Origin of the sequence: Pseudomonas sp. LjRoot277, from assembly GCF_964253845.1 — a bacterium.
In the GTDB taxonomy this organism is placed as follows: domain Bacteria; phylum Pseudomonadota; class Gammaproteobacteria; order Pseudomonadales; family Pseudomonadaceae; genus Aquipseudomonas.
In genome coordinates this window covers 3054935-3516307 of sequence record NZ_CAXURI020000001.1, presented here as the reverse complement: position 1 = coordinate 3516307, position 461373 = coordinate 3054935, and the positions used below count along the sequence as shown (strand labels likewise).

395 protein-coding genes, 1 tRNA gene and 23 pseudogenes (2 of these 419 only partly in view) are annotated in these 461373 nt (G+C 57.8%); 213 read left to right on the top strand and 206 right to left on the bottom strand.

The window, feature by feature from the left end:
• Nucleotides 1–34, bottom strand: a pseudogene (locus ACSQ87_RS16550) (DNA-binding protein); its annotated part reaches 338 nt to the left of the window's first position; the annotation flags it as partial.
• 78 nt (nt 35–112) lie between these two features.
• Here ACSQ87_RS16550 and ACSQ87_RS16545 point away from each other — a divergent pair.
• Nucleotides 113–1257, top strand: a pseudogene (locus ACSQ87_RS16545) (tyrosine-type recombinase/integrase).
• Nucleotides 1258–1309: 52 nt separating this feature from the next.
• Here ACSQ87_RS16545 and ACSQ87_RS16540 read toward each other — a convergent pair.
• The 4 genes from ACSQ87_RS16540 to ACSQ87_RS16525 all read right to left on the bottom strand — a co-directional run bounded on the left by ACSQ87_RS16540 (nt 1310) and on the right by ACSQ87_RS16525 (nt 6190).
• Nucleotides 1310–2290, bottom strand: coding sequence for a hypothetical protein (locus ACSQ87_RS16540; RefSeq protein WP_436273808.1), 981 nt, complete (start codon nt 2288–2290; stop codon nt 1310–1312).
• A gap of 359 nt (nt 2291–2649) precedes the next feature.
• On the bottom strand, nt 2650–3606 hold the full coding sequence (locus ACSQ87_RS16535; RefSeq protein WP_436273807.1) for an ATP-binding protein: 957 nt from the start codon (nt 3604–3606) through the stop codon (nt 2650–2652).
• The gene (locus ACSQ87_RS16530) at nt 3607–5538 is read right to left on the bottom strand and encodes a hypothetical protein (RefSeq protein ID WP_201120041.1); all 1932 of its coding nucleotides are present in this window, start codon (nt 5536–5538) and stop codon (nt 3607–3609) included.
• A complete protein-coding gene (locus tag ACSQ87_RS16525) occupies nt 5531–6190 on the bottom strand; it encodes a hypothetical protein (protein ID WP_436273806.1) in 660 nt (219 codons plus the stop codon). The genes ACSQ87_RS16530 and ACSQ87_RS16525 overlap by 8 nt, the downstream gene beginning before the upstream one ends.
• 435 nt (nt 6191–6625) lie before the next feature.
• Between ACSQ87_RS16525 and ACSQ87_RS16520 the strand changes: the two genes are divergently transcribed.
• The 3 genes from ACSQ87_RS16520 (at nt 6626) to ACSQ87_RS16510 (ending at nt 8106) form a co-directional block, all read left to right on the top strand.
• Nucleotides 6626–6853 carry an AbrB/MazE/SpoVT family DNA-binding domain-containing protein gene (locus ACSQ87_RS16520; RefSeq protein WP_223430966.1) on the top strand — a complete coding sequence of 76 codons (228 nt, stop codon included), beginning with the start codon at nt 6626–6628 and terminating at the stop codon, nt 6851–6853.
• 269 nt (nt 6854–7122) lie between these two features.
• A complete protein-coding gene (locus tag ACSQ87_RS16515; protein WP_436273805.1) occupies nt 7123–7560 on the top strand; it encodes a hypothetical protein in 438 nt (145 codons plus the stop codon).
• Nucleotides 7561–7623: 63 nt separating this feature from the next.
• Nucleotides 7624–8106, top strand: a complete 483-nt coding sequence (locus ACSQ87_RS16510; RefSeq protein WP_436273804.1) for a hypothetical protein — start codon at nt 7624–7626, stop codon at nt 8104–8106.
• A 142-nt stretch (nt 8107–8248) separates the two neighbouring features.
• Here the strand turns inward: ACSQ87_RS16510 and ACSQ87_RS16505 are convergent.
• The 3 genes and pseudogenes from ACSQ87_RS16505 to ACSQ87_RS16495 all read right to left on the bottom strand — a co-directional run.
• Nucleotides 8249–8403, bottom strand: a pseudogene (locus tag ACSQ87_RS16505) (LysE family translocator); the annotation flags it as partial.
• A 6-nt stretch (nt 8404–8409) separates the two neighbouring features.
• Entirely contained in the window at nt 8410–8625 is a 216-nt protein-coding gene (locus ACSQ87_RS16500) for a hypothetical protein (RefSeq protein WP_103393408.1), read from the bottom strand.
• 166 nt (nt 8626–8791) lie between these two features.
• Nucleotides 8792–9565 carry a ParA family protein gene (locus ACSQ87_RS16495; protein WP_150658081.1) on the bottom strand — a complete coding sequence of 258 codons (774 nt, stop codon included), beginning with the start codon at nt 9563–9565 and terminating at the stop codon, nt 8792–8794.
• Between the two features lie 258 nt (nt 9566–9823).
• Between ACSQ87_RS16495 and ACSQ87_RS16490 the strand changes: the two genes are divergently transcribed.
• Entirely contained in the window at nt 9824–10003 is a 180-nt protein-coding gene (locus tag ACSQ87_RS16490; protein ID WP_436275096.1) for a hypothetical protein, read from the top strand.
• A gap of 89 nt (nt 10004–10092) precedes the next feature.
• Here ACSQ87_RS16490 and ACSQ87_RS16485 read toward each other — a convergent pair whose 3' ends face one another.
• Complete coding sequence (locus ACSQ87_RS16485) at nt 10093–11415, bottom strand: PLP-dependent aminotransferase family protein (RefSeq protein ID WP_223430970.1); 1323 nt, start codon at nt 11413–11415, stop codon at nt 10093–10095.
• Nucleotides 11416–11543: 128 nt separating this feature from the next.
• Between ACSQ87_RS16485 and ACSQ87_RS16480 the strand changes: the two genes are divergently transcribed.
• From ACSQ87_RS16480 to ACSQ87_RS16470, 3 genes and pseudogenes are all read left to right on the top strand, one after another.
• Nucleotides 11544–11954, top strand: coding sequence for a VOC family protein (locus ACSQ87_RS16480; protein WP_223430971.1), 411 nt, complete (start codon nt 11544–11546; stop codon nt 11952–11954).
• Complete coding sequence (locus tag ACSQ87_RS16475; RefSeq protein WP_223430973.1) at nt 11948–12577, top strand: LysE family translocator; 630 nt, start codon at nt 11948–11950, stop codon at nt 12575–12577. The genes ACSQ87_RS16480 and ACSQ87_RS16475 overlap by 7 nt, the downstream gene beginning before the upstream one ends.
• Nucleotides 12578–12606: 29 nt before the next feature.
• A pseudogene (locus ACSQ87_RS16470) lies at nt 12607–13083 on the top strand (IS3 family transposase); the annotation flags it as partial.
• 13 nt (nt 13084–13096) lie between these two features.
• Here the strand turns inward: ACSQ87_RS16470 and ACSQ87_RS16465 are convergent.
• Entirely contained in the window at nt 13097–13741 is a 645-nt protein-coding gene (locus ACSQ87_RS16465; protein ID WP_223430974.1) for a dTMP kinase, read from the bottom strand.
• 366 nt (nt 13742–14107) lie between these two features.
• On the opposite strand from ACSQ87_RS16465, the gene ACSQ87_RS16460 reads away from it, so the two are divergent.
• Nucleotides 14108–14377: a DUF1652 domain-containing protein gene (locus tag ACSQ87_RS16460; protein ID WP_223430975.1), complete on the top strand. Its 270-nt coding sequence runs from the start codon at nt 14108–14110 to the stop codon at nt 14375–14377.
• 271 nt (nt 14378–14648) lie between these two features.
• Nucleotides 14649–19475 (top strand): M10 family metallopeptidase C-terminal domain-containing protein, encoded by a 4827-nt coding sequence (locus ACSQ87_RS16455; RefSeq protein WP_223430977.1) that lies wholly within the window; start codon nt 14649–14651, stop codon nt 19473–19475.
• A gap of 204 nt (nt 19476–19679) precedes the next feature.
• Here ACSQ87_RS16455 and ACSQ87_RS16450 read toward each other — a convergent pair whose 3' ends face one another.
• The 4 genes from ACSQ87_RS16450 to nspC all read right to left on the bottom strand — a co-directional run bounded on the left by ACSQ87_RS16450 (nt 19680) and on the right by nspC (nt 25436).
• Nucleotides 19680–21044 (bottom strand): HlyD family type I secretion periplasmic adaptor subunit, encoded by a 1365-nt coding sequence (locus ACSQ87_RS16450; RefSeq protein ID WP_223430978.1) that lies wholly within the window; start codon nt 21042–21044, stop codon nt 19680–19682.
• Complete coding sequence (locus ACSQ87_RS16445) at nt 21037–22758, bottom strand: type I secretion system permease/ATPase (protein ID WP_223430980.1); 1722 nt, start codon at nt 22756–22758, stop codon at nt 21037–21039. Before ACSQ87_RS16445 ends, ACSQ87_RS16450 begins: the two co-directional genes overlap by 8 nt.
• A 317-nt stretch (nt 22759–23075) precedes the next feature.
• A complete protein-coding gene (locus ACSQ87_RS16440) occupies nt 23076–24311 on the bottom strand; it encodes a saccharopine dehydrogenase family protein (protein ID WP_223430982.1) in 1236 nt (411 codons plus the stop codon).
• Nucleotides 24312–24338: 27 nt separating this feature from the next.
• Nucleotides 24339–25436, bottom strand: coding sequence for a carboxynorspermidine decarboxylase (gene nspC / locus ACSQ87_RS16435; RefSeq protein ID WP_223430983.1), 1098 nt, complete (start codon nt 25434–25436; stop codon nt 24339–24341).
• 239 nt (nt 25437–25675) lie between these two features.
• Between nspC and ACSQ87_RS16430 the strand changes: the two genes are divergently transcribed.
• On the top strand, nt 25676–26494 hold the full coding sequence (locus ACSQ87_RS16430; protein WP_223430984.1) for a DeoR/GlpR family DNA-binding transcription regulator: 819 nt from the start codon (nt 25676–25678) through the stop codon (nt 26492–26494).
• A 4-nt stretch (nt 26495–26498) separates the two neighbouring features.
• Here ACSQ87_RS16430 and otnI read toward each other — a convergent pair whose 3' ends face one another.
• The 6 genes from otnI to ACSQ87_RS16400 form a co-directional block, all read right to left on the bottom strand.
• Entirely contained in the window at nt 26499–27281 is a 783-nt protein-coding gene (gene otnI, locus ACSQ87_RS16425) for a 2-oxo-tetronate isomerase (RefSeq protein ID WP_223430985.1), read from the bottom strand.
• Nucleotides 27282–27307: 26 nt separating this feature from the next.
• Complete coding sequence (locus tag ACSQ87_RS16420; RefSeq protein WP_223430986.1) at nt 27308–28768, bottom strand: GntT/GntP/DsdX family permease; 1461 nt, start codon at nt 28766–28768, stop codon at nt 27308–27310.
• Nucleotides 28769–28941: 173 nt separating this feature from the next.
• Nucleotides 28942–29580, bottom strand: coding sequence for a 3-oxo-tetronate 4-phosphate decarboxylase (gene otnC / locus ACSQ87_RS16415; protein WP_056742280.1), 639 nt, complete (start codon nt 29578–29580; stop codon nt 28942–28944).
• Nucleotides 29577–30869 (bottom strand): 3-oxo-tetronate kinase, encoded by a 1293-nt coding sequence (otnK, locus tag ACSQ87_RS16410; protein WP_223430987.1) that lies wholly within the window; start codon nt 30867–30869, stop codon nt 29577–29579. Before otnK ends, otnC begins: the two co-directional genes overlap by 4 nt.
• Nucleotides 30870–30879: 10 nt before the next feature.
• Nucleotides 30880–31785 (bottom strand): L-threonate dehydrogenase, encoded by a 906-nt coding sequence (gene ltnD, locus ACSQ87_RS16405; RefSeq protein WP_223430988.1) that lies wholly within the window; start codon nt 31783–31785, stop codon nt 30880–30882.
• Nucleotides 31778–31945 carry a hypothetical protein gene (locus ACSQ87_RS16400; RefSeq protein ID WP_223430989.1) on the bottom strand — a complete coding sequence of 56 codons (168 nt, stop codon included), beginning with the start codon at nt 31943–31945 and terminating at the stop codon, nt 31778–31780. The genes ltnD and ACSQ87_RS16400 overlap by 8 nt, the downstream gene beginning before the upstream one ends.
• A gap of 471 nt (nt 31946–32416) precedes the next feature.
• Here ACSQ87_RS16400 and ACSQ87_RS16395 point away from each other — a divergent pair, with 471 nt between their 5' ends.
• A complete protein-coding gene (locus ACSQ87_RS16395) occupies nt 32417–33064 on the top strand; it encodes an MliC family protein (RefSeq protein ID WP_223430991.1) in 648 nt (215 codons plus the stop codon).
• Between the two features lie 68 nt (nt 33065–33132).
• Here the strand turns inward: ACSQ87_RS16395 and ACSQ87_RS16390 are convergent, their stop codons facing one another.
• The 5 genes from ACSQ87_RS16390 to ACSQ87_RS16370 form a co-directional block, all read right to left on the bottom strand.
• Entirely contained in the window at nt 33133–34317 is a 1185-nt protein-coding gene (locus ACSQ87_RS16390) for a patatin-like phospholipase family protein (RefSeq protein ID WP_223430993.1), read from the bottom strand.
• Nucleotides 34318–34417: 100 nt separating this feature from the next.
• The gene (locus ACSQ87_RS16385) at nt 34418–34882 is read right to left on the bottom strand and encodes a MaoC family dehydratase (RefSeq protein WP_223430994.1); all 465 of its coding nucleotides are present in this window, start codon (nt 34880–34882) and stop codon (nt 34418–34420) included.
• Nucleotides 34883–34941: 59 nt separating this feature from the next.
• Nucleotides 34942–36042, bottom strand: coding sequence for an AI-2E family transporter (locus tag ACSQ87_RS16380; protein WP_150658108.1), 1101 nt, complete (start codon nt 36040–36042; stop codon nt 34942–34944).
• Nucleotides 36043–36120: 78 nt separating this feature from the next.
• Nucleotides 36121–36756, bottom strand: a complete 636-nt coding sequence (locus ACSQ87_RS16375) for a response regulator transcription factor (protein WP_046049845.1) — start codon at nt 36754–36756, stop codon at nt 36121–36123.
• A 4-nt stretch (nt 36757–36760) separates the two neighbouring features.
• Nucleotides 36761–39037 (bottom strand): PAS domain-containing sensor histidine kinase, encoded by a 2277-nt coding sequence (locus ACSQ87_RS16370; protein ID WP_223430995.1) that lies wholly within the window; start codon nt 39035–39037, stop codon nt 36761–36763.
• Between the two features lie 231 nt (nt 39038–39268).
• Here ACSQ87_RS16370 and ACSQ87_RS16365 point away from each other — a divergent pair, with 231 nt between their 5' ends.
• From ACSQ87_RS16365 to ACSQ87_RS16320, 10 genes are all read left to right on the top strand, one after another.
• Nucleotides 39269–40891: an acyl-CoA synthetase gene (locus tag ACSQ87_RS16365; RefSeq protein WP_008146420.1), complete on the top strand. Its 1623-nt coding sequence runs from the start codon at nt 39269–39271 to the stop codon at nt 40889–40891.
• A 132-nt stretch (nt 40892–41023) separates the two neighbouring features.
• Nucleotides 41024–41350 carry a DUF485 domain-containing protein gene (locus ACSQ87_RS16360; RefSeq protein ID WP_008146418.1) on the top strand — a complete coding sequence of 109 codons (327 nt, stop codon included), beginning with the start codon at nt 41024–41026 and terminating at the stop codon, nt 41348–41350.
• Nucleotides 41350–43020, top strand: coding sequence for a cation acetate symporter (locus ACSQ87_RS16355; RefSeq protein ID WP_223430996.1), 1671 nt, complete (start codon nt 41350–41352; stop codon nt 43018–43020). Before ACSQ87_RS16360 ends, ACSQ87_RS16355 begins: the two co-directional genes overlap by 1 nt.
• Nucleotides 43021–43084: 64 nt before the next feature.
• On the top strand, nt 43085–44857 hold the full coding sequence (locus ACSQ87_RS16350; protein ID WP_223430997.1) for an acyl-CoA dehydrogenase C-terminal domain-containing protein: 1773 nt from the start codon (nt 43085–43087) through the stop codon (nt 44855–44857).
• Between the two features lie 128 nt (nt 44858–44985).
• Nucleotides 44986–46254, top strand: a complete 1269-nt coding sequence (locus tag ACSQ87_RS16345; RefSeq protein ID WP_223430998.1) for an OprD family porin — start codon at nt 44986–44988, stop codon at nt 46252–46254.
• A gap of 204 nt (nt 46255–46458) precedes the next feature.
• Nucleotides 46459–47001: a polyhydroxyalkanoate synthesis repressor PhaR gene (phaR, locus tag ACSQ87_RS16340; RefSeq protein ID WP_317851612.1), complete on the top strand. Its 543-nt coding sequence runs from the start codon at nt 46459–46461 to the stop codon at nt 46999–47001.
• Between the two features lie 378 nt (nt 47002–47379).
• Entirely contained in the window at nt 47380–48240 is an 861-nt protein-coding gene (locus ACSQ87_RS16335; protein WP_223431000.1) for a c-type cytochrome, read from the top strand.
• 15 nt (nt 48241–48255) lie between these two features.
• Nucleotides 48256–49626: a cbb3-type cytochrome c oxidase subunit I gene (locus ACSQ87_RS16330; RefSeq protein WP_223431001.1), complete on the top strand. Its 1371-nt coding sequence runs from the start codon at nt 48256–48258 to the stop codon at nt 49624–49626.
• On the top strand, nt 49626–50441 hold the full coding sequence (locus tag ACSQ87_RS16325) for a CbbQ/NirQ/NorQ/GpvN family protein (RefSeq protein WP_223431002.1): 816 nt from the start codon (nt 49626–49628) through the stop codon (nt 50439–50441). The genes ACSQ87_RS16330 and ACSQ87_RS16325 overlap by 1 nt, the downstream gene beginning before the upstream one ends.
• Nucleotides 50442–52463: a nitric oxide reductase activation protein NorD gene (locus ACSQ87_RS16320; protein ID WP_223431003.1), complete on the top strand. Its 2022-nt coding sequence runs from the start codon at nt 50442–50444 to the stop codon at nt 52461–52463.
• A gap of 92 nt (nt 52464–52555) precedes the next feature.
• Here the strand turns inward: ACSQ87_RS16320 and phaP are convergent, their stop codons facing one another.
• Nucleotides 52556–53125, bottom strand: coding sequence for a TIGR01841 family phasin (gene phaP / locus ACSQ87_RS16315; protein ID WP_134421887.1), 570 nt, complete (start codon nt 53123–53125; stop codon nt 52556–52558).
• A 255-nt stretch (nt 53126–53380) separates the two neighbouring features.
• Here phaP and ACSQ87_RS16310 point away from each other — a divergent pair, with 255 nt between their 5' ends.
• Nucleotides 53381–55846, top strand: a complete 2466-nt coding sequence (locus tag ACSQ87_RS16310; RefSeq protein WP_436273803.1) for a DUF3141 domain-containing protein — start codon at nt 53381–53383, stop codon at nt 55844–55846.
• 49 nt (nt 55847–55895) lie between these two features.
• Here ACSQ87_RS16310 and ACSQ87_RS16305 read toward each other — a convergent pair whose 3' ends face one another.
• On the bottom strand, nt 55896–56807 hold the full coding sequence (locus ACSQ87_RS16305) for an AraC family transcriptional regulator (protein ID WP_263288577.1): 912 nt from the start codon (nt 56805–56807) through the stop codon (nt 55896–55898).
• A 351-nt stretch (nt 56808–57158) separates the two neighbouring features.
• Here ACSQ87_RS16305 and phbB point away from each other — a divergent pair, with 351 nt between their 5' ends.
• The 3 genes from phbB to phaC all read left to right on the top strand — a co-directional run bounded on the left by phbB (nt 57159) and on the right by phaC (nt 60940).
• Nucleotides 57159–57905 carry an acetoacetyl-CoA reductase gene (gene phbB / locus ACSQ87_RS16300; protein WP_046049835.1) on the top strand — a complete coding sequence of 249 codons (747 nt, stop codon included), beginning with the start codon at nt 57159–57161 and terminating at the stop codon, nt 57903–57905.
• Nucleotides 57906–57962: 57 nt separating this feature from the next.
• Nucleotides 57963–59141 (top strand): acetyl-CoA C-acetyltransferase, encoded by a 1179-nt coding sequence (locus ACSQ87_RS16295; protein WP_223431006.1) that lies wholly within the window; start codon nt 57963–57965, stop codon nt 59139–59141.
• A gap of 95 nt (nt 59142–59236) precedes the next feature.
• Nucleotides 59237–60940, top strand: coding sequence for a class I poly(R)-hydroxyalkanoic acid synthase (gene phaC, locus ACSQ87_RS16290; protein WP_223431007.1), 1704 nt, complete (start codon nt 59237–59239; stop codon nt 60938–60940).
• 280 nt (nt 60941–61220) lie between these two features.
• Here the strand turns inward: phaC and ACSQ87_RS16285 are convergent.
• The 7 genes from ACSQ87_RS16285 to fdnG all read right to left on the bottom strand — a co-directional run bounded on the left by ACSQ87_RS16285 (nt 61221) and on the right by fdnG (nt 70332).
• Nucleotides 61221–61316, bottom strand: a tRNA-Sec gene (locus tag ACSQ87_RS16285).
• 6 nt (nt 61317–61322) lie between these two features.
• Nucleotides 61323–63230 (bottom strand): selenocysteine-specific translation elongation factor, encoded by a 1908-nt coding sequence (selB, locus tag ACSQ87_RS16280; RefSeq protein ID WP_223431009.1) that lies wholly within the window; start codon nt 63228–63230, stop codon nt 61323–61325.
• Nucleotides 63227–64651 (bottom strand): L-seryl-tRNA(Sec) selenium transferase, encoded by a 1425-nt coding sequence (gene selA, locus ACSQ87_RS16275; protein ID WP_223431010.1) that lies wholly within the window; start codon nt 64649–64651, stop codon nt 63227–63229. Before selA ends, selB begins: the two co-directional genes overlap by 4 nt.
• Before the next feature lie 89 nt (nt 64652–64740).
• Nucleotides 64741–65667 carry a formate dehydrogenase accessory protein FdhE gene (gene fdhE, locus ACSQ87_RS16270; RefSeq protein WP_223431011.1) on the bottom strand — a complete coding sequence of 309 codons (927 nt, stop codon included), beginning with the start codon at nt 65665–65667 and terminating at the stop codon, nt 64741–64743.
• A gap of 4 nt (nt 65668–65671) precedes the next feature.
• The gene (locus ACSQ87_RS16265; protein ID WP_223431012.1) at nt 65672–66325 is read right to left on the bottom strand and encodes a formate dehydrogenase subunit gamma; all 654 of its coding nucleotides are present in this window, start codon (nt 66323–66325) and stop codon (nt 65672–65674) included.
• Nucleotides 66322–67266 carry a formate dehydrogenase subunit beta gene (gene fdxH / locus ACSQ87_RS16260; RefSeq protein WP_223431013.1) on the bottom strand — a complete coding sequence of 315 codons (945 nt, stop codon included), beginning with the start codon at nt 67264–67266 and terminating at the stop codon, nt 66322–66324. Before fdxH ends, ACSQ87_RS16265 begins: the two co-directional genes overlap by 4 nt.
• Nucleotides 67267–70332, bottom strand: coding sequence for a formate dehydrogenase-N subunit alpha (fdnG, locus tag ACSQ87_RS16255; protein WP_223431014.1), 3066 nt, complete (start codon nt 70330–70332; stop codon nt 67267–67269). It lies immediately after the preceding gene.
• Between the two features lie 233 nt (nt 70333–70565).
• Here fdnG and ACSQ87_RS16250 point away from each other — a divergent pair, with 233 nt between their 5' ends.
• Both ACSQ87_RS16250 and ACSQ87_RS16245 read left to right on the top strand, forming a co-directional pair.
• On the top strand, nt 70566–71720 hold the full coding sequence (locus ACSQ87_RS16250; protein WP_223431015.1) for a MalY/PatB family protein: 1155 nt from the start codon (nt 70566–70568) through the stop codon (nt 71718–71720).
• A 143-nt stretch (nt 71721–71863) separates the two neighbouring features.
• A complete protein-coding gene (locus ACSQ87_RS16245) occupies nt 71864–72721 on the top strand; it encodes an SDR family oxidoreductase (protein WP_223431017.1) in 858 nt (285 codons plus the stop codon).
• 152 nt (nt 72722–72873) lie between these two features.
• Here the strand turns inward: ACSQ87_RS16245 and ACSQ87_RS16240 are convergent, their stop codons facing one another.
• Genes ACSQ87_RS16240 through ACSQ87_RS16230 form a run of 3 tightly spaced genes read right to left on the bottom strand, consistent with a single transcriptional unit; the run spans nt 72874 to nt 74102 of the window.
• Complete coding sequence (locus tag ACSQ87_RS16240; protein WP_223431018.1) at nt 72874–73323, bottom strand: DUF421 domain-containing protein; 450 nt, start codon at nt 73321–73323, stop codon at nt 72874–72876.
• 7 nt (nt 73324–73330) lie between these two features.
• Nucleotides 73331–73849 (bottom strand): hypothetical protein, encoded by a 519-nt coding sequence (locus ACSQ87_RS16235; protein ID WP_223431019.1) that lies wholly within the window; start codon nt 73847–73849, stop codon nt 73331–73333.
• Nucleotides 73839–74102, bottom strand: a complete 264-nt coding sequence (locus ACSQ87_RS16230; RefSeq protein WP_223431021.1) for a hypothetical protein — start codon at nt 74100–74102, stop codon at nt 73839–73841. The genes ACSQ87_RS16235 and ACSQ87_RS16230 overlap by 11 nt, the downstream gene beginning before the upstream one ends.
• Before the next feature lie 170 nt (nt 74103–74272).
• Here ACSQ87_RS16230 and ACSQ87_RS16225 point away from each other — a divergent pair, with 170 nt between their 5' ends.
• The 4 genes from ACSQ87_RS16225 to ACSQ87_RS16210 all read left to right on the top strand — a co-directional run bounded on the left by ACSQ87_RS16225 (nt 74273) and on the right by ACSQ87_RS16210 (nt 77488).
• Nucleotides 74273–74884 carry a Yip1 family protein gene (locus ACSQ87_RS16225; RefSeq protein ID WP_223431023.1) on the top strand — a complete coding sequence of 204 codons (612 nt, stop codon included), beginning with the start codon at nt 74273–74275 and terminating at the stop codon, nt 74882–74884.
• A gap of 46 nt (nt 74885–74930) precedes the next feature.
• Nucleotides 74931–76274: a cation:proton antiporter gene (locus tag ACSQ87_RS16220; protein ID WP_223431024.1), complete on the top strand. Its 1344-nt coding sequence runs from the start codon at nt 74931–74933 to the stop codon at nt 76272–76274.
• Between the two features lie 186 nt (nt 76275–76460).
• Nucleotides 76461–76757, top strand: a complete 297-nt coding sequence (locus ACSQ87_RS16215) for a hypothetical protein (RefSeq protein ID WP_223431026.1) — start codon at nt 76461–76463, stop codon at nt 76755–76757.
• Nucleotides 76758–77011: 254 nt separating this feature from the next.
• A complete protein-coding gene (locus tag ACSQ87_RS16210) occupies nt 77012–77488 on the top strand; it encodes a hemerythrin domain-containing protein (RefSeq protein ID WP_223431027.1) in 477 nt (158 codons plus the stop codon).
• A gap of 748 nt (nt 77489–78236) precedes the next feature.
• Here the strand turns inward: ACSQ87_RS16210 and ACSQ87_RS16205 are convergent.
• The 3 genes from ACSQ87_RS16205 to ACSQ87_RS16195 all read right to left on the bottom strand — a co-directional run bounded on the left by ACSQ87_RS16205 (nt 78237) and on the right by ACSQ87_RS16195 (nt 84223).
• Nucleotides 78237–80159 carry a hybrid sensor histidine kinase/response regulator gene (locus tag ACSQ87_RS16205; RefSeq protein WP_223431029.1) on the bottom strand — a complete coding sequence of 641 codons (1923 nt, stop codon included), beginning with the start codon at nt 80157–80159 and terminating at the stop codon, nt 78237–78239.
• Between the two features lie 99 nt (nt 80160–80258).
• Nucleotides 80259–82559, bottom strand: coding sequence for an ATP-dependent DNA helicase (locus ACSQ87_RS16200; RefSeq protein ID WP_223431031.1), 2301 nt, complete (start codon nt 82557–82559; stop codon nt 80259–80261).
• Nucleotides 82556–84223 carry a VRR-NUC domain-containing protein gene (locus tag ACSQ87_RS16195; protein ID WP_436273802.1) on the bottom strand — a complete coding sequence of 556 codons (1668 nt, stop codon included), beginning with the start codon at nt 84221–84223 and terminating at the stop codon, nt 82556–82558. Before ACSQ87_RS16195 ends, ACSQ87_RS16200 begins: the two co-directional genes overlap by 4 nt.
• Nucleotides 84224–84429: 206 nt before the next feature.
• Between ACSQ87_RS16195 and ACSQ87_RS16190 the strand changes: the two genes are divergently transcribed.
• Nucleotides 84430–84654, top strand: a complete 225-nt coding sequence (locus ACSQ87_RS16190) for a YgdI/YgdR family lipoprotein (RefSeq protein WP_059407112.1) — start codon at nt 84430–84432, stop codon at nt 84652–84654.
• A 108-nt stretch (nt 84655–84762) separates the two neighbouring features.
• Here ACSQ87_RS16190 and ACSQ87_RS16185 read toward each other — a convergent pair whose 3' ends face one another.
• The 12 genes from ACSQ87_RS16185 to ACSQ87_RS16130 form a co-directional block, all read right to left on the bottom strand.
• Nucleotides 84763–86616 carry a polyurethane esterase gene (locus ACSQ87_RS16185; protein ID WP_223431035.1) on the bottom strand — a complete coding sequence of 618 codons (1854 nt, stop codon included), beginning with the start codon at nt 86614–86616 and terminating at the stop codon, nt 84763–84765.
• 97 nt (nt 86617–86713) lie between these two features.
• The gene (locus tag ACSQ87_RS16180) at nt 86714–88402 is read right to left on the bottom strand and encodes a polyurethane esterase (RefSeq protein ID WP_223431037.1); all 1689 of its coding nucleotides are present in this window, start codon (nt 88400–88402) and stop codon (nt 86714–86716) included.
• Between the two features lie 96 nt (nt 88403–88498).
• Nucleotides 88499–89863 carry a TolC family outer membrane protein gene (locus ACSQ87_RS16175; protein ID WP_223431039.1) on the bottom strand — a complete coding sequence of 455 codons (1365 nt, stop codon included), beginning with the start codon at nt 89861–89863 and terminating at the stop codon, nt 88499–88501.
• Nucleotides 89864–89865: 2 nt separating this feature from the next.
• Complete coding sequence (locus ACSQ87_RS16170; protein WP_150656009.1) at nt 89866–91200, bottom strand: HlyD family type I secretion periplasmic adaptor subunit; 1335 nt, start codon at nt 91198–91200, stop codon at nt 89866–89868.
• Nucleotides 91197–92972: a type I secretion system permease/ATPase gene (locus ACSQ87_RS16165; RefSeq protein WP_223431041.1), complete on the bottom strand. Its 1776-nt coding sequence runs from the start codon at nt 92970–92972 to the stop codon at nt 91197–91199. Before ACSQ87_RS16165 ends, ACSQ87_RS16170 begins: the two co-directional genes overlap by 4 nt.
• A 208-nt stretch (nt 92973–93180) precedes the next feature.
• Nucleotides 93181–93603, bottom strand: coding sequence for an AprI/Inh family metalloprotease inhibitor (locus tag ACSQ87_RS16160; protein ID WP_223431042.1), 423 nt, complete (start codon nt 93601–93603; stop codon nt 93181–93183).
• Between the two features lie 67 nt (nt 93604–93670).
• On the bottom strand, nt 93671–95128 hold the full coding sequence (locus ACSQ87_RS16155; RefSeq protein WP_223431043.1) for a serralysin family metalloprotease: 1458 nt from the start codon (nt 95126–95128) through the stop codon (nt 93671–93673).
• A 478-nt stretch (nt 95129–95606) separates the two neighbouring features.
• Entirely contained in the window at nt 95607–96065 is a 459-nt protein-coding gene (locus ACSQ87_RS16150) for an REP-associated tyrosine transposase (RefSeq protein WP_223431044.1), read from the bottom strand.
• 92 nt (nt 96066–96157) lie between these two features.
• Nucleotides 96158–97243 (bottom strand): polyamine ABC transporter substrate-binding protein, encoded by a 1086-nt coding sequence (locus ACSQ87_RS16145; protein ID WP_223431045.1) that lies wholly within the window; start codon nt 97241–97243, stop codon nt 96158–96160.
• A 47-nt stretch (nt 97244–97290) separates the two neighbouring features.
• Entirely contained in the window at nt 97291–97632 is a 342-nt protein-coding gene (locus ACSQ87_RS16140; protein WP_223431046.1) for a cupin domain-containing protein, read from the bottom strand.
• Nucleotides 97633–97675: 43 nt separating this feature from the next.
• On the bottom strand, nt 97676–99079 hold the full coding sequence (locus ACSQ87_RS16135; protein WP_223431047.1) for an NAD(P)/FAD-dependent oxidoreductase: 1404 nt from the start codon (nt 99077–99079) through the stop codon (nt 97676–97678).
• A gap of 50 nt (nt 99080–99129) precedes the next feature.
• Entirely contained in the window at nt 99130–99945 is an 816-nt protein-coding gene (locus ACSQ87_RS16130; protein WP_140682769.1) for a helix-turn-helix transcriptional regulator, read from the bottom strand.
• Nucleotides 99946–100208: 263 nt separating this feature from the next.
• Here ACSQ87_RS16130 and ACSQ87_RS16125 point away from each other — a divergent pair, with 263 nt between their 5' ends.
• Complete coding sequence (locus tag ACSQ87_RS16125; protein ID WP_008156356.1) at nt 100209–100481, top strand: DUF1652 domain-containing protein; 273 nt, start codon at nt 100209–100211, stop codon at nt 100479–100481.
• 64 nt (nt 100482–100545) lie between these two features.
• Here the strand turns inward: ACSQ87_RS16125 and ACSQ87_RS16120 are convergent, their stop codons facing one another.
• Nucleotides 100546–103020, bottom strand: coding sequence for a UvrD-helicase domain-containing protein (locus tag ACSQ87_RS16120; RefSeq protein ID WP_436273801.1), 2475 nt, complete (start codon nt 103018–103020; stop codon nt 100546–100548).
• A 268-nt stretch (nt 103021–103288) separates the two neighbouring features.
• Here ACSQ87_RS16120 and ACSQ87_RS16115 point away from each other — a divergent pair, with 268 nt between their 5' ends.
• The gene (locus ACSQ87_RS16115) at nt 103289–103984 is read left to right on the top strand and encodes a pirin family protein (RefSeq protein ID WP_223431049.1); all 696 of its coding nucleotides are present in this window, start codon (nt 103289–103291) and stop codon (nt 103982–103984) included.
• A gap of 62 nt (nt 103985–104046) precedes the next feature.
• On the opposite strand, the gene pgm is transcribed toward ACSQ87_RS16115, so the two are convergent.
• From pgm to ACSQ87_RS16095, 4 genes are all read right to left on the bottom strand, one after another.
• Nucleotides 104047–105693 (bottom strand): phosphoglucomutase (alpha-D-glucose-1,6-bisphosphate-dependent), encoded by a 1647-nt coding sequence (gene pgm / locus ACSQ87_RS16110; protein WP_223431050.1) that lies wholly within the window; start codon nt 105691–105693, stop codon nt 104047–104049.
• 102 nt (nt 105694–105795) lie between these two features.
• Complete coding sequence (locus ACSQ87_RS16105) at nt 105796–107196, bottom strand: PLP-dependent aminotransferase family protein (protein WP_223431051.1); 1401 nt, start codon at nt 107194–107196, stop codon at nt 105796–105798.
• A 67-nt stretch (nt 107197–107263) separates the two neighbouring features.
• Nucleotides 107264–108754: a hypothetical protein gene (locus tag ACSQ87_RS16100; RefSeq protein WP_223431052.1), complete on the bottom strand. Its 1491-nt coding sequence runs from the start codon at nt 108752–108754 to the stop codon at nt 107264–107266.
• A 576-nt stretch (nt 108755–109330) separates the two neighbouring features.
• Complete coding sequence (locus ACSQ87_RS16095; RefSeq protein WP_223431053.1) at nt 109331–110353, bottom strand: zinc-dependent alcohol dehydrogenase family protein; 1023 nt, start codon at nt 110351–110353, stop codon at nt 109331–109333.
• 268 nt (nt 110354–110621) lie between these two features.
• Between ACSQ87_RS16095 and ACSQ87_RS16090 the strand changes: the two genes are divergently transcribed.
• From ACSQ87_RS16090 to ACSQ87_RS16075, 4 genes are all read left to right on the top strand, one after another.
• The gene (locus tag ACSQ87_RS16090; protein WP_223431054.1) at nt 110622–111539 is read left to right on the top strand and encodes a LysR family transcriptional regulator; all 918 of its coding nucleotides are present in this window, start codon (nt 110622–110624) and stop codon (nt 111537–111539) included.
• A gap of 327 nt (nt 111540–111866) precedes the next feature.
• The gene (gene mexE, locus ACSQ87_RS16085; RefSeq protein ID WP_223431055.1) at nt 111867–113120 is read left to right on the top strand and encodes a multidrug efflux RND transporter periplasmic adaptor subunit MexE; all 1254 of its coding nucleotides are present in this window, start codon (nt 111867–111869) and stop codon (nt 113118–113120) included.
• A gap of 12 nt (nt 113121–113132) precedes the next feature.
• The gene (locus ACSQ87_RS16080; protein WP_223431056.1) at nt 113133–116315 is read left to right on the top strand and encodes an efflux RND transporter permease subunit; all 3183 of its coding nucleotides are present in this window, start codon (nt 113133–113135) and stop codon (nt 116313–116315) included.
• Nucleotides 116312–117733: an efflux transporter outer membrane subunit gene (locus tag ACSQ87_RS16075; protein WP_223431057.1), complete on the top strand. Its 1422-nt coding sequence runs from the start codon at nt 116312–116314 to the stop codon at nt 117731–117733. Before ACSQ87_RS16080 ends, ACSQ87_RS16075 begins: the two co-directional genes overlap by 4 nt.
• A gap of 157 nt (nt 117734–117890) precedes the next feature.
• Here ACSQ87_RS16075 and ACSQ87_RS16070 read toward each other — a convergent pair whose 3' ends face one another.
• From ACSQ87_RS16070 to ACSQ87_RS16060, 3 genes are read right to left on the bottom strand one after another with little or no spacing between them, the layout of a single operon-like run.
• Complete coding sequence (locus ACSQ87_RS16070; RefSeq protein WP_223431058.1) at nt 117891–118856, bottom strand: HlyD family efflux transporter periplasmic adaptor subunit; 966 nt, start codon at nt 118854–118856, stop codon at nt 117891–117893.
• A 4-nt stretch (nt 118857–118860) separates the two neighbouring features.
• On the bottom strand, nt 118861–119061 hold the full coding sequence (locus tag ACSQ87_RS16065) for a DUF1656 domain-containing protein (protein WP_223431059.1): 201 nt from the start codon (nt 119059–119061) through the stop codon (nt 118861–118863).
• Entirely contained in the window at nt 119051–121198 is a 2148-nt protein-coding gene (locus ACSQ87_RS16060) for an FUSC family protein (RefSeq protein ID WP_223431060.1), read from the bottom strand. The genes ACSQ87_RS16065 and ACSQ87_RS16060 overlap by 11 nt, the downstream gene beginning before the upstream one ends.
• Nucleotides 121199–121402: 204 nt before the next feature.
• Here ACSQ87_RS16060 and ACSQ87_RS16055 point away from each other — a divergent pair, with 204 nt between their 5' ends.
• The 3 genes from ACSQ87_RS16055 to ACSQ87_RS16045 all read left to right on the top strand — a co-directional run bounded on the left by ACSQ87_RS16055 (nt 121403) and on the right by ACSQ87_RS16045 (nt 125744).
• Complete coding sequence (locus ACSQ87_RS16055; RefSeq protein WP_436273800.1) at nt 121403–122458, top strand: tetratricopeptide repeat protein; 1056 nt, start codon at nt 121403–121405, stop codon at nt 122456–122458.
• 116 nt (nt 122459–122574) lie between these two features.
• Entirely contained in the window at nt 122575–124077 is a 1503-nt protein-coding gene (locus tag ACSQ87_RS16050; RefSeq protein WP_223431062.1) for an ATPase domain-containing protein, read from the top strand.
• A 14-nt stretch (nt 124078–124091) separates the two neighbouring features.
• On the top strand, nt 124092–125744 hold the full coding sequence (locus ACSQ87_RS16045; protein WP_263288581.1) for an ATP-binding protein: 1653 nt from the start codon (nt 124092–124094) through the stop codon (nt 125742–125744).
• Nucleotides 125745–125748: 4 nt separating this feature from the next.
• Here ACSQ87_RS16045 and ACSQ87_RS16040 read toward each other — a convergent pair whose 3' ends face one another.
• The 5 genes from ACSQ87_RS16040 to ACSQ87_RS16020 all read right to left on the bottom strand — a co-directional run bounded on the left by ACSQ87_RS16040 (nt 125749) and on the right by ACSQ87_RS16020 (nt 132293).
• The gene (locus tag ACSQ87_RS16040) at nt 125749–126126 is read right to left on the bottom strand and encodes a response regulator (RefSeq protein ID WP_008146959.1); all 378 of its coding nucleotides are present in this window, start codon (nt 126124–126126) and stop codon (nt 125749–125751) included.
• Between the two features lie 77 nt (nt 126127–126203).
• Entirely contained in the window at nt 126204–127385 is a 1182-nt protein-coding gene (locus tag ACSQ87_RS16035) for a hybrid sensor histidine kinase/response regulator (RefSeq protein ID WP_223431064.1), read from the bottom strand.
• Nucleotides 127379–127972, bottom strand: coding sequence for a chemotaxis protein CheB (locus tag ACSQ87_RS16030; protein WP_223431065.1), 594 nt, complete (start codon nt 127970–127972; stop codon nt 127379–127381). The genes ACSQ87_RS16035 and ACSQ87_RS16030 overlap by 7 nt, the downstream gene beginning before the upstream one ends.
• Nucleotides 127969–128802, bottom strand: a complete 834-nt coding sequence (locus ACSQ87_RS16025; protein WP_223431066.1) for a CheR family methyltransferase — start codon at nt 128800–128802, stop codon at nt 127969–127971. Before ACSQ87_RS16025 ends, ACSQ87_RS16030 begins: the two co-directional genes overlap by 4 nt.
• Nucleotides 128802–132293 carry a response regulator gene (locus ACSQ87_RS16020; RefSeq protein WP_223431067.1) on the bottom strand — a complete coding sequence of 1164 codons (3492 nt, stop codon included), beginning with the start codon at nt 132291–132293 and terminating at the stop codon, nt 128802–128804. Before ACSQ87_RS16020 ends, ACSQ87_RS16025 begins: the two co-directional genes overlap by 1 nt.
• A gap of 261 nt (nt 132294–132554) precedes the next feature.
• Between ACSQ87_RS16020 and ACSQ87_RS16015 the strand changes: the two genes are divergently transcribed.
• The 23 genes from ACSQ87_RS16015 (at nt 132555) to ACSQ87_RS15905 (ending at nt 162895) form a co-directional block, all read left to right on the top strand.
• A complete protein-coding gene (locus tag ACSQ87_RS16015; protein ID WP_223431068.1) occupies nt 132555–132914 on the top strand; it encodes a response regulator in 360 nt (119 codons plus the stop codon).
• A gap of 168 nt (nt 132915–133082) precedes the next feature.
• On the top strand, nt 133083–134588 hold the full coding sequence (locus tag ACSQ87_RS16010; RefSeq protein ID WP_436273799.1) for a PhoPQ-activated protein PqaA family protein: 1506 nt from the start codon (nt 133083–133085) through the stop codon (nt 134586–134588).
• Between the two features lie 274 nt (nt 134589–134862).
• The gene (locus tag ACSQ87_RS16005) at nt 134863–138627 is read left to right on the top strand and encodes a hypothetical protein (RefSeq protein WP_223431070.1); all 3765 of its coding nucleotides are present in this window, start codon (nt 134863–134865) and stop codon (nt 138625–138627) included.
• Nucleotides 138628–138741: 114 nt separating this feature from the next.
• On the top strand, nt 138742–140037 hold the full coding sequence (locus ACSQ87_RS16000) for a glycosyltransferase (RefSeq protein WP_223431071.1): 1296 nt from the start codon (nt 138742–138744) through the stop codon (nt 140035–140037).
• Between the two features lie 149 nt (nt 140038–140186).
• Nucleotides 140187–141050 carry a phospholipase gene (locus ACSQ87_RS15995; RefSeq protein WP_223431072.1) on the top strand — a complete coding sequence of 288 codons (864 nt, stop codon included), beginning with the start codon at nt 140187–140189 and terminating at the stop codon, nt 141048–141050.
• Nucleotides 141051–141196: 146 nt separating this feature from the next.
• Complete coding sequence (locus ACSQ87_RS15990; RefSeq protein WP_223431073.1) at nt 141197–142078, top strand: phospholipase; 882 nt, start codon at nt 141197–141199, stop codon at nt 142076–142078.
• Nucleotides 142079–142157: 79 nt separating this feature from the next.
• On the top strand, nt 142158–143063 hold the full coding sequence (locus tag ACSQ87_RS15985) for an AraC family transcriptional regulator (protein ID WP_223431074.1): 906 nt from the start codon (nt 142158–142160) through the stop codon (nt 143061–143063).
• A 320-nt stretch (nt 143064–143383) separates the two neighbouring features.
• Complete coding sequence (locus ACSQ87_RS15980) at nt 143384–144694, top strand: ABC transporter substrate-binding protein (protein WP_436273798.1); 1311 nt, start codon at nt 143384–143386, stop codon at nt 144692–144694.
• A 94-nt stretch (nt 144695–144788) separates the two neighbouring features.
• Nucleotides 144789–145715, top strand: coding sequence for a carbohydrate ABC transporter permease (locus ACSQ87_RS15975; protein WP_046055095.1), 927 nt, complete (start codon nt 144789–144791; stop codon nt 145713–145715).
• 10 nt (nt 145716–145725) lie between these two features.
• On the top strand, nt 145726–146556 hold the full coding sequence (locus ACSQ87_RS15970; protein WP_046047128.1) for a carbohydrate ABC transporter permease: 831 nt from the start codon (nt 145726–145728) through the stop codon (nt 146554–146556).
• Nucleotides 146557–146589: 33 nt separating this feature from the next.
• Nucleotides 146590–147693: an ABC transporter ATP-binding protein gene (locus ACSQ87_RS15965; protein ID WP_095129878.1), complete on the top strand. Its 1104-nt coding sequence runs from the start codon at nt 146590–146592 to the stop codon at nt 147691–147693.
• 16 nt (nt 147694–147709) lie between these two features.
• On the top strand, nt 147710–149182 hold the full coding sequence (locus tag ACSQ87_RS15960; protein ID WP_223431076.1) for a mannitol dehydrogenase family protein: 1473 nt from the start codon (nt 147710–147712) through the stop codon (nt 149180–149182).
• Between the two features lie 227 nt (nt 149183–149409).
• On the top strand, nt 149410–150906 hold the full coding sequence (xylB, locus tag ACSQ87_RS15955; RefSeq protein WP_223431077.1) for a xylulokinase: 1497 nt from the start codon (nt 149410–149412) through the stop codon (nt 150904–150906).
• A 13-nt stretch (nt 150907–150919) separates the two neighbouring features.
• On the top strand, nt 150920–151864 hold the full coding sequence (locus tag ACSQ87_RS15950; RefSeq protein WP_223431078.1) for a carbohydrate kinase family protein: 945 nt from the start codon (nt 150920–150922) through the stop codon (nt 151862–151864).
• A gap of 288 nt (nt 151865–152152) precedes the next feature.
• Nucleotides 152153–154201 carry a type VI secretion system tip protein VgrG gene (locus tag ACSQ87_RS15945; protein WP_436273797.1) on the top strand — a complete coding sequence of 683 codons (2049 nt, stop codon included), beginning with the start codon at nt 152153–152155 and terminating at the stop codon, nt 154199–154201.
• The gene (locus tag ACSQ87_RS15940) at nt 154192–155058 is read left to right on the top strand and encodes a DUF4123 domain-containing protein (protein ID WP_223432754.1); all 867 of its coding nucleotides are present in this window, start codon (nt 154192–154194) and stop codon (nt 155056–155058) included. The genes ACSQ87_RS15945 and ACSQ87_RS15940 overlap by 10 nt, the downstream gene beginning before the upstream one ends.
• A gap of 29 nt (nt 155059–155087) precedes the next feature.
• A complete protein-coding gene (locus ACSQ87_RS15935; protein ID WP_436273796.1) occupies nt 155088–158633 on the top strand; it encodes a LysM peptidoglycan-binding domain-containing protein in 3546 nt (1181 codons plus the stop codon).
• Between the two features lie 19 nt (nt 158634–158652).
• Nucleotides 158653–159630 carry a tetratricopeptide repeat protein gene (locus ACSQ87_RS15930; RefSeq protein ID WP_317851630.1) on the top strand — a complete coding sequence of 326 codons (978 nt, stop codon included), beginning with the start codon at nt 158653–158655 and terminating at the stop codon, nt 159628–159630.
• A gap of 2 nt (nt 159631–159632) precedes the next feature.
• On the top strand, nt 159633–160112 hold the full coding sequence (locus ACSQ87_RS15925; RefSeq protein ID WP_223432756.1) for a hypothetical protein: 480 nt from the start codon (nt 159633–159635) through the stop codon (nt 160110–160112).
• Complete coding sequence (locus ACSQ87_RS15920; RefSeq protein ID WP_223432757.1) at nt 160094–160489, top strand: tetratricopeptide repeat protein; 396 nt, start codon at nt 160094–160096, stop codon at nt 160487–160489. Before ACSQ87_RS15925 ends, ACSQ87_RS15920 begins: the two co-directional genes overlap by 19 nt.
• A complete protein-coding gene (locus ACSQ87_RS15915; RefSeq protein ID WP_223432758.1) occupies nt 160482–160940 on the top strand; it encodes a sel1 repeat family protein in 459 nt (152 codons plus the stop codon). The genes ACSQ87_RS15920 and ACSQ87_RS15915 overlap by 8 nt, the downstream gene beginning before the upstream one ends.
• 5 nt (nt 160941–160945) lie before the next feature.
• On the top strand, nt 160946–161914 hold the full coding sequence (locus ACSQ87_RS15910; RefSeq protein ID WP_223432759.1) for a tetratricopeptide repeat protein: 969 nt from the start codon (nt 160946–160948) through the stop codon (nt 161912–161914).
• A gap of 102 nt (nt 161915–162016) precedes the next feature.
• A complete protein-coding gene (locus ACSQ87_RS15905; RefSeq protein ID WP_436273795.1) occupies nt 162017–162895 on the top strand; it encodes a tetratricopeptide repeat protein in 879 nt (292 codons plus the stop codon).
• A gap of 186 nt (nt 162896–163081) precedes the next feature.
• Here ACSQ87_RS15905 and ACSQ87_RS15900 read toward each other — a convergent pair whose 3' ends face one another.
• Nucleotides 163082–163378 (bottom strand): hypothetical protein, encoded by a 297-nt coding sequence (locus ACSQ87_RS15900; RefSeq protein ID WP_223432761.1) that lies wholly within the window; start codon nt 163376–163378, stop codon nt 163082–163084.
• 505 nt (nt 163379–163883) lie between these two features.
• On the opposite strand from ACSQ87_RS15900, the gene ACSQ87_RS15895 reads away from it, so the two are divergent.
• Both ACSQ87_RS15895 and ACSQ87_RS15890 read left to right on the top strand, forming a co-directional pair.
• On the top strand, nt 163884–164153 hold the full coding sequence (locus ACSQ87_RS15895) for a DUF2790 domain-containing protein (protein ID WP_046047138.1): 270 nt from the start codon (nt 163884–163886) through the stop codon (nt 164151–164153).
• A gap of 91 nt (nt 164154–164244) precedes the next feature.
• Nucleotides 164245–164640, top strand: a complete 396-nt coding sequence (locus ACSQ87_RS15890) for a hypothetical protein (protein ID WP_150655948.1) — start codon at nt 164245–164247, stop codon at nt 164638–164640.
• Here ACSQ87_RS15890 and ACSQ87_RS15885 read toward each other — a convergent pair.
• Nucleotides 164637–164906 (bottom strand): DUF1652 domain-containing protein, encoded by a 270-nt coding sequence (locus ACSQ87_RS15885; RefSeq protein ID WP_223432762.1) that lies wholly within the window; start codon nt 164904–164906, stop codon nt 164637–164639. The genes ACSQ87_RS15890 and ACSQ87_RS15885 overlap by 4 nt on opposite strands.
• Before the next feature lie 306 nt (nt 164907–165212).
• On the opposite strand from ACSQ87_RS15885, the gene eco reads away from it, so the two are divergent.
• A complete protein-coding gene (gene eco, locus ACSQ87_RS15880; protein ID WP_436273794.1) occupies nt 165213–165695 on the top strand; it encodes a serine protease inhibitor ecotin in 483 nt (160 codons plus the stop codon).
• Between the two features lie 29 nt (nt 165696–165724).
• The gene (locus ACSQ87_RS15875) at nt 165725–166030 is read left to right on the top strand and encodes an NIPSNAP family protein (RefSeq protein WP_149631950.1); all 306 of its coding nucleotides are present in this window, start codon (nt 165725–165727) and stop codon (nt 166028–166030) included.
• 24 nt (nt 166031–166054) lie between these two features.
• Here the strand turns inward: ACSQ87_RS15875 and ilvA are convergent.
• Nucleotides 166055–167050, bottom strand: a pseudogene (ilvA, locus tag ACSQ87_RS15870) (threonine ammonia-lyase, biosynthetic); the annotation flags it as partial.
• A gap of 248 nt (nt 167051–167298) precedes the next feature.
• Here ilvA and ACSQ87_RS15865 point away from each other — a divergent pair.
• A complete protein-coding gene (locus ACSQ87_RS15865; RefSeq protein ID WP_223432765.1) occupies nt 167299–167631 on the top strand; it encodes a DUF2834 domain-containing protein in 333 nt (110 codons plus the stop codon).
• Nucleotides 167632–167795: 164 nt separating this feature from the next.
• Here ACSQ87_RS15865 and ACSQ87_RS15860 read toward each other — a convergent pair whose 3' ends face one another.
• Nucleotides 167796–168947, bottom strand: a complete 1152-nt coding sequence (locus ACSQ87_RS15860) for a PQQ-dependent sugar dehydrogenase (RefSeq protein WP_223432766.1) — start codon at nt 168945–168947, stop codon at nt 167796–167798.
• A 51-nt stretch (nt 168948–168998) separates the two neighbouring features.
• Nucleotides 168999–169355, bottom strand: coding sequence for a hypothetical protein (locus ACSQ87_RS15855; RefSeq protein ID WP_223432767.1), 357 nt, complete (start codon nt 169353–169355; stop codon nt 168999–169001).
• A gap of 203 nt (nt 169356–169558) precedes the next feature.
• Here ACSQ87_RS15855 and ACSQ87_RS15850 point away from each other — a divergent pair, with 203 nt between their 5' ends.
• Nucleotides 169559–170419 carry a Ku protein gene (locus ACSQ87_RS15850; RefSeq protein WP_223432768.1) on the top strand — a complete coding sequence of 287 codons (861 nt, stop codon included), beginning with the start codon at nt 169559–169561 and terminating at the stop codon, nt 170417–170419.
• 119 nt (nt 170420–170538) lie between these two features.
• Here the strand turns inward: ACSQ87_RS15850 and lpxO are convergent, their stop codons facing one another.
• On the bottom strand, nt 170539–171438 hold the full coding sequence (lpxO, locus tag ACSQ87_RS15845) for a lipid A hydroxylase LpxO (protein ID WP_223432769.1): 900 nt from the start codon (nt 171436–171438) through the stop codon (nt 170539–170541).
• Nucleotides 171439–171934: 496 nt separating this feature from the next.
• On the opposite strand from lpxO, the gene ACSQ87_RS15840 reads away from it, so the two are divergent.
• Both ACSQ87_RS15840 and ACSQ87_RS15835 read left to right on the top strand, forming a co-directional pair.
• Nucleotides 171935–173524 (top strand): ABC-F family ATPase, encoded by a 1590-nt coding sequence (locus ACSQ87_RS15840; RefSeq protein ID WP_008149954.1) that lies wholly within the window; start codon nt 171935–171937, stop codon nt 173522–173524.
• A 247-nt stretch (nt 173525–173771) separates the two neighbouring features.
• On the top strand, nt 173772–174959 hold the full coding sequence (locus ACSQ87_RS15835) for an MFS transporter (RefSeq protein ID WP_223432770.1): 1188 nt from the start codon (nt 173772–173774) through the stop codon (nt 174957–174959).
• Between the two features lie 22 nt (nt 174960–174981).
• On the opposite strand, the gene ACSQ87_RS15830 is transcribed toward ACSQ87_RS15835, so the two are convergent.
• Entirely contained in the window at nt 174982–176019 is a 1038-nt protein-coding gene (locus ACSQ87_RS15830; protein WP_150655937.1) for an alpha/beta hydrolase family protein, read from the bottom strand.
• A 179-nt stretch (nt 176020–176198) separates the two neighbouring features.
• Nucleotides 176199–176810, bottom strand: coding sequence for an FMN-dependent NADH-azoreductase (locus ACSQ87_RS15825; protein WP_223432771.1), 612 nt, complete (start codon nt 176808–176810; stop codon nt 176199–176201).
• 129 nt (nt 176811–176939) lie between these two features.
• On the opposite strand from ACSQ87_RS15825, the gene ACSQ87_RS15820 reads away from it, so the two are divergent.
• Complete coding sequence (locus tag ACSQ87_RS15820; protein WP_223432772.1) at nt 176940–177848, top strand: LysR substrate-binding domain-containing protein; 909 nt, start codon at nt 176940–176942, stop codon at nt 177846–177848.
• Complete coding sequence (locus tag ACSQ87_RS15815) at nt 177845–178204, top strand: MmcQ/YjbR family DNA-binding protein (protein WP_008149946.1); 360 nt, start codon at nt 177845–177847, stop codon at nt 178202–178204. The genes ACSQ87_RS15820 and ACSQ87_RS15815 overlap by 4 nt, the downstream gene beginning before the upstream one ends.
• Here ACSQ87_RS15815 and ACSQ87_RS15810 read toward each other — a convergent pair.
• Together ACSQ87_RS15810 and ACSQ87_RS15805 are read right to left on the bottom strand one after the other, a co-directional pair.
• Nucleotides 178201–178629, bottom strand: coding sequence for a DUF1294 domain-containing protein (locus ACSQ87_RS15810; RefSeq protein ID WP_223432773.1), 429 nt, complete (start codon nt 178627–178629; stop codon nt 178201–178203). The two genes, ACSQ87_RS15815 and ACSQ87_RS15810, sit on opposite strands and share 4 nt — an antisense overlap.
• Nucleotides 178626–179456, bottom strand: a complete 831-nt coding sequence (locus ACSQ87_RS15805; RefSeq protein ID WP_223432774.1) for an undecaprenyl-diphosphate phosphatase — start codon at nt 179454–179456, stop codon at nt 178626–178628. Before ACSQ87_RS15805 ends, ACSQ87_RS15810 begins: the two co-directional genes overlap by 4 nt.
• A 295-nt stretch (nt 179457–179751) precedes the next feature.
• Here ACSQ87_RS15805 and ACSQ87_RS15800 point away from each other — a divergent pair, with 295 nt between their 5' ends.
• From ACSQ87_RS15800 to ACSQ87_RS15760, 9 genes are all read left to right on the top strand, one after another.
• Nucleotides 179752–181386 carry a methyl-accepting chemotaxis protein gene (locus ACSQ87_RS15800; RefSeq protein ID WP_223432775.1) on the top strand — a complete coding sequence of 545 codons (1635 nt, stop codon included), beginning with the start codon at nt 179752–179754 and terminating at the stop codon, nt 181384–181386.
• A 236-nt stretch (nt 181387–181622) separates the two neighbouring features.
• Nucleotides 181623–182186, top strand: coding sequence for a nicotinamide riboside transporter PnuC (gene pnuC, locus ACSQ87_RS15795; RefSeq protein WP_223432776.1), 564 nt, complete (start codon nt 181623–181625; stop codon nt 182184–182186).
• Entirely contained in the window at nt 182183–182707 is a 525-nt protein-coding gene (locus tag ACSQ87_RS15790; RefSeq protein WP_223432777.1) for an AAA family ATPase, read from the top strand. The genes pnuC and ACSQ87_RS15790 overlap by 4 nt, the downstream gene beginning before the upstream one ends.
• 332 nt (nt 182708–183039) lie before the next feature.
• Nucleotides 183040–183477 (top strand): hypothetical protein, encoded by a 438-nt coding sequence (locus ACSQ87_RS15785; RefSeq protein WP_223432778.1) that lies wholly within the window; start codon nt 183040–183042, stop codon nt 183475–183477.
• A 1-nt stretch (nt 183478) separates the two neighbouring features.
• A complete protein-coding gene (locus ACSQ87_RS15780; protein WP_223432779.1) occupies nt 183479–184051 on the top strand; it encodes an adhesin in 573 nt (190 codons plus the stop codon).
• Nucleotides 184052–184102: 51 nt separating this feature from the next.
• The gene (locus ACSQ87_RS15775; RefSeq protein WP_223432780.1) at nt 184103–185428 is read left to right on the top strand and encodes a heme utilization protein; all 1326 of its coding nucleotides are present in this window, start codon (nt 184103–184105) and stop codon (nt 185426–185428) included.
• Nucleotides 185429–185490: 62 nt separating this feature from the next.
• Nucleotides 185491–186171, top strand: coding sequence for a C39 family peptidase (locus ACSQ87_RS15770; RefSeq protein WP_223432781.1), 681 nt, complete (start codon nt 185491–185493; stop codon nt 186169–186171).
• A gap of 34 nt (nt 186172–186205) precedes the next feature.
• Nucleotides 186206–186946 (top strand): hypothetical protein, encoded by a 741-nt coding sequence (locus tag ACSQ87_RS15765; RefSeq protein WP_223432782.1) that lies wholly within the window; start codon nt 186206–186208, stop codon nt 186944–186946.
• A 46-nt stretch (nt 186947–186992) separates the two neighbouring features.
• Nucleotides 186993–188273: a hypothetical protein gene (locus ACSQ87_RS15760; protein ID WP_223432783.1), complete on the top strand. Its 1281-nt coding sequence runs from the start codon at nt 186993–186995 to the stop codon at nt 188271–188273.
• A 67-nt stretch (nt 188274–188340) separates the two neighbouring features.
• Here the strand turns inward: ACSQ87_RS15760 and ACSQ87_RS15755 are convergent, their stop codons facing one another.
• Nucleotides 188341–189666: a sigma-54 dependent transcriptional regulator gene (locus tag ACSQ87_RS15755; protein ID WP_223432784.1), complete on the bottom strand. Its 1326-nt coding sequence runs from the start codon at nt 189664–189666 to the stop codon at nt 188341–188343.
• A gap of 342 nt (nt 189667–190008) precedes the next feature.
• On the opposite strand from ACSQ87_RS15755, the gene ACSQ87_RS15750 reads away from it, so the two are divergent.
• The 3 genes from ACSQ87_RS15750 to nhaB all read left to right on the top strand — a co-directional run bounded on the left by ACSQ87_RS15750 (nt 190009) and on the right by nhaB (nt 193386).
• The gene (locus ACSQ87_RS15750; protein WP_223432785.1) at nt 190009–190278 is read left to right on the top strand and encodes a hypothetical protein; all 270 of its coding nucleotides are present in this window, start codon (nt 190009–190011) and stop codon (nt 190276–190278) included.
• Nucleotides 190279–190515: 237 nt separating this feature from the next.
• Nucleotides 190516–191805 carry a hypothetical protein gene (locus ACSQ87_RS15745; protein ID WP_223432786.1) on the top strand — a complete coding sequence of 430 codons (1290 nt, stop codon included), beginning with the start codon at nt 190516–190518 and terminating at the stop codon, nt 191803–191805.
• Nucleotides 191806–191883: 78 nt separating this feature from the next.
• Nucleotides 191884–193386 carry a sodium/proton antiporter NhaB gene (gene nhaB, locus ACSQ87_RS15740; protein ID WP_223432787.1) on the top strand — a complete coding sequence of 501 codons (1503 nt, stop codon included), beginning with the start codon at nt 191884–191886 and terminating at the stop codon, nt 193384–193386.
• 38 nt (nt 193387–193424) lie between these two features.
• On the opposite strand, the gene ACSQ87_RS15735 is transcribed toward nhaB, so the two are convergent.
• Genes ACSQ87_RS15735 through gnd form a run of 3 tightly spaced genes read right to left on the bottom strand, consistent with a single transcriptional unit; the run spans nt 193425 to nt 196743 of the window.
• Complete coding sequence (locus ACSQ87_RS15735) at nt 193425–194246, bottom strand: HAD family hydrolase (RefSeq protein WP_223432788.1); 822 nt, start codon at nt 194244–194246, stop codon at nt 193425–193427.
• Nucleotides 194243–195766, bottom strand: a complete 1524-nt coding sequence (zwf, locus tag ACSQ87_RS15730; protein WP_223432789.1) for a glucose-6-phosphate dehydrogenase — start codon at nt 195764–195766, stop codon at nt 194243–194245. The genes ACSQ87_RS15735 and zwf overlap by 4 nt, the downstream gene beginning before the upstream one ends.
• Complete coding sequence (gene gnd, locus ACSQ87_RS15725; RefSeq protein ID WP_223432790.1) at nt 195763–196743, bottom strand: phosphogluconate dehydrogenase (NAD(+)-dependent, decarboxylating); 981 nt, start codon at nt 196741–196743, stop codon at nt 195763–195765. The genes zwf and gnd overlap by 4 nt, the downstream gene beginning before the upstream one ends.
• A gap of 272 nt (nt 196744–197015) precedes the next feature.
• Between gnd and ACSQ87_RS15720 the strand changes: the two genes are divergently transcribed.
• From ACSQ87_RS15720 to ACSQ87_RS15705, 4 genes are all read left to right on the top strand, one after another.
• Complete coding sequence (locus ACSQ87_RS15720) at nt 197016–197198, top strand: DUF6026 family protein (RefSeq protein WP_033055075.1); 183 nt, start codon at nt 197016–197018, stop codon at nt 197196–197198.
• Nucleotides 197199–197399: 201 nt separating this feature from the next.
• Nucleotides 197400–199133, top strand: a complete 1734-nt coding sequence (locus ACSQ87_RS15715; RefSeq protein WP_223432791.1) for a phosphoethanolamine transferase CptA — start codon at nt 197400–197402, stop codon at nt 199131–199133.
• A 168-nt stretch (nt 199134–199301) separates the two neighbouring features.
• On the top strand, nt 199302–201539 hold the full coding sequence (locus ACSQ87_RS15710; RefSeq protein WP_436273793.1) for a TonB-dependent siderophore receptor: 2238 nt from the start codon (nt 199302–199304) through the stop codon (nt 201537–201539).
• 94 nt (nt 201540–201633) lie between these two features.
• Nucleotides 201634–201840, top strand: a complete 207-nt coding sequence (locus tag ACSQ87_RS15705) for a hypothetical protein (RefSeq protein WP_223432793.1) — start codon at nt 201634–201636, stop codon at nt 201838–201840.
• 48 nt (nt 201841–201888) lie between these two features.
• Here the strand turns inward: ACSQ87_RS15705 and ACSQ87_RS15700 are convergent, their stop codons facing one another.
• From ACSQ87_RS15700 to ACSQ87_RS15680, 5 genes are all read right to left on the bottom strand, one after another.
• Nucleotides 201889–202380, bottom strand: a complete 492-nt coding sequence (locus tag ACSQ87_RS15700; RefSeq protein WP_223432794.1) for a GNAT family N-acetyltransferase — start codon at nt 202378–202380, stop codon at nt 201889–201891.
• Between the two features lie 113 nt (nt 202381–202493).
• Complete coding sequence (locus tag ACSQ87_RS15695) at nt 202494–203075, bottom strand: DinB family protein (RefSeq protein ID WP_223432795.1); 582 nt, start codon at nt 203073–203075, stop codon at nt 202494–202496.
• Between the two features lie 16 nt (nt 203076–203091).
• Nucleotides 203092–204210, bottom strand: coding sequence for a cell division protein ZapE (gene zapE / locus ACSQ87_RS15690; RefSeq protein WP_223432796.1), 1119 nt, complete (start codon nt 204208–204210; stop codon nt 203092–203094).
• 26 nt (nt 204211–204236) lie between these two features.
• Complete coding sequence (locus tag ACSQ87_RS15685; protein ID WP_008069241.1) at nt 204237–204578, bottom strand: nuclear transport factor 2 family protein; 342 nt, start codon at nt 204576–204578, stop codon at nt 204237–204239.
• Between the two features lie 52 nt (nt 204579–204630).
• Entirely contained in the window at nt 204631–205347 is a 717-nt protein-coding gene (locus tag ACSQ87_RS15680; protein WP_223432797.1) for a helix-turn-helix transcriptional regulator, read from the bottom strand.
• Nucleotides 205348–205551: 204 nt separating this feature from the next.
• Between ACSQ87_RS15680 and ACSQ87_RS15675 the strand changes: the two genes are divergently transcribed.
• Nucleotides 205552–206604: an aldo/keto reductase gene (locus ACSQ87_RS15675; RefSeq protein ID WP_223432798.1), complete on the top strand. Its 1053-nt coding sequence runs from the start codon at nt 205552–205554 to the stop codon at nt 206602–206604.
• Between the two features lie 115 nt (nt 206605–206719).
• On the opposite strand, the gene speB is transcribed toward ACSQ87_RS15675, so the two are convergent.
• Both speB and ACSQ87_RS15665 read right to left on the bottom strand, forming a co-directional pair.
• The gene (speB, locus tag ACSQ87_RS15670; protein ID WP_223432799.1) at nt 206720–207679 is read right to left on the bottom strand and encodes an agmatinase; all 960 of its coding nucleotides are present in this window, start codon (nt 207677–207679) and stop codon (nt 206720–206722) included.
• 13 nt (nt 207680–207692) lie between these two features.
• Entirely contained in the window at nt 207693–208784 is a 1092-nt protein-coding gene (locus ACSQ87_RS15665; RefSeq protein ID WP_223432800.1) for a polyamine ABC transporter substrate-binding protein, read from the bottom strand.
• 102 nt (nt 208785–208886) lie between these two features.
• Here ACSQ87_RS15665 and ACSQ87_RS15660 point away from each other — a divergent pair, with 102 nt between their 5' ends.
• Nucleotides 208887–209780 (top strand): LysR family transcriptional regulator, encoded by an 894-nt coding sequence (locus ACSQ87_RS15660; protein WP_223432801.1) that lies wholly within the window; start codon nt 208887–208889, stop codon nt 209778–209780.
• Between the two features lie 77 nt (nt 209781–209857).
• Here ACSQ87_RS15660 and ACSQ87_RS15655 read toward each other — a convergent pair whose 3' ends face one another.
• Both ACSQ87_RS15655 and ACSQ87_RS15650 read right to left on the bottom strand, forming a co-directional pair.
• Nucleotides 209858–210643, bottom strand: a complete 786-nt coding sequence (locus ACSQ87_RS15655) for an IS3 family transposase (protein ID WP_317851638.1) — start codon at nt 210641–210643, stop codon at nt 209858–209860.
• A 44-nt stretch (nt 210644–210687) separates the two neighbouring features.
• A complete protein-coding gene (locus ACSQ87_RS15650; RefSeq protein WP_150701667.1) occupies nt 210688–210984 on the bottom strand; it encodes a transposase in 297 nt (98 codons plus the stop codon).
• A gap of 190 nt (nt 210985–211174) precedes the next feature.
• Here ACSQ87_RS15650 and ACSQ87_RS15645 point away from each other — a divergent pair, with 190 nt between their 5' ends.
• Nucleotides 211175–212623, top strand: a complete 1449-nt coding sequence (locus ACSQ87_RS15645; RefSeq protein ID WP_223433393.1) for a nucleobase:cation symporter-2 family protein — start codon at nt 211175–211177, stop codon at nt 212621–212623.
• Nucleotides 212624–212676: 53 nt separating this feature from the next.
• A complete protein-coding gene (locus ACSQ87_RS15640) occupies nt 212677–213333 on the top strand; it encodes a TetR/AcrR family transcriptional regulator (protein ID WP_223433394.1) in 657 nt (218 codons plus the stop codon).
• A gap of 79 nt (nt 213334–213412) precedes the next feature.
• Here the strand turns inward: ACSQ87_RS15640 and ACSQ87_RS15635 are convergent, their stop codons facing one another.
• From ACSQ87_RS15635 to ACSQ87_RS15620, 4 genes are all read right to left on the bottom strand, one after another.
• Nucleotides 213413–216961 carry a molybdopterin cofactor-binding domain-containing protein gene (locus ACSQ87_RS15635; RefSeq protein ID WP_223433395.1) on the bottom strand — a complete coding sequence of 1183 codons (3549 nt, stop codon included), beginning with the start codon at nt 216959–216961 and terminating at the stop codon, nt 213413–213415.
• 16 nt (nt 216962–216977) lie between these two features.
• The gene (locus tag ACSQ87_RS15630) at nt 216978–217454 is read right to left on the bottom strand and encodes a (2Fe-2S)-binding protein (RefSeq protein ID WP_056739967.1); all 477 of its coding nucleotides are present in this window, start codon (nt 217452–217454) and stop codon (nt 216978–216980) included.
• A 161-nt stretch (nt 217455–217615) separates the two neighbouring features.
• Nucleotides 217616–218098 (bottom strand): MarR family winged helix-turn-helix transcriptional regulator, encoded by a 483-nt coding sequence (locus tag ACSQ87_RS15625; RefSeq protein ID WP_436275095.1) that lies wholly within the window; start codon nt 218096–218098, stop codon nt 217616–217618.
• A gap of 190 nt (nt 218099–218288) precedes the next feature.
• Entirely contained in the window at nt 218289–219347 is a 1059-nt protein-coding gene (locus tag ACSQ87_RS15620) for a 2,5-dihydroxypyridine 5,6-dioxygenase (protein ID WP_223433397.1), read from the bottom strand.
• Between the two features lie 312 nt (nt 219348–219659).
• Between ACSQ87_RS15620 and ACSQ87_RS15615 the strand changes: the two genes are divergently transcribed.
• The 7 genes from ACSQ87_RS15615 to ACSQ87_RS15585 all read left to right on the top strand — a co-directional run bounded on the left by ACSQ87_RS15615 (nt 219660) and on the right by ACSQ87_RS15585 (nt 226468).
• On the top strand, nt 219660–220808 hold the full coding sequence (locus ACSQ87_RS15615; RefSeq protein ID WP_223433398.1) for an FAD-dependent monooxygenase: 1149 nt from the start codon (nt 219660–219662) through the stop codon (nt 220806–220808).
• A complete protein-coding gene (locus ACSQ87_RS15610; protein WP_223433399.1) occupies nt 220805–221623 on the top strand; it encodes an alpha/beta fold hydrolase in 819 nt (272 codons plus the stop codon). The genes ACSQ87_RS15615 and ACSQ87_RS15610 overlap by 4 nt, the downstream gene beginning before the upstream one ends.
• A 19-nt stretch (nt 221624–221642) precedes the next feature.
• A complete protein-coding gene (locus ACSQ87_RS15605; RefSeq protein ID WP_223433400.1) occupies nt 221643–222395 on the top strand; it encodes a maleate cis-trans isomerase family protein in 753 nt (250 codons plus the stop codon).
• A gap of 12 nt (nt 222396–222407) precedes the next feature.
• Nucleotides 222408–223040, top strand: coding sequence for an N-carbamoylsarcosine amidohydrolase (locus ACSQ87_RS15600; RefSeq protein WP_223433401.1), 633 nt, complete (start codon nt 222408–222410; stop codon nt 223038–223040).
• 161 nt (nt 223041–223201) lie between these two features.
• Nucleotides 223202–224512 carry an MFS transporter gene (locus ACSQ87_RS15595; protein ID WP_134102126.1) on the top strand — a complete coding sequence of 437 codons (1311 nt, stop codon included), beginning with the start codon at nt 223202–223204 and terminating at the stop codon, nt 224510–224512.
• A 156-nt stretch (nt 224513–224668) separates the two neighbouring features.
• The gene (locus ACSQ87_RS15590; protein ID WP_223433402.1) at nt 224669–225748 is read left to right on the top strand and encodes a nucleoside hydrolase; all 1080 of its coding nucleotides are present in this window, start codon (nt 224669–224671) and stop codon (nt 225746–225748) included.
• A 174-nt stretch (nt 225749–225922) separates the two neighbouring features.
• Entirely contained in the window at nt 225923–226468 is a 546-nt protein-coding gene (locus ACSQ87_RS15585; RefSeq protein WP_436273792.1) for a GNAT family N-acetyltransferase, read from the top strand.
• Here ACSQ87_RS15585 and ACSQ87_RS15580 read toward each other — a convergent pair.
• Nucleotides 226461–227381 (bottom strand): carbon-nitrogen hydrolase family protein, encoded by a 921-nt coding sequence (locus tag ACSQ87_RS15580; protein ID WP_223433404.1) that lies wholly within the window; start codon nt 227379–227381, stop codon nt 226461–226463. The genes ACSQ87_RS15585 and ACSQ87_RS15580 overlap by 8 nt on opposite strands.
• Before the next feature lie 85 nt (nt 227382–227466).
• Here ACSQ87_RS15580 and ACSQ87_RS15575 point away from each other — a divergent pair, with 85 nt between their 5' ends.
• Nucleotides 227467–228384 (top strand): LysR family transcriptional regulator, encoded by a 918-nt coding sequence (locus tag ACSQ87_RS15575; RefSeq protein ID WP_223433405.1) that lies wholly within the window; start codon nt 227467–227469, stop codon nt 228382–228384.
• 4 nt (nt 228385–228388) lie between these two features.
• Here ACSQ87_RS15575 and ACSQ87_RS15570 read toward each other — a convergent pair whose 3' ends face one another.
• A complete protein-coding gene (locus ACSQ87_RS15570; protein WP_008155229.1) occupies nt 228389–228640 on the bottom strand; it encodes a hypothetical protein in 252 nt (83 codons plus the stop codon).
• Nucleotides 228641–228805: 165 nt separating this feature from the next.
• On the opposite strand from ACSQ87_RS15570, the gene ACSQ87_RS15565 reads away from it, so the two are divergent.
• A complete protein-coding gene (locus tag ACSQ87_RS15565; protein WP_123364977.1) occupies nt 228806–229123 on the top strand; it encodes a DUF883 family protein in 318 nt (105 codons plus the stop codon).
• Between the two features lie 79 nt (nt 229124–229202).
• On the opposite strand, the gene ACSQ87_RS15560 is transcribed toward ACSQ87_RS15565, so the two are convergent.
• The gene (locus tag ACSQ87_RS15560) at nt 229203–230243 is read right to left on the bottom strand and encodes an Ldh family oxidoreductase (protein WP_223433406.1); all 1041 of its coding nucleotides are present in this window, start codon (nt 230241–230243) and stop codon (nt 229203–229205) included.
• A 231-nt stretch (nt 230244–230474) separates the two neighbouring features.
• Here ACSQ87_RS15560 and ACSQ87_RS15555 point away from each other — a divergent pair, with 231 nt between their 5' ends.
• Both ACSQ87_RS15555 and ACSQ87_RS15550 read left to right on the top strand, forming a co-directional pair.
• Entirely contained in the window at nt 230475–235298 is a 4824-nt protein-coding gene (locus tag ACSQ87_RS15555; RefSeq protein ID WP_223433407.1) for a dermonecrotic toxin domain-containing protein, read from the top strand.
• Between the two features lie 98 nt (nt 235299–235396).
• Nucleotides 235397–236401 (top strand): FecR family protein, encoded by a 1005-nt coding sequence (locus ACSQ87_RS15550; protein ID WP_223433408.1) that lies wholly within the window; start codon nt 235397–235399, stop codon nt 236399–236401.
• Between the two features lie 55 nt (nt 236402–236456).
• On the opposite strand, the gene pvdQ is transcribed toward ACSQ87_RS15550, so the two are convergent.
• Nucleotides 236457–238802, bottom strand: a complete 2346-nt coding sequence (gene pvdQ, locus ACSQ87_RS15545; RefSeq protein ID WP_223433409.1) for a bifunctional acylase PvdQ — start codon at nt 238800–238802, stop codon at nt 236457–236459.
• A 244-nt stretch (nt 238803–239046) separates the two neighbouring features.
• On the opposite strand from pvdQ, the gene ACSQ87_RS15540 reads away from it, so the two are divergent.
• Nucleotides 239047–239418, top strand: coding sequence for a fe2+ zn2+ uptake regulation protein (locus ACSQ87_RS15540; RefSeq protein ID WP_223433410.1), 372 nt, complete (start codon nt 239047–239049; stop codon nt 239416–239418).
• 19 nt (nt 239419–239437) lie between these two features.
• Here the strand turns inward: ACSQ87_RS15540 and ACSQ87_RS15535 are convergent, their stop codons facing one another.
• Nucleotides 239438–239626, bottom strand: a complete 189-nt coding sequence (locus ACSQ87_RS15535; protein WP_008024801.1) for a hypothetical protein — start codon at nt 239624–239626, stop codon at nt 239438–239440.
• Between the two features lie 157 nt (nt 239627–239783).
• On the opposite strand from ACSQ87_RS15535, the gene ACSQ87_RS15530 reads away from it, so the two are divergent.
• The 6 genes and pseudogenes from ACSQ87_RS15530 to ACSQ87_RS15505 form a co-directional block, all read left to right on the top strand.
• Nucleotides 239784–239921 carry a hypothetical protein gene (locus tag ACSQ87_RS15530; protein WP_008155215.1) on the top strand — a complete coding sequence of 46 codons (138 nt, stop codon included), beginning with the start codon at nt 239784–239786 and terminating at the stop codon, nt 239919–239921.
• 250 nt (nt 239922–240171) lie between these two features.
• Nucleotides 240172–241413 (top strand): MFS transporter, encoded by a 1242-nt coding sequence (locus ACSQ87_RS15525; protein WP_223433411.1) that lies wholly within the window; start codon nt 240172–240174, stop codon nt 241411–241413.
• Between the two features lie 21 nt (nt 241414–241434).
• Nucleotides 241435–242565 (top strand): acyl-protein synthase, encoded by a 1131-nt coding sequence (locus tag ACSQ87_RS15520; RefSeq protein ID WP_223433412.1) that lies wholly within the window; start codon nt 241435–241437, stop codon nt 242563–242565.
• A 1-nt stretch (nt 242566) separates the two neighbouring features.
• On the top strand, nt 242567–244969 hold the full coding sequence (locus tag ACSQ87_RS15515; protein WP_436273791.1) for an acyl-CoA reductase: 2403 nt from the start codon (nt 242567–242569) through the stop codon (nt 244967–244969).
• A 63-nt stretch (nt 244970–245032) separates the two neighbouring features.
• On the top strand, nt 245033–246322 hold the full coding sequence (locus ACSQ87_RS15510; protein WP_223429894.1) for a phenylacetate--CoA ligase family protein: 1290 nt from the start codon (nt 245033–245035) through the stop codon (nt 246320–246322).
• Nucleotides 246322–247272 (top strand): annotated as a pseudogene (locus ACSQ87_RS15505) (GNAT family N-acetyltransferase); the annotation flags it as partial. The gene ACSQ87_RS15510 and the pseudogene ACSQ87_RS15505, both read left to right, overlap by 1 nt.
• Here the strand turns inward: ACSQ87_RS15505 and ACSQ87_RS15500 are convergent.
• Nucleotides 247264–248190, bottom strand: a complete 927-nt coding sequence (locus tag ACSQ87_RS15500; protein ID WP_223429896.1) for a LysR family transcriptional regulator — start codon at nt 248188–248190, stop codon at nt 247264–247266. The pseudogene ACSQ87_RS15505 and the gene ACSQ87_RS15500 overlap by 9 nt on opposite strands.
• Nucleotides 248191–248308: 118 nt before the next feature.
• Between ACSQ87_RS15500 and ACSQ87_RS15495 the strand changes: the two genes are divergently transcribed.
• Nucleotides 248309–249304 (top strand): aldo/keto reductase, encoded by a 996-nt coding sequence (locus ACSQ87_RS15495; RefSeq protein ID WP_223429897.1) that lies wholly within the window; start codon nt 248309–248311, stop codon nt 249302–249304.
• A gap of 46 nt (nt 249305–249350) precedes the next feature.
• Here the strand turns inward: ACSQ87_RS15495 and ACSQ87_RS15490 are convergent, their stop codons facing one another.
• The gene (locus ACSQ87_RS15490; protein ID WP_223429898.1) at nt 249351–249881 is read right to left on the bottom strand and encodes a hypothetical protein; all 531 of its coding nucleotides are present in this window, start codon (nt 249879–249881) and stop codon (nt 249351–249353) included.
• 414 nt (nt 249882–250295) lie between these two features.
• Between ACSQ87_RS15490 and ACSQ87_RS15485 the strand changes: the two are divergent.
• The 10 genes and pseudogenes from ACSQ87_RS15485 to pncA all read left to right on the top strand — a co-directional run.
• A pseudogene (locus tag ACSQ87_RS15485) lies at nt 250296–251426 on the top strand (HAMP domain-containing protein); the annotation flags it as partial.
• Nucleotides 251427–251765: 339 nt separating this feature from the next.
• Nucleotides 251766–252287: pseudogene (locus ACSQ87_RS15480) on the top strand (methyl-accepting chemotaxis protein); the annotation flags it as partial.
• A 203-nt stretch (nt 252288–252490) separates the two neighbouring features.
• Nucleotides 252491–252937: a DUF411 domain-containing protein gene (locus ACSQ87_RS15475; RefSeq protein ID WP_008155198.1), complete on the top strand. Its 447-nt coding sequence runs from the start codon at nt 252491–252493 to the stop codon at nt 252935–252937.
• Nucleotides 252937–253371 (top strand): YqaA family protein, encoded by a 435-nt coding sequence (locus tag ACSQ87_RS15470; RefSeq protein ID WP_223429900.1) that lies wholly within the window; start codon nt 252937–252939, stop codon nt 253369–253371. The genes ACSQ87_RS15475 and ACSQ87_RS15470 overlap by 1 nt, the downstream gene beginning before the upstream one ends.
• 85 nt (nt 253372–253456) lie before the next feature.
• Nucleotides 253457–254482 carry an alpha/beta fold hydrolase gene (locus tag ACSQ87_RS15465; RefSeq protein WP_223429901.1) on the top strand — a complete coding sequence of 342 codons (1026 nt, stop codon included), beginning with the start codon at nt 253457–253459 and terminating at the stop codon, nt 254480–254482.
• A 13-nt stretch (nt 254483–254495) separates the two neighbouring features.
• Nucleotides 254496–255449 (top strand): D-2-hydroxyacid dehydrogenase family protein, encoded by a 954-nt coding sequence (locus ACSQ87_RS15460; protein ID WP_223429902.1) that lies wholly within the window; start codon nt 254496–254498, stop codon nt 255447–255449.
• A 114-nt stretch (nt 255450–255563) separates the two neighbouring features.
• A complete protein-coding gene (locus ACSQ87_RS15455; protein ID WP_223429903.1) occupies nt 255564–256097 on the top strand; it encodes a tetratricopeptide repeat protein in 534 nt (177 codons plus the stop codon).
• A gap of 54 nt (nt 256098–256151) precedes the next feature.
• Complete coding sequence (locus ACSQ87_RS15450; protein ID WP_223430090.1) at nt 256152–256649, top strand: RNA polymerase sigma factor; 498 nt, start codon at nt 256152–256154, stop codon at nt 256647–256649.
• On the top strand, nt 256646–257422 hold the full coding sequence (locus ACSQ87_RS15445; protein WP_223429904.1) for an anti-sigma factor family protein: 777 nt from the start codon (nt 256646–256648) through the stop codon (nt 257420–257422). Before ACSQ87_RS15450 ends, ACSQ87_RS15445 begins: the two co-directional genes overlap by 4 nt.
• Before the next feature lie 52 nt (nt 257423–257474).
• Complete coding sequence (gene pncA / locus ACSQ87_RS15440) at nt 257475–258104, top strand: bifunctional nicotinamidase/pyrazinamidase (RefSeq protein WP_223429905.1); 630 nt, start codon at nt 257475–257477, stop codon at nt 258102–258104.
• Between the two features lie 161 nt (nt 258105–258265).
• On the opposite strand, the gene ACSQ87_RS15435 is transcribed toward pncA, so the two are convergent.
• Both ACSQ87_RS15435 and ACSQ87_RS15430 read right to left on the bottom strand, forming a co-directional pair.
• On the bottom strand, nt 258266–259567 hold the full coding sequence (locus ACSQ87_RS15435; RefSeq protein WP_223429906.1) for an ATP-binding protein: 1302 nt from the start codon (nt 259565–259567) through the stop codon (nt 258266–258268).
• Nucleotides 259568–259571: 4 nt separating this feature from the next.
• The gene (locus ACSQ87_RS15430; RefSeq protein WP_008155184.1) at nt 259572–260273 is read right to left on the bottom strand and encodes a response regulator transcription factor; all 702 of its coding nucleotides are present in this window, start codon (nt 260271–260273) and stop codon (nt 259572–259574) included.
• A 275-nt stretch (nt 260274–260548) separates the two neighbouring features.
• On the opposite strand from ACSQ87_RS15430, the gene ACSQ87_RS15425 reads away from it, so the two are divergent.
• From ACSQ87_RS15425 to ACSQ87_RS15405, 5 genes are all read left to right on the top strand, one after another.
• Nucleotides 260549–261706, top strand: a complete 1158-nt coding sequence (locus tag ACSQ87_RS15425; protein ID WP_223429907.1) for an efflux RND transporter periplasmic adaptor subunit — start codon at nt 260549–260551, stop codon at nt 261704–261706.
• Nucleotides 261707–261721: 15 nt separating this feature from the next.
• The gene (locus ACSQ87_RS15420) at nt 261722–264838 is read left to right on the top strand and encodes an efflux RND transporter permease subunit (RefSeq protein WP_223429908.1); all 3117 of its coding nucleotides are present in this window, start codon (nt 261722–261724) and stop codon (nt 264836–264838) included.
• A 175-nt stretch (nt 264839–265013) separates the two neighbouring features.
• Nucleotides 265014–265655, top strand: a complete 642-nt coding sequence (locus tag ACSQ87_RS15415; protein ID WP_046047206.1) for a DUF1345 domain-containing protein — start codon at nt 265014–265016, stop codon at nt 265653–265655.
• Between the two features lie 76 nt (nt 265656–265731).
• Entirely contained in the window at nt 265732–266571 is an 840-nt protein-coding gene (locus ACSQ87_RS15410; protein ID WP_223429909.1) for an AraC family transcriptional regulator, read from the top strand.
• Between the two features lie 51 nt (nt 266572–266622).
• Nucleotides 266623–267231: a LysE family translocator gene (locus ACSQ87_RS15405; protein ID WP_223429910.1), complete on the top strand. Its 609-nt coding sequence runs from the start codon at nt 266623–266625 to the stop codon at nt 267229–267231.
• A gap of 86 nt (nt 267232–267317) precedes the next feature.
• Here the strand turns inward: ACSQ87_RS15405 and ACSQ87_RS15400 are convergent, their stop codons facing one another.
• From ACSQ87_RS15400 to ACSQ87_RS15390, 3 genes are all read right to left on the bottom strand, one after another.
• Nucleotides 267318–269864, bottom strand: a complete 2547-nt coding sequence (locus ACSQ87_RS15400; protein ID WP_223429911.1) for an autotransporter outer membrane beta-barrel domain-containing protein — start codon at nt 269862–269864, stop codon at nt 267318–267320.
• 235 nt (nt 269865–270099) lie between these two features.
• Nucleotides 270100–272058 (bottom strand): hypothetical protein, encoded by a 1959-nt coding sequence (locus tag ACSQ87_RS15395; protein WP_436273790.1) that lies wholly within the window; start codon nt 272056–272058, stop codon nt 270100–270102.
• A gap of 186 nt (nt 272059–272244) precedes the next feature.
• Nucleotides 272245–273066: a hypothetical protein gene (locus tag ACSQ87_RS15390; RefSeq protein ID WP_436273789.1), complete on the bottom strand. Its 822-nt coding sequence runs from the start codon at nt 273064–273066 to the stop codon at nt 272245–272247.
• A 260-nt stretch (nt 273067–273326) separates the two neighbouring features.
• On the opposite strand from ACSQ87_RS15390, the gene ACSQ87_RS15385 reads away from it, so the two are divergent.
• The 5 genes from ACSQ87_RS15385 (at nt 273327) to ACSQ87_RS15365 (ending at nt 278568) form a co-directional block, all read left to right on the top strand.
• Nucleotides 273327–274349, top strand: coding sequence for a LacI family DNA-binding transcriptional regulator (locus ACSQ87_RS15385; protein ID WP_317851606.1), 1023 nt, complete (start codon nt 273327–273329; stop codon nt 274347–274349).
• A 56-nt stretch (nt 274350–274405) separates the two neighbouring features.
• Complete coding sequence (locus ACSQ87_RS15380; RefSeq protein WP_223429914.1) at nt 274406–275188, top strand: sugar phosphate isomerase/epimerase family protein; 783 nt, start codon at nt 274406–274408, stop codon at nt 275186–275188.
• The gene (locus ACSQ87_RS15375; RefSeq protein WP_223429915.1) at nt 275181–276167 is read left to right on the top strand and encodes a sugar kinase; all 987 of its coding nucleotides are present in this window, start codon (nt 275181–275183) and stop codon (nt 276165–276167) included. Before ACSQ87_RS15380 ends, ACSQ87_RS15375 begins: the two co-directional genes overlap by 8 nt.
• Nucleotides 276168–276270: 103 nt before the next feature.
• A complete protein-coding gene (locus tag ACSQ87_RS15370) occupies nt 276271–277569 on the top strand; it encodes an MFS transporter (protein ID WP_150655872.1) in 1299 nt (432 codons plus the stop codon).
• A gap of 21 nt (nt 277570–277590) precedes the next feature.
• Nucleotides 277591–278568: an NAD(P)-dependent oxidoreductase gene (locus ACSQ87_RS15365; protein WP_223429916.1), complete on the top strand. Its 978-nt coding sequence runs from the start codon at nt 277591–277593 to the stop codon at nt 278566–278568.
• A 116-nt stretch (nt 278569–278684) separates the two neighbouring features.
• Here ACSQ87_RS15365 and ACSQ87_RS15360 read toward each other — a convergent pair whose 3' ends face one another.
• The 4 genes from ACSQ87_RS15360 to ACSQ87_RS15345 all read right to left on the bottom strand — a co-directional run bounded on the left by ACSQ87_RS15360 (nt 278685) and on the right by ACSQ87_RS15345 (nt 284465).
• Complete coding sequence (locus tag ACSQ87_RS15360; RefSeq protein WP_223429917.1) at nt 278685–279872, bottom strand: pyridoxal phosphate-dependent aminotransferase; 1188 nt, start codon at nt 279870–279872, stop codon at nt 278685–278687.
• A 41-nt stretch (nt 279873–279913) separates the two neighbouring features.
• A complete protein-coding gene (locus ACSQ87_RS15355) occupies nt 279914–281539 on the bottom strand; it encodes a methyl-accepting chemotaxis protein (RefSeq protein ID WP_223429918.1) in 1626 nt (541 codons plus the stop codon).
• Between the two features lie 383 nt (nt 281540–281922).
• A complete protein-coding gene (locus ACSQ87_RS15350) occupies nt 281923–283065 on the bottom strand; it encodes a glycerate kinase (protein WP_223429919.1) in 1143 nt (380 codons plus the stop codon).
• A gap of 269 nt (nt 283066–283334) precedes the next feature.
• The gene (locus tag ACSQ87_RS15345; protein ID WP_436273788.1) at nt 283335–284465 is read right to left on the bottom strand and encodes a sugar diacid recognition domain-containing protein; all 1131 of its coding nucleotides are present in this window, start codon (nt 284463–284465) and stop codon (nt 283335–283337) included.
• 169 nt (nt 284466–284634) lie between these two features.
• On the opposite strand from ACSQ87_RS15345, the pseudogene ACSQ87_RS15340 reads away from it, so the two are divergent.
• Nucleotides 284635–285945 (top strand): annotated as a pseudogene (locus ACSQ87_RS15340) (MFS transporter).
• Between the two features lie 207 nt (nt 285946–286152).
• Here ACSQ87_RS15340 and ACSQ87_RS15335 read toward each other — a convergent pair.
• Nucleotides 286153–286515 (bottom strand): DUF6124 family protein, encoded by a 363-nt coding sequence (locus tag ACSQ87_RS15335; RefSeq protein WP_223429921.1) that lies wholly within the window; start codon nt 286513–286515, stop codon nt 286153–286155.
• A gap of 547 nt (nt 286516–287062) precedes the next feature.
• Complete coding sequence (locus ACSQ87_RS15330) at nt 287063–289300, bottom strand: beta-propeller fold lactonase family protein (protein WP_436273787.1); 2238 nt, start codon at nt 289298–289300, stop codon at nt 287063–287065.
• A 294-nt stretch (nt 289301–289594) separates the two neighbouring features.
• Here ACSQ87_RS15330 and ACSQ87_RS15325 point away from each other — a divergent pair, with 294 nt between their 5' ends.
• A complete protein-coding gene (locus tag ACSQ87_RS15325) occupies nt 289595–290602 on the top strand; it encodes an aldo/keto reductase (protein ID WP_223429923.1) in 1008 nt (335 codons plus the stop codon).
• Between the two features lie 153 nt (nt 290603–290755).
• On the top strand, nt 290756–291643 hold the full coding sequence (gene rarD, locus ACSQ87_RS15320) for an EamA family transporter RarD (RefSeq protein WP_223429924.1): 888 nt from the start codon (nt 290756–290758) through the stop codon (nt 291641–291643).
• A 63-nt stretch (nt 291644–291706) separates the two neighbouring features.
• On the opposite strand, the gene hppD is transcribed toward rarD, so the two are convergent.
• Nucleotides 291707–292783, bottom strand: a complete 1077-nt coding sequence (gene hppD, locus ACSQ87_RS15315) for a 4-hydroxyphenylpyruvate dioxygenase (protein WP_129444496.1) — start codon at nt 292781–292783, stop codon at nt 291707–291709.
• A 252-nt stretch (nt 292784–293035) separates the two neighbouring features.
• Nucleotides 293036–293980 (bottom strand): DMT family transporter, encoded by a 945-nt coding sequence (locus ACSQ87_RS15310; protein WP_223429925.1) that lies wholly within the window; start codon nt 293978–293980, stop codon nt 293036–293038.
• Nucleotides 293981–294059: 79 nt separating this feature from the next.
• Between ACSQ87_RS15310 and ACSQ87_RS15305 the strand changes: the two genes are divergently transcribed.
• Together ACSQ87_RS15305 and ACSQ87_RS15300 are read left to right on the top strand one after the other, a co-directional pair.
• The gene (locus tag ACSQ87_RS15305) at nt 294060–294932 is read left to right on the top strand and encodes a LysR family transcriptional regulator (protein WP_223429926.1); all 873 of its coding nucleotides are present in this window, start codon (nt 294060–294062) and stop codon (nt 294930–294932) included.
• Nucleotides 294933–295291: 359 nt separating this feature from the next.
• Nucleotides 295292–295654: a histone-like nucleoid-structuring protein, MvaT/MvaU family gene (locus tag ACSQ87_RS15300; RefSeq protein WP_008155126.1), complete on the top strand. Its 363-nt coding sequence runs from the start codon at nt 295292–295294 to the stop codon at nt 295652–295654.
• Between the two features lie 176 nt (nt 295655–295830).
• Here ACSQ87_RS15300 and ACSQ87_RS15295 read toward each other — a convergent pair whose 3' ends face one another.
• Nucleotides 295831–296355: a DUF4946 domain-containing protein gene (locus tag ACSQ87_RS15295; protein ID WP_223429927.1), complete on the bottom strand. Its 525-nt coding sequence runs from the start codon at nt 296353–296355 to the stop codon at nt 295831–295833.
• A gap of 144 nt (nt 296356–296499) precedes the next feature.
• On the opposite strand from ACSQ87_RS15295, the gene gloA reads away from it, so the two are divergent.
• The gene (gloA, locus tag ACSQ87_RS15290) at nt 296500–297021 is read left to right on the top strand and encodes a lactoylglutathione lyase (protein ID WP_033055156.1); all 522 of its coding nucleotides are present in this window, start codon (nt 296500–296502) and stop codon (nt 297019–297021) included.
• 64 nt (nt 297022–297085) lie between these two features.
• Here the strand turns inward: gloA and ahpF are convergent, their stop codons facing one another.
• The 3 genes from ahpF to ACSQ87_RS15275 all read right to left on the bottom strand — a co-directional run bounded on the left by ahpF (nt 297086) and on the right by ACSQ87_RS15275 (nt 300441).
• Nucleotides 297086–298648, bottom strand: coding sequence for an alkyl hydroperoxide reductase subunit F (gene ahpF / locus ACSQ87_RS15285; RefSeq protein WP_223429928.1), 1563 nt, complete (start codon nt 298646–298648; stop codon nt 297086–297088).
• A gap of 139 nt (nt 298649–298787) precedes the next feature.
• Entirely contained in the window at nt 298788–299351 is a 564-nt protein-coding gene (ahpC, locus tag ACSQ87_RS15280) for an alkyl hydroperoxide reductase subunit C (protein ID WP_007975937.1), read from the bottom strand.
• A gap of 145 nt (nt 299352–299496) precedes the next feature.
• Complete coding sequence (locus ACSQ87_RS15275) at nt 299497–300441, bottom strand: site-specific integrase (RefSeq protein WP_223429929.1); 945 nt, start codon at nt 300439–300441, stop codon at nt 299497–299499.
• Nucleotides 300442–300619: 178 nt separating this feature from the next.
• On the opposite strand from ACSQ87_RS15275, the gene ACSQ87_RS15270 reads away from it, so the two are divergent.
• On the top strand, nt 300620–301639 hold the full coding sequence (locus tag ACSQ87_RS15270) for a DNA-binding protein (RefSeq protein ID WP_223429930.1): 1020 nt from the start codon (nt 300620–300622) through the stop codon (nt 301637–301639).
• On the opposite strand, the gene gorA is transcribed toward ACSQ87_RS15270, so the two are convergent.
• Complete coding sequence (gene gorA, locus ACSQ87_RS15265) at nt 301636–302994, bottom strand: glutathione-disulfide reductase (protein WP_223429931.1); 1359 nt, start codon at nt 302992–302994, stop codon at nt 301636–301638. The two genes, ACSQ87_RS15270 and gorA, sit on opposite strands and share 4 nt — an antisense overlap.
• Nucleotides 302995–303124: 130 nt before the next feature.
• Nucleotides 303125–303964, bottom strand: coding sequence for a UTP--glucose-1-phosphate uridylyltransferase GalU (gene galU, locus ACSQ87_RS15260; protein ID WP_008155104.1), 840 nt, complete (start codon nt 303962–303964; stop codon nt 303125–303127).
• 258 nt (nt 303965–304222) lie between these two features.
• Between galU and ACSQ87_RS15255 the strand changes: the two genes are divergently transcribed.
• Both ACSQ87_RS15255 and ACSQ87_RS15250 read left to right on the top strand, forming a co-directional pair.
• Entirely contained in the window at nt 304223–304414 is a 192-nt protein-coding gene (locus ACSQ87_RS15255; protein ID WP_223429932.1) for a hypothetical protein, read from the top strand.
• Between the two features lie 138 nt (nt 304415–304552).
• A complete protein-coding gene (locus tag ACSQ87_RS15250) occupies nt 304553–304834 on the top strand; it encodes a hypothetical protein (protein WP_223429933.1) in 282 nt (93 codons plus the stop codon).
• A gap of 11 nt (nt 304835–304845) precedes the next feature.
• On the opposite strand, the gene ACSQ87_RS15245 is transcribed toward ACSQ87_RS15250, so the two are convergent.
• Both ACSQ87_RS15245 and ACSQ87_RS15240 read right to left on the bottom strand, forming a co-directional pair.
• Complete coding sequence (locus ACSQ87_RS15245) at nt 304846–305076, bottom strand: hypothetical protein (RefSeq protein ID WP_008155098.1); 231 nt, start codon at nt 305074–305076, stop codon at nt 304846–304848.
• A gap of 72 nt (nt 305077–305148) precedes the next feature.
• Complete coding sequence (locus tag ACSQ87_RS15240; RefSeq protein ID WP_223429934.1) at nt 305149–305505, bottom strand: hypothetical protein; 357 nt, start codon at nt 305503–305505, stop codon at nt 305149–305151.
• A gap of 212 nt (nt 305506–305717) precedes the next feature.
• Between ACSQ87_RS15240 and ACSQ87_RS15235 the strand changes: the two genes are divergently transcribed.
• The 6 genes from ACSQ87_RS15235 (at nt 305718) to ada (ending at nt 309391) form a co-directional block, all read left to right on the top strand.
• The gene (locus ACSQ87_RS15235; protein ID WP_024164534.1) at nt 305718–306020 is read left to right on the top strand and encodes a DUF1883 domain-containing protein; all 303 of its coding nucleotides are present in this window, start codon (nt 305718–305720) and stop codon (nt 306018–306020) included.
• A gap of 29 nt (nt 306021–306049) precedes the next feature.
• Entirely contained in the window at nt 306050–306226 is a 177-nt protein-coding gene (locus ACSQ87_RS15230; protein ID WP_156400794.1) for a hypothetical protein, read from the top strand.
• A 126-nt stretch (nt 306227–306352) separates the two neighbouring features.
• Nucleotides 306353–306859, top strand: a complete 507-nt coding sequence (locus ACSQ87_RS15225) for a methylated-DNA--[protein]-cysteine S-methyltransferase (RefSeq protein ID WP_223429935.1) — start codon at nt 306353–306355, stop codon at nt 306857–306859.
• A complete protein-coding gene (locus ACSQ87_RS15220) occupies nt 306856–307560 on the top strand; it encodes a 2OG-Fe(II) oxygenase (RefSeq protein WP_223429936.1) in 705 nt (234 codons plus the stop codon). The genes ACSQ87_RS15225 and ACSQ87_RS15220 overlap by 4 nt, the downstream gene beginning before the upstream one ends.
• The gene (alkB, locus tag ACSQ87_RS15215) at nt 307550–308230 is read left to right on the top strand and encodes a DNA oxidative demethylase AlkB (protein WP_223429937.1); all 681 of its coding nucleotides are present in this window, start codon (nt 307550–307552) and stop codon (nt 308228–308230) included. Before ACSQ87_RS15220 ends, alkB begins: the two co-directional genes overlap by 11 nt.
• An 87-nt stretch (nt 308231–308317) precedes the next feature.
• Nucleotides 308318–309391, top strand: a complete 1074-nt coding sequence (ada, locus tag ACSQ87_RS15210; protein ID WP_223430092.1) for a bifunctional DNA-binding transcriptional regulator/O6-methylguanine-DNA methyltransferase Ada — start codon at nt 308318–308320, stop codon at nt 309389–309391.
• On the opposite strand, the gene ACSQ87_RS15205 is transcribed toward ada, so the two are convergent.
• Together ACSQ87_RS15205 and acuI are read right to left on the bottom strand one after the other, a co-directional pair.
• Nucleotides 309355–309843, bottom strand: a complete 489-nt coding sequence (locus tag ACSQ87_RS15205) for a GyrI-like domain-containing protein (protein WP_223429938.1) — start codon at nt 309841–309843, stop codon at nt 309355–309357. The genes ada and ACSQ87_RS15205 overlap by 37 nt on opposite strands.
• Before the next feature lie 52 nt (nt 309844–309895).
• On the bottom strand, nt 309896–310879 hold the full coding sequence (gene acuI, locus ACSQ87_RS15200; RefSeq protein WP_223429939.1) for an acrylyl-CoA reductase (NADPH): 984 nt from the start codon (nt 310877–310879) through the stop codon (nt 309896–309898).
• A gap of 189 nt (nt 310880–311068) precedes the next feature.
• On the opposite strand from acuI, the gene ACSQ87_RS15195 reads away from it, so the two are divergent.
• The 10 genes and pseudogenes from ACSQ87_RS15195 (at nt 311069) to ACSQ87_RS15150 (ending at nt 317874) form a co-directional block, all read left to right on the top strand.
• Nucleotides 311069–312133: an NAD(P)H-dependent flavin oxidoreductase gene (locus tag ACSQ87_RS15195; protein ID WP_223429940.1), complete on the top strand. Its 1065-nt coding sequence runs from the start codon at nt 311069–311071 to the stop codon at nt 312131–312133.
• A gap of 251 nt (nt 312134–312384) precedes the next feature.
• A complete protein-coding gene (modA, locus tag ACSQ87_RS15190) occupies nt 312385–313152 on the top strand; it encodes a molybdate ABC transporter substrate-binding protein (protein WP_436273786.1) in 768 nt (255 codons plus the stop codon).
• Entirely contained in the window at nt 313153–313833 is a 681-nt protein-coding gene (modB, locus tag ACSQ87_RS15185) for a molybdate ABC transporter permease subunit (RefSeq protein WP_223429942.1), read from the top strand.
• Between the two features lie 3 nt (nt 313834–313836).
• Nucleotides 313837–314916 carry a molybdenum ABC transporter ATP-binding protein gene (gene modC, locus ACSQ87_RS15180; protein WP_223429943.1) on the top strand — a complete coding sequence of 360 codons (1080 nt, stop codon included), beginning with the start codon at nt 313837–313839 and terminating at the stop codon, nt 314914–314916.
• 75 nt (nt 314917–314991) lie between these two features.
• Entirely contained in the window at nt 314992–316032 is a 1041-nt protein-coding gene (locus ACSQ87_RS15175; RefSeq protein WP_223429944.1) for a DNA topoisomerase IB, read from the top strand.
• Nucleotides 316033–316104: 72 nt separating this feature from the next.
• Complete coding sequence (locus tag ACSQ87_RS15170; RefSeq protein WP_046047413.1) at nt 316105–316326, top strand: hypothetical protein; 222 nt, start codon at nt 316105–316107, stop codon at nt 316324–316326.
• Nucleotides 316327–316453: 127 nt separating this feature from the next.
• Nucleotides 316454–316684, top strand: a complete 231-nt coding sequence (locus ACSQ87_RS15165; protein WP_010460746.1) for a hypothetical protein — start codon at nt 316454–316456, stop codon at nt 316682–316684.
• Between the two features lie 311 nt (nt 316685–316995).
• Nucleotides 316996–317280, top strand: coding sequence for a hypothetical protein (locus tag ACSQ87_RS15160; RefSeq protein WP_223429945.1), 285 nt, complete (start codon nt 316996–316998; stop codon nt 317278–317280).
• A gap of 108 nt (nt 317281–317388) precedes the next feature.
• Nucleotides 317389–317505, top strand: a pseudogene (locus ACSQ87_RS15155) (NmrA family transcriptional regulator); the annotation flags it as partial.
• 159 nt (nt 317506–317664) lie between these two features.
• Nucleotides 317665–317874 carry a hypothetical protein gene (locus tag ACSQ87_RS15150; protein ID WP_150655842.1) on the top strand — a complete coding sequence of 70 codons (210 nt, stop codon included), beginning with the start codon at nt 317665–317667 and terminating at the stop codon, nt 317872–317874.
• A gap of 558 nt (nt 317875–318432) precedes the next feature.
• Here the strand turns inward: ACSQ87_RS15150 and ACSQ87_RS15145 are convergent.
• From ACSQ87_RS15145 to ACSQ87_RS15125, 5 genes and pseudogenes are all read right to left on the bottom strand, one after another.
• Nucleotides 318433–318778: pseudogene (locus ACSQ87_RS15145) on the bottom strand (SDR family NAD(P)-dependent oxidoreductase); the annotation flags it as partial.
• A 104-nt stretch (nt 318779–318882) separates the two neighbouring features.
• Nucleotides 318883–319197: pseudogene (locus ACSQ87_RS15140) on the bottom strand (ABC transporter permease subunit); the annotation flags it as partial.
• A 142-nt stretch (nt 319198–319339) separates the two neighbouring features.
• Nucleotides 319340–319825 carry an ester cyclase gene (locus tag ACSQ87_RS15135; RefSeq protein ID WP_223502634.1) on the bottom strand — a complete coding sequence of 162 codons (486 nt, stop codon included), beginning with the start codon at nt 319823–319825 and terminating at the stop codon, nt 319340–319342.
• 66 nt (nt 319826–319891) lie between these two features.
• On the bottom strand, nt 319892–321370 hold the full coding sequence (locus tag ACSQ87_RS15130; RefSeq protein WP_150727167.1) for an APC family permease: 1479 nt from the start codon (nt 321368–321370) through the stop codon (nt 319892–319894).
• An 87-nt stretch (nt 321371–321457) separates the two neighbouring features.
• The gene (locus tag ACSQ87_RS15125) at nt 321458–322951 is read right to left on the bottom strand and encodes an aldehyde dehydrogenase (protein ID WP_150727166.1); all 1494 of its coding nucleotides are present in this window, start codon (nt 322949–322951) and stop codon (nt 321458–321460) included.
• A gap of 279 nt (nt 322952–323230) precedes the next feature.
• On the opposite strand from ACSQ87_RS15125, the gene ACSQ87_RS15120 reads away from it, so the two are divergent.
• Both ACSQ87_RS15120 and ACSQ87_RS15115 read left to right on the top strand, forming a co-directional pair.
• The gene (locus ACSQ87_RS15120) at nt 323231–323962 is read left to right on the top strand and encodes a FadR/GntR family transcriptional regulator (protein WP_150727308.1); all 732 of its coding nucleotides are present in this window, start codon (nt 323231–323233) and stop codon (nt 323960–323962) included.
• Nucleotides 323963–324070: 108 nt separating this feature from the next.
• Complete coding sequence (locus tag ACSQ87_RS15115; protein WP_223531555.1) at nt 324071–324814, top strand: PDC sensor domain-containing protein; 744 nt, start codon at nt 324071–324073, stop codon at nt 324812–324814.
• 726 nt (nt 324815–325540) lie between these two features.
• On the opposite strand, the gene ACSQ87_RS15110 is transcribed toward ACSQ87_RS15115, so the two are convergent.
• The 4 genes from ACSQ87_RS15110 to glaH form a co-directional block, all read right to left on the bottom strand.
• On the bottom strand, nt 325541–326962 hold the full coding sequence (locus ACSQ87_RS15110; RefSeq protein ID WP_436273785.1) for an aspartate aminotransferase family protein: 1422 nt from the start codon (nt 326960–326962) through the stop codon (nt 325541–325543).
• A gap of 101 nt (nt 326963–327063) precedes the next feature.
• Entirely contained in the window at nt 327064–328512 is a 1449-nt protein-coding gene (gabD, locus tag ACSQ87_RS15105; protein WP_429555907.1) for an NADP-dependent succinate-semialdehyde dehydrogenase, read from the bottom strand.
• 13 nt (nt 328513–328525) lie between these two features.
• Nucleotides 328526–329800, bottom strand: a complete 1275-nt coding sequence (gene lhgO / locus ACSQ87_RS15100; protein WP_436273784.1) for an L-2-hydroxyglutarate oxidase — start codon at nt 329798–329800, stop codon at nt 328526–328528.
• A gap of 89 nt (nt 329801–329889) precedes the next feature.
• The gene (glaH, locus tag ACSQ87_RS15095) at nt 329890–330867 is read right to left on the bottom strand and encodes a glutarate dioxygenase GlaH (protein ID WP_223531559.1); all 978 of its coding nucleotides are present in this window, start codon (nt 330865–330867) and stop codon (nt 329890–329892) included.
• Between the two features lie 195 nt (nt 330868–331062).
• Between glaH and csiR the strand changes: the two genes are divergently transcribed.
• From csiR to ACSQ87_RS15080, 3 genes and pseudogenes are all read left to right on the top strand, one after another.
• Nucleotides 331063–331761, top strand: a complete 699-nt coding sequence (csiR, locus tag ACSQ87_RS15090; protein ID WP_223531560.1) for a DNA-binding transcriptional regulator CsiR — start codon at nt 331063–331065, stop codon at nt 331759–331761.
• A 192-nt stretch (nt 331762–331953) separates the two neighbouring features.
• Nucleotides 331954–332088, top strand: a pseudogene (locus ACSQ87_RS15085) (LysR family transcriptional regulator); the annotation flags it as partial.
• Nucleotides 332089–332121: 33 nt separating this feature from the next.
• A complete protein-coding gene (locus tag ACSQ87_RS15080) occupies nt 332122–332400 on the top strand; it encodes a hypothetical protein (protein WP_436273783.1) in 279 nt (92 codons plus the stop codon).
• Between the two features lie 186 nt (nt 332401–332586).
• Here the strand turns inward: ACSQ87_RS15080 and ACSQ87_RS15075 are convergent, their stop codons facing one another.
• Complete coding sequence (locus ACSQ87_RS15075; protein ID WP_429541917.1) at nt 332587–333429, bottom strand: IclR family transcriptional regulator; 843 nt, start codon at nt 333427–333429, stop codon at nt 332587–332589.
• Nucleotides 333430–333756: 327 nt separating this feature from the next.
• Here ACSQ87_RS15075 and ACSQ87_RS15070 point away from each other — a divergent pair, with 327 nt between their 5' ends.
• Nucleotides 333757–335508 carry an FAD-dependent oxidoreductase gene (locus ACSQ87_RS15070; RefSeq protein ID WP_436273782.1) on the top strand — a complete coding sequence of 584 codons (1752 nt, stop codon included), beginning with the start codon at nt 333757–333759 and terminating at the stop codon, nt 335506–335508.
• A 466-nt stretch (nt 335509–335974) separates the two neighbouring features.
• A complete protein-coding gene (locus ACSQ87_RS15065; protein ID WP_436273781.1) occupies nt 335975–337255 on the top strand; it encodes an OprD family porin in 1281 nt (426 codons plus the stop codon).
• A 124-nt stretch (nt 337256–337379) separates the two neighbouring features.
• Here the strand turns inward: ACSQ87_RS15065 and ACSQ87_RS15060 are convergent, their stop codons facing one another.
• Complete coding sequence (locus ACSQ87_RS15060) at nt 337380–338228, bottom strand: sugar phosphate isomerase/epimerase family protein (protein ID WP_429555913.1); 849 nt, start codon at nt 338226–338228, stop codon at nt 337380–337382.
• Nucleotides 338229–338620: 392 nt separating this feature from the next.
• Here ACSQ87_RS15060 and ACSQ87_RS15055 point away from each other — a divergent pair, with 392 nt between their 5' ends.
• Both ACSQ87_RS15055 and ACSQ87_RS15050 read left to right on the top strand, forming a co-directional pair.
• Complete coding sequence (locus ACSQ87_RS15055) at nt 338621–339958, top strand: MFS transporter (protein WP_436273780.1); 1338 nt, start codon at nt 338621–338623, stop codon at nt 339956–339958.
• A gap of 193 nt (nt 339959–340151) precedes the next feature.
• The gene (locus ACSQ87_RS15050) at nt 340152–340892 is read left to right on the top strand and encodes an SDR family NAD(P)-dependent oxidoreductase (protein WP_223531567.1); all 741 of its coding nucleotides are present in this window, start codon (nt 340152–340154) and stop codon (nt 340890–340892) included.
• Between the two features lie 67 nt (nt 340893–340959).
• Here the strand turns inward: ACSQ87_RS15050 and ACSQ87_RS15045 are convergent, their stop codons facing one another.
• The 19 genes and pseudogenes from ACSQ87_RS15045 to ACSQ87_RS14955 all read right to left on the bottom strand — a co-directional run.
• Entirely contained in the window at nt 340960–341163 is a 204-nt protein-coding gene (locus ACSQ87_RS15045) for an AsnC family protein (protein WP_436273779.1), read from the bottom strand.
• 12 nt (nt 341164–341175) lie between these two features.
• Nucleotides 341176–341419, bottom strand: a pseudogene (locus tag ACSQ87_RS15040) (histidine/lysine/arginine/ornithine ABC transporter ATP-binding protein); the annotation flags it as partial.
• Between the two features lie 425 nt (nt 341420–341844).
• The gene (locus tag ACSQ87_RS15035) at nt 341845–342801 is read right to left on the bottom strand and encodes a cyclase family protein (protein ID WP_223502628.1); all 957 of its coding nucleotides are present in this window, start codon (nt 342799–342801) and stop codon (nt 341845–341847) included.
• A 173-nt stretch (nt 342802–342974) separates the two neighbouring features.
• Complete coding sequence (locus tag ACSQ87_RS15030) at nt 342975–344219, bottom strand: OprD family porin (RefSeq protein WP_436275094.1); 1245 nt, start codon at nt 344217–344219, stop codon at nt 342975–342977.
• A 182-nt stretch (nt 344220–344401) separates the two neighbouring features.
• The gene (locus ACSQ87_RS15025) at nt 344402–345556 is read right to left on the bottom strand and encodes an iron-containing alcohol dehydrogenase (protein WP_436273778.1); all 1155 of its coding nucleotides are present in this window, start codon (nt 345554–345556) and stop codon (nt 344402–344404) included.
• A 17-nt stretch (nt 345557–345573) separates the two neighbouring features.
• On the bottom strand, nt 345574–346728 hold the full coding sequence (locus tag ACSQ87_RS15020) for an iron-containing alcohol dehydrogenase (protein ID WP_436273777.1): 1155 nt from the start codon (nt 346726–346728) through the stop codon (nt 345574–345576).
• A gap of 9 nt (nt 346729–346737) precedes the next feature.
• Nucleotides 346738–347385, bottom strand: a complete 648-nt coding sequence (locus ACSQ87_RS15015; protein WP_436273776.1) for an ATP-binding cassette domain-containing protein — start codon at nt 347383–347385, stop codon at nt 346738–346740.
• The gene (locus tag ACSQ87_RS15010) at nt 347382–348164 is read right to left on the bottom strand and encodes an ABC transporter ATP-binding protein (protein WP_429541908.1); all 783 of its coding nucleotides are present in this window, start codon (nt 348162–348164) and stop codon (nt 347382–347384) included. Before ACSQ87_RS15010 ends, ACSQ87_RS15015 begins: the two co-directional genes overlap by 4 nt.
• Nucleotides 348161–349105: a branched-chain amino acid ABC transporter permease gene (locus tag ACSQ87_RS15005; RefSeq protein ID WP_056723368.1), complete on the bottom strand. Its 945-nt coding sequence runs from the start codon at nt 349103–349105 to the stop codon at nt 348161–348163. Before ACSQ87_RS15005 ends, ACSQ87_RS15010 begins: the two co-directional genes overlap by 4 nt.
• Complete coding sequence (locus ACSQ87_RS15000) at nt 349105–350001, bottom strand: branched-chain amino acid ABC transporter permease (protein WP_436273775.1); 897 nt, start codon at nt 349999–350001, stop codon at nt 349105–349107. The genes ACSQ87_RS15005 and ACSQ87_RS15000 overlap by 1 nt, the downstream gene beginning before the upstream one ends.
• A gap of 75 nt (nt 350002–350076) precedes the next feature.
• Nucleotides 350077–351396, bottom strand: a complete 1320-nt coding sequence (locus tag ACSQ87_RS14995) for an ABC transporter substrate-binding protein (protein WP_436273774.1) — start codon at nt 351394–351396, stop codon at nt 350077–350079.
• Between the two features lie 30 nt (nt 351397–351426).
• A complete protein-coding gene (locus tag ACSQ87_RS14990) occupies nt 351427–352758 on the bottom strand; it encodes an ABC transporter substrate-binding protein (RefSeq protein ID WP_436273773.1) in 1332 nt (443 codons plus the stop codon).
• Nucleotides 352759–353044: 286 nt separating this feature from the next.
• Nucleotides 353045–354394, bottom strand: coding sequence for a sigma-54-dependent transcriptional regulator (locus ACSQ87_RS14985; RefSeq protein ID WP_407800220.1), 1350 nt, complete (start codon nt 354392–354394; stop codon nt 353045–353047).
• Nucleotides 354395–354401: 7 nt separating this feature from the next.
• Nucleotides 354402–356117, bottom strand: a complete 1716-nt coding sequence (locus tag ACSQ87_RS14980) for a sensor histidine kinase (RefSeq protein ID WP_436273772.1) — start codon at nt 356115–356117, stop codon at nt 354402–354404.
• 361 nt (nt 356118–356478) lie between these two features.
• The gene (locus tag ACSQ87_RS14975) at nt 356479–357921 is read right to left on the bottom strand and encodes a hypothetical protein (protein WP_436273771.1); all 1443 of its coding nucleotides are present in this window, start codon (nt 357919–357921) and stop codon (nt 356479–356481) included.
• A 76-nt stretch (nt 357922–357997) separates the two neighbouring features.
• The gene (locus ACSQ87_RS14970) at nt 357998–359146 is read right to left on the bottom strand and encodes an iron-containing alcohol dehydrogenase (RefSeq protein ID WP_436273770.1); all 1149 of its coding nucleotides are present in this window, start codon (nt 359144–359146) and stop codon (nt 357998–358000) included.
• A gap of 182 nt (nt 359147–359328) precedes the next feature.
• Entirely contained in the window at nt 359329–360702 is a 1374-nt protein-coding gene (locus tag ACSQ87_RS14965; RefSeq protein ID WP_436273769.1) for a sigma-54 interaction domain-containing protein, read from the bottom strand.
• 65 nt (nt 360703–360767) lie between these two features.
• Nucleotides 360768–361010, bottom strand: a pseudogene (locus ACSQ87_RS14960) (IS5/IS1182 family transposase); the annotation flags it as partial.
• Nucleotides 361011–361074: 64 nt separating this feature from the next.
• Nucleotides 361075–361169 (bottom strand): annotated as a pseudogene (locus tag ACSQ87_RS14955) (LysR family transcriptional regulator); the annotation flags it as partial.
• Here ACSQ87_RS14955 and ACSQ87_RS14950 point away from each other — a divergent pair.
• Nucleotides 361146–361229: pseudogene (locus ACSQ87_RS14950) on the top strand (hydrolase); the annotation flags it as partial. The pseudogenes ACSQ87_RS14955 and ACSQ87_RS14950 sit on opposite strands and share 24 nt — an antisense overlap.
• Nucleotides 361230–361637: 408 nt before the next feature.
• A pseudogene (locus tag ACSQ87_RS14945) lies at nt 361638–362018 on the top strand (aminotransferase class V-fold PLP-dependent enzyme); the annotation flags it as partial.
• Between the two features lie 23 nt (nt 362019–362041).
• On the opposite strand, the gene ACSQ87_RS14940 reads toward ACSQ87_RS14945, so the two are convergent.
• From ACSQ87_RS14940 to ACSQ87_RS14895, 10 genes and pseudogenes are all read right to left on the bottom strand, one after another.
• Nucleotides 362042–363415: an aspartate aminotransferase family protein gene (locus ACSQ87_RS14940; RefSeq protein WP_436273768.1), complete on the bottom strand. Its 1374-nt coding sequence runs from the start codon at nt 363413–363415 to the stop codon at nt 362042–362044.
• 263 nt (nt 363416–363678) lie between these two features.
• Complete coding sequence (locus ACSQ87_RS14935) at nt 363679–364860, bottom strand: hypothetical protein (protein ID WP_436273767.1); 1182 nt, start codon at nt 364858–364860, stop codon at nt 363679–363681.
• 249 nt (nt 364861–365109) lie between these two features.
• Nucleotides 365110–366348 (bottom strand): serine hydrolase domain-containing protein, encoded by a 1239-nt coding sequence (locus ACSQ87_RS14930; RefSeq protein WP_436273766.1) that lies wholly within the window; start codon nt 366346–366348, stop codon nt 365110–365112.
• Between the two features lie 6 nt (nt 366349–366354).
• The gene (locus tag ACSQ87_RS14925) at nt 366355–367311 is read right to left on the bottom strand and encodes an ABC transporter ATP-binding protein (protein ID WP_436273765.1); all 957 of its coding nucleotides are present in this window, start codon (nt 367309–367311) and stop codon (nt 366355–366357) included.
• Between the two features lie 24 nt (nt 367312–367335).
• Nucleotides 367336–368367: an ABC transporter ATP-binding protein gene (locus tag ACSQ87_RS14920; RefSeq protein ID WP_436273764.1), complete on the bottom strand. Its 1032-nt coding sequence runs from the start codon at nt 368365–368367 to the stop codon at nt 367336–367338.
• Complete coding sequence (locus ACSQ87_RS14915) at nt 368367–369251, bottom strand: ABC transporter permease (RefSeq protein ID WP_024777130.1); 885 nt, start codon at nt 369249–369251, stop codon at nt 368367–368369. Before ACSQ87_RS14915 ends, ACSQ87_RS14920 begins: the two co-directional genes overlap by 1 nt.
• Entirely contained in the window at nt 369248–370264 is a 1017-nt protein-coding gene (locus tag ACSQ87_RS14910; RefSeq protein ID WP_024777129.1) for an ABC transporter permease, read from the bottom strand. The genes ACSQ87_RS14915 and ACSQ87_RS14910 overlap by 4 nt, the downstream gene beginning before the upstream one ends.
• Nucleotides 370265–370442: 178 nt before the next feature.
• Nucleotides 370443–371987, bottom strand: coding sequence for an ABC transporter substrate-binding protein (locus ACSQ87_RS14905; protein WP_436273763.1), 1545 nt, complete (start codon nt 371985–371987; stop codon nt 370443–370445).
• A 222-nt stretch (nt 371988–372209) separates the two neighbouring features.
• Entirely contained in the window at nt 372210–373037 is an 828-nt protein-coding gene (locus tag ACSQ87_RS14900; RefSeq protein ID WP_123722549.1) for a helix-turn-helix domain-containing protein, read from the bottom strand.
• 269 nt (nt 373038–373306) lie between these two features.
• Nucleotides 373307–373573 (bottom strand): annotated as a pseudogene (locus tag ACSQ87_RS14895) (P1 family peptidase); the annotation flags it as partial.
• 253 nt (nt 373574–373826) lie between these two features.
• On the opposite strand from ACSQ87_RS14895, the pseudogene ACSQ87_RS14890 reads away from it, so the two are divergent.
• A pseudogene (locus ACSQ87_RS14890) lies at nt 373827–374052 on the top strand (transposase); the annotation flags it as partial.
• Nucleotides 374053–374267: 215 nt separating this feature from the next.
• The gene (locus tag ACSQ87_RS14885) at nt 374268–375002 is read left to right on the top strand and encodes an EthD domain-containing protein (RefSeq protein ID WP_436273762.1); all 735 of its coding nucleotides are present in this window, start codon (nt 374268–374270) and stop codon (nt 375000–375002) included.
• 123 nt (nt 375003–375125) lie between these two features.
• Here ACSQ87_RS14885 and ACSQ87_RS14880 read toward each other — a convergent pair whose 3' ends face one another.
• The 20 genes from ACSQ87_RS14880 to ACSQ87_RS14785 all read right to left on the bottom strand — a co-directional run bounded on the left by ACSQ87_RS14880 (nt 375126) and on the right by ACSQ87_RS14785 (nt 398160).
• Nucleotides 375126–376259 carry an FAD-dependent oxidoreductase gene (locus ACSQ87_RS14880; protein WP_123722547.1) on the bottom strand — a complete coding sequence of 378 codons (1134 nt, stop codon included), beginning with the start codon at nt 376257–376259 and terminating at the stop codon, nt 375126–375128.
• 312 nt (nt 376260–376571) lie between these two features.
• Nucleotides 376572–378041, bottom strand: coding sequence for an NAD-dependent succinate-semialdehyde dehydrogenase (locus ACSQ87_RS14875; RefSeq protein WP_436273761.1), 1470 nt, complete (start codon nt 378039–378041; stop codon nt 376572–376574).
• Between the two features lie 16 nt (nt 378042–378057).
• Nucleotides 378058–379074 carry a dihydrodipicolinate synthase family protein gene (locus ACSQ87_RS14870; RefSeq protein WP_024777119.1) on the bottom strand — a complete coding sequence of 339 codons (1017 nt, stop codon included), beginning with the start codon at nt 379072–379074 and terminating at the stop codon, nt 378058–378060.
• 27 nt (nt 379075–379101) lie between these two features.
• Nucleotides 379102–380112, bottom strand: a complete 1011-nt coding sequence (locus tag ACSQ87_RS14865) for an ornithine cyclodeaminase family protein (RefSeq protein WP_436273760.1) — start codon at nt 380110–380112, stop codon at nt 379102–379104.
• A gap of 99 nt (nt 380113–380211) precedes the next feature.
• Nucleotides 380212–381162: a LysR family transcriptional regulator gene (locus tag ACSQ87_RS14860; RefSeq protein ID WP_261984298.1), complete on the bottom strand. Its 951-nt coding sequence runs from the start codon at nt 381160–381162 to the stop codon at nt 380212–380214.
• Nucleotides 381159–381890: a FadR/GntR family transcriptional regulator gene (locus tag ACSQ87_RS14855; RefSeq protein WP_123722544.1), complete on the bottom strand. Its 732-nt coding sequence runs from the start codon at nt 381888–381890 to the stop codon at nt 381159–381161. The genes ACSQ87_RS14860 and ACSQ87_RS14855 overlap by 4 nt, the downstream gene beginning before the upstream one ends.
• Nucleotides 381887–382672: a cyclase family protein gene (locus ACSQ87_RS14850; RefSeq protein ID WP_123722543.1), complete on the bottom strand. Its 786-nt coding sequence runs from the start codon at nt 382670–382672 to the stop codon at nt 381887–381889. The genes ACSQ87_RS14855 and ACSQ87_RS14850 overlap by 4 nt, the downstream gene beginning before the upstream one ends.
• Nucleotides 382659–383666 (bottom strand): NAD-dependent epimerase/dehydratase family protein, encoded by a 1008-nt coding sequence (locus ACSQ87_RS14845; RefSeq protein ID WP_123722542.1) that lies wholly within the window; start codon nt 383664–383666, stop codon nt 382659–382661. Before ACSQ87_RS14845 ends, ACSQ87_RS14850 begins: the two co-directional genes overlap by 14 nt.
• On the bottom strand, nt 383657–384649 hold the full coding sequence (locus ACSQ87_RS14840) for a fumarylacetoacetate hydrolase family protein (RefSeq protein ID WP_436273759.1): 993 nt from the start codon (nt 384647–384649) through the stop codon (nt 383657–383659). Before ACSQ87_RS14840 ends, ACSQ87_RS14845 begins: the two co-directional genes overlap by 10 nt.
• Nucleotides 384646–385218, bottom strand: coding sequence for a cupin domain-containing protein (locus ACSQ87_RS14835; RefSeq protein ID WP_436273758.1), 573 nt, complete (start codon nt 385216–385218; stop codon nt 384646–384648). The genes ACSQ87_RS14840 and ACSQ87_RS14835 overlap by 4 nt, the downstream gene beginning before the upstream one ends.
• 63 nt (nt 385219–385281) lie before the next feature.
• Nucleotides 385282–386235 carry a PDR/VanB family oxidoreductase gene (locus tag ACSQ87_RS14830; RefSeq protein WP_436273757.1) on the bottom strand — a complete coding sequence of 318 codons (954 nt, stop codon included), beginning with the start codon at nt 386233–386235 and terminating at the stop codon, nt 385282–385284.
• Nucleotides 386235–387272, bottom strand: a complete 1038-nt coding sequence (locus ACSQ87_RS14825) for a Rieske 2Fe-2S domain-containing protein (protein ID WP_436273756.1) — start codon at nt 387270–387272, stop codon at nt 386235–386237. The genes ACSQ87_RS14830 and ACSQ87_RS14825 overlap by 1 nt, the downstream gene beginning before the upstream one ends.
• A gap of 45 nt (nt 387273–387317) precedes the next feature.
• A complete protein-coding gene (locus ACSQ87_RS14820; protein WP_436273755.1) occupies nt 387318–388517 on the bottom strand; it encodes an MFS transporter in 1200 nt (399 codons plus the stop codon).
• A gap of 126 nt (nt 388518–388643) precedes the next feature.
• Entirely contained in the window at nt 388644–391175 is a 2532-nt protein-coding gene (locus ACSQ87_RS14815; protein WP_436273754.1) for an efflux RND transporter permease subunit, read from the bottom strand.
• 4 nt (nt 391176–391179) lie between these two features.
• Nucleotides 391180–392283: a YCF48-related protein gene (locus ACSQ87_RS14810; RefSeq protein WP_436273753.1), complete on the bottom strand. Its 1104-nt coding sequence runs from the start codon at nt 392281–392283 to the stop codon at nt 391180–391182.
• 72 nt (nt 392284–392355) lie between these two features.
• The gene (locus tag ACSQ87_RS14805) at nt 392356–393720 is read right to left on the bottom strand and encodes a DUF1329 domain-containing protein (protein ID WP_436273752.1); all 1365 of its coding nucleotides are present in this window, start codon (nt 393718–393720) and stop codon (nt 392356–392358) included.
• Between the two features lie 12 nt (nt 393721–393732).
• Nucleotides 393733–395412, bottom strand: a complete 1680-nt coding sequence (locus ACSQ87_RS14800) for a DUF1302 domain-containing protein (RefSeq protein ID WP_436273751.1) — start codon at nt 395410–395412, stop codon at nt 393733–393735.
• 128 nt (nt 395413–395540) lie between these two features.
• Nucleotides 395541–396665, bottom strand: coding sequence for an FAD-dependent oxidoreductase (locus tag ACSQ87_RS14795; RefSeq protein ID WP_436273750.1), 1125 nt, complete (start codon nt 396663–396665; stop codon nt 395541–395543).
• Between the two features lie 178 nt (nt 396666–396843).
• Nucleotides 396844–397206 carry a Rieske (2Fe-2S) protein gene (locus ACSQ87_RS14790; RefSeq protein ID WP_436273749.1) on the bottom strand — a complete coding sequence of 121 codons (363 nt, stop codon included), beginning with the start codon at nt 397204–397206 and terminating at the stop codon, nt 396844–396846.
• Between the two features lie 15 nt (nt 397207–397221).
• Nucleotides 397222–398160 carry a VOC family protein gene (locus tag ACSQ87_RS14785; protein WP_436273748.1) on the bottom strand — a complete coding sequence of 313 codons (939 nt, stop codon included), beginning with the start codon at nt 398158–398160 and terminating at the stop codon, nt 397222–397224.
• 326 nt (nt 398161–398486) lie between these two features.
• Between ACSQ87_RS14785 and ACSQ87_RS14780 the strand changes: the two genes are divergently transcribed.
• On the top strand, nt 398487–399488 hold the full coding sequence (locus ACSQ87_RS14780) for a LysR family transcriptional regulator (protein ID WP_024777101.1): 1002 nt from the start codon (nt 398487–398489) through the stop codon (nt 399486–399488).
• Here ACSQ87_RS14780 and ACSQ87_RS14775 read toward each other — a convergent pair.
• Together ACSQ87_RS14775 and ACSQ87_RS14770 are read right to left on the bottom strand one after the other, a co-directional pair.
• Nucleotides 399423–400223 carry a methyl-accepting chemotaxis protein gene (locus ACSQ87_RS14775; RefSeq protein WP_436275093.1) on the bottom strand — a complete coding sequence of 267 codons (801 nt, stop codon included), beginning with the start codon at nt 400221–400223 and terminating at the stop codon, nt 399423–399425. The two genes, ACSQ87_RS14780 and ACSQ87_RS14775, sit on opposite strands and share 66 nt — an antisense overlap.
• A gap of 57 nt (nt 400224–400280) precedes the next feature.
• Nucleotides 400281–400442: pseudogene (locus ACSQ87_RS14770) on the bottom strand (HAMP domain-containing protein); the annotation flags it as partial.
• A 1342-nt stretch (nt 400443–401784) separates the two neighbouring features.
• Between ACSQ87_RS14770 and ACSQ87_RS14765 the strand changes: the two are divergent.
• From ACSQ87_RS14765 to alr, 14 genes and pseudogenes are all read left to right on the top strand, one after another.
• On the top strand, nt 401785–402942 hold the full coding sequence (locus ACSQ87_RS14765) for an alpha/beta hydrolase family protein (protein ID WP_436273747.1): 1158 nt from the start codon (nt 401785–401787) through the stop codon (nt 402940–402942).
• Between the two features lie 271 nt (nt 402943–403213).
• Complete coding sequence (locus ACSQ87_RS14760) at nt 403214–403822, top strand: hypothetical protein (RefSeq protein WP_436273746.1); 609 nt, start codon at nt 403214–403216, stop codon at nt 403820–403822.
• Between the two features lie 574 nt (nt 403823–404396).
• A complete protein-coding gene (locus ACSQ87_RS14755) occupies nt 404397–405389 on the top strand; it encodes a SphA family protein (RefSeq protein WP_436273745.1) in 993 nt (330 codons plus the stop codon).
• A gap of 55 nt (nt 405390–405444) precedes the next feature.
• Entirely contained in the window at nt 405445–406626 is a 1182-nt protein-coding gene (locus ACSQ87_RS14750; RefSeq protein ID WP_436273744.1) for an MFS transporter, read from the top strand.
• A 35-nt stretch (nt 406627–406661) separates the two neighbouring features.
• Nucleotides 406662–408110, top strand: a complete 1449-nt coding sequence (locus tag ACSQ87_RS14745) for a carotenoid oxygenase family protein (protein WP_436273743.1) — start codon at nt 406662–406664, stop codon at nt 408108–408110.
• A gap of 348 nt (nt 408111–408458) precedes the next feature.
• Nucleotides 408459–409310 (top strand): fumarylacetoacetate hydrolase family protein, encoded by an 852-nt coding sequence (locus ACSQ87_RS14740; protein WP_436273742.1) that lies wholly within the window; start codon nt 408459–408461, stop codon nt 409308–409310.
• A gap of 2 nt (nt 409311–409312) precedes the next feature.
• Nucleotides 409313–410134 carry an IclR family transcriptional regulator gene (locus ACSQ87_RS14735; RefSeq protein ID WP_095152989.1) on the top strand — a complete coding sequence of 274 codons (822 nt, stop codon included), beginning with the start codon at nt 409313–409315 and terminating at the stop codon, nt 410132–410134.
• Nucleotides 410135–410155: 21 nt separating this feature from the next.
• Nucleotides 410156–411802, top strand: a complete 1647-nt coding sequence (locus ACSQ87_RS14730) for a bifunctional 3-(3-hydroxy-phenyl)propionate/3-hydroxycinnamic acid hydroxylase (RefSeq protein ID WP_436273741.1) — start codon at nt 410156–410158, stop codon at nt 411800–411802.
• A gap of 22 nt (nt 411803–411824) precedes the next feature.
• Complete coding sequence (locus ACSQ87_RS14725) at nt 411825–412673, top strand: VOC family protein (RefSeq protein WP_436273740.1); 849 nt, start codon at nt 411825–411827, stop codon at nt 412671–412673.
• Between the two features lie 74 nt (nt 412674–412747).
• A complete protein-coding gene (locus tag ACSQ87_RS14720) occupies nt 412748–414226 on the top strand; it encodes an aldehyde dehydrogenase family protein (protein ID WP_436273739.1) in 1479 nt (492 codons plus the stop codon).
• A gap of 88 nt (nt 414227–414314) precedes the next feature.
• On the top strand, nt 414315–415349 hold the full coding sequence (locus ACSQ87_RS14715; RefSeq protein WP_436273738.1) for a helix-turn-helix domain-containing protein: 1035 nt from the start codon (nt 414315–414317) through the stop codon (nt 415347–415349).
• 509 nt (nt 415350–415858) lie between these two features.
• Nucleotides 415859–416320 (top strand): annotated as a pseudogene (locus ACSQ87_RS14710) (amino acid ABC transporter ATP-binding protein); the annotation flags it as partial.
• A 178-nt stretch (nt 416321–416498) separates the two neighbouring features.
• Nucleotides 416499–416963: a transposase domain-containing protein gene (locus tag ACSQ87_RS14705; protein ID WP_436273737.1), complete on the top strand. Its 465-nt coding sequence runs from the start codon at nt 416499–416501 to the stop codon at nt 416961–416963.
• Nucleotides 416964–417123: 160 nt separating this feature from the next.
• On the top strand, nt 417124–418353 hold the full coding sequence (gene alr / locus ACSQ87_RS14700; protein ID WP_436273736.1) for an alanine racemase: 1230 nt from the start codon (nt 417124–417126) through the stop codon (nt 418351–418353).
• Between the two features lie 168 nt (nt 418354–418521).
• Here alr and ACSQ87_RS14695 read toward each other — a convergent pair whose 3' ends face one another.
• Nucleotides 418522–418944 (bottom strand): DoxX family protein, encoded by a 423-nt coding sequence (locus ACSQ87_RS14695; RefSeq protein WP_436273735.1) that lies wholly within the window; start codon nt 418942–418944, stop codon nt 418522–418524.
• 110 nt (nt 418945–419054) lie between these two features.
• Here ACSQ87_RS14695 and ACSQ87_RS14690 point away from each other — a divergent pair, with 110 nt between their 5' ends.
• Nucleotides 419055–419948, top strand: a complete 894-nt coding sequence (locus ACSQ87_RS14690; RefSeq protein ID WP_436273734.1) for a LysR family transcriptional regulator — start codon at nt 419055–419057, stop codon at nt 419946–419948.
• A gap of 224 nt (nt 419949–420172) precedes the next feature.
• Here the strand turns inward: ACSQ87_RS14690 and ACSQ87_RS14685 are convergent, their stop codons facing one another.
• The 16 genes and pseudogenes from ACSQ87_RS14685 to thrC all read right to left on the bottom strand — a co-directional run bounded on the left by ACSQ87_RS14685 (nt 420173) and on the right by thrC (nt 435983).
• Nucleotides 420173–421351 carry a M20 aminoacylase family protein gene (locus tag ACSQ87_RS14685; RefSeq protein WP_436273733.1) on the bottom strand — a complete coding sequence of 393 codons (1179 nt, stop codon included), beginning with the start codon at nt 421349–421351 and terminating at the stop codon, nt 420173–420175.
• Between the two features lie 113 nt (nt 421352–421464).
• A complete protein-coding gene (locus ACSQ87_RS14680; RefSeq protein ID WP_238545206.1) occupies nt 421465–421590 on the bottom strand; it encodes a hypothetical protein in 126 nt (41 codons plus the stop codon).
• Between the two features lie 431 nt (nt 421591–422021).
• Nucleotides 422022–422807 carry a methyl-accepting chemotaxis protein gene (locus ACSQ87_RS14675; RefSeq protein ID WP_436275092.1) on the bottom strand — a complete coding sequence of 262 codons (786 nt, stop codon included), beginning with the start codon at nt 422805–422807 and terminating at the stop codon, nt 422022–422024.
• A 72-nt stretch (nt 422808–422879) separates the two neighbouring features.
• A pseudogene (locus ACSQ87_RS14670) lies at nt 422880–423911 on the bottom strand (cache domain-containing protein); the annotation flags it as partial.
• Nucleotides 423912–424025: 114 nt separating this feature from the next.
• Entirely contained in the window at nt 424026–424538 is a 513-nt protein-coding gene (locus ACSQ87_RS14665) for an Lrp/AsnC family transcriptional regulator (protein ID WP_436273732.1), read from the bottom strand.
• Entirely contained in the window at nt 424535–425296 is a 762-nt protein-coding gene (locus ACSQ87_RS14660; protein WP_024777150.1) for an ABC transporter ATP-binding protein, read from the bottom strand. Before ACSQ87_RS14660 ends, ACSQ87_RS14665 begins: the two co-directional genes overlap by 4 nt.
• 103 nt (nt 425297–425399) lie before the next feature.
• Nucleotides 425400–426110, bottom strand: coding sequence for an ABC transporter permease (locus ACSQ87_RS14655; protein ID WP_095152997.1), 711 nt, complete (start codon nt 426108–426110; stop codon nt 425400–425402).
• Nucleotides 426107–426835, bottom strand: a complete 729-nt coding sequence (locus ACSQ87_RS14650) for an ABC transporter permease (RefSeq protein ID WP_064676932.1) — start codon at nt 426833–426835, stop codon at nt 426107–426109. The genes ACSQ87_RS14655 and ACSQ87_RS14650 overlap by 4 nt, the downstream gene beginning before the upstream one ends.
• A 57-nt stretch (nt 426836–426892) precedes the next feature.
• Complete coding sequence (locus ACSQ87_RS14645) at nt 426893–427675, bottom strand: transporter substrate-binding domain-containing protein (protein WP_436273731.1); 783 nt, start codon at nt 427673–427675, stop codon at nt 426893–426895.
• Nucleotides 427676–428120: 445 nt separating this feature from the next.
• Nucleotides 428121–428438 carry a DMT family transporter gene (locus tag ACSQ87_RS14640; RefSeq protein WP_095152999.1) on the bottom strand — a complete coding sequence of 106 codons (318 nt, stop codon included), beginning with the start codon at nt 428436–428438 and terminating at the stop codon, nt 428121–428123.
• 211 nt (nt 428439–428649) lie between these two features.
• Nucleotides 428650–429852: a trans-sulfuration enzyme family protein gene (locus ACSQ87_RS14635; protein WP_436273730.1), complete on the bottom strand. Its 1203-nt coding sequence runs from the start codon at nt 429850–429852 to the stop codon at nt 428650–428652.
• 35 nt (nt 429853–429887) lie between these two features.
• A complete protein-coding gene (locus tag ACSQ87_RS14630) occupies nt 429888–431426 on the bottom strand; it encodes an amino acid permease (protein ID WP_436273729.1) in 1539 nt (512 codons plus the stop codon).
• 99 nt (nt 431427–431525) lie between these two features.
• Nucleotides 431526–432944 (bottom strand): aldehyde dehydrogenase family protein, encoded by a 1419-nt coding sequence (locus ACSQ87_RS14625; protein WP_436273728.1) that lies wholly within the window; start codon nt 432942–432944, stop codon nt 431526–431528.
• Nucleotides 432945–432946: 2 nt separating this feature from the next.
• The gene (locus ACSQ87_RS14620; RefSeq protein WP_436273727.1) at nt 432947–433996 is read right to left on the bottom strand and encodes a homoserine dehydrogenase; all 1050 of its coding nucleotides are present in this window, start codon (nt 433994–433996) and stop codon (nt 432947–432949) included.
• A gap of 131 nt (nt 433997–434127) precedes the next feature.
• Nucleotides 434128–434565: an Lrp/AsnC family transcriptional regulator gene (locus ACSQ87_RS14615; RefSeq protein ID WP_064676927.1), complete on the bottom strand. Its 438-nt coding sequence runs from the start codon at nt 434563–434565 to the stop codon at nt 434128–434130.
• 14 nt (nt 434566–434579) lie between these two features.
• Nucleotides 434580–435983: a threonine synthase gene (gene thrC / locus ACSQ87_RS14610; protein ID WP_436273726.1), complete on the bottom strand. Its 1404-nt coding sequence runs from the start codon at nt 435981–435983 to the stop codon at nt 434580–434582.
• A gap of 381 nt (nt 435984–436364) precedes the next feature.
• Here thrC and ACSQ87_RS14605 point away from each other — a divergent pair, with 381 nt between their 5' ends.
• Nucleotides 436365–436847, top strand: a complete 483-nt coding sequence (locus ACSQ87_RS14605; protein ID WP_436273725.1) for a DinB family protein — start codon at nt 436365–436367, stop codon at nt 436845–436847.
• 356 nt (nt 436848–437203) lie between these two features.
• Here the strand turns inward: ACSQ87_RS14605 and ACSQ87_RS14600 are convergent, their stop codons facing one another.
• The 3 genes from ACSQ87_RS14600 to ACSQ87_RS14590 form a co-directional block, all read right to left on the bottom strand.
• Nucleotides 437204–437842 carry an FMN-binding negative transcriptional regulator gene (locus tag ACSQ87_RS14600; RefSeq protein ID WP_436273724.1) on the bottom strand — a complete coding sequence of 213 codons (639 nt, stop codon included), beginning with the start codon at nt 437840–437842 and terminating at the stop codon, nt 437204–437206.
• Nucleotides 437843–437993: 151 nt separating this feature from the next.
• Nucleotides 437994–438887: a dihydrodipicolinate synthase family protein gene (locus ACSQ87_RS14595; RefSeq protein WP_436273723.1), complete on the bottom strand. Its 894-nt coding sequence runs from the start codon at nt 438885–438887 to the stop codon at nt 437994–437996.
• A gap of 243 nt (nt 438888–439130) precedes the next feature.
• Nucleotides 439131–439826 carry a B3/B4 domain-containing protein gene (locus ACSQ87_RS14590; protein WP_436273722.1) on the bottom strand — a complete coding sequence of 232 codons (696 nt, stop codon included), beginning with the start codon at nt 439824–439826 and terminating at the stop codon, nt 439131–439133.
• Between the two features lie 45 nt (nt 439827–439871).
• Between ACSQ87_RS14590 and ACSQ87_RS14585 the strand changes: the two genes are divergently transcribed.
• Nucleotides 439872–440489 carry a helix-turn-helix domain-containing protein gene (locus tag ACSQ87_RS14585; protein ID WP_436273721.1) on the top strand — a complete coding sequence of 206 codons (618 nt, stop codon included), beginning with the start codon at nt 439872–439874 and terminating at the stop codon, nt 440487–440489.
• A 136-nt stretch (nt 440490–440625) separates the two neighbouring features.
• A complete protein-coding gene (locus tag ACSQ87_RS14580) occupies nt 440626–441261 on the top strand; it encodes a LysE family translocator (RefSeq protein WP_436273720.1) in 636 nt (211 codons plus the stop codon).
• Nucleotides 441262–441465: 204 nt separating this feature from the next.
• On the opposite strand, the gene ACSQ87_RS14575 is transcribed toward ACSQ87_RS14580, so the two are convergent.
• Nucleotides 441466–441726, bottom strand: a complete 261-nt coding sequence (locus ACSQ87_RS14575) for a hypothetical protein (protein ID WP_436273719.1) — start codon at nt 441724–441726, stop codon at nt 441466–441468.
• 286 nt (nt 441727–442012) lie between these two features.
• Between ACSQ87_RS14575 and ACSQ87_RS14570 the strand changes: the two genes are divergently transcribed.
• The 22 genes from ACSQ87_RS14570 to ACSQ87_RS14465 all read left to right on the top strand — a co-directional run bounded on the left by ACSQ87_RS14570 (nt 442013) and on the right by ACSQ87_RS14465 (nt 460992).
• Nucleotides 442013–442762, top strand: coding sequence for a hypothetical protein (locus tag ACSQ87_RS14570; protein ID WP_429541878.1), 750 nt, complete (start codon nt 442013–442015; stop codon nt 442760–442762).
• 114 nt (nt 442763–442876) lie between these two features.
• Nucleotides 442877–443107: an AlpA family phage regulatory protein gene (locus ACSQ87_RS14565; protein WP_413790944.1), complete on the top strand. Its 231-nt coding sequence runs from the start codon at nt 442877–442879 to the stop codon at nt 443105–443107.
• Nucleotides 443108–443111: 4 nt separating this feature from the next.
• Entirely contained in the window at nt 443112–443954 is an 843-nt protein-coding gene (locus ACSQ87_RS14560) for a ParA family protein (protein WP_436273718.1), read from the top strand.
• A gap of 81 nt (nt 443955–444035) precedes the next feature.
• Nucleotides 444036–444245: a hypothetical protein gene (locus ACSQ87_RS14555; RefSeq protein WP_413790942.1), complete on the top strand. Its 210-nt coding sequence runs from the start codon at nt 444036–444038 to the stop codon at nt 444243–444245.
• Nucleotides 444246–444259: 14 nt separating this feature from the next.
• Entirely contained in the window at nt 444260–445846 is a 1587-nt protein-coding gene (locus tag ACSQ87_RS14550) for a ParB family protein (RefSeq protein WP_169859582.1), read from the top strand.
• Nucleotides 445843–446391, top strand: coding sequence for a DUF2857 domain-containing protein (locus tag ACSQ87_RS14545; protein WP_034113345.1), 549 nt, complete (start codon nt 445843–445845; stop codon nt 446389–446391). The genes ACSQ87_RS14550 and ACSQ87_RS14545 overlap by 4 nt, the downstream gene beginning before the upstream one ends.
• A complete protein-coding gene (locus tag ACSQ87_RS14540) occupies nt 446388–447578 on the top strand; it encodes an STY4528 family pathogenicity island replication protein (protein ID WP_034113347.1) in 1191 nt (396 codons plus the stop codon). The genes ACSQ87_RS14545 and ACSQ87_RS14540 overlap by 4 nt, the downstream gene beginning before the upstream one ends.
• A 241-nt stretch (nt 447579–447819) precedes the next feature.
• Nucleotides 447820–448575, top strand: coding sequence for a PFL_4669 family integrating conjugative element protein (locus tag ACSQ87_RS14535; RefSeq protein ID WP_436273717.1), 756 nt, complete (start codon nt 447820–447822; stop codon nt 448573–448575).
• Nucleotides 448572–449090, top strand: coding sequence for a DUF3158 family protein (locus ACSQ87_RS14530; RefSeq protein ID WP_436273716.1), 519 nt, complete (start codon nt 448572–448574; stop codon nt 449088–449090). Before ACSQ87_RS14535 ends, ACSQ87_RS14530 begins: the two co-directional genes overlap by 4 nt.
• Entirely contained in the window at nt 449087–449557 is a 471-nt protein-coding gene (locus tag ACSQ87_RS14525) for a single-stranded DNA-binding protein (RefSeq protein ID WP_436273715.1), read from the top strand. The genes ACSQ87_RS14530 and ACSQ87_RS14525 overlap by 4 nt, the downstream gene beginning before the upstream one ends.
• 225 nt (nt 449558–449782) lie before the next feature.
• Nucleotides 449783–451750 (top strand): DNA topoisomerase III, encoded by a 1968-nt coding sequence (locus ACSQ87_RS14520; protein WP_436273714.1) that lies wholly within the window; start codon nt 449783–449785, stop codon nt 451748–451750.
• Between the two features lie 912 nt (nt 451751–452662).
• The gene (locus ACSQ87_RS14515; protein WP_436273713.1) at nt 452663–453244 is read left to right on the top strand and encodes an STY4534 family ICE replication protein; all 582 of its coding nucleotides are present in this window, start codon (nt 452663–452665) and stop codon (nt 453242–453244) included.
• Nucleotides 453245–453315: 71 nt separating this feature from the next.
• Complete coding sequence (locus ACSQ87_RS14510; RefSeq protein ID WP_436273712.1) at nt 453316–453573, top strand: hypothetical protein; 258 nt, start codon at nt 453316–453318, stop codon at nt 453571–453573.
• A 100-nt stretch (nt 453574–453673) separates the two neighbouring features.
• Nucleotides 453674–454168, top strand: coding sequence for a RadC family protein (gene radC, locus ACSQ87_RS14505; RefSeq protein WP_436273711.1), 495 nt, complete (start codon nt 453674–453676; stop codon nt 454166–454168).
• A 52-nt stretch (nt 454169–454220) separates the two neighbouring features.
• Complete coding sequence (locus tag ACSQ87_RS14500; protein ID WP_436273710.1) at nt 454221–454967, top strand: ABC transporter substrate-binding protein; 747 nt, start codon at nt 454221–454223, stop codon at nt 454965–454967.
• A 106-nt stretch (nt 454968–455073) separates the two neighbouring features.
• Nucleotides 455074–455616, top strand: a complete 543-nt coding sequence (locus tag ACSQ87_RS14495) for a PilL N-terminal domain-containing protein (RefSeq protein ID WP_436273709.1) — start codon at nt 455074–455076, stop codon at nt 455614–455616.
• Nucleotides 455613–456284, top strand: a complete 672-nt coding sequence (locus ACSQ87_RS14490) for a chemotaxis protein (RefSeq protein WP_436273708.1) — start codon at nt 455613–455615, stop codon at nt 456282–456284. The genes ACSQ87_RS14495 and ACSQ87_RS14490 overlap by 4 nt, the downstream gene beginning before the upstream one ends.
• A gap of 9 nt (nt 456285–456293) precedes the next feature.
• Entirely contained in the window at nt 456294–457013 is a 720-nt protein-coding gene (locus tag ACSQ87_RS14485) for a TIGR03759 family integrating conjugative element protein (protein WP_436273707.1), read from the top strand.
• Nucleotides 456995–457543 (top strand): lytic transglycosylase, encoded by a 549-nt coding sequence (locus tag ACSQ87_RS14480; protein ID WP_436273706.1) that lies wholly within the window; start codon nt 456995–456997, stop codon nt 457541–457543. The genes ACSQ87_RS14485 and ACSQ87_RS14480 overlap by 19 nt, the downstream gene beginning before the upstream one ends.
• Nucleotides 457540–458055, top strand: coding sequence for an integrating conjugative element protein (locus tag ACSQ87_RS14475; protein WP_436273705.1), 516 nt, complete (start codon nt 457540–457542; stop codon nt 458053–458055). Before ACSQ87_RS14480 ends, ACSQ87_RS14475 begins: the two co-directional genes overlap by 4 nt.
• Before the next feature lie 9 nt (nt 458056–458064).
• On the top strand, nt 458065–460170 hold the full coding sequence (gene traD / locus ACSQ87_RS14470; protein ID WP_436273704.1) for a type IV conjugative transfer system coupling protein TraD: 2106 nt from the start codon (nt 458065–458067) through the stop codon (nt 460168–460170).
• Between the two features lie 90 nt (nt 460171–460260).
• On the top strand, nt 460261–460992 hold the full coding sequence (locus ACSQ87_RS14465; RefSeq protein ID WP_436273703.1) for a TIGR03747 family integrating conjugative element membrane protein: 732 nt from the start codon (nt 460261–460263) through the stop codon (nt 460990–460992).
• A 30-nt stretch (nt 460993–461022) separates the two neighbouring features.
• Here the strand turns inward: ACSQ87_RS14465 and ACSQ87_RS14460 are convergent, their stop codons facing one another.
• Nucleotides 461023–461373: the final stretch of a hypothetical protein gene (locus tag ACSQ87_RS14460; RefSeq protein WP_436273702.1), read on the bottom strand. Its footprint extends 741 nt past the window's final position; only the last 351 of its 1092 coding nucleotides appear in the window; its start codon lies beyond the right edge, outside the window; it ends in the stop codon at nt 461023–461025.

Genomic DNA, 461373 nt, shown 5'->3' with positions numbered 1-461373 from the left:
CAAATACGTCGTTTTCCGGCACCCCTACTGCCATGGTTCATCTCCGGCTATATTAGGTCTGATAATTTAATGTTATCCGACTCTATTATTTTTTAATTGGAATTAAAAAACGTTGAACGTAATAGAATTTACGAATGAGCACATCTTGGTTGACGAAACCCCGCTGGACTCGCATTTCCTCGCGCTCAAGGCCCAGAAGGCCGCGGCGGCGTTCATCGCTGTGGGAACGTCTGCCAATACGGTACGCCGTTACCGCAGCGCCCTAACCTACTGGTCAGCCTGGCTGCAACTGCGTCATGACCATGTGCTGAAGGATGCCCCGCTGCCGCCGGCGGTCGCGATTCGGTTTGTCCTCGATCACCTGTCGCTGCCGCAAGAGCAAGTTGGGTGTGCCACCTGTTACCGCCCGGCATAGACGTCGCCTTGGTGGCGGAGCGAATCAAAGCCAAGCCTGGAGCACTGGCCTTCTATACCGTCAGTCACCGCCTGGCCGTTGCTGGGGAAATTGCACCGGATCAATAAGTGGGATAGCCCGATCGAGGCGTCGGCGCTGAAAACTCTACTGCGCGAAGCGCGCAAAGCGCAGTCTCTTTAGGGAGTGACGGTGCGCAAAAGAAGCGCGATTATGCTCGAACCGTTGCAGGAGCTGCTCGCCACCTCGGACGACGCGTGCGCGGCGTGCGTGACCGCGCGCTGCTCCTGCTGGCCTAGAGTGGCGGCGGTCGCTACCGTTCGGAAGTGGTGGGTTTGCAGGTCGGGCGGTGTGCGTCAACTCGATGCCGACACCTGGCTGTACGCCCTCTACGTAACCAAGCCTGACACCGGCGGTGTGCGGTGTGCGGCGTGAGACGCCGCTGCGTGGACCTGCAGCACAAGCGCTTTTCGCCTGGCTGGCTGTCTCTCCCGCCGACAGTGGCCCGCTGTTCGCCAAATGTATAAAGACAACAAAGTTGGAAGCACGCCCTATCGGCAGATAAAGTAGCGCGCATCGCGCAAGCGTCGGCCGAAGCTGGCAGGCTTGGAGGGAGATTGGGCTGCGCACAATTTAAGGTCGGGATTTGTCACCGAGGCTGGACGCCAAGGAGCGCCGCTAGGTGAAATCATGACCATGACCGAACACCGCAGTGTTAGTAGCTAATGGGTTACTTCCAGACCGGAAATCTATTGAATAGCCGTGCAACTGAATTGTTATCCAATTCTGGGCCGCGTGTTAGGCTTGGATCAATCAAAGCGGCGGATATAATAAAAGCCTGCTAAGGCAGGAACACCGCCCTGTACTCCGACGAGAATCATACAGCCTTACGACCTCCTAGAAAGTTAAAACATTATGAACGGAAACTTCATTGTCATCGTAGATTATGCATAGTCCGCTCGTCTTGGAGCTCCGAGTCACTTTAAATAACTGCTGATAATCCAAATCCTGGGTGCAAGAGTTGCGAAAGCGATAGCTACTTCGCCTTATAAAAAAACTCTGATGCTTTCCCGCTCTATACCAAGGAAACTCTGCATTCAACACTATAGTGAAGCTAATACCCTTTTCAATCCAATATTGAATCTCTCCTAGAAAGCTTAAATAGCACGCGGTAATAATTTTAGATATAGCAGCACTGCTATAGGGGCATGGCGCCCGCTGGATAAAGCAGTCGAATCCAGACTTTTTACCTGAAACACTGGTGATTGTAGGCCACCTGATGCAAGCCAACCTCAACCGCATTAGGACGTACGCCAAAGCACATGAGCAAAAGCCACAGACAACTCCAGTCGTTGCACCATACTCCGTCAACGAGTTGATACGTGCCAAACAATCCTGATGACCACGAAGATATTTTTCCTCTAGCGCCTCGCAGCAAGTATAAAGCGTTTCCCGGATCGGTTGATAATCATCAAGCTCAAGATAGTCATATTGCTCATTATTCGGAGAGTCAGGAGTTACCCAATGCACTGGTTGATGACTAAATATCTGACCGACCAATCGGTCCGGACTTGAAATACCCAATAGCCGCTCGATAGGCACCACCAAAGCCTCTCTAGCCATATCATTACTATAGTAATCTGCACAATGATACGAGCCACTGAAAACACCCCGCATTAACGCTCGAAACCATTTTGCTTCGAGGTTGCCAATTTCCAGCGTTCTAGCCATAAATGCGCTATCCACATTGAAATTAGAGCGATGGCCTAAATCAGGCCAGCTAAGGTTGCAAACACTACAAATTTTTTGTGTTGCACCACGTATTTTCCGTTCGTAAAAATAGGAATCAATGGGAGTATTACCGTTGAAACGATCCAAGCATTCAGGGCACATTTCGACAAGTTCAACGTCATGGATCGAACAATAACGATAAAATTTAATACACGAAAATACCGAGTGAAACCCTACTTCCATACATAGTGGACAAAATCGTATGCTCGCTTTTGGATTTAAAATTTGCTGAGATGGAGCAAACTGAGTAGGGATGTGTGAGTCGCTCTCCTCTGATGCTGACGAAACCAACCAGTTCGGAACTACGAATGGCATTCGATGCTGACTATACGTGGTTCCACTATCTTTGAGGAGATCCTCGCCCCTTAAGTAGCTGTATCTCATGACTTTGTAAAAAATAGAAATGTAGGATTCGTAGGGGTATATCTTTTTTGGAATATATATATTCATCGCTTAACACCCATCGAAGCAGTTCGACAAAAAGTCTCTAACCCGCTAACATTTACAGCCTCCCGAATATCATCATTTTTTATCGGAAGACTAGCGTCGTCACGCCCATCAACCATACTTCTCATTAAAAAAAAATATTGTACGACTCTAGTCACATGTTCCATTGGTAGGTTGCCAACGTAACGGCCTGACGCTTTGTTATTCATTTCCGCCCAAAATTGAGGAGCAATCGAACTGATTCTCCAGCCGCGCGCGAAAGCCTCTGGAAAAAAGCTTTGAGTGTACGTAATTCCGCTGGCCAACGGATAAACCATATCATTGTCGTAGAGCTTCAGAATTTGAAATAGATTTTTTTCGCTGCTCACCCCAGACATATCTCGCACATCACTCATGAATCGCGCGATGATTTGTAACTGTTCGACATTTTTAAGATCATTTACCAGATCAACGATCTCCGGCATGGCAAAGGATATCACGGTCATTTTTATTTCTATGCTATCGAGAACGTTCATCAAATCAGCCAGCTGATAGAAATCTGCGCTTGCAAAACGTTGCAACTCATCGATAATTAGTAAAAAATGAGTCTTACCACTCTCTTCCATCTTGTTTTTTATACGATCAACCAATAAGTTAAACCTCACAATACTACTGTCTCGCGACTTGATTGGTATCCTTTCCTGCTCAATCAATTGATGTATTATGGTAGACCTATGCTTCGCGTTTTCGCGAGCAACAGCGATGAGCCTAATTACCAACACATCCTTGAATTTGGCTCCCACCTCTTCACTAAGCGCCTTCGAACACCGTGTTTTACCAATGCGTGCAGGCCCCTGATAGATTACCCCCGTTTTTTGCATCGCAATTTCAAAAAAAACTTGCTTTATGACCTCCTTCAATACAGGTGTATTCAGCCGAAAATAGGTTTTTAATGCGGGATGACTGAGATTAGGCATTTATTCGTCCTCAAAATTGAAGATAGGAAGAGAGCGCCATTTCGGAGTTTCAATAATATCCTCGTTCTGATTACTGCATTCAGCATTACGAGCAATGCTCTGTTCCACGTGACCAGCAGTCCCACTGAGCTCCGGGCATTCAGCTAACAATCTTTGCAACTCTAAATTTTTCCGTGCAGTTGACGATTTCAATAAATGGTTTTGATATACAACAACAGGGCGCTGACCGCGACAAATCTCGAATACTTTTTTACTCACTGCTCTATTAATGAGCTTTCTTGTTTGAACGCTATGTTTATATTCTCGCCAAGCGAGCTCTACAGTTAACACATCGAGAGGTAGACCGCTGAGCAAGTACGCAGTGACGGTTCTATAATCATCCGGATCGATTCTAACAATTATTTCCTGCCCTATTAAGCTCGGCATTTCCGCCAAAATTGGGCTGGTATATAACGCTTTATCCAGCTTGATGCGTGGACGTATACCGTTTTTAATGCTGCCCCTGACAAATACCTTGCGACACAAAGAATTGACGTCCTTTGAGTTTATTAGGACTGCATTTACAATGGGTTTAAATAAATTCTCGCAATCCTTGTAGGCTTTTATTGCCTCAAGAGGACTATTTCCTTTGTTGGCGCCACCGCAAGGAGTGGCATTATAATTAGCAATATAAACATCTAATACTTCCAACGCTTCATCCACATTAATATCATAATAAATCGCCGCCTTCTCGGGCACGTCTGATCGCCCATCGTGAGGGTGTCGGCCTGTTGTTGAAGAAAGCGGGTGAAGCACATGACTGGCCAGGGTATTAAACAATCCCTCGATGTTTGTTCTACGCCCGGGATTACCTAGCGGCCCGTAGTCAATTGCAATGCCCAATTTATCTAAGCACAGGCTTTGAACATCCTTGGCAAAGTGCTGCATCGCGTTATCGAAATATATTGCCGCAATGCTGTGATATCTAAGTTCGGGGAAAACATAGTATGGCATGCCCGCACCTTCAACGTACGTCAGATCAGCGATGCTAAATTTTACTCTTGGCTTCCAGTTTCCAAGATATGCATCACAAATCACTTGGAATATATCCAGCGCGCTGACTTGACTTGAAAAAACATACCGGGCGGCGCAAATCGCTTTACTTCTCCTGCATCGTGCGCATATCAACCAGAATCTGTCGACAATATCATCTGTTGTAAGCCGACGATCCCCTTTAATATTAAGCACAAATTTTCCATCCAGAAAATGGGAGTCAATTTCTAATACATCCAAAACATCACATTGACCAAACAATGACTCAATCCCATTGCAAACAGCAGTATGAATGAGACTCAAGCGACCTCCAACCGCTAGCGCCCCAGCTTGGAAGTTTTGCTCCAGTACTTTATCTATCAGACCTGATATAGTTTTATTTGCGCCTCTGAGCTGGCAAAAAGGCCAGTCATTTTCTCCTACGCCTTCATGCCTGCATATTTCATAAAAATTTTGGAATAGAAGTGTCTTTTGATATTTCATTCCCTTCCCAACAGGTGCATCCTGCCGAAGTACTTTTTTGACAAAACGAGGCAGAATATTTGGAAAATTTTTTAATAGATTAGACATTGCTCCTGCCATCCCGCCTTTCTGCTCAGTTTTTTTTGGCTGGATAGGTTTTTTTCGATCATATTGTTTTACTCTAAAGCCAGGGATGCACGCCGCATCCCCAAAACAAACACCATTTTCGTCCTTTGCTTTGAATCGCTTGATTAAGCGACTCACCTCAGATGCAATGATCTCTGTCTGCACAAAAATTTCGCTCAATGACTCCCCATCTAAACGCATTCTCACTGCTAAGCGACGGCGCAGAAACACTGCCCTTTTATCTTCAGGCACCTGCGCAGCATCGACTGACGCATAGATAGGATTAATTGGCTCCCTCCCTCTTTCATTCATTATTAAGGCTCCATTCTGAGTCTAATAAAAATGGGGTTTCCTCGAAAGCTATCAAAATCTTGCCAGAATTGTACAAGCGATATATTTGTAACATCACAGTGGTTTTGCTGTATTCATTTAAAGCAGCGAGACAATGCAATAACGTCCCCTTTCTGAACCTCGAAAAATACAAATTCGCAGAATCTATTAGATTTGGTGGAATGTATTGTCCTCGACTGGCAGTCAAAAAAGCTGAAAGTTTCAGCAACGGAAATATCTTTTGCCTTTGGCAATTAAGATCCTCATCCGTAATATGTCTAAATCTAATATGCTTCTCGCGCCATAAGAAATTATCCAGAAAGCCTGCATCCCGTTTGCTTTGCTCGCCCTTACTTACCGAGATTTTGTGATACTCAACACCTTTATTAGACTCTACTCGCAGGCGATATTTCGCGAATATTTTTTCGCCATTTATCTCTATTTCTACCTCATAATCACCGAATTCAAATGACTTTATATTTGAGCAGAACTCTAAGTTCAACACCCAATGTGCGACCTCTCGGTCACTGAGCAACGAAAGTACGCACTGTGCTTTATTGCTGAATATGAGCCAGTGATTGCCAAAGGCTCTTTTTCTGGATGTGAAGTTATAAGTTACACTTTTCGCGGACATAACTATCCCCATGATAAGCATGAGGATATGCCGACCTTTGATTCAATTCCTTTTGTCAGGGGCATTCCGGTTAGATTCTTTCATAACCTTAGCAGAGCGGAGCCACCTTGCAAGTTTTAGGTTCATTCCCCATTTCGAATAATTACTTCTACTCCGAAACGGGGACTAAAATCTGTTTAAGGTTAAGCGGTAGTAATTCTGCACTAGAAATTCGAGCAGGAGCTTTACAAAGTGCACTAAGCCGTTATTCTGTATCAGATTTTCAATTCTTCATGAAATTGTAAGTTTTACTTCGGGGTGCTAGCACGTGGGTCTGCTGAGTCAATTCATGCTCAATTCCAAGCATCCCTGCCAATACCTCAATCAGGTAGGTTTCTATGCCTCCACCCAATATCCGATGCGGAAGGATACGGCGTTCCTGGCGCACCCGGACCTATGAAAATCATGATCGAAGAATGGGATGGGGACGGTGCAATTCGAATCCCAGACGAAGCGATGCAGGAGCTGGAGCTTGATGTTGGCGACTCGCTGTATTTGATAGAGGAATTTGTCGGCAACACGCGTTGCCTAGTCCTATCAAAAACACCTCAGATTGCGGATCGAATAGACAAGCTGACTGAGGCCTGGGATAGCGGACAGCGTGGCAACGCCGAGGTGAAATAAGGCATCCGTAATACGCTTCTTGAATCAATCATGACGGGCCAACTGTGGAGTGACTCGCCCAGGGCATGTGAAGACTTGGGGTCGAGCCGGGCTCAAGCCCGAAAGAGCGATAACAAAAATAGCTTTAGCTTCCTTGCCCATCAAATCTTTGATGAGTCTCACGCAAGCACTCCCCTCTCCAGTCTACCGATAGGATCGAGTACAGCGCTCGTTTCCAGCCTTGTCCTCACCATATTCAGTAGAGTCGATGCGATGCGCAGATTCGCAATATGACTCTCCGTGAGGCGCTGCACTGCACCGGTTCTACTAATCTATACCAGTGGCTCACCTACTTTGCGGCGCAGCTGAGGTTGATGATGAGAGGCCTGATTAGCGGACTTGATATTTTCCAGCAAGAAATTCTCCGTGGCGACCATATGCACGCCATCACTTGCATGACCGAGCTGCTAACGGAGTACCGCCAAAGTTTGCCCGACACGCTCTGGCAGGACGACATAGTCGATCAATGTCGTGAACATCCGATTTTTCAACTACTCCAGGAAGACCCCTACACCTTACGAGCTTTCAAAAAACCCAGAGGCTACCCAGGGGACGCTGTAATGCTGGATTACGCCTACTTTCAGAATCCTCCTCCCGACTCCAGCGCGATCGGAAAATTAATGTTCGAGGTTGTCACCTCAAGCCCAAACGCGCTGAGCGTACGCTAGCGTCGTGAGCACATTGCAGGCTTGATTGAGCGGCTGGCGTCCCATCGGGAAGCGCTTTCCATCATGAGCGTCGCTTGTGGCCACTGCCGAGAACTGGAGCTTCTCAAACCAGAGACCCGACAGCGGATCCAGCGCTTCGTCGCATTTGATAATGACGCAGAGACGCTGGCGGCTGCCACTCTAGCTTGCTCGAAAATCATCAAGTGGCAGTGCAATGTCAAGAAGCTGCCTGAAAGTGATGATTACGATGGATTCGACTTCATCTACAGCATTGGCATCTATGACTACCTAAATCGCGCCCAGGCAATGGCGCTTACAGCTTGGCTGATGGGTAAACTGAATCCAGGAGGGAAACTCCTGATCGCAAACTTTACACCGGACAACTGGGGGCGGGGCTACATGGAAGCTTTCATGGACTGGAAGCTCGTGCTCAGGACGCGCGAACAGATGAGGGCGTTCATACCTGCGGACTCATCACCACATTCCTGCTTGTATTTCGACCCCTATCGCAATGTGATCTACCTACTACTCACCCGGAGCTGTTGACGCCGAGGCCAAGTTGACCCGCGTGCCGACGGTCTCGCTAGCATGTGCGTACTCGCACCTGAAACCGCTGCATGCCTAAGCAAACTGCATGTGGCATCTGACGCCTATCATTCAGGATCATCTACGGGTAGCCGCCCTCCTCTTATGCAGCCTGTCGACGCAGGGTCAGGATGGCTGCTCCGAAGCAGATGAACATCGCCCCAACTACCCGGCTGACCATCGGGATAGCTCGGAATAGGTCAACACGCCCTTGGCCCAAGAGACCAGTGCGGCATACCGACTAAGAAACGTCTCCGAGCCCAATCATGCGAGCTTTATCGCTCCGCCCTGGATATCGTCACGCGCCATTCGTAAGTCATTAGCGTCCTGGTTGAGCCGGTGAATCATGTTGAGCAACCGTTGGCGTAGCACTTCGTCTTGGAGCTGCTCAGCAGCACGCATCACATCAAGCGCCGCTGCCTCATTGTTGGTGGCAACGGCGTCGAGCAGTTTGCGCATGCTTCTTGATGGTCGATTCATCTCCAACTCCTTGGATTTCAGTGACACGAATCATATGGCCAGAATGTTTCGTCAATATTTCAGCTGCACGAACTGGCTTGAATTACCGACTCCGGCTCATTTGATGCTAGCCGGAGGGAGAACCTGAGGGGGCAATTACGCTAGTAGCAACCCGTCATTGATGAAGCTAAGCGGCTCGCTCCAGAGCATCCAGCAAACCAAAAAACTCCCGAGAAAGCTTATGCCGAGGGGCCAAATGGATGATGGGTACTGAAGCTTCGTGAGATTCGCGCATCTTGACGGAGCTGCTTAGGTACACCGGTAGCACAGGTAAACCTTCGGCCAATAACTCATCAACGAGATTTTGATGAAGCCTAGTGTGCCCCGTGAACTGGTTGACCACTACCCCCTCTACTTTCAGTGTTTCATTGTGATCAAGACGTAGCTCCTCTACCTGCGCGATGACGCGATACAGCGCCTGGCGAGAAAAGCTGTCGCAATTGAATGGGATTAGCAAACTGTCCGCAGCCACCAGCGCGCTGAATGTGTAGAAGTTGAGAAACGGGGGTGTATCGATATAGATGCGCTCATAGTCCTCGGACAGTTCAACCAGGAGCTTGCGCAGCTTATTGATCTTGTATTTGGACTCGAGTTTTGACTGGAGGTCTGACAGTTCAGGACTGGCAGTCACCAAGTGAAGGTTGTCGTAAGAGGTCTCGGTTATGACCACGCGATTCCTTCGACCTTCGAAGCCGCCGGATAGTGTTTGTTTGAAAAAATCGGCGATGCCCGAAGGGATGCTCTCGTTGATCAGGCCCGTGAGATAGTGTGTCGAATTTGCCTGAGGATCGAGATCAACCAAAAGCGTTCGGTAGCCTTCGGCAGCACTCGCTGCGGCAAGATTGCAGGCAATGCTGGATTTTCCAACGCCCCCTTTCTGATTGAATACAACACGACGCATGGGGCTTGCTCATCCATGAAAAAGGCCGAAGGCCGACTGAAAGAAGGTGTAAGAAGTCATGTCAATTCTATGACCGTAACATTACAGTTTTACGACGGCGATAGCGGAAGCTGAATACTAGAGCGATTGACTGCCAGCACAGAACGGCAGCAAATCACACCGATATCAGCCCCTTAACCGGGCTGGGAAATGTCATGACTCGAACAACGACTTTGAACACAACCTCCCCCTCTCACCGCCCGCAATGTCTACCAGGTACTGAAGGACGTCGCGCTGGGCACACGCATCACGACAAGAACCAGTAGCCAGTCTTTGAGCGAAATCTACAACGGCCTGTGGTATTTGTTGCGAACTTATCGATGCCTGGTGAGGCAAAGGGCAGCTGTTATCGCATATACGGAGGAGGACTGCTGTAGAGGCATATCAAGTAAGGGGTAGCCAATCACAGCGATGTAAACGAGAGCTTAGCGCACGCCAGTAGCAATAATCCTACGTGGCGAAAGAACATGATGGTATGAAAACTCAAACTAATAGCCGCAGGCAACTCTCACTTTTTTCAGGGCGAGTTCAAGCGTTTCAACAGGCACCGATCCCAGCGCCACGCGCAGCGCATTAGGCGCATGGGATGCAGCAGAAAACGGCTCTGCTGTCGTGACCAAAATGTTGTCGCGCCGCAATGCAGCAGCAATGCTCTCGGCCCGCATGTCTTCGGGTAATGGTAGCCACAGGAAGTAGGCGTTTGGATGCGCGACCAGGTTGATGCCGCCGAAAATGCGGCGGGCAAGTCGTTGTCTATTCGCGGCGTCTTTGCGCTTCAACTCTTCCAGGTCATCCACCACGCCTTCTTCGATCCAGCGACACCCCAGTTCGACGGTGATCGATGGCGAACTCCATGTGGAGGCTCGCACCGCTTGCTCGAGCGCAGGGATGAGCGATACAGGCGCTGCGATGAATCCGATTCGCAAGCCCGAGGCGACGCTTTTGGAAAGGCCGGAAACGTAGATCGTGCGATTCGGTGCGAGCATGAACAACGGCTTCGGCGCCGGCTCGGCTAGAAACGCATAGGCGCCGTCCTCGATCAGCGCAAAATCGTGTTCCTCGGCCAGCGCAACCAAACGCTTACGGTCGGCAGCCGGCATGATCGATCCCAGCGGATTGTGTAGGGTTGGCATCGCATAAAACGCGCGTACCGGACGCCGCTTGCAACTTGCCGCGAGCGCGTCGAGATTGGTCTTGCCATCAGCCAACGGTATAGGCAGAAGCTCAATGCGATGGGCGACGGCCAGCGCTTTGATGCCCGGGTAGGTGAGCGCGTCGACAGCGAGCACGTCGCCCGGCTTGAGTATCGCCATCATCGCGAGCGCCAGCCCTTGCTGCGCGCCATTGACGATCAACACCTGCGATCCGGGGACTCGAATCCCTCGATTGCGAAGATGTATCGCAGCGATTTCTCGTTCATGCGCACGCCCGCCATGGGGGGCGTTGCGCAACAAGGCGTCCAGATCGCCCGACGATGCGAGGCTGCGCAGTGCCTGCCTCAGCAACTCTGCTTGCCCGGGAACCGCTGGATTATTGAAGGTCAGGTCAATTATTCCCGCTTCGGATGCCGTTTGCAGACCGAGGTCGCGTGGAAGAGATGTGTCGCGCACGAAGGTGCCACGCCCCATTTCACCCACCACCAGGCCCATCGATTCCAACGTGCGGTAAACGCGAGCTGCTGTCGCAAGCGCAATGCCATGTTCGCTCATCAATGTGCGTACCGTCGGGAGTTGGGTTCCAGGGCGCAAACGTCCGCTGCGAATGTTTTCCGCTACCTGGTCAGCAATGGTTTTGTACCGTGGCATCGTCATTGAATGTACCTAGAACAATTCTTTGTGTGTATCAAGTGGCGAGCGTAGGCTCCACTACCTCACAAAACAAGGAGGCGAGCTCGGCGCGCAGGACGCAACCGTTCCAGTGGCGTCGAATCGATTGAGACATGTTCAGTCACGTTACTGTGGGATGCACCGACCTCGAAAGAGCATCGGCTTTTTATGACGCCGTGCTTGCGCCACTCGGGCTGATCCGCCGTGTGGTGACCCCGGATGGAGGCCCCGCCTCGGCTTGCTGGGTGCATCCAACCCACACACTGCCCAGGTTCTATGTCTACTTGCCGCGTGATGGCCTTGCGGCCACGCCGGGCAATGGCAGCATGCTCGCGTTTCATGCCGAAACGCCCGACAGCGTACGCACGGCCTACACCGGGGGGATTCTGCTGGGGGGTACTGATGAAGGCACTCCGGGTGAGCGGCCCTGGTATGGCGAGGGCTACTACGGCGCCTACCTTCGAGACCCTGATGGCAACAAGCTTCACATCGTCTATCGCGGCGATCTGGAGCACACATGGTAGAGCCATCGACGCTACTGCTGTTTGCGGGGGCGGTGTTGCTGTTGCTGATGTCTCCCGGCCCCAACATGGCCTTCGTGATTGCGCACGGCGCGAGCTACGGCTGGCGTGGCGGCGTCGTTGCTGCATTGGGAATTGGCGCAGCTGACCTCGTGTTGACCGCGCTCACCGCAGCCGGTCTCACGGCCGCAATAGCGCAGTGGCCACCGTCGTTCGACCTGATCCGCTGGGCCGGTGCGTTCTATCTGCTCTGGATGGCCTGGAAGGCCATACGGGTTCGTGCCGGACTTCCACTCCACTCCACCATCCAGGCCTCGCTGATGTCGGTGTTCATTCGTGCGATGCTGAACTCTTTGCTCAACCCGAAAGCGCTGCTGTTCTTCATGGTGTTTTTGCCGCAGTTCGTTGTTCGGGGCAGTTCTCCGGTCGCACAGCAAATCCTGATGCTGGGGCTGGTGTTGACACTGATCGCGACCTTTTTCCACGTCGCGCTAGGCCTGGTGGGGGGAATCATCCGGGGTTACGCGTCCCACAAAGGCGAGTCCGCGAAGTGGCAGTCGCGGGGCCTGGCATTCGTATTGGTGTTGCTTGCGGTTCGCCTGGCGTTCACCTCGCGGCCGGCATGAATTCTGAGTCGGACAGGGATGAGCCCATGCAAAGTCGCAGTGCTGCGGGCAGCCGCAGCATCTTGTCGATGATGCGTGAAGACGGTGAGCAACTGGGCTGGTTCAAAGTACGTAGCTTAATGCGCGAACTTGAGCTTGTGAGCAAACAACCTGGTTCTCACGCCTATAAACGAGCGACGGTTGAACGACTGGATATCCCGAATACGTTGAATAGGGAGTTCGATGTCCCCGCGCCCAATCAGGTCTGGTGCGGCGACATTACTTACATCTGGGCCCAGGGCAAATGGCACTACCTGGCTGTTGTGCTGGATCTTTGTGCGCGTCGGATAGTGGGCTGGGCATTGTCGGAAAAGCCGGACGCCGAGCTGGTTATCAAGGCGCTGGACATGGCCTACCAGCAATGTGGAAGGCCTCAGGGGTTGCTGTTTCACTCGGATCAAGGGTCGCAGTATGCGAGCCGTTTATTCCGCCAGCGGCTCTGGCGTTATCGAATGCGCCAGAGCATGCCTGCATTCACCACTACAAGCCGGCGCAGAGAACTTCGCCTACAGGGCAGCGAAGGACTTTATAGATCTCAGAAATCACCTGCATCGTTGCGTCTTCGATCGTTCCTTCATTACGGCATAAAACCCAGCCGTGATCTGCAATCGCTCGCTCGAACGCCTTGGTACAAGCGACATGTTCTTCCAGCTTATGGATGACAGTGCTGCTCAGCCCACGCCGTCGTGCCGCTGCCCTCGCCCATGAAATTTCAGGGGCGGTGACAACCCCGACATGCAGATCTGGCACTCGCACGTTTCGATCAATGTTCAACTGCAGAATCTCTGCAAACGGGACTATCCGGCGAAACGCGGCATCAGACGGGTACCAGCGATCGATCAAGATGATGCTGCCTGGTGGCTGTTTAGCCAGCACGTGCCGGGAAATCCAGGTACGGCTATCAGCAAAGCGCTCACAAACCTCCAACTCCAAATCCCGGGTGGGATTTCTGACGAGTTTGTTTACGAGGGTCATTGTTTCCCCCCTATAGGGATCGCTTTTTTTCTCGCACAGTCGGATCACCTTTTTGTTGTCTGCCCTCAGTGCTTTCGTAACGGCCTCCAACAGTGTGGTTTTGCCGGCTCCCTTGGGCCCATCTAGAGAAACAAACAGCGGACGATTCATTTTTCACATAACGATTGATATACGGTTTTTTTTGCCCTGTTCGTTCGCTGAAACCGCTTGGCGCGACGATGCGAAGCGAGTGGAGGGTCCTTACGAACAGACATTGATGAACACTCTAACCTCTCGCGCATTGCTGCCTAAAACTTTCTCAGAAAAAGCCCCGTCTGAACGACCGCGACGAATGCGCTGCCTTTCAGAGCCACCAGAGAAAAACGGTCTAATCCCTCGGGGGGTTCAGGAATACACTGAATAAGAGGCTCTTGGCCAAATGTGTTTAGGGAGCCTACCAAGCATCTACTTTCCAGGAGCTTTCCCACCCACGTCTGACAAAAGTCATTTGGCTGACTCCCGTCAAGGTATGTCGCCATGTTATCTACTCTGGAACTACGCCACCTCGTAGAGCAAAGCTTCCTCCCGACTCGCTGCGACTGTACGGTCGATCCACCTGCGGCGCTGACCGTTCGTTTTTATCACGACACCTCCAATCAAGAAATCCTCACTGTCACCGGGATCCCGATTGCCCCGCTCAACAACGGTTTTGCCATCGAGACCCTTATCGCAGATCTGCGAAGCGACCTTGAACGTGTCAGCGCTGCCGTTCCTTGCTACTTGGCGAATCCTTCTGCCAAAAGGTAGCTGCGAAAACGAAGGTAATAAAAAGCACGGCCGCTAATACCTATATTCCGCCGCTCACGCCTTCCACTGCGGCATCGCTCGCTAACTGAGCGAGCGTCAACAGAGCGTTACTTTTACGAAACACCTCACAACCGCTAATCAGTTAGTTCGGTTTTTTGACGCTTCCCCGATATGCGGTCACAACTTTTGCGCTCCGTTGGGTCATAACACGGTAGCTGTCGATGGAATATTGGCATCTACCGAGGTTTTCGCCTGATACGGAGATAAGCTCATGATTTTCAATGTACAAAATTTTGGCGCCAAAGGAGATGGCATTACAGACGACACGGCGGCGATACAAAGTGCGATTAATGCAGCGGCCGCCGCAGGTGGTGGGCAGGTGTATATGCCGACCGGAACTTATATCGTTTCGGGAGGTGAGGAACCCTCCGACGGTTGCCTGATGCTCAAGAGCAACGTCTACCTGTACGGCGACGGTATGGGCGAAACCACCGTCAAGGTGGCTGACGGCTCCGACACCAAGATCACGGGTATCATCCGCTCAGCCTATGGCGAGGAAACCCACGACTTTGGCGTCAGCAACCTCACCATCGACGGCAACCGTAACAACACCACGGGCAAGATCGACGGTTGGTTCAACGGCTACATTCCCGGCGAAGCAGGCTACGACTCCAACGTCACCCTCGACAGCGTCGAGATAAAAGATTGCTCCGGGTACGGTTTCGACCCCCACGAGCAGACCGTCAACATGGTCATCAAGAACAGCGTGTCCCACGGCAATGGCCTGGACGGCTTCGTTGCTGACTTCCTCAGCGACAGCACCTTCGAAAACAACGTCGCCTACGACAATGACCGACACGGTTTCAACGTCGTCACCAGCACCCACGATTTCACCATGACCAATAACGTCGCCTACGACAACGGCGGCAATGGCATCGTGGTGCAGCGCGGCAGCGAGGACATCCCCTCCCCCAGCAACATCACCATCACCGGTGGCGAGGTGTACGGCAACGGCGCCGAAGGGGTGCTGATCAAACTGTCCAGCGAGGTGACCGTCAGTGGCGTCGAGATTCACGACAACGCCAGCGCCGGGATCCGCATCTACGGCAGCAACCACGTCGAGATCATCGACAACACGCTCAACAACAATTCCCTGGGCAACCCCGTACCGGAAATCATCATCCAGTCCTACGACGACACCGCGGGCGTGTCCGGCAAGTACTTCAACGGCAGCGACAACACGATCCAGGGCAACATCATCAGCGGCAGCAACCTGTCGACCTACGGCGTTGCAGAGCGCAATGAAGACGGCACCGATCGCAACGCCATCATCGGCAACACCATCAGTCACACCAGCAACGGTGCCACGCTGGTCTATGGTGACGGCAGCTACGTCAGCGCCACGGTGCCGATGACCACCGTGCAAGGCACGGCTGGCAACGACACCCTGCTGGGCAGCGCCGCCAGCGAAATTTTCTTCGGCGGTGCCGGCAATGACACCATCAATGGCGGGGCCGGTGGCGACATTCTGGTGGGGGGTGCAGGCATCGACAAACTCACCGGCGGTACCGGCGCCGATACGTTCCGTTTTGTCATTCAGTCCGACAGTTACCGCAACGCAACCGCAAGCTTCGATGACACCATCACCGACTTCGACGTCACCCAGGACAAGATCGACCTCGCCGGCCTCGGCTTCACGGGCCTGGGCAATGGCCGTGGCGGCACCTTGCAGGTCAGCTACAGCGCCAGCAACGACCGCACCTACATCAAGGATTACGATGCCGACGCCAGCGGCAATCGCTTTGAGTTGATTCTCTCTGGCAACCTCGCCAGCACCCTGACCGCCAGCAATTTCATCTTCAATCGGGTGGTCACTGGTACCAGCGGCAGCGACTCGCTGCTGGGTAGCGATTCGGCCGACACCCTGCTCGGCCTCGCGGGTAACGACAGCCTCAATGGCGGCGCGGGCGACGACAGGCTCGACGGTGGCGCCGGTATGGACACCCTCACCGGTGGCGCCGGGGCGGACACCTTCGTGTTCTCCAACCGTCTGGACAGTTATCGCAACTACAACACCGGCGGCGCCAACCTTGGCGACCTGATCACCGATTTCGATATCACCGCCGACAAGATCGACCTCTCGGCCATGGGCTTCACCGGCCTGGGTGATGGCAAGAACAACACCGTGTACCTGGTGCTCAACAGTGCCGGCACCAAGACGTACATCAAGTCCCTGACCGCCGACGCCAATGGCAACCGCTTCGAAGTGGCACTGGACGGCAACTACCTTGGTAAGTTGACCAGCGCCAATTTCGTTTTTGCCACTTCGCCAACGGTCAACCATGCGCCGGTGGTGGCGACGGCGTTGCTGGATCAGAACGCGACCGAGAACACCCCGTTCAGCTACACGGTGCCGGCCACCAGTTTTACCGATCCGGATAACGATAGCCTCAGCTACACCGCGACCCTGGCCGATGGCAGCGCCCTACCCGCTTGGCTGAGTTTCAACGCCACCAGCCTGACCTTCACCGGCACGCCGACCAGCACCGCGTCCGGCAATTACAACGTACTGGTCAAGGCCACCGATCCTTCAGGTGCGTCGGTCAGCGACAGCTACGCCCTGGTAGTGGCCGATGCGCCCACCAACACCATCACCGGCACCAACAATGCCGAAACCCTCAACGGCACGGCGGGCGCAGACCTGATCCTCGGCCTCGGTGGCAACGACACAATCAAGGCCGGCACCGGCGCGGACACCGTCGACGGCGGTGCCGGACGCGACTCGCTGTATGGCGGCGACGGTGCCGACACCTTCCGCTACACCAACGTACTCGACAGCTACCGCGACTATGACACCGGCGGTGTCACGGCCACCGACACGATTTATGACTTCACCGCGGGCGTCGACAAAATCGATGTTTCGGGCCTAGGCTTTATCGGCCTCGGCGATGGCAGCAATGGAACGCTGTACATCACCCTCAACGCGGCCGGCGACAAGACCTACATCAAATCCGCCGAGGCCGACGCCGATGGCAATCGCTTCGAAATCGCCCTCAACGGCAACTACCTCAACACCCTGACCGCCAGCGACTTCGTCTTCGGCGAGCGCGCCCAGCAGAACATCCTCTACGTGCCCACCCTCGGCCAATCCAATGCGCGCCTGCTGCGCATGACGGAGGACGACAATCAGTCCGGCACCTCGACGCTGGTCAACGATCTGGACCGCTACACCACCTATGATGTGCGCAGCCAGTTCACCGACGCCGATGGCAACGGCATCGATATCGCGGTGGGCGGCAGCACGGTCACCGGCCTGTCGACTCTCAGCGCCGAGGAACTCAAGTTGTGCTGGTGGCTGACCGACACCAACCAACCCGGGGCTGCGCTGTTGCGCGCCGTGACGCTGCTGCGGGACCAGCTTACCGAACTGCAATCCATCAATAACGTCACCATGGGCATCATTTGGGGCCAGGGCGAGGAAGCCGCCCAGGAGATCGCCCGCGCCACGGACAAACCAGCGGCAGCAGCGGCCTACAAGGCCGCGACCTTGAAGGTGTTTGATTACCTGCATGCCCAGCTCGGCAACTTCAGCGTATACATGATGGAAACCGGTCACTACGAGCAAGACGCGGCGCGTACCCGTGGTTATTCGGAAGACAAGATTGCCTCCATCGTCGAGGGGGTTGGCTATGTCCGCGCCGCCCAGGAAGCCATCGCCGCCGAGCGCGCCGACGTCAAGCTGGCGGTGGACTACACCGACCTGCCCTTGCGCCACGAAGTCGATCCGCTGGCGTATCCCGACGACGTCTGGCACCTGCACGAGGAGTCGGCGGAGATCGTCGGCCAGCGCCTGGCCGACTACATTGCCAATGACCTTGGCTTCCAGGGCAACCCCAACGACAACAACAGCGTGCAGGACATTTTCGACAACGCTCAGAACATGATTTCCGGTACTAGCCAGGCGGATACCCTGGTGGGCAGTTCGGGCAACGACAAACTGGATGGTGGCCTGGGTGCCGACACCATGACCGGTGGTGATGGCAACGACATCTACGTGGTCGATAACACGTCCGACCGCGTCGTGGAAACCAACACCTCGACCTCGCAGATCGATACGGTGCTGGCCTCGGTCAGCTGGACCCTGGGCGCCAATCTCGAGAACCTGGTGCTCACCGGCGTGTCGGCCATCAACGGCACCGGCAATGAGCGGCACAACTTCATCACCGGCAATGCCGCCAATAACGTACTCGATGGTGCCGCAGGGGACGACAGCATGAGCGGCGGCGATGGCAACGACACCTACTATGTCGACAACGCCGACGACGCAGTGATCGAAACCAACAGCAACGCGGCGCTTGGAGGGATCGACAGCGTGCACAGCAGACTGGCGGCCTATACCCTCGGCACCAACGTCGAGCGTCTTTACATTGATAGTACTGGCGCCGCCAATGGCACGGGCAACGCGTTGGACAACACGCTGTTCGCCGGAGCCGGCAACAATGTGCTGGACGGGCGCGATGGCATTGACACGGTGTCCTTTGAGCGCGCCCTGTCCGGCGTTACCGTAAACCTCTCGACGTCAGCGCAACAAAACACCGTGGGGTCTGGGCTCGATACCCTGAAATTCTTAGAAAACGTGACGGGAAGCGCCTACGCCGACAGTCTGTCGGGCAACAGCGCCGCGAACGTTCTGAACGGTGGTGCGGGCAACGATTCGCTGGTGGGAGGTTCGGGCGATGACCGGCTGATCGGCGGTGCAGGCACCGACAACCTCACCGGTGGCACCGGCGCGGATACCTACGCGTTTGGTGTGCTGTCGGACATGGGCGTCGGGGCTTTGCGCGATGTGATCAGCGGCTTCAAGACCACCGAGGGTGATCATCTGGATCTTACCGGCCTGGACGCCAACCCGCTGACCGCCACTGTCGACGCCTTCACGTTCATCGGCAGCAACGCCTTCGACCCCACCAACGCCACCGGCCAACTGCGCTTTGCCGATGGTGTTCTCTACGGCAGTGTCAACGCCGACGCCACCCCCGAGTTCGAGTTCGAATTGGTGGGCGTCCAGGAGCTGCACGCCAGCGACTTTACAGCCTGACCTCTTGTGGGAGCGAGCAGGCTCGCTCCCACAAGGGAATTGCAGTGCCCGAAAAATTGAAGACCACCGCAGACCCAATGTGGCCCGTTGCGCTGCGTAGCGGCGCCAAAGAAGCTAATTGAAGTCAGCCTGACATACCGCGACTGCAGATGTCAGGGCTGCTTCGCAGCCCAACGGGGGATAAATCCCCTCGCCACAACATGCTCATTCCTCTTTGAAGGCAGCAAGCAAGCGTTCGCGCAAAGGTTTCATCAAGTAATTCATCAAGGTGCGCTCCCCCGTCACCACCGTGACATCGGCGAGCATGCCGGGGCGCACCAGCAGGCCGGCGGCCTGCAGAGAGGCGACGGTGTCGGCGGGAATTTCGACCTTGGCGGAAAAGTACGGCTGGTGCGTCTGTTCATTGATCAACTGGTCCGCCGACACCGTAGTCACCGTGCCGGTGATCGTCGGCGTATCCACCCGTTGCAGCGCGGTGAAATGCACATGCACCGGCAGACCCGGGCGCAACTTATTGGCCATCAGCGGCTCGAAACGCGCGGTGATCGCCATCGGCGCATCCAGCGGCACCACCTGCATCAGGGTTTGGCCGGCCTGCGCAACGCCCCCGACCGTATGAATGTTCACGTCCATGACCTGCCCGGACACCGGCGCACGGATCGCACCGTTGTCGACTTCAAACTGCAAGGCACGAATCTGATCGGCAAAACCTGCCGCCTCGGCAGAGACCTCGCTGAGCTGGGTTTCGGCATCGCGGCGAAATTCCTGCTGCGCCTGCAAGGCCTTTAGCCGGCTTTCATTGATCGCCTGGCGGGTCCTGCCGACATCGCCCACTCCGGAGGAAATCTGCCCGGCCAACTGGGCCGCGTTGCGCTCGGCCTCGAAGAGTTTATTGCGCGGAATGTAACCTTCACGGGCCAAACCACGCAGGCCTTCCAGCTCTTGCTGCTGGAAGCGCATCTGCGTGTCGTAGTTGCGCTTGACGCCTTCGTAGCCGAGCAATTGCTGCTGCAATGCCGCGACTTCGTGTTCGATGATTTGCAAGCGGCTGCCCAGCTCTGCGCGGCGAGTCAGAAACAACTGGCTCTGCAAGGCCATGGCCGCCTTGACCCGCGGCTCGTGCGCATGTTCCAGCAGTTCAGCGGGCCATTGAATCTCGGCAGAACCCAGGCGCTCGGCAATCAACCGGGCCTCGACGCTGCGATCGTTGAGCAACTTGCCCAGGGTCACGTCCAGTTGTGACTGCGCCTGCACCGTATTGAGCTGCACCAGCAACTGCCCCTGGGTGACGCGGTCGCCATCGCTGACCAGCAGCTTTTCCACCACCCCACCGACCAACGACTGCACAGCCTTGCGTTCGCCCGCCACCACCACGGTGCCGCTGCCCACGACACCTTGGTCGAGCGGCGCCAGGCAGGCCCAGAGCAGGAAGCCGCCCAGCGTCAGGACCAGAAAACCCACACCATAGCGCGCCGCACCGCCGGCGTCGGTACTGGCGCTGGGCAGCGCCGTGGTGTTGCGCACGCTCAGACCTTGCTCGATTTGTGCCTCAGGGGTCAGATCAAGCATCTTCGCCAGCCCCCCTGACCGCGGCCGTCCTAGGCACCGGCATCAATGCCTTGAGCACCCGATCCCGTGGGCCGAATGCTTGTTGAGTGCCGTCCTTGAGTACCAGAATGTGATCGACCACCGCCAGCACATTAGGCCGGTGGGTAATCAGCACTACGGTGCTGCCAGCAGCCTTGAGCGCACTGATGGCCTGCACCAGTGCCAGTTCTCCGGCTTCATCGAGGTTGGAGTTGGGTTCATCGAGCACGATCAGTGACGGGTGCCCATAGAGTGCTCGAGCCAGGCCGAGGCGTTGCTTTTGTCCACCGGACAAGCCAAGCCCGCCGGGGCCCAGCGGCGTGTCGTAACCCTTGGGGAACCTCAGGATTATCTCGTGAATGCCGGCGTGACGCCCGGCGGCGATGATCTTGTCGGCGTCCTGCTCGCCGAAGCGGGCAATGTTGTCGGCCACACTGCCGTCGAACAGCTCGATGTCCTGCGGCAGGTATCCAAGGTGCGGGCCCAGAGCGTCGTGGGACCATTGACTGATCTCGGCGTCGTCCAGGCGCACCGAACCGCCCATGGCCGGCCATACGCCGACCATCGCCCTGGCCAGTGTTGATTTACCACTGGCGCTGGGGCCGACGACGGCGAGTACATCACCTTTGGCCAGGCTGAAATTGATGCCCCGCAGGATCGGTTGCGAGGCGCCGGGCGGGCCGACATACAATTGCTCCAGGCGCACTGCCCCGGTGGGCGGTGGCAAAGGCATGCGCAGGCGCTCGCGCGGATGCTGGGCAAGCAGTTGACTCAGGCGCTGGTAGCTCTGGCGGCCGGAGTTGAATTGCTTCCACGAGCCAATGGCGATTTCCACGGGTGCCAGGGCACGCCCCAGCAGCAGCGACATCGCAATCATCATGCCCGCCGACAATTGGCCTTCAAGCACCAGCAACGCCCCCAGGCCCAGGGCTAGAGACTGTCCGGAAATGCGCACGAAACGGGTCATCGAAGTGATGCGCGCGCCGCGGTCGCTGGCATGGGCCTGGGCGGCAATGATGCGTTGCTGCAGCAGACTCCAACGCTGGCGCAACGGCCCGAGCATGCCCAGGGCCTGGATGACTTCGGCATTTTGTAACGTGCTGTTTACATAGATCGACGACTGCACGCCCAGGCGATTGGCTTCGCCCAAACGTGTGCGAGTCGCCAACTCGCCCCACAGCGCCAGGCTGATCAGCACCAGCGCCAGAACCAGCGTCAGCACGCCGAACCAGGGATGAAAGATGAACGCCACCAGCAGGAAGATTGGCAACCACGGCGCATCGAGCAAGGCGATCAGGCCCTGGCCGGTGATCAACTGCCGCAGCGTCGCCAGATCGGTGAGCACCTGCGCCGGGTTAGCGTTGTGCTCGCGCAGGCTGCGGGTGAAGGCAGCGTCGAAAATCCGCTCGCCCAAGGCATCGTCCAGCCCCGCGCTCATGCGAATCATCACCTCGCCACGTGCCCACTCGATCAGGGCGCTGAACATGAACAATCCCAGGGCGATCAAGGTGAGCATGAACAAGGTGGTTTCGTTGCGGCTGGTGAGGACCCGGTCGTACACCTGCATCATGTAGAGCGACGGCACCAGCACCAGCAGGTTGATCACCCCACTGAACAGCGCCAGCGACCAGAACACTCGGCGATAGCTTAATAAAGCGGCATCAATGTCATGACGCGGATCGAGAAGCAAACCCATAGAGTGTCGCCCGCAAAAGGAAAAGTCGGTCCAGGACGCAATCCATCGCGAGTTTTTTTGCCCCAAGGCATTGGAGAAAACACTAAACGTAGCCGGATGCGCCGCTATCAGAGACGATCCTCGTCGCTTCAGGCGCCAGTTACTGACCACGCAACCACGGGTTAGTGCCGGTTCGACGGGCCGGGTTTCCATGTGGGTGACGGGCGGGAATGTTGCATTCCCCACAACGCACAAACCAAAACGCCGCTCAATGAGCGGCGTTTTTGCGTATGGAGCGGGAAACGAGGTTCACCTGTATGTGGCGAGCCTCAAGCGTTTCAGCTCCACGGACGATCTCCATTCTCGTCCTTGATGCGGGTCGGCAGGCCCATCACATCCAGGGCCTTGAGGAACGGCTCAGCCGGAAGCTCCTCGACGTTGGCCATGCGCTGCACGTCCCACTCGCCGCGGGCGACCAGCAGGGCTGCTGCCACGGGCGGCACGCCTGCGGTATAGGAAATGCCCTGGCTGTCAGTTTCCGCGTAAGCGTCTTCATGATCAGCCACGTTGTAGATGAACACCTCGCGCGGCTGGCCATCCTTGGTGCCCTTGACCAGGTCGCCGATGCAGGTCTTGCCGGTGTAGCCAGGCGCCAGCGAGCTCGGGTCAGGCAGCACGGCCTTGACCACTTTCAGCGGCACGACTTCCAGGCCTTCGGCGGTCTTGACCGGTTGCTCGGAGAGCAGGCCGAGGTTCCTGAGCACGGTGAACACATTGATGTAGTGCTCGCCGAAGCTCATCCAGAAACGCACGTTGGGCACGTCGAGGTTCTTCGACAGCGAGTGCACTTCATCGTGGCCGGTCAGGTACAGGTTCTGCGCGCCTACGACCGGCAGGTAGTCGGTGCGTTTGACTTCGAACATCGTGTTGCTGGTCCACTGGCTGTTCTGCCAGCTCCACACTTGTCCGGTGAATTCGCGGAAGTTGATTTCCGGGTCGAAATTGGTGGCGAAATACTTGCCATGGGAACCGGCATTGACGTCGAGAATGTCGATCGAATCAATGCGGTCGAAATACTGTTGTTGCGCCAGTGCTGCATAGGCGTTGACCACACCCGGGTCGAAGCCCACGCCGAGAATGGCGGTAATGTTCTTCTCTTTGCACTCTTCGAGGTGGTTCCACTCGTAGTTGCCATACCAGGGCGGCGTCTCGCAGATTTTGCCCGGTTCTTCGTGAATGGCGGTGTCCAGATAGGCCACGCCGGTATCGATGCAGGCGCGCAGCACCGACATGTTGAGGAAGGCGGAACCGACGTTGATGACGATCTGCGATCCGGTTTCGCGGATCAGCGCCTTGGTCGCTTCGACATCCATAGCGTTCAGCGCGAAGGCCTGGATATCGGCGGGCACTTTGAGGCTGCCCTTGGCCTTGACGCTGTCGATGATGGCCTGGCACTTGGAGATGTTGCGCGACGCGATAGCAATACGACCGAGTTCATCGTTGTGCTGCGCGCACTTGTGGGCCACCACCTTGGCGACACCTCCTGCACCAATGATAAGCACGTTCTTCTTCAATTTTTCTCTCTCTCCTTCTCAGCCAGCTTACGAAAGGCTGGACATGTAGTCGTTGTAACCAAATTCACGAACCACCTCGACAGTACCGTCGAGTTGTTTCACTACGATGGACGGCATTTTCAGGCCGTTGAACCAGTTCTTCTTGACCATGGTGTAACCCGCTGCGTCGATGAACGACAGCCGATCCCCGATCGCCAGCGGACGATCAAATTGATACTCACCGAAAATGTCTCCGGCCAGGCAGGATTTGCCGCACACCATGTACGTGTGCTCGCCATCGCTAGGCGCCAGCTTGGCATTCAGGCGATAGATCAGCAGGTCGAGCATATGCGCTTCGATGGAGCTGTCCACAACCGCCAGGTGCTTGCCGTTGTAGAGGGTGTCGAGAACGGTGACTTCCAGCGACGCGCTCTGCGTGATGGCCGCTTCGCCCGGTTCCAGGTAAACCTGCACGCCGTATTTTTGCGAAAAGGCCTTGAGACGCGCGCAGAACTCGTCGATCGCGTAGCCTTCACCCGTGAAATGGATACCGCCACCGAGGCTGACCCACTCGACCTTGTGCAGCAAGTCGCCGAAGCGTTCTTCGATGGTGCACAGCATCTGGTCGAACAGGCCGAAATCACCGTTCTCGCAGTTGTTGTGGAACATGAAGCCAGAGATCTGCTCGATGACCTGCTCGATCTTCACCGGGTCCCACTCGCCCAGACGGCTGAACGGCCGCGCAGGGTCGGCCAGCAGATAATCCGAGCTGCTCACCTGTGGATTGACCCGCAGGCCACGCACCTTGCCTGCTGAAGCTTCAGTGTAGCGTTGCAACTGACCGATGGAGTTGAAGATGATCTTGTCGCAGTTGTCGAGCATCTCCTCGATCTCGTCGTCGGCCCAGGCCACGCTGTAGGCATGGGTCTCGCCAGCGAACTTCTGTCGACCGAGCTTGAGCTCGTAGAGCGACGACGACGTGGTGCCGTCCATGTATTGCTGCATCAGGTCGAACACCGACCAGGTGGCGAAGCACTTGAGTGCCAGGAGCGCCTTGGCCCCGGACTGTTCGCGCACATAGGCGATCTTCTGCATGTTCGCCAGCAGCTTTTGTTTATCGATGAGGTAGTACGGCGTTTTGATCATTTCGAGGCGCCTCCGGCAAGGCCAGCCAAAAAAGGATGCGCATTGTGCCTTCACTCGCTACTTATCGAAAGAGCAGGAAGCCCTCTCCACGCGAAACGTGACTCAATTTTAGTCCCAGGCACCCATCAAGTCAGAGTGACAGTCATTGTCGCCCGGCCCCGTCCCATCGCCGCGCTACTGATCCCGCCACAGATTCGCTACTATGTTTGACCGTCAGCTTTCCTTAATCTGGAGCCCGAATGCCTAATCAAAAGGACATCGCCGCCGAAAGCGGCGCACCGATGATTCCTGAACAGCGTCGTGAATTGATGCTGCGACAGTTGCGCAAGCATCAGGTGCTGAGCGTGCATCAGTTGATGGAAATGTTCGACTGTTCGCACATGACCATACGTCGCGATATCGCGCTGTTGGAGCAGGAAGGTCGGGCCTATTCGGTAACGGGTGGGGTGCGGATCGCCAGCCAGCTCCATAGTGAGCCCAGCCATCAGTTCAAGGCGGTGGTCGAGTTGCCACAGAAGCAGTCCATGGCCAAGCTCGCCGCCCGGCTACTGCATGCCGATATGACGATCTACCTGGATGCGGGAACCAGCACGCTGGAAATCGTCCCCTACATCAAGGCGCTGTCCGGCATGACTGTGGTGACTAACGACTTCGGCATTGTCCAGGCGCTGATCGAAGCCCCCCATGTCACGGTGATTCATACCGGCGGGCAGCTGGATCACTCCAATCAATCGTGCGTGGGCGGCCTGGCGGTGGCCACCTTGCGCCAGGTCGTCACGGACATCGCGTTCATATCGACCAGCTCTTGGGATTTGCGTCGCGGCCTCACCACGCCTTCGGCGCTGAAGGTGGAGGTGAAACAAGCTGCGATGCAATCGGCCTCGCAAGTGGTGCTGGTGGCCAGCAGCTCGAAATACGGCACATTCAGCATGTACAAGATTGCCGGGTTAGAGCAGTTCGACATTATCCTCAGCGACGATGCATTGGCCCCGGCCGCGGCCGATGGCATTCGCAAACAGGGAGTCGAACTGTTGTTGCCTTCTGATAGCAACGCGTAGGGCGTTAGCGCGCCTTCCAGTCACGCAGCCACTGCAAGCCGGCCGATGTGTTACCACGCGGCCGGTATTCGCACCCTACCCAGCCGTCATAACCCAACTGGTCGATCAGCTCGAACAGATACGGGTAATTGACTTCTCCCAGGTCCGGCTCATGTCGATCCGGCACGCCGGCGATCTGGATGTGGCCAATGCCGTCGAAGTCCCGACGCAGTTTGGTGGCCAGGTCGCCCTCGACGATTTGGCAGTGATAGCAGTCGAACTGAACCTTCAGGTTACTGGCGCCTACTTCCTTGCAGATAGCCTGGGCCTGGTCCTGCCGATTGAGGAAAAAGCCCGGCATGTCTCGTGTATTGATTGGCTCCAGCAGCACCGTGATGCCAGCCTTGGCAGCCTGCGCGGTAGCGTAAGCCAGATTCTCCAGGTACACGCCGTGATGCCGTGGGCGATCGCTTTCCGACGGCAGCAGGCCGGCCATCACATGGATGCGTGAATTACCCAGCACCGAGGCGTATTCCAGCGCGCGATCAAAACCGCTACGAAATTCACTCTCACGGCCCGGCAACGACACCGTGCCCCGCTCGCCCGCCGCCCAATCACCGGGCGGCGCGTTGAACAGTGCCTGCACCAGGCCGTTGTCGCTCAAGCGTTGCTTGAGTTCTTCAGCGCTGTAGTCGTAGGGAAACAGATACTCCACCGCTTCGAAACCATCGGCGGCCGCGGCGGCGAAGCGATCCAGAAACGCATGTTCCGGGTAGAGCATGCTGAGGTTGGCAGCAAAACGAGGCATGGTAGCTCCTACAGGTCGACAGTTCGTTAGACAAATGGCCAGATCAGCAGGGTAATACAGAAACCCAAAGTGCCGAGCAAGGTGGTCAACACCGTCCAGGTGCGCAAGCCGTCGGCCACGCTCAGTCCGGACAGCTTGGTGAAGATCCAGTAACCGGCATCGTTGATATGGGACATGGCCAACCCGCCACCGCCCATGGCCAGGCACAGCAGCGCCATGTGGTTCGCAGTGAGATCGAGGGTCGCAATCAGCGGGCTGATGATGCCGGCGGTGGTCACCAGCGCCACCGTGGTCGAGCCCTGCACCGCGCGCAACAGCATGGTCAGCAGAAAGCCCAGCGCCAGCACCGGCAGACCGGTGGTGCGCAGCATATCGGAGACTACGGCGCCGATTCCGGTATCCACCAGCACCTTGCCAAACACCCCGCCGGCACCGGCAATCAGGATCACCATGGCCACACCGGGCAAGGCCGAACCGATCACGTCGGACACCTGAGTACGGCTCCAGCCCCGACGCGAACCCAGCAACCAGGCACACAGCAAGGTGTCGATCAGCAGCGCCACCAGCGGCGCGCCGAGCACGGTCATGATGCCGCGCAGGGTCGATTCGGCAGGCAGCAACGAGGTGGACAGCGTTCCCAGCAGGATCAGAATAATCGGCAACACAATCAGGCTGACGATCAAACCAAACCCTGGAGGGGGTGCCGGCGGCAACTTGGAAACGATGCTGCTGGTGGACTCTTCCAGACCCATGTGCGACACGGCCACAGCCGCGCGCTCAGCACTCTTGTCATTACCGTTGGACCAGGCGGCCAAATCTTCGTTGGTGACATGCGGGCCATAGACCTCGGCACGAATATCGTCGGTCATCGGGAACACCCGACGGGTCATGCGCCCGGCCACGCGGTAGCCGACATAACAAAGGAACGCAGTCAGCGGCAGGCCGAACATCAGCACGCGACCCAGGTCCGCGCCCAACTGACTGGCAGCGGCCACTGCGCCCGGGTGTGGCGGCAGAAAGGCGTGTACGGTCAACAAGGCCGCGCACATCGGCAGCGCGAACACCAACAGTGGCTTACGCGCACTGCGCGCAATGCCATAGGCCAGCGGCATCAGGATGATCACGCCGACCTCGAAGAACACCGGCACCCCGACCATGAACCCGGCAATCGTCAGCGCCAGCGGTGTACGCCGGTTGCCGAATCGAGTGATCAGGGTCTTGGCCAGCGCCTCGGCACCGCCGGAGAGCTCGATGATCCGCCCGATCATCGCGCCCAAGGCAATGATGATCGCGATATGGCCCAGGGTCTTGCCCATGCCGCCTTCGATGGTCGCCACCAGATCGGCCGGTTTCACCCCGGCCACCAGCGCCACCAGAATGCTCACCAGCATCAAGGCCACGAAGGGTTGGAACTTGTACTTGAGCACCAGGAACAACAACAGCGCGATGCCCACCGCTGCGGTAATCATCAGGACTAAAGGGCTCATTTCAGAACCCCTCCACGCCGGGTAAACGAAACGGTTCTGCCACTGAATCTGAAGTGAGTCATGCTTGGATTTCCTGTTGTTATTGTTTTTTAGGCAAGCCGGGTCCATCGAGAGTCGCTGCGCGCCTCATGTACAGGGCCTGCTGTATCGATTTGTCGTGTTAAGCCAGCGCTTTACCAGGTCGCGCCGAAGGTCTCTCGCAACTCGTCCAGAGCCGACTGGTCGAGAGGTTCCGGTTTGGGATCGCTCATCAGCCAGAGCCGCGCGGTTTCCTCGAGCTCCTCCAGGGCGTAACTGGCCCTGGAGACCGAACTTTCCCAGACCACCGGGCCAAGCCGTTCGAGCATCACGCCGCGAACACTATTGGCCAGTTGCGCGACTTGCTCGGCAACCTTCGGCGAACCGGGTCGCTGGTAGCCAATCAACGGGATATGCCCGACTTTCATCACCTGATATGGCGTCAGCGGCGGCAGGATGTCGTCCGCCTGCCAGACACCGGCCAGCGTCAACGCCACCAGATGAGTGGAATGGGTATGCACCACGCCGCCGACACTCGGGTTGCGGTCGTAGACCTGGCGGTGCAGCGCCAGGGTCTTTGAAGGCTTGTCACCGGACACCCATTCGCCGGCCAGATTGACCTTGGCGATGGTCGCCGGATCGAGGCGCCCGAGGCAGACATCGGTCGGTGTGATCAACCAGCCGTCGTCCAGGCGTGCGCTGATATTGCCGGCGCTGCCGACGGTGTAACCGCGCTGGTAAAGGCTACGGCCAACCTCGCAGATTTCCTCACGCAGGGCGCTTTCGTTACTCATTGCGCACCTTCCGCAAGTTGGTTCAAGGCTTTGCTGAAGAAGTCGCGGCCACCGAAGTTGCCCGATTTGAGTGCCAACGCCAAAGGTTCGTCAGTACTGCTGACGGTCGCCGGCACACCCGGATCGATCTGCGCGCCGATCTGCAGCAGCTGTACGCCCAGCGCCTGAACCACAGCACCCGAGGTTTCTCCTCCGGCGATCACGAAGCGACGCACGCCGCTCTGGCGCAGACCTTGGGCAATTTCGCCAAAAGCGTTTTCCACCAGACTGCCAGCCTGCTCGACACCCAGTTGCTGTTGCACCGACTTGACCTCATCCGGTGAGCTGGTGGCGTAGATCAAAACGGTTTGATCGTTATCACGGGCGAAGGTCAAGGCTTGCGCCACCACCGGTTCACCCGCAGCCAAGGCCAACGGATCAATGCGCAAGGCCGGCCGCCCGGCTTCGAGCCAGGCCGCCACTTGTCCATTGGTGGCGATCGAAGCACTGCCGGCCAACACCACTTCCCCGCCGAATACCGCCGGGAGCTTCGAGGCATCGAGGTCGCGCAGCTTGCCGGCGCGACGGAAATTTTCCGGCAAACCCAGGGCCAACCCCGAACCACCCGTCAACAACGGCAGATCGGCACAGGCGGTACCGAGGGTGTACAGATCGCTGTCCGACAAGGCATCAGCGATTGCCATGCCGACACCTTGAGCCCTCAGCTCTGCGATTCGCGCACGCACCTGCTCAGTGCCGCGGGCAATGGTGTCGTAGCGCAACAGGCCGACATTCAGACCGGTCTGCGATTGCAGGACCCTAACCAGGTTGGCATCGGTCATCGGCGTCAGCGGGTGATGCTGCATGCCCGACTCGCTGAGCAGTTGATCCTGCACAAACAAGTGGCCGCGAAAGATCGTCCGGCCATTTTCCGGGAACGCCGGACAGGCCAGGGTGAAGTCACTGTCCAGCGCGGCCAGTAGCGCCTCGCTGACCTGGCCGATATTACCGGCCGCGGTGGAGTCGAACGTCGAGCAGTATTTGAAGAAGATCTGCTCGCAGCCTTGTTCGCGCAGCCAGGCCAGCGCGGCGAGGGACTGTTCGACCGCGTCGGCGACAGGAATGGTGCGCGACTTCAGCGCAATGACGATCGCATCGGCGTCAAGCCCGGCGGCAATGTCTGCGCTCGGAATACCGATGCTTTGCACGGTACGCATTCCGCCGCGCACCAGCATGTTGGCAAGGTCCGTGGCACCGGTAAAATCGTCGGCGATGCAGCCCAGCAGCGGGCGTGCGGTGGAGGTAGTCATGGGGTGTTCCTCAAACGGGCTCGGGCTTGGCTGTCGGCAATTCGATGCCCGGGAAAATCTTGATCACCGCCGAATCGTCCTCACGGCCGAAGCCGGCACTGGATGCCTGCATGAACATCTGGTGAGCGGTGGCCGACAGCGGTAGCGGGAATTTGCTGGCCCGGGCGGTATCCAGTACCAGGCCCAGGTCCTTGACGAAAATATCCACCGCGGACAACGGTGTGTAGTCAGCCTTGAGAATGTGCGGTACGCGGTTTTCGAACATCCAGGAATTACCGGCGCTATGGGTGATCACCTCATACAACGCATCGGCATCGACCCCTTCACGCAGGCCCAGCGCCATGGCTTCGGCAGAGGCGGCAATATGCACCCCGGCGAGCAGCTGATTGATGATTTTGACCTTCGACCCCAGGCCATGGACATCACCCAGGCGATAAACCTTGCCGGCCATGCCCGCCAGGATCGACTCAGCCTTGCTATAGGCGTCGGCTGGACCCGAGGTCATCATGGTCATCTCGCCAGCGGCCGCCTTGGCGGCGCCACCGGAAATCGGTGCATCCAGATACAGCAGGCCCAACGCGGCCAGGCGCTGGCCCAGATCCACCGCGTAAGTCGGGGCTACGGTGGCGCAGCCGATCACCAGACTGCCCGGCCGCAGTGCGGCCACGGCACCACCCTCACCAAACAATACGGTTTCGGTCTGCTCGGCGTTGACCACCACGGTCACTATCACGTCGCACTCAGCGGCCATGTGCGATGGAGAAGAGCAAGCCACACCGCCCTCCCCGGCAAACTGTTCAGTCACCGCAGCCCGCACATCACAGGCATGCACATTGAAACCGCTGCGCAACAACGAGCGAGCAATGCCCAGGCCCATCGCGCCCAGACCGACAACACCGACATTCTTGTTATTCATGGGGTACTCCAGTGGAAAGCAGCGACTGCTTGCGCGCCTGCAAGGCGCAGACATTGGCCGCGTTGTAGAGAGGGCTGCGGTAGACAGGATCAGCGCCGAGCGGATAAACCCGCTGAGGGGCGCTGTCATTCAGCACATGAGTCGGGATCTCATCGAACATCAAGGCAATCCTGTTTTTGTCGAGTTATCAGGTTGTCATACCGGCTGATGGAGATCATCTACCAATGATCAGATTATGTGAAGTATTTTTTCAATCTAACATTTTTTAACATCACCTGCGGATCCTCGGTAATTCCATACTTGATCTGTAGCAGCTGTCGAGCTTGCGAGGCTGCGTCCGATTGCGCAGCAGTCGCAAACCCTGAGCACGCGGTTTTCCTGATACACCGCATTGCCTGATTTCACGACTGCTGCGCAGCCGGACGCAGCCTCGCAAGCTCGACAGCTGCTACAGAGCCGAACGCAGGCTTCGTCAGCGGCTACAAGGCATGCGTTTCTGCGCCCGGCGGTGTGGCAAGTTTTGAACACTGACTTACACTGCGATACACCCAATGCGAACGAATGAATGTCCAACAGATCGATAGGTTCCATGGCAATCCGGGGATCACGTCATGATCTGGGTGAAGCCAAGATGAAAACGGTCACGACCCTTTTCACCTGTCTGCTCGCTGCCAGCGTTTGCGCGGCGACGAGCACCTGCGCGAATGCTGCGTCGTTCAAGACCAGCTTCGACTGCGCCACGGCAAGGGCATCCGTCGAAAAGCTTATCTGTCGCGATTCGCAACTGGCACAGATGGATATCGAACTGACGCGTCTTTATCGCCTGGCGCTCACAGATGAACGTTCAGTACCGCGGCCAGACAAAGTCTTGATCGACCAGCAGTTCTGGATCGACTCCCGTAATCAGTGTGCCTCGGACCGTGAGCCCAAGGCGTGCACGATCCGAAGTTATGCCGAGCGCGCGCACCAGCTACGCCAAGGCTCGGCCATTGTGAGAACCAAGGATCCAGACAGGCTCACCGAAGGCCCCCTGGCTTTTCGTTGCACAGGGTTTAACGCGCTGATTTCCGCCACTTTCTTCAACACGCAGCCAAGTGTCGTGTACCTGAAATGGGCGAACACCTCGATCACCCTGAACCAGGTACCGAGTGATTCGGGAACCCAATACACCGGCAAGGATTCCCAAGGGAACTACCGCTTCTGGCAAGAAGGCAACGGGGTCATTTTCCAGAAGCCAGGTTCAGGGGCGATGAGTTGTACGGCCGAGCCGGTCAGCTGATTATCAAGCGTCGCTATACCAATATTTCAGCCGCGACACTTTTGCGTTACGGCTTAACTGACTGGCTCTCACGTACTCGGCGATTTATGCCACGGATAGCCTTCCGCGCTGAGTTGAAAGGCGTAATCGAACAAGCGCTTCATGTACTCGCCATCGAATTTATGAGCGCGAGAAGTATCAAAATCGGAGCCGATGTACGCCAGATTGAAGTCCGCCCCATCCTGCTGTGCAATTCGGTAAATGCGATCCAGATCGCTGATCCCCTGAGTCTGGATCAATGCGCTGATGGCGCGACCGCCGATGCTCAAGGTGCGGCGCTTCGTCCCGGACCACTGCAACTCCAGTTTGCCGTTGCGAATGACATAGAAATGCCGTTCATCACGCAAGCGCGCCCCGGTCACGCGGTTCAGCGCCATCACAGTGCCGGGTGGGTAAAGGAACACCTGAGTCAGGACGCCTCCGTCCACGTGCATTTCCTGAAACTGTTGGCCGTCAACCTCCACGTCGATCATGACGGGTGAGACGGCGCCGGGAATACTCATCGACGCGACCATGATGTTGCGAAACAGGTCGAGCGCGCCCGGTGCCTGGCTGGAGGCAATAGCGCCCATGTTCCAGGTGACCGGGCGTCCTGAATCAAGGTCGGTGGTGCCGATCATCAGCAGTCGTCCTTTGGCGTATTCCGACGCGATCGCCGCAAGAACCTCAGCAGTGATGTGCTGTGCAATCAGCCGCGACAGAGGCTTGCTGTGCGCGATACCGTCGCTGGCAAGACGGGTCAGCACATTACGCGCATGGAAAATGTCTTTTGGACCGACTGCATTGCAGATACCCAGAATGACACCGTCGTACTGGGGCCCCAGGTAGGCGAACGGGGCGACCAGGGCGCCAGCGCTAATGCCGGTGACGACTTTGAACACGGGACGAGACCCATGCAGGGTCCATCCCGCAATGATGCCCCCCGCGAATGTGCCTGCATCGCCGCCCCCCGAAACGGCCAACATGCTTGCCAGCGGCAGGGTGTCATTGGGCATCCCTGCGCTGGCGAGCGCCGCGGCTTCTCGAACGTTGGCCTGACTCACATCCCGAATGAACGGCGTCAGATCCTGGTCCAGCCAGTAGCGAGCATCCGGAATGCCAGGGATGAGCGCTTTTTCGGTTAACGTTGGCGGCACCGCATCTCGGCGTTGCAGGCACGCTTGACGCAACATGTTCAGCGTTGAGGCGCTAGGTCTGAGCAGGAATGTTTTCACCACGCCGCCTCCGGCCCCTGCAATCGACAAAGAACGCGCTCAATGTAACGGCAAGACGCCTTGCCGATCACGCACGCTCCACACACCCATGACTGGTTTCTCAATCAGGCGCCGGTCTTCTGAAGACCAGCAGTTTGCCGGTGGCTCGCTGCACGACCTTGTCGTTTTGATTGAGTGTTTCCATGAACAGGGTCACCACACCCCGGTCTGGTTTGGTGCTGGATGGATCGATGGCCTGCACGGTGCATTGCAGACGCAACAGATCGTCCGGGTAGGTCGGCGTCGGCCAGCTCAACTCAATGCTCAGGCCGATGATCCCGCCTGCCAATGGCACGCTTTCCACCAGCAGCTTCATGGTCAGGGCGGCGGTGTTCCAGCCACTGGCTGCCAGACCTCGGAACAGGCTCAGCTCGGCGGCTTCAGGATCGAGGTGAAACGGTTGCGGGTCGAATTCCTGAGCAAAGGCCAGCATCGACGCTCGATGGACACGCAGGCTGTCGCTTTCGAACTGCTGACCCATGCTCAGGTCATCGAGGTAGAGTTTTTCCCAGGAATGGACGGACATGATTCAACCCTTCCACGTTGTGGCCTGAACACCTTTCATGCTAGCGCAAGCCCGGGCAGTCATAGCGTCGGCGGGACGTCCGGTCTGTTCTGCGGTTGATCTTCCACCCATTGCCAGAACAACTGATAGCCGACCGCAAGCACCACCGGGCCAATGAACAGACCGAGGATGCCGCTGGTGACCATGCCACCCAAGGCACCGATCAGCACCACCGGCATCGGCACATCGACACCGCGCCCCAGCAGCAAGGGCTTGAGTACGTTATCCACCAGGCCGGCAACGAACACATAGATGGCGAAGATGATGGTCCACGTGCTGGCCCCCTCGGTGGTGAACACAAAGGCAATCACGGGCAGCGTAATCAGTGTCGCCGGCAATTGCATGATGCCGAGCAGCAGCACCGCCAAGGCAAGCAGCCCGGCACCGGGGACGCCCATGAGCACGAATCCGATGCCCACCAGCAGCATCTGGATGAAGGCGATGCCGACCACCCCCAGCGCAACCGCACGGATCGTTGCGGTACACAGCTCGGCGATTTTCGGCCCCTTGCCCGGATCGCTGATGCGGGTCGCGATCTGTACCGCGCTGCGGCTGCCGGCCTCGCCGTAGGCCATGAAAATGCCGGCGATGATCAATGCAAAGATAAAGGTGAGGAAGCCCATGCCGACGCCGGCCAGTTTGCCCAGGAAACTCACGCTGAAATGTTTTATCTGCGGCAGGTACTTCGCTGCCAGGTCGGGAAGATCGGTTGAGGCCTGCAGCCATAAAGCAGAGACCGGCTTGCCCACTAAGGGCCAGTCAGCGACTGAGTCAGCGGGTGGCGGAATATGGAAATTGCCGTCCTTGACGGTGGTCATGGCATGCGCGACCGAATCGGCAATCGAGGTGACCAACAGATAGATCGGCACCATGAGCACAACGATGGCGATCAGCACAATCAGCGTCGCAATGTGGCCGTCTTTCTGACCCAGCGACCCCTTGAGCCGCTCTTGCAATGGATAAAGGGTGATCGCCAGGATCAGCGACCACAGCATGAGGTCGCGGAACGGGCTGAAGATCTCAAAGCAGAACATCACCATTACGGCAATCAGCCCGGCACGGATCAAAACATCGAGCAGACTGCGCGTGAACGCCTTTTCAGAACTGGATGTGGGCACCATTGCTGCCTCCTTGCAGATCGCTGCAAAGGTAAGAGATCGGTTAGCCCAGCATAGACGTTCATTAGAAAACGCGAGCAATCACCGCAGCTTCAGCGGATCGACCAGTTCAGCGGCGATGGCCATGCCCACCAGGTCCGGCAAGGTATTGGCCTGCATGCGTTTCATCACCCGCGAACGATACAGGTCGACGGTTTTTGCGCTCACGCCCAGTTGTTCAGCGATTTCACGGGTGGTGTAACCCTGGACCAGCGGCAGCAAGACATCGCGCTCCCGTGGGGTCAGTGTCAGCAAACGTGCCTGCAAGGCTTCATGGCCCTGATTGCCTGAACGGTTTGCCGCGCAGTTGCTGAGCGCCTGTTGCACGCTGTCCAGCAGCAATTGCTCGTTATAGGGCTTCTCGATGAAGTCATGGGCGCCCGCCTTGAAGGCGCGAACCACGATCGGCACGTCCGCGTGCCCGCTGACGAAGATGATCGGCAGGTTCAGCTCACGTGTGCGCATTTCTTCCTGCACGTTCAAACCGCCCATGCCGGGCATGCGAACATCGAGCAGCACACAGGCATCGAGCGTGGCATCACAAGCATTGAGAAACTCCACGCCACTGGTAAACGGCAAGGCCTTGAGCCCTACCGATTCCAATAACCAGACCGTTGAGTCGAGCATGCCTTGATCGTCGTCGACCACATACACCACGTGCTCCGTCACACCTGCCATTACGTTATTCCTGTTGTTGTTTTGTTGGGCCGGCCAGCGGCAAACGGCAGCACATCAGCAGTCCGATCGGTTGGCGTAGGGCCTGCAATTCGCCACCGAAACCTTCGATGATGCTGCGGCTCATGGACAAGCCAAGTCCCAGGCCATCGGCCTTACTGGTATAGAACGGGGTAAATATCTGCTCCAGTTCGGGCTCGCTGACGCCCGGTCCCTGGTCTTGCACACTGATTTCCACGGTTGCACCACCGCCCTGCCCCGCAGCCATCACGATCAGCGAAGGTTGCCCCGGATGTTGTTCGCGGTTGGCGTCGATGGCATTGCGCAACAGATTGAGCAGCACCTGTTCCAGCAGCACCCGGTCGGCATAAATCGGCGGCAGATTATCCGGCAGGCGATCCTCGATTGTCACTTGGCAATTGCTCGCTTCCCAGGCACACAAACGCACGGCCTCGCGGGCGACGTCGGTGAAATTCAGGGCCTGCATCCGGCGTTGTCCCTTGCGCAGAAACGCGCGCAAACGTCTGATCACTTCCGAGGCGTGCGTGGCGTGATGGGTAATGCGCTCCAGCCCTTGCGCCACTCGGGCAGCGGCTTGGGGATTGGAATCCAGCGTCTGTAAATAGCGCTGGCTGGCATTGGCGTAATTGACCACCGCTGCCAACGGCTGGTTGATTTCGTGAGCGATGCCCGAGGCCAACTCACCCAGGGTGACCAACCGCGCGGTGTGCGCCAGTTCGTCCTGATGGCGGCGCTGTTGCACCTCTCGCAGTTCACGTTCGGTCATGTCCCGCGCCACCAAGGAGTAATAACGCTCGCCGCCGGCCGAACGGTGCGCCAGCAACACCAGCGATACCGGCACTGAAGTGCCGCCCCCCGGTGGCTGCAATCGCGCATCGGTGCTCCAGACACCGTCGCGTTCGGCGCTGCTCCAGCCATCACGCTGCAGACGTGCCAGGTCGCCGCTGGCAAACAACTCCGCCAGAGCCGGCATCGGTTGTTGCTCGTCGATCCCGAGAATGCGCCGCGCCGCTGGATTGAGGTAAGTGACTTGCCCCTCGGGGTCGATGAACAACACCGGATCGATGTTGGCTTCGACGACCTCCGCCAGGCGCCGCTTGTTCTCCTCGGCTTGCACACGGGCGGTAATGTCCCGGGACACGCTGACCACTTCGACCACTGTCCCGGTGTAGGTCTCACGAATCGCCCGGCTCGCGGTTTCGAACCACAAGTAATGCCCGTCGCGATGACGAATGCGATAGGTCATCGTGTGATAACCGTCCTGCTCCAGGGCATCCCGTGCGCGCTGCACCAGACTGGCCAGGTCCTGACCATGGAACAAACCCTGGGCCATTTGCCCGCGCAACTCTTCCGGCCAATAACCGAGCAATGTCCAGGACGCGGGCGAGGCATCCAGAAAGCGCCCGTCCGGAGTGTGTCGGGAAATCAGGTCTGTGGTGTTCTCGATGATCAGCCGGTACAGCCGCCGTGCCGTGGCGGCTTCGCGCTCGGCCAACACTTGCGCTGTGGCATCGCGGCAACGGGCGAGCACGCGGTTGTCCTGGGGATCGGGGATAAACGTCCAGATCAGGATCTGCGCTTCGAACTGGGCTTCGACCCCATCGATGGCGCGTTGCTGGTCGAGGCAGGCACGAACCAGCACCCGGTGATTGACCGGTAGAAAACCCAGCACATCAGTCAGCGGTTTTTCGGCGAGCAGTGCCAATAGCGCGGCATTGAATTCCAGCGGCCGGCCTTGGGCATCGAGCAACAGACTCGGCTGTGGATCGTGACCCAAGAGCGGCGAGCCGCGCAGCATACCGTTGACGCTGTTCAGCAAGGTCGTCAGCAAGTCCTGCACCCAACCCAGCCAATCAAGACTCACGCCCTCGCACACTTCCACCAGCAACAACCCCGGCTGCCCCGGTTGCAAAGCCAGATCAAACACCTGGCCATGACTGATGGCGGCCCGACGCAATCGACCGGACAACCAGCAATCGAGTTGCCGCACTTGCGCCAGATCCAGGCGCCCCGCCTCGACTAGCCGATCAAACAGCAACTGGTCGCTGGCCAGCGACGGGTCACCCAGGCCCGGTGGAAAATGTTGGGCGGCGCCCTCGTGGCTGTAAATCCGCGCATTAGGTTGCCAACTCAGATAAACCGCCCGGCGCACCTCGGGACATTCCTGCAACGCACGACACAACGCATCGGCCCGGGCGGCCAGAGACACACCCTCGCGCTGCAGGCGCAACCAGCTGTGCAATCGAACGGGAGTCAGGGTCATCACAGGTCCGCTTCGTTGGGGGAGCCAAGGATATACCGGCCTTGGCGGTGTGACTGTATTGATTTAGATCGGCCAGAATCAAATATAGTACATATCCTATATGACGTAGGTTGTACTTCCATATCGGTAGCTGAATGTTATATAAAGCAAACCGGACATAAAAGGTGCCCTCAGCGGCGACGCTGCAAGGGTCACCTATAGAGCTAACAATCAGCCACCGAGTACCCGTACATGTCGATCTATGAACAAGGGCTAGGCCCTGCGGCTGTCAATCATATTGCCTTGTCTCCGCTCAGCTTCATCGAGCGCACCGCCAGCGTTTATCCGGACTACCCCGCCGTCATTCATGGTTCTATTCGCCGCACCTGGGCGCAGACCTACACCCGCTGCCGCCGTCTGGCTTCGGCGCTGGCCGGTCGCGGCATCGGCAAGAACGACACGGTAGCGGTGATGCTGCCGAACATTCCCGAGATGCTTGAAGTGCATTTCGGCGTGCCAATGATTGGCGCGGTGCTCAACCCGCTCAACGTGCGTCTGGACGCCGAAGCCATCGCCTTCATGCTGCAGCATGGCGAAGCCAAGGTGCTGATTACCGACCGCGAGTTCCATGATGTGATTCACGCGGCGATCGGCATGCTCGATCACCCGCCACTGGTGATCGACGTCAATGATCCGGAATACGGCGAAGGCCAGGCGGTCAGCGATCTGGACTATGAAGCGCTGTTGGCCGAAGGCGACCCGGCTTTTGCCTGGCAGTGGCCGGCGAACGAATGGCAAGCCATCTCGCTGAATTACACCTCAGGCACCACCGGCAACCCCAAAGGCGTGGTTTACCACCATCGCGGTGCATACCTGAACTCGTTGGGCAACCAGATGACCTGGGCCATGGGCAACCACCCGGTCTACCTCTGGACCCTGCCGATGTTCCATTGCAACGGTTGGTGCTACCCGTGGATCATCACCGCCATGGCTGGGGTGCATGTGTTTCTGCGCCGCGTCGATCCACAGAAAATCCTCACGCTGATCCGCGAGCATCAGGTCACCCATCTGTGCGCTGCGCCGATCGTGCTCAACGCCTTGGTCAACATGCCAGAGTCGGCTAAAGCGGCGATTGATCACCCGGTCAACGCGATGGTCGCCGGTGCCGCACCGCCGGCCAAAGTGATCGGTGCCGTGGAAGAAATGGGCATCAAGGTCACCCACGTGTATGGCCTGACCGAAACCTATGGCCCGGTGACGCTCTGCGCCTGGCACGCCGAATGGGATGAGTTGCCGCTGGACGAACGAGCGCAAATCAAATCCCGTCAAGGCGTGCGCTACCCGACGCTCGAAGGCGTGATGGTCGGCGACTCGAAGACGCTGGAGCCGACCCCACGAGACGGTCAGACCATCGGTGAAATCTTCATGCGCGGCAACACCGTGATGAAGGGCTACCTGAAGAACCCGACCGCCACGGCCGAAGCGTTCGAAGGCGGCTGGTTCCACACCGGTGACCTGGCGGTTTGTCATCCCAACGGTTACGTCGAGATCAAGGACCGACTCAAGGACATCATCATTTCCGGCGGCGAGAACATTTCCACCATCGAACTGGAAGGTGTGCTCTATCGCCATCCAGCCGTCATGGAAGCGGCCGTCGTCGCCCGTCCCGATGAGAAGTGGGGCGAAACGCCCTGCGCCTTTATCACGTTGAAGGCTGATCACCAGGACGTTCGCGAGGCTGACATCATCAGTTTCTGCCGCGAACACCTGGCCGGCTTCAAAGTCCCGCGCACCGTGATTTTCACCCTGCTGCCGAAGACTTCCACCGGCAAGATCCAGAAGTACGTTCTGCGCGACAGGGCCAAAGCGCTCTAACCGAATCGACGTTGTACCCGTCAAGCGGCCGGTGTTTTTACCGGCCGCTTCGGGCTCGTGCAGGCCGGATTCGGCGCTGCCCTGCCCTTGAATACCAAAAGCACCGATAACAACAACAAGGTGGAGCCACCCATGATCGACATCCATTCAACCGATACCCAACGCTGTGAACGCATTCGGTCCAACCCGAAATTCCTTCAATTGGTGAGCAGCCGTTCGCGTCTGGCCTGGTCACTCAGCGCTGCGGTGTTGGGCACTTACTACGCGTTCATGCTGGTAGTGGCGTTTGCCCCGCAGTGGCTGCATGCGCCGCTCGCCGAGCATCGGATGTTGACCCTGGGCATGCCGGTTGGCGCGGCGATCATCATTTTTTCCTGGCTACTGACCGGTTGGTACGTCTACAGCGCCAACACACGTTTCGATGCACTGGGCGCCGCCATTCTCGAGGAGAGCAAGTAATGAACCTGCTCCGTAAACTTCTCCTCGCCGCTGCCGGGCTCTTGCCGGCCTCCTTTGTGCTGGCTGCACCCGCGCTGGGTGCGGTGGAAAAACAACCGCTCAACCTGCACGCGATCGGCATGTTCTTCCTCTTCGTGCTAGGCACGCTGGCCATCACCTGGTGGGCGGCGCGGCAAACCAAATCCACGTCTGACTTCTATACCGCGGGCGGTGGCATCACCGGGTTCCAGAACGGCTTGGCGATTGCCGGCGACTACATGTCCGCCGCCACGCTGCTGGGGCTGTCCAGCCTGGTGTTTGCCAAGGGCTACGACGGCTTCATCTATACCATCGGCTTCTTCGTCGGCTGGCCGATCATCACCTTCCTGATGGCCGAGCGTCTGCGCAACCTGGGGCGCTACACCTTTGCCGACATCGTGTCCTATCGACTGGACCAGAACAAAGTGCGGATCTTCGCCGCGTTTGGTTCGTTGACGGTGGTGTGCTGCTACCTGATCGTGCAGATGGTCGGTGCCGGTCAGTTGATCAAGTTGCTGTTCGGCCTCGACTACCCGGTTGCGGTGGTGATCGTCGGCGCGCTGATGCTGGTGTACGTGATCTTCGGCGGCATGATCGCCACCACCTGGGTGCAAATCATCAAGGCTGTGTTGTTGCTTGCCGGCGGTACGACCCTGGCGTTCATGGCCATGTCGCAATTCGGTTTCAGCTACGAAACCCTGGCCACCAAAGCCGTCGAAGCCCATGCCAGCGGCTGGAACATCATGGGCCCCGGCTCAATGCTCGCCGACCCGATCAACACCGCTTCGATGTCGTTGGGCCTGGTGTTCGGGATTGCCGGCCTGCCGCACATTCTGATGCGCTTCTTCACCGTGCCTAACGCCAAGGAAGCGCGCAAGTCGGTGTTCTACGCCACCGGTTTCATCGGCTTCTTCTTCCTTGTTGTCTGCACCCTGGGCTTTGCCGCGATGGTGATCATCGGCACCGACCCGCAGTACTACGTTAATGGCGAAGTCGGCGGCGCCTTGATTGGCGGCGGTAACATGGTTGCCATGCACCTGGCCAAAGCAGTCGGTGGCAACCTGTTCTTCGGTTTCCTCTCGGCCGTGGCCTTCGCCACCATTCTTGCGGTGGTCTCCGGGCTGGCCCTGGCCGGTGCCTCGGCGATATCCCACGACCTCTACGCCACAGTATTCAAGAAAGGCAAAGCCACCCAGAAGCAGGAAATGCGCGTGACCCGTATGGCCACTGTCGGCCTGGGCATCATCGCGATTCTGCTGGGTATTCTGTTCGAGAAGATGAACGTCGCGTTCCTGGTGGGCCTGACCTTCGGCATCGCCGCATCGACCAACTTCCCGGTGCTGATCATGGCCATGTACTGGAAAGGCTTGACCACCAAAGGCGCGATCATCGGTGGTTTCGCCGGCCTGATCTGCGCACTGGTGTTGGTGATCCTCTCGCCAGCCGTCTGGGTCACCGTGCTCGGCCATGCTCACGCGATCTTCCCGTACGACCACCCGGCACTGTTCTCCATGCCGCTGGCGTTCGTCGTGATCGTCGCGGTGTCGAAACTCGACCGCAGCGTGCGGGCCGACAAGGAGCGTGACGCTTACGCCGACCAGTTCGTTCGCGCCCAGACCGGCCTCGGTGCCGCCAGCGCTTCCGCTCATTGATTGAAAGGGCACGGCCTGCTCAAGCGGCGCCGTGCCCATCGCACAACCTTTTGAGGTTCACGTTATGCCCGAATTCAACGCCCCTCTGCGCGACATGCGCTTTGTCTTGCATGAAGTGTTCGATGCCCCGGCCCTGTGGGCACGCCTGCCAGCCCTGGCCGACAGTGTCGACGCCGCCACCGCTGACGCCATTCTTGAGGAGGCGGCCAAAATCACCTCTCACCTGATTGCGCCATTGAATCGCAGCGGCGACGAGGAAGGCGCCCAGTGGGTCGATGGCCAGGTCAGCACGCCGATCGGTTTCAAACAGGCTTATGCCACCTACATCGAAGGCGGCTGGGTGGGCCTTTCCGGTAACGCCGATTTCGGCGGCATGGGCATGCCGAAAATGCTCGCCGTGCAGTTTGAAGAAATGCTCTACGGCGCCAACTCAAGCTTCGCCCTGTATTCGGCGTTGAGTTCCGGTGCCTGCCTTGCGCTGGATGCCCACGCCAGCGACACCCTGAAAAACCTCTACCTGCCGCCAATGTACGAAGGCCGCTGGGCCGGTTCCATGTGCCTGACCGAAGCCCACGCCGGCACCGATCTGGGGATTATCCGCACCCGCGCCGAACCACAGGCCGATGGCAGTTTCAACATCACCGGCAGCAAGATCTTCATCACCGGTGGCGATCAGGACCTGACCGAAAACATTGTCCATCTGGTGCTGGCCAAACTGCCGGACGCACCGGCGGGACCAAAAGGCATCTCACTGTTCGTCGTGCCCAAAATACGGGTCAATGCCGACGGTTCCCTCGGCGATGCCAACGCCGTGAGTTGCGGTTCGATCGAACACAAGATGGGCATCAAGGCCTCGGCCACCTGCGTGATGAACTTCGACGGCGCCAGCGGCTGGCTGGTCGGCGAAGCCAACAAAGGCCTAGCGGCGATGTTCACCATGATGAATTACGAACGCCTGTCCATCGGCATTCAGGGCATTGGCTGCGCCGAAGCGTCCTATCAGAGCGCTGTCGCCTATGCACGTGAACGTGTGCAGAGCCGCGCGCCGACCGGTGCCATTGCCCCGGACAAAGTGGCCGACCCGATCATCGTTCACCCCGACGTGCGCCGCATGCTGCTGAGCATAAAAGCCATGACCGAGGGCGGCCGTGCGTTCGCCAGTTATGTCGGCCAACAACTCGATCTGGCGAAGTTTTCCGATGACGCCAAGGAGCGGGACAGCGCGCAAACCCTGGTCGCGCTGCTGACGCCGGTGGCCAAGGCTTTCTTCACCGACACCGGCCTGGAAAGCTGTATCAACGGCCAGCAAGTGTTCGGCGGCCATGGCTACATCCGCGAATGGGGCCAGGAACAATTGGTCCGTGACGTGCGCATCGCGCAGATCTACGAAGGTACCAACGGTATTCAGGCCCTGGACCTGCTCGGGCGCAAAGTGCTCGCCGATAAGGGCTGCGCGCTGCGCCAGTTCACCGCTGAGATCCGTCATTTCGCCCATCAGCCTGACGCGCCCTACTCCGCTCAACTGTTCGATGCCGTGCAGCGTCTGGAAGACCTGAGCGACTGGTTGCAGGATCAGGCCGCGACCAACCGCAACGAAGTCGGCGCCGCTTCGGTGGAGTATTTGCACCTGTTTGGTTACGTCGCCTATGCCTGGCTTTGGGCACGCATGGCGCAGGTTGCCAAGCAAAAGCTGCACGAAGACGAAGGGTTTTATAGCGCGAAAATCGCCACCGCCGACTTCTATATCCACCGCTTGCTGCCGCGCATTTTGAGCCTGGAGCAATCCATCCGTGCGGGCAGTGCCTCGTTGTTTGGCCTGAGCGCCGAACAGTTCTAACGATTGAACCGCACGCGGCGCCACGCTCCTATCTTTTTGGCGTTCGCGTTTTTTATCGATAAGCCCTCGCCCACCTGGCGAGGGCCGCGGGACCTGTCTTTCCATAATAAAAACAAAGGGGCTTCACCATGGACCGCAACACCCGCAATCTCGCTGCCCGACTGTTGCTGGCCGGCGGCGTCATCAGCCTCTCGGCCCCCGCCGCTGCGGACTTTGTCAAAGACAGCAAGGCCAGCCTTGAGCTGCGCAACTTCTATTTCAACCGTGACTATCGCCAGGACAACGCTCCCCAATCCAAACAAGAGGAATGGGCCCAGGGTTTCCTGCTGCGCTATGAGTCGGGATTCACCGACGGTTTGATCGGTGTCGGTTTCGATGCCATCGGACTGCTGGGCGTCAAGCTCGATTCCAGCCCTGATCGCGCAGGCTCCGGCCTGCTCAAACGTCACCGCGACACGAGCAAAGGTGCTCAGGACGAGTACGGCGAACTGGGCCTGACCGCCAAAGTGCGTGCCTCGAAAAGCACACTGAAACTCGGCACCCTGCTACCGAAACTGCCGACGGTCTTGGCCAACGATTCACGGCTGTTGCCACAAACCTTCAAGGGCGGTCAGTTGACCTCGCTGGAAATCGAAGGCCTGACCGTGGATGCCGGGCGACTGACGCAGGTCAATCAGCGCGACTCCTCGGACTACGAGGACATGGGCATCACCCGAACCGGCGCCAAGGGCATCACCACACGTCATCTCGATAGCGACAGCTTCGATTTCGCCAGCCTGAACTACAAATGGACCAGCAACCTCGCCACCGGCTACAGCTACGGTCACCTCGACAATTTCTACAGCCAGCACCTGGTGAACCTGACCTACGTGTTGCCGGTCACAACCGGACAGTCGCTGAAGACGGATCTGCGCTTCGCCCGCTCCACGGACGATGGTGGCAGCAATGTCGATAACAATGCCATCGGCGCGATGTTTACCTACAGCCTCGGCGGGCATGCGTTGGGCCTGGGTTACCAAGGCATGAGCGGCGACACTGGCTACGCGTACGTCAACGGCACCGACGCCTTCCTGGTGAACTTCGTGCAAATCGGCGACTTCGCCAGCAAGGACGAAAAGTCCTGGCAGGCACGCTACGACTACAATTTTGCGGCCATCGGCGTTCCGGGGCTGACCTTCATGACTCGCTACCTCACCGGCGACAATATCGACCTGGGCGGCAACCGACCGGAAGGCAAGGAATGGGAACGTGATACCGACATCGGCTATGTCGTGCAGAGCGGGCCGCTGAAGAATGTTGGGGTGAAATGGCGTAACGCGACGGTTCGCTCGACCAACTTCGGCAGCGATCTGGATGAAAACCGCCTGATCGTCAGTTACACCCTGCCGATCTGGTAAGTCAGTTCTGGCAGCACAAGGGGGGACTCGCTTGACGGCGCAGTCTCCTTTTTGCTGCTGGATTTGTGTGGTGATGGCGGGCCTCTTCGCGAGCAAGCCCGCTCCCACATTTAACCGCATTCTCATGGGAGACTCGGTCAAGAGTGGGAGCGGGCTTGCTCGCGAAGGCGGCCTCAAAAACACCAATGGTGATTGTAGGTTAAGATGCCTGCAAACCAGGCCCGCCGCGAGACGCCCCGCATGACTGATACCACCCCCCGCCTGATCAAGAAGTACCCCAATCGCCGACTGTATGACACCCACACCAGCAGTCATTTGACGCTGGCGGACATACGCCAGTTGGTGGTCGACAAAATTGACTTTCAGGTGGTCGATGCGAAGAGCGGCGAGGACCTGACGCGCAGCATCCTGCTGCAAGTGATTCTGGAAGCTGAAAGCGGCGGTGAGCCGATCTTCACCAGCGAGATGCTGATGGGGATTATCCAGTTCTACGGCCCTTATCAGGGGGTTCTCGGCAGCTACCTGGATAAAAGCATCCAGACAGTCATCGACATCCAGTCCCAGACCGGCGCGCAGTCGTCCGAAGCCTGGAGCACCTTCATGCACCAGCAGGCGCCGGTGATGCAGGACCTGATGCGCCAATATGTCGACCAGTCGAAGGCGCTTTATCTGAACACCCAGAACCTGTTTGGCATGTTCGGCGGCAAGCCAGATGCTGATGGCGGAAAGAAAAAAGACGGTGAATGAAGGACTCCCGATTCATTGACAGCCGCGCGACGTCTACTAGGCTCACAGTCATCCTGCCTCTCCCACTGAACCACGGTACTTGAACGCAAGGCCTGGTGAAGTCGTCAATCTTTAGCACCTGTTCGCAGCTGTTCGAATGCAGACCTCAAGCAATCGTCAGTACAACGGGCTAACGCTCTTTCGCGCGCATCAATACTTGATGCGTAACGCGAATGACCCTGCACTTTCCACCTGCACTTTCACATTGGGAGGCAGTCGTGCAAACAGTCTTGAAGCTCGTCAGCTATGCAGTGCTCGTGCTGATGGCCAGCGCGGTCGTCTATGCCGGAGTGATCGGCATCACCTATTGGACCGGTATCGGCGTATAGGGAGTTCGCAATGAACAAACGCCAGACACGCTCATTCGCACTGATATCGACAGCGATTGCCGCTGTGGTGTTTCTGGGCATGACTGTTGACAGTCACCGGCAGTTCCCCACATTGACCAATGCCCAGCAAATCACGCCGCAGGTGACTCGCGGGAAGGATGTCTGGCATCAATACAATTGCATCAATTGCCACACACTGTTCGGCGAGGGTGCTTATTACGCCCCGGACCTGACGAAAATCACCCAGCAGCGCGGCGCCCCTTACCTCACTGCGTTCCTCAAAGACCCCTCAAAGTTCTATGACGAGAAACGCCATCGTCGTCTGATGCCGAACCTGAAACTCGGCGATGAGGAAATCGCCGATTTGATCACCTTCCTCGACTGGGTGAGCAAGGTCGACAATCAAGGCTGGCCACCGCGCCCGATTCTGGTGACCGGTGCGTCGATCCCCGGCATGGACCTCACCGTGGCACAGCAGAATGCCACCGGCGGCGACCAACCACCTCCCGCCGCCCGCCCGGTGTCCGGCAAGGAAGACCCGATCGCCCTGGGCGAGGCACTATTTCGAACGACCGCAACGCCGGTGTGCAGCGCTTGCCACTCGATTGCGCCGGGCGTCAACCTCGCCGGGCCATCACTGGCCGGGTTGGCCAGTCGGGCCAAACAGGTCATCGCCTCGCCTGACTACAAGGGCAAGGCCAAGGACGCCGAAGGTTTCATCCGCGAATCCATTGTCACGCCGAGTGTTTACCTGCATCCGGGCGACATGTTTTCCGCCAACGGCATGTCCTTCATGCCGGACACCTTCGCCAAATCGCTAACGCCCGAACAGATCGATCAACTGGTCGCCTATCTGGCGTCGTTCCAGTAACCGCAGGGGATGACCATGCGCTACAGATCTCAATCCGTCGCCTACTGGTATTTCGCCGTTGCCATGGTGCTGTTCGGCCTGCAACTGGTCTTCGGCCTGCTCTCGGCGGCCAAATACCTCGGGCCGGATCCGCTGCTGAACCTCTTGCCATTCGATGTCACCAAGTCCATTCACACCAACCTGTTGATCGTCTGGGTGCTCACCGGGTTCATGGGCGCGACCTACTGGATGGTGCCGGACGAATCCCGTGGCGAGCTGCACAGCACCAAACTGGCCTACATCCAGCTCGGCTTGTGGACGGCCATGGGCGTCACCGCCGTTCTTGGCTACCTGTTCGGTTATGGCACCGGGAACAAGCTGCTTGAACAGCCGCTGCCCCACAAGATCGTGATCGTGATTTGCATGCTGATGTTCCTCTACAACATCGGCATGACGATCAAGAAGGCCGGGCGCTTCACCGCCACCGAGGGCGTCCTGCTGCTGGGTCTGGCCAGCGCCGCCGTACTCTTTCTGCCGGCGCTGCTGCATTATGAAAATTACGTGGTGTCGATCTATTACCGCTGGTGGACGATCCACCTGTGGGTCGAAGGTGTTTGGGAGATGATCCAGGGCGGCTTCCTTGCCTATCTGCTGATCCGGCTGTCCGGTGCTGACCGCGAGGTGATGGAGAAGTGGCTGTACGTCATCGTCGGCCTGGTATTCATTGCGGGCATTCTGGGCACCGCACACCATTATTACTGGATCGGCGTTCCTCATTACTGGCTGCCACTGGGCGGTTTTTTCAGTGCACTTGAGCCGATGGCGCTGATCGGCATGGCGATCTATGCCTACAACGCGATGCGCCGCTCCGGTCTGTCTCACCCCAACAAACTGGCCTTGCACTGGACCTTGGGCAGTGCGGTGTTCACCATGTTCGGCGCCGGTCTGCTGGGGTTGGCTCACACCTTCCCCGACGTCAACAAGTGGACCCACGGCACCCTGATTACCGCCATGCATGGCCACGCGGCCTTCTATGGCGCCTACGCCATGATTGTCCTGGCGATGATCACCTATGCGCTGCCCGGCATGACCCGTCGTCCGGTGGAGGAAAGCAGTATCGGTTACTGGGCGTTCTGGCTGCAGTTGGGGGGAATGTTCGGCATGACCCTGTCATTTGCCACGGCGGGCATTGGTCAGGTGTACCTGGAGCGCATTCTCGGCCTGGGCTACCTGGACGTGCAGCTGAAGATTCAGGTGCACTTCCTGATGCTGGTGGCGACGGCGTCGATGTTCAGCCTGGGTGCCGGGCTGTTCATCTTCGAATTTTTCCGCCATGCGCCGGACTTCAATGTCGATGAAGCCGATCCGGTCCTGGCCACACCTCATGCCTCAGGCGCGGCGTTGTGATGGAACGTTCGCTGATGCACGCCGAACCCGCAGCGCTGCAAGCTGAACCCTATTACCAGCCCAGCGGCGACGAGGTGGCGATTTTCGAGCAATGCCATGCGCAGCAACTGGCCGTCATGCTCAAAGGACCCACCGGTTGTGGCAAGACCCGTTTTGTCGAACACATGGCCTGGCGTCTAAAACGCCCGCTGATCACCATTTCCTGCCATGACGATCTGAGTAGCAGCGACCTGGTCGGGCGTTTCCTGATCGGTCACCAGGGCACCCATTGGACGGAAGGCCCGCTGACCCGAGCCGTGCGCGAAGGCGCTATCTGTTACCTGGACGAGGTGGTCGAAGCGCGGCAAGACACGATTGTCGTCCTGCACCCGCTGACCGACCACCGACGGATTCTGCCGCTGGACAAAATCGGCGAAGTACTCGAAGCCTCGCCACACTTTCAACTGGTGGTGTCCTATAACCCCGGCTACCAACGCATTCTCAAGGATTTGAAACCGAGTACCCGCCAGCGCTTTGTGGCGCTGGATTTTGACTTCCCGCCGGCCGAGCGCGAAATCGCCATCGTCATCCATGAGGGTGGCACCGACTACGCCACCGCGCACGCCCTGGTCACCCTCGCCCAACGGCTACGCGCCTTGCAGGACCGGGGCTTGGCGGAAGTCCCCAGTACCCGTCTGCTGATTGCCACGGCACGGCTGATTTCCCGCGGCATTGCGGCGCCCATCGCTTGTCGGGTCGCGTTGATCTCGCCACTGTCCGATGACGCGGTGTTGGTCGCCGCTATGCGCGACCTCGTCGACCTGACGTTTATCTAAATGGCCGAAGCCGAGGACCTCATCACCGACGTCGCACGCCACGCTACGGTGTATGCGCAGACGTTGTGGCGTCGTCACCGGGCACCCTCGGACAACGCAAAAGTCGTCACCCTCGGGGATGTCGCACAACACCTCGATTTAATGATCAAAGCGCTGTTCAACACCCACTATTCGCTGCGCGTTGCGCAACCACCCTCGCCCCCCACGTTCCTGAAAACGCTTTTGCTGCGTCACGAAAAGCCGTGTCGGCAAAGTGCCGTCCCGGCGACCGATGGCGTGACTATATGGCTACCGGAGGACTTGGGCAGCGATGATGGCTCGCTCATGCTGCAACGTTATAGAACCCTGGTCTTGCAACAGGCGATGCGCGCCCAACGAGGCAGTGCCAGCACCCTGTCAACCCTCGACAACCCGATGCAGCGCAGTGTCTATCTGCTTCTGGAAGCCTGGGCTGCCGATACGGATTTGGTGCGACTGTTGCCGGGGTTGGCGCCCTCGATCCATGGTTTGCGCCGACATGCCCTGGCCACTCGCCCGCCGCTTCACGCCTTTCCCCATCATCGACACCCCCTGGAAAACTTCCTTCGTTTACTGCTGAGCAGCGAATGCGGCACACCTCTGGAAGGGTTGGAGATACCCGCCAAAACGGCCGACTCGGTGCACCAGTCAAAAATCCTTGCGCAACGTTTCCTGTCCATCGACGAACCGCACAGGCTGGGCGCTCATCTGTTGCTGCTTGATGCCTGGACCGGCGATCTGCGCGAACCGTCGGTGGACCAGAACGTGTCGTCCCTGCCCGGCGAAATCGACACCGCCGATACCCTGCCCCGCAGCGCCCGCCTCGTACGTCAGCCCGCTGTGCGCGAAGCCTGTGCCGACGAGGACGATGATCAGGAACAAGGCCTGTGGATGGTGCAGCCCGCCGAACCGCTGGAAAAGGCCGAAGATCCCATGGGGATGCAGCGCCCTGCCGACCGGGATACCGACACACCGGCAGCAGATTTCGCCGAGTCATTGTCCGAGCTCAACGAAGCCCGACTGGTGATCACGGCAGGTCGCCCGAAAGAAGTGCTGCTGTCCGACGACCCGCCACAGACCCGCGCTCAGCGCGGTGTACAGGATCTCGCCAACAACGCAGTGAGCTACCCCGAATGGGATTACCGCCGCCAGGCCTACCGTGATCCGGGTGCGACCCTGCAACTGTGTTGCGCCCTGGAAGGCCCGCAGCAGTGGGTCGAGCGAACCCTCGACGCTCACCGTCTGGTGCTCGATGCCATTCGCCGGCAATTCGAAAGTCTGCGGGCCCAACGCGTCAGGCTGCGCAAACAATGGGAGGGCGACGATATCGATCTGGAGGCGTATATCGACGGTTGCGCCGAGGCCCGCGCCGGCCTGAGCATGCCGCAGGCGCTGTATCAGACCCAGCGCCGTGGCCGGCGCGACATGGCGATCATGTTGCTGATCGACGTCAGCGGCTCCACTGACAGCTGGCTGTCCTGCCACCGCAGGGTCATTGATGTCGAGCGCGAGGCGTTGCTGCTGGTCTGTCTGGCGCTGGAGAGCCTGGGCGAGCCTTATAGCGTGCTGGCGTTTTCCGGCGAAGGGCCACAGCGGGTCATGATCCGCACCCTGAAAGCATTCGATGAGCGCTACAGCGATGAAGTCGGTCGGCGCATTGCCGCCCTCGAACCGGAACGCTATACCCGGGCCGGTGCCGCCCTGCGCCACGCCAGCACATTGCTGATGCGCGAAGCCGCCACGCACCGTCTCTTGTTACTGCTCTCCGACGGCAAGCCGAACGATGTTGATCAGTACGAAGGCCGCTATGGTGTGGAAGACATGCGTCAGGCCGTGACTGAAGCCAAGCTCCAAGGCATCTATCCCTTCTGTTTGACCATCGACCGCCAGGCGGCGAATTACCTGCCAGCGGTATTCGGCTCGCGGCAATACGCCTTGCTGCACAGACCAGAACTGTTACCCAATGTGCTACTGGACTGGATTAGACGACTGGTATCAGCGTGAACCAGAGCCGCGCCGCCAAGGTTTTTCGCGGCACAAAAAAATGGCGACGGGGAATGAACCCATCGCCATTGGTGCCGCTGACTTGAAGTGACTTACTTGTTACCGCTGGTAGCCTTGGCGCTTGCTTCCGGGGCCGCTTTGGTGGCCGCGGCAGTCGCTGCGTCAAAACTGCTCTGAGCCACATCGGCAGCCTGTTTTACGGCTTTCTGTGCGCTTTCGAACACAGTACCGGCATTCGCAAGGCTCGATTTGAACGCTGCCACAACAGGCTCGGAACCGGCCGGTGCATTCTTGCTGATGGCTTCAACGAACTCTTGCACCTGTTGGGTGCCAGCCTCGACCTGACTCGACGTCAGTTTGGCGATATCAGACTGAGTACCGACGATCAGCGCTTGAACCTGACGATTGAACTCGGCGAGACGTTCGGTCTGCGCGCTCGGCTGGGTGAAAGAAGCCTGCAGCTCGGCGAAACCTTGTGGATCACGGACGGCCAGCAGCTTGCGAACACCTTCGAAGTGCTCTTCGGTGGAGTCGCGCAGGGCCTTGAACTGCAACTGGCTGAGCTGTTCAACGCTGGCGAAGACTTTGCCGCTGATTTGCTGCAAAAGATCGAGATTGGCTTTCTGAGCGGTTTGCAGTTTTTCCGAATTGAAAAAAGACATGCTTGAATCTCCTGGTACTGGAAGGCCCTGATGGACCTGAGGACGCGATAGCGATCCGGCCAGACATCGCGTTAGCCTTGATATTGCAGTGCACAAAACCATTTGGCAACGTCTATTTTTGTGCAGTGCAAAATATACTTTGCTCATGCCCTCCCTATTCGCTATAAACTCCAGTCTGTCGAACGGCCAGCCTAGCCTTCTTTAACTAAAGGGTTCAGATGCGCAGGTTCCCATGCACAGCGTCAGGAGATCACGATGGGTCAGGAAGTTAATATTGCGCCGCAAGATGAAAAGCTCTCCGAACCCGCCGGCTTGTTCGAGCACCTCAATCATCTGCAACGCCTCAATACCCGTAACGTCCTCGACGCCGTGCAGAAGCGCCAGGCAAAAACCTTCGCGCCTTTAAGCCTTGGGCAACTCCGACAGCCAACGCCCGCGGACTGGCAGGAATACTTCACGGACCTTGGCCAACGCAGCGTGTTGTTCTGGGACACCTTGCGTCAGCGCGGCGACAACACCCTGGCCCACGAACGCGCCGGGTATCCGCTGCTGCTCAAGTTCAATCATGAAACGCTGGTCGCCGGTGAAGACCTGCCCCGCCCGGTCAATTACTCGCTGTTGCAAGTCCTTGGCGGTCCCGGACAACAGATCGATAGCAAAAAACAGCCGGTGATCATCATCGACCCCCGCGGCGGTCACGGCTCGGGCATCGGCGGTTTCAAACAGGATTCGGTCATCGGCGAAAGCCTGAGAGCTGGCCACCCCACCTACTTCGTCTCCTTCAGTCACTCGCCACGCCCTGGGCAAACCCTTGCCGATATCACAGAAGCCCAAGCGAAGTTCATCGAGGTCGTCAGCGCCCGACACCCCGACAGCACCAAACCCGTGGTGATCGGCAACTGCCAGGCGGGCTGGGCGTTAATGGGGCTCGCGGCCACCCGTCCGGAGCTGCCGGGGCTGATCATCGTCAATGGTGCGCCGTTGTCGTACTGGGCCGGCGTCAATGGCCGCAATCCGATGCGCTACACCGGCGGTTTGCTGGGCGGTGGCTGGATGGCGCGCTTCGGTAGCGACCTCGGTAATGATCGTTTCGACGGCACCTGGCTGGTGAGCAATTTCGAAAACCTGGACCCGGCCAACACCTGGTGGGGCAAGTACTATCACCTGTTCAGCAAAGTCGACAGCGAGGCCGCACGCTTTCTGGATTTCGAACGCTGGTGGGGCAGCCCGACCCTGCTCAATGGCGAAGAGATCGAGATGATTGTCGACGACCTGTTCATCGGCAATCGGCTGTCCGGTGGCCTCGGTCGCAAGAGCAGCGGGCTTGACCTCAAGCTGATCGAAGTGCCGGTGGTGGTGTTCTGCTCGTATGGCGACAACATCACCTCCCCGCAGCAGGCACTGGACTGGATCACCGACGTCTATCCCAGCGATCTCGCGTTGCAAAATGCCGGACGCACCATCGTTTACCTGCGACACGCGAGCATCGGGCATCTGGGCATCTTCGTGTCCGGTGAAGTGGCGCGGCGTGAGCACCGTGAATTGCTCGGTGCGGTCGATGCGATCAACGCGCTGTCAGCCGGGCTGTATGAAATGCTGATCGAAGACCTGCCGGAGCATTCGGCGACGCCGTATGCCGTGCGTTTCGAACGCCGGCGTATCGCCGACATCCATGGCCAGGTGCAGCCGCCCCGTGATGACGATCGCGAATTTGCGCTGGTCCAGCGCGCGTCCGCCATCAACAACAGTGTGTATGACGAATTCATACGCCCGTGGTTGCGCCAGCTGATCAACGAACCGAGCGCCGAAATGCTGCGCCGGGCGCATCCTTTCCATCAGCAACAAGTGGCCTGGAGCAGTTTGAACCCGGCGCTCTGGTGGCTGGCTGGCAGTGCCGCTCAAGTGAGCAAGGATCGTCACCCCGCCAGCCAGGCCAACCCGTTGCTGGTCTGGCAGGAACTGTTTTCCAACCAGGTGCAGGACGCCTTGAACGGCTATCGGGATCTGCGCGATGCGGCTCAGGAAATGTGTTTCTACGGCGTGTATGGCGTACTCAACAGCCTCACCGGCAATGCACCCGGGCGAAATCTTCAGGAACATGCCGAGCAGCACGACAAGCTCCTGATCGAGCGCTTGCAGGATGCCCTGCCCCTTGGCGGCCTGATGGAAGCCTTGATACGGATCCTGTTCCTGCTGGGCCGCGACAGCGACGAGCCGGGCAAGGAAAGCGTCGAAAAATTGATCCTGCAAATGCAGGTACTGCTCCAGGACTACAGTGCCGAGCCGCTTGATTTGCGCGAAACCCTGCGCCTGCAAAAACTGCTGGTCGCCACCCACCCGCAAGAAAGCCTGCACAGCCTGCCCTTGATGCTTGCCGAGGTCGAAGAACGCCAACAAGTGCTGGCGGCCGTCGCCAATTTGCTGCCGGAACTGCTGGCCAGCGGCGCAGACAACCTCTTCTGGCGTGAGCTGCACACGCTGCTTGACGTGCCGCTACCAGGTTTTAGCCTGACCCAACCACCCGGTGCAGCCGATGCCATCGAAGAGAAAGTCCCGGCGATAACCCCTGAGCAGATCAAGCAAATCACCCCGGTGGAAATTCCCGAGCCAATCAAACAGAAAACCCCCGCAGTAACCCCAGACCCCGTCGCCAAGGTTGCGAGCCCAGTGCGCAAACCTGCCAAGGGCAAGAAAGGCGTGAAAAAACCTCCGGTGAAATAACGTTTAACGCTGGGGAACACCGCGTCACACCGGCGCGGCGTCCTCGATTTCAATCGGCCCGATACTTTCCGGGTGTCATGCCAAACCAGCGGCTACAGGCTTTGTTGAAACTGCTGTGGTCATGAAAACCAAGGAGATACGCCACATGCTTCATGTTGAAGCGAGAATTGCGCAGGTAGAAATCGGCCAATTGCCGGCGCACGGAATTCTGCACGTCCTTGAATTGTGTCCCGTCTTTTTCCAGGGTGCGTTGCAGCGTTCGCTTGCTGATGTTCAATGCGGCCGCAATCGACTCCATATCGCACGGCCCCTGGCCCTGACTCAAGCGCTTGGTAATCAGTGCCCGAATTCTGCCGACGATGGTGTAGCCAAACAGCGAAACCAATTGAGCTTCGGCAAAACTGTCATGCAGTACCGCCAGTTCTTCGTTAGCCATACTCAGCGGACGCAGAAGCTCCTGCCCGTCAAACAGGATGCTGTCATAGGCAGTCCCAAAACGCAGGTCGCAGCCAAACAGCCTTTGATGCTCGGACGTGTCTTCAGGTTCGGGATAGGCGAACTCCACACTCAACGGTTGCGGTAAGTTGCCTCCCGCCAGCCAACGGCAAAAACCCAGCAATGAAGCCATGCCTGCATCCGAGTACTGCCGGGGTTTGACCGATCCCTTTTGCTGATGATCAAGCGCCGCCAATCGAAAATGCTGTTGCTCCGGCACAAAGAAGAGGCTGAATCCGGTGCTGATCAAAGGGCTGAAACGCACCAGGCGTTCAAGTGCTTTTTTCAGATTCAAACTGGACATCATGGTGTAGCCGACGATCTGAAGGTTTCCGGGATGGAAGTTTCCATAGGCCTTCAAACCGATGTCTGGATCGCCAGCGGCCTGGGCTCCCAGCTCCCATAGCCGATAAATAGCCCCTCGTTCGCAGTACGCTCCCGGGTTGTTAACGGTCTCCATGTCCATCCCTGCCTCCCGACACAGACTGGCAACATCCAGCCCTTGTGCCGAGAGCGTATTCACCAGCACGCTGGCATAACCTGAACTGATTCTATACATGACGTCCTCAATGACCTGTGGAGCCGAACATCCTGTCCGGAGCCATGACTACTCTGCGTTGAATCGAATACTAACTGACCAATAAGTCTGGAATATTGATCCCAGTATAGGCACTCGTCATTTTTTGCCAGTGGTCCGAAAAAATCTGCATGGCACCGTTGGACACCAGACCGTCACCTCTCAACACTTCCGCACACCTCGTCTATGCCGAACAATCCTCCCCATCTTGCAGCGCAAAATACAAAAGGAAGAAAGTGTATGAAGTCACTTGGTCGTATTGCGTTGGTAACGGGTGGTATGGGTGGGATTGGCACTGCGATAAGCCAACGCCTGTACAAGGAAGGATTCAAGGTCATCGTGGGCTGCAGCTCAGATTCCTCCCGCAAGAAAGAATGGATGGCGAGCCAACTGGAGGCGGGTTATCAATTCGAATGCATCTATGGCGACATCACCGATTGGGAATCAACGCGCAAAGCGTTCGAGATGGCACGCGAGCAATTCGGCCCGATCGATGTCTTGGTCAACAACGCCGGCATCACACGTGATGCGTCCTTTCGCAAACTGACGCCCGAAGACTGGAATGCGGTCATCGGCACCAACCTGAGCGGTTTGTTCAACACCACCAAACAGGTGATTGAAGGGATGTTGGCCAAGGGTTGGGGACGAGTCATCAACATCTCCTCGATCAACGGTCAGCGCGGCCAGTTCGGCCAGACCAACTACAGCGCGGCCAAGGCCGGCATCCATGGCTTCACCATGGCCCTGGCCCGGGAAGTGTCCGGCAAGGGCGTGACCGTCAACACCGTTTCCCCAGGCTACATCCAGACCAGTATGACCGCGGCCATCCGCCCGGACATTCTCGACACCATGATCGCGGCCACACCAGTCGGGCGTCTCGGACAACCTGAAGAAATCGCCTCCATCGTGGCCTGGCTGGCTTCCGATGAATCGGCCTATAGCACCGGAGCCGACTTCTCGGTCAACGGCGGCATGAACATGCAGTAGACCTGTCAGGGCATGGATGCCCTGCTTGCACTCGACAAAATCTTAATGAGGTCACGCATGAACGAAGTCGTAATCGTTGCCGCTACTCGTACCGCCATTGGCAGTTTTCAAGGTGCCTTGTCCGCGATTCCAGCCACCGAGCTGGGTGCGGCGGTCATTCGCCGTTTGCTGGAAGAGACCGGTCTGGACGGCTCGCAGATCGATGAAGTGATCCTCGGCCAGGTACTCACCGCGGGCTCGGGACAAAACCCGGCACGCCAGGCGGCAATCAAGGCCGGCCTGCCCCATACCACCCCTGCCCTGACCCTGAACAAGGTCTGCGGCTCGGGCCTCAAGGCTGTCCAGCTGGCGGTCCAGGCCATCCGTTGCGGCGACGCCGAACTTATCATTGCCGGCGGCCAGGAAAACATGAGCCTGGCGCCGTATGTGTTGCCCAAGGCCCGCACCGGTCTGCGTCTGGGCCATGCGCAACTGCAAGACAGCGTGATTCAGGACGGTTTGTGGGACGCCTTCAACGACTACCACATGGGCATCACCGCCGAGAACCTGGCAGAGAAGTACAGCCTCAGTCGCGAAGACCAGGACGCTTTCGCTGCGGCCTCGCAACAGAAAGCCGCTGCTGCCATCGAAGCGGGCTACTTCAAGCGTGAAATCACCCCGATCCTGATCCCTCAGCGCAAGGGTGAGCCGCTGGTCTTCGACACCGATGAACAGCCGCGTCCGGACAGCACGCTGCAGGCATTGGGCAACCTCAAACCCGCATTCCAGAAAAACGGCAGCGTGACCGCCGGTAACTCGTCGACCCTCAACGACGGCGCCGCCGTACTGTTGCTGGCCAGCGCCGCCAAGGCCCAGGCCCTCGGCTTGCCGGTTCTGGCACGCATCAAGGCTTACGCCAGCGCTGGCGTCGACCCGTCGATCATGGGCATCGGCCCGGTGCCAGCCACCCGTTTGGCCTTGACCAAAGCCGGCTGGAGCCTGGACGACCTCGACCTGATCGAAGCCAATGAAGCGTTCGCCGCGCAATCACTGGCCGTCGGCAAGGAACTGGGTTGGGACACCAGCAAGGTCAACGTCAATGGCGGCGCGATTGCCCTGGGTCATCCGATCGGCGCGTCGGGCGCGCGGATTCTGGTGTCGCTGTTGCACGAGTTGATTCGTCGCGACGGCAAAAAAGGCCTGGCCACGCTGTGCATCGGTGGCGGCCAGGGCGTCAGCCTGGTCATCGAGCGCTAGAAACACAGGAGTGTTTGCTTAAGTTGCTGACGCGGCGCCGAAGTCCGGCGCCGCGGTTTTTTCGGCCCGGTTTACTGATGTGGGCAAGGAGCTCCATGGACAATAACTCGCATACCTTCAACACCTTCTGGTCAGGCCAGGTTCCGTTCATTGCCTCCTTTGCAGTGCAACAATTACGTCTCTGGGTCAGCACCAATCCGTGGTTTACCGGCCAGGCATACAACGAGTGGTTTGACCTGCCGCGCGGCACCCTGGACAGCCTTCAATCGGACTACCAGCAGCAATGGGGCGAACTCGGCCAGCAATTGCTGACCGGTCAGCCATTCAGCTTCGACGATCGGCGTTTTGCCAGCGGCAACTGGAGCCAGCCACTGTTCGGCTCCCTCGCAGCGTTTTACCTGCTCAACGCAGAGTTTCTGCTGAAGCTGCTGAACAAATTAGCGATCCCGGACAAAAAGCCGCGCCAACGCCTGCTCTATCTGGTGGAACAAGCCATTGCCGCCGGGGCGCCGAGTAACTTTCTGGCCAGTAACCCCGATGCGCTGCAACGTGTCGTCGAGACCCAGGGCAGCAGCCTCCTCACAGGCATGTTGCACCTGGCCAGCGACCTGCAAGAAGGCAAGATGCGCCAGTGCGACGCTGGTGCATTCAAAGTCGGTGTCGATCTGGCCAACACCCCCGGCGAAGTGGTGTTCGAGAACGAACTCTTCCAGCTCATCCAGTATTACCCGCAAAGCGAAACCCAGTACCGGCGCCCGGTGTTTGTCGTGCCGCCGTCGATCAACAAGTACTACATTCTCGACCTGCGCCCGGACAACTCGATGGTTGCCCATCTGTTGAAACAAGGGCACCCGGTGTTCCTGATGTCGTGGCGCAACTTCGACCAGGAACATGCCGGCACCACCTGGGATGACCTGATCGAAACCGGCATCATCAAAGGCCTGCAAGTGACCCGCGAAATCAGCGGCGAGCAGCGGCCCAATTGCGTCGGCTTCTGCATCGGCGGCACCTTGCTGAGTTCGGCGCTGGCCGTACTGGCGGCGCGCGGCGACCGCGAGATTGGCAGCGTGAGCCTGTTGACCACCTTCCTCGACTACCTAGATACCGGCCCCATCGACATCTTCGTCGACGAACAATTGGTGGCCTACCGCGAGCGCACCATCGGAGGCCTGAACGGCCCCATCGGCCTGTTCAAGGGCGAGGACATGGGCAATACCTTCTCGCTGTTGCGCCCCAACGACTTGTGGTGGAACTACAACGTCGACAAATATCTCAAGGGCCAGAAACCGATTCCCCTCGACCTGCTGTTCTGGAACAACGACAGCACCAACCTCCCGGGCCCGATGTACTGCTGGTATTTGCGCCACACCTATCTGCAGAACGACCTGAAATCCGGTGAGCTGGACTGTTGCGGGGTCAAGCTGGACCTGCGCGCCATCGATGCTCCGGCGTACATCCTCGCCACCCATGACGATCACATCGTGCCGTGGAGAAGCGCTTACGCCAGCACCGAGTTGCTCTCCGGGACCAAGCGTTTTGTGCTGGGCGCATCAGGGCATATCGCCGGAGTGATCAACCCGCCGGCCAAGGAAAAACGCCATTACTGGACCAACAACCGGGTCACCAAAAACCCGGAAACCTGGTTCAAGAACGCCCAGCAACATTCCGGTAGCTGGTGGAATGACTGGTTCATCTGGCTGGCTGAACAGTCTGGCGAACGCCAGCCCTCGGTACTGCATACCGGTAACGCGCAATACCCGGCGATCGAGTCGGCGCCGGGGCGTTACGTAATGCAGTGATCGACAACCCCGCGCGGCGGCTGGCTCTGTAGCAGCTGTCGAGCCTGCGAGGCTGCGTCCGGCTGCGCAGCAGCCGTAAGGTCAGTCAATGCGGTGCGTCAGACTCATCGCGTACTCAGGGTTTACGACTGCTTCGCAGCCGAACGCAGCCTCGCAGGCTCGACAGCTGCTACAGCGTCGAACGGGGCGGTCCCCTCCCCACATAGGATCGTGACTACTCAGATGGGGCGAGTCGATCCAGTGCTCGGTTCACCACCAACTCGACCAGCATGATTGAAAATGGCGGAAGGCAGCCGGAGTCGAACCTGCCCGGGAACGGATGCCGTCCCCAACCGGGTTTGAAGCCCGGCCGCGCCACCGGGCGCGATTGCCTTCCTTGAAGTCAGTGGTCGGTGCGTTGGGCCAAGGCATTGTCGAGGCGGATATGGCGCTTGTCGCCAAACCGTCGCGTCAGGCCGATCCGGTCGAAATATTCGAGAATCTGGATGCTGCGCTTGCGACCCAGGCCCACTGCATCACGAAACACCGTGACCTGAATCACCGGGTTTTGCGCGGCCAGTTGCACAAGCATAGCCGCCAATCGGCGGATCATCGTGTCGGTGTAGAACAGGTCACGGACGACTTGATGCACCAATCCCAACCTCGCCATTTTGCACAGCAGCAAGCGCACGGCCGCCTCGTCATGGTCAAGGTCGCGCACCCACGGCGGATCAAAACCAGCCTGTTCGAACAACGGTTGCAAGTGTTGCCACAGGGCTTCGTCGTCTTCGCTTAAACGCACCTGATGATCGGGCAAATGCAGCCATGGCCCGCTGGCGGCAATGGCACCGCTGGCGAGTAATTCGTCGAGCAGACTGATGAACGTCGGACGGTCCAGCGCTGTACCGGTGAACCGTCGGAGGCGATCCCGGTCCGGGCCCATTTGATCCGGTTCCAGTTGATGAAAGCGTGCGAGGTGTTCCAGCAATGGCACTTTCAGCGCTTCCCAACGGGCTGCACTGAACAGCAACGGACCTTGGCGGGTGTCGATCAGGCGCACGTGATCGGGCAAAACCCAGGTGTTGCGGGGACGGTTGAACTGACGTTCCAGACGCTGGGGATCGAGCCCGGTGTCGCTGTTGGCCAACAACGCCGGCAGGCTGTCTTCCAACTCTTTGCGTGTGGCGAGGGCGTGTAGCTGCGCCAACCGTTCGGGGCTTCGGCGTTGTCGGGTCGGTGCAAACGGGTCGAGCACCCGCGCGCCGCCGAGGGTGCGTTGGGCGCTTTGGTCACGCAGGATCAACGGATCGCCCTTGACGGCCTGCACCGGCGTATTCAGCAGCAGTTGCGCGAACATCCGTTCACCCGGCGCCAGGCGGGTGCCTTCCAGCAACGCCACCCGCCCGGTCACGTCCTGAGTCCCCACGTGAACGTGTACTGGCTGAAAGTGCTCGAAGGCCTTGGGCTCGCTGACTAACAATTGCAGGTCGACATCCACTCGCTGGGTCGGCGCGTACAGCCACTCGGCCAGCAACCAGTGACCGCGGTGAATCTGTTCCAGGGCTAAGCGTTCGGCACTCAGGTTCAACGCCACTCGCTGTCCGGCCATTGCGACTTCGGCGGCCCGATTCTGTGCATGCAGGCCGCGCACACGCACGGGTTTGCCCTGCGGGCCGAGCATCAGCGTATCGCCCACCGCCACCACGCCGGACAACGCAGTACCTGTCACCACGATACCGACGCCGGCCACGCTGAAGGCACGATCGATCGCCAGGCGAAAACCGCCGGTGGTGCTGCGTTGAACGACTTCACGCTGCGCCTTGAGCAAGGCTTGTCGCAAGGTCTCGATGCCCTCCCCGGTCACACTCGACAGCGCAATCTGCGGCGCGGTTGCATAAGGCCCAGGGGCCAGCAATGCCTGGATCTGTTCGCGAACGGCTTGCACTCTGGACGGTTCGACGCGGTCGCATTTGCTGATTGCCACCAGCGCCCGAGGGATTCCCAGCAGTTCAACGATGGCCAGGTGTTCGCGGGTCTGCGGCATGACGCCGTCGTCGGCCGCGACCACCAGCAACACCAGATCAATGCCCTGAGCCCCCGCCAGCATGTTGTGGGTGAAGCGCTCATGACCGGGCACATCGATAAAACCGGTCAGGGGCGCTTGCGGTTCCAGCGCCGCATAAAGGTAGCCGAGGTCGATGGTCATGCCGCGCTGACGCTCTTCCCTACGACGATCGCCGACCTGGCCGGTCAGGACCTGGAGCAAGGCGGTCTTGCCGTGGTCGATGTGCCCTGCGGTGCCGACGATCACTCTATGGCTCCTGCAATTTGATCGAGCTGCGCCAGCCACGCCGGTTCATCGTCCAGTTGCCGCAGATCCAGCCACAACGCATCGTCATCAATGCGCCCGAGCACCGGAATCGGCAATGCACGCAGGGCCGCCTCCAGATCGTGCAGCCGCCGTCCGCAAAGACGTTTGGACGCGTGCGGTCGCAGGCATAAAGCCGCACTCGGCAAGCGCGCCACCGGTTGGCTGCCGCTGCCGATCATGCCCAGCGCCGGTACTGCGCTGACGCTCCAGTTGTCGCCCAAGATTCTGGCCAGTGAGGGTTGCAAGCGCTCAGCCTGGGCGAGGATGTCCGCCTGGGGTCGGGTCAGCAGGCGCAAACTCGGCAGCCGCTCGGCCAATCGATCAGGATCGCGGTACAGGCCCAACACCGCTTCGAGGGCGGCCAGGGTCAGTTTGTCGACCCGCAAGGCGCGCTTGAGTGGATTTTTCTTGATCTTCGCGATCAGGTCTTTGCGGCCGACAATCAACCCGGCCTGGGGGCCACCCAGTAGTTTGTCGCCGCTGAAGGTGACGATGTCCGCACCATCGATCAGCGCCTGGCGCACGGTCGGCTCGGCGGGCAAACCCCAGCGCGTCAGGTCCAGCAGGCTGCCGCTGCCGAGGTCTTCAAGCAACGGCAAGCCGTGTTGATGCGCGAGTTGCGCCAACTCGGCGGTCGGCACCCGCGCGGTGAAGCCTTCGATGCTGTAGTTGCTCGCATGGACGCGCATCACCAAACCGCTGCGTGGGCCGATGGCTGCTTCGTAATCTCGGGCATGGGTGCGATTGGTGGTGCCGACTTCGTGGAGCCTGACCCCGGCTCTGGCCATGATGTCGGGAATGCGGAAGGCGCCACCGATTTCGATCAGTTCGCCCCGGGAAATGATGCCTTCCTTGCGCGCGCCCAGGCTGTTGAGCGTCAGCAATACGGCGGCGGCGTTGTTGTTGACCACCGTCACCGCCTCGGCGCCGGTCAGCTCGCGGATCAGGCCTTCGATCAGGTCATCACGGTCGCCGCGCTTGCCGCTGTGCAGGTTGAATTCCAGATTGAGCGGGTAGCGTGCCGCGAGTTGCACGGCGTCGATGGCTTCCTCCGGCAACAACGCTCGCCCCAGATTGGTGTGCAGCACCGTGCCGGTGAGATTGAACACCCGGCGCACATTGCTGCGATGCTGAGTGGCCAAGCGTTCACCCGCCCTGCCCGCCAACGCTTCAGGCGCGATTTCAATGGCGTCGAGTTGCCCTGAAAGCACCGGTTCACGCAAGTCATCCAGCAATTGGCGCAAATTGGCCAGCAACGCGTCACGCCCATAACGCTTGGCCAGCGGCTGGCAGGCGGGATGGCGCAACAGACTGTCGATGGAAGGCAGCCGCAGAGCCTGGCTGGCGGATCTGGAAGACATCAGGCGCTCCCGCAAACGTTGACCGTAGCGCCTGAGTGTAGCCGCTGAGTTTAAAGGGAGAGCTCAAAGGGGTAGCTTAAAGGGGTAGCTCAGCCACCTCCGGGTGCCAGCAGAAGGTTAGGCGCCGGACGCTGGTAGCCTTCCTGTTCCAGACGCATGTCCAGCAGCAGGCTGGTCAGGTCGGTCGAGAGCGCTTCGGCCTCGGCGTCGTTTTCCAGGTAAAGCAGTTTCAAGTAGCTGTGGCAGCTGGGGCAGACCTCCGCGCGTGTCGGTGCCTGATTGGCGGCGTGGCGGTCGTCATCGAGGCTGACGTATTCAAGGCCTTTGCTTTGTTCGCAATACACGCATTTGACCCGCACCACATGCCATTCGCAGGCACACAGCGAGCACACCAGATACCGCAAGCCGTTGTACTTGCCGCGATGGCGAATCACGCCGGCCATGGCCGGCGAACCGCAGGCCGGGCATTGGCTGAGACTGTCGCCGGGCTTCAGCGCAAGGTCCGGCGTGCTCAGCAACCAATGACTCCAGGCCACCTGCAACGCTGCGCCGAGGAACGGCACCAGCTCCGCCGGCAGCATTGAATACTGGCCGCTGACCAAGGCAATCGCCCAGGCTTTGAGCAGCCCGGGGTTAGCACTGCGCAAACTCGCCACGGCGTTTTCTACCGCCGTTTGTGGCGGTGGCTGATAGCGTTGCAACAAGGCTTCGAGATACGGCAACCAAACGTTTTCGCGCACCAGACTGTCGGCGGCGAACGGTGGCAAGCCATGTTCCACGCATACCCGAAGACGTTCGGGATCGGGCATGGCGGCCACAGGCGGATCGTCCATCAATTTCTGCTGAGCGTGGCACAGCCCCGCGATCAAGCGCAGATAGTCCGCCATGGGATTCCCATCTACCAGACGCTCCAGCCGCAGCGCGCGCAAAGTGAACAGGTTGTTCGGTGGCAGGTACAGAAACGGCGGTGAACTCGCCGCCGCTTCTATCTGCCCAGGCTCGAGGATCGTGGCCAAGGGGTCATCCTTTTTTGCTGATCGGTGGCTCAGGCGTATCATCACGGGTCACTTCCCGGTACCAGAGCTCATGGTGTTTTCTCGCCCAGGCGCGGCTGACCCTGCCACGCACCATGGCGTGGACCGAGCCGCGAATCCAGATACCCGCATAGACGTGGACGATAATGCTCAACACCAGGATGAAACCCGCCAACGCATGCAGCAGCATCGCCCAGCGAATGCTGGTGATGCCAAAGTACGCGCTGAACCAGGCGCGCCAGATCACCAGCCCGCTGAACAGCAACACCAGCATGCAGATCAGTAACACCCAGAACAGCAGCTTCTGCGCCGGGTTGTACTTGCCGATCGGCGGCACGCCCTCCTCTTCGTTGCGCATGACAGTCCCGACGCGCCTGAGCCACAACCGGTCGTTGGCGCTGAAGTAATTCGCCCGCCAGAAACTGAACACCAGGCCGAGGAACAGCACAAACATCGCCACGCCCATGTACGGATGCAGAATGCGCGCCCACGGGCCGCCGCCAAACAGGTTGCTGAGCCAGAACAGCGCCGGATGAAACAGCGCCAATCCCGACAGTGCCGCCATCAGAAACACAATCGCCACCAGCCAGTGATTGGTGCGCTGGTTGGAGGTGTAGCGCAGGATTGGTTTGTCGCTCATGGCCTGTCCTCCCCGCCGGGTTTGGTCGGATCAAAGGTGTGCACCGATGGATCGAATTCATGCACCGCTGGGTCGACGATGACTGGATGTTCGTCTTCCTCGACCAACTGCGGCCCAACGCGCACGTAATGGAAGAACCCGGCCAGCACTGCGGCGCCCATGGCGAGCAACGCCAGGGGTTTGCTCAGGCCTTTCCACAGGTCCACCAGCGGACTGATCGCCGGGTGATCCGGCAACCCGGCATACAACCTGGGCGTGTCGGCATGGTGCAGCACATACATGACGTGAGTGCCGCCGACGCCTGCGGGGTCATACAAACCGGCATTTTCGAAACCGCGACTCTTGAGGTCGACGATCCGTTCGGCAGCGTGTTCTTTCATGTCTTCCTTGCTGCCGAAAACGATGGCGCCGGTCGGGCAGGTTTTCACGCAGGCCGGCTCCAGCCCCACCGCCACCCGGTCCGAGCACAGCGTGCATTTATAAGCCTTGTGGTCCTTTTGCGAGATGCGCGGGATATTGAACGGGCAACCGGTGATGCAATACCCACAGCCGATGCAATGGTCCTGGTCGAAATCGACAATGCCATTGGCGTGTTTGATGATCGCCCCCGGACTCGGACACGCCGCCAGGCAACCGGGTTCTGCGCAGTGCATGCAGCCGTCCTTGCGAATCAGCCACTCCAGATTGCCGGCGTCGGTTTCATGCTCGGTGAAGCGCATCAAGGTCCAGGTATCTGCGCTCAGGTCTTGAGGGTTGTCGTAGGTGCCGAGGTTGTGGCCGACCTCGTCGCGCAGCTCGTTCCATTCCGAGCAGGCGACCTGACAAGCCTTGCAGCCAATGCACTTGGTGGTGTCGATCAGCTTGGCCACTTCCTCTTGCGTGCGCACCGAGGGCGGCATGGTGGTGGTGGCCGAACGGGCGATAATGTCTTGGCTGGCCATTTAGACTTTCTCCACGTTGACCAGGAATGACTTGGATTCCGGGGTCTGTGTGTTGCCATCGCCGAGGAATGGCACCAGGGTGTTGGTCAGGTAACCGTGACGGGTGGCGCCGGTGAAGCCCCAGTGCAACGGGATACCGATCTGATGCACCACTTGGTTATTGACCTGCAGCGGACGAATCCGCTTGGTCACCACCGCCACCGCTTCGATATGCCCGCGCTTGGAACTGACACGGACCCGGTCGCCGGCAGCAATGCCCTTCTCCTTGGCCAGCACCTCGCCGATCTCGACAAATTGCTCAGGCTGGGTCACGGCGTTGATCGGGCAATGTTTGGTCCAGAAGTGGAAGTGTTCGGTCAGCCGGTAGCTGGTCGCCGCATAAGGGAAGTCCTTGGCCTGCCCGAGGGTGTCCCAGACTGAATCGAAGATCCGCCCGGCCGGGTTGCTGGTCGCCTGCTTGTTGTTGGGGTGCATCGGGTTGATGCCGATGGGCGTCTCGAACGGCTCATAGTGTTCCGGGAACGGCCCTTCGTTCATCTTGTCGAGGGCGAAGAAACGCGCCACGCCTTCGGGGTTCATGATGAACGGGTTCATCCCGGCTTCCGGCGGCACATCGGCCTTGTAGTCAGGCACGTCGGTGCCGGTCCAGACCTTGCCGTTCCACCACACCAACCGCTTGTTCGGGTCCCACGGTTTGCCTTGAGGGTCGCAAGAGGCGCGGTTGTAGAGAATCCGCCGGTTCATCGGCCAAGCCCAGGCCCAGCCGAGGTTCTGCTTCATACCGAAAGGATCGCTGTTGTCACGCCGGGCCATGTTGTTGCCCTGCTCGGTCCAGCTGCCGCAGAAGATCCAGCACCCGGACGCCGTGCTGCCATCGTCCTTGAGTTGGCCGAAGCCGGACAGCTGCTGACCGGCCTTGACCACCGCGCCCGAGGCGTCAGTGACATCGGCGACGGCGTAGCCGTTGAATTCCCGGGCCAGCTCTTCCGGCGTCGGGTCATCCGGTATTTTGTAGGGCCAGTCGAGCTTGAGGATCGGCTCGGCCCAGGCACCGCCGTTGGCCTGGTAACGCTTGCGCAGGCGCAAGAACAGCTCGGCCATGATCTTCACGTCCGTGCGCGCCTGCCCCGGGCCATCGGCACCCTTCCAGTGCCATTGCAGCCAGCGACCGCTGTTGACCAGCGAACCGTTTTCTTCGGCGAAACAGGTGGTGGGCAGACGGATGACTTCGGTCTGGATCTCGGCCGTTTGCACATCGTTGTAAGGCCCGGCGTTGCGCCAGAACTCCGAAGTTTCGGTAGCCAGTGGGTCCATCACCACCAGCCACTTGAGTTTGGCCAGCGCCTTCATCACACGGTTCTTGTCCGGCAAGGCGGCGATCGGGTTGAAGCCCTGGCACATGTAGCCATTGACCTCGCCCTTGCCCATCATGTCGAACATTTTCAGGATGTCGTAGCCGGGAATGTCCAGCTTGGGCAGCCAGTCGTAGCCCCAGTTATTCTCGGCGGTGGCATTGGCGCCGTACCAGGCTTTCATCAGGCTGACGTGGAACTTGCCATAGTTCTGCCAGTAGGACATCTGCCCGGGACGCAGCGGCTTGAGTGCACGTTTGGCGATGTAGGTGTTGTAATCCTGTTCGGCTTCAGCCGGCAGGGTCAGGTAACCGGGCAACAGGTTGGACAGCAAGCCCAGGTCGGTCAGGCCCTGGATGTTGGAGTGCCCGCGCAGGGCATTGACTCCCCCACCCGGCATGCCGACGTTGCCCAGCAGCAGTTGCACCATGGCCGCGCTGCGGATCATCTGCGAGCCGGTCGAATGCTGGGTCCAGCCCAGCGCATAGAGAATCGTCATGGTTTTGCCCGGTTGCGAGCAGGTGGCGATCTCCTCCCAGATTTTCTGCATCGCGTCCACGGGCATGCCGCAGACCTGACTGGCCAGCTCCAGGGTGTAGCGGCTGTAATGCTGCTTCATTAATTGATAGACGCAGCGTGGGTCTTGCAAGGTCGGGTCGACTTTGGCGAAACCGTCCTCGCCGATTTCGTAGCCCCAGCCGGACTTGTCGGTGTAGGTGCGCTTGCTCGCGTCGTAACCGCTGAACAACCCGTCCTCGAAGCCGTAGTTGGCTTTGACGATGAACGACACGTCCGTATAGGCCCGCACGTATTCGTGCTGGATCTTGTCTTCGGTCAGCAGGTAATTGATCAGCCCGCCCATGAAGGCAATGTCGGTGCCGGTGCGGATCGGTGCGTAATAGTCGGCCACCGAGGCGGTACGGGTGAAACGCGGGTCGACCACAATCAGCCGCGCCTTGTTGTGGGCTTTGGCTTCGGTCACCCATTTGAAACCGCAAGGGTGCGCTTCCGCGGCGTTGCCACCCATCACCAGAACCAGATTCGCGTTGGCGATATCGGTCCAGTGGTTGGTCATGGCACCACGGCCATACGTCGGGGCAAGACTTGCCACCGTCGGGCCATGTCAGACACGTGCCTGGTTATCAAACCCCAGCATGCCGAGACTGCGAATCACCTTGTGGGTGATGTACCCCGCTTCGTTGGACGATGCCGACGCCGCGAGGAAACCGGTGGTCAGCCAGCGGTTCACCGTTTGCCCCTGGGCGTTCTTCTCGATGAAGTGGGCGTCGCGGTCGGCCTTCATCAGGTCGGCGATGCGATCCAGTGCTTCATCCCAGGAGATTCGCGTCCACTCCGTGGTGCCGGGCTTGCGCACCTGCGGGTACTGGAGACGGCTGGGGCTGTGAATGAAGTCCAGCAGGCCGGCGCCTTTGGGGCACAGGGTGCCGCGATTGACCGGATGATCGGCATCGCCTTCGATGTGGATGATGTTTTGCGCGACATTCTTGGCGGCATCGCCCTGGCTGTACATGATCAAGCCGCAGCCTACCGAGCAGTACGGGCAGGTGTTGCGGGTTTCATGGGTGTGGGCAAGCTTGAAGTGGCGCACCTGCTCGGCGAAGGCAGTCGCTGGGGCCATGCCCAGCGCGCCGAGGCTCGAGCCCGCAAGGCCGATACCAGCGACCTTGAAGAACTGACGACGGTTGAGGTCCATCGTGCACTCCTGTCAGGTGGAGACCCGGTAGTTTTGCCGGGTTTTTCTGGACAATCACGGTTGCGGCAGTCTGACTGCCGACACTTAAAACTGTAGACAATGTTAGAACTGACTGTGTGAAAACCGACCATCGGGCAATGCCGGGAGTCAGCCACCACACACAAGCTCGCTCCCACAGGTCCTTGGCGTTTATCATTGCCCCACGTTCAACCACGCTTTTTATGAGACTGAGCATGACTTTCGATTTTGATCAGGTGTTCGACCGCCACAACACCGGCAGTACCAAATGGAGCCGTTATCCGGCCGACGTGTTGCCGATGTGGGTGGCCGACATGGACTTCTCCGCACCGCCGGTGATCATCCAGGCCCTGCAAAAACGTCTGGAACACCCGATGCTCGGCTACAGCGTGGCCCAGGATGACTTGCGCAACGCCATCGTCGCCGACCTGTGGAACAAGTACGCCTGGCGCGTATTGCCTGAGGAACTGATTTTCCTGCCGGGCGTGGAGTCGGGGTTCAACATGGCGCTGAATGCGCTGGTCCAGCCGCAGCAGAACGTCGTGGTTCAGGTCCCGAACTACCCGCCGCTGCGTCATGCGCCGGGGCACTGGGGTCTGAACAAGGTCGAACTCGAATTCGACGCATTGGCGGACGGCACGTACGCCACGCCACTCGATGCCCTGAATCAGGCGCTGACCGGTGGCGGTGCGCTGCTGCTGAGCAACCCGCACAACCCGGTGGGCAAAGTCTTCCCGCGAGAAGAACTGCAAGCGGTCGCCGACATCTGTCTGGAGCAGGACGCCTGGATCATCTCTGACGAGATTCATGCCGAGCTGTGTTTCGACGGGCGCGTGCACATTCCGACGGCCTCCCTGAGCCCGGAAATCGCCAAGCGCACCATCACGCTGATGTCGGCGAGCAAGGCTTACAACATCGCGGGGCTGAAAACATCGTTCATGATTATTCAGGACTCGGCGTTGCGTGCAAAGGTCAACCATGCCCGCTGCGGCATGGTTGACAGCGTCAACCCGTTGGGCATGGAAGCGACTCGCGTCGCCTACAGCGAAGGCGGCCCTTGGCTGGCTGGGTTGAAGGCGTATCTGCAAAGCAATCGGGATTATCTGGTGGAAGCGGTCAACACGCGACTGCCAGGGGTGACCATGAATATCCCGCAAGGCACGTATCTGGCGTGGCTCGATTGCTCGGCGCTGGGACTGGATAACCCTCAGCAGTTTTTCCTTGAACAAGCCAAGGTCGGGCTGAGCCCAGGTCTGGATTTCGGCGATGACAGCAAACAGTTCGTGCGCCTGAATTTCGGCTGCCCACGGGCATTGCTGGAAGAAGGCATCGCGCGGATGGAGCGCAGTTTGCTCAATCGCAAAATTTGAATCCAGATCAAAAGATCGTCCGAAGTCTCTGGCCGCGTTCGGACGATCTTTTGATTTTTCGCGACATGAAATCCAACCGAACTCAAGGCAAAACACCAGGGTCAACCCTTTGACTCCTCTGCCTTGCGAACGGAGATTTCCCAATGACTGCCTATCCAAAACCACCCTTCCCGAAACAGGCCCAGCCTGTCCCCGGTTCCCAAAAGAAAATGGACCCGTATCCCGATTGTGGCGAACAAAGCTACAAGGGATCAGGCCGACTGGACGGCAAGATCGCCCTGATCACCGGCGCCGACAGTGGCATCGGTCGCGCCGTAGCGATCGCCTTCGCCCGTGAAGGCGCGGATGTGGCCGTCGCCTACCTCAATGAACATGAAGACGCGCAGGAAACCGCACGCTGGGTCGAACAGGCCGGCCGGCAGTGCCTGCTGTTGCCCGGTGACCTGGCGCAGAAAGCCCAATGCCAGGCCCTTGTGGACAAGACGGTCGAACGCTTCGGCCGGATCGACGTGCTGGTCAACAACGCCGCGTTCCAGATGACCCACGAACACTTCGAGGACATCCCGGACGAAGAATGGGTGATGACCTTCGACGTCAACATCACCGCCATTTTCAGGCTCTGTCAGGCCGCGTTGAAGCACATGAAACCCGGCAGTTCGATCATCAACACCAGCTCAGTCAATTCGGACATGCCCAAACCGACCCTCCTGCCTTACGCCACGACCAAAGGCGCGATTGCCAACTTCACCGCGGGCCTGGCGCAGATGCTGGCGACGAAGAACATTCGGGTGAACTGCGTGGCACCGGGGCCGATCTGGACGCCGCTGATTGTCTCGACCATGCCCGATGAAGAAGTGCAGAACTTTGGTGGGCAAACGCCACTCGGACGGCCGGGTCAACCGGTGGAAGTGGCGCCGATTTATGTGTTGCTGGCGTCGGATGAGGCCAGTTACATCACGGGCCAGCGATACGGGATCACCGGTGGCAAACCGATGCTCTGAACACAGCTCTTCAATCAGCGAGAAACCTGTGGCGAGGGAGCTTGCTCCCGCTTGAGCGCGCAGCGCTCACAGATCTTTGGGGCCGCTACGCAGCCAGCGGGAGCAAGCTCCCTCGCCACAAAAGCAGGTATGGCTCTATTGCAACGGTTTGCTCAGGACTGCTCTTGAGCAATCACCGATATCTTGCCGTTTCGCTCAAGGATCGCGAACTTGATTTGCTCAAGGGTCTCGATGCCCTGACTCGAGCGTGCCGCCTCCATGATGTCGGCCTCGATCAATCGCGCGTGGCGCAGGCGTTTGTGCAGGACCTTGCCGTTCTCGACGATGATCGTCGGTCCGCCATCGATCAACTGCGATACCCATCGCGAGCGCTGTTTGAGCAGCGACAGGCCGACGTCGATGGCAATCAGCGTGACGATCACCAGCATCGAATTGGTCAGGGAAAAGTCATCGCCCAGCAATGCCTGTTGCGTCGCCTCACCAATGATCATCAACAGCACAAAATCAAATGTCGTCAATTCGGCGAGAGAGCGTCGGCCGGCAATTTTGAATAGCACCATCAGCGCCAGATACATCGCGACCGCGCGCAATACCGAGTCCATAGGTCACCTAAGGGAAAATGAATTGATCGAGGTTCACGGGCATGGCGCCGGGCGATGCAACGCGGTTGCGAAACAGTCCCAGCCCATCGCCGCGCAACGTCAGATAAAGGTTTGCCTGGCCCTGAGCGTCGGTTTGCACCCACAGCTTCATGCCCTGCCCGGCACTGATGGCGCGCTGGGGTTGCGGTTGCAGGGTTTCAATGTTGAAACCGTCCAGCAGCGCCCCGCTCAGTTCCAGCTCAACCGTGGCATTGGGCGCACCGCTCACGCTGATCTGCATAGGGTTGGACGATCCGTGGCGGTGGAACATCTCGTATTGCACCCTGACCTTGCCATCGTCGCCATAAATGTCCCGGGTACTCAGCGGCCCGCGTGAAAACAGGCCGAGCAGCGCCAGCAACACCAACAGCATCAAGGTGAACCAGCCCCAACGCTCGAATCGCCAGACCTTGACCTGATGCGCCATGTCTTCGCGCACGGGATAGTCGCGGCTGTGATAATCGGTATGGCCGGGTTCATCGTTCATCGAGTGCGCCCTGCCCTTGTTCACCGGCCAATGCTCGTTGATGGAAATGCGGCAGCAACTTCAACGCGTGCTCTGATGCTAATAACTGAACCTCACTGCGTGAGCCGGAAAATCGCAGTTGTCGGCTGAAGACACATGGCCCCTGCCCGGTCTGATAGGCCCAGGCGAAACAAATGGCCGTACAAGACTCTGCGGTGGTCAGCAGCAAGTCGTTTTGACGCAAATACTCGACCACGGATTGGCTGACGCTCATGGCACATCATCCAGAAAGGAGAGCTGCTCGGTTGACCTTCAGCGTCTCCAAACATTCCCTCTATCGGACGACGCCCGGCTCAGGGATAAAAAAGTGAACCCCTGTCAAAACTCGCCCCTCAATACGTTTAGGGCCCCCCTGCTACGGCCGCTCCAGATCCGGAGGCCATCATGTCCGCACCTATCGTCAAGCTGTTTACTCAACCGAACTTTGCGTGGACGGATATCCGCAAGGAAGAGGAAGCGCATCCACACCACTACCTCGCTCATTTGCTGTTGCTCGCCATGATTCCTGCGGTGTGTCTGTTTATCGGGACCACCTACGTCGGCTGGAGCCTGGCCGACAACGAAATCGTCAAGCTAAGCACTGCCAGCGCGCTACAGCTCTGCGTGCTGCTGTACGTGACCATCGTCGCCGGCGTGGCGCTGATGGGGCTGTTCATCCGCTGGATGTCGCGCACCTTCGACGCGAGGCCGACCGTCAATCAATGCATCGGTTTTGCCGCTTACACTGTGACACCGTTTTTCCTCGCAGGCTTCGCCGCTCTATACCCCAGCCGCTGGCTGGCGATTGTGGTGCTGGGCGCGGCGTCGATCTATTCGACGTTTCTGCTGTTCGTCGGCTTGCCGACCTTTATGCATGAGCGCAAGGAACAAGGCCTGCTGAACGCCGTTTGCGTCTGGGGCGTCGGATTGCTGGTGCTGGTCACCCTCCTGGTCTCAATGATCCTGCTATGGTTCAACGTACTGACACCTGAATACCTGCGCGCGACCGTCAATTGATTGCCAAAGGCTCTACATCGCGGCACGCACCCGACGAGTACCGAGCATGAGTTTCATTTTGTGGGTGGCGGTGCTGGGTGCCGTGCTGCTGACGCTGGCGCTGACGTCGTCGTACCTGCGATGGATGCCGGTGACAACGTCGGCGGTGTGCCTGGTGCTGGGTATAGCCATCGGGCCCGCGGCGTTCGGGCTGTTGAAACTGGACACCGAAGATGCGTCCACCTGGATGGAGCATCTGACGGAAGTCGCGGTGCTGTTTTCGTTGTTTGTCTGTGGTTTGAAGTTGCGCTTGCCGCTCAGGGACAAAAACTGGCGGATTGCCTACGGCCTGGCCGGCCCGGTCATGGTGCTGACCATCGCCGGCGTCAGTCTGTTGCTGCATTACGGTTTCGAATTGTCCTGGGGCGCGTCTGTGTTGATCGGTTCGATTCTGGCGCCCACCGACCCGGTACTCGCCGCCCTGGTGCAAGTCAACGACGCCCGGGATGACGACAGCGTGCGCTTCGGACTGTCGGGTGAAGCCGGGCTCAATGACGGGGTCGCCTTCCCGTTTGTCATCCTCGGCCTGCTGCTGGTGCAACACAACGGCAACCCCGGCTGGCTGAGCGACTGGTTGCTGCGCAGTCTGTTGTGGGCAGTCCCGGCCGGTTTGCTCACCGGCTACTGGATGGGACGTGGCATTGGCCGCCTGACCTTGTTAATGCGCATCAAAAATGACGACAGCACCCTTTCGCCGAATGATTACCTCGCCCTCGCCTTGATTGCCCTGGCGTATGTCGGGGCCGAGTCGATTCACGGTTACGGCTTTCTGTCGGTGTTCGCCGCCGGCCTGGGTTTACGCCACGAAGAAGTCAAATCCACGGGTAGCCACGAGCTTCCCGCCGAGCATCTGGTTCAGCCTGTCGTGGGACATCAAAATGTCGAGCCGCAACATGCGGTTCATGGTGATACCGCAAGCCTTGAAGATGCTCAGGTCGCCGCGGGCATCATGATGGGCGACATGCTCGCCTTCGGCAGCCTGGTGGAGCGGGCCATGGAAGTCTTTCTGGTGACGCTGCTCGGCGTGGTGCTGATGGCGCACTGGGACTGGCGCGCATTGCCGATCGCCGGCGTTTTGTTTTGTCTGATAAGACCACTGAGCGTCGTCGCCATGCCTTGGGGCAGCTTGCTCAACGGTCAGCAGCGAATGTTGATTGGCTGGTTTGGCATACGCGGCATCGGAAGTCTGTATTACCTGTTTTATGCCGTGAACCATGGGTTGGGCGATTCGATAGCAACGTTATGTATCGACCTGACGTTGTCTGTGGTCGCGCTCAGCATTCTCCTCCACGGGATCAGCACTCAACCGATTCTGGCTCGATATGAACGGCAAAAAAAACAGGGTTTTTGATTTGGTCGTGGGTGTTTACGGCATGAATTATCGATATTTTTCGCTAATAAATTTGAAATCCTTTAGCGAGCCCGCAGGTCACAACCTTGATCCCTCGCGACTTTTGCACGGCGGGACTTGCCAGGTTCGGTACCCCTACGGCATCGATACCTATCAAAAGGAACCTCGGAAAATCAGGTGCTGGTCATGATTCACTATTCCACCTCCGAAGAAATCAAAGCCTGCCGGGCCTTCGCCCTGGAACGTAATCATCAGATGTTTGAAGAGGCCCAGGCTCTGAGCCGTAACGCCTTTGCGTTACTCGAGGATAGCGACATGGATGTGGAACGGTTTGATCGCTATCAGGCGATGCGCAGGAAGGCCGACTTGAAGTTCGAGGAAGCAATCGAGCACTTGCGGCTGCTCAACCAAGCTTTCCCGCCTGTCTCGATTTCCACGCAAAACGCTCATCGTTCGCTCCAGCAACCCGAACCCATATCCTGAACTTGAAAAGCCCGGCGCAATCGCCGGGCTTTTTACTGCCCAAGGCATCAATACTCCACCGCGAACTGCATGAGTCAATTTCCGGACTCATGCAGGCTGCATGACTTCAGTTTGCCATCAGCCACTCCAACTCATTGTTTTATAAGAACGTTATCGCACCGAAAAACCGGCACGACAAATGCTCAAGGACTATGAGCGACCTTCGGCCTTGAGACCGTTTGCGCTCACCCCTGACTTGTTGGAGAGACTCGACCATGAACGCCATAGACTTGTTGAAAGCCGACCATGAACGCGTAAAAGGCATCCTGGCCCAGCTAAGCGAATCCACCGAGCGTGGTGTTAAAAAGCGCGGTGAGTTGCTGGCCAAGCTGGAAATGGAGATCGCCATCCATACCCGTCTCGAAGAGGAGGTCTTGTACCCGGCGTACAAAAAAGCCGGGGGCAAGGAACAGGACGTCATGTATTACGAAGCCAAGGAAGAACATCGCACCGTAGATTCCCTGGTACTGCCGGACCTGAAAGTCACCGACCCGTCCACCCCGGAATTTGCCGGTCGCGTGAAAGTGGTCAAGGAACTGCTGGAACATCACATTGAAGAAGAGGAAACGGAAATGTTCCCTCAGGCTAAAAAGCTGTTGGGCAAAGCCACACTTGAAGAGCTGGGCTTGCAAATGGAAAGTTTGAAAGCCCAGTACAAGAAAGAAATGAGCGCAGCCAATCTGGCGGCTTGATGCAGGTGATGGACAACAGAAGGCCCGGCATATCCGTTTCTGTGGTGATGGCTGCTGGCGGTTTCGCTTTTACAGCGAGTCACTTGGAAAAGCCCCAAGTAACCAAAGGCTCCTGCCCCGCCATTCGGTGCCTCGCCCAGGCTCGGCATGCCCTCACTCCGGCATTGCTCCGGGGGCCCGCCGCCATCGGCCATCCATGGCCGGGGGCGGCTACCGCGGCATCCTTGCCGCGGTGCCCCCTGCGCAATGCCTGCGTTCGGCCTCTGGGAAAGGGGCAGGCAGATCAAGATCAAAAGCCAGAGCCACAGCCACGGCAAGATCAAAAGATCGCAGCCTCGTTTCACTCGACAGCTCCTACAGGGGGAAGGGTGTACGCACGCTCCTCACCACTCAACAGGCCGAGCGTTAGCTCGCCTGCAGCTTTTGATCTTGATGCACCGCCCCCTCGAGAGGCCGAGTGGAGGTTCTGCGCAGTGGGCAACCCGGCATGGATGCCGGGTTAGCCGCCCCCGGCCATGGATGGCCGATGGCGGCGGGCCCACGGAGCAGGACCGGAGCGAGGGCATGCCGAGCCTGGGCGAGGCACCGAACGAAAGGGGCAAGAACCCTTTGGTTACTTTGGGGTTCTTTTCCAAAGTGACTCGCTGTAAAAGCGAAACCGCCAGTCGCCATGACCGAAGAAACGGATATGTTCCCCAACCTTAAGTGAACAGCATTACGGCATATACCGCACCTTTTAGGTTGATTGTCATTTCATGGTCGTGGCAATGATTTCCACCAGATTGAGTTGGGTAAAGGGTTTGGACAGGCGCGGAAGTCTGGTGGCGAAACCTTCCAGGCGCTCGGCGTAACCGGTGGCAAGGATGATCGGCAGGCTCGGCTTGATGATACGGATAGCCTGCGCCAGTTGCGCGCCATTCATCTGAGGCATGGCCATGTCAGTGATGACCAGATCAATCGCCTGTTCGCTGTCGAACATGGCCAACGCCTGTGCGCCGGACGCGGCACTAATCACTCGATGCCCCAGGTCCTCGAGCAACAGACAGGTACTGGTCAATACCAGGCTGTCGTCGTCCACCACCAACACACAAAGTCGGGGCACCGGCGGTCCGGCTTGCTCCTCGGCAACAGGTTTGGCGACTGAACCAGCGGTGGCGACGGGTATCCACAGTTCGGCGGTTGTGCCTTTGTCCTTCAGGCTCTTGAGAACGAATCGACCGCCCAATTGCTCGATAAAGCCATGAACCATCGACAGCCCCAGACCAGTACCTTTGCCAACTCCCTTTGTGGTGAAAAAAGGGTCCGTTGCCGATGCCAGCGTCGCGTCATCCATACCCTCACCGGTATCGGTGACACTCAGGCAGACATAACGACCGGGCGCCAGGGAAAGCTGTGCCTTGTCCGCAACAGCGTCTGTCTGGGCACTGATCACGATTTTTCCGCCATGGGGCATTGCATCTCGAGCGTTGGTCACCAGGTTCAGTACCGCCAGTTCGAGCTGATTGACGTCGGCCAGGACCGGTTCAAGTTCTGGCGAAAAGCGCGTTTCGAGCACCACGGAAGGCCCGAGGGAGCTGCGCAACAGTCCGGTAATCCCTTGCACCAGCTTCGGAATCTCGACAGGTTCGGACTTGAGCTCCTGGCGTCTGGCAAACGCCAGCATGCGCTGAGTCAGGGTTACGCCACGCAAGGCACCTTGAGTGGCGTTGTCCACCAATCGGGTAATACTCGAATCATCCCCGACGCGTTTGCGGATGATCTCCAGATTGCCAAGGATGACGGTCAGCAAGTTGTTGAAGTCGTGGGCAATGCCACCACTGAGTTGACCGATGACCTGCATCTTCTGCGCCTGAAACAGCGCTTCGCGGGTTTGCTCCAGGGCCTGCTGGGCTTGGGTGACTTCGGTGATATCACGGGTGATCTTGGCGAAGCCGAGTAACGTTCCGGTGTCGCCCCAAATCGGGTCGACCACGACATGTGCCAGGAACCGCGTACCGTCCTTGCGCACACGCCAGCCTTTGTTTTCGAATCGCCCCTCACGGATTGCAATGTCCAGGGTCCGTTGTGGTTCGCCGGCCTCGCGGTCTTCCGGGGTATAAAACATCGAAAAATGCTGGCCGATGACTTCTTCGGGCAAGAAGCCCTTGATTCGCTGAGCCCCAAGGTTCCAGTTGGTTATGCGGCCATCCGGGGTGAGCATGTAGATGGCGTAATCAGTGACACTTTGAACCAGCAGACGGAATTGCTGCTCGCTTTGCTTGAGGACTTCTTCGGCCATTTTGCGGTCGGTCAGGTCCCGAGTGATCTTGGCAAACCCTAGCAACTTACCCGACGGGTCGAGAATCGGATCAATGACCACGTGGCACCAGAAATGCGTGCCGTCCTTGCGAACCCGCCAGCCTTCCCCCTCGAAACGCCCCTCCCTGATCGCCGTGTTCAGCGCTCGCAGGGGCAAACCAGCACGGCGATCCTCTTCGGTATAGAACCGCGAAAAGTGCTGGCCGAGGATTTCGGCCTCTTCATACCCCTTGAAACGCCTGGCGCCGGCATTCCAGCTGGTGATGATGCCATCGGGATCAATCATGTAGATCGCGTAGTCAATCACAGCATCGATCAACAGGCGGAAACGACTGTCGTCGATGGCGTTGGCTTTGGTCCGATCCTCGCTCATTGATCCCTCACGTCACTATCGTTTTTCTGGAGTATGCGACAAACCGAAAATTTGGAAAGTTCGAAAACAACGCTGGGTGGCGGCTCTGGAACATATGCCTCAGATGACCGGGTGGTCATACGTTCGCTGAGTTGCAAAAGAGGCTGGCGCAATCGACCACCAGCGCGGCAGTAGCTGCTTGACCTTGCTATCGCCAAACCGGTCATCGATCAACATCACCACCCCTTGGTCCTGCTGGGTGCGGATCACCCTCCCCGCCGCCTGCACCACTTTCTGCACACCGGGAAACAGGTAAGTGTAGTCATAACCGGCGCCGAAAATCGCTGCCATGCGCTGTTTCAACTGCTCGTTGATCGGGTTGAGTTGCGCCAGTCCGAGGGTGGCGATAAACGCTCCAATCAGTCGCGCGCCCGGCAAGTCGATGCCTTCGCCAAAAGCCCCGCCCAACACCGCAAACCCGACGCCCTGACTTTCGGCGGTGAACTGATCGAGGAAGTCCTGACGCTGCCCTTCCCCCATGCCTCGAGACTGCGACCACAGATTGATGTGTGGATGTTTCTCGGCCAGCAACTGCGCCACTTGCTGCAAATAATCGAAGCTGCTGAAAAACGCCAGATAGTTGCCGGGACGTTGGCTGAACTGCCGGGCGATCAACTCGACGATTGGAGCAAGGGATGACTGGCGATGGGCGAACCGCGTAGAGATCTGGCTGACGATGTGCACTTGCAGCTGATCGGCGTGAAATGGCGATTCAACGTCTATCCACACCGTGTTCTCCGGCGTGCCGAGCAGATCGGCATAGTAATGGCGAGGGCTCAGGGTCGCGGAAAACAGCACGGTGCTGCGTGCAGCCGTCAAGCGTGGGCGGATGAAGCCGGCGGGCACCACGTTGCGCAGGCACAGCTGCGACAGGTTGCGTTGGCGTTCGAGGTCGCGTTTGCTGATGTCGAACAGGAACTGTTCATCAAAGAGCTCGGCCACCCGGCAAAATTGCAGCATGTCGAAATAGAAGTTCTGTAACGCTCCGTCCAGGCCTTGCGGGTGATCGTTCAGGTAATCGCCGATGCTCGCGCAGCACGATGACAACGCCTGGAGCAGTTTTTCCGGCGCCTTATCATAGGCCTGATAGGCACCGAGTTGCAGGTTATGCAGGGTATTCCACTCACGGTTGACCCGTTGCAAGGATTTTTTCAACGCCTCGGGCGCGGTTTTTCGTACGCCGTTGAGGGTCGATTGGTCGAGGCTGGCGCTGTACATCTGCCGGCCGCGCTCCACCAGGTTGTGTGCTTCGTCCACCAGCACCGCGACGTTCCAGTTATTGGCCTGGGTCAGCCCGAACAGCAGCGCGCTGATATCGAAATAGTAGTTGTAATCGGCGACCACCACGTCTGCCCAGCGGGCCATTTCCTGGCTCAGGTAGTAGGGACAGACGTCGTGTTGCAGGGCGACTTCGCGCAAAGCGTTCTGGTTCAGCAGGGACAATTTGCTGGCCGCCTGGCGAGCGGCGGGCAAGCGATCATAAAACCCCTGGGCCAGGGGGCAGGATTCGCCGTGACAGGCTTTGTCCGGGTGTTCGCAGGCCTTGTCCCGGGCGATCATTTCGAGCACCCGCAAGGGTGGCGCGTCAGCGCTGTCGAGGATCACTTGCGCGGCGTCCAGCGCCAGTTTGCGCCCCGGGGTTTTCGCCGTGAGGAAGAACACCTTGTCCAGTTGCTGCGGCGCCAGGGCCTTGAGCATCGGGAACAGCGTGCCGACCGTCTTGCCGATCCCCGTGGGCGCCTGCGCCATCAAGCAACGACCGGTGCTGACGGCCTTGAACACCGATTCCGCCAGATGGCGTTGCCCGGGTCGAAAGTCGGCATGGGGAAACGCCAGTTGTTGCGCCGCCCGATTACGCCCTTCGCGATGAGCCATTTCCTGTTCGGCCCAATGCAGGAACAAGGCGCAATGTTGTTCGAAGAACAGCCCCAGTTGCGCGGCGCTGAAAGCCTCGACCAGGCAGGTTTCCTTTTCGCTGACGATGTCGAAGTACACCAGGGCCAGATTGATCTGCGCCAGCTCCAGTTTCTGGCACATCAACCAGCCGTAAATCTTCGCCTGCGCCCAGTGCAGCTGACGGTGGTTGGCCGGTTGTTTGCTCAAGTCGCCGCGATAGGTTTTGACTTCTTCCAGGCAGTTTTGCGCGGGGTCGTAGCCGTCGGCCCGGCCCTTTACCTTCAACGTCTGATACAAACCTTCAAGCGCGACTTCACTCTGGTAGCCCTCGCTGCGCCGGGACGCCACCGTACGGTGCCCGACAATCCCTTCCAGCGCTGTCGGCGAAGGCGTAAAACGCAGGTCGAGGTCACCGACCTTGGCGGTGAATTCACACAGCGCCCGCACCGCGATGCTGTAACTCAAGCGCCCTGCTCCGCCCATTGCACGTAGCAGACGGCAATCGGCATCTGGTGCTCATGGCAGAACTCGAGCCAGCGCAATTGATTGTCTTGCAGGCGATCACCGGGGCCTTTGACTTCGATCATCCGGTAGGTTTTGTCCTGCGGCCAAAACTGGATCAGGTCCGGCATGCCGGCGCGATTGGCCTTGATGTCCGACAGCAGTCGATTGAACCAGTGCTTGAGGTGTTCGGCCGGCAGGCAATCGAGTGCCTGATCGAGCAATTCTTCGCTCAGCACACCCCAGAACACGAAGGGCGACTGCACGCCCCACTTGCTGGCATAGCGTTCACGAATCGTCTGGCGGTAATGCCCGTCATCGAGTTCAGCCAGGCAACCCTGGAACAGCTCCGCGCGGCGTGCGTGAAAGTCCTCATTGAGCAGATCCACCGGCCCACGCTGGAACGGGTGGAAAAACGCCCCCGGCAACGGCGCGAAAATCGCCGGCCAGCACAGCAGACCGAACAGCGAGTTGATCAGGCTGTTTTCGACGAAATGCACCGGTGCCGATTCTTCCGCCAAATGCGCCTGAACGTAATATTCCACCGACAACGCCGGATCGGTTCTGGGCAGTTGCAGGTCCAGGCGCAGCATTTCCCGTGGGGACGAGCGCTTTATCACCGGCCCGCCCAACTTGCGCCGCAGCCTGGGCAGCACACGCAACAATTGTTGCTGTTCGGCGGCACTTTCCGGCGATTGCTCCACCGCGACGGCCAGGTCCATGGCCAGCTGATATTCACCGCAGCGCTCCAATACGCGAATCAACCGCAGCCGCGCGCCGGGATACGCACACTCGCGGTAGATCGCCAGTGCGGTAGAAAAATCCGCCAGGCGCTCGCAGTGCTGACCGATCTGGAACAACAGTTTGCCGCGACGTCGTTGCAGCCAGGGATTGCTCAGCGCCAGCCCTTTGATCTGCTCGACAATGCCGTCCACGGCTTCGCCGGCCTCGAAATGCTGCTGACACTCATAAAGGAAGAGGCAGGCGTCCACATCATCACGGCTGCGCAGGCCTCGGGAGTCGGCGCAGAACTCGACTTTTTCATAGGCAAAGATGCCCAGGTCAGCCAGCACGAACTCGGACCAGTCCTGGTAAAGATTGCCGAAAAACATCAAGCGCAGCCGGTCACACAGGCCCATGATGGTCAGGCTGAACAATCGGTCATCCAGCGACGGGCACCACTGGCCGAAGCTGTGAGCCTGAGGAAACTGTTCGCTCAGGGCGGGCAGCCAATCGGTCTTTTTTCCCTTGGGTCGATCGATGGTGGCGCCAAAACACTGGAGAATTTCCGCCTTGAGCAGCACCTCGAACAGCGCCTCGATCGACAGCGACGATTGCTCATCGACCCAGCCCAGCGCCAGCAGTGGGCCAGCGGCGATGGCGATGTCGCCGATTTCGAGGTAATGCAGCTTGCTCGCCCGGAAGTGATTCCCCCTGCGCATCACCATCCTGACCAGCAGCGCCCTGGACTCACGGGGCAACCGCTTGAACTCGCGGATGAAGTGTTGCTCTTCGACACTCAATACATCGGCATAGCGAAGCTCAAGCCAATCAAGCACTTGCATGAAGTTGTTCAAGTAATAGAACGGGTCGTCGAGAGGGTTTGCAGTCACAGGAAAAAAGGCCATGGTGAGCGAGTACTGGTTATGCGTACAGATACCAGCTGCGCCCTGCCCGGGCAAATGGAAAAGGATAAGCGGCGGCGTTAATCGGTAATTTTTCGACTGGCTATGAACTTTCTGCCGATCCATCGCACCAACCGCGATAGAGGTACAGTGACGATTGATTTCGTTCGTGGCAGTCGCACTGTTTTTTTGAAGGATGAGAGGTGGTTATGAATATCAAGACTCTGGGCTTGCCCCTGGCGGTAGCGGCCTTTCTGGCCCTGGCCGGTTGCTCGACACCAACGGTTGTGACACTGCAGAACGGCACCCAGTATTTGACCAAGGACATGCCGAAAACCAAAACCAAGGACGGCTTCTTCGAGTTCGAAGATATTTCCGGGGCGAAAGTGAAGGTCAAGGCCGATGAAGTGAGCACGATTCGGCAGGAAGACTGAATACCGCGTCATCGTTCTTCGCGAGCAAGCCCGCTCCCACATTGGAACTCGGTCTAATGTGGGAGCGGGCTTGCTCGCGAAGAGTCCCTCACAGACGGCGCATCACCCTCAGGCGATAACAATTCCTGAGCTGGACAAGCTATCCAGCCCAACCCCGACCAACGTCACCGAATCCCCCCCAAACGTCAGCACCGTGTCGTGCCCCACCGCCGTGGCATGCGCCCGATAGTCATCGTTCGGCGTCACCCCCTGAACCCCGAGAAACACCAGTTTGTCGCTGGCCTGGTAGCCAACCACCCGGTCCTGACCAAACGCGCCGCTAAACAGGAACGTATCGACCCCGCCTCCCGACTCCATCAAGTCATTCCCGGCCCCGCCGACAAACACATCGTTGCCCTTGCCGCCGAGCAAATGGTCGTTGCCGTCCAGCCCCAACAACCAATCGCCACCGGCGTGAGCCGTGAGCGTATCGGCACCGGCGCCGCCCTTTACCGTTGACGCGTACTGGGTCAGGTTGTTGCCCGCCTTAAGGCCATCGGCCGTGACGCTGTGGATCACGTCATCCTTGAACAGCCCCCACAGAAACCCCGGCTCCTTGGTCACAATGCTACCGATGTCGCGGGTCATGCTGATGCCGCCATTGGCGTCGCGGATGTACAGGTTGCCGGCGCCGTCATTGGCGAAGTCGAAGTTTTTCACCGACTGCTGCACATCCAGCACGTTGTTGCCCTTGCCGCCCAACAGGATGTTGTAACCACCACCGTCGCGGAAGGTGTCGTTACCATCGCGGCCTTCCAGATAGTCGTTGCCCTGGCCACCCTGGATCAGGTCATTGCCGTCGCTGCCGATGATGAAGGTGCTGCCCTTGTGGGTTTCAGCGTTGCGATTCAGATCCTGAACCCAAGTGTTGGCGCGCGCCGGGTCCGACAGATTGGCAACGATGATCGTCGAGTCTTTGCTGGTGAGGTCATAGAACTTCGACTCGATCACCCGGTTCATGCCGTCGCCATAGGCGGTAGGCAAGTGCGAGATCCAGGTCGGGATGTTGAGGATGGAAAACGGCAGCACATTCCACGCGGTCGAGGCGTAGTGGTCGTTGAAGCTGACGATGTTATCGGTCGCCGAGACCTTGGCGGCATCGTGCACGCCCACCGACGACAGGTTAAAGGATGAACCGTCGAGGGCGCGGTACACCGGGTCGTTTTCGTAACCGACGTTCAGCACTTTGTCGGTGCTGCTTTGGGTCGGCGAGGCGTAGGCAATGTAGTTGGAATCCTGGTAGAACCCGGCCCACTTGTCGTTGCTCAAATCCGCCAGGCTATTGACCGCCAACCCGCCCAGGCTGTGACCGCTGACCAGCACGTCCTTGCCCGACAGGCCATTGGCCCGGGCAAAGGCCGCCACGTCGCCAAGCAGGTCGCCGAACGCTTCGCCGACGTAGTTACTGGCGTAATCCTTAGGCCCTAGCGCTGCCAGCAGATCATTGATCACATCGCCGATGGAGTCGCTGATCTGGCTTTCTCGTGGGCCGCTGGTGCCGCGAAAGGCGATACCGATTTCGCTGAGATGACCCTGAGCGTCGTACTTGCCGAGGATTTCCACCTGAGCGCTGGTGTAACCGGCCTTCTCGCCGAAGAACGTTCCCCGTGCGTCGACCTTGCCGTCATAGCCCAGTTGCGTGGCGGTGATCGGCGTCCAGCCGGCTTTCTGCACCGCGTCCAGTGCGGCTTTTTCCGAATCGGGGTTCCATGGGATTCCGGGAATGACGCCCTGGGAGTCGGTGCCGCCGATCAGCGCGGTCACCAGTGTCGCCGGCAAGCCAAGGCCGAAGCCGTTGTGCTGATAGCCGGTGGCAAAGCCGTTGTCGAGGTTGTGATAGGAATACAGCGTGATCGCCATCGCGTCGGTAAATAACGCTTTGGAATCGGCTGTACCGAAGTTTTTGTAGTCGTACACACCCATTGGTATTGCCTCTCTTTTTGTTGGAATTGTCAGAGATAGCTCACAACCAGGACGCCTCGATCACGAGGCGCCCCGGAGCATTTAGTGCATGCAGCCTTTAGGCAAACGTAATGCCTGTAGCCGACAGGTTATCCAGTCCCACCCCCACCAGGGTCACGGCAAAATCGCCAATCTTCAGCACCGTGTCGTGACCCGACTGCGAAGCGTGTTGTGTGTAGTCATAGCCCTGCCCCGCGCCCTGAACGCCCAGGAACAGCAGTTTGTCGCCGCCCTGGTAGCCATTGATCACGTCGAAACCGAAGGCGCCGCTGAACAGGAATGTGTTGTTGCCACCCGAGGCCTGCATCACGTCATTGCCCGTGCCACCGACGAAGGTCACGTGGCTTTTGTCGCTGCGCAGCAGGTCGTCGCCGGCATTGCCGAACAACCAGTCGCCGTCGACAGTGGCCGCCAGTGTGTTGCCGTAGGCGTCACCGTTGAGCGAGTGGTTGTAGTGGGTCAGTTCGCTGCCGTTGAGCAAACCGTTGGCGGTGACGCTGTAAGCCACCTCCTTGCTCCCCCACCATGAGCCCGACTCCTGACTGACCAGCGCGCCGATGTCGCGGGTCATGCTGATGCCGCCATAGGCATCACGCACGTACAGCGTGCCGTCGCCGTCGTTGGCAAAGCTGAAGTTCTGCAACGGCTTCTGCAATTCAAAGGTGTTGTTGCCCTTGCCGCCCAGAAGGAGGTTGTAGCCACCGTCATCGCGGAACCGGTCATTGCCGTCGCGGCCTTCGATGAAGTCAATGCCGGCACCGCCCTTGAGCAGGTCGTTGCTGTCGGTGCCGATGATGAATGTGCTGCCGGTGTGAGGTTCGCCGCTGCGACCGAGGTCCTCGACCCAGGTCTTGCCCCGGGACGCTTCCGCCAGGTTGGACACGATCAGCGTCGAGTCCTTGTCGGTGAGGTCGTAGAAGCGCGAGTCGATCACCCGGTTCAACCCGTCGGCGTAACCCAGCGAGCCGTGGGCCGACCAGTTCAGCGGGTTGAGGATGCTGAACGGCACCAGGTTCTGCGCGGTGGACGCGTACTGGTCATTGAAGTTGACGATGTTGTTGGTCGCCGAATCCTGATGTCCATCGTGTTTGCCCAGGGAGCCGCTGCTGAACGTGGTGCCGTCGAGTGCCCGAAACACTGGATCGTTTTCGTAGCCGATGTTCAGCACGTTGTTGCCGGTGGCGCTCTGGGTCGGCGAGGCGAAGGCAACGTAGTTGGCCTCCTTGAAGAAACCGCCCCAGTTGTCGCCGCTCAGTTCGGCGAGGCTGTTGACCCCCAGCCCGCCCAGGCTATGGCCGCTGACCAGCACATCCCTGGCGCTCAGGCCATGGCCGAGCGCAAACGCGGCGACGTCCTTGAGCAAACTGTCGAAGGCGTTTTTCGCGTAGTTCGTCGCGTAATCCACCGGGCCGATGGCGGCCAGCAGGTTGTTTTTCATGTCGCCGAAGGTGTCGCTGTAACCCAGGCCACCAGTGCCTCGGAAGGCAATGCCGATACCGATCAGCTTGCCCGCCGCGTCGTATTTGCCGAGTACTTCGGCTTCGGCGCTGGTGAAGCCGTCCTTCTCGCCATAGAAGGTGCCTTGTGCGCCGACCTTGCCTTGATAACCCAGCTGCGTGGCGCCAATCGGCGCCCAACCAGTCGCCGGCAGTGGCTGACCCGTCGGCGTGTACGCATACAGCGTCAGGGCAATGGCGTCGCTATACAACGCCTTGCCATCAGCACTTTTGTAATCAAACAGTCCCATAGGTTTGCTTCCTTTGCGTTAAATCAGAACTGCCCCAGGCGACTTGATCTGTACGTCCATGTTCACTTCTCGTTTTTTTGTTTTTGTGGGGGGCATCTATTGGGTTTTTGGGCCTTGGCCGAACGCCTCGTCAACCTTGGCGAGATCCTGTTCGCTTAAGGTCCCGGCGTAGTAATGCAACTTGGTCCAGGCCATCAAGTAGTCGTAGCGCGCCTGAGCCAGGTCGCGGCGGGTGGTGTAGAGCTGTTGTTCGGCGTTCAGCGCATCGAGGTTGACCCGTTCACCGCCCAAAATGCTTTGCTTGGTCGAAACCACCAGCGCTTCGGCAGACGTCAGGGCCTTCTGATAAGCCCGCAACTTGTTCACGCCCGACAGGCAGGCGCTGAACTGACGACGCAACTGGATCAGGGTTTCCCGGGTCTTGCCGTCCAGTTCGTACTCGGCCTGCTCCATGGTGCGGCTGGCCTGACGGGTCGATGCGGAAACCCCGCCGCCGGCATACAGCGGCACATTGACTTCAATCCCGATGGTGTTGGTGTCGTAACGCTGGTTGTAGGTGTTGCCGCTTTCCGACTCGTTCTGGCGCACCGAGGCGTAGGCGCTGACTTTGGGCAGGTGCCCGGCGCGGTTGCGTTCGACTTCATAACGCGCGACTTCCACGGCATGGCGCTGCGAAGCCAGGTTCGGGTTATTGGCCACGGCCATCTCGTGCCAGGTGTCGTAATTGGCCGGCAGCAGAGTGAACGTCTGGAAACTCTGATCCAGCGGCGCGAGGTCGTTGATGTCGATCGCCGGCACGCCAATCAGCGCCCCCAGCTCTCGCAACGACGCGTCCTGCTCATCACGGGCTTCGATTTCCTCGGCGGTGGCCAGTTCATAGCGGGACTCGGCCTCAAGGATGTCGGTGCGCGTGCCCTCGCCCTGTCGGAACATGTGCTCGTTCTGCTGGAACTGTTGCTCGAAAGCCTTTTTCTTCGCTTGCGCGATGTCGATCTGATCCTGAGCGAACAGCGCCTTGGTGTAATTCTCCAGCACCCGAACCAGCAACTCCTGGCTCTTGCCGCGAAAGGCTTCGTCGGCAAACAGCGATTGCGCCACGCCTTTGCGGTACGACGCGTAAGCCTCGTAGTCGAGCAGCGGTTGTTGCAGGGTCAGGGTCGAGCCGTAACTGCTGTAGTTGCGGTCATCGCTCTGGCTACGACCGCGATCGTTCAGGTAGGTCACTTTTGAGGTGTTGCGCCCCTTGTTGTAGTTGTAACCGATCTTGGGCAACAGCCCGGCGCGGCCGATGGCGCGGTTCTCAAGGCCGGCATCGCGTTCCTTGATGGCGCCGAGAAACACCGGATCATTGCGTAATGCTTGTTCGTAGACCTCGAACGGCCCCATGGCCAACACACTGTTGCAGGTCAGCAATGCCAGGGTCGCGGCGAGTATGGAAAGCTTATTCATACAGCGGAACATCCTTATTCCTCAGTCAACGCGGAGCCTGCCCGGTCGAGCAGCGGCTTGAACAAATAGTTGAGGAGTGAACGTTCACCGGTGCGCACGAACATTTCCGCCGGCATGCCGGGCTTGATCACCAGACCGTTGAGTTTTTCCATGGCCTGATCGCTGACGCTGCTGCGCAGTACGTAATACGGCGCACCGGTTTTCTCGTCGATCATCTGATCGGCGGAGATCAGGCTGACTTCGCCGGGCACGCGCGGCGTGCGGCTCTGGTTGAACGCCGTGAACAGAATGTCCACCGGCAAGTGCGTGCCGACCTTGTCGACCAGGTTGACCGGCAGGTGCCCTTCCACTTCCAGACTCGTCCCCTGAGGCACGATCTCCAGCAAGGTTTCGCCCTGACGCACCACCGCGCCCACGGTGTGAACCCCAAGGTTGACCGCAATGCCATCGGCCGTGGCAATGATCTCGCTGTGTTGCAGATCGAACCCGGCGGAAGTCAGCTGCTCTTCCAGCGTCACGCTTTTCAATTGCGCATCGGCCAGTTGGGTGCGGACTTCTTTCTGGTATTCCTCGATGTGCTGTTGCAGTTTCAGCCGCGATTCGAGGATGCCCTGCTCCACACGGCCGCTGTCGCCGCTGTTTTCTGCCAATTGTTGCTGCACTTGCGACAGCTGACGCTGGTACTCCATCAAACGATTGCGCGGGATGTAGCCGTTATCCGCCAGGGGCTGAAGGTTGCTCAGTTGTTGTTGCAGAGAACTGGCCTGAGCAGTCAGGTCCGTGCGGGCGCGGCGCATGCCCGCCAGTTGCGCGCTGGCGCCTTCGATGCTGGCGCGCAAGGCAGCCTGTTCGCGGGAAAACGCTTCACGGCGGCTACTGAACAACTGCCGTTGACCTTCCAGCACCAAGGCCAGACGCGGGTCAGGATTGTTGCTCAGTTCAGCGGGGAAACTCACCTGCTTGAGGTTGTCCCGTTCACTCTGCCACCGCGCCAGACTGGCCCAGGCCATGCGGTATTGCGCTTGCAGCGATTGCACGTCGGCGGCGACTTGCGTCTGGTCGAGCTGGAACAATGGCTGGCCCTGCTTCACCACTTGGCCCTCGCGCACCAGAATCTGGCTGACCACGCCATTGCTCATCGATTGCACGGCCTTGCGCTTGCCCGACACCACGACCGTGCCTTGCACGGGAATGCCTTGGTCAAGAGGCGCGAGACTGGCCCAGGTGAAGAAACTGCCGGCGCCGACGATCGCCAGAATCCAGCCCATGCGGACGAAGAAACGCGCGTCGCGCTCAGGGCGTTCTGCGATGTAGTCGTGTTCCATGGTGGCTTCGCTGATGTTGCTCATACACCCGAATTCCTTGTCGAGGGCTGATACTGACGGCTCATGCTGAGTCCATCCGGTGCTTGCGCGGCTTTTTCCCGTTGCTGTTCCTGATTGCCTGCGAGTGCCTTAAGCACGTCCTGGCTTGCACCGAAGGCTTGCAAGCGTCCTTCGTTGAGCACCAGCAGCTTGTCAGCATGGGCCAGCGCCGAGGAACGGTGGGTGACCAGAATCACGCTGGTGCCTTGGGCTTTCATTTGCGCAATCGCGCTGGCCAATGCGGCTTCGCCCACGGTGTCGAGGTTGGAATTGGGTTCATCCAGCACCACCAGGCGCGGGTTGCCATACAGCGCGCGCGCCAGGGCAACGCGCTGCTTCTGGCCCCCGGACAAACCGCTACCGTCCTCGCCGAGCACGGTGTCGTAGCCTTGCGGCATGCGCAGAATCAGTTCATGAACACCGGCCTGTTGCGCGGCTTCAACGACTTTTTGCGGGTCCGCCTCGCTGAACCGGGCGATGTTTTCAGCGATGCTGCCGCTGAACAATTCGATGTCCTGTGGCAGATAACCGATGTAGGGACCGAGATCGTCGCGGTTCCAGCGATGAATGTCCGCACCGTCGAGCCGCACCGTACCGCCCAGCGTCGGCCAGACGCCAACGAGCACCCGAACCAATGTCGATTTGCCGGAACCGGATGCTCCGAGCACGCCCAGTACTTCCCCGGCACCGAGGCTGAAACTGACCAAATGCAGCGTGGCGGCCCGTTGCCCCGGCGGCGCGGCGCTGACCTGTTCGAAGGTGATCTGACCCTTCGGCGCCGGCAGCGCCATGGCCTCGTCACTCGGTGGAAAGGCTTGCAGCAACGAATCAAGACGACGGTAAGCGAGCTTGGCGCCGCTCCACTGCTTCCACACGGCGATCAACTGATCGATGGGGCTCAGGACGCGGCCCATCAGAATGGAACCGGCGATCATCATCCCGGCCGTCATATCACCCTTGATCACCAGCAAGGCGCCAAGGCCCAGCACCAGCGATTGCAGGCACAGGCGCAGGGTTTTGCTCAGGGAACTGATGACGGCACCGGTGTCGCTGGCCTGATTCTGCAGACCGAGAAAACGCGAGTGCACCTGGAACCAGCGTTTACGTAACACCCCGAGCATGCCCATGGCCTGAATCGTTTCGGCGTTGTGCAGGTGACTGGTCGCCAGTTGGCTGGATTTCTGGGAAAACCCTGCGGCTTCGCCCAAGGGCTTTTTGGTCATTGTCTCGTTGAGGCAAGCAAGGCCAATCAGCACCACCGCACCCACGGTCGCAAACACGCCGAGCCAGACATTGAACAGGTAGATCACAAACAGATAAACCGGAAACCACGGCGCATCGAAGAAGGCAAACAGCGCAGGACCGGTAACGAATTGGCGAATTTGCGTCAGGTCCCCCAAGGCTTGCCCGGCGTTACCCTCGCCCTTGAACAGGTTGCGCTCGAACGCCGCCTGATAGACCCGTAAATTGAAGCGCCGCTCCAGTTGGCTGCCGATGCGGATGACAACGAAGCTGCGGACAATCTCCAGCAAGCCAATGAAGGCAAAGAACCCGACCACCATCAACGACAACATGGCCAAGGTGGTTTCGTTTTGCGATGACAGCACCCGGTCGTAGACCTGGAGCATATAAATAGAGGGTACCAACATCAGTATGTTGATCAATGCGGTAAAACAACCGACGCTGATCAGAATGCTTTTATAGTCGCCCAATGCCTTGATTAACGGTGCGGTGGCTGGGGCCTTCGCCATCTTCATTGGTTTTTCCTGAGATGATATCTCTCGCATTTCTGGCGAGGTTCCAATTAACTGTCCGCACACGGGTCGAGACATTCTTTACCCGTTATCGCTTACACATTAATAACAACTATCCAGGCTCGGCAAAGAGTCCGGTTACTCATGTTCTGCTTATAACTACCATTACGGGCTTTATATTCGGCATCTGATTGAGGCCTGGTATTTTTCGCTACGGCACAGTGCGCTGGAGCGTAATGATCAGACCTGACTTCAAAGTGCTTTTGTAAACCCCCTCATGCTGTCGGCTGAAGAACACAATTCTTGAACCTTCTTTGCCGGTAATCGAAATGCCGTCGGGTTCCGGGAACCAGCCAACGGCCGGCTCGTCCAGCCAGGCGCTGAGACACTCGGCGCCATCACCCAAGGTTTGCTTTTGTTGAAAGTCGATAATGCAAACGTTCGACGGCTTGTCCTGCAACGCTTGGGACTCAGGGGCATCTTGCTCGGTGTTCAAGGTGGCTTGCCATTTGCCGGCCAGTTCCGAGGGGTCTGCTAATTTCAGGCTGCTTGCCATGGCCAAATCTCCAAAAAACATCATGAGCGTCGCCAACAGCCACGCGGTTGTTCTGTAGGTAAAGCCGTTATCGATCATAAGGCGCTTTACTCCGATCAAGGTGCAGAGAGCGGCGCGTCTGCGCCGCCCCCCTTTTCACCTCACATTACGCAGCGATGTCGGAGTAAGCCGCCTGGCCCACGGTGCTGACCAGGAAATCAGCCACGCCATGCCCGGAGAAGTCCACCGACAACAGGCTGTTGCCACCCGATGTGGTTAGCACCGCATCGCCTGCCGCACCGGTGAACGAGTTCACGAAATGCAGGCCCGCGCCGTTGGTGATGCCGGTCAGATCGATCTTGTCCAGGCCACTGACAAAATCGAGGATCTGGTCGATTGCACCGGGTTTGGAATCGCTGCTGGCGGCGAACACGAAAGTGTCCGAACCTGAGCCGCCCCACAATTTGTCCGCACCGCCCGCGCCGTAGAGAATGTCGTTGCCGGCACCGCCCTTCAGTTCGTTGGACACGCTGTTGCCAATCAGCAGGTCGCTGCCCGAACCGCCGATAGCGTTCTCGACGGTGACGCCCTTGGCGATGGAAACGTTACCCACCAGGCCGCCAACGTCGGAGAACGAGGCTTCATTGAGGTTGATCTTCTGGTTCTGGGTAAAACCGGAGAAGTCCAGGGTGTCCTTGCCGCCCGCATCCCATACCGAAAACACAACCTTGTCCGACGACGAAGTCGCGCTCAGGAAGTCGCGCCCGGCGTTGGAGTTGAAGCCATAAGTGGTGTCACCGGTACGGGTGGTGGTGTTGGCGCCGTAGAGCTTTTGGATGGCCGCGATATCGTCCATCAGCGGACCGGACGAATAGGCTTCGACGCCGCCCTTGCTGAAGTCCTGGCTGGTATTGCTTTCACTCCAGTAGCTCATGACGCTGTAACCGCGGGTGTCTTGCCCGTAGGAAGCGTCGTTGTAGGTCGGCGCGCCCTCGCCAGCGTTGTAGTCACCAGGGTGGGCCAGGCCCAGGCTGTGGCCGATTTCGTGGGTCAGGGTTTGCCGGCCGTAATTGTTCAGGTCCGGTGTCTTGTTTACGTTATAGCCACTGCCCGTCAGATACCACGAAGTACCGTCATAACCAGCGCCGGTGCCCGGCAGATAGGCGAAGGCCGCCGCGCCATCCTGGCCGCCGCTGTAGTTGCCAAAGGTCATGTGACCGTCGCCGCCCGTGGTCTTCTCGGTGAAAGTGACATTGGCCACATCGGCCCAGGATTGCATGGCAAGTACGGCCTGGCCTTTCTGCTGAGTGCTGAACTGGCTGAACCCGGTGATCCCGTGCTTGTTCATGGTGTTCGACGACGCCGAGGTCAGGAACGTGTAGGTGAGTTCGATTTTGCCGCTGCCATCCTTGTCCTGGTAGGCAGCGCCATTGCGCAGCAACTGAGTAGCTGCCTGGTCGACGGAGAAGGAGGGTTTGCCATTGACCGTGAGGTTACCGCCCCGATCGTATTGATGGCTGAAGCTATTGATCTGGTTGAACGCAGAACTGGATGCAGCCAATGCTTGCAGTGGCTGGAACGCCTGTTCGGCGGTATCAATAGCGTTGCCTTTTACTTTCGACATAAACACACTTCCTTGTTTAGCTATGGAACAGTTTTTTGTCAGACAGCGACAATCTCTGGCGAGATCGTCCTATCACTCGCCCAATGAAGGCGAAAGAAAACTGACACAATTTGAAATCAAACGTCTACTACTTTTTTGACGTCAAATTGAGTTGTTCCTGCAAGTACCCGGAAACAATGCCTGCGCTGTCGAAATATTGTTTGTTAGATGGCGGTTTGCGCAAATTGTCTGACAATTGGTTATTTAATTATTAAATAGAGGTAAGTTTCTTTTTTGTCGATGGTGTCTCACTTTTAGTGAGTTATTAATATGAGTTCCAGCGCATTGATATCAGTTGGAGATTTGTTGTGTTTTGGATTTTTACGACTGCTTCGCAGCCGAACGCAGGCTACGCCAGCTGCTACAAAGATCGCGGCGTACGCGAAACCTGTAGCAGCTGCCGAAGGCTGCGTTCGACTGCGCAGCAGTCGCCAAATCATCACAACCAACACGCATCCCAAAGTGGGTAATCATGAACCCGCGTCACCAGTCCCGCTCGGATCGGATTAGCCACGACATACCGGGCAAGCGCCTTCACATCCTCCTCCCGCCGAGCCGCACGATCGTGGTAACCCTTCTGCCACAGCCGCCCTCGCCGCCCTAACGCCTGATTGACCGCCAAGCTACTCCGGGATTTGATTCGGCACATCAGCTCCGCCAACGTTCTCTCGTGCAGTTGCACCAAACAGTGCATGTGATCCGGCATCACAACCCACGTCAGAAAGTCGCCCCAGCCCTCCTCCTGCGCTTGACGCAACTCTCGTACGACCAACCTACCCAATTGCCAGTCAGCAAAAAACGGCTGTCGCTGATCAACGACAACCGTTAGCAAATAAATGCGCCCTGACTCAGAAAAGCGACCAACGCGTAGCTGACCCGCATTTGTACAAACAGGCATTCCATTGCCTCCTGATTCATCGAAAGGAGGCCTGGAATCTACAGTGTGTCAGTCAACCCGATGAGCACACAATGACTACAAGATATGAACCCTTAACTCCCGGTACGAATCTTGTTCCACACCCGCGTACGGACCCGGTCGATGTTCAGCGGCATCGCCTCCAGCGCAAACAATTTCCCCATCATTTCCGGGCTTGGGTAGACCTTGGTGTCATTCTTGATCGCCGGGTCGATCAGGCTGTCGGCCTGTTCGTTACCGTTGGCGTAGTGCACGTAATTGCTGATGCTGGCCATGACGTCCGGGCGCAGCAGGTAGTTCATGAAGGCGTAGCCGGCCTTTTCGTCCGGGGCGTCTACCGGCATGGCAACCATGTCGAACCAGATCGCGGCACCTTCCTTGGGAATCGAATAACCGATGTCGACGCCGTTCTTGGCATCTTTCGCGCGATTTTCGGCTTGCAGAATGTCACCGGAGAAGCCGACGGCCACGCAGATGTCGCCGTTAGCCAAGTCGCTGGTGTACTTGGACGAGTGGAAATAGCTGACATACGGGCGGACTTTCATCAGCAGCGCTTCAGCCTTTTTGTAGTCTTCCGGGTTCTTGCTGTGATGCGGCAGGCCCAGGTAGTTCAGGGCCGCCGGCAACAGTTCGGGGCCGTTGTCGAGGATGGCCACGCCGCACTTCTGCAGCTTTTGCATGTTTTCGGGTTTGAAAATCAGGTCCCAGGAGTCCACTGGCGCGTTATCGCCCAACACGGCCTTGACCTTGGCGATGTTGTAACCGATGCCGGTGCTGCCCCAGAGGTACGGGAAACCGTGTTCGTTGCCCGGATCGTTGGTTTGCAAGGCCTTGAGCAACGCCGGGTTGAGGTTTTTCCAGTTCGGCAGTTGGCTCTTGTCGAGTTTCTTCAGTGCCACGCCTTGAATTTGTCGCGCCATGAAGTGGTTGGACGGAAACACCACGTCGTAACCGGATTTGCCGGTCATCAATTTGCCGTCGAGGGTTTCATTGCTGTCGAAGACGTCGTAACTGAACGCGATGCCGGTTTCTTTCTGGAAGTTTTTGGTGGTGTCCGGGGCGATGTATTCCGACCAGTTGTAGATCTTGACGGTCTCGGCCGCGTGGCCAAGGGTCGCGAAGAGCGCAAGTGGAGCCAGAGTCAGTGTCTTTCGGATCATGAGTCGATTCCTGATGGGTTTATTGTTGTTGGCAGGCAATCAGAGGATCAAAAAATCAAAACATAGGTCTTGCGCACGGTTTCCTGGATATCCCAGATGCCGAGGCTGTTGGCTGGCAACATCAGTGCATCGCCGGCTTCTATGTGCAGGGTTTCACCGTCATCCGGGGTAAACGTGCAGCGCCCCTGGATGAAGTGACAGAACTCCTGGGCGACGATCTGTCGCCGCCAGCGGCCGGGCGTGCATTCCCAGACACCGGTTTCGACGCCATCGTCGCGCTCGACACTGGTGATCGAGGCCACTGCCACGGGCATGCCCAGCGGTACGGCGACCGGATTCGACTCTTCCAGCTTCAGGGTTGCGGTGTTCTTGAATTGCGTGATGCTCATGGGAGTACCTGTCGATTGAGCCTATAGATGACGAGCGCGCCGTTTACTGCATGAAACCTTCCATGAAGCCGGCAATGCCGCTGGCCAGTTTGCGACGCCAGGGTGCGGTGGCCGGGTTGGCCAGGGTCTGGTCTTCGTGGACGAAGCTGCGGATGATTGCGTTGTAGCCGAGCCAACGGCAGGGCTCCGGCTCCCAGGCCCTGAGCGCGTCGAGCCCGCCACGGATGACCCACGGCTGGCGAACCAGCTCGGTGTCGCGCTGCAGAATCAGGTCGGCCAGGGTCCGGCCACCCAGGTTGCTGGCACCGACGCCCTCCCCGCCATAGCCACCCGACAAGGCGATGCCGCTGGCCTGATCGCACAGCATGTGTGGCTTGAAACGCCGGGACATCCCCAGGTTGCCGCCCCAGGCATGGGTAATCCGCACGTTCTTGAGCTGCGGGAAGAGTTCGCCAAACAGATAACGTCGTAGCTCCACTTCGCTGGTGGTCAGGTCGAAGTCATGGCGTAACTTGGCCGCGAACTGATAACCGCCCCGCGCGCCGAACACCAACCGGTTGTCAGCCGTGCGCTGACCGTAAGTGACCTGTCGGCTGTTTTCGCTGAAGGCCTGGCCGCGACTCAGGCCGATTTCATCCCACGTGGCAGCGGATAGCGGCTCGGTGGCCACGATCAAGCTTTGCACCGGCAACTGATAACGCCCCAACGGTGGCAAGGTGACCGAATAACCTTCGACCGCCGGCACGATCCAACGGCTGCGAACCGAAGCTTTCGCCGTGCGCAGACCACCCGATTGCCATTGGGTGACCGGGCTGTTCTCGTAAATCCTGACGCCCATTTTCTCCACCGTCCGAGCCAGACCTCGCACCAACTTTGCCGGGTGAATGGTCGCGACGTGCGGTGCATAGATACCGCCATAAGGCTTGGCGACTCTGATCTGTTGCGCCAACTGCTCGGGGCTGAGCCAGCGGTAATCGCTTTCGGTCAATCCCTGGCGGTAGAGCGTGTCGAGATAGTGCCGAAGGCTGGCTTCCTGTTCCGGGTAGCGAGCAGCGCAATACAGCGCCCCGCCTTTGCGGTAATCGCAATTGATGTCTTCACGTTCGAGGACCCTACCGACTTCATCCGGAATGCCGTGCAGTAAATCGAACGAAGCCCTGCGCTGTTCGGGCGGCAAGTCGGCGAGCAAACGGTCTTCGCCCAGCACATTGCCCATCAGCCAGCCGCCGTTACGCCCCGAGGCGCCAAAACCGGCGGTTTGCGCTTCAACGATGGCGATGCTCAGGTCGGGCGCCAGACGCTTGAGGTAGTACGCGGTCCAGAGCCCGGTGTATCCCGCGCCAATGATGGCGACGTCGACGTCCAGATCCTGTTCCAGCGCCGGACGCGCCAACAATGGCTCGTCGAGTTGATCCATCCACAAACTGATAGTGCGCCACGCCGACATGCAAGACTCCGCCACTCAAACTTCGATGGCGTCGATCCTAGTGCGTGGGCTTAGAGGCTGTCTTGCGCGCGTGCACGCAAAGAAATTTGTTTTACGTAGGCCTTGGGCGACTGGCCGGTGTGCTGACGGAAGCAGCTATAGAACGCCGACAGCGAATTGAACCCGGCGGCGAACGCCAGTTCGTCGATACGCAGTGGCGGCGTGGCGTTATCCAGTGCCGCGAGCAAGTGCTGCAGGCGCGCCTGGTTGACGTATCGATAGAAGCTCTGGCCAAGCACCTGATTCAGCAGGTAGGAAATCTGATTGCGGCTGTACCCGCACTCCTTCGCCACCCGTTGCAGGTCGAGTTCGGGATCAAGATAAGGTTGTTGGCGCTGAAAATATTGCTGCAAGTCTTCAGCCATGAAACTCAGCTGGCGCGCAGACAACCCGAGTCGACTGACCGCCGGGCGTTGGCTGCTGGCGGCTTTGCTGACGGGCTGTTCATGCACCAGCGAGGCATACTCGTTGACCCGCCAGATCAGTCCGTCACGTACGGTAATCGCCTCGCTGGCCCGGAACGACACCAGGCCTTCACCGCCACGAAGGGTGATGCGGTACTGAATGAACGCCGTGTTGCCGTCCAGGCGAATACGGTCCGAGTGCTCCAGAGCCTCATCGGGATCGCGGGGCATGCTGCTGCGCACGTATTCACGTAATTCGGACAGCCCCATCACACGGTTCTGGAAAAAATCGCTGTACTGAATCTCTGGGTGATAGAGCGCCATCACCCCGTCCAGGTCCCGGTGTTTCCACCGCAAGTGATAACGCATCACCGTGTCGCCCGTGGCTTGGGTTTGCAGCGGACCATCATCATCGGCGTGCATAAAGGACTCGGCGAGAAAACGCCGAGCTTGCCGAAATTCCGTCTCGGCTTCAATGACCAACCAGTGCTGGCCAACTGCCGAACACCGACCGTTCCCATGACCTGCATCAAAAAAACTGAACCAATCGCTAAACGGCCTGAAAAATCCACATTGTTTTCACATTTGGCTGCTACTTTTAAAGGCAGTCACCGGTTGAGCCATTGAAGGCTCTTCCCTCCTAACATGAGCTAAAGGAAGCGCTCGATGAATGAGGCGGGCTGCATATGAATAAAGGGTTCAGTAAAGTCACCTTTCCAAACGCCTGCCAGCTGATGCGCTGGCATTTTCATCCCATGGGTTTCGAGGCGAGCATGGATGCGCCGGGCAGCATGATTGCCCGTCTATTTGACCGTGCCAGTGGCGAGACCATGATCGCCATCGCCGGCATTCCTTGCGCGACGGTAATGAATGCTGCGGATGTAGAACGAATAATCGAAGCGGTGGAAGACGAGCTTGAAGCTTTCATTCCACCAGCCGCCCTCAGGAGCTATGCCTGAAGGCTGAACACTCAACAACAAGCCCACGTTAAGTGGGCTTTTTTGTGGGGCATGGATCAAAGGTTCACGCCGATGTCTTGCCCAGTCGGTGATCGGCAAAGAACGCCTTGCCCTTGCCAATCCGATCGGAAGCTTTGGGCAGGTTGGCTGCCTGGGTGTCTTGCCCATCGACATACCAATAGCAATGACTCACCGCCCGAGTGATGCCGACGTAAGCCAGTCGCAGGATCTCGTCTTTCTGTGCGCTGTCGTACGCTTCGCTGTCGCCAGCCTTGCCCAGACCCGCCATGCGGTAGACCTGGTTCTTGTACGGCGAACTGGTCAGGTGCTGACAATCACCCAGCAGGAACACCGCGTCAGCCTGAAGTCCCTTGGCACTGTGGTAAGTCAGTTGCTTGAGCCGTCGCGCTTCGTACGGCAAGCTAGAATCCACATTAACTACAGACTGAATATGCTCTTCTATCAATGATTTATCGCTGATTTTTCGATAAAGCATCAAGATTGAATCGCCTTTTCTGTAGTGCTCCATCAGGCGCTTGGCCATGCCTTGATCGTCGCGATCGAGAACGTTAACCGGCAACAACGCCTTCGGCTCACCACTGGCCTTGGCCTTCTTGCCTGCGATCGCCGGCGCCGCACGAACGATATGTTCGGCGGCATCGATGATGTGCTGATGACTGCGATAGTTGTCGCTGAGCATCACCTTGGTCGTGCTCGGCGAAGGGAACTCCTTGTTGAATTCCATGAAATACGTCGGCGAACTGCCCCGCCAGCCATAGATGGACTGCCAGTCATCGCCGACACAGAGCAACGACGAACGTTGTGCGCCGCGCGCCACGTGCATAGCCGGGCCGCGACTGCGGATTTCCGTGAGGCTCGCGCGAATCCAGGAAACGATCTGTGGCGATACGTCCTGAAATTCGTCGATCATCAAGTGCGACATCGGCCTGAGCAGCTCATCGCTCAGCAGCTTCAGGTTTTCCGGTGAATGTTCGCTGAATAAGGCGAACATCCGGTTGTAGGTCATCACCGGTGGCTTCTGATCGAGCAGATGATCTTCCAGCGCTCGCCAGTACAGGCTCAAGGCCTCGAAGAAAAACCGGTCCGGGTCGTCCTTGGCAAAACTCATCTGGCCCACAGCATTGGGTACATCCAGGCCAAGATTCTCGATAAATCCGGCGGCAGCGACAAAACAGTCCAGTAACGGTGCAGAGCTGAGCTCGCCCTTGACCTTGTAATCGAAGCCCGGCCCGGCACTGGCATCGCCTCCAAGGGACGCCAATACCCGCTTTGATGACTCATAACTATCCAGCCATATCAATGGTTTACGACAGAAAGCTTGAAACAGGGTGCGCTTGACCGCCCATTCCGCGCGCACGCTCAATTTGGCATTAGGGCGGCTGACCTGCGGGTTTTCCCGGGGATCGAAGCCCAGCACCACCCAAGCGTCCAGGCTAGGAATATAGCCATGACAATGAAACGTCGAGCCATTGATATCGAACGTCTGGCGCCTCGGCTCGATGCCTTTGATTGGCCAGGCACCCGCGCGAAACCACAAATCTTCGATAGCGTCGCAGAGCTCTTCATCACGCTTGGCGGCCAGTTCGGTCACGGCGATGCGCTTCTGCACGTCCGGGTGGTCGCGCTCCAGCTCCTTGAGTTGCAGCGCGTGACGGGACAATGGCTTGATCAATTCGCGAAAGCGCTCATTGCGCATGTGCAGGCTGTGATAGCAAGCGTTGAGTTGCTGGCGCTGAGCGTCGTTGATGCGCAGGTCGAAAGGATTGCTGTCCACCTCCTCATCGCCGCTTTGCGCACGGTGACTGAGGTTTTCGAAGGCTTGCAGCCGCTCGAAGCCCGGCAGACTGCGAACCATCGGCAGGATTCGCGAATGGAAGGTGCGCACCAGATCACGCGCCTCTTTGAAACTGAGCGACCGGCCCCAGAGTGCAAACAGCTCGATCAGTTTATTGATGAAATCTTTGCGCGACTCACGGGTAAAGGTCACCACCGTCATCGAACTCAGCTCGAACCCCAGATAATGGGTCAGCAGCAAAATACGCAACACCAACGTGGTCGACTTGCCCGCACCCGCGCCGGCAATCACCGAGGTCGAGGGCGTGTCACTGAAAATCATTTTCCACTGCGCGGCGCTAGGCTGGGCGTGCGGTGGCAGCAGTCGAGCGACATCCGTCTTCATGCGCTTCTTCAACTCAGCGCTCAACGGCAGACGCCAATCGTCGAACAGATTGTCGTCAACGTTGGGCGGCCGGTGTTCGGTGGAGCGCGAGTCGCGGATCAACAATACCTGCCGGCCTTCCTCCAACCCTTCAAGTTTGCCTTCCTTATAGCCGTAATCCACCCCGGCGCTGTGCCCGCTGCGAAAGCCGTCGGCCTGGCCGTGCAGCCAGGATGCCCGGTGTTGTGCGCGCAGACGCGTCAGGCCGTGACCAAAGAACCGGGCGGCCAGACGCTTGAGCAGCGGCATCTCGGCCAGGGGACGAAGTTCAGGAGGAAGATCGGGGGTGTGTTGCGGCACGCGGGCTGACTCCAGGGTGTGAGGCTGTTGAGGGCTATGGTGTCTGCATTTGCCATTCAGTTCTAGTGAAATGCTTACAGGTCATTGGCTTATGCGATGAAGTGAAGGTTGGGTGAGAATCTTTCGAGGCGAATTGATATCAGTTTATTCGATTGTATTGAGGCATTTTTTACGCTTTTTATCGATTGATGCTTGATAGATGATGCTCGCCATCAACCACCGGTTCTCAGGCGCTCTGCCCCATGACGAACCTTTTCAGGAGACGATCATGCTTGAACTCAGACCCTTCAACTCCCTGGGCGGCGCCAACCATGGCTGGTTGGATGCTCATCACCACTTTTCGTTCGCCGAGTACCATGACCCAAAACGCATGAACTGGGGCAACCTGCGGGTGTGGAACGACGACGTGATTGCCTCTGGCACCGGGTTCCCGAAACACCCGCACCGGGACATGGAAATCATCACTTATGTCCGTGAAGGCGCAATCACTCACGAAGACAACCTGGGCAACAAGGGCCGTACCGAAGCGGGCGACGTTCAGGTCATGAGCGCCGGCACCGGGATCGCCCACAGTGAATACAACCTGGAATCGACCGAGACCAGGATCTTCCAGATCTGGATCATCCCGAATGAATCCGGTTTGGCACCGTCCTGGGGCGCCAAACCCTTTCCGAAAGGTCAGCGCGAAGGTTTCGTGACACTGGCAAGCGGCAAGGCCGGCGACGATCAAAGCCTGCGGATTCGAGCCGATGCGCGACTGGTGGCCGCGAATCTGAAGGCTGGTGAGTCCGCCGAGTATCGCCTGGACAATGGCCGTCGCGCCTATCTGGTTCCCGCTACTGGCGTCATTGAAGTCAATGGCTTGCGTGCACAAGCTCGAGACGGTATTGCGGTTGCCGATGAGCAAGTGTTGCGAGTGACCGCCATCGAAGACAGTGAAATCGTCCTGGTGGACCTGGCTTGATCTTGTAAAAGCGGGACAAAAAAAGGGGCGACCGTCATGGCCGCCCCTTTTTACATTCTGGATTACTTCGCAGAGATCGCGCCGTCCACCAGTGTTTGCGCTTCTGCCACCAATTGCTTGAGGTGTTCGTCACTGACGAAGCTTTCAGCGTAGATCTTGTAGATGTCTTCGGTGCCCGACGGACGCGCCGCGAACCAGCCGTTCTCGGTCATGACTTTCAGACCACCGATCGCCTGATCGTTACCCGGCGCATGGCTGAGGATGCTCTGGATCGCTTCGCCCGCCAATTGGGTCGAGGTGACCTGATCCGGCGACAATTTGCTCAGCAGTGCCTTCTGCTCAGGGTTGGCCTTGGCATCGACGCGCACCGAGAACGGTTCGCCCAGTTCATCGGTCAAGGCGCGATAGGCCTGACTTGGGTCGCGACCAGTGCGGGCGGTCATTTCTGCCGCCAGCAGTGCCGGGATCAAGCCGTCCTTGTCGGTGCACCAGACGCTGCCATCCTTGCGCAGGAACGAAGCACCGGCACTTTCTTCGCCGCCAAAGCCCAGAGAGCCGTCGAACAGGCCGTCAGCAAACCACTTGAAGCCGACCGGCACTTCGTACAGGCGACGACCCAGACGTTTTGCCACGCGATCGATCAAGCCGCTGCTGACCACGGTTTTACCCACGGCGGCATCGGCACGCCACTGCGGACGGTTCTGGAACAGGTAGTCGATCGATACCGCGAGGTAGTTGTTCGGCGCGAGCAAACCACCGGACGGGGTCACGATGCCATGGCGATCGTGGTCCGGGTCGCACGCGAATGCTACGTCGAAACGCTCTTTCAGACCGATAAGGCCCTGCATGGCGTGAGTGGACGATGGGTCCATGCGGATCTGACCATCCCAGTCGACGGTCATGAAACGGAAGGTCGGATCGACCTGTTTGTTGACCACTTCCAGGTCCAGACAGTAATGCTCGGCAATCGCCGACCAGTAGCGCACCCCGGCTCCGCCCAGCGGATCGACACCCAGACGCAGCTTGGCATCACGGATGGCGTCGAAGTCGATCACGTTGATCAGGTCGGCGACGTAAGTATTGAGGTAATCGTGGCGATGGGTCGTGCTGGCCTTCAGCGCCTGCTCGTAGCTGATGCGTTTGACGCCAGCGAGCTTGTTGCTCAGCAGTTCGTTGGCCTTGGCTTCGATCCACTTGGTGATGTGGGTATCGGCCGGGCCACCGTTGGTGGGGTTGTATTTATAACCACCGCTTTGCGGCGGATTGTGCGACGGCGTGATGACGATGCCGTCCGCCAGGCCCGACGTACGCCCGCGGTTGTAGCAAAGAATGGCGTGGGAAATGGCCGGTGTCGGGGTGTATTCGTCACCTTCGGCGATCATCACCGTGACACCGTTGGCGGCCAGCACTTCAAGGGCACTGGCGCCGGCCGGGGTGGACAGCGCGTGGGTGTCGATGCCGACGAACAGCGGACCGTCAATGCCCTGGGCTTCGCGGTACAGGCAGATCGCCTGGCTGATCGCCAGGACGTGCCATTCGTTGAAACTCAAGTCGAACGAGCTGCCTCGGTGTCCGGACGTGCCAAAAGCTACGCGCTGGGTCGAGATGGCGGCATCGGGCTGGCCGGTGTAATAGGCCGTTACCAGTCGCGGGATGTCGACCAACAGTTCTACCGGTGCCGGTTTGCCCGCAAAAGGACTGAGTGTCATGCAAAACCTCTGAAGTCGAGTGGTTCAGGAATAGGAACGCAGTTTACTGGCAGTTCGACCACAACGCGATGGGATCGATCCACGAGTAACAAGGAGCCCGGTTCAATCGATCGATTCCAGACGCAAGGCATCGCCTAACAGGCCCAACGCCGCGGCAAGGTCGTGGTCACCGCCGAAGGTGTGACTCAGGCGCAAGTGTTGCGCGTGCAAGCCCTGCAGACTGAACAGCTCTCCCGGTGCGATCACCACTTGATGCTTGAGCAGGCGCTGGAACACCCGACGTACATCGACCTGGCGCAGCGAACGGACCCAGATGGTTGCACCGCCCTGGGGTTCAACGAAGTGCAAGGCATCGCTCAGACGTTCCTGCAACAGCTGCGTCATCTGCACCTTGCGGTCCTTGAGCATCCGCCGTAATACCTGAAGATGCTGATCGACACGTCCGTTGCCGTACAAGCGCGCGATGGCTTTCTGGCGAATCGGTGACAAGCGGAACGACCGCAGTAGAAAGTGCCGTTGCAGCTCGGCACTGAAATGCCGCGACAGCAAATAGCCATAGGGCGCTTCGGGCCCGATGATTTTCTCGAAGGTCGAAAACACGATCAGCCGATCGGGGTCCAGCAAGTCGCGAAACCGCTGACCGTCCGGTTCGAATCCGAGTTCGCCGTAGCAGTCGTTTTCCAATACCCAACTGCCATGTCGCTCCAGCAACTGCGCGACGACTTGTCGGTTGTCGTGGGGTGCCAGGCTGCCCCGCGGCATGTTCAGCCCAGATGAAACCATCACCAGCCGCACCGGCTCGGTCTCCAGCAGCTCCTTGAGCCATTCGACGTCCAGGCCACCGCTGGATTGCACCGCCAGCTCGATCACTCGCACCTGCGCAGCCTGGAGCAACCGCAGAATCGCCCAGTCGCACGGCGACTCGACCAACACCGTGGCGTCCTTGAGATTCAACACAGCGATCAGTATTTCCAGCACGCCACGCAGGTCAGCGCCTATGTAGATATCGTCTGCGTGCCAGCAACGCAGCGGCGAGGTGGTGTAGCGCGCTGCCAGGGCAATGCGCAATTCCAGCTCACCGCAAGGTTGCGATGTCGGTTGCGGCTGACGCGGATACTGGCGCAGCAGTTCTCGCTCCAGCAGTAACAACGGACTGTCGAGGGGTTGCAACAACGCCGGTTCATCGGCGCTCAAGACAAGCATTCCGGGACGTCTGGCGTTGACATAAACGGTTTCAAGCAGGTCGTTGCCACTGCTGAGCGTGCTGATGGAGGACACCGGTAACGCGTAATAGCCGGACTTGGCCACCGAATAAACGCGCCCTTCCTTCTCCAGAAGCGAATAAGCGTACTGAATGGTCGAGATCGACACGCTCAGACGCTCCGCCAACTGTCGCAACGAAGGCAGGCGGACTCGCGTGTCACTGACCGGTTCGTTGATCAGGTTAGTCAGATATCGGTACACCGCCTGATACGCGAAATCAGTTTCTCGTGGCCCTTTCATGGGCGAGGGCCGAATGCCGTGTGAACGTCATCATGCATCGTCAGGAAATCTGTCAAGCCACGCACTTTCAGCGCTCCGCTGACCATTCATCCGCCACCGCCGTGTCGTCGTCATAGTCGGCTGCTTCGGCTTGCAAACCCGCGCCGCCGAGTTCCGGGGTGCCTGCCCTACCCTCATTCGCAGACACCGGGCCCATGCGGTAAAGCGTGCCGATCAAGCTGACAGGCAACCCGCTGACGTCGGTCATCCATTGCAGAACCTGCTCCGGCACCGGATTGCCCTGCATTGCCCGGTGCAAATCAGGCATCGCCACGAGCATGCCGGGGTGGCACTGGCGCAGAAAACGTTCAAGCGCCGCGCCATTCTCGACGAAAGGTGAAAAGAGCAGGCACACCAGTTGAGCCTCGCTCAGGCCAAGGTTTTTTTGAGCCTCGGCCGCTGCCAGCACGCGCTGCTCGGCCAACGTCGCCGGATTACCGAACGCCTCTACCGCTTGCTCGCACAACCGTTCCGCCAGTTGTTTGCGCCGCATCATCACCAAGGCCCGTTGCAGGTATTCCGCGACACCCGTCTCGTAGCCGCGGTCGTGCATGAAGCACGACTGCAAACCCCGCATGTGTGCAGAGATAGAAAGGCTGACGTACTCGTTGTCGCTGAGCTGAGCCGCCAGTTCGTCAGGTTGAAAACCGAGAAACTCTGTGAGCAGCGGCCAACGCTCTTCCAGGTTGCTGACCAGCATGTCGTGAATGTCGATGTACGTGGTGCGACGACAGGCCTCAAATCGTTCGCCCGGACGCCACGCAACCTGGTCATGCTCAGCATAAAAAGCGCGGTAGCAGTCGCTGCCCAGTTCGTCGAGCAACGCGAAAAGCCCCTCGTAGCCGGTTTCGTGGTGGTTCGAGGTCTTGAGCCCGGCCTTGGCGGCAGCACGCTTCAACCCGCCTAGAAACTGCTTCTGCTGACGAGGTGAGTCACTGCTGATCAATGCATCGACACCGTTGTCCCATCGAGCTATTTGCCCATGGAACTCGCCGGTGGCCAGATACCCGTCGTCCCACAGATCAAGCGGCCCGCTCCAGGCGCGACGATGGCCAACCATCAAAAGATTGAGCCGATTCGACTCACGGCCGCCTTCGGAAATCGGTGTCAGGTGGTTGAACGGCAGGACTTCCCGGTTATCAACCATCAACACTTCGACCCGAGGATCGTCGTAGAGGAACAAGGCGCTGTAGCTGCGATGGATGTTTTCCAGGGCCGCAGGGCTTGCGTCGTTCAAGCGCAAGGATGCCACTCGCAACTGGAATGTCGCTGGCGCCCGGCCGGCGATACTCAGTTGTGCCGCGCGCAGCATCGCCAGGGTGTAACAACTGTCACGGGACCCGGACTGAATCGCCAGTACCTTGTAATCGCCAATACGCTCCATGCCCCCGGCGGCCACCACCAGCCGCTGAATCATCAGCTGCAATGCCGTGCGTTCGGCGCGCGAGAAGAAACTCAGCAATCGCTGCAGCACTTGCTGATAGACATAGTTCATCGCTTGGTCATGGATATTGGTCATCTTAATTTACCTGATGCTTGTAAGTTCGATATCGCGCCAACAACGACACGCATTGCGCAAAGTGTTGCTTGCCACGATTGAAGTACTGGACGCTATTGCCAAATGCTAGCACTTAAGCTTTTAGTAATTATTTGAAATAACTAGAAGTCTCCCCTGCTCCCGCCAGAAACAGGTGGTCGCCAACCCCTGTAGAGCCGGCCTCTTGCGACTGCGAGCGACATCCTAGGAAATGTCCGACAGCGTCCCACAGACAATTAGCACAAGAAATAGAGAAAGAAGTCACCCATGTTTTTTTGGCAACTGCGCAGCGACGAACTATTGGTCGGATATGTATTAACGGTGTGTATTGAAAAGTATCAACCTGATACCCAGCCATGACTCATTCCTTGAGATGAAAGTAATCATTCAATTATCAAGGCTTATATGATGATTAGAAGATACAGATTGAGAGCAAAAACCAGTTCAGTTGCTGAACTGACCCATTGATGGGGCAATGGGACGTCTCATTTTGGCAGGTGTTGAAAACAGAAGAGTCCGTGGGCACGGACTCTTGCAGAGGGGGCTTATTTGAAGGGCTTATGCAGGTTCGACCTGGAGGGCGACCCGTTCGCGGCATGGGCATTCGTCCATGTAGCGGTGTGCTTCTACAAACTCGGCAAACGGGAAGACCCGAGTCTTGAGCGGCAGCAGCACGCGGTCGGCGGTCATCTGGTTGATGTCGCGCAAGGCGCGTTGCAGTGCGACCTGGTCCTGGATGATGCCCAGTTCAGGTTTGCCGGTGAAGTTGCCGATGCAGTGCACAAAGAACTGGATGTTCTTCTGGAACGCTGCGCAGGCCGGGAACGGCGTCTGGTTGCCACCTTGCAGGCCATACAGCACCAGGCTGCCGCGAGGTGCAAGCACATCGCCAAGCAACGACATCTGTGGACCGCCGAGACCGTCGAACACAACGTCCACGCCACGGTTGTCGGTGATCTTGTTGATCTGCATCAGCAGATCCTGTTCTTCGGTGACGATGACTTTCTCGGCACCCAGGGACAGCAGATTCTCACGCTCTTCCGCCGTCTTGGTCGCGGCAATGACCCGGATACCCAGAGCCTTGCCCAGTTGTACAAAGGACGGACCGGCACAGTGACTGGCGTCAGTCACCAGGGCGAATTGCCCGGGTTTGACCCGTGCCAGATCGACATAAGCGAAGTAAGCGATCAGCAGCGGCGTGTAATGCACACTGGCTTCGATCGGGCTGAGCACGTCCGGGTAACGGGTAAGTGCCGAGCGCGGAAGAACGATCTGTTCGCCGTAAACCGGATAATCGTTGGGACTTTCAGCCGGGAAGCTGGCGACCTTGTCGCCGACTGCCAGATCATCGACGCCCTCGCCGACCGCCGTCACGATACCGGACATTTCATGGCCAAGGCCTGAAGGCAGACGTGCGTGGGACGAGGCCAGGTTCTGGCGCCAGAGAATGTCGTACCAGCTGATGCCAATCGCCTCGACGCGCACCTGCACTTCGCCCGGCGCAGGGAGAGCGGCCGCATGCTCTTCGCATTTGAGCACCTCGGCTGGACCAAACTTGTGAAAACGGATCGTGCGGGACATCGCAAACCTCGTCAAAGAAACCTCTAATGCCCTGAACTCTATCTGGGCTTTCTACCCAAGACTATCAGTGGCTATTAATAGTCGACATGCCTGTCATTGATTCCGCAGCGCCGGTGACATCATCAAATGCCGTGAAAACCGAAGCATCCTTTTCAGGAAAACTGAATTACTCGGTGCAGAGTAGCAGTCTTTCCCCTTAATATTCATGCCGGCCATTGTTCTCATATGGCCGCTCTCGTCAAGCTTGATGACTCTGCCAGGACTCCAGATGAATCGTAATGACCTGCGTCGTGTCGACCTGAACCTGTTGATCGTTTTCGAAACATTGATGCACGAACGCAGTGTGACCCGCGCTGCGGAGAAACTGTTCCTCGGCCAGCCGGCCATCAGTGCGGCACTCTCGCGCCTGCGCGGGCTGTTCGATGATCCGTTGTTCGTGCGTACCGGCCGCAGCATGGAACCGTCTGCCCGGGCGGTAGAAATCTTCGCCCTGCTCTCGCCTGCACTGGATTCGATTTCCACCGCAGTCAGTCGTGCGGCGGAATTCGACCCGGCCACCAGCACTGCGGTGTTTCGCATCGGCCTGTCGGACGATGTCGAATTCGCCCTGCTGCCGATGCTGCTCAAGCGCCTGCGTGCCGAGTCGCCGGGGATCGTGTTGGTGGTGCGTCGGGCCAACTACATTCTGATGCCGAACCTGCTGGCCTCGGGCGAAATTTCCATCGGCGTCAGCTACACCGCCGACCTGCCGGCCAACGCCAAGCGCAAAGTACTGCGTCGCAGCATGCCGAAGCTGTTGCGGGCCGACACGGTGCCGGGGCCGTTGAGCCTGGATGATTTCTGTGCACGGCCTCATGCGCTGGTGTCGTTCGCCGGTGACCTGAGCGGCTTTATAGATGAAGAACTGGAAAAGCTCGGACGCAAACGACATGTGGTGCTCGCAGTGCCGCAGTTCAACGGGCTCAGCACGCTCATCAGCGGGACTGATATTGTCGCGACCGTGCCGGATTACACGGCTGAAGCGTTGACGGCGGCCGGCGGTGTGCGGGCTGAAGAACCGCCGTTGCCTGTGCGCAGTTTTGAATTGCACATGGCCTGGCGTGGGTCGCAGGATAATGATCCCGGCGAGCGTTGGTTAAGGTCGCGGATTCAGATGTTTTTTGGGGATCCGGACAGTTTGGCCTGATCCTGATTATGTGTGAGGGCTTCAGGCCCTTTCGCGAGCAAGTCGGATCGCCGCACCGCCGCTCCCACATTTCGAATGCGTTCCCCTGTGGGAGCGGGCTTGCTCGCAAATAGCCGCGACACGGTTTCGAACCTTATCTTTGCACTCCCCGCAACACTGAATTGTCATCAATCTAATTGATAGCCGCCTAACGAAAGGCGCAGGCTAGAGAGCTTGGCAGCGGCTTATATCATTCCGAATGATAGTTACCTTTGCCTCATTCGATTCGTGCGATACATCCTCGCCGAGCATCATCCGTCCATTCTCAATACATTGGCGGATGCATCCATGGAACAATCACTCAAACATTTGCGCTTCCCGTTGGCCCTGTTGGCCGTGCTGGTGATGAGCGCCTGCGGCAAGACTCCGGACACGGCCGCCACTATGCCCGCAGCCAAGGTCAGCGTGGCCAAGGTGCTGGAACAACCGGTCAACGAATGGGACGAATTCACCGGCCGCCTCGAAGCACCGGAAACCGTAGAAATTCGTCCACGGGTCTCTGGTCAGATCGATGAAGTGGCCTTCACTGAAGGCGCGTTGGTCAAGAAAGGCGACCTGTTGTTCCAGATCGACCCGCGTCCATTCCAGGCCGAGGTCCGCCGCCTTGAAGCCCTGGTTGCCCAGTCCCGCGCCAACGCCACCCGCAGCGAAAACGAGTCCCAGCGCGGCGAACGTCTGCGCACCAGCAACGCGATCTCCGCCGAGCTGGCCGATTCGCGCACCAGCGCTGCTCAAGAAGCCCGCGCCGCCGTCGGTGCCCTCCAGGCGCAACTGGACCTGGCCAAACTGAACCTGAGTTTCACCCGTGTTACCGCGCCGATCAGTGGTCGCGTCAGCCGTGCGGAAATCACCGCCGGCAACTTGGTGACCGCCGATACCACCGCGCTGACCAGTGTGGTGTCCACCGACAAGGTCTACGCCTATTTCGACGCTGACGAGCGTGTGTTCCTCAAATACACCCAGCTCGCTCGCCAGGGCAAACGCGGTGCTACCACGCCGGTGTACCTCGGCCTCTCCAACGAAGACGGCAACCCACACCAGGGCGTGATGAACTTCGTCGACAACCAGGTCAACCCGAAAACCGGCACCATCCGCGGTCGTGCCGTGTTCGACAACAGCGACGGCGCCTACACCCCGGGCCTGTATGCCCGCCTGAAACTGGTCGGTAGCGGCACCTATTCCGCCGTGCTGATCAACGACGAAGCGGTCGGTACCGATCTGGGTAAAAAGTTCGTGCTGGTGATGGATGCCGACAACAAGACGGTTTACCGCTCGGTCGAGCTGGGTCCGAAGATCGAAGGTTTGCGCATCGTGCGCAACGGCCTGAACAAGGACGACACCGTCATCGTCAAGGGGCTGCAACGGGTTCGCCCTGGTTCGCCGGTCACCCCTGAAGTGATCCCGATGGCCAGTGAACAAACCCTCGCGGCTCTCGCACAACAACGACAAGCGCTGGAAGCCAGCAACCTGCCCCAAGTCGCACCTGCCAAGGTCGCGCCGGGTTCGGTTGTGAAACTGGCTGCTGCGACTCCACGCGGTTAAGGGATCTCTACGATGAATTTTTCCCAATTCTTCATTTCACGGCCGATCTTTGCAGCGGTGCTGTCGCTGCTGATCCTGATCGCCGGCGCCATCTCGCTGTTCCAGTTGCCGATCAGCGAATACCCGGAAGTGGTTCCGCCGACCGTTGTGGTCCGCGCCAACTTCCCGGGTGCCAACCCAAAAGTCATCGGTGAAACCGTGGCCGCTCCACTGGAGCAAGCCATCACCGGCGTCGAGAACATGCTGTACATGTCCTCGCAGTCCACCGCTGACGGCAAGATCACCCTGACCATCACCTTTGCGCTGGGCACTGACCTGGACAACGCACAGGTACAGGTGCAGAACCGTGTGACCCGGACCGAGCCAAAACTTCCCGAGGAAGTGACGCGCATCGGTATCACCGTGGACAAGGCTTCGCCCGACCTGACCATGGTTGTGCACTTGACCTCGCCGGACAAACGCTACGACATGCTCTACCTGTCCAACTACGCCTTGCTCAACATCAAGGATGAGCTGGCGCGTCTGGGCGGTGTCGGTGACGTGCAGCTATTCGGCATGGGCGATTACTCGCTGCGTGTCTGGCTCGATCCGAACAAGACCGCTTCGCGTAACCTGACCGCCACCGACGTCGTGACCGCAATCCGCGAACAGAACCGTCAGGTGGCTGCCGGTGCACTGGGTGCGCCGCCTGCGCCGAATGCCACCGCGTTCCAGCTGTCGGTCAACACGCAAGGTCGTCTGGTTTCTGAAGAAGAGTTCGAGAACATCATCATTCGCTCCGGCGAAAACGGTGAAATCACTCGCCTGAAAGACATCGCTCGCATTGAGTTGGGTTCCAGCCAATACGCTTTGCGTTCGCTGCTGAACAACCAACCGGCGGTGGCGATCCCGATCTTCCAGCGCCCTGGTTCCAACGCGATCGAAATCTCCAACGAAGTGCGCGACAAGATGGCGGAGCTGAAAAAGAGCTTCCCGGAAGGCATGGACTTCAGCATCGTCTATGATCCGACGATCTTCGTGCGCGGCTCCATCGAGGCGGTGGTTCATACCCTTTTCGAAGCACTGATCCTCGTTGTTCTGGTGGTAATCCTGTTCCTGCAAACCTGGCGCGCCTCGATCATTCCGTTGGTGGCGGTGCCGGTTTCGCTGATCGGTACATTTGCGGTGATGCACCTGTTCGGCTTCTCGCTGAACGCCCTCTCACTGTTCGGCCTGGTGTTGGCCATCGGTATCGTGGTGGACGACGCCATCGTTGTGGTGGAGAACGTCGAGCGAAACATTGGACTGGGACTAACGCCGGTCGAAGCAACCAAACGGGCCATGCGTGAAGTGACCGGCCCGATCATCGCAACGGCGCTGGTGCTGTGTGCGGTGTTTATCCCGGCCGCGTTCATCTCCGGCTTGACCGGGCAGTTCTACAAACAGTTCGCCCTGACCATTGCGATCTCGACTGTGATCTCGGCGTTCAACTCGTTGACGCTGTCGCCCGCCCTGGCTGCGGTGTTGCTCAAAAGCCACGACGCGCCGAAGGACGGTTTCTCCAGGGTCCTCGACAAGATCTTCGGTGGCTGGCTGTTCCGTCCGTTCAACCGCTTCTTCGACAAGGCCAGCCATGGCTATGTCGGCACGGTGGGCCGGGTTATCCGCAGCAGCGGCATCGCCCTGCTGTTGTACGCAGGCCTGATGGTACTGACGTTCTTCGGTTTCTCCAGCACTCCGACCGGTTTCGTACCCGGCCAAGACAAGCAATACCTGGTGGCCTTCGCGCAACTGCCGGACGCCTCGAGCCTGGACCGTACCGAAGACGTGATCAAACGCATGTCCGACCTCGCTCTGAAACAGCCGGGCGTGGAAAGTGCGGTGGCCTTCCCGGGCCTGTCGATCAACGGTTTCACCAACAGCCCTAACGCCGGCATCGTGTTCGTCACCCTTAAACCGTTCGACGAGCGTAAAGATCCGAGCATGTCCGCCGGTGCAATTGCCGGTGCGTTGAACGGCCAGTACGCCGGGATTCAGGAAGCCTACATGGCGATCTTCCCGCCGCCGCCGGTACAAGGCCTGGGCACCATCGGTGGTTTCCGCCTGCAGATCGAAGACCGGGGCAACCTGGGCTATGACGAGCTGTACAAAGAAACCATGAACATCATCACCAAGAGCCACAGCGTGCCGGAACTGGCCGCCCTGTTCACCAGCTACACCGTGAACGTGCCGCAAGTCGATGCAGCTATCGACCGCGAAAAAGCCAAGACCCACGGCGTGGCCGTCAGCGACATCTTCGACACCTTGCAGATCTACCTGGGTTCGCTGTATGCCAACGACTTCAACCGCTTCGGCCGTACCTACCAGGTCAACGTTCAGGCTGAACAGCAGTTCCGTCTCGAACCGGACCAGATCGGTCAGCTGAAAGTGCGTAACAACAAAGGCGAGATGATCCCGCTGGCGACCTTCATCAAGGTCAGCGACACCTCGGGCCCGGATCGTGTGATGCATTACAACGGCTTCATCACCGCTGAAATCAACGGTGCAGCAGCTCCCGGCTACAGCTCCGGCCAAGCGGAAAAAGCCATCGAGAAACTGCTCAAGGAAGAACTTCCGAACGGCATGACCTACGAATGGACCGACCTGACTTACCAGCAGATTCTGTCCGGTAACACCGCACTGTTTGTGTTCCCGCTCTGCGTACTGCTGGCGTTCCTGGTACTCGCGGCTCAATACGAAAGCTGGAGCCTGCCACTGGCGGTGATCCTGATCGTACCGATGACCTTGCTGTCGGCCATCACCGGTGTGATTGCTTCGGGAGGCGACAACAACATCTTCACCCAGATCGGTCTGATCGTACTGGTGGGGCTTGCCTGTAAGAACGCGATCCTGATCGTCGAGTTCGCCAAGGACAAACAGCAGGATGAAGGCCTCAGCCCGCTCGCCGCGGTGCTGGAAGCCTGCCGTCTGCGTCTGCGTCCGATCCTGATGACTTCCTTCGCGTTCATCATGGGTGTTGTGCCTCTGGTCTTCTCCAGCGGTGCCGGTGCCGAAATGCGTCATGCCATGGGTGTAGCAGTGTTCTCCGGGATGCTCGGGGTGACCTTCTTCGGTCTGTTGCTGACGCCGGTGTTCTACGTATTGATTCGTAACTTTGTGGAGCGCGGTGAAAAGCGCAAAGCGGCCAAGGCCCTGAAACTGGAGGCGCAACAATGAGCCTGAAAGCCTTCCTGCCGAGCCTTCTGGTTCTGGCCCTGAGTGCCTGTGCCGTCGGCCCGGACTACAAGACCCCAGCCACTGAGCCGGCCAACATCACGACCGCCACCGATGGCAGCGCCGGTCAGAAGAACTTCGACCGCTCGCGTTTCGAAGGCATCTGGTGGCAGCAGTTCGAAGATCCGACCCTCAACCAGTTGGTGACTCAATCGCTGAAAGGTAACCGTGATTTGCGCGTAGCCTTCGCTCGCTGGAAAGCGGCCCGGGCAATTCGCGATGACGTCAGCAATGACGCCATGCCAACCATCACCAGCCGGGTCAGCAGTGACCTGGCCAAAGGTCAGATTCCGGGCCAGACCACCAAGCGGGTCAATAGCGAACGCTACGACCTGGGCCTGGACATGGCGTGGGAGATTGATCTGTTTGGACGTATCCAGCGCAACCTGGAGTCGGCCAATGCCGAACAGCAAGCCATCGAGGCTGATCTGTACCAACTGCAAGTCTCGATGATTGCCGAACTGGTGGATTCCTACGGTCAACTGCGCGGTGCGCAGCTGCGGGAAAAGATCGCCCTGGCCAACCTGAACAATCAGCAGGAGTCGCGCAAGATCACTATCAGCCTGCGTGATGCCGGTGTCGGCGATCAGCTCGATGTGGAGCGCGCCGATGCACGCCTGGCGTCCGTCGAAGCCAGCGTGCCGCAATTGCAGGCTGAACAGGTTCGACAGAAAAACCGCATCGCCACCCTGCTGGGTGAACGTCCGGACAAACTGACCGTCGACTTGAGTCCAAAAGACTTGCCTGCGATCGCCAAGGCCCTCCCGATCGGTGATCCGGGTGAACTGCTGCAACGTCGCCCGGACATTCTCAGCGCCGAGCGCAAACTGGCCTCCGCCACCGCCCGTATCGGCGTGGCCAAGGCTGATTTGTTCCCACGGGTCAGCCTCAGCGGCTTCCTTGGCTTCACCGCCGGGCGCGGTTCGCAAATCGGTTCCTCGGCGGCCAACGCCTGGGCACTGGGCCCGAGCATTACCTGGGCTGCGTTCGACCTTGGCAGCGTGCGCGCCCGTTTACGAGGCGCCGATGCGGATGCCGAAGGCGCCCTGGCGACCTACGAGCAGCAAGTACTGCTGGCGTTGGAAGAATCGGAAAACGCCTTTAGCGACTACGGCAAACGCCAGCAACGCCTGATCTCGCTGATTCGTCAGAGCGAATCCAGCCGCGCCGCGGCCGACCTCGCCGAAATTCGCTACCGCGAAGGCACTTCGGACTTCCTCGTCCTGCTCGACGCCCAGCGTGAGCGCCTGGCGGCTGAAGACACTCAGGCCCAGGCCGAAGTCGAACAGTATCGCGGCATTGTCGCGATTTACAAAGCCTTGGGCGGCGGCTGGCAACCAGAGACGGTCGCCAGCAAGTAAAGTTTTAACGAGCTCCTTTGGTTGGCCGTAACCAACCAATTCCTTTGCCCTGCGCCTCATTCGGTCGCGGGGCTTTTTTTTGCCGATCCCGAATTCAACGCATATTCCTTTGTGGGAGCGGCGATGCGGCGATCCGACTTGCCCGCTCCCACAGGGGTTAGCGGTGTTCTTGAGTTTCGCGGTTTTCCATGATGGTTACGGTGGCCGTGGTCCCGGCGCGCAGTCGGTTTTTGGCCGCGTAATTGGCATCGACCTGTATCCGCACCGGCACCCGTTGCGCCAGTTTGACCCAGGTGTAACTGGGGTTGATGTTGGCCAGCAAGCGACCGCCGGGCAGGTTCTCCCGGTCGGAAATGGCGAAGGCAATGCTTTGCACAGTGCCGCCGAAAGTCTCGCCGCTCATCAATTCGATCCTGACCCGGTCGCCCTCCTCGATTCGCGGCAGCTTGGTTTCTTCAAAATAACCGCTGACATAAAACGAGTCGCTGTCCACCAGCGCCAACAGCGCGCCACCGGCCGCGGCATAGTCACCCTGACGGGTCAGCAGGTTGGTGACATAACCCGTCACGGGCGCTTCGACCCGCGTGCGCTGCAAGTCCAGTTCGGCCTGGGTCAATGCGGCGATGGCCAATTGCACGTTGGCCTGGGCCAAACCGAGGTTGGCCTGGTTGCGCAGCAACTCGGCCTGCGCCACCGCCACTTCCGTGCTGGATTTCTCCCATTCTTCACCAGAAATCGCCAACCGCTGCTTGAGCGTGCGCCGTCGGCGTTCTTCACTCTGACGTTGGCGTAGCAACGCTTCACTGGCGACAATCGTTGCCTCTGACTGACCAAGGGTGGCTTTCGACACTTCTACCGAGCGCTTGGCATGCTCCACCGCGAGGACATAGCGCGCCGGATCGATCTCCAGCAGCAACTGGCCTTTCTCCACATGCTGGTTGTCCTGGACGCCCAGGCTGACGATGCGCCCCGAGACATCGGCGGACAAGGTCACCACATCGGCACGCACCCGTGCATCCCGGGTCCAGGGGGCGCGAGTGTAATGTTCCCAGGCAAACCAGCCGAGAACAAAAGCCAGCAACACCACCGCCACCGTCGCAAGTCGGGCAAGGATCTTCTTCAAAGCATCAAGCTCCCATCACCAGAATCAGCGTTGCGCAAACGCAGGTGTACAACGCGCCTTCGAACAAGGCTTCATGCCAGACGAACCGCAGCACGCCAATGCGGCGCAAGATCCAGTCCAGCACCAGGTAAATCGGCAGGGCCAGCAGTAACGCCTGGGCAATCGGCGGCAAGTAGACGCCACCCAATTCAAAATCAATGGGCAAGGGCCGGCACTCCTTCCGTTTCTGCGGGTTGAAAGTATTTGCGATGTCGCTCCAGAAACGACACCACGATCAACAACGCCACGCGCATCCGGAATACCGACCACAGGTGTTCATGAACGTCTAAATGCAAGTCGTCCATTTCATCGCCCAAGACACGCAGGTTTCCGAGCAGTTGCTCAAGGTCAATCCCGGGCCGCCCGGCAATCACTCGTCCTGTCTCACGGACAGCATCGAGCAAACGGTTTTGTTGCTCAGTACTGAGCAAGGTGTTGCTTCGCCCCTGTTGCCTGAGCTGGTTCAACGCCACACCCAGCGCCATGCACCCGAGGCTGACTTCGAACAGCTCGCTGGATTGCTTGTCGTTGGTAGCCGGCAACAATCCCAACATCATGGTCAGGCGATCGACCATGCGGCTTTCAAACGCAAATTGCTGCTCATCGGTGGCCGGCGTCTTCAGCAAAGCGTAGACCTGCTCACAGTTTTCATTGAACAGCCGGCGTATTCGCAAAACGGGCCTGAACGGGAAGATCAAGGCGTAGACACTGAGCGCCAGTGCGGCTGCGCAGATATAGGAACCGGCAAACTCGAACCACTGAATGGCACTGTTTTGACCGATTTCCGTGTTTTGCGGGCCCAACAACAGCATTGTCGTTAGTCCAAGACCAATGCCTGTGCCCGTGGTTGGCGGACTGGACAGCCCCACCGCAACGGCATACAGCAAGGGGGCGAGCAACAAGGCGAGTAACTCGAAGTCACTGATCATTGGTATCAGCAGGAACAGATACAGCGCCGATACCACCAAGGCCAGCCCCAGCCCCCTGGCAAAGCTTTGGGCGGCCAGCAACGGCCGCGGAAACGTCGCCATCAGCGAACAGAGAATCCCCGCCACGATCATCCCGCCACGCGCTCCGTCCCAACCGGTCTCGATCCAGATCAGGCCGGCCACCAGCAACGCGGTAAATGCGCGGATCGCGTTCATTGCCGCCAACGTGAAGTCCAGATGCAAAGGGTTGTCCTGGCCGCGAAACATGCTACTGGCCGCACGCCCGTCCTGGATTGCGTCGCTCAGTTCAAGAATCTGGCCGAGCTGCTCCAGCATCCGCGCCTGTTCCCAGCGCAGTGCCCAGGCCAGTGAACGCAGGGTGGCTGGCATCGTCTCGGTGAGTTGTTCGGCCTTGTAGGCCTGAGCATCAAAACGCTGTTGCAGTGCCGAGAAACGCTGCCGGGCTTTGGTCGACAACGAGCGCCCTTGCAGGGCCAATTCATCGAGAAAGAGCAGTTCTTCGGCGCGCAATCGCTGTATATCCTCCGGCAAGGCACCTTTCCAGCGCTCGGCAAGCAGCTCCCGCTGGTGACGCAAAGCCGTAAGCCGCGACGTCAACAACACCAGCTGATTACCCAGCAACTGCACCAACTCATTGGAGCTGCGCAACCGGGGTGCATCGAAATACAAATGTCGCCTTACACCTTCCAGGGCGCTGATCGCGCCGAGCAGTTGCATCTGCCGCCGATGGAAATCGGCCTCGCTTTCCTCGGTTCGAATGACGGCAGCAGCGTGGGTCGCGAGCAGCTTGATGACCTGATCGATCTTGGCGAAGTAATCCCGGGCCACAGCTTCCGGTCGCGCGGTGAGCAGGCTGACCACGCACACGCAAGCCACCGCCAATAGCGTCTCGGTCACGCGAGTGACGGCCAGCAGGAAGGTGCCGCCCTGATCGGGCACCGCCAGCAGTGCCACGACCACCGCCGTGTACCCGCTCAAAACAAACGCTTGGGAACTGGTGTAGCGCAACAAGGTGCCGCCGGCGGTACACAGCGCCAGCCACAAGGCCAGAGTGAGGATGAAAGGCAGGGGCGCCTGGGGAAAGATCGCCATGATCAACACCGCCACGACCGCCCCGAGCGTGGTGCCGATGACCTGGCCGAAACTTCGGGCCAGGGCCATGCCGCCCAATGGCTGGCTGACGATGACCACCGCCATGATCGACCACTTGGGCTGCTCAAGGTCGAACAGGAACGCCAGATACAACGTCAGCAGCCCGGCCACGATGGTTCGCAGGGCGAACAACGCCACTCCGGGCCCGGGGTTGAGTATCGCTTTGAAGTACTGAAGCAGCGGTTGCATGGGAGCGCTCATCGAGTCATCTCCAGCAAGCGTAGTCACTGCCAAGGCGCCTCGACGGGTTTCAATGTCGACGCAACCTGTAGGCAAAATCATTGAAAAGCCGGACTGCCTTGAATCGACTGACTAACGTAACGAACCAAGTCTGGGTTTGACTCACAGCCCTGCCTGACCGAAGCTGGCACCTTTGCAACAGCTTGCCAGCTCCCGGATTCTTGCATGCCCCAGTCTCGCCGCTACCTGCTCATCAGCCTCTGCGTCCTGTTTGCCATCGGCATTGCCTGGTTTTTCTTGCGCAGTACAACCCCCGCCGTGCCGGAGGCGATCAAGCGCGGCTACAGCGAGGCGCTGAATCAGGCGCGCGCAGGCCAACCAGGAGCAGCGCGAGTCCTCTACCAGCAATTGGGTCGCCCCGACATATCGCCCAAACGCCGCGTCTGGTTGCATGCCGAACTGCCCAACTACCCCAGTTCCGTGGCCCTGAAACTGGCGGACGCGGACTTGCAGCATGAATCGCCAGATGTGCGCATTGCGGCGATCAAAAGCATCAGCGGCCTTGTTCCCAGCGGTCAGCGCAGTCTGCTGCTGGGCCCGTTACTCGATGACGGCGAGCAGCGCGTCCGCTATGCCGCCGTGAACGCCCTGCTGGGGCTGTCGCCGGACGATCTCGGCTTGTACTTCGGGCCGCTGGAGCAAACCATTGATGCCTGGGAGCAGGATCTGAAGAGTCAGCCGGAAAGCGCCGACAACCAATATCAACTGGCTCGGCTGCATCTGCACAATGCCGAATTGAAAGAGGCTCAGCAGGCACTGCAGAACACCTTGCGTCTTGCGCCCGGCAACCTGCCCGCGCTGGTGATGCAAATCGACGTGCTGGATCGCCTGGGCCAAAACGATGCTGCCCGACAACTGTTGGCCAAGCAGCTGAAGGCTCAGCCCGACTCGGCCTACCTGCAACATGCCTTGGGGCTCTGGCTGTTGCATCACGGGCAAAGTGAGTTCGCCCTGCTCGGCCTTTCCAAAGCCGTGGAGCTGGAGCCGGACAACAAGGATTACCGCTACGACCTGGCCACCACGCTTCACGATGAACAGGAGCTGGAAGCGGCGCAGAAACAGTTGCAGGAGATCGTCCAGCGGCACCCGGCCGACCGGAGAGCCCGGGTATTGTTGATCAATTACTGGAAAGAAAGCGGCCAGCTACAGAACGTGCAGATTCTGCTGGCGCAACTTGAACAACTCAATCCCGACGACCCTGCCTTGCAGCAAGGGCTTTAACAACAGCAAAAATTTCGTTGAACTCGTCGTCTCGGCCAAGGGTCAAGAGAACAGGCAGTCCATTCAGGCACTTACGGCCTGCTGCCTCGCTTCCCCTAGTCATGAGAGGGCATTTTTTGTCTACATCAAACGAGTTGATCAGTGCAAAAGCCGCCACCGGCATCGAAGGCCTGGATGACATCCTGGCCGGTGGTCTGTCCCGCGGGCATGTGTTTTTACTGGAGGGTGAACCCGGAACCGGCAAAACCACCGTCGCTTTGCATTTCCTGTTGGCCGGCGCCCGAGCCGGCGAACGCTCGTTGTACATCACGCTGTCGGAAACCGAGCGAGAGCTGCGACAGGGAGCGTTGTCCCACGGCTGGGAACTGGATGAGAATATCCACATCTTCGAGCTGACGCCCCCGGAAAGCCTGCTCAATGCCGAGCATCAGCAGAGCTTGTTGTATTCCTCGGACCTTGAACTGGGCGAAGCCACCAAGCAGATTTTCGAAGTGGTCGAGCGGGTCAAGCCGACCCGCGTGGTGCTCGACAGTCTTTCCGAGATCCGCCTGCTGGCCCAAAGTTCACTGCGCTACCGTCGCCAGATCCTCGCGATCAAACATTACTTCGTGCGCTATGACGCCACGGTGGTGTTGCTGGACGACCTGACCACCGAGTCCCTCGACAAAACCGTGCACAGTGTGGCCCACGGCGTCATTCGCCTTGAGGAACTGACCCCCAACTATGGCGCCGAGCGGCGGCGGATCCGTGTGGTGAAATACCGTGGCCAGAAGTACCGAGGCGGATTTCACGACTTCACCATCATGGGTGACGGAGTGCATGTATTTCCGCGTCTGGTGGCCGCCGAGCATCGTGGTCGCTATATCCGTCAGCAATTGTCCAGCGGCATCAAGGCCATGGACGCCCTGCTCGGCGGCGGGATCGAGACCGGCTCCAGCACGTTGATCCTCGGTCCGGCCGGTACCGGCAAATCGCTGATCTCGATGATCTTCGCCGCTGCCGCCGTGGCCCGTGGCGAAAAAGCCGCACTGTTTATTTTCGATGAAGAGCTCGGTTTGCTGTTCGAGCGCATGAAGAACATCGGTATTGACCTCAAGACGCTGCAAGACACCGGCAACCTGCTGATCGAGCAAGTGGACGCGGCCGAGTTGTCCCCCGGAGAGTTTTCCCACCGGGTTCGTCGCTGTGTCGATGAGGGCGATATCAAGACCGTGGTGATCGACAGCATCAATGGCTATCAGGCGGCGATGCCCGAAGAAAACGCCTTGGTACTGCACATGCACGAGTTGCTGCTGTACCTCAATCGCCAGGGTGCCGCGACCTTCATGACCGTCGCCCAGCATGGACTGGTCGGTGACATGCAAGCCCCCGTGGACATCACCTATCTGGCCGACACGGTCATTCTGCTACGTTACTTCGAGGCACTGGGCAAGGTTCGTCGGGCGATCTCGATCATCAAGAAACGCACCGGCAGCCATGAATCGACCATTCGTGAATACCGCATCAGCGCTCAGGGCATGACCATTGGTGAACCGCTGGATGCATTTCAGGGGGTGTTGCGCGGTGTCCCGACCTATCTGGGTGCCAGCAACCCCTTGCTTGAGGAACAAAGCCCGTGATTGCCCAGGAAGCGATGTCCGAGCGCGCGATCATTCTCGCGCCGCTGGGTCGCGACAGCCAGATTGCGCTGATGATGCTCAATGAAGCGGGTTACGACGGGGTGATTACTCGGGACCTGGTGGCGTTGTGCCGCGAGCTGGAGCAAGGGGCAGGCTTGCTGCTGATCTCCTCCGAGGCCTTGTTGGACGGTGATCTTGAACCGCTGCTCGGCCTGATCGAGCAACAACCGGCCTGGTCGGACCTCCCGATCGTATTGATGACCTACCATGGCGGCCCGGAGCAAAACCCGGCGTCGCGCTACGGCCCACAACTGGGGAATGTGACCTTTCTTGAGCGTCCCTTTCACCCGGTCACGTTGATCAGCCTGGTGACCACCGCGTTGCGCGGCCGTCGACGACAGTACGAAGCCAGGGACCGGCTGATCGATCTGAGTCAAAGCGAACTGCGACTGCAAAATACCCTCGAAACCCTCGAGCAGCAGGTCGAGGAACGCACCGCGCAGCTACGACACAATGAAGAAGCCCTGCGCCAATCGCAGAAGATGGAAGCGGTCGGCCAGCTCACCGGCGGTATTGCCCACGACTTCAACAATATGCTGACCGGCATCATCGGCAGCCTGGAGCTGCTGCGCCGACGTCTGGCCCGTGGGCGCACCGACGATCTGGACAGTCTGATCGACCTGGGCGTGACCTCAGCCAACCGCGCGGCGGCCCTGACCCACCGTCTGCTGGCGTTCTCCCGGCGTCAGTCGCTGGACTCCAAACCCGTTGAGATGAATACCCTGGTGGTCTCCATGGGCGAATTGCTTCAGCGCAGCATCAACGAAAGCATTCAGCTGGACATGCAGCTGGATGAGCAACTCTGGGTGGCCGAGGCCGATCCCAATCAACTGGAAAGCGCCCTGCTCAATCTGGTGCTCAATGCTCGGGATGCGATGCCCGATGGCGGCAAACTGGTGGTGAAAACCAGCAATCAGCATCTGGACATTGGTTTCACCGAGGCCCAGAGCAACCTTCAACCGGGTGATTACGTGGTGCTGAGCGTCACGGACACCGGGTGTGGCATGCCGAAAAGCACCATCAACCGGGCCTTTGACCCGTTCTTTACCACCAAACCCATCGGCCAGGGCACAGGCCTTGGATTGTCGATGATTTATGGTTTCAGCAAACAATCGCACGGCCACGTCGCCATTCGCAGTGAAGTGGGCGAAGGCACCACGGTGAGTCTGTTTCTCCCCCGATTCGGCGGTGACATGCCTCAGGACAGCCCGGTGGACGTCCAGCACGCTCCGTTCGCACGGAATGGCGAAACGGTGCTGATCGTCGAGGACGATCCGGCGGTACGGGTGTTGGTCAGTACGGTGTTGAGCGATCTGGGCTATGCCTTCGTTGAGGCTGGCAATGCCGACAGCGCGGTGCCGATTCTCGATTCCGGGCAGCGTATCGATCTGTTGATCAGCGACGTAGGGTTGCCCGGCATGAATGGCCGGCAACTGGCGGAAATCGGCCGGCAATACCGGCCTGATCTGAAGGTGTTGTTCATCACCGGCTATGCCGAACACGCGGCGGTGCGCGGCGGTTTTCTGGATCCTGGCATGCAGATGATCACCAAGCCGTTCACCTTCGACCTGCTGACAGCGAAGGTGCGGGAGATGATCCGCGTCTGAGTGCTTACGAGAGCATTTCCTGCATTAGTTCTTGCAGTACATCCAGATCGAACGGCTTGGCCAGGATCGGCGCTTTACGGGTGATCGGGCTGTCCGTCTCGCGGATTTCCTGCGGATAACCGCTGATAAAGATCACCTTGAGCTCCGGTCGCAACTTCACGGCAGGTTCAGCGATCTGGACGCCGGAGATTCCGCCCGGCAGGCGAAAGTCGGTGATCATCATGTCCAGGTGCGGTTTGCTCGACAGAATCTCGAAGGCCTGCTCGCCGTTTTCGGCCTGCAATACCCGGTAGCCCTCACCCGACAGATAGGCCGACAGCACCATCAGAATCGAGGGGTCATCTTCGACGATCAATACGACGTCTTGTGCATCTTCACTCATGGGAAGCCTTTGTTCGGTCAATAGCTGCTGATACGACCGTGGGGTCGATCAGAGGTTGCGTTTATCTGGCTGTTTTCCTACAGCGGCAGACAAACGCGAAACAAGGCGCCTTCGCCAATCCGGCTTTCGACGGTAATGGAACCGCCATGGGCGGCCACAATCTGCTCGGAAATAAACAATCCCAGACCCAACCCCGCGACAGCGTGTTTGGCCGTGACGCGTTCGAACTGCTGAAAAATACGCTTCTGGTTCTCTTCGCCGATACCGATCCCGAGATCACGCACTTCCACCCGAGCCTGACCGCTCTCACTGTACACCTTAACGGTGATCGGACTCTTGGCGCCGTAGCGCAAAGCATTGGTCAGCAGGTTGGAAATCACCTGTTCAACACGAAATTCGTCCCAGCTGCCCACCACCGGTTGCTCGGCCTCCAGGGTGACCGAGGACTCGGCAGCATCGATCTGCGGTGCAAAATTCTGCAACAAGCCGCGAACCAGCGCCGACAAATCGAAGCGCGTCGGTCGGATCGACAACTTGCCGGTACGAATGCGCGACACATCGAGCATGTCTTCGATCAAACGGATCAGGCTTTTGATCTGCCGCTCGTCGCGATCGACCATCGCGTGCATCTTGTCCAGGGTGAACGCCGCGGCGTTATCCCGGGCCAGGTGCATCTTGCGCAACTGGGTTTCGAGGATCAGCCCATTGAGCGGCGTGCGGACTTCGTGGGCGACGATGGACATGAAGTCATCGCGCATGCGCACCGCTTGCTCCAGTTCCAGCTGGGTACTCTGTAACTGCTTGAGCAGCGCTTCCTGCTCGCGGCGGCTTTGCTCCAACTCTTCGACCTGCTGTTTCATCGCCTTACTTTGGCGATACAGTTCGACGAACACGTTGACCTTGCTCTTGACCGCGTGGATATCCAGCGGCTTGTAGAGGAAATCCACAGCGCCGCTTTCATAGCCCTTGAACGCGTAGTTCAGCTCACGACCGGCCGCACTGACGAAGACAATCGGGATGTTCTTGGTCTTTTCCGTGCCGCGCATCAGCTCGGCCAGTTCGAAGCCGTTCATGCCAGGCATCTGCACGTCGAGAATGGCCATGGCGAACTCGTGTTGCAGCAACAGCGACAAGGCTTCGTCGGCGGACAAGGCTTTGTAGACGATACGGTCTTCGCGCTTGATCAGCGCTTCAAGCGCCAACAAGTTCTCCGGCAGATCGTCGACGATCAGCAATTTGGCCTGGACAGTACTTAGCATGCGATTCGTTCCAGCTCGACAAGCAGACGGCCGATGCCGCGTATAGGGAGAATGTGGTCCGGCTGGTGTATATCAAGCGCCGCCTGGGGCATGGTCGCGACCTGGGCTTCGTCCGGGTCCTGGACGATGGTCATGCCGCCACGGCGCTTGACCTGGGCCAGGCCGCGGGCGCCATCGCGGTTGGCGCCGGTCAACAACACCGCCGCCAGGGCTGAACCGTAGGCATCAGCGGCCGACTCGAACAGGTAATCGATGGCCGGTCGCGAATAATGCACGCGGGCTTCCAGGCTCAAGGAAAAACTGCGGTCCTGCTCCACCGACAAGTGATAACCCGGTGCCGCGAAATACAACGTTCCGGCTTCGACCAGCGTCTTGTCGCGGGCTTCCAGTACAGGCATGGCTACTCGCCGTGCGAACACCTCGGTCAGATAGCTTCGACGTTCGTCCGGCAGGTGCAATACCACGATGATCGGCAACTTGAAGCCTTTTCGCAGTGGACTGAGGATGCTCAGCAACGCCTCCACACCGCCGGCCGAAGCGCCGATCACGATAGCCTCTATGGAAGGCAAAACCGCTGCACTGTTCATGATTTGCGGTAAATCCGTTCTTGTTTCACCAACGGCTCGAACTGATTGCCGTAGGCCGAAAAATCCAGGGTTTCCTTGCTGCCCAGCACCAAAAATCCTCGATGACAAAGCGATTCATGGAACAAACCGAAAGCGCGATTCTGAAGATTTTTATTGAAGTAAATCAAAACATTACGACACGAAATCAACTGAGTTTCTGAAAAGACACTGTCAGTTGCCAGGCTGTGATCGGCGAAGGTCACGTTCTCACACAGCGTCTTGTCGAAAATGGCGTAGCCGTAGGCCGCCGTGTAGTAGTCGGCGAACGAACGCTGGCCACCTGCCTGCTGGTAGTTATGAGTGTAGGCGCGGACATTCTCCATGGAGAAAATCCCTTGCTTGGCTTTGTCCAGCGAGTGCGGGTTGATGTCGGTGGCGTAGATGATGGTGCGATCGAGCAAGCCTTCTTCGCGCAGCAGAATGGCCATCGAATAGACCTCTTCACCCGTGCTGCAACCGGCGATCCAGATCTTGATCGAGGGGTAAGTCTTGAGCAGCGGCACCACTTCCTTGCGGATCGCGAGGAAATGCGAAGGGTCGCGGAACATTTCGCTGACCGGGATCGTCAGCAGTTGCAGCAACTGCATGAACGCCGTCGGGTCGTGCAGGACCTTTTCCTGCAATGCTGAAATGGTCGTGCACTCGAACTGGCTCAACGCGTGATTGACCCGGCGCTTGATCGAAGCGCCGGAGTAGTCGCGAAAGTCATAGCTGTATTTGAGGTAGATCGCCTCGATCAACAAGCGAATTTCGATTTCGCTATTTCGCTCCACTGAAAAATTGCGTTCCACTAAATGCGTTCCATTTTTGGTAACCACACGCGAATCAGCGAGAACAGGCGATCCAGGTCAATGGGCTTGGCCAGGTAATCATTGGAGCCCGCTTGCAAGCAGCGCTCCTGATCGTCCTTCATGGCTTTGGCCGTCACCGCAATGATTGGCAGCTTGCGCCAGCGCGGGTCCTTGCGGATCTCGATGGTGGCTTCGAAACCATCCATCTCCGGCATCATCACGTCCATCAATACCAGATCGATATCCTCGACTTCATTCAGTCTTTCAATCGCTTCACGGCCGTTCCGGCCGATGACCACGACTGCACCCTTTTGCTCCAGGGCACTGGTGAGGGCGAAGATGTTGCGTACATCGTCGTCCACCAGCAGCACCTTGCGACCCTCGAAAACCTTGTCGCGACTGCGCGCGGTCTTGAGCATCCTCTGGCGTTCATGGGACAACCCGGATTCGACTTTGTGCAGAAAGAGTGTCACCTCATCCAGCAAACGCTCGGGCGAGCGCGCGCCCTTGATGATGATCGAGCGCGAATACTTGCGCAGGTCGGCCTCTTCGTCCCGAGTCAGGTTGCGCCCGGTGTAGACGATCACCGGCGGGAACGAGCAGATATCTTCCATGGACATGCGCTTGAGCAGGTCGTTGCCGAGCATGTCCGGCAGCTTCAGGTCGATGATCATGCAATCGAAAATCGTCGTGCGCAGCAGGTCCAGGGCATCTTGTGCCAGGCCAACGGCAGTGATCTCGATGTCATCGTCGCCGATCAGCCGGGCAATGCTGTCGCGCTGCAGATCATCGTCTTCGACCAGCAGGACGCGTTTGACTTTCTGGGTCAGCTTGGCCTCAAGGCGGGCAAACACGTCCTTGAGTTCTTCGCGGGTAGTCGGCTTTACCGCATAACCGATGGCGCCCATGTGCATCGCGGCTTCGACACGGTCTTCCACCGAAATCACATGCACCGGAATGTGCCGGGTTTCAGCGTGTTCCTTCAGGCGTTGCAATACGGTCAGCCCGGAATGATCCGGTAAGCGCATGTCCAGCAGAATGGCGTCCGGGATGAACTCCCTGGCCAAGTCGTAACCCTCGTCCGCCCCGTGCGCCACCAGGCACTGATAACCCAGCTCATGCGCCAGGTCGTAAAGGATATTGGCGAAGTTCGGCTCGTCTTCCACCACCAGAATGCAGCGGGTGGCGAATGGCGCCTTGGTGCGATCGTCGTCGAAACGCGGAATTTCAACTTCGGCGATCAACGGCACCAGCGCGGCGGGCGTCACTCTAGGTGTAATGGCAACCGGCGTGGCTCTCATCGGCTCGACAGGTTCCTCGCCCGGTTCGACGTATTGCTGCGGCAAAACCAGCGTAAACACACTGCCCTGCCCCGGCTCGCTGGTGACACTGATTGAACCGCCGAGCAAGGTCGCCAGGTCACGGGAAATCGACAAGCCCAGGCCGGTGCCGCCGTAACGGCGATTGGTGGTGCCATCGGCCTGGCGGAAGGCTTCGAAAATGCTGTCCTGCTGATCCGCGGCAATGCCAATCCCTGAATCGCGAATGATAAAGGCGATACCGTCGCTGGGCTGACTGGCGACCGTCAGGCTGACCGTGCCTTTTTCGGTGAATTTCACCGCGTTGGACAGCAGGTTCTTGATGACCTGCTCCAGACGTTGGCGATCGGTGAAGATCATCATCGGCGCACCGGCCTGCACCTCGACCTGGAAATCCAGTTTCTTGTCTGCAGCCAATGGCTGGAACATCCCGCGCAAGCCATCCACCAGACGCGCAACGCTGGTGTTCTCCGGTCGCATTTCAAGCTTACCGGCCTCGACCTTGGAAATGTCGAGAATATCGTTGATCAAGTTGAGCAAATCATTGCCGGCGGAGTAAATCGACTCGGCAAACTTGACCTGCTCGGCGCTGAGGTTTTCCTGGGGGTTTTCCGCCAGCAAACTGGCCAGGATCAATGAGCTGTTCAGCGGCGTGCGCAACTCGTGGGACATGTTGGCGAGGAATTCAGACTTGTACTTGCTCGAGCGCTGCAACTCTTCGGCGCGTTCTTCGAGTTGAGTCTGGGCCTGATTGAGCTCGGTGTTCTTCAGGTCCATGGCGTCGCGCTGCTCCGCCAGGATCTGCGCCTGTTCGGCGAGCTGCTCATTGGTTTGTTCAAGCTCGACCTGCTGGGTCTCCAGATGCGCCTGAGACTCCTTGAGAATCCGCGACTGCTCTTCCAGTTCTTCGTTGGCGCTCTTGAGTTCTTCTTGCTGAACCTGCAGCTCTTCATTGAGCTGCTGGGTTTCGGCCAGTACTTCCTGCAGGCGCTGACGATAGCGAGCGGCCTCGATGGACGTGCCGATGTTGCCGGCAATCAGCTCAAGCAATTCGACATCGCGGTCCGTCAGCGGGCGCAGGAAGCCCAGTTCGATCACACCGTTGACGCGATCGTCGTCACTGGTCGGCACCACCAGCACGCTATGCGGCAGACCTTCGCCCAGGCCGGAGCTGACCTTGAAGTAATCGCTCGGTACGTCATCGAGACGAATCAAGCGAGCCTGGTTCGCTACCTGGCCGACAATGCCTTCATCGCTGTAAATCTGCTGTTCGCGCGCTTCCTGCTCGCGGGAGAAACCGTAAGAGGCAATGCGCTTGAGACCGCCGTGTTCTTCACGGACATAAATGGCTGCTACGGCGGTGCCCAGGTACTGCGCGCAGAACTGCAGAATGTTGCGCCCCAGCAGATTAAGCGACAGTTGCCCCAGCACTTGTTCGGCCAGTTCGGTCTGGCCATTGCGCAGCCAGGCCTGCTGTTCCAGGCGACGAGCGCTGGCCTGTTGTCCGGCGAGGTTGGCGCTGTAACTTTGCGAAAGGTTGAGCAAATCCCGACGGCCAATGTAGGCCAGCAATGCGCTGATCCCGGCGATGAACAACAGGTAAAGGCTGATGCTCCAGATCGTGGTGCGGCGCACTTCCTCGTTACGCGTGGCGCGTAACTGCTGCTCCATGTCGATCACATCTTCGAATTGCTTGCGGATCTCATCGGTCAGCCGCTTGCCGCGCCCGGCCTTGACCACGCTGCGGTAATCGCCGCTGGATCGCTGCAATTCAATGATTGTCTGCGCGTAAGTGGCCCACTCATTCTGCAAGGCCTGGAGCCGGTGCAGGCGGTCGGTTTGCACCGGGTTGTCCGCGGTCAGTTCGATCAAGGTATTTAGGGCGACTGCGATTCGCGGCTTGGCCGTTTCGTAGGGTTCAAGGAAGTGCTCGTCGCCAGTGAGCAGGAAGCCGCGCATACCGGTTTCCAGATCGACAGTCAGCTTGATCGATTCATTGGCGTTACTGATCACCCGGTCGGTGTGCTCGACCCACTGAATCACCGACAGCAGGTAAGTGATCAGCGAAACAAAGAACACTGCACTGAGCACGCCGACACCCAACGGCAGGCTGACGTTGCGGCTCAGGAGTTTACGGAATCGTTGCTCATCAACCGAAGACGCGGATGTCATGGGGGAGCCCTTGTCGAACTGTTGAAAACCAAGGAGTTTGCCCCAAAAGCGCCGGATTGATCCAATTTTCTGACACCTTTTCCAGCAAAATCCTACATTCCACTGCTCCAGCGCAAGGGAGCGGTTATCCTTGCCAACACGTGTACGGCTATTCTTTTTTCTACCGCGTGGGAACTTGTCGGGTTCCGTCACTTACTCAAGCAAGAGCCCGGCGATTTCGATCGACCGACAACCGCGAATTCAACCTCCGAGAACCCCACTATGTCCGCCACCGCGTCCATCATCCTTGTAGTCGAAGACGACGCCATCGTGCGCATGCTGATTGTAGATGTGCTGGAGGAACTCGAATTCAAGGTGCTCGAGGCCGATGGCAGCGAACAGGCGCTGGAGTTTCTCAATGATGAAGATCAGTACATCGATTTGATGATGACAGACGTTGGTTTGCCGGTGATGGACGGCCGTGAATTGGCCACCCAGGCGCGGATGCTGCGCCCCGAGCTGCCGATCCTGTTTGCCAGCGGCTATGCCGAAAGCATTGATGTGCCAGCAGGCATGCACGTGATCGGTAAACCGTTTTCCATTGATCAGTTGCGCGACAAGGTTAAAGGCATGCTGAGCTGAGACAGTTGAACCGGGGCTCTTGGCCCTCTCCACTTTTCTGCATAAACCGACGTAAGGTCGCATTTTTCGGCGTTTTTGGGCTCCGACCTGTCAACTCTGACAGTAGAAATGGCCTCCCGCCTGGCGTTTGATTGGACCGGTAATTCCCACTCATAAGGAACCGAGTCCATGCCGAGTCGAACCGAACGCTACGCACGTTATTTGAAAATTAGCGGATTATTGCTGATGCTCAGCGCCGGATATGGCTGCCAGTCAGCCTCTTCCGACAATCCCCAGCACTGCTTTGAACAGAGCGGACAGGCGTTCAGCGAAGTGTTGAGCTGCTATCGCAAAGCCCAAGCGACGCAACCGCTGCGCTACATCAGTAAGGGACAAGAGCAACAGCCCGGCGTCAACATCCGCCGCTTCGAGCTGACGTCACAGTCCTGGGACCAGGGCGGTCAAATCGCCCCGGCAAACTGGACCCATGGAGTCGATCTGTACATTCCCGACAACGTCAAGGGTACGCGTGCCGTGTTGGTCGCCAACGACGGCGTCAACAACCCTTTGCCCGGTGAGTCTCCGGGAGCACCCAACAACTTTTCGCAGCAAACACTGCTCAACATTGCCCGGCAAACCGGTTTGATCGTAGTGGCTGTCAGCAATGTCCCCAACCAGTACTTGACCTACAGCGATGACGGCGTGCCGCGCACAGAAGATGGCAGCGTTGCTCACAGCTGGAAACTATTCATGCAGGCCCCGGAACAACAGCCCTTTATGTCGCTGCATGTGCCAATGATGGAATCGCTGGTCAAGGCCATGGACCTGGCCCAAAAGGAAACGCAGCCAGGTCAGGTGGTGAGTTTTCTTGCCACCGGCGCGTCGAAACGCGGTTGGGCGGTATGGCTGTCCGCCCTTGCGGACTCACGCGTCGATAGCATCGTGCCGTTTGTCATCGACGTCTTGAACACGGACAAAGTGTTCGACCAGACGTATCTGGCCTACGGCGGTAACTGGCCACTGGCGTACGTCGACTACTACTTGCAAGGCGTGATAGCCCAACGCAAGAGCGAGCCGTTCAAGAAGCTGATGCAGGTCGAAGATCCGATGACCTATCGGAATCTGTCCGGCTACATCGACCGCCTGAAGATCCCGAAATACATTGTCAACGCCAGTGGCGATGACTTCTTCATCCCGGATGCTTCACGCCAGTATTTTCCAGACCTGCCGGGTGACAACACACTTCGGGTCATTCCCAATTCCGCCCACGATGTGCGGGCGTTTGTTGAAGCGAACCTGATTCCTTATATCAAGCGGCGGCAGACCGGCAACACCGCACCGAGGTTAAAGGCACAGGAACAGCGCCTGGACGCCACATCGACCCAGTTGCACCTGACCTTGTCCGAAATGCCGATCAGGATGACCCAGTGGACAGCCCACAACCCGAAGGCCCGGGACTTCAGGTACAACTGCGGCGTGCGCTATACCGCAGCACAGTTGCCGGCCTCAATGGACGTCCAGACGACTCTCCGCGCTCCCAAGGTGGGTTGGAGCGCAGAGTTCTTCGAAGCTGAGTACGCGGACGGCGTTGTCGAAACGACGATGGTCAAGGTGCTTCCGGATACGTATCCGAATCAGGCGCCACCCGCCGATGAGGCGTTTTGCAGAACGCTACCCGGCACCCAGGGTCAGTAAATCAAGACGCGACAATCTCACTCTTTTGCTCTGTGGGGTTGTCGTGTTTTCTTGACTGTTAAAGTCAAAAGCATAATTTAAAAATGTAACAAACCACCTGTCCTCTTGCCAGTTATAGCGAAGAGATCTTTACACCAGAACAACATAACAGCCAACTAAAGCCGTCATTATTTTCACACAAATGCAACACACACTTACATACGCCAACTTGCTATCACTCAAACATTAAAAGAGGATACCTCAAACATACAACCCAGAAATAGATGAATTTACCATGAGCACTATAAATACAGTTAACACCTTTCAAAGACACTTATCCAGACCTTCTGTTTATATCCCGCCCCAAGATCACAACAGCCAAAAAGACAATATAGAACGCCTGGAATTTCTCGACAAATTAAAGCGTCGAGCGCAAGACCACAGTCATTCCAAGGAAGTCACCCTGGAAGGTGCCTTCATCTCCCTGGAGTCTGGCTCATCGCTAGAAGAAGCTCTCCAGCCCGCAAGAGTCATGTTGCGAAACATGGTCGAAAAAGCCTCTTTCAAAAACCTTTTGATGAAACTCCGGCTGTCCGAAGATTCACGGTTTGAAGTAACCGCTAATGGTCAGATCAAGGCACACCACGCAGGCAGAACCCAGAGTTTCGAGGATGCATTCAAGCTGGTTCCGGATCTGAACGATGATCTTGTTGTATTGGTTGAAATGGCGCAATTGACCGGTGACGTCGTCACCCTTGATGACCAAGTCAGCATGACTCAATGGTTGAGATTCCATCGTTACCTCCTCCCTCGGACGGTCATCGATGCCCAGAACCTGATTGCCTTCCTGGAACAGCGACATCCCGTCAGTCCGCCATTCGGCAATTATTGGGAAATGGTAAAGGTCGGGGAAAACAATCCGCTCACCATGTCATCAGCACAGTGCAGCCGGCTTCAAGCACTTATCAAGGAACACACCAAGGGCGCGTCATTATTGGAACATCTGTCAGACACTATTCTGGGTGGACGATCCACGCCCTTCAAACGATCTGATGCGGAGTATTATCTGAAAACACTTGTTTCCAGCTCCATTGCTCTAATCTGGGCAAACAGTTTTGTACGGGACCTGGATTGGTATGGTGCGCAAGATAATCAGCCCTTATCGGATGAGTCTCTCCAGCAAATACTTTTGACCGCGCTACTGCTGGATCTCCATCCGATGGTCGGGGAGCAAGAGCCGCGTAATCAAGTGGCCGGTTTTGACCTCTATGCGGCCCAACACATAGAGAAGTCTTTCGCCAGTGTTCAAACGGAATTCGAAAGACATCTGATCAATAACCACCGAATCACTGAACACAACGCGGCACTGGCCTCGCATTTATTGTTGGCCGGCACCGCGCCGGAGTTCCTGGTCAAGGACTTGCCGCCTACTCTGCTATTAGGCACCCCGCAATGGGTTGATTACTGCCGGACCATCGCGGTACAGGAAATCATTTCACCGGGATCGTCGCGCGCAATGACCCATGCGCAAATACAACACCTGATGAAGTCCAACTCAGTCACCGAGTCGCAACAGGCACTCAATGCCTTGGCTGCTGTGGATCCAGTGATCGACTGGGCGTTGCTCAACGGTATCGTCACCCATAATGAAGTGAACCGGTCGGCCAAGGATTCGCTTGAAGTGGCAGTAGCCGCTTACGCCCGCCATGCGAAAACCTTTGCTGAAACGGCTGAAACGTTGTCTCGCCCCTTGCCGACCCGCAAGAGCGTCGCCCTGGACATCCTCAAGCAAGTCGCCAAGGGATGCACCTATCTTGAAGATGACGTCCTTCACCAAACGAACAATCGATTACTGGCAGACGCCTATGCCAAACTGTTTCTTATATCCCCTGTAGAACTGCACATGTCCAACGACCTGCAGACAGGTGATTGGGACTTGAAGCATGGAGAGAGTATTTATAAAGCGTTCCCCAAGATGCTCCCCAATCTGATTTCTCCGGATGGAGAGTTTTACCGTCAATTCAATCGAAACTATGTGTCACATGTGCAGGCCATGAGTACGCATCTGAAACTGGCCCTTTCATCCTTGCCGCTTCCTGATCGGGCGCGACTGCTGCGCGGACAGGTGACGATATTCTCTGTACGGCCTTCAGTCGCCACGCTTCATCCGATCACCCGCCCCCCCATGAATCCAATATCGTCAACCCTTGACGCCATACTGAAAGTGACGAATCGGGTTCCCATGGAGAGTCAGAAAGACAAAGAGCAGGCGACCGGTCGTTACGGCGTGGTGATGTGTACCTACTTCGAAGGACGACTGAGTTGTTATGAGCTGTTCACCTTGCACGGAGTCTGCCGCGAAAACACCGAACTGGCCGAGCTGATCGAAAGGGAGAAGCTGTTACATACAAGCCCCCCCAGTAGTGGAAAAAACCACTCCCACCCGGCACCGGTGCATCAACTGCCCACGGACATCGAGTGCTACACCCATGGAGTCACACCTGGCCTCGTCAATACCAGTCGTGGTGTCATTGAAAAAATCGGCGAACTATCAGCGACACGCCTGCCTTCGAACATTGAAAGCAAAGGCTATTACCAAAGTTTCTATTCAAGTGAATTCGACCCGCTCGTGAACTTCGTGCTCAAACACCGGCCAATCGCAACCTACGATGAGTTGGTAAACGAATGTTGGGGGCAAACCCCGCTGGAGGCATTGCGTGCAGAACGTGAAGAAGCGTTGAATACGTTTCTCAATATTGTCGTACCGTTCAAATCATGCATCGAAGACATCAGTTCAGACGATCTGGATCGACAGTTCCAAGGAGTAGCTGCCTGCACCCTGGAAGCTGCGATGACACTTCTGTTGGTGGTCGGGGCCATCGCTAAGGTAGCCAGTCTCGCCGCCAGAAGCATGACCCTTGCAACGAAAGCCAGCGCCATGGCCAAGACTGGCCTGGGCCTGGTGAGCAGCTTGCTAAATCCGCTGGATGGCGTTACAGATTTGCTTATAGGTGGCGCGAAACTGTTGCGCAAAGGTTTTAACGGGAGTGTTGCGGCCCTGGAAAACGCGACTTCCGATCTTCGCCGGTTGACAGGTCAGACTCAATTCGAGCAATTGGCCAGAGCCGGCGATCCAGACATCATTCGTATCGGAACCTGGCGCCCCGTGGAATCTTCGAAAGACCTTTTCCGGGTCTGGGGTATACGCCAGAACGACCATTGGTACGCACTCAACCGGCACGGACAGCCATGGGGAGCGAAGCTCAACAACTTCGAACCAGCAAAAATCTGGCATATGCTCAAGCTGGATAAGCTGATGCCGGCATCCTACACCCGTAAACTGCTCAAGGACGCGTTACCCGCCTCTAGAGCAAAGGTCGACGATGCTATCAGAGTTTTGACGGACGCATCACTTGATACCGACTCTGGGAAGATTGTGAAACTGCTGATGGGTGACAACTCCAGTCAAGGTCGACGCAAAGTTCTGAATCACCTGAACGAAGTAAAAAAAGATATTGCCAACGTCACACCCGACAACTTTATCCTGGACACCGCCGAGTCGCAAAGTTATGCAGCTCTGAACCCGGACTTATATGCAGAATGGGCACGCGCAACCCCGAAGGAAGCAGCCCAAAAGAAGTTCATGCGCATCTATAGCCATAATTTCAATCGCCAGTTCCGTACCGAAGGCTATAGCCATGATGTACTCGCCGATGACATTGTTCATGAGTTGTTTCATGGAGCCCCCAACACACTGGATCACTCCTATGCCCACCATCCAATCTCTGGACGCCAAGGTAACTACCAACGACTGGATGTTGCTCCGCTGATTAACCTGGCATCCGGCCACCTGCGTGATCCGGGTACGCTGAAATTGATCGACAAGGCCAACGCTTTCAATAATGCGGATTCGTTCGCACTGACCACATCACTGCTTAGCCAGTTATCGAAAGATTCAGCTGCGTACCGGCGAAACATTGAGACGATGTCGAAGGCGCTCGAAAGAAGCCAGAACGGTTACATCGGATGGGAGGTTGTTGTGAAGTTGAATCCGGTTTAAGCCACACGATCTGCCGCAGGACAGGCCTGCGGCAGATTGGCTGAATGGAAACAACTGACTGTGGTTTAATTGCGCGCTTTTCCGACGCCCAGTGCCCGCATCAAGGAATGCCCCATGAGTCAGCCCTCCTCCACCAAAGTCCTGGTCATTGGTTACGTCTGGCCCGAGCCCCGCTCTTCGGCGGCCGGCGGGCACATGATGCAAATTCTCGAGACCTTCTTGCAGCAAGGCTGGGACATTACTTTCAGTAGCCCCGCCGGCACCGGTGAACACCGGGCAGACCTGACGGTCTTGGGTATTCGCGAAGTCCCGATCGAATTGAACAACAGCAGTTTCGACACGTTCATCAGCGAACTGGCCCCGGATATCGTTCTGTTCGATCGGTTCATGATGGAAGAACAGTTCGGCTGGCGCGTCGAGAAACACTGCCCCGACGCCTTGCGCGTGCTTGAAACCTCCGACCTGCAAAGCCTGCGAGATGCCCGCCATCAACGCCTCAAGGAGCGCTTGAAGGTTAGTGACGACGCCAATGACTTCAATGAACTGTTCGCGCCGGCGTTACGTGAGGAGTTCGAATTCATGGCCGAGACCGATCTGGCTAAACGGGAAATCGCAGCGATTTATCGTTGCGACTTGAATCTGATGGTTTCCGAAGTGGAGATCGAGTTGCTGGTCGAGCAATTCAAGCTGCCGCACCACTTGCTGCATTGGTGCCCGCTGATGGTCGATCTACTGAGCGAGCCACCGGTTTCTTTTGAAAACCGCGCGCACTTTCTCAGCATCGGCAACTTCCGTCATGCGCCCAACTGGGATGCGGTGCTCTGGATGAAAACCACTATCTGGCCGCTGATCCGCCAACAACTGCCAACGGTTCAATTGCACGTTTACGGTGCTTACACACCGCCCAAAGCGACTGCGTTGCACAACCCCGGCCAGGGTTTTCATGTAATGAACTGGGCGGAAGATGCATTAAAAGTCATGTCTGGCGCACGGATTTGCCTGGCCCCCCTACGCTTCGGTGCCGGCATCAAAGGCAAAATTGTCGACGCCATGTTGTGTGGCACGCCCACGATCACAACGCCAATCGGCGCAGAAGCGATGCATGGCGAACATCTCTGGCCGGGGGCTGTGACCCGCACAGCACAGGCGTTCGCCGATTGCGCGGTTCAGCTGTACAAGGACGAGGCTCTGTGGACGGACGCCCAATCCCAAGGGAAGACATTGCTGGCCGATCGTTATCGACAATCGGAACATGGTCCGGCGCTGATCGAAAAGTTGTTGTATTGCCAACAACACCTGGCTCAACTTAGAAGCGATAACTTTACGGGAAGCATGTTGCGCCATCACCACCATAAAAGTACGCAATACATGGCGCAATGGATTGAAGCGAAGAATCGAAATCCGTTATAACACTTACGCCAATAACAAACATTTTGCATTATCACTGTTATTGACCAAGCCTAATACCACCTCTATAAATACCCAACCGAACTTAACTTGATCAGTTAAGTTCGGCCCAACTACCCACTCCTCAATAAATCAATGCAAGGACGCATTAAATGGACAACTTTGTTCAGAATAATTACACACTTAACAACTGGATGGGCGCTACTCCGGCAATTGATACATTGTCGCTCTGCGAATTGACGCTGCCAGGCACTCATAACGCGGGCAGCGATTGGAAAGCATCCTGGCCGCTGATTCCAGGCGCGCACTGGCTGGCCTGTCAGCACGAATCGTTTTATGCCCAACTGAATCACGGTTCTCGTGCGCTCGATATCCGTTTAATGTACGACGCCAACGCGCTGGGACCCGGAAAATACTGCATTCATCACAACGGTTACCGTAATGGTCGTACCGTGGGGAACCTTCTATTCGACGTAGAAATATTCCTTGATGAGAACCCCAACGAATTCATTATCTTGGACTTTCATGAACTGAAGGGGGATCAGTTTGATTTCGCTTACTTCAACACCTTGATGGAGCTCCTCGTCGGCGATCGCATTATCCCCACCAAAAACCGGTCTCTGAGTCTTCGTCAACTCAAACAAATCAGCTCCAGGCAAAGAATTTTGGTCGCGGCCCCTTGGAACAGAGCGCTTGATCAAAATGTATTTCACGAGCAGATCGGGCACAAATGGTCTGGCAGCGGCATCACCAATACCGCGGAGTTGGAAAAGCACATTATTAATGTGCTGAAATACCCGCCGGGCACATGGGAACCGTGGTCGCTTTCCGCCACCAGTTACAGCGCTCTCGGTGGCCCCGTGGATATCCATGACGAGCTTAATTCCTGGTTCGATCCGAAGAAAAGCGACTGGGCGTCAAAGTGCAACATCATCAATGTCGATTTCATTGAAGAGTCCAACATTGTCTCTTATTGCCGAACTGTAAACCTGGCGAAAGCGAGCAAGCGAAATTAACAATTTCCGCGCCATCAAATAGCTATTCTTGTGTAAGTGTTTCCGACGCTGGCAATACTGCCACGTACTTCTATGCTGGGTCATGACATCCGACACATGAACTTCTTCTCCCCACGGATGGGGCGAATCAACGACAAGGAACTGTCATGACCCGCAATACAGCAACCGCACTCGACAAACAGAAATGGATGAGCAACGCACTGGAAATCGGCCGATTGAGGCTGACCGACATCGTCTGGCCCGGCACGCACAACGCCGGCATGGACAAAAAAGCGCCAAACTATGAGGTGGTGCTCGGCAACTGGACGACGTGCCAGAACGACTCATTTGCCTGGCAACTGGCCAACGGTGCACGGGCGTTCGATATCCGGCTTGGCTGTACCGCCGGCCCGGTAGTACCGGTGTTCTACTTCCATCACAACGGCTATCAGTCTCACCGCATTTTTGATGAACTGATCGACGCGGTGACGACATTCCTCGACCGAAACCCGGACGAATTCATCGTCCTCGACTTCCACCAGTTAGGGGATGCAGCGAAGCCTTTCGACTACCAACAATTCAATGATTTTCTGATGCGCAGCCTGGGTTCGCGCTTGATCCGTCCTTCGGATGCGCTCAGTACCGTGGAACAGCTCAAGCGCGCCAGCTCGCAGCGCCGCATTGTCATGGCAGCGCAGACGAAGCCCGGGCTGGACCGTGAGTATTTCTGGCCGTATATACCTCACAAATGGAACGGCAAGGTATTCACCGACACCAGCGATCTGCAATCGCATATCCAGACCACCCTTGTGGGGGCGCCTTACGATACATTTCTCTGGTCTTTGCCGGCGACGTGCTATTCGCTGTTGGGTGGCCCGCAGCACATCAAAAACCAAATCAACGACTGGTTCCACACCACCCGCGACTGGGTCACCCGTTGCAGTATTATCAGCACAGATTTTTTTGACGAGGCGGATATTGTCCGCTACTGCTGGAGCGCCACCAGCATGAAAGCGATTTACGGAGACAGGTTGCACCAGCGGGCCTAAGCGAAAGTCGTGGCAGGCTGGCACAGCAGGCGCCAAAAGAGGCATGATCCGACAGCGATAACAAGAAAAGCGCCCTGACATGACCCGAACAGCCCGCGTGACAGACCCCTCCTACGAACTGATGGACGACCACAACGGGTTGTCCATCATCTACCGCCAGCACGGTTTTCCTTGCCCGTTGGTGCGTTGGCATTTTCACAAGGAATACGAACTGCACCTGATCGTCGCCAGCTCCGGCAAAGTGTTCATCGGCGACTACATCGGTAACTTCTATCCAGAATCGCTATTCCTCACCGGCCCCAACCTGCCCCACAACTGGATCAGCCAGGTGGCCGAAGACGAAGTGGTGCCCAAGCGCGACATGCTGGTCAACTTCACGGATGAGTTATTCGACAGCGGCCACTTGGTGTTTGCCGAGCTCAAAACGCTGGCGCCGCTGTTGGAGCGCGCCCAGTACGGCATCGAGTTTCGCTGCAAGCGCACCATCCGCCAGGCCATGACCTTGATGCAGCGCATCGCCGATACCCAAGGCGTGACGCGCCTCGGACACTTTTTCATTCTGTTGGAGTTGCTGGCGGCTTCTGACGACTATCAGTTGCTGTCCGGGGCCACGACGCCGCAATTGGCCGACGAGCACAATATCGATCGCACCAACCGGGCGGTGGATTACATCTTTGCGCATTACGCTCGGGAACTGCCGCTGGAAGAAGTCGCCGAGCACTTGGGCATGAAGTCGACTTATTTCAGCCGAGTGTTCAAGCAAGCCACTGGCCGCTGCTTCATCGAGTTCGTCAATCGCCTGCGCATCAGCAAATCCTGCGAGCTGCTGGCCGATGGCAACAAACCGGTAACCGACGTGTGTTTCGAGTCGGGCTTCAACAATATTTCCAACTTCAATCGGCGGTTTCAGCAACTCAAGGGCATGACGCCGTCGCACTACCGGCGGTTGGCGGTGCAACGGCTGACCGAGCAAAATCTCGGGTAAAGAAAGATCAAAAGATCGCAGGCTTCGCCAGCTCCTACAGGGGATCGCATTCGAATGTAGGAGCTGGCGAAGCCTGCGATCTTTTGATCTTGGAGCCCGAAAACCTGTACGGAATCCATAGGGTCTAACCGCTAAAAAGCCGTTCCCTGCACCTCTCCCTCCAAACCTCAGTGCAAAATAGTATCGATCCAAGTGCGATGGATGATTTGTCACGTCATCAATTGAAGGCTGTAATCAGTGCACATTCTTCCTGCCGTCGGAAGACACAAAAACAATAACTGTCCTTCTGTAACCCGTCGGGTGCAGAAAAGGAGTGCACGATGCAACCTTCTGTAAAAGCTCTGCTTGCCCTCACCTGCATGACCCTCAGCAGCGTCAGCCTCGGCGCCCAGACCCTGACCATCGCCACCGTCAACAACAGCGACATGATCCGCATGCAAAAACTCTCGAAAACCTTCGAGGCCGAGCATCCGGACATCAAGCTCAATTGGGTGGTGCTGGAAGAAAATGTCCTGCGCCAACGCCTGACCACCGACATCGCCACTCAGGGCGGACAGTTCGATGTACTGACCATTGGCATGTACGAAGCCGCACTCTGGGGCGCCAAAGGTTGGCTGGAGCCGATGAAGGACTTGCCGGCCAGTTACGCCCTCGACGACGTGTTCCCATCGGTGCGTGAAGGCCTGTCGGTCAAGGGTTCGCTGTATGCCTTGCCCTTCTACGCCGAAAGCTCCATCACCTATTACCGCACCGATCTGTTCAAGGAGGCCGGGTTGACCATGCCCGAGCACCCGACCTGGACCCAGATCAGCGACTTCGCCAGCAAACTCACCAATAAGGATAAAGAACAGTACGGCATTTGCCTGCGCGGCAAGGCCGGCTGGGGCGAGAACATGGCGCTGATCACCACCGTCGCCAATGCCTATGGTGCGCGCTGGTTCGATGAGCAGTGGAAACCGGAATTCATCGGCCCCGAGTGGAAAAACGCGCTGAACTTCTACGTCGACACCATGAAAAGATCCGGCCCGCCGGGTGCGTCGAGCAACGGCTTCAACGAAAACCTGGCGCTGTTCAACAGCGGCAAGTGCGCGATCTGGGTCGATGCCAGCGTCGCCGGTTCCTTCGTCACCGACAAAACCCAAAGCAAGGTCAGCGACCACGTCGGCTTCACCTACGCTCCGCACGAAACCACGGACAAAGGCTCGGCCTGGTTGTATTCCTGGGCGCTGGCAATTCCGACCAGTTCCAAGGCCAAGGACGCCGCGAAAACCTTCAGCGCCTGGGCCACTTCCAAGGAATATGGCGCTTTGGTTGCCGAGAAAGACGGCATTGCCAACGTACCGCCAGGTACTCGCGCTTCGACGTACAGCGATGAGTACATGAAGGCTGCGCCGTTCGCCAAAGTGACCCTTGAATCCCTGAAAGCCGCGGACCCGAGCAAGCCGACTCTCAAGCCCGTGCCGTACATCGGCATCCAGTTGGTGACCATTCCTGAATTCCAGGCCGTGGGAACCCAGGTCGGCAAATTGTTCTCGGCAGCGCTGATCGGCCAGACCACGGTCGACCAGGCCCTGACCGCTGCCCAGTCAACCACCGAACGTGAAATGAAGCGCGCCGGTTACCCCAAGTAACCCGCGCAACCCATGTGGGAGCGGGCTCCCTCGCCACACAAGCCCGCTCCCACACTGGATCTTCATTTGTCTGTTCATTATCGGTTCTATCGCCATGAATATTTCAACTGCCAAAGCTCACATGGACATTCCCCAACCGGTGCGTAAAAGCCGGTTGGCCAACCCCGGCTGGTTTCTGGTCAGCCCCTCGGTGGCATTGTTGCTGCTGTGGATGATCGTGCCGCTGGGCATGACCGTTTACTTCTCGCTGATCCGCTACAACCTGCTCTATCCCGGTGAAAACGAGTTCGTCGGGCTGGAGAACTTCAGCTACTTCCTCAGCGACTCGGGTTTCCTGCCCGGCGCTACCAACACCTTGTTGCTGGTCGGCAGCGTGCTGCTGATCAGCGTGGTGTTCGGCGTGTTGATCAGTGCGCTGCTGGAGGCCAGTGAGTTTCTCGGTCGCGGCATCGTGCGGGTGATGTTGATTTCGCCGTTCTTCATCATGCCCACCGTCGGTGCGCTGATCTGGAAGAACCTGATTTTCCATCCGGTGTCGGGGATTCTCGCCTACGTCTGGAAGTTGTTCGGCGCGCAGCCGGTGGACTGGCTGGCGCACTACCCGCTGCTGTCGATCATCATCATTGTGTCCTGGCAATGGCTGCCCTTCGCGATCCTGATCCTGATGACCGCCATGCAGTCCCTCGACCAGGAACAGAAAGAAGCCGCGCGCCTCGACGGTGCCGGGCCGATTGCGATTTTCTGGCACCTGACCCTGCCGCACCTGGCACGACCGATTGCCGTAGTGGTGATGATCGAAACTATCTTCCTGCTCTCGGTGTTCGCCGAAATCTTCACCACCACCAACGGCGGCCCCGGCTACGCCTCGACCAACCTCGCCTACCTGATCTACAACCAGGCGCTGGTGCAGTTCGACGTCGGCATGGCGTCCGCCGGTGGCTTGATCGCGGTGGTGATCGCCAACATCGCAGCCATCGTGCTGGTGCGCATGATCGGCAAAAACCTGACAGACAAAGCCTGAGGCCTGCGCCATGACCCTTCAACAATCCCGCCGTCTGCAAAGCCTGCTGCTCGGCACCTTGGCCTGGGCCATCGCGATCCTGATCTTCTTCCCGATCTTCTGGATGGTGATGACCAGTTTCAAAACCGAAATCGATGCGTTCGCCACGCCGCCGCAGTTCATCTTCACGCCCACGCTGGAGAACTACCTGCACATCAACGAGCGCAGCGACTACTTCAGCTTCGCCTGGAACTCGGTGGTGATTTCCTTCAGCGCTACGGCTCTGTGCCTGCTGATCGCGGTGCCGGCGGCGTACTCGATGGCGTTCTACGAAACCCAGCGCACCAAAGGCACGCTGCTGTGGATGCTCTCCACCAAGATGCTGCCTCCGGTGGGCGTGCTGATGCCGATCTACCTGCTGGCCAAGAGCTTCGGCCTGCTGGACACGCGGATCGCACTGATCGTGATCTACACGCTGATCAACCTGCCGATCGTGGTCTGGATGATTTACACCTACTTCAAAGACATCCCCAAAGACATCCTCGAAGCCGCGCGCCTCGACGGTGCCACGCTGTGGCAGGAAATGGTCCGGGTGCTGCTGCCGATTGCCAAGGGCGGGCTGGCGTCCACGGTGTTGCTGTCGCTGATCCTGTGCTGGAACGAGGCGTTCTGGTCCTTGAACCTGACCTCGTCGAAAGCCGCACCGTTGACCGCATTGATTGCCTCCTACTCAAGTCCCGAAGGTCTGTTCTGGGCCAAGTTGTCGGCGGTGTCGACCCTGGCCTGCGCGCCGATCCTGATCTTCGGCTGGATCAGCCAGAAACAATTGGTCCGCGGCCTGTCGTTCGGCGCCGTGAAATAGCCCTCAAAGAATAAGCACAAAAGGAGCGCCACCATGGCCAACCTGAAAATCAAGAATCTGCAAAAAGGCTTCGAAGGCTTTTCCATCATCAAAGGCATCGACCTGGAAGTGAACGACCGCGAGTTCGTGGTGTTCGTCGGTCCGTCGGGCTGCGGCAAATCCACCCTGCTGCGCCTGATTGCCGGCCTGGAAGAAGTCAGCGGCGGCACCATCGAACTCGATGGCCGCGACATCACCGAAGTCAGTCCCGCCAAGCGCGACCTGGCGATGGTGTTCCAGACCTACGCCCTGTACCCGCACATGAGCGTGCGCAAAAACATGTCGTTTGCCCTCGACCTGGCCGGCGTACCGAAAGCCGAAGTCGAGAAGAAAGTCGGTGAAGCGGCACGCATCCTCGAACTCGGGCCGATGCTCGAACGTAAACCGAAACAGTTGTCCGGCGGACAGCGTCAGCGCGTGGCCATCGGCCGCGCCATAGTGCGCAATCCGAAGATCTTCCTGTTCGACGAGCCACTGTCCAACCTCGACGCCGCCCTGCGCGTTCAGATGCGCCTGGAACTGTTGCGACTGCACAAAGAACTGCAAGCCACGATGATCTACGTGACCCACGATCAGGTCGAAGCCATGACCATGGCCGACAAGGTTGTCGTACTCAATGGCGGCAAAGTCGAACAAGTCGGCTCGCCACTTGATCTGTATCACCAGCCGGCCAACCTGTTTGTCGCCGGGTTCCTGGGCACCCCAAAAATGGGCTTCCTCAAGGGCAAAGTCACCCGCGTCGAAAGCCAGAGCTGCGAAGTGCTGCTGAACGCCGGCACCCGCATCACGTTGCCGCTGAGCGGCGCCAACCTGAGCGTCGGTGGTGCGGTGACCCTGGGCATTCGCCCGGAACACCTGAATCTCGCGCAAACCGGCGACTGCACCTTGCAGGTCACCGCCGACGTCAGCGAACGCCTGGGCAGCGACACCTTCTGCCACGTGGTGACCTCGTCCGGCGAAGCCTTGACCATGCGTGTTCGCGGCGATCTGGCCAGCCGTTATGGCGAGTCGCTGAGCCTGCACCTGGACGCCGAACACTGCCATTTATTCGATGCCGACGGCGTGGCGCTGACCCGCCCGTTGCGCGCTGCGGCCTGATTTTAGAGTGCATGTGATGAAACTGAACAAACAGAACCTCAATCGCCTCGCTCCCGAGGTGGTCCTGCCCGCCTACGCCCTGAGCGACACGCGTCAAGGCATCGCGCACATTGGCGTCGGCGGTTTCCACCGCGCCCATCAGGCGTATTACACCGACGCGTTGATGAATACCGGCGAAGGTCTGGACTGGGCGATTTGCGGCGTCGGCCTGCGCGCCGAAGACCGCCGCGCCCGGGACGATCTCAAAGAACAGGATTTCCTCTTCACCCTGTTCGAACTCGGTGATACCGACGACACCGAAGTTCGGGTGATTGGCGCGATTCGCGACATGCTGCTGGCCGAAGACGGCGCGCAAGCGCTGATCGACAAACTCGCCAGCCCCGAGATCCGTATCGTTTCGCTGACCATTACTGAAGGCGGCTACTGCATCGACGACAGCAACGGCGAGTTCATGGCCCAGCTGCCGCAAATCCAGCACGACCTGGCACACCCGAGCGCACCGAAAACCGTGTTCGGTTATCTCTGCGCCGCGTTGGCCAAACGGCGTGCAACCGGCACGCCCGCATTCACCTTGATGTCCTGCGATAACCTGCCGCACAACGGCGCGGTCACTCGAAAAGCGTTACTGGCTTTCGCCGCCCTGCGCGATGCCGATCTGCGGGACTGGATCGCCAGCAATGTCAGTTTTCCGAACGCGATGGTCGACCGCATCACGCCGATGACCAGCACCGAACACAAGCTGCAATTGCACGATAAACACGCTATCGACGATGCCTGGCCGGTGGTCTGCGAACCCTTCGTGCAATGGGTGCTGGAGGACAAGTTCGTCAACGGTCGTCCGGCCTGGGAAAAGGTCGGCGTGCAGTTCACCGACGACGTCACGCCTTATGAAGAGATGAAGATCAAACTGCTCAACGGCAGTCACCTGGCGCTCACTTATCTGGGTTTTTTGAAGGGTTACCGCTTCGTTCACGAAACCATGAACGATCCGCTGTTCGTGCGCTACATGCGTGCCTACATGGACCTGGACGTGACCCCGCAACTGTCGCCCGTGCCGGGGATTGACCTGACCGAGTACAAGAACACGCTGGAGGCGCGCTTCTCCAACCAGGCGATTGCCGATCAGCTGGAGCGCGTGTGTTCGGACGGTTCGTCGAAGTTTCCCAAGTTCACGGTGCCGACGATCAATCGCTTGATTGCTGATGGGCAGGAGACCAAGCGGACGGCATTAGTAGTAGCGGCTTGGGCGTTGTATTTGAAGGGCGTGGATGAGAATGGCGATACCTACAGCATTCCTGATCCGCGGGCGGCGTTTTGTCAGGCATTGGTGGCGGATGATGCGTTGATCACGCAGCGCTTGTTGGAGGTTGAGGAGATTTTTGGTACGGCGATTCCGCATTCGCCCGAGTTTGTGGCGGCGTTTGAATGGTGCTGTAACAGCTTGCGGGATGTTGGGGTGACAAAAACCCTTGAGCGGGTATTGGCCTAGATTGGTTGAGTGTCAGAGGGAACCACCCCTCACCCTAGCCCTCTCCCCAGGGGGTAGAGGGGACTGACCGAGGTGTTTGCGAGAAATATTGCGACCTGAAAATACCGAGCCGAATTCAGATTTTGAACAGCATAAAGATCGGCCCCCTTTCCCCCTCTCCCCTCTGGGGAGAGGGCTGGGGTGAGGGGTGGTTTTCAGATTAACGTTACAAACCAGCAGGACCGCCCATGGCAAACCAACAACTATTCCTCGGCATCGACTGCGGCACCCAAGGCACCAAAGCCATCATCCTCGACGCCGTCAGCGGTCAGGTGCTGGGCCAGGGTGCCGCCGCGCACAGCCTGATCAGTGGCGCCAACGGCCGCCGCGAGCAAGACACCTCGCAATGGCTGGAGGCCTTCGCGCTGGCCACCCGCCGTGCTTTGCTCGCGGCCAAGGTCGACGGCCAGGACATCCTCGGCATCGGCGTTTCCGGCCAGCAACACGGGTTGGTGCTGCTCGACGATCAGGGCCAGGTGCTGCGTCCGGCCAAACTCTGGTGTGACACCGAATCCACCCCGGAAAACGACCGTCTGCTTGCCCATCTGGGTGGTGAAAAAGGCTCCCTGGAACGCCTCGGCGTTGTGATCGCGCCGGGCTACACCGTCTCAAAACTGCTCTGGACCAAAGAACAACATCCACAGATTTTCGCTCGCATCGCGCGCATCCTGCTGCCCCACGACTACCTCAACTATTGGCTCACCGGGCGCAGTTGCAGCGAGTACGGCGACGCCTCGGGCACCGGTTACTTCAATGTGCGCAGCCGCCAGTGGGATTTGCAGTTGCTGCGTGACATCGATGCCACCGGGCGACTGCAAGCCGCACTGCCCGAGCTGATCGACGCCCACCGAGCCGTCGGCACGATCCTGCCGAGCATCGCCGAACACCTGGGCATCAACCCGCAGGCGCTGGTGTCCAGCGGCGGGGGCGACAACATGATGGGCGCCATCGGCACCGGCAACATCAAGCCCGGCGCTATCACCATGAGTCTCGGTTCATCGGGGACGGTGTACGCCTATGCGGATCAACCGAAGGTCAGTCCGGACGCTTGCGTCGCAACGTTCTGCTCCTCCAGCGGTGGCTGGCTGCCGTTGATCTGCACCATGAACCTGACCAACGCGACCGGGGTGATTCGCGAGTTGTTCGAGCTGGATATCGAACAGTTCAACGGCCTCGTCGCGCAAGCACCCATCGGTGCCGAAGGTGTGTGCATGCTGCCGTTCCTCAACGGCGAGCGCGTCCCCCCCCTGCCCCATGCGACCGGCAGTCTGTTGGGGCTGACGATGAGCAACCTGACTCAGGCCAACCTGTGCCGCGCGGTGGTCGAAGGCACGACCTTCGGTTTGCGTTATGGACTGGACCTGCTGCGCCAGAATGGCTTACAAAGCCGCAGCATCTGCCTGATCGGCGGCGGCTCGAAAAGCCCGGTGTGGCGGCAGATCGTCGCTGACATCATGAACACGCCGGTGATCTGCACCGAACAAAGCGAAGCCGCGGCCCTCGGCGCCGCGATTCAGGCGGCGTGGTGCAAGTCCTGGGCAAACGGGCATGAAGACAGCCTCGCGGACCTTTGCGAGCGTTGCGTGAAACTCGATCCAGCCAGCGAAACCTTGCCGATCGCAGACAATGTGGTGGCCTGTCAGCAGGCCTACGAACGCTATCAACAGCATGTCGCAACCCTTTGAAGAGTGAATAACTATGTACCTGGTGTGTGGCGAAGCGCTGTTCGATTTCTTCAGTGAAGACGACGCCAGCGGCCTGGCTTCAAAAGTGAATTTCAAGGCGATTGCCGGCGGCTCGCCGTTCAACGTGGCGGTGGGTTTGCGCCGTTTGGGCGTGGACGCGGCGCTGTTTGCCGGCCTGTCCACCGACTACCTCGGCCGGCGCTTGCAGCAGGTGTTGCAGGATGAAGGCGTGCGCCCGGATTACCTGGTGGATTTCGCCGCACCTACGACCCTGGCAATGGTTGCCGTCGGTGCCAATGGTTCACCTCATTACAGTTTCCGGGGTGAAGGCTGCGCGGATCGTCAGCTGAAAACCGAGCATCTGCCGGAACTGGGACCTGAGGTGCGCGGCTTGCACATCGGCTCTTTTTCGCTGGTGGTGCAACCGATTGCCGACACGCTGTTGGCATTGGTACAGCGGGAAAGCGGTAAACGCTTGATTAGCCTTGACCCCAACGTGCGGCTCAATCCTGAGCCGAATATCGACCTGTGGCGCTCGCGAATTGCCACCTTGGTTGAGCTGGCCGACCTGATCAAAGTCAGCGATGAGGATTTGAGCCTGTTGTACCCCGAACAGGATCCGCAACGGGTAATTGAAGGCTGGCTGCAGCATCGCTGTCAGTTGGTGTTTCTGACCCGTGGTGGCGAGGGGGCGGCGGTATTCAGCCGTCTGCATGGCTCCTGGTCGGTACCGGCGAGTTCAGTGAAAATCGCCGACACCGTGGGCGCTGGCGATACGTTCCAGGCAGCGCTGATTACCTGGCTGACGGAGCAGCAGCTGGATTCGGTTGAGGGCGTGCAATCGCTCGGCCGCGAGCAGATCGACGCCATGCTCAAATTTGCAGTACAAGCCGCGGCGCTGACCTGCAGCAAGACCGGGCCGGATTTGCCGTATCGCCATCAGTTGGATCTTCGCTGAGGCTGATGGCCTCTTCGCGAGCAAGCCCGCTCCCACATTGGATCGCGGTCGAATGTGGGAGCGGGCTTGCTCGCGAAGGCGGTGTCACTTACACCGCTAATCTTCCGACGCTGGAGTCGATTGACTGGAGAACGAGGATAAGAACACGGGGGTGAGCGGCAATAAGAGCAGAAGGCTGTTACTGGCTACAGACGACTTTAGTCGGTAAATGACGGCTCGTTTCCTTGAACGAGGCGCTTTAATCCTGCACCATCCGCCCCAGCTTATTCAAAGGACGGAATTAAAGGCATGCTGGACGCGAACGCAACCCATATTTCCCTGACGCTGGAAGGCGTTTCCGTTGACCTTCAGGTACTCAGCTTCGTCGGTCGCGAAACCCTCAATCAGCCGTTCTGCTTCGACATCGAACTGGTCAGCGCGCGCCCCGACCTGAATCTCGAAGAGTTGCTGCACAAGCCCGGCTGCCTGACCTTCGGCGCCACCGGCAAAGGCATCATCCACGGCTTGGTGTATCGCATCGAGCAAGGCGACTCCGGCAAAAGCCTGACCCGTTACAGCATCAGCCTGGTGCCGCAACTCGCCTGCCTGCGCCACAACCATGACCAGCAGATTTTCCAGCATTTAAGTGTGCCGAAGATCATCGCGCAGGTCCTCGAAGCGCGCGGCATTCTGGCCGACGCCTACAGCTTCCAGCTCGGCGCGATCTACCCGGAACGCGATTACTGCGTGCAGTACGACGAATCCGACCTGCATTTCATCCAGCGCCTGTGCGAAGAAGAAGGCATTCACTTCCACTTTCAGCACAGTGCCAGCGGCCACAAACTGGTGTTCGGCGATGACCAGACGGTGTTCCGCAAACTCGCGCCCGTGGCCTACCAGCAAGACTCCGGCATGGCCGCCGAGAAACCGGTGATCAAGCGCTTCAACCTGCGCCTGGAAACCCGCACCACCCGCGTCAGCCGCCGCGACTACGACTTCGAGAAACCACGCATCCTTCCCGAAGGCGCCGCCAAAAGCGAATTCGCCCCGGACCTGGAAGACTACGACTACCCCGGCCGCTTCACCGACCGCGAACGCGGCAAGCAACTGGCAACCCGCGCCCTGGAACGCCATCGCAGCGACTACAAACTTGCCGAAGGCAAAGGCGACGAGCCAACCCTGGTCAGCGGCCACTTCCTGGCCCTGAGCGAACACCCGCGCGCCGAGTGGAACGACCTCTGGCTGCTGCTGGAAGTGGTGCACGAAGGCAAACAGCCGCAAGTGCTCGGTGCAAACGTCACCAGCGACGTCACCCAGAACAAAGACGATTTCCATCAGGGCTACCGCAACCGCTTCCTCGCCACCCCGTGGGACGCGCACTTCCGCCCTGCCCTCGAACACCCGAAACCCAAAGTCCTGGGCAGTCAGACCGCCATTGTCACCGGCCCCAAGGGCGAAGAAATCCACACCGACCAATACGGTCGCGTCAAAGTCCAGTTCCACTGGGATCGCGAAGGCCAGGCCGACGACAACACCAGTTGCTGGCTACGCGTCGCCACCGGCTGGGCCGGCAACGCCTACGGCGGCATCGCCATCCCGCGCATCGGCATGGAAGTACTGGTGTCGTTTATGGAAGGCGACCCCGACCAACCGCTGATCACCGGCTGCCTGTACCACAAGGAAAACATCGTCCCGTACGACCTGCCGGCGAACAAGACCCGCAGCACCTTCAAGACCCTGAGCTCTCCGGGCGGCAATGGTTACAACGAGTTTCGGATTGAAGACAAGAAAGGCGCGGAACAGATCTACCTGCATGCCCAGCGCGATTGGGATGAAAACATTGAGCATGACCAGAAGATCCGCATCGGCAATGAGCGCCACGACACCGTTGAGGCCAATGTTTTCAGTGAGTTCAAGGTTGAAGAACATCGGATTACCCATCTGGATCGCAAGACGGAGACCCGGGCTAATGATCACCTGACGGTTGCCGTGACTCAGCATGTGAAGGTGGGGACGGCGCAGTTTGTTGAGGCGGGTCAGGAGATTCACTACAACGCTGGGGAAAAGGTTGTGGTTGAGGGTGGCATGGAGCTGACGGCCAAGGCTGGCGGGAGCTTTGTGAAGATTGACGCGGGGGGTGTCACGATCAGTGGTGCGCAAGTCAAGGTTAACTCGGGGGGTGGGCCGGGGTCGGGGACGCCTGCTGCGCCATTGTTGCCGGGGCCGATGAAGGTCGCGGATGCGGATGTCGCGGGCAAAGCGCCTCTCCCCAGTCGTCTCAATGAGTCGGGCATTACGCCGTTGTGCGGCAAACAGAGCAACGGCGCCTGCAGCCGTAAGGATTGCACATGCATGTAACCGCCATGAACACCCTGCTGGCCGCACCTCGTTATGGATTCGAGTCGCTGCCCAGGGAACAGTCCAGTCAGGTCCTGTGTTTCATCATCGATCGCGCACGCCAACCCGAGGCGATGTCGCGTCTGTATCGCATCGGCGAACCGATGAATGCACAAGCCTTGTTCAGCAGCACTGACTTTGCGGAAATCGCCAATGAAGGTCCACTCTGGCTCACAGCACCTTGGGGCAGCCGGTTGGCAGTCGAAGCCACGCGATTGTGCGAAGAAAACCACTCGGGCATTGCCCTGGTCGCAGAAGACGCCACTCAGGCCCTCGCACACGCGCGCTGGTTGCTACGAGCCAACGACGGTTCCGGCGGCCAAAGCCTGCTGAGCTATCACAAACCGAGCCTCTGGGCTGCGTTGGCCTACACCGCAGGTGACGCGTCCATTCAATTGTTCGGTCCTTGGCAAGCGGTGTACAGCCCTGCCCCGAGCCACTTCGGCAAAGAGCGTGGCGCGTGGCTGTCGTGGACGGCGAAATCGGAACTGAAGTGGCGTGGCGATGGCCCGGCGTTCAACCTTCCCGACAACGCAGCAAAGATTCAAGCGCGACTGGGGTGGTTGTATTGGGTCGATGAGCAATATGCCGCGTTCGGTGAGCCCGCTGATGATCGGATCAATGAAATTGCCGAGAACCTGGACCTTTTGCTCAAAAACAACATCTACGAAGGTGACCATTTGCTCAAGCTCGCCTCTGTCGTCGACGGACCGCTGCTTGAAACACGGCCAGAAGCAATGGCCATCCTGCAATCCAGGGAAGAGTCGTTCATCAAGGTTGAGCAGCTGATGCAAACAGCATCCGCCAATCCCCAATGAACCCGACGCAACAACAGAACGGAAGCATCATGGAAATTACCAATCATTCAGTCAATCCTGGTGAAACACTCAACCAGATTGCTACTCGCTACAACACCAATGTTGCGCAACTGCGCCAGATGAATCCCTTCATTACCAACCCGAATGCGATTAAGCCGGGTTGGAATCTTAGTGTTCCCAAGAGTGCTCAGGTGGGTTCTGCCGCGCAATCGACAGCGGCTCCAGCGGCGTCTGCGACACCAACCGCAAAGGCGGACGCTCCAACTTCAACAAAAGAAGTCACCACACTGAACCCGCCCAAGGACTTTTCGGAGTCCTGCACAACGACTTTCAAGCCACATCCAAAGCCTTGTTCCGATACCTACGCCACTGCTATCTATGCAACAGATGAACAACAGTTTTGGTTGTTGCCCGAGCGCGCGGCTGCGTCAATGAAAGAGGCCATGCATGCGCTGGAAAAGCAAATTGCACCGACCAAGTCCCGTGAAGAGCGGATCAAGGGACTTCAGGACACAGGACTGCTTGAGTACTTCCTCGAACCAAAGCTGAGTAATTTCCTCAAGGGCGAGCAGCGCCAACGGATGGAGGAAATAGAGGCTCAGAACATCGAGATGGATCCTGGGATGGCTCGGCGCAGCAAGATCGAGGCCAATGCCAAATCACAAAAAGCTGCACCTAAAGCGATTCCCCAGGATGAAACGGCGAACTCGCGCATGGAAAGACTTATCGCTGATGTCGACGCCCAAGATCACATCAACGATGAAGTGAACGCCTTTCATAAGTTGCGTGCCGAATGGTCTGCACTCAAGCGAGTTGCTATTACCGAAGCGGAGCTTCAAGGCTACACCTACGAAAGTGGCACCTTGTTTTCGGAAAATGCCATAGAGGCACGCTCTCGCGTCCAGAGCTACCTGAAAGCTCGCAAGGCGTTATTCAGCAATAAGGATTTCACACAGTTCCCGGTGGATGAAGTCGAAAAAGCGCTTACCGCACATAAGCAACAAATTGAAAACCTGCGCAGTTGCATGGTCACCTGCTCGGCGGATCTCGTCGGCTACGTCGTCGAGTACTATCAGAACGCCGATAAGCTTGATTACCACGAATACACTAATGCCATTATCAAAGCTTTCGAATACGGTATCGCCCTCCCAGAGTTCGCGTTAATTTCGGATGATCTTCCGTCAGGCATTTCGCAATTCAAGTTGTACGTAGAGACAGAAAAGAAACAAACGGAAGTCACCTCCCGACTGCAGGAAAAATATAAAAACTGGATCGAAGCAACAGGCCAGAACGCACAGGCACCAGCAGGTCTGGTGGACACAGAGCGCGCAGAATGGGACCGCTTGCAAACAGTTAAGGATAAGTTGCGGGAGCAAGCCCAAAATAACGTCGCAGCTGCGCCTATTCGACGCCATCTGCTTTGGGATCCGGAGCAATTTCAACCGCAACCGGTAGACCGTTTGGTCAACGCCGGCTTTCCCCTGCGCGAGGTCAGTCGCTCTGACACTAAAGGTACCCCTTTAGGTTGGTTCAGTTTGATGAACCTCAAAGATGCACCAACAATCATGAAAGAGGATCTGGATAAGGCTAAGGGACAACCGAAAAAAGTTCTCGAAAGCCTTCCCAAAAACGGCGCCGACGGTGCCGACAAAAATTCCGCCCGCGGAGTGTTTCGCCAGTGGCTGATCGCTCAAGGCGCTCGTTGTGTCGATGACCAAGGTGACTGGTTTGATGCCAAAGGCTGGTTCGAAGTAAAACGATTCCACGACTCTCTGAAAAAACAGGGCTGGACGGTTACCGAACTTGAAGACAGTGCAACGCTTAACGATTGGGGCGACCACCTCAAGCAGTTGGTATTCAAGAAAAGCATTCGTGGTGAAGTGAGGTTGTTCGACAAAAGTCCTCAAGCGCAATTTGTTCGTTGCTTGACGCCACCACAGTCCAAGCTTCATGGTGAGGTAAAACTGGAAGGCCCCAAATTTACTGCCGCAGAAGGTTTTCAAGTGTCTGCAAGCGTCGCCTTGAGCCTTGATCTGGCGCGTGGCGAGGTAGAGTTGATGAAAATCGACATGCCATCGCGAGAAAAAGCCAAAGACACCACCCTTGAATACTACCTGGAAGGCAATTCTCAAGTTCAAAGCATGAATTTCGGACGCTTCTCTTTCCATTTCGGCGTAAGAGCCTGGGGGTATGCGGGAGCGTCATTGATGCTGGCCGGTAGCGTTGAGCTAAACCCTATCCTGGGCAATATGAAATATGGCGCAACACTCAGCCCGGTAAAACCAGCACAACGTGAAGATGCTTCAGCCAAAGCTGAGCGCAAAGATCACGAGGAGATGAAAAAAGCCAAAGCCGAAAGTGGGGATACCAGCCCTACCCCCGATCTCGAGTACAAATCCAAGTCTGGCACCTACACAGAGACAAAAACCTCAGGGCAAATGGTCAGTGGACGTGCTGCCAACGTACAAATTGAAAATGGCGCCAAGGCCAGTTTCAACATCTTCGGCGGCATACAAGCCGCAATCGAGCTCACCGGCGCCCTGAACTGGGCCCCCCCGAAAGAGCTCGCAGCGCTGCGCACCGCGCCTACGACCGGAATCAACAGCAGCAAAGATGCCAAGAGTGCCAGCCAATGGTTAACACTAGCCAAACTGAATGGATCCGTAGGCGCTGCACTCGGTGCAGGCTTTCAAGGGAATGCCCAAATTTCCTTGGATAAAGGACGGTTTATCCTCAATCTCAAGGCCGCGGTCGTGCTTGGGCCTGGGGCCAGTGGCAGTTTTAAGCTCGAAATTGGCTATGAGGCCGTCGTGGATATCCTCAACTTGTATCGTCGCGAACTGCATAAGACGCGAGGCAAACGGATTCTATGGATGGCACCGGATGCAGCAGATTATGCGTCCACACTAAACCTGCTGGGCGTTGCCGGACTAGACGTACAAATGGTCTACCTGATGGGCTGGGATATCGTAATGAATCTCTACGAGGCGATGACTCGCGGTGGCAAGGGCGGACCGATTGCTGATGCAATTGTCGAGTACGATAACCCATCAGAAATGGAAAGCTGGTGCATCAATGCAATTCCTGAGGCTCTAGGGCCGTTGCTAATGACCCTGACTAGCCGTGCGAGCTCATTCACGGTCACTACCAATAATTCTTCTTCCGACGGATCGACGCAAGGCACGCGCACATACAACCGGGATCAAGCGCATTTGCTTCAGCAAAAAGCAATTGAACTCATACTTGGCTGGATAGTTAAGAATGCCACGCAACAAAATACAATCGATCAAGCGCAAAGTCAGTTTGAAAAAATATGCATGCGAATGAACGGCTTTGGTGTGAAAGCTCCGAAAAGCGGACAGGATTACTGCGTCAACCGCCTTAACTTGGATAACTTCATGGCGGAGGCTGTATTGAGCTTAGCCAAACCTGAAAACAACAGAATGCGCGAACGCTATACAAAACATGTTTCCATCCTAGGTGCAAATCTTGATAATTTTTGTCAACGCACTAAATTTCATGGACGTAATTATATCCCAACAGGATTGGCAACATACACCGGGCCTTCCCAATAGAAAAAAGGATGTCTTCACCGTGACAAAACTCAAAGTTTTTTTTATTTTTTTCTTATCATTTATGTCGCTTCAAGCTTTTGCAGCTATGACATCAGAGCAGATTACGGCAAAAGAAAAAGGGATCATCCTTTATAATCAATATAAAACCACCCTAGCAATTCCTTATTTACTTGCCGCCTCTGAAGCCGATGACTCAGAGTCTCAATATTATTTAGGTGAAGCGCTGAGAAAAAAAAACCGCTACATGACTTCTGAGGCTCAGAGATGGTACGAAGCGGCCGCTGACAAAGGTAATCTCTATGCAATGATCCAACTAGGGCGGATCGGAAATGATATTTGCAAAACTATGGAGAACTGCCCTGCAGCAAAGAAAAATCCCGCAGCGTGGCTGACTGAAGCAACTAATCTCGCGAAACCCAAGGCAGAGCAAGGTGATGCGGAAGCGATGTACATTATGTACGAACTATCTTTGGACCGAGCTTGGCTTGAAAAATCTGCTAATGCCGGGGATGCCACAGCCCAATTCTGGATGGCCATTGGCGATAAACAAGGGGAAGGATTTTTGCTTCCCTGGAAGCGCAAAGAGGCTGTTGGCAACTGGTTTAAAGCATCTGCTGAGGGCGGAAACCCACGCGCGATGATGGAGTATGCAGTCTATCTTCATGAAAACCAGGGTGATCTTACGGTCGCTCGCCATTGGATCAAAGCAGCCGCCGAACATGGATATGAAAGCGGCGTGAGCAGTTACGGCGCTTATTTGGCTCACGCTCCTTCTCTATTTGATTTCGAACTTGACCTGATCAAAGGTTACGCAATCACTTCCCTGCTCAAAGAGCTAGACGGAGGCGGAAATATTCAAACCTATGTTGAAGAAGTTCTTCCAGAAATCGCAGAAAAAATGACTCCCGAGCAACTCAAGGAAGCAAATAAATTTGCTGTTGAATGGAAGAATTCACACCCTCCGCTCTCGTTTTTTCCTGACAAGTTGAGTCGTTAGCATTGGGAAAAGTATTTCTTGTATTTGGACTATTAGCCCTGACACTTGCAGCTAACGCCCAAACTGAACTTACACAGCCCCAAGGATTGGCCAAGAAGCAAGGCTTGATACTTTACAATCAATATAAAGCTATTTCTGCTACTCCTTTTCTAGCCGTTGCTGCTGAGGCGGGAGATCACGAAGCGCAATATTATTTGGCTGAGTCACTCAGAAAGAAAAGCCGCTACATGGATGCTGAAGCACTGAAGTGGTATGAGGCTTCGGGAGCGCATGGTGATATTTACGCAATGATTCGGTTAGGTCGCAGTAACAGCGACCTTTGCCAACAATTAAAAAACTGCCCAGCAGGACAAAAGACACCCGCCGAATGGTTGGTACAAGCCAACAAAACAGCTTTGCTCGGCGTGGAAAAAGGCGACCCTGAGTCCATGTATCTGATGTATGAAATCTCTCTGGATCGGGCTTGGTTATCGACCTCATAAAAGGCTATGCACTGGTATCGTTACTGAAAGAGCTAGACGGAGGTGGAAACGTCAAAGTTTATGTCGAAGGAAAACTTCCTCTTATCTCGGAAAAGATGACACCCGAATTGTTAGAAAAATCTGCTAATGCTGGAAGCCCCGTCGCGCAATATCGGATGGCTATCGGCGACCGTCAAGGAGAAGGTTTTTTGCTACCTTGGAAGCGCCAGCAATCGGTTGAGACTTGGTTTTTGGCCTCCGCAAAAGGCGGAAACCCTAAAGCAATGATGCAGCTCTTTGGAATATACCGAGAAAAAGGAGATCTAGAGCAGGCCCGATATTGGGTAGAGCAAGCGGCTTCTTCTGGATATGAAGCCGGTGTTTATAACTATGGCTAGGCAAGGAGACGGTTTCTTCTTGCCGTGGAAGCGGCATGAGGCAATTGAAAATTGGCTGAAACTATCTGCAGAAGGAGGTTACCCCCCTGCAATGATGGAATACGCTGCGTTTATTTATGAAGACCAAGGTGATTTAACAGTCGCTCGCCATTGGATTGTCGAAGCAGCTAAAAAAGGGTACAAGTCAGGCGTCAGCAGTTACGGCGCATATTCAGCCCATTCACCATCGCTTTTTGACTTCCCATTAGATAGGGTTAAAGGTTATGCACTGACCTCGCTACTATCTGAACTTGACGGTGGCGGAGATGTACAGGTCTACGTAAAAGAAACCCTGCCGGAAATTGCGGAAAAAATGACACCGGAACAAATTTCAGAAGCTAACGAATTTGCAAAAAACTGGAAAGCGACTCATCCACCCCTGTCGTTTTTCCCAGAAAAATTGAGCCGTTAACATTGATGAAGAAAAGTCTATTTACCGCACTGTTGATTATTGCGTTTGCGAATCCAGCAGCCGCCGAACTTTCCTCGATACAGCAAGCAGCAAAAACACAGGGGATAACTTTCTACAATCAGCACAAAGCTGTTACTGCTATCCCCTTCCTGGTAATTGCCTCGGAAGCTGGCGATCGTGAGGCTCAGTACTACTTGGGCGAAGCTTTACGCAAAAACAACAAATATATGACGCCAGAAGCCCAGAGCGCATATGAAGCCTCTGCTCGCCAAGGTGATATATATGCAATGATAAGATTGTCTCAACGCAATAACGATCTCTGCGTTAAGATGAACAATTGCTCAGGTGAAAAAAAATCGCCAAGCGAGTGGTCCAAAAGTGCTTTTGAGGCTGCTACGAAAGAAGCTGAAAAAGGCGACGCTGAGGCTATGTATTTGATGTACCGGATAACCGGAGACGACAAATGGTTTGAAAAATCCGCAGACGGAGGTTTTGCGCTAGCGCAGTACTATCTAGCGGCGGAATACCGTGAAGGTAAAGGTTTCTTCCTGACACCGTCAAAACGCGCGGATATGGTCGAACGTTGGATGAAGGCATCTGCGGAAGGTGGCAACCCTCAAGGTATGTTGGCGTATGCCGCGATTCAGGGTCGAAAAAAGGACTGGGAGCAATTAAGGTCGTGGAACGAAAAAGCTGCAATGACTGGATATGTCAGCGCTGTATATGGTTATGGGTCTTACTTAGCAGGTCAATCGCCGGAATATGGCTTTAAGGAGGACCTAGTAACTGCCTATGCATCCATTTCCTGGGTACTTGAACTAGACGGTGGGGGCGGCATGCGAGAATTTGCACAAGACGAACTTCCCGAAATCGCGGCAAAAATGACTGTTGAACAGATCGAAAAATCAAAAAAAACCCTGACGGAATGGAAAGCAACCCGCCCACCACTATCCTTCTTCCCTGACAAGCTATGAACTATTAACACTATGAGAGCTTATTTTTTCATAGCCCTCTTCGCGATCGTAATATCTTTCGAAGTTAACGCGCAGCCTACTTCGGACCTGAAGTCCGCCAAGATGCAGGGCATTACGCTTTACAATCAGTTCAAAGCGACCTCGGCAGTGCCATTCCTTGAATTAGCGGCCCAAGCAGGTGATCACGAAGCCCAATATTATTTGGGTGAGGCCATTCGTAAAAGCAAACGATACATGACTCCTGAAGCTAAGAACGCCTATGAGGCGTCAGCCCTTCAAGGCGATATCTACTCAATGATAAGGCTCGCGGGAGATACAAATGATCTCTGCGTCGCTATGGGTAACTGCCCAAAAGATAGAAAGGAGCCTGGTGAGTGGCGAAAAATGGCTTTAGATACCGCTAGTGTAGAAGCTGCGAAAGGAAACGCAGAATCGATGTATTTGATGTTTAGAGTTACCGGCGATGATAAATGGCTTGAAAAATCAGCAAAAAACGGATTTTCTCTCGCACAATTTAGCCTAGCAACGAAATATCAAGAAGGAGGCGGATTTTTTCTACTCCCTGCAAGTCGGTTAGCGGCTGTGGAGCGCTGGATGAAAGCTTCAGCGGAAGGTGGCTATCCACCAGGGATGATGGGGCTAGCAGCAGTTTCAGTTGAAAAAAATGATCTGGAAAGTTTCAGACTCTGGAACGAAAAAGCTGCTGCCTCAGGATATGTCGAGGGAGTGTTTGGATATGGCTCTTATTTGGGAGAGGATCCGTCTAATTATGGATTCAAGTTAGACCTTGTTAAATCATACGCTCTGCTTTCTCTCCTTTATGAACTTGACGGCGGAGGACATGTTCGACGAGATATTGAGGACGTGCTACCCGACATCGCGAAAAAAATGTCACCTGAGCAAATAAAAGAAGCTAAAGTTTTTTTGGAGAACTGGAAATCCAGCCACCCTCCGCTGTCGTTTTTCCCTGACAAGCTATGAACTATTAACACTATGAGAGCTTATTTTTTCATAGCCATCTTCGTGATCGGAATATCTATTTATCCTGACAAACTTGGATACTGATTTTTCTATTAATTTTTGGCCAATGATAAAGTCTCTTGATAACTCAATCCTCCCAGACAAGCCAGCTCCTAAGGAGCTTGGCTTGTTCGTTGAGGTATAGCGTCAGACCGGCGCCTTCCACCCCATCATCTGCTGCTGCGCAACCAGCAGCAAATCGCACCCATCTTGCGTCAGCAGATAAAGCGCGTGGGTAATGTGCGGAATATCTTGAACATCACCGTTCTTGAAGCATTGGCAATGTAGCGTTTCGAGTAACTGGCTGGCGGCTCGGACACGCTGTAAAGCGGCTTCGAGAATGTCTTGGGGATTGGCCTCGGTATCGATGACCATTGGGTTTGTGTCGGTAACGCTGCTTTTGATTGAGTGATAGCGATCAGGGAATGCATTTAGCGTTGGCATAGTAATTACTCGAGCATTAATTAGTAATCGCCAGCACCGTGACCAAACGATGGAGGCGGCTGTGTACAGGCTTGGTCAACCGCTAACACTCAAAACGGCTCGCCCGAAAGCGTCCTGCACACAGCCACCATTGCAACGTACTACGAGACGTAGAAGTCCGCAGCGCGAATGATGGCACATATGTGCAGTGTTAATCAGGTGACCAAACCTGCTCGCTGATTTTGCAGCGAGGCCAAACAGTAAACGCTGGCAGCTTGCCGGCGAAAGACGACAAAGAGTCCGACCGTGTAGGAACGGGCCGAACCTCCCTCAGTTTTTTTACCCACATGAAACCTCTGTCAGAAACCTCCTCACGACAGGCGGCATTGAGTCGGGTTAACCATCGCTTAACCCCGCGGTCCAAAACTTTACTGGACCGCACGCCCTCAGAGTTCTCTGACGCCCAGTGCGGCAGGTTCGACGACTAAACGTCGAGCTGACTTTAAGCCTGCATCGGAGAACGTTCATGAACATGCGCACCTTGCTGATCACCACCGCCCTCGCCTGCACCGCGTTTGCCGGCCTGGCCCAGGCCAATGACACTTCGAGCTCCCAGGCGGTGCCGTACCACTACGGTATGCCGCTGCACGTGGGCAAGGTCATTACCTTGACCGAACCGTCGACGCTGGACTGCAAAGTGGTCACAGCCGACATGAAGTACATCGATAGCACCTCGGGCAAGCCCGCGGAAATCTCCTACCGTAAACTTTCCGACGCCTGCAGTTATCAGAACTGACTGAAAGGTCTGATTCAACACTTTGCGGTATTCCTGTGAGGGGTTCTGGCGCTATGCTCTGCGCCTCCCCCCACTGCCGCAAGGATTCGCCATGCAGTTATCGTTTCGTACCTTATCGACTTTTACCGCCGCGCTGTGTTTTCTGTTGGCCTTGGTCTGGGGTTTGATGCCGGACAGGTTGCTGTCAATCTGGAGCATCGAATACTCGTTGGCGGTCGGCGTTGTCGCGCGGCGCAGTGCAATGCTGTTCGCGGCGCTGGGTGTGATGTTTTATCTGGTTCGAAACGAATCGCCTTCGATCACCCGCCATGCGCTGAGCAATGGTTTCATGGTCGGCTGCTGGGGGCTGGCAGCACTGGGCTTCGGCGAATGGCTCAATGGCCATGCCGGTCCAGGCATTTTGCTGGCGGTGGTGGTCGAACTGGCACTGGGTCTGGCGTTTCTCCAGACCAAGCGCGTGTCGATGGAACTCGAAACCGTGGGTTAAAGCGATTTTCTGTCTGGATGCAGCGTCTGGGCAATGGTCTGGTGCTGCATGTCAGAGCGCAGTCCAGCGATCAGGTTATTGATTTCTCGGCAACCATTTAGCTGTTTGGCATTTATTCCAGTCACCATGAGATCGAGGTGATCGGTTTGACGATCGGAATACACCTTGACGGTCATCGACAGGTCCGGCGACAGCGTGCATTGACAACGTTTCGGCAAAAAACTGCTTTCAATGATATTGCGAAGCTCCAAGGCAGAAAGAAACATGGCGACCCTCTCCTTAATATGAGACTGCCAATCAACTATCGATACTGACTCAATGAAATCTCCGGTCAGCTCAAGACCAGCTACAGCATAAAACATGCCCAGAATTTCGCCCTGCAGCTCATCGGTAAATCAAGGATTTAGCCAAACGACTGCTAAATGGCCTCATGCACTCTGCAAGAAAGGCGCTGTGGTGCCCCTGCAATGTGCATACATCCAGCGACACGTTTGCATTGGCCGACGACGCCAGTAAGAATGCGGCCAATCAAATCAGTTTCCGCTGACCCCACTCGCACGCAAGGAGGCATCATGGGTTCTTTGACCTGTATCACTACCGTCGGGCTGATTTTTGCCGGGCTGTCGACCATCGCTCACGCCGCGAAACTCGAAGAGGTTGCGCCGTTTCCGAAGCCCGAAAGCGGTTTCACCCGTCAGGTCATTCACCTTGCCCCACAGACTCAGGAAGACGGCTACCAGGTCGAAATCCTCGCCGGCAAAACCCTGACCGTTGACTGTAATCGCCAACGCCTGGGCGGCATTCTCGAGGAGAAAAACCTCGAAGGCTGGGGTTACCCGTTCTACCGACTGGAAAAAGTCATCGGTCCGATGAGTACGATGATGGCCTGCCCGGACGGCAAGAGTAAAAAGGACTTTGTGCCGGTGGTCGGTGACGGTTTCATGCTGCGCTACAACAGCAAACTGCCGATCGTGCTCTATGTACCGAAAGACGTCGAAGTTCGCTACCGGATCTGGTCGGCGTCGGGCAAGGTCGAGAAAGCCGCCCAGGAATAACCGTTCTGTCCCTCTACAGGAGCGCCACTTTGATTACCTGCCACGTCAAATATGTGATCGATCCGTATCAACTCAGCGAATTCGAAGCCTACGCCAAAGCCTGGCTCGGCATCGTCGAGCGTTTGGGCGGCACGCACCACGGGTATTTCCTGCCTTCCGAGGGTGCGAGCAATATCGCCTACTGCCTGTTCAGCTTTCCTTCGCTGGCGGACTACGAAAGCTACCGGCATGTCGCGATGACTGACGCCGAAAGCGCCGCGCTCGTAGCTTCGCTGGTCGAGAAGAAGTTTATCGTCAGTTACGAGCGGACCTTCCTGCGCCCGCTGCTGGCCTGATACCGCTCACGCCGGGGCGCCGCTCAATGCGGCGCGCTCGGCCACATGGCGCAAACTATCGAAATTGATGTTGGCGCCCGAGTCGATCGCTACCAGTGTCTGACCACGGGCATCGGTTTGCGCCACGTATTTTTTGATTCCGGCCACGGCCAAGGCGCCGGAAGGTTCTGTGATCGAGCGGGTATCGTCGTAGATATTCTTGATGGCGGCGCAGAGCTCGTCGTTGCTGACCGTCAACACCTCATCGACACAAAACTGGCAGACCTCGAAACCATAAGCACCGATCTGGGCGACGGCGACACCGTCGGCGAAAGTGCCTACGTTCGGCAGGACAACTCGCTCGTCGGCCTGTAATGCCGCATACAAACAGGCGGAATGCTCCGACTCGACGCCGATGATGCGGACTTCAGGTCGCAGGTATTTGACGTACGCCGCGATGCCGGCGATCAGGCCGCCACCTCCCACCGGGACGAAGATCGCGTCCAGCGGACCTTGATGCTGACGCAGGATTTCCATGGCGACGGTGCCCTGCCCCGCGATCACGTCCGGGTCGTCGAAGGGCGAGACAAAGGTGCGACCGGTTTGCCGCGCCAGGTTCAGCGCATAGTCCAGGGCAAACGGAAAGCTCTCACCATGCAGCACAGCGTCGGCGCCCCGACTGCGTACGCCATGCACCTTCAGTTCTGGCGTCGTACGCGGCATGACGATGGTCGCCGCAATGCCCAGTTCACGCGCCGCCAGCGCCACGCCCTGAGCATGATTGCCCGCCGAAGCGGTGATCACCCCGCGAGCCTTTTGCTCATCGCTCAGTTGCACCAGTTTGTTGTAGGCACCGCGGATCTTGAAGGAAAAGGTCGGTTGCAGGTCTTCGCGTTTGAGCAGGATCTGATTGCCGAGCGCCTCGGACAATGCTGGCGCCGGTTGCAACGGCGTACGCACCGCGAGCTCATACACCGGCGCGGCGAGGATCTTTTTCACGTAGTGCTCAAGCAAGGTCTGCTGGGCGGTGGTCGTGCTCATGGTCGTCTCCTGACGTTGATCGGAGCCCAGGAGGCAGAAAGTAAAAACCCGCCTCTAGGGCGGGTTGGGTGCTGCAGTCGTGAGCTAGCCCGCCAAATAAGGAATGGCGGTAATAATGCTTGGCTGGCAGCGCAATACAGTGGAAGTCATGTCCGGAAATTAGCCGGACGCTGATGGCAAGTCAATGGCCAATTTTCCTCGACCTCTGTAGGCTGACGACTACGCTCATCGTCCCAAGGAAGGAAACCATGAAGTCTGTCGCCCTGCCCCTCATTACCCTGATTGCGTTCGCCGGCTACACCGTTTCGGTGATGCTTCAGGCCGAACAGTCATTGATCGACTTCGGCATCAGCCTGATGTCGCGCCCCGACACGGCGCAGGTGGTGATTGATTTGTACCTGCTGGCGACGCTCGCGGGCATCTGGATGTACACCGATGCGCGCAAGCGGGGGCAGTCGGGGTGGTCGGTGGTTCCCTACCTTTTGATCACCGCAGTTTTCGTCTCCATCGGGCCACTGTTGTACTTGGTGGTGCGTGGGTTGCAGGATCGGAGAAAGGCAGTCAATTTGCCAACCGCCTGAGCCCGAGCCCGAGCCCCCATAGATGTAGCAGCTGCCGAAGGCTGCGTCCGGCTGCGTAGCAGTCGTAAAATCATCCAATGCGGCAGCTCAGTCAGACCGAGGTGTCTGGATTTACGACTGCTACGCAGCCGGACGCAGCCTTCGGCAGCTGCTACAGGTGTCGGTTACTTCAGTCCAATCTTGTACAGGGCTCCATCGTCCTCATCGGTCAGCACATACAAGTACCCGTCCGGGCCTTGCCGCACATCGCGAATGCGCTTGTTGAGTTCGCCCAGCAATCGCTCTTCGTGAACGACCTTGTCGCCATCGAACTGCAAGCGGATCAACTCCTGGCTCACTAACGCGCCGATAAACACGTTGTGCTGCCAGGCCTTGAAGCGGTCAGCGTCGTAGAACGCCATGCCGCTGAGGCCGGGGGACTTTTCCCAGACGTGGCGCGGGGCGACGGTGCCTTCGGCGGTCTTGCCCTTGGCTTCCGGAATCGGCTGGCCGGAATAGTTGATGCCATGGGTTGCCATCGGCCAGCCGTAGTTCTTGCCACGTTCGATGATGTTGATTTCATCGCCACCCAGGGGACCGTGTTCGTTTTCCCAAAGGGTGCCGGTCCAGGGATTGAGCGCCGCGCCTTGTGGATTGCGCTGGCCGTAGGACCAGATTTCCGGGCGTACGCCGGCCTGACCGACAAAGGGGTTGTCGTCCGGCACCTTGCCGTCCGGGTAGATCCGCACCACCTTGCCTTGCAGCTTGTCGAGGTCTTGGGCAGTCGGCCGGTCGTTGTTCTCGCCAAGGGTGATGAACAGGTAGCCGTCACGGTCGAACACCAGGCGCGAACCAAAGTGGTTACCGACCGAAAGCTTGGGCTCCTGGCGAAAGATCACTTTGAAATCCTTTATGCCCGTCAGGTCGTCAGACAGACGTCCGCGACCAACCGCCGTCCCGGCCTTGCCGCCCTCACCACCGCCTTCGGCATACGACAGATAGACCGTGCGGTCTTGCCTGAAGTCGGGCGACAACACCACATCCAGCAAGCCGCCCTGCCCCTTGGCCCAGACCTTCGGCACGCCACTGAGCGGTGCGGAAAGTTTACCGTCGGCGCTGACAACCCGCAGGTTGCCGGGCCGTTCGGTCACCAGCATCCCTTGGCGATCGGGAAGAAACGCCAAGGCCCAGGGATGTTCGAGCCCCTTGGTCATTGTCGTCACCTCAAGGGTGCCCTGTTCGCTTTTCAGGTTCTGGGTCGGCGCCGCGAAAACGGGCGCCGCGGCGGTGATCAGTGCGCTGGCACACAGTGTGGCCAGAAGGGTTTTACGCGACATGCACGATTCCTTTTGTCGTTCGAATGGCTGGCAAGAACGCTGCCGTGCCGTTCAACGGTAGTTGGTGTCTGCGTCTCGATGAGGTGGATTGGGAATGAATTTCGGTGGAGTGGCGGGAGGCTCCCGACCTTGGGGATAGCGGTTGCCGATGCCACCATTATCAAGCGTCGGTGGCCGCGGCACGGGCACTGTGTTCGGCCCACGGATGACCGGCGCGCTGGGTTGCGTGCCTTGCATGCTGTTGGGATTGGCCCGGCGAATCGGGCTGTTGTAAGGATTGCTGGCGTTGCCTGTCGGGCTCTGGGCCAACAGCAGTGAAGAAGGTGGCGGCGCGGTGTCGGCCTGGGCCAGATTGCTCAGCCAGCCACTCAACGCCAACGCGGTGCAGCCGAGCACAAATCTGTTCATGACGAGCCTCTCGACATCAGCGTGGATAGGAACTTCGATATCACGCTACGCCCGGGGTTCGAATTTGTTAACTAAAACCTCCCCGGCAAGATGTAACACGAAGTTGAGTACGCCCCTGATCCCCCACAAGACCGGGCTGCAAGCCACTGAAACTTTTGCGCCAGGCCACAGGTCACCTGAACATCACACGCGAGAAGACGACCATGGCACGGGCAATCTGGAAAGGCGCGATCAGTTTCGGTCTGGTGCATATCCCTGTGGCGCTGGTCTCGGCGACATCCTCGCACGGGGTGGATTTCGACTGGCTCGACAGTCGCAGCATGGACCCGGTGGGCTACAAGCGCGTCAATAAGGTCACCGGCAAGGAAGTGACCAAGGAACACATCGTTAAAGGTGTGCAGTATGAAAAGGGTCGGTATGTGATCCTCAGCGAAGAGGAAATCAAGTCGGCGCACCCGTTGTCCACTCAAACCATCGACATCTTTTCCTTTGTCGACAGCGAGCAGATTCCCCTGCAAAACATCGATACGCCCTACTACCTCGCGCCGGATAAACGCGGTGGCAAGGTCTATGCGCTGTTGCGCGAAACACTAAGCAAAACCAACAAAGTCGCCCTCGCCCATGTTGTGCTGCACACGCGCCAGCACCTCGCCGCGCTGATGCCGCTGGAATCGGCGATGGTATTGGTGATGCTACGCTGGCCCGCCGAAGTGCGAAGTCTGGACACCCTCGAGCTGGGCAGCGAAGTCACCAAGCCCGAACTGGCCAAGGGTGAACTCGACATGGCCAAACGACTGGTTCAGGACATGAGCGCAGACTGGAAACCCGAGGATTATCGCGACAGTTTTGAAGACAAGATCATGGCGTTGGTGGAGAAAAAGGCCAACGAAGGAAAAATCGAAGATGTCGAAACGGCGACTGGCGAAGAGGAACGCAAAACCGCAGACGTTATCGATCTGACCGAGCTGCTTAAACGTAGTCTTGGGGGCAAGAGCACGGGCAAAACGAAGCCGGCCGCAAAACCCGCCGCGCAGAAAAAAGCCACGAAGACTTCTCGTGGCTGATTGAAGGTTTGCGGTGAATGTTATGACCTCTTCGCGAGCAAGCCCGCTCCCACATTAGATCGCGGTCAACTGTGGGAGCGGGCTTGCTCGCGAAGAGGCCATACGCCGTGAAACAATCTTCAGATCAGAACGAAAATCGCCAGCAAACCACCAAAAATCGCCCACTTTTCGAGGTAATAGAGCTTGCGGTTGCGCTTCTTGAGCGCTTTGCCGCGAAGGCGAATCTTGTAGATTTTGGCGAACAAGCGGTTGATACCGCCGGTCTTGTCACCCGCATCGTTCGGTGCGCCCGCCGCCGACATCACATTACGGCTGAACCAGCCATTGAACGCCGCCGCCCAGCGATACTTCATCGGCCGCTCTACGTCGCAGAACAGAATGATGCGGTTCTGCTCGGTGGTGTTTTCGGCGTAATGAATGAAGGTCTCATCGAACATGACCGCTTCACCGTCGCGCCAGTGGTAGTTCTCGCCATCGACGTTGATGTAGCAACCGGCATCGTTCGGTGTTTCCAGACCCAGGTGATAGCGATAGGAACCGGCATACGGATCGCGGTGACGGACCAGTTTCGAACCCGGTGGCAGCTCGGCGAACATCGCAGCCTTGATCGAGCCGATGCTTTGCACCAGTTCAGTAGTGCGCGGGCATAGTTTCATCGCCGAAGGATGGCTGTCGCCGTACCACTTCAGGTAGAAACGTTTCCAGCCCGTCTTGAAGAACGAGTTGAAGCCGACGTCGTCGTATTGATTCGAGCGCTTGATCTCCCCGGCCCTGAGCAGGTTCTGGCCCTCGGCGCGAATTTCTTCCCAATGTTCCTGCAAGGGACTCAGATCGGGAAAGTCGGCCGGGTTCAGATAAGGCTTGTTGGGGATTTTCGAGAACATATAAAGGAAGCAGTTGATCGGCGCCAGAAACGTCGAGTGGTCGCTCAGTTGGCGGCCCAGCTTGTGGCGCACGCGTCCGCGCAAGTGGACGTACGCAATGGATGCAACGTAAACAGCGGCAATGATCAATTTCACAAAAATCGTCACACGTCAGAAGTGAACAAACTGCGTCCCTTGCCGGCCCATCGGCACGAGGGACTTGTGCAGCGTCTGAATACGAGATAGCGGACCCGACTGGCGCGTCCTTGAGCCTGTGCCGCCTGTCGGCATCAGGTGATAGATGGCATTTTAGCCACAGTTTGTAACCAATAGTTAACCTTCAGATGTGAAAATCTGTCCACTGATGCTGCCAAAGTGGCCGTGCGGCCTTAACGCCCTATCGTTTAAAGAGCCAGACCAGTACAATCGCCGCCAAACATTACGCGCCCCCCTTGGTTGATGACGGGAATGAACCCCGTCTCAGCGCACTTCGACTCGGGCCAAGCGCTCCATATGCTGCTGTCCACTTATTGCCAGATGGACCTTCCGCTTCTGACCGGGATGCATTTCCTGTGGTTCGAAAACCGGAAACGGGTACTGAATCGGTACTGCCGCAACCCTAGCTACTCTGAATGCTTCGCAGGAAAAACCTTTGATCTCTACAGCTAACATCACGATGCAGTTCGGCGCCAAGCCGCTATTCGAAAACGTTTCGGTCAAATTCGCCGCGGGCAACCGCTACGGCTTGATCGGCGCCAACGGTTGCGGCAAGTCGACTTTCATGAAAATCCTCGGCGACGACCTCGAGCCGTCCGGCGGCCAGGTCATGCTCGAGCCGAACGTGCGTCTGGGTAAATTACGCCAGGACCAGTTCGCCTACGAAGAATTCACCGTGATCGATACCGTGATCATGGGTCACGAAGAGCTGTGGAAGGTCAAGGCCGAGCGCGACCGCATCTACTCGCTGCCGGAAATGACCGAAGAAGACGGCATGGCCGTTGCTGAACTGGAAACCGAGTTCGCTGAGATGGACGGCTACACCGCCGAATCCCGTGCTGGCGAATTGCTGCTGGGCCTGGGTATCGGCATCGAGCAGCACTTCGGCCCGATGAGTGAAGTGTCCCCAGGCTGGAAACTGCGCGTATTGCTGGCTCAGGCGCTGTTCTCCGATCCTGAAGTGTTGTTGCTCGACGAACCGACCAACCACCTGGACATCAACACCATCCGCTGGCTGGAAAACATCCTGACCCAGCGCTCCAGCCTGATGATCATCATCTCTCACGACCGTCACTTCCTGAACAGCGTGTGCACCCACATGGCTGACCTGGACTACGGCGAGCTGCGCCTGTTCCCGGGCAACTACGACGAATACATGACCGTGGCGACCCAGTCCCGCGAGCAACTGCTGTCGGACAACGCCAAGAAGAAAGCGCAGATATCGGAACTGCAATCGTTCGTCAGCCGCTTCTCGGCCAACGCCTCGAAAGCCAAGCAAGCAACCTCCCGCGCCAAGGCGATCGACAAGATCCAGCTGGCCGAGGTCAAGCCTTCGAGCCGTGTGAGCCCGTTCATCCGTTTCGAACAAACCAAGAAGCTGCACCGTCAGGCGGTCATCGTCGAGCGCATGGCCAAAGGCTTCGATGGCAAGACACTGTTCAAGGACTTCAGCTTCCAGGTTGAAGCTGGCGAGCGCGTCGCGATCATCGGCCCGAACGGTATCGGTAAAACCACCCTGCTGCGCACCCTGGTCAACGAACTGACCCCGGATGCCGGTACTGTGAAGTGGACCGACGCCGCGGAACTGGGCTACTACGCCCAGGACCACGCGCACGACTTCGAAGACGACTGCAACCTGTTCGACTGGATGGGCCAATGGACCCAGGGCGGCGAGCAAATCGTTCGCGGTACCCTCGGCCGTATGCTGTTCTCCAACGACGAGATCCTCAAGTCGGTCAAGGTCATCTCCGGTGGTGAGCAAGGTCGCATGCTGTTCGGCAAGCTGATCCTGCAAAAGCCGAACGTGCTGATCATGGACGAACCGACCAACCACTTGGACATGGAATCCATCGAGGCGCTGAACCTGGCGCTGGAGAACTACCCGGGCACGCTGATCTTCGTCAGCCACGACCGTGAGTTCGTATCGTCGTTGGCCACCCGCATTATCGAACTCAGCCCTAGCGGCGTGATCGACTTCAGTGGCACCTATGACGACTACCTGCGTAGCCAGGGCGTTGTGTTCTAAGCGTTCGCTATAAATAAAAAGCCCTGTCCTTGTGACGGGGCTTTTTGCATTTCAGGGACATGGGATGTTTTGGTGCCGAGACCTTCGCGAGCAAGCCCGCTCCCACATGTGAAAGGCGTTCCCCTGTGGGAGCGGGCTTGCTCGCGAAGAGGCCCTCAAAGCCTACGAACATAGTTAGCCTGCTTCCTTTTATTTGCAGCCCGCGCCATGATGCAGGTCTCCTACCGCCGCCCGCGAACGAGCCCTCATGTCTGTGCAGCAACTACCCCCGCAAAGCTCCATGGCGATCACCCTGCAGATCGTCTCCATTGTCTTTTATACCTTTATTGCCTTCCTCTGCATCGGCCTGCCGATTGCGGTGTTGCCGGGGTATGTCCATGAGCAGCTGGGTTTCAGCGCGATCATCGCGGGGCTGACCATCGGCTCGCAGTACCTGGCCACCCTGCTCAGCCGCCCGATGGCCGGGCGCCTGTCGGACAGCATCGGCACGAAACGGGCGATTGTTTACGGGTTATCGGGGATTGTGTTGAGCGGCGTGCTGACGTTGATTTCAACGCTGCTGCAAAGTCTTCCGTTGCTGAGTCTGTTGATTCTGATCGCTGGCCGTTTGTTGCTGGGGATCGCCCAAGGCTTGATCGGGGTCGGGACCATCAGTTGGTGCATGGGTCAGGTGGGCGCTGAACATACCGCGCGATCGATCTCCTGGAACGGCATCGCCTCCTACGGTGCCATCGCCATTGGCGCGCCGCTGGGGGTAGTGATGGTCGGCGAACTGGGGTTCGCCAGTCTTGGGATCGCGCTGTCGGTGCTGGCGCTGGCGGCGTTGTTGCTGATCCGCAACAAACCCTCGGTGCCGGTGATTCGCGGCGAACGCCTGCCGTTCTGGGCGGTGTTCGGGCGCATTGCGCCGTTCGGTGCGAGCCTGAGCCTCGCCTCCATCGGTTATGGCACGCTGACCACTTTTATTACCCTTTATTACGTCAGCCGTGGCTGGGCCGGCGCGGCTTATTGCCTGACGGTGTTCGGCGTTTGTTTCATTCTGGCGCGACTGTTGTTCATCTCCAGCATTAGCCGTTTCGGTGGATTCACCTCGGCCATTGCCTGTATGAGCATTGAAACGGTGGGCCTGGTGTTGCTGTGGTTCGCGCCTTCGACCGGTTATGCGCTGATCGGCGCAGGCCTGACCGGGTTCGGTCTGTCGCTGGTATATCCGGCGCTGGGGGTCGAAGCGATCAAGCAAGTGCCCAACTCCAGTCGCGGGGCGGGACTGAGTGCTTACGCGGTGTTTTTCGATCTGGCGCTGGCGATTGCCGGGCCGTTGATGGGCGCCGTGGCGTTGAACCTCGGGTACACATGGATTTTCTTCAGCGCGGCGTTGTTGTCGGTGGCAGGACTCGGTTTGACCCTGTTACTGAAACGCCGCGCCATGGCCTGATCGGCCGCGAATGGTGTGAATTTCACTGATCCGCCGTCTGCATTCCGGCCCGGGTCGGTTTGCCAAGCGCGTGAGAGAAGAAACGCCCCGCTTCGGACACCATGGTGCGATGGATGTCTTTGCGGTCTACGCCATCGGCATCGGTACACAGCGCCGGCATGGCGATGATCTGCTCTTCATTGCACGGCGCCAGGAACACAAAGTGCCCTGCCCCGGCCAGCAACTTGAAGTCCGGTGCGATCGGCAGTTTGCGCGCAAGCGCCGCGGCATTCTTGTCGAACGCCACCAGTTTGTCGCCGTCGCCGCTGTAGAGCAGGACAGGCACATGCACGTCGGCCAGGGTATGGCGACCAAACTTCAGGCTCAGCGGCGCCATGAGCAACAAGGCGCGAACCCGAGGGTCGGCCACCGGTTGCAAGTCATCACGGTCAGCAATCAATTCGCCTTGGGTGTTGCAGGCATCGCGGTCGTCCGGGCGCTCCTGACAATAGCGGCGCAGACGGTCCAGGTCTGGTGTAGCGCCGGACAGAATCAGCGCCGTCTCCCCGCCCGCCGAATAACCGATCACACCCACCTGATCGGCATTGACGAAGGGCGCGAGCATTCGATCGCCCAGCGTCGCGGTAATGGCTTCGGAAATCTGGATGGGCCGACCGTAAAGGTTACTCAACGTACCGAGGCGGCTGTGGTCTTTGGAGTTGTCACCGGGATGGATCACCGCCACCACCACAAACCCTTTGCGTGCCAGCGATGTGGCGAGGTCGTTTAAGGCCAGCGGGGTTCCGGTGTTGCCGTGGGACAGCATCAGCATCGGGAAACGGCCGATGGCGACTCGGGTATCTTCGCCCGCTTCGACCGTGTAGCCCTCGAGGATGCTGGAGTGTTCCTTGTCGCTGGAGGGGTAGAAAGCGATGGCGCGCATCGGCTGCAAGTCCAGAGGGTCGAGAAAGCTCATCTCATGGAAACCGACGCTCCAGTGAGGATGCGGCGCAGGCGCGGCGTGCACTGAGTTCAGGCTGCTGAGCAGGCAAATCAGCAAGGTTGCACAAAGACGCACCATGGGAGGCTCCACCTGGCTACTGACCGGGGACGTTAATCCTCGACTGCATAACTCGGGCCACTATTTAATGAAATTCCGAAACAGCCAGAAACAAAAAACTCCGCATCTGGCACTTGCGTGGTCAGAATACAGAGTTTTTTGGGTATTGCTCGAGCTGTTTGATTTTCTTTACAGAAGCCTTACGCAGCGGCGAACAACTGCTCGCTGATTTGCGTGTGAGCGTCGCTCATGGCTTTGGTGCGGACTTCGTCACCGTAGGCCAGGCCATGGGCACGGACGAACTCGAGGTCAGTGATACCGATGAAGCCGAACAGCACCTTCAAGTACTCTTCGTGAGCAACACCAGTCGCCTGGCCCGCATGCAGACCGCCGGAAGTCGATACGATCACGACTTTCTTGCCACCGCACAGGCCTTCAGGGCCGGCTTCGGTGTAACGGAAGGTCTGACCGGCAACGGCGATGCGGTCGATCCAGGCCTTGAGTTGGGTCGGGATGGTGAAGTTGTACATCGGAGCTGCAATCACCACGGCATCGGCGGCGAGGAATTCGGCCAGGGTGGTGGCGCTCAGCTCGGCTTCGTGCTGTTGGGCGGCGTTGCGCAGTTCAGCGGTGGTACCGGCGGCAACCAGGGTCGTGGCGGAGAAATGGCTGATGGCATCGGCGGCCAGGTCGCGATAGGTCACCACGGCAGTCGGCTCGGCGATTTGCCAGGCTTTAACGACTTCGCTGCTCAGCTGACGGGAAGCCGAGTTGTCACCAAGAATGCTCGAATCGATATGCAGCAGTTTCATGTGGGATCTCCAGGTGAGGATCGCTACGAGGCGATCTGATGGGGAGAATCCTACAGACGAAACCAATAGCTGATTAGACTGCGACAATGCGATAGTTCGTCCCACTGATAGAACAATAGAGCTCCCACCATGCAAGACCTCAATGATCTCTACTACTTCGCCAAGGTGGTTGAAGCCGGTGGCTTCGCGGCAGCCGGGCGTTTGCTCGGAATTCCCAAGTCGCGATTGTCGCGGCGCATCGCCGAGCTGGAAGAGCGCCTTGGCGCGCGCCTGCTGCAACGCACCACCCGACAACTCAAGCTGACCGCCGTGGGCGAACGTTACCTGCGGCACTGTCAGGCGATGCTGCTGGAAGCTGAAATGGCCGATGAAGCCGTCGCCAGCATGTCCAGCGAACCTCGCGGGCGTTTACGAGTGTCCTGCCCCGTCGGATTGGCCCACGAAATTCTGCCGCCAGTAATCAGCGATTTCCTTGAGAAGTATCCTCAGGTTCAACTGGAGGTCATGTTGCTCAACCGCCGCGTCGACCTAGTGACCGAGGGCGTCGACGTGGCGCTGCGAGTACGTGAGTTGGGCGATGAGGATCCGCTGCTGGTCACCCGACGTTTGCGTCAGGCGCAGATGGCGATGGTCGCCAGCCCCGGTTTTTTGCACGGGCGTGAAATCAACCACCCCGAAGACCTGAAAAACCTGCCCGTGCTCGGCGCCCTGGAGGCCGACCGCATGGTGCATATCCGCCTGCTCGACCAACAGGGCAAAAGCTGCGATTTCACTCTCGAAGCGCGATTGGGCATCGATGACTTTATCGTGCGCAAGGCCTGCACCCTCGCCGGCCAGGGTTTTACCATGCTGCCGATGATGTATTGCGAGCAGGAACTGGAAAACGGCTCGCTGGTGCAGTTGCTGCCTGATTGGTCGCTGCCTGGCGGCTGGCTGCAAGCGGTCTACCCTCATCGGCGCGGGGTGATGCCGGCCGTACGCGCCTGGCTCGACCATTTGATCGAATCATTCAATGCCTGTGGGGACCGACTGATATGAAGGCTGGACGTATGAGCGAAGAGGATGTCGCGCAATTCTGTCTCGCGCTGCCGGGTGCGCGGGAAGACTACAAGTGGGGTGGCGTACGGGTGTTTTCGATTGCGGGGAACAAGATGTTTGCCTTGCAGAATCTGCGGGGCGAATCCTTGGCCTTCAAGGTCGACAAGGACTTGTTTCTCGGTCATTGCGACCGCCCGGGAATCCGCCCGGCGCCGTATCTGGCGCGGGCTCAGTGGATCATCATGGAAACGCCCTACCCGTTGGGCCCTGAAGAGCTGCAAGGCTTGTTGCAGCGTTCCCATCAATTGGTGGTGAGCAAGTTGCCCAAGCGCACCCAGGTCGGACTGCTGCTTTAAAGCAGCGCGAACAGATGGGCGCCGAGAAACAGCTGATCGATCCAGAACACCTGATGCATCAGCACGATGATCCAGAACACCAGCTGAAACGAGAGCTTGCGCGTCTTGTGCCGAAACAGCTGCTGCGCCAGCAAGGCGCCCGGCCAGCCACCGGCGAGCTCCACCGCATGCAACACGTTCTCAGGTGTGCGCCAATGGTCGGCGCGCGCCTTGCGCTTGTCGCTCCAGTACAGCAAGAACGCCAGCAGGCTGACCACTCCGTACGCCGCCAAGGGAATCACGGAAACCCCACGCAACCACAACGACATCGAGCCGTACAGCGGCAGCGCGCACAGGACCGCAAACACCAACAGTTTCAGCTGGAGATTGCGAAGCTCTCCTGCGGGCTTGCGTCCGGGTTTGTTGCGCGCGCTGGCGTCATTCATGGCTTGACCGCGGTCCAGTCGACCCAGCCAAACTGCCAGGTGGCCAGGATGACCAGGCCGAATGCGATGCGATACCAGGCGAACGCTGCGTAGCTGTGGCTGGCGATGAACTTGAGCAAGGCTCTGACGGCAATCATCGCGAAGATGAACGCCGTGACGAAACCGATCGCGAACACCGGAAAATCAGACGGCACGAACAGGTCGCGATACTTGTAGCCCGAGTACACCGCCGCGCCGACCATGGTCGGCATCGCCAGAAAGAAAGAAAACTCGGTGGCGGTCTTGCGCGACAAGCCGAACAGCAAACCGCCAATGATCGTCGAGCCGGAGCGCGAGGTCCCGGGAATCATTGCCAGGCACTGGGCAAAGCCAACTTTCAGCGCGTCTTTCCAGGTGATTTCGTCAACGGTTTGGGCATGCACTTCATGCTGACGCTGCTCAGCCCACAGCATGACGATACCGCCCACGACCAACGCCGTGGCCACGGTGATCGGGTTGAACAGATACTCGTGGATCAGATCAGCGAAAATCACCCCCAATACCACAGCCGGCAGAAAGGCGATCAGCAGGTTCGCGGTAAAGCGTCGAGCGTTCGGCTGCGTCGGCAAACCGATAACCACATCGAATATCTTGCGGCGAAACTCCCACACCACCGCCAGAATCGCCCCCAACTGAATAATGATGTTGAAGGCCATGGCCCGCTCGCCACCGAAGTCGAGCAGGTCAGCCACAATGATCTGGTGCCCGGTACTGGAAATCGGCAAAAACTCCGTCAGCCCTTCTACAACCCCAAGAATCAATGCCGAAAAGGCAGTCCAAAGATCCATCAATCCCCCAAGAAGCGATGCGCTACGGCATGCCCCGTAAATATTTTTTTCAGAACGTTGACTGCGGTCAGCGTCGCTGCTGCACCGCGCGCATAGAATCCAGCCGAAACCATAAAAATTCCGTGAAAAATCAACTTGGATTCAGGTTTTTCCGTGCGGGGCCGAAATCCTATCAGACAAGTCTGATTAACGCTGCCGCGTTATTGGACTTGGGTCGGATATGACCGATTGGCAAAGTGTGGTTGGATGCTGGCGATCATTTATTACAAGAAAAAGAAACCGGAGTGACAGCGTTATGAACAGCTTGCGCAGTATGTCGATCAGCCGACGTTTGTGGCTCATCTTGATCGTGGCCGTCCTGATGCTAATGACGTTGGGCGTCTTGATGCTCAAGCAGATTCACGATGACCTGTACCACGCCAAGGCTCAGAAAACCCAGCATGTGGTGCAAACCGCCAGTGGCATTCTGACCTATTACCACGACCTCGAAACCGCCGGCACACTCACCCGCGATGCTGCACAGAAGCAAGCTCTGAGCGCCGTTCGCGGTCTGCGCTATGACCAGAACGACTACTTCTGGATCAATGATCTGACGCCGGTGATGATCATGCACCCGGCCAACCCGAAACTCGATGGCCAGAACCTCTCGGCGATCCGCGACCCGGACGGTTTTGCCCTGTTTAACGAAATGGTCGCCGTCGCCAAGACCAAGGGTGCCGGCACCGTCGACTATCGCTGGCCGAAACCGGGCGCCAGCGCTCCGGTAGAAAAAACTTCCTACATCAAACTCTTCGAACCCTGGGGTTGGGTGATCGGTTCGGGCGTGTATATCGATGACATGCAGGCCGAGTTCTATGGCCAGGTCTGGAAGGCTTCGTTCGTGGGGCTGGTGATTGCCCTGATCATGGCGCTGCTGGTCATCCTGATTGCCCGCAGCATCGTGCGTCCACTGCAGGAAACCGTGAACGCCATGGCCAACATCGCCAGCGGCGAGAGCGACCTGACCCACAGCCTCGACACCCATGGCCAGGATGAAGTCACGCAATTGGCACGTCACTTCAACGCCTTCACCGCCAAGCTGCGACTGGTGATCAGGGAACTGCAAGTGTCTGCCAGTGCCCTGGGCCAGTCTTCCAGCGAACTGGGCAACGACGCCGCCCAGGCCCAGCAACGCAGTCAGCAACAGTCCCAGCAAATGGAACTGGTGGCCACAGCAATCAATGAAGTGACGTATGGCGTACACGACGTCGCGAAAAACGCCGAGCACGCCGCCAGCGAAATGCGCGATGCCGAGTCTCAGGCGCAGCAAGGTCAGGTCAATATCGATGGCAGCCTGCAACAGATCGACAAGCTGTCGTCCACCATCGACCAGGCGGTGGAGGTGATTCGTACCCTGGCCGCCGAAAGCACGCAGATCGGCAGCGTCCTCGAAGTGATCCGCTCCATCGCCGAGCAAACCAACCTGCTGGCCCTCAATGCGGCCATCGAAGCCGCCCGGGCCGGCGAGCAAGGTCGCGGTTTTGCGGTGGTGGCCGATGAAGTGCGACTGCTGGCCCAGCGTACCCAGAAGTCCACGGCCGAGATCCAGTCGATGATCGAACGCCTGCAAAGCCACTCCGAAGCGGCGGTCAAAGTGATCGGCGACAGCAGCCGCGCATCGCAGTTGACCATCGAGCAGGCCGGCCTGGCCGGTGCAAGCCTGAATGCCATTGCCCAGGCGCTGCGCAACCTCAACGGGTTGAACGCTTCCATCGCCAGCGCAACCTTGCAACAGGCGCATGTGGTCGAGGACATCAACCAGAACGTTACCCAGGCGGCCGGTTTGTCTCACAGCACGGCGCTGGCGGCTGAACAGTCGAGCGTGGCCAGCGTTCATCTGAAGGAATTGAGTGAGCAGTTGAACGGGCTGCTCAAGCAGTTCCGGGTGTAACGACAGCCCTGTAGCAGCTGCCGGGCTTGCGAGGCTGCCTTCGGCTGCGGAGCAGTCGTCAATCCTGCCTGCAAGTTTTTTCTGACACACTGCGGTGTCTGATTTCACGACTGCTACGCAGCCGAACGCAGCCTCGCGAGCTCGACAGCTGCTACACAGGGCGGCGCACGCCGGTTCTACTTGGCAGCGCCTGCCGTTACAATCCGCTCCTCTTCGACTTCCCCCAAGGAACCTCCATGTCCGGGCTTGAACTGTTTGCCGCTGCCCTCGGTGTCATTGCCGTCTGGTTGACGGTCAAACAGAACCCCTGGTGCTGGCCGATCGGCCTGGTCATGGTGCTGCTTTATAGCTGGATCTTTTTTGAGGTGAAGCTCTACTCGGACATGCTCCTGCAGGTGATCTACGCCGCATTGCAGCTCTATGGCTGGTGGCAGTGGACGCATGCGAGGGGCGCGCACCATGGTCGGCAGGTCAGCCTGCTCGACGGTAAATCGGTCGCTTTGAGTCTGCTCATTGGCGCGATCGGCAGTCTGTTGCTGGGCGCTGCAATGGCGAACTGGACCGATGCCGCACAACCCTGGCTCGATGCGGCACTGACTGGCTTCAGCCTGGTGGCGCAGTTATGGATGGCGCAAAAACGCATTCAATGCTGGCCGCTGTGGTTCACCTTGGATGTGATCTTCGTCGGGCTGTTTATCTACAAAGACCTGTACCTGACCGCCGGGCTCTACGCGCTGTTCGCCCTGATTGCCGTGCAAGGCTGGCGGGAATGGCGGGCCGATCCGGCGTTGCGCACATGAAAGTTCTGGTACTCACAGGCCCCGAGTCCAGTGGCAAAAGCTGGCTTTCGAGTGAGATTCACGCCAATTTTGGCGGCATATTGGTCGGCGAGTACGTTCGGCGCTTCATCGAAAGCGAAGCCCGGGAAACCTGCTACGATGACATTGCACGCATAGCACATGGCCAGCTGAGATGGGAAGATGAAGCACGCGCCAGACAACCATCCCTGTTGATTCTCGATACACACCTATTAAGCAATATCCTTTGGAGCCAGACTTTGTTTGGCGCTTGCCCGACGTGGATCGAACAAGCATTGCTGGCACGGCACTACGACCTGCATTTGCTGCTGAGCCCTGAAACCGTGACCTGGCATGACGACGGGCAGCGTTGCCAACCGCAACTGGCAGAACGCCAGGCGTTTTTCCAGGCCAGCCGCCAATGGCTTGACCTGCACCGCCAGCCTTGCCAGGTACTGCAAGGTGATTGGCAACAGCGCAAGGACGCAGCATTCGAGGCTGTGACGCGCTTGCTCAAGGCCTGACCAGCGGACTCCCCGCCCTGCCGCCAATGTCCATTCCTGAAACACCCATCCTTGCTAAAACCAGCGAGCTAGAGCGACTCGAGCACTCCAGCAAGAAAATGTTAAACCACTGATACAACCCGCCTTCAGCGCCCTTAGCGAGCAAAACCGCCAGCTTGGACGGCGTTTTTGCGTGGCTCTGTCTCAATGGCGTTACTAAATTTTTTGACCACCTCGACAATTAAAGCCAACCAACTGTTTTTAAAAGATAAAAAAAAACCGGCACACCTTCTGCTCTCTACCTCGCAACGCTGATAAGGGCCAGCGTTCCACTTACAGAAGGAATTGCCGCCGTGGGGAAACTTGAAAACAACATCTATAGCCTCCTGCTGATCGGATGCGCACTGGGCTCAAGTGTCTGCCTGCCTGTACACGCTGACAACGGCATCATCATTATCAAACGCGATGTCCAACCGCGCATGGCAACGCGTGCGCCGGTGATGCCCGACCCCAGCCCCACGACCGCCAATGCCAACCCGTCCAAAACTATCCACAGTCAAACGAACGAGTTGAGCGACGGAGACTTTGCCGGTGTCGCCAGTGGTGCAGGCATCACACGCCTGGTCGCTCAAGGTTCCAGCAACCTGGGCGGCAATATCAGCAACCAGAGCCAGCTTTCCAACCTCCCCGCTGGACGTTCGGGAAATGCCGGCAACGGTATTGCCAACATGGTCAATTCAAGCGTCCAGCAAGGCCTGGGTGCTATGAAAGTCATGACGGGAGACCGTTAAGATGAATCGTACGCTGCTGATTATCGCCATGTTTTGCAGTGCATCGACCTTTGCCCAACCTCCCGTCATCAATAACGCCGAAATCGACGGTTCGGGCATGCAGTACCAGGGCAACCTCGCCGTCAACCAGGCTGCCGGCGATCTACAGCAACAGGCTAACGCCCGGGCCATCGCCGTTGGCCATGGAGCCAGCGCGACCACACAGATTCGCCAACGGCTGCGGACGGTGGTCGACCCCAGTATCGATGCTCGATCCAGCATTCAAGGCGATTCTTTCAGCCACGGCAACGGCGTACTGGGCGTCAACCAGAGCGCGGGCGCCAGCAACCAGCAAGCTAATGCCCTGCGGATAAGCATCAGCACACAGCCGCAAAGTATCGACGACAGCGTCCTCAGGCAACAGAACGTGGCGCTGATCACCAACTCCGATCCAACTGACTCTGCACCAGGCTATCGCCAGGTCGCTACCAGCGATCAGGCCTTCACCGGTAGCCGTGGGGTGATCCAGTTGAATCAGAGCGCCGGGGTGGGAAACCGAACGGCCAACACCCTGAGCGTACGGGTCACGGATTGACCCAAACAGGTAGGTACAACACTTAACCTAAAATAAGTACGGAGAACCACCATGAAACCTTCGATGGCAATAAAACCTCTGGTTTTTGCAATCGCTGCGGTCTTGGCTGTTGCTGCACAAGCTGGACAGAACGATCGGCGTGGTCACCATAATGGTCATCACAACAATCACCACACTCCTCCTCCAACATGGATCCATACCGACGCGACCGCCAATGCGAACGACAGGCAGTCCAGTACCGGCAACCGCATCCTCAACGAAGGGACTGAGAACTCCGCCGAGATGAGCAGCTCTGGCTCAGGCGCGAGCGGCAACGTCGGCATCAACGTGGCAGCAGGCGCCGGCAACCAACAAGACAACGCGGCCGCCATCGCAAACGCTGGTTCCACCTCCAGCCTCGATAACAGCTTCGTGTTCGGCAATTCCGAAGCCACCGCTCGAGTCACGCAATACAGCAACAACAACAAGGTCTACAACTACGGCACCCAAAACTCTGCCGTGATGAGCGGATCTGGCGATGGCAGCAGCGGCAATATGGGGATCAACATTGCTGGCGGCGACCTCAACCAACAGAAAAACACTATGGCAATTGCCAACTCCAATGCCCCGCTGGGTAACGCATCAGCCAGCGCCTCTGCCAATCAAAGCGGTCCTGGCCTGACAGTGAATAACAACGCTGATCGGACGTACACCATAGATACGCTGACGTTTACCAAAACGGCCAGCGGTAGTTTCTCTAAAGAGAAGTCATTCGAGGCTAGCGGCAGTCAAAGCGCTTCTTCGAGCTGGGCCGCGGCCGGATCCAGGAGCTCTGAGGCCAGCGGTTCCAAAAGCGTAGATGTGAGCGGCTCCAGGAGTACGGATAGGAGCTCTAGCAGCAGTTTTGACTTGAACGTTGATGTGAACGCTGATGTGAACGCTGATTTTGATGCGTCCAAGACTGTTACTTGGGATAACGGTCGTCGCGAGCAAAGCCGCAGTGTGAGTGTCGAAGCATCGCTTGACGCATCGCTTGACGCATCGCTCGATGTATCGATCGATAAATCGAAATCACATTCCACCGACTCCTCGTTCGAAAAATCCTTCGATAAATCGTGGGAAAAATCGTCCGCCTCCTCGTACGAAAAATCGGGCAGCAAGTCGTCCGAATCTGAGTACGCAAAAGCGAAAAGCTACAGTGAAAGCAGCTCATATGATTTGAGTAACACCTACTCCTATCAAGTGCTGACTCCAACTGGCTGGGCCAACCCTGTGACCAACACTGCAACCCTGAGTGGTTCGGTGAATGGCGGCAGTGGCAACCTGGGCGTCAACGTGGCTGCCGGTGTGGGTAACCAACAAAGCAACTCGCTGGCTATCTCCAACCAGTCGTTCTAATTGTTGTCTCTGGAGGCCCCCTTATGGGGGCCTTTTTCAACACAACCAGAAGGCGTCCCACTATGCGCATTATCGCCTTGGCATTTTTGCTTTGCGTAGCCAGTGTGATCGAGGCTGCGCAACTACCACTTTCCGTCCTGCCGGGCGGCGCGGTGGTGTTCAAGCCGATCCAAAGCATACGCGAGCGCAAGTTTGCCGACCTGGTCCAACAGAAAACCGACTTCAGTTGTGGCGCAGCTGCGCTGGCGACGATATTGCGCCAGGCCTATTGGCTGGACGTGAATGAAGAACAAATCATCGAAGGCATGCTGGCACACTCCGATCAGGATCTTGTCCGCGTCCAGGGCTTTTCCATGCTCGACATGAAGCGCTACGTGGAAAGTCTCGGCATGCGGGCCCGTGGTTACCGGGTAGCGACGGAAACGTTGAGCGAGATCAGAATTCCGGTTGTGGTACTCATGGATATCCGTGGCTACAAACATTTTGTGGTCATGCAAAGAGTCCATCAGGGCTGGGTCTATATCGGCGATCCGGTACTCGGTCATAAACGTTACAAAGTAGAAGACTTTGTAAAAGGCTGGAACGGCATCATCTTTGCCGTCATCGGCCAGGGCTACGACAAAGCCAATGCGTTGCTCGACCCACCCCTGCCACTGACCGCCAAGAACCGCATCAACACCTTCAGCCCGGTGCAAGACACAGAGTTGATGGATTTCGGATTCATCCAAAGCGACTTCTTCTAATAACAAGGGAGCACGACGCTCCGGGAGCATTCCAATGAAGACTCCAATCTGGCTGGCGATGGTTTGCCTGGCCGCCAGCCTGCCGACCCAGGCGCAGGTATTCAAACCCATTGAACTGAACGATCAGGAATTGGCGAGCCTGCGAGGCCGCTATGTCATGCCGGGACGGATCATCAGTTTCGGCATTGTCATGACCACCACCTGGCAAAATGCCAACGGTGAAGTGATCGGGGCAACTTCCTCGATGCAAATTCAACAATCGACCATCACGCCACAGTTCTATGTGTCGATAATCAACGAAAAAGGTAATGGCTCAGCGAGTTCGCAAGGCACCGGCATCGTCACTGGCGGCAGCGGCCTCAACAGCACCGAAGGCGTCACTCAGGTCGTGCGTGCTGCCGGCGACCATAACACTGCCTACAACAACGTTGATATCACCGTCACGAAGGCTAACCAAGCGCCAACAACACAACAGCAGGGCCAGGCACTGGCCGCAGGCTCGACGTTGGTCGGCGCCAATGGCGCGGGCTCACTGAGCATTTCCTCGGCCGGTACGGGTGTGCAACTCAACATCGTGGCCAACAACAATCAGGGCAGTACCGTACAACGCCTGGGCCAGGGTGGACTGATGCAGAACACGACGTTGCTCGGCGGTGGTAACCAGGTCAGCAACCTCACGTCCCTCCATGTCGTGCTGCGTGACAACGTGGCGACAGGCGGGTCGCTGAACGGCAACCTAGACCAGCTCAAAGGTCTTCGCACTCAAGGATTCTGATCTACGCTCAGTCTCATCAGATGAAGTCAGTAGGGACGGCTAACCCATGCACCGATCGTTGACGTTCAGAGCCATCGTTTGTTTGAGTAGCCTGGCCCCGGCGACACTGCTATACGCAGCACCGGACCCCCAGGTCGAGATGCTAAAACAAGAACTCATGGAGTTGAAACAACGTTACGAAGCACAACAGAACGCGCTGATGGTACTCGAGCAACGCGTTCGCCAAGTCGAAGAAGCACCTGCGACACCGGCTCCCAAACGCCTGACCAAATCCCCTGCCGAAACGACCAGGGGTGGCCAGACGGTGGCCGCCGGTGCGCCGGGAACCACAGGCAGCTCATACGGCCAATCGCTCAAGGATGATTCGGAGCCTGCGCAAAGCGTTTCCAACCTGTATGACGAAGCCAGCGGCTTCTTCGGTGGTGGCAAGTTCAGTTTCGAAACTGGCGTGACCTACACGCACTACGATACCCGTGCGCTGACGCTCAATGGCTTTCTGGCACTGGACTCGATTTTTCTCGGCAACATCGACATTGACCGCATCAAGTCGGATAACTGGACCCTGGACCTGACCGCCCGCTACAACACGGGACAACGCTGGCAGTTCGACATTAACGTCCCCGTGGTTTATCGCGAATCAACGTACTCCTCCGGTGGCGCCGGTGGCGCAGGCCCGGTGACGTCGGACGCCACCGTTACCCGCGACCCGACCATCGGCGATGTGAACGTTGGCGTTGCTTACAAGTTTCTGGATGAGTCGGTCAACCTGCCCGATGCGGTCGTTACACTGCGCGTCAAGGCGCCTACCGGTAAGGATCCATACGGCATCAAGCTGGTCCAAGAGCCGAACAACGATAACCTCGCGGTACCCGAAGACTTGCCTACCGGCAATGGTGTCTGGTCGATCACCCCGGGTATCTCGCTGGTCAAGACCTTCGATCCGGCCGTGCTATTCGGCAGCCTGGCCTACACCTACAACATGGAAGACTCTTTCAGCGACATCAGCCCTCAGGTCAACTCCAAGGTGCCCGGGGACGTGAAACTGGGCAACTCCTGGCAGGTCGGCGCCGGCATTGCATTCGCCTTGAACGAGAAGATGAGTATGTCGTTCTCGTTCACCGATCAGTTCGCCCGCAAGAGCAAGATCAAGCCGGACGGTGGCGATTGGCAATCGATTACGAACAGCGATTACAACTCGGCTAACTTCAACATCGGCATGACCCTGGCAGCAACCGATAACCTGACGATCGTTCCCAACCTGGCCATCGGCCTGACCGACGACTCGCCAGACTTTTCCTTCAGCCTGAAATTCCCGTACTACTTCTAATCCACAACAACAAAGCCCCGCTGCGACTTCAATCCCAGCGGGGCTTTTTTTGTAGTAGATCTTGCGTCTAACGTATCTGATGCTTGTGCAACAAACGGTAGAAGGTAGGCCTGGATATCCCCAGCACCTTGGCGGCGGTGCTCAAATTATCGCTGTGGCGGTTAAGTACATCGTACAAGGCCTGGCGCTCTGCCCGGTGCTTGTAGTCTTCCAGTGTGCCTATCGGCGCGGCAACGGCCTGCGGTCTGATCAGCCCCAGGTCTCGCGCTTCGATCTGCCGGCCTTCGGCCAGTACCAACCCGCGACGTACCCGGTTGGCCAGCTCGCGCACATTGCCCGGCCAGTCATGCTTACCCATGGCAACCAAGGCGTCTTCACTGAAGCTGCGCGGACGGCGGCCGGTTTCATGGCTGTAGAAATGGGAAAAGTGGTTGGCCAGCATCGACAGATCACCATTGCGCTCACGCAGGGGCGCGGTCGCGACCTGCAACACGTTCAGGCGGTAATACAGATCTTCACGAAAGCGTTTCTTCTCGATCGCGGCCTCAAGGTCGACATGGGTCGCGGCCAACACCCGCACATCCACGGGAATCGGCTGGCTGCCGCCCACCCGCTCGATGTGCTTTTCCTGGAGGAAACGCAACAGGTTCGCCTGCAGCTCCAGGGGCAGATCACCGATTTCGTCGAGAAACAACGTGCCACCGTTAGCCGCTTCGATCCGCCCGATCTTACGTTGATGGGCGCCAGTAAAAGCCCCCTTCTCGTGGCCAAACAGTTCGGACTGGATCAAGTGTTCGGGAATTGCGCCGCAATTGATCGCGACAAAGGGTTTGCTGTGACGTTGGGATTGTCGATGGAGCGTGCGGGCGACCAGTTCTTTACCGGTACCGCTTTCACCACGGATCAATACCGGAGACTCGGTGGGCGCCAGCTTGCTCAGCAACTTGCGCAGTTCGCGAATGGGTTTGCTGTCGCCAAGCAGTTCGTGTTCAGGCTGATCAATGTGAACCGTGCCCTGCCCACGCAGGCGCGCCATCCCGAACGCTCGGCCCAGCGTCACCTGAACCCGGGACACATCGAATGGCAAGGTATGGAAATCGAAGAACCATTCGCAGACAAAGTCCCCGACATTTTGCAATCGCAGGACTTCCTGGTTGAGTACGGCGATCCACTCGGTACCGCTACGGCTGATGAGCTCTTTGACGGCTTCCGGGCGTTCGAGTTGAAAAGGCTGCAAACGCAACAGGCCGACATCGCAGGTTTTGTCGGCAACGTTTTCCAGGGTGCAGCTGTCAACGTCCCAACCGACAGAGCGCAAACCCGGCAACAGACGATAACAGTCGTCGCACGGGTCCACTACTAACAGACGTCGTAAGGCAGGCACTTCGATCATGACTGTTCCTTGGCGCCAAATTTATGAAACATTATCAAAAACAGTCGTTTGGCGGACCTGGCTGTAACAATAGCAATAATTTGACGCGACCTTGTACCGTTTGACTATAGAGCGGTTGCGTTATTAGTTATAAGAAGCAATTTAGTCAGTTACCTAACGAGTCCTTCCTTTCATTCAGCTTTCAAATCCTGTCCACACCTTGAGCCAATGAAAGAAAGTTGATATTTCTTTTACTTGTATGTGACCCGCCCCCCGGTTGCGGGCATCAGTACAAGTAACCAGCCGAACGGTAAGCCCAACCGACGGCACATCACTTGATTGGGCATACAGAGAGAAAAACCCATGAACGCCCCGCTCCGCATCAACGAAGCTCTTTTGATTGCCGACCGCGCATTCCAACCGTTCCAATGCGTGGCCTGGGCCCCACAAGACGGCAATGGCGAACTCAGCCTTACCGTTATCGATCGCACCAACACCCGCAGCATCGGCCGCAAGCAGATCCCAAGCAGTGCCTATACCGATCCAGCGCAACTTGAATGCCTGCTTGAAGCGGCACGTGCGGAATTGAGCGAAGGGGGTTACAAACTCCAATCGTGGTCGATGCCACACTAAGCGTTTTGCGGGTTACCCAACGGTAACCCGCGCCCTCCCCCGATTATTATTCGAACTTGCACGCGCCTAACTACTTGGCAGGCTTGTCAGTGGTTCGAAAAGACACTGTTCTGGCACACAGTGACCCTCCGCCTGTTAGTTATGACAGTTGTGCATCCAGCCGTTCAGGGATTGAATGTTTCCTTACAGTCGCCACCCAAACTCCCGGTTCAGGACGACTTGCAAGGAGCTGCGTGCATGTCAATCCAGACCGCGTTTGCATTACCGGCAACCCTGAACAACGCCGGCAAACTTGATACAACCTTTGCCTCGTCTGGCAAAACCCAGGTGTATTTCGCTGGCAGCCTCTCAAGCATGGCCAACGGGGTCGCGATTGATTCACGTGGCAGGTTGCTGGTGGCGGCGAAGGTCGGAACGCCAGGCGGTAGCCGCTTCGGCCTGGCTCGCTTGCTCGAGGACGGCTCGGCAGATCTGGCGTTCGGCAATCAAGGCAGCGTCATCGGGCAATTTCAACACGGCTTCGAGGCCATGGCCGGCAAAGTCCACGTACTGCCCGATGGGCACATTCTGGTGGCCGGCCTGCACTACGAAAATGCTCACTGGACACTACCCGCCCTCGCCCTGTTTGATCAGCATGGTCGGCCGGTTCAATGTTTTGGCGACAATGGCCGCTGCGTCGTGCGTCTGCCGGGCGGTCTTTCCCAAGGCGTGCGTGACACCTGGCTCCCCCCCGGCGTATCGGGCGCAGAAGGTTGTGATATCTGCGTGCAGGAGGATGGTCGAATCCTGCTGCAGGCCAATCATCACTTCGAACTGTCCGATCATGTCGGCATGCTGATACGCCTCAACACCGACGGCTCACTGGACGACACCTTCAACGGTCGTGGCTTCGTGATTGTCAGGCACTTGTTGATGAACACCTGGCTCAGCAGCCTGATGGTGCAACGAGACGGCCGGATCCTGGTGGGCGGGTCGATCAATTTCCCTGAAGAAGGTCTGCTGGCCCGCTATCACACCGACGGCAGGCTCGACGATTGTTTCGCCGTGGATGGTTTCATGACCTTCAAGGCACGGAGGTATAGCGCTCAGGTCAGCCAGGTCGTCCAACAGGAAAATGGCGATGTGCAGTGTTTTGGCAGCAGCCGCGACCCGATGCATTGCCTGGCACTGAAAGTACACAGCAACGGTCGCCCGGACATTCATTGCAATGGAGGCCAGGCCCGATTGCTGGAGATCGGTCACCGCGGCTGCCAGTGGACCGACGCACAGGCACTGCCGGACGGCTGCGTGGTGACGGTCGGGGCCACGATTGGTGGTGTCGAGGCGGATTTCATTCTGGCGCGGTATCTGCCCAACGGGCAGCTCGATCGCAGCTTCGGTAAAGGCGCCGGCTGGGTTCGTACACGCCTTGGCCGCAGTCTGGATACCGCGACTTCAGTGGTCATGCAGGCCGATGGAAACATTGTCGTCGGAGGCTATTCACTGGATGGCAACTATCGGGCGATCGTCGCACGCTATCTGGGATAGGCCTGCACAGTTTTCCTACACTTGATCTTCCCTCCTGCTTACGGCAAGTTGCGCGCTTCTTAATACAAGGAGTAGCCAATGCCCGGTTCAATGGCTCAGGCGTTCGCACACAATTTTCTCGGGCATTCACCCCGCTGGTACAAGGCAAGCATTGTCGGTTTCCTGATTCTCAACGCACTGGTGTTGTGGACCGTCGGCCCGGTGGCGGCTGGCTGGCTGCTGGTGCTGGAGTTCATCTTCACCCTGGCCATGGCGCTCAAGTGTTATCCGTTAATGCCCGGTGGCTTGCTGTTGATCGAAGCACTGTTGCTGAAGATGACCACGCCCCAGGCACTCTACGACGAGCTGGTGCACAACTTCCCGGTGATCCTGCTGCTGATGTTCATGGTGGCCGGCATCTACTTCATGAAAGACCTGCTGCTGTTCCTGTTCTCACGACTGCTGCTCGGGGTTCGCTCCAAGCCACTGCTGGCGTTGATGTTCTGCTTCCTGTCGGCGTTTCTGTCGGCGTTTCTCGATGCCTTGACCGTGACCGCCGTAATCATCAGTGCAGCCGTCGGGTTTTACTCGGTGTATCACCGCGTCGCCTCCGGCAACGATCCGCGTCAGGACAGCGAGTTTGGCGATGACCAGCACCTGCCCACCCTTCATCACGCCGACCTCGAACAATTCCGCGCCTTTCTGCGCAGCCTGCTGATGCACGGTGCCGTGGGTACCGCACTGGGCGGTGTTTGCACATTGGTCGGTGAGCCGCAGAACCTTCTGATCGGCCACGAGATGGGCTGGCACTTCTCTGAGTTCTTTCTGAAAGTCGCCCCGGTTTCATTGCCGGTCCTGGTGGCAGGCCTGGTGACCTGCGTCCTGCTGGAGAAACTTCGCTGGTTCGGTTACGGCACGCTGTTACCGGACAACGTGCGTGCAGTTCTGGCCAATTACGCCGCCGAAGACAATGCCGAACGCACCTCACGCCAACGTGCAGCGCTTATCGTGCAGGGATTGGCAGCGCTGATTCTGATTGCGGGGTTGGCGTTCCACATTGCTGAGGTCGGCCTGATCGGCTTGATGGTGATCGTGCTGATCACCGCATTCACTGGCATCACTGACGAGCACCGCATCGGCAACGCGTTCAAGGACGCCATGCCATTCACAGCGCTGCTGGTGGTGTTTTTCGCAGTGGTGGCGGTGATTCACGATCAGCAGCTGTTCACGCCTTTGATCCAGTGGGTGCTGGCGCTGCCAGCGGATCAACAGCCGGGCATGCTGTTTATTGCCAACGGCTTGCTGTCGGCCATCAGCGATAACGTGTTCGTCGCGACCATTTACATCACCGAGGTCAAACAGGCCTTCATCTCCGGCCACATGAGCCGTGAGCATTTCGAGACGCTGGCGATTGCGATCAACACCGGCACCAACCTGCCGAGCGTGGCGACGCCCAATGGTCAGGCTGCGTTTCTGTTCCTGCTGACCTCGGCGATTGCACCGCTGATTCGCCTGTCGTACGGACGGATGGTGTGGATGGCGTTGCCGTACACCGTGGTGATGGGTGTTCTTGGCTGGTATGCAGTGAGTTTCTGGCTGTAACACCAATCAACCTGTAGGAGCTGTCGAGTACAAAGGTTTCAGCGTTTCAGGATGTAGCGTTCGATTGCCTGAGCCGCACCGTCTTCGGTGTTGGTTCCAGTGACAACATCGGCCTGGCGCTTCACCGCCTCTTCCGACTGCCCCATGGCAATCGACAAGCCTGCGCGGTGAAACATCGCCGGGTCGTTGCCGCCATCGCCCAGCGCCGCGGTCTGCTCCAGCGGCACACCGAGAAATTCGGCCAGTGTCGCCAGCGCTGCACCCTTGTTGGCTTGCATCGCGGTCACGTCCAGATAAATCGGCTGTGAACGGGAGACTTGTGCCTGGCCTTCCACTTTGGGCAGCAGGAGCGCTTCCAGCTCAATCAACAACTGCGTGTTGCTGCTGGTGGCGACGATCTTGTCGATGCGTTCCAGGTACGGCTCAAAACTCTCGACCGCCACTGGCGGATAACCCAGGGCGTGCTGTTCACGAGGCACCATTGGGCCGTTCGGATCTTTCAGCAACCAGTCGCCACCACTGAACACCCAGATTTCGATGTCCGGCCGGTCGGCAAACAGCGTCAATGCCGTCAGCGCCGCCGTTGCCGGCACGTAATGCGCGACCAGCAAACTGCCGTCCGGGTTGACGATGGTGCCGCCATTGAACGCTGCCGTTGGCAGGTCGACGCCCAAGGCTTCAATCTGCTGCAACATGGCTTTGGGCGGACGGCCGGTGGCCAGGCTGAACAGCACGCCTGCTTCGCGCAAGGAGCGGACGGCTGAGAGGGTGCGCTGGCTGAGGCTGTGATCGGGCAGCAACAAGGTGCCGTCCATATCACTGAGCAGAAAATGGATGGGAGGCTGCGGTGCGTCGATCATCCGAGACCGTGCCAGACGCGACCGTCGCGGGTCAGGAGATCTTCTGCAGCCTGCGGGCCGTCTTCGCCAGCGGCATAGCTCTGCACGCTCGCGTCCTGCTGCCAGGCATCGAGGAAAGGCTGCACGGCGCGCCAGCCATTCTCGATGTTGTCGGCGCGCTGGAACAGCGTCTGATCGCCGGTCAGGCAATCGTAGATCAGCGTTTCATAGCCGGTGGACGGCTGCATTTCAAAGAAATCCTTGTAGGCAAAGCCCAGTTCGATATTGGCCATCTTCAAGGCCGGGCCGGGCCGTTTGGCCAGCAGGTCGAACCACATGCCTTCGTTGGGTTGAATCTGGATTCGCAGATAGGTCGGCTGCAGCTCATCGACCTCGGTATCGCGGAACTGCGCATACGGCGCCGGTTTGAAGCAGATGACAATCTCGGTGTCGCGCACGCTCATGCGCTTGCCGGTGCGCAGGTAAAACGGCACGCCGACCCAGCGCCAGTTGTCGATCATGACTTTCAGCGCGACGTAGGTTTCGGTGTTGCTGTCGGGCGCCACGTTGTTTTCCTGGCGATACCCCGGCAACTCCTTGCCGTCGATTTCGCCGGGCGCGTATTGGCCGCGCACCGAGTTGGCCAACGCTTCCTCGACCGACCAGGGACGAATCGCACCGACCACCTTGGCTTTCTCGCCGCGTACTGCATCGGCGCCAAAGGCGGCCGGCGGTTCCATTGCGACCATCGCCAGCAATTGGAACAGGTGATTGGGCACCATGTCCCGCAAGGCGCCGGTGTGTTCATAAAAACTGCCACGGGTTTCCACGCCAACGGTTTCGGCGGCGGTGATTTGTACGTGATCGATGTAGTGGTTGTTCCAGAACGCTTCGAACAGGCTGTTGGAGAATCGGCTGATCAAAATGTTCTGCACGGTTTCCTTGCCCAGATAGTGATCGATCCGGTAGATCTGGTTTTCCGTCATCACCTTGAGCAAGCAAGCGTTCAAGGCTTCGGCAGTATGCAGATCGGAACCGAAGGGTTTTTCGATCACCACCCTTCTGAACGCTTCTGGCGACTCTTGCAGCAAGCCGGCGGCGCCGAGACGACGCACCACCTCGCTGAAGAAACGTGGCGCGGTGGCCAGGTAAAAGACGGCGTTGCCGGTGCCGCTGGCGGCGATTTTCGCCGCCAGGGCTTGATAGGTGCTGTCGTCCAGGAAGTCGCCCTGGACGTAGCTGATGCCTTTGGCCAGCTTGGCCCACAAGTCCGGGTCAAGGGCTTGATCGCCCTTGCCGACCTTGGCGGCCACTTCGGCCCGAATGAAGTCTTCGAGTTTTTTTGCAAAGGCTTCATCGGTGATGGCGTTGTGATCAACGCCGATGATCCGCAATCCATCCCCAAGCAGTCCGTCACGACTCAGGTTGTACAGCGCCGGCATCAGCAGACGCTTGACCAGATCACCATGGGCACCGAACAGAAACAGCGTGGTCGGTGGTGCGGGTTCTGCCTTGGATTTATTGCGAATCAGACGGGTCATTTTTTCGAAGTCTCCACGTGGCCGCCGAAGCCGAAGCGCTGGGCCGAGAGAATCTTGTCGCCAAAGGTGCCTTGCCCGCGCGAACGGTAGCGGGAGAACAGTGAGTTCGACAACACCGGTACAGGCACCGATTGCTCCATGGCGGCTTCGATGGTCCAGCGACCTTCACCGCTGTCAGCCACCGAGCCTGAGTAACCGTCGAGTTTCGGATCGCTGGCCAGCGCGTCGGCGGTCAGGTCGAGCAACCAGGACGACACGACGCTGCCACGACGCCAGACTTCGGCGATGTCGCCTACGTTCAGGTCAAAACGCTGATCTTCCGGCAGATTGGTGCTGGCCTTGGTCTTGAGGATGTCGAAGCCTTCGGCGAAGGCCTGCATCATTCCGTATTCGATGCCGTTGTGGATCATTTTCACGAAATGGCCCGAACCGGCCGGGCCTGCGTGGATGTAACCGCGCTCGGCACGATCGTCTTCGGACTTGCGGTCCTTGGTGCGAGGAATGTCGCCCAGGCCCGGTGCAAGGCTCTCGAACAGCGGATCAAGGCGTTTAACCACCTCGGCTTCGCCACCGATCATCATGCAATAACCACGCTCCAGGCCCCAGACGCCGCCGGAGGTGCCGACGTCGACGTAGTGCAGGCCTTTCTCTGACAGGGTTTTCGCCCGGCGGATGTCGTCCTTATAGAAGGTGTTGCCGCCGTCGATGATGGTATCGCCAGGTTCGAGCAAGGTGCTCAGGGTGTCGATGGTGTCTTCGGTCGGTGCGCCGGCCGGCAGCATGACCCACACCGCACGTGGCTTGGCCAGGCCAGCGACCAGCGCCGGCAGGTCGATGACACCAGAGGCGCCTTCTGCGGTCAAGGCGTCGACAAAGGCGGTATTGCGGTCGTAAACAACGGTGGTATGACCGTTGAGCATCAGGCGCCGCGCAATATTGCCGCCCATGCGGCCCAGTCCAATAATCCCGAGTTGCATGTGCTGATGCTCCCTACTACAAATAAATGTGTGTCAAAGGTTATAGCCCAACGCGACTATTGAGGGTTAGTCCAGAGCGCTGGCACATAGTTTCCGGGCATTGTGCCCGATCCATATTGATAACGTCGTTAATCGCGCCGAAGACACAACGACCATGAAAAATAAAAAAGTTCCATTCCGGGGCAAAAGAAATCAAAATCAGCGCCGATAGTAAGTCAGCACCCGATTGCGGGGCAGGTTTACAGTTGAGGCAGCCATTTGCGAGGTGAGCAATGGGCACAGTACACGCAGCACGGCCAGCACAAACCCTTTACGTCACGATCCGTCGCGATGAATTACGCCAGTTGAAAGACGAGCGCGACCAGTTGAAACAGGAGCTCGCGCAATTGCGCTTGTTGACACAAAGCAATCAGGCCCAGCCTTTGCCCGTCACTCACCGTGTGCCTCACGCCTGATCCCCTCGCTTGATTCGGAAGCAGCCCACTGCTGTTTCCGACCTGCCGTCCCCCTTTTTACACCCCCCGGCAACTCACGAAGTTTTCACGCCCGCTTGTTGATACTCCGGCTCATTATGGCCGTTCGGTATCCGTGCGGTGCCCGTTCGTCGGTGACATTGATGTCCTGACGATGGAAGTGATTACTGGCTGGAGCGCTGAATGGCTTTGTTTAAACGCAGCAGTATGTCTGCGAAAGGTTTCGACTGGACAGGATTTCTCTGGCTGTTCCTGTTCTTCTGGTATTTTTCCGGCATTACCCAACTACTGATCCAACTGACAGGCACCTCCGGTTTTACCGGGTTCCGCCAGGCCTTTGTGATGAGCGCCATCTGGCTTGCGCCGATGCTGCTGTTCCCCAAACAAACACGTGTCATGGCTGCACTGATCGGTGTGGTGCTGTGGGCCTGCTCAATGGCCAGCCTGGGTTACTTCTTCATCTATCAGCAGGAGTTTTCCCAAAGCGTCATCTTCATTATGTTCGAGTCGAACATCTCTGAAGCCGGCGAGTACATGACTCAATACTTTGCCTGGTGGATGGTGGCGGCGTTCCTCGCTCACACCGCTTTCGCTTACTTCCTCTGGACTCGCTTGCGCCCGGTGTACATGCCTCGCGGTCGGGCGCTGGTGGCTGCAACGGCAATTGTGGTCGCTGTCGTCGGCTACCCGCTGATCAAGCAAACCGCGCGTACCGGCAGCCTTGCCGGTGGCTTCGATAAATTCGAAACCCGCATCGAGCCCGCGGTGCCTTGGCAGATGGCCGTTGCCTATCACCGCTACCTCGAGACCCTGGCCGGCATGCAAGACATGCTCAACAGCGCCAGCAAGATCCCACCGCTGCACAATCTCAAGGATTCGGCGGCCAATCAGCCGGCGACCCTGGTGCTGGTGATCGGTGAGTCCACCAACCGTCAGCGCATGAGCCTCTACGGCTACCCTCGGGAAACCACCCCGGAACTGGACAAGCTCAAGGATCAACTGGCGGTCTTCGATAACGTCATCACCCCGCGCCCTTACACCATCGAGGCGTTGCAGCAGGTTCTGACCTTCGCCGACGAAGAAAGCCCGGACCTGTACCTGTCGACCCCATCGCTGGTCAGCATGATGAAACAGGCAGGCTACAAGACCTTCTGGATCACCAACCAGCAGACCATGACCAAGCGCAACACCATGCTGACGACCTTCTCCCAGCAGGCCGACGAGCAGGTGTACCTGAACAACAACCGCAACCAGAATGCCGCCCAGTACGATGGCGACGTGATCGAGCCGTTCAACAAGGCCTTGGCCGACGCTGCGCCGCGCAAGCTGATCGTCGTGCATTTGCTCGGCACGCACATGAGCTATCAATACCGTTATCCGTCGTCCTTCGATAAGTTCAAGGACCGCAAAGGCGTTCCGGACGGTGTGCGCGACGATCAGTTGCCGACGTACAACAGCTATGACAACGCGGTGCTGTACAACGACTTCGTGGTCTCGAGCCTGATCAAGGACTACGCCAAATCTGATCCGAACGGGTTCCTGCTGTACCTCTCCGACCATGGTGAAGATGTTTTCGATTCTCCTGGCCACAGCACCCTTGGCCGCAACGAAAGCAAACCGACGGCGCCGATGTACACCATTCCGTTCATGGCCTGGGCCTCGCCGAAATGGCGCGAAAACCATGACTGGAGCTTTGCCGGTGATCTGGGGCGGCCTTACAGCAGCTCGCACCTGATCCACACCTGGGCTGATCTGGCGGGTCTGAGCTTCGATGAACTGGATCGCAGCAAGAGCCTGGTCAGCGACAGTTTCAAGCCAAGGCCATTGATGATCGGCAATCCTTATGAGCGCGAGCAAAAGGCATTGATCGACTTCAGCCTGATGAAACCCAAGGCGGTGGCAGTCATTCAGCAGTAATCCTTTCAGGGGCCGGTTCCGGCCCCTTTTTCACTGCGCCAATGGCGCGATTGCGTTGTCCGAAACATTTACAAATAACAATAATTCTCGTTAATCGCTAAATCCCTCCTTCCCTCTTCGTCTTTGAACAAACGGAATTTTTCCATCGACGACAAGGAGTTGGCTGCGATGTTCGCGCCTATCACCCGTTCCATGACCTTTACCCTGGGCCTGTGCAGTGCCGCCCTGTGCTCCGATTTACTGGCTGAAACCGGCCCTGAGAAAGAGCCCGGCCGCACCCTCGAACTGGGCGCCACCCATGTCACCGCCCAGGGTTTGGGCAGCACCACCGAAAACACCGAGTCGTACACCACCGGCGCCATGAGTACCGCCACGCGCTTGAACCTGTCGATCAAGGAAACGCCGCAATCGGTGTCCGTGGTCACGCGCCAGCAAATGGACGATTTCAAACTCGGCACGCTGTCCGAAGCCATGAGCCAGACCACCGGCGTGGTCGTTCAGCACAACGATTCGGACCGGGTCAGCTATTCGTCCCGGGGTTACTCGATCACCAATTTCCAGATCGACGGCATGCTGAACACCTTCAGCTACATGAAGTCCGATTCCGACACCATCATCTACGACCGCATCGAAGTGGTTCGCGGTGCCACCGGCCTGACCACCGGCGCGGGCGACCCGTCGGCCACCATCAACATGGTGCGTAAACGGCCGACGGCGCAGTGGCAGGTCCAGACCGGTGTCAGCGGCGGCAGTTATGACGACTACTACAGTTATCTGGATGTCAGTGGCCCGCTGGCTTTCGACGGCCGCTTGCGCGGACGCAGCGTGCTGGCCTATCGCGACAGCGATTCGTTCCGCGACAAGTACCAGCAACAACGGGAGGTCGGTTACGGCATTCTCGAAGCCGATTTGACCGATGACACCGTGTTGGCCGTGGGTTACGACTATCAGAACAAACACGTCCAGGGCACATCCTGGGGCACGGTGCCGTACTGGAACGCCGACGGTGGCAAGGCCAACCTCGGACGCTCCACCAACATGGCCACGTCGTGGAGTTCCTGGCCGCTCAAGGACAAAACCGCGTTCGCCACACTGGAACACCAGTTGGGTGCCGGCTGGCACGCCAAGGCCGCCTACACCCATCGCGAGAGCGACACCGACGGCAAGATCTACTACGGCGGCGGGGGGGTCCCCGAGGCTGATCGCAGTGGCATGAGCGCCAACGTCAGCCACATGCTCAGTACGCAAAAAATGAAGGCCTATGACTTCAACGTGGCTGGCCCTTACTCGCTGTTCGGACGGGAACACGAAATGATGATCGGCTATGGCGAGGCCGAACGCCGGGAAGATTCCCCCTACATGGTGGACGGCCCCAGAGCCGCGGATTACGAAAGCATCCGCGACTGGAAATACATGGGTGACATCGCCAAGTTTCCCGACACCGTCACCAGCCTTTCAGGTTCAAAAGACAGCACCCGCCAGAAGGCCGGTTACCTGGCCACTCGCCTGAGTCTGACGGATGACCTGCACGCCGTACTCGGCAGTCGTTATGGCAGCTGGAAAGTGTCGACCAAGACCAACAAGTACGACGACAACCTGCAACTGAGCAGCGTTGATGCCAGCAGCCAGGAACACAACGACATGTGGACGCCCTACGCCGGGCTCCTCTACGACCTCACCCCCGAATACACGGCCTACGTCAGCTACACCGACATCTTCAAGCCGCAAGACAACCGCGACAGCCATCGCAAATACCTCGAGCCGGTAGTGGGCAGCAACTATGAACTGGGGCTCAAGGGCAGCCTGCTGGAAGAACGCCTCAACGTGGCTACCGCGCTGTTCTGGAGCAAACAGGACAACGTTGCCGAACTCGACGACTCGGTGCCACCGGACCCAGTGACCGGCGACGAGTTCTTCAAGTCAGGCGGTAAAGGCAACAAGGTTCAGGGCTTCGAAGCCGAGCTCTCGGGCGAGGTCATGGCCGGCTGGAACATGACGGCCGGCTACACCTACACCCACTCGGCCAATGGCGAAAAGAAACGCGCCAATACCAACCAGCCGCTGAACATGTTCCGGCTATCCACGGCCTATCGCCTGCCCGGCGACTGGCAGGCACTGACCGTGGGTGGCGCGGTGAACTGGCAGAGCGATGTGTTCCGCGCCGCCAGCCGCCCGGTGGGACGTAGTGCCGACGGTGCGCTGATCACCGAAAGCACCAACATCCGGCAGGAGGCCTACACCGTGGTCAAACTGATGTCGCGGTATGAGTTCGACAAACACCTGTCGGCCTCGCTGAACGTCGATAACCTGTTCGACAAGAAGTACTACGACAACGTCGGGTTCTATAACGGTGTGTTCTGGGGTGACCCGCGCACGGTGACCCTGAGCCTGGACTGGAAGCTCTAGGCGCAGGCAATTCCCATTTAACGGAATCGGCGGATAATGTCCTTTCGACATTGCTTCATGGACGAAAGGACCCGACAACTCGTAGGGGCACACCATGAAACGTACAACCATGATCCTCGCCGGCCTGATGATGTTCAGTTCAACAGCTGCATTTGCCGAAGGTGGTGCTGAACGCATGCGGTACTACTTTGAGAGCCTGCGGCTGAGCCAGGAGGCGAATCAAAGTATCGCCAGCAACACCAATGAAATCAGGGTTCCGAATGATCAAACCGCGCAAGTGACAGAGCACTACAAACCGTAACGACAAAGGGCGTCCTGATGGACGCCCTTTTTCTTTGCTCGTAATACCTTAAAGCGCTTTGGTCCAGAACAGCATCCGACCGTGCGCCGGGTCGAACATGCCTGCGGCAAAACCGAACTTGCCATAGGAAGCCTGGGCGACTGCATTACCTTCCAGCACCTCCAGCGTGATTTTGCAGCATCCGCGTTGGCGAGCGATGTCCTCGACCTTTTGCAGCAACTTCTGGCTCAACCCCAAGCCACGGAATTTCGACACCACACACACATCGTGCACGTTGACCAACGGCCGACAGGCGAAGGTCGAGAAACCTTCAAAGCAATTGACCAGCCCGGCCGGCTCGCCACCGACAAAGGCCAGAACGCTAAACGCGTGGGGACGTTTGGCCAGTTCCGCCGGCAGTTGCTTCAACAAGTCGGCGGGCAACGAGTGGCCTCCACCCATCGGGTCTTCGGCGTAAGCATTTAGCACCAGTCCAATAGCCTCGGCATGCACCGGATTGGTATAGCTGGCCTGAAGTACAAGAATTTCTGCGGATTCCATTTCCACCCTCGTTCGCACATTAAGTTGCCCCAGCGCATCTCGCACTGAAAGGCCGACCGACAATATCGCGGGCACAGCCGTGTCGACAACCGGATCCTGCTGTAATTTTTCGCTCAAGCGCCCCAGATCAGCGCCTCGGTCCACCCCAGTTCGGCAAAATCCTCGGCCCTCAGGCCTGACTCACCGGCACAGAAAAACTCGTCCAGTTGCGGTGGTTTGACCGGGGTGCCGCTGAGCATGGCGTGAACCTGCCCGCGATGATGGATCTGGTGCTCGAACAGATGGGACAGCAGGCGCAAGCGGCTGTCATGTTGCGGCGTGTCCCGGGCGATGGTCACGGTCTTCCCGAGGTCTGCATCGCGCATTTGCTCGCAATAGGCGATCAGTCGGAGGTCCACCAGTGCTTGTTCGCGCTTGAGGTCTACTGCGTGCGTAAACGGCTCGTCCTGATTGAAAAACACGTAGCAATCGGGATGCGGATCGTCGCTGCGCAACTCTCGCTCCAGTGCATCCAGGTAAAACCAGTCGCAGGTCAGGATGTGATTGAGGGTAGCGCGCAGACTGGGAAAGAAGCTGACCCGCGGCGCCGCCAGATCGACCGGGCTCAACTGGCTCCAGGCTTTGGCGAGGCGATGATTGGCCCAGGCGTTCTGATAGGCCATGGTCAGCAAATGGTGCGACAGAGGCTGATTCATGTTCGCGGCTCCTTGTTCAAGCTTCGGCGAAACGTTGCAGCTGCATTTCCTGTAAACGGCTGAGGGTGCGGCGGAACGGAAACTCCAGATAACCCTCGGTGTACAACGATTCCATGGGCACCTGCGCTTCGAGGCACAGCGGCACCTTGCGGTCGTAGCACTCGTCCACCAAGGCGATGAAACGCCGTACGCCGTCGTCATGCACCGACAATTGCGGCAACTCGCGATCGCCCGCCACCACCCGTTCGACGCCGTCTTCAGTGCCTCGTGCGATGCGCCCTTCGCGCTTTTGCGCGCTGAGGTTGGGCACGTCACTCAACAGAATAGCGCTGAAGGTGTCGCACAGGACGATGAAATCCATGGCGGCAAAAGGCTGTTCGCAGAGGTCGGCGTAACGAGTCCAGAGTACGGTTTGACTGGCCTGCACGACATCGAGTGAGCGGTAGCCCACCTTGATCGGGTCACTGGACACCGACTGGCCGACGGTCAATGCCTTGAACACTTCACCCAGAGCGCTGGGCTGCCCGGGCGCGGCCACCCAGTAACGTTGCAAACCTTTGCCTGGGTGCAGGCGATGATCTTCGCCGCCATCCACCGCAATCACCTGCATATGTTTCTTGATGGCTTCGATGGCGGGCACGAACCGGTCGCGGTTGAAGCCATCGGCGTACAGCTGATCCGGTGGTTGATTAGAGGTGCAAACCACCACCACGCCCTGCTCAAACATCACCTGAAACAAACGCCCGAGAATGATGGCGTCGCCAATGTCGTTGACGAACAGTTCGTCGAAGCACAGGACCCGCACTTCCTCGCTCAATTCGCGAGCCAGCGCCTTCAACGGGTCGGCGGTGCCGGTCAGCTGAAACGAACGCTGATGGACCCAGCCCATAAAGTGGTGGAAATGTTGGCGACGGGCCGGGACCTTCAGGCTTTGGTAAAACTGGTCCATCAACCAGGTTTTGCCGCGCCCGACCGGCCCCCAGAGGTACACGCCAGTGATCGGCGTGCGCCCTTCATGCAGCGCTTCGTAGCATTTCTGCAGCGCCCACACGGCATGTTCCTGGGCTTCGTCCTGGACGAAGCCCTTCTGTTCGATGGCGTGTTGCCAGGCGCTTAAGGGGGAGTCGACATTCATGCGCGGCAGTATGCCATGCGTCATGGTTAGAGCGAGATGTCTAGCCGGGCAATCTTGCCCTGTTCATTCAGGCGAAACATGTAGCGCAATTCCAGCGGGCTGCCGGGAAACGTTCCGGAGATCAGGTTATGCACCAACACTTTGCCGGTGCGCAGTTGCACGTCGAGCACTTCAACCCGTGGCTGGTAACGCTGGGCAGTGTCTTGCATCCATTGCGCGATGGCGTGAGTACCGACCTGGTGCTGGCCTTCATCGAACACATTGGCATCCTCAGCGAAAAAACTGGCGACCCGCGAGGTGTCGCGGGCATTGGCGGCAGCAATGTAGGCGGCGATAGCGGGTGCCAGTGAAGAGGCGGGATTGGACATGGTTACGGCTCCTTGTTTGTTGATTCTGGAGCCATGCTAAAACAAGCCTGTGTCAGTTCTTGTCAGGAGTGAAGCGCCCTGCTTCATCCAGTTGCATCTGTTTGCGCCAGGTGCGCAACAGGTCGCTGCGCCGCCCCGGATAACGCTCGCCCTGCTCGCTGGCAGCCGAGATCCGGTCAGTGCGAAAGGTGCGATAGGCGCTGCGCAATTCACACCAGGCGACGATGATTCGCACCTCGTTCAGAAACCCCAGGGCCAGCGGCCAGATCAGCCGCTGACTCGGCACCTGGTTGGCGTCCGCGTAATCGATGTGCAGCTTGACCTGATCGCGGATGGCCTGGCGAAACACATTCAGTGGCACGGCGTTGGGCGCGAAGCCATAACCGGGCGGCCCCGGCAACACCGTCGGGTTGCGTAACGCGTCCAGTGCTTCAGGCGCCAACACCGCCGCAATCTTGGCCAGCGCATCCGCCGCCGCCTTGCTCAACACCTCATCCCCGCGCTGATCCACATAGCGCAACCCGAGCACGATGGCTTCGGTTTCATCGGCGTTGAGCATCAACGGCGGCAGAAACAAACCGCTGCGCAGTACATAGCCGACCCCCGCTTCGCCGTAGATTGGCGCGCCAAGGGCGGTGAGTTCGGCGATGTCGCGGTACAGCGTGCGTTCGGAAATCTCCAATTCGCCGGCAAGCGTCGCCGCGGTCACCGGACGACTTTTGCCGCGCAGCACTTGCAACAAGGTCAGTAAACGAGTGGTACGCGACACGATCGGCAGGCTCTGTCCGTAAAAGTTGTCGGAGCTTAGCAGAGGACCCTGTCAGAAAGTGGCAGTAGCGTTATGGCCGGTGGTCGGCCCTTTTCTTGCGAATGGAAAAGTACCTTGACGCTCAATATTACCGACATCATATTAAATACATGTCGCTAGACATTTATATTCGCCCCCAACGTCTTTTCCTTCAGGAGTCATCCCATGCATTACAAAGTCTTCGGCCGCAAAACCGGCTTGCGGGTCTCGGAACTGGCGCTGGGCGCCGGTAACTTCGGCACCGGTTGGGGCCATGGTGCCGAACGCGACGAAGCCAAACGCATCTTTGATGGCTACCTGGAGGCCGGCGGCAATTTCATCGACACCGCCAACGGCTACCAGGCGGGCCAGTCGGAAACCATGCTCGGCGAGTTCATCGCAGCGGAACGGGATCGCCTGGTCATCGCCACCAAATACACCCTGGGGACCACGCCGGCTGCGGGCATTTCCCACACGGGCAACAACCGCAAGAACATGGTTCGCGCCGTGGAAGAAAGCCTGAAACGACTCAACACCGACCACATCGACCTGTTCTGGGCCCACATGAGCGATGGCGTGACGCCGATGGAAGAAATCCTGCGTGGTTTTGACGATTTGGTGCGCGCCGGCAAGATTCATTACGCCGGGCTTTCGAACTTCCCGGCGTGGCGCATCGCTCGGGCCGATTTGCTGGCCGAGATTCGCGGGTTCTCTCCGATTGCTGCGATTCAGGTGGAATACAGCCTCGCCGAACGCACGGCCGAACGTGAACAGCTGCCGATGGCCGAAGCCTTGGGCCTGGCCGCTACGTTATGGTCACCGTTGGGTGGCGGGTTCCTCACCGGCAAGTACCGCACCAACGATGGCGACAACCGCGCCGCCAAACTTGGCATGCTGATTCACGCCGAGAAAAGCGCCCGTGAAACCGCCCTGCTCGACACCTTGCTGGCCGTCGCCGCAGAACTGGGCGCCAGCCCGACGCACGTGGCCATTGCCTGGCTGCGGGAAAAAGCCAAGCGTTCGACCACGGCGCTGATTCCGATTCTCGGCTCGCGCACCCGTGAACAACTGGATGCGAGCTTGGGTGCTTTGGATGTGCAATTGAGTGGGGATCAACTGTCGCGGCTTGATGGGGTCAGTGGTGTGGAGATGGGCGTGCCCCATGAATCCATTGCCGGGTCGATGGCGCGATTCACCGGGGCTGAAACCCTGGATCTGCCGATCATCCCCGTCGCCTGACACAGATCGAGTGTGGGAGCGGGCTTGCTCGCGAAAGCGGTGTATCATTTGACATTGATGTTGGCTGACACGGCGCCTTCGCGAGCAAGCCCGCTCCCACAGTTTTGACCGTGTGTTACCGGTCGACTTTGTGTTTAGCCGCATAGAGGCACAGCATTTCCATCGCCAACGTCGCCGCTGCCAGCGAGGTAATGTCCGCACTGTCGTAGGCCGGCGCCACTTCCACGACGTCCATCCCCACCAGATTAATCCCGCGCAAGCCGCCGAGAATTTCCAGCGCCTGCACCGTGCTCAAGCCACCGCACACCGGTGTTCCGGTGCCTGGAGCGAAGGCCGGATCGAGGCAGTCGATGTCGAAAGTCAGGTACACCGAGTGATCACCGACCCGTGCCCGAATGGCCTCGACAATCTCATCAACACCACGTCGATGCACTTGTCGCGCATCCAGCACCTGGAAACCCTGGTGATCGTCATTGGTGGTGCGCAAGCCGATCTGCACCGAACGCGACGGATCCACCAAACCTTCCTTGGCCGCGTGCCAGAACATCGTGCCGTGATCGACGCGCTTGCCGTCTTCGTCCGGCCAGGTGTCGCTGTGGGCGTCGAAGTGGATCAACGACAGCGGACCATGTTTACGCGCATGAGCCTTGAGCAGCGGATACGTGATGAAGTGATCCCCGCCGAAGGTCAGCATCGCGCTACCGGCATTGAGTATGTGTTCGGCATGGGCTTCGATGCTTTCCGGCACCGACTGCGGTGTGCCGTAATCGAAGTCGCAATCGCCGAAGTCGATGACCGCCAGATGGTCGAACGGGTCGAAGGCCCATGGCCAATGGCGTTCCCAGGCAATCCCGGTGGATGCGGCACGAATGCCCCGTGGTCCGAAACGCGCACCGGGGCGGTTGCTGGTGGCGGTGTCGAACGGGACACCGCTGACCGCTACGTCGACGCCGCGCAAGTCGCGACTGTAGCGTCGACGCATGAAACTGGTGATACCGGCGTAGGTACTTTCGGCGGCAGTGCCGTAGAGGCTGTCGCGGGTCATGGCCTGATCGTTTTGCATCGGGACGTCCATCTCGGGTTCCTTATTATTGGCGGCTACGGAAAGTGGTCCACAAGCGCGTGCGTTGACGCAGGTCCTTGAGGCTCATGCTGCGGTCGGCGTACAACCGGCTACGCACATCAGCCAGCGGGTAGATGTCCGGGTCGGTACGCACCGCCTCATCCACCAGCGGTGTTGCGGCCTGGTTGGCCGTCGCGAAGAACAGTTCGTTAGTCAGTGCCGCGACGGATTCCGGGCGCAACATGAACTCGATAAAGGCGCGAGCCGCTTCGGGGTGAGGCGCGTCCTTGGGGATCGCCAAATTGTCCTGCCAGACCAGCGTGCCCTCTTTCGGAATCCGGTACGCCACGTCAAACGGCTTGTTGGCCTTGCGCGCCTGATCGGCGGCCATGCTGGCATCGCCGTTGTAGGTCAACGCCAGGCATACGCTGCCGTTGGCCAGATCGCTGATCTGCCGACCGGTCGCGACGTACAGCACATGGGGTTGCAGCTGATGCAACAGCGCCTCGGCGGCTGACAGATCAGCCTTGTCAGTGCTGTAGGGATTTTTGCCCAGGTAATGCAGCGCCAGGCCGATCACTTCCTGAGGCGAATCAAGAATGGCGATGCCGCAATCTTTCAGTTTGCTGGCGTACTCAGGCTTGAACAGCAGGTCCAGGCTGTTGAGCGGCACGTCTGGCAAGCGCTGTTTTACCGCTTCCACATTCATCCCCAATCCCAGGGTGCCCCACGTGTAGGGCACGCCATAACGGTTACCGGGGTCGACGGCGGCGAGTTTTTCCAGCAAATCAGGATCGAGGTTGGCGTAACCCTTGAGGCCTTCGTGGGGAATCTCTTTCAACGCACCGGCTGCCAGTCCGCGGGCCAGCACGCTGGAAGACGGCACGACCACGTCATAACCGCTGCCACCAGTGAGCAATTTGGTTTCGAGCACTTCCGAAGAATCGAAGGTGTCGTAGCGCACGTGGATACCGGTTTCCTGCTCGAAACGCTGCAAGGTTTCAGGCGCTACGTAATCGGACCAACTGTAGAGATTCAGGACTTTTTCCTCGGCCTGGGCCGATACGGCCATGGCGAGGAACAGTGCGGGTAAACACAGCTTGAACATGGGAGCCATGACGAAACACCTGACCAGATGAAGTGGATGCAGAATGCGTCGTCGGATACATTGGAAAAATACCAAGTTAGTTATCCTGACTTTATCCCGGAGTAATGTTTGATGCTCGGCCAACTCCACGATCTCGATCTGCAACTGCTGCGCCTGTTCGTCAACGTGGTGGAGTGCGGCGGCTTCAGCGCGGCTCAGGGCGAGCTGGGCCTGAGCCAGTCGAGCATCAGCCAGCAAATGGCCAAACTGGAAACCCGACTCGGCTATCGCCTGTGCAGTCGTGGCAAGGGTGGTTTCAAGATCACGCCCAAGGGCGAGCAACTGCTGAGTGCGACTCGCAGCCTGTTCGAGTCCATCGAAGCCTTCCGCCACCAATCCAATGGTGTGGCCGGGCGTTTGATCGGCGAGGTTCGTCTGGGGCTGTCCGAAGCACTCGATCAATCCGTGCTGCAACGGGTGGCCGATGCGATCCGGCGCTTTCGTGAACGGGACGAATCGGTCCGCATCGAATTGATCAGCGCCATGCCCGGCGAAATGGAACGCTTGCTGCTGCAACAACGACTGGACCTGGCGATCGGCTATTTCTCACAAGTGCAAAGCGCTTTTGACTACCGCGAACTGTTTACCGAAACCCAGCACCTGTATTGCGCCGCCGGCCATCCGTTGTTCACCAATGATGCGCCTGACGATCAAGCGCTACAGGCTTGCGATCGGGTCGATCACCCTTACCGCTTCCTGCGCAGCGACGAACCCTTCCAGGGGAAGATGTGTTCGGCGCGCTCGGAGCAGGTTGAAGGCACCCTCGCCTTCATTCTTTCCGGTAAGCATGTCGGTTATTTGCCCAGCCACTTTGCCCGCAGCTGGGAAGACAAAGGATTGCTGCGCGCCGTGCGTCGAGAGGACATGAGTTTCGACGTGGCATTCCACCTGGCCCGGCATCGCGCGCAAGTGCCGGGGGATGCGCAGAAAGCCTTTGAAGAGGATTTGCTCGCCGCATTCGCCTGAAAATCAAAAGATCGTCCGAACGCGGCCCGAACCTTCGGTGTAGTGGTTCAGTTTTTTTGAACCGCTCTGTAGGAGCATTAAGCCGCTTGCTGCTCAAACAGCGCAGGCGGCAGGTGGTTCGAAGCGGAATGGCAACGGCGATGGTTGTAATGTGAGATGAAGCCCATCACATCCTTCTCCGCTTCGAAATGATTTTGGTAGCCGTTTTCTGGCATCCAATCGTGCTTCAACGTCCTGAAATAGCGCTCGACCACCGCGTTATCCCAGCAGTTTCCTCGACGACTCATGCTCTGAACGATCCGGTTTTCTGCCAGACATGCAACAAATCGATCAGCGGTATATTGGCAGCCCTGGTCTGAGTGAAATAGCAACTCAGGCATCGGACGGCGTAACGCCACTGCCAGCTTAAGTGCCTTCATAGACAGCTCAGTATCAGCGGTTCGCGAGCAAGCCCACCCCACGATCCTGCGTGAAAACAGGTCCATCACCACGGCCAGATACAACCAGCCGTTCCCCACTCTGATGTAAGTGATATCGCCTGCCCAAAGCGTGTCAGGCCGGGCCGGATTGAAACGACGATCAAGTATGTTCGGTGCAGCGACTGCCGGCTTCGTCGCACGGCGATAATGGGCGTAACGAGGCCTACGCCGGTGCAAACCGAAGGTCTTGATCAAGGTGCGCATTCGATAGCGGCCAATGAAAATGCCTTCTTTTCTTAATTCTTTGGATAGCCCGCGAGTACCTAATGCTTCGCGATGCTCCCTATGCAACGCGCGGAGTTTGCGCCCCAGCCATCGCTGCGCAGGTAGCAGCAGCTCGGGTTTGCGCTTCACGTAATAGCTGCTGCGGGCCAGACCGAACACGGAGCACATACGCCTAATCGACATCGCGCCTCTAACGCCATCAATCACTTGGTTCGACCAAACAGAACCTTTAGATGAGAGGGCAATTGCTTTTTTAGCACTTGGTTCTCAGCTTCGAGTAGCGCCAATTTCGCCTGAAGCGACTCGATCAGTTCCTGATCCTGCAGTCGAGGAGGTTGCACCATCCCTTCCTGCTCTCGCCGCCAACGCAAAACCCAGCGGCGCAAGGCTGTAGGGCCAACACCGGTAGCTTCACAGGCTTTAGGTATGGAGTAATCCATCTCCACAACCAAACGGATCGCCTCCGCTTTTTCCTCAGATGTAACAACCCGATATCCCATGATGATTCCTAAAGTCGACGCTCCTACATCATGGTCCAAAAATATTCGACCACTACACGGCAGCTCCTACAGGGGATCGCGTTCCAAATGTAGGAGCTGTCGAGTGAAACGAGGCTGCGATCTTTTGATCTTTTGCCGGTTTCTGGCATCCTGCGCCTCCATTTTTTGACCTGGCCCTGGCGCATTCCTCGTGACCTCATCCGAACACGCAAAACCCCGGCCCCGCTCCGACCTGATTTACGGCCTCGACGACCGTCCGCATCTGACCGCCACCGTCTTCGCCGCCCTGCAACACGTACTCGCGAGTTTCGTCGGCATCATCACCCCGACGCTGATCATGGGTGGCGCCCTCGGCCTGCAAAGCGAAGTGCCGTACCTGATCAGCATGGCGCTGTTCGTCTCGGGGCTGGGCACGTTTGTTCAGGCACGACGTTTCGGCCCGATCGGTTCCGGCCTGCTGTGTTTGCAAGGCACCAGCTTCTCATTCATCAGCGTGATTCTCAGTGCCGGTTTCATGGTCAAGGCCCGGGGTGGCGGCACCGATGAGATTCTGTCGACGATCTTTGGTGTGTGCTTTTTCGCCGCCTTCATCGAAGTGGTATTGAGCCAGTTCATCGGCAAATTGCGGATGCTGATCACCCCGGTGGTGACCGGCACGATCATCACGCTGATGGGCCTGTCACTGATCAAAGTCGCCATGACCGACATCGCCGGCGGTTTCGGTGCGGCGGACCTCGGCGCGGCCAGTCACCTGGCCCTGGCGGCCTTGGTGCTCGGAACGATTGTGGTGCTGAACCGGGCCGATGTGCCGTTCCTGCGCCTCGGCGCAATCGTCATCGGCCTGACCCTCGGCTATGTCGTGGCCTGGTTGATGGGTGACGTCAACTTCGCCAGCCTGCCCGACGTACCGCTGATGAGCGTACCGGTGCCGTTCAAGTACGGTTTTAACTTCGATTGGGTGGCGTTTGTACCAGTGGCGGTGATTTTCCTGGTGTCGCCGCTGGAAGCCGCCGGTGACTTGACCGCCAACTCGATGATTTCCCGGCAGCCCGTCAAAGGCCCGATCTACCTCCGCCGGATCAAGTCAGGCCTGCTCGCCGACGGCCTGAACTCGGCCATGGCCGCCGTGTTCAACAGCATGCCGATGGTGACCTTCGCCCAGAACAACGGCGTGATTCAGCTCACCGGCGTGGCCAGCCGCTACGTGGCGTTCTTCATTGCCGGTCTGTTGGTGGTGCTGGGGTTGTTCCCGATGATCGGCGCGGTGCTGCAACTGATGCCCAAACCGGTACTCGGTGGTGCTGAACTGGTGATGTTCGGCACCGTCGCTGTCGCCGGGATCAAGATCCTAGCCGAAGCCGGCCTGCATCGACGCAACATGCTGATCGTTTCGATTTCGCTCGGCATGGGTCTGGGTGTCGCGGCGGTTCCGGAAGTGCTGCGCGAGTTGCCGAAGGCGCTGCACAACATCTTCGAATCGCCGATCACCGTCGGCGCATTGTGCGCAATCGTGCTGAATATCTTCCTGCCTGAAGAATTCATTGAGCTGGAAGAGGACGACTTCGATCCGGAAGCCTCGATCCTGCAAGTCATGGAAAATCCGCCGGCCACTGAAACCGCCGCCAGCCTGAACCGCTGATGGGACCGTGCTACATTCGTTGCGACTCCGCTTGGTAGAAGGTTGACCGCACGTTGAACAAGAAAACCGGCATCCGGGCCGCCCAGGCCCATCAAACCCGAACCCGGATTCTCGAAGCGGCCGTGAAGGTGTTCACCCGCGACGGCTACTCCGGGGGGCGGGTGGAAAGCATTTCCCGCGAAGCCGATTCCAACGACCGCATGCTCTATTACTACTTCGGCAGCAAAGAGCAGTTGTTCATCTGCGTGCTGGAACACACCTATGAGCAATTCAATAAAGCCGAAAGCCAGCTCAAGCTGGACCTGAGCACACCGCTGTTGGCCCTGCAGGATCTGGTGGCGTTCGTCTGGAACTACTACGTCGAACACCCGGAATTCGTCGCCATCCTCAGTAACGAAAACCTGCATAACGGCAAGCACGCCCAACAATCCAGCGAGTTGCGCCGGTTGTCGGGAGAAGCGGTCGGCGTATTGCGACCAATCATTGAGGCGGGTCAGGTTCAGGGTTTGTTTCGTCAGGACCTGGACATCAAGCATGTGTATCTGATGATCGCCTCGCTTTGTTATTTCTATAACTCCAATCGGCATACGCTCAGTTCCTTCCTTGGGGAGGATCTGGCGGACAAGGGGCAGCGGGAGGATTGGTTGGGGTTTATCAAGGATCTGGTGCTTCGGGGGGTGATGAAGTTGCCCGACGAGCATCTGGGGTGACTGGGCCGGCCTCATCGCGAGCAAGCTCGCTCCCACAAAGGTTGCGCTGAACCTGGAGCGAGGTTTGCCCGCGATACTTTTAATGGCTCCCTGGATTAGCCCGCAGATGTGCAACCTTCTGTTCCAACCCTTCCCAACCCGGCGCATTTGAAGCAAACCGATTACGCAAAAACGCCGCCAGTTCCGCCACCTGCGTATTGGACAGGCTGTCCTTGAAACCTGGCATGTAGCCCAGGTCCTTGGTGGCCGGTGCATCGATGCCTTGCAGGATGACCTTGATCAGGTTGTCCGGTTGATCGCTGTGCACATTGGTATTGCTCGCCAGAGACGGACTCACACCAAACAGTTTCGGCCCCAGGCCATCAGCGTGACAGGCCTTGCACGAACCTTCGAACACCCGCTGACCGTTGCTCAATGACAGGCTGGCCACCGGGCGCGTGACCCTCTCCACCACTTGCGCTTCAGCCGGCGCGTCGTTGAGTGACGCCAGGTACACCGCCATCGCCCGGATATCCGTCTTGGGCAATTTCGCCAGTTCACTGACCACCGGCCCCATGGGCCCGGTCGCCACGCCATGGGCGTCGGAATAGCCGGTGCTGAGATAGTCGAACAGCTGATTCTCCGTCCACGGCGTTGGCGCTTTCGACAAACCGTTCAGCGCCGGCGCTTCCCAGCCATCGACCGTGCCGCCAGCCAGGAACGATGCACCGCCCTTCTCCGCGCCCATCAGGTTACGTGGCGAATGACAGGCGGCGCAGTGGCCCAGACCGTTGACCAGGTAGGCGCCGCGATTCCATTGCTCGCTACGTTCTGGCTGCACGCTGATCTCGCCCCGGCGCAAAAACAGCGAATTCCACCCGGCCATCAACGGCCGCAGATTGAATGGAAAACGCATATTGTTGGCTGTCGCGGGTTGGCTGACCGGCGCTTGTGACATCAGGTACGCATACAGCGCCTGCATGTCGGCATCGTTGATATTGCGAAACGCGGTGTAGGGAAACGCCGGGTACAGATTGCGCCCGTCGCGGCCGATGCCGTCGCGCATCGCACGCTCGAACGCCGGGTACGACCAGTTGCCGATGCCGGTCTTCACATCCGGCGTGATGTTGCTGCTGTAGAGCGTGCCAAACGGCGTCTGCATCGCCAGGCCTCCGGCATTGGTCGCGCCACCCGGCGCGGTATGGCAAACCGCGCAATCGCCGACCGCCGCCAGCAACCGGCCGCGCTCAAGGGTTGCTGCCGACCAGGTGCCGGCACTTGGCGGGGCAATCGGCGCGATTTCACCGTGATACGGCCACGCGGTGGCGGCCATACCGAGTACCGCGCCGAACGCCGCAAACAGCGAACCGAACAGCCACTTCGAGCGTTTGGCCGGCGACTTCGGTGGCTCGTCACAAGTGCCGGCATTCAACGCCGCCAGCACCCGTTCCGGGGTAATCGGCAGTTCGCGAAAACGAATCCCGGTGGCGTCATAAATGGCGTTGGCAATCGCCGCCGCACTCGGCACCGAGGCGGACTCACCGGCGCCCATCGGCGGCTGGTCCTGACGCGGCATCATCAAGACGTCGATCTGCGGCACTTCAGGGAAGGTCAGGATTGGATAACCGCCCCACTCCTTGCTGGCGACGGTGGACTCCTCGAAAGTCACCCGCTCCTTGAGCACCCGACTGGTGGATTGAATGACGTTGCCGTGGATCTGATGCTGTACGCCCGCCGGGTTGATCATCATCCCCGAGTCATGACCGATCACCACCCGCGTGACGGACACATCACCGGTCTGGCGATCCACCGCCACGTCCGCTACCCATGCGGCCCACGCCGCACCGAATCCGGGGAATTTGCTGTGGATGTAGCGCGCGTAGGCAAAGCCGCGACCGCGCAGGAACTGATCGTCGTTCGGGGTTTGCATCGGCGCGGTGCGCGGGGTCCAGGCGGCGCGCTCGGCGGTGGATTTCACCAGGTCGATGGCGCGCTCATCGCGCAGATAACGCAGTCGGTACTCCACCGGATCGACGCCCGCCGCGAACGCCAGTTCATCGATGTACGACTCGTGGGCGAAGGTATTGGGCAGCGCCGACACCCCGCGCATCCATGAAGCCCGGACAATCGGCGCCATGTCATTGATGGTCACGCGCAGGTGTTCGAAGTCATAAGGAGGGATCGACGTGCGATCGCCCATCTCGAACATCGCCGCCACCGGCTCTACCCGTCCGGTCAACAGCAAAGCCAGAGTCGGCGCGCCGTTGGACGGGTAGCTGGTCTGGAAATCGTAAGCAGCCACACTGCCATCGGCGTTCAAACCGCCGTCGACGTCCATCAGTTGTGCGGTGCCCTTGGGTTCCCACAGATGCTCCTGCTCGCGGGTCAATTGCACCCGCACCGGTTTGCCCACGGCGCGGGACAACAGCAAGGCATCGGCGCAGACATCGTCGGCACAGTTACGCCCATAACAGCCCGACGCTTCCATGCGAACAATCTCGATCGATTCTTCTGCGCACTCCAGCAACCAGGCGAGATCCGCTCGCAGCAAATGCGGATTCTGGCTTCCGGACCACACACGACTGCCCGACGACTGATAGTCCGCCAACCCGCAAGACGGGCCGATAGAGCCATGCATCTGATACGGCCACAGATACGTGCGCGGCATACGCTGATGGGCCCCGGCCAAGGCGTCATCGACGTTGCCCTGATCGAGAACGACGCGCTGTACTCGCGGGTTATCGCGGATGGCCTGCTCGACATTACTCATGTCCGGCAATTTATGGTTCCAGGCTTTCCATGTGATTTTCAACGCCTGGGCGGCCTTGATCGCCTGTTCTTCGCGCAGCGCCACCACCCCGACGAAATCACGAATCACCACCACCGCCACGATCCCGGAAATATGCGCGATGGAGGACTCATCGACCTCCAGCAGGCTGTTGCCGACGAATTCGCCGCAATCGAGCCCGGCATAGGGCGGGCGAATCACCCGGCCGTGGAGCATGTCCGGCAGCCGCATGTCGTGCACGTAAGTCAGTTCGCCAGTGGCCTTGGCCGGAATATCCACCCGCGCGGCGCCCTTGCCGACCAGCCGATAATCTTCGGCAGGTTTGTGTGGCGCGGTGCCTGAGAGGCGCAGTTCAACATGATCACCGCGCACCAGATCGGCGTAGGACGTGGTGCGTCCGTCCGCTGCGACTATCACCCCGGCCTCGACCTTCAGACTGCCCGCCTCCACCGACCAGCGTTCTGCCGCCCGCTCCAGCAGAAAACGCCGGGCCTCCGCAGCCGCATTGCGCAATGGGATCGCGGAAATCTGCAGAGTGGCGCTGGCGATGGTCGCGCCCTGATTGGGCACACGTTCGGTGTCGCCCAGCACCATGCACACCTGATCGAGTTGCAGGTCCAGTTCTTCGGCGACGATCTGCGCCAGCGAAGTGCGGATACCGGTGCCGAGGTCAACATGCCCGTTGAAGGCATACACCCGTGCGTCATCGCTGATGGCGATGAACAGCCCCAGTTCCTTGGGTTTGATCAGCGGCGTACCGCCTTTGGCCACCGGGCCTGATGGCGGCAGGATGTCGTCGACGATCAGCAGAACGCCGGTCTTGGCCAGCCATTGGTCGCGGGTGGGGATTGCGTCAGTCATGGTCATCGATCCACGTTCAAGGCGTTTGACGGGCGGCTCGCAGCACCGCGCGGAGGATTTCGATATGGGTGCCGCATCGGCAAAGATTGGCCGAGAGTTCGTTGCGGATCTGGGTTTCGCTGGGGTGCGGGATGCGGTCGAGCAAGGCCTTGGCGGTCATGATCATGCCGTTGAGGCAGTAGCCGCATTGCGCCGCCTGCTCATCGATAAAGGCTTGTTGCACCGGGTGCGGATCGGCGCGGTTGCCGAGCCCTTCGAGGGTGACGATCTGCCGGTCGACCGCGCCAGCCAGCGGAAACACGCAAGAGCGCGCCGCCACGCCGTCGATGATCACCGTGCACGCGCCGCACTCGCCCAGGCCGCAACCGTACTTGGGGCCGTTGAGTTGCAGGTCATTGCGCAGGATCAGCAATAACGGCGTATCCGCCATCGCGGTGACGGTGCTGGTGTGGCCGTTGACCTCAAGCGCTACCGTGATTTCCTGGCTTGTCATTCGCTTCGCCCGCTTCAGTTGATGAAGTATCCGCTACACCAAAAGATCGAAGAAAAGGTCGCGGGCCAGAATCAGTTTGTGGCGTCGCGACACACTCGAGTGGTGAAGTGGTTACTACATGAAAAGAGAGCAAAAACGATGCCAAAGACCGAATGCGCTGATCAGTCCTGTGGGTCGTCGATCATCTTGCGCAGCAAAAACAGCACGGCGACCTGCTCTGCCGGGTTGAGGTTGCTCATGGTCAGCTCGGTGATTTTCCCGGCACAGGGCACGGTTTGCTGCACCAGACGGTCGCCGGCTTCGGACAGGCCGACAATCACTTTGCGCCGGTCCTGCGGGTCGGGTTCGAGGGTGATCAGCTCCCGGGCCTTGAGCCGCTCGACAATGCCGCGAATGGTCGCTTGATCCACGGCTGTGGCTTTGACCAGTTCAGTCAACGAACTGGGGCCGTGATCACGCACGGCGCACAGGGTGACGAACTGCACCGCGGTGAGCTGGGAGTCGCCGACGTTCTGCTGAAAAATCGCCATGTGCCGTTGATAGGCCTTGCGGAGCAAATGCCCGACTTGTTCGGAGAAAACGTAGGAGGAATCAGGAGTTTCTGACACGACAGACTCGAAAAGCGAAAAGTGGTGGGAAGGCATGATGGACAGGTTGGCGGGTGGACTCAAGCGTGATATTGGCCTTAAGGGACAGCACCAAACCCTTGTGGGAGCGGGCTTGCTCGCGAATGCGGTGTGTCAGTTGACATAGATGTCGGCTGACACGGCCCCTTCGCGAGCAAGCCCGCTCCCACATTTGATCAGCGCTGACCACAACATGTGTGTCTGGCAACTAATCCTTGTAAACCCGCGAAGCCTCGGGTGCGATCACATCCCCACCAATCACCACCGCCTGGTCATCCAGGTACACATCGCAATGGCGCAATGGAATATCCAGGTGACACGGGGTTTTGCGGGTGCCACCAACTTCGGTATTCGGTCCGGTTGAGAACAGGAAGTTGCCGTAGAACGCCCGGGCATCCATGCACATGCCATCGTTTTTGTCGTGCAGCCCCATGGCAGTCCACTGCGCCCGTGGCTGCAAGCCCCAGCCGATATGGGAAATACCGTAGACCTCTGGATCGTTGAAGTACTTCATGTAGTCACGCAGGTATTCGGCCTCGAAACCGCCATGGATCGAGGTGATGAAGCCCTTCTCGATTTCCAGGGTGATTTTCTCCCGGGTGTAGTTCTTGAACGGCAGCACAATGTCGCCGACATCCAGCACCAGCACGCCTTCGGCGGTTTCTTCGTTGGGCCAGGAGAACAGAAAGCCGCTGGGCCAGTGATCCCAGCGCCCCGGTTCATCAGCGAAACCGTACTCGGTGACTGAAGGATATTGCCCCAGCGCCGCGCGGAAATCGCTGCCGGCGCGGGAGGTGACGTGGATTGATCTGGCCTGTTTGAGCAGTTGCTCCGCCGCCATCACCCGCACCTTGTCGGCCTCGGTCGGCAGCATTCGCGCCAGGACTTCCGGGGGTTCGACGGCCAACAGAATCCGAGTGCCGGTCTTGAGGATCTGCTCCTGCTCCGGTGAGTGCAGCAGCATCATCGTGTCGACGATCAAGTCCGCCGCTTCCAGCGCCCGCTGCGCCGCGATATTGCCGGTCAGCGCGGTATCGCCGCAGTAGGCCGTCATGTCATTGCCCATGGCGGTTGGGTGGTTGAACGAAGGCAACTCCACCGCGTAGACCTTGGCTCCCAACCGCTGGGCCGCCTCCATCGCCGCACGCACGGTACGCGGGTTCGAATAGTGGCTCTTGAGTACGGCGACGCTCTGGGTCGGGTCGACCTTCGACAGCTTCAACACGTGTTCGAACATCTGGGTCAATTCGCAATCGCTTACCGGCATTTTCCTGTCTCCTCGATCGTTTGTTGCGCACCAAGTCGAGGCGCCCCGCCTCACTCCAGTGCATTTTTATAGCGTATACACCATTTGCTAACGATAAGACCCTAAAAGCAGGCTGACTGCAAGCACCAAGCCATAACGTTACCAACCCACACAAACCCAATATTTACGGGTTACATTTGGTGACTACAGACAAACAAGTCTGAAAATTATTTTTTCCAAACGGCTCTTTCTTTTTAAAAAATATAGCGTATACACTTTAAAAACCTTGCGACGACATCGCCAGTGACCATTCGAAAAAGAGGAACAATCCCTATGGCAAGAACACAGAAAATCGCCATCGTCGGTGCGGGTCTTGGCGGTGCTGCCGCTGCGACGCTGCTACAACAAGCCGGGTTCGAGGTGGACATCTACGAACAGGCCCCCGAGTTCTCCCGCCTCGGTGCCGGGATACACATGGGCCCCAACATCATGAAAATCTTCCGGCGCATGGGCATCGAGCAACAGCTCGACCTGATGGGTTCGCACCCGGATCACTGGTTCAGTCGTGACGGTTTGAGTGGCGATTACCTGTCACGCATCCCATTGGGAGATTTCGCTCGCAAGGAATACGGCGCGTCCTACATCACCGTGCACCGCGGCGACCTGCACGCCCTGCAGATGTCGACGATCAAACCCGGCACTGTGCACTTCAACAAACGCCTGGAAACCCTCGAAGAAACCGACAGCCAGGTGCGCCTGACCTTCAGCGATGGCGAAGTGACCTACGCCGACATCGTCATCGGCGCCGACGGCATCAATTCGAAGATTCGTGAAGAGTTGCTCGGCGCGGAAAAACCGCTGTACAGCGGCTGGGTAGCGCACCGCGCGCTGATCCGTGGCGATCAACTGGCCAAATACGACTTGAAGTTCGAAGACTGCATCAAGTGGTGGACCGAGGATCGGCACATGATGGTCTACTACACCACCGGCAAGCGCGACGAGTACTACTACGTGACCGGCGTGCCACACCCGGAGTGGGATTTCCAGGGCGCGTTCGTCGACAGCAGCCGCGAAGAAATGTTTGAGGCGTTCCAGGGGTATCACCCGACGGTCCAGGCGCTGATCGAATCCACCGAAAGCGTCACCAAATGGCCGTTGCGCAACCGCAGCCCGTTGCCGCTGTGGAGCCGTGGGCGACTGGTGCTGCTGGGTGACGCTTGCCACCCGATGAAGCCGCACATGGCCCAGGGCGCCGGCATGGCCATCGAAGACGCCGCGATGCTCACCCGCTGCCTGCAGGAAACCGGGCTCGGCGATTACCGCACTGCGTTCGAACTCTATGAAGCCAACCGCAAGGAACGCGCCTCCCGCGTGCAATCTGTGTCCAACGCCAACACTTGGCTGCGCACCCAGGAAGATCCGGCCTGGGTTTACGGCTATGACCTGTACGCCCAGCCGCTGAAATCGGGGGTAGCCGCGTGAGTACGTTCATCCATGGCGGTAACGTCCAGGCCAACGGTATTCGCCAGCACTACCTGCGCTATGGCGGTAAAGGCCCGGCGCTGATTCTGATTCCCGGCATCACCAGCCCGGCGATCACCTGGGGCTTTGTCGCGGAGCGCTTAGGCGAGCATTTCGACACTTATGTGCTGGACGTCCGTGGTCGTGGCCTCTCCTCCACCGGGCCCGAGCTGGACTACAGCGTTGACGCCTGCGCCGACGACATCGGCGCTTTCGCACAGGCCATGAGTCTCGACAACTACCACTTGGTCGGCCATTCCATGGGCGCCCGCTTTGCCGTGCGCAGCGCGGTGCGGCATCCGGTCGGGGTGAACCGTCTGGTATTGATCGATCCACCGGTGTCCGGCCCTGGTCGGCGCGAATACCCGAGCAAACTGCCGTGGTACGTCGATTCGATCCGCCAGTCCTTGGTAGGAATGGACTTTGATGCGATGCGCGCCTTCTGCGCCACCTGGACCGACGAGCAACTGCAGCTGCGCGCCGAGTGGCTGCACACCTGCTACGAGCCGGCAATCGTGCAGGCCTTCAACGATTTCCATGAGGTGGATTTCCATCAGGACCTGCCGAAACTCCAGGCCCCGGCGTTACTGATGATCGCCGGCCGTGGTGGTGTTATTCAGCCCGAGGACGAAGCGGAAATACTCGACCTGCAACCGAACATTCGCAGTGTCCACGTCGAAAACGCCGGGCACATGATTCCTTGGGATGACCTCGAAGGCTTCTTCGCCGCCTTCGGTGACTTCCTCGGTCCACGTCTGAATCCAACCCTTAATTAAAAGCCATCGGGAGACTTTTATGCTCACGCCTTACCGCATTGGCCAGATCGTGCCGAGCTCCAACACCACCATGGAAACCGAGATCCCGGCGATGCTCACCGCGCGTCAGTTGATCCGCCCCGAGCGCTTCACCTTTCACTCCAGCCGCATGCGCATGAAGCAAGTGCGCAAGGAAGAGCTGGCGGCGATGGACGGCGAATCCGACCGCTGCGCCGTGGAATTGTCCGACGCCAAGGTCGACGTATTGGGTTACGCGTGCCTGGTGGCGATCATGGCCATGGGTCTGGGTTATCACCGCAAATCCGAGCAACGGCTGCGCAAGGCCACCGCCGATAACGACGGCAACGCGCCAGTCATTACCAGCGCCGGCGCCTTGATCGAAGGCTTGAAAGTGCTGGGCGCCAAACGCATCGCTATCGTCGCGCCGTACATGAAACCCCTCACCGAACTGGTGGTGGATTACATCCGCGCAGAAGGCTTCGAAGTCGTGGACTGGCGCGCCCTGGAAATTCCCGACAACCTCGCCGTGGCCCGTCACGATCCGGCGAATCTGCCGGGCATCGTGGCCGGTATGAACCTGGAAGGCGTCGACGTGATCGTGCTCTCGGCCTGCGTGCAGATGCAGTCACTGCCCGTGGTGGCGCAAGTCGAAGCGCAAACCGGCAAACCGGTGCTCACCGCCGCCATTGCCACCACCTACGCCATGCTCACGGCCCTGGACCTGGAACCGATTGTTCCCGGTGCGGGCGCCCTGCTCTCCGGCGCCTATTAAAAGGTGAGCAACATGAACGAACAAACCGCCAGCGACAACTATCAGGGCGTGTGGGGCCTGCGCATCGGTTTCGGCCAGAAAGCCGCGTTGCTGATGATCGATTTCATGCGCGGCTACACCACCGAAGGGGCGCCGCTGTTCGCACCCGGCGTGGTCAGTGCCGTGGCCGAAAGTGTTGAACTGTTGGCCAGCGCCCGCCGTCAGGGCATCCCGGTGGTGCACACCAATATCCGCTACCATCCCGGCCATTTCGCCGACGGTGGCATCTGGGTTAAAAAAGCCCCGGTGATGAAAGATATGGTCGAGGGCAACCCCTTGGCGGCGTTTTGCGAAGAGGTACTGCCCCAGGAGGATGAAGTGGTGATCAGCAAGCAATACGCCAGTGCCTTTTTCGGCAGCAGCCTGGCCTCGATGCTGCACGCTCAAGGCATCGACACCGTGGTGCTGGCCGGTTGCTCCACCAGCGGCTGCATTCGGGCGACAGCGGTGGACGCCGTACAACACGGCTTTCGCACCATCGTCGTGCGCGAGTGCGTCGGCGACCGGCATTCGGCGCCCCATGAAGCCAACCTGTTCGATATCGACAGCAAATACGGCGATGTCGTCAGCAAACAGGAGGCCATCGCCCACTTCGAGAAAAGCTGATGCGCACCACAAGAACCGCGCCATAGAGCGCAGGTCTTCGATAAAACTGAGGGTACGCCCTCAGTCTTCTGATACTGCCTTTGGACGCCGCTTTCAGCGCGCCAGAGCGCTGGAAAAAAGCGGCTGTATAAAAACCATAAGTCACCGCCAGGAGACACCCGATGCCCATTGCGAATGCAGCACCTGCGACCACGGTCGCCGACCCGATTCAAGCGCTTTACCACAAGATCACCTGGAAGCTGATCCCTTTCCTGTGCTTCTGCTACCTGGCCGCGTACCTCGACCGGATCAATATCGGCTTCGCCAAACTGCAGATGCTCGATCAACTGCACTTCAGCGAAACCGCCTTCGGCCTCGGAGCCGGCCTGTTTTTTGTCGGCTACATCCTGTTCGAGGTGCCGAGCAACCTGGTGCTGGAGAAAGTCGGCGCCAAGATCTGGATCGCCCGCATCATGATCACCTGGGGCCTGCTGTCGGCCTGCACCATGCTCGTGACGTCCACCACTCAGTTCTACATCCTGCGTTTCTTGCTCGGTGCCGCCGAAGCAGGCTTTCTGCCCGGCGTTCTGTATTACCTGACGACCTGGTTTCCGACCTATCGACGGGGCCGCATCATCGCCTTGTTCATGATCGGCCTGCCGCTGTCCAGCGTCATTGGTGGCCCGCTGTCCGGCTGGGTCATGGGTTATTTCGATAACTTTGGCGGCCTGCATGGCTGGCAATGGCTGTTCCTCATCGAAGCGGTGCCGAGTGTCATGCTGGGCGTGCTGACCTTCTGGGCCCTGCCCAACAACTATCGCCAGGCCAAATGGCTCAACGACGATGAAAAAAACCTGCTGGAGCAAGAACTGCGCGCCGATGAAGCCAGTGGCGGGGACAGCAAACACAGTTTTCGCGATGGCTTCTTCAACCTGAAAGTCTGGATGCTCGGCGGGATCGACTTCTCGATCCTGCTCAGTGCCTATGCCATGGGTTTCTGGATGCCGACCTTCATCCGCAATGCAGGCATCATCGACACGTTCCACATCGGTGTACTCACGGCGCTGCCGAGCATCGCCGCGTTGTTGGGCATGCTGTTGATCGGCGCCAGCTCCGACAAACACCGCGAACGTCGCTGGCACATCATCGTGCCGTTTCTGGTGGGCGCCGCCGCCATGGCCAGTGCGCCGTTCTTCGTCCACAACGTGGTGGCGACCGTGGCCCTGTTCGCCATCGCGTCGGCGGCGATCATCGGCGCAGTGCCGGTGTTCTTCAGTCTGCCGGCGACCTTTCTCAAAGGCACCGCGGCGGCCACCGGCTTCGCCCTCGCCTGCTCGTTGGCGAACATCGCCGGGCTGGTCAGCAACTCGCTGATGGGGGTCGCCATCGACGTGACCGGCAGCAGTGCCGGCGCGCTGTGGTTCTTTGCCGGCTGCCTGATTCTCAGCAGCTTTCTGGTGATCGCCTTGCCGGCCAAACTGGTCAACCGCTGACACCACACTGCCCCTGTGGGAGCGGGCTTGCTCGCGAAAGCGGTGTGTCAGTTGACGGGGATGCTGACTGACCGGACGCCTTCGCGAGCAAGCCCGCTCCCACAGTGGATGGGTGTCAATCCTTCGGCAGTCATTCCAATTATCAGGTGAGAATTCATGCGAGGTTTCATCAAACGCTGTGCCCTGCTTGTCGCTGCCGGCCTCTGCGCCGGTTCCCTGCAAGCGGCGGAAAAAGTCATCTTCGACACCGACTTCAACGTGCTCAACGATGATGGCCAGACCTTCATCATGCTCGCCCAACTCCACGCCCAGAAACGCATCGACCTGCTCGGCATGACCCTGGTCAGCGGCAACGCCTGGGTCGACCAGGAACAGGTGGATGCCCTCAAGGCAGTAGAGCGCATGGGGGTAGAAAAGGACGTCGGCGTCTATTCCGGCGCGGCCTACCCGTTGCTTCATGACTTCGCCACCTACCCACAGGAAAAAGCCCTGTTCGGGGCCGGGTGGCCGGGTGCTTTCAAGGCGCCGCGTCCGACTTCCGCCGCGCAACTGATCACCCCGCCGGATGGCCTGGCGACCCACACCTCATTGCGCAAGGAAACCGCCGCCCAGTTCATCGTCGACAGCGTGCGCGCCAATCCTCATGAAGTGACGTTGCTGGCGGTCGGCCCGCTGACCAACATCGCCCTGGCCATTCGCTCCGCCCCCGACATCGTGCCGTTGATCAAACGCATCGTGTACATGGGCGGGGCCATTGAGATTCCGGGCAACACCACACCGGCCGCCGAATTCAACTGGTGGTTCGACCCCGAGGCGGCGAAGATCGTCCTGCGCTCACCCATCGAACACGTCATTTTTCCCAACGATGTGTGCGAAAAGGTCACCTTCGATGCCTCGATCTACCAGCGCGTCATCGCCCGGCCGGGACCGATTGCCGATCTGTACAAACACGAATTCGCGCCGTTGTTCAGCAAAGACCCCGGCTATCACAGTTTTACCTGGGACAGCCTGCCGGCCCTGTTTCTGGTCGAGCCGGGCATCGTCACCGAATCCCGCGAGCTGTGGGTCGATGTCAATGCCCAATTCGGTGCCGACTACGGTCGCGCCCTGGGTTACAAGAAAAGTCCACCCGTGGGCACGCAAAAAGCCAAGGTGGTGTTTGCCATCGACCAGAAGCAGTTCTGGGATGATTATGTGAATCTTGTGACCTTGCCGACGCCGGTCAAAGGCAGCTGATGCCGCGCCGCTCATGAAGAAGTGACAGTTTGCGGCGACCCCCTCACAGTGAGCGTGGTCGCACAGCTGAACCGCCGAACGTTGCTCAAGGGTCGTTTCGGCGTTTTCCGTGCTGCGCCAGACACTGGGCCTGAGCGCACCTGGTAAATCACGACTCAAGGAGCGACAACAAACATGGAAGCCACACCCACGCTGTACACCGAACGCCTGATCCTGCGCCCGCTGGAATTGGCCGATGCCGACGCCATCCAGCAACAGTTCCCGCACTGGGAAGTGGTGCGTTATCTGAACGCCTTGGTGCCTTGGCCGTACCCTGCCGATGGCGCACTGACCTATCTGCGTGACATCGCGTTGCCAGCGATTGCCGCCGGCAAAGAGTGGCACTGGTCGATTCGTTTGAAGTCGGCACCTGAGCAACTGATTGGCAATGTCAGCCTGATGGATGAACAAGACAACAACCGTGGCTTCTGGCTCGGGCCAAAATGGCAAGGCCAGGGTTTGATGACCGAAGCCAGTGCGGCGGTCACCGAGTACTGGTTCCAAACCCTCGGCCGATCCGTGATGCGGGTACCGAAAGCAGCGCCCAACATTGGCTCGCGCAAACTCTCGGAACGCACCGGCATGCGCTTGATCCGCAGTGATGAAGGCGACTTCGTCGGCGGGCGATTCCCCAAAGACCTCTGGGAAATCACTCGTGAAGAGTGGCGTGTTCTCAAATAAATCGAACACCCGGTTTGGCCCGCTCATCCACCGTCAACTCAAACACGTCCGGGCGCGCGTAGTGCCCGACCACGTCGTAGTCGTAACGGGCGCGGATCAGGTCATCGGTGTCGATTTCTGCGGTGAGCAAACCGGCGGTGTCACGCAGCGGCCCCGCCAGAATGTCGCCCATCGGCCCGACGATCACGCTGCCACCGGCAATCAATGGCCGATCCGCCGGCCAGTTGGCGATCTCCACGCCCAAGGCCTGCGGTGAATCCTGAACCTGACAGGCGCTGACCACAAAGCAGCGTCCTTCATGGGCGATATGGCGCATGCTGACCTGCCACATTTCACGCTCGTCCACCGTTGGCGCGCACCAGACCTCCACGCCTTTGGCGTACATCGCGGTGCGCAGCAGCGGCATCATGTTTTCCCAACACACCACCGCGCCGATCCGCCCGACCTGACTGTCGATCACCGGCAACGTCGAGCCATCGCCTTTTCCCCAAATCAACCGCTCTGTGCCGGTGGGCATCAGTTTGCGGTGCTTGGCGACCAGCCCGGACTGCGGATCGAAATACAACGCGGTGCAATACAAGGTGCTGCCGGTGCGTTCAATGACACCGATCACCAGGTTGGCGCCGGTGCGCGCTGACAACCCGGCCAACGCTTCGGTTTCCGCGCCGGGCACGGCGATCGCATTGGCGAAGTACCGGGCATAGGCTTCACGCCCTTCCGGCAGGCGATAACCTAGCTGAGTGCCAAAGCCCTCGCCTTTGGGGTAACCGCCGAGCAACGCTTCGGGCATGACCACCAGCGCCGCGCCGGATTCGATAATCGCGTTTTCCCAAGAAAGGATCTGTTCCAGGGTCTCGGCCTTGCCACCGGGCAAGGCGCCGATTTGCAGTGCAGCAACGATTGACTTGGGCATCGCAGTAACTCCGAAAGCAATGAGGTGTTGCTCATTCTCAGGCGCCACGGGATCATGAATAAAGCCCCATTCACTGCTGAATGATATGAATCAAATGAATATCGCCTCCATCGACCTCAACCTGCTGAAAGTCTTCGAAGCGCTGCATGAAGAGTCCAGCGCCAGCCGGGCCGCGTTGCGTCTGGGCGTGACGCAATCAGCCGTCAGCGCCGCACTGCGAAGGCTGCGCGAGGTGTATGGCGATCAGTTGTTCGTGCGCACCGGCCGCGGACTCGCGCCCACGCTCAAGGCCAACCAGTTGAAACCGGTGGTCTGCGATGCCCTGAACAAATGCCGGCAGAGCCTGGCGATGGTCGATCCGGCCGCCCACCATTACGACGGACGCTCGGTGACCGTGGGTATGTCCGATGATTTCGAAATCGCGTATGGGCGCCGGCTGATCGAGGAAATCGCCCGCGTCGCGCCGAAGCTGCGGCTGATCTTTCGTCAGACTCACAGCCAGATCGTCGCCCAGGCGTTGATGGAACGCAGCATTGATCTGGCGATCACCGCCGGTGGGTTTGCTGAGCGCTTGCTGAGCCGTCAGGTGCTGGGAGAAGGCGGTTATCTGTGCCTGGTGGACCCGCTCAGCCTGGCCGAGGGGCAGCAGACCCTCAGCCTTGATGAGTTCGTCGCCCGCGAGCACATTCTGGTCTCGTCGGGCGGCTTTATCGGGATCACCGATGAGGGGCTGGCGGCGCTGGGGTTGAGTCGGCGGGTATGCGCTTCGACCACACACTTTGCCGCGTTACCGCACTTGCTCAAGGGCAGTCAGGCCGTGGCGACCATTCCGGCCCATGCGGCGCAAAGCATTGCAGCGCTCAGCGGACTGGCGCTGCTGTCCTGCCCTCTGGCGTTGCCGCGATACCCGATCGAACTGGGCTGGCGCACCAGTACGCAGCTCGATCCGGTGGTGCTGAAAGTCCGGGAAGCGATTGTCGCGAGCTTCGCGAGTGTCAGGTAGAAATTTATTTAGCAGCCATCAGGCGATTGACTTCACTGCGCACCATGTTCGCGAATTCCGGGGGCGACATGCCGTCAAGTTCGGCACGGACCCATTCGGCCCATTTGCCTTTGCGCTTGGCGCGTTCACCGAACAATCGTGCGGCCTCGCCCTTGGACTTGCCCAGGTTGCTTTGCCAGAGATCGAACAGACGGGATTTCTCATCTTCCAGCGCAGCGCGCTCGGCAAGGGGTTTGTCGGCCAGATTGAAGCTCATGGGAGTTACCTGCTGCGTAAAATAGGCGACATCTTACACTGTAGGAAGAAATGTCCGACTCAGGATTTTTCGTCAGGGTTGGGTCAACGCGAAAATCCACTGCAACTTTTTCGCTGACGACAGACTCCACTGTTCACTGTCCATTTATCTGCAAGGAGTACCTCAATGGCCCGGAAAACCGCCGCACAAGTCGCCGAAGACCAGATCAAGGATCAAGCCTTCAGCGAACTTCAGGCTCTGATCGAAGAGTCGGAAAAGCTGCTCAAAAGCAGTGCCTCGCTCGTTGGAGAGGAAGCGGACACCCTTCGTGGGCAGATCGCCCAGAAACTTCAGCAGGCGCGGGACTCCGTCACCAGCGTTCGTGACCGGACCAAACCTGCGGTCGAAGCCACTGAAACCTACATCGGTGGTCATCCGTGGCAAACCGTAGCGATCTCTGCCGGTTTCGGCCTGGTAGTCGGGTTGCTGCTGGGTCGGCGTTAAGCGTTTTCGATAAAAAAGGCGAGCCTTTCGCTCGCCTTTTTCATGCCCGGCTTTTATGCAGACTGAGAGTATGCAGACATCAGAGCCCGGCCAATGTCCGCAAACTCGCCAACGTCTGCGCGTCGAGCGGGATGCCGTCGGTGCTGGCCTTGGCCCGCTGGTAGTGACGTCGATCACCCGGCAAACGCTTGAGCCCTACCCCGTGCATCTGCCGGACCAGTTCCTGACTGCGCTCGGCAAAATTCTGCCCGGCAGCCTTGCTCGGGTCGATCACGATCAACAGTTGGCCAGTCCACGGCGTCTTGGCCCCCGGATGGTTCGACCAATCGAACTCGAAGGAAAAATTGCCGCCGGTCAACGCCGCCGCCAACAGCTCCACCATCATCGACAGCGCCGAACCTTTATGGCCGCCAAACGGCAACAACGCGCCGCCCTCAAGAATCGCTTTCGGGTCCTGGGTCGGCTGGCCAAGTCCGTCCACCCCCATGCCTGGCGGCAAACGCTCACCCTTGCGTGCGGCGATCTGCACATCGCCATGGGCAATGGCGCTGGTCGCCAGGTCGAAGACAATCGGCTCACCGTCAGCCCGAGGCGCGGCGAACGCAATCGGGTTGGTCCCGAACAGCGGACGATCGGCGCCGTGCGGTACCACGCAGGTCATGCTGTTGACCACGCTCAGCGCCACCAGCCCTTCATAGGCGAAGGGCTCGACATCCGGCCACAAGGCGGCGAAGTGGTGGGAATTACGAATCGCCAACACCGCAATGCCGGCACTGCGGGCCTTTTCCACCAGCAGTGCGCGTGCTGCCGCGAGGGCCGGTTGGGCGAAACCATTACCGGCGTCGACCCGGACAAACCCCGAAGCCACATCCTCGACCACCGGCACGGCCTGGCCATTGACCCAGCCGCTCTGGAGCGTCGATACGTAACCGGGAATGCGGAATACGCCATGACTATGGGCGCCATCGCGTTCGGCGCCGGCGCAGTTGAGGGCCAGTGTTCTGGCGACATCGGCGGAGGTGCCATGGCGCTGAAAAATCTGCTCAAGCAAAAGAACGAGCGCGTCGAAATCGAGCGTTTGAGTGTTCGAACTGACGGCCACTTCGGGCGTTGCGGTCATCTGAAGCTCCAGTTTTATTATTGAGTACGGGCAACAGGGTGAAGCGAGGTTGCAGGGCAACCCAACACAGTTGTCGATTAAGCGCTGTTCTACCGGCTTCCTGTCAAGTCTCGACAGTCTGTTCGGATCAAGCAATATGTACCGCACCAGAGCCTTCCACTGACCGTACTGTTTTTCCTCAATCCAACGACCGGCGATTACCCGCCGGTCTTAGCGCATCAAGGAAAAACCATGACTGCTCCCCCACTGCCGTATTTTTTCGACGAGGCAGAACTTGCATCCAAAGTCAGACAACCCGGTGAACGCGAAAAGGCACTGTCCTTCACGCTGGATGACCTGAAGTGGTTGCAGGTTGTTTATCTGGCGACGCATGACATCCGTATCGCCAATAGCAAGCCCATGCACGTCGCCCAGTTGCTTTTAAGCGTGCCTGATGCTCCCGATATCCCCCTGGCCGGCACTTTTGCCATGAGCCGGCCGAGCGATGGAGAAGTCACGCTCTACACACCGTGGAAAGGCCTGATCAAATTCGCGGACATGGACGACCTCAAAATCAAGCTCAAGGAGTGGTTGGCGCAGGCCACCGGCAAGCGAGAGCTACTGCGCTTTCTCTCCATCGAACAACGCAGCGCTTTATCCGCTGCCACTGCGCCAGACATTGCCACGCAAATAATCGAAGGTGCGGTGTTCCAGGACCAGGAACTCACCCTCGAGCGCAATCAGGCTCAGAACATCAAGACGATGATGGGTGAGCTGGTCAAGCTGCCAACGCTGCAATCGATGCTGGACGAGACCCTCAAGAACGCGTTGCACAAACCGTTCCCCAAACTGGACCAGCGCCTGACTCGACTCAAGAACATCGTCAGTACAATTTCAGCCTTCGACAACAGCGACTACCAGCACACGCTTTCCTCGCAGTCACTGAGCGATGCCCTGCTGCATTACTACCTGACCAACCAGTGGCCGACTGGCGATTCCAGAGTCTTTTCCAATCCCCAACACAGAGTGAGCAGCGACGCCGACAACCAGGCCTGGGAAAGCGCCATAAAAGAGATCGCGCAAAGTTTTACCCCTCACTTGCAAAGCCTGCTCAAGACGTTCTGGAACACAACGATGAGCAACGGACAGTCACGCTCGGCGTTTTTTGCCGAGGGTTTGCGCGATACCTTTCACGTGAAGCTTTTGCTTCAGCGTCAGCAAGGTGTTCTAACGACGCAGGAATACCTGCGACTGATGAATGTCAGTCTCGAACCTGAAACCGTCGATCCTCTTCGCATCGAAAAAGTGCGTATCACCGCGCCTTTCAAGCATTACGCGCAGCTGGCCTCGACCTTGATGATTGGCAGCCGCGAAACCCTGGGCTTTCTGTACACCCAGTCCAGAGGCATCGAGGCGACGAGCGACCTGCCCGCTGTCAGGAAAATCGTCCTGGAAATGATGAAAAGCGAAGGCCACGAAGACACGCTGCTCAACTACATGTCTTTGGACGAACGCAGCACGTTTCTTTCATTGGAGCCGGAAGAGCGCGTCATTGTCGGTGAACCGATCATCAGCCCGGTGTTTGAACAATTGATGGATGACATCCTTGGCAAACAACGGGAGAACCTGTCCCACGCGCTGAGCCGTTACCGTGAAAGCGAAGGTACACAGGATCCCCATGCCTTGCTCGACAAGGCACTGGATGTCCGGGGACTGATCGATAATCGACTGCTGGCGGCCGATGCCGCAGGACGCTGGAGTACACACGCGGACCAGCGCTGGAGCGCACAACCGACCACGGTTCGCGCCGAGTCGGCCAAAGAGCAGCTGGCGCGACTCTCCTCCGTTGAGCAGGCGCTCGACCAACTCCTCGACAACCATCCGGTCATTCCAACAACAACCCGCACGATTACCGAGGCGCAGCGCATCGTCAATTCGTCTCTCGGGAGCTTGCAATCGAATTTCACTCACACCCTGTCAACGGCATTGCGCAGTGAATTGAAGCTGCACACCGTCATGCGCACCTTGGGTGCGACGGAACAGGCGATCATCAAAACCGTGCTTGATACCCCGGTACGCTTGCAGCGAGCTGCATTGAACGGTTTTTTGCCGGACGTATTTTCCTTGGCATTGAAGGCAAGCGAAGCCACGGCCCCGTTGAAACTGGCCAGTTGTTTTGTGCTGACTGAACGAGGAGGCCTGGACCCGAAGCATTCGGGCAAGGCGATTTTGTGGACACCGGCGTCGGGATTTGAAGCTTTCAGGGCATTGACTCCGTTGCTGACCGAGCTGGATCGACGCCTCAAGGACGCCGATGCTCGCACCACCCTTCTGGAGAACCTTGGACGTAGCGAGAGAGTGGCTGGGCAGACTTACACCCTGGCGCCGCTGCAGCGAATAGATGAGCATTTTCTCGATCACGTGCAAAAGCCCTATGTCCAGCTGGACCAGGCGTGCGTCACCCGTGCGCTGGCCACGAAGCTTCCCGCGACGACCCTGGCCAGTCTTCTGAAGCTGGTGGCGCTGCGTCAACCGATGACCGGGTTAGACCGCGCGACGGACATTGCCCAATCCCTGACCACTCAGCAAAAACTACCCGCATGGCTGGCCAAGGCGTCCATTCAAGACCAGATACTGCATGGGGAGTTGCTTCAGCAATACCTCAACAACGTCACCGACGACCAGGACTACCTCACCGGCATACGCTCCCTGGCGCGCACGGCGCACCATGCACTTGAAAAACAACTCAAGGCAGATACGTTCGACATCGATCCGGACAAGGTCCAGATCCTGATCAGCGCACGGCCGAGGTCTGCGGCCAGCACCCAAACCTTGACCGACTTTGCATTGACCCACTTCAAGAATCTGGACATAACCCATTTCAGACTGGCGTCGCTGGATAGCACCGTGATTCCCGAGGAGATGGACCAAAGCTACATCAGAGACCTGATACGAAACTTGAAGCTGGGCGAACATCAGCAGAAAACATTGAACGAAGCCTTTGCAGACACCCAGGCAAACGCAGCGGACCGCAGGAAGCGGTTTTACACGCAATTACCCTGGCAGCTGATGCATTACGCCCACACGGAAAAACTGCAGGAGCGCCTGAGCGAGACGGGGTTTGATCTGATACGCCAAGTCATGGACATGCCTGACGCTATCGCCCGCGCGGCGGTCGATGGTGCCCACGCGATCATCCGCCCATTTGAACTCCTGGGCATCAAGAGTGAACAGGCGATCAAAGTGCCAGGCGTCTATCTGATTGGCTCATCGGCCGATAGCACCGCACCACAAGTCCTTGTCGCGCCGCACAGCCCTCGGCACGGAGTGAAAGAATATAAGAATGAAGCACAACTGCTGGCAGAACTGAAGACTCGCGGCGGTCTGCTCGACTGGGTACTCATGAACCTCCCGCAGCCTGATCGGATACTGCTTGAGTACAGGATGGCGACCTCCAATAACCGCCTCCCCGAAGTGACGCTGGCGTCCAATCCGATCAAGGGGAATCTGTTCAAACACTTGTTCAACGACAACGTCGGGTTATTAGTCCGATTGCTCGGTTGTCAGACCGATGACAACAAGCAGGGTGAATGGGCAACCATCAAGCAGGTGCTGGGTGAAGATTTGCATGAGGCATTTACGTTCTTGACGGGCAAGCTTGCCTACCCGATCACGGTGTGGCGCAGTTACCAAGACATCAAGCAGTCCGCCGAGGACCTTCAAACGCACAAATGGGCGGCGGCGACAAAGGAATTTATCAGCGGCATCGCACAACTGGCCTCGTTGCGGCAATCGCTGGAAGCGCAAGCGGAGCCATCTTCTACGCCAAGTGCACCTGCGCCAGAAACGCCCGATACCCGGTTCAAATGGCAGAACGTTGCCATTACAGCCCCCGAACGTACGCAGTTGAAGCGTCATGAAAGCATCGACGTCGATCTGAATTCGCTCACATTAAACTCAAGTCTTGGGCTCTATACCCATCCGACGACAAAAAAAACCTACGCACCGGTTGAAGGAAAGGTATATCCGGTCGCAAAGCTCGGCACACGCTGGCGCATCGCCGACACACACATTCGCGGTCCTCGGCTGAATCAGAACGTGTCGAAACAATGGGTTCTGGATAGGCAAACGCCAGCGCCCCGTTTCAGCATCGGCAATCGGTTGCGCACCGCATTTTCGGTTTGGGACGGCATAAACGTCGATGCCAATGGAATGCCCGAAATCCGTCGACTGTTTCCGCAAAAGGCTCGTCAGATTGACGAAGCGCTGGACCTGGCAACCACCTATGCCTGGAACTGCTTTCAAAACCTGCAATTGCTGAAGTCTTCCGACCACACGGTTACCCCCGTGCATCAACTCATCATGGATTTTATTGACGTACCGCAAGTACAGTCCGCGCATGTGGAGCAGCTTGAAAAAGTCTTGGGCGACATTTTTGCGGCCTTGTTGGACCCCTCACTCAGAAAGCCGAAGACCAATCGTTTTGCAATCGGCAGGCTGGTCAGTGGCGCGGCAACTACATTCGGCTTCACCGTTCCAACGGATGCAAAGCGGAAAATTTATCTGGCAGAAAAATTCTTCGACACCCATTTCGACTTCTACCGCGAACATCTTTCCGACTCTGCCTTCCCTATCAACACGCATGCCCGAGCAGTAACCCTTATTCATGAGCTTTCCCATATCGTCTGCAAAACCGAAGACATTACTTACCTCGATTCCAGCAGACCATTTTCCCATCTGATTGAAACGACCAGCGCAACCGCCAGTAACCTCAAGAACGCATTGACCACGCTTCAGGACACCGCACTCTCGATCAAGACCCCCCTTACTCAATTGTTCATGACCGAAGATCCTGATACCGGTGTGTGGGAGGATCTGGGCAGCACTTCATATGAAAATACTGATCGGGTAAAAGCGCATATATTGACCCTGACCGGCGGAGAAAACCTGAGCGGCGCCCGCAAAATCTTCAAGAGAGATCCACTGGTCAGACTCAAGGTGCAACTCGGTAACGCCGACAGCGTTGCATGGCTAATCAGCCATATGGGGCGTCAACTGCACGCCAGCACCCCGTGAATCAGAAAAATAAACACCCATTAGATGGGTAATTGCCATGACGGTTGTTCTCGCAGACTTCCTCACAAGGTTAGAATGCAGGAAATCAGGATGAGTCAATGACCGACAACCCTCTCTCGCAAGCCGAATATGACGCTGTCACCGATGCCGCTGCGCATTGGTGCATGCGTCTGCACGCCATCGATTGCACTGCTGAAGAGCGGCTGGCGTTCGAGCAATGGCATGACGCTCATCCGCTTCACGCGTTCGAGTACGAGGCCATGCTGGAGATCTGGGATGTCGCGGGGGACCTCCCGCGTCCAGAAACCGTGGTGGTCCCGATGGTCCGCGCCAAACCTGCTACGCCTTGGCGCACCTTCGGTATCGCCGCTGCGGTTTGCGCCATGGCGTTGCCACTGGCGGCCTATAGCGGCTGGAACCTGGGCTGGCTGCCCAATTCCTACCAACATTTCGAGGCGAACGACAATGTCCGCCAGGTCACCCTGAGCGATGGCAGTCAGGTAGAACTGAACCTGGGCAGTGAGCTGACGTTCAGCAACTACAAGGATCAACGTCGGATAACGCTGAAAAAAGGCGAAGCCTTCTTCAGCGTCAGCCACGACACTCGGCACCCCTTCATTGTCAAAGCGGCCGAAGGCAGGATTCGGGTCACCGGAACCAAATTCAACGTCTGGATGTATGAAGATCAGGTACGCGTGAACCTGTTTGAAGGTTCGGTGCTGGTCAGCAGCAATGATGCCCTGACGGGAGACGGCTTGCGCCTTGAGCCAGCGATGCAGGCGAGCTTCAGACGCGGCGACTTCACTCCCCGGATCAGTCAGACCTACGACAATGACAACTCACTGGCGTGGCGCAGTGGAAAACTGGTGCTCGACGATCTGGCGCTGACCGACGCACTGCCATTGATCAATCGTTACTTGAGCAAACCGGTGATGGTGGCCGACAACAGCACTGGCTCGATTCGTATCGGCGGCATCTACAACATCAAAGAGCTCAACAACCTGGTGGCGTCCCTGCCCAAGGTGTTACCGGTCTACCTGACCCGCAACAAAGATGGCAATCCGGTCCTCAATTCCATTCCGCAACAAGCCCCAAAAAGCTGAAGGCCGCGACCCTTTGCGGGTGCGGCCTTCATTCTTCGTCCAAACACCATCAGCGTTACTGTACAGCCACCTTCCCGGCTTTTTCATCCTGCTCGCGGATTGTCTGAACCTGGTACTGCGGATCGGACGTGATCTGCTGTTCGGTAAACGGCAACACACTCAACTGCTTCCTGGAGAATGCCAGGGTCTGATCTCTGGAGTACTGGGAGGCCGGGTCACTGGATAGCGAGAATGCCAGCAGCCCCTGAGCCTGCGGTCCCTTGTCATCGAAGGTCACCACCTGCAAATAGCTGGTACCACTGACGACTTCGAGTTTTCCATCGGTTCTCGGCACACTTTGAATGGCGTTATAGACACCCAGCGTTCCCGGGCCACCGTGGATCGGCGTCTGTTGGCCGCCACTGCTGACGACCTGAATATCACCCCAGCGGCTGCCAGCGTTCAGCCCTTGTTTTTTCACCTGCTCAACCGAAGCCAGCATCGCCTCGCGAATGGCCGCGGCCACACCCGGCCGTTCGATGGCCAGGCCGCGCGGCGTGTGCTGCGGGTCTTTGGGATTAAACGCCACACGCCAGATGTCGGGGACTTGCTGCAACGGTTCCATGACATTCTGGAAATGCACGAATCCAAGTCCAGTGTCCAGATTTGCGCTGCGGTCCCAATCCTTCAGGCTGGCACACAACGGCGTGAGCGTCGGTGCATTGGAACCCAGGTCCCCGGCACAGAACTGCAACAGGTCCGGCATCACTTGCGCGGCCTGGTACACCTGATCATCCATCACCATGCGTTGCAGATCCGCCGCAGCTATTGGGCTGGTCTTGTTCAACGTATTCAGGCGATCCAGGGCAAAGCGCGAACGCAATCCCAATGGCTGGCCGTCCTGGCTGATCAGTGGCGAAAAACCGGTGAGCGGTTGCGCCGGATTGGCCATCCAGGCCGAATCGTTGGAGTGCTGCACAAAATCCTTGCGCCACAGCTGCGGCAACTTGTCTGCCGCATAAATTCCTTTTTGTGCAGCCGCCGGGTCGATGTCCCAGGCACACGCGCTGTTGGAACCGTCGAGGACGATCATCTGCAACCCGGCCCGCGGATCACTGCATTTGGCCAGTTTGTCGGCACTGACGTTCGGCACGACCGAGAGATTCATGTACAGCGTTTGCCCCTGATCATCCGTCGCCAGGGTGTTGACCCACGGGATCCCCTGGATCTTGTGCACCGAGGCCTGCAACTCCTTGAGGCTGGCCGCGCGGTTCATTGCATACCACTGCTGCAAGACCCGGTCGTTATCCAGATTGGCGTCGCGCAGGCTGTAGGCGAACTGGTTGTCCCAGTCGAGTTTTCCGGGCCATTGCACGATCGGGCCGAACTGCGAACTGTAGACCCCATGAGAAACCGGTCTGGTCTGACCATCCGGTTGTTTCACGTTCACGGTCAGGGTCTGTTTCTTCATGGGCAATGACTTGCCGTCGAGCAGATAACGGGTCGAATCCTTGGGATCGAGTTGCAGGCGATACAAGGTGAAATGCTTGGACGAGTCCACGGTGTGGGTCCACGCGAGGTGTTGGTTGAAACCGATGTTGATCATCGGCAGCCCCGGCAGCGCAACGCCCATGACGTCCAGTTTGCCGGGAATGGTCAGGTGCATTTGATAGAAACGCATCCCGCCTACCCAAGGGAAATGCGGATTGGCCAGCAACATGCCGCGGCCGTTGAAAGAACGTTCACTGCCGACCGCCACGGCGTTGCTGCCGCGATCCAGGGCAAAACGCTGCATGCGCGAGGCAGCCACCTGGAACGACACGGGTTCGCCTGCCACATGAATAACGGCCTTGGGTGGCATCGCGCCGGCCAAGGCTTCGGCAAACTGCCCTACTCCGCCTTCGACCAACAGACGTCGCGTTAACTTGACCAAGTCCTGGGCGGTAATCTCGCGCACCCAGTCGCCCTGACACTGCTGCGGCAAACCCTGCACCCGACGTTCTGCAAGCGAACGGTTATAGCCCGCTACATAACCTTCTATGAGATCGCGCACTTGCGGGGTTTGCGCCTGCCAGAAACCGGAGACAGCCTCTGGGGTGTTCAGCCAATTGAAAAACAGATCGCTGACCAGGTTTTCGCGTTCTTCGACCGTGAACTGATCCGGGCCGAAATAGCGTGAACGTTCGCCGTTCACGGTAGTGATCTCATTGGCCAGCAGGCACAGGTTGTCCTGAGCGTAGGCGTAACCAATGCCATAACCGAGCCCGCGCTCGTTGTCGGCACGGATATGCGGCACACCGAAACTGGTCCGGCGAATGTCGGCGCTCGCCGGCTCCGGCTGACTACGTGCGTTTGCCGCAAGGCTCAAGCCCACCAACACGCCTGCAAGGCTCAACCGGGTTAACTGCCTGGAAATAATCACGCTCGCTCCTGATCGAAAAGACAAACACCCTGCGTCATACACGCACTGCGCCTTCCCCTAGAAACGAAACAAATGACAAAAATTTAGGCCGTGAAAGGCGCTTCTCACGGGCATCTCACAGGCCGCTGACGTGATGGCGACAAAATTTCTACATTCGGGGCTTCATTATTTGCCCTGCTCGTACGTCTTATTGAATGAGAGCACCCATCACATTTCCTGGCCGGCTCGGAAAAGGAGTTTTTGCATGTACAACTCGCAACTGCCAACGGACGGTAGCAATGCGCCAAAGGGCTCTGCCATGGGCTCCGGTGTTTTCAGTCAACGAAGTGAGCGCAATGGCAACGAGCGGATCAGGCTGCTGCTCAAGAGCTTTGGTCTGCGAACCAGTCTGATCCGCCTCAAAGTCATCGACGCCTTGCTGACCGCCGCCGAAAGCGACCGTAGCCTTGGCGTGCGCGGCCTGCACAGCCACTTGCTGGACCTGGATATCCCTCTGTCCTTCCTCAGTGTGCGGGAAGTGTTGAAACGCTTGTGCAGCGAGGGCGTTATCACACTCAATCCGGACAAAAGCTACAGCCTGCATCCGCACGCTGCAGCCATGCTCCAACGCGAGTGATCCGCTCAAAGTGCGTCGTTCAGGGTTTGACCTTGCGACGCATCACGCCATTGATCACCACCACGATCACCGCCACGCCGATGGCGATGTACTGAAACAGCTTCTCGCTGATGACGCCTGCGTTTTGCAGATACGAAAGGCCGAACATGATCCCCAACACCACGAGGGAGATCAGAATCGAGTATTTCAAACGTTGCGACTGAGTCATTGCGAGTTCCTGAACCTGAAAAATGTATCCGATTTGTATCAGAACGCATGCCAAGCCCCTACCTTTCTCCGGGGATGGGACGCTACAAACGGGGTCTCATGTTACAGCCGATGAAGAGATTTGGCTTCATAGTGGCGATAACCATGAGGATTTAGAAATGTTCCGTCGAATCACACTGCTGATTCCCCTGCTCGCTCTCCTGACCCTGAGCGGCTGCATCGTATTCCCCCACGGCGGCTGGCACGGCGGCCACCATTACGACCGTGGCGGGCCGGGTTATTACCAACATCGATAACGCGAATAATTGAACCTTCATTCGTAAGCTAAATACTCCATCCGATAATTGCTAAATAAATGCCCGCCCTGTCGCGGGCATTTTTCGTACGTGCATATTCACCTCTTCATACCCATCGTTTAGCGAAATATAGCGAAAACTATTGAAACTTCGAGTCTCAATAGTTCATTGGAGCTATTCATATTCAATGATTAGTCTCGGTGCATCGCAACAACCCCGTTATTAAACTTGGAGCAAGAACAGGGATGCCATGCACAAGCCTTTAATCAACATCAGACCCCACCATCTATTGGGCTTTTGCCTTGCAATCACTTTATTCGAACTTCTGACTTATATGGCCAGCGACATGATCATGCCAGCCATGTTGACCGTCACTGAACAACTGGATGCCAGCCCCGATCATGTCCCCTACGCCTTCAATCTTTATCTGGCCGGCGGCATGCTTCTGCAATGGTTGATTGGCCCGCTGTCCGATCACTTCGGCCGCCGCCGGATGTTGCTCATCGGTTGTGCGGTGTTCGCCCTGGCCTGTGCCGCCGCGTTCAACGTGCAAAGCATTTATGCGTTCAACGGCTTACGACTGATGCAGGGCATGGGGTTGGGGTTTGTCATCGCGGTCAGCTACCCGGCCCTGCAAGAAGTTTTCTGCGAAGCCGACGCGGTCAAAATCATGGCGTTGCTGGGGAACGTTGCGCTGCTCTCCCCGCTTCTGGGGCCGTTGCTCGGCAGTCTGCTGCTGGAATGGTTGTCCTGGCGGGAACTGTTTTTACTGCTGGGTCTCGGCGGCGTGATGGTCTGGCTCGGGCTTTACCTGTTCATGCCGGAAACCGTGGGCACCTTGCGCCACGACGGTCAGCGACTGGAAGCAGTACGCTTTGAATGGCACGGCACCGTGCGCCGCTATGCCGCGTTGCTGACTAACCCGCGATTCCTGTGCGCCGCTGTCGCGCTGGGCGTGATGAGCCTGCCGTTGATTGCCTGGATCGGGTTGGCGCCGCTCTTGCTGATCCACAACCAGGGGATTTCGACTCTGCACTATGGCCTGTGGCAAATCCCGGTGTTTGCGGCCGTCATTCTCGGCAATCTGATCCTCAACCGACTGATTGCCAACATTGAACTGCCATCACTGATTCGATACGCGCTTTGGCCGTTTTGCGGCGGGCTCATCGCGCTAGTCGCCGTCAGCTTCTACGGTGCTTCGACAGTCGTGCTGATCAGCTGCCTGGCGCTCTACGCCGTTGGGCTTGGCATGAGCAATGCCGCGCTGTACCGGCTTGCGCTGTTCGCCAGCGACGACAGCAAAGGTCTGGTCTCGGCCATGATCGGCATGATCTCGATCGCCGTCATGGGCGGTGGCGGCTCGATTATCGCTGCAGCCGGCGCCGGTAATAGCCACGAATCCTTTGCCCTGATGGCTGGTATTGCAGGGCTTCTTTGCCTGCTTCCTCTGCGGCTGTTTCTGCGGCGTTCTCACATCGCGCTTGCCGTCTGACACCACAACGTAGGTCTTTTGATGATCCATTTACCCCACACCGATGCGCTCTGTGCGTTAACGCAACCCTATTGCCTGGATTCAGTGCCTGACGGCCTGTTCGACCAGGCGATGGGGGAAATCAGTCTGTTTCATTGTCACCACACGCCTGGCTACGAACGCTGGCTAAACGCCAACGGGCTCGATGCCCAGGACCTGGAGACACTGGATGACTGGTCAAGACTGCCGCCAATCTTCGCCAACTATTTCAAACGTCACTTGTTGTACGGTCCTACCGGCGAAGGTGCGCTGGAGCTGACCTCATCCGGCACCAGCGGCCAGAAGAGTCGCATGCGCTATGACCCTCGCAGCATGGCGGCGGCCCAAGGCATGGTGAGCCACATTTTCCGGCATTACGGCTGGGATACTCCGGACAGCCCCTGCAATTATCTGCTCCTGAGCTACGAGCCCGAGGCGGCCATCACCTTGGGCACCGCTTACACCGACCAGTTTCTTTGCGGCTATGCACCCGTCAATCGAGTCGTCTACGGATTGCGCCTGACGGGTAACGGTCACGAGTTCGACCTGTTTGGTGTTGTTCGCGCCTTGCAAGAGTTTGCCGACGAGGGCTTACCCGTGAGGATTCTCGGATTTCCTGCGTTCCTTTCCCATGCGCTACAGCACATGGAAAACACCAGCGCACCGAATCTCAAGCTGCCCGTCCAGTCATTGGTGTTTCTGGGTGGTGGCTGGAAAACCCAGGCAGCACAAGAGATTCCCCTGCTTGAGTTGTATGCCCGAATCAATCGGCAATTGGGTATTGACCTGTCCCGATGCCGGGATGGTTACGGTGCCGTCGAGCATGCCGTGCCCTATATCCAATGTGCCCGCCATCATTTTCATGCCCCCATTTACTCGAAGGTTTTCGTGCGCAACCCATCCGATTTCACTGTCCAGCCATACGGCCAGCGCGGCTTGCTGGAGTTCGTCTCCCCGTACATTTCGTCAAGCCCTGCTCACGCTGTGGTCATGGGCGATCTGGCGACATTACACCCTGGTGCCAGTTGCGGATGTGGCCTGACGACCGATTGGTTCGAGCTGCACGGACGCGCTGGCACCACCGCCAGTCGCAGCTGCGCCATGGCGGCTTCCGAATTGCTTGGAGGGGCTTGATATGTACCTCATCAATGGCCAACTGCGTGACGACGTTACCCCGGAAGGCGCCCTCGACCGTCTTCAAAAACAATTACCCAGGTTGCTTTCTGCACCGATCGACAGCGAGACCGTCATCGAGGCCGCGGCGTGTTTCGCCAGCCAGCTACAGACTCGCAGCCTGAACCTGCCCCTCGACGACGATCAATGTCAGGGGCTGATCGAGTTCTGCCAGCGCAGCAACCTGAGCAGGAAGCTTGAGCGAGAACTGGGTGCGCAACCCCGTTCGCTGAGGCGTATCGACTACCAACAGCCGCACTTTGAAAGCTGGCACCCCTTGGGGCTGGTGGTGCATGTGACGCCGGGCAATGCGCCGATGCTCGCATTCTGCGCGGTTCTCGAAAGCCTGCTGGCCGGTAACATTAACTGGCTACGCCCCAGCGCCAGCGATGAGGGTTTGACTGCGCAATTGCTGGCTGCTTTTGTGAAGTGCGACACCAGTGGCAGGCTTGCCGAATTCGTCGCGGTGCTGCCCGTGGGCACTTCCCGGATAGCCGAACTCTGCGCTCAGGCCGATGGTGTGTCAGCCTGGGGCGGTGAAAAGGCGCTCAAGGCGATTCGTCAGCAAATCCCCGCTGGATGTCGTTGGATCGATTGGGGGCACAGGATCAGTTTCGCTTATCTGTCGCCTGACGCGGCCAGCCCTTCGACGCTGGATGCGTTGGTGGATGAGGTGTGCAGTCTGGATCAACAAGCGTGTTCCAGCCCGCAATGGGTGCTGGTGGACAGCAACGACCCGGCCATCCTGCAGGACCTGGGCGAGCGTTTGAGCGAAGCCTTCACGCTTCGTGCATCGCACTGGCCGGCGCTGGTGCCCACGGATCAGGAAGCGTGCGAGATCACCACCCGCACGGCCATGGCGCAACTGGATTACTGTTTTGCGAACCAGACCGGCCAGGTCTGGGCCGGCCACGGATGGCGGATCATCTGGGAACACCATCAGACGCTCGCACCGTCGCCGCTGTTTCGTACGGTGCTGCTCAAACCCGTGCCGCAACACTTGATCGCTGAGACGCTGTTGCCCTGGCGCACTGCGCTGCAAAGCTGCGCACTGATTTGCTCTCCGACAGAATCGCCAGGACTTGTGCGAACACTGGTCAACGCTGGGGTCACCCGTATTGCAGCGTGTGGCGGGATTCATGACGGCTACGCCGGTGAGCCGCATGATGGTGTCTACGCGTTGACGCGTCTGAGTCGCCGCCTTTCGGTGAGTCTGGCACCTGATGTGCTGACGGGCCATGCAACGTTCGACCCGGTCCCGCCCGCCCCCGACACCGCCCATGAGCCGATCATGGACAAAAACACCTTCACGACCCAGCCGATGGGCACCGCGGCGCAATTGTATTTTCGCTCTGGAGGAAGCAGCGGCACTCCGGCCCTCGCCGGTTTCAGCTATCGCGACTTTCAACGGCAGATGCGCGCAGCGGCCGACGGCCTGTTCGCCGCCGGGCTTGATCCTTCACAGGACCGAGTCATGAACCTGTTTTACGGCGGCAGCCTGTACGGAGGGTTCCTCAGTTTTACCAAAATACTGGAACTGATGAGCGTCACCCACTTCCCCATGGGCGCGCCTCAGGACGATGATTTCAGCGAAATCGCCCAATTGATCGTCGACCAGCGTGTGACCGTGCTGATTGGCATGCCGAGCACCTTGCATCGACTGTTCTTCAACGAACAGACCCGGCTCCGCACGTACGCAGGTATCCGCAAAGTGTTCCTCGGCGGCGAGCATCCGGGCCAAACCAGCCTGAGCCTCATGGAAAGCTGCGGGGTCTCGATGATCCGCTCGGCGATCTATGGTTCCGTCGACGCAGGTCCCTTGGGGCATGCGTGCGCAGCCACCGCGAACGGGATCTTTCACTTGATGTGCGATACCCAGCATCTGGAAATTGTGCAGATCGAACAGGATGAACCGGTTCTGGCCAATGAGATCGGTCGCCTGCTGTTTACTTCACGAGCACGGCAAGGCCAAACCGTGCGCCGATATGACGTGGGCGACACCGGTCGCTGGATACCCGGAGTCTGTCCGTGCGGGCTGGACTCACCCCGATTCGAACTGCTCCAGCGTCACGGCAAGGTGATACGAATGGGCACGGAGTTCATTTCGCCGTCGGCGCTGCAGGATAGCGTCGGCGCGCCCATTCAGATTGTTCTGGACCACACCCCTGATGGCGTCGAGCGGCTGACAGTTCTATCGGATGCAGACGCTGATCAGGTTCGCAACGCCTTGCTGAACCATGAAGCGCTGGCAAATGCCGTAAACGCCAACCTGTTAACTGTCGAAGTTCAAGTGTGCATGGAGCAAGCGTTCACTCGAAACAAACACAGCGGCAAAACACCCTTGGTTATTGATAAAAGAAAATAAAAACACCACCAGCCATACTTGTTTTTTAACCGTCTAGACGCCCGATATAAAAAAGAGAATCCAGTGAAATCAACTTATTCGCTCGAACACCTGCTGCCTTATATACGGCAACATTCAAACTTCTACCGCCAGCAACTGGAACACTTACCGCCGCAGGGCATTACGTTACAAGATCTACCGCTGACCAATGCGGCGGACTATTGGGCTGACAGCCATGACTTGAGTCATTGGCCAGTCCTGACCGGAAAGGTCGACGATGCGCTGGTGTTTAAAACCGGTGGATCGACCAGCCAGGGCAAACTGACGGTGTACACCTATAACGAATGGCAAGAACTGGTCAGTACGTTCGGAGAAAGTTTCTCCTCTCAGTTGAACGACGGCGACCGTGTCGCCAATCTGTTTTTCTCCGGTGATCTTTACGCCAGTTTTCTGTTCATCCACGACTCACTGGCGCACGTCAGGCGATCGATCTGCGAGTTTCCATTTACCGGGCACGTCGAGCTGGACGTACTGGCCGATGCGATTGATCAGCATCGGATCAACGTGCTGGTCGGCGTACCGGCACAGCTGCTGCGATTCGCGGCCTACCTGAACCAGCATCGGCGAGTACTGTGCGGGGTTGATACGTTGCTGTATGGCGGCGAAAGCCTGTTTGCCCCGCAGTTGGTAATCCTCACCGACGTGTTTCCCAACGTGCGCATTGCTTCCATTGGCTACGCCAGTGTAGACGCCGGCCTTATCGGGGCCAGCGGTCGCGACTGCGCCTTGGGCGAGCATCGGGTGTTTGAACCACACACCTTGCTGGAGATCGTCGATGAACTCACCGGTGAAGTCATCGAAGAATGCGATCGCACCGGATTGTTGGTGGTGACCAATCTGACTCGCCGGCTCATGCCTCTGCTGCGTTATCCAGTGGGCGACCGTGCGTGCTGGCGCGAACCCGGCTCAACCCCAAGGCGTAAATTCGCCCTCAAAGGACGTAGCGCGCACAGCCACCGAGTGCGGGTGGGTGTGCTGTCGCTGCTGATCGATGACATCCAGCACATCGTCCAGCGCATTGCCCACAACGACCAATGGCAACTGCTGATCGAGCATGACGGATACAAAGACATTTTGAGTGTGAAGTGGGTTCCCTCAGCGCTATCAATGGCCACCGTACCGGTGTGCCGAGCGTTGTACGAGGCGCTGGTTGAACTCTATCCCGCCATCGAGGAACTGAGCCGCGAGGGTCTGTTGGAGTTGCGAGTATTGTCCTGTGCGGTCACCGCATTGAAGCTTCACCCACGCTCCGGCAAACAACTGCGGGTCCTGGACTTGCGCGTGTATGACGCACCATCGCCGGAGCCCGCATGATGCCGCATTTGATTTTTCGACCCTATCGGCCATCCGACGCACGTGCCGTGAGCCAGTTGTTTCGCGAGGTCTATGGCGATCATTACGTTCAGCCGGATGTTTACCTGCCGAATATGATCAATCAGCACAATGCCGAGGGGCGCTGGAAGTCGATGCTGGCGGTGGACGACGTACGCGTTCTAGGGCATGCAGCGTTGTGCCATGACACGCCTGCGGACACCACCGAGTTGGCCCTCAGTGTGGTGCATCCCGCCGCGCAGGGGCAGAGTATCGCGACCCGTCTGGGACGGGAGTTGCTGTCGCGGTCAGGTTCCATGGGGTTCAAGAGCGTCTCGATCAAACAAGTGACCCACCATCCCTACACGCAACGCATGGCAGCAAACATCGGCTTCCACAGCACGGGTTTGCTACCTGACTACGTCCCTTCGCCCTTCGCTGAGCCGCTGCCGGAAACCATCGTGACGGGTTGTTACGTCGTCGAAGGACATACGCGTCCACTCCCCGACATCCCATGGCCTGACAGCTGCCGGGGGTTTATGCAGCACGTGTGTTCCGTGTTCGGGACTCATCCGGACACGACGCCGTTGTCCTCTCTGCCCTTGCAACTCAAGCAACACCATCAAAGATTCGACATGGTCATTCAGCGTTTGACCAAACGTCTGCTTGAGCAGATCCGGCAATTGCCCAGGCACTGGCTCATTTCGGCCAAACTTCAGTTGTCACGGCACTTTTCCGGGGACTTGCGCAATTTGGCAACCCTTGGCTTCACCTTTACCGGGCTGATGCCTACATCAAACACCAATGGGTGGTTCGCACTGTTTCATCGAGGGGCGCAGTCTCGACACCTCAACCTGCACTGCCTGCACATGCAACGCTTGCATGACGATTTACAGCAAGACGCCAACACGCAGAGTAGCGCCAAAGCGCGGAACAGAGCCCGTTCAGCCGCGCGAGCCTTTTCGATAAAAGTCATTGCCCGGCTGCGCGCAAAGCTCCACCAGCCAGTCGACAAACACCCTCACCCGCCGGGACAACTGGCGGTGTGGCGGGTAGAGCGCCGTCAGCGGCATCCCCGGTGTCTGCACCGTCCTGAGGACTTCACTCAAACGGCCTTCGCTCAGTTGGCGGGCGACGTGGTAATACGGGGTCTGGACCAGACCATACCCCGCCTCACAAGCGGCCAGGTAACCATCGGCGCTGTTGACTGAAACCTGCTTGGGCAGATTGATGGCCTGAACCTGATCATTGACCATGAATTCCAGCCCATAACGCTTGCCATTGCTGCTGGAGAAGTACTCCACCATCTGATGGCCTTCAAGGTCAGCCAGACACTGGGGCGTTCCGAATCGCTTCAAGTAGTCGGCGCTGGCACACGTGACCTGGTCCAGCATGGCCAACGGCCGCGCCACCAGGGAATCGTCCAGTGAGTCGCCGCCCCGCAGCACGCAATCGACCCCTTCGCGAATCAGGTCGACAGGCCGGTCATTCAAGCCGATTTCCAGCTCGATCAAGGGATACCGGGCAGAAAATTGCGGCAACGCCGGGATCACCATCAAGCGTCCCACGCCCGCAGGCATGTCCACGCGCAACAGCCCCTTGGGGTTGTTACGTGCAGCGCTGAACACCGCTTCGGTTTCCTCCAGGTCCGCCAGCAACTGCACGCAACGAGGGTAATAGGCCGCACCGTCGAGCGTCAGGCTGGTCTGCCGCGTCGTGCGTTGCAGCAGCTGCACACCGAGATGCGCCTCCAGTTGCTTGATCAGAATGGTCACTGAGGCCCGGGGCAATTGCAGGCTATCCGCCGCCTTGGCAAAGCCGCCCAGTTCGACGATTCGAGTGAACACGCGCATGGCGTTAAAACGGTCCATTGTTTTTGCTTACCGACTGATTATTTAGAAATTACGAACAGTGATAGCAGTTTTAGCCGGTTTATCTTGTTTCTGTCGAGGTCAACAATAGTTTCCACATTCACAGGGAGCTGATTTCATGCAAACACGTCAACTGGGCAAAAACGGTCCACAAGTGAGCGCGATAGGTCTGGGCTGCATGGGCATGACCGATTTCTACACGACTGGCGTGGACATCCGCGAAGCCACGGCCACTCTGCACCGCGCGCTGGAGTTGGGGATCAACCTGCTCGACACCGCCGACATGTACGGCCCGCACACCAACGAAGAACTGATCGGCAAAGCCATCGTCGGCAAGCGCGACCAGGTGTTTCTGGCCAGCAAATTCGGGATCGTCCGCGACCCGGGCGATCCGGTTGCGCGGGGCGTCAACGGTCGACCGGACTATATTCGCGCCTCTATCGACGGCACCCTACAGCGCCTCGGTGTCGAGACCCTGGATTTGTACTACCAGCACCGCATCGATCCGCAGGTGGCCATCGAGGAAACCGTCGGCGCCATGGCCGACCTGGTGAAAGCCGGCAAGGTTCGGTACCTGGGTTTGAGCGAGGCCTCGGTCGCAACGCTTGAACGGGCACACAAGGTTCATCCGATCAGTGCACTGCAAAGTGAGTATTCGTTGTGGAGCCGTGATCAGGAGGAAAACGGTTGTCTGGCCGCGTGTCAGCGTCTGGGGGTCGCTTTCGTCCCCTACAGCCCTTTGGGTCGTGGCTTTCTCACCGGTGCGCTGAAAAGTCCTGATGATTTCGCGGCAGACGACTACCGGCGCTTCAGCCCGCGATTTCAAGGCGAGAATTTCGCCAAAAATCTGTTGCTGGTGCAGCAAGTGCAGGACCTGGCCGCAGAAAAAGGCGTGACCGCCGGCCAACTGGCGCTGGCATGGGTACTGGCTCAGGGTGATTACGTGATCCCGATTCCGGGAACCAAACAGCGTAAATACCTGGAAGAAAATGTGGCCGCACTGGAGGTGAAGCTCAGCGGCGACGACTTGCAAGCGCTGGAAGCGATATTCCCGGCCAATGCCACGGCCGGTTTACGTTACCCGGAGGAAGTCATGAAGCTGCTTGACCGGTAACCGACGCCTGGCCCATTCGGCGATTTGAGTGGGTCAGGCCAACCCGTCACGCCTTCGAGCTAACACCCTTGTCGGTCGGCACCGTCGTGCCGTTACCCTTGCCGTAAGTTTGTAAATTCTGCAGCACGTAGATTGCTGTTTTGTATTCCGGGATCAGGCCCACGGCGTACTTGTCACCCCTGATACTGTTGTTCTGAATGGTGTCCAGTTGCGTGGCGAAATACTCCAGTGCATTGAATTTCGCATCCGGGTCTTTCTGAACTCCAAATCGGTCAAACTTGTCACCGGCATTCATGAGCGTCATCGACGTAATATCGGAAATCAGGCCTTTACCTCTCAGGAAGGCGCTGAGATTACCCAGTTGTTTGGCGGTGACATTTTCCGGGTCGAAGCCTTTGATGTTCCTGTGAAGTTTCTGCTCATCCATTTTCGCGGTGTTCAGCAAGGTTGGATTGGTACCCACCAATGCCAGCATCTGCTTGACTCTCGCGTTGTGCGTCACAGGCTTGCCGGCACCCGTGTCCTTGACCAGCAAACCTGCCTTGGATATCCAGGCCCCGGTATAGCCGATAGTCATGACCGAACTCCCGACTGCGCTACCTGATGCAGACGTCCGTGTGAGGCGACCATAAAAGTTCCTTGTTTAATCTGGTTTAGAGCGCGCGAGTATCAGTCTGGCCACTAGCCACACCAACTATTATTTCCAACTTTTTACAATTTTCGTACATTTACGATACAACCGGGCAAGTGCCCTGTTTCATGGGTCTATACATTAATTTGGAAAATGGTACAGACACTAAATATGTACTACTAACCTGTTGGTTAGTTAGTTTGTATCCATTACGACACCTTTTACTGCGCACCGTCCGTCACCTCGCGGCGATCTTGTACGATCGTACCTAAAGCTCGATCTCTCCATGCCGATAGCCCTTCGAAGCGCCGATTTTCATATCGATAACCACAACAAGAACGCTGCACAAGGACCGGTCCCATGCCCGCATTCCGTACCATTCAGGCTCGTTACACGCTGTTTCTGGTCCTGTTCATCCTGCTGTTGTCCGTGCTGACAGTCGTCGGCATCAGCCAATTGGTCGCACCGAAGCTGCGTCACACCGAAGAACAAGTGGCCCTTAACCGCATCGCCGAAGTCGCCGAGCAAATCCAGGGCGAATTGAACAAGGTTCAGTCCCAACAGCGCAGCATCACCCAGACCATTCCCCTGCTCGACAGCGCCGCCATCGACACCGTCCTGCCGGGCCTGGTCGACCAGTACGGCGAGCTGAAAGTATTCGGCGGCGGGATCTGGCCGCTGCCCGGTCAGCGCGAAGCCGGGCGCAACAAGTTCAGCACGTTCTGGCACCGGGATGCCTCGGGCAAACTGGCGGTCAACACCTTCTGGAACAGCGACGCAGCACCCAACTATTACGACCAGACCTGGTACAAGGGCGGCATGCAGACCCCGCGCGGCCAATGCGCGTGGGCGGCAGCCTATAAAGATGACGCCAGCGCCGAGCCACGCACCAACTGCGCCATGGCCATCCAGAAAAATGGCGCGGCCTACGGCGTGTCGACCATCGACGTGACCCTGGGCTTTTTCAATGACCTGGTGGCACACAAGGAGAAAGACCTCGGCGCCGAAATGCTGATCGTCGAAGCCGACGGCAAAATCATCAGCAACAGCTCGCGCATCAGCGGGCCGATCGTGCTGAAGAACATCAGTGAGCTGGCCGGCAACTCGCCGTTCGCCACCCAGGTGAAAGCCGGCTTGCAAAACCGTGACCAGTCGCAGCGGGGCGAGTTCGACAACAACGGCCAAGCCAGCACCTTCTTCATGCGCCCGATCGAAGGCACGCCTTGGTTCCTCGCCACCGCCCTGCCGACCAAGCTGATCACCGCCCAGCGCGACGACGTGCTCAGCACGCTGAGCCTGCTGCAAATCCCGATGGTGATCCTGCTGGTGTTGCTACAGATCTATGCGATTCGCCAACTGGTCCAGCGCATGAAAGCCCTGAAGGCCAACATCGATGCGCTGTCGGCCGGCGATGCCGACCTGACCAAACGCATTACCATTCGCGCCGAAGACGAGCTGGGCGCCATCGGCCACTCGGTCAACGCCTTCATCGCCTACTTGCAGAACATGATCGGCGAAGTCACCCTGGCCACCGGCGCCATGGCTTCCAGCCTGGATAACCTGCAACGCACCTCGGCGCACACCAGCCAGATTCTGGTGCGTCACGCCTCGGAAACCGATCAGACCGTCACCGCCATCACCGAGATGAGTTCTACCGCCGAAAGCGTCGCGCAAAACGCCGCCGAAACCGCTGCCTTCACCCAACGCGCCAACGAAAACGCCGACCGTTCGCGGGTCGTGGTAGGCGAAGCGTCGAACAGCGTGATTGCGCTGATCGACGAAGTGGCCAGCGCCACCCATAAAGTCGAAAGCATGCAACAGGACGCTCAACGCATCACCGAGATTCTCGGGGTCATCGGCGCCATTGCCGGGCAAACCAACCTGTTGGCCCTCAACGCAGCCATCGAAGCTGCCCGCGCCGGCGAGCAGGGCCGCGGTTTTGCGGTAGTCGCCGATGAAGTCCGCGCCCTCGCCGCCCGCACTCAGGCCAGTACGTCGCAAATCAATGAGATGCTCACTCGCCTGACGCAGGGTGTGAGTTCGTCGGTAACCGCCATGGAAAACACCCAGACCAGCTGCCAGTCGGCCGCTGATGCGACGGCACGGGTCAACACCGGCCTGGATGAAATGGCCGGCAACGTCAGCCACATCAACAGCCTTAGCACCCAGATCGCTACGGCCGCCGAGCAGCAAAGCGCGGTGACCGAAGAGATCAACCGCAGCATGGTGCAAATCCGCCACATGGTCGACGAACTGGTGAAAAGCGGTCAGGCCAGCGAGCTCAACACCCAACAACTGCTGGAGGCCAACAGTCGCGTGAGCGCGATCATGGGGCGGTTCAAGGTTCGTTAATTCTGTTCTACCCTGAGTGCCGTCCCCGGCACTCAGCGGCCAACCTGACAATCTTGTAATGCGCGCCTCATCTGACTGACAGCTTTGATCTACGATGATCAAGCTGCCCAGTTTTGTATTACTTCGAAACACACCTTGAATGTCTGTCCGCTAAAAATGGTCAGAATGCATTTTTTTGGCCGCAATTCGAAACGAGATTCCCCATGCGAACCCACCTGCGTCTGGTCGCCCTGAGCGCCCTGTTCATTTCCTCCCTGGCCCAGGCCGCCGACCTGATCCCCATCGAGGTTCACCGCGATGCCAATTGCGGTTGCTGCAAAAAATGGATCAGCCATCTGGAAGCCAACGGCTTCAAAGTCGACGATCACGTCGAAGCCAATATGAGCGAATTCAAGCAACAGCACGGCGTACCTCCGCGTCTGGCGTCGTGCCATACAGGCTTGATCAACGGCAAATTTGTCGAAGGCCATGTCCCCGCCGATCAGGTGCTGGCCTTGAGCAAGCGCGACGATCTGTTGGGCGTTGCCGCCCCCGGCATGCCCATGGGTTCACCCGGCATGGAAATGGACGGCATGAGCGATGCGTATCAAGTGATCGGCCTGAAAAAAGACGGCACTGACGTAGTTGTGGCGGACTACCCCGCCCATTGATGTTCGGTGCGTACATCGGGCTGTTCTTCGCCGCATTCGGTGCGGCAACCTTGCTGCCCTTGCAGTCCGAAGCGGTGCTGCTGGGGTTGTTGCTCAGCGGCAAGTACTGGCTCTGGTCGCTACTCACCGTGGCGACATTGGGCAATGTTCTGGGGTCGCTGGTGAGCTGGTGGCTGGGGCGCGGTATCGAGCGGTTTCGTGATCGGCGCTGGTTTCCGGTCAGCCCGCGCCATCTGGAAAAAGCCAGAGTCCATTATCAGCGCTACGGTCATTGGTCGTTGCTGCTGAGCTGGGTGCCTGTGATCGGTGATCCGCTGACCTTGGTGGCCGGCGTGATGCGCGAGCCCCTGGGGCGATTCCTGCTGATCGTGACCCTTGCCAAGGGCGCCCGTTATGGTGTGTTGGCCATGGCCACATTGGGCTGGATGGGTTGAACGATCATCCACGGCGATTGCCTGTGTTTAATGTCGCCCTAATCATGCCGATCCAGCATCGGCCGATTTCCAATGGAGTTCACCCATGTCCCTCACCCGCTCCCGCTGGCTGCCCGGCCTGCTGCTGACCGCTGCATTGCCTGTCATCGCCCACGCCGAAGGCCCGGAATACGGGCCGGAGCTGCAAGGCTTCGAGTACCCCTACACGGTCAAGCATTTCGCCTTTGAGTCCCAGGGCAAATCCCTGCAAATGGGTTACATGGATGTCGCCGCCCACGGCAAGGCCAACGGACGCAGCGTGGTGCTGATGCACGGCAAGAATTTCTGCGGTGCCACCTGGGACACTTCGATCAAGGCCCTGAGTGAGGCCGGTTACCGGGTCATCGCCCCGGACCAGATCGGTTTCTGTACCTCCAGTAAACCCGACCATTATCAGTACAGCTTCCAGCAACTGGCGACCAATACTCAGCAACTGCTCAAGACCCTGGGCATTCAGAAGGCCAGTATTCTCGGGCATTCCACCGGCGGCATGCTCGCCACTCGCTATGCGCTGCAATACCCCGATCAAGTCGAACAACTGGCACTGGTCAACCCCATCGGCCTGGAAGACTGGAAAGCCCTCGGCGTTCCCTATCGCACGGTTGATCAATGGTACGAACGCGAGCTGAAACTCACGGCCGACGGCGTCCGCACCTATGAACGCAACACCTATTATGGCGGGCGCTGGAAACCGGAATTCGATCGTTGGGTAGACATGCTCGCCGGGCTGAACAAAGGACCGGGGCATACACAGGTGGCGTGGAATTCGGCGCTGATCTACGACATGATCTTCACCCAACCGGTGTACTACGAGTTCAAGGACCTGAAGGTGCCGACCCTGCTGCTGATCGGTACGTCCGACACCACGGCCATCGGCAGCGACATCGCACCGCCCGAGGTCAAGGCGAAACTCGGTCACTACGACGTCCTTGGCAAGCAGGTGGCTAAACTGATTCCCCGGTCGACGCTGGTTGAATTCCCCGGCATGGGCCACGCGCCGCAAATGGAAGAGCCGGAGCAATTTCACCAGGCGCTGCTCGCCTGGCTGAACAATACCAACCCCGTTCATTGATGAGGTAAGGCTGATGGCAGTGCAGATTGCGGTGATTGATGACTGGCAGGACGTGGCCCGTGACGTGGTGGACTGGTCGGTGCTGGACCACATCGGCCAGGTAAGCTTCATCCATGACTACCCTGCCGACAACGAAACCCTGGCGGCACGGTTGGGCGAGTTCGAGGTGATCTGCGTGATGCGCGAGCGCACCCGGTTCGATGAGGACCTGCTGCGGCGCTTGCCGAAACTCAAGCTGCTGGCCACCGGCAGCATGCGCAACGCCGCCCTGGACCTGAAAGCCGCCGCCGCGCTGGGTATCCAGGTCTGTGGCACCGACAGTTACAAGCACGCCGCGCCGGAACTGACCTGGGCGCTGATCATGGCGGCGACCCGCAACCTGGTGGTCGAAGCCAACGCCCTGCGAGCAGGTTTATGGCAGCAAAGCCTGGGTGGCGACCTGCACGGCAAGACCTTGGCGATCCTGGGTCTGGGCAGCATTGGCACTCGCGTTGCCCAGTTCGGTCAGGTGTTCGGCATGCGGGTGATTGCCTGGAGCGAGAACCTGACCGCCGAACGCGCAGCCGAAGTCGGCGTGACCTGCGTCAGCAAACAGGAACTGTTCGAACAGGCCGATGTGCTGTCGGTCCATCTGGTGCTCAGCGATCGTAGCCGAGGCTTGGTGGACGCCCAGGCGCTGGACTGGATGAAGCCCACGGCGCTGCTGGTTAACACAGCGCGCGGGCCGATTGTCGATGAGGCCGCGTTGATCAAGGCGTTGCAGAAACGGCGACTGGCAGGTGCTGCGCTGGACGTCTTCGAGCAGGAACCCTTGCCTCCATATCATCCGTTCAGAACTCTGGACAATGTGCTGGCCACGCCCCACGTCGGGTATGTCAGCCAGCAGAACTATCACCAGTTTTTTTCGCAGATGATTGAGGTCATTCAGGCCTGGTCAGCGGGAGAACCGATTCGGTTGTTGGGCTAACCGCCCCGCTGACGGCCAGTCATTTCACAGACCGCCGGAAAGAAATGAATAAATGTTCACCCTGTGGTGTTCACCTTTCATCGCCCCTGCGAACTAACCTGTGGAGCATCGCCCATGACTATCCGTTTTGCTGTTTTTACCGCCCCCCTGTTGCTCGCTGTCGCGTTTTCCAGTTCGCTTGCATTCGCCAACGGCGATGACGACGAACCGGCCAAACCCAACTGCCCAAAAGGCCAGGTCTGGGACAGCAAGCAGCAAAAATGCCTCAAGCAAACCAGCAGCCTGGTACCGGACGCTGACCGCACCGATTACGCTTATCGCCTGGCCAAGGACGGTCGCTACGAAGAAGCCTTGGCCCTGCTCGACACCCTCAAACAGCCAAACACCGCCAAGGCTTTGAACTATCGCGGCTACGCCACGCGTAAACTGGGGCGCACTGACGAAGGGATCGGTTATTACCTGCAATCGGTCAAGCTTGACCCGCACTACGCGCAAGTTCGCGAATACCTCGGCGAAGCGTATGTGGTCAAAGGTCGGCTGGACCTCGCTCAGGAACAGTTGCAGCAGATCAAATCCATCTGCGGCAGCACCACCTGCGAGGAGTACCAGGACCTGGCCGAAGCCATCAACGACTCATCGAAAACCTGACACACCGAGCAGACGGAGGTCGCCATCGCCAGCGATCAGGCAATACGGGCAGAACTGGGCCAGCATCTGGCGCGTTTATGGCGCTACGGCCTGCTGTTGTCCCGGCAACGACATGTCGCCGAAGACCTGGTGCAGGCGACCTGCGTGCGGGCGCTCGAGCGTGCCGGGCAGTTTGTCCCGGGTACCCGCATGGACCGCTGGTTGCTGAGTATTCTGCACTCGATCTGGCTCAACGAAGTTCGCTCCCGAAGGGTGCGTCATGGACAGGGGCTGGTGGATGCCGACAACGCTTTGTCGTTCGACGGTGAATACGCGGCGCAAACCCATGTCCTCGCGGCTCAGGTGATCAGGCGTGTGGACGCCCTGCCCGAAACCCAGCGCGAAACGGTGTTTCTCGCCTATGTCGAAGGTTTGTCCTACCGCGAAGTCGCCGAGGTGCTGGACGTGCCCATCGGCACCGTCATGAGTCGCCTGGCCGCTGCACGCGCGAAACTGGCCGAGTACCCGCCATTGCACGCCGTGCCGAATCCTTCCACTGGAGAACGTCGATGAACGATCACGCACGCCCGACGATACCCTCGGATGAGCAACTGGTGGCCTACCTCGACGATCAGCTCGACAGCGAACAACGCACCCGCATCGACGCTGCCATTGCCGAGGACCCGACGCTCAATCTGCGTCTGCAATGGCTGGCCCGCAGCAGCCTGCCGTTCAAGGAGGCCTATGATGAATTGGGCCGACAGGCGCCCGTGGATCGCTTGCAATCGATGCTCGATACCTTGCCTACGCCTGAACGCCCGGCCATGAATCGGCGCTGGTTTCTCGCAGCGGCCGCCGGATTGGTGGTGAGTGGCGTGGTAGCGGATCGACTGTTCCTCGGTTGGCAGTCGAGTCAGCAAAAGGAAAACTGGCGCGGGCTGGTGGCCGAGTACATGTCGCTCTACGTGCCGCAAACCCTGGACCACTTGCCCACTGACGAAGCCGCTCAACGCGTGCAACTGCGGACCATCGATGCGCGTCTGGGCCTGAATCTTGTGCCGGCACAACTGGCCCTGCCACGCTCCGAGCTCAAGCGCGCGCAAATCCTCGAGTACGACGGCGTCGCCATTGCCCAAATCACCTACCTGGACCCGGCGCACGGCCCCATGGCGCTGTGCGTCACCCGCTCCAACAGCGGCAGCCGGCATTTCGCCCAGGAGCGCCGGTACGGGATGAACATTGTCTATTGGGCTGACAGGGAACATGCCTGGATGCTGATCGGGCATAACCCGGTGGCGGATCTGGAGGATATGGCGAAGTTGTTGAGGGATCGGCTTAGCGCGTGATCCGTTTTGTCACTATGCTGGGTGTCTCATTTCCAAGGAGGAAAACCCACCCATGCCTATTTCTTCACGCACAGCCTTGCTGGTCATCGACGTACAGAACGACTTCATCCCCGGCGGCCAGTTGCCGGTGCCGGAGGGCGACCGGATCGTCCCGCTGATCAACCGCCTCGGCGCCCGGTTCACCCAAGTCATCATCGCCCAGGATTGGCACCCGGCCGGACATGCGTCCTTCGCTTCCAGCCACTCGGGTCGCGCACCTTACGACGTCATTCAACTGCCTTATGGCGAACAGACGCTCTGGCCGGAGCATTGCGTGCGAGCCACGCCCGGTGCCGAGTTGCACAAGGACTTGGACCTGCCCCACGCCCAACTGATCATCCGCAAGGGCTGCAACCCGGACATCGACAGTTATTCGGCGTTTCTGGAGGCGGACCGAACGACCACCACAGGCTTGGCCGGGTACTTGAAGGAACGCGGTGTCGACACGGTTTATCTGGTTGGGCTGGCGCTCGATTTCTGCGTGATGTTTTCCGCGCTGGATGCGCGGGCGGCGGGGTTTAACGCGTTTGTGGTGTTGGATGCGTGTCGGGCGATTGATCTGGAAGGTTCATTGGCCGCAGCGATCGAGCGGATGCAGGTGGCTGGGGTTGGGTTGATTTCAGCGGAGGAAGTGCCGGGTTAAGTCTCTGTAGCAGCTGCCGAGCCTGCGAGGCTGCGTTCGGCTGCGGAGCAGCCGTAAAATCAGGCACCCCGTTCTTTCAGGAAAACCGCATCCGCCGGGTTTGCGAGGACTACATCCTCGAACGCAGCCTCGCAGGCTCGGCAGCTGCTACAAAGAATGCGTCAGGCCGCGGTGGGCAACCACAAACGGAATCGCGCCCCACCCAGCGGCGATGCTTCGACGGTGAGCGTGCCACCCTGAGCTTCCAACGCCCGACGACTGATTGCCAACCCCAGACCGAAGCCTCCCGTGGCCCGGTCCCGACTGCGATCCAGTCGATAGAACGGTTCGAAAATCCGCTCCCGCTCCTCATCCGGAATACCGATCCCATCGTCGTCCACCCAGATTTCAGCCCCCTTGGCACACACCCGCACACCGATCTGAATGCGTTTTTCGCAGTAGCGCATCGCATTGCGCAGCAGGTTCTGAATAGCGCGAGCCGTCAGCCTTGGGTCGAGGGCGAAGCGTTCGAGTTGTCCGTGCAAGAGCACATCGATAACGATGTCCGGAGACTCCAGTTCTTCGTCGACGCTGCCAAGGATGCTGTCGATAAACTCATCCAGCGACACCTCGACCCGCTCCGGCAGCCGCGCCGGGTTTTGCAGGCGGCTGTAGGACAACAGTTCCAGCACCAGCTCATCGAGTTCGCGAATGTGCGCGACCAGACCTTGCAGACGTTCGCGGCTGGCGGCGGGCAAATCGTCGGATAACGCCAGCGCCAGACCGAAATCCAGTCGTGTCAGGGGCGTGCGCAATTCGTGAGAGACGGCATTGAGCAGGTCGCGCTGCTGGTTGAGCAGGTTCTCGATGTCGCCTGCCATAGTGTCGAAGACATTGGCCAGGCTGCCGATGTTGGAGCTTTTGGAAATCTGTGTGCGCTCGCTCAAGTGGCCCTTGCCGAAACGTTCAGCCGTACCTTTGAGGCGTTCCAGGTCGTGCCAGTGCGGGCGCAGCCACAGCAACAGGCAAGCGAGCATGGTCGCGCCGATCAGCACGTTGATGCTCCAGTACAACAGGCTGACGTCCATCGGGTCCGGCGGCACGACCATCTCCACCACCGTCCGCTCGTTCAGCGGCGCCACCGCCAGGGTGCGCCAGCCCCAGTCGCCAATGCGCACGACGTTCTCGCCACGCTGCAAACGCTTGCGCTCATCAGGGGTGAAATCGGCATCGTCGTTACCGGTCAGGACGATGTGCAGCGGCTGGAATTCCTTGTCCATCTCCGCGGCCAATGCTGGCCATTGTTCCGGGGGCACGGCGTGAAACTGTTTGACGATGAGGGTTTGCAGCCCGCGCGAATAATCGAGGTTGTAGGTGACAAAGCGCTCCTGGAAGACCTTGATCACCACGTCAGGCACCAGGTAGATCGCCGCGCTGTACGAAACGATGGTCACCAGGTACAGGCGAAACAGGATTCTGAACATCGACTCAGCATTCCCACTCGGAACGGCTGAACAGGTAACCCTTGCCCCACACGGTCTTGATCTTGCGCGCCTCGCCGGCATGGTCGTCGAACTTGCGCCGCAGCTTGGAGATCGCCACGTCCACCGAGCGGTCGGTGCCATTGAACTCGATGCCGCGCAGACGTTGCAGAATCTGGTCGCGGCTGAGTACTTCACCGGCATGCCGGGCGAGCACCACCAGCAGGTTGTATTCACCGCTGGACAGCTCGACCAATTGCTCGCGCCAGGTCACGGTGCGCTCGGACAGGTCGATGCACAGATTGCCCATCAGAATGCGGTCGTTGGCCGTCTGCGGTTCAGTCAGGCTGCTGCGCCGCAGCAACGTCCGCACCCGGGCCAGCAACACCCGCGGTTCACAGGGTTTGGTGACGTAGTCGTCGGCGCCCATTTCCAGGCCCAGCACCTGATCGTGGCTGTCATCGCGGGCGGTGAGCATCAGGATCGGCAACGTGGCCGAATCGGCGCGCAGCAAGCGGCAGACTTGCAGGCCATCGAGCCCCGGCAGCATCAGGTCGAGGATCACCAGGTCCGGCGGATTGACCCGCGCACGTTCGCGCACATGGTCACCGCGGCTGATCACACTGACGCTATAGCCGTTGCGTTCCAGGTAACTGGCAATCAGTTCCGAGAGCGCGGTGTCGTCTTCGACCAGGAGGATGTTGGGCATGGGTGTTTCCAGAAAGTGCTGTGGTGCCTGATCCGGCCTCTTCGCGAGCAAGCCCGCTCCCACAGGGGATTTGTGAACGCCACAGATCCAATGTGGGAGCGGGCTTGCTCGCGAAGGCGGCCTGGCAGGCGCAAACGTAATCAAGTTGCGAAGGATATACGCCCTCACCCGTGCCTGAGTAAAACCCTTACACAATTTCACACAGCGCCTACAAAGCTTCACCCCTACCCTCGTCGCCTCCCCGTAGGATGCCGGGGTCATTATTGGGGTATTACATGTCAAAGAATCTGCTTGCCAGGCTCAGCCTGATTGCACTGGCGGTGACGCTGAGCGCTTGTGACAAGGCCTCGACGGCCGAAGAACAGGCGCCTCTGGCCACGGTTCGGATCGAAACCATCCAAGCCAGCCCCCTGTCGATCACCAGTGAACTGAGCGGGCGGATTGCCGCGCCACGGATTGCCGAAGTCCGCGCCCGGGTTGCCGGGGTGGTGTTGCAACGGGCGTTCCGCGAAGGCAGCGATGTGAAAAAAGGCGAAGTGTTGTTCTGTATAGACCCGGCGCCGTTCAAGGCAGACCTGGACAGCGCCGAAGCGGCGCTGCGCAAGGCCGAGGCCAATGCGTTTCAGGCGCGCCTGCAAGAGCAGCGCTACGCCCAATTGATCGAAGGCAACGCCATCAGCGGTCAGGATTATGACAACGCCCGGGCCAGTGCCCGGCAAACCGCTGCCGACGTCGCCGCGAACAAGGCCGCCGTGGAACGGGCGAAACTCAACCTGGGTTACGCCACGGTCACGGCGCCGATCTCCGGGCGCATCGGCCGCGCATTGGTGACCGAAGGCGCACTGGTCGGGCAGAACGAAACCACACCGCTGGCATTGATTCAGCAACTGAACCCGATCCACGCCGACCTCACCCAATCGACCCGCGAACTCAACGACCTGCGCAGGGCGTTCCGTTCCGGCCAGTTGCAGCAGGTCGGTCAGGACCAGGCCAAAGCCACGCTGATTCAGGACGACGGCAGTCTCTATCCGTTGCCGGGCAAGTTGCTGTTCGCCGACATCACCGTCGACCCGGGCACCGGTCAGATCATTCTGCGCAGCGAATTCCCCAACCCGGACCTCGACTTGCTGCCGGGCAGCTTCGTGCGCGTGCGTCTGGAGCAAGCGGTCATTCAGCAAGGCATCAGCGTGCCGCAACGGGCCATCCAGCGTGACAGCGCCGGCATCGCCCAAGTGCTGGTGCTCGACGCCGAACAACGGGTCGGCCAGCAACCGGTCGAACTGGGCGCCGTGCAGAACGATCGCTGGATCGTCACCAGCGGCCTCAAGCCCGGTGACCGCATCGTCACCGAAGGTCTGCAACACGCCCGTCCCGGCGGAAAAGTGCAGATCGACGACACCCCTCTTCCACTTGCCCAGGCTTCTGGTCAGTAAGCAGGACGCTTTTTTATGCCGCAGTTCTTTATCGATCGCCCGGTGTTCGCCTGGGTGGTTGCCCTGTTCATCCTGTTGGCCGGCGCCCTGGCCATTCCACAGTTGCCGGTGGCGCAATACCCCAACGTCGCGCCGCCGAAAGTCGAAATCTACGCCGTGTACCCCGGTGCTTCGGCACAGACCGTGGACGAAAGCGTGGTCAGCCTGATCGAGGAAGAACTCAACGGCGCAGACCACCTGCTGTATTTCGAATCCCAGAGCAGCCTCGGCAGCGCCACCATCACCGCGACGTTCCAGCCGGGCACTGACCCGGAAATGGCTCAGGTCGATGTGCAAAACCGCCTGAAAGTGGTCGAGTCGCGTCTGCCTCAAGCGGTGACACAACAGGGTTTGCAGGTGGAGAAAGTCTCCGCCGGTTTCCTGCTACTGATCACCCTAACCTCCAGTGACGGCAAGCTCGACGACGTGGCGCTCAGCGATTACCTGGCGCGCAACGTGATGAACGAGATCAAGCGTCTGGACGGCGTCGGCAAGGCGCAGCTGTACGGTGCCGAACGGGCGATGCGGATCTGGATCGACCCGCAAAAGCTGATCGGTTTCAACCTGACCCCGGCCGACGTCAACGCCGCCATCGTCGCGCAGAACGCGCAAGTGTCGGCGGGCAGCATCGGCGACTTGCCGACCCGCACCACTCAGGAAATCACCGCGACCATTCTGGTCAAAGGCCAGTTGTCGACGCCGGAAGAATTCGCCGACATCGTCCTGAAAGCCAATCCAGACGGCTCAACTGTGCGCATCAAAGACGTGGCGCGCGTCGAGATCGGCAGTCAGGAATACCAGTTCTCCACCCGCCTAAACGGCAAACCGTCGACCGCCGTCAGTGTGCAGTTGGCACCGGGCGCCAATGCCCTGAGCACTGCCACGTTGGTGCGGGCGAAGATGGATGAACTGGCGCGCTACTTCCCGGCTGGCGTGGAATACAAGATCCCGTACGACACCTCGCCCTTCGTCAAAGTCTCGATCACCAAGGTGGTTTACACCCTTGGCGAGGCGATGTTGCTGGTGTTCGCGGTGATGTTCCTGTTCCTGCAAAACATCCGCTACACGCTGATTCCAACCCTCGTCGTGCCGGTGGCACTGATGGGCACCTTTGCGACCATGTTGGCGCTCGGGTTTTCGATCAACGTGCTGACCATGTTCGGCATGGTGCTGGCCATCGGCATCCTGGTGGATGACGCGATTGTGGTGGTGGAGAACGTCGAGCGAATCATGGCCACCGAAGGCCTGTCGCCCAAAGAGGCAACGCGCAAGGCAATGAAGCAGATCACTGGCGCAATCATCGGCATCACGCTGGTGCTGGTCGCGGTGTTCATTCCGATGGCGTTCATGCAGGGATCGGTCGGGGTGATTTACCGGCAGTTCTCGCTGTCCATGGCCACCTCGATTCTGTTCTCGGCGTTCCTCGCCCTGACCTTGACCCCGGCGTTGTGCGCGACGCTGCTCAAGCCGATTGCCAAGGGCGAACATCACGAGAAGCGCGGGTTCTTCGGCTGGTTCAACCGGCGTTTCGAGCAATTGACCGAGCGTTATCAGGGCTGGGTCGCCTATGCACTGAAACGCACGGGCCGTTACCTGCTGATCTACGGCGTGCTGCTGATCGGATTGGGCGTGTGCTTCAGTCGGCTGCCCTCCTCGTTCCTGCCTGTGGAAGATCAGGGTTACACCATCACCGACATTCAACTGCCACCGGGTGCAAGCAAGAACCGCACGGTGCAGGTGGTCGAGCAGATCGAAGCCCATAACGCCACTGAACCCGGCGTCGGCGACAGCACGGTTATTCTCGGTTTCAGCTTCTCCGGTAGCGGGCAGAACGCCGCGTTGGCGTTTACCACGCTCAAAGACTGGTCTGACCGGGGTAGCGACGACTCGGCCAGTTCGATTGCCGACCGCGCCAACATCGCGTTGAGCCAGATCAAGGACGCCGTAGCGTTTGCGGTACTGCCGCCGCCGGTGGATGGCCTCGGCACTTCCAGCGGTTTCGAGTTCCGCTTGCAGGACCGTGGCGGTCTCGGCCATGCCACGTTGATGCAGGCGCGCACTGAGTTGCTGGCGGCTGCCGAGAAAAGTCCGATCCTGATGAACGTGCGCGAAAGCGCGCTGGCCGAAGCGCCGCAGGTGCAACTGGAAGTCGACCGCAAACAGGCCAACGCGCTGGGTGTTTCCTTTGCCGACATTGGCAACGTGCTGTCCACCGCCGTCGGTTCGGCCTACATCAACGACTTCCCCAATCAGGGGCGGATGCAGCGGGTGGTGGTTCAGGCTGAAGGCGATCAGCGCAGCCAGGTCGCCGATCTGCTGAAGATTCACGTGCGCAACAGCGCCGGGAAAATGGTGCCGTTGTCGGCCTTCGTCCAGGCCAAATGGACTCAGGGCCCGGCGCAATTGACTCGCTACAACGGCTACCCGGCGATCAGCATTTCCGGCGAACCGTCGCCCGGTTACAGCACCGGCGAAGCCATGGCGGAAATCGAGCGTCTGGTGGCGCAAGGGCCGGCGGGGTTGGGGCAAGAATGGACCGGGTTGTCGTTGCAGGAACGCTTGTCCGGCAGTCAGGCGCCGATCCTGCTCGGTTTGTCGTTGTTGATCGTGTTCCTGTGTCTGGCGGCGCTGTATGAGAGCTGGTCGATTCCGACCTCGGTGCTGCTGGTGGTGCCGCTCGGCGTACTCGGCGCGGTACTGGCCGTGACTTTTCGCGGGATGCCCAACGACGTGTTCTTCAAGGTCGGATTGATCACCATCATCGGTCTGTCGGCGAAGAACGCGATCCTGATCATCGAGTTCGCCAAGAGTCTGTACGACGAAGGCCACGACCTGATCGACGCCACCCTGCAAGCCGCGCGCCTGCGACTGCGGCCGATTGTGATGACGTCGATGGCGTTCATCCTTGGCGTGGTGCCGCTGGCGATTGCCACCGGGGCCAGTTCGGCGAGCCAGCAAGCCATCGGCACCGGGGTGATTGGCGGGATGATCACGGCGACGCTGGCGGTGGTGTTTGTGCCAGTGTTTTTTGTGGTGGTGATGAAACTGGTGCGCAAACGCCATAAAGACCTCCAACCCACAACACCGGCCTAATGTGGGAGCAAGCTTGCTCGCGATGGCGGCCCTACAGCCAACATAGATATTGACTGATATGGCCTCATCGCGAGCAAGCTCGCTCCCACAGGGTCAGCGTTTGCCTGATCGTTGGTGGTCACAACTGGATGCGCTGGGCTAAGGTGTTTGCAAAGCCCTGACGCATCGAGTTCACATGCCCTTCCTCGCCCGCACCCACCCTCGCCTGTCCGCCGCTGCCACCCTCGGCGTCGCGGTGGGCATTCTGGCGCCGGCCGACTCGATCATCAGCAAAATCCTCTTCGGCTGGAACGCCGGGGTCTGGACTTACCTGGTCCTGATGCTCTGGCTCACCGCGCGCGCCAAAGCGCCGGATGTGAAACGCATCGCAGAGGTCGAAGACGAAAATGCCGGGTTGGTGCTGTTTGTTGTATGCATCGCTGCGATAGCGAGCCTGGCGACCATCGCCTTTGAACTGGCTGGCAGCAGGGACCTGGAAACGACCCGCAAGCTGTTGCACTACGGCTTTACTGCATTGACCGTGATCGGTTCATGGCTGCTGATCGGGGTGATTTTCAGCGTGCACTACGCCCGTCTGTTCTACACCTGGGGCGGCAAAGACCCGGCACTGCGTTTTGCTGAAGGTCTGACAACACCAAACTACTGGGACTTCCTGTATTTCTCGTTCACCATCAGTGCGGCGGTCCAGACGTCCGATGTTGGCGTGGCGACTCGGGATTTGCGCAAGATTGTCCTGGCGCAGTCGCTGATCGGCTTTCTGTTCAACACGGCCATTCTCGGGTTCTCGATCAACATCGCGGCGGGACTGTTCAACTGATCCCTGCACAAACGTTCTAGTCATCACCCTCGGCGCGGGCGTTAAATAAGTCGGCTATCCGTCTCACAGGTGCAGCATGACGACTCACAACTGGATCGACCTGGCCCAGGACGCCGACACCGGCATTGAGACCCTGCGCGCGCATTTCGAAGGACATGCCTACGACCCGCACTGGCATGACAGCTATCTGGTGGGCGTCACCGAACAAGGGGTTCAACAGTTTCACTGTCGGCGAGCAAAGCACCAAAGCACGCCGGGCAAGGTGTTTCTGCTCGAACCGGGTGACATCCACGACGGCGACGCGCCAACCGAGGACGGTTTCACCTACCGCATGCTGTACCTCGACCCGCAATGGCTGAAACGTGAACTCAGTGCAGTCTTCGAAAATGCCCCCGACAACAGTCAATTGAGTTTCGCCAACACCCTGACCAGCGACTCGCGACTGGCCCACGCCACCAGCTTGGCGTTTCAAACCCTGCATCACGGCGAACTGAAGATCGTCCGCCAGACCGCCCTCGACGGTTTGCTCGAACGCCTGACCAGTCACCTGCACTGGCGCGCCCGCTATGGCGAGGATCCGCGCCTGCCGCTGGTGGCGCAGAAGGCGCGGGAATACCTGCACGCCAACGCTCAATACGATATCGGCCTCGACCAACTGGCCGTCGTCACCGGAGTTGATCGCTTCCGTCTGACCCGCGCCTTCAAGGCCGCTTATGGCATGGCACCCCACGCCTACCTCGTGCAATTGCGCCTGGCCACCGCCCGGCGAATGCTGGCTCGTGGCGAGCAACCGGCGACGGTGGCGATGGAACTGGGGTTTGCCGATCAGAGTCACCTGGGCCGCTGGTTTGTCCGGGCATATGGCTTGACTCCGGCGTTGTATCGCAAGCGCTGCTCAAATCTTCCAGACGCATGACCCGGACTTTGTGAGGATCGGCTCCTGAAATCATTCACGGAGTCCGCTGCCATGTTGTCCACCTTTCCCACGCTGCTGCCATTTTTGCTGTTCGCTTTCGTCGCCTCCATTACGCCGGGGCCGACAAACATTTTGGTGCTGAGCAACAGCGCGAGGTACGGTTTCAAAGCCGCAATGCCGATCATATTCGGAGCCTGCGCGAGTGCGGCATTGATTGTGTTGTTAGTAGGCAGCGGTGTTGGTCAGTCGCTTGCCGGACTACCAAGGGTGCAATCGCTGATGCAATGGAGCGGAATCGTCTGGCTTAGCTATTTGGCCTGGCAAATTTTCCATACCCCGGTCACGACCTTCGATGTTGATGAAAGACACAAGCAACGGTTTGGATTATGGGCGGCCGCTGGCTTGCAATTGGTCAATCCCAAGACCTGGATGATGGCATTTGCCGTGGTCGGTGTATTTGCCGGATCTGGCGATAATCGACAGTTTCAAATTGTCTGCCTGTCGCTGGCATTTTTCCTGGTCTCGCTGCCGTGTCTGGGTGTTTGGGCATTGCTGGGAAAGGGAGCAACCAGATGGTTTGGCTCGGCAAAAGCCATCCAGCGTTTTAATCAAGCAATGGCACTGCTGCTACTGGGTTCTGCCTGGCTCACGTTGACTTGATGCACGGTGTCAGTACGACAGGTACAAAAATGCCCCGAAACATTCGGGGCATTTTTGTGTTGAATGACCGCAGGACACTCCCTCTATCAGAAGAAGTAACTCAGCCGCAAGCTACCGCTCCAATCCTGACTGACCGTTGTACCTTTGCTGCCACCCACCTGGCCGGAAACCTGCCAGTTGCGTTGCGCCGGTGTCCACTTCAAGCCGGCGCCATATTCGATTGAGCTGCTGGCGCGATCATCATCGAAGCTCTCGTCGTTGATCTTGACCTCGTTGGTTTTCACAAACTCATGATTGACCGCTGTGGACAGGCTCGGCTCTAGAAGGCTGCCGTTGTCGAGGGTGATGACACGCCCACCACGGACACCCACCTTGCCTTGAAGGGAACGCATGGTATCGGCTTTGACTTCGAGACCATTGTCGAGCCTGTAGCTCTCGCTTTGGATGACCCCCGTCGAGACCTGAACTTGTGGCTCGACAAAATAATCATCCTTGAGACGGATATGCTTGCCTACGGCCACCGATCCACTGGCGCCCAAGGCCTTGTAATCACCCTTGGCCCGAGTGTCATCACTCATGGTGACCTTGGCCTTGTTATCGAACTGATTGATCTTGGCCATGACATTGACGAACACACCGCTTTCAACATCGAACGTGCTGCCGTAAACACCGGCATTCAGGCTGTCGACGGTGGCGCTGGAGCCGTATTTGAGGTCCATTTTGGTATGGCTTGTTCCGACGAATCCGCCCAGCACCCAGGCGCGCCCCCCGAGATCGACGACCGTATCGGCACCACCGGTGATACCGGTCTGGTTCTGGGTGTAACCATCGCCATAAGCGTTATCAACGTTGTACTGGTTGCCATAAGTGCGAACCCAGACACCGTTGCTGAGATTTTTCACCGAGCTGTCGTTCATCGAGCGTACCGATGCTTCCGGTCGGACACTCAGGCTCCGGTCCCCCAATTGGTCGCTGAGCATGGCCCCTTCAGCATTCAGCACACTGCGCGCACTCCCGGCCAGGGCCAACGCAGCATTACTTGAGGTACTGACCGTTTCCTTGTCTGGAGTCAGGTACAAACCCTGACCTTCCTTGGCCAATCGGTACACAAACGCACCGGCGTCCACGGTTTCACGACCGCCCAGCGAGAAGCTCGCGTCGCCAGCGGCGATATTACCGACCTTCACCGCGTCAGCCGTGACAGGTGTCGTACCGGTAGCGCTGATCTGCAGTTGATGTTGCCCGCTCGCGTTGCCGGTGACGTTCAGGAAATCGGTGTCACCGTTGCCCAGATCGCTGCCCATCACAAACGTACCCTTACCGGAAAGATCACCCACGTTCAGTTGCTGGAACTGCTCGTTGGTACCCATGCGAACCACGCCGTCATTCAGGGCAAGACGTTGCACGTTACTGTCGCCGGTCATCACCCACTGCGCTGCGTTGTTGATATTGAGGTTGCCGGAATTGTTGACCTGGCCGGTCAGTATCGAACCGTTGTCCAGCAGTACGCTGCCATTGGTATCCGTGTTGACGTTCCCGGTCATGCTGCTCGCATTGTTCAGCGACAGGCTGGCGACATTTTCGACATTGCCGTTGATCGCAGAGCCGTTGTTCAGGACGACCGTGGCACCAGTGCCTGCAACTGCCAGCACATTGCCGTTCAATACGCTGCGGGAGTCGAGATTGACCCGCGTAACGTTTTGCAGATTACCGTTCAGCGAAGCACCATTTTGAAACAGGGCCTGAGTACTGCTGCCAGCGGCAACTACTACATTACCGGTCAGTGCACTTCGATCAACTGTGAGGTCGACATGCGCTCCATCATTGACCTCCAGAACGGTGCCATTGCCGCCTATCAATTGCGAACCATTGAGTACGTTGATAGTTGCCGTGATGTCCGGCCGACCTTGAAAACCGACAATAATCGCGGCCCCGGACTGACCTTCGACGCGAGTCTGGTTGAGTGTCACTGCGGAGGCTCTGGCAAGCGCCAACTCCCTGCCAATCTGCAGGCCATTGAGTCCACCGATGACAGTACTGCCTGTTGCGTTCAACTCAGCATTGGTCAAACGAACGCCATAGCTGGCGGCGTCTGTGGCTTGTACGGAGGAATTGGTCAGATTCAACTGACTGTAGCCGGTGACAAACGCACCACCGTTTAATGCAACCACGGTCGTGCCCCCGGTCAGACTGGCCCGGGAGCCTGTCTGAGTGGAGTTGGAACGACTAATCTGCAGACCGATATCGTTGCTGGTCACCTGACTGTCAGCGATGTCAGCAGTGCTGTTACTGATCAGTACGGCGGCACCGGCGCCTGTCGAGTTGTCCACGGCAACCCCTGTCAGATTCAACGCGGAATTTATCTGAGCACTGATCTGCCCGGTGCTGCCCCCGGTTACATTCAGGGTGGCATTGTTTGCTGAGATATTCAGTGTGTCTGCGCCGATGGCGTTCAATGTGGAACCTGGATTAAGCACCCAGTTTTCTATTGGATCTGCGTTGGTAATGGTTTGAGTGCCACCGGGCGGAATAATGGCAGCCTGAGCGGATGGCCCTATCAACATCACCAATGCAAGGGAAGTGACTCGCCAGCCAGCGAGCGCAGGTGTTGGCAACAAGAACACTGTTGTCATGAGAGGGATCCTTTGATTTGATTAGCGCGGCGAAAAATCTATGTCGCTCTTAGGAAGTTAGAGTACGAACAGAGCGCCGGAAGACTACAGATGAAAGGTCTCAGGAGATGTAGGAATAATCCCGTATGTTGTCGGAATACTCCTACGGATTCCGTAATCAAAATCGCCAATATCGGCCGGCCAACATGAGATACATTCTGCATGCTGACCGGAACCACCACGATTACTTTAAAACCTAAGCCGTTCCATCGCAGAACAAACTACTGGTATTACGTACGTTGACACGATGAAGAACCTTTGGCGATTCGAACGACGCTCCGGAAATTGTTATCGCGTACCACACCTCCATATAGTTGAAATCAGGAGCCCCCGGGAACGGCACGATCGGCCCTTGAAGACCTCGGAGAAAAGCAAATGTAACTGCAAAGTCCACCGCTGCGCCGTTAGTTGCCACCGGTACGGTTTGAGTAAAGGGCGCTCCGATTGGCGTAGTTTTTCCTATATCTTCATACCCTTGCGCAGTGAGGATAACGTTCAGCCCGCTTGTAAATATTGTTTGAGCAGGCGCAGTCACCTTCCATATGCGGGCACCCGCTACCATGTCTAATGACGCGCAGCTGACTGCTCTGTCCGTATTGTAGGTTCTCGCTACATGCTCTCTGAGGTTCACCTGCACGGATTCAAACGTAACTTCCGTGGGGTCTTTTTGCTTCACAATGTTCGGATTACCCGGATACTCCAGCGTGCAATATGCGTCTTTTTTCCCCAGACCTTCGGCCGCGATGGTTTGGAAGTCCGCCTCGAATTCGCAGAAGTCCTCACCCGGATCGATTGTTTGATCACCGATGAGCTTACCGTTGTACCAGAAACTGACGATGGCTTGACTGATCAGATCATCGCCGAGATCCAGGCCCCATTTAACGAACTTGAAAATAATGCGCTGGTTGAAGTCTGCCGGAACGATGTGATTCAGTGCGTTGGTAATACCGCGCACTTCGACCGGAGGTAAATTCACGCTTTCCAGATCCGGCTCGGGAATCAGAGCCGGACCCGGATAGATGAGGTTGAGAAACACATTGGTTTGGGGACTCGGGATTGGTGTGTCCGTCCCACGTGTCAGCGTATAGCTGAGCACCGCCAGGATTTCTTCCGTTGCAGTATCAAACACCGCATCGCAGATGTCGTACGTCAGTTCTATGCGCAGAGGTGTGGTAGTGGTGTCCACAATCGACACTGTGCCTAACTGGTTGGTCCCCAAAGAAACGGTGAGAATATCCCCCACAGCACCATTGGTGGGCCGGACAATTTCCACAAACACCCGGGTACCAAACGGATTGTAATTGGCCAGCGTGATCGGAAGGTTGCCGTCAACACCCGTGACTGGCAGGGTTGGTGCGAACAATGCAGGCGCTGGTGGAAGTCGGATTTCCAGATTCCTGACCGGCAAGGAATCAATGCTTCGGTTGCCCACGCGATCTGTTACGGCATTGATCGAGAACAAGGTTGTGTTACCCAATGGCGTGAGCATAGCCAGGGGCACCGTGAACTCACCAGAGGCCGAGACCGTTCCTGCATACACAGGTGTCAACGTGGAAGTGGCGACGCTGCGAGGGGACAGATAAAAGCTGAAAGTGTCCAAAAGATCACGGAACGCATAAGATACATCGGCGACGCATTGCAACCCACCGGGATTGGCAGTGAACCATGCGCGATCGAGTATGCCGCTGGCGGGTGCGTTGACGAAACTCACGACAGGCGGACGAACTCGCGCGAACGGTGACTTGGTCTGCCAGGGCGGAGTCGAGTCATTGAGCAGTCGGGTGGGCACAGTGGAATGGTCGTCGTTACCATCGCCATCGAATACTTCAAAATCAATGGTGTATGCCGTTGGGTTTGCGGGAGTCGCCAATTCCGGGATTCTTGACGTGGGCAGTTCGAATGAGAGAGGTTGATTGATTCCATCCAGCGGTTTTGTCTGGATGGATTCCCGACGCCCATCCGGGTGATTCAAAAATAATGTAGCGCTGCCACCCGCCGCCGAATTGGACAAGCCATCGAGTTTGACTTCCAGATTGGGCAACAGGAGCGCGGAGCGCAACACCCGGTCATCGTCGATCTTGTTTTCGACAACCGGAGGGTTAGATAACACCCCACCAACCGGTGCACCATCATCAATATTTTCTTTAGCGGTCATTTTATCAACTCCAATAAGAGAAAACGATTTAGACACTTAATAGCCATTGCCGTACATCAAACTCACAGACACCATCGCCACACGCTGCAACTTGCCCGTGAGCACACACCTCTTAACGTTTAAACAATTCAACTACTGCTCTACAACACCTACTTATACGGAGGCGAAACTTACGAATCATCCACCTCAGTCATTTGAATAACAGGGCAACCGCTCCCCCGAGATTGTTCGATCGATCTTGACCAACTCGGGTGCAGATTGCGCAATAAGCCTGCCCCCCCGGTAAAATCTGATAACCACCAACGCCGAGTCATTATCAATCAATGGTTTTACACACGGCCGAAAAGGCACAACTATATTGAAGCCCTTTAGTAGATTGTCTTCACTTAAAATATGCGGAATTTCTAAATAGGCTTCGGCAACAACCCCTACTCCGTTCAAACTCCGGTAGCCCTGCCATTGCAATTTACAAATATCGCCTGCTATACCCACAGTTTGTGGCGGAACGTTGACTGTCACGCCCTGATTAAGCGCTGGCCGAGTTTGACAATTGAGGTAGCCCCAGAGCGTTGCATGGGGGAACTCGACGGGTTTCAGACTGGGCACCGGTATCTGACTGTGATCAATCGTCAGTTTTATCGGAGCCAAAGCCGGATCGGGGTTCGCGTCCGCGTCCAATACCACGTAATAAAGCAAAGCCACCCCATCGGTACCCAGGCGCTGCGGAGTAAGCGGTATCTCGAACTCCAACTGTGTAATCGGGCCTGGATAACTTCGATCGAAGATGACGGTTTTAAGTCCGTCCTGCTCCCAAGTGACAATCAGTCGATCGCTGCGCGAACTCACGGTAGAAAAATTTTCCCAACGTGGCACCCGAGCGATGGTGCCGTTGAGCAGGAGAAGATAAGGAATCCGGCCTTCCGGATCGTTCCTGTCGACGCCATCGACGGTCAGCGGCACAGCAAGTACGCCATTGTTAATCAGGGATAGTCCCTCTGACGTCGGCATCGCGTGTTTCCCCTAGGTCTGTGATTAGGTGCACTCAGTACATTCGGATTCGCGTTGACTGAGCTTGCAATCAATTAAATACGCAGACTCATACGCCGCCTACTGTCAAATGTGACAGGTTTTTCTACCGTCCGTCGGATATAGACCCATAGTCGCTCGAGACTGCGCTTGACGGTCGAAATCATTCTGATACGTTATGAAACCGGTTTCAGGACTTCACAGCCAGATTCCCGACAACACCAATAATAAGGCCCACCACCGTGAACGATTTCTCCGCCGCCCAGCGCAGCCGCGTGACCATGCTCGACGTCGCCGAACACGCCAAGGTCTCCAAGGCCAGCGTCTCGCGCTTTATCGGCGATGACCGCTCCCTGCTCTCCGATGCCACTGCCTTGCGCATCGAGCAGGCAATCGCCGAACTCGGCTATCGCCCGAACCAGATGGCTCGCGGCCTGAAACGCGGTCGAACCCGCCTGATCGGCATGCTGGTGGCCGATATCCGTAACCCTTATTCGATTGCCGTGATGCACGGGGTGGAAACCGCCTGCCGTCAGCACGGCTACAGCCTGGTGGTGTGCAACACCGACCGCGATGACGAGCAGGAACGCCAGCACCTGGCCCTGCTGCGCTCCTACAACATCGAAGGCTTGATCGTGAACACCCTCGGTCATCACCGCGACGAATTACGTGAACTGCATCGGGAAATGCCGCTGGTGCTGGTGGATCGCAAGGTCGAGCAGCTCGAGAGTGATCTGGTCGGGCTGGACAATCCTGCCGCCGTTGAAATGGCCCTCACCCATTTGCAGGAGCGCGGCTATCGCGACGTGCTGCTGGTCACTGAACCCTATGACGGCACCAGTTCGCGGATTGAGCGGGTCAGCAGCTTCAAGGCGCAGATCGAACAACGCCCGACCCTGCGCGGCTCCCTGATCGAAACCGGCAGTGAACTCACCGCGCAGCTGAAAACCTTCCTTGAAACGCCCGGCCCCGGCCCGAAAGCGCTGTTCTGCGCCAACGGTATCGCCGCGCTGGCCAGCACCCATTCGTTGCGAGAACTGAAGTGCAATCTGTTCGAGGACATCGGCCTGATCGCCCTTGATGATCTGGATTGGTACCCGCTGGTGGGCAGCGGCATCACCGCCCTCGCCCAACCGACGGCCGAAATTGGCGCCAGCGCGTTCGAGTGTTTGCTCAAGCGTTTGCGCGGTGATGACGGGCCGGTGCGGACCCTGGATTTTTCGGCAAAGTTGATTGTGCGTGGGTCGACGAAAATCGGCACATAAGTCAGCAGCCCTATTTTTTTGAACAAAAATGAAACCGGTTTCAGAGGTATACAACAATGAATAAACCACCCGTTTCCATCAGCCTGTCGAGCTACGGCGCCGACCTTGTTCGCCATCGCGGCCAGGGATCGTTTATCGACGTGTTGGCCGCCGCCGGCGCGACGCGCATCGAATGGCGCGAAGAACTACTGACCGTCGAAGATCCCACGCAACTGGCCGACGCCACGCAGGCCCAAGGCCTCGAAAGCGTGTATTCCTCGCCGATGGAATTGTGGCTGGCCGGCCAGTCCAAACCCAATCCCGAACTGATCAGCGCACTGCAGCGAGCCCAGGCATTCGGTGCCAGATGGCTGAAAGTGTCCCTGGGTTATTTCACCGACAACAGCGACCTCCAGACCTTGTCCCGCGTGCTGGGCAAAAGTGCTGTGCAGTTGCTGGTGGAAAACGATCAAACCCTGCACGGCGGCCGCATCGAACCTTTCCAGCGGTTTTTCACTGAAGTCGAGCAACACAACCTGCCGGTCAAAATGACCTTCGATATCGGCAACTGGCATTGGCAAGACCAGTCCGCCGCCAGCGCCGCACGGTTGCTCGGTCGCCACGTCGGCTATGTGCACTGCAAAGCCGTGACGCGCCGGGCCGACGGCAAACTGGTCGCCATACCGCCGGCCGCCAGTGACCTGCATCTGTGGGAACAACTGCTGCGGCACATGGCCCAAGGCGTGATGCGAGCGGCGGAATATCCGCTGCAAGGCGACGACCTTGTGCAGTTGACTACCGAGCATGTCGCCACCCTCGCCCGCCTCGGTCAAACCCGGTTGGAGAGTGCTCATGTCTGAGATCGATATTCTGTCGTTCGGCGAAACCATGGCGATGTTCGTCGCCGAGCAGAACGGTGATCTGGCTGACGTTGGCCACTTCCACAAACGCATTGCCGGGGCTGACAGCAATGTCGCCATTGGCTTGTCGCGATTGGGTTTTAACGTGGCCTGGTTGAGCCGGGTGGGCGCTGATTCTCTGGGCCGGTTCGTCATCGACACTCTGGAAAAAGAAGGCCTGGATTGCAGCAACGTTGCCATCGACACCGCGCACCCGACTGGTTTTCAACTCAAGTCACGCACCGACGATGGCAGCGATCCGGTGGTCGAGTACTTCCGCCGTGGGTCGGCGGCGAGTCATCTGTCACGGCAGTCGATCGCGCCTGAATTACTGAACGCCCGGCACTTGCACGCCACCGGCATTCCGCCGGCGCTGTCCGAAACGGCTCGGGAAATGTCTTTCGAGTTGATGACCCGCATGTGCAATGCCGGGCGCAGCGTGTCCTTCGACCCGAACCTGCGTCCGAGCCTTTGGGCCAGCGAACAACAGATGATTACCGAGATCAACCGCCTCGCCGCCCTCGCCCATTGGGTGCTGCCGGGTTTGAGCGAAGGCCGCTTGCTGACCGGTTTCGAAGACCCGGCCGACATCGCGGCGTTCTACCTCGATCAAGGCGCCGAAGCCGTGGCGATCAAACTGGGCCCGCACGGTGCGTATTACCGCACCCATCTGGATCAGGGTTTCGTGGCGGGCGTGCCGGTGGAAACGGTGGTCGACACCGTCGGTGCCGGCGATGGTTTTGCCGTTGGCATGATCAGCGCACTGCTTGAAAACCACAGCTTTGCCGACGCCGTGAAGCGTGCCAACTGGATTGGCAGCCGCGCGGTGCAGAGCCGGGGGGATATGGAGGGGTTGCCCAATCGATCCGAAATGATCGCCGAATTTGAGGCCGCCTTCGCGAGCAAGCCCGCTCCCACATTGGATCGCATTACAACGTGATTCCCCTGTGGGAGCGGGCTTGCTCGCGAAGAGGCCCGCACAGTCACTGAAGATTTAACCCGTTACCTGCTGCGACAAAAACAACAAGCTCAGGAGCACCACTATGAAAACCGCAACACTCGCCGCCCGCCGCTGGTGGTACATCATGCCGATCGTGTTCATCACCTACAGCCTGGCGTACCTGGACCGCGCCAACTATGGGTTCGCCGCCGCCTCCGGGATGGCCGCCGACTTGATGATCACGCCGGGCCTGTCGTCGATGCTTGGCGCGCTGTTCTTCCTCGGCTACTTTTTCTTCCAGGTGCCGGGCGCGATCTACGCCCAGAAGCACAGCGTCAAGAAGCTGATTTTCGTCAGCCTGATTCTCTGGGGTGGTTTGGCCACGCTGACCGGGATCGTCTCCAACGCCTACTGGCTGATCGTGATTCGCTTCATGCTCGGGGTGGTCGAAGCGGCGGTGATGCCGGCGATGCTGATCTATCTGTGCCACTGGTTCACCCGTGCCGAACGCTCGCGCGCCAACACCTTCCTGATCCTCGGCAACCCGGTGACCATGCTCTGGATGTCGGTGGTCTCAGGGTATCTGGTGCAGCATTACAGCTGGCGCTGGATGTTCATCATCGAAGGTTTGCCGGCGGTGCTCTGGGCGTTTATCTGGTGGCGTCTGGCCGATGACCGTCCCGCCCAGGCCAAGTGGCTGAGCGACCAGGAAAAGCACGATCTGCAAAGCGCTCTGGCCGCCGAACAGGTGGGTATCAAAGCGGTGAAAAACTACGCCGAAGCCTTCCGTTCGCCGAAGGTGATCATCCTGGCCTTGCAGTTTTTCTGCTGGAGCATCGGCGTCTATGGCTTCGTGTTGTGGCTGCCGTCGATCCTCAAGGCTGGCGCACAGATGGACATGATCGAAGCCGGCTGGCTCTCGGCGCTGCCGTATCTGGCCGCAGTGATTGGCATGCTGCTGGTGTCCTGGGGCTCGGACAAACTGCAGAAGCGCAAACGCTTCGTCTGGCCGCCGCTGCTGATCGCCTCGATTGCTTTCTATGGCTCCTACGCCTTGGGCGCTGAACACTTCTGGTGGTCCTACACCCTGCTGGTGATCGCTGGCGCCTGCATGTACGCGCCTTACGGTCCGTTCTTCGCGATCATTCCGGAAATCCTTCCGGCCAACGTGGCCGGGGGCGCCATGGCGCTGATCAACAGCATGGGTGCGCTCGGTTCGTTTGGCGGTTCGTATCTGGTGGGCTACTTGAACAGCTCCACCGGCTCGCCGGGTGCTTCCTATCTGTTGATGAGCGGCGCGTTGATGCTCTCGGTGGTGCTGACGATTTTCCTCAAGCCCGGCGCCAGCGACCGGGTCGTGGCCAAGGCCGTTGTGCAACGGTCGACGGCTGCTCATTCCTGAATTGAAGTTGAGATGATGACGATGAAAAAGCAGGTTGTGCTGTACAAGAAACTCTCGCCGCTGCTGATGGCTCGCCTGCACGAGCAGACCGAGGTGACGCTGATCGACAACCTCAATGCCGACGGGCTGGCCACGCTGCGCGAGGCCCTGCCCCGCGCCCACGGATTGCTCGGTGCGAGTCTGAAACTGGATGCCGGATTATTGGATCTGGCGCCGGACCTGGAAGCTATCGCCAGCGTCTCCGTGGGGGTCGATAACTACGACATCGACTACCTGACCGAACGACGGATCCTGCTCAGTAACACCCCGGACGTGCTCACCGAAACCACCGCCGACACCGGTTTCGCGCTGATTCTGGCGACCGCCCGGCGCGTGGTGGAACTGGCGAACATGGTTCGCGCCGGTCAGTGGAAGCGCAATGTCGGTCCCGCGCAATTCGGTACCGATGTGCACGGTAAAACCCTGGGCATCATTGGCATGGGGCGGATCGGTGAGGCCCTGGCCCAGCGTGGGCATTTCGGTTTTGGCATGCCGGTTATCTATCACAGCCACTCACCGAAACCGGCGGTGGAACAACGATTCAACGCGCAGTACCGCAGCCTGTCGGCGCTGTTGCAGCAGGCGGATTTCGTTTGCCTGACCTTGCCGCTGACCGCTGAAACCGAGGGGCTGATCGGCGCAGAGCAATTCGCCCTGATGCGCCCCGAAACCATCTTCATCAACATTTCACGGGGCAAGGTGGTGGACGAGGCGGCGCTGATCCAGGCCTTGCGTGACGGGCAGATTCGCGCTGCGGGGCTGGATGTGTTCGAACGTGAACCACTGAACCCTGACTCGCCGCTATTGCAACTGAACAACGTGGTGGCGACGCCGCACATTGGCTCGGCGACGCATGAAACGCGGGAGGCGATGGCCACGTGTGCGGTGGACAATCTGCTGGCGGCGCTGGCGGGTGAGCGGCCGAAAAATTTGGTGAATGCCGGGGCGTGGCAGGCTTAAGAAATTTGGAGCCTGTCAGTCAGTCTTCGCGAGCAAGCCCGCTCCCACATTTGATCGCGGTCGAATGTGGGAGCGGGCTTGCTCGCGAAGGGGCCATTAAAGCCAGCACAAATCCTTCAGGCCCGACGAGCTTCCAGAAGGTCCGCCGCGCACAACGCAATCCGCCGGCACGCATCCGCCAGTTTCAGCTGATCCACCACCAACCCCAATCGAATATGCCCCGCCGCACTCGGGCCGAACGCTTCACCCGCCAGCACCGACACGCCATAACCCTCCAGCAGCCGCTCGGCAAAACCCTGGGCACCAAGCCCGGTCTGGCGCACATCGATCATCACGAACATCCCGCCATCAGGCCGGATCGGCCGGATGCCCGGGCAATCACTCAGGCTCGCGCACACCAGGTCGCGACGCTGGCGATACTCCTCGCGCATCAGCGCCACTTCCGGCAGATCCTCATCCAGCGCCAATTGCGCGGCGTTCTGAATGAAATCCGGAATGCCAAACAGCATGCACAACGACAGGTGCACCAAGTGTTCTGCCAAAGGTTTCGGCCCGATCACCCAGCCCACTCGCCAACCGCTCATGGCGTGGGATTTGGACAGGCTATTGATGGTCGCGGTGCGCTCGGCCATGCCCGGCAGACTGGCCGGGCTGATGTGCTCGCCTTCATACAACAGATCGCTGTAGACCTCGTCGCTGATCAGCCACAGGTCGTGACGAACACACAGCGATGCCAGCTCCTGCCAGACCATCAGCGGCAAACTGGCGCCGGAAGGATTGTTCGGACTGTTGAGCAAAATGGCGCGGGTCTTGGGTGTGATCAGCGCCGCGACATCCGCCGGATCGACCCGAAAGCCGTTCTCGGGGCGCACCGCCACCGGCACCACTTTGGCTGCACAGGCACCGAACACGCCTTCATAGGTCACGTACATCGGCTCAGCGACGATCACTTCATCGCCCGGATCGAGCAGGCATTGCGCGACCGAATACACCGCACATTGCGCACCCGGCAGCACGATCACATGATCGGCATCCACCGCTTGACCACTGCGACGTCGATGACGGTTGGCAATGCTGTCGCGCAAACCCCGACTGCCACGTACCGACGGGTAGTGGGTATCACCGGCCAACAAGCTATCGATGCACGCCTGAACGATGGGCTGCGGCGTATCGAAGTCGGGATCGCCGATCGATAGCAGCAGCACATCAACGCCCTGCTCAAGTAATTCCAGTGCTCGGTCATGAATCTGCCAGGCCGCAGCGCCGTCACCGGCGATTCGTTTGGTCAAGGCTGAATAGCGCATGTAATTCTCCAGTCGCGCGGGTTCCAAGCCACAACCCTATCTCAAATCACGAAACGCGCCACCATGGCATTTAAATCCACAGCCAGGCGCGACAGTTCGTGAGTCGCGGCGCTGGTCTGGTTGGCACCGGCGGCAGACTGCGTGGCCAGATCGCGAATGTTCACCAGGTTACGGTCGACCTCGCGGGACACCTGGGCCTGTTCTTCGGACGCGCTGGCGATCACCAGGTTGCGCTCGTTGATCAATTGGATCGACTGAGTGATCTGCTCCAGCGCAACGCCGGCAGCACGGGCCATTTCCAGAGTGCTTTGAGTGCGTTGATTGCTTTGCTGCATCGACGCGACCGCTTGGCCGGTGCCGTTCTGGATGCCGGCGACCATTTTTTCGATTTCCTGGGTCGATTGCGCCGTGCGATGGGCCAACGCCCGAACCTCGTCCGCCACCACCGCAAAACCGCGCCCGGCTTCACCGGCACGGGCGGCTTCGATCGCGGCGTTCAGCGCCAGCAGGTTGGTTTGCTCGGCGATGGCGCGGATCACGTCCAGCACCTTGCCGATGTCGCGCCCCTGAGCGGCCAGGCCTTCGATCATCACCGAGGTGTTTTGCACATCGTGGGTCATGGTCTGGATCGCGCCGACAGTTTCCACCACACGGTCGCGACCTTCGCGGGCCGCCTGGGTCGACTGGTTCGAGGCTTCGGACGTCGACACCGCGTTGCGCGCCACTTCTTCCACGGCAGCAGTCATTTCGTTGACCGCGGTGGCGGCCTGTTCGATTTCGTTGGTCTGCTGTTGCAGACCGCGCGACGCTTCTTGGGTGACCGTGCTGAGTTCTTCAGCGGCGGCACCCAGTTGGGTGGCGGAACCGGCGATCTGTTCGATGGTTTTGCGCAGGCTGGCCTGCATCGCGGACAAGGCACCGAGCAAGCGGGCCGGTTCGTCTTTGCCATCGACCTCGATGACGTTGGTCAGGTTGCCGCCCGCAATAGTTTGCGCCGCCAGCAACGCACGGTTCAGCGGCGTGACGATGCTGCGGGTCAGCAGCCAGGCCAGCAGCACGGTCATCAGCGACGCAATCACCGCCACCACGATGATGCCGGTAATCGCGCTGCGGTACTGCTCGCCCGCTGCGGCCGACGCGGTTTTCGCATCGGCATTATTCATCGCCACCAGTTTGTTCAGCTGCTCGCCCATCTGGTCCGTACCGTCCTTGATCCGGGTGTTGATCAGCGTGCGCATCTCATCGAGCTTGTTCTGCCGCGACAGCTCCAGCATCTGGGTTTGGGCTTGCAGGTAACTGTCCAGGGTTGCCGTGAACGTCTTGTACAGCGCGGCCTCTTCCGGGGTGGCCGACAACGCTGCATAGCTGGATTGTGCGCTGCGAACCTTGTCGACCAGCACGCCGATACGCGTCTGGGCTTCCTGCAACGCGTTCGGATCACGGTTGACCAACACCCGGAAAGAAAGAATGCGCAGACGCAGGACGTTTTCCGTCAGATTGCCGAGAAACCCGACGCTGGGCAGCTGCGTGGTTTCCATGTCGAGGGAGGCTTGGTGGATGCTCGTCATGCGGTTCACGGCAAACACACCCAGCACGATGACGAGCAAGGCAATGAAAGCAAAACCCAGGAAAGCTCGAGGCGCGATATTCAGATTACGCAGTGACATAGGATGATTCTCGGGTGATGGAGCTACGAGCATCCTTGCGTGATCGCTGAAGGGCGGGCGGCGGCGCACGCGCTTTCAGTTTGGCGCCACTGTTGGAATAGGTTTGTGTGGGCCTGTTATCTGTATCGGCTGGGGATGAGGATTTTTGCGGGGCGTTGAGAAATATATTTCAAGTTTGGAACCGCCCCTCACCCTAACCCTCCCGAAACGTCGGACCGCCCGTAGGGAGAGGGGACTGGCGGAGGTGTTTGTTCTAAATACTGCGACCTGCAATTGCGAGTCGAACTCAAGCTTTGAAAAGCTTGAAGATCTGCCCCCTTTCCCCCTCTCCCCGCTGGGGAGAGGGTTGGGGTGAGGGGTGGATCTAAAATCCAACGCAACATTCAAGCCTTAAACAAAGCCACCCGCCAAACCCGCGCAACATCACTCGCCCGCTCCCGCAACAACCGCGGTGCCTCGGCACACGCCTGCTCCAGCGTCATCGGTCCACTGGCCAAGGCAAACGCGGCATCGATGCCATGTTCGTACAGTGCTTGATAACCCTCACCCAGCGTCCCGGCGAGGACGATCACCGGCACGCCGTGCTGCCGTGCAATACGCGCCACACCAAACGGCGTCTTGCCACGCAGGGTCTGAGCATCGAAACGACCTTCTCCGGTGATCACCAGGTCCGCGCCCTTGACTGCATCATCGAGGCCAACCAGTTCGGCGACCACTTCAACGCCAGCCTTGAACTGCGCCCCCAGAAACGCCTTGGCAGCAAACCCCAGGCCGCCTGCCGCACCGCTGCCCGGTTCGTCACGTACGTCTTTGTTCAGGACTTGCGCGCACCGCTCGGCAAAGTGCCCGAGCGCGCGATCCAGTTGCTGGACTTGCTCGGGTGATGCACCTTTTTGCGGGCCGAAAATCGCTGAGGCACCGTGAGGGCCGCACAGTGGATTGTCGACGTCGGCGGCGATGTCGAATCTCACCTCGGCCAGACGCGGATCGAATTCACTCAGATCAATGCGGGCCAGCTGTCCAAGCGCCAGACCACCCGGGGCCAGTGTTCGGCCGTGTGCGTCCAGCAGTTTGACGCCCAAGGCTTGCATCGCACCCGCCCCGCCGTCGTTGGTGGCGCTGCCGCCAATCGCCAGAATGACCCGTTGCGCCCCGGCATCGAGCGCCGCGCGGATCAATTCGCCGGTGCCGAACGTGCTGCTGAAGCACGCATCACGCTTGCCCGGCGGAACCAGTTGCAAGCCACTGGCCTCGGCCATTTCGATGATCGCGGTGTGGCTCTGAGGCAACCAGCCCCAAGCGGCCTCAACCGTCGCGCCGAGCGGCCCACGAACCGGGGTGCGACGCAGTTCGCCCTCGCACGCCGCCAGAATCGACTCGACGGTCCCCTCCCCGCCGTCAGCCATCGGGCATTTGACCAGTTGCGCATCGGGCCAAACCTGCGCCAACCCCAGAGCAATGGCATCAGCCACACCCTGGGCACTCAGGCTGTCCTTGAACGAATCGGGGGCGATGACGATTTTCATGCGAATTCTCCAGTTCCAATGCGTTCCATGCTGCCAGCAGGCAAGAACAATAACGCCGGTCCGCTGCACAAGCGGCCATGACGATTATTGTTCATTTCCACAAAACCTCCCTCCACACCGTTCGTTGTAGCAGCTGTCGAGCAGCGCGAGGCTGCGTTCGGCGGCGAAGCCGTCGTAAATTCTGCAAGTACGGTCTGCCTGATGCTCCGCGGCGCATGATTTCACGACGGCTGCGCCGCCGAACGCAGCCTCGCGCTGCTCGGCAGCTGCTACAGGGTGGTGTTCGGCGCGTCAATCTGGGGGAGGAGCTGCACGCCGAGGTAAAGCGCGAGCATCCCGTCCAGTCTTAGCGGATCAACACCACTGAGCTCGGCAATCCGCTCCATTCGATAGCGCAAACTGTTGCGATGAATACCCAGCGCATCGGCACAGGCCTGGCTCTGCCCATCGTGATCGCACCAACAGCGCAAAGTCGCCAGCAGTTGTCCGTTGCCATCCTTGGCAATGACTTTGCGCAACGGTTTGAGCAGCTCGTCCAGCGCGTCGTCGTTGCGGTGTCGCCAGAGCATCACCGGCAACCGGTAACGGTTGAGCGTCAGCAAACGGGAGTGCGGCAACACTTCTCGCCCATAAGCCAGCAAGTCGCCGACGCGGCGGTAGCAGCGGCGCAATCCCGACAGCCCATCCGCCTGCCCGCCTACGGCGATGCGCAGAATGTTCCAGCCGAGGCCGTCGAGTTTTTCCAGCAGCCGGTCATTCTCGATCGCCTGCGCCGCCGGTCGGCACCAGAGCAACGAGGACTTGGCCGAACTCACGCACCAACTGTCTGGGTAGCGCGAGGTCAGCCAGGCGCTGAGCGCCTCGACGGTTTGCCCCGGACCGTGTTCCATCCCTAACTCGAACAGGTACGGCACCCGCGTCATCTGCGGCTTGAGCCCCAGCTGTTGCGCTTCATCGATCAACCGCGGCGAATCCCCGGCCTCGCTGAGCAGCAATGCCAGCAGATCGTCGCAACGCTGGCGCCGCCATTGCTGTTCGGCCTGCTGATTGCGCTGGCCGACCAGCATCTCGGCGGTCATCCGCACCAGTTCGGCATAGGTGCGCAATTGCTCGGGTTCACCGGTGATGCCCAGCACGCCAATCAAGCGTTGATCGAGTAACAGCGGCAAGTTGATGCCCGGCTGTACGCCTTTCAAATGAATCGCCGTTTGGGCGTCGATCTCCACCACTCGCCCGTTGGCCAGCACCAGTTGCGCGCCTTCATGCCGGGTGTTGACCCGCTCCGGCTCGCCGCTGCCGAGAATCAGGCCCTGGCTGTCCATGACGTTGACGTTATACGGCAGGATGGCCATCGCCCGGTCGACGATGTCCTGGGCCAGGTCGTGATCGAGTTCGAACATAGCGGGGATCCTTGAAAGCGTGATGGAGCGGATTGTTCACCCGCACAGGCCTTGGTGGCAAACCCTGTGCTCAGGCACAAAGACAATGACCCAAGCGGTGGCCGAGACTCACCGGGCGGTCAACGTTACCCTTGCATCGCAAAAAATCATAATAAAGAGAGAGCCCGCCATGTCACAGAGCGCCGCCGCTACCCAGGCCATCGTTGACGAAAAAAACGCCGTCTACAAACGCATTACCCTGCGTTTGATTCCCTTCATCTTCATCTGCTACCTGTTCAACTACCTCGACCGGGTGAACGTTGGATTTGCCAAGCTGCAGATGCTCGACGCGCTGAAATTCAGCGAAACCGTCTACGGCCTCGGGGCCGGGATCTTCTTTGTCGGCTACGTGCTGTGCGGCGTACCCAGCAACCTGGCCCTGACCAAATTCGGCCCGCGCCGCTGGATCGCGCTGATGATGATCGTCTGGGGCTCGCTCTCGACCTGCCTGCTGTTCGTCACCACCCCGACCGAGTTCTAAACCCTGCGCCTGTTCACCGGCGCGGCCGAAGCCGGGTTCTTCCCGGGCGTGGTGCTCTACCTTTCGCAGTGGTTCCCGACCTTCCGCCGTGGCCGCATCATGGCGCTGTTCATGTCGGCGATCCCGGTATCCGGCCTGCTCGGCAGCCCGTTTTCCGGTTGGATCCTCAATCACTTCGCCGCAGGCCAGGGCGGTTTGGCCGGCTGGCAGTGGATGTTCCTGCTGCAAGGCATTCCGACCGTGATCCTCGGCGCCCTCGCCTACTTCCTGTTGAGCGACAGTTACGCCAACGCCAAATGGCTCACGCCGTTCGAGCGCTCGGTGCTGGAAGCCGACCACGCTATCGATCTGGCCAACAAACCGAAAACCACCACCGACTCGCTGCTGGCCGTGTTCAAGAACCCGGCGATCTGGGCCTTCGGCCTGATCTATTTCTGCATCCAGAGCGGCGTCTACGCGATCAACTTCTGGCTGCCGTCGATCATCAAAAACCTGGGCTTCAGCGATAACCTGGTGATCGGCTGGTTGAGTGCGATTCCGTACCTGCTGGCGGCGCTGTTCATGTTGATGGTCGGCCGCTCGGCGGACCTGCGCAAAGAACGCCGCTGGCATTTGGTGGTGCCAATGCTGATGGGCGCGGTCGGTTTGCTGATCGCTGTGAACTTTGCGACAACGCCGGCCATCGCCATCCTCGGCCTGACCATCGCCACTATGGGCGCCCTCACCGGCCTGCCGATGTTCTGGCCGGTGCCGACGGCGCTGCTCAGCGCGGGCGCTGCGGCGGGTGGTTTGGCGTTGATCAACTCCATGGGGCAGATGGCCGGGTTCCTGAGTCCGTATCTGGTGGGCTGGGTCAAGGACAGCACCGGATCGACCGATGCCGCGCTTTACCTGCTGGCGGGCGTGATTGTTTGCGGGAGTTTGTTGGCACTGCGCATGACGCGGACGTTGCGGGTGTAAGGTTTGACGACAACAAAAAACGGCCCTTTCGGGCCGTTTCTCATTTCTCGCATGCACAGATGTTTTTGTGGCGAGGGAGCTTGCTCCCGCTCGACTGCGAAGCAGTCGTAAAACCGGTGAACGCGGTGTACCGGAGTTTGGGGCCGCTGCGCAGCCCAGCGGGAGCAAGCTCCCTCGCCACAGGCAAGCCCCCACCACAGATCGTCGCTACCCTTGCGGGTCGATGTTATCCAGCGCCCGATTCACCGCCAGTTCGCCCAGCATGATGATCTGCGCAATACCCAACAGGGAATTGCGACTCGACCCCTCCATATGATCCGCCAGATCCATGGTCATGACATTGGCTGATGCCAACGACTCGCAAGCATGGCCCAGCAGGGTTTCGGTATCGAGCTCCGGGTTGACGATGAACATGGTGCCGGGTGTGCGCGGGGTGGCTTTGATATGGGCAACCAGCTTGAGGTAGTGATCGAGGGCGCGGTCGGCGGCTTCGTGGAGTTTTTTTGAATCGAGTGATTCGCACGGGGATGCCGGATCGGTGTCCGGTGGATTGGGCGTTACTTTGAACATGGATGAATCTCCTTGTACTAAAAAAAGGAGCCATCACTCTCGCTACCAAACGAATGGGTGGTGGCCATACGCAGGTTGGTAGACCGGGTACAAGGGAACCGGCGCGCCCGAAGGCGCCCTGTGCATGACCACCATAAAGCCGAGACAAAAACGCCCCAAATGGCGATACATTGCACCTTGTATAACCGGGCTACCAAACCCCATCGCTGTTGTTCAGCGACGGGTGAAACGATAGAGCCCAGGCCCAAGGCGCACAAGCCGGCGGATTCTGGCGTAGTCGTAGGCAGTGGCGCAAGGATGTGTAGCCCGAATCAGTATCTGGAGATGTCGATTAAACAACTCAGTCATTGCTCACTTTTCAATCGACAGGAGAGACGGATAAATATGTATGTCCCTCTTTTCGTGGTCACTGCCGACGCCGCGCCAAAACCGGATAAATAGATCTGTCCCCTTAATTTCCATGGCGAGGGAAACACCCTGCAGTTCAGAACTGCAGGGTAAGCGGACATTTAGCCTTGACTCGAGACCAGCTAATGGATGCCCCAGATTACCCCTCAATCACTGAGACCGTGTGGCTAGCCATATTGCAGACATAAACGCGGGCACCGGCCGGGCTGACGGCGATCCCGGCCGGAGAGTTCCCGACCGGAATGGTCCTCAGGACTTGATTCGTCGCCGTATCAATCACCGAGACCATGCCGCTACGCTCGTTGCCGACATAAACGCGGGCACCGTCCGGGCTGAAGGCAACCTCCCTCGGATACGAGATCATGATGTTCGTCAGGACTCGATTCGTCGCCGTATCAATCACCGAGACCCTGTGGCTACTCCAGTTGCAGACATAAGCGCGGGTACCGTCCGGGCTGACGGCAATCCCGGACGGAAGGATCTCGACCGGGATGTTCGTCAGGACTCGATCCGTCGCCGTATCAATCACCGAGACGGTGTAGCTAGTATAGTTGGTGACATAAGCGCGGGTGCCGTCCGGGCTGACGGCAATCCCGAGCGGATGGCTCTCGACCGGTATGTTCGTCAGGACTTGATCCGTCGCCGTATCAATCACCGAGACCGTGTTGCTTTGCGAGTTGCAGACATAAGCGCGGCTACCGTCCGGGCTGACTGCGATCCCGTACGGGCTGTTCCCGACCGGGATGGTCGTCAGGACTTGATTCGTCGCCGTATCAATCACCGAGACCGTGTGGCTACCAAAGTTGCAGACATAAGCGCGAGCATCGTCCGGGCTGACGGTAACCCCCCACGGACGGTTCCCGACTGGGATGTGCGTCAGGACTCGATGCGTCGCCGTATCAATCACCGAGACCGTGTGGCTACTCCAGTTGCTGACATAAGCGCGGGTACCGTCCGGGCTGACAGCGATCCCGAACGGCTCCTTCCCGACCGGGATGCTACCGACCGGCCCCAGCCCCGTAACGGTTACGGTTGCGTTGGCGACCTGAACACCACTGGTGGCGCTCAGACTGTAAGAGCCGGGGATGAGAGTGCCTTTGATGCGGCTGACGCTGAGCCTGCCGACAGCGTCGGTGATGAAGTCGCGCTGGCCGCTGCCGCCATCGGCGTACATGAAGTTGGCCGGGAGAGTCAGACTGAGCTTGCCCCCGGGGATGGGGGTGTTATTGCTGGTACTGAGAAGCAACTCAACGTTCTTCAGCCGGCCAGCCGGGGCGATGGTGTAGGGCTTGTTGGTGAAGGTCGGCACACCATGCTGTCCTGCGGCCTCACCCGTCACCTGCGCCGTAGCCGTTCTGGACGTGGCAATGACCGCGCCATTTCTGACCTGTTCATAGATCACCCTCACCACGCTGTCGGCAATGACCTTGCTGTTGGGTATGTCCCAAGAGAATTGCCCCGGCACCTGTGTAATTGGCAGAGTTTGTTCATGGGTGGCAACCGGACTGCCATTCACCAGAGCGGTGAACGTCAGGTGGATCTCATCCCCCACGTCCCAGATCGCATCGATCAGATGAATCAAGGCCCACAATGGCCCGCCGTTCAGTTTGGCGAGATCAACGATGGCCGGGTCGTCATTGTTCTCGGTCGGGATTTCTCGAAGGATCACCTGCTCGAGTTCGACACGGGCAAGGTGTATATCCAGGTGCTTCTCCGGGGATTTGACCCTGTTGCCCAACTGGTCGACGACATAGAACTCGGCCACCGCCTTCGGGTTGTCGCCAGCCTCCTGGAACGTGTCGGTGAACAGTGTGTGGGTGATTGGCGCCGTGCCGTCGGGGACGTCGAACCTGACCTGGGTGTCGCCCAACAGAAACTCGATGCGGTCGTGGTTGCGCCGGTTGGCATAGGTGAACCCGAACTCCACCCCTTGCGCCGCCCGTGCGGCGCTGACGCCGTCCTTGAGCACGTCGGACGGGATCACCAGATCCAGGTTGTCCACAGGCCGTAGGTGATACAGCACCAGCAGATCCCGAGAGGGTTCGGAGTTCCCCCCGACACGGGTGACCACGTAATGCAGACGGTTGACGCCATGCATCAAATTCCCGTGTGGCAGGTACAGACGCTGGCGCAGCGTTTCCTCCCCCGGCTTGACGGTCTGGCCTGCTCCTGGGACGAGATCGCCGTTGCAATACAAATCCACGCGATCATCGGCCGCCATGATCCAGGAGCGCAGTCGCAGCTCGGTCCAGGGATCGACCAGGCATTCAAGGCCCTGGGCCTGGCCATCGTAAAGGGCTTTTGGAATGCCGCCGTGGGCGATGTCGGCAGGTTTCACCGGAGACACCCAGCCCGGGATGATTACGGGAAAAAGCACAAACAATTCGTTCAACGCGGCGGACTGGGTATCCATCATGCTCTCCTGGAAGGCAACGAGTCCTGAGCCTTCTCGGGACGCGGGGGTTATCACACTCCAGGCCGGGAAGACTGGCTACTGTCAAATCTGACAGTAGCGACGAGTGGTTACCCCGACCTTCATTCGAGGTCTTGAAGCGCCCGACCGTTTCTGGGCAAAAGTGCTGCCAGGCGCTTCGTCGATAAATCAGATTGCCCCGCCCCACCGTTCTGGTATTTGATTGAGCCTTTCTCCCACCGGTAAAAGGATTTCGTCATGAGCTACCGCACGCTGGGTCATTCGGGTTTACAGGTTTCCACCCTGACCCTGGGCACCATGATGTTCGGCGAACAGACCAGCACCGAAGACTCCCTGCGGATCATCGACAAGGCCTGGGACCAGGGCATCAATTTCATCGACACCGCAGACGTTTACACCAACGGCCGCTCCGAAGAGATCGTCGGCGAAGCGATTGCCGGTAACCGCCACGAATGGGTGCTGGCGACCAAGGTCGGCTTCGGTCCGGTGGACGGTGTGCCCAACCGCAGCGGTCTGAGCCGCAAGCACCTGTTCAATGGCATTGACGCGAGCCTGACGCGCCTGGGCACTGATTATCTCGACATCTATTACCTGCACCGCGAAGACCACAACACGCCGCTTGAAGTGACGGTGTCGGCCATCGGTGATTTGATCCGCCAGGGCAAGATTCGCTATTGGGGTTTGTCGAACTACCGTGGCTGGCGCATCGCCGAGGTGATTCGTGTGGCCGATCAACTGGGCGTCGACCGGCCGGTGATCAGTCAGCCGCTGTACAACATCGTCAACCGTCAGGCGGAAACCGAGCAGATCACCGCCGCGCAAAACTATGGCCTGGGCGTGGTGCCTTACAGTCCGCTGGCGCGTGGCGTGCTCAGCGGTAAATACGCACCGGACGTGAAGCCGGACGCCAACAGTCGCGCCGGCCGCGCCGACAAACGCATTCTGGAAACCGAATGGCGCGTCGAATCCCTGCGCATTGCTCAGCAGATCCAGCAGTACACCCAGGGTCGCGGCGTGGGCATCGTCGAATTCGCCATCGCCTGGGTGCTGAACAACAGCGCCGTCACCTCGGCCATCGTCGGGCCGCGCACCGAAGAACAATGGGATGCCTACACCAAGGCGCAGGCGGTGAAGATTACGGCTGAGGATGAGGCGTTTATTGATTCGCTGGTTGTGCCTGGGCATGCGTCGACGCCGGGGTTTAATGATGTGAGCCATTTTGTGTCGGGGCGCAAACCGCGCTAACAGCAAAAGATCGCAGGCTTCGCCAGCTCCTACCTGGATCGGTGTCCCGCCGTAGGAGCTGCCGAAGGCTGCGATCTTTTATCTGGCGACACATTCTGCGGCCGAACCACGTATCCTCCGCACCCGTTTCACGTTCAACTTCGCGAGGACAGTTTGTCTAAAGGTATCGCTCTATCGGTTTCAGCCTCGGTGCTGTTTGCCGTCATGTATTACTACACTTCGTTGCTCACACCTTTGAGCGGCGTGGAAATCTTCGGTTGGCGAATGCTGCTGACCCTGCCATGCATGACCGTGTTCATGGTGGTCTCCGGTGAATGGAAACGCGTGGTCGCCCTTTTCCGGCGGCTGGTGGGCCAACCAAAATTGCTCGCAGCCCTGATCCTTTCCGCGACGCTGCTTGGCCTGCAACTCTGGTTATTCATGTGGGCACCGCTCAACGGCTATAGCCTCGACGTGTCCCTGGGCTACTTCCTGTTGCCGCTGTCCATGGTGCTGACCGGGCGGTTCGCCTATGGCGAGCGGCTGTCTTACCTGCAAAAGGTTGCCGTGTTTTTTGCTTCCCTCGGCGTGCTCAACGAGCTGTATCAGGTCGGCGGTTTTTCCTGGGCGACCTTGCTGGTCGTCATCGGTTATCCGCTCTACTTCATCCTGCGCAAACGACTGGCGACCGACAACCTCGGCGGTTTGTGGATGGACATGGCCTTGATGTTGCCCGTGGCGTTCTGGTTCGTTCAGGGCGGTGATCAGGGTTTCGCCGTGTTCGATCAACACCCGTGGCTGTCGCTGCTGATCCCGTTGCTCGGGGTGATCAGTGCTTCGGCGCTGGTGGTTTACATCATCGCCAGCCGACTGCTGCCGTTCAGCCTGTTCGGGTTGTTGAGTTACGTCGAGCCGGTGTTGTTGCTCGGCGTCGCGTTGCTGCTGGGGGAAAGCATCAAGCCAGGCGAGTGGCTGACCTACATCCCGATTTGGTTGGCGGTGGTGGTGCTGGTGTTTGAAGGGTTCAAACACCTGGTCCGGCATCAACGAAAATCGATGTAGGACCGGAACGAAAAAGCCCGGCCAGCATTGCTGCTGACCGGGCTTTTTTACATCTGAAACGGCTTAGTCGGTGGAGAGCACACCACGACGAACCTGGTCGCGCTCGATGGATTCGAACAACGCCTTGAAGTTACCTTCGCCGAAACCATCGTCGCCTTTACGCTGGATGAACTCGAAGAACACCGGGCCCATCAGGGTTTCCGAGAAGATCTGCAACAGCAGACGCTTGTCGCCTGACTCGGACGAACCGTCCAGCAGAATGCCGCGCGATTGCAGTTGATCAACCGGCTCACCGTGGTTCGGCAAACGACCTTCGAGCATTTCGTAATAGGTTTCCGGCGGCGCGGTCATGAAGCGCATGCCGATGCTTTTCAGGTGATCCCAGGTCTTGATCAGGTCATCGGTCAGGAAGGCAACGTGCTGGATGCCCTCGCCGTTGAACTGCATCAGGAACTCTTCGATCTGCCCGGCGCCCTTGGACGATTCTTCGTTCAGCGGGATTTTGATCATGCCGTCCGGTGCAGTCATGGCCTTGGAGGTCAGGCCGGTGTACTCGCCCTTGATGTCGAAGTAACGGATCTCGCGGAAGTTGAACAGCTTCTCGTAGAAGTTGGCCCAGTAGGCCATGCGACCGCGATACACGTTGTGGGTCAGGTGGTCGATGATCTTCAGGCCGGCCCCGACCGGATTGCGGTCAACGCCTTCGATGAACACGAAGTCGATGTCGTAGATCGAACTGCCTTCGCCGAAACGGTCGATCAGGTACAGCGGCGCGCCGCCGATGCCTTTGATCGCTGGCAGGTTCAGTTCCATCGGGCCGGTTTCGATGTGAATCGGCTGGGCGCCCAGTTCCAAAGCACGGGCAAACGCCTGCTGGGCATTCTTGACGCGGAACGCCATGCCGCACACCGACGGACCGTGCTCGGCCGCGAAGTACGAAGCGACGCTGTGCGGTTCGTTGTTGAGGATCAGGTTGATCTGGCCCTGACGATACAGGTGCACGTCTTTGGAACGGTGGGTCGCGACCTTGGTGAAGCCCATGATCTCGAAGATCGGCTCCAGGGTGTTCGGGGTTGGCGATGCGAATTCGATGAATTCAAAGCCCATCAGGCCCATTGGGTTTTCGTATAAATCTGCCATGGTTGGCGCCTCATCATTTTCTTGTCAATTAACGGATCGTTAGTTGCTAGCAATGCTGAGACCGGCGGGTGGCGCGCAGGAGATGCCCCGCACGCTGCGGGCGAGGAAGTCACCGTAGATCAATTGAAACCCAAAACTCTTCATTGTCGACCCAAGGCTCTTGCGGGCGAGGCTTCTGCTGCCAGAAGACGATTATTCTTATATGCGTAACCCGATTCTACACAGCGTAAATCGGTTTGTCCGCCTTCTGTATCAAATCCCCTTTTTCCCTGCTCGCGCAAGGGGTTTGTTGCACAGGAAAATCCCCGTGAGGATCAGCCCTCCTCCCAGGCACATCGCCAGGGTCAACTGCTCGCCCAACAGCAGCGCACCAAGGATCACCGCGGTCAGCGGGTTCAGGGCGATAAACACGCCCGAACGCGTCGCGCCGATTTTGCGAATGCCGTCGTAATAGCCGATATAGGCCAGCGCCGAACCCAACACGCCCAGGTACATCAGGCTCAACCATTGCGTTGGTCCGAGGCTGGCGAGTGCAGCAACACTCAACTCACCGCGAACAGCACTGGTCACCCACAGCATCAGCGTGCCCAACAGAATCGAGTACGTCACCGTTTGCACCGGCCCCAGGGTTTGATTCAGGTCTTTGGAGAACAGCGAATAAACGCCCCAGCCAAGCACGCAGCCGAAGATCAACAGATCGCCGATCCACGCGTCGGCGTTGCCGGCCAACAACTGCGGATTTCGACTGACGATCACCAGGCTCGCCCCGGCAATGCAGATCGCGATTCCGACGACTTTCGCTCGACTCAAGCGCTCCTTGAACAACAGCCATGACGCCAGCCCGATCACGGCCGGGTTCAACGCCACGATCAATGAAGCCCGTGATGCATTGATGTAGTGCAGCCCATAAAAGAAGCACAGGTTGTAGAAAAAGATCCCGAAAAAACCCAGTAGCGCCAATTGCAGCCATTGCCGGGGGCTGGGCCTTGCGAGAGGCACGCGGGCCAACAGCAGAAACACCAGCAACGCAACGCTGGCCAGCAAGAACCGCAGGCTGGCGGCAAACAAGGGGTTGAGGCTATCGGCCAGAAACCGTCCGGCGACAAAGGTGCCGCCCCAGATCATGGTGACGGCCGCCAATTTCAAATAAACCGGGACATCCGATGGGTTGGACAGGCTCTGCTCATAGGTCGTCATAGGTTTCCAGAACGAGAAATCGGGGAAGATGACGTATCATTCGACTAATACATTCTCATCGTAAAATGAGTAAACACTCATGACCCTTACCCAACTCGAGATATTTTCTCTGGTCGCCGAGCTTCACGGTTTTACCGTGGCAGCCAATCGCTTGGGAATTTCCCAATCCGCGGTCTCTCACGCCCTCAAGTCACTGGAACAGGAATTGGGCGTCGAGCTGCTGCGCCGGCATCAGTCCCGGGTCGAACTCAGCGACATCGGCCAACAGCTTTTGCTGCGCGCCCGGGCGATGCTGGGCCTGGCCAACACGTTGCGCCAGGAAGCGGCCGATGCTCGCGGAATGAAACGCGGCACGTTGCGCATCGGCTCGTTCGGCCCGACCTCATCGATCAAACTGCTGCCGTTGATCTTGCAGCACTACCGAGCGGCTCACCCGGGCATTGAGGTCCATATAGATGAAGGCCCGGACCGACAGGTGATCCAGTGGCTGGAGGAGCGGCGTATCGATATCGGCTTCGTGGTGTTGCCGGAGGAGCGGTTCGACACCTTTGCGCTGATCGAAGACCAGATGGTCGCGCTGCTGCCCGTCGATCATCCGCTGGCCCGTCGCGACAGCCTGACCCTGAGCGATTTGTGTAACGACCCCTTTGTATTGACCGAGGCCGGTTCGTCGGAACTGGTGTCGCGGCTGTTCAGTGCCGCCCGGCTGACACCGAACATCCGTTATCGCTGCTCGCAACTACTGAGTACGCTGGACACCGTTGGCCGAGGCGATGCGCTGACGGTCGTCGCCGAAAGCTCATTGCCCGATGATCGCGACAGTCGCTACGTGAAAAAACCGCTATCGCCAAGTGTCACACGCCAAGTTGGCCTGGCGGTGCTCGATCAGCGCCAGTCATCACCCGCGACGCTGGCTTTTATCAAACTGGCCGAGCGTCTGAATTACCGTTGAGCGGCACACGTGCCAAGAGCCAACTATGATTACCTGACCGCCCACGGCATGAACTTCTTGCAAGGTTATCTGTTCGGCCGGCCAATGCCCGGCGCGGTCTTCATTAACGCATTAAGTCACCATTAACTAGCGGCGCTCAGCGACGAGACAAGGAGATCGCGCCCCAATTTGAATCAAAAGACTACTGTTGTTACATGAAGAAAAAGACAGGATTTACTCTTGGCCAATTAACTACTACAATTTTTCATGCCTGCGCTAGATCGGCAGGTGAGCCATTATCACCGAGTCGCTTCAAGGCTCTTGGCTTATAGCTTTGTTTGCGGTTGGTATCAGCCAAACACACTATTGGAGTAAAGATATTGTCCAGACTCGCTGAATTTCGTGCAGCTGAAAAGGCCCTTCAAGAGCAGCTCAAGCAGCTGGAAACCCTGAAGAATGATGCCGGGCTCAAGAAAGAAATCGAATTCGAAGAAAAGCTCCAGGGGCTGATGAAAACCTACGGCAAGAGCCTGCGCGACATCATCGCCATTCTCGATCCGAACCCGGCAAAATCCGGTCTGCAACAGGCAACGCCTAAAACCCGCCGCGCTCGCGTGGTCAAGGTTTATCAGAATCCGCACACCGGTGAACTGATTGAAACCAAGGGTGGCAACCACCGCGGCCTGAAAGCCTGGAAGGAACAATACGGTGCAGCAACCGTTGATTCCTGGCTGCGCGGCTAAACACTCGCGGCGACCAAAAAAAGCCCTGCCAATGCAGGGCTTTTTCATGGACGCCTTCTAAATGCAACGATTGGCGTCGATCAACTCGCTACTTGTCGAATAACTTTGTGCTTAATCCGTTTGGGTATCTAAAAATTTCAGAATGCGCTGAAATCGGCAGCCATTGAAATCTTTAACTAAAGTTTCAAGCTGTTACGGGCCGCGTCTATTTCATCCTGACTTGCCTTATAAACCTCAGCCTGCCCCGCGTAGGAAAGAACATAGGCCTTATCGCCATCCACGGCGGCAACCAATGTTTGAGAGAGCACATGCCTTCCGTTCTGCGTGATCGTGCAGGTAGTTTCCAGCGCTGATAAGCGGCTCAACGTCGTCGGGTGAATCTTGTTGCAGACACTTTGATAACCGCCTTGAAAGAAGTCCTTCTGCACCGACTTGCGCATCTCCAGCAACACGCCTTGCAGATTCACCTGATGACCACTTTCCACCTGAGTCATGGTCAACTCCATCACCATAACCGGCGTGCCGCCCTGATCGTTTTTCACCGCGCGCTGGCGGGATACCTGGGCGTTGGCGTCATCTTGCGGGACGGCTTCGACCTCCCAGCCGTTGGGCCAGATCATGACTGGCTCGTCTGCGTGAGCGCTGTTAATACCTGAAAGCACGCAGATCAGGACGACCATCGATTTACAGAAACGAATCATTGCAATGAACACTCACGGATTGAACCGTAAAGTCTGAGCCTCACCCGTCTGTCAGGCAATAGCCGACTGTTTGGGTTTGGTGATGTCAGAGCCCTTGCGTATCATTGTCGCCATTCGTTAGCCCCACTATTTTCCGGAGGGCCCATGAGCCTGCACGAATTGAACACCTTCCCAGGCGTCACCGCCCAACCTGACACCGCCACCCAGAAGTTCGTCTTCAACCACACCATGCTGCGGGTCAAGGACATTACCAAGTCCCTGGATTTCTACACGCGCATTTTGGGTTTCTCGCTGGTTGAAAAGCGCGACTTCCCGGAAGCCGAGTTCAGCCTGTACTTCCTGGCGCTGGTCGATAAAAACCAGATCCCGGCCGACGCTGCTGCGCGCACCGAGTGGATGAAGTCGATCCCCGGCATTCTCGAGCTGACCCACAACCACGGCACCGAGAACGACGCGGATTTCGCTTACCACAACGGCAACACCGACCCGCGCGGTTTTGGCCACATCTGCATCTCGGTGCCGGATATCGTCGCGGCGTGCGAGCGCTTCGAAGCGCTGGGCTGCGATTTCCAGAAGCGCCTGAATGACGGCCGCATGAAGAGCCTGGCGTTCATCAAAGACCCGGATGCTTACTGGGTTGAAATCATCCAGCCGGCACCGATGTAAATCAAAAATCCCACAAAAAACCCCATGATCACTCATGGGGTTTTTGTGTGTTCAGCGTCGGGTTTTATGCCGGGGCCGAAGTCCGGATCAGGTGATCGAATGCGCTCAGGGAGGCTTTGGCGCCCTCGCCCACCGCGATCACGATCTGCTTGTACGGCACGGTGGTCACGTCACCGGCAGCGAACACGCCCGGCATCGACGTTTCACCACGGGCATCGACGATGATCTCACCGCGAGGCGACAACTCGATGGTGCCTTTGAGCCAGTCGGTGTTGGGCAGCAAGCCGATCTGCACGAAAATCCCTTCCAGCTCGACGGTACGCAACTCGTCCGACTGACGATCCTTGTAACGCAAGCCGTTGACCTTCTGGCCGTCGCCCAACACTTCCGTGGTTTGCGCACTGGTGATCACGGTGACGTTCGGCAGGCTGTGCAACTTGCGCTGCAAGACCGCATCGGCACGCAGCTGCACGTCGAACTCCAGCAGTGTTACGTGGGACACGATGCCCGCCAGATCGATGGCCGCTTCGACGCCGGAGTTACCGCCGCCAATCACCGCCACGCGCTTGCCTTTGAACAGCGGACCGTCGCAGTGCGGGCAATACGCCACGCCTTTGTTGCGGTATTGCTGCTCGCCCGGGACGTTCATTTCACGCCACCGTGCACCGGTCGCCAGGATCACGGTTTTGGCTTTCAAGGTCGCGCCGCTGGCGAAGTGGACTTCGTGCAACTCGCCGCTCTTGCCCGGCACCAACTTGTCGGCGCGTTGCAGGTTCATGATGTCGACGTCGTATTGCTTGACGTGTTCTTCCAGCGCCACGGCCAGTTTCGGCCCTTCGGTTTCCTGCACGGAGATGAAGTTTTCGATGGCCATGGTGTCGAGCACCTGCCCACCAAAACGTTCAGCCGCCACGCCAGTGCGAATGCCTTTACGGGCAGCGTAGATCGCGGCCGATGCACCCGCCGGGCCACCGCCGACGACCAGCACGTCAAAGGCTTCTTTTGCGCTGATCTTCTCGGCTTGACGCTCGATACCGCTGGTGTCGATCTTGGCGAGGATTTCTTCCAGGCCCATACGACCCTGGCCAAAGTTCACGCCGTTCAGGTAAACGCTTGGCACGGCCATGATCTGGCGGTCATCGACTTCAGCCTGGAACAGCGCGCCGTCGATGGCGACGTGGCGGATGTTCGGGTTAAGCACAGCCATCAGGTTCAACGCCTGGACTACGTCCGGGCAGTTCTGGCAGGACAGCGAGAAGTAAGTCTCGAAGCTGAACTCGCCTTTGAGCGAACGAATCTGTTCGATCACTTCAACACTGGCCTTCGAAGGGTGGCCGCCGACTTGCAGCAAGGCCAGCACCAAGGATGTGAATTCGTGGCCCATCGGGATGCCGGCGAAACGCAGGCTGATATCGGCACCCGGGCGGTTGATCGAGAACGATGGTTTACGTGCATCGTCACCGTTGTCGAGCAAGGTAATTTGGGTAGAAAGACTGGCAACGTCTTTCAGAAGAGCGAGCATTTCCTGGGATTTCGCACCGTCGTCGAGGGAGGCAACGATCTCGATCGGCTGGGTGACCCGTTCCAGGTACGATTTCAACTGGGCTTTAAGATTGGCGTCCAGCATACGGGCGATTTCCTTTTTTTACAGTGACATAAAGAGCCGACATAAAAAAACGCCCGAGCGAATTTCGCCCGGGCGTTTTTGAGGGCGGTTGCAGCTTACTTAGGTGCGGAAACCCGCCCTGATGATGCGATCCACAGACTTAGATCTTGCCGACCAGGTCCAGGGACGGAGCCAGAGTGGCCTCGCCTTCTTTCCACTTGGCTGGGCAAACCTGGCCTGGGTGAGCAGCGACGTACTGTGCAGCCTTGATTTTGCGCAGCAGCTCGGAAGCGTCACGACCCACACCGCCGTCGTTCAGTTCAACGATTTTGATCTGGCCTTCTGGGTTGATCACGAAGGTGCCACGGTCAGCCAGACCGGCTTCTTCGATCAGTACGTCGAAGTTGCGGGAGATGGCGTGAGTCGGGTCGCCGATCATGGTGTACTGGATTTTGCCGATGGCTGGCGAAGTGTTGTGCCAGGCAGCGTGAGCAAAGTGGGTATCGGTGGAAACGCTGTAGATCTCGACGCCCAGCTTCTGGAACGCGTCGTAGTTGTCAGCCAGGTCTTCCAGTTCGGTCGGGCAAACGAAGGTGAAGTCGGCAGGGTAGAAGAACACGACAGACCACTTGCCTTTCAGGTCAGCGTCCGACACTTTTACGAAGTCGCCATTTTTGAAGGCGTCAGCTTTGAACGGTTTAACTTGGCTGTTGATGATAGGCATCGATGACTCTCCGTCAGGGTTGAAAAGTTTGGTTGAGAAGTTGATGGAGTGAATCCTACCCACTCGATTGCCGGATGGCTCATTGGCAAAGCTCATGCTGCTCATTGGTTTTCGCTATTAGCCGAACGTATTAATAGAAGAAAACCTACTTAGCAGCGCCAATGGTTTTTTCCGCGAGCGGTGTCATCCCGAGAAACGGGCTGGCTTCAACATAGCGCATGGCGGACTTCATATCCTTCCAGCCCACGTAACTCATCAACGACTTCAAATCCCAACCGCTCTGATGCGCCCAAGTGGCAAAGCCGCGCCGCAAGGAGTGACTGGTGTAGTGCTCGGCCGGAATGCCGGCACGCTCCAGCGCCTGGCGCAGTAACGGGATCACGCTGTTGGCGTGCAGCCCCTCCTCGCTCAGGTGGCCCCAACGGTCGATGCCTCGGAATACCGGCCCGCGAACCAACGCAGCTTCGGTGATCCAGTCGATGTAGGCCTGCACCGGGCACAGGCGCTGCAACGCCGGCGTCTGGTAAGTCTTGCCGAGGTTTTCGCGGTCGCTCTTGGTTCGCGGTAAATAGAGCGTGATGCCTGAGCCGGCAGCCACTTGCACGTGCTCGATCTGTAGCCGGCACAACTCATCGCTACGAAAACCGCGCCAGAAGCCCAACAGAATCAGCGCCCTATCGCGTCTGGCCCGCAACAGAGCCGGTTGATCGTGTTCAGATTTCGCGGTTTGCGCTTCTTGTTCCAACCAGGCAACCACTTGCTCCAGATGCAGAAGCTGTAACGGCTCGGCCTGTTTTTCTTGAGCCGGGTGTAGCGCGCGAATGCCCTTGAAGACCTTGCGCACCACTGGCGCCTTGGTGGGGTCGGGAAAACCCTGACTGTTGTGCCATTGCGCCAGCGCTGACAAACGCAACTTCAAGGTATTGATTGACAGCACGCCTGCGTGAGCGACCAGGTAACGCGCGACGCTGTCGCTGGTCGCCGGCAGGAAGCCGCCCCAACTGACTTCGAAATGCTCGATAGCCGCCCGGTAGCTGCGACGGGTGTTGTCGCGGGTGGCGGCTTGCAGGTAACGATCCAGCTCAGTCATCGGCTCAACTCTTTAAAACGTACCGCTTTGGCGGGTGAAAACACGCCGTTGCGCTCATCACACGTGGTAATACCAGTATATCCCGCATGAATACCCATCGTATTTTAACTTTTCCGTTAGCGTGGTACATTGTGTACTTAAGTGGCATGTACCACAGTACGAAATCGTAGGAGAACTCATGGCTCGTGGCGGTGTAAACAAAGCAGTGGTCCAGGCAGCACGCTTGGCAATTTTGGCTCGCGGCGAAAACCCAAGCATTGATGCGGTACGGATCGAGATGGGCAACACGGGCTCGAAAACCACGATTCATCGCTATTTGAAGGAGCTGGATGACGGCGCCGAGCGCGCCGAAGCGCTGCCGGAACCCATCGATGATGAGTTGGCGGGACTGGTCTCGCGGCTGGCACAAAGACTCAAGGAGCAGGCTCAGGAGCCCATCGATCAGGCACGCGCGCAGTTCGATCAGCAGCGAAAAGAGCTGGAAATACAGCTGAAAGAAGCTCAACAAGCCAATGGCGAATTGCATCAGCAGTACGAGATTCAAAGCCTGGCACTGACCCAAGAGTCCGAGGCCCTGCTAGAAACCCGCGCCATGCTGCAGACCGAACAAAACCGCAACGCCGGACTGAACCAGGCATTGGCCGATTTCGAATTACGCTTGCAAGACAAGGATGAGCAGATCCGCTCCCTTGAAGAGAAACACCTGCATGCTCGCGACGCCCTGGAACACTATCGCAACGCCGTCAAAGAACAGCGTGAGCAGGAACAGCGTCGCCACGAAGGCCAGGTGCAGCAGATTCAGATGGAATTGCGCCAGGCCCAGCAGAGCGCATTGGTGCGCCAGGATGAGATCACGCAACTGCACCGCGACAACGAGCGGTTGTTAACGGAGAACCGTGGCACCCTGAGAGAGTTGAGCCTGCTGCAGGATCAACTCAAGCAAACCAACGCTCGACAGGATCAGTTGCTGGAACAGGTGAACCGTATCGACAGCGAACGCACCCTCCTCCAGGAACGCTTGCGCGCTGCCCTGCTGGAAAGTCAGTCGTTGAAACAGAGCATCGACGAACAGTCGCAGATAAACAAAGCGCTGGAAATCGAGTTGCTCAAGACTCAGGCGAGCCTCGATGAGAGCGTGCGCCTGGCGGCCGTCATTGCGACAGCGCCAGACGCATCAAAGCCCGAAAAGGACGATTAACCCGCGACCGGCGTGCGCATGGTGACGAACTCTTCGGCGGCAGTTGGGTGCACGCCGATGGTTTCATCGAAATCGCGCTTGGTGGCACCCGCCTTCAAGGCGATCGCCAAGCCCTGCACAATTTCCCCAGCCTCCGGACCGACCATGTGGCAGCCCAGAACCTTGTCGGTCTTGGCGTCCACCACCAGTTTCATCAGGGTGCGCTCCTGGCATTCGGTCAGGGTCAGCTTCATGGGCCGGAAGCGGCTTTCGAAGATCACCACCTCGTGACCAGCCTCCCGGGCCTCTTCCTCGGTGAAACCGACTGTGCCGATGTTCGGCAAACTGAACACTGCGGTCGGGATCATCTTGTAATCCACCAGGCGGTATTGCTCAGGCTTGAACAAGCGACGCGCAACAGCCATACCTTCCGCCAACGCCACCGGCGTCAGCTGAACCCGACCGATCACATCGCCAAGCGCCAGGATCGACGGTTCAGCCGTCTGATACTGCTCGTCGACCTCGACGAAACCTTTCTTGTCGAGTTTGACCCCGGTGTTTTCCAGCCCGAGATTGTCGAGCATCGGACGTCGACCGGTGGCGTAGAACACACAATCCGCCTCCAGCTCTCGACCATCCTTTAGGGTCACCTTCAGGCTGCCATCGGCCTGCTTGTCGATGCGCTCGATGTCGGCGTTGAATTGCAGGTTCATGCCGCGCTTGGTCAGCTCTTCTTGCAGGTGTTTGCGCACCGCACCGTCGAAGCCGCGCAGGAACAGTTCACCGCGATACAGCAACGTGGTGTCGGCGCCCAGGCCGTGGAAGATCCCGGCGAATTCAACGGCGATGTAACCACCGCCTACCACCAGAACGCGCTTGGGCAGTTCTTTGAGGAAGAACGCCTGGTTGGAACTGATCGCGTGCTCATGCCCCGGAATTTCCGGAATCTGCGGCCATCCACCGGTAGCAATCAGGATGTTTTTGGCGGTGTAGCGCTCGCCATTGATCTCGACCTGGTGCGGATCAACGATTTTGGCGTGGCCTTCATGCAAGGTCACGCCACTGTTAACCAGTAGATTGCGATAGATGCCGTTCAGGCGATTGATCTCGCGATCCTTGTTGGCGATCAGCGTCGCCCAATCGAACTTCGCTTCGCCCGGCGCCCAGCCAAAACCCGAAGACTGCTCGAAGTCTTCGGCGAAGTGTGCGCCGTAGACCAGCAACTTCTTCGGCACACAGCCGACGTTCACACAAGTGCCACCCAGGTAGCGGCTCTCGGCAACCGCTACTTTCGCGCCAAAACCGGCAGCAAAACGCGCAGCCCGCACACCGCCGGAACCGGCGCCAATCACATAAAGGTCAAAATCGTAGGCCATTTTCAATCTCCTCGGCAGTCCACAAGCATACCCGCAGACGTCCGCTGGGCAAGCGCTGCAAACGATATGGGGACGGAAAATGAAAAAGCCACCCGAAGGTGGCTTTTCAATACAAGTGGGTCAAAGGCTATCAGTAAGCCTTGCCAGTCTTGTAGAAGTTCTCGAAGCAGAAGTTGGTGGCCTCGATGTAGCCTTCAGCGCCACCGCAGTCAAAACGCTTGCCCTTGAACTTGTAGGCAATCACGCAACCGTTTTTCGCCTGCTTCATCAGGGCGTCGGTGATTTGAATCTCGCCGCCTTTGCCTGGCTCGGTTTGTTTGATCAGCTCGAAAATATCCGGCGTCAGGATGTAACGACCGATGATCGCCAGGTTCGACGGTGCGTCTTCCGGGGCTGGTTTTTCGACCATGTTGCGAACGCGGTACAAATCATCAGCGATCAGCTCGCCGGCGATCACGCCGTACTTGTTGGTTTCCTGCGGATCCACTTCCTGGATCGCAACGATGGTGCAGCGATACTGCTCGTACAGCTTGACCATCTGGGTCAGGACGCCGTCACCTTCGAGGTTGACGCACAAGTCGTCCGCCAGCACTACCGCGAACGGTTCGTCACCGATCAGTGGGCGGCCAGTCAGGATCGCGTGGCCCAAGCCTTTCATTTCGGTCTGACGGGTGTAGGAGAACGAGCACTCGTCCAACAGTTTACGGATGCCGACCAGGTATTTTTCCTTGTCGGTGCCTTTGATCTGGTTTTCCAGCTCGTAGCTGATGTCGAAGTGGTCTTCCAGAGCGCGTTTGCCGCGACCGGTAACGATGGAGATTTCGGTCAACCCAGCGTCCAGTGCTTCTTCGACGCCGTACTGGATCAGTGGCTTGTTTACCACCGGCAGCATTTCTTTGGGCATGGCTTTAGTCGCTGGCAGGAAGCGAGTACCGTAACCGGCTGCTGGGAACAAGCATTTCTTGATCATAAAAGTCCTTGATAGGGCTGTGTGTACGAGTTTCGGCGCAGTCTAATCAGGCGGCACGCACCTTACAATGCCCCGCACTGGCTAACCGATGCCATCATAGAGAAATATTCTCGCGGATAGTTCCCGAGATAGCTCCGCAGCCTTTATAGATAGCACAGACAACCAGATCTGCACGGCCTCGAATCCTACACCATCAGCACCCATTGAGCGCATTTGGCGCTATCATTGCGCGATTGAACCAGTCAACGAGGCAGATAGATGTCGGAAGCAAAAAGTGTCAACGGGTTCCTGATCAATCAGGCGAAAGACGGCCAGTGGTGGATATTCAACTTCGGCGGCGGCGAGGAGATCGCCGGTCCTTTCCCGACCGAAGCGAAGGCGATTGAAGTGGCATCCGTATTGGAGCTCGAACACCCAGCCCCGAAGCGTCGCGGCAAGGACAAGTCCTGAGAAGCACCCGACTCGACCCAAGCCCTGCTCGCGCAGGGCTTTTTTGTGATTGCCTGCAACCAAGTGGCCATTCGCTATAACCTTTTGATGCCAGCGCTGTCACAGGCTCAGCCCCTTCATCCTGACGACGACAACGACATGAATAAATTTTTGCCCCTGATCGCGGCACTGGCCCTGAGCGGCTGCGCCACTTCCGAAACGACCTACCTGAACAGCGGCGAGCAAGGCTTGGCGATCGACTGCTCCGGGGAAGCTAATTCCTGGGCCACCTGCTACGAAAAAGCCGATGCCTCTTGCGCCGGCACCGGCTATCGGATCGTCGGTACCGACGGAACACCTTCGACCAAGGAAAGCGACAAGACCCTGGGTGTCGACGTCGGCAACTACAAGAACCGCAACGTCGTGGTGGTCTGCAAGTAAGGCGCCCTGCCCTACATGTGAATTTCGGCGAACTTGATCCCGAGGCCGCGCACCGTCTCGATCAATTCATCGAGGCTACTGAAGGATTCGACTTCATCGTTTTCATCCACCAGAAAGTAACTGCGCCCGGCGCTTTTCTTGAAAAACACGATCCATTCTCCCGGATTCGCCGGATTCTGAATCACGTGAGTGGCAGAGATGTGACCCTCTGCATGGCGCTCCCGTACCTGCTCTCGCTTCATGCTCGACTCCAGAAATGACAATGCCGCCAAAGCGCTGCTTTGGCGGCATCGGTGCTGACGGGCGACAGTCTATCAGCCGGAAATGCATGCAGTAGCGGCATCGCGTACATCCATGGGGCGCAACGGCACATTGGAGATACGCTCATGCAACTTGATGCTGCTGCCAGTGGAGCGGTCTTCGATATCAAATACCGCGGCCGGCCCCGAGGAGAACTTCTGCGGCACGATGACTCGCATACCGTCCTTGTGCGGCTCGACTTGCAGGGCTCCCCGGCTGCTGGCCAGTTTTTCGGTCAGGCATTGCGCGTACTCATGAGGCTTCTTGCCTGAAATCACGCTCATGGTCGGCAGCGACTCATTGATCTCCGAGACACTCGCACAACCACTCATCGCTATCGCCATAGGCAGGACCAGTACACCCCACTTCATACAACACCTCCGATAAAGACACTCCGACAGTACAAATGCTGTTTTTCTCCGAGGCTTGCTGCGTTTATCGCTCATAGAATTCCGTATAACTGTTTTTAATTGTCAAAGCAGACCTCGACGACCGGATAATAACCCGTTCGGGCTGATAAACTGCGCCAATCGCACATGCTATCGTTTTGATTTTGTAGAAAAAGCCCTTCTGGAGGCGCCTCATGAAATTTATCCACCAGCGCGAGCACCTCAACGAAGACGACATCGTCGTCATTCAATGCTCCCAAACATGCAATATCCGCTTGATGAACGACGCCAATTTCCGCAGCTTCAAGAATGGCGGCCGCCACACTTACCATGGTGGAGCATTCGACACTTTCCCGGCCCGAATTACTGCACCGAGCACCGGCTTCTGGAACATCACCATCGACACGGTCAACCGCCGGCCGATCAGCGTGACTCGCAAACCGACCCTGACTCACACCATCAAGATCATCCGCCGCTCCAGCACGAAACTGAGCTGAGTGACACCCAAACACCAAGACAAGCAGGTATGACCGTGGCCCAAACGACCAAGTACGTCATCAAATACAAACTCAATGGTGAGCGTCGCTTCGAATTTGCCCAGCTTGAAAACGGCACCGAAGAAGAAGCCAAGGCCGCGCTGGACGCTCTTCATGGTTCGAGCGACGACGTCATCAGCGAAATAAGCGTCAGCAAAGCGCTGTAACGGGATCTGGAGCGACAACATGGATGTCTGCTCCTGCCTCTGGAATTCAACCGCAAGTGCCGGAGTGTTAACGAAGTCCCCTCTCCCTAGACTGGCCACCTCAACCTTTGGTTAAGGAGTCAGAACATGTCTACTTCCTCGATTCGCTTCATCAGTGGCACTTCCAGCCTTGGCGTCTTGCTGCTCGCATTCAGCGCCGAGGGTTTGTGTGCGCTGCTGATCGGTGATGACCTGGCAACGCTGGAGCGCGATCTTTCGCAACGCTTCCCCGGCCAACAAGCACCGCAGCGCGATGAGGGCTTGATTCCTGCGCTGGAGCAAACCCTGCGCCACCTCGAAGACCCGCGCACCACCCTGGATTTGCCGCTGGATCTGACGGGCAGCGTGTTTCAACGGCGAGTCTGGGATGCCCTGCGGCAAATACCGGTGGGTGAAACGGCCAGCTATCTGGATATCGCGCGACAACTGGGGCAACCCACGGCTTTTCGGGCGGTGGCCAATGCCTGCGGAGCGAACCCGCTGGCTGTGATCGTGCCGTGCCATCGGGTGCTGCGTCAGGATGGCAGCCTCGGCGGCTACCGTTGGGGGCTGGAGCGCAAACGGCAGCTGCTGGAGCGTGAGGCACAGCGATGAGCGAGCGTTCTCTCGATGGACTGGACTGGGTCATGCTGGAACAGCAACTCGATCAGGATGGCTGCGCGATCATCAGGTCGCTTTTAAGCCACGAGGCGTGCAATGAAATCAGCGCTCTGTATGCCAGTCCCGAACCGTTTCGCTCGCAAGTGATCATGGCTCGTCACGGCTTTGGTCGTGGCGAGTACAAATACTTCAGGTACCCGCTGCCGGATATCGTCGCCCGTTTGCGCAGTGCGCTTTACCCCAGACTGGTGCCGATAGCCAATCGCTGGTACGAGCACATGGACCTGTCGACACGTTTCCCGGAAACCCATGAGGCGTTCCTCGAACGCTGTCATGCCGCCGGTCAGGAACGCCCGACGCCGTTGTTGCTGCAATATGGACCGCAGGACTACAACTGCTTGCATCAGGACCTGTACGGCGAACACGTCTTCCCGCTGCAAGTGGCGATTCTGCTGTCAGAGCCGGACGACGATTTCACCGGTGGCGAGTTCGTGCTGACGGAACAGCGCCCACGGATGCAGTCGCGCCCTCAGGTCATCGGCCTGAAGAAAGGTGACGGGCTGATCTTTGCCGTCAACCAACGACCGGTCAAAGGCGTTCGTGGCTATTACCGAGTCACCCTGCGCCACGGCGTGAGTCGCCTGCACAGTGGAAAACGGCATACCCTTGGAATCATCTTTCACGATGCGTTATGACCCCATGAACCCGATCACCTTCGACTTGTTTGCCGACGCGGAACCCGAGCAGCAACCCAGGCTCGATCGTATCGGCGAACAGTCCTGCGTCCTCAGAGGTTTTGCCCTGCCCTGGCTGGATCAGTTGCTGCCCGCCCTGGACGCGGTTTTGGCGGCGGCACCGTTTCGGCAGATGATCACGCCCGGGGGCTTTACCATGTCGGTCGCCTTGAGCAGTTGCGGCGTGCTGGGCTGGACCACCGACCGCAGCGGTTATCGCTATACCCGCCATGATCCGCAGACCGGTCAACCCTGGCCGAAAATGCCCGAGGTGTTTTTCGAACTGGCACAAGCGGCGGCGCGGGAAGCGGGGTTTGCGGATTTCGTGCCTGATTCCTGCCTGATCAACCGTTATGTTCCCGGAGCCAAGATGTCGTTGCACCAGGACAAAGACGAAGTTTCCTACGCAGCGCCCATTGTTTCAGTGTCCCTGGGATTGCCGGCGATGTTCCTGTTCGGCGGCTTCGAGCGTAGCGATAAAAGCCAACGAGTGCCGCTGTTGCATGGCGACATTGTGGTCTGGGGCGGCGTGGATCGCTTGCGCTATCACGGGGTCTTGCCGATCAAGGACGGCCAACACCCGCGACTGGGCGAGCAACGGATCAATTTCACCTTTCGTACCGCCGGATGAAGCCTTCGAATTCGACCGCAAGACCCGGGGTGCAGCGACCCCGTCGGCTGGTTAATCTGCATGAAACGGATCAACGGACATGAAGCCATGACAAGCCATTCGACAAAGATCGCCACCGAGAACGATCCTCGCTGGGCCGCCGTCGTCGCGCGTGATCCCCGGGCAGACGGACAGTTTGTGTATGCGGTGAAAACCACCGGCATTTACTGCCGCCCCAGCAGCTTGGCGCGCTTGCCGAAACCGCAGAACGTCGAATTCTTCGACACGGCCGAGCAGGCCCAGGCGGCGGGTTATCGCCCCAGCAAGCGGGCCGCGAAGGATCAAAGCGACATCGCCGCGCAACATGCTGCGACGGTGGCGGCCGCTTGCCGCCAGATCGAAACCGCGGAGAGTCTGCCTGTCCTGAGCGAGCTGGCCTCTGCTGCGGGCCTGAGTAGCTTTCACTTCCATCGGGTGTTCAAAGCGGTTACCGGTCTGACGCCCAAGGGTTACGCCACAGCTCATCGTTCACGCAGGGTCCGTGAGCGTCTCACGGACGGAGACTCGGTGACCGACGCGCTGTATGACGCCGGCTTCAACTCCAACAGCCGTTTCTATGAAGCCGCCGATCAACTATTGGGCATGAAACCCGGTGATTACCGCGCCGCCGGTCAGAACAACGACATTCGTTTTGCCGTCGGCCAGTGCTCCCTTGGGGCGATTCTGGTGGCGCAGAGTGAGCGCGGTGTTTGCGCGATCCTGTTGGGCGATGACCCGCACCAACTGGTCTGCGATCTGCAGGACAAGTTTCGACGTGCGAATCTGATTGGCGCCGATCACACGTTCGAGCAACTGATCGCCAAGGTTGTAGGTTTTATCGAAGCGCCAGCCCTGGGCCTGGACTTGCCGCTTGATGTTCGTGGCACCGCTTTTCAAGAACGGGTCTGGCAAGCCCTGCGGGAGATTCCCGTCGGTTGCACCGCCAGCTACGCCGATATCGCTCAGCGAATCGGCGCGCCAAAAGCGATGCGCGCCGTGGCTCAAGCCTGCGGCGCGAACAACCTGGCGGTGGCGATTCCGTGCCACCGCGTGGTGCGCAGCGACGGCAACCTCTCGGGCTATCGCTGGGGTGTGGAACGCAAGCGTCAGTTGCTTGAACGCGAAAACCCGTCTGAGTCCTGAATGCCGATATAGACCGACACTGAATCCGGGCTGGTATAGACCTCGAAGTCGGTGGCGAACGTGCGGCAAACCTGCGGGTTGTCCTTAAAGTAGGCCCAGATCAGGCCCCAAGTCTGAATGACGCTGTCCGGCATCGCCCCTTTGGCGCTGAACACCAGGTAATCGCCTCCCTCCACCTGAATCTGCGGAAAGTCCTCGGAGGGCGCGGTGACCGCCACCCCCGCGGTCACATCGAAGTGGCCCGAAGCGTCGGACTCGTAGTTGGAGTAGACGCCGTACATGAAGGAATCCGGCTGTTTGTGGGGGATCTTGTCGAAGATGTCCTCAACGAAAAATTGTTCCCACATCGGGCCGATGCGCGCAGTGTCTGGTTGCTGCTCTGCGGCATTACAGGTGCGCACTTGCAGGCCCGAGACGATAAAGGGCCGCACTTCACGCTGCTTTACATCCATGGTCGATAGTCCTTGTCTCTGTCGTTTGTCTGTTTGATTGGCGGTGAGACAGTCAACGATTGACGTCGACCACCACCCGCCCACGCAATTGACCGGCGAGCAATCGCGGTGCAGCCTCGATCACTTCGCTCAAGCCGATTTCGTGGCTGATCAGCGGCAGCAAGGTGAAGTCCAGATCCTTGGCCAGACGATTCCAGGCCAGTATCCGCTTGGCTTTGGGCTGAGTCACGCTGTTGATCCCGGCCAGGGTCACACCGCGCAAAATGAACGGTGCGACTGAAGCCGGGAAGTCCATGCCTTGCGCCAGGCCACACGCGGCGACAGTGCCGTTGGCCTTCGTGCTGGCACAGGCGTTGGCCAGGGTGTGGCTGCCGACCGAGTCGATGACCGCCGCCCAACGCTCCTTGGCCAAGGGTTTGCCCGGCTCGGACAACGTGGCGCGGTCGATGATTTCGCTGGCGCCGAGTTGCTTGAGGTAATCGTGTTCGGAGGTTCGGCCAGTGGACGCGACCACCCGATAGCCCAGCTTGTTCAACAGTGCGATGGCGAAACTGCCTACACCGCCATTGGCGCCGGTGACCAATACGTCGCCCTGCTCGGGCGTCACGCCGTTATGTTCCAACGCCAGGATGCTCAGCATCGCCGTGTAACCCGCCGTGCCGATGGCCATCGCTTGCGCCGTGGTGAATGCCTTGGGCAGCGGAATCAGCCAGTCGCCATTCAAGCGAGCCTTCTGCGCGAGTCCACCCCAATGCCCTTCGCCAACACCCCAGCCATTGAGTACGACCTGATCACCGACCTTGTAGTCCGGATGCCCACTGACTTCGACAGTACCTGCCAGATCGATCCCCGGCACCATCGGGAATTTTCGCACCACCGGGCTGCTGCCGGTAATCGCCAGGCCATCCTTGAAGTTCAGCGTGCTGTACGCCACACGCACCGTCACATCGCCCTCGGGCAGTTGATCGTCATTGATCTCTTGCAGTGTGGCCCGGTAACCGCTGTCGTCTTTGTCGATCAAAATGCCTTGGAACATTGCTGCCTCCAGATGGAATCACTCAGTTGTCGTGCAGTTGAAATAACACATAGCAACATTTCACCGTACTCGACTTTAAGCCAAGAATGGCACACGAACTGAAAACTCGACTGGCCTTGTATCAGTCATTGCTGATACAAAAACGGTCCTACCGTCCCTGCCCTGTTATGACGTCGGAGAACCCTTCAAATGAGCAAATGGCCAGACACCCGCATTCTTGATCTGCTTGGCATTGAGCTGCCGATCATCCAGGCGCCCATGGCCGGCGCGACCGGTTCGGCCATGGTTATCGCAGCCAGCAACGCCGGCGGCCTGGGCTCGATGCCGGCCGCCATGTTGAGCATCGATCAGTTGCGTGAGGAGCTGAAAACGATTCGGCAACACACTCAGCGCCCGATTAACGTCAACTACTTCTGCCATCAGACTCCCGCCGCCGATGAGCAGCGCGCTCAAGACTGGAAGAATCTGCTGGAGCCCTACTACCGGGAACTTGGCGTGGACTTCGACGCGCCGACGCCGGTGTCCAATCGAGTACCGTTCGATAGCGCGGCCTGCGAAGTGATTGAAGAGTTTCGCCCCGAAGTCGTGAGTTTTCACTTCGGCCTGCCGGAAAAGTCCCTGCTGGATCGCGTGAAAGCCACTGGGGCGAAAGTGCTCTCCTCGGCCACCACCGTCGAAGAGGCGATCTGGCTCGAACAACAGGGTTGTGACGCGATCATCGCCATGGGGTACGAAGCCGGTGGCCATCGGGGCATGTTTCTCAGTGATGATCTGAGCAGCCAGGTGGGCCTCTTTGCGCTGGTGCCGCAGATCGTCGATGCGGTGAAAGTACCGGTGATTGCTGCCGGCGGGATTGCCGATGCACGAGGCGTCGCGGCGGCTTTCCTGTTGGGGGCTTCGGCGGTGCAAGTGGGCACGGCGTACTTGTTCACGCCAGAGGCCAAGGTCAGCGCTTCTCATCACAAGGCGTTGCGCACGGCCAAGGAAAGTGAGACAGCCGTCACTAACATTTTCACCGGACGCCCGGCGCGCGGCATTCTCAATCGGGTGATGCGCGAACTCGGGCCGATGAGCGCCAAAGCACCGGCCTTCCCGCTGGCGGGTGGTGCGCTGATGCCATTGCGGGCCAAGGGGGAAGCGGATTTCAGCAATCTCTGGGCGGGGCAGGCATTCACGCTCGGCGTTGAAATGACCACGAGTGAACTGACCCGGCGTTTGGCTGAGGAAGGATTGGCCAAGTTGGTTCGTCGGTAACGCACGTCCGTGTAGCAGCTGCCGAAGGCTGCGTTCGGCCGCGAAGCGGTCGTGAAACCAGACACCGCGGTCTTTCAGGCTAACCGTGGCAGCTGGATTTACGACTGCTGCGCAGCCGAACGCAGCCTTCGGCAGCTGCTACAGGGTCATGCGTGGTCTCAACAACGCGCATTCAGCACATTCCGTTTGCAGGCATTTCGCTATATATTCCGCTATATAGCGTTTACCAATTGCCTCAACGGAGCCGTTTCATGACCATTCGTGCCTCACGTTTTGCCCCCACCTGCCTGGCAACCCTGCTGGCAGTGTTCGCTTTCGGGTCCGCCCAGGCGGATGAAGTCCAGGTTGCCGTCGCCGCCAACTTCACTGCACCGATTCAGGCGATCGCCGCCGATTTCGAAAAAGACACCGGGCATAAACTGGTCACTTCCTTTGGTGCAACCGGCCAGTTCTATACCCAGATCAAGAACGGCGCACCGTTCGAAGTGTTCCTCTCTGCGGACGACACCACCCCGCAAAAACTCGAAACCGAAGGCGACACGATCAAGGGCTCGCGCTTCACCTACGCCGTCGGCACCCTGGCGCTGTGGTCGGCGAAAGAAGGTTACGTCGATGCCAAAGGCAAAGTGTTGAGCGACAACCAGTATCAGCACCTGTCCATCGCCAACCCGAAAGCGGCGCCTTACGGCCTGGCCGCTACTCAGGTACTGGCCAAGTTGGGCCTGACCGACAAGGTCAAAGCCAAGATCGTTGAAGGCCAGAACATCACCCAGGCCTATCAATTCGTCTCCACCGGCAACGCCGAACTGGGTTTTGTAGCCTTGTCGCAGATCTACAAAGACGGCAAAGTCACCGGCGGCTCGGCCTGGATCGTTCCAGCCGACATGCACGACCCGATCAAACAAGATGCGGTAATTCTCAACAAGGGCAAGGACAACCCGGCTGCCAAGGCGCTGGTTGAGTACCTCAAAGGCCCGAAAGCAGCCGCAATTATCAAATCCTACGGTTACCAACTCTAAATGACGCTATCGAGTGCCGACTTTTCCGCCATCTGGCTGACCCTGAAACTGGCGTCGCTGACGACGGTTATCCTGCTGGTCATCGGCACTCCGATTGCGTTATGGCTGTCGCGCACCCGCTCGTGGTTGCGCGGCCCGGTCGGGGCGGTCGTCGCCCTGCCCCTGGTGCTGCCGCCGACGGTGATTGGCTTTTATCTGTTGCTGGCGCTCGGCCCTAACGGGTTTATCGGCCAGTTCACCCAATCACTGGGACTTGGCACCCTCACGTTCAGTTTTGCGGGGTTAGTGATCGGCTCGGTGCTCTACTCGATGCCGTTCGTGGTCCAGCCACTGCAAAATGCTTTTTCTGCCATCGGCACTCGCCCATTGGAAGTGGCCGCGACCTTACGCGCCAATCCCTGGGACACTTTTTTCAGCGTGATCCTGCCGCTGGCCCGCCCCGGTTTCATCACCGCTGCCATTCTCGGTTTCGCCCACACCGTGGGTGAATTCGGCGTGGTGCTGATGATCGGCGGCAATATTCCCGACAAGACCCGCGTGGTCTCGGTGCAGATCTACGATCACGTCGAAGCCATGGAATACGCCCAGGCCCATTGGCTGGCCGGGGCAATGCTGGTGTTCTCCTTTATTGTGTTGCTGGCGCTTTACTCCAGCCGTAAAACCAAAGCGGGCTGGAGCTGATCGATGATTCATACGCGTCTGAAACTGAAGTATTCAGGGTTCGCCCTGGAAGTGGATCTGCAATTGCCCGGCCGCGGAGTCACTGCGCTTTACGGTCATTCCGGTTCGGGCAAGACCACCTGCCTGCGCTGCATTGCTGGCCTGGAGAAGGCCGAACAGGGCTTCATCCAGGTCAACGACGAAGTCTGGCAGGACAGCGACAAGAAAATTTTCGTGCCGCCACACAAACGTGCGCTGGGTTACGTCTTCCAGGAAGCCAGCCTGTTTCCCCATCTGTCGGTGCTGGCCAATCTGCAGTTCGGCCTCAAGCGCATCCCTCGCCCCCAGCGACGGGTCGACATGGCTCACGCGACCGAACTGCTCGGGATCGGCCATTTGCTGGATCGCCATCCGCAGCACCTTTCCGGCGGTGAACGGCAGCGGGTCGGCATCGCCCGCGCCCTGCTCACCAGCCCGAAACTGTTGCTGATGGACGAGCCGCTGGCGGCATTGGATAGCCAACGCAAAAACGAAATCCTGCCTTACCTGCAACGACTGCACGATGAACTGGATATCCCGGTGCTGTACGTCAGCCACTCACAGGATGAAGTCGCGCGGTTGGCCGATCACCTCGTTCTGCTCAGCAATGGCAAGGCGCTGGCCAGTGGCGCTATTGGCGAAACGCTGGCCCGTCTCGACCTGCCCCTGGCACTGGGCGACGACGCCGGCGTGGTGATCGAGGGGCACGTCAGTGCCTATGACGCCGACTATCAGTTGCTGACCCTGCAACTGCCGAACACGACCCTGAACATTCGCGTGGCTCACTCACCGATGACCCCGGGTCAGGCGCTGCGCTGTAAGGTTCAGGCGCGAGATGTCAGCCTGAGCCTGCAAAGCGTCGAGCAAAGCAGCATCCTCAATCGCCTGCCGGTCACCGTGATCAGTGAATTGGGCGCCGACAACGCCGCCCACGTGCTGATTCGTCTGGACGCTGGCGGCACACCGCTGCTGGCGCGGATCACCCGCTACTCCCGGGACCAATTGGGCGTGCACCCCGGCCAGCAGCTCTGGGCACAGATCAAGGCGGTGGCGGTGCTGGCATAAATCCGCTGGCACGACTGCAACGGCGTGCGGTCAATGGCTGTAACGGCCCCTGCTCCCTCGCCAAGGACTACCGTCATGCCCGATATCGCGCTGCCCGATGTGCTGCCATCCGACCTGCATTACGTCGATGACACCCAGCCCGGTATCACCCGCAAGAAACTGCGCGGCAAGTTCTGCTATTACGACCCCGCAGGTCAACGCATCACCGATCAAGACGAAATCAAACGCATCAATGCCCTCGCCGTGCCCCCGGCCTACACCGATGTGTGGATCTGCGCAGACCCGCGCGGCCATCTGCAAGCGACCGGTCGTGATGCCCGAGGTCGAAAGCAGTACCGTTATCACCCACGCTGGCGAGAATTGCGCGATGCTGACAAGTACTCACGTTTGCGGGACTTTGGGTTGGCGCTGCCAAAACTGCGCAAACAGCTTGAAGCACTGCTGGCGGCTCCCGGCTTCAGTCGCGACAAAGTCATGGCCACGGTCATCACCTTGCTTGATGCGACGCTGATCCGGGTCGGCAACCCCCAGTACGCTCGGGACAACCGATCCTACGGCCTGACCACCCTGCGCAACCGTCACGTCGAGGTCAACGGCAATGCGATCCTGTTCCAGTTCCGTGGCAAGAGCGGCGTCGAGCACCAGATCACCGTGAAAGACCGACGCCTGGCGCGGATCATCAAACGTTGCCTGGATATTCCCGGGCAAAACCTGTTTCAGTACCTGGATGAAAACGGTGAGCGACACACCGTCAGCTCCTCCGACGTAAACGCCTACCTGCAAACCCTCACCGGTGCCGACTTCACTGCCAAGGATTACCGCACCTGGGCCGGCAGCGCATTGGCGTTGGCAGTTTTGCGGGAACTGCAGTGGGAGCCCGAGTCGGATGCCAAACGGCATGTGGTGGAGATGGTCAAGAACGTTGCCAAACAACTGGGCAATACTCCGGCCGTCTGTCGCAAGTGCTACATCCACCCGGCGGTGCTCGATGGTTTTCTTTTGGGGACGTTGGCTGAGCTGCCCAGGCCACGAGCGCGTAAAGGGCTCCGGGCAGAGGAAGTCGGGCTGGCAGTGTTTTTGGAGAAGATGATCGCAACCGTTGAAGCGACGAACTGACCTGTCTATTTTTTGCACGATCGCAAATGGCTTCTATAGTTGTTGTGAACCTGAATTAGCTGTGGTGACGCCATGGAAGACATTTTCGTTGTGAAGCGTTGCAACAAGATCATCATCTATGGCCGCCGAGCCGGAGATACCAACCATCCACCACCCGATGCCGCCGTCTGGTATCGCATCGCCGATACTCGAACCCGTGGCTTCATCGGTGACGGTTTCGACCATGAAGAAGACGCCCGGCGTGAATGCCGGCAGCTCAATGCCAGGTCGCAAGTGACGGTCCGAGAAGGCTGATGCCACCTGCCTTTCACGGGTCTATACTGAAAAAAGCTGAAGGATTAGCGACCCCATCGGCAGACAGCTCGCTCCCCCGCGGGCTTTTTGCTGCCAGTTAAAGGTTTCTTGAACGGAGGTGTTTGCCATGTCCGAAAAAGAGTCCATCACCACCCTGCTCACCCTGCTCGACTCCCGTCAGGCTCGCCTGGCAGCGGCATGCAAGGAAATCGCCGACTGGGTCGATCATCAAGGCGGGCACCCGACGGCCCTCCGAATCCGTGATCGGCTGAACGACATCGAGAAAGACGCGCCACTGATTCGCAATACGCTGTCGTCGCTCAAACCTGTCGACCCGCCCCTGCCGCGGTTCAGATGATTCTGATCTGGACACCCTCAAGGAGACGGCCTGATTCAGGACGCATAAACGGCGACCTTATCGTCACCGGGTGCGTCCTTGCCTGAGCGCTTCCTGCTACATCCCCAACCCAGCCTGGCGCTGGGCTTTTTTATGGCTGCGCCGTCTGTTTCACACTGCGTTCACATCCCAGGCTCTAGATTTACCGGACTCCTTTGATGAATCCCCCCTGGCCCGCCCGCATGCAGGCCTTTTTTTTGCCCATTACGCAGGCAACGAACGTCACCGTACGCTGGAGGTCAAACGATCACACGTCACGAAGGAGGCGTCTGATGGTTACTCACTTCAAAGTCGGCGGGCATCTGGCCTGCGGTCACAAAGGCAGCAAACTCGTATCAACCAGTGAACTTACCCGGGTGAAATGCAGAAGCTGCCGAAACACCGACGCGTTCAAGGATGCGCGCAAAGAACAGCGCAACGCTGCACGCCGCGCCGCACGCAAAGCCAAAGTTACGCATACAGCCAATGACTGGCGCGCGGCCTGGATCGAACGGCTCACCGCCATGGAAGGACTGCAACGATTGCCTCGTGGTTTTACCGGTCAGCCTTTCGTTTAGCTGACAGCGTCGGCGGCTGAATCGAATTCACTCGATCCGGCCGCTGGCGCCATGATTTCCAGCAACGACATGCGTTTGAAGGCCTCGACCAGACCACGCCTCTCCTCGGGTGGCAATACACCGGTTGCCGATGGCGTACAGCTTGCGCTGGGGCGGCCGGCGCGGGACTTTTCCGACTATGTGCGGCGCACGGCTGCTATGGGCGTCTGGGCAAATGAGGGATGAAATCGAGTATTGCATTCCATCACAAACCCAATAATGGCACCAGTGAAGTGCCCCCAGCATCCTGCCATTTTTTGGCGGCAAACAGATTTCTCGACTAGGGTTCTATCGAATCGAAATGGCGCCGGCTGCGCTGGCGGGCCTTGATCAAGGAGGAGACAGATGACACCTATTCGTATTGCTGAGAAAACTTATCGCACTTGGTCCAGCCCTATCTTGCTTGAACTCAAGGAAAGAGAGCATCAGCTCGATCCGGCAGCCCGCCAGGCCCTTCAAAATGTCTTGGTAGAGAGAAGGCTCGTCGATACCGGCAACCCTTCTGGCGAAGATCGACGCGGCGCTAATTCAGGGGCTAGCGGTCGGGATCAATAGCCGTGGTCAACTAAAAATAACGGACCAGAAACAAACAAGGGTTTGCATCAGCTTTCGCTCGCAAACCCTTGATTTAAGATGGTGCCGAAGCCGGAATCGAACCTTTCTCTTTGTTATTGAAAATAAAGGGATATTTTTTGTTCGAAAAATTTTCTACCTCTATGTGTACCCTCAGTCTGCGAGCAGACTCGGTATTTACCCGTTTCCACCTAGAAATCGCCATGGAAAATTTGGGTGTGGTCATCCACACGGAAGGGTCGTTCGGTGAGTGGACTTTTCCAATGATACGACTGGAACGCAGTAGAGCTCCGCATGAACGACAGCGAACCTAACTCCAGTTGGACCAGAAACGGGTCGCAGTCTACCGATTTCATTGGATTTGATCAGCAGGGAACGACCCAATACTGTCGATGGCGACAATCAACATCAGTCGGTAAATGCAGTCGACCGATTTTCCGATAACCTTCAAACCACCCAATTTAGTAACCCAAGAGCGTTCGTGGACTGAGTGGTCTTGGGGTTGTCTTACGACAACTCTTTCAGGACTGTGTCTCTAGCTCACGGGCACATCCTTTGTGCAATTCGGCCGCTAGTTTCTCTTCGTCCAGCGCCCTTCCCACTTGGCGCTCGTCGTACGGCATCTAGGGTATCCCAGCGAGCTGGCATCGTGCAAAGGCGGGATGGTCACAAGCTCACCCTGATCGAAGCCGACCAGCGCTGCATCCACCAACTCCCTCACATCCATTAGCTCGGGTAGCGTATTGACGTCGATATCTGCACGCTCCCGAATCTCCGTACGAGTTCCGGCAGGGAGCACGGCCTGGACATAGACGCCTTTGGGCGAGAGCTCCAGACTCAGCCCTTGGGAGAGGAACAACACAAAGGCCTTGGTTGCACCATAGACTCTCCTTGCTGTGCGCCCCCAATGCCTCAAAGTGACTATCCCCGAACAACCGGCTTGAATGTTTGTGCAAATTCAGCCGTTGCCCTCGTCGCCGCAAATTTGGGGGCGACTTTTAGAATGTCCGGCCCCGTGGCAGTGAACTCCACCGTGGTCGAGTGCAGCTTCAAGATCACTTCGTTGCTGTAGTACGGCAGCGAGCAACGCAAGGCTGACGGCATGATCACAAACGTTTAGAGCTTCCATCCCGAGAGGCCATACGCTTTTGCAGCCTCAACCTCGCCATGGACGTTGTTGCGAATGGCCCCGGCAAATATCTCCGCGGTGTAGGCGCACATGTTCAGAGCGAAGGCAAGAATGGTGCAGTTCATTGCATCGAGAAAAAATGCATCCAACAAAGGCTGAGCACGTATTGCTGCCAGGTCACCCCCCCACTCATCGTACATCTGGTATAAATCGCGCCACTAAATGTAAGTATGGATCGCTATTATCGACAGCACTTCGCACAGGGTGACCTCACTGCGTAGGCAGGCCTCCCCTGATACTGCAAACTGTAATAACCCGTTACCAGCCCAGTTGCTTGTTAAAACCGAGGGCGTCGTAGTAGTCATGCTGCGTGAGAATTTTGCCGTTCTTGAGATGTATGAAACTAACACCCTTGAAGCTGAGGGGGCGCTGAGTAGCTGGGGTCTCGGCACTCCAGGGACCGGTATTGGTGCCATTGAACTCCCATTCAAAGGCAATGCTCTCGCCATTGACAATCGGCTCGCCGAACATTTTCCATTGCAGATCCGGCACCGCCTGCATGAACACCTGAATTACTTGGGACTTAGCGTTTTCGCGGCCAACTTGAGGTGTGCCCACCGAGGCGTCGAGAAACTCAACGTTATCAGAAAAATACTCGGCCGCCGCATCCGCATTGTGGGCATTCCAAGCCTTCATATAGTCATGGATCACGCCGAGGGTATCGTTTTGGCCTGCCGCAAAACTTGCATGACTGGCCAGAACCAGAAACAGCCCGAACAGTAGTGAGTGGATTCGAGACGTCATAGCCTTCAACCTTATTGTTAGAAGATCGGTTTGCCTGCCGCGCTTAGCGACAGGCATTGATGTCAATTAACGGTTTTTCCAGGCATCCGAAGCTGGGGCCTTGCCCTTTTCATAGGGACGAAACAGGGTCATGTATAGGACACCGACAAGGATGACGATGGCACCGACAAGTGCGATGCCGTAGTTCACATACCAAGGTGCATCCGGGGTACGCGGCCAGGACATATTGATGATTGCGAACATGCCGTAGCAAAGGGCAGCGATGTTCACTATCCAACCCCAACGCCCCATGGTGAACTGGCCCTTGGGTTTCCACCCACGGATACGGGCGTACAGCGCCCCGCCAACAATCATCTGGAACGCCAGGTAGATACCGATGGCGGCAAAGCTCACCACCAGCGCAATAGCGTTCTGAAGGTAGAAGCCTACGCACACAATGATCGCGGGCAGCACGCCACACACCACCAGGGCTGCAGTCGGGACGTGTGTCGTAGGCGAGAGTTTTTTCAGCACATTACTGCCCATGAGCATTTCGTCTCGAGCATAGGCATAGAGCAAACGACTGGCGGATGCCTGCAAACTCAGCACGCAGGAAACGAACGAAACCGTAATGACCGCCATGACTACCCGAGAGCCCACAGGACCGAACGCGCTGCCGAATATGGTCGACATCGGGTCTTTGTCTTGCCCGGAAATGACCGCAGCCATATCTGGAACTGCAAGGATCAACGCCAGGGCCGCAAAGATCGAGGCGGCGCCGCCGATCCAGATAGTCATCCGCATCGCCTTTGGAACTTGGCGGCTCGGATTTGGGGTTTCCTCGGCAACATCGCCGCAAGCTTCAAAGCCGTAGTAGAGAAACATCCCCGCCAATGAGGCCGTGAGAAACGCAGGCCAATAGGCCCCATCAATGGAAATATCAAAAGTATTGAACAATACGCTCAAAGGCTGGTGGCGCTCGAAGATCAGCAGGTATCCACCGATCAACAAAGCCCCGACTAGTTCGCAGAGAAAACCGAACATCGCCACCCGCGCCAATAGCTTGGTACCACTGAGATTCAAGACCGTCGCCGTCGCCGTCAAAAATAGCGCGACCAACGTGTTAGTTACCGGCGACGACTCGAAACCTAGAAGGTTTGCGATGTAGGGGCCAGCCCCCAGCGCGACGGCGGCAATGGTGACACACAGAGAGATGGCATAAATCCACCCAACCATCCATGCCCACTTCTTGCCAACCAGACGACGGGCCCAAGGATAGACGCCGCCGGAAATCGGGTATTGAGATACCACTTCGCAAAAAATCAGACACACCAGCATCTGGCCGAACCCCACCAGCAGGTAGGACCAGAACATTGGTGGCCCGCCGGCGGCCAAGCACAGGCCGAACAAGGTGTAGACCCCTACTACCGGGGACAGATAGGTGAATCCAAGGGCAAAGTTCTGCCACAGACTCATACTACGTTCGAAATTTGAGGTGTACCCAAGGGCACGGAGTTGCTCCGCGTCTTGATCTACAGCTACCTTGGCGCTAATTGAGCTGTTCATTGCAACATCCTTCAAAAAGGAATTTGTTTTAATAGGCGTTGATCGGACGGTGCCATCCCATCCGTTGCGCGATTAACCAGAGTTGACTCAGAGTTGTATCCAGGTGGCCTTGATCTCCGTGTACTTATCAAAGGCATGCAGGGATTTGTCACGGCCATTGCCGGACTGTTTAAAGCCGCCGAATGGCGCCATCATGTCACCGCCGTCATAGAGGTTGACCCAAACACTGCCGGCACGAAGTGCGCGGGCCATGTTGTGGGCTCGAGACAGGTCAGACGTCCAGACAGCTGCGGCCAGACCGTAAGGGGTGTCATTGGCGATGCGTACCGCATCCTCTGCTTCGTCGAATTCGATGACTGACAGTACGGGACCGAATATCTCTTCCTGAGCGATTTTCATCGAATTGCTGACGTTGTCGAACAGGGTTGGCTCTACGTAACTGCCACCGGTTTCTACCCGTGCCACGCGTCCCCCGAGTAAGAGCCGCGCGCCTTGCGCTTGACCCTCTTCGATGTACTGCATCACCCCATCCAGATGACGGCCATCCACCAGTGCGCCGACGTTGGTGTCAGGGTCGAGAGGATGCCCCGGCTTCCAGCCCTTCATGGCCTCGACAACCATCGGTACAAAACGCTCTTTGATAGATGCCTGCACCAGCAAACGTGAACCGGCAGTGCAAACCTCACCTTGGTTGAAGGCGATGGCTGCCGCTGCTGCTTCGGCCGCCACCTGCAGATCGGGGGCATCCGCAAATACGATGTTGGGACTTTTGCCGCCGGCCTCGAGCCAGACTCGCTTCATGTTCGACTCACCCGCATAAACCAGTAATTGCTTGGCCACTTGGGTCGACCCGGTAAACGCCAAGGTATCAACTTCACCGTGCAGGGCCAACGCCTTGCCCACGGTGTGGCCATAGCCCGGCAGAACATTGAGCACACCCGCTGGAAGACCCGCCTCCAGAGCTAGCTGTGCGATGCGGATAGCCGTCAGCGGAGAACGCTCCGAGGGTTTGAGGATCACGGAGTTACCGGCAGCCAGCGCCGGCCCCAACTTCCAAGACGCCATCATCAGTGGAAAATTCCACGGCACGATAGTCGCAACCACCCCAACCGGCTCCCGGGTAACCAGCCCAAGCTGATCAACCGAGGTCGCTGCCACCTCATCGTAGATTTTGTCGATTGCCTCACCGCACCAGCGGATACTGTCAATACTCCCCGGGAGGTCGACCGACAGCGAATCGGAAATCGGCTTGCCCATGTCCAATGTTTCCAGCAGAGCCAGCTCTTCGGCATGGGCCTGCAACAATTCGGAAAAACGCACCATCACTGCCTTGCGCATTGCAGGTGCTTGGCGTGACCAGACACCGGACTCGAACGCCGACCGGGCACTGGCGACCGCCAAATTCGCATCCGCCGCATCACAACTCGCGACCAAGGCAAGCACACGCCCGTCGATAGGACTTATGCACTCGAAGGTTGCACCTGAACTGGCCGACACATATTTGCCATTGATGAAGGCTCGCCCTTCAATGCTCAGCGCCTTGGCTCTGGCTTCCCACTCTGATCGGGTCAACTGACTCATGGTTAAAACTGCTCCTGGGTTCGGATGGATGCGATCTCAAATCGCCTTAAACATATGGAACCATATCTTTTAACCCATGAGAACCCCAAAAAAGCGAACATCAGGTGATTTTTTTGACTTTTCATGCGCCAAAATTCTAGAATCCCCCCACGAACACGTACAAAAATAATATTAAATATGAAATAGAATTTTAAAAGAAACGCACATCCGGACGCGCTTGACGCTACATCGGACTATTGCCACAGGCGTAAAACGGCGCCGCCCATGAATGAATCAACCATGAGCCCTACTTCAAGCCTCATACGCCTTAACCAGGAAGGTAAAACGGAGTCTGTTACCCGTCGCCTGATAGAAATGATCGATCTGGGGTTGTTCACAGAAGGCGAACAGCTCCCCAATGAAAGTGCCCTGGCCACCCAACTCGGCGTCGCCACGGTTACGCTGCGGGACGCGCTGGCAGGCTTGCGCGAGCGCGGGGTTATCGAAACCCGGCGCGGACGCAGCGGCGGGAGCTTCGTCTGCGCCGCGCCGCAAACCTCAGATCAGTCCCTGTTCGATCAACTACGTGAATTCAGCACGCTTGAACTGCGTGACCTCGCCGATGAACACGCTGCCATTTCAGGCGCCGCCGCCCGACTGGCGGCTCAGCGCACCGGGCCTGAGCAACATGCAAGACTGAGCAGCCTTGTCGACGCCCTGGCCAACGCTCAAGAGCGGCGAGAGCGCCGCCGAGCCGACGCTAGATTCCATATCGAAATAGCCGTGGCAGCGCAGTCTGTGCGCCTGACTCACAGCGAAGCGCGTCTGCAGGCGGAGCTTGGGGAACTGTTATGGCTGCCGTTTGCCGGCCAACCGGATCCACAGGCCATCGAGCGGGAGCATAGAGCTATCCTGGAAGCCATCGTAGCGAACGACGCCAATCTGGCCGGCGCACTGGCAGAAGCACATGTAACACGAGGCGTTCGCCGCCTAAGCACCCTACGACTACAACAAATGGCAGAAGGCGACTAATGAATGGAACGAAACTTGCTGAATTATTCGCTCGCTATGCAGCTCGGTGTCGCATACCCCGTCGACTGCAGGCACCGCATTGTCTTCTCTGAGTCATGAGGTAGAGCCATGGCTAACGAAATGTCAGCAAACGAGTTGTCCCAATGTGCCACGTTGATCAACGCTTCCATTAGTAACGTATTCAAGGGGCTCAACGATATGAGCGCCCAAGTATTGAGCATTTGGGAACATCTGTGTTGCAACACGAAGCACCCCAGCCAAGGCGACCTCAAGCCATTGCTGCCGATAATCCGACAGATCCTGAACTCGGAGAGCCTCAAGTTTCATGGCGCCGGAGTTGTCTTCGCTCCTGGTGAGCTGGAAGATCGCGAGATGCATCTGGAGTGGTGGTGCCGAACCCAAAAAGAAGAGATCCAGCCTCTGACACTGAATTTTAATAGCCGTAGCGACCGCTTTTACGATTACCTGCACATGCCTTGGTACACTCGCCCCCAGCAAACCCGGCAGCCCTCCATAGACGGCCCGTTTGTGGATTTGTACGGCACGGAGCAGTACATTGTTGCCTTCTCGGTTCCTATCTTTTTCGCAGATCGCTTCATTGGTGTGGCCGCTGCCGATATTTCTCTGCACTCCTTGGAACCCTTGCTCGTACGCAGCCTCATGCGAGTCAGTAACGAGGCGTTGTTGCTCAATGCCGAAGGTAGAGTGCTGGCGGCTAACACACCGAGTTGGCTGGCCGGTGATTTGATCCGAGGCACCCTGAGCCTGGACAAAGAACAGGGTCGCGTCCTGAGCCTTATCGACACATCGTCATATTGGAGCGTCGTAGAGCGGCCTGTCCCAAGGTTTTGATCAAGACTCCATCTTGGTTTGAAGAACCAAATCTCAACCCAGACGCATCAGGAAAAGCCCCATCGAATGAAAGCTCCTGCCATGGATGGCTGGAGGTCGCCATGCACTCTGCTACCGAAAGTGGCCCCCATTCTAGCCGCCTATTCCATCAGGCAATTGCACAAAAATCATCTCAACCGAGTTGACGAAGCTGTGCACTCTCGCCGCGACACTGGAAGATCACAACCTTTAGAAGGAGCCGCAGTGGGTCGCGCAGCCACTGGGTTCTTCACGAAGTCCGTGAACGACTAAAACAAGTACTTTGACGCCTCACTCCACACGTTTCCTGCCTGTCGGGCCTGACTAAAACCCGCGTTGCGGTCAGATCATTTTTCGAAGTTTGGAGCCAGAGGGGACGCACTCAAATCGAGGCGGCTGTAGTGGAAATGAATACAGCTTTTGACCTGGAGGTTAGCCAGCACCCGGAACAACAGGCTGACCTAGAGACGTTGTGAGCCGGATTCGTTGGTCAACTCACACCGATTAATTAAAAAGATATAAATCATGGTTATCAAACAGAGGGTGTACGGCTACCGGGACAGCGAGCTCTTTTTCATGAAGATCAAGAGCATCTTTCCCGGTAATCCGTGAAGAATCATTTTTTACTCACGAAACGAAGATGGTGGCGCGACCAGTACTCGGGCCGCGCCGATAATCGATGCACCTTCATGACACCGAGACGCGCTATCAGGAGTTGTGCGTGTAGCCCTCCCACTGATGCCACATGCTTTGGTTGACACCCAGACCAAACCAACGGTCAGTGTCGTCGAGTGCACGGCTGAACGTATCAACCACAAACTGTATTTCTTCTGTCGTGGATATCAGTGGTGGACAGAATGCGATCGAGTCTCCCATCGCCCTTGTGATCATGCCGTACTCCTGCGCACGTCCCGCCAGGTAGCGCCCCAGCTTCCCAACCGTATCCAGCGGTTCCTTTGTCCGACGATCCGCAACGAGCTCTACAGCGGCGATCAGTCCACAGCCCCTGACCTCCCCTACCAGCGGATGATCAGCAAATTGAGCCAGTCCGGCCTGAAGTTGTTCGCCCAACTCGCAGGCGCGCTCGACAAGCCGATCTTCCTGGATGATTTTTATGTTTTCCAGCGCAACTGCAGTCGCAACCGGGTGGCCGCTGCCGGTGAAGCCATGGCCCAGAGTACCGAAGGTGTGGCTCTGATCAGCGATCCCCTCGAAGACCTTATCGTTGATCAGGACTGCCGCGATCGGTTGATACGAAGAAGATAGTTGCTTGGAAACCACCATGACATCCGGCTTGATACCGAAGGTTTCGCAGCCAAACATTTTACCGGTACGACCAAAGCCGCAAATCACTTCATCCGCAACGACCAGCACGTCATATTTGCGGCACACCGCTTGAACCTTGTCCCAATATGTGCGCGGAGGCACGATCACGCCGCCCGCCCCCATCAGCGGTTCGCCGTAAAAAGCGGCTACGGTTTCCGGGCCCTCCCGGAGGATGACATTTTCCAGTTCGGTTGCCAGGCGATCAGCAAATTGTTCATCGGTCTCGCCAGGTTTGGCATTGCGATAGTGGTGCGGACAAGCAACGTGAAAGAAGCCGGGCAACGGCACGTCAAAACCACGTTGGTTCACCTGCAGCCCGGTTAAACTGGCGCTGACAGCAGTAATGCCGTGATACGCATTGTGACGGCTGATGAACTTCTTTTTGCCAGGCTTGCCGATGGCATTGTTGCGATACCAGATCATCTTGACGACGGTGTCGTTGGCTTCAGAGCCTGAGTTAGTGAAGAAGACTTTGCTCATCGGCACCGGGGCGAGTTCGATCAGCTTCTCGGCCAATTCGATACTGGGCGTGTGAGCCTTGTGGCTGAAGAGGTGATAAAAGGGCAGTTTGCGTAGCTGTTGCTCTGCCGCCTTGATCAGGCGCTCATTACTGAAACCCAGCGCCACACTCCAAAGACCCGACATCGCTTCAAGATAACGCTTGCCCTGATTGTCATAGACGTAAACGCCTTCGCCACGCTCGATGATCAGCGGGCCTACTTCCTGGTGCAGTCGCGCATCCGTGTAGGGGTGCAGTTGATACTGAACATCCTTTTCGGCGAGCGAAAGATACGAGCGATTCATATTAAGGAACTCCGGGGAATGACAGCCATATGACATTGTTACAGGTTTCGGTGGGTGTTCATTTCCACCCCCACTTGACGCTTGATGAATGTCCGTCGTAATTACACGCCGATACAGAGGTATTTGATTTCCAAGTAGTCCTCAATGCCGTACTTGGAGCCTTCACGACCCAGACCCGAGGCCTTGATGCCACCGAACGGCGCGACTTCGTTGGAGATGATCCCGGTGTTGACGCCGACAATGCCGTATTCCAGCGCTTCGCCCACACGGAACACCCGGCTCAAGTCGCGAGCATAGAAGTAGGACGCCAGACCGAATTCGGTATCGTTGGCCATGGCGATCACATCGGCTTCATCCTTGAAGCGGAACAGCGGTGCCAGCGGACCGAAAGTTTCTTCCTTGGCAACGGCGGCGTTGCGCGGAACATCAACCAGCACGGTCGGCTCAAAGAAGGTCCCGCCCAGGGCATGCGGCTTGCCGCCGGCAACCACGCGAGCGCCTTTGCTCACAGCGTCTTCAATGTGCTCCTGAACCTTGGCCATGGCTTTGGCGTCGATCAGGGGGCCGGTGGTGATGCCGTTTTCCAGGCCATTACCAATGTTCAACTTGGCCACGGCCGCGGTGAGTTTTTCGACGAAGGCGTCGTAGATACCGTCCTGGATATACAGACGGTTGGCGCAGACGCAGGTCTGGCCGTTGTTGCGGTACTTCGAGATCAACGCCCCCTCGATAGCGGCGTCCAGGTCGGCGTCATCGAAGACGATGAAGGGTGCATTGCCGCCCAGTTCCAGCGACACCTTCTTGATGTCCTTGGCGCACTCGATCATCAGCCGGCGGCCGATTTCGGTGGAGCCGGTGAAGGTCAGCTTGCGCACGAGCGGGTTACCGGTCAGCTCGCTGCCGACTTCGCCGGCACTGCCGGTGACCACGCTGAACACGCCTTTCGGAATGCCGGCGCGCTCGGCCAGCTCGGCCAAGGCCAGGGCTGAGTAAGGCGTTTGCGAGGCCGGCTTGAGGACCATGGTGCAGCCGGCGGCCAGGGCCGGACCGGCCTTGCGGGTGATCATCGCCGAAGGGAAGTTCCACGGAGTGATGGCGGCGGTGACACCGATCGGCTGCTTGAGCACCATCAGGCGCTTGTCGACCTGGTGACCGGGGATCATGTCGCCATACACACGCTTGGCCTCTTCGCCGAACCACTCCAGAAAGGAAGCGGCATAAGCGATTTCGCCACGGGACTCGGTCAGTGGCTTGCCTTGCTCCAGGGTCATCAGGCGGGCCAGGTCTTCCTGGTTGGCCATCATCAAGTCGAACCACTTGCGAAGCTTGTTGGCGCGCTCCTTGGCGGTCAGGGCGCGCCAGGCCGGTAGCGCCTTGTCAGCGGCTTCAATGGCACGACGGGTTTCGGTCGCCCCCATCTTCGGCACGCTGCCAATGATTTCACCGGTGGCCGGGTTGTTGACCATGAGGGTCTGGCCACTGTCAGCATCTGCCCAGACACCGTCGATATAGGCTTGCTGGCGAAACAGTTTCTGATCGTTGAGTTGCACGCGAAATTCCTCGTTAGCGGGTTGCGCCGGAAGCCGCCATCGGGGCGGTCCGAGTGGAGTTGGCGGGTTTGACAAAACTGACACCGGCACTTGCTAGCTGCTCACGGACCTTGTCGACGATGTATGCGCCGATCGGGATGGCGGAGGTCGCTGCAGGCGACGGGGCGTTGCAGACGCTGACGCTACGGGCGGTGTTGACGAACAGGAAATCGTCGATCAACTTGCCGTCAAGCGAGACCGCCTGGGCGCGCACACCGGCCGGGTAGGCGGTGAGGTCGCTCTTGTTGATGCTCGGGCAGTACTTCTGCACTTCCTTCAGGTAGCCGCCCTTGAACAGTGAGTTTTTCATCTCGATCAGACCGGGGCGCAGGTTCTTCATCAGCACCTTGAGAATGCCCGGGGTGGTCATGGTTTCGAACATGTCCGACAGCGAAAAATCGGTCTTGCGATAGCCTTCGCGCTTCATCGCCAGCACTGCGTTGGGGCCGACAGTGACGGTGCCGTCGATCATGCGGGTCAGGTGCACGCCGAGAAATGGCATGGACGGATCCGGGATCGGATAGATCAGGTGGTTGACGATCTGATTATGCTGTTTGGGCAGCAGGTAATACTCGCCGCGGAACGGGCAGATGATGAAGTTGGGCTTGATCCCGAGCATGCGCACCACGCGGTCAGCCATCAGGCCCGAGCAGGTGATCAGGAAGCGCCCGTGGTGTTCCAGGGTGTCGGTGCGGACCACCACTTCATCGGGACGCTCGTCGATGGCGACGACTTCGCTGTTGTAGCGGATTTCACCACCGGCGGCTTCGAATTCGCGGCCCATGGCTGCGGTAACCTCGGCATAGTTCACGATGCCGCTCGACGGCACGAAGATACCGCCCAGGCCGACGATGTTCGGCTCGCGCTCGCGCAACTCGGCGGCCGACAGCCATCCACGCCTCAGACCGTTGGCTTCGGTGCGGTCCCACAGCGCGCTCATGCGCTGCATTTCCAGCTCGTTGGTGGCCACCAGCAGCTTGCCGCACTCGTCGTAACGGATGCCGTGCTTGTCGCAGAAGGCCTTGGTGGCCTTGTTGCCTTCCAGGCAGAAGCGCGCCTTCAAACTGCCCGGGGTGTAGTAGACGCCGGCATGGATTACGCCACTGTTGTGGCCGGTCTGGTGCTTGGCCGGGCCGGACTCTTTCTCCAGCAGGAGGATTTTTGCGTCCGGGTAAACCTGAGCCAGTTGCATGGCCGTGGACATGCCCACAATGCCGCCACCGATGATGATGAAGTCGTACGCAGCCATTAGCTTGCACCCACCTGAATTACGTTCTTGTTGGAAGCACGACAAGGGCCACATGAGGTGGCCCTCGTCACTCCGGCGTTTGGCAAACCTTACTGGCCGCGCTGGTACATGGTTTTTTGGTAGCTGATATAACCGCGCTGACGCATCAGCTCACGACGCAGGCCCGGGTGGGCGGTGAAGCGGTCACGACCGTGCAGCCAGAACATGTTGTTGACGAGCACAAAGCTGCCGACCGGCACCGGTATCGAAACCTTCTTCTGGCTGCCTTCCAGGGACTCGCTCATGGCGGTCAGCCAGATGCCTTCCTCGAAGTCCTTGGGCTGCACGAACTGGTCGATATAGCGCATGGTCGGGCGGCCTTCGGCGTCGTTGTCGAACACCGCGTGGAACACGTCTTCACGCACGTTCTTGCTCGGTGGCGCGGTGAAGCGCATTTCACGGCGGGCCAGCGGGTGCGTGTAGTAGTGGTGCAGGTCTTCCCAATCGTCCAGGTGCAGCAGCAGGGTGTTGCCGCCTTCCATGTTCTGCTCGTCGATCTTCATCATCAGCACGTAGTCGGTACGCTCCTGAACGAAGGTGCCGTCGTTGTGCAGTTCCATGACCCGGTGTGGCTGGCGCAGGTAACTGTCGGAATTGTCGGTGTTGACCACTGCAAAGCGCGCGTAGAACTGTCCGCTCATGGCATCGAAGTTGGAGCGACCGATCAGGTGTGCGACGGCCGAGGAGAACTTGACCATGTCATCGGCGTGGGTCACGTCATTCAAACCTTCAGGCGTGATCAGCATGCCGCCGGTGGCGCGGTCCAGAATGGTGTTGACCAACACCGGGCGCAGGGTGCCCTCGCACAGCTCGTCAAGGATCTGACCGACCCGGAAACGCAGGAACGACTTGTACTCCAGGGCCTGGACCGGCCATTGCGCCACCGCCGTGACGAATGCGTCGACGGTTTCCTTGGCGAATTTCAGCTCAAGCAGACGCGGCGACTGACTGGAAGGGGTAAGGATGAAGCCCTTAGTCTCCGATGGGAGTGGCATCACAAGGTCCTGAATCTGAGTAAAGGCGTTCATGGCAGTTCCTGGGCAGAAGGTAGGGATTAGCCCTTCCAGCATTGATCTGGATCAGGCGCAGGTCAAAAATATCGCCACAAAATAATAATGTCTACATTTTTATTGTTAATCGACAAAACATCATTCCGTCTTATATTTTTCGTATGACAGATGTTTAGGTATGATTGGACCTTGTCGATATCAGGAGCAGCACCTTTGGATAGCCTCGCCCCCAAGCAGAACTCTGCATTCAGCGGGTATGAGCGGCTCAAACAGGACATCATTCGTGGGGTCTTCAAGCCCGGAGAGAAGCTCCTCATGAGCGGGCTCAAGGAGCGTTATGACTTGGGGGTTGGCCCACTGCGAGAGGCGCTTTCGCAATTGGTGGCCGAACATCTGGTAGTGGTGATCAGCCAGAAGGGCTACCGGGTCGCGCCCATGTCGTTGAAGGAAATGCAGGACATCTACGATGCCCGCGCCAACCTCGAGGCGATGATCGTAGGCTTGGCCATTGAGCGCGGTGACGACGCCTGGGAGGCGCAGATCCTTGCCCAGTCCCATACCCTCTCGAAAGTCATGGATGTCAAAACCCGAGAGCAGGTCTTGGATGTCTGGGACGAACGGCACAAGGCCTTCCACACTGCTATCGCCACCGGTTGCGGCTCAAAACACCTGTTACAGGCGCGTGGCTATCTATTTGACCAGGCCGAACGCTACCGCCACCTTTGGCTGACCCAGACGGTTTTCTCCGAAGAAGCCCTGGCGTTGAAGCGCAAGGAACATGCCGCGCTGGTTGAAGCTATTCTGGCCCGCGATGCGCCACGGGCCAGCACCATGATGCGCACTCACCTGATGACGCCGGTACCGATCATCGCCGAGATCATGCTAGTGCAGGGAATGGGTAGCGCCGCATGAATTTGAGATTGAACGGGTCGGCTGAAGCGAGCATACCCGTCCACTCTAGCTGAAGTATCGCCGACGCATGCTCCCCTCCCGCTGTGCACACCCTCGAAACAAAGTAACAGTCGCTCATGTAACCGGGGAGCGCTGCCCGTCGGATGAACGGAGAAGACATAAAGCGCGAACCGACGCGTTGTATTTGAAGCTGCGGCCAGGCGTTGCAATTTCGCGCGCGCCGCAGAGGAACAGCTAATTTCACAACCGGCGATCAGCAGTCAGATCAAGGAGTTTGAACACACCCTTGGGGTTTCACTGTTTGTCCGGTTTGGCACACGCCTGGAACTCACTGACGCGAGGAGGAAACTGCTCATTTCAGTGACGGCTGCTTTCAACAACATCGAGAACACAGCCTTGGCATTGCGCCCTGCGGTGGAAGAAAGTGGCGTGGTCAGGCTGCGCACCAGTGTCGCAGCGTCAAACTGGCTGTTACCCGTACTCAGCGACTTCTACGCAGCCAATCCAGATGTCTTGCTGAAGCTGGAAGAGGTCATCCTGCCTGTCGCGAGCCCAGAATTCTTGCGTCAGCATTCGATCAAGAAGATTGAAGACCTTTGCTCTGTTCCGATTCTGCAGCTACCCAAGGTGACCTCATAAATGTCTGCCTGAACCTTGGCTAGCAATGCGGGAACGCTTTCAGGGCTAAGCCCCTCAATGAAAGTGCCCCCCCTTCTCTTCAGCCCCGCTACAGGTCTTTCATCACTAGTCTACTGAGGGTGAGTCCCCCTATCCTCTCGGTACATGTCGAAGATTAGGTTATCACGTCCCCTAAAATGACCGGGTTCAGGTACTTATTGTCTTTCTGGCAGCGCCCGGGCTCATTAGAGACGGAGAACCAGGAATCAACTGACTGATTTCTTCAGCAGATGCCATCAAAAGAGGAGCGAGTTCGTGTAATCGGTCTTCAGCCAGCCGAGAAAGGGGGCCCGCCACGCTCACCACACCTATTGGTCTCCCACTTAGGGGGTGAATCAATACGGTCGCGATCGCAGCCATCCAATCCGAATAGGTCTGCATCCCAATCGCATAACCTCGCTTACGAGCCTCGTGTATGTGCTCCAATACCTTGGCGGCCGTCTGTGGCGCTCGCGGACCAAAGTCCCCCGGTGTTCCGTAACCCTGCTCTTCAATAGCAGCGATGGCATCCTTATCCTCCATTTTCGACAGCCAGGCGAACCCGGTCGCCGAACATGAAAGCTTTGAAATCATGCCCATGTCAGGGTCATACCGAAGTCCGAATCGAGCGCCCTGGGCTTTAGCAACCCAAATCAACTGCCCATTGTCTTCGACCGCAAGGCGAACCAGCTCTCCAGTTTTTTCGGCAAGGCGATCAAGGACCTGCTGAGCGGCGTCGATGTATCCACTTGATGCCAGATGCCTGAATGCCAGTACCTGTAGCTTTGTTGTCAGAACATATATGCCGCGATCCTGCTCCTGACGTATATAGCCATGTTCCGATAACGAAGTCATAAGCCGGTGTGTCGCACTGCGAGGGATGCGTAAAACCTCCGAAATCGACGTCAACGACATACCCTCCGCCCGCCCAGACAGCAGCTCAATTACTGCCAATCCGCGATCTAGCACCCCGGAATAGCTTGGTCCTTGTAAAGCCGACACGCTTACCATTAACAACCTCCGTGCATGCAGTCATTGTAATCCGCCAATCATACTGGAATTTTTTTCCACCTCCTATGGACGGGTTTACCACAAAAGCAAGGAAACGCGGTCTGGTAGTGCTCACCAGCATGCTTACTAGCTCCACCCTCAGAAAGACATTAGTAGCACTCCCTTGGCCAGCCCCGGACCGAGCGTCAAGACCGCTTGAAATAACGGCTGACAGAACCAGTCACGCCGAGGATAAAATATTTCTTCGCGATGAAAGGAATTATTTTCCAGTGACACTGGAATACTTTTCCATTATCTTCCCTTCAGAGTATTTATTTGGAGGCGAAAATGGCAGAGCGCGCGTTGTGCTGCGACTTGTTGGTGATTGGGTCTGGAGCCGCTGGATTGGCCACTGCAGTTACCGCTGCGTGGCACGGCCTCAGTGTGATTGTCGTGGAGAAGGACGAAGTGTTCGGCGGGGCTAGTGCCTGGTCTGGGGGATGGATGTGGGTTCCCGGCAACCCACTCGCAAAGCGAGCTGGGATACATGAAGATCCTCAGCAACCGCGGATGTACCTCAGGAACGAACTCGGCTCTCATTACGACGAGGCACGTATCGACGCCTTCCTCAATAATTGTTCGAACATGGTTTCATTTTTCGAAACCCACACAGAGCTGCGCTTTGTCGACGGAAACGAAATCCCGGATATGCATGGCAATACTCCCGGTGCTGCCGTAAGGGGCCACCAGATCATTGCGGCCCCGTATGATGGTCGAGCAGTCGGCCCCCTAATGAACCGTCTGCGAAGAACAATGCGAGAGACATCGGTGATGGGTATGCCAATCATGGCGGGCTCAGATCTTGCTGCATTTCTCAGCCTGACGCGCTCACTAAAGTCGGTGGTTCATGTTGCGAGACGGGTCGGTCGACACTTATTGGATCTCGCATTTCATGGTCGCGCGATGCAACTCGTAAATGGCGTCGCACTGGTTGCGCGCCTGGCAAAGTCCGCCGAGAAATTAGGAGTCACTTTGATTGAGTCGGCTCCGGCCAAGCGCCTGGTTATCGAAGATGGAGCTGTTCGTGGCGCAGTCATTGGTAGCCAAACCGGCGAAATGGAAATTCATGCTACAAGAGGCGTCGTTTTGGCTACTGGCGGCTTCCCAAACGATATTGATCGCCGTAAGTTGTATTTTCCACGGACTCCGTCGGGTACTGAGCATCTTGCTCTACCACCCGAAAGCTGCAGTGGTGACGGTGTCACGCTTGGCGAATCTGCAGGCGGGGAACTTGCGACAGACCTCGCCTCTCCAGCTGCGTGGGCGCCAGTGTCACGACTGGTCTATAGGGATGGAAGTACAGGTCATTTCCCACACATTATCGACCGTGCGAAGCCTGGTAGTATCGGGGTACTTGCCAATGGCAAACGCTTCGTAAATGAAGCGAACGGGTACTACGACTACACAACAGCAATGATTGCTGCTGTCCCAGCAGACCAAGAAGTCGCTTCTTGGCTCATCTGCGATCATCGTTTTCAAAGACGTTATGGACTAGGTCACGCACGCCCCTTCCCCTTTCCTGTCGGCTCCTATATTCGAAGCGGCTATCTAAAGCGCGGGGACTCAATTCCCGCACTTGCACAGCAATGTGGCATTGACCCAACAGGTCTTGCAGAGACCATTCGTTCTTTTAACGAGCACGCGCGGCTCGGCGAAGACCCTCTTTTTGAGCGTGGTGCTACTCCTTTCAATCGTAAAAGTGGTGACCCTCTGCATAGTGGCCCTAATCCTTGTTTGGCACCGATCGAGCATGGTCCTTTCTATGCAGTCAAAGTACTACCTGGCAGTTTCGGAACATTCGCAGGTTTGAGAACTAACGCCTCGGCCCAAGTGCTTAGAGACAACAATGAGCCGATCATAGGCCTCTATGCTGCTGGAGCAGACATGGCAAGTATCATGGGTGGCCTCTATCCCTCTGGCGGGATTAACCTGGGACCAGCAGTGACCTTTGGATATATTGCAGGGCGACACGCCGCCGGAGTTCAGGATTATGAATCACCGATGGAACAGCATATAAATAGCGCTCTCGCGACAAAGTAACGTGATGCGTAATCTCTACGTGCCTTGCGAACAATTCCCCAGCAGATTTTCATCATAGCGGAGGCGATGTTCTGCGGCTCTATATTCGCAAGAGCGGGGCAACTGCTCTTGAGCAGCAATGGCAAGGTTTGGTGAGCTTTCTGTGCCATAACTTACTAACGCAGCAGCAAGCTGAAGTGATGGTATTCGCCCCAATCACTGCCTGCATTATTCCGCATTCTAAGTACTAAGGATGTGTTGGTAGGCGCAGTTCCTGATAACCCCCTCACAGACGCTGGCCCCCATTAAGGCCGAGGGCAAAGCGACAGAGTGCCACGAGTAATCGCGACAAGCTTCATTAGCTGATGTTACGGGTGGGTGCACCATCCTTTAAAAGAGCTCCTACGTGCCACCACGCAGCCCCAAAGGCAGGCGTGACGGACTCTCCTCATCCGTCGATAGGGGCTCCACATGGGAAGATGACAAAATGAACAATAAGAACTCTACTCGGACCAAATATACTTATAGGGCGATTACTTACTTATCTGCGTCTATTGCGGCAGGATTTCTGGGGGAGGCCGCGTCAGGTGCTGAAGGGGGATTCATCGAAGACTCCGCAGCGAGTCTGACGCTGCGCAACTTCTACATGAACCGCAACTTCGTCAATGACAGCGCTCAGGCCAAGGCCGAGGAATGGACACAAAACTTCATCTTCGATGTTAAGTCCGGCTTCACTCCGGGAACCATCGGCCTTGGCCTGGACGTGCTTGGCCTATACAGCATCAAGCTCGACGGCGGCAAGGGTACCGCCGGCACCCAACTGTTACCAGTGCACAACGATGGCCGCCCAGCCGATGACTTCGGTCGCCTGGCGGTAGCCGGCAAAGCGCGCACCTCGAAGACCGAACTGAAGGTTGGCGAATGGGCCCCGGCGCTGCCGATCCTGCGTTCCGACGACGGTCGCTCGCTAACCCAGACCTTCCAGGGTACCCAGATTACCTCAAAGGAAATTGCCGGCCTCACCCTCTACGGCGGCCAGTTCCGCCAGAACAGCCCACGTAACGACGCAAGCATGGAGGACATGAGCCTCAATACTCGCCCCAACTTCAAGTCCGACCGTTTCAACTTCGCTGGAGGAGAATACCGCTTCAATGACAACCGCACCTTGGTTGGACTGTGGAACGCAGAGCTGAATGACATCTATCAGCAGAAGTACCTGCAGGCACAGCACTTCCAGCCGCTTGGCGACTGGCTGCTGGGCGCCAACCTTGGCTTCTTCTGGGGTAAGGAAGACGGCAGCGCCAGGGCCGGCGACCTGGACAACCGCACTTTCTCCGGGATGTTCTCCGCCAAGCACGGCGCCAGCACCTTTTACGTCGGCCTGCAGAAGGTTATGGGCAACGACGAATGGTTCCGCGTCAATGGTGCCAGCAGCAGTACGCTGGCTAACGACAGTTACAGCTCCAGCTATGACAACCCCAAGGAAGACTCCTGGCAACTGCGTCATGACTATGACTTCGCCGCCCTCGGCGTGCCCGGCCTAACAATGATGAACCGATACATCAGTGGTAATAATGTACATAACGGCAGTACCGACGATGGTAGCGAGTGGGGGCGCGAGAGCGAGCTGGCCTACACTGTCCAGTCAGGCCCACTGAAAACACTGAACTTCAAGTGGCGCAACTCTACCATGCGCCGCGATTGGGGTCGCACTAACAGTTTCGATGAAAACCGGCTGATCATCAACTACCCACTTTCACTACTATAGGCATTTGGAGCTGGCCACGTTTTTTTCTTAACAATAAAGCCCCGCTCAGCGCGGGGCCCATATATTTAAAAACCAAAAATCAAGACCAGGAACAAGATTTTGATATATCCATATCCTTTAGAAACTAGAGTTTCTTACCGGACTTGAAGAAATCAGCGCTCCGCTGTGCTGCTGAGATGGCTCGTTTAGACGGAGAAAGAGACAGCTCGGCAGAAACTGGCGTTTCAATAACTAACTGGAGATCCTTCGGGAGTTCCATGATTATCTCCCTCAAAGGAATTATGCCATCGCCTAAATGAAGCCTTGACGTACGCGCCTCCAAAGCAAGCATCTCTACTGATGGAGAAATATTCGAGCAGTCACTCAGCTGCGCATATGCGATTCGGTCGACAGGTATCTTTTTGATGTCCGAGGGTGTTCCACTTCCACGAAAGAAATGTAGTACATCTAAAATCAATCCAGCATTTGAGGGATTGACCGCCTCAATCATATACAACGCTTCCTGCCATGTTTTTATATCACGATAAAGCATGAACTCCACACCCACTGTCAATCCAAATTGGGCAGCTTCATTACATAAGCGCCCAAAAAGGTCAACTCGCTGCTCGTCTGAAAGAAACTTAGCAGTAGCGCTAAGCTCTGTTCCAATCGACGAAATATGGGTGGCACCAAGTTCAGCCCCCAATTCCAGCGCAGGCTTGAATTTCTCGAGATTAGTTTCCGGCGAAAGAACGAACGCCTCAATGTCAAACACACCAATTCCTGTATCACGAAGAGCTTGTTTGATATCGCTAATTACTTGCGGCCTGCCCAGGACTTCGTATTGAAGAGGCTGGGTGGTGGCGGTCATCAGAAGCAAACCAACTTTGCCGAATCCGGCGTCAGCAGCTGCATGAATTAGTTCAGGCTGGGGAGTTCGGCCTATTGTCAGGTTGGCCAATGACGTACTGCGAATATCAGAATTACCACTCATAAAGGACTACCTCTTGATTCAAAATAACGCGTTATTTCTCTGTGATATATATTTTTTAGCTGCAGGAGGGAGATAGCGCGTTAGAAAATGATGACGCGTGGCACTTCGCCCATTAACGCTAGGCAAGTCTCTACCGTCTATCGTCAGCTGCAGCTGCAGCTGCCGACCGCCAGTTTTTTGCTTACCACGCAAAAGGCTGGGCGATAATCGAACGGTACATGGAATAACCTTCCTGTGTCACTGGAATACTATTCCACTTTCTCCCTGGCTGTGCCACTATAAGCTCAACGGGTGACCGAAACAAATCAAAAACATCGATACCCTCTGTCACCCGCCTACATCTGGCTGTGTCATATCAACCGGAACTAATAACAATTAAATTGGAGCAGAGGATGACAACCAACCTTGACGTGCAGAGTTCGTCCCGATCGCCGCATACTGCCGCTCTTCCACCGTCTAAATCACCTGTGGATGCGCGCCGCGCTTCGCTCGCCGGCACTGTGGGAGCTATTGTCGACTGGTACGACTTCTTCCTCTATGGGACCGCTGCCGCTACTGTGTTCGCCCCCTTGTTCTTCCCTTCTGATGAGCCCACGACTGGCCTTCTAGTTTCGCTCAGCACCTTTGCCGTTGGTTTCCTTTTTCGTCCACTGGGGGGGGCCGTATTCGGGCACTTCGGTGACAAGATGGGGCGGCGGACAATGCTCATGCTCACGGTGCTGATCATGGGGCTGGCCAGCGCGCTAATCGGCGCACTACCGACTTACGAGACGGCGGGTATATGGGCGCCGATCATGCTGGTGGCACTGCGTGCAATTCAAGGCTTCGCTGTGGGAGGAGAATGGGGAGGAGCAGCCTTGATGGCCGTTGAAAGCGCGCCCAAGGAACGCCGAAATTTTCTATCTGCCGGTGTACAGACTGGATCCTTCATCGGTCTGTTAATTGGTACCGCCGTCTTTTTCCTTTGTAAGAAGCTGACGACACCCGAGCAATTCCTGGAGTGGGGCTGGCGGATACCTTTCCTGCTCAGTATTTCTCTTGCATTGTTCGCACTCTGGATACGTCGCTCCGTTCCAGAGTCTGAAAAATTCCAAGAAGTTAAAGAGCATCAGACTGAAGTAGCTGCCCCACTAAGCATCGTGCTCAAAACGAGACCCCTGCAAGTTCTTGCGGTCATCGGTATGCGATTACTCGATCAAAGCACCTATTATCTGGCCTTCACTTTTTCCTTGGCCTACGTCACTAATTACACGACAGCTTCACCTGACAGCGTGATGGTGGCATCAATGATCTCGATGACGCTCGCGATGATTACCCTACCAACGTTTGCGAAACTAGCGGACCACTTTGGAATTCGATGGTTCTACATAATAGCCTCCATAGTCGGCGCGATTACGGCTATCCCATTTTTTCACGCCTTACAAACTGGTTCGATACCGCTAATAGCACTTGGATTTTTTTTCTTAATCAATATTTGCCATAATATGGCAACAGCGGTCCAGCCTGTATGGTTTTCGGGCTTATTTGATACAAAAGTTCGCTATAGCGGAGCGGGCTTTGGATATGCCCTCGCCGGTGCAACCGGTGGATTTATGCCATTGATAGCAACATTGTTAATCAATCATGCGAATGGTTCGTATCTTCCTGTTGCGCTGTTACTCGGTGGTCTTTGCCTAGCCGGCGGGTTGACCAGCCTCTGGTCATACCGCTGGGTCAACTTGCACGACTGAGACCTTTACGGATGATTCAAGGCGCAGACGCTCGGCAGTTGAAATTACATTATCAGCCACCTTGTCTACCGCAACGTTGCGCAGCGTCTACGACGACGAAATACCGGCGTAGCCACCATTGAAGCAAGACGGTGGCTATACCGTCCTTAAAATACGATCAATACACCCGACGCGGATATCGAGGGAGAAGAAAATGAGTACGACAGATGTAGTCCAGACAGCACTGATTACAGGCGGCGCTCGAGGGCTTGGCCTAGGTATCGCACGGCGGTTAGCCGCAGACGGCAAGAAGATCATCCTTTGGGATATCAACTTCAACGATTTTGATGTTGCTCAAGCAGGTTTTACTCCGATTTTAAATCAATGCGTCGACGTTTCAGATCCAAATGCAGTTCAAACAGCATTTGGTGAAGCACTTGCAGTCACTGGAAAAATCGAAATTTTAGTGAACAATGCGGGGATCAACGGAGTTATTAGCCCGACTTGGGAATACCCTATTGACGAATGGCAGAGAGTGCTAAACATCAATCTCACAGGAATTTTTAACACCTGCCGCGCAGCGATTCCGCAAATGCGGGCGAATGGATATGGTCGCATTGTCAACGTCGCCTCTATCGCCGGCAAAGAAGGCAATCCTGGTAGTAGTGCGTACGCAGCAGCAAAAGGGGGGGTCATTGCCTACACGAAGTCCATCGCAAAGGAGTTAGCCGACTCAGGAGTTTTGGCGAACTGTATCGCTCCGACAATGGCCGAAACCGACCTCCTAAAACAAGTTACACCTGAGTTTATCGCAACCATCAAGGCCAAGATTCCGATGGGCCGCTTTGTAAAGATCGAAGAAGTCGCCGCGATGGTTGCGTGGATTGCAAGTTCCGAGTGTAGTTTTACGACTGGCTTTACATTCGACCTCTCGGGTGGACGTGCAACTTATTGACTCAGCGAGTGCCCTTCACTCAGTTCTGTACTTTTGCACATAGCACCTTCGCATTTGCTGACTGATGCTATTCAGTCAGTAATGCCGTTTTTCGCTCCCCCCTAGTCTTATCCAACTTACGTACACGCTGCTGGCAAGGTCTCTGACTCAAATGAACAAGTGAGGCAAGTTTTTGTAAGTGACGCACGTTGTGACGCAGCTCATCAATAATTGCCTCGTCGATACGCCCCAACGGTTCGAAAGCCCTGAGGGTATGTCTTCCGTTACTCATATAGAAGGTTTTTCACTTCAATCCATTGGACAGAAATTGCTGCAGACGCTCGCTTCGGGGGTTGTCCAGAATTTCTGCCTCCCCCCCTGCTCCGCGACCAGCCCCTGATGAAGAAACAGCAGTTGGTTCGAGACCTTGCGGGCAAAACCCATTTCATGGGTCACCATGATCATGGTCCGACCTTCTTCTGCAAGCCCTTGGATGACTTTCTGCACTTCTCCCACACCTCAGGGTCCAGCGCCGATGTAGGCGAATCTGGGTGTCGGAATTACCCTCATCCCCCGCATATTCTGCGACACACTTGACGCTAACAGCTTCACGATCGCAGGAATCCGATCACCATCGCTGACCTGGAAAGTATCACTCGCATGGTGAGGGCAAGGCGAACTTTCTTTCGCGGCTAAGGCGTGGCTGGAGTTAGGCCGCAACATACTTGCATCGCCAGGTAAATTGCTCGAGGGTTCGAGCAATCACTCGGCCTAGCTGGTCGCAGCAAACGTTGTTAGATGAAAGTCGCGTGGCCTGGCTCGACTCTTGCCAAACTCACAAAGGAGCCATAGAGATCGCCCAGCCACGGATGGACTCTTCTATCACCGAGCCAGCGAATGTACTAGGTTGAGACAGAAGTCGGCGGCTTTCACATATGCTGAGGCAGGAGTAAACCTGCCCCAGCATAAACGACTACTTGATCACTACCGGATTGACCGGTGATCCGGCAGCGCGATGTACTTTCAGCGGGGCTGCCACATAAAGGAAAGTATACTGCCTGTCTTTCGCGCAACTTTCAGCTAGCTTTTCCAGGTCGCAGATCTCCGTAAAGGCGATACCAAGATTACGCATCAAAGCGCAGTGTAGTGGCAGAGCCACACCTGATACTGGGTCTGTCGTGACTTCATTGGCGATGGTATCGGTGACAAGGTTTGGAATTTCCTTGTCATGGAACCATCGAACAAGCTCCTCCGAATATGTAAGGCCTGGCTCGCAGAATCCGTCGTAAAACGCCTCGCCCTGCTCATAGAAAGCTTGAAGGAAGTTAGTCCTGATAATCAGGATATCGTGGGGCTCGATCGTATGGCCCTGAGCCTCTGCGCACGCCATAAGATCCATGTGAGTGAATGTCTCACCTTTATCCAGCATGCGCTTGCCACGATGCCGTGCCATATCCAGTAATACGCCGCGCCCGACCACTCCTCGCTCGCCGATAGGTGCGACACTGGCCTTGTCGAGGCCACCCACAGTTGTTCGCGCGTCGTAGCCGTTCCATATTTTCCCGCCGTACCAGAGGTGGCCAAGCGCATCATATTGCGTGGAGCCTTGCAGGAACGCGTCGATCTTGTCATCAGCGTAGTGCAACCCGCCGGGATAACATGGGCCATGATCATTATCCCAGCTTGACTCATCGAGAACCATAGTACGTTCCGCCGGGGTGCGGCCTGGCCAAACCGGATCGCCTGCGGGATCACCGATCATACGCTGTAAAGTAAATACGCTTCCCGTCTTAATATGCGCAACCCCGCGCATGACTTCTTGCGCGGTCAAGTAATTCAGAGAGCCAACTTCGTCTTCCGCTCCCCACTTGCCCCAGTTAGAAGGAGCGTCCTTCAAAAAATCATCCATCTTAGGAACTGCAGTAGTCATGATGTTTTCCTTTTCAGTCACGGTGGTTATTGAAGCGCACGACTAATGCGCCTTGCGTCCTTACCGCTCAGGACATACAAAACATTGAAATGAAAGTGCTCACTTAATGACAAACGAGCGGCGGCTACAAACGTCTGTAGCCGCTGGCGTAGCGTGCGATCTGTTTAGCGGTATTAAAGCGCCGAGAAGGGGTAGTTGATAATCAGACGGTTCTCGTCGAACTCCAGGCTGCTGTAATCGCGACGCAGGGTGCTGTTGCGCCATTTCAGCGACAGGTTTTTCAGGCTGCCACTCTGGATCACATAGGCCAACTCACTCTCCCGGCCCCACTCCTTGCCGTCACTCACAGTCGCGGTGTGTACGTCTTCACCGCTGATGTAGCGGTTCATCAGGGTCAACCCGGGAATGCCCACACCAACGAAGTTGAAGTCGTGACGCAACTGCCAGGACCGCTCCTTGGCATTGTCGTAACTGGAGTTGTAGCTGTCGTTGGCCAGGGTGCCGCCGCTGGTGCCATTGACCCGCATCCAGGCGTTGTCGCCGCTGACTTTCTGCAAGCCCAGGTAAAAGGTGCTGCTGCCATACTTGGCCGAGAACATGGCGGAGGCGGTTTTGTTGTCCAGCTCCCCTGCCCGCTCGCTGCCGCTTTCCTTGCCGATGAAGTAGCCAAGATTGGCGCCCAATACCCAGCTACCCACTGTTTGGCTGTGCACCAGGTTGATGAACTGCTGGTTGTAGATGTCCTTGAGTTCGGCATTCCACAGGCCAATCATGGTTTGCTTGCTGTTGAAGCTGTACTCGCCCCCGGCAAAGTTGAAACGATCGGAGGTAACCCCGCCCCTCCCGGTCATCGACATATCGTCCATGCTCGCGTCGTTGCGTGGACTGTTGCCGCGGAACTGCCCGCCGTACAGGGTCAAACCGTCGATATCCTGGGAAGTCACCTGGCCACCGCGGAAGGTTTGTGGCAGGGAGCGGCCGTCATCGGAACGCAGGATCGGCAGTACCGGCATCCATTCGCCGACCTTCAGTTCAGTTTTTGACAGCCGAGCCTTCAACGCCACGCCCAATCGCCCAAAATCATCGGCAGGACGGCCATCGTCATGCACCGGTAACAATTGGGTGTTGGTGGTGCCACGACCACCATCGAGCTTGAGCGCATACAGCCCCAGCACGTCGACACCGAAACCCACCGTCCCCTGGGTAAAGCCGGACTTGGCGTCGAGGATAAAGCTCTGGGTCCACTCCTCGGCCTTGCTCTGCGGATAAGCCGGATTGGTGAAGTTGCGGTTGATGTAGAAGTTGCGCGCCGTCAGGCTCGCCTTGGCGTCCTCGAAGAAACCCTCGGCCAGGGCAGGAAAGGCAGACACGGCCAGCGCCAGTCCGAGAGCATGGGTGCTAACGACAGGTGTAAGCATGCGGATAGTTTTACTGCTGCAGTTCATTATTTTTATTCTCATGGTTAAAAAGCGCACAAAACCCTCCCCTCTGCGTTGACAGACGAGGTGAAAAAAGGGAGGGCAAGCTGATACGGCCCCTCAAATTTGGGTGCGTACCCCTTCAGCACACCGCCTGTTAGCAGGCGATGCGCGTCAGTCGGTTAGAAGATGCTGCGGTAGAGGGTTTCTACGTCCTGCACGGTCATGTCCCTGGGATTGCTGTCGATCAGGCGACGCAGGTTCATCACCACCGAGTTGGCCATTTCGGTGAGGGCGGGTTCGTCCACCCCCAGTTTCGACAGCCGGGTTTCCAGCCCGCTGTCGGCCACCAGCGCTTCAATTGCCTGGACAAAGGCTTCGGCTGCCTCGGCTTCGTGCTCGAAATGGCGGCCCGGCAACAGGTATGTCGCGAGCTCCGCATATTGGCTTTGCGCCGCGCTCAAGTTGAAACGCAGTACCGGCGCCATCACCAGGGCATTGGCGTGGCCGTGGGGAATGTGAAAGCGTGCCCCTAGCGGATAGGCCAACCCATGAATCGCCGCCACCGAGGCGTTGACGAAGGCCATGCCCGCCATCAGCGAGCCTTGCAGCATCGCCGTACGCGCCGCCACGTCCTGACCGTTGGCCAATACTTTGCGCAGGTTGGCGCCCAGCAATCCCAGGGCAGCGGAGGCCAAGCCATCGGCAATCGGGTTCTTGCGTGTGCGACTGGTGTAGGCCTCGATTGCATGCACCATGGCGTCCAAACCGGTGGCGGCGGTGACCCTGGGCGGCAGTCCGAGTGTCAGTTTCGGATCGAGCACCGCCACGTCCGGCATCAGCTGCAACGAATACACCGCTTGCTTGCGCTGTTGCTCGTCAGTGATGACGGAGACCCAGGTCACTTCAGAGCCGGTGCCTGCCGTGGTCGGCACCAACACCAGCGGCACCCGCTCCCCCAGGGCTTTGTCGGTTCCATACAAATCCTCCAAGGGCTGTTCGCTGTTGATCAGCAACGCCACCAGTTTGGCAGCGTCCAAGGAACTGCCGCCGCCGAGCCCCAGCACGCCATCGGCCTTGAATTGTCGGGCCTGCTCGGCGACCTCTTTGACCACGACGGACGAAGGGTCGGGAACCACTTGGTCGAACAGTGTGACTGCGCAGCCAGCCACCTCAAGCGAGGCCTGGGCCTTGACTGCAAAACCCAGGCTGACAATGCCAGGATCGCACACCAGCATCACCCGTTGCGCACCGAGATCCCTGAGCACCTTGCCCACGCTGTGCAACGCGCCCTCTTCGCAGACTATGCGCGGCACGCTTCTGAATTCATAACTCATCGGTCAGTCCTTTTTGTTTACAGCACCGAGGCATAGATGGCGCGGGCATCTTGGCGGGTTACCGGGCGCGGATTATTGATAAGCAGGCGTTCGACCTTCATCGCGTCATCGGTCAGGCGATCCAGGTCGTCGGCAGTCACGCCCACGTCCCGTAGCCGCTGGGCAAACGGCATGCGTTCCACCAACCGGGTCATGAACTCAATAAAGGCATCGCAGGCCAACGCCTCGCTGGCAAAGCGCTGCCCTGGCAGCACCGTCGCCGCCAGTTGCGCGTAAAGCGCCTCGGCTGCAGGACGATTGAAGTTCAGCACCGGCACTAGCACCAAGGCGTTGCTCAAGCCGTGGGGCACATGGAAGTGGCCGCCCAACGGGTACGCCAGGGCATGCACCGCCGCCACCGGCGAGTTGGCAAAGGCCATGCCCGCAAGCATCGAGCCGAGAAGCATGTCGGAACGGGCCGGTAAATCCCCAGGCGTCGCCAAGACCCGATCCAGATTGCCCGCCAGCAGACGCAACGCCTGCATTGCCAGGCCATCGGACAGTACATTCTTCTTGTGCACGCTGGTGTAGGCCTCGATGGCATGGACCATGGCATCGATACCGGTCATGGCGCTGACGGCTGCAGGCAAGCCGACGGTCAGGCGGGCATCCAGCAGCGCGATATCCGGATACAGCAATGGGCTGACAACGCCCTTTTTCTCATGGCTGGGAGTGGTGACAATTGCTACCGCCGTCACTTCCGAGCCTGTCCCTGCCGTGGTCGGCACCTGGATCAATGGCAAACGCGGGCCTTGGGCCAGGTTGATACCGTAGATCGACTCCAGCGCCTGCTCGCGGCCACAGAGCAAGGCTACCAACTTCGCGGTGTCCAGGGAGCTACCGCCGCCCAGCCCGATCACTGCTTGGGCGCGGCAGTTGCGGGCGGCATCCACCGCGTGCTGCACCGATTCCGACGGCGGATCGGCCTGCACATCGCTGTACAGTGTCGCGTCGACCCCGGCTTCGTGCAGGGCTCGCAAGGGTGCATCGAGCAAACCGGCGCGCAACAACCCCGGATCGCTGACCAACAATACCCGCTCGGCCTTTAGCTCGCGGCATAAGGTGCCCAGGCGCAATGCGCCATCGATCTCACAGATCACACGTGGCGTGGTTTCAAAGTTAAACGTCGACATACATCTGCCCTACCCTGCTGTCACGCTGCCGCGCTCGATGCGAAACAACGCATCGACCAGGTCGGCAGAATGTGTGTCATCGGATTCAGAGATCAACACGCACAGGCCTTCCTGGCCCAGCTTGGCAATCACCTCGCTTAAACGCCGGGACAGGACCGGCGCTACGCCCTCGAAAGGTTCGTCCAGAATCAACAGTTGGTTGCCCGGCATCAGCGCCCGGGCCATGGCCACCAGCTTCTGCTGGCCACCGGACAACTGCATCGCCTTGCGGTCACGGAACTGGGCGATCTCTGGAATCAGGCTGTAGACCCAGTCCAAACGCTGTGTGCTGTCGGCCAGTTTGTTGGCCCACACTGGCAGCATGATGTTCTCTTCGACGGTCAGCGACGGAATCAGGCGCCGGTCTTCGGGCAAGTAGCTGATACCCGCTGCGGCGCGGGTAAAAGCCGGCTGCACGCGCAGATCCTGTCCGCCAAAAAACATCTCGCCGCGGTCCGTGGGCAACAAACCCATGATGGCGCGGATCAAGGTGGTCTTACCGGCGCCGTTGTGGCCGATCAGACCGACCATTTGCCCGGGGCCGATGGACAGCGACACGTCATTGAGGATCGGTATACCTTCAATCGATACATTGAGATTGCGAATTTCCAGGCTCATTTCACGGCACTCCTTTGCGCCTTGTCGTGGGCTTTGGCGCCGCCAGTGACAAACTCCTGCACCTGTGCATTGGCCAAGACGTCTTTCGGGGCGCCGTCGGCCAGGACTTCACCGCTGTAGAACGCGAGAATGCGTGACACATAGCGGCGTACCACGTCCATGTCATGCTCGACGAACAGCACGGTTACTTGATGCTCGGCAACGACGCGCATCACGGTGTCCATCAGCGCGGTTTTCTCTTCGGCGCTAACGCCGCTGGTGGGTTCGTCGAGCAGCAACATCTGCGGATCACCAATCAACGCCATGGCAATATCGATGAGTTTGCGCACCCCTTGCGGCACCGCGGTGACCAGAGTGTCACGCCATTGCGGTATGCCGAACTCGGCAAGAATGGCATCGGCACGGGCAATCCGTGAGGCGCTGCGCATGGGCACCAGCAGCGCTGGAAACGGGCTTTCGGCCGCTGCCACCGCAATCAGCAGGTTGTCTAGCACGCTCAATTGCGCAAACAGTTGGGCGACCTGGAACGAGCGGGCCATGCCCGAGCGGGTAATCGCTCGAGGCGTGCGACCAATGATCGACTGGTTATTGAACAGGATCTCGCCCCGACTCGGCTTCAAGTAACCTGTGACCATATTGATGAAAGTGGTCTTGCCGGCGCCATTGGAGCCGATCACACCGACCACTTCCCCTTTGTTGATCCGCACATTGACGTCCTTGGCTGCAGTGACGGCGCCGAACTCCTTGCACAGACCTTGGGTTTCGAGAATGCAGGTCATGCTTTAGCCCTCCTAGCGTTACCGGTAAACAGGCTCCACAAGCCCTTGGGCAGGAAAACGATGATCGCCAGTAAGGTGAAGCCCAGAATCATCTGCCAGCTATGGGGCACCAGTTCGATGGCGTAAGTGCGCACCACGGCAAACACGATGGCGGCGATAAAGGGTGCCGCCACGTGCGCGGTGCCGCCGAGTAAGGCGATGAACACGAACTCACCGGAGGTGATCCAGTAGGCCATTTCCGGATCGATATGCCCGGCGGACAAGGCCATGAAACCACCGCCCAATGCCGAAACGGCTGCGGCGGCGACGTAGTTCATGTACAGCACCCAGCGTGGGGACTGCCCGAGGTATTCGACACGCACTTCGTTTTCACGAATTGCTTCACACATCATCCCGGCATTGCTGCGGCTATAGCGATGCAGCAACACAGCCAGCACCGTCGAACTGGCAACAATGATCATGAACAAAACCAGCGGTCCTTGCCCTGCGGCTGGCGACCAGCCAAACAAGGTCCAGGCCTTGACGTTGAAGCCGTCAGTACTGCCCAGGGCCGAGCTTTTCACCAGCACGCCATAGAGGATCATCGAGAACGCCAACGACAGCATTGCGAAGAAAATCTCCCGATAGCGGGTCATCAGCAGGCCTAGAATCATCGCCAATAAAACCGCGACGCCAACGCCGATCACTAGCAACACGACTAGGTCGGTGATATTTAGGAAATGCCCACTCATGCCCACGGCATAGCCGCCAACGCAGAAGAACAAGCCCTGGCCAAAGGTCACCAGACCGGCGCGCATCTGCATCACCACGCCTTGCACTACCATGGCCTTGGCCAACGCCATGGTCAGCAAAAACACCAGCCATTGCGGAGCAATCCAGCCACCGGCGGCCAGCAGCGCTGCAACCGCCAGCAGAATCAGTTCTGTTTTATCCATGCGCATCAGATTTTCCTCGCTAACACGCGGCCGAACAGGCCTTGCGGACGTACCGCCAGAACCAGCGCCATGACGCCGTAAATCACAAAGAGTTCGAATTCCGGCGCATAGTGCACCGCCGCCGCACGGCTCAGCCCTACTAGCAAGGCGCCTACCGCCGCGCCTTCGATACTGCCCATGCCACCGATCACCACCACGGCGAAGGCCAGGACGATGATTTCCACGCCGATGCCCGGCGCTACGGAAATCGCCGGAGCGGTCAAGGCACCGGCCAAGGTGCCGAGCATGGTGCCCAACACAAAGACCAGGGTGAACATACGCTTGACGTTGACACCCATGGCCATAGCCACTTCACGGTCGTGGATCACAGCCCGCAGGACCTTGCCCTGGTTGGTGCGTTCCAGCCACAGGTACAAGCCCAGTCCAAGCACCAGCGACACGCCTACCAGCATCAGGTCGTAATTGGAAACCTTCAGCCCGGCCAAGGCGCTACGGCCCATTTCGGCATAGGGTTGATAGGCAAAATAGGGGTTCACGCCCCAGATCATTTTCATGGTGTCTTCCAACACCAGCAGCAGCGCGTAGGTGATGATCACCATCAGCACTTCGTCTCGGCCGTACATAAACTTGAGCAGCCCGCGCTCGATGATCAGGCCAACGATCAGCCCGGCCATCAGGGCACAGCCAAGCATCAGTAGGTAACCGGCCCAGACCGGGCCGATACCGTTATTGAAATACCAGCCCACCAGCGAAGCTGCGGTGTAGGCGCCAATGGCATAAAAACTGCCATGGGCCATGTTCAGGATCCGCATGACCCCGTAGATCACCGTCAACCCTGCCGCGACCAAAAACAGCCACGAGGCATAGATGGTGCCGTCAATCAGCACCGCGAAAAGACTCATCATAGAGGTCCTACCTTGGCATAAAGGTGGCGACGCCGAACGGGCCGCCACTTCGGAACAATCAAGCGAGGTTGATCAGTTGCACTGGGCACCAGGGAAGCCAGCCTTGATCCATTCCAGGGCGGCAGTGCCGTCTGGTGGAGTCACGCATTCACCGGAGAAGGCGATGACGTTTTGCACGCTGCCTTTCTTGCTCGCCTTGTCGAATTGGTACTCGCCATAGGAAATGCCCTGCATCGCCTGATGCCCCCCGGCGCGAGCCATTTGCACAGTGCCGGACACCGACTCAAAGGTCGCGCCCTTGAACGCCTTGGCGATCTCCTGCGGCGCGGGGATCTTGCCCTGTTCAACCTTGGCGTTTTCCGCTGCGTGCTTGAGGCCGAGAATGGCTTGGGCCATTTTGCTCGCCGGGTAAGTTGGCGCGGTGTTGTACGCGGTTTGGTACTTGTCCTTGAACCAGCGATTGAGTTCGTTATCTGGCGCGAACGCACCAAACGGGCCACGGCCACCTATGACCATGCCGTTGGGAGCCTGGTCCTTGTAGCGGTCCAGGGCGGACTCGCCGCAGGTCAAAACCGCGGTGGCGTCTTCCAACAATCCACGGGCATTGGCTTGCAACACAAGCGCTTCCATGTCGCCGCCCCAGAAGCTGGAGTGGATGATGTCCGGGCGTTTGACCGACAGAGCGGAAATCTCGGCGCCGTATTGACCCTGGAAGACCTTGGGCATCTGCGACTCGACCACCTTGGCCTTGGGCATCAACTGCTCCATGGAGTGGGTGAAGTCTTTCCAGCTGTCTTGTCCAAAGGCGTAGTTCTGCTGGATGCCGGCAACTTTCTGCGCGTCGGGGCGGGTCTTGCTCAGGTAACGGGCGGCGCCGATATTGTCCACGGCCGCATCAAGGCCGGTGCGGAACACAAACTGCGGTGTCTTGTCTTCATTGAACAGCTGAGAAGTGCCGCAATCGTAAAACACGGTCATGGCCCCCAGCTCTTCGGCCACAGGCGCAATGGCCAGGCAGTCGCCGGAGGAAATGTAGCCCACCACTGCATCGACCTTCTGGCGCTGCACCAGGTTACGGAACTCTTCGACCTGTTTAGCCGCGCCGCCCGCTTCGTCGATGATCACCACCTCGATTTCGGCACCGTTGATACCAATGGTGTTGTAAGGCGCCGGGAGCTTGCCTTGGTTTAGCCCTTCCACCAGCACTTTGGCGGCGTTCGCGGACGGCTCACCGAACGGCCCGGCTGCTGGGCCCGATAGGAAAGTCACCACGCCGATACGAAACTTACCGTTCTCGGCAGCCATGGCCGAGGAGCCCATGGACAGGGCAACGCCAGCGGTAATAGCGAGGGTCAAACGGTGCTTCAGTATGTTTTTCTTATAATTGTTCATCTGTGCTTCCACTTTCGATTGATGAATTGACTAGGGACTCTCGGGACGACTCTTTTTCGAGTTAGGGCTTTCAGCGTTCATTCGACGCTTGATGGTTGCGCTGTTCTGCTGCAGTTCCTGGGCGGAATACACCACCCAATTACCCAGCATCACCTTGGCGGGCGGGTAATCGTTGTTGAGCACCGGAGTGCCAATTGCCTGGGTCTGCTGGATTTGATGGGTTAGCGGATCGATCCTTGAGACGAACCCGGGCGGATCTTCTGGCAAGGCAATTTCCAAGCCTTCCAAGACATGTATCAACTCCTGGGAGTCGACACTGCCCAGCGCTTTTTCATAGGCTTTGGCTAACACCATGACACCGGTGTAGGCACCTTCGGCGGCGTAGGTCGGGTAGCGACCGTTGATGGCCTGGAAGCGCTCGACAAAGGAACGATTGCGCGGCGTATCCGGCCAGTTGTTATGGTGCCGTGCCGAGAGGATCAGCCCCGGAAGCGCCTGGTCGCCCAGGGACACCAAGAAATCGTAGTTACCACCGGTGTCGAAGTTGGCGAGGCGCGAGGTGGAGAACAACCGGGTGCTTGCTGCCTGCTTGACGAAGGCCTGGAAGTCACCGCCCCACAGGGCCGAGACAATGATGTCGGGTTTAGCTTGTTCCAGAGCAGCGATATAGGCGGAGTAGTCAGGCTCATACAGGCGTGGCCAGAGTTCGGTGACGTCCTCGAACTTGACACCCAGTTGGGCAAAGGCCTCGTGCAAGTCATCGCGGGACACGTGGCCGTATTCGTAATCCGGGCCTATGAACGCCAGGCGTTTCCATCCGGTTTGTTGTTGCAGGGCTTGCAGGTAGCGGGCACCGGCGGCCATCGAGGTCCAAGTGTCATTGGTGACGCGGAAATAGTACGGGTGGCCGTTTTCCAGGGTCATGCGCGAGGACGCATGGTCGGTGCCGATCATCAGTACTTTCTCGCGCTTGGCCAACTGACTGACCGCCAGCCCCACGCCGGACGAGACCATACCGCACAGCACTTGCACACCGTCCTGATGGATGAAGTTTTTCGCCAGGCCTACGCCATAGGAAGCCTTGGACTGATCGTCATCGATGATCACGCGCAGACGTGGCACTTGCTGGCCAGCCTCGCGCTGCGCCTGCAACTCACCTAGGGCAATCTGGATCCCGGCGATGCTGTCCTGGCCGTAGATCGCTGCGCGCTCGGTCATCGGGTAAAGGCAGCCCATCGTCAGGTCCGCCTGAGAGGCGGCAGCGCCCAACTCCACGCGGCCGACCTGAGCTGAAGCAACAACGCTCAGCAAAAGACTGCACACTGTGAGCGAGCAATAAAACCATGGACGTGGCAGTGACATAAGTATCCTTTAGGGCGTTGGCAACGCCTCTTGTTAGTTCGCCAGAGGGATAGAGCAAAGGGTGTGCCAGAAAGGCTGAAAAGCTTGTAGGAGTTGCCTAGGCAAGTGGCTGCGATCGGACGCATAGCGGCCGCCAGCTTGGAAATGCAGTCTGCCAGGCATACCTGGGCGCCCGGGGTGAGCGCACTTGAAATTGATCGCAGCCACGTGCCTCGGCAGCGGCTACTGAGATTTGCGACGATTGCCTTGAGCGCTTAGCGCTCAACCTGCGCGCATTGTTGAGCGGTTACCGCTCGGTCGAGCGATCCAGTCCCAGGCGATGCAGACGGCGCTTGAGAGCGTGCCGGGAAATCCCCAACAGGCTTGCTGCCAGGCCCTTATGGCCCGATGCGCGGCTCAGAGCATCGGTGACCAGATCACGCTCGGCGAGCTCGAGCTGCTCGCCCAGTACCAGTGGCTCGATCTGCAGGCCTTGCAACGCTGAAGGCAACATCGCCACGCTAATCGCCTGCCCTGGTGACAGTATGGTCAAGCGCTCTACCAGGTTTTTAAGCTCGCGTACATTCCCCGGCCAGCGGTGACGGGCCAATGCCTGGGCACTGTCCGGCAGGAAGCGGATCGGTTCGACCCCTTCCTCCACAGCCTGGCGCCGGGCGAAATGCTCGGCCAGCAACAGCACGTCTTCACCGCGCTCGCGCAGTGAAGGAATATCCAGTGTGATCACGTTCAGGCGATAGAACAGGTCCTCACGAAACCGTCCCGATTGCACGTCATCGGCCAGATCCCGATTGGTCGCCGCCACCACCCGCACATCCGCGCTACTCGCGGCATTGGCGCCCACGGCTCGGTAGCTGCCGTTCTCAAGAAAATGCAGGAGCTTGGCTTGAAGTGCCAGCGGCAATTCGCCGATCTCATCGAGAAACAGCGTGCCGCCATTTGCCTGACTGACCAGCCCGGCACGCTTTTGGTGAGCGCCGGTATACGCGCCTTTTTCCGAACCAAACAACTCTGCCTCGATCAACTGCTCCGGCAATGCCGCACAGTTGACCTCGATAAACGGTTGCCCGCCCCGCCCGCTATGGTTGTGCAGGGCTTGGGCGACCAAAGTCTTCCCTGTGCCGGATTCTCCAAGCAACAAAATCCGCGTCGCGGAACTACGGGCAATGCGCCCCACCGCTGCGTGCAAGGTGCTCATCGCCGGGCTATGGCCGAGCAGGCCAGCGGCCAGTTCATCACTCACCGCCACTGCGGGTTCTTCGCATCTGGCCAATGACAAGGTGCTGGTGATGGTCGCCAGCAGGTCGTCGAGTTCAAAAGGTTTTGTAAGGTAGTCAGTGGCGCCGCTTTTCACTGCCTGTACGGCGGCGCGGGTATCACCGTGAGCGGAAATCATGATCACCGGCAGTCGTGCGTGAAGCTGGCGTATACCGTCCAACGTGGCTAGGCCATCGATGCCCGGTAAACCGAGGTCGAGCAGCACGATATCGATGCCGGTGGTCTCCTCCGCCAACAGCTCCAGTGCTGCCTCACCACTGCCGGCCGTGCTGATGCGCATTCCTTCACCGCGCAGGGCATAGCTGAGGGAGCGCACCAGCGCCTCTTCGTCATCTACTATCAAAACGTGAATGTCAGACATCGGTGGTTTACTTCGCCTCGTTCCCTGGGGGCGCGGGAAAGTCCAGGATCACCTGAGTCCCTACGCCAAGCGTACTGATAATGTCCATGCGCGCACCGTTGGCATCCAGCAGTTGCTGACTGATGCTCAGCCCCAGCCCGGTACCCCGCGCCTTGGAGGTAAAAAACGGTTGGCAGATGCGCTGCAAGTCCGCCTCGGAGATACCGCATCCCTGGTCAATGACCATGACTCGCACCTGCCCGCCCCATACTTGGGCGCACAGGCGCACGGGGTTCTGGTTGTCGCAGGCCTGGAAGGCATTCAAACAAAGGTTGACCAGGATCTGCCGGATCTGGTCCGGGTCGACGTAAAGCTGCAAGCCTGGTTCTGTTTCGCACAGCAATTGCGGGTCGTCCGGCCCTGCCAGCCGGACGATCTGCTCGAACAACGACGCGACGGCAACCACCTCGGGTTGAGCCGGGTGAGGCCTCCCATATTCCAACAGATCGCTGGTGACATGGGATAAGCGGTCGATTTCCTTGGCCAGGTCGGTCAGCAAGTGGCGTCGCTCGGGTTCTTCTTCTCGGCGCAGCAAGGCTTGCACTGTAGTTTTCATGGTTGTTAGGGGATTGCGCACCTCATGGGCCACGCCCGTGGCAAAGGCCCCCAGTACCGCGAGATTTTCTGTCCGCACAGTGTTTTCCAACATGTCCGCCAAGCGCGCGGCCATTACATTGAACGCCCGCGCTACATGGTTGATTTCGTCGTCACGGGGCTGTTCAGCCAGGCGATAACTGAGGTCGCCCATGGACAACTGATGAGCGCCCTGTAACAAGGTGCTGACCCGCGAGCGCAACTGTCGCGACAGAGTAAAAAACACTATGAGGATAAACACGATAAAACCAGCAGCTATCCAGTACAACCACCAGCGTGCATCGTTCAACGGCTTAAGGATGGCCCCAGGCTGCACTCTGAACACCAGTTGCCAACCGGGAATTATCTGGGGGCCGTCACGCCACTGATTCGGCGCCTCGACCGCGCGCCCGGTGGGGTCGATAAAGGCACCGCCTGGCACCCGCAGCAACGGCGCAACCACCCCGCTCATCCCGGCACTGACGAGCAACTCGGTGAGTGATGCAAGGCGCAGGTGCAAGGCGATGCGCACACGGTGATCGGTGCGACCATTGCGGATGGTCTTGCGGATCAAGAAGCCACCCGAGCGCCCGGGTTCAGCCAGCAATGGCCCGATCACTTCGATATCACCTACCCACTGGATCGGCAGTCCCGCGATAGACCAATGTGTGTTGGTCCAATAGGGCTCACCAGAGGCGGCTTGCCCCGGCAGCACGTTGACCAAATGATCCTGTTCATCGAAAAACAGCACGCCATACAGGAACGGAAAATCCGCTTCGATCTTGAGCAAAGACTCCACGTCACTGCCGGGCGCGGACTGATCGGCAATAAACCCCGGCATGTTCGGGTGATTAGACAATGCCGAGACCTGGTAAAAGCGATCATCGAGAAATGAAGACAAGCGGTTCGCCGTGGACAAGGCCTGGGCGTCCAGACGTTCACCAGTCAAGCGATTGAGCAAATCTTTGGCCAATTGCTCATAGAGCACTGCCAGCATAATGAGGGCGATGCTCATCACAAAGACGGACAGTAAGGTATAGCGTGCCACCAGGCTGCCGTGCGGCCGGGCGAGCCACTTGCGCAGCAAGCAGAAGTAAGCAGTACGGTTCATGGCTTTTTTTGATTGTTTTTATAAAGTCGCTGCCAGCATAGAGACGACAGCTTGTATCTGTCTATTCGTCTCGGTGGAAGTACGACTGCGAATTGTCGGAGATACCCTCCTCCCCGCATATTCTGCGACACACTTGACGCTAACAGCTTCACGATCGAAGAAACCCGACCACCATCGCTAACCTGGAAGGTATCGCTCGCATGGCGAAGGCAAGGCGAACTTTCTTTCGTGGGGCGTGGCTGGAGTTAGCCCGTGGTTCCTCCCACAAATAGATGAGTGTTGATCACAGATGACGTGATCAATACAAAACCTGTGGGAGGAAGCTCACCGCAATAGTGTCAGATTGAGCGACTCAGGCCTGTCAGTCAGCCATAGCCTCTTCTGCTACCTTCTTAGTAGTCTTGGGCGACTCAGCACCTTTGGCCGGCTTGGTATCCGCCGCCTTCAGATCCTTGACAAATGTCCCATCCACCTCGCCTTTGAAGAAGTTTTTGCCGTAGATCAGCAAACACAACACAACGCCAATCCCGAATGCCCAGCTCGCACCCTTGATCGCCAGTACCGCGCCGATCACGCCCGCGATACCCAAGTCGCGCTGGCTACGAGCTTCAAGGATGCCCAGACGCACACTCACATAACCCTGGATCAGCAACGTCAGCGACAGGGCAACACCGAGAATCGGCTGTACCAGAGTCACTACCGGCAACAACAGCAGACCGGTGTTGGTCCCCCAACGGAACGACCCGACACCGCCGATGATCGATTTCATCGCCTTCGGCCCACCTTTAAAACGCTCGATCACCACCACCAGCATCGCCGCCCATTTTGGGCCGCACATGGCGACATCCGGGCCAAAGATACTCATGAACGCATTACGCGCGCCGAAGATCAGGTGAGAGCGATCGGCGTTGTAGTCGACGACTTCATCAGTGCGGACAGTTTCTGCCTCATCGAGGAGCGATTTCGCACTAAGCACATCGCCGAAGACAATGATGTACACCGCCAGCATGGTCGGCAGCGCGGAGATGAACATAGACAGTGGCGGCATGCCCAGACCGAACACGGTGTAGTTGCTCCACAGCCCGGCGAAATCCGGTTTGCTGATGCCCCACTGAATGGTTGGCCAAGGCGCCTCACCGAACAGCGGCGCAATCACCACCGCCAACAGAATGATCGGCAAGATCCCCAGTTTGGCGAAGTTCCACCAGAAGCGGTTACGCTGCTTCAGTTCGTTGAAGTGCTGGGAGAAGATCAGATAGAAGGCGATGCCGACCGCAATGGAAATCGTCCAGGGCAGCACATTGAATTTACCGCCAACCTGGAACACCGCGATCACCGCACTCAAGCCGGCACCGACAATAATCCCGGATTTGATCGCCGAGGGCACATACTCCACAACCTTCTTCGCCATCCCGGTCGCCCCTAGGGCAATTGAAAAAATCCCCAACATCAACTGGAAGGCAATCAAGGCGTGGACACGCTCCGGGCCCACTGGAAATTGAGCACAGTAAGCCATCAACAGTGGTACCGCCGGGGTGATCCAGCCAGGTACGGTCGGATCACCGAGCAAATGGTGCACGAGGTAAAGCAAGCCGTTGAGCATCACGACGGCCAGCGCGACCTCAAATGGCATGCCGAGCAGTTCGGTCATCAGCGGAATGGCGGCCAGATCCACGGCACACATCAGCAAGCCTTGGAGGTAGTCCGGAAGCTCGATTTTGTAGTGAATAAACGGCAACCGAACCTTGAAAGGACCCAGCGGGATGTACGGGCTTTCGCTCCGCTGCGCAGTAGTGTTGGACATTGAGTGCACCTGTTTTATTGGTCTTGTAATGGCAGACGCCCGAACCGGCAGACTGGGGCGTCGCGTTTTTTCGGGATCAGTAGGCTGCGCGGTAGATTTTCTCAATATCGGTAGCGGTCAACTTTCGCGGGTTGTTTCGCATCAAGCGGTCGATCTTACTGGCCTCTTCGGCCATCGCCGGGATGGCATCCTCAGGCACGTTGAAACTGCGCATACCGGTTGGGATATCCACAGCGGCGCATAGATCCGCCATGGCTTTGACAGCCTGATCCGCCGCATCCTTGTCGTTCAGGTCGGCGACACGCACGCCCATGGCTTCGGCGATGTCACGGAAGCGCTCGACGCAGGCCATCTTGTTCCACTCCATCACGTACGGCAGCAGCAAGGCATTGCTGACACCATGGGCGATGTTGAACCGGCCGCCCAACGGGTACGCCAGCGCATGCACTGCGCCTACCCCTGCGTTACCGAAGGCCATGCCGGCCATCAGGCTGGCGGTGGCCATGTCTTCCCGGGCTTGGAGGTTGGACGGATTGGCATAAGTCTTGGGCAGCGCCTTGGCGATCAGCTTGATCGCGCCCAGCGCGATGGCATCAGTGATGGGCGAAGCATTCACCGAAAGATAGGACTCGACCGCATGCACCAGCGCGTCGACACCGCTGGCCGCCGTCACACTGCGTGGACAAGTCAGGGTCATGATCGGGCTGACCAGTGCTACGTCAGGCAGCAGGTAGTCGCTGACAATGCCTTTCTTCAGCTTCGCTTGCTTGTCAGAAAAGATGGCCACGTTGGTCACTTCCGAACCGGTGCCAGCGGTAGTCGGAATGGCAATCAGCACGGGGCCTTTGCGTTTCACCAGATCGACACCGAACAGTTCGGCCAGCGGACCTTCATGTCCGGCAAACGCCGCGACGCCCTTGGCGATGTCGATTGCACTGCCGCCACCCACAGCAATCAACCCGTCGTGGCTGCCCTTGCGATAGGTGCGGGTACAGTCCTCAACGATGGCAATTTCAGGCTCCGGTTTGACCTGATCGAAAATGCCGTAACGGCGCCCACCCAGCTGCGCCAGCGCCAGATCAACAGTGCCGGATTCCAATAGAATGGCGTCGGTGACAATCAGCGGGTTTTTGACATTGAGGCGAGTCAGTTCAGCCGAAAGCTGCTCGATAGCGCCTTGTCCAGTGATCAATTTGTTGGCGATTTTGAAAGCAGAGATGTTCATTGTGCTCGTCCAGTGGATGTTGTTTTATTGGAAGACGTGCCAAATGCGTTAGCGAAAGACGTGCCAATACCCGCAAAGCCCCGTGGCGTGGGCCTTTGCGCGATTCACACGAAAATAAGAGGGGTTTTACCGGTCAGTCCCGATTAGTTTTCTGATCGATTTATTCGGGGCTGATTAAAATCCTAATCAGAATGTTCCCAGCGTTTCATTTTCTGCACCACGGTCGCCTGACTCACGCCTAACGCCTTGGCCGCCAGGCGCGTGGTCTTGTGCACACGCAGCGCGGCACGAATCGCACTGCGCTCGGCGTTTTCCAATACCTTGCGCAGCGGTAAGCGGCTGTCATCGGTATTCAGCGGGTTGAGGTTGAGGATCTCCTCAGGCATGTCCAGCGCCTCGATGGTTCCGGTCTGGTTGGTCACCACCAGGCGCTCGACGATGTTGATCAACTCGCGGATGTTGCCGGGCCAGGCGTACTCGCACATCAGATCGAGGGCTTCGAGGCTCCATTGCACCTGACGCTCGTAGCGAGTGTTGAAACTGTCGAGGTAGTAATGCAGCAGCGGCGGAATTTCCTCACTGCGCTCGCGCAGTGCTGGAATGTTGATCGGCACCACGTTGAGCCGGTAATACAGATCAGCCCGAAAACGACCTTCTGCCACCAGACGCTTGAGGTCATGGTGGGTGGCGCTAATGATGCGCACATCGACCTCCTTCAACTCCAGGCCACCGACAGGAATAAAGCGATTTTCTTCGATCACCTTGAGTAACTTGACCTGCACCGGCAGTGGCAAATCACCAATTTCATCGAGAAACAATGTTCCGTGATGCGCCAGCTCCAGCAGGCCGCGCTTGCCTTTGGGGCCTGCGCCTGTGAACGCTCCAGGCGCATAGCCAAACAACTCGGCTTCAATCAGATTCTCGGGCAGTGCACCGCAGTTGAGCGCGAGAAATGGTTCACTGGCACGTGGACTGGCGTTGTGGATGAATTGCGCTACAAGGGTCTTTCCGACGCCGGTTTCTCCCTGAAGCAGAACCTTCACCGAGCTACTGGCAACCTGCCGGGCCAGCGAGAAGACGCGGCCTGAAACCTCCTGATCGGCCATAAGCGGAGAACGCAGGAGGTTGTCTCGTTGACCAGCATGAAGTTTGGCGGTGCTGTTGCGCAGTTGTTTAAGCTGTTGCAACTCATCGCGCTCGTGTTTCATGCGCAGCAGTTCAGTCATGTCGCGTACGGTACTGACAACATATGAAATCCGGTTTTCAGCGTCGAGAATCGGCGTGGCGCTGACTAACAATTTCTTACCCTGACTCAGGCTCTGCATCACGGACACCGGCCGACCTTCATGCAATACACGCAATGTGGCCGATTGCGAGAGGACGCCCTCCTTCACCAGCTCCTGCATGGATCGGCCGATGAGATCAGCACCACTGAGCCCGGTCTGGCGCTCATAGGCTTGATTGACCTTCAGCGTCTTGCCGTCGCCATCAGTGATGTAGACGCCGTCATGCAAAGCGTTGAGCAGTTCTTCGAAACTGGCGTCGTTGACGTTCACCGGGGAGATTCCTTCGAGGGTGCGGAGCAGTTAAGTGTAAACGTTGTGCTGAGGGATTAAGAGTGACGGGAAGACAAGATACGACCAGATCTGCCGCTACGCTGCCCGGCCACATCCACGATGACGCCGTGCTTGGTATCGATCAGATAGTTCGCGGAGCAGACGAAAAACGCTGGGTTTCCTGGAGCAGCGGTCCAGCGGGCTTGAGGATCAGTCAGCGATAGGCGCTTCGGTAGCGTTTCGGCCAGAGCCTCTTGATCGAGTGCCTCAAGGTACTCACGCACGGCGCGGGTGTTCAGGGACACGTCGAGCGCCGCCTTAGGCTCATCGAGGATCAGCAGTTTTGACTTCAGTGCCAGGGCCCGGGCGATAGCGAGGCGTGCGAATGAACAGGGCTCACCGAGGTAGTCTTCGAGCTGCTTGATCTGACGACTGACCGCGCCTTGGGTAACGTTCAGACCCAGCGCATTCCGAACTATCGCAATCTGATGAACAGCTACTCGGCATTAGCAGCGCGCCAAGCTTAATTCAGCCCTGCAATTGCGAAAGCGCATGCAACAAAGGGCCTTTTTTCACTCAAACCAAAATCACTTGGTAAGCCAGGATTCGATCTCTCTGGCCTGCGGCTGGCACGCTCCGCTTGTATGATCGGTCTCATGTCCGATGACCGCAGTGAGTTTTTTGCCACAGCACCTGCACCATAAGCCTCGGTCTCACCACTAGCATGTTAGGGGTGTCCCGGGCGTCACATATCTGCGATACGGATTATGGATCATGGTGTTTTTTTGAGAGACGCAAACTACGCATTTTTCCAGCTATAAATACATGATTCATGCATTGGCTGTTTGTTTCGATGTGCTTTCGCCTCCCTCATGCATGGCTCAACCATTAGCATATGAGCCGTCAGATCCTACCTGCTTAGACGGACTACCACCGTGTCCACTATTGACCTTTCGTTTAATCGTAGCCAGTTCCCGGCGTTCGCCGAGCCGTCGCTCGAAGGCCAAGCTTTCTTTGATAACGCTGGCGGCTCCTATGCCTGTCAAGACGTCATCGACAACCTGAACCGCTTCTACCGCCAGAACAAAATGCAGCCGTACGGAGCTCATCCTGCATCACGCCGAGGCGGTGAAGAGATGGATCACTCGCATGCGGAATTAGCGGCATACCTGGGTGTTTCAGCTGAAGAAATCCATCTCGACCCTTCCTCCTCCCAGAACATTTATGTTCTCGCCGAAGCATTCGAAAATCGTCTTGAGGTTGGTGACGAAGTCATCGTCACCAACCAGGATCATGAAGCCAACAATGGGGTTTGGCGGCGTCTAGTGAGTGGCGTTAACTACTGTGCAGTGTGTTTGAGGTACCAGTGCTGTGTCGCATCCAAAGACGCCGAAAAAACTCCAAGGATTTCATTGATATCCTTCTCCGTTGAGATCAACGGAGGACAGAATGCCAATGCATCTCCCATGGCTCGGTTGATCATTCCACGCTCCTGGGTCTGAGAGGACAGATACCGCCCGAGTCTGCCAATAGCCTCAAAAGGCTCTTTAGTGTGCCGGTCGGCTACCAACTCAACGGCAGCAATCAACCCCACACCACGAACCTCTCCAACCATAGGATGATCAGCAAACTGCTGAAGCCCCTTGCGAAGGATAATTCCCATTTCAGCAGCATGCTGAACCAGGCCCTCCTCTTCGATAATTTTAAGATTCTCCAGCGCGACTGCAGTAGCTACCGGGTGCCCGCTACCAGTGAAACCATGCCCTAACGTGCCGATCGACTGGCTCTGGTCGGCAATGTCTTGATAAACAGCGTCGTTAATCAATATGGCTGCAATGGGCTGATAGGAGGACGACAGCTGTTTGGATACCACCATGACGTCTGGTTTGATATCAAAGGTCTCGCAACCGAACATATTGCCGGTTCGACCGAAACCACAGATGACCTCGTCCGCGACAATCAAGACGTCATGCTTGCGGCACACCTTCTGGATCTTTTCCCAGTAGGTCTTCGGCGGAATGATCACACCCCCCGCTCCCATCAGCGGTTCGCCATAAAACGCTGCGACCGTCTCAGGGCCTTCCTTGATGATCAGATCATCCAGTTCTCGGGCGAGGCGATCGGCGAACTGCTCTTCTGTTTCACCCGCTCGACCATATCGGTAAAAGTGCGGGCAGCTGACATGCAGGAAGCCCGGCAGGGGAACGTCAAAACCGCGCTGATTTGCCGGCAGCCCAGTGAGGCTCGCACTTACGGTAGTGGTACCGTGATAGGCATTCTGCCGACTGATGAACTTTTTCTTGGCGGGCTTCCCCAGAGCATTGTTCCGGTACCATAAAAGCTTAACTACTGTGTCGTTTGCCTCAGAGCCGGAATTGGTGAAAAACACTTTGCTCATCGGCACCGGAGCCATCTCCACCAATTTTTCGGCGAGCTCGATGCTGGGACGGTGTGCCTTACTGGAAAACACATGATAGAACGGCAGTGTACGTAGCTGCTTTTCGGCAGCCTCGATCAGCCGCTGGTTGCTGAAACCAAGCGCTACACTCCATAGCCCTGACATCGCCTCGATGTATCGCTTATTTTGATTGTCATAAACATGAACTCCTTCTCCTCGCTCGATAATGAGTGGGCCATCCGCCTCATGAAGTCGAGCATCCGTACAAGGATGGAGGTGATTTTTAACATCTTTTTGTGCAAGCAAATTCGTCATGATTTATGCCTCGAAGTGAGAGAGGACTCGTTAAACCAAGGGCCGTGTAGAAACCCAAATTAAATACCCAGGCAACCGCACCAGGCTCCACAGCTACAACAACTACCTGTCGCCAATGGCCATGGAGCAAAAAGCGGCATAAACACCGTAATCGGTGTCCGGACTTATTTGACCAGTTCAGGCTCGCCCACAGGTTATGCGCTAAACCTGTGGGCGAGCCCGTTCGCGAAGAGGACTTTAGGGCTGTTGCCAAAAAATCCGGATCAGAAGTAATAACCGATGTTCATGTACAACTGGTTTTCCCACTGGTTACTACCACCAGCCCCCAGACTCTGGGTGAGGCTGCCGCCACCGATGACCGGATCATTCTTGCCATACAACCATTCCGTGGCGATCCACAGCTTGCTGAGGGAGAACGAGGTGCCGAATATCATCCGTTGCGAGGTCTTGAAATCGTCCGCGGATTTATCGAAGGCGCTGTAGTTGGCGTATAGCTTCACACCGCTGATCTGATCGAACAGATACTTACCGCTGACGTCGTAGCTCACCTCCGCCACGTACAAGTTGCCGCGACTGGCGACGTTGAAGGTGCCGTCGTAACCGCCGAAAGTCACCAATTCATCGGTGCCAGGGTTGCGCGGGGACATCTGCTGTCGCGCGGCTTGCAGTTGCACGCCCCACGGGCCGTTTTTGCCGACGTAGTGCACCGCCATGGCATTGCGCCGGCCATCGTTGTTGGTGTCGCGGTTCTCCAGGGACGAGGTCAGGCCAGAGATCCCGACTTCGGAATTCCACGGCCCCAGGTCCAGCGCCTTGGCCACCCGCAGGACCACTGTGTTGCGTTCCTGGTTGTTGCTGCCGTCGATGACATAACTGTCCGCTTCGGAAACCACGGTGGAGTAGGTTTCACCGTTGCTGGTGCCTTTGCCCTGCCAGGCCGGACGCAGGTAGTAACCGGCCTGAATATTCCAGTCGCCGCTTTGCTGGATGTACTTGGCGCCGACTTCTTCCACGTCTTCGAGTCCCATGACGGCCCCCAGAGTTTGGTAGAACGTGCTGCCGAAGTACGGCTGCAAACCGAACGGCAGCTGGTTCAGGCCGACCTGGACCTGCTGATCGGGGTTGAACTTGTAGCCGACCCACGCCAATTCGGCGAACTGGATGTCACCGACATGCTTTGTGTAGTTGTAAGGGTAGGCTCGACCGTAGAAACGGTACTTGGCCTCACCGATCCAGGTGTCGGAGTTGTACTTGGCGCTGAGGATCGCGGTGTCGAAGTTGAACTTCTGGATGTCGCGATCCGGGTCATAGTCCCAACGCGCCCGGACGGCACCGCCGAGATCGAGGTTGTCGGTGACCTGGATCGCCATCGCAGGGGTGGAAAGGGCCCCCAACAGCGCCAGCGGGGTCAATGAGCACAAGGCCCGGGTGGTATTCACTTTCATGGTCGCTCCTTCTCTTCTCTAGGTCTTATTTTTGGCAACAGCTATCCCGGCCACGGCAAAAGCGCGGTCTGGATGAAAGGGGTAAGGCCCGCCAGGACGAACGCTGCGAACAGCGTCCAGGTGAGGGTCGGGAGAGTCAGCCGCCGGCAGCCAGCCGGGTCTGGGTGTCGCTATGCCGAGCCTGCACACGGCACCTCTTCACCAAGGCTGGGAGGTGCCTGACAAGCCGCGGTCATTCACACTCCCGCGTCAGCTGCGTTGCAGCTCTTCAACCACAGCGGCACAAGCACGGAAGGTATTCAACGTCCACTCTGCATTGATAAAGTCCGGCCAACTGGAAAGTTTAACGATTGCCACTTCAGAAGCCGGATCCCAATAGATACTCTGCCCAAATACTCCGCGCGCCGAATAGGTACCCTGCTCACTGTCCAGCACCCAGCACTGATTGCTATAGGCGGCGCTTGGAAAGTGTTTGAGAAAGGGGCCATACAGGACCTCGAAAGCCGGTGTGGAACCACGACCACAAGCACGAACAAAATCCTCTGGAACAATCTGCTCCCCGTTAAAACGTCCACCTTGCAGATACATCTGGGCAAACCGCCCCAAATCGCGCAGCGTGACACTCATCCCGCCATCGGCCAATGCAGTTCCAACACAATCGAGGGTGATATTCGCGTCTTGTTCCGTCCCCAGCTTTGACCAGATCTCCCGGCTCAGTAAAACGGGGAGCCGCTCGCCGCAGGCCCGCTCACAGACCCAGGCCAACATGTCGGAATCCACTGAGCGATACTCAAAGAACTGGCCATGTTCACGGTCTTTACTCAGCGACTTCAACAACCCATAAATGCTGTCAGGTGACTCTCGCTCTCCCCGCTCACGCCAACCCGAGGCGATATCCAACTGGATGAATTCAGCATCCGGATCGGTGTAGTCCTCCCTGAATCTCACTCCCGTGCGCATATCCAGTAGATCCTGTACCCGGGCGTCGCCATAACCGCTTGCCGAAAGCTCGGGAACATAGTCGCTGACACGCGCTTGGGGATCGATTTTGCCCTGGCCGATCAACCTGCCGACCAGGCTACCGACGACGGTCTTGGATACCGATTGCAACAGATGCAACGTGTGCGGCTGCATACCGTTGAAATACTGCTCCGAAACCACCTTGCCTTGATGAAGCACCAAAAAACCATCGGTGTAGCTATCGGTCAAGAAGGTCGCCAGATCGGTTTGCCCGCCGTCGACCTGCTGGAAACGTACATCATCCAGTGAGCGTTCGTTGCGCTCGAGTTCGGTGACCGGCCCGGGACTGCGATGAATAGCGGCCACCGGAAACAGCTGGCTCATGTGCTGGAACGACCAGCGGTTATAGGGCGGACTGTCCCAATTATGCAGGCCAACTTGCTTTTCCCGAGGCGGCGGATAGCCCTGCATCAGCCTTAAGTCCTGATAACCAATGCCGGGGGCGGTCATGTCTTTTTTATTGTACATAGGGGTTCAGCTCTCATCGTTCAGAGGGTGGTGGCAAGAAAAGCGGTGGCCGTGATCCTGGGTCTCGGCTGGCACCTCGCGGCGACAACGCTCACTGGCCCGCGGGCAACGGGGTGCGAAGTGGCACCCGGCAGGCCGGTTCAAGGGGCTGGGGATCTCGCCACTCAGGGTTTGCAACTGGTCACGGCGTTCCGGGTCGATGGAGGGCACTGAATTGAGCAGCGCACGCGTGTAGGGATGACGCGGTCGGCCGAACACCTGCTCCACCGGCCCGGCCTCGACGATGCGCCCCAAGTACATCACCAGCACCTGCTGTGCCAGGTACTCGACCGTTGCAAGATCGTGGCTGATGAACAGGTAGCTCAGGCCATTGTCGGTCTGCAGCGTCTTGAGCAGTTGCAGCACCTGGGCCTGGACCGACACATCGAGCGCCGCCGTAGGCTCATCGAGGATCAGCAGTTTTGACTCCAGCGCCAGGGCCCGGGCGATAGCGATACGCTGCAACTGGCCACCGGAGAATTCATGGGGATAGCGCTCCATGTGCTCCTCGCCCATCCCTACATTTCCCAGCAGCGTGAGAATGCGCGCGTGCAAGGCGCTACCGCGCAAACCAAAGGCAACCTTCAGCGGCTCGGCAACAATCGCCTTGATCGTCATTTTCGGGTTCAGCGAGGCGTAGGGATTCTGGAACACCATACTCAAGCTCCTGCCCCGCTCCCTGGCATCAGTGGGCAGCGGCCGACCTTCGACCAGAATTTGCCCACTGTCGGCTGGCAGCAGGCCGAGCAAGGTCGCGGCCACCGTACTTTTGCCACAACCGGATTCCCCCACCAGCGCGACCGTCTCACCGACCTGCACCTCCAGGCTGATGTGGTCAATGGCCGTCACCAGGCCATCGCGGCTGGCGTAGGTCTTGTGCAACTGATTGACGCTCAACAGTGCGGGCTGTTTGTTGTTGTTCATAGCCGTTTACCTTTCAAAGAAGCCTCACACCTTGACCAATATGTTGTGGCAAGCTGCCCAGTGCTCCTTGCCGATGACAACCCTCGGCGCAGCGTGATTGCAGCGTCCGGTGGCGCGTTCACAACGTGGGTTGAAGGCACAGCCAGCCGGGGGAGCCGCCATGTTCGGCACCTGCCCCGGGATGAAGCCCAAGGCTTGGGGTCCCTGCCCCAACTTGGGCACGGTGCCCATCAACTTCAGGGTGTAGGGGTGTGCAGGTCGCTTGAACACCTCGCCCACCGGACCGCTCTCCACCACTTCGCCGGCATACATCACCGCCACCCGGTCACAGAGCGAAGCCACTACCCCCAGGTTGTGGGTGATAAACAGAATCGCCAGGTCCTGCTCTCGTGCCAGCTTGCGCAGCAGAGCGATGATCTGCGCCTGCACGGTGACGTCCAGCGCCGTGGTCGGCTCATCGGCGATCAGCAGTTTTGGCCGACAGGCCAGCGCCATGGCAATCACCACTCGCTGCAACTGACCGCCAGACATCTGGTGCGGGTACTTGGCTAACGCCAGAGGGGGATCTGGCATGCTTACCGCCTCCAGCGAGCTCAGCGCCTCGGCGCGGATTTGCGCCTTACTCAGTTGCCGATGGCAGCCGATGACATCGATCATCTGCCGCCCGACGGTGAAGAACGGGTTGAGCGCCTTCATCGGATTCTGGAAGATCATCGCCGCGCCACCGCCACGCAAAACCGCCAGCTGCGACGCCGACGCGCCGTTGACCTGCTGTCCGGCGACCCTGACACTGCCTCCCAGCCGAGCGGCCTCAGGCATCAATCCAAGGCAGGACATGGCCGTCATTGACTTGCCCGAGCCCGACTCCCCCACCAACCCGAGGATCTCGCCGCGCCTTACCTTAAGGTCGATGCCGCGTACGGCCTTTACGGTCTTGAACAAACCAGGGAAGGACACCGTCAGCCCTTCCACTTCCAGCACCAGGTCTTGAGCTGCGTCGTTATTCGAAGCGGCGAGACTCTCGATAGCAGAATATTGCAAGGATTCGTCGATCATCAGCGCGTCCCCTTCTTTGGATCAAGCACATCGCGCAGCCCGTCACCTACTAGGTTGACGGCCAGCACCAGGACAAAAATCGCCACTCCGGGAAACAGCACCGTCCAAGGATTCTCGAGTAACTGCGAGCGCGACGCTGCGGCCATCAGCCCCCATTCGATCATGGGCGGCTTGGCCCCCAGCCCGATAAAGCTCAGCGAGGCAGCGGCGAGAATGGTGTAACCAAAGTCCATGGAGCCCTGCACGATCACAGGCGTGGTGGCATTGGGCAGTACATGGCGAAGCAAGATACGGCCGTGACTGACGCCCATGGAACGGGCGGCATGGATATAGGTTTCTGAACGAACCCGTACTACCGCACCGCGCATGATCCTCGCGTACCAGGGAAACCAAGAGACAGCGAGCGCTAACATGGCGTTGGCCAATCCCGATCCCAGCGCAGCGGTGATAGCGATCGGCAACAACAGCGGCGGAAAGGCCAGAAACACATCTGAGAAACGCATCAGCAGCGTATCAACTCGACCACCGAAGTAACCGGAAACAAGCCCAATCGGAATCCCGATCAGCATCGCAATCAGAGTCACGCTCACTCCGATGATCAGCGAGGTGCGTGCGCCATAAAGCACCCGTGAAAGAATGTCGCGACCAAACTCGTCGGTGCCCATCCAGTGTGCCCAGTTGGGTGCCAGCAATTTCTGGGAAAAGACAATCTTGTTCGGCTCATAAGGTGCAAGCCAGGGGGCGAAGACTGCCGCCAGGATGATCAGCAGCAATAACAGCGCGCCGAATACAAACAACTTGTTATCGCTGGCAAACGCCAGGGCCTTGATACGCCATGATGGGGCTCGCGGGGGCATGGACAGGGATACGTCTTGGATACTCATTGGACTCGCAACCTCGGATCAACAAGGTGATACAAGAGATCAACGATCAGGTTGATCGACAGATACGTCGTGGCCAGCACCAGGGTGGCTCCCATCACAGCGGGGAAATCATTCTGGGCAATCGAAAACACCACAAAGCCGCCCAGGCCAGGCCAATCGAAAATGAACTCAACGACTACCGCACCACCGAGCAGGTAACCGAAGGTCAAGCCCACCACTGTCAGGAGCGGAATCATTGTCGCCTTCAGGGCATAGGCGTAATGGATACGCCACTTGGGTACACCGTAAGAAACGGCCGTACGGATGTACTCCTCGGATAGCACCTCCACCATCATGTTTCGGGTGATCCGGGTGACAGTGGCCAAGGTCACGATGACCAGGGTGAGCACGGGTAGCGTCAGGTGTTTGATGGCGCTCCACAGTGCTACGAAATTACCGGCCAGCAGAGTGTCGATCAGGTAAAAGCCTGTCACACGCTCAAAAGGGCTATCGAGAAGAATGGAAGCATCGATACGTCCTTGCAGGGGCAGCCAGTTGAGCTTGCCGTAGAACACCAACTGCAAGCCCATGGCCAGGATGAAAACTGGAAACGCCGTCCCGGCGATAGACCCCGCTCGTGCCACATTGTCGACCACAGAGTTCTGCCGCGCCGCTGAGATGACACCGATCGGCACCCCCAGCACCACCACCCAGAACATCGCCAGGAATGTCAGTTCAAAAGTCGCGCCAACCCGCCTGACCACTTCCTCCACCACCGGCCGCCCGGTGCGCAGACTAGTGCCAAAATCACCTCGGAGAAGATCGCCGATGTAATTGAAGTATTGGATCGGCAGAGGCTTATCCAACCCCAGATTTTCCCGTGCGACGGCAATCTGCTCCACCGTGGGGTGATTCCCCAGCATCATTTCTACCGGGGAACCCGGAAGAGCTCGGCTCAGAACGAAGGTGATGGTCAACACTCCCAAAAGAATGAAGAACATCACTATCAATCGCTGAGCTATATACTTCGCCATTTGGAATACCCCTTGTGGCTAAAAAACTTGACCCTGACTTCTTACGCCCAACATAAAAATCCCAAAAGCGGGTTAACCCTTGAGGGAATAACCAGGCAAATTAACTAACTGCCTGGTTATCGATTTACATGGCAAATCAGGCGTTACAGGTACAACTTCATCAAGGACGACTCAGCATTCAGCGATTCAAGTTGTAATAGAGAATCGCCTCATAAGCAGGATTCAGGCTCTTTTCCATACCCTTAATGTCTTTGCGGGAGACGCGTATCTGCTGCACGTCGGCGTACCAGATCGCAGGAGCGTCCTTGGCCAGTAGCTGCTGGGCCTGCACGTACTTTTCAGTGGATTTGGCCCGATCACTGCCTTCTAGCGCCGCCGCCTCTTCGATCAACTGATCAAAGCTTGGGTTGCTGTAGTGAGACAGATTGAATAGCGTGGTTTTCTCTGTATGGAACTCACTGAAAAGCCAATCGCTGGGTGTCGGATACGTCGGCCACCAAGCCATAGATTGCATGTTGGGAGCGGTATCCAGCTTCTTTGCCTTATCCCAGATCACACCCCACTCGCCGGGGAGTAACTCCACCTCAACGCCAACCTGAGACGCCGTCGCCTGGAATAGTTCTGCAGCGTTTGCATAGATGCCACTGATGTACTGCATCGAGACCTTCCAGTCCTGCTTAGGTACACCGGAGGCTTCCAACAATTGCCGGGCTTTATCCAGATCGTAAGAGGCCATAGGCACGCTGGCATGCCCCCAGATACTGGTGGGCAAAGGCCCCTTGGGAACACTGCCGTAGCCATGCAAAATATCTTTGGTGACACTTTCATAGTCCCAGAGGTATTGCAGCGCCTGACGAAATGCCAGGTTGTTCGTAGGGTACTTCTGGGTATTGATCAAAAATTGGAAGTTCTTCCACGAAGGCGCGGTGCTCACCTTGATGGAGGGGTCCTCTCCCAACACCTTGAGCTGATCAAGAGGGATATCCCAGGCGACACCGGCCTCGCCATTTTTGATCATCTGGGTACGGGTGGAGGCTTCGGACACGACCTTCACGATGACCCGATCAAATTGCCCTTCTTTCCAACCTCCCCAGTAGCCATCGAATCGCTCAAGCACCACTTGCTGGCCCTGTTCGACCTGCCCAAGCTTATAGGGACCGGTACCGATGGCGTTGGGAGCCATCATCCAGTCATGCCCTTTCTCCACCGCCGCCGGGGCAATGATGTAAGCGGCATACTGGCCTGCCGCGATCAGATTGGCTGGAGTGGGACTCTTAAACTTGAGCACTACCGTATCGTCAGCGAGGGCCTCGACGGTATCCAGACCGTTCCATACAAATGCAGCGCCCTGTTTCAGCTGCTTGACGTAATCAATGGACTTTTTGACCGCTGCAGCATTAAAGGCCGAACCGTCATGAAATTTAACGCCGTGCCGCAGCTTGAAGGTCCAGGTCTTGCCGTTGTCGCTGCTTTCCCAGGACGTGGCGAGCCTGGGGGAAAACTCCTCAGCACTGCCTGGCGCGTTGTATACCACTAGTGTCTCGTAGATATTGCCCAGTACCCGCACTTCCTCCGAAAAAGCCGAGGCAGGATCCCAATCCTTGAAAGAGGCTCGATCAGCGACAACCAAGGTATTGTTTGCCGCATACACCAAACCACTGGTCAACGGCGCGGTAACGGACAGCGCCATCAACCCCGCCATTAATGTTCTTTTTAACTTCATCGGTGTTCCTCTTATTTTTATGGTGGGCGCAGCGGATCACTTGTAGAAACAGGCACTCATTCAACCGGAACGAATGATGTGATTGGCCGTTAACGAAACTGACTTTTAAGTGGTGTATGGCATTATTGATCTGACGCACAGCCAGCTCAATTTCGCGAGCACGAATAAAAAAACGCCAGGTGACGCCCTGAAGCGTCACCTAGCGTCTATTTTAAAAAAAGACTAAAACAGCGGAGGGACAAGGTTGAACTCACCTTCTGGTGGATGTACCAGCAGCCGCGCCCTCACTTCGACGGGAATCTCAGGGGCATCAATCGGAAAACAGCTGCAACTGGTGAGAGCGTTACGCAGGTCGATCGACTCGCCTAGGTGCTCAAATACAATATGGGCACCAAAAGGACGGCGGAAATTGTCACCCGAAACGCCGAGTACCAAGCCGTTGAGAAAACGGAAACGACTGCGGTAGGAGGGATAAATCGCCGACCAGATATAGCCCCGGGACGAGAGGTACTCTCGCTCGACGATGTAAATCAGATCCGATGAGGCAAAGCAGAACCCACGATATTTATTGATGCCGAAACTCTTCAACTGATCATCGCCCAACCTCATCCGCTCGTAGGTTTTACTCAGGATCTTTTCGCCGGAGCGGGTCAAGCGGGTAATCGACTTGATCACCTCCCCCGGCGCAGAAGGCGACATCAAATAGACAAAGTAGTAACCCTGGTACTTCGACAACTCCTGCGCGGAGCTCGGAAAAAAATCGGCCGGTACTGCACTGTCCGACTCTCGCGCCGTGCGTTGCCTGTTGAGCAGAGCGCGGAAGGATTCATGCTCGGAGAATATTTCTTCCTCATCCACCCCAAAAAAAGTGCAGATCTTGCGCAGGGTAAAGGACGAGGGAGTCGCTTGCGCCCCCAAGTATTTGTTGAACTGCTGGCGGTTGATATCAAGGGAGCGGCACACCTTCGCCACCGACTTATAATATCCGCAGAGAAGGCGCAAGTTTTGACTGAAGTCTTGCATCGACTGGGATGAACTGGAACTGACCATAAAGAGTATTCCTAACGCCAGAATTGACAACATGCTGAACTAATCGTCGCTTGGGGTCACGGCTTCAAAAGCTCAGTGCAAGACAGTGCCTGAAAGTGGCGCAGAAGCTCGGCATTGCCAACCCGTGATCGACGCGAGCATTGAGCCCGACCATAGCGACTATGGTGAGGAAATATTCAACAAATACACAAGCTTATCCAGCGATTCCTGACGCCTCGGTAGAATTACCATCGGCTGCATATTTGTAATTCGCGCCTATTGCTACCCAAGATGTCACCGCTGTGGTCTTCATTAGCACCACCGGTGTGGGCGAGGCCGGGGTTGGCACGTTGCGCCAGACACCTGGATTGGTGCGGCAGCAGCCGCGCATCATTGGCTAGGCATACGACGCGATCGAGCCCATGCCAGGATGCGGCAGAGAAGCCTAGAGGAGCGGTGAGCCAGCCTGTACCACGTAACGTCCGACCGGGTAGTCGTCGATGCGCAGTTCGTTACGGATTCCGTGTGTGGACGATGGCTCCGACGGTCCAGCCGCCCTATTAGCCATTTAAAAGCCGGGCAGCCTTTATCGACAGAAAGCCAACTTAGAGGTTTGGGTTGCTTGCTGCTCATGCGGCTCTGTTTACATCCGATGGCGATCGCAGGGGCGGCTCATTGAAGTGGGAGACTAGGATCTGTACCAAATCCCGTGAAACCCCAACCAACGCGTCTCGGGATCCGTGATTTTGTAGAGTCTTCAGCCAGCTACAGAAAGGAATTCCGTGATGGCAAAACGCCATTGAGTCTCAGATGAGTCATAGGATGTGGTCACTGATCTTTACCCACAGCAGAGGTAGGCCCCGACTCGTGATCGACTGATGCTCGATAGCGTGCTGCGGGCTTCTCTGCTCTGGTGCGGCGTGGCGGGACATGCCCGAGCGCTTCAGTCCTTGGTCAACGGTTTCGAGATTGGCGAAACCGGGGAACCTTCGATCAGATGCCTAAGCAGTTGCACCTCAAATTCAAAGATCAAGGGTGAGCGAACACTTCGCTACGAAATCGTTCAAAGCTTGTCAAGCATGCTATTGCGCGATACCTCGTAGCGGAAATACTGATTAGTTCGCAGGCCAGTTCTAATTATATATTTTATTGCTGAATAAAGTAACTCCACAAATATAGTGCGCAAAAAAACGCGCTATATGCTCAGGAAAAATAAGTCTACTTAATTAACCTAAAAACGCGAGAGCTCTTATGATTAAAATGCTAGCAGCCGTACGCCGAAAACCCGGAATGACTCATGCTGAGTTTTTGGAATATATAGAGCACCAGCACGGAAAAATCGCTCAAGCCAAACCTTTGGGTGTCAAACGATACGTACAGAACCATGTCATCGACTGTGCTTTCGGAGTTGACTCCGATGTTACCTATACAAAAACCTTTCACCGAGACTCCATCACGGAGTTATTTTTTGACGATATGTCAGGTTTGATTCACACCTTCAGCGATCCCTATACCCAACAAACCGTCGGACCTGACGCAAAAAACTTCGCCGACCTGTCTAATCAGGCCGCTCAAATGATGAATGACGTAGAAACCTCCAACGTAGGTACGGCGCGCCTCAAATGCAAGGTGATGATCTTCCTGAAAAAGAATCCAACGGTGCATTTGGATTCTTTTTTCACCGCATGGGATTTAGCGCACGATGCAATCATCAGCCGACACCCAAATTTTCAAAATGCACTACGCCGGCATGTTCGTTCCAGGTACCTGCCCGAAGGTGACAGGGTGACCGCCTATTTCGGACCAGACATAACGGTATACGAAGGTGCTTGCAGCATGTGGTTTGAAAATGAAACCGATCTTTCTAGTTTTCGTCAGTATCAGCGGTCACTGTTCCAACAGCTTTCTGACGAAGGGATTACGCTGTCATCAGAGTCTTTTTTCGTGTATGTCAAAGAGGTGGTCATTATGGACCTAAGCCAGTAAACGCTTAATCAATGGGACTGCGCTCAACAGCACGTCAACGCGGATTCACCCAGTTGAGTTCGCGTTCGGTGCCCGGCACCTATAGACATGGGTGCCGGGCACCAGAACAGCGACTCATTTAATTCAGATGGGCTCGGCCAATGTCGCAGTAGACTCGCGCATGATCTGTGCATGCTCTTCCTTGTCACCCCCACTTTTTTCTATCTCGCACAGACGCGCGGAGTTCTCGACCACCAGTTGGCAGCGCTCCCAACGCCGCGCTTCGAACCGGTTCAGGGCAGTCTGTAGATCGCTATCGGCGAGCAACTCTTCGGCGAGCACGATGGCGCTCTCAATACCAATTCCAGCCCCGGAAGCCAGATGTGGCGTGGTGGCATGCACTGTGTCCCCGATCAGCACTATACGACCTTTATGCCATGGCAATGGCACCAACAGATTGGCCAGCGGCCGATAGTCGATATTGGCACCCGGCTCGTACAGTTGCGGCACCAGCGCTTGCAGGATCGGGGCTGGGAACTCCCCCAGCAGACGCGCCATCTCACCAGGCCAACTGGCCGGATCAATCCACTCGGAAAACTCGCGATTTTCCATGAGGAACATATACATATGTGCTTCGGAAATCGGATTGACGCCCACCTTGGTCCGTCCCAGCCAATGACTGGGACGTAGGATTTCCGGCGGGCGTTTCAGCACCGCGCGCCAGACACTCTGGTGAATGGGTTTTGGCGAGGGTGCATCTGGGAAGAAATCCTTTCGCATCCGCGAATGCACGCCATCGGCGGCAATGACCAGGTCATAGCGCCCAGAGGTGCCGTCGGTGAAAGACACTTCAACGCCACCCTCATGCTCGATGATGCTGTCGAACGTAATGCCGAGGCGCACGTGGGTGCCCACTTCCCGCGTCTTGTCGGCAAAAATTCGAGCCAGCACCGGGCGCAGGATACCGCCACCACAAGGAATCGGTTGATCGCTGACCGGAGGACGAAGTGCCAACTGCACAATCAGGTCGCCTGCCGGTGAAAACACATCGAAATTGGTCGACAGGTACCCTTCCCCGGCCACCCTTTCAAGAATCCCAACTGTATCAAGCGCTCGTAACGTGGGCCCACTAAGGGTAATTCCCGCCCCAAGAGGGCACCACAAAGGATCTATTTCGACCAGGTCAACTTCGACGCCCTGACGGGCGAGTTGGATGGCCGCGGTCATACCGGAGAACCCTCCTCCGATTACCAGGACCTTATTGACTGCTGCAATCATCACGCTCTCCTAATTATTCTTATTCGCGCGGGCAGACATTGCATGGCGCACCGACGAGCTCGGCGGCGTCGTAAAGTCAACGCCGCAGAATCATGAAGTTCCGACACAAATGCCGAATCAAGGACGAGACTATCGAATCGGATATCAGCGCTGAAATCGCTTTGCACAATCTGAGGTATCGCTGCAGGCGATGGGTCTCGGAGGTAAGCCTGGCCCGTTGCTCGGGGCGCCTGCCTGTTCGCGCGTAAATAAAAAGGCCGACAAAATGCAGCTCATGTGAACCGCAATCCATCGGCCTTTACCTGCAATGATTCAAACGCTTTCCAAGCCATCCCAGCAGAGGTATTTCACCTCAAGGAACTCGTCGATACCAAGGTGAGATCCCTCCCGCCCAAGGCCGCTCTGCTTCACACCGCCGAAGGGTGCGACTTCATTTGAAATCAAGCCACAGTTGATGCCCACCATGCCCGATTCGATGCGAGCAGCGTTGCGCCAGATGCGTGCCGCATCACGACTGAACAGATACGCCGCCAGGCCGAACTCGCTGTCGTTGGCCATCGCAATGGCTTGGTCATCACTGTCGAAACGCACCAGTGGCATGACCGGGCCGAATATCTCTTCGCGCGCCACCCGCATCCCATGGGTCACATCGGCCAGCAATGTGGGTTGGAAGAAACATCCGCCGAGCGCATGAGGCTTGCCGCCGGACAGCAGTCGAGCGCCTTGCGCCAGCGCATCCTCAACAAGGGCCTGGGACTTTCGCACCGCCGCGTCATCGATCAACGGCCCGACCTGTACGCCCGGCTCCAGGCCATTGCCCACCTTCAGGCGTGCCATGCGCTCGACGATGCGTTCGGCCAGTGCGTCATAAATCCCTGACTGCACCAGCACCCGGTTCGCGCCGATGCATGACTGCCCACCATTGCGAAACTTGGCCAACATCACACCATCAGCGGCCGCATCAAGATCAGCATCGTCGAAGACAATGAACGGGGCGTTGCCGCCCAACTCCATAGAGCATTTCTTGACCGTCTGCGCCGCTTGCGCCAGCAGCAGCCGGCCTACTTCAGTAGAACCGGTAAACGTGAGTTTACGTACCAAAGGATTGGCCGTAAGTTCGCCCGCGATATCTCGGGTGTCATTCCCCGTGACCACACTGAAAACACCAGCCGGCACACCCGCTCGCTGGGCAAGTTCGGCGAGCGCCAGCGCGGTCAAGGGCGTCTGGCTAGCCGGTTTCACGACCATTGTGCAACCGGCCGCGAGGGCCGGAGCGGCCTTGCGCGTGATCATGGCAGCCGGGAAATTCCAGGGCGTTATCGCGGCGCAAACTCCGATGGGTTCACGCAGTACAACGATGCGCTGAGTGTCCTTTACACCCGGAATCAGATCACCACGCACCCGCGTGGCTTCTTCGGAGAACCATCGCACAAAAGACGCAGCGTAATCGACTTCACCCCGCGCCTCCTCCAGTGGCTTGCCCTCCTCCAGGGTAATCAGTGTGGCAATATCCTCACGATGTTCAACCATCAACTCATACCAACGGCGCAACACCTCGCCACGGCGTTTGGCCGTCAGGCGACGCCACGGCCCAAAGGCCTCATGCGCCGCGTCGATGGCGCGCCGAACTTCAGTTTCACGGCAGCGCGGCAACTCGGCCAGCACCGTTTGATCCACCGGATTACGCAGCGTGTAGTGACCGTGCGGCGTCTCGGTCAGCCACTCGCCAGCGATGTAGGCACCGGTACGCCACAGCGTGGGATCCTTAAGTAAATGCTTCACTGTGCAATCCTCATCATCAGCAAGGGTGACGCCCGATCATGAAGGCGCTGTCAGGATCCGAAGTCACTGGCAGCCCCGACGCGACCAACCCTTGACGCAGAGACTTCATGAAGCGATCCGGCACGCGCATCGCCGGGGCGCGCAATGGGCCGCCGTTGAAACCGGCGAGCCAGTCCTGGTATTTCCACATCGTGCGGTTGAGCACACCGGTGCCGCCGGCATAGCTTTGCGCGGCGGCGCCGTTGGCGCTGCGCGCCGGATTGACCTTCCAGTACAGTTCCATCGCCTCTTCGAAGCGGCCCGTGCGTGCCAGTTCGAAAGCCTTCGGGTAGTAGTCGCTCATCCAGGCAGTGTTGCTGGTGCCGGAAAACTGCAGCTTCATCAGACTCATCAAGGGGATTGCATCACCTTCGATCGGGCAACTGATCACCACCTGATCGCGGAAGTGGTAGTACATCTCGCAAATGCCTGCCGGCAGCGGAAACCCTTGCTCCGACTTGATGGCCGCGATGTTCGGACAGTCGGCCAACAGCCGACGGACCAACTCCAGTGACATCCCTGCCGGATGCACGCGTTCAAAGCCCCAGAGCGGAATCGGGAACAGCATGACGGCAAGGTCCGTCGCGTCGCAGAACGACTTGGTGTAGTCATAGATTTCCTGCTCGCTGGTCGGCCAGAACTGCGGTGGATAGGAGAGCAGGACGATGTCTACGCCGGATTTCTCGGCGAGTTTCACCGCTTCGATATTCTCTGCAAGCGTGCCAAACGCCGCGTGGAAAAACAGGATCAGGTTTTTCCCCGACTCACGGGCCCAGGCAGTGAACTGAGCGTTTTCCTGGGCAGTGATCGCCAGCTCGCTGCACAGCAGCGTGGCGCTGTAGCCCAGTCCAACCGTATGTTCGATGTCGTGGCGTATGCCACGCTCATTGAGACGCTTCAGGTCGGCGCTGAAGCTTGGGATGGTGACAGCCGAGCAGCCCACCAGGTTGTCACGCGCCCAGGCACGGGCATCCGCTTTCTTGTATGTGGCCATGATGATTTTCCTTTGAACAGTGAGGGGTTATTTCGAGACAGGAACAATGCTGGCAGGCAGCTCGATGCCGAGGCCTCGTTGCCGGGCGCGCTCGTACAGCGCTTGTGCGATGACGACATCCTGCAGCGCCGAGCCCACCGATTTGTAGAGGACGATGTCGCTCGCGTTTTGGCGCGGGTTGACACGACCCGCCACCAGGTCCGACAGCGCGACCAATTTGTCGGCGACATAAACGCCGGCACTGATCGCAGCAATGGCGTCTCCCGTATCGTGGAGCACCTCTTGCGGCATATCGGCAACGATGCAGACGGCTCGCTCCATCGTGACCGGGTCAACCTCCCTTTGCTCAGGCAGGGTGGAACCCAACGACACGACCGTAGCGCCCGCGCAAAGCCACGCGCCTTGCAGCACCGGAGACTCGTCACGGCTGCGTGCGGCACAAATCACCACATCACAGTCCCGCACGGCCTCTTGCGCGCTATTCACCGCTTGGATATCCAGCCCAGGCCTGAAGCTTTCGGCAAACCGCTCGCGGCTCGCGGGTGTTGGACTGAACACCCGGACATGGGCCACATCGCGCACGGACTTGAGGCAGTCCAACGCACCACGGGCCTCAAACCCCGCGCCAATCACACCCACCCGCAGCGCGCGCTTGGGCGCCAGCAAATCGACCGCCAGCGCAGCGGTTGCCGCAGTGCGCAAACCCGTCACCCGATTGCCGTCGATCAAGGCACTGAGCGCCATGGTTTGCTGATTGAACAACGCGATCAGATAGCTGGCGCAACGCGCCCGCGTGGATGCAGCAATCAGCTTGCAGCCCATATGGCCGCCAGTAGGTGGTACAGCGGTCAAACTGCGCAGCCAGATCCCATCGCCCCGCGCCATCGAACGGGGCGGCACCATGGCATCCGAGGTGGGGCTGGCATACGCCTGGGCGAGCGCGGCGACGGCGACGCTCCAGTCGGCGAGCGAGGCCACATCGGCATCGCTGAGAAAAAGCGTCGGGGCAATGACTTGGGGCTCTTGGGTGTGATGCATAGCGCTAACCTCGCAATCGGGTATCAATCGGTGATTGACTGACACCCTACGAGGCACGTACCCCACCGAATACTGCTGGGGATCGAAAGCAGCTATCGCTCAAATCGATGGCATGGCCAGACTGCAAATCAACCGTCGCACCTCACGGGAAGCGCGAGTCAAGGGGCGACGGGGCGACTCGACCAGCACCACAAAGCGCTCGAGAACTGGCTCGACGATACGTGACGAACTCAGTCGCTGATCCAGAGAGCCCGGTAGCACAGAGGCAATTGCATAGCCACCACCCGCCGCGACGACTTCGTATTGGAGCTGGACGGAGTCGGCTTCGACGGCAACGCACAATTCCACGCCTTGTTCGGTGGCCAGATGGTCGAGCCTGGCCCTCAACAGATGCGGTCGCCCAGGCACGACCAATGGCAACCCCGATAGATTTTTTAACGCAATATCTCGATTGACGAACAGAGGATCAACGGCGGGACCCACCAGATGCAGCGGTAGCCTGGCCAGCAGGTGGGCTTGTCCGATGCTTGCCTCGCTCTCGCGCAGCACCAGCGCCATATCCAGACGACCATCGTGCAACTGCTCTTCGAGTTGAGCGCTCGCGCCCTCGATCAGGTGCAACCTCACGCCTGGCATCTGCGCGCGCACCGCAGCAAAAAGCGTCCCCGCAAACCGACGCACCGCAGAAGGCAACATACCTACGACCACCTCGCCCACCGGTTTTCCACGCAGGTTGCGAATGTCATCGGCAAGGCCTTCAGCGTCCGCAAGAAGATCCGATATGCACGGCAGCAGGTGCTCTCCAAATTCGGTCAGGACCACTCCACGCCCAGTGCGATGAAACAGGCGCTCGCCACACTGCGACTCGAGCAAGGCAATATTGCGGCTCACCATGGACTGCGGCATATCCAGCAGTACGGCGGCTTTGCTGAGACTTCCAGCCGCCACGACACGTACGAACAAGGTCCAGCGAGGATCGATGATCGTCAGTGCTGTTGCCGGATAGTGCGAGCCATTGCCAGGTACATCGGCACCCTGAAGGTCCTTCATGGCATCAACTCTTGGCGAGCCTGATGCAGATACTCGCGACTGTCCTGAAGATGCAGGCGCATGGCAGCGCGCGCGCATTCAGTGTCCTGGTTGAGGATCGCCTGATATATCTGTTCATGCTCGTTTTGCATGCGCTGTTCATAGTGCAAAGGCTCATCATGAAACAGACGCGCAGAATCCAATCGACTGCGCGGAATGATGATCACGCCCAGGTTGACCAGTGTGTTGGCGATGTAGTGATTACCTGTCGCCTGGGCAATGCTCAGATGGAACTGAAAATCCAACGCTGCCCTGTCATTGACACTGACGGCTGGCAGCCCGAGCTGATCGAGAAGCCCCCGCAACCCGGCCAACTGATCCGGACTACGTCGCTGGGCGCACAGCCCGGCGGCTTCTACCTCAAGACCGATTCGAAACTCCATGATCGCCAGCGAATCATTGAGGATGCCGAGGGTAGCCGGGTCGATGAATGCCCCCAGCGACAGGGCGCTGCCCCGCACAAATGTCCCGATCCCGTGACGTGTCTCAACCATTCCAGCGGCCTGTAGACGCGACATGGCCTCGCGCACAACGGTTCTGCTGACCCCATGCTCAAGCATGAGGGCCGACTCGGTGGGCAACTGTTCACCGCCACGCAGTCGCCCCTCAAGAATGTGCCCTGACAGCAGCGCCTCAAGCCCCTGGGACAGGCTGCTGCGCTTTTTTCCAGCCGCCGCCGGCACGTTCACGCCTCGAAAATCGCTACGGCGCGGACGAAACCGGCCGAAGCGTGCCTAATCTTGTAGGGGAAGCAGGACACCTGGAAACCATGGGCCGGCAGGCATTCCAGGTTGGCCAGTTTCTCCATCTGGCCGTAGCCGATGTCACGTCCGGCCTTGTGCCCTTCCCAGATGATCGAGGCATCGCCCGTGGCGGCGAAGCGTTCGCGTGTGTACTTGAACGGCGCATCCCAGCTCCAGGCATCGGTGCCGACCACGCGCACGCCGCGCTCGAGCAAATACAACGTAGCCTCGCGGCCGATGCCGACCCCGGCATCCAGATACTCTGGCTGACCGAACAGCGCACCTGCACGGGTGTTGACCAGGACAATGTCCAACGGCTGGAGCACGTAGTCGATGCGCGCAAGCTCAGCTTGCACTTCGACGGCGCTGACCACATGGCCATCAGGCAAATGACGAAAATCCAGCTTCACGCCGGGTTGAAGGCACCAGTCCAACGGCAACTCGTCGATGCCGAAAGCCGGCTTGCCACCGTCGGTGGTCGAGGCATAGTGCCAGGGGGCGTCCATATGCGTACCGCTGTGCGTCGTGATCTGCAGGCGCTCAGCCGCCCAGGATTCGTCGCCAGGCAGTTGCGCCTTGGACAGGCCGGGAAACATCGCGGCCATCTCCGGCCAGCCTTGCTGATGGTCCATGTAGTCGATTTTCGGCAGCAACGGCGGTGGATCGGTGTAGGGGTTGTTGTCCAGGGTAACGGACAGGTCCACCAGGCGACGTTTAGTTGATTGCATTTTCGCTCACTCCAAGCGCTACCCGCCCACGCGCACGACGCGCCGGGGCAGCAGCGTTCAAACTGTTTCGTATCAAGGCGGCAGCCGAGCCGTCATGGCGAAAGCCAAGGGCACGGGCCAGAGGGGTTTTCATTGCAGGGAAGGTGCCGAACAACGCTTGCAGCCCGGCATCCGGTGCGAAGCTGATCAGCGCGCGGCGTTCCTGACCGTAGACAGCGGCCAGGGCATCGATGACCTGGGCAATGGACAGGTGCAACAACGGTAATTGCCAGACACGTGACTCGCCAAGCTCGGCGACCGGCAGTTCGGCGGCCCGTAACAGGTTATCCACGCAACACCGCACGGACATCCACCATGCCTGCGCCTGCGGTGAAACCGGGCAGCAATACGGCTGGCCTTCGGCGAAGGCATGCAGCAGGTCGCTCATGAACGCCGAGCGCAGCCCATTGGGTTCCCGTGGACGGGCAACGATGCCGGGCAGGCGTACGGCACGACTGTCCACCTCGCCTCGTCGGGCAAGGTCGTTGAGTGCCATTTCCACCATCGCCTTGTGCGCACCGTAGCTCAACTGCGGGCGCGGCACGGCACGCTCATCGAGGCGTGCCGGCAGATCGCCGCCGTACACCGCCACGCTGCTGGCATACACCAGCACCGGCGCGCCAGGCTGCTCGCGCAACTGGTCAAGCAACTCCAGGCTTGCCAGCAGGTTGACCTGATAGCCCAGTGAATAATGCTGCTCGGCCGCTCCACCCGGGATGCTGACCAAGTGAAAAACCACATCAATGCCATCGGCCAGCGCGCGACGCAATAACGCGGCATCGGTCACACTGCCGCAATGCCGGCGCAGGCGCTTATCGTCAGCAAACCCCACCAACTCTTTATCCAGCAGGATCAATGCACTGATCGACTGGCCTCGCAATCGATTCGTGTCGAGCAAGCGCTGCACCAGCGCCCGGCCGACAAAACCATTGGCCCCGGTAATCATCACGCGCATGGGAGGCCTCCGCACATGACACGCTGGTCTATCGCCCCGAAGACCGACTGCCCTTGCAGATCGAAGACTTCCATGCGCACGCGATCACCGAAGCGCATGAAGGACGTCTGTGGCGCGCCTTGCTCGATCATCTCAACGGCGCGACGTTCGGCGATGCAGGCAGCGCCAACCGTGGGGTCGGCATTGGAAACAGTGCCGGAACCGATCACGCAGCCCGCCCTGAGGCGCCGGGTCAGCGCCGCATGGGCAATCAACTGATGAAAGCCGAAATGCATGGCACCACCATGGGCATGGCCAAACCACTGGCCATTCCATTCAACCCTCAGCGGCAAATGCACACGCCCGTCGCGCCAGGCCTCGCCCAGCTCGTCGGGGGTAATCGCCACCGGGGCAAAGCTTGACGAGGATTTGGCCTGGATAAAGCCGAAGCCGGTTTTCATTTCACGGGGTGCGAGCGCCCGCAGGCTGACATCGTTGACTTGCACAATGAGCCGAATATGGTCGGCGGCGTCTTGCGCCGAGCAGCCCATGGGAACCTCATCGACCAGCACCGCGAACTCACCTTCGAAATCGATACCGTGGCTTTCACTGGGCAACACGATGTCGTCGTGGGCGCCCAGGAAATCATCGCCACAGCCCTGATACATCAGCGGTGTGTGCTCAACACCTTCGATCGGATCCAGCGCAAACGCTTTCTGCATTCGCTCGCCATGACTGAGAAACGACGAGGCGTCCAGCCACTGCCACGCACGTGGCAAGGGCGCGGCCGCTTGCTGCGGATCGAAGGCAAAAGCACCGGCCTGCGTGCCTTCGTTCAAAGCGTCATACCGCGCGCGCAAATGGGTTTCGACGCTCGCCCAACGCTCAATGGCATCCTGCAGCGTCGCCGCAATATCGCTGGCATCCACCGCCCAGGCCAGGTTGCGCGACACCACCAGCAGGCGTCCGTCGCGGCTGTGATTCTTGAGGGTGCTCAGCTTCATGCGTGCTCTCCTTGCAGTTCGGGGGCGAAGCGGCCATCGAGCAGCACGAAGAGCATGCGCGCCATCTGCTCGGTGCGATTGCTCCAGGCGTGGTTGGTGCCTCGCTGCACGACGATGTCACCGCGCTTGAGCTGCACCTCCTCGCCATCGAGCACCAGCCAGACTTCGCCCTCCGTGACCACGCCGTAATCGAGCGTTTCGGTGCGATGCATCAGCTTGTGTTTGGAATCCGCCTGCCCCGTGCCGGCATGAGCTTGACCGATTTCGGCAAAGGCCGCCGCGGCATCCTCGGCACTGACCTGGTTCTGCACGCTGTCGGGCGGGATATCCACCACGCGGATGACACTGCCCAGCGGTGCCGGGCTCAATTGAAGCGGCTTGCGGGTGGGGTCGTCGCCGTTACCCAGTACAGCCGGGCTGGCGTCGCTGTTCCAGATCTCGTGGAAGACTGTGCCGGGTACGGCCTTGAGTGGGAAGCTGTTGGGCGTCGGTCCGCTGAGCGCGACCACCGCCCGGCCCTGGGCATCATGCCCGGTGACCACGCGTTTGAAACCAGAAAGTTGTTGCATGTTCGAGTCCTCAATCAGTTGGCGAAACGCGCCAGCGGGTAACAATGGATTCACAAGGAAACTTCAAAGGTCGAGCACCAGTCGCGCGCTCCTGGCACGGGAGCAGCACGGCGTGAACTGGTCGTTGCGGGCTCGCTCGGCATCGGTCAGGAACATGTCGCGATGGTCCGGCTCGCCTTCCAGTACGCGGGTCAAACAGGTGCCACAGATGCCCTGCTCGCAAGACAAAGGGATATCGATGCCGGCCTCCAACAGCACCTGAGCAACGCTGAGCGCGGCCGGTACCTGGAAACATTGTCCAGTGCGGGCCAGTTGCACCTCGAACCCGCCCGCCTCACTCGCCGGGACAGCGGCGGCGGTAAAGTACTCACGGTGCAGTTGCGCCTCGCCCCAGCCTTGTGCGCGTGCAGTGCCGAGCACGTGCTCCATGAAGCCGTTTGGGCCACAGACGTACAGGTGACGATCACTGGCCGGCGTGGACAAAACCCGAGCGCTGTCGAGGCGCTGGGAATCTTCTCCATCGTCCACATGAACGTGCACGCAATCAGCAAACGTCGAACGACGGATGTACTCGATAAAAGCCATGCGCCCGGCCGAGCGCCCGCAGTAGTGCAGCTCGAAAGGCGCACCGATCCGCGCCAGGCGTTCGGCCATGCACAGGATCGGTGTAATACCGATACCGCCCGCGAACATCACGCTGTACCCCGCCCCATGCTCCAGCGAGAACAGGTTGCGTGGTTCGCTGATGCGCAACCGGCTGCCTTCGTGCACGTGCTCGTGCATGGCCTGCGAACCGCCGCGAGACGCCGGGTCGAGCAACACGCCCAGCAGGTATCGGTGGCGCTCTTCGGGGTGGTTGCACAGCGAGTACTGGCGCACCAGGCCGTTGGGCAAATGCACGTCGATATGCGAGCCGGCACTGAAAGCAGGCAGGATGGAATGTTCGGCCGGGGCCAGTTCAAAGCTGTAGATGCCTTCAGCTTCGCGACGCTTGCGGGTCACAACGACATCGATCATCACTGGGCACCCATTGGCTGTTCAGCGGCGATCAGTCGACGCAATACACGTCGGCAACGCACGGCCCCTGCATCGACTGCCAGCAACACAGGGTTAAGGCCAAGCAGTTCAACCTCACCAATCTGGCGCTGTTGCGCCTCGACCATGGGTTTGTCTTCACCGGCAAAAATGCCGATCAACATGTCCTGAACGAAGGCATTCAACTGCGCATTGTCCTGTTCAAAACTGCGCGTGTTGGCAAAGAAGTAATGGGTATTCGTCGCGTCCTGCGGTGTCATCAAATGCAGGTTCCATGTCACGGCCCCCTCTTCCCTGGGCCGCCCTGGAGGCATGGCGCCACTACCCAGCAGCATCAGACCGGGTGCGTGCCAGATGACTTCGGCCCAGACGTCTGCCCGGGTTGGATCTTCAAGATGAGCGCCGAACGCCGGCGGTGGGACATCATCGGGTGCCCACCAACTGATGCGCACACGATCGTTGGGCAGCTCCTCGATAGTGGCGCGGGTGCGAGACAACGCTCCGCCACCGAGCGTGTCGGGGTGCAGAAAATCAACGTGGCTCAGGTCCATGATGTTGTCGGACAGCAGCTCGTAGTGCGCCCGCGTGGGTAAATACCCATGCCCCTTGGCATGGGTTGGGGCTTGTTCGAGGAAGGAAAAATCAGGGATCAGCGCATCGTTGACCAGGCTCGAATCGCCTGGCCAGACCCAGATCGCCCCATGGCGCTCAACGACCGCGAATGCGCGTACACAGGCGGCCTTGGGGATAGTCCCATCGCCATGGGGATTGTGCGTACATTGGCCACTGCCATCGAAACGCAAGCCGTGGTACGGGCACTGAACGCTATCGCCGACAATCTTGCCCATGTGCAACGGGGCAAAACGGTGCGGGCAACGATCAGCGAGCGCCTGAATCACACCCTGGCTATCGCGAAAGAACACGATGGGTTGCTCGACAATGGTCCTGCCAAGCATTGCGCCTTGCGCCAGCTCGTCTGCCCATCCAGCGATGTACCAGGTGTTGAGCAAATAACTCATGATGTTCTCCTCGGTTTTCTTATTCTGATGAGTCGAATAGGCTGATCAGCGATCAGGATCGGCGGCAACGGCAGCCCGAAAAGCAGACCCGCTGCCCCGCAAGCGAATGCAGGCCAGGGCCACCACCAGTTGAACGCCTGCGACGATTCCCAATGCGGCTGGCAAAGCACTGGTCACCCCACCGGTGATCGCCAGTACCACCAGCGGGCTGGCGAACTCACCGGCGAAGAACATCGACGTAAAGCCACCGGCAGCGCGGCCGCGCTGCTGGAAGTCGACCTGGGACATGATCCAGGTAAGCAGGGTCGGCATCATCAGACCGATACCCAGGCCGTTGATGAGCACGGCGATTACCACCAGCCCATGACTGTCGGCCACCGCCAGCAACCCGCCCCCGATGCCGGCCGCAACGAGGGCCAGGAGCATTTGCCGGTACGCTGGTACGCCACTGAACAGACGGAAACTCAGGGCACCGACCAGCACGCCGAGCTGACTGGCGCCCATGGTCAAACCGATCTGCTGCGACCCTTCGACATGCAGCAGGTTAAGCAGATAACCCACTTGTACCGGCACGATGAACAGGCTCAAGCCAGCCAGGAATGCCAGGGCATACAACGGTGCCAGGGGGCGCCAGGGGAATGCCCTGCTCACCGTTGTCGCGGTGACGACCTGTGCACGCGGCTCCCACAGAAACCAGACCATCAGCGGCAGGAACACCAGCCCCAACCCATACAGGGCAAATGGGGTGCGCCAGCCGTGCTCGCCGAGCACGCCACCGACGGCAATGAAAATCGCCGCCGACAACGAGGTCGCGACCATTTGCAGGGCGAACATGCGTTCACGTCGCGCGCCGCTGTAGTAGTCGCCCATCATCGTGGTGCAACAGGTCATGATCGCCGCCTCGGCCACACCGATGCCGGCGCGGCTGATCACGATGACCTGCAGCGACTCCAGCCATAGCGGCAGCACGCCACAGACGGTGTAGAGCACCATCGCACCGATCAGCAACGGCTTGCGCCCCAGTCGGTCGGCGATGATCCCGGCCACGGGTGCCAACAGCGCAATCATCAACGCCGGTAGAGTCAGGGCAATGGGCACCAGTACCGCCACACCTGGCGTGTCGGCAAAGTGCTCCTGCATACGCGGCAGGATGGGGGCCAGCAGCACCGCGCCAAGTACCGGCAGGCAACTGCCGAGCAATAGCAACAAGGATTGCGGCAGCCGCGCCTGGCGTTCAACGTTCATCACGCACCTCCGGTGGTTGGGCCGCGCAGAACGCCATGCCGAAGGCGCTCAGGCCGGCGATAAGGTCAAGCCATAGAGACTGCTGGAACAGAGACACACGAGGCATGGGAAAGTCCTTTCTTGTTGTTATGACGCGACGGAATTAGCGGCCGCTGTTGTCGTTTGATCGTGTCCCGACGTCAGGCGCAGTGAGTGCTTCACGCAGGCCCCCTCCTCGGCTACGGCAGGCATCAGCGGCATGCTCGTCGAACGGCTGGGTTTAGCCTCAGCCTGCCCCGTGCTCACCCGTTTGCTCGGCAACAGGAAGTGAGCCAAGGCCGGCAACAGAACCAGGGCCCCCACCATGTTCCAGACGAACATGAAGGCCAGCAGCACGCCCATGTCAGCCTGGAACTTGATCGGCGAAAGCATCCAGGTGGCCACGCCGATCGCCAGGGTCACACCGGTCAGCATCACCACCTTGCCGGTGGACAGCAGTGCCCGGTAATACGACTCCGACAGGCTTGTGCCCTGGCGCATATGACCGAGCAGGATGCTCATCACGTACAGCGCGTAGTCGACGCCGATGCCGACACCGAGGGCGATCACCGGCAGGGTCGCGACCTTGACGCCGATGTTCAGCCAGACCATCAGCGCTTCACAGAGGATCGACGTGAGCATCAGCGGAATCACCGCGCAAATCGTGGCGCGCCAGGAACGGAAGGTGATCAGACACAGCAGGATCACCGCGCCGTAAACCCAGAACAGCATTTCGCGGTTGGCCTGCTTGACGACGATGTTGGTCGCGGCCTCGATCCCGGCATTGCCAGCGGCCAGGAGGAACTGGACGTCGTCGGTATTGTTCGCCGCGGCGAATTGCTCGACGTGATCCACCAGACGGCTCAGGGTTTGCGCCTTGTGGTCGGAGAGGTAGACGTACAGCGTCAGCAGACTGCAGTCTTCGTTGTACAGCCCGCGCGGCGCCCCGGCGGTGACCATGTTGAGCATCGCCTGGTTGTTCTGCAGCTCGTACCACTTCGGGCTGCCTTCGCTCAGGCCCACCAGCATCCGGCGGTTGAGCAGCGCCAGGGAATTGGTCGAATCAACACCCGGCAAGGTGCGCAACTGCCAGTCGAGGGCATCGACCTTGTTCAGGATGTCATAGCGCGAACAGGCGCTGGCGGGGGTCTTGATCATGACCGCGAACAGATCGCTACTGGCGCCGTAATGCCGGGTCAGGAACGCGTCATCCTGGTTGTAACGCGAGTCCGCCCGCAGCTCGGGCGCGCCGGCATCCAGATCACCGACTTTCAATTGCAGGCTGACCACGAAACCAAGCGTCGCCAGCGCCAGGCTCAGGGCAATGCACAACGCTGCCCAGCGGCGCTGGGTGAACAGGTCGAGGAAACGCCAGAACCCGTGGCGATGTTGGCCCGCTTGTTCGGCGTGCTCGCTTTTGAGGCTCAGTCGTGCCGCGCGGCCGCTGACCCCGACATAGGAAAGCAATATGGGTAGCAGGATCAAATTGGTGAAAATCAGCACGGCCACGCCGATACTGGCGATCATTGCCAGGTCCTGGATCACCTGGATCTTGATGATCATCAGCACCGCAAATCCAACCGCGTCGCAGAGCAGCGCGGTGAGGCCGGCGAGGAACAGACGGCGAAACGTAAAGCGCGCCGCGACAACACGGTGCATGCCGCGCCCGATGTCCTGCATGATGCCGTTCATCTTCTGTGCCCCATGGCTCATGCCAATGGCAAACACCAGGAACGGCACCAGCACCGAATAGGGGTCCAGTTGATAATTCAGTAGCGGCAGCAAGCCGAGCTGCCAGACCACCGCCACCAATGAGCAGAACACCACCAGCAAGGTGCTGCGTATGCAGCGGGTGTACCAATAAAGCACGACCGTGGTGATCAGGATCGCCACAGCGAAGAAGATCAGGATCTGCCGCAGGCCGGCAATCAGGTCACCGACTTTCTTGGCGAAACCGGTGATGCGGATGTCGATGCTGTCGCTCTGGTATTGGCTGCGCAGCGACTCCAGTTGTTGCGACAGCTGGGTGTAGTCCAATGGCCGGCCATCGGGGGTCCGCTGCAGCAGCGGTACCTGGATGATGCTCGAGGCCTGGTCGAGCGCCACCAACTGGCCAATTTCGTTGGAGAGCTGCACATTACGCCGTAGTGCCGCGAGGCTGGCGGCGCCACCATCGTAATTGTCCGGAATGACTGGCCCACCCTCCAGGCCCGCCTCGGTCACCGCCACCCAGCGCGTGGCCGGTGTCCAGAGCGATTTCATGTACGCACGGTCGACACCGGGCAGCAGATAGATCTTGTCGCTCAACGCCTGCAGGGTCTTGAGGTAGGCGCTGTCATAGATGTCGCCCCGCTTGTTGACCACCGCGATGCGCACCGCATTACCCAGCCCGCTCAGCTCCTTCTGGTGCTCAAGGTAGTTGGCGATATAGGGCTGATGGGTGGGGATCATTTTTTCGAAACTGGCATTGAGTTCGACACGACTGGACTGCCAACCCAGCACCAGCGTAGTCGCCAGGCACAGCAGCAACACCCACAGACGATGGTTGAACAATGCCCGTTCGAGCACCGAGCCGGAGCGCGGATCAAAGTCATCGAACGCATTTGCACGAGGCTGGGAAAAATTACCAGGGGACGTCATAACCTCACTCCGAAGCGGCAGTGGCTGGCTGCGCAAGACGCTGCAGCCCGGTGAAACCGGCAACGATCAGGCTGCCATCAGCGGCCTCGATCACACTTGAAACAGGCTTGCCCAAGGGTTTGCCCAGTGGCAGAAGCGTCGCCCCGGTCTGCTCGCTGTTGCGAAACAACGTGCCGCCCTGGTTGACCAGCAGCAGTTGGCCGTCGGCCAGGCGGGTGGCGTCGTTGAAGGAGATGGGTACGGGCACCGACAGACGCTGGAAAATTGCGCCAGCGTCGTGGGAGATAAAGGCATTGCCCTTCAGACCGGCGACCACCAGCGCGCCATCCGCGCGATTCTGCAAGGTGAAGAAACTGCCTTCGTAGGGGCTATCCAACTGACTGAATGACACCGCGTCGTCGTCCGAGCGCGCCAGGTAACCCTGCTCGCCAGCCAGGAACCAATGTGTGCCCTGGCGACTGATGGCGTACAAGTGCAAGCCGTTCGGGTTGGCGACATGCCCCATCAGCGACTGCCAGGTGGCGCCACCATCGGTGGTCAGCAGCGCCAAACCGTAGGCACCGACGATCAACCCGCGGCGTGCATCGACGAATTCCAGCGCCAGGAAAGGTTTGTCTGGACCATCGGCGACAAGACGCTCGGCATTTTGTACCCGTATCAGGGCGGCATCCGGGTCGGCAGCCGTGGCCTGGTCCGCCTTGGCTGCGTCCAGTTCGAGCTGTGCCGCACGCGCGCCGTCGAGTTGCAGCGTCCAGTGCTCGCCACCATCACGCGTGGCCAATACCACGCCAGCGTGACCGACGGCCCAACCCTTTTGTGCATCAACGAACTGCACCGCCGTCAGGCTGACCGAAACCGGTACCGAGGCCTGGCGCCAGCTTTGTCCATTGTCGTCGGAGAGCAGCACCAGGCCGCGCTCGCCCACCGCCACCAGACATGTGCCGGCCCGCGCCAGATCGATCAATACGCTCTTCTGCGCCGCCGGCACCGGCATGGCCGGGGTGCTCAACGGCGCGCCCACGGCAGTCGGCCCTGCCAGGCACTCGCTCGTGGCGAAGGGCAAATACAGGGCCAAGAGCAACGCGCCCACCTGATTGATTCTGTTCATAACCTAACCTCGGAAAAACACTCGCACCCCAAGGGCAGACCGACAGGCCTGCCCTTCACTCTCGGCTCAGGCCTAACGCACGCCGCGCCCGGCCATCGCCGCTGGCGAGAACTCCGAGGCCTTGTAGCGATCAACCGCGTGATACTGTTCCGGCAATCCGGCGTAGAGGTTCTGGATAAACCACGCACCGGAGGTCAGGTCATAAAAACCGGCAGACAGTTGCACCAGGCCTGGCAGGTCGGGCAATACCGAAGGCAGCGACCAGAGGGTCTTGGCCAGTTGGCCGCTGGCATCCCAACGGTCACCGAGCAGGGCTTGCCAAGTGTCCTCGTCGAGGTAGTAACGGCCCTTGGGCAACTGGTGGCGCTTGCCGGCGGCCAACGTCGACTCGAGCACCCAGACACGGTGCAACTCCCAGCGCACGTAATCCGGATTCAGATGGTGCTTGCCTATCAGGTCCTGCGGCTGGGCAGCGTTCTGCAGCTTGTTGGTGTTGTAGGGGACGTACATTTCCTGCTTGCCCACCAGTTTCCAGTCGAACCGGTCCGTGCGACCTCCCCACACGAACAGCTCGTCGAAGGACATGACCCCGGCGGTGGACGGCGTAGGGGTATCGCAGCAGGCGTTGGGCAGCGTGCGCACCCGGCGCTGACCGGCCAGATAGACATGAGCCTGGGATTTGTCGCCGTTGATGTTCTCACGCCCCAGGATCTGTTCGCCGGCACGAATCGCCGGGCCGGAATTGACGAAGTGCACCTGCCAGTAGTCGCCCGAGTAGTTTTCAGGGCCGCCCTCCTCGAAGTAGTAGGGCATCTCCTGGGTCAACAGGCCGTCGCTGGTCATCACCTGGTTACCGTCGGCCGTCATCAGATAGTGGCGAAAATGCGCCGCCACCGAGGTGCCGCGCCAGTTCAGCAGGTGGTTCCAAATGGCTTCGGTACCGTTTTGTGGAATCGGAAACGGGATCCCGCCATAGGCACCGTCGGGGATCAGGCCGGCGCTGCTGTTGACCAGTTTGGCGCGGGTCGCATTCTTTAACGTGTTGTCATAGACCCACTGCGGCGCGGCCGCCGTGCGCCGGGTCGGGTAGACATCGATGCGGTAGGTCTCCGGGAAACGCTTGAACAGCTCCTTGGTGCCGTCGCTGAGCTTGTCGGCGTACTTGGCCAGGTTCTGGGCGGTGATGCTGTACAAGGGTTTGTCCGCGGCAAACGGATCGCCACGCTTGCCACCCGGCGTATAGGCCGGATCGACCTTGGTGTAGCCACCATCCCAGGCCGGGATACTGCCGTCGGCATTGCCGGCTTTCTCGGCACCGAAGGGCGTCAGGGTCTTGCCCAGCGCGGCCGCTTGTTCGGCGCTGGCGGCCAGGGTCATCGGCGCGGCAGCAGCCAACAGGGTCAAGCACAAGGCCTTTAGAGTGAACTGAATGGTCATGCGCGAATCCTCTTAGAACGTGGTCTTGACGGAGAAAGCCAGGTAATCCCGGTCCTTCAGCGACTGCTTGTAGTTGAACTGGTTGGCGGCGTTGAGACTGGTGTCCTCGGGACCGTAGAAGTGGGTGTAGGTCAGTCCCACGGTCACTTGGTCCAGGTAGGTGGCGGAGACGCCGATGTTCATGTCCCCTCCTCTATCGGGGCCAAACCCGCTGATCACAGCCGACTTGCCCATGGGGAAATAGCTGAGGCCCACCGGCAAGCTGATATCCACGCCAGGGAAGAACTGGCGATAGGTGGGCGTGTACACCAACTTCAAGCCCAGACCGTCATCGGTGGCGTTAGGGTCGAGGGCTGCGCGGTTCTTGGTCACGGCCAGCAGGCGGTTCCAGGCCACTTCCCCTACCAGGCTGGCTTCATTGGCGACAAAGGAAGGGCCCAGCGATGCCAGGACGTTGAGGTTGACGTGGGCCGTCCGGCCAACGGCGTACAAGGCGTCATCGTTGTTGTCCGCCTCGACGCCCGGCAGGACGGTCTGGGCGTTGGACACCAACGGCATGTTCCAGCGCATCGATGCCTCGCCGGCAAAGCTGTACTCGTCTACCGAGGTAGCGAAACTGGCCCCCAGGACACGGATATCTTCCGGGTAAACCCAGGAGTATTCGCCAACTTGCCCGGTACTGAAGTTCGGCCCGGTGGCATTCGGCTTCAAGTACAGCGTTGGAGTTTTCTCGTGATATTGGAGCGCGTACAGACCGTAATCCGTCGTCCCGGTGTTGTACTTGAGCTGCAGGCCGCCCTGGCCGGAGCTCCTGGCTTTCTTGTCCTTACCATGGAAAAACGCGGCCGGGCTGTTGGCATTACCGCCAAGAAAATCCGGAAACGGCCCGCCAGTGATCAGCCGTTCATTGCCGTCGCCGATGGTATCGCTGGTGGAGAAGTAACTGCCGGCGCCCGGCAAGCGGGTGGCCTCCCACTCCAACTGGTAGAAGGCGCCCAATGACACATCGTCGCTCAGTTGGTAGGCGGTCGAGAGCTGGTTGACCGGCCGGGTGATTTCCTTGAACTGAGTATTGGGCACCGATTGCGCCTTGACCACGTCCACCGGCGCCATGGCACCGGCAATGCCGTTGCCGCCGAAGAACAGGCTCTCGCCCCAGATCAGGCCATGGCGCCCCGCGCGAACCGATAAGGTACGGTCGGCCAGCTCACCGTTCCAGTAGACAAAGGCATCCAGCAGTTCACCATCACCACCGTGCAGTTGACGGGTGTCGCTGGTGAATTCGTCGAAACCCACCGAACGTTGGTTGGCACTGGCCGCGTCGTTATTGTCGTTGCGGTCCTGGTAAACGGTGTCGTACCAGGCCGCACCGCTCAGACGGGCGCCGAAGTTGTGAAAGCCGATGTCAAGTTCGGAAAGAATATCCAGGCGATTGGAGATCAGCCCCTTGCCGAAGTTGTGATCGCCGTCATTCTGGTTCAGCGCTGTCTGGCCCTCGCTGAGTTTGCTGCTGGGGTCCTTCAGGCGCCAGGCCGCGCTGTACTTCAGCGTGTTGTCCCAGCGCAAGCTGAGATCGGGATTGCCGGTATCGATCTGAAAGGCCTGGGCAGCCGAAGCGCCAAGCCCCAGGCTGGCCGCAAGGGTCAGGGTGAAGGGGACGCGCCGCGACGCAGCGATCTTGCGAATAGCCATCGAAGTAACCCTCTTTATTGTTGTTGTATGTCAGCTCTTCTGGTGAAACGGCGCCCGCAGTCGAACCGGGCCAAGCCTGCACAGGCATGAAGCATCCATGGGAGAGCGAATTCAGTTTTGCCGGCGCCTCAGATGGGCTCTGCCGTGACTTCGAGCATCCGCCTGACCAGGCCGATCCGGTCGAAGCTGCTGTCGTGGGCCATTTCCTTGTCACCGGCCAGCACCGAGCTGTCGCTGATGAATTTGCAGCGCTCATAACGACGCGCCATAAAGCGTTTGAGCTGCTGTTCGACGCTGCCGCCGGCGACCAACTCTTCGCCAAGCACGACGGCATCTTCGATGGCCATGCCGGCACCCTGGCCCAGGTGCGGCGTCGTGGCGTGCACCGCGTCGCCAATCAGCACAACACGGCCGCGGTACCAGGGCTCGCTGACGAACACCACCTCCAGCGGCTTGTAGACCACCCGGTCGCTGTCGATTATTTGCTCGCGTAGCTCGCCGATCAGCCCGGTGAAACCACTCAGGCGCTGACGCATCTGGGTCGCCAGCGTGGCGGCCTCCATCCTTGGGTTGGCGGGCTCATGGGAGGTCACGAAGAGGTACATCTGGTCGCGGCCCAGCGGCACCAGCCCGGCATTGCCGACGGGTCCCTGGAAGGTGGCCAGATGATCGATTCCAGCGGCACGTGGAAAGTTGTAGCGCCACACCGATTGGCCGGTGAAGCGCGGCAGGTACTGCTCGCCGAACAGCAAACCGCGCATGTGGGAGTACAGGCCATCGGCGCCCACGATCAGGTCGTAACGACCGCGACTGGCATCGGTGAACAGCACATCAACGCCCTCGCCCACCTGCCCCAGCGACTTGACGCTCAGGCCCAGACGGACAGAGACGCCAAGGGCAGCAACGGTTTCGCTGAGGACTTGATGCAGAGCCAGGCGCGAGATGCCGACGTTGGCTGGATACTCGGGGCCGGCCAAGCGCTGACCGGGGATTCGCGCCAGCTGTTCACCGCCCGTGGTATTGATGGTCACATCCTCGAACGCGTAGGCGGCACCGAGGTAGCCGTCCAACACACCCAACTTGGCCATCTCGCGCACGACATTACTCTGCTGGATGATGCCAACGCCGTAGACCGTCCACTGCGTCTTGAGCTCGACAAGATCGACTTCGATGTCCTTGCGACGCAAAGCGATTGCGGCGCACAAACCACCGATACCACCACCGACGATAAGCACTTTTTTCACTGAGTTCATGCTTGCCTCACTCTTATTCTTGTTATTCACGCTAGCGTTCTGCCGGAACGATTTCAGGCCTCGTTACCGGATACTTCTGCACGCATTCGCTACCGCGTTGTGCTCACTTTCTCGGCAAAGCAGGTGTTTGACTAATCGCATGTAGGGATACGATGTATCAGCAAACGCGATACTTTACTTAGAGTGCACACACCTCCAATTGACCCGCTTCGAGCACCAGCCAGTCGGCCTCCGCCTGCCATTGCAGAGCACTCAGGCGCTCCCCCAGACACGGCCCGTAGACGCACAGACCACTGTCTGGAAGGAACCGGGCACCGTGGGCGTAACAGACGATCTGGCTACCATCGGCGCTGAGAAAACGGTCTTTGCGATACTCCAGGGGCACAGCCAGATGCGGGCAACTGTTGCGATAGACCCGCACCTCGCCGCAGTGACGCAGGGCAAACACGCTGTCCTTGCCCGAACCCAAAGGATCGAACCCGCGGGCCTGCCCTTCGGCCAATTCATCCAGGCGACAGAGAACAATCGCGTCGTGGCTCATGGACGAATTCCGCACTCAGGCCTGCTTGGGCGGCGGGCCGCTCGGGAACCACTTTTCCCGGGAAGTGAACAGGAACAATTGCGAGTTATCCGCCGACAACGGCGCCTGGCGCGCTTGCCAGGCATCATCGTGCTTGTCCATGTCGGCGTCGTATTCGATGTGGCAGCCCAATGGGCTGTTGAAATACCAGAACCAGTTGGAGCCGAAGAGATGACGGCCTGGGCCCCAGAAGCTGGTCCAGCCTTGCTGTTCGAAACGTCGACCGGCCAACAGCACTTCCGTGCCGCTGCCCATGTGAAAGGTGAAGTGCTCGCAGCCCTTCATATGCGGTGGCGTCTGGATCATGAATAGACAGTGATGGTCATCGGAACCGGCTGGACGCATGAACGGACCGGCGCCAACAAAGGTGTCGGTGGTCATGAAGCCCAGGCGTTTGTAAAAGGCCTCAGCCTTCGCCGCATCCGGCACGAAATACACCACGTGGGACAGGGTCCGCGGCAAGGCCTGCATATCGGGGCTGATGCCCGGTTGGTTGACCGGGCGCTGGGGGGCATGACCCGGTGCATTGGTCAGGTCGGCCGGCGCGTTGTACGGACGCCGCACACTGATCTGGAAACCAATGGCAAACCCCATATCGTCCACACTGTGCACGGAACCACCAGCACCGCGGGTCACCAGGCGATCACGTCCTAACTCATCGGCGATGGCCTCAAGATCAGCTGCGCCGGCCACTCCGTAAACGGTTTCACGAATCGACGGGGCAGGCCCGATAGCCGCCGGCAGAAGGGCATCGTCAGCACGGCGGATAATCACAGCAGTGCCGTCGAGGGCTTCAAAGCGACCGCCCTGGCTGTCGACATCGACGGGTTGCAGGCCGTAGTCACGCAGGCAATGAGTACAGGCTTGAATGTCGTCGACGCCAAAAATCAAGGCATCAAGGCCAATGATGTTCATTGAGTTACCACTCCATTGTAATTATTCAGCGCAGGCCAGCACCCCGCTTACGGGAGCCGTGCCAGGCGGAGCGCTGCCGAGGCTGGTCTTGGAGTCGATAAAGCGTCACGGCCAACCGACTGTGGGCCGATACTGAAGGGGTACAAACTCACTGACTAATCGCTTGTCGGGATGCGACCTATCGGCAAACGCGATACCTGTCTGCACCGAGCCAACGACGGGGGAGTTCGAATACTCGTCGGTCAATTCGCCCCCTCGAGGGACTTGACGCCGCGATAGGAACGCCGGAAGGTATTTACAAAACAAATACAAAAATCGAGACCGCCATGCGTTTTAACCACTTGGATCTCAACCTCCTGGTGGCGCTGGATGTGTTACTGGAAGAGCAGAACATCACCCGCGCCGCCGAACGCCTGCACATGACCCAATCCGCCACCAGCGGTGTACTGGGCAGGCTGCGCCTCTACTTCGAAGATGAACTGCTGGCGCAGGTCGGACGCAAGATGCAACCCACGCCCTATGCCCGCGAACTGGCGGCGCCCGTGCGCCAGGTGCTGCTGACGATCCAGTCCTCGATCACCGCCAAACCGGTGTTCGATCCGGCCACCAGCAAGCGCCATTTTCGCTTGATCACCTCTGACTATCTGATCAGCGTGCTGTTTGCCCGGGTGATCCAGAAGATCTCCCTGGAAGCCCCGCACATCACGTTCGAACTGCTGGGCCCCGGCGACACGTCCACCGAGATGCTGATGCGCGGTGAGGCCGACATGATGATCGTGCCTGAGCACTACCTCATCGAAGGCCACCCATCGCAGCTACTGTTTGAAGAAGAGCACGTTTGCGTTGTGTGGGACGGCAACACCCTAGTGGGCGACAGCATCAGCCTCGATCAGTACATCGAGATGGGCCATGTCTCTGTGATCTTTGGCCGCAACCGACAACTGAGCGTCGAAGAATGGCTGATGAGCCAGTACGGTTTCACGCGTCGCATGGAAGTGGTGACCCATGACTTCAACACCTTGCCGCAGCTGATCGTCGGCACTCAACGCGTCGCCACCATGCTCCAGCGCATGGCCAGGCTCTACGCCAATTACCTGCCACTGCGCATCCTGCAACCACCGGTGAAAATCCCCGTCATGCGTGAGTTCATGCTCTGGCACCGGACCATGGAGGGGGATCCGATGCACCGTTGGCTGCGGGCGAAAATCAGTCAGATCATCAACGAGCTGGAGCAGCAGTTGCTGCCGCAGCCTGGAGGCGAGTCAGGTACGGAAGTGCCCGACGGCCGCTTTGAGCTCGCCGCCAATCTGCTGCAAGTCGGCCGTTGAGACCTGCAGCTGCAGGCTTTCCCTTGCACTGTCCTCAGCCACTTCGCGCACCCGCGTCATACTCTGGCTGACTTGCTCGGCCACCACGCTCTGCTGTTCGGCAGCCGCAGAGATCTGGTGGTTCATCTGCTCGATGCTGGACACCGCCCGGGTGATCCGTGCCAGCGCCTGGGAGGCTTGCGCGGCAAGCACCACGGCTTCATCGCTCAGCATATGGCTACCTTGCAAGCGCTCGGCGGCGTGTTGGGCCACACCGCTCAGACGAACGATCAACCCTTCTATTTCCGTGGTCGAACGCTGGGTGCGCCGTGCCAGGCCGCGCACCTCATCGGCGACCACGGCGAAACCACGACCATGTTCACCCGCCCGCGCGGCCTCGATGGCGGCGTTGAGCGCCAGCAGGTTGGTCTGCTCGGCCATCGCCTTGATGACATCGAGCACGCCACCAATCGCCGCGCTCTCTACAAGCAACGACCGCATGGCTTCAGCGCAACCACTCATCTCCACGGCCAGATGGTCGATCTTGCCAGCCGCCTGACGCACCAACTCATCGCCCTCGCGCGCTTGTTGGTCGGCATGCGCCACCGCTTCGCTGGCCTCACCCGCGTTACGGGCGACCTCCTGCGCCGTGGCGGCCATCTGTTGCATGGCGGTGGCGGCCAGCTCGGTTTCCTGGCGTTGGTGTTCGACACCACGGCTGTTGCTCAGGGTCACTTCAGCCAGGCTGCCGGCCATGCCGTTAAGCGAGCCGACACCACGGTCGATGCGCCCGACCAATCCGCGCAGGCTGCCCAGCATGTTGCCCACGGTGCCCAACAGTTGGCCCAACTCATCACGACGACCACTGTCTGACGGCGGATCACTCAAGTCCCCCGCTGCCACACGCTGGACCAGCTGCACGGCCTGGCGCAGCGGCTGCACAATCAATTGGCGGATCAGCAGACTGGCACCCATGCCCAAGGCCAGCGCCAAAACAGTGATCAAGCCCAATTGGCGATCGGCATCGCGGTTATCGTCCAGCACCGCCTGCCTTTGCTGTTCATCGGCCTCGGCCAGCAGCTTGCTCACCTGCTCGGTTTGCCCGTTCATTGCCGCACTGCTTTGCGCGCTTTGCTTACGGCTGTCGACGAACTCGAGGAAGGCCTTGCGGTAGTCGCCCAGCGCAGTGCTCGCCTCCTGCAGCGACTCGCCTTGCTGCTCGCCAAGATCGAGCGCCTGCATGGCGGCCAGCAGGTCACTCATGCTCATTTCCCAGTCGCTGCGGTAACGCTCCTCGCCATCGAGCGAGTAGTACAGTTCGCTGTCACGCAGCTTGGCGAGTTTGTCCCGCAGCGCGGCCGTCTGCTCAAGCAACACCATTTGGTCGCTGCTCGGCGGTGTCCCCTGCCCCAACCGAGTGTTAAGCGCATCCAGTTGATCGAGAAACAGCAGGGTAAAACTGTCGCCAGCCGTCTGCGCCAGTGCCTGCATGCGCAGGCGCGCTTCGCGAGCCCGACGCAACGAATCGGCATAGCCGAGAAACTGCTCCAGATAAGTGCTGACGGCCGTGCGTACGGTGGCGCGCGCTGCGCTATTGGCCCGATCATCATCGAGTTGCTGACTCAGCTTGCTGATCGTCTCGCGGACCTGGTCCAGACGCTGCGGGGCGAGATCCAGGGCGAATGCCTTTTCGGCGATACGCGCACGCAGGATCAGTGCCTGGATCGATGACTCCTGACGCGATTGCTCACCGCGCTGCTGCAACACACCCAGGGAACGAAAAGCCGTGAGCGCTACCCCCAAGGTAACCAGCAGCACCAAGCCAAAACCCAGCGACAGCTTGACCCCCACCGACAGATTCGCGAGCACGCGATTCAGTACGAGCATGTCCAACTCCTCGCACGGTCGTGGAAAAACAGCCTGCCCTTGGCGCCCAGGCTGATCGCTGTGCCGAAGTTGAACTCACTCATCTGCCGATACCTTGTTCTTGTTGTTGTGCGCGCCCGGAACTCCAGCCAACGGCGCGGTGCAGTGCCAACTCTAGTGAGTCCTACCTCAACGACACCAATCGCATCCTGCGTTATGAGCAATCGCAAAGTACGATGATAGGTATCCGGATTTGCTGCTTGAACGGTGAGTAGAAAACCCTTAGGTCAACGGCGCACATACGCTCTATCTCCGTTCGCAATACCTCCCATCCCGACTCGCGATTGGCCAAACAATGGGCCTCCCCTTAGCCTGCTTCGAACCGCCAGGTCTGCTATCCCCGCTCCAGCCCTGGCTGCCTGCCTTTGCTTGCACAAGGACAATCACCATCATGTTTCGCTACTTCCCGACCAACTACGTGTGGAATCTCTCCGTTGACTTGGCCATTGAAATGGGCGCCCGCATCGGCGAAATCGAGGAGATGTGCGCGCCACTGCAAGAAGCCGCCAAGCAGCCGGATGCCGCCGGCAGCAAGGCCTTCCGTGAAACCTGGGCGAACATGGCCGACAAGCTGTGCGGCCTGGCTGAAGAAGACGAAGGCAAGGGTCGAATGTTGTCTGCCGGTGAAAAATACAACCGCGCCGCGACCTATTACCTGAGCTGCGAACGCCTGCAGGCCCATGGTGCCCCTGGCCGTACGGAGCTGTACCAGCGTTTTCTACACACCTTCCAACGCGGTATCGAACTGGCGCGAGAAAACTGCGAACGCGTTGAGATCCCTTACGAAGGCAAACACATTTCCGGTCTGCTGGTTCGTGCCGAAGGCGTAAGCGGCCCAGCGCCGATTCTGGTGCAGGTCAATGGACTGGATTCCACCAAAGAAATGAAATACCGCGTCGGCCTGCCCGCCTGGCTGGCCAAACGTGGCGTGTCGTCGTTGATCATCGACCAACCCGGCACCGGCGAAGCACTGCGCCTGCATAACCTGACTGCGCGTTTTGACAGCGAACATTGGGCCAGCCGCGTGGTGGATTGGCTGGAAACCCGCGACGATGTCGACGCCAAACGCATTGGCCTGGAAGGCGTATCACTCGGCGGCTATTACTGCCCGCGAGCAGTAGCCTTCGAGCCGCGCTTCGCTTGCGGGGTGGTATGGGGTGCCAACCATGATTGGCGCGATGTGCAGAAGCGTCGCCTGGAAAAGGAAGGCAGCTTCCCGGTTCCGCATTACTGGTCGCATGTGGCCTGGGTATGGGGCGCCAAAGACACCGATGAGTTCATGACCATCGCCGAGAACGTCCACCTGGACGGCATACTCGATCGCATCAAGGTGCCGTTCCTCGTCACCCACGGTGAAAAGGATTCGCAGATTCCACTGAAGTGGGCACACCGCACCTACGAGCAGTTGGTAAACAGCCCCAGACGCGAGCTGAAAGTCTTCACCGAACGTGAGGGTGGCGTGCAGCATTCGAGTTTTGATAACAGCATCAATGCCGGTCAGTACATTGCCGACTGGGTCGCTGAAGTGCTCGGCGGTCGCGCCGAATGATGGGTGTGAAATCTACCAGACTCTCGGCATGTGTTGGCCTTGCCTTAAGCTGCAACTGCGCGACCCTGCGATGTTATAGCCCAAACGGTCCGACTCCTGTATTCAGCAGGGCTCAGATCGCTGGGATTCCTTTCAATCTGTTTTCCAACAGGGTGTTAATCTATAAAAAAAGTAAACTGACTCAAGGAACAGTCACCGCACGGAAGCTCTCATCAGTACAAGCCTCAAACGTAACTAGCGGATCTGTTCCCTCAGAGATGAGGCCGCTCCTATGTACATGCCCCACAGCTGCAATCCGCTGGAAAAAGTATTTTATCGTCCCATAGATGCCGCCATACGTTGGTGTAATCTAATGGCTTTTGAATCTCAAATTCTTGAGTCTGCCAAGGATTGCCCCGCAATTCTGCCTACGACTTTCCCCCAGTGGTCATGCCTGCACGCCAACACTGAAAAAATCTTCGATGCAGTGCGCAACCATGAACTTCCTTTTGGCGTTTTCGGCGTGACGGTAGCACCTGGAACCCCCATCGACTGCAGACTTCTAACCATCAGGCATACAGACCTTAAATGGTGGATGTTTCATCATTATCCCGATCAACGTCCGGCGTTCCTATTTGGGAAACTACCCGCTGAGAATGAGCAAATCAGCTTTGGGACTTACCTGACGTTGCAAGCTGACCGAGATGCGCTTGAGGTAGCGCTCAAACACAGTGACGCCGCCCTTCGTGAGATCCTTGAAGAACTCACGGCCATCGGTTTGGAACGGGAAAGTTTACGCGCACTCGTTAAGACACAAGGCAAGCTCAATGAGCGCAGCGAGACCGGATATCAGCATGTAATCGGCGCCTTACTCGAAACGGTGGTATCCGAGATGCCATAGCGAGCTACTGATCAGAGTCAGGGCCAGATGCTCATCTCGCTATCCAAGCTGCTCCAGCAACAAACCGATTCAGTGAACGTCCGAATTCAAGACTCTCATTCTGGACTCAATTCAGGACTTAAAAGCACTGGATGGTGCTGGATTTCAGTGGTTCCCGCCGGAACGAAAAAAGGACCCGAAGGTCCTGATTTCAATCGCTTGCAGAATTCAGTGGAACTCTGCAGCGCAATATTTGGAGCGGGAAACAAGATTCGCATCCGGTATCCGACTCATTGAAATATAAGGGGTTTGTTTTCTTGCCTAGGCCGGATAAGACTTAATCCTGGACTTGTTTTTTGGTTGCATCAAGAGGAAGAAAGGGAATTAATCCAAGACACACTACTAGGTTCTACCTCAAGCCAGGTTCAACTCGCCGATGACTGAAGCATTGTCCGCGTTGAGGGTTATTGCCCCCATCATGGCACGCTCAGTCAACTATGGCCGTTGCGCTCAAGCATCATCCACCACAGAGATTTAAAGTCGAAGTGCCAAGGGACATTCCCCCGCTCACAATTCCAAGAATAGAGCCACTTCAATGAGCCTGACCAAATCCCTGCCAGCGTGCCTGGCACTCAGCTTCGCGTTATTTGCCGCCCACGCAGCCGACGGCCCTCCTCCACCTTCCGTAAGCCAACCCAGCGGTATCAACCTGGGCGGCACCAGCTTCTACGACGGGTTTGCAGGGCCACCCGGGCTGACTCACCAGACCTACCTGAAGTTCAGCACCGCCAGCAGCATCAGGACCAACGGCGGCAAGAAAAACGGCGCCTTCGATGACCCGAAGATCAACGTCATCACGATGATCAATCAGTTGAGCTACTACTCGCCCGACACCTTCGCGGGAGGGGCACACCTGGGTTGGAGCCTGCTGGTACCCGTCGTGTCACTGGACGGCGACTTCGGTGACAACGGTGCCAAGCTCAAGGACAACGCCACTGGCCTGGGCGATGTTACGGTGGGGCCACAGGTCCAGTTCGATCCGATTGTCGACGCCAGCGGCCGGCCGGTTTTCGTGCAGCGCATGGCCTTCGACACCATCCTGCCAACGGGCAAGTACGACAAAGACAAAGACATGAACCCTGGCACCAACCACTTCTCCCTGAACCCCTACTGGGCAGCGACCTGGATGCCGGCACCCCGTTGGGAAGTGAGTTGGAGACTGAACTATCTGTACAACTTCAAGAACGACGATCCGGCGAGCAGTTCGCAGCAGTTCTTTGAAGGGCAAGCGGTACGCGACACCCAGTCAGGACAGTCGGCATGGGCCAACTTCACCGCCTCGTACGAAGTGTTTCCGAAGGTCTCGGTCGGCATCAACGGCTACTACTTCCGGCAGATTTCGGATGACAAGGTCAACGGCAACACCCTGACTGATTCCCGGGAAAAGGTGCTGGGCTTTGGCCCGGGCCTGTTCTGGAAAATCACCGAAGACAAAGCCTTCTGGCTCAACACCTATAAAGAAACCGGCGTCGAGAATCGCTCCCGAGCGGATTACCAGGTGCAGGTTCGCTACGTTCACAAGTTCTGATTGACGTGTAGGCCGGCTTACGCATGAGCAGGCTCTTTACCTGAGGTGATGCTTCATGAACGCACTCGACTCCATCGACAGCAAAAAATCACTGGGCGCCATCTGCCTGATGATGGTCATTTCCCTGGGGACGCTACAGATCCAGCCGATCCTGGGCGGTGCCTTGATCGACCAGCTCGGCCTGCCACTCAATGCAATCGGCGCTATCTTCTCCGCGGAACTCATGGCGATGGCCATCGCTTGCGGGGTCTGCGCCCTGTTCATGGCGAGAGTCGACCGGCGCCGCTTCGCCCTGGTGGCCTTGTTGATCCTGGCATTGGGTAACCTGGTCAGCACACAACTGCACAGCCAGGCTGGACTGGTCATTTCCAGGATGATCTGCGGCGCCAGCGGCGGCGCGGTCATGGCGGTTGTCTATGCCACCGCAGCGCTGCGCACGTCCAAGGATGCGACCTTCGCCGTCATCAACATCGGCAACCTGCTGTGGGGCATGCTGCTGGTGACCTCCATGCCGCTGGTCCTTCAAGCATTTGGCGTGAATGGCGCGTTTTCCCTGTTGGCGATCACTAGCGTGCTCGCGGCGCTGGGTTGCTGGAGAGTGCCCAAGCGCTACCCGGAGGCCCATCGCGCGGCCAGTGGCTCGATCCAACCATTCGGTCTCACCGCCATGCTGTTGATCCTGCTGTTTGCCCTGCTGTTCTTCGGCCACTCGGCATTGTGGGTGTACCAGGAACGCATCGGCAAGAGCATCGGCCTGGAACCCCAGCAGATTGGCGGCATCCTCGGCGGCAGCATCCTTGCCGGTGCCCTTGGCGCCGGTCTGGCCGGGCTGATCGGACGGCGCCTGGGCCTGTTGTTTCCGCAACTGTTGAGCTTCGGCACGGCATTGCTGGCGACCTTGATCATGGTCTACGGGACCAGCCCCATGGCCTTTATCACCACGGCCTGCCTGATCCATATGGTCTGGTTTTTCAGCCTGCCCTATCTGCTTTCCATGGCGGCGGAACTGGACCCTTCCGGTCGACTGGCAGGCCTGGGTAACGCTGCGATTTTCATCGGCCAGGGACTCGGCCCGTTTGGCGCCGCACTGGTCGTGGGCGAGGGACACTTCCGCGCGGTCGGTTGGCTGGCCGCCTCAGCCTATCTGCTAGCCTTGGTGATCTCGTGCCTGGTAGTTGCACGCTTTCGCCGCGGCGTGAAGCCTTCCGGGCCGGCGATGTCCCCGCAATCGGCCTGAACATGAACGAACCCGCACATTGACGAGATTGCCTGATGAGTATTCCATTCCCTCAAACCCCTGAATTTTCCCGCGCTCTCTACACGCCCAGCCGCGTGGAAGCAGAGGTGTTCGATCTTGAGATCGAAGGCATCCTGCCCGCTTCGATCTGTGGGACTTTTTATCAGGTGGCGCCAGACCCGCAGTACCCCCCCATGCTGGGTAACGACATTTTTTTCAACGGCGACGGCGTGGTTAGCCGCTTCAACTTTGCCAATGGCAAAGTCTCGATGCGACGCCGCTACGTGAAGACCGATCGCCTGCTGGCCCAGCGTCGTGAAGGTCGTTCGCTCAACGGCGTCTATCGAAACGTCTACACCAATGACCCTCTCGCGGCGAAAAACAACACCACCGCCAACACCACCGTTATCCCTCACAACGGCGTCCTGTTGGCGCTCAAGGAAGATGCCCTGCCTTGGGCGATGGATCTCGAAACCCTGGAGACCCTCGGCGAATGGACCTTTGATGGGCAGATCAAAGCCGCGACGTTCACCGCCCACCCCAAGCTCGATCCGGTGACAGGCAACCTGCTGGCCTGTAGTTATGAGGCCAAAGGCGACGGCACGCCTGACCTGGCCTACTTCGAACTCTCGCCGGACGGAAAACTGCTGCACGAGATCTGGTTCCAGGCGCCTTATGCGGCGATGGTGCATGATTTCGCGGTGACCGAACGGTACGTGGTGTTCCCGTTGATTCCGTTGACGGTGGACGTCGAGCGCATGAAAAACGGCGGGCCGCATTTCCAGTGGCAACCCGATCTGCCTCAGCTGTTCGCGGTCGTGCCGCGTAACGGGTGTGCGCAAGATGTACGTTGGTTCAAGGGGCCCAAGGACGGCTTCCAGGGGCACACACTCAATGCGTTCGATGAGGACGGCAAGGTGTATGTCGACATGCCGGTCACCGGCGGCAACATCTTTTACTTCTTCCCCCAGGCCGACGGCTACGTACCACCGCCTGAAACCCTGGCCGCCAGCCTGATGCGCTGGACCTTCAACCTGAATGGCGCGCAGGAGGACGTTCAACCGCAGCCACTGACGGAATATCCCTGCGAGTTTCCACGGTGTGATGATCGCTACATCGGTCGAAAGTACCAGCATGGTTTTCTGCTCGCCTTTGATCCTGAGCGTCCTTACAACCCGGCGAATGGGCCGATACCCTTCCAGTTTTTCAACCTGCTGGCGCACCTGGACCTGCAGACAGGCCGCACCGACGCCTGGTTTCCCGGCGACAGCGGATGCTTCCAGGAGCCTATCTTCATACCGCGCTCGGCGGATGCAGAGGAAGCCGATGGCTACGTGGTTGCCCTGCTCAACCTCATTGCCGAAGGGCGCAGTGAACTGGTCGTGCTGGACACCCGTGACATGGCCAGCGGTCCCATTGCCCGGATCAGGATTCCCTTCCGGATGCGCATGTCGCTGCATGGCTGCTGGGCACCGAGCGATTGATTGGCATCGGGCTCTGATGCCCGTCAATTAAGCACAATCCCTGTGGGAGCAAGCTTGCTCGCGATGGCGGCGGTTCAGTTACATGAGTATTGAACTGGCTGGCCTCATCGCGAGCAAGCTCGCTCCCACAGGTTTAGAGCCTTTTGCGCCCCCCCCTCGCAGCCTCTGCCATCTGCGGTGGCGGCCTGCCTCCCCTCCCCTTGCTCCCCAGGTCCGCAAAAGGTACAGCAACGCCAAAAAATACATAAATTCCATATTTTAGGATTTTTGTATAAATCCTACTTTACAGGATTTTATAGCAAGACTAGATTAACCCTCATTGCACCCTCCCTTTCTCCAGGAGCCTCCATGAAACTCGCAAGCTTTATTGTCCAAGGCCGTAGCAGCTACGGTGTGGTCGAAGGTGATCAAATCATCGACCTGGAATCGCTCAAGCCAACCCTTGGCAGCGATCTCAAACAGGCCATCGGCCACAACCGTCTGAACGAACTGAGCGCTGCGCGCCTGGCAAGCCTGCCGCGTATCCCCTTGGCTGAAGTGACGTTCCTGCCGGTGATCCCGAACCCGGGCAAAGTGCTGTGCATCGGCATCAACTACGCCACTCACGTGCGCGAAACCGGTCGGGAAATGCCGACCTATCCGATGATCTTTACCCGCTTCGCCGACAGCCAGGCTGCCCACCTGCAACCCATCGTTCGCCCGACCGCGTCCCACAAGCTTGATTTCGAGGGCGAGTTGGCAGTGGTGATCGGTAAAGCGGCCCGCCACGTCAAACATGCCGACGCGCTGGACTACGTCGCCGGTTATGCCTGCTACAACGACGGTAGTGTCCGCGACTGGCAGAAGCACACCATTCAGTTCGTCCCCGGCAAGAACTTCCCGAATACCGGCGGTTTCGGCCCCTGGCTGGTGACCGGCGATGAGATCGGCGACCCGCAGGATTTGGAATTGACCACCCGCCTCAATGGCCAAGTGATGCAGCACACCCGCACCAGCGACATGATTTTCGATGTGCGCCAGCTGATCGAGTACTGCTCCACCTTCACCGAACTGGCCCCGGGTGACGTGATTGTCACCGGCACCACTGGCGGTGTCGGAGCGTTCCGCGAGCCGCCGGTATGGATGAAGCCAGGCGATCAGGTGGAAGTCGAGATTGCTCGAATCGGCACCCTGCGCAACAGCATCGTGGACGAGCAGTGAGCATGGAAAACCTACACACCCCTGAACACCTGCCCGAGCAGGATGGCGACAACAAAGGCTCGAGCCTGGAGCGCATGTTGCGGGTACTCGACCTGTTCACCGAACAGAGCCCGATCTGGGCGGTGGATGACATGGGCGGCGCCTTGGGTTTTACCCGTTCGACGATCTACCGCTACGTGCGCGAATTGGCCGAGGCCAACCTGTTGTTCCAGGTCGAAGCCGGGCGTTATGCTCTGGGCGCACGGATCATTACCTGGGACCGCCAGTTGCGCCTGAGCGACCCCCTTGTGCGCGCCGCACAAGCGCTTGAGCCCAACTTCCCACAGTGGAGCGAACAACAGGTCTGGCTGATCTGCCGGCTGTTCAAGGACCAGGTCGTGTGCATTCACCAGCACGGGGACTTGTTCAGCGAGGTCAGCTACTCCCGTGGTTCGCCCAGGCCGTTGTTCCTGGGTGCGACGTCCAAGGCGATCCTCGCCAACATGACCCCGCGTCAACACAGCCAGCTGTTTCTCGACCACTCCGAAGAGGCGCGCGCCAGTCAACTGGGCCAGACCTGGGAACAGTTCCGTCGTTCGTTGCAGCAACTGCGTCGCCAAGGCTATGTGGCCAGCGCAGGTGAAGTCGACGCGGGCGTCTATGGCCTGGCCGCGCCGATCTTCGACGGCGATGGCAAGGTCGTTGGCAGCATCAGTTGCGTGCGCCCGGTGCGAGAACGCGACAGTGCCCAGGAAGAGACACAAGGACAGCAGATCCTTGCCCTGGCGCAGGAACTGTCGCAACGCATGGCTGCGCTCGCCAACCGCGCCAAGCCACTGGGCTGAGCCATCCGGAAGGGAATAACAATGACAACCCTCAAACGCATCAACACCCAGGTCCTGATCATCGGTGCCGGTCCTACCGGACTGACCCTGGCCAACCTGCTCGGCCAAGCCGATGTGGACACCCTGATCATCGACCGCAAGCCGGGCACCGTGACCGAGCCACGGGCGGTTTCAATCGATGATGAGTCCTTGCGCACCATGCAGGCCATCGGGCTGGATGCTGCCGTGCTGCGTGATGTCGTGCCCGGCTACGGCGTGCATTACTTCACCCGGCCCGGCGGTCGCTGCTTCGGCAAGGTCGAGCCGACCGGCAAGCTGTATGGCTTCCCCAAGCGCAACGCGTTTCGCCAACCGCTGTTTGAAAACACCCTCAGGCTAGGCCTCGAACGTTTTGCCAGCCTGACGGCTCGGTTCAGCCACGAGCTGGTGGAATTCACCCAGGACCAACACGGCGTGTGCACGCTGGTGCGTGACGCCGAAGGGCAACTGATGGAAGTCCACGCGGCTTACCTGGTGGCCTGCGACGGCGGGCGTAGCCCGGTGCGCAAGCAACTCGGGATCGAGATGGTAGGTTCGAGCTTCTCCTCGCGCTGGCTGGTGGTCGATACCGACCAGGACGACGACCCCTTCTGGCAGACCCGCGTGTATTGCGACGCCAGGCGTCCGGTGGTGGAAGTGCCCGGCCCTCACCGTACGCGCCGATTCGAGTTCCTGCTCAAGCCCGATGAAACGGACGAACAGGTGCTCGACGAAACCTGCCTACAAGCAATGCTACACCCGTTCAAGGGCGACGCTCCGGTTTCCATCGTGCGCAAGACGGTCTACACCTTCCATGCCCGGGTCGCCGAGCAGTGGCAGGTGCAACGGGTGTTTCTCGCCGGCGACGCCGCACACCTGACCCCGCCCTATGCTGGGCAAGGCATGAACAGCGGCGTTCGCGATGCCCACAACCTGGGCTGGAAGCTGGTCGGCGTGCTGAAGGGAAAAATGGCGGAAAGCGCACTGCTGTCCTACGAAAGCGAGCGTCGTGATCATGCGTGGGCATTGATCAAGTTGGCCTTGAACCTCGGCGTGGTCATGGCACCAGCCACCGTCCTGCGCGCTCGCCTGATCAGTAGCGCATTCGCCTTGATCGGCCTGTTGCCGCCGTTGCGCGATTACTTCCTGCAAATGCGCTTCAAGCCCAAACCCCGCTTCACCCGGGGCCTGGTGCTGACCGAGGGGCAAGCAGGCACGTTGTCCTGCGGACAGATGTTCCCGCAACCGATGCTCACCGACGCCCACGGCCAGGAACGCCTGCTCGATGACGCCATCGGCGCCGGCTTCGCCTTGATTCAATACGGCGACCCGACCCGCCAGCGTATCGATGAACTCCAGCATGGCCTCTGGAGCCACCTTGAAGCCAGACGCATCCTGATCCTGCCCGCGTCCGTCCATGCCATGCCGTCGATCCCGGGCTGCACGGTGCTCCAGGACCGTGAAGGCCAGCTCAAAACCCTGCTGGGCGATTCACACCCGTTCCTGCTGCTACGCCCGGATCGCTATATCGCCGCGATTTTCGACAAGGCTACCGAAACCCAGACCGCCGAATCGTTGCAGTCGCTGTTCGGCATCGCCGTGGCCCACAGCAGCGCAATTGAGCCGAGCATCGCGCCCGTCTTTCATTGAACCTTCAAGCACAGAGGTGGTTATGCAAACACTCCAAACTTCCACACCTGCACGCCTGTGCTACCTGCACCTGGCGAGCAAGGACGCGCAACGGCAAATCGATTTCTATCGGCGGATGCTGGACATGGACAGCCAGCCGCAAGCCGATGGCAGCTGGATGCTCAGCGGCCCGCAACGCGCCATGCTCGTGTCTCCCGCCGACCACAGCGGCCTGCTCGCGGCAGCGTTCGACTTGGGCAGCCAACCTCGACTGCAAGAACTGCGGGGTCGCCTGCTCGGCAATGGCTGCGTCATCGAAGAGACCGACTCGCCGCTGCTTGAGCCGGGGGCCTTCCTGATCCGCGACCCCCAGGGCCGGCAAACGATATTTGGCGTCGCTCCCCCTGCCCTCCGCGCCCCTCACCCAGGCATGCCGGGTCGCTTGCAGCACGTGGTGTTCCAGACCACGGAGCTGGAAGCCATGATTGATTTCTACGTCAACACGGTGGGTTTTACCGTTTCGGACAATGTCGTGGACGAGCAGACCGGCCAACTCACGACGTGCTTCCTGCGCTCGGACGACGAACACCACACCTTGGCGTTTTTCCGCGGTTCGAAAAACGAGTGGGACCACCACTGTTACGAAACCAACGAATGGAATGACATCCGCGACTGGGGTGATCGCTTCGCCAAGGAGCGCATCACCATTTTCTTCGGCCCCGGCCGACATGGGCCGGGCAACAATCTGTTCTTCATGGTGGTCGATGCCGATCGCAACCGCCTGGAGTTCTCGGCCGAGCTCGAAGTCACCGATGCCTCCCGCCAACCCGGTGTCTGGGCACAGGAGGAATACACACTCAATTCCTGGGGCCGCGCCTGGATCAGGAGCTGAGCAGTTTTCCCCATCGGCGTTTGCACCCTTAATTTCTAAACGAGGCGACCACCTGCCTCCAAAGGTAAAAGACCATGACGACTCAACCGCTCGCGCCCTACGTCATCAACGGCGACCAATACATTAACGGCACCTGGCGTGCAGGGCGCTCCGCACGCCGCCTGGACGACCGCAATCCCTTCAATGGCGAACAATTGCTGGAGATGCCCCTGGCCTCGATTGCCGATCTCGACGACGCCTATCAGGCCGCGCACCAGGCGCAGGCAGCGTGGGCACAACTGCACCCCACCCAGCGCGGCGCACAATTTGAAAAGCTCGCCCAGGTCATCCAGAACCGCCGTGAGGAGATCATCGACTGGCTGATCCACGAGTCCGGCAGCACCCGGATCAAGGCGAGCATGGAATGGCAATTCACGCTGAACCTGGTGCGCGAATGCACGACGATGCCGATGCAGGTAGAAGGTCGGATCCTGACCAGCTACAAGCCTGGCGAACAGAGTTTTGTCTTCCGTGAACCCCTGGGTGTGGTGGGCGTGATCAGCCCATGGAATTTCCCGCTGTACCTGAGCATGCGCTCGGTGGTGCCGGCACTCGCCCTGGGCAACACGATCGTGCTCAAGCCCGCCAGCGACACAGCGGTGACCGGCGGCCTGCTGATTGCCCACCTGTTCGAAGAAGCCGGCTTCCCCGAGGGTTCGCTCAACGTCGTGGTTGGGGCAGGCTCGGAAATCGGCGATGCCTTCGTCGAGCACCCGGTGCCGAGCCTGATTTCCTTCACCGGTTCGACGGATGTGGGACGCAATGTCGGCCGTATTGCCACCGGTGGCAAACACATCAAGCGCGTGGCCCTGGAACTGGGCGGCAACGCGCCGCTGGTGGTGCTGGATGACGCTGACATCGAAATTGCGGCACACGCCGCGGTGGTCGGGCGTTTCCTGCACCAGGGCCAGATCTGCATGAGCGTCAACCGGGTGATCGTCGACCGCTCGCTGTATGCCGATTTCGCGGCGCTGGTGGTGGAGCGCGTGCGCAACCTCAAGACGGGCGATCCGGCCAAGGCCGACACGGTGATCGGGCCCGTCGTCAATAAGAGCCAGCTCGATGGCCTGCTGCGTAAGCTCGATGGCGCCCGGAGTGCCGACCTCAAGCAGCTTTGCGGCGGCCCGGCATCCGGGCTGGTGCTGCCTGCCCATGTGTTCGGTGAAGTGGGAGCCGATCAGGAACTGGCCCGCGATGAAACGTTCGGGCCCCTGCTGCCGCTGCTGGTCGCAGAAAACGAAACCCATGCATTGGCGTTGGCGAACGCCAGCGAGTATGGCTTGTCCAGCGCCGTGTTCACCCGGGACATGGCCCGTGGCTTGAACTTCGCCCGTGGCATTGTGGCGGGCATGACCCATATCAACGACATCACCGTCGATGACCAACCCAATGCCCCATTCGGTGGTGAAAAGAATTCCGGCCTCGGTCGCTTCAACGGTCACTATGCCTTGGATGAGTTTACCCGTGCCCATTGGGTGACCTGGCAGCCCGGAGGCCATCACTACCCGTTCTGAGCCTGTGGCACCCTTGATCAGACCCGGATCGGGCAAATCGACCCCTTTGCCCGATCCGTCAGAGAACAATAATAAATAAAGGCGAAAAATGAACCATTTAGCCTGCGTGTCCACCGATCAGGTTGTTCGCTCCGACCGCCTGATGAAATGGAAAGAGTTCATGAGCGATCACCTGGGGCGTACGCCGGACTATATAAAACGGCTGGAATCGACGTTCATCGACCCGTTGCATGACAGCAACTTCCAGGGTCGGCTGGAGTACGGGGACCTGGGCCAGTTGCGTTTCTGTCGAATGACCGCCAGCGCCCATCGATATTCGCGCCACCTGAGCAAAGCGATCGACGCCCTCGATACGCCGCGCATGTTGATCATGCAGGTAGCTGGCGTCAGTCATTTCGAGCAGGGCCAGCAAAGCAGCGTGCTGGCCCCTGACGAAATGCTCCTGGTGGACTGCGGCAAACCGTTCAACGTGACCAGCACGCAAGGTTGCGAACACTTCATCCTGCTGTTCCAGGGAGCATCCGAGCCGCTCGCGCAAACCGCCGACATGCACCTTAACGGTCGCAATGGACTGGGGCGGATGCTCATGCACCTGATCAGCGATGCCTACAACCAATACCCCTTGCTGAACAACCATTCGGCCGGGCTGATCGGTGACAGCATCACCGGGCTGCTGGATAACGCGCTGAAGAACAAACAGGAAGAAAAGCAACTCGAACACGACTTCCGCTTCTTCAAGCAAAACCGCCTCAAGGCGTACATCGAGCGCCACCTGGCCGACCGCGACCTGACCATCGAACGCATCGCCAACGCCGAACGGTGCTCGGTGCGCAGCCTGCACCGCGCCTTCCAGGATGAACTGGGGTGCAGTGTCAGCGAATACATCTGGCAGCGGCGCCTGTCACGTTGTGCCGAAGACCTGCGCAACCGGGAACATGCCCACCGCTCGCTCACCGAGATCGCCTACGCCTGGGGCTATAGCAGCAGTTCCCACTTCAGCCGGCATTTCAAATCGACGTTCGGCATGTCGCCTCGGCTGTTCCGTGACACCGCGACACCGCGACACCGCGAGCGGCAGTCGGGAGAAATCAAAGGCGGCTTGAGCCATTTTATTACTGAATAAAGTAACTCCCGAATATCGCGCATAATAAATACGCATTAAATATTCAGGAGAATAAAATCATTTAATTAGTCCGACAAACGCGAGAGCTCTCATGATTAAAATGCTAGCCGCCGTACGCCGAAAACCTCATCCGTGTCTGCGTACGACGGTCGCAGAGCTGTGAAGGGGAGCCTGCATCAAATGGATAGCGCTCAGTCCTGATCATGTGCGCAGCTCCAGGTACTTGGGGTTGCTCTCCATCAATCTGTAGCGCGCTACCTCGCGCAAGTGGTTGAAAATCAGCGCGGAGCGCGGGCTGGAAGGATCAGCCAGGCCTGCCACTTGCCTACAGAATCGACCATTAGATCACCTTATGTTGAGGCCGATTCCGAATTGACCCACGTGCCGACGCAAAACTGCCCCACCTCTAAATCGGCACAAACTCTACACAGGCAATGTTTTTCGAGGAATCAGCCTAGGTCAGTGACATCTCGGCAACTGGGTCAATTCGGCGTCAGCGCCAACATGCTCATCGCACGGTACTGGAAAATGTGATGATGGCCCCTCTCTACCATCGCCATAACACCCGGGAGGCAACGAAACAGCTTAGCCTCGCAATGCTTGCGAAGGTCGGTCTCGCCGAACACGCGAACAAATATCCTCACCAACTCTCAGGCGGCCAGCAACAGCGCGTTGCTATTGCTCGAGCCCTGGCTATGCAACCTGCGGTGATGCTGTTTGATGAACCAACATCAGCTCTAGATCCCGAACTGGTGAATGAGGTATTGAAAGTCATCACCCAGTTGGCAGAGGAAGGGATGACAATGGTGATTGTCACCCACGAAATGAACTTCGCGTTCAACGTGTCTGACCGCGTCGTCTACATGGAAAGCGGTGAGATTATTTATGATGCTCCACCGCAAGTCTTGCTCAAAGGAACAGACTCAACACGCCTTCAAAAATTCATGGAAGCAGTGAAAATTGCCGCATGAGACCACCGATTTTTTAACGCCATCAGTGATCAACCACTGATGGAAATGCCGGACACTTAGGTTGATGGCCTTGAAAAAAGAACCCGCCACGGCTAATGCCGATCAGTTAAGCCTCATTGCTTGAACTTTGCCCGCAAGAAATCAAAATCCGATGCCTGAATAGGCATCGGATTTTTTTATGCGTCTGGCTCGGGCACTGGAACTGACCCACAACTTCGTCTCGACTCCCGATTCCCTCAAGGGATTGGACTCGTTGCTTGATCCATCGCTGGTCGAACAGGCCTTGGAACAGGCCGGTGTCGCCACCTTGCGCAAGCGGCGCTTACCCTTGGAAATGATGCTTTGGTGCGTCATCTCCATAGCGTTTTTCCGACGCATGTCGGCGTGGGATGTGGTCAGTCGCATGAACATCATGCTGCCCGGGCAACGTCCGCTGGTCGTGCCCAGCGCCGTAGTCCAGGCCCGTCAGCGATTGGGCAGCGAGGCCGTACGACAAGTCTTCGATCTGACGCAGAAAAGCTGGCATGAAGCAGCCAGCCAGCTGCAACAAACAACCCACAGTAGGTGCTTCATCAGTTACCTCCCCTCTCACGAACTGCCCCTACACCGCCCCGCCCACCTGGAGAAACAGCAAAAACACTAACTTCAGAATAACCCGCACGAGCAGTTAGCTTGCTACAACAAGCAAAACGCTCAATGCAGCAAGCCATTTGCCAACTGGCACCTATGCATTGAAGGTGTAGCATTGAGTGAATAACACGGAACCAACTTCCCCTGCAAAAAAGCATTCAAAGGATGAAATAATGAAAACAACATTTTCTCACTTTGCCGCAGTAGGTTTCATTGCACTTGGCACTCAGGCTGTCGCTGCACCGTTGTTGCAGGAATACAACTTCAAACAGGATGTAAATGCAACAATATCCCAAACAAACGCCTGGTTAGAGATCAGTAAATCTGCTTTCAAGCAAAATATCGAATTCGTAAAAAGCAGATTATCGAAAGGCAGTAGCTTGTGCGCTGTGATGAAAGCAGATGCTTATGGCCACGGTATCGCATTATTGATTCCGACGATCATGGAAGCGGGCATTAATTGCCTCGGCATTGCGAGTAATGAAGAAGCGCGAATTGCCAGAAAAGAGGGCTACACAGGAAAAATAATTCGCGTTCGGCAAGCCACGGAGGGAGAAATCGTCAGCGCATTGCCTTATGACATTGAAGAGCTTATCGGCAATGCACAGGTAGCCCGAGCCATCAGCACGCTGGCAGAACACAATGGCAAGCCCATCAAAATTCATCTCGTTACCAATGCGGGCGCCATGAGTAGGAATGGCTTGGAGCTTGCCACCGAGCAGGGCAAAAAAGACGTGCTGGAAATCACCTCAATGAAGGGACTGAAGGTCACCGGGATCATGACGCACTTCGCTGTCGAGGATAAGGCCTTCGTCATGGAGGCCTATGACAAGTTCATGTCGGAGCAGGACTGGATCATCAAGACAGCCCACTTGAACCGTGACGAAATTACCGTTCATTGTGCCAACTCGTTCGCAACGCTTGACGTCCCGGCAACCCACTTGGACATGGTGCGCGTGGGCGGAGCACTTTACGGCGATTTGATCGGCCGCGCCGAGCTGAAACGCGTCATGTCACTTAAAAGCAAGGTTGCTGCGGTCAACACCTATCCTGCCGGAAACACAGTGGGTTATGACCGCACCCTCACACTGACTCGAGACTCCAGGCTCGCCAACATCCCAGTAGGTTACTCAGATGGCTACCGCCGAGTGTTTACCAACAAGTCTTTTGTCGTTATCAATGGCGTGAAAGTGCCCACGGTCGGAAAAATCTCGATGAACACAGTTATGGTAGATGTGACCGACATAAAAAACGTCAAGCCCGGCGATACCGTAACGCTTTATGGCAAACAAGGCGATGCCGAGATTACACAAGCTGAATTGGAAGACATCAATAACGGTGCACTGCTCGCCGATGTTTACACCATGTGGGGCACCTCAAACATTCGAATACTGGTCGACTAAAGCAAGAGGCCCGTAGCATGTGATGAAAAGCCACCTCATCAGGGTGGCTTTTCATTGCGCAGTTGCACTGATCCGCCAGTTGGCCAAAAACCGCACCAGAGTTCAGGTGGCAACGGAGCTTCGGCCTGGGCAGCGGTCATGGTTTTTTCAGGACGTCTGTTCCGTCTTTCAGCTGGCGGCATTTTTATCCGATGCACGCTGCCTCGTTAGGGCATAAGCACCATCGCCACACAGCGCGATAGCAATCAGCACCGCCGTCCAGAATGCCGGGTACTCCCAGCCCCCGCCGGTACTGCTGAACAGCCAGCCATTACCCGAGTGCGCCCAGGTGGCACCCAATAAAACAGGAATGGCCGCCAAGGCCGCATAGCGAGTTTTAAAGCCCAGCACCAGCATTGCACCCGTGGTGACCTCAACTCCGAGAACCAGCCACGCCAACACACCCGGCAAGCCAATCGACTCAAAAAAACTTGAAGTACCTGACATTGTAAAAACGAAAACCTTTAAATATAGAGAGTGCGCCAGCAACGCAATACCAGCTGTCAGCCGAAGCAATAAAACACCATAGGAGATACCTTTAAAATCGTCCATACAACTTCCAAAATAACACTGACAGCGCACGTTGCGCTGCCTTCCGAATATATTGTTGCGAGTAATCAGCAACCCTACAATCTGCAAATTAGCTATTACGGACTGCATATATGCACACTTGGGACTGGGACGATCTACGCCTGATACTTGCCGTTGCCGAACAAAAGTCTTTTGCCGCTGCCGGACGCGCACTTCATCTTAATCACACCACCGTGCTGCGGCGTATCAATGCGTTCGAAAAACTTCATGCATTTCGACTATTTGATCGCCTCTCGACCGGCTACACAATGACTGACGCCGGAGAAGAATTACTGCAGACAGCACAAATCATGAATATCGCCGTCAGCGAACTGTCCCGCAAACTCGAAGGCAAGGATCTGCGATTAGAGGGCATACTCCGCATTACCACCTGCGATACTTTAATGGCATCCATTTTACCGAAGGCACTTGGAGGGTTCAGTGAACTCCATCCCGAGATATCACTTGAAGTCACCACCGGCAATTTCATCAGCGATCTGGCCCAACGGCATGCAGATGTAGCAATACGAACCAGTGACAGTCCTCCCGACGCATTGATCGGTAGGCGTATCGCCGATGTCGGGTTTGCCGTTTACGCTGCCAGGGGATTTTCTGAGCGTCATGGGAGCGTTGATCCGGCGCACTTCAATCGATGGCTTGCCCCGGATCTCGCACTTGGTCAAATGGATATTGCAAAATGGCTGCGTGCCAGCGTTCCTGCAACGTCCATCGTTTTCAAGGCCGACTCTTTAGTCACCCTTAGGCAAGCAGCGCTGGGGGGCTTGGGAATAGCCGCACTTCCCTGCTATTTGGGAGATTCAACCCCCGGGCTAGAGCGGGTCCCGTTCGTAGGACTCAACGCCCTCAAAACGGGACTTTGGGTCCTCACCCATCAGGACCTGAGACATACCGCTCGGGTGCAAGCCTTCACCCGCTTTTTGAATGAAGCACTTCAACGTTCCTGGCCTGGACCGACAACCACATGACCGTTGAGCGGAGTGACGTACTTCAGATGGAACGTAACCTTGCGTACCGTTCAATTGCGATTTTTTCCGGACAGTTACTTTCTTTATTCATGGGGGGCTTGCCGGGGAGGCAATCCCTGGTTTTCACCAGTGCCGCAATCATTGCGCTGGTGACTATGCTGCTCCTGTCTCTCACTCACAAATGCTACTGGATCGGGTAAGTACTGCACCTGATCTCAACCAGCTCAAACCAGAAACTGTTCAACTAACCGAACCCAGTAACTAGCCCCCGTCCCCAGGCAGTCATCGTTGAAGTCGTACCCAGGGTTATGCACCATGCACCCCCCCTCCCCATCACCATTACCGATAAAGAGATAGCTGCCAGGACAATGCTCAAGCATCACTGCAAAATCTTCACTGGCAGCAATAGGTGCCATGTCTTGAATCACCCCCTCTTCACCCAACCAATCAACAGCGACCTGTCTGGCAAACGCAGTAAGCTGAGGATCATTGATCAAGGGTGGCAATGATTCTTCCCTATCAACCTCCACACTGACACTGGCGCCGAAGCTAAGCGCCTGAGCTTGGGCAACCTGGACAATCCGCTTGAGAAGGTCGGCACGAACGTTAGGCTTCAAGGCGCGAACACATAATTGGAGTACTGCATGCCCCGGAATGACATTGGGCGCCTCACCAGAATGAAAGGAGCCCACAGTGATCACCGCCGTCTCCAGAGGATCCGTATTGCGCGACACAATACTCTGCAGCGCCATGACAATTGCCCCTCCAGTAAGTATGGGGTCAATGGCTTTATGTGGCATTCCGCCATGCCCGCCCGTACCATCAATTCGAATTTCAACAGTATCGGTGGAGGCCATGAACGGCCCGGCCCGAAAACCCAACTTCCCTACTGGCAACCCAGGCATGTTGTGCATACCGAACAACGCATTACAGGGAAATCGCTCCAGGAGACCATCATCCAGCATTTTCTGCGCGCCCCCATCGCTTTCTTCGGCGGGCTGAAAGATGACCACCAGCGTACCGTCGAACTGCCGGCTGCTGGCTAGGTGCTGCGCGGCAGCCAGCAGCATTGCAGTATGGCCGTCATGACCACAGGCATGCATGGCGCCTGGATGCTGGCTCGCATACGGCAATCCGGTCTGCTCCTGAATCGGCAGCGCATCCATATCTGCCCGAATACCAATGACCTTACTTCCACAACCTTGCTGCAAACGCCCTACAACACCAGTCCCCCCAAAGCCACGATGCACCTCAAACCCCCACGACTCGAGCTTGGCAGCAACCAGATCTGAGGTTTTGAACTCCTTAAGGCTGAGCTCCGGATAAGCATGAAGCTGACGGCGCAACTCAATCATTTCAGCTTCAATGGCACGGATACCCGGCAGCATGGGTCGAACGGTCATGGACTTCACCTGTTTCATGTAAGGGAGGCTCGCCTGCAAAGTGCGAGGATATAAAGCTCATCAACGTTAAGTGCTGCAAACTCTGCTCAATCACAGGCAGGCAGCTGTATTGTCTAGCGAGTCGTGAAACGCATCATGACGCGCCCACCTCGAGCGAGTTTGTAGCGCGCAATGGCAAATACCCACGCCGTCGCTGGTTGATCTGGGAGGTACGTTTCGCGCCTGCTATACACGGCCAAGAATGTTTCTTGCAGCAAGTCCTCGATTTCACTTGGTTGATGCAGAAGTCTATTACACAGAAATCCACGCGCATGAACACTTAGCTCCGACAAAAACGTGAGATAGGCTTTTCGTTTCCGCCCAAGCCTGCGAGGAACGATGCTTGTAGGTGAATCACCCGATTGAGAAAGGCGGCATCATGTGTAGTTCGTTCCATCGTTAACACGGGTCACGCAGAGGTCGGATATTGTTGATCGAGTGATTGAATTTTAATGCCTCGAAGTAGCTCGATTTGCTCATAGCTTTTTGAGTTGGCCTCGTTTAAGGCAAGGAGATACATCCGAAACGCGATGCGATTCAGTTTGCTCAATGGGCCCTCAGTATCAAGAACTCAGGGTTCCCACTGAGCAGGAAAAACTATTAATAATCAGCAGCGTTCGATGTATTCAACTTAAGTACGGAAGCTATCCACCAGATGTTTGAGTCGGCTGGCTTGTTGCTCAAGGTCATCACAGGCGAGCAAGGTGGCCTGGAGATTCTCCACGCCTTCTTGGTTGAGGGATTTGATCTCGGTGATGTCCATATTCAACGAGTCGATTACAGCGGTCTGCTCTTCAGTAGCAGTGGCTACAGACTGATTTATGCAATCAATTTCGCCAATACGCTGAGTAACGCTCCCTAGTCGCTCGCCAGCCTGGTTGGCGATAACCACACCTTCATGGCTATAGCGCTCGCTTTCGCTCATAGTGCAAACCGCCTCACGAGCGCCGACCTGAAGCTCCTCAATCATCGTATGAATTTCTTGTGCCGATGTCTGAGTGCGGTAGGCAAGACTGCGTACTTCATCCGCCACCACAGCGAAACCGCGACCTGCCTCGCCCGCCCGTGCAGCCTCGATAGCGGCATTGAGCGCTAGTAGGTTGGTCTGTTCGGAAATGCCCTTGATCACTTCAAGGATCCGACCAATGCTCACCGTCTTACCATTCAGCGTCTCTATGTTGCTGCAAGATGCACGAATTTTTCCTGACAACTCGTTCATGGCGTTGATCGTCTGAGCTACCACTTGCCGGCCACCCTCAGCCTGAAGGCGTGCATCTGACGCCTGAAGTGAGGCATCACCGGCATTACACGCGATTTCCTGAGCGGCTGCTCCCAGCTCGTTGATCGCTGCTGCAATGCAGTTGGTGCGATTGGCCTGTTCGTCGGAGTTTGCTATGGATGAGCTGGAGGCAAGCATGACTCGCTTTGCCACTTCGTTGACTTGTTCGGTCGCTGATGAGACTTCGCGTATTGAATGTTGGATTCGCTCCACGAAAAGGTTGAAGTCGCAGGCCAATTCTCCAAACTCATCTTGAGAATGCACGGCCAAACGCCGGGTCAGGTCCCCCTCCCCCTGGGCTATATCGCGCATGGCTTTACCCATTAACCTCAGAGGTTGCATCAATACGCGGATTAGCATGCCCAGTAGAAGCAACGTGATTAGCACGGCAATCAGAGTGGCGAAAATAGCTGAAGCGCGGAAATCGCCTAACGCCTGGTAGGCTTTTTTCTTGTCGATGGACAAACCGATATACCAGTTGACCGAGGGCAGCCCCTTGACCGGCGAGAACATCAAAATATAAGGAACACCCGCCTGCTCGGTCTCACTGAAATGGGTGCTGATAGTGGGCGTGTCTTGCGGATAGATATCGACAAGGTTTTTCATCACCAGGTCTTTATCCGGGTGGGCAAGTATCTTGCCGTCGGCACTGACCAAGAAGGCATAACCGATGCCGCCCAGATCGAGCGAACTGACAATTTTCGCCAGGGTATCCAAGGTCAGGTCACCACCGACCACACCGAGAGGTTGGTTTCCATGGTTAACCGGAGTAGCGATGGTCATCATCAACTGGCCAGTGGATACATCCAGGTACGGCTCAGTCAAAGTCGTACCCCCAGCGGCCATCGCATCCTTGTACCAAGGCCGTGTACGCGGGTCATAATCGGCGGGCAATTCGTCTTTTGGTCGCATCGCAAAGCTGCCGTCGATACCCCCAAGATAGGTGAAGTTAAATGTTGAAAGCAGCGTCTTCTGTTCCAGTAGGCGCACCACACTGTCCGGCGTATTGTCGCTGGCAACAGTCTGAGCGATGGTGTCTATCAGCAGAACACGTCCAGACAGCCAAGCCTGGACATTGCTTGCAGCAATTTTGCTCATCCCCTCAAGGTGGCTTTCGAGGTTTGTACGTATAGCGTCGCGCTGAAAATAATCGTTGTACAGTGTGAATAATGAGAATGCTGCAATGACTACGAGCGATGCGGCGAGCAGAACTTTGTGGCTGAACCTTAAGTGGACAGTCATTGGAAATTTACCCGAGATTAAAAATTTCTGTTTTTATTATTTAACTCCCACGGCAGTCTTTAAGACCTGCGCCACCTCATCTCATGCGTAGCCCGTATCTTTTACACTGCACCGCTAGTCGTGGTGTGTGGACGAATGCTTAACAATAGACAATTCAGGATAGGCAACCAGTTTGTCGATACACAGGTCCTCATTCTCCAACCAAACTTCCGTAAGCGCACGATAGTGCTTCATATCTTTACAGCGCATACGCAGGCTGTAGTCGAACGGACCACTGATAAGATGGCATTCCAAGACCTGAGGACAGTTATCTACACATGCTTCGAAGGCTTTTTGTGCAGTGCGCCGATTCTGGCTCGATATAGCGACTAATACCTGTAGTGACAATCCTGGTGAGACCTTTTGCACATCGATGAACGCACCGTAACCGCGAATCACCCCTAGCCTCTCCAACTTGCGTACGCGTTGCTGGCAAGGGCTTGCGGTCAGGTGCACAAGCGTTGCTAATTTCTGGTAAGTAATGCGCCCGTCACGGCGTAATACGTCAATGATAGCCTCATCAATACGCCCCAATGTTCGTGAAAAATCGGGATTTTTTCCTTCCTTTTCATTGTTAACTCTATTCACTTCAGTCCATTAGAAAGAAATTGTTGAAGGCGCTCGCTGCGTGGATTATCCAGAATCTCTGCCCCACCCTGCTCCTCGACTCGGCCTTGATGCAGAAACAGTAACTGGCTCGACACCTTGCGGGCAAAGCTCATTTCGTGGGTCACCATGATCATGGTCCGGCCTTCTTCGGCCAGGCCCTGAATCACCTTTAGTACTTCGCCCACCAGTTCCGGATCCAGCGCCGACGTCGGTTCGTCGAACAGCAGAACCTCCGGTTCCATCGCTAATGCTCGTGCAATCGCCACGCGCTGTTGCTGACCGCCAGAGAGAAATGCTGGAAACTGCTCCGCAACACGCGCTGGCAGCCCCACCTTGTCCAGATAACGTCGGGCACGATCTTCGGCATCTTTTTTGCTGACACCCAGCACCCGGCGCGGGGCCATCGTGATGTTTTCCAGAACGGTCATGTGGCCCCACAGATTGAAGTGCTGGAAGACCATGGCTAGACGGGTGCGCAGCCTTTGCAACTCAGCGGCATCGGCCACCTGCATGCCATGATGGTTTTTGACCATGCGAATCTGCTTGCCGTCCAGGCTCATGGCTCCGTCATTGGGTGTTTCGAGAAAGTTGATGCAGCGCAGAAAGGTACTTTTGCCTGACCCACTGGCGCCGATCAAACTGATCACATCACCAGTTTTGGCTTTCAGAGATACGCCCTTGAGTACTTCGTGGTTACCGTAACTCTTGTGCAGTTCTTCAACAGTCAATTTGTACATGTGCGCAATCATCCTCTAAGGGAAAATGTGGCGTCGCTGTGCAGCTGTGACAGCCGGCGACAAAGCCCGAGGCCTAATGAGCGGCCATATGGAGTACCAAGCCCTAATGAGCCGGACCAAGGAAAGCCAACCAACGGCGCTCGGCGATGCGGAATAATCCGACAAGAGCGAAGGTAACCATCAGGTAAATCAGCGCAGTAATACCGAACGAATGAAAGGTCAGAAAGGTCGCCGAGTTGGCGTCACGAGCAACTTTCAGAATGTCCGGGACGGTTGCAGTGAAGGCCACGGTGGTCGAATGCAGCATCAGAATTACTTCGTTGCTGTAGTACGGCAACGAGCGACGTAGCGCCGATGGCATGATCACGTAGGCATAGAGCCTCCAACCCGTCAGGCCATAGGCCTTCGCAGCTTCGACTTCGCCATGGGCCATGTTGCGAATTGCTCCGGCGAAAATCTCCGTGGTGTAAGCGCAGGTGTTCAGCGCAAACGCAAGGATGGTGCAGTTCATCGCGTCGCGAAAGAATGCATCGAGCACCGGTTGTGCACGAACTGCAGCCAGGCTGTAGATCCCGGTGTAGCAGATCAACAACTGGATATAGAGCGGCGTTCCCCGAAACAGGTAGGTGTAGAACTGTACGGGCCAGCGCAGGTAACACTTGGATGAAACCCGGGCAATGGACAACGGGACCGACACCAAAAAGCCGATGAAGATTGAGGCACTGAGCAACCACAAGGTCATGGCCAACCCCGTGATCTGGTGGCCGTCGCTATAGAGAAAAGGCTTCCAGTAATCTTGCAAGAGTTCGATCATCGTACAGCCTCCCGGGAACCTGCCGCATAACGCCGCTCCAACCAACGCAGGACATAGTTTGAAGTACTGGTAATCACCAAATAAATAAGCGCTGCCAAGACCAGAAAATAGAACAATTGATAGGTGCTTTTACCAGCGTCCTGGGCTGCCTTTACCAAGTCAGCAAGGCCTATGATCGACACCAGTGCGGTGGCTTTGAGGATGACCATCCAGTTATTGCCAATACCCGGTAAAGCAAAACGCATCATTTGCGGGAAGACCACAAAGCGAAAGCGCTGAGTGCGACTTAAGCCATAGGCGGTGGCCGCTTCCACCTGTCCACGGGGCACAGCTAACATCGCCCCGCGAAAGGTCTCAGTGAAATAGGCCCCGTAGATAAACCCCAGCGTGATGATCCCGGCAACAAACGGATTGATCTCTATGTATTCCCAATCCAGTGCCTGTGTGATCCCGGTCAACCAGGTTTGCAGGCTATAAAAGATCAGTAGCATCAGCACTAGGTCCGGCACCCCGCGAATCAGGGTAGTGTAGAGCTGTGCTGGGATTCGCAGGAGTTTGACACTGGAAAGTTTGGCACTGGCTCCGATAAGACCAAGCAGCACGCTCAACAGCAGCGAGAGTATTGACAACTTGACGGTCATCCAGGCGCCCTCCAGCAACAGAGGACCGAACCCTTTCATGCTGTATGTGGAGAGCCCGAGGGCCTGCAACAGTATTTCGAACATAATTCAGGAACCTATCGCGATAATAAAGCGCCCGCCCCAAGGACGGGCACCGGGGCCTTACTTGCCGCTATAGAGATTCAGATCACCGAAGTGTTTTTTCTGGATTAAGTCATAGGTACCGTCATCGTGTAACGCTTGGATGCCCTTATCCAAAAAGGCCTTGAGGTCTTTGTTACCTTTAGAGATACCAATAGCTGTTTTAGCTGGCAGTAACTCGCTGTCAACGGGCTTGCTGACTTCATAACCAGTGCCTTGGGGGGAATTCAAAAAACCCAACTGAGCTTGCAGCATGTCCTGAATCGCCGCATCGAGGCGACCGGAAATCAGGTCGTAATAAACCTGATCCTGGTTCTGATAGGCCTGAGTTTTGACACCCGCCTTATCCAGAACAGCTTTGGCATAGGCTTCCTGGATACTTCCTTGCAAATAGCCTACGGTCTTGCCCTTAAGGGAAGTAACCTCTTCGTTCAGACCAGAATTTTTCTTGAACACGTAAGAGGTGGCGCCAGAGAACAGCTCATTTGAGAAGTCGATGACTTTCTCGCGGGCGGGGGTCACCGTCATGGAAGAGAGAATGCCATCGAACTTGTTGGCCTTCAGACCAGGAATCGTGCCGTCGAAATCGCTCTCGACCCATATACACTTGACCTTCAATTTGGCACAGATTGCATTACCCAGATCGATATCAAACCCCGTAAGACTACCATCTGAGGCTTTAGACTCGAATGGTGCGTAAGAAGCATCAACGCCAAAACGCAGTTCTTTGTATTCCTTGGCCAGCGCGATATTCGCGCAAAGTGGGAAAAGTGCTAACACGAAGAGCTTTCGAAGCGAAATCATATGAGAATCCCTAGATGTTGTAGTTTGATTAAGGGCAGTTAACGATTTGACGACTTTAACGATTCTTCTTTTGGCAACTACATTTCGGATATAAGCCACCCGTAATAGTTGCATTGCTGCACGCCCATTTAAGAGCTGTGACAAGCGTTACTCAATCAACGGCAATAGAAGTTCAGCTATACACCTCCGAAGAAATTTTATACTCAGTCATAATCAAGACCTCATGTCCTTGTACTGAACACTGATAGTACGCCGATGGCTCGCTCATCCAAATATGGCAAACAGATCAATATTATGAGCAAACCGCTCGTAACAGAGAGCAATCTGCTTGACTGAAAACCTGTTCTGCAAAGACAAACAAAAAATCAGCGCATGAAATCCCTCAGGAAATGCTGAGGTGTCACTCCAACCCTTATAATTTATTTTCTAACCGAAACAGAAAAAGTCAAGCTGAAGCCAGCTTCATCATTACGAGACCGCTGACAATTAAGACAGCTGCGACAACTCGCATGAGGCTGGCAGGTTCGCCTAAAAAGATGATACCCACTGCAAACGCGCCAACAGCACCAATGCCAGTCCAAATTGTATAGGCTGTACCAAGTGGTAGACTTTTCATGGAAAAGGATAGGAGAGCAAAACTTGCCATTAGCATTACCAAGGTAACAACAGTCGGCCCAAGCTTGGTCATACCTTCAGATTGTTTCATAGAGAAAGCCCAAACAACTTCAAGTATCCCTGCAAAAACCAAACATATCCAAGCCATGATTCGCTTCCATTAAAAGATCCGTCACAACTCTGACGGACAAAACCTTATATGATCAGGAGATTTGGTCCTTGTAAAACTGGAACCTTTGAGAACCCAGTAAAAAAGCCCCCGCTGGTACGAGGGCAAAGGAGGGTTACCAACCAGACCATATTTTTAGTAAAATCGTACATCCAAAGCTAAAGTTGGCACGAGCCTTTAAGTTCTCAACTCACTTGAATGTCTCGTCCAACGCAGAGGAAATATCTTTGATCAAATCGTCGGGATCTTCGAGTCCAACCGAAAGACGGAGATGACCGTATGTACGGAACTCTTCAGGATACTTGTCAAAACCACCTCGGCCTTCTGCACCCACGTGAACAATAAGGGTCTCATCGTGACCTAGGGAAACTGCAGAAGTGATGATACGCAGATTTGAAACAAACCGATTTTGAGTGTCCGGATTCCCTTTTACTGCAAAAGCCATCATCGCCCCATAGCCGCGCCCTGCGAACTGCCGACGAGCGAGTTCATGTTGTGGGTGGGATGGAAGCCCTGGGTAGTAGACGAAAGCTACACGATCATCTGCATCGAGAAATGCAGCCAATTTTTCAGCAGATCTGAGATGCTGTTGCAGACGCAGAGGCAACGTTACAGAACCACGCATTATCAACCAAGCATTGAACGGAGAGATGGTCGCGCCGAGATCAACAAGAGCATCGTGCTTGATTGTAGTGATCATCTGAGTGGAACCCAGAACCACCCCACCCATGGAATCGCCATGGCCATTGATGTACTTGGTCAGGGAGTGGACAACAAGATCTACCCCATGTTGGCTGGCATGGAAGAACGGAGGTGGGGTGAAGGTTGCATCAACAGAAATCAGTGCACCGTGCGCATGAGCAATCTCGGCCAACGCAGCAATATCCGCAACTTTGGTAGTTGGGTTGGCAATTGTCTCAGTATGAAAAAGTTTGGTATTGGGGCGGATTGCTCTCCGAACAGCCTCCAAATCGCCCATATCCACAAACGAGGCTTCAATGCCATAGCGCTCCGGCAGAAGCTCCGCGAACAGTCGCCATACGGCCTCGTAGGTGACGTCACTGACAATAACGTGGTCGCCACTTTTCAAAAAGGCAAAAAATATCGAATGCAAAGCAGCTACACCGGTAGCAAATACAGCTGCTGCCTCACAACCTTCAAGCGCAGCAAGTTTCTTCTCCAGGCATATCTGGTTATGACCTTGGTTTCGTGTGTACACGAGGCCATCAGGGCTGGACCAGTCCATCGTCGACGGATCATCTGGCAGCAGATAAGAGTTGGCCATCACCAGCGGCGTGCGAATAGCACCAGTAGTGGTGTCGACGACATTCCCACCATGAACTGCCAGCGTTGCCGCCGAAAGTGTGGACAGATTCTTTTTGTCAGGACGCATGTCTATTTCCTCCAAAGTTACTTTTTTGTTTGGTGTCATTGATTCTGAAGGTCAGTGAAAGAAGGATGATTGGTCTGATCTGCTCGGACCAACTCTTGATTTTCGTCAAAGACTAATTCACCACTCTCAATTGCACGAACACGCCCACGAACCATGTACCAACCAACAACAAGAGCGGCGGCATAAAACGGAAGCGAAGCAATCGAGTACGTACCTACGGGATAATCGAATGCGATCAGAACCAGAACCAAACCGAAGAACCCCAAAGTCGCGTAACCACTGTAAGGCGCAAACGGCATTCGAAACCCCGGACGCTCCAGATCACCTTGCTGGGAGTATTTGAAGAGCTTGATCTGACACAGGACGATTGTTGACCACGAACCGATCAACATAACGGCAGTGAGTGTCAGCGCGATTTCAAAGGCTTCCCCCGGAACAATCGCGTTAAGTACGACACCAATTAGTGAAGCAACGGTCGTCAGCATGATGCCAGCGAACGGAACACCTTGACGGTTCATCTTGGCCAGGAAGCTAGGGGCTGATCCGTTGATTGCCAGCGAGCGAAGCACCCGGCCAGTGGAGTAAATGCCAGCGTTCAGAGAAGACACCGCCGCGGTAATCAAGACCATGTTCATAATCGCGTCCGCACCCTTGACCCCCAGCGAGCCAAAGAACGTCACAAACGGGCTTACCCCCGCCGAGTACGCGGTGTGGGGGAGCAGCATTGCCAACAGCAATACAGAACCAACGTAAAAAACAATAATGCGGAAAACAACTGCCCGAATTGCTTTCGGCATGACTGTAGCGACGTCTTGGGCTTCGCCAGCTGCAGTACCAACCAACTCCACACTGCCATACGCAAATATCACCCCCTGGATCATGATTACGGCGGGCAAAAGGCCTGATGGGAACCAACCGCCATTGTCAGAAATCAGTTTGAACCCGACCTCATGGCCTGGCAGCGGAGTGCCGAACAACACCATGTAAATGCCAATCCCAAGGAAAGTCGTTAATGCAGCCACCTTGATCAGGGCAAACCAAAATTCAAGTTCACCAAAAATTTTTACCGAGACAAGGTTAATCGCAGTAACAAAACCCAATGCTCCCAGTGCCAAGGACCATTGAGGGATGTCGCCCATGAAAGGGACATAGGCTTTGAAGAAATTCAGGTAGAGCGCTGTCGCTGTGAGATCTGCAATGGCAACCATTACCCAGTCAGTCCAGTACATCCATCCCACGGCAAAAGCCCATTTCTCACCGTAGAACTCTCGAGCATAGGAGACGAACGAGCCCGAGGATGGGCGATACATCACCAGTTCGCCCATAGCCCGAATGATGAACCACGCAAAAAAGCCACAGATTGCATAGACAAACACAAGCGAGGGTCCGGCTTCAGCGAGTCGTGCGCCTGCGCCCATGAATAGACCGCTTCCGATTGCCCCCCCTATGGCAATCATCTGAACCTGGCGAGGCTTGAGCACCTTTTGATAGCCAGCATCTTCTGCGCTGAAGTCTCTCTTTCGAGTTGCACCAGACGATGGCACGCGTGTGGGATTAAGATCATTCACACTCATTTTGTTACCTTTTATTGTTGTATTGGGCAAGGCTCTACCGACCTGAAGAGCCTTGCCGAGGACCCGATTTAATCCTAGGGATTCACATCGATCCTTTAATCAACTTCCGCCAACACCGTTTAAGCAAATCACTTTTGGTTGTGTCATATCTTCATATGCAAAACGCACACCTTCACGCCCCATGCTGCCGTATTTGGAACCACCAAATGGCATTGCATCAAAACGATAGTCAGATGAGTCATTAATCATGACGCCGCCGGCTTCGAGTCGTTTAGCTGCTTTCATGGCGACATTCAAATTGCTGGTAAAAATACCCGCATGCAAACTGTACTCTGGCTCATTAGCCAGCGTCAGCGCCTCATCAAGCGAGGCCACGCTTTGAAGGATGACAACCGGACTGAATACTTCCTCACACCAAACTTTACAGCTTTGGCTAACATTCTCCAGGACCGTCGGTGAGTAAAGCGAGCCTTGGCGTACATTACCAAATAACAGGTTAGCCCCTTTATCGATTGCCTCGACGACTACTTCTTCAGTGCGTTTTGCAGCAGCTTCAGAAATCATTGGCCCAACATCCGTGCTTTCGTCAGCAGGATTTCCCACGACTAAAGCACTTGTCTTCACAACAAATTTATTTTTGAACTCTTCATATATTGTCTCTTCAACAAGAATTCGTTGGGTACCGATACAATTTTGACCGGCGGCCCAAAAAGCGCCTGATACACAGGACTCAACGGCTTCATTCAGATCACAATCGCCCATGACGATAACCGGGGCATTACCCCCCAAATCCATCGCCAGTTTTTTAAGGCCTGCATTGCGAGAGATCTGCTCACCGGTAACAAAACCGCCCGTGAAGGAAACCATACGTACCGCTCGATGAGCGACCAGTGCCTTGCCCAGCGCGGCCCCTCCAGTTGCAATGGACACGACCGCAGGAGGGAGACCCGCAGCGTTCAGGCAGGCCACCAGCTTAATGGCAGATAACGGAGAGAGCTCAGAGGGTTTGAGTACAACAGCATTACCGCCAGCGATCGCAGGCCCCAATTTGTGAGCGACCAGGTTAAGTGGGTCGTTGTATGGGGTAATTGCAACAATTACACCCAAAGGCTCCCGAGTAAACCATCCCTGACGGGACTCGGATCCTACATAGGAGTCAAACGGAATCACTTCGCCTGCATTACGTTTGGCCTCCTCAGCGGACAGTTTCAGCGTATTGACGCAGCGTAAAACCTCCTTTCTCGCCTGCTTGATCGTTTTTCCCGACTCGGCAACAATCAGACTGGCAAACGCCTCCTTGTCGCTCTCGACCAAAGAAGCGGTTTTTTCCAGTATGCGAGCACGTTCGTGCCTTGGAAGTTCTTTGGCGATCAGCGCACCAAGCTTCGCCGTATCAATGATCGCAGTGGCAAATGAAGCAGGCATGTCCGTCACCTCTCCAACTGCAGCGCCATCATACGGGCTCAAAACTGTTATGGTTTTATAATCAACAGCGAGCGAAAGACTCAAGCTATTCATGATCATTTACCTATCTTAGTTTTGTTCTTGTGAATGCTGACGATATCCGAGAGTAAGGCGAATGCTGTTTCAAACCGACCTGCACCCGCTCCGACAACCGTTACCGGACCCAGAAGATTTGTAGTAAAGGTAATTGCATTCGTTGCACCACTCACACCGGCCAGTGCGTCCCCTTGAGGCAACAATTGAGGACTAACAGATGCAGTGATGGAGCCATTGCTCATTTTTTCCGCGCTGCCAATTAGTTTCCACCGGGCATTGGCCTTCGTTGCTTCGGCGATATCTGTTGACGTGATCCCCGAGATGCCTTTGCAAAGGACATCGCTCGGCGTCAACTTCGCCCCCAGAAGCTCATTCGCCAAAATGACTACTTTAAGACGAACATCATGCCCTTCCACGTCTGCGGTGGGGTCAGCTTCTGCGTAACCGAGTTCCTGAGCCTTGGCGACTGCCTCAGAGAAGTCGAGACCTTCTTCCATGCTAGAAAGTACGAAATTGGACGTACCATTCAAGATGCCCTTAAACCCGCTAATTTCCGAGCCGGCCAGCGACTCTTTAGCCAGACGAATGACGGGAGTGCCGCTCATTACCGAGCCTTCAAACTCGAATTGGGCACCGGTGCTTCTGGCCAATGCTTTCAGGCTTTCAGCGTGTAACGCCACCGGCCCTTTGTTGGTGGTGACCACACTGATACCTTTTTCCAGAGCCCAGCGACAGAAAGTCGTAGCTGGCTCTCCGTCTACAGGGTTGGTGAACGTCGCCTCGGCGATAAGATCGGCCCCCGAGAAACGGATAACCGTCTCATTGGCAGGCTCAGCACAGCCCGCTGGCAATGTTCTAAACCCCCCTTTTGCAGCAGGAACTGCGGCCAATTCGTGGGCATCCAACCCGTTCTTGTTGATAATGGAGCCAAAGTAAAGGTCACTGACACCAACAATTTTTAGCTTAAAACCAAATTCATTAGCCCAGTGCTCGTTCTTATCTGCAATGAGCTGCGTCAACGCACGGTTTACACCACCAAAACCAAGCAAAGCAATTTTATATTCAGTCACGACATGGGCCTCATTGTTATGTTTTCGGTACTGAAATACTAAACTGCAGCAGTGCTCATACGAATATGGCAAACCGATCATTGTTGCGAGCAAAATGCTCGCAGGAGAGAGCATTTTGATTTCCTACCAACCTACTTCGTGCAAGACAATACAAATGACGTAACCGTATTCAGAACTCCTGGCAACGTGGATATGTCGCTCCAGACCCGATGAATACAATCCGAACTTGCCGCTTCAACTGTCACTACAATATCCAGGTCACCACTCATCACATTGCAGGACACGATCTCAGGCATTGAGACAATTGAACGCACTACCTCAGCACCGCGCATTCGGTCTTTTCGATACACAAAAATAAGGGCATTAATTGGCGCAACCTCGGAAGGTGGCGCACCTTTGATTATGGTATAACCCCTGATATATCCGTCCCGCTCCAACCGTTCAATCCTGAGCCTGACAGCATTCCTAGACAAATTAACTTTCATGGCAATGTCGTTATGCGCAAGTCGAGCATTACGAGTAAGCTCTTCCAGTATTTTTTCATCCGTCTTATCTAAAGCGCGTTTCATCTCTAACTCCAGGATTATAGCGAGCGAGACTTCGTGTCTTGGGATATCGCCTTGATGAGTTCCGTAAGGATGCCAACATCATTGGAAATTGAAATGCATTCGTCGTTAGAGAAGGGGTGAGCACTCACCACACTCATTGGAGATTGAACATCGGCTTCAGCCAGAACTGAGGCAGAGCTTGAAGGATGCGTCGTGGCCAAGCAGATCATTGGTGTCAGTAAGCTACGCCTGTTAATTCGCGCAGCTCGTAATCCAATCGCGGTATTAGGACTGATCAAGTAACCACTTTTAACAAAGACTTCATGAATACAGGAAAATGCCTCTGCATCCTCTACCGCCAAAGAATCAAATAGCTTTCGCGCCTCTAACCACTCATCCTGTTCCAGTTGAATTTGGCCATCCGTCTCTAGTAGTTCCATATTTCTAGCCACTTTATCACTGCACCGATTGAGAATACTCCATTGCAGCCGCTCGAAATTAGAGGCTAACGACACATTCATGCAAGGCGTGTTGGTAGTACGAATCTCATTACGCCTATACAGGTTAGACTGAAGAAAGTTATGCAAACCCGCGTTGGTATTCGTTGCTACAATTAGCTGCCTGATGGGCAACCCCATTTCCCTTGCAATATAGCCTGCATAGAGAGCACCAAAATTTCCGGTAGGCACACTGAACGCCACCTCTCTTTTAGGCGCACCTAATTGAAGCGACGAGTAGAAGTAGAAGGACAGATGCGCCAGCACCCTCACCCAATTCACCGAATTGAAAGATATTAATTGTTGACCTGTTTCGTTAATGCCTCTGTGAAATTTTTCGCACAGCTGATGACAATCGGCGTAATCACCCTCAACCAAAATATTTACAACATTTTCTTCGGCAGTGCCTAATAAGCGACGCCGATGCTCATCTGTTATTCCTCTGGAAGGATGCAGAACAATCACAGTCACACCTTCCATGCCATTGAAGGCTTTGATGGCCGCGACACCGGTGTCTCCACCAGTGCAACCAACGACAAGCGCTTTCTTTCCGGACTTTAGTAAAGAGTATTCAACCAGACGAGACATCAATTGGAGACCGAAGTCTTGATAGACCCCTGCCGGACCATGGAATAGTTCTAATACCCACTCATTGGTAGCCGTCTGATAGAGCGGCGCAACAGCGTTACTTTTAAAACGGTCAAATGTCTCCTCAAGAATTCGAGACAGTTCATTTTGAGGGATATATTCACCTAGGAACGGCTCGATTACATGACGTGCCAGTTCGTGAAATGGTAGCCATTCAAGCTTCAGGAGATCATCGCTTTTGAAGCGAGGAACCTTGCTAGGAACGAAAAGCCCACCATCCGGTGCGTACGCCCCCATGAGGACCTCGCTGAACTCGAATTCTTTACCAGGCGTCCGTGTGCTGACGTACTTCATGATTTGAGACACCCTCTCGCCTTTTCTGAGCCTTCCACCCGTAAGGCGGCGCCCTGCTGAAATTCAGTGCTGCAGTGAGCCTTTCCTGTGCAATGTGAGGCCTTCTTCTGAAGCGTTGAGCGAGATCATCGTCATCTGCAAACACAGATGGTGAGGGGTCGCACATCGCCCGCGCCAGGCCAATCACCCATCACTCAGCTACCACATAGCCACTTTCGTCGCTTGCCGTTCAAGCTACCAACTATTGACTAAAAAAGTCAATATAGTGACTATCCCATCTATCCGACCGTGCACGGCTATCCCCCTGCGGAAAGGAGCCCTATCCGCATTCCCATCAGAAGGTCCAGGGCAGCCAGAAAATTAGAAATCCAGGAGAACGCCATGAGTGCCAAGAACCTTCTTCATTCGCTTTACAAATACAAGGCATGGTCTGAGGAGGAACTGTTCAAGTGCTTGAAGGCCCCCGCGGCAAAAAAATTTCCAACGGAAATAGAGGAAGCACTCTACTGGCTAGCCCATATCAATATTGTTGACCAGCTGTTCATTGCCAGACTGCAGGGAAAACCGGATGAATTTGACTCCATCCTGACCGAACAGAAACAAGACCTGGGACGACTGGAAGAGTGCTTTTCTTCAGCGAATCAATGGTTTGTGAACTACACCCAGTCGATCACTGCAATCGAACTGTCTGATCCGGTTGCGTTTATTTTCAAGGATGGAAAACCAGGCAACATGACGAAAGAGCAGGTTCTTGCACACGTGCTATCACACGGATTGCAGCATCGAGGAAGTGTGGCGACTATCTTGCCTCGTGAGCTCCTGCTGGATCACAAGGACCATTTCACAACGTTTTTGAAGCTCTAGGCACTGATTGACCGGCCCATGTATGGCGATGATACGTAATAGGAAACCTTTCGATGATCTGCATACCCGATCAAGCAGCTGTTACCCCCAATATGACGAGCGCTGGATGCATAAAAGGAACCTGAGACAATTCCACTCAAATGTCGAACGAGGCTTCGGTGTGATTCAAACTGAGTAAGCCGGCCCGCCGGCCCGAAGCAGCGATCTCAAAAAAATGCCTCAGCAAGCCACCTTCTTCTGACGCGTCCTCACTGCAAAGACAATTCATAAGTGCCGACGATTTTTATGAGGAGCGTCACGAATAGAAGTGCTCCTTTATTTCAGGAGGCGCCTTTTTGTAAGTGGGAAGGAAGATGCTAAATGTCTTTATTATCAGCGCACTCAAGCATGGCCAATCCAATTCCTCGCTCATTACGCGAGACCAAAGCATCGCCAGCACCTCGGATATCACGGGCTTCCTCATCCTGACCGAGCTTGAATTTCCCCGCTAGCCTCGTGATTTCGATCTCGACCCCTACAATTTTTTTCAGCATGGCATCTATGTACTCCTTGGGACTATCGGTCATTTTCCAAGGTGTGGGCTGAGTCGCTTCATGAGACTTGGTCAGCTTTGCTACGACCCGACGCACGTACTGAGCATCATCGTGAAACGTCACACGACCAAATGCGTGCACGACCCGGTAGTTCCAAGTGGGGACTTGCTGATGGAAATCCTGTTTGCTCGGATACCATTGCGGCGATATATACGCATCTTGAGCTCGAAATATCACCAACACCTCGCTGCCCTGGGCGACTTCATGCCATAGGGGATTATTCCGCGCCACATGCGCCTGCAGCACCCCAAGCGCTCCGCTGCGGAGTACAAGTTCAAAAGGTAGGTGATTGGCGTCAATCCCATCACCCGAACAAGTGACAAGTGACCCAAGCGGATTTCGCATAATGACTTCTTGCAAAACGCCAACACGAGACTCTTCGAACTGAGGGGGGATGTACATTCACTTTGCTCCTATAACTGATCTGCTCGCCCAATATTAGGGTCACTGCGCCGGTCAAAGCCGACTCAACATCGGCCCTACCGCACCTGCTGAGCTGTATCATTGTAAAGATGCAGCTCGGCGTATCGGATGCGTTCGCAGCACTTACTGCTCAGCTCAGTTCGAGCTCGTCGATCACCGCAGCAATTTGCTGACGCCCTGCTCCACTTATGGTTCTGAGTGGCAATGGCAAGCTTGGAGAGTGGGTGAATCCACGAAGCTCGGCCGCCGTTGCAACAACGCGCAAGCTTCCCCCAAATTGTGTGAAGAGAGCCCATAGGGGCTTCAAAGATTCGGAAAGGCGAGTCGCTTCTTCGGCGTTACCCGACAACGCAGCACGCGTGATTGCCAGGGCTGTTTTCGGGAACAAGCCCCCAATGACGGAGTACCAGACCTCACAGCCTGCGTTCAATCCAGTAGCAGCAAATACATCCCCGCTTACCCCAATCGTTACGTGCTCCGGAATCAATGCCCGAAGGCGATCGACTCGTGCCTTGGCCTGATCTGGTGCTTCAGGAACGCCAGGGATCTTGATCGAGTGCACATTCGGCAGGCGGGCAATGCGTCCGTGAAGCTCATCAGTAAATTCGAAATGGGTGGTGCCGGGGTTGTCATAGACGCATAGCGGGACGGAGATATTGGCGGTGACCGTTTCGTACAGCGAAAAAACATCTTCAGCTGATAGCTTCTGATAGGAAACGGGCGGCAGCAACAATGCTTTGACTCCCGCCTTTTGCGCATCTTCTGCCAACAACAGCACATCACGTGTACGCAGCGATCCTATGCTTACCATGACGGGAACATTCCCGGCTGCCTCTACTGCCAACTGCGTAACTCGTGAGCGTTCAGTCCGAGAAAGGTACGCATAGCTTCCTGTAGACCCGAGCGCACCGATAGAATCTACTTTCGCAGCCACCAGTTGCTCCACAAGGCGAGTAAATGCTCCTTCATCCACACCCTGCTCATTCATTGGCGTCAAAGGAAATGCGCTAAGACCGGTAAACATAGTTCAGGACTCCATTGTGTGATTCTGCAATTAGATCACCACAGGACGGACTGACTCCGAAGCATACATCGCTCAATAATCGACACCATGCGCTATGGAGATTTCTTCGATTCAGCTGCAGGCTTTTCCAACGTGATGTGGTTGGGCATGATTGCCACCGATCAAAAAGGCTGCGTGCGAGGCAAGATTGGACATAACCCCGTATGCATCCCCACAAGCAGCCCGTGCCGTCTCGCTTATTTACTAATTGGCACCTGGACCGATAAGTACACTCTCAATCTGAGCGCCTGGCATCATCAGTTGCAGGCCTTCTATCAGCTTGTCACCCGCTTCAGTCAATGCCTCGAGCGGCATTGTCGGCAGACTTTCCAGAATGAACCACATGTGCTTCGCATCTGCACTGAGCCGTGTTCTGACGCCCTGGCGCCAATTCCAACGACGGCAAGTCACCCCCTTATCGTCCCGCCAAACAACCTCGCCAGAATCAGGATATTCGTGGGCTGGAGCACCTTCTTTCATGGTGTCGAAAGGTTCCGACCCATCAGCTACAGCGAGTCGCGGCGAGCCCACATAGGCTTCGACGTTCTCACCGCCGACAGGAACTGCGTACTCAATGCTGATGGCGTTATAGAGATCAACCACTGGATCGATACTCGGCAGACTACCGTCACGCAGGACCCGTTTGCGAAGAGCTTCAGCTGAGCAAGGGGTGCGCTGCGGCTTGGCACCGAATTTTCGGAAGAGATCCGCCCAAGCGGTCAGGTGAGCGTCCGCCCATAGTGCACCACCCGCCGTGACTGATTGACAGGCTCGAGACAAAGCGTCCTTGCCAATATCTGGATTGGCGATTGGTGCAGCTTCGACCACAATGCTGAGCGCTCTGAACTCAGGTGCCAAATTGATTACGTCTTGGTCGATTGACGGCAGTACGGACAGCATCAGAGAATCCCTTTAATCCTAAATTTCACTTCATACTAGCGACCAATGACCAAAATAGTCAATATACCGACCAACACCGGGGCCGACGTTCAAACCGTTAGCGAGGCAGTTTCCCGTAGGCTCAAACAGGAACGGAAGAAGCGGAAAATCACTCTCGACGAGCTTTCCCGTCGCTCCGGTGTCAGCAAGGGCATGGTGGTCGAGATAGAGAAATGCACGGCTAACCCAAGCATCGCGATCCTGTGCAAAATCGCTGCTGCTTTGGGCCTTTCAGTTGCTGATGTCGTGAACGTGTCCGACGCCCCAACAGCCCACCTCATCGAAAGCAAGGATATTCCCACACTCTGGACAGGAAACATGGGAGGGACGGCTCGACTCCTGGCTGGAAGCAGTGGTCCGAACATGATTGAGCTTTGGCGCTGGGAAATGTTTCCCGGCGAAACCTTTGCCTCCTCAGGGCATCCTCACGGCACAACTGAGCTATTTCATGTGGAGAAAGGGACACTCCACTTCACAGTAGGTGATACCGAACTGAGCATTTCTGCGGGTTGCTCAGCCGTAGCAAAAACAGACGTACCTCATGCCTACTCGAATAACGGCAAATCAAAACTGATATTCACCATGTCTGTAACGGAGATCCACCAATCCGGGCGTGAAATATAGCGTTCAGACAGTATCGCACTGAGGCTTACAGAGGAGTCCGCGCGGGTCGGCTCTTGTGGTCGTCCATCATCGCCCCGTCATAGGGCTGCTAGCAACAGAGCCGTGACTGGCATAGAACTTCGTTAAGGTGCTTTTAATGTCATTTGATTACCACCATCTCCTCCTCGTATTCACGGCCTATATTGTTGGAGCGGCGAGCCCTGGACCGAGCAACATGCGGATAATGGGCGTCGCGATGAACCAAGGCAGGCAACCTGCGCTCCTGCTAGCAGCGGGTGTCATCAGTGGTTCGATTTTCTGGGGATCGATGGCAGCCACGGGCGTCTCAGCGGTCCTGGCACAATATGCGCAAGCGCTGGGCGTCTTAAAAACGGTTGGCGGTGCTTACCTGCTCTTCCTTGCCATCAAAGCAGGCCGCTCTGCTCTAACGTCCAATGAGCGGCTCGAGAAAGAGATAGCGGCCGCGTCAAAAGTCTCGGGGTACAGCCTGTATCAGCGCGGCTTGCTCATGCATCTCACAAACCCCAAGGCACTACTCGGTTGGATCGCTACCATGACCCTTGGCTTGGGGCCGCAAGCTTCGCCAAAAACAGTCGCGATTATTCTGGCCGGTTGCGCCGTGCTTAGCGTCACTATCTTCTGTAGCTATGCGATCGTCTTCTCCACCGCGCCTATGATTCGGGGATACCGCCGAGCGCGCCGATGGATCGAAGGCACCCTTGCGCTAGTTTTCGGAGCGGCTGGAGTAAAGCTGATGTTCTCCCACTCGTAGCCTTGGTCTAGGCTAGCTGTTGACGCTCGTCAGTAAATAACGGAAGCACGTCGGAAGATTGCACCTTCTGCTGATTTTTCCCAATGAGTCACGCGAATGACTTCTTGTTTAACTGGACCGCCTTCGCCCCTCCACACAACGCTCCCAAGACCTCACAGATCAACGCCATCAGCTCACGTGCTGATTTACTCCAAACTCACCTGATTATTGGTCCTTTGCTGTGGTCAGACTGAACAAAAGATCAAGGACGCAACGGCTCCCGACACCACGCAGACCTGCCGCCTGAGGATTGAAAGTCATGCTGTCAACGACAATTTTGGACATTCTGGGCTCAGCATCGCTTGCGGGATCGGCTTTACACGCATGACCGCAAAAGTCGCGCCCGGTCGCATCGGCATTGTTCTTAGGCTCGATATCTCTCGCCTGGCGTGTAACAACGCTAACGGCGGCCAACTGTTCGACCATGACCGATACGCTCATCGGTGATGTCGGCAGCGTAGACAATCCGAAAACCCGGAGGAACTCACAATTATTTTTTTGCTAGCCATTAACGACCAAAAAAGTCAACATAACGACCATGCTTAGCGTTTTTATTCTGAACGGCAGTTCATATACGAAGCATTGAATCATTGGTAGGTGGAACAACCTCACCGAGCGAGGAATCCAGAAGAGCAGCGGCTACCATCAGCTTGCTGACATAGCGATGCTTCGCGGGAGGCCTTATCCACGGGAAATGGAGGTCCGCCCCTATATGTCTGTGCAAATTTTTAATCCGCAAACTAAAACCTTCTATAGACCGATTGACGCAGCATTACGTTGGTGCAATCTCATTCGTCATGAAGCAGAAATAATAAGAGCTGATGAGATCTGCCCAGAGAGGCTTGGAAAAATTTTCCCACAATGGCCGTGCCTGCGCGCGACTACTGAAGCAATTTATGACGCTGTACGTAACGATGAGTTGCCTTATGGGTGTCTCGGCATTTCGGTTCGCATGGGGACTTACGTAGAACCTTTTCAGCTGACGATACGCCACTCTGATTTGCGCCACTGGATGCAGGTTCACTATCCCGATCAAAAGCCTAGCTTTCTGTTTGAGCCCAGCAAGGATGCTGATGAAAAAGTCAGCATAGGAACCTACCTAGCACTTAAAGCTGATCGGGACGTCATCCTGCAAGAGCTGGAAACGCTACAGCGCCACCATCAAGATTTTTTAAAAGACCTTCAATCAATCGGGTTAGAGCGGGATGAGCTCAAAGCATTGGTCAAAACGCATGGCCACATCAGTGAACGTAGCGAAATCACGTATCAGAATATCATTGGTGTTTTAGTCAACCTGCTGCTGGGCCATTCACCCGCTGGAAAGCCTCTCTCCGTGTTCAAGAATCAAGCCGCAATCGTCGATGCTGTTCTCGCGCGCTACAGAGATGTGCCCGGTCTCAGCAAACGAACGCTGGACGAAAAATTTGCCTCAGCCAACCGTAGTCTCAAGAAACACAAGTAATCGATGCATTGCACTGCAATTCCTTTGATTGCAGTGCAATGACTACCTCTGTTTTCTGCTATTCAATTCAAGTCACTTCCCACCACGCGCCAATCAGCGCCAGGAGTGACTAGCATGTCCAGCCAAGCCTCCCCCATCACTGAAGCTCCTCAACCGCAGGTCGAACGTCACATCATGCGCCGTGACGAGGTGGAGCGAAAAACCGGCTTCAAGCGTGCGCACATCTACAACCTGATGAAAGAAGGTAAATTCCCTCAAGCCAAACGCATTGGACTGCGCGCGGTCGGCTGGGATTCGCTGGAGATCGAGCGGTGGATCGTTGAACGCTTAGGTCAGCAGGTCTGATGTCATGCGTGTGGTATCGGTGGTTTCCACCAAAGGCGGGGTGGGCAAAACCACAGTAGCCGCCAACCTTGGCGGCCTGCTGGCAGATGCTGGTCTGCGCGTCCTGCTGCTCGATCTGGATAGCCAGCCCACTCTCTCCAGCTATTACGCCTTGAGCCAGAAAACCGTTGCTGGTGCGTACGAGTTCATCGCACTCAACCTGACAACTCCTGCACAGATTATTTCCAGGACGGTGATTGCAGGGCTCGACCTGATCCTCTCCAACGATGATCTAGGCCGACTGCCCCCCTTGCTGCTGCATGCCCCCGATGGGCGATTACGGCTGCGCAATTTGCTGGCCAATTTCCGCCCCCATTATGACCTGCTTTTGATCGACACTCAGGGCGCACGTAGCGTGCTGCTAGAGATAGCCATCCTCGCCTCCGATCTCGCCCTCTCGCCCATCACCCCGGAAATGCTTGCCGCCCGCGAACTGCACCGCGGCACCTTGAAGCTACTCAGCGACCTCGAACCATTCCGCCACCTGGGCGTTCCACCGCCCCCCTTGCGACTGCTACTGAACCAGGTAAACGCGATTCGGGTGGACACTCGGATGATCATCCGTGGCCTGCGCGCAACCTTCGCTGGGACGATCAATATCTCGGTTCTAGACACCGTAGTTCCAGACCGAGTGGCTTATCTCAATGCCGCCTCCCTCGGCTTACCGGTCCATCGAATCGAGACGCGTCGCTCACGTGAACGACGCTCGCCATCCGCACTGGAAACCATGCAAGCGCTGGCCATCGAACTGTTCCCGGAGTGGCGCGAAGCGATCTCTACGGTGAGCAGGTGCGCGGAAGTTAAATGAGACGAATCACCAAGCCGGCACTTCTCGCCCAGTCATTTTTTTCGACCTTAATGCCAACAGCGTTTGGCCAGGAGTCTTTTGATGCTGGATCAACTTCCCATCATCGTTCAGCCATCCATTCGATCACACCACCCACCTTGCGAGGAGTACTGCACCGTGGTCTTTCGTCTGCAGGGTGGGCGCTCGGCCATGGGGTGGTTCCTCGCAGAACTTTCCCAACATTTCGAAGGTTCGGGTACTGCCGATATCGTGAAATTCGAGGTCGGTGACCATTTGCGTAACCGGCGTTAACTGAGGCTGCTCAAATGAAGAAGCTCAGTCAGGAGCAGATCACTGACAAGCTGCACCAGGACCACTTCCCTCGGGGTCCAGAACTGGAGCGGCTGTCCGATCCAGTCATCGACACACCTATGCTGGTCACTCTGGAGCAGTTGCGGCCCTATGAACACAACCCGCGTTTCATCCGTAATCCGCTGTATGACGATATCAAGGCCTCGATCCGTGAACGCGGGCTGGATCAACCACCGCCGATTACCCGTCGCCCAGGAGAAACCTATTTCATCATCCGCAACGGCGGTAATACGCGCTTGGCGATTCTCGGCGAGCTGTGGCAGGAAACCCGCGACGAACGTTTTTTTCGCATTCACTGCCTGTTCCGACCCTGGGCCAATGAAATCACCGCCCTACTCGGCCATCTGGCCGAAAGCGATCTGCACGGCCAACTCACCTTCATCGAGCGTGCTCTGGCGGTAGCCAAACTCAAAACCATGCTCGAACCAGATGGCGCTGTGCTCTCGCAACGTGAGCTGGCACGACGCCTTGCCGCTGGAGGCTATCCCATTTCGCAGTCGCACATTAGCCGGATGCTCGACACCCTTGAACACTTACTACCCGCCATTCCACAAACCCTGTATGCCGGATTGGGTAAGCCGCAGATCGAACGCCTGATCGGCCTACGTAGCCAGGCTGAACGAACCTGGAACCGTTATCCAACCGCCACCATTGCGTTCGCCGAATTTTGGCTCGATACCCTGGGTTACTTCGATGCCGAACCCGAGTCCTTCGATCTTGAGCAGATCCAGGATGAACTGCTCGAACGCATGAGCCGCTTGCTCGGACAGTCCTACCGTATGTTGGCGCTGGAACTGAGCGACACCCAACAGGTCATCTCGACTCCTGGCGTTGTCGTCACCACACCCTCAGAGAACAGCCATCCGCCGAGCGTTGGTGAAGCCGCGCCAGGACCTCCCTCCTCCGAGTCCCGTCCCAAATCAACTGAGACCAGAACCCAGACCGAAACAGCGCGAGAGGAAGTGCTCACACCACCTGAAACGAATGTTGTATCAGCGATCAGCCCTCCGTCACGCGTTCAACAGATTCGCGAACAGATCGATCGCGAGACCGCCACCGAAACAGCACCGACCGACGAGAGCTGCACGATCGACGACATCTGGCCCATTGCACCAGCACTGGATAGCCCCGAACAACTGCGTTTAGCCATCGCCGGACTGGCGCGGGAAATGGCCGCCTATGCCGGACATCCCGAGAGCATCATCGATCAGAAGCATGGCTTGGGCTTCGCCCTCGACATCGAGCGACTTGATCTTGCAGCGCCTTGCGCGACCGGCATTCACCTACTGCTCCTGGCCCTGTTGCGCGCTCAAGACGACGTGAACTGGGAGGATCGCAAGCAACTGCCCTCAGCCCTGTTTGGCCAGCTGTTGCTGGGGATCTATCAACTCCCGCTGACAGGTCGTCCCGCCGTGGACGTAGGACTGGAGCGACTGCCCGACAGTTTGTTAATCAAGCTGTATCGGCTGATTCGTTTGGCTCGCCGTCTGATCGACTTAACGCTCCCCCCTGATGACAACTCACCGAAGGAGCTGCCATGAGCCCGTCCTTCAATGTGCTCAACCAGGCCATGCTGACCCAGGTACTGCATGAGCTACGCCTGGGTAATCTGCAACGCTGTAAGGCACTCGGATTGAGTGAGGACGACATCTACCTGCTGCAATCTTTACCCCCCACCACGCTGTCGCGCCTGGCCCATGCCACCGTGTCTTGGGTCGAGGTCAAGATCGACTCGCCAGTGCTGCACCGGCTGATCGAGCAAGCCGACCGCGACGAGCAGAACGAGCGCTTGATCAACCGAGCGCTCAAGCTAGGCGCCAGCAGCACCATCATGTATCAGCGCTTCGGCTTGGCGCATTCGGAAACCGCCCTGCGCCGACGTCTGCTCAAGATAGAAACCCGTAAGGGTCGCCCTCAGCATTTGAGCGAAGCGCAGGAACATGCGCTCTGGCAGCGATGGTGCCAGCTACGCGCGCAGGACGGAACTGAGGATCAGCTCGACGCCATGATGATGCTGGCCGAAGAACAACAGATCAGTTTGACCATCGTTTGGCAGCAGATCGACCAGTACAGCAACGGAACATGAACACTGCCCCTTCCAGTCGCTGGCAGCGTGTCCTGCAGCAATGCACCCAGCAGCTGAGTGAACGCTGGCCCGCACGCCCTACCACTGAACAGCCCTCCTACCAGGCTCTGCAGGCTGGCTTTCTGTTCAGCGGCCAATCACACGAAGTCGTGCCACGTCGGTTGCTGTTGGATAATCGTCTGACGCCATTGGAACGTAATGCCTGGCAGGTGTTTCGACTCATGCTACAAGGCCAGGGTGTGGTCACACCCCGCTATGAGGATTTGCAACCTTACCTGTCGAGCGTGCCCTATGGCGCGTCAGCCTCCCGTGAAACCATCGCACGCGTCTTGACGATGCTCAGGCTGACGCGCTGGCTCAGCTTGGTGAGTCGTGGCCGCGATCAGCTCAGCGGACGCCTACAAGGTTCTCTGTACGTCCTGCACGATGAACCGTTAACCCCCGCCGAAGCCATGGAACTGGATCAGGATTACCTGGAGCTGGTCGGACATTGCCTCACCCATAAAGCCAAGGCGGTGCGAATTGTCGCTCAGCACGTTGTGACAGAGGTCCGCCAAGACACGGATATCGATCAGAGTCGCCTCCCCACCCGGCTCGACAGCTGGGGCGAACACTGGACGCAGCAAGGATTGGATTTGGCAACCGATGACGCGTTACACGATTCCGAACTGGGTGGCGATCACTGCGTTCGGAATCGTGCAGGCCCTCGTTCGGATTCCGAACCGGGCTTGAACGCCAATGATTCCGGCACCGTTCGGAATCCGAACGCCGCCTGTACTGTATTAAAAGAAAGTATTTGTACTGTACCGCGCGCGACCCCAGCGGTGGATAACCTGCACTGGCCCGATCCGCTACACCTGAGGCCAAGCGAGCGTCAGGTCATCGCTGTGGCGTTGAACAAGCTCAAACCAGTGGATCGTCAGGCGGTGCTCAACGAAGCGGGGGCACGCTGTAAGGCCGGAGGTATCCGCAAGCCAGTGGCGTATCTGATGGGCCTGATCCAGCGCGCACTGAAAGGCGACTTTCGTCCTTGGGCAGGTCAGACAGAGCACTCACCCGTCGCGGAGCCACTTACTCCATCACCCTCACGCCAACCCAGAAAACAGGGCGAACCTGCCTCTGCGCTCGCCCAAGCGTGCCTGAATGAGTTACGCCAACTACGCGGCAAACGCTCTGGACGTCAGTAGATTTGATGCCAGTGGCATCAAATCTACTGAGTTCTACTGCGAGATCGCGAGGGGGTGAACCTATGTAAACCGAACAGCACGGCTATAGCCATCCATGGAAATAATGCAACTGGCATCACTCACGAATCTCTCGAAGTTAACCCTCTCATACCAAACCGAACAGACCGCATTCAGCTTTTTGGCTGCCCTGGTTCCTCATCTGTCGCAACGTTCCCGTCCAAGCTTATGCGAGGACAACACCGTGGCCGACCACTATCAACTCAACCTGGGTTCATTGCGCAGCAGCATCACCCTGACCCTGCACACGCACCACGCCGCCCGTATCTGGCAAGGTCGGACCGCACGCGAAGGCGTCCACTCGATCATGGGCATGGCCGGCTACATCAGTGTCACCAATCTGATCAAACAAACCGCCGCCCAGGACGATCCCTATGCCGACTGGGCCATCGTGCAACTCGAAGAAAAACTGATGCAGGCCAAAGCTGGAATGCTAGAACTGACCGATCAACTGGATCGGATCAGGCAGGACCTGCCGACACAGATCGACATGGGCGACAACCTCAACATCCACCCCGTCACCTTGCCGTTATACATCGGCAGCCAGCTGGGTTTTCTGGCGGTCTACCTGCTGACCGACTACGACACCCTGGTACGTCGGACTCTATTGGCCCATCACACCGCCCTGATCGGCCGTATCGACATGGAAGCCTGGATCGACGACGGCGCCCATCTTTTGCGCAGCCTATTCGGCCAGGCCCAGCGCTATCGGCATTCTGGCGTCACCCGTGATGACATGGCGGCGAACAATGCTCGTGCTTTGGCGGCCATCGAGAAATTGGGTTTGCCCCCGATGGACATCCTTGAGGGGCATCGCCGCTCCCAGTTCGCGCCGCCAATCGTTCGTCGTGGTGCTGTGGCAGTGGATGACGCCGACGCGTTGGCAGAGGAAACGGGAGAGCCATCTGCAACAGTGGATGAGCCGGAGGACGAAGCATGAATCCCATGAATCCGGCTCACCCAATGTTTTTCGACGCGTTGACACCGGATGCCTATCGACAGCTCGAACACGCAGCCTCCCTAAAAGGCCTTTTAAAACCTTTTAAGGGTAAGGGGGAGTTGGAGCATCTTGCGCAGGTAGCGAGGGAAATCGAGGCGCAGTTATGTCACCTGATGGAGGCTGTAGTGCAGCAGGCCGGACAGCCTCCGTACTCACTGCTCGATATTCGCCTGGTGCTGCAGAATACCAGCGCTGGCAGCACTTTCCTACGTTGGCGCACGCGCGATTTCTCTCGCATGGGCGTTGCGGTCTGGGAACGGCAGCTCTGTAACAAACCCCTGCCGCAGGTCGTACGCGAGGGATTGCATCGTTTCGAATGCGATCGCATTGCACTGAACCTACAGATGAGCGTGGTGCATTCGCTCTACCGCCAGGCCTCGACCTGTTCGATCAAAATGGCCAGTGCCGAACGGTTACTGCGCCAGTTCACACCCGCAGTGGAGATATCACGATGAGTACTTTTTTCGTCGGCGAAGGCAACATCGGCAGTGCGCCAGAGTTCCAGGAGTTCGCCTCAGGCAATGACGAACCACGGCGCTTGCTACGGCTAAATGTGTATTTCGACAATCCTGTGCCACGCGAGGGCAGCTATGAAGATCGAGGTGGCTATTGGGCGCCGGTTGAGCTCTGGCACCGCGAGGCTGAACACTGGAGCACGCTATACCAGAAAGGCATGCGCGTGCTGGTCGAAGGTCGTACGGTGCGCGACGAGTGGGAGGACAGCGAAGACAATGCACGAGTGACCTTCAAGATCGAGGCCCGTCGCGTCGGCATTCTGCCCCACCGGGTGCACAGCGTGGTCATGCGGGAACGCTCCAATGAACCGACGGCATCTGCGACACACGCCGGGCAACATACAGAGCAGGCCGGTTCACCTGCGTCGAAACCCAAAAAACGCAGAGGGCAACCACCGTCGGACTGACAGAGTTCAGGCATAAAAATTGCGCCTCTGCGCGAAGTGGCTGGTCTGTCGGTACTCGCTGCTCGTGAAGACCCACCTGTCGTCCACACTACAAATGGGTAGCCATCTCGGCCCATTCAAGTCTGCCCTCACCATCTAATGTGAGGAACCTGCCATTCAGGTTTCTCATATCTCGCCACTGCTGTTTCCAACCACGCTGCTCCGAACTCAATCCGGAGCAGTTCTATGCGCCTCTTCCTCTGCGAGAAACCTTCCCAGGGTCGGGACATCGCCAAGGTGCTCGGGGCCACTCGCCGTGGTGAGGGTTGCCTGATCGGCACACAGACAACCGTCACTTGGTGCATCGGTCACCTGCTGGAGACTGCCCCGCCCGAAGCCTATGGCATGCAGTACAAAAACTGGTCGTTGGACCATCTACCGATCATTCCCGCGCAGTGGCAGGTCGAGGTCAAACCCAAGACCGCGGCACAGTTCAACGTCATCAAGCGCCTTCTCAGCGAAGCCACCACCGTCGTTATCGCGACCGACGCCGATCGCGAAGGTGAAATGATTGCCCGCGAGTTACTGGAGCGCTGCCAGTATCGAGGCCCCGTCCAACGCCTCTGGTTGTCCGCACTCAACGAGGCGTCGATTCGCAAGGCACTGTCCTCGATGAAGTCTGGGCAGGAGACCTTCTCGCTCTACCACTCAGCCGTCGCCCGAAGCCGCGCCGACTGGCTAATCGGCATGAACCTCAGTCGTTTATTTACCCTGCTCGGTCGGCGGGTGGGTTACGACGGCGTACTATCGGTTGGACGTGTCCAGACACCCACTTTGCGTCTGGTAGTCGATCGGGATCGTGCGATTGCCAGCTTCGTCTCGGTGCCCTACTGGGAAGTGGAGGTGCACCTGTCCTCAATGGGGCAACCATTCATCGCGTCGTGGTTACCACCCAGCTCAGGGCAGGACGAGGCAGGTCGTTGCCTGCAACAAGCGCTGGCCATTCAGGCGGTCCAAGAGATTTCTAGCGGTAAGACCGCCACAGTACTCTCGCTGCAGACTGAGCATTTCCGAGAACCGCCGCCCCTGCCCTTCGACCTGAGCACACTGCAAGAAGTCTGCTCGCGCAAGCTGGGACTCGGCGCTCAGGAAACCCTAAACACTGCCCAATCCCTGTATGAAACCTACAAAGCCACCACCTATCCACGCAGCGATTGCCGCTATTTGCCGGATAGTATGTTCAACGAGGTTCCCGCGGTATTCAATGCCCTGCTCAAAACGGCCCCCCCACTACGGCCCGCATTCGGAAGCCTCGATCGATCATTGCGCTCACGGGCATGGAACGATGCCAAGGTCACCGCGCACCACGGCATCATCCCCACCACCGAACCCGCGAACCTTGCGCGGATGTCTGAACAAGAGCGCAATGTCTACGAGCTGATTCGTTGCCACTACCTCGCGCAATTTCTTCCGCATCATGAGTTTGATCGAACCCAGGTCGAACTGGAGTGTGGCGAAGAACGATTGACCGCTGTTGGCAAACAGATTCTGGTTCAGGGCTGGAAAGGCTTGTTCTACGAAAACACCGAGGAGGATGAGCCCAGTCAAAAGCATCAAGTATTGCCCGTCTTGCAACAGGGTACTCAGTGCGCAGTGAACGACGTCGAACTCAGGCCCATGCACACCGCCGCTCCCAAACCGCTGACCGAGGGCGATCTGATCAAGGCGATGAAAAACGTGGCCAAACTGGTCAACGACCCCCGCCTGAAACAGAAACTTCGGGACACCACCGGTATCGGTACCGAAGCTACGCGAGCCGGCATCATCAAGGGATTGATTGAACGCGGTTATTTGCTGAAGAAAAAACGCGCCTTGATGGCCTCTGCGGCGGCCCATACCCTGATCGAGGCGGTACCCGCGGCAATCGCAGATCCGGGTATGACCGCGATCTGGGAGCAGGCCCTGGACGAAATCGAAGCAGGACGTCTGACTCTGGATGAATTCGTCGCCAAGCAGGCGAGTTGGATTGCGCAATTGGTCGAACACTGTGGAGCGCTCACCTTGGCGTTACCGGTAGAAACCGGTCCGGCCTGCCCCATTTGCAACGCCTCAATGCTCAGACGTAAGGGAAAATCAGGGCCGTTCTGGTCGTGCTCCCACTACCCGGACTGCAAGGGCACTGTGCCGATCAGCAAAAATGTGCGTCGTCCATGACTCATCATTGAAGATCAACTTGAATATTGGGGCGACCTTTAAGTCAACGCACTCTGCCTTGACGTCATCCCATCCTCTCTGCTGTAGTGCCTCAGGATCATCGCCAATGGCGACCCAAGACCGATTCGCTCCGGGTAGTTCGGTCGGACTCCTAGAGTTCGGGGCCATTTCTTCTGGGGGATTTCGTTCCCGATTTGTGCTCAACCTGATCACGGCGGCGGATGACCACTATTGCCTCTGCCAGGCAATAGTGGTCATCCGCCTCGGCGATCGTATTCAGCCCCGGAGCCCACCGGGGAAACATTGGGCACCCTTTGTGCGCGGATGCGTGCCAACAGCTTCCGACCCAGGCCACGACAAGGGTCGGTTGGCGAATCATGGCGCAGTTAAACCAAGTTTTGCGAGGAGCTTGTCGACTGCGTAAGACCGCCAAAGGTGGCTTTTCTCTTCCTCGCCTGGCGACCCGTCAGGCTCACTCTTCATTTTCTTCATTCCAGTGACTGCCACTGAATTCCGGCCATAAAAAACTGGGTTGCAGCGTCTTGACGCTCCCCTGTGCCAGGCTTATACAAAGGGCGTGGTTCGCTGTCGTCGACAGCCCAGCCCAGGTAGCTTGAACCTTCAAGGCTACGCCACGTTCGTGGTGGTTTACCCAAGTGCGATCAGCGTTCGGAAGCTCGCACGGTTACCGCTTCAGCGGTGATGAATGCCCACTACCCCATGTTTGCGGACCACTACCGCAGACGTTCCTCTGCTATCCCGCTATTCCTCCAGACGCATAGTCTTGCTTGCCATCGGCTTGCCGGTGGCGAATCGCTCATCGCTCGCCTTCACCTTACCCACCCTGACGGGGGCTCACTTCCCCATCAGGGTTTGTGCGTCGCCGTTTTCCCTTGAAACAGGAGAACCACCATGGCCCACGCCAACCACTCCCAAGAAGCGACCACTTACTTCAACCTGCACACCGTCGGTATCGGCTACCTCAACCGTGTTCGTGAAGTCCAAATCCGCCGCGGCCAGCCATTCATGGCCTGCGATATCGCAGCCCTGCACGGCGCCACCGATGCGGTCGAGTACACCCGCTTCGACTGCAAAGTCGCTGGGGGCGAAGCTGAACGCTTGATTCGTCTCTATATGGACGCCGTCAACGCCGAGAAAAAGGTCTTGCTGTCGTTCCGTATTGGCGACCTGTGGATCGATCCATTTCTCTACGAGAAAGGCGATAAACAAGGTCAACCAGGCGCCAGCCTGAAAGGTCGTTTGCTGTTCATCGACTGGATCAAGGTCGACGGCACATTCGAGTACAAAGCGCCCGCCAGGCAGGAAGCAACAGCACCTGCTGAGCAAGCGCCCACCAGTGAGTCATCTCCATCATCGGCTAATGCCGAAGTTGAGGAGAGTGAAAACCCAATAGAAACTCGGGGCGAACCTGAATCTCCAGCTGCTCCCCGCACGGTCCGCCGTGATGCCACCCGTACCGTTCAGTCCGCCTGAATAGTCCACGATGTTCCACATCAAGGCGCTCCCTCGAGCGCCTTTTCTTCAATCCGCACAGGAGAATCCACATGGAATCCTTCTGGCTTTGCGACGACTGTTTGTTCGCTGCGGCTTACGAGGACTACAGCACGTTATCGCTCTACTACACGACGGATGAAATCGAGAAACGCATCACCGGGATCCATCGTGGACTGGTTCGCTTAATGCCCATCAGTGCCGACTTCGATCCCGAAACCGGCTGGGGAACAAAAGCCTTTTCCACATTGCCCTGCGACGGTTGTGGCTCACCCCTACACGGTCAACGTCACCGATTCACCCGGCTGTAAACAGCGCGTCATCGGCTAATGCCCGCGACTCTATTTCCACCTAGGGGACACCAGTCCCCTCGGGCGTGTACCCCTGATTGTTCCCTTCGGAGGTACCACCATGAACACCCAATTCACACTGATTGAGACCTCGGATTTCGAGGCTGATCGAATCAGCCAAGAAAACCAGGTGATCGACGAGGCACTGCATATTCTAGATCGTCGGCTGTTCGCCCGCGGCCCTAACCTGACGTCACCTGGCGCCGTGGCCTCATACCTAAAACTGCATCTTGCGCAACAAGAGCATGAAGTCTTCGGTGTGATTTTTCTCGATGCCCAGCACCGCGTGCTGGCGTTCGAAGTCCTCTTTCACGGCAGCATTGATGGTGCCAGCGTTTACCCCCGCCAAGTCGTTAAGCGCTCCCTAGCGCATAACGCTGCGGCCGCCATTTTTGTTCACAACCACCCCTCAGGGTGTACAGAACCCAGCCAGGCGGATCGCGTCTTGACCGCACGATTGAAGGAGGCCTTGGCCTTGATCGAAGTGCGCGTACTGGATCATTTCATCGTGGGTGAAGGCCGCCCGCTCTCCCTTGCCGAATGCGGCTGGCTTTAACCCTCACAGGCGCCTTCGGGCGCCTTGTTCATTTTCATTCTGGAGAACCCTCATGAACCCCACACACCTAGCCCCAGCCCTGCTGGCGTGCTCAAACCCATTTGCTCGCGGCTACGACAATCTGCATATCGAACGGCTGCTACTGATCACCTACGAAAACGACTGCCCTCCCTGCTTTCGCCCCGTGCACGACTCACAGGCCCATCTGCCCGACCATGAGCTGCAACTGTTCCCCTGCCTGTTCAATGACGATTTCGCCTTGATCAGCGAAGGCCAATCCATTTCGGAGAGGTTGGATAAACGCTGCCAGTCCACCGGGCTGGTGCGCCAAGTGATATACGCCGTGATTGGCGAAGTGCTCAACCAGCAGTATCACGTCGGCGATCTGTACTCCCTTGAAGAAGCCCATGCCATGGTCCATCGCTTGAGCTTCGAAACGGGACACTACAGTCGAGCCTGGGAAATCAGCACCGCACACCTCACTGAAGAAGCATTGCGCTACTTGGAAAGCCGGGCTGGCAATTTCGACTCCAGACCAACCGGTCTGCTGTTCGAACCCTTTGCCCTGACAGACTGCGATGGCGTCGGATGTAAGCTGATCGGCACGCCCTGGACCGACGATAACCTGGTGAAGATCGAGGGCCGTCCTTACTCATCGCTGAGGCAAGAGCAACTCGATGCCCGTACGCCAGCAGCGTTGATTAAGGTGCTGTACCTCGCGGCATTGGCGGATGTGCGATTGTTGATCTTCGACCCCGACGCTGCCGTCTTGGATGGGCTCGTCATTTTTGATGAATAGCAACGCGCTCGGCTTTAACACGACCCGTCTTGAATCAACTTTCTCGCTGAATCGCTCCTTTACCTTATGTCAGGTTCTGAACTGAATCTGACATGAGGTTTTTTCCATGGAGCGTTTATTCACGCCTGTCTGCCTGCTGGGTTTATTGAGCGCCTGCACCACGCAAATCCCCAACCCATTGCCGGCCCATCCAGAGATCGACAGTGGCTCCAATCGAGCCCAGCTCTCGAAGGGCCCAGCCGAAGGACGCCATCCGGCAGAGCTCCGCTATGGCCGATATACGCTGGTCAGCACCGAGCCCACCACGGAACAACGCGATCTTCTCGCCCAAATCATCAACGTGAGCATCCCGTCCAGCCTGAGCCCTTCGGTGCAGGAGGCGTTGCACTACGTATTGCAGCGCTCGGGCTATTCGCTCTGCCCCGTTACCGCGTCGGTGAAGGTGCTGTTTACCCGGCCCCTGCCAGCGGCCCATTACCGGCTCGGCCCGATTTCTTTGCGCAGTGCGCTACAAGTGCTGGCTGGCCCCGCCTGGCAACTCACGACCGATGAAGTCGGCCGTTCGGTCTGCTTCGAACAGCAGAAAGCTGATGTCGGCGTCGCGCTGATCACACCCGTCTCGCCCCCCCAGTCGGAGGCGCGGCCATGAAAGCCTCGACGTTTCAAACCCTTATTGTCGGGCTGCTTTGCCTGGCAATTGCCGGCCTGAGCGGTGGTTTGTATAACCAGTATCAGCGCGTGGCCGAGCTACACAGCACGAACACCCAATACCAACAAACCCTGGACACCCTGCAACGTGATTCAAACGCCCTCAAGAATACGCAGGAGAAGCTGCAGTACGCGTTGAAAGACCTGAAGCAGATGGTCGATACCGGTGAGCAACAGGCCAATACCCTTGATCCGATGGTGGATCAGTGGGCGCATGAGATACAGGAACTGCGCGATGGTCTCGTAGTCCGCGCCACCCAGGCAGACCTGACTGCGCTGCGCGCACGCCTTGAACAGATCGAGCAGCAGCTCCTGGACCTCAAGGCTCAGCCTTCCCCCCCACCGCCGATGCCTTCCGCGACCAAACCGAAAAAGACCGCTCGCCCCAAGCCCACCCGGCTCTCGCCACCGTTCTCGGTGTTGGGTGTCGAGTCCCGCGGGGGTGAGCGCTTTCTGGCGGTCGCACCTCCTGACAGTCGCTCGCTCACGGATGTTCGGCTGCTGCATAGCGGCGAGCAGTTCGGAGACTGGCGCCTGAAAGTGCTGGAGCCGAACTCAGCCATCTTCGCGGTGGCCGCTCAGCCAGACCAGACCGTGCAACTCCCTTGAGAAGCGATCATGAACAGAGCGCTACTGCCCGCCGTCGCCGGTCTTGTTTCGCTACTAACCACGGGCGCTGCGATGGGCAACCCCGTCACGACACAGTCACGGACCCAGGACACGCAGTCTGCTCCCCTGGGGCGCTCTGACTCTGAACAGGCGGCAAGCTGGGGTCTGACGGAGCAGGAGTGGACGCGCTTCGAACAGATCCAAGCCGGCCCGCGCGGTTTCTGGAGCCCGAACCTCGATCCGTTGACCGCACTCGGGGTCGAGGCCCAGACCGACCAGGAGCGCCAGCGCTTTGCCGAATTACAGGTAGCGCTGGAAGCCAAACGCGCCGAGCGCGAGTTGGCCTACCAAAACGCTTACACCGCGGCCTGGGCCAAGCTGTTTCCCGGGCTGCTGCCGATCCAGGGCATGGCGTCCCCGCCCCCTGCCAGCTCATCGGTCATGCCGCGCCAGGCCCTGTTTGTGGAGGACCACTGCCCAGCGTGCACCGCCGAAGCGGAGCGTCTGCAAAGCAGCGACACGGCGTTCGATATCTATCTGGTGGGCAGCCAAGGCCAGGATCAACGCGTCCGTAGCTGGGCTCGGCAAGCAGGCATCAATCCGGCCAAGGTTCAGCGCCGACAGATCACCCTGAACCATGACCGTGGTCGCTGGTTCAGCTTGGGCGCCCCGGGGCCATTGCCCGCCACTTTCCAGCAGGTGAACGGACAATGGCAACGCCTCGACTGAGTGGCATTGTGTTCATGCTGACGATGCTCGTCGTCCAGGCTGACGAACTTCCGCCTCCGGCCTACCAACTGGCGGCGCATGACGCCGACATCCCTTCTACGGTGCTGTTTGCGATTGCTCTGCAGGAGAGTGGTATCCGCGTCCGTGGTCGGCTGCTGCCCTGGCCTTGGACCCTGAACATAGCCGGTAGCCCTTATCGCTTCGCCACTCGCCAGGCCACCTGTCACGCCTTGCTTCAGGCGCTCGCCCGGCATGACGCCAAGCGGATCGATGTCGGTCTAGGACAAACCAACCTGGGTTACCACGGGCAACGTTTTTCCAGCCCCTGCGAAGCCCTCGACCCCTACCGAAATCTCGCCGTCACCGCGGCGCTGTTGCAGGAGCATCACGCCGCCACCGGTGATTGGGTGTCGGCTGCTGGACGCTATCACCGCCCGGCAGGCGGAACGCCGGCCGTGCGTTACCGCGCTGGCTTTTCCCGGCAACTCGAACGGTTGCAGGTTTCCTTCAAACAGGGCACACCACCATGAAGCGAATATCCCTTATCTGCTATTTCATCCTGCTCTTGGCTCCTTTCGCCCAGCCGGAACTGACCGTAGCCGGGGATCAGCCGAGCGACTTCACCCGACCTCATTATCAAATTTCCGGGCTGCCCATAAACAACAAAACCCAGCCTGATCGGGCCATGCATGCGGACCTGTCCACGTTTGCCGATGAAGCCTGGATACTGCCCATCCGCAGCTCCCACTTGAGCCCCGGCCGGATCACGTCTCGCGCCCTGAACATGCCGGGCTTGCGGCCATTTTTTCTGGTCGGTGACGATCCCCAGTCGCTGACTTGGCTGCGTCAACGCGCTGCTGAACTACAGGAAATGGGCGCGGCTGGCCTCGCCGTCGAAGTGGCCGATAATGAAGCCCTGGCCCGGATTCGAGCAGCCGCTCCGGGCATCACCATTCTGCCGGTCAACGGCAACGACATCGCCACCCGCCTGCAGATTGAGCACTATCCCATCTTGATCACTGCCACCTCACTGGAACAGTGAGTCCAGATCATGGCCGAGCACACGATGGAGTCCAAGCTCCGGCCAGCGGTGGAGCTGTATACCGTAGCAATCTGTATCGCTGCCGCGGTGTTGTGCGTGTACTCGCCCTGGGCTGTGGCCCTGTCACCCGAGATCGGTCTGTTTGCAGCGTTGGCCTATGCCCTGTTCGGCCTTATCCGGCTGCGACAAGCTTGGGAGGTGCTGCGTTATCGGCGCAATATCCGTCGGCTGCCCCGCTACGAGCTGACAAGTCAGCAGATTCCGGTCAGTTGTAAGCGTCTGTTTATGGGCCGCGGCTTTCGCTGGACCCGCCTGCACACCCAACGTTTGGTCGAGGCCCAGGATCCGGCGGTCGCCCACTATGTCGACCAACCGACCCGCTATCGCCTGGCCCGTGAACTCGAACAGCGCCTGGAACATGCACCGTTTCCGCTCTCGACACTGGCCCGTCTCACAGCCTGGGACAGTGCCTTCAATCCGTTGCGCCCTTTGCCCCCGGTAGGTGGCTCGCCACTTCTGCATGGGGTTGAGCCCGACGAAACGGAAGTCAGCCTGCCGCTGGGTGAACGGGTCGGACACACCCTGGTGCTCGGCACTACCCGTGTCGGTAAGACGCGACTCGCCGAGATGTACATCACCCAGGACATTCACCGCGTCGAACATGAGGTGGTCATCGTTTTCGATCCGAAGGGCGATGCCGACCTGCTCAAGCGCATGTACGTCGAAGCCAAACGCGCCGGTCGGGAAAAGGAGTTCTATGTCTTTCATCTAGGCTGGCCAGAGATCTCCGCGCGTTACAACGCCGTGGGGCGTTTCGGACGCATCTCGGAGGTCGCATCACGCATCGCGGGGCAACTCAGTGGCGAAGGCAACTCCGCGGCCTTTCGCGAGTTCGCCTGGCGCTTCGTCAACATCATTGCCCGCGCCCTGATCGAGTTGGGCCGACGCCCAGACTACCTGCAGATCCAGCGACATGTGGTCAACATCGATGCACTGTTCATCGAGTACGCCCAGCAGTTTTTCGCCAAGACCGACCCGAAAGCCTGGGAAGTGATCGTCCAGCTTGAAGGCAAGCTCACCGAAAAGAACATTCCCCGGCATATGGTGGGACGCGAAAAGCGCGTGGTGGCCATCGAGCAGTACCTGGCAGTGAAGCGGGTATTTGATCCGGTACTGGACGGACTGCGCTCGGCGGTACGCTACGACCGTACTTACTTCGACAAAATCGTTGCGTCGCTACTGCCGCTGCTGGAGAAACTCACCACCGGCAAGACCGCCCAGTTACTGGCCCCCAACTACACCGATCTGGATGACCCGCGGCCAATCTTCGACTGGATGCAGATCATCCGAAAACGCGGCATCGTCTACGTCGGTTTGGATGCGCTGACCGACGCCGAGGTGGCCGCCGCTGTGGGCAACTCCATGTTCGCCGACTTGGTCTCGGTCGCCGGACACATCTACAAACACGGCATCGACCATGGCCTGCCCCCATCGGGTAACAACAGTGACAAATTACCGATCAACCTCCACGCCGATGAATTCAACGAGCTGATGGGCGATGAGTTCATTCCGCTGATCAACAAGGGCGGTGGCGCTGGCATCCAGGTCACCGCCTACACCCAGACCCTCAGCGATATTGAAGCGCGCATCGGCAACAGAGCCAAGGCAGGCCAGGTCATCGGCAACTTCAATACTCTGCAGATGCTCCGCGTGCGCGAAACCGCCACCGCGGAGCTGCTCACCCAGCAGCTGCCCAAGGTCAACGTGCTAACCAGAACCCTGGTGTCGGGTGCCACCGACACCTCCGATCCAGAGGCCAACACGGACTTCACCTCGTCCTCACAGGACCGTGTCAGCAGCACCAGTGTGCCGCTGATCGAGCCTGCGCACATCGTCAGTTTGCCCAAGGGGCAAATGTTTTCCTTCCAGGCCGGTGGCCAGCTGTGGAAAGTCCGCATGCCGTTGCCAAAACCCTCCAACGACGATGCCATGCCCAAAGACCTGCAGGAGCTTACCCAGCGAATGCGGGCCACCTACAACGAGCAGGCAGGACAATGGTGGAGCGCAAGCGGTGGCGGCCCAACTACCAACTTCGATCTGGATCAGGTGGGGTAGCCCGGCCCCGCCACAGGTTTCGATTCAGCAAACACGTATTCGGCAGGCGCCGTGGCGGCATCAACTCAACGGTGCGCAATGGAGTAAACGATGGCGACTTCCGTCCAGAACACGCCGCCACAACGGATCCAGCGCCCGGGATTAATCGTCTCGGCGATTGGCTTGGTTTTACGCATCATCGGTTTGCTGATCGCCACCTTGCTATTCTCGATCCTCATCGAGTTCGCCGGTCTACTGCTGTTCTGGGGCGATCAGGGTTGGCAGCACAGCCAAGCCATGTTGACGAACGAACTGGGCTGGCTGAGTGAGTACTTCAAATCTTCTCTCATCCTCCAACAACCTGGACAGACGATTGTCCAATGGCTGGATTTTCTTAATCAGTGGCTGCTGATCAGGACTGGCTTCGCGGATTTTGCCCGGCAGGCGCGGGTGTCGAGCCTAGGCAACGGCTTTTGGAGCTGGACCAATCAGCTCTACGTGAGCATTGAGGATTTCGTACTGGCGGCGGTGTATGTGACCTTTACCTACGTGGTGCGACTGACCATTCTGGTCCTGGCCACCCCCCTATTTCTGCTGGCCATGCTCACCGGTTTTGTGGATGGCCTGATGCGCCGAGACCTGCGAAAATTTGGCGCTGGGCGAGAGAGCAGTTTTGTCTATCACCGTGCTAAGCGGGCAGTGACACCATTGCTAATCGTGCCCTGGATTATTTACCTATCACTGCCCTTTTCGCTCAACCCACTCGTTATTTTTGTACCGTGCGCCGCGATGCTTGGGGTAACAACGGCAATCACTGCGGCGACATTCAAGAAGTACCTTTAAAATTTTACGACTGCACTGTGGATCAATGCACTAGCTATGATTGGCATTGGAAATCGCCACTTTACAACCACTGGCGATTGTATCCACAAAATCCTTCAACATAGGCTGAATCCATTCCCCACGCTTCTGGTGTTCCGAAAATGGTTTTGAAAACATAAAATTGACCATATCTCTAGTCTGTTGCTCCGCATTTGGGCTCCCGAATTCGACTCCCATACTCTCGAAGTACGAATGTCTATGCTGAAGAACCTCTGCGAGTTTAGCGTCTAGCGTCTGTCCCACCAAAACATAACCGGCCTTTTCTTGATACTGTCGAGAGCCATCACACACTTGTAACATGTCGATATCCCCTAACCCTGACAAAGCCCCCTTTTTACTAAA

Excerpts from the sequence above, each read along its gene's own strand:
- ACSQ87_RS15780 (WP_223432779.1), top strand. The coding sequence starts at position 183,479 with ATGAATCGTACGCTGCTGATTATCGCCATGTTTTGCAGTGCATCGACC.
- speB (WP_223432799.1), bottom strand. The coding sequence starts at position 207,679 with ATGGACGTCCCGATGCAAAACGATCAGGCCATGACCCGCGACAGCCTC.
- selA (WP_223431010.1), bottom strand. The coding sequence starts at position 64,651 with ATGTCTTCCAGATCCGCCAGCCAGGCTCTGCGGCTGCCTTCCATCGAC.
- ACSQ87_RS15890 (WP_150655948.1), top strand. The coding sequence starts at position 164,245 with ATGCAGTTATCGTTTCGTACCTTATCGACTTTTACCGCCGCGCTGTGT.
- ACSQ87_RS16030 (WP_223431065.1), bottom strand. The coding sequence starts at position 127,972 with ATGAACAGTGCAGCGGTTTTGCCTTCCATAGAGGCTATCGTGATCGGC.
- ltnD (WP_223430988.1), bottom strand. The coding sequence starts at position 31,785 with ATGAATAACAAGAATGTCGGTGTTGTCGGTCTGGGCGCGATGGGCCTG.
- ACSQ87_RS14600 (WP_436273724.1), bottom strand. The coding sequence starts at position 437,842 with ATGTACATCCCCCCTCAGTTCGAAGAGTCTCGTGTTGGCGTTTTGCAA.
- ACSQ87_RS16450 (WP_223430978.1), bottom strand. The coding sequence starts at position 21,044 with ATGCTTGATCTGACCCCTGAGGCACAAATCGAGCAAGGTCTGAGCGTG.
- ACSQ87_RS14790 (WP_436273749.1), bottom strand. The coding sequence starts at position 397,206 with ATGAGCCACGACGCGATTGTTCTCTGTCGCCTGGATGAATTGGCCGAA.
- ACSQ87_RS15275 (WP_223429929.1), bottom strand. The coding sequence starts at position 300,441 with ATGACTGAGCTGGATCGTTACCTGCAAGCCGCCACCCGCGACAACACC.
- modA (WP_436273786.1), top strand. The coding sequence starts at position 312,385 with ATGACCATTCGTGCCTCACGTTTTGCCCCCACCTGCCTGGCAACCCTG.
- otnC (WP_056742280.1), bottom strand. The coding sequence starts at position 29,580 with ATGAGTAACGAAAGCGCCCTGCGTGAGGAAATCTGCGAGGTTGGCCGT.
- ACSQ87_RS16245 (WP_223431017.1), top strand. The coding sequence starts at position 71,864 with ATGACTGCCTATCCAAAACCACCCTTCCCGAAACAGGCCCAGCCTGTC.
- ACSQ87_RS15120 (WP_150727308.1), top strand. The coding sequence starts at position 323,231 with ATGAGCCCTACTTCAAGCCTCATACGCCTTAACCAGGAAGGTAAAACG.
- ACSQ87_RS16115 (WP_223431049.1), top strand. The coding sequence starts at position 103,289 with ATGCTTGAACTCAGACCCTTCAACTCCCTGGGCGGCGCCAACCATGGC.
- ACSQ87_RS15115 (WP_223531555.1), top strand. The coding sequence starts at position 324,071 with ATGGCTAACGAAATGTCAGCAAACGAGTTGTCCCAATGTGCCACGTTG.
- ACSQ87_RS16060 (WP_223431060.1), bottom strand. The coding sequence starts at position 121,198 with ATGAGCGCTCCCATGCAACCGCTGCTTCAGTACTTCAAAGCGATACTC.
- ACSQ87_RS15790 (WP_223432777.1), top strand. The coding sequence starts at position 182,183 with ATGAAAGTTCTGGTACTCACAGGCCCCGAGTCCAGTGGCAAAAGCTGG.
- ACSQ87_RS15465 (WP_223429901.1), top strand. The coding sequence starts at position 253,457 with ATGTCCCTCACCCGCTCCCGCTGGCTGCCCGGCCTGCTGCTGACCGCT.
- ACSQ87_RS16335 (WP_223431000.1), top strand. The coding sequence starts at position 47,380 with ATGAACAAACGCCAGACACGCTCATTCGCACTGATATCGACAGCGATT.
- ACSQ87_RS16395 (WP_223430991.1), top strand. The coding sequence starts at position 32,417 with ATGAAAACGGTCACGACCCTTTTCACCTGTCTGCTCGCTGCCAGCGTT.
- glaH (WP_223531559.1), bottom strand. The coding sequence starts at position 330,867 with ATGAACGCCTTTACTCAGATTCAGGACCTTGTGATGCCACTCCCATCG.
- ACSQ87_RS14695 (WP_436273735.1), bottom strand. The coding sequence starts at position 418,944 with ATGGACGATTTTAAAGGTATCTCCTATGGTGTTTTATTGCTTCGGCTG.
- radC (WP_436273711.1), top strand. The coding sequence starts at position 453,674 with ATGAACACCCAATTCACACTGATTGAGACCTCGGATTTCGAGGCTGAT.
- ACSQ87_RS16400 (WP_223430989.1), bottom strand. The coding sequence starts at position 31,945 with ATGTTCGATGAGATCCCGACTCATGTGCTGAATGACAGCGCCCCTCAG.
- ACSQ87_RS15940 (WP_223432754.1), top strand. The coding sequence starts at position 154,192 with ATGCATGTAACCGCCATGAACACCCTGCTGGCCGCACCTCGTTATGGA.
- otnK (WP_223430987.1), bottom strand. The coding sequence starts at position 30,869 with ATGACTACCTCCACCGCACGCCCGCTGCTGGGCTGCATCGCCGACGAT.
- ACSQ87_RS14910 (WP_024777129.1), bottom strand. The coding sequence starts at position 370,264 with ATGGCGAAGTATATAGCTCAGCGATTGATAGTGATGTTCTTCATTCTT.
- ACSQ87_RS15515 (WP_436273791.1), top strand. The coding sequence starts at position 242,567 with ATGTACCTCATCAATGGCCAACTGCGTGACGACGTTACCCCGGAAGGC.
- ACSQ87_RS15350 (WP_223429919.1), bottom strand. The coding sequence starts at position 283,065 with ATGAAAATCGTCATCGCCCCCGATTCGTTCAAGGACAGCCTGAGTGCC.
- ACSQ87_RS15580 (WP_223433404.1), bottom strand. The coding sequence starts at position 227,381 with ATGCCCAAGTCAATCGTTGCTGCACTGCAAATCGGCGCCTTGCCCGGT.
- ACSQ87_RS15375 (WP_223429915.1), top strand. The coding sequence starts at position 275,181 with ATGTCTGAGATCGATATTCTGTCGTTCGGCGAAACCATGGCGATGTTC.
- ACSQ87_RS14520 (WP_436273714.1), top strand. The coding sequence starts at position 449,783 with ATGCGCCTCTTCCTCTGCGAGAAACCTTCCCAGGGTCGGGACATCGCC.
- ACSQ87_RS15295 (WP_223429927.1), bottom strand. The coding sequence starts at position 296,355 with ATGATTCGTTTCTGTAAATCGATGGTCGTCCTGATCTGCGTGCTTTCA.
- ACSQ87_RS15050 (WP_223531567.1), top strand. The coding sequence starts at position 340,152 with ATGAGTACGACAGATGTAGTCCAGACAGCACTGATTACAGGCGGCGCT.
- ACSQ87_RS14625 (WP_436273728.1), bottom strand. The coding sequence starts at position 432,944 with ATGAATAGCTTGAGTCTTTCGCTCGCTGTTGATTATAAAACCATAACA.
- ACSQ87_RS14530 (WP_436273716.1), top strand. The coding sequence starts at position 448,572 with ATGAATCCCATGAATCCGGCTCACCCAATGTTTTTCGACGCGTTGACA.
- ACSQ87_RS15630 (WP_056739967.1), bottom strand. The coding sequence starts at position 217,454 with ATGACAAGCCAGGAAATCACGGTAGCGCTTGAGGTCAACGGCCACACC.
- ACSQ87_RS14585 (WP_436273721.1), top strand. The coding sequence starts at position 439,872 with ATGACCAAAATAGTCAATATACCGACCAACACCGGGGCCGACGTTCAA.
- ACSQ87_RS16465 (WP_223430974.1), bottom strand. The coding sequence starts at position 13,741 with ATGAATCGTCCGCTGTTTGTTTCTCTAGATGGGCCCAAGGGAGCCGGC.
- gorA (WP_223429931.1), bottom strand. The coding sequence starts at position 302,994 with ATGGCCTACGATTTTGACCTTTATGTGATTGGCGCCGGTTCCGGCGGT.
- ACSQ87_RS15270 (WP_223429930.1), top strand. The coding sequence starts at position 300,620 with ATGGCTCGTGGCGGTGTAAACAAAGCAGTGGTCCAGGCAGCACGCTTG.
- ACSQ87_RS16455 (WP_223430977.1), top strand. The coding sequence starts at position 14,649 with ATGATTTTCAATGTACAAAATTTTGGCGCCAAAGGAGATGGCATTACA.
- ACSQ87_RS14765 (WP_436273747.1), top strand. The coding sequence starts at position 401,785 with ATGTTTCGCTACTTCCCGACCAACTACGTGTGGAATCTCTCCGTTGAC.
- ACSQ87_RS16100 (WP_223431052.1), bottom strand. The coding sequence starts at position 108,754 with ATGACCAATATCCATGACCAAGCGATGAACTATGTCTATCAGCAAGTG.
- ACSQ87_RS16055 (WP_436273800.1), top strand. The coding sequence starts at position 121,403 with ATGCCCCAGTCTCGCCGCTACCTGCTCATCAGCCTCTGCGTCCTGTTT.
- ACSQ87_RS16305 (WP_263288577.1), bottom strand. The coding sequence starts at position 56,807 with ATGGACATGGAGACCGTTAACAACCCGGGAGCGTACTGCGAACGAGGG.
- ACSQ87_RS16475 (WP_223430973.1), top strand. The coding sequence starts at position 11,948 with ATGGTAGAGCCATCGACGCTACTGCTGTTTGCGGGGGCGGTGTTGCTG.
- ACSQ87_RS15865 (WP_223432765.1), top strand. The coding sequence starts at position 167,299 with ATGAAGTCTGTCGCCCTGCCCCTCATTACCCTGATTGCGTTCGCCGGC.
- ACSQ87_RS16040 (WP_008146959.1), bottom strand. The coding sequence starts at position 126,126 with ATGAGTGAAGATGCACAAGACGTCGTATTGATCGTCGAAGATGACCCC.
- ACSQ87_RS14750 (WP_436273744.1), top strand. The coding sequence starts at position 405,445 with ATGAACGCACTCGACTCCATCGACAGCAAAAAATCACTGGGCGCCATC.
- ACSQ87_RS14795 (WP_436273750.1), bottom strand. The coding sequence starts at position 396,665 with ATGAACTCAGTGAAAAAAGTGCTTATCGTCGGTGGTGGTATCGGTGGT.
- ACSQ87_RS15975 (WP_046055095.1), top strand. The coding sequence starts at position 144,789 with ATGAATATTTCAACTGCCAAAGCTCACATGGACATTCCCCAACCGGTG.
- ACSQ87_RS16370 (WP_223430995.1), bottom strand. The coding sequence starts at position 39,037 with ATGACCCTGACTCCCGTTCGATTGCACAGCTGGTTGCGCCTGCAGCGC.
- ACSQ87_RS15490 (WP_223429898.1), bottom strand. The coding sequence starts at position 249,881 with ATGACTATCGGCTATACCGGGGCCTGGATATCCAAGGCAGGTTTGCTG.
- ACSQ87_RS16230 (WP_223431021.1), bottom strand. The coding sequence starts at position 74,102 with ATGAGCGTCAGCCAATCCGTGGTCGAGTATTTGCGTCAAAACGACTTG.
- ACSQ87_RS15310 (WP_223429925.1), bottom strand. The coding sequence starts at position 293,980 with ATGACGACCTATGAGCAGAGCCTGTCCAACCCATCGGATGTCCCGGTT.
- ACSQ87_RS16385 (WP_223430994.1), bottom strand. The coding sequence starts at position 34,882 with ATGTCCGTCCATTCCTGGGAAAAACTCTACCTCGATGACCTGAGCATG.
- ACSQ87_RS16240 (WP_223431018.1), bottom strand. The coding sequence starts at position 73,323 with ATGGACTCGGTATTGCGCGCGGTCGCGATGTATCTGGCGCTGATGGTG.
- ACSQ87_RS14735 (WP_095152989.1), top strand. The coding sequence starts at position 409,313 with ATGGAAAACCTACACACCCCTGAACACCTGCCCGAGCAGGATGGCGAC.
- ACSQ87_RS15400 (WP_223429911.1), bottom strand. The coding sequence starts at position 269,864 with ATGACAACAGTGTTCTTGTTGCCAACACCTGCGCTCGCTGGCTGGCGA.
- ACSQ87_RS15855 (WP_223432767.1), bottom strand. The coding sequence starts at position 169,355 with ATGAACAGATTTGTGCTCGGCTGCACCGCGTTGGCGTTGAGTGGCTGG.
- ACSQ87_RS15750 (WP_223432785.1), top strand. The coding sequence starts at position 190,009 with ATGAACGCCCCGCTCCGCATCAACGAAGCTCTTTTGATTGCCGACCGC.
- ACSQ87_RS15520 (WP_223433412.1), top strand. The coding sequence starts at position 241,435 with ATGATCCATTTACCCCACACCGATGCGCTCTGTGCGTTAACGCAACCC.
- ACSQ87_RS16220 (WP_223431024.1), top strand. The coding sequence starts at position 74,931 with ATGAGTTTCATTTTGTGGGTGGCGGTGCTGGGTGCCGTGCTGCTGACG.
- ACSQ87_RS14990 (WP_436273773.1), bottom strand. The coding sequence starts at position 352,758 with ATGTCACTGCCACGTCCATGGTTTTATTGCTCGCTCACAGTGTGCAGT.
- ACSQ87_RS15455 (WP_223429903.1), top strand. The coding sequence starts at position 255,564 with ATGACTATCCGTTTTGCTGTTTTTACCGCCCCCCTGTTGCTCGCTGTC.
- ACSQ87_RS16125 (WP_008156356.1), top strand. The coding sequence starts at position 100,209 with ATGAATAAAGGGTTCAGTAAAGTCACCTTTCCAAACGCCTGCCAGCTG.
- ACSQ87_RS15590 (WP_223433402.1), top strand. The coding sequence starts at position 224,669 with ATGCGAGGTTTCATCAAACGCTGTGCCCTGCTTGTCGCTGCCGGCCTC.
- ACSQ87_RS15205 (WP_223429938.1), bottom strand. The coding sequence starts at position 309,843 with ATGGATGTAAAGCAGCGTGAAGTGCGGCCCTTTATCGTCTCGGGCCTG.
- ACSQ87_RS16330 (WP_223431001.1), top strand. The coding sequence starts at position 48,256 with ATGCGCTACAGATCTCAATCCGTCGCCTACTGGTATTTCGCCGTTGCC.
- pgm (WP_223431050.1), bottom strand. The coding sequence starts at position 105,693 with ATGACACTCAGTCCTTTTGCGGGCAAACCGGCACCGGTAGAACTGTTG.
- ACSQ87_RS15170 (WP_046047413.1), top strand. The coding sequence starts at position 316,105 with ATGGAAGACATTTTCGTTGTGAAGCGTTGCAACAAGATCATCATCTAT.
- ACSQ87_RS14705 (WP_436273737.1), top strand. The coding sequence starts at position 416,499 with ATGCGTCTGGCTCGGGCACTGGAACTGACCCACAACTTCGTCTCGACT.
- modC (WP_223429943.1), top strand. The coding sequence starts at position 313,837 with ATGATTCATACGCGTCTGAAACTGAAGTATTCAGGGTTCGCCCTGGAA.
- ACSQ87_RS15575 (WP_223433405.1), top strand. The coding sequence starts at position 227,467 with ATGAATCAAATGAATATCGCCTCCATCGACCTCAACCTGCTGAAAGTC.
- ACSQ87_RS15500 (WP_223429896.1), bottom strand. The coding sequence starts at position 248,190 with ATGGACCGTTTTAACGCCATGCGCGTGTTCACTCGAATCGTCGAACTG.
- xylB (WP_223431077.1), top strand. The coding sequence starts at position 149,410 with ATGGCAAACCAACAACTATTCCTCGGCATCGACTGCGGCACCCAAGGC.
- ACSQ87_RS15415 (WP_046047206.1), top strand. The coding sequence starts at position 265,014 with ATGCCCTTCCTCGCCCGCACCCACCCTCGCCTGTCCGCCGCTGCCACC.
- ACSQ87_RS14490 (WP_436273708.1), top strand. The coding sequence starts at position 455,613 with ATGAAAGCCTCGACGTTTCAAACCCTTATTGTCGGGCTGCTTTGCCTG.
- ACSQ87_RS15430 (WP_008155184.1), bottom strand. The coding sequence starts at position 260,273 with ATGCCCAACATCCTCCTGGTCGAAGACGACACCGCGCTCTCGGAACTG.
- ACSQ87_RS15765 (WP_223432782.1), top strand. The coding sequence starts at position 186,206 with ATGAAGACTCCAATCTGGCTGGCGATGGTTTGCCTGGCCGCCAGCCTG.
- ACSQ87_RS14570 (WP_429541878.1), top strand. The coding sequence starts at position 442,013 with ATGTCTGTGCAAATTTTTAATCCGCAAACTAAAACCTTCTATAGACCG.
- ACSQ87_RS14815 (WP_436273754.1), bottom strand. The coding sequence starts at position 391,175 with ATGACGTCCCCTGGTAATTTTTCCCAGCCTCGTGCAAATGCGTTCGAT.
- ACSQ87_RS15595 (WP_134102126.1), top strand. The coding sequence starts at position 223,202 with ATGCCCATTGCGAATGCAGCACCTGCGACCACGGTCGCCGACCCGATT.
- ACSQ87_RS14970 (WP_436273770.1), bottom strand. The coding sequence starts at position 359,146 with ATGAACATCTCTGCTTTCAAAATCGCCAACAAATTGATCACTGGACAA.
- ACSQ87_RS15705 (WP_223432793.1), top strand. The coding sequence starts at position 201,634 with ATGAAACGTACAACCATGATCCTCGCCGGCCTGATGATGTTCAGTTCA.
- ACSQ87_RS14580 (WP_436273720.1), top strand. The coding sequence starts at position 440,626 with ATGTCATTTGATTACCACCATCTCCTCCTCGTATTCACGGCCTATATT.
- ACSQ87_RS15135 (WP_223502634.1), bottom strand. The coding sequence starts at position 319,825 with ATGACGTCTCGAATCCACTCACTACTGTTCGGGCTGTTTCTGGTTCTG.
- gloA (WP_033055156.1), top strand. The coding sequence starts at position 296,500 with ATGAGCCTGCACGAATTGAACACCTTCCCAGGCGTCACCGCCCAACCT.
- ACSQ87_RS16045 (WP_263288581.1), top strand. The coding sequence starts at position 124,092 with ATGTCCGAGCGCGCGATCATTCTCGCGCCGCTGGGTCGCGACAGCCAG.
- ACSQ87_RS14920 (WP_436273764.1), bottom strand. The coding sequence starts at position 368,367 with ATGATCGACGAATCCTTGCAATATTCTGCTATCGAGAGTCTCGCCGCT.
- ACSQ87_RS15195 (WP_223429940.1), top strand. The coding sequence starts at position 311,069 with ATGAGCAAATGGCCAGACACCCGCATTCTTGATCTGCTTGGCATTGAG.
- ACSQ87_RS15935 (WP_436273796.1), top strand. The coding sequence starts at position 155,088 with ATGGAAATTACCAATCATTCAGTCAATCCTGGTGAAACACTCAACCAG.
- ACSQ87_RS16015 (WP_223431068.1), top strand. The coding sequence starts at position 132,555 with ATGTCCGCCACCGCGTCCATCATCCTTGTAGTCGAAGACGACGCCATC.
- ACSQ87_RS14775 (WP_436275093.1), bottom strand. The coding sequence starts at position 400,223 with ATGGCCGGCAGCCTGGCTGAAGTGACCCTGAGCAACAGCCGTGGTGTC.
- ACSQ87_RS14980 (WP_436273772.1), bottom strand. The coding sequence starts at position 356,117 with ATGAACCGTACTGCTTACTTCTGCTTGCTGCGCAAGTGGCTCGCCCGG.
- ACSQ87_RS15405 (WP_223429910.1), top strand. The coding sequence starts at position 266,623 with ATGTTGTCCACCTTTCCCACGCTGCTGCCATTTTTGCTGTTCGCTTTC.
- ACSQ87_RS15600 (WP_223433401.1), top strand. The coding sequence starts at position 222,408 with ATGAACGAACAAACCGCCAGCGACAACTATCAGGGCGTGTGGGGCCTG.
- ACSQ87_RS15230 (WP_156400794.1), top strand. The coding sequence starts at position 306,050 with ATGACCGTGGCCCAAACGACCAAGTACGTCATCAAATACAAACTCAAT.
- ACSQ87_RS15365 (WP_223429916.1), top strand. The coding sequence starts at position 277,591 with ATGAAAAAGCAGGTTGTGCTGTACAAGAAACTCTCGCCGCTGCTGATG.
- ACSQ87_RS15950 (WP_223431078.1), top strand. The coding sequence starts at position 150,920 with ATGTACCTGGTGTGTGGCGAAGCGCTGTTCGATTTCTTCAGTGAAGAC.
- ACSQ87_RS15620 (WP_223433397.1), bottom strand. The coding sequence starts at position 219,347 with ATGCCGGTAAGCGATTGCGAATTGACCCAGATGTTCGAACACGTGTTG.
- ACSQ87_RS14985 (WP_407800220.1), bottom strand. The coding sequence starts at position 354,394 with ATGTCTGACATTCACGTTTTGATAGTAGATGACGAAGAGGCGCTGGTG.
- ACSQ87_RS15535 (WP_008024801.1), bottom strand. The coding sequence starts at position 239,626 with ATGACTCAGTCGCAACGTTTGAAATACTCGATTCTGATCTCCCTCGTG.
- ACSQ87_RS16375 (WP_046049845.1), bottom strand. The coding sequence starts at position 36,756 with ATGGCAGGTGTGACGGAGCACGTGGTGTATGTGGTCGACGACGATCAA.
- ACSQ87_RS15830 (WP_150655937.1), bottom strand. The coding sequence starts at position 176,019 with ATGGTGCGTCTTTGTGCAACCTTGCTGATTTGCCTGCTCAGCAGCCTG.
- ACSQ87_RS16225 (WP_223431023.1), top strand. The coding sequence starts at position 74,273 with ATGTCCGCACCTATCGTCAAGCTGTTTACTCAACCGAACTTTGCGTGG.
- ACSQ87_RS15125 (WP_150727166.1), bottom strand. The coding sequence starts at position 322,951 with ATGAGTCAGTTGACCCGATCAGAGTGGGAAGCCAGAGCCAAGGCGCTG.
- ACSQ87_RS14475 (WP_436273705.1), top strand. The coding sequence starts at position 457,540 with ATGAAGCGAATATCCCTTATCTGCTATTTCATCCTGCTCTTGGCTCCT.
- ACSQ87_RS14740 (WP_436273742.1), top strand. The coding sequence starts at position 408,459 with ATGAAACTCGCAAGCTTTATTGTCCAAGGCCGTAGCAGCTACGGTGTG.
- ACSQ87_RS16265 (WP_223431012.1), bottom strand. The coding sequence starts at position 66,325 with ATGAGCGACAAACCAATCCTGCGCTACACCTCCAACCAGCGCACCAAT.
- ACSQ87_RS14550 (WP_169859582.1), top strand. The coding sequence starts at position 444,260 with ATGAAGAAGCTCAGTCAGGAGCAGATCACTGACAAGCTGCACCAGGAC.
- ACSQ87_RS14560 (WP_436273718.1), top strand. The coding sequence starts at position 443,112 with ATGCGTGTGGTATCGGTGGTTTCCACCAAAGGCGGGGTGGGCAAAACC.
- ACSQ87_RS15990 (WP_223431073.1), top strand. The coding sequence starts at position 141,197 with ATGACCCGCAATACAGCAACCGCACTCGACAAACAGAAATGGATGAGC.
- pncA (WP_223429905.1), top strand. The coding sequence starts at position 257,475 with ATGCCTATTTCTTCACGCACAGCCTTGCTGGTCATCGACGTACAGAAC.
- ACSQ87_RS14640 (WP_095152999.1), bottom strand. The coding sequence starts at position 428,438 with ATGGCTTGGATATGTTTGGTTTTTGCAGGGATACTTGAAGTTGTTTGG.
- ACSQ87_RS14935 (WP_436273767.1), bottom strand. The coding sequence starts at position 364,860 with ATGAAAGTGAATACCACCCGGGCCTTGTGCTCATTGACCCCGCTGGCG.
- ACSQ87_RS15420 (WP_223429908.1), top strand. The coding sequence starts at position 261,722 with ATGCCGCAGTTCTTTATCGATCGCCCGGTGTTCGCCTGGGTGGTTGCC.
- ACSQ87_RS15240 (WP_223429934.1), bottom strand. The coding sequence starts at position 305,505 with ATGAAGTGGGGTGTACTGGTCCTGCCTATGGCGATAGCGATGAGTGGT.
- ACSQ87_RS14685 (WP_436273733.1), bottom strand. The coding sequence starts at position 421,351 with ATGACCGTTCGACCCATGCTGCCGGGTATCCGTGCCATTGAAGCTGAA.
- acuI (WP_223429939.1), bottom strand. The coding sequence starts at position 310,879 with ATGTTCCAAGGCATTTTGATCGACAAAGACGACAGCGGTTACCGGGCC.
- ACSQ87_RS14830 (WP_436273757.1), bottom strand. The coding sequence starts at position 386,235 with ATGATCGATGTCGTTGTGACCCGCAAGCGTCGCGAAGCTGAAGGCATC.
- ACSQ87_RS15470 (WP_223429900.1), top strand. The coding sequence starts at position 252,937 with ATGTTCGGTGCGTACATCGGGCTGTTCTTCGCCGCATTCGGTGCGGCA.
- ACSQ87_RS15860 (WP_223432766.1), bottom strand. The coding sequence starts at position 168,947 with ATGTCGCGTAAAACCCTTCTGGCCACACTGTGTGCCAGCGCACTGATC.
- ACSQ87_RS16010 (WP_436273799.1), top strand. The coding sequence starts at position 133,083 with ATGCCGAGTCGAACCGAACGCTACGCACGTTATTTGAAAATTAGCGGA.
- ACSQ87_RS15900 (WP_223432761.1), bottom strand. The coding sequence starts at position 163,378 with ATGCCAACGCTAAATGCATTCCCTGATCGCTATCACTCAATCAAAAGC.
- lhgO (WP_436273784.1), bottom strand. The coding sequence starts at position 329,800 with ATGGCTGCGTACGACTTCATCATCATCGGTGGCGGCATTGTGGGCATG.
- ACSQ87_RS15805 (WP_223432774.1), bottom strand. The coding sequence starts at position 179,456 with ATGGATCTTTGGACTGCCTTTTCGGCATTGATTCTTGGGGTTGTAGAA.
- hppD (WP_129444496.1), bottom strand. The coding sequence starts at position 292,783 with ATGGCAGATTTATACGAAAACCCAATGGGCCTGATGGGCTTTGAATTC.
- ACSQ87_RS15720 (WP_033055075.1), top strand. The coding sequence starts at position 197,016 with ATGGGCACAGTACACGCAGCACGGCCAGCACAAACCCTTTACGTCACG.
- ACSQ87_RS16205 (WP_223431029.1), bottom strand. The coding sequence starts at position 80,159 with ATGAGCGAGGATCGGACCAAAGCCAACGCCATCGACGACAGTCGTTTC.
- ACSQ87_RS16140 (WP_223431046.1), bottom strand. The coding sequence starts at position 97,632 with ATGAGCATCACGCAATTCAAGAACACCGCAACCCTGAAGCTGGAAGAG.
- ACSQ87_RS15075 (WP_429541917.1), bottom strand. The coding sequence starts at position 333,429 with ATGGTAAGCGTGTCGGCTTTACAAGGACCAAGCTATTCCGGGGTGCTA.
- ACSQ87_RS16095 (WP_223431053.1), bottom strand. The coding sequence starts at position 110,353 with ATGTCCCGCACGATCCGTTTTCACAAGTTTGGTCCAGCCGAGGTGCTC.
- ACSQ87_RS14845 (WP_123722542.1), bottom strand. The coding sequence starts at position 383,666 with ATGCGCGTGATGATTACCGGGGCCAATGGTTTTGTCGGCCGGGCGCTG.
- ACSQ87_RS14615 (WP_064676927.1), bottom strand. The coding sequence starts at position 434,565 with ATGAAACGCGCTTTAGATAAGACGGATGAAAAAATACTGGAAGAGCTT.
- ACSQ87_RS15650 (WP_150701667.1), bottom strand. The coding sequence starts at position 210,984 with ATGGGATATCGGGTTGTTACATCTGAGGAAAAAGCGGAGGCGATCCGT.
- ACSQ87_RS16495 (WP_150658081.1), bottom strand. The coding sequence starts at position 9,565 with ATGCGTCGTGTTGTATTCAATCAGAAAGGGGGCGTTGGAAAATCCAGC.
- ACSQ87_RS16075 (WP_223431057.1), top strand. The coding sequence starts at position 116,312 with ATGAGCCTGAAAGCCTTCCTGCCGAGCCTTCTGGTTCTGGCCCTGAGT.
- ACSQ87_RS14545 (WP_034113345.1), top strand. The coding sequence starts at position 445,843 with ATGAGCCCGTCCTTCAATGTGCTCAACCAGGCCATGCTGACCCAGGTA.
- ACSQ87_RS16430 (WP_223430984.1), top strand. The coding sequence starts at position 25,676 with ATGCCTAATCAAAAGGACATCGCCGCCGAAAGCGGCGCACCGATGATT.
- ACSQ87_RS15540 (WP_223433410.1), top strand. The coding sequence starts at position 239,047 with ATGTACAACTCGCAACTGCCAACGGACGGTAGCAATGCGCCAAAGGGC.
- ACSQ87_RS15770 (WP_223432781.1), top strand. The coding sequence starts at position 185,491 with ATGCGCATTATCGCCTTGGCATTTTTGCTTTGCGTAGCCAGTGTGATC.
- ACSQ87_RS15025 (WP_436273778.1), bottom strand. The coding sequence starts at position 345,556 with ATGAGTTATGAATTCAGAAGCGTGCCGCGCATAGTCTGCGAAGAGGGC.
- gnd (WP_223432790.1), bottom strand. The coding sequence starts at position 196,743 with ATGCAACTCGGGATTATTGGACTGGGCCGCATGGGCGGCAATATTGCG.
- ACSQ87_RS14515 (WP_436273713.1), top strand. The coding sequence starts at position 452,663 with ATGGCCCACGCCAACCACTCCCAAGAAGCGACCACTTACTTCAACCTG.
- ACSQ87_RS15055 (WP_436273780.1), top strand. The coding sequence starts at position 338,621 with ATGACAACCAACCTTGACGTGCAGAGTTCGTCCCGATCGCCGCATACT.
- ACSQ87_RS14880 (WP_123722547.1), bottom strand. The coding sequence starts at position 376,259 with ATGATTGCAGCAGTCAATAAGGTCCTGGTAATCGGAGGAGGGTTCTCC.
- ACSQ87_RS15695 (WP_223432795.1), bottom strand. The coding sequence starts at position 203,075 with ATGAATCAGCCTCTGTCGCACCATTTGCTGACCATGGCCTATCAGAAC.
- ACSQ87_RS15445 (WP_223429904.1), top strand. The coding sequence starts at position 256,646 with ATGAACGATCACGCACGCCCGACGATACCCTCGGATGAGCAACTGGTG.
- ACSQ87_RS16190 (WP_059407112.1), top strand. The coding sequence starts at position 84,430 with ATGAATATCAAGACTCTGGGCTTGCCCCTGGCGGTAGCGGCCTTTCTG.
- ACSQ87_RS16480 (WP_223430971.1), top strand. The coding sequence starts at position 11,544 with ATGTTCAGTCACGTTACTGTGGGATGCACCGACCTCGAAAGAGCATCG.
- ACSQ87_RS15980 (WP_436273798.1), top strand. The coding sequence starts at position 143,384 with ATGCAACCTTCTGTAAAAGCTCTGCTTGCCCTCACCTGCATGACCCTC.
- ACSQ87_RS15380 (WP_223429914.1), top strand. The coding sequence starts at position 274,406 with ATGAATAAACCACCCGTTTCCATCAGCCTGTCGAGCTACGGCGCCGAC.
- phaR (WP_317851612.1), top strand. The coding sequence starts at position 46,459 with ATGCCTGCAAACCAGGCCCGCCGCGAGACGCCCCGCATGACTGATACC.
- ACSQ87_RS15685 (WP_008069241.1), bottom strand. The coding sequence starts at position 204,578 with ATGTCCAATCCCGCCTCTTCACTGGCACCCGCTATCGCCGCCTACATT.
- eco (WP_436273794.1), top strand. The coding sequence starts at position 165,213 with ATGGGTTCTTTGACCTGTATCACTACCGTCGGGCTGATTTTTGCCGGG.
- ACSQ87_RS14500 (WP_436273710.1), top strand. The coding sequence starts at position 454,221 with ATGAACCCCACACACCTAGCCCCAGCCCTGCTGGCGTGCTCAAACCCA.
- ACSQ87_RS15325 (WP_223429923.1), top strand. The coding sequence starts at position 289,595 with ATGAGCTACCGCACGCTGGGTCATTCGGGTTTACAGGTTTCCACCCTG.
- ACSQ87_RS16250 (WP_223431015.1), top strand. The coding sequence starts at position 70,566 with ATGACTTTCGATTTTGATCAGGTGTTCGACCGCCACAACACCGGCAGT.
- ACSQ87_RS15660 (WP_223432801.1), top strand. The coding sequence starts at position 208,887 with ATGCTCGGCCAACTCCACGATCTCGATCTGCAACTGCTGCGCCTGTTC.
- ACSQ87_RS14590 (WP_436273722.1), bottom strand. The coding sequence starts at position 439,826 with ATGCTGTCCGTACTGCCGTCAATCGACCAAGACGTAATCAATTTGGCA.
- ACSQ87_RS14495 (WP_436273709.1), top strand. The coding sequence starts at position 455,074 with ATGGAGCGTTTATTCACGCCTGTCTGCCTGCTGGGTTTATTGAGCGCC.
- ACSQ87_RS15850 (WP_223432768.1), top strand. The coding sequence starts at position 169,559 with ATGGCACGGGCAATCTGGAAAGGCGCGATCAGTTTCGGTCTGGTGCAT.
- nspC (WP_223430983.1), bottom strand. The coding sequence starts at position 25,436 with ATGATCAAAACGCCGTACTACCTCATCGATAAACAAAAGCTGCTGGCG.
- ACSQ87_RS15910 (WP_223432759.1), top strand. The coding sequence starts at position 160,946 with ATGAAGAAAAGTCTATTTACCGCACTGTTGATTATTGCGTTTGCGAAT.
- ACSQ87_RS16145 (WP_223431045.1), bottom strand. The coding sequence starts at position 97,243 with ATGATCCGAAAGACACTGACTCTGGCTCCACTTGCGCTCTTCGCGACC.
- ACSQ87_RS14655 (WP_095152997.1), bottom strand. The coding sequence starts at position 426,110 with ATGATCGAACTCTTGCAAGATTACTGGAAGCCTTTTCTCTATAGCGAC.
- ACSQ87_RS14510 (WP_436273712.1), top strand. The coding sequence starts at position 453,316 with ATGGAATCCTTCTGGCTTTGCGACGACTGTTTGTTCGCTGCGGCTTAC.
- ACSQ87_RS15255 (WP_223429932.1), top strand. The coding sequence starts at position 304,223 with ATGTCGGAAGCAAAAAGTGTCAACGGGTTCCTGATCAATCAGGCGAAA.
- ACSQ87_RS16520 (WP_223430966.1), top strand. The coding sequence starts at position 6,626 with ATGAAAATCATGATCGAAGAATGGGATGGGGACGGTGCAATTCGAATC.
- ACSQ87_RS15635 (WP_223433395.1), bottom strand. The coding sequence starts at position 216,961 with ATGACTGACGCAATCCCCACCCGCGACCAATGGCTGGCCAAGACCGGC.
- ACSQ87_RS15060 (WP_429555913.1), bottom strand. The coding sequence starts at position 338,228 with ATGAGTGGTAATTCTGATATTCGCAGTACGTCATTGGCCAACCTGACA.
- ACSQ87_RS16535 (WP_436273807.1), bottom strand. The coding sequence starts at position 3,606 with ATGCCTAATCTCAGTCATCCCGCATTAAAAACCTATTTTCGGCTGAAT.
- ACSQ87_RS15410 (WP_223429909.1), top strand. The coding sequence starts at position 265,732 with ATGACGACTCACAACTGGATCGACCTGGCCCAGGACGCCGACACCGGC.
- ACSQ87_RS15985 (WP_223431074.1), top strand. The coding sequence starts at position 142,158 with ATGACCCGAACAGCCCGCGTGACAGACCCCTCCTACGAACTGATGGAC.
- ACSQ87_RS14835 (WP_436273758.1), bottom strand. The coding sequence starts at position 385,218 with ATGCAACAACTTTCTGGTTTCAAACGCGTGGTCACCGGGCATGATGCC.
- galU (WP_008155104.1), bottom strand. The coding sequence starts at position 303,964 with ATGATCAAGAAATGCTTGTTCCCAGCAGCCGGTTACGGTACTCGCTTC.
- ahpC (WP_007975937.1), bottom strand. The coding sequence starts at position 299,351 with ATGCCTATCATCAACAGCCAAGTTAAACCGTTCAAAGCTGACGCCTTC.
- ACSQ87_RS16020 (WP_223431067.1), bottom strand. The coding sequence starts at position 132,293 with ATGACATCCGCGTCTTCGGTTGATGAGCAACGATTCCGTAAACTCCTG.
- ACSQ87_RS14715 (WP_436273738.1), top strand. The coding sequence starts at position 414,315 with ATGAACCATTTAGCCTGCGTGTCCACCGATCAGGTTGTTCGCTCCGAC.
- ACSQ87_RS14850 (WP_123722543.1), bottom strand. The coding sequence starts at position 382,672 with ATGCAATCAACTAAACGTCGCCTGGTGGACCTGTCCGTTACCCTGGAC.
- ACSQ87_RS16000 (WP_223431071.1), top strand. The coding sequence starts at position 138,742 with ATGAGTCAGCCCTCCTCCACCAAAGTCCTGGTCATTGGTTACGTCTGG.
- ACSQ87_RS14630 (WP_436273729.1), bottom strand. The coding sequence starts at position 431,426 with ATGAGTGTGAATGATCTTAATCCCACACGCGTGCCATCGTCTGGTGCA.
- ACSQ87_RS15335 (WP_223429921.1), bottom strand. The coding sequence starts at position 286,515 with ATGTTCAAAGTAACGCCCAATCCACCGGACACCGATCCGGCATCCCCG.
- ACSQ87_RS15035 (WP_223502628.1), bottom strand. The coding sequence starts at position 342,801 with ATGACTACTGCAGTTCCTAAGATGGATGATTTTTTGAAGGACGCTCCT.
- ACSQ87_RS14465 (WP_436273703.1), top strand. The coding sequence starts at position 460,261 with ATGGCGACTTCCGTCCAGAACACGCCGCCACAACGGATCCAGCGCCCG.
- ACSQ87_RS15835 (WP_223432770.1), top strand. The coding sequence starts at position 173,772 with ATGTCTGTGCAGCAACTACCCCCGCAAAGCTCCATGGCGATCACCCTG.
- ACSQ87_RS15390 (WP_436273789.1), bottom strand. The coding sequence starts at position 273,066 with ATGCCGACGTCAGAGGGACTATCCCTGATTAACAATGGCGTACTTGCT.
- ACSQ87_RS15305 (WP_223429926.1), top strand. The coding sequence starts at position 294,060 with ATGACCCTTACCCAACTCGAGATATTTTCTCTGGTCGCCGAGCTTCAC.
- ACSQ87_RS16080 (WP_223431056.1), top strand. The coding sequence starts at position 113,133 with ATGAATTTTTCCCAATTCTTCATTTCACGGCCGATCTTTGCAGCGGTG.
- ACSQ87_RS16155 (WP_223431043.1), bottom strand. The coding sequence starts at position 95,128 with ATGTCGAAAGTAAAAGGCAACGCTATTGATACCGCCGAACAGGCGTTC.
- ACSQ87_RS14725 (WP_436273740.1), top strand. The coding sequence starts at position 411,825 with ATGCAAACACTCCAAACTTCCACACCTGCACGCCTGTGCTACCTGCAC.
- ACSQ87_RS15355 (WP_223429918.1), bottom strand. The coding sequence starts at position 281,539 with ATGTCACTGCGTAATCTGAATATCGCGCCTCGAGCTTTCCTGGGTTTT.
- ACSQ87_RS14660 (WP_024777150.1), bottom strand. The coding sequence starts at position 425,296 with ATGTACAAATTGACTGTTGAAGAACTGCACAAGAGTTACGGTAACCAC.
- ACSQ87_RS15815 (WP_008149946.1), top strand. The coding sequence starts at position 177,845 with ATGAAGGCTGGACGTATGAGCGAAGAGGATGTCGCGCAATTCTGTCTC.
- ACSQ87_RS14785 (WP_436273748.1), bottom strand. The coding sequence starts at position 398,160 with ATGAACATCATTGGCCTTGATGCCTTGATTTTTGGCGTCGACGACATT.
- ACSQ87_RS15885 (WP_223432762.1), bottom strand. The coding sequence starts at position 164,906 with ATGTTTCTTTCTGCCTTGGAGCTTCGCAATATCATTGAAAGCAGTTTT.
- ACSQ87_RS14800 (WP_436273751.1), bottom strand. The coding sequence starts at position 395,412 with ATGGCTATTCGCAAGATCGCTGCGTCGCGGCGCGTCCCCTTCACCCTG.
- ACSQ87_RS15565 (WP_123364977.1), top strand. The coding sequence starts at position 228,806 with ATGGCCCGGAAAACCGCCGCACAAGTCGCCGAAGACCAGATCAAGGAT.
- ACSQ87_RS15915 (WP_223432758.1), top strand. The coding sequence starts at position 160,482 with ATGGCTAGGCAAGGAGACGGTTTCTTCTTGCCGTGGAAGCGGCATGAG.
- ACSQ87_RS14690 (WP_436273734.1), top strand. The coding sequence starts at position 419,055 with ATGCACACTTGGGACTGGGACGATCTACGCCTGATACTTGCCGTTGCC.
- ACSQ87_RS16185 (WP_223431035.1), bottom strand. The coding sequence starts at position 86,616 with ATGGGTGTGTACGACTACAAAAACTTCGGTACAGCCGATTCCAAAGCG.
- ACSQ87_RS16500 (WP_103393408.1), bottom strand. The coding sequence starts at position 8,625 with ATGAATCGACCATCAAGAAGCATGCGCAAACTGCTCGACGCCGTTGCC.
- ACSQ87_RS15800 (WP_223432775.1), top strand. The coding sequence starts at position 179,752 with ATGAACAGCTTGCGCAGTATGTCGATCAGCCGACGTTTGTGGCTCATC.
- ACSQ87_RS14805 (WP_436273752.1), bottom strand. The coding sequence starts at position 393,720 with ATGACCATTCAGTTCACTCTAAAGGCCTTGTGCTTGACCCTGTTGGCT.
- ACSQ87_RS15130 (WP_150727167.1), bottom strand. The coding sequence starts at position 321,370 with ATGAACAGCTCAATTAGCGCCAAGGTAGCTGTAGATCAAGACGCGGAG.
- ACSQ87_RS14645 (WP_436273731.1), bottom strand. The coding sequence starts at position 427,675 with ATGATTTCGCTTCGAAAGCTCTTCGTGTTAGCACTTTTCCCACTTTGC.
- ACSQ87_RS14480 (WP_436273706.1), top strand. The coding sequence starts at position 456,995 with ATGGCAACGCCTCGACTGAGTGGCATTGTGTTCATGCTGACGATGCTC.
- ACSQ87_RS14485 (WP_436273707.1), top strand. The coding sequence starts at position 456,294 with ATGAACAGAGCGCTACTGCCCGCCGTCGCCGGTCTTGTTTCGCTACTA.
- ACSQ87_RS15020 (WP_436273777.1), bottom strand. The coding sequence starts at position 346,728 with ATGTCGACGTTTAACTTTGAAACCACGCCACGTGTGATCTGTGAGATC.
- ACSQ87_RS16420 (WP_223430986.1), bottom strand. The coding sequence starts at position 28,768 with ATGAGCCCTTTAGTCCTGATGATTACCGCAGCGGTGGGCATCGCGCTG.
- ACSQ87_RS14825 (WP_436273756.1), bottom strand. The coding sequence starts at position 387,272 with ATGAGTTATTTGCTCAACACCTGGTACATCGCTGGATGGGCAGACGAG.
- ACSQ87_RS16460 (WP_223430975.1), top strand. The coding sequence starts at position 14,108 with ATGTTATCTACTCTGGAACTACGCCACCTCGTAGAGCAAAGCTTCCTC.
- ACSQ87_RS14650 (WP_064676932.1), bottom strand. The coding sequence starts at position 426,835 with ATGTTCGAAATACTGTTGCAGGCCCTCGGGCTCTCCACATACAGCATG.
- ACSQ87_RS14820 (WP_436273755.1), bottom strand. The coding sequence starts at position 388,517 with ATGAACGTTGAACGCCAGGCGCGGCTGCCGCAATCCTTGTTGCTATTG.
- ACSQ87_RS16150 (WP_223431044.1), bottom strand. The coding sequence starts at position 96,065 with ATGCCTGTTTGTACAAATGCGGGTCAGCTACGCGTTGGTCGCTTTTCT.
- ACSQ87_RS15735 (WP_223432788.1), bottom strand. The coding sequence starts at position 194,246 with ATGATCGACGCACCGCAGCCTCCCATCCATTTTCTGCTCAGTGATATG.
- ACSQ87_RS15895 (WP_046047138.1), top strand. The coding sequence starts at position 163,884 with ATGAACATGCGCACCTTGCTGATCACCACCGCCCTCGCCTGCACCGCG.
- ahpF (WP_223429928.1), bottom strand. The coding sequence starts at position 298,648 with ATGCTGGACGCCAATCTTAAAGCCCAGTTGAAATCGTACCTGGAACGG.
- ACSQ87_RS15665 (WP_223432800.1), bottom strand. The coding sequence starts at position 208,784 with ATGGCTCCCATGTTCAAGCTGTGTTTACCCGCACTGTTCCTCGCCATG.
- ACSQ87_RS15110 (WP_436273785.1), bottom strand. The coding sequence starts at position 326,962 with ATGAATCGCTCGTATCTTTCGCTCGCCGAAAAGGATGTTCAGTATCAA.
- ACSQ87_RS15030 (WP_436275094.1), bottom strand. The coding sequence starts at position 344,219 with ATGCTTACACCTGTCGTTAGCACCCATGCTCTCGGACTGGCGCTGGCC.
- ACSQ87_RS15045 (WP_436273779.1), bottom strand. The coding sequence starts at position 341,163 with ATGAGTAACGGAAGACATACCCTCAGGGCTTTCGAACCGTTGGGGCGT.
- ACSQ87_RS16485 (WP_223430970.1), bottom strand. The coding sequence starts at position 11,415 with ATGACGATGCCACGGTACAAAACCATTGCTGACCAGGTAGCGGAAAAC.
- ACSQ87_RS16320 (WP_223431003.1), top strand. The coding sequence starts at position 50,442 with ATGGCCGAAGCCGAGGACCTCATCACCGACGTCGCACGCCACGCTACG.
- ACSQ87_RS14575 (WP_436273719.1), bottom strand. The coding sequence starts at position 441,726 with ATGGTCGAACAGTTGGCCGCCGTTAGCGTTGTTACACGCCAGGCGAGA.
- ACSQ87_RS14525 (WP_436273715.1), top strand. The coding sequence starts at position 449,087 with ATGAGTACTTTTTTCGTCGGCGAAGGCAACATCGGCAGTGCGCCAGAG.
- ACSQ87_RS14555 (WP_413790942.1), top strand. The coding sequence starts at position 444,036 with ATGCTGGATCAACTTCCCATCATCGTTCAGCCATCCATTCGATCACAC.
- ACSQ87_RS15710 (WP_436273793.1), top strand. The coding sequence starts at position 199,302 with ATGTTCGCGCCTATCACCCGTTCCATGACCTTTACCCTGGGCCTGTGC.
- alkB (WP_223429937.1), top strand. The coding sequence starts at position 307,550 with ATGCGTTATGACCCCATGAACCCGATCACCTTCGACTTGTTTGCCGAC.
- ACSQ87_RS14605 (WP_436273725.1), top strand. The coding sequence starts at position 436,365 with ATGAGTGCCAAGAACCTTCTTCATTCGCTTTACAAATACAAGGCATGG.
- ACSQ87_RS15745 (WP_223432786.1), top strand. The coding sequence starts at position 190,516 with ATGTCAATCCAGACCGCGTTTGCATTACCGGCAACCCTGAACAACGCC.
- ACSQ87_RS15360 (WP_223429917.1), bottom strand. The coding sequence starts at position 279,872 with ATGCGCTATTCAGCCTTGACCAAACGAATCGCCGGTGACGGCGCTGCG.
- ACSQ87_RS14565 (WP_413790944.1), top strand. The coding sequence starts at position 442,877 with ATGTCCAGCCAAGCCTCCCCCATCACTGAAGCTCCTCAACCGCAGGTC.
- ACSQ87_RS16090 (WP_223431054.1), top strand. The coding sequence starts at position 110,622 with ATGAATCGTAATGACCTGCGTCGTGTCGACCTGAACCTGTTGATCGTT.
- ACSQ87_RS15005 (WP_056723368.1), bottom strand. The coding sequence starts at position 349,105 with ATGCGCATGGATAAAACAGAACTGATTCTGCTGGCGGTTGCAGCGCTG.
- ACSQ87_RS15225 (WP_223429935.1), top strand. The coding sequence starts at position 306,353 with ATGTCTACTTCCTCGATTCGCTTCATCAGTGGCACTTCCAGCCTTGGC.
- ACSQ87_RS15755 (WP_223432784.1), bottom strand. The coding sequence starts at position 189,666 with ATGATCGAAGTGCCTGCCTTACGACGTCTGTTAGTAGTGGACCCGTGC.
- ACSQ87_RS15585 (WP_436273792.1), top strand. The coding sequence starts at position 225,923 with ATGGAAGCCACACCCACGCTGTACACCGAACGCCTGATCCTGCGCCCG.
- ACSQ87_RS14915 (WP_024777130.1), bottom strand. The coding sequence starts at position 369,251 with ATGAGTATCCAAGACGTATCCCTGTCCATGCCCCCGCGAGCCCCATCA.
- ACSQ87_RS16510 (WP_436273804.1), top strand. The coding sequence starts at position 7,624 with ATGAGCGTCGCTTGTGGCCACTGCCGAGAACTGGAGCTTCTCAAACCA.
- phaP (WP_134421887.1), bottom strand. The coding sequence starts at position 53,125 with ATGTCTTTTTTCAATTCGGAAAAACTGCAAACCGCTCAGAAAGCCAAT.
- ACSQ87_RS15150 (WP_150655842.1), top strand. The coding sequence starts at position 317,665 with ATGACACCTATTCGTATTGCTGAGAAAACTTATCGCACTTGGTCCAGC.
- ACSQ87_RS16350 (WP_223430997.1), top strand. The coding sequence starts at position 43,085 with ATGCCCGAATTCAACGCCCCTCTGCGCGACATGCGCTTTGTCTTGCAT.
- ACSQ87_RS15555 (WP_223433407.1), top strand. The coding sequence starts at position 230,475 with ATGACTGCTCCCCCACTGCCGTATTTTTTCGACGAGGCAGAACTTGCA.
- ACSQ87_RS16515 (WP_436273805.1), top strand. The coding sequence starts at position 7,123 with ATGACTCTCCGTGAGGCGCTGCACTGCACCGGTTCTACTAATCTATAC.
- ACSQ87_RS16210 (WP_223431027.1), top strand. The coding sequence starts at position 77,012 with ATGAACGCCATAGACTTGTTGAAAGCCGACCATGAACGCGTAAAAGGC.
- ACSQ87_RS15395 (WP_436273790.1), bottom strand. The coding sequence starts at position 272,058 with ATGACCGCTAAAGAAAATATTGATGATGGTGCACCGGTTGGTGGGGTG.
- ACSQ87_RS15625 (WP_436275095.1), bottom strand. The coding sequence starts at position 218,098 with ATGCCTTCCCACCACTTTTCGCTTTTCGAGTCTGTCGTGTCAGAAACT.
- ACSQ87_RS14840 (WP_436273759.1), bottom strand. The coding sequence starts at position 384,649 with ATGAAGCTGAGCACCCTCAAGAATCACAGCCGCGACGGACGCCTGCTG.
- ACSQ87_RS16165 (WP_223431041.1), bottom strand. The coding sequence starts at position 92,972 with ATGAAGATGGCGAAGGCCCCAGCCACCGCACCGTTAATCAAGGCATTG.
- ACSQ87_RS16180 (WP_223431037.1), bottom strand. The coding sequence starts at position 88,402 with ATGGGACTGTTTGATTACAAAAGTGCTGATGGCAAGGCGTTGTATAGC.
- ACSQ87_RS14595 (WP_436273723.1), bottom strand. The coding sequence starts at position 438,887 with ATGTTTACCGGTCTTAGCGCATTTCCTTTGACGCCAATGAATGAGCAG.
- ACSQ87_RS15435 (WP_223429906.1), bottom strand. The coding sequence starts at position 259,567 with ATGTTCAGAATCCTGTTTCGCCTGTACCTGGTGACCATCGTTTCGTAC.
- ACSQ87_RS16215 (WP_223431026.1), top strand. The coding sequence starts at position 76,461 with ATGATTCACTATTCCACCTCCGAAGAAATCAAAGCCTGCCGGGCCTTC.
- ACSQ87_RS15070 (WP_436273782.1), top strand. The coding sequence starts at position 333,757 with ATGGCAGAGCGCGCGTTGTGCTGCGACTTGTTGGTGATTGGGTCTGGA.
- ACSQ87_RS16035 (WP_223431064.1), bottom strand. The coding sequence starts at position 127,385 with ATGCTAAGTACTGTCCAGGCCAAATTGCTGATCGTCGACGATCTGCCG.
- ACSQ87_RS15995 (WP_223431072.1), top strand. The coding sequence starts at position 140,187 with ATGGACAACTTTGTTCAGAATAATTACACACTTAACAACTGGATGGGC.
- ada (WP_223430092.1), top strand. The coding sequence starts at position 308,318 with ATGACAAGCCATTCGACAAAGATCGCCACCGAGAACGATCCTCGCTGG.
- ACSQ87_RS15560 (WP_223433406.1), bottom strand. The coding sequence starts at position 230,243 with ATGACCGCAACGCCCGAAGTGGCCGTCAGTTCGAACACTCAAACGCTC.
- ACSQ87_RS15425 (WP_223429907.1), top strand. The coding sequence starts at position 260,549 with ATGTCAAAGAATCTGCTTGCCAGGCTCAGCCTGATTGCACTGGCGGTG.
- ACSQ87_RS15475 (WP_008155198.1), top strand. The coding sequence starts at position 252,491 with ATGCGAACCCACCTGCGTCTGGTCGCCCTGAGCGCCCTGTTCATTTCC.
- ACSQ87_RS15960 (WP_223431076.1), top strand. The coding sequence starts at position 147,710 with ATGAAACTGAACAAACAGAACCTCAATCGCCTCGCTCCCGAGGTGGTC.
- ACSQ87_RS15775 (WP_223432780.1), top strand. The coding sequence starts at position 184,103 with ATGAAACCTTCGATGGCAATAAAACCTCTGGTTTTTGCAATCGCTGCG.
- traD (WP_436273704.1), top strand. The coding sequence starts at position 458,065 with ATGGCCGAGCACACGATGGAGTCCAAGCTCCGGCCAGCGGTGGAGCTG.
- ACSQ87_RS14810 (WP_436273753.1), bottom strand. The coding sequence starts at position 392,283 with ATGAACAGAATCAATCAGGTGGGCGCGTTGCTCTTGGCCCTGTATTTG.
- ACSQ87_RS15530 (WP_008155215.1), top strand. The coding sequence starts at position 239,784 with ATGTTCCGTCGAATCACACTGCTGATTCCCCTGCTCGCTCTCCTGACC.
- ACSQ87_RS14905 (WP_436273763.1), bottom strand. The coding sequence starts at position 371,987 with ATGAAGTTAAAAAGAACATTAATGGCGGGGTTGATGGCGCTGTCCGTT.
- ACSQ87_RS15015 (WP_436273776.1), bottom strand. The coding sequence starts at position 347,385 with ATGAGCCTGGAAATTCGCAATCTCAATGTATCGATTGAAGGTATACCG.
- ACSQ87_RS15945 (WP_436273797.1), top strand. The coding sequence starts at position 152,153 with ATGCTGGACGCGAACGCAACCCATATTTCCCTGACGCTGGAAGGCGTT.
- otnI (WP_223430985.1), bottom strand. The coding sequence starts at position 27,281 with ATGCCTCGTTTTGCTGCCAACCTCAGCATGCTCTACCCGGAACATGCG.
- ACSQ87_RS15235 (WP_024164534.1), top strand. The coding sequence starts at position 305,718 with ATGAAATTTATCCACCAGCGCGAGCACCTCAACGAAGACGACATCGTC.
- ACSQ87_RS15825 (WP_223432771.1), bottom strand. The coding sequence starts at position 176,810 with ATGAAACTGCTGCATATCGATTCGAGCATTCTTGGTGACAACTCGGCT.
- zapE (WP_223432796.1), bottom strand. The coding sequence starts at position 204,210 with ATGAATGTCGACTCCCCCTTAAGCGCCTGGCAACACGCCATCGAACAG.
- ACSQ87_RS14940 (WP_436273768.1), bottom strand. The coding sequence starts at position 363,415 with ATGACGAATTTGCTTGCACAAAAAGATGTTAAAAATCACCTCCATCCT.
- alr (WP_436273736.1), top strand. The coding sequence starts at position 417,124 with ATGAAAACAACATTTTCTCACTTTGCCGCAGTAGGTTTCATTGCACTT.
- ACSQ87_RS16360 (WP_008146418.1), top strand. The coding sequence starts at position 41,024 with ATGATCGACATCCATTCAACCGATACCCAACGCTGTGAACGCATTCGG.
- ACSQ87_RS15165 (WP_010460746.1), top strand. The coding sequence starts at position 316,454 with ATGTCCGAAAAAGAGTCCATCACCACCCTGCTCACCCTGCTCGACTCC.
- ACSQ87_RS14730 (WP_436273741.1), top strand. The coding sequence starts at position 410,156 with ATGACAACCCTCAAACGCATCAACACCCAGGTCCTGATCATCGGTGCC.
- ACSQ87_RS14755 (WP_436273745.1), top strand. The coding sequence starts at position 404,397 with ATGAGCCTGACCAAATCCCTGCCAGCGTGCCTGGCACTCAGCTTCGCG.
- ACSQ87_RS15495 (WP_223429897.1), top strand. The coding sequence starts at position 248,309 with ATGCAAACACGTCAACTGGGCAAAAACGGTCCACAAGTGAGCGCGATA.
- ACSQ87_RS14865 (WP_436273760.1), bottom strand. The coding sequence starts at position 380,112 with ATGCATCACACCCAAGAGCCCCAAGTCATTGCCCCGACGCTTTTTCTC.
- modB (WP_223429942.1), top strand. The coding sequence starts at position 313,153 with ATGACGCTATCGAGTGCCGACTTTTCCGCCATCTGGCTGACCCTGAAA.
- ACSQ87_RS15760 (WP_223432783.1), top strand. The coding sequence starts at position 186,993 with ATGCACCGATCGTTGACGTTCAGAGCCATCGTTTGTTTGAGTAGCCTG.
- ACSQ87_RS14900 (WP_123722549.1), bottom strand. The coding sequence starts at position 373,037 with ATGGTCAGTTCCAGTTCATCCCAGTCGATGCAAGACTTCAGTCAAAAC.
- ACSQ87_RS15220 (WP_223429936.1), top strand. The coding sequence starts at position 306,856 with ATGAGCGAGCGTTCTCTCGATGGACTGGACTGGGTCATGCTGGAACAG.
- phaC (WP_223431007.1), top strand. The coding sequence starts at position 59,237 with ATGGACAATAACTCGCATACCTTCAACACCTTCTGGTCAGGCCAGGTT.
- ACSQ87_RS14635 (WP_436273730.1), bottom strand. The coding sequence starts at position 429,852 with ATGCGTCCTGACAAAAAGAATCTGTCCACACTTTCGGCGGCAACGCTG.
- phbB (WP_046049835.1), top strand. The coding sequence starts at position 57,159 with ATGAAGTCACTTGGTCGTATTGCGTTGGTAACGGGTGGTATGGGTGGG.
- ACSQ87_RS15175 (WP_223429944.1), top strand. The coding sequence starts at position 314,992 with ATGCCCGATATCGCGCTGCCCGATGTGCTGCCATCCGACCTGCATTAC.
- ACSQ87_RS15460 (WP_223429902.1), top strand. The coding sequence starts at position 254,496 with ATGGCAGTGCAGATTGCGGTGATTGATGACTGGCAGGACGTGGCCCGT.
- ACSQ87_RS14760 (WP_436273746.1), top strand. The coding sequence starts at position 403,214 with ATGTACATGCCCCACAGCTGCAATCCGCTGGAAAAAGTATTTTATCGT.
- ACSQ87_RS16355 (WP_223430996.1), top strand. The coding sequence starts at position 41,350 with ATGAACCTGCTCCGTAAACTTCTCCTCGCCGCTGCCGGGCTCTTGCCG.
- mexE (WP_223431055.1), top strand. The coding sequence starts at position 111,867 with ATGGAACAATCACTCAAACATTTGCGCTTCCCGTTGGCCCTGTTGGCC.
- ACSQ87_RS15965 (WP_095129878.1), top strand. The coding sequence starts at position 146,590 with ATGGCCAACCTGAAAATCAAGAATCTGCAAAAAGGCTTCGAAGGCTTT.
- ACSQ87_RS15715 (WP_223432791.1), top strand. The coding sequence starts at position 197,400 with ATGGCTTTGTTTAAACGCAGCAGTATGTCTGCGAAAGGTTTCGACTGG.
- ACSQ87_RS16525 (WP_436273806.1), bottom strand. The coding sequence starts at position 6,190 with ATGTCCGCGAAAAGTGTAACTTATAACTTCACATCCAGAAAAAGAGCC.
- ACSQ87_RS15820 (WP_223432772.1), top strand. The coding sequence starts at position 176,940 with ATGCAAGACCTCAATGATCTCTACTACTTCGCCAAGGTGGTTGAAGCC.
- ACSQ87_RS15010 (WP_429541908.1), bottom strand. The coding sequence starts at position 348,164 with ATGACCTGCATTCTCGAAACCCAAGGTCTGTGCAAGGAGTTCGGCGCC.
- ACSQ87_RS15970 (WP_046047128.1), top strand. The coding sequence starts at position 145,726 with ATGACCCTTCAACAATCCCGCCGTCTGCAAAGCCTGCTGCTCGGCACC.
- ACSQ87_RS16345 (WP_223430998.1), top strand. The coding sequence starts at position 44,986 with ATGGACCGCAACACCCGCAATCTCGCTGCCCGACTGTTGCTGGCCGGC.
- ACSQ87_RS16530 (WP_201120041.1), bottom strand. The coding sequence starts at position 5,538 with ATGAATGAAAGAGGGAGGGAGCCAATTAATCCTATCTATGCGTCAGTC.
- ACSQ87_RS16105 (WP_223431051.1), bottom strand. The coding sequence starts at position 107,196 with ATGAAAGGGCCACGAGAAACTGATTTCGCGTATCAGGCGGTGTACCGA.
- ACSQ87_RS14745 (WP_436273743.1), top strand. The coding sequence starts at position 406,662 with ATGAGTATTCCATTCCCTCAAACCCCTGAATTTTCCCGCGCTCTCTAC.
- ACSQ87_RS14995 (WP_436273774.1), bottom strand. The coding sequence starts at position 351,396 with ATGAACAATTATAAGAAAAACATACTGAAGCACCGTTTGACCCTCGCT.
- ACSQ87_RS16310 (WP_436273803.1), top strand. The coding sequence starts at position 53,381 with ATGGGTCAGGAAGTTAATATTGCGCCGCAAGATGAAAAGCTCTCCGAA.
- ACSQ87_RS15370 (WP_150655872.1), top strand. The coding sequence starts at position 276,271 with ATGAAAACCGCAACACTCGCCGCCCGCCGCTGGTGGTACATCATGCCG.
- ACSQ87_RS14540 (WP_034113347.1), top strand. The coding sequence starts at position 446,388 with ATGAACACTGCCCCTTCCAGTCGCTGGCAGCGTGTCCTGCAGCAATGC.
- ACSQ87_RS16235 (WP_223431019.1), bottom strand. The coding sequence starts at position 73,849 with ATGAACGATGAACCCGGCCATACCGATTATCACAGCCGCGACTATCCC.
- fdxH (WP_223431013.1), bottom strand. The coding sequence starts at position 67,266 with ATGGCCAGCCAAGACATTATCGCCCGTTCGGCCACCACCACCATGCCG.
- ACSQ87_RS14885 (WP_436273762.1), top strand. The coding sequence starts at position 374,268 with ATGATTAAAATGCTAGCAGCCGTACGCCGAAAACCCGGAATGACTCAT.
- ACSQ87_RS14675 (WP_436275092.1), bottom strand. The coding sequence starts at position 422,807 with ATGCTTGCCTCCAGCTCATCCATAGCAAACTCCGACGAACAGGCCAAT.
- ACSQ87_RS15675 (WP_223432798.1), top strand. The coding sequence starts at position 205,552 with ATGCATTACAAAGTCTTCGGCCGCAAAACCGGCTTGCGGGTCTCGGAA.
- ACSQ87_RS16380 (WP_150658108.1), bottom strand. The coding sequence starts at position 36,042 with ATGGTGCCCACATCCAGTTCTGAAAAGGCGTTCACGCGCAGTCTGCTC.
- ACSQ87_RS15160 (WP_223429945.1), top strand. The coding sequence starts at position 316,996 with ATGGTTACTCACTTCAAAGTCGGCGGGCATCTGGCCTGCGGTCACAAA.
- nhaB (WP_223432787.1), top strand. The coding sequence starts at position 191,884 with ATGCCCGGTTCAATGGCTCAGGCGTTCGCACACAATTTTCTCGGGCAT.
- ACSQ87_RS14870 (WP_024777119.1), bottom strand. The coding sequence starts at position 379,074 with ATGGCCACATACAAGAAAGCGGATGCCCGTGCCTGGGCGCGTGACAAC.
- ACSQ87_RS14720 (WP_436273739.1), top strand. The coding sequence starts at position 412,748 with ATGACGACTCAACCGCTCGCGCCCTACGTCATCAACGGCGACCAATAC.
- ACSQ87_RS15570 (WP_008155229.1), bottom strand. The coding sequence starts at position 228,640 with ATGAGCTTCAATCTGGCCGACAAACCCCTTGCCGAGCGCGCTGCGCTG.
- ACSQ87_RS15245 (WP_008155098.1), bottom strand. The coding sequence starts at position 305,076 with ATGAAGCGAGAGCAGGTACGGGAGCGCCATGCAGAGGGTCACATCTCT.
- ACSQ87_RS16160 (WP_223431042.1), bottom strand. The coding sequence starts at position 93,603 with ATGATCGATAACGGCTTTACCTACAGAACAACCGCGTGGCTGTTGGCG.
- ACSQ87_RS16295 (WP_223431006.1), top strand. The coding sequence starts at position 57,963 with ATGAACGAAGTCGTAATCGTTGCCGCTACTCGTACCGCCATTGGCAGT.
- ACSQ87_RS15905 (WP_436273795.1), top strand. The coding sequence starts at position 162,017 with ATGCAGGGCATTACGCTTTACAATCAGTTCAAAGCGACCTCGGCAGTG.
- ACSQ87_RS15000 (WP_436273775.1), bottom strand. The coding sequence starts at position 350,001 with ATGAGTCTTTTCGCGGTGCTGATTGACGGCACCATCTATGCCTCGTGG.
- ACSQ87_RS14860 (WP_261984298.1), bottom strand. The coding sequence starts at position 381,162 with ATGAAGGACCTTCAGGGTGCCGATGTACCTGGCAATGGCTCGCACTAT.
- ACSQ87_RS14780 (WP_024777101.1), top strand. The coding sequence starts at position 398,487 with ATGCGTTTTAACCACTTGGATCTCAACCTCCTGGTGGCGCTGGATGTG.
- ACSQ87_RS16195 (WP_436273802.1), bottom strand. The coding sequence starts at position 84,223 with ATGGCCTTTTTTCCTGTGACTGCAAACCCTCTCGACGACCCGTTCTAT.
- ACSQ87_RS16365 (WP_008146420.1), top strand. The coding sequence starts at position 39,269 with ATGTCGATCTATGAACAAGGGCTAGGCCCTGCGGCTGTCAATCATATT.
- pnuC (WP_223432776.1), top strand. The coding sequence starts at position 181,623 with ATGTCCGGGCTTGAACTGTTTGCCGCTGCCCTCGGTGTCATTGCCGTC.
- thrC (WP_436273726.1), bottom strand. The coding sequence starts at position 435,983 with ATGAAGTACGTCAGCACACGGACGCCTGGTAAAGAATTCGAGTTCAGC.
- ACSQ87_RS15605 (WP_223433400.1), top strand. The coding sequence starts at position 221,643 with ATGCTCACGCCTTACCGCATTGGCCAGATCGTGCCGAGCTCCAACACC.
- ACSQ87_RS15550 (WP_223433408.1), top strand. The coding sequence starts at position 235,397 with ATGACCGACAACCCTCTCTCGCAAGCCGAATATGACGCTGTCACCGAT.
- ACSQ87_RS14925 (WP_436273765.1), bottom strand. The coding sequence starts at position 367,311 with ATGAACAACAACAAACAGCCCGCACTGTTGAGCGTCAATCAGTTGCAC.
- ACSQ87_RS16005 (WP_223431070.1), top strand. The coding sequence starts at position 134,863 with ATGAGCACTATAAATACAGTTAACACCTTTCAAAGACACTTATCCAGA.
- ACSQ87_RS16130 (WP_140682769.1), bottom strand. The coding sequence starts at position 99,945 with ATGCACGCCGATGATGATGGTCCGCTGCAAACCCAAGCCACGGGCGAC.
- zwf (WP_223432789.1), bottom strand. The coding sequence starts at position 195,766 with ATGACCCGTCTGATTCGCAATAAATCCAAGGCAGAACCCGCACCACCG.
- ACSQ87_RS16135 (WP_223431047.1), bottom strand. The coding sequence starts at position 99,079 with ATGTCGGCGTGGCGCACTATCAGTTTGTGGATGGATCAACTCGACGAG.
- ACSQ87_RS14975 (WP_436273771.1), bottom strand. The coding sequence starts at position 357,921 with ATGTCCAACACTACTGCGCAGCGGAGCGAAAGCCCGTACATCCCGCTG.
- ACSQ87_RS16445 (WP_223430980.1), bottom strand. The coding sequence starts at position 22,758 with ATGGGTTTGCTTCTCGATCCGCGTCATGACATTGATGCCGCTTTATTA.
- ACSQ87_RS15065 (WP_436273781.1), top strand. The coding sequence starts at position 335,975 with ATGAACAATAAGAACTCTACTCGGACCAAATATACTTATAGGGCGATT.
- ACSQ87_RS15250 (WP_223429933.1), top strand. The coding sequence starts at position 304,553 with ATGAATAAATTTTTGCCCCTGATCGCGGCACTGGCCCTGAGCGGCTGC.
- ACSQ87_RS16170 (WP_150656009.1), bottom strand. The coding sequence starts at position 91,200 with ATGAGCAACATCAGCGAAGCCACCATGGAACACGACTACATCGCAGAA.
- ACSQ87_RS14930 (WP_436273766.1), bottom strand. The coding sequence starts at position 366,348 with ATGTACAATAAAAAAGACATGACCGCCCCCGGCATTGGTTATCAGGAC.
- ACSQ87_RS15525 (WP_223433411.1), top strand. The coding sequence starts at position 240,172 with ATGCACAAGCCTTTAATCAACATCAGACCCCACCATCTATTGGGCTTT.
- ACSQ87_RS15700 (WP_223432794.1), bottom strand. The coding sequence starts at position 202,380 with ATGGAATCCGCAGAAATTCTTGTACTTCAGGCCAGCTATACCAATCCG.
- ACSQ87_RS15345 (WP_436273788.1), bottom strand. The coding sequence starts at position 284,465 with ATGTTCGAACTCGATCACGACCTGGCCCAGGACATCGTCGACCGGGCG.
- ACSQ87_RS16175 (WP_223431039.1), bottom strand. The coding sequence starts at position 89,863 with ATGTTCCGCTGTATGAATAAGCTTTCCATACTCGCCGCGACCCTGGCA.
- ACSQ87_RS15615 (WP_223433398.1), top strand. The coding sequence starts at position 219,660 with ATGGCAAGAACACAGAAAATCGCCATCGTCGGTGCGGGTCTTGGCGGT.
- ACSQ87_RS16325 (WP_223431002.1), top strand. The coding sequence starts at position 49,626 with ATGGAACGTTCGCTGATGCACGCCGAACCCGCAGCGCTGCAAGCTGAA.
- ACSQ87_RS15810 (WP_223432773.1), bottom strand. The coding sequence starts at position 178,629 with ATGAATGACGCCAGCGCGCGCAACAAACCCGGACGCAAGCCCGCAGGA.